At 65.9% G+C, this 438,169-nt stretch carries 432 protein-coding genes, 8 tRNA genes, 5 pseudogenes and 6 riboswitches (1 of these 451 cut by a window edge); of the genes and pseudogenes, 244 read left to right on the forward strand and 201 right to left on the reverse strand.

Annotated features, from left to right (window positions below; translation table 11 throughout):
• Together trhA and IB232_RS01815 are read right to left on the reverse strand one after the other, a co-directional pair.
• Positions 1-548, reverse strand: the 5' portion of a protein-coding gene (gene trhA, locus IB232_RS01810; protein ID WP_192396856.1) for a PAQR family membrane homeostasis protein TrhA. It extends 70 nt beyond the left edge of the window; only the first 548 of its 618 coding nucleotides appear in the window; the start codon lies at positions 546-548; its stop codon lies beyond the left edge, outside the window.
• A gap of 145 nt (positions 549-693) precedes the next feature.
• On the reverse strand, positions 694-987 hold the full coding sequence (locus tag IB232_RS01815; protein WP_192397256.1) for a lipoprotein: 294 nt from the start codon (positions 985-987) through the stop codon (positions 694-696).
• 292 nt (positions 988-1,279) lie between these two features.
• Here IB232_RS01815 and IB232_RS01820 point away from each other — a divergent pair, with 292 nt between their 5' ends.
• The 3 genes from IB232_RS01820 (at position 1,280) to IB232_RS01830 (ending at position 2,217) form a co-directional block, all read left to right on the forward strand.
• The gene (locus IB232_RS01820) at positions 1,280-1,573 is read left to right on the forward strand and encodes a transcriptional repressor (protein ID WP_192396857.1); all 294 of its coding nucleotides are present in this window, start codon (positions 1,280-1,282) and stop codon (positions 1,571-1,573) included.
• Between the two features lie 87 nt (positions 1,574-1,660).
• Positions 1,661-1,891: a hypothetical protein gene (locus IB232_RS01825; protein WP_192396858.1), complete on the forward strand. Its 231-nt coding sequence runs from the start codon at positions 1,661-1,663 to the stop codon at positions 1,889-1,891.
• An 89-nt stretch (positions 1,892-1,980) separates the two neighbouring features.
• A complete protein-coding gene (locus tag IB232_RS01830) occupies positions 1,981-2,217 on the forward strand; it encodes a hypothetical protein (RefSeq protein WP_192396859.1) in 237 nt (78 codons plus the stop codon).
• A gap of 1 nt (position 2,218) precedes the next feature.
• Here the strand turns inward: IB232_RS01830 and IB232_RS01835 are convergent, their stop codons facing one another.
• Entirely contained in the window at positions 2,219-2,545 is a 327-nt protein-coding gene (locus IB232_RS01835) for a YgaP-like transmembrane domain (protein WP_192396860.1), read from the reverse strand.
• Between the two features lie 142 nt (positions 2,546-2,687).
• Here IB232_RS01835 and IB232_RS01840 point away from each other — a divergent pair, with 142 nt between their 5' ends.
• Positions 2,688-3,443: an SIR2 family NAD-dependent protein deacylase gene (locus tag IB232_RS01840; RefSeq protein ID WP_192396861.1), complete on the forward strand. Its 756-nt coding sequence runs from the start codon at positions 2,688-2,690 to the stop codon at positions 3,441-3,443.
• On the opposite strand, the gene IB232_RS01845 is transcribed toward IB232_RS01840, so the two are convergent.
• The 4 genes from IB232_RS01845 to IB232_RS01860 all read right to left on the reverse strand — a co-directional run bounded on the left by IB232_RS01845 (position 3,444) and on the right by IB232_RS01860 (position 8,840).
• Positions 3,444-3,749, reverse strand: coding sequence for a hypothetical protein (locus IB232_RS01845; RefSeq protein ID WP_192396862.1), 306 nt, complete (start codon positions 3,747-3,749; stop codon positions 3,444-3,446). It lies immediately after the preceding gene.
• An 18-nt stretch (positions 3,750-3,767) separates the two neighbouring features.
• Positions 3,768-4,760 (reverse strand): TerC family protein, encoded by a 993-nt coding sequence (locus IB232_RS01850; protein WP_192396863.1) that lies wholly within the window; start codon positions 4,758-4,760, stop codon positions 3,768-3,770.
• A gap of 148 nt (positions 4,761-4,908) precedes the next feature.
• The gene (locus IB232_RS01855; RefSeq protein ID WP_192396864.1) at positions 4,909-7,203 is read right to left on the reverse strand and encodes an ATP-dependent DNA helicase; all 2,295 of its coding nucleotides are present in this window, start codon (positions 7,201-7,203) and stop codon (positions 4,909-4,911) included.
• On the reverse strand, positions 7,200-8,840 hold the full coding sequence (locus tag IB232_RS01860) for a VRR-NUC domain-containing protein (protein ID WP_192396865.1): 1,641 nt from the start codon (positions 8,838-8,840) through the stop codon (positions 7,200-7,202). The genes IB232_RS01855 and IB232_RS01860 overlap by 4 nt, the downstream gene beginning before the upstream one ends.
• Before the next feature lie 183 nt (positions 8,841-9,023).
• On the opposite strand from IB232_RS01860, the gene IB232_RS01865 reads away from it, so the two are divergent.
• From IB232_RS01865 to IB232_RS01875, 3 genes and pseudogenes are all read left to right on the forward strand, one after another.
• Positions 9,024-9,254, forward strand: a complete 231-nt coding sequence (locus IB232_RS01865; RefSeq protein ID WP_192396866.1) for a hypothetical protein — start codon at positions 9,024-9,026, stop codon at positions 9,252-9,254.
• A gap of 232 nt (positions 9,255-9,486) precedes the next feature.
• Positions 9,487-9,606, forward strand: a pseudogene (locus tag IB232_RS23445) (KGG domain-containing protein); the annotation flags it as partial.
• Positions 9,607-9,660: 54 nt separating this feature from the next.
• Positions 9,661-10,212, forward strand: a complete 552-nt coding sequence (locus tag IB232_RS01875) for an ATP-dependent Clp protease proteolytic subunit (RefSeq protein ID WP_192396868.1) — start codon at positions 9,661-9,663, stop codon at positions 10,210-10,212.
• Positions 10,213-10,218: 6 nt separating this feature from the next.
• Here IB232_RS01875 and IB232_RS01880 read toward each other — a convergent pair whose 3' ends face one another.
• On the reverse strand, positions 10,219-10,380 hold the full coding sequence (locus IB232_RS01880; protein WP_171016370.1) for a hypothetical protein: 162 nt from the start codon (positions 10,378-10,380) through the stop codon (positions 10,219-10,221).
• 187 nt (positions 10,381-10,567) lie between these two features.
• On the opposite strand from IB232_RS01880, the gene IB232_RS01885 reads away from it, so the two are divergent.
• Positions 10,568-12,772, forward strand: coding sequence for an OsmC domain/YcaO domain-containing protein (locus IB232_RS01885; protein WP_192396869.1), 2,205 nt, complete (start codon positions 10,568-10,570; stop codon positions 12,770-12,772).
• Positions 12,773-13,526: 754 nt separating this feature from the next.
• On the opposite strand, the gene IB232_RS01890 is transcribed toward IB232_RS01885, so the two are convergent.
• The 14 genes from IB232_RS01890 to IB232_RS01955 all read right to left on the reverse strand — a co-directional run bounded on the left by IB232_RS01890 (position 13,527) and on the right by IB232_RS01955 (position 28,630).
• Positions 13,527-13,600: transfer RNA gene (locus IB232_RS01890), tRNA-Gly, on the reverse strand.
• An 84-nt stretch (positions 13,601-13,684) separates the two neighbouring features.
• Positions 13,685-14,563, reverse strand: a complete 879-nt coding sequence (locus IB232_RS01895) for an alpha/beta fold hydrolase (protein WP_192396870.1) — start codon at positions 14,561-14,563, stop codon at positions 13,685-13,687.
• A 342-nt stretch (positions 14,564-14,905) separates the two neighbouring features.
• Positions 14,906-15,598, reverse strand: a complete 693-nt coding sequence (locus IB232_RS01900) for a pseudouridine synthase (RefSeq protein WP_192396871.1) — start codon at positions 15,596-15,598, stop codon at positions 14,906-14,908.
• Positions 15,599-15,600: 2 nt separating this feature from the next.
• The gene (locus IB232_RS01905; RefSeq protein WP_192396872.1) at positions 15,601-15,807 is read right to left on the reverse strand and encodes a cysteine-rich CWC family protein; all 207 of its coding nucleotides are present in this window, start codon (positions 15,805-15,807) and stop codon (positions 15,601-15,603) included.
• On the reverse strand, positions 15,804-17,288 hold the full coding sequence (locus IB232_RS01910; protein ID WP_192396873.1) for a sensor domain-containing diguanylate cyclase: 1,485 nt from the start codon (positions 17,286-17,288) through the stop codon (positions 15,804-15,806). Before IB232_RS01910 ends, IB232_RS01905 begins: the two co-directional genes overlap by 4 nt.
• 30 nt (positions 17,289-17,318) lie before the next feature.
• Positions 17,319-18,164: a DUF4824 family protein gene (locus tag IB232_RS01915; RefSeq protein WP_192396874.1), complete on the reverse strand. Its 846-nt coding sequence runs from the start codon at positions 18,162-18,164 to the stop codon at positions 17,319-17,321.
• Positions 18,161-19,228 (reverse strand): DUF2157 domain-containing protein, encoded by a 1,068-nt coding sequence (locus IB232_RS01920; protein WP_192396875.1) that lies wholly within the window; start codon positions 19,226-19,228, stop codon positions 18,161-18,163. The genes IB232_RS01915 and IB232_RS01920 overlap by 4 nt, the downstream gene beginning before the upstream one ends.
• Before the next feature lie 58 nt (positions 19,229-19,286).
• Complete coding sequence (gene uca, locus IB232_RS01925; protein WP_192396876.1) at positions 19,287-22,886, reverse strand: urea carboxylase; 3,600 nt, start codon at positions 22,884-22,886, stop codon at positions 19,287-19,289.
• 220 nt (positions 22,887-23,106) lie between these two features.
• Positions 23,107-23,742, reverse strand: a complete 636-nt coding sequence (locus IB232_RS01930; RefSeq protein WP_192396877.1) for an urea amidolyase associated protein UAAP2 — start codon at positions 23,740-23,742, stop codon at positions 23,107-23,109.
• Positions 23,743-23,752: 10 nt separating this feature from the next.
• Entirely contained in the window at positions 23,753-24,481 is a 729-nt protein-coding gene (locus IB232_RS01935) for an urea amidolyase associated protein UAAP1 (protein WP_192396878.1), read from the reverse strand.
• 10 nt (positions 24,482-24,491) lie between these two features.
• Positions 24,492-25,286 (reverse strand): ABC transporter ATP-binding protein, encoded by a 795-nt coding sequence (locus IB232_RS01940; protein WP_192396879.1) that lies wholly within the window; start codon positions 25,284-25,286, stop codon positions 24,492-24,494.
• Positions 25,283-26,098: an ABC transporter permease gene (locus IB232_RS01945; protein WP_192396880.1), complete on the reverse strand. Its 816-nt coding sequence runs from the start codon at positions 26,096-26,098 to the stop codon at positions 25,283-25,285. Before IB232_RS01945 ends, IB232_RS01940 begins: the two co-directional genes overlap by 4 nt.
• 63 nt (positions 26,099-26,161) lie before the next feature.
• Complete coding sequence (locus tag IB232_RS01950) at positions 26,162-27,229, reverse strand: putative urea ABC transporter substrate-binding protein (RefSeq protein WP_192396881.1); 1,068 nt, start codon at positions 27,227-27,229, stop codon at positions 26,162-26,164.
• Positions 27,230-27,299: 70 nt separating this feature from the next.
• Positions 27,300-27,403, reverse strand: a riboswitch (guanidine-I (ykkC/yxkD leader).
• Between the two features lie 168 nt (positions 27,404-27,571).
• Positions 27,572-28,630, reverse strand: coding sequence for a putative urea ABC transporter substrate-binding protein (locus IB232_RS01955; protein ID WP_192396882.1), 1,059 nt, complete (start codon positions 28,628-28,630; stop codon positions 27,572-27,574).
• 53 nt (positions 28,631-28,683) lie between these two features.
• Positions 28,684-28,784, reverse strand: a riboswitch (guanidine-I (ykkC/yxkD leader).
• Positions 28,785-29,085: 301 nt separating this feature from the next.
• On the opposite strand from IB232_RS01955, the gene IB232_RS01960 reads away from it, so the two are divergent.
• On the forward strand, positions 29,086-29,622 hold the full coding sequence (locus IB232_RS01960) for a hypothetical protein (RefSeq protein ID WP_192396883.1): 537 nt from the start codon (positions 29,086-29,088) through the stop codon (positions 29,620-29,622).
• A 51-nt stretch (positions 29,623-29,673) separates the two neighbouring features.
• Here IB232_RS01960 and mmsB read toward each other — a convergent pair whose 3' ends face one another.
• The 5 genes from mmsB to IB232_RS01985 form a co-directional block, all read right to left on the reverse strand.
• Entirely contained in the window at positions 29,674-30,558 is an 885-nt protein-coding gene (mmsB, locus tag IB232_RS01965; protein ID WP_192396884.1) for a 3-hydroxyisobutyrate dehydrogenase, read from the reverse strand.
• A 102-nt stretch (positions 30,559-30,660) separates the two neighbouring features.
• A complete protein-coding gene (locus IB232_RS01970; RefSeq protein ID WP_192396885.1) occupies positions 30,661-31,764 on the reverse strand; it encodes an enoyl-CoA hydratase/isomerase family protein in 1,104 nt (367 codons plus the stop codon).
• Positions 31,765-31,856: 92 nt separating this feature from the next.
• Entirely contained in the window at positions 31,857-32,675 is an 819-nt protein-coding gene (locus tag IB232_RS01975; protein ID WP_192396886.1) for an enoyl-CoA hydratase, read from the reverse strand.
• Positions 32,676-32,815: 140 nt separating this feature from the next.
• On the reverse strand, positions 32,816-33,979 hold the full coding sequence (locus IB232_RS01980) for an isobutyryl-CoA dehydrogenase (RefSeq protein WP_192396887.1): 1,164 nt from the start codon (positions 33,977-33,979) through the stop codon (positions 32,816-32,818).
• A 61-nt stretch (positions 33,980-34,040) separates the two neighbouring features.
• Positions 34,041-35,552 (reverse strand): CoA-acylating methylmalonate-semialdehyde dehydrogenase, encoded by a 1,512-nt coding sequence (locus IB232_RS01985; RefSeq protein WP_192396888.1) that lies wholly within the window; start codon positions 35,550-35,552, stop codon positions 34,041-34,043.
• A 129-nt stretch (positions 35,553-35,681) separates the two neighbouring features.
• On the opposite strand from IB232_RS01985, the gene IB232_RS01990 reads away from it, so the two are divergent.
• Positions 35,682-36,587, forward strand: a complete 906-nt coding sequence (locus tag IB232_RS01990) for a LysR substrate-binding domain-containing protein (protein WP_192396889.1) — start codon at positions 35,682-35,684, stop codon at positions 36,585-36,587.
• A 31-nt stretch (positions 36,588-36,618) separates the two neighbouring features.
• Here IB232_RS01990 and IB232_RS01995 read toward each other — a convergent pair whose 3' ends face one another.
• From IB232_RS01995 to IB232_RS02010, 4 genes are read right to left on the reverse strand one after another with little or no spacing between them, the layout of a single operon-like run.
• The gene (locus tag IB232_RS01995; RefSeq protein WP_182834572.1) at positions 36,619-36,897 is read right to left on the reverse strand and encodes a Rho-binding antiterminator; all 279 of its coding nucleotides are present in this window, start codon (positions 36,895-36,897) and stop codon (positions 36,619-36,621) included.
• Positions 36,898-36,906: 9 nt separating this feature from the next.
• Positions 36,907-37,161, reverse strand: coding sequence for a DUF2024 family protein (locus IB232_RS02000; protein WP_192396890.1), 255 nt, complete (start codon positions 37,159-37,161; stop codon positions 36,907-36,909).
• A gap of 1 nt (position 37,162) precedes the next feature.
• Entirely contained in the window at positions 37,163-37,900 is a 738-nt protein-coding gene (locus tag IB232_RS02005) for a hypothetical protein (RefSeq protein ID WP_192396891.1), read from the reverse strand.
• A 10-nt stretch (positions 37,901-37,910) separates the two neighbouring features.
• Positions 37,911-38,141, reverse strand: coding sequence for a thioredoxin family protein (locus IB232_RS02010; protein ID WP_192396892.1), 231 nt, complete (start codon positions 38,139-38,141; stop codon positions 37,911-37,913).
• A gap of 114 nt (positions 38,142-38,255) precedes the next feature.
• Here IB232_RS02010 and IB232_RS02015 point away from each other — a divergent pair, with 114 nt between their 5' ends.
• Positions 38,256-38,819, forward strand: coding sequence for a MarR family winged helix-turn-helix transcriptional regulator (locus IB232_RS02015; protein ID WP_192396893.1), 564 nt, complete (start codon positions 38,256-38,258; stop codon positions 38,817-38,819).
• A 3-nt stretch (positions 38,820-38,822) separates the two neighbouring features.
• Here the strand turns inward: IB232_RS02015 and IB232_RS02020 are convergent, their stop codons facing one another.
• Positions 38,823-39,665 (reverse strand): HDOD domain-containing protein, encoded by an 843-nt coding sequence (locus IB232_RS02020; protein WP_192396894.1) that lies wholly within the window; start codon positions 39,663-39,665, stop codon positions 38,823-38,825.
• Between the two features lie 81 nt (positions 39,666-39,746).
• Entirely contained in the window at positions 39,747-40,181 is a 435-nt protein-coding gene (locus IB232_RS02025; RefSeq protein ID WP_192396895.1) for a PaaI family thioesterase, read from the reverse strand.
• Between the two features lie 153 nt (positions 40,182-40,334).
• Between IB232_RS02025 and ung the strand changes: the two genes are divergently transcribed.
• Complete coding sequence (gene ung / locus IB232_RS02030; RefSeq protein ID WP_192396896.1) at positions 40,335-41,033, forward strand: uracil-DNA glycosylase; 699 nt, start codon at positions 40,335-40,337, stop codon at positions 41,031-41,033.
• Here the strand turns inward: ung and IB232_RS02035 are convergent.
• The 5 genes from IB232_RS02035 to IB232_RS02055 form a co-directional block, all read right to left on the reverse strand.
• Positions 40,993-41,886 (reverse strand): DUF6279 family lipoprotein, encoded by an 894-nt coding sequence (locus IB232_RS02035; RefSeq protein WP_192396897.1) that lies wholly within the window; start codon positions 41,884-41,886, stop codon positions 40,993-40,995. The genes ung and IB232_RS02035 overlap by 41 nt on opposite strands.
• 91 nt (positions 41,887-41,977) lie before the next feature.
• Positions 41,978-43,063 (reverse strand): ABC transporter permease, encoded by a 1,086-nt coding sequence (locus tag IB232_RS02040; RefSeq protein WP_192396898.1) that lies wholly within the window; start codon positions 43,061-43,063, stop codon positions 41,978-41,980.
• On the reverse strand, positions 43,060-43,998 hold the full coding sequence (locus IB232_RS02045; RefSeq protein ID WP_192396899.1) for an ABC transporter ATP-binding protein: 939 nt from the start codon (positions 43,996-43,998) through the stop codon (positions 43,060-43,062). The genes IB232_RS02040 and IB232_RS02045 overlap by 4 nt, the downstream gene beginning before the upstream one ends.
• Positions 43,985-44,959 carry an HlyD family secretion protein gene (locus tag IB232_RS02050; protein WP_192396900.1) on the reverse strand — a complete coding sequence of 325 codons (975 nt, stop codon included), beginning with the start codon at positions 44,957-44,959 and terminating at the stop codon, positions 43,985-43,987. The genes IB232_RS02045 and IB232_RS02050 overlap by 14 nt, the downstream gene beginning before the upstream one ends.
• A 1-nt stretch (position 44,960) precedes the next feature.
• Positions 44,961-45,605, reverse strand: a complete 645-nt coding sequence (locus IB232_RS02055; RefSeq protein ID WP_192396901.1) for a TetR/AcrR family transcriptional regulator — start codon at positions 45,603-45,605, stop codon at positions 44,961-44,963.
• Positions 45,606-45,768: 163 nt separating this feature from the next.
• Between IB232_RS02055 and IB232_RS02060 the strand changes: the two genes are divergently transcribed.
• The 3 genes from IB232_RS02060 to IB232_RS02070 are packed head-to-tail and all read left to right on the forward strand — an operon-like array spanning position 45,769 to position 48,818.
• Complete coding sequence (locus tag IB232_RS02060; RefSeq protein ID WP_192396902.1) at positions 45,769-47,757, forward strand: FUSC family protein; 1,989 nt, start codon at positions 45,769-45,771, stop codon at positions 47,755-47,757.
• Positions 47,744-47,950 (forward strand): DUF1656 domain-containing protein, encoded by a 207-nt coding sequence (locus IB232_RS02065; RefSeq protein WP_192396903.1) that lies wholly within the window; start codon positions 47,744-47,746, stop codon positions 47,948-47,950. Before IB232_RS02060 ends, IB232_RS02065 begins: the two co-directional genes overlap by 14 nt.
• A 10-nt stretch (positions 47,951-47,960) precedes the next feature.
• Positions 47,961-48,818, forward strand: coding sequence for an HlyD family secretion protein (locus tag IB232_RS02070; RefSeq protein WP_192396904.1), 858 nt, complete (start codon positions 47,961-47,963; stop codon positions 48,816-48,818).
• Between the two features lie 186 nt (positions 48,819-49,004).
• On the opposite strand, the gene IB232_RS02075 is transcribed toward IB232_RS02070, so the two are convergent.
• The 3 genes from IB232_RS02075 to IB232_RS02085 form a co-directional block, all read right to left on the reverse strand.
• Entirely contained in the window at positions 49,005-49,475 is a 471-nt protein-coding gene (locus tag IB232_RS02075) for a MaoC family dehydratase (protein ID WP_192396905.1), read from the reverse strand.
• The gene (locus IB232_RS02080) at positions 49,472-50,431 is read right to left on the reverse strand and encodes an alpha/beta hydrolase (RefSeq protein WP_192396906.1); all 960 of its coding nucleotides are present in this window, start codon (positions 50,429-50,431) and stop codon (positions 49,472-49,474) included. The genes IB232_RS02075 and IB232_RS02080 overlap by 4 nt, the downstream gene beginning before the upstream one ends.
• A 65-nt stretch (positions 50,432-50,496) precedes the next feature.
• On the reverse strand, positions 50,497-51,222 hold the full coding sequence (locus IB232_RS02085) for a substrate-binding periplasmic protein (protein WP_192396907.1): 726 nt from the start codon (positions 51,220-51,222) through the stop codon (positions 50,497-50,499).
• A 198-nt stretch (positions 51,223-51,420) separates the two neighbouring features.
• On the opposite strand from IB232_RS02085, the gene fadD2 reads away from it, so the two are divergent.
• Both fadD2 and fadD1 read left to right on the forward strand, forming a co-directional pair.
• On the forward strand, positions 51,421-53,109 hold the full coding sequence (gene fadD2 / locus IB232_RS02090; RefSeq protein WP_192396908.1) for a long-chain-fatty-acid--CoA ligase FadD2: 1,689 nt from the start codon (positions 51,421-51,423) through the stop codon (positions 53,107-53,109).
• A gap of 231 nt (positions 53,110-53,340) precedes the next feature.
• Positions 53,341-55,032: a long-chain-fatty-acid--CoA ligase FadD1 gene (gene fadD1, locus IB232_RS02095; protein WP_192396909.1), complete on the forward strand. Its 1,692-nt coding sequence runs from the start codon at positions 53,341-53,343 to the stop codon at positions 55,030-55,032.
• Between the two features lie 59 nt (positions 55,033-55,091).
• Here the strand turns inward: fadD1 and IB232_RS02100 are convergent, their stop codons facing one another.
• A complete protein-coding gene (locus IB232_RS02100; protein WP_192396910.1) occupies positions 55,092-55,496 on the reverse strand; it encodes an acyl-CoA thioesterase in 405 nt (134 codons plus the stop codon).
• Between the two features lie 238 nt (positions 55,497-55,734).
• Between IB232_RS02100 and IB232_RS02105 the strand changes: the two genes are divergently transcribed.
• Positions 55,735-56,268 (forward strand): REP-associated tyrosine transposase, encoded by a 534-nt coding sequence (locus tag IB232_RS02105; RefSeq protein WP_192396911.1) that lies wholly within the window; start codon positions 55,735-55,737, stop codon positions 56,266-56,268.
• 200 nt (positions 56,269-56,468) lie between these two features.
• Here the strand turns inward: IB232_RS02105 and IB232_RS23855 are convergent, their stop codons facing one another.
• The gene (locus IB232_RS23855; RefSeq protein ID WP_412547708.1) at positions 56,469-57,353 is read right to left on the reverse strand and encodes a methyl-accepting chemotaxis protein; all 885 of its coding nucleotides are present in this window, start codon (positions 57,351-57,353) and stop codon (positions 56,469-56,471) included.
• Positions 57,339-57,938: pseudogene (locus IB232_RS23860) on the reverse strand (HAMP domain-containing protein); the annotation flags it as partial. The gene IB232_RS23855 and the pseudogene IB232_RS23860, both read right to left, overlap by 15 nt.
• A 177-nt stretch (positions 57,939-58,115) precedes the next feature.
• Between IB232_RS23860 and hrpA the strand changes: the two are divergent.
• From hrpA to IB232_RS02125, 3 genes are all read left to right on the forward strand, one after another.
• On the forward strand, positions 58,116-62,183 hold the full coding sequence (gene hrpA, locus IB232_RS02115) for an ATP-dependent RNA helicase HrpA (protein ID WP_192396913.1): 4,068 nt from the start codon (positions 58,116-58,118) through the stop codon (positions 62,181-62,183).
• Positions 62,184-62,267: 84 nt separating this feature from the next.
• A complete protein-coding gene (locus tag IB232_RS02120; protein WP_318652219.1) occupies positions 62,268-63,365 on the forward strand; it encodes a GGDEF domain-containing protein in 1,098 nt (365 codons plus the stop codon).
• Between the two features lie 92 nt (positions 63,366-63,457).
• The gene (locus tag IB232_RS02125; RefSeq protein ID WP_192396914.1) at positions 63,458-63,985 is read left to right on the forward strand and encodes a DUF3087 domain-containing protein; all 528 of its coding nucleotides are present in this window, start codon (positions 63,458-63,460) and stop codon (positions 63,983-63,985) included.
• Here the strand turns inward: IB232_RS02125 and IB232_RS02130 are convergent.
• The 5 genes from IB232_RS02130 to IB232_RS02150 all read right to left on the reverse strand — a co-directional run bounded on the left by IB232_RS02130 (position 63,982) and on the right by IB232_RS02150 (position 68,790).
• On the reverse strand, positions 63,982-64,575 hold the full coding sequence (locus IB232_RS02130; RefSeq protein ID WP_192396915.1) for a LysE family translocator: 594 nt from the start codon (positions 64,573-64,575) through the stop codon (positions 63,982-63,984). The genes IB232_RS02125 and IB232_RS02130 overlap by 4 nt on opposite strands.
• Before the next feature lie 92 nt (positions 64,576-64,667).
• Positions 64,668-65,504 (reverse strand): AraC family transcriptional regulator, encoded by an 837-nt coding sequence (locus IB232_RS02135; protein ID WP_192396916.1) that lies wholly within the window; start codon positions 65,502-65,504, stop codon positions 64,668-64,670.
• Positions 65,505-65,585: 81 nt separating this feature from the next.
• The gene (locus IB232_RS02140) at positions 65,586-66,473 is read right to left on the reverse strand and encodes an alpha/beta fold hydrolase (protein WP_192396917.1); all 888 of its coding nucleotides are present in this window, start codon (positions 66,471-66,473) and stop codon (positions 65,586-65,588) included.
• A gap of 90 nt (positions 66,474-66,563) precedes the next feature.
• Complete coding sequence (locus tag IB232_RS02145; RefSeq protein WP_192396918.1) at positions 66,564-66,779, reverse strand: VF530 family DNA-binding protein; 216 nt, start codon at positions 66,777-66,779, stop codon at positions 66,564-66,566.
• An 823-nt stretch (positions 66,780-67,602) separates the two neighbouring features.
• Positions 67,603-68,790 carry a DUF3800 domain-containing protein gene (locus IB232_RS02150; protein WP_225592077.1) on the reverse strand — a complete coding sequence of 396 codons (1,188 nt, stop codon included), beginning with the start codon at positions 68,788-68,790 and terminating at the stop codon, positions 67,603-67,605.
• A gap of 228 nt (positions 68,791-69,018) precedes the next feature.
• Between IB232_RS02150 and IB232_RS02155 the strand changes: the two genes are divergently transcribed.
• From IB232_RS02155 to IB232_RS02165, 3 genes are all read left to right on the forward strand, one after another.
• The gene (locus tag IB232_RS02155) at positions 69,019-69,366 is read left to right on the forward strand and encodes a hypothetical protein (protein ID WP_192396919.1); all 348 of its coding nucleotides are present in this window, start codon (positions 69,019-69,021) and stop codon (positions 69,364-69,366) included.
• Positions 69,367-69,431: 65 nt separating this feature from the next.
• Positions 69,432-70,175 carry an SDR family NAD(P)-dependent oxidoreductase gene (locus IB232_RS02160; protein WP_192396920.1) on the forward strand — a complete coding sequence of 248 codons (744 nt, stop codon included), beginning with the start codon at positions 69,432-69,434 and terminating at the stop codon, positions 70,173-70,175.
• A gap of 224 nt (positions 70,176-70,399) precedes the next feature.
• Positions 70,400-71,062 (forward strand): TIGR04211 family SH3 domain-containing protein, encoded by a 663-nt coding sequence (locus tag IB232_RS02165; protein WP_192396921.1) that lies wholly within the window; start codon positions 70,400-70,402, stop codon positions 71,060-71,062.
• Positions 71,063-71,128: 66 nt separating this feature from the next.
• On the opposite strand, the gene IB232_RS02170 is transcribed toward IB232_RS02165, so the two are convergent.
• Positions 71,129-71,392, reverse strand: a complete 264-nt coding sequence (locus IB232_RS02170) for a DUF5334 family protein (protein WP_192396922.1) — start codon at positions 71,390-71,392, stop codon at positions 71,129-71,131.
• Positions 71,393-71,467: 75 nt separating this feature from the next.
• A complete protein-coding gene (locus tag IB232_RS02175) occupies positions 71,468-71,677 on the reverse strand; it encodes a cold-shock protein (protein ID WP_192396923.1) in 210 nt (69 codons plus the stop codon).
• Between the two features lie 275 nt (positions 71,678-71,952).
• On the opposite strand from IB232_RS02175, the gene IB232_RS02180 reads away from it, so the two are divergent.
• The gene (locus IB232_RS02180) at positions 71,953-72,132 is read left to right on the forward strand and encodes a hypothetical protein (RefSeq protein ID WP_192396924.1); all 180 of its coding nucleotides are present in this window, start codon (positions 71,953-71,955) and stop codon (positions 72,130-72,132) included.
• A 15-nt stretch (positions 72,133-72,147) separates the two neighbouring features.
• On the opposite strand, the gene IB232_RS02185 is transcribed toward IB232_RS02180, so the two are convergent.
• The 4 genes from IB232_RS02185 to IB232_RS02200 form a co-directional block, all read right to left on the reverse strand.
• Positions 72,148-73,590, reverse strand: a complete 1,443-nt coding sequence (locus tag IB232_RS02185) for a SulP family inorganic anion transporter (protein ID WP_192396925.1) — start codon at positions 73,588-73,590, stop codon at positions 72,148-72,150.
• A gap of 97 nt (positions 73,591-73,687) precedes the next feature.
• On the reverse strand, positions 73,688-74,242 hold the full coding sequence (locus IB232_RS02190) for a hypothetical protein (RefSeq protein WP_192396926.1): 555 nt from the start codon (positions 74,240-74,242) through the stop codon (positions 73,688-73,690).
• An 85-nt stretch (positions 74,243-74,327) separates the two neighbouring features.
• Positions 74,328-75,176 carry a tetratricopeptide repeat protein gene (locus tag IB232_RS02195; RefSeq protein WP_192396927.1) on the reverse strand — a complete coding sequence of 283 codons (849 nt, stop codon included), beginning with the start codon at positions 75,174-75,176 and terminating at the stop codon, positions 74,328-74,330.
• Between the two features lie 93 nt (positions 75,177-75,269).
• Positions 75,270-75,974 carry a glutathione S-transferase N-terminal domain-containing protein gene (locus IB232_RS02200; RefSeq protein WP_192396928.1) on the reverse strand — a complete coding sequence of 235 codons (705 nt, stop codon included), beginning with the start codon at positions 75,972-75,974 and terminating at the stop codon, positions 75,270-75,272.
• A 124-nt stretch (positions 75,975-76,098) separates the two neighbouring features.
• Between IB232_RS02200 and IB232_RS02205 the strand changes: the two genes are divergently transcribed.
• Positions 76,099-76,536, forward strand: coding sequence for an HIT family protein (locus tag IB232_RS02205; protein ID WP_192396929.1), 438 nt, complete (start codon positions 76,099-76,101; stop codon positions 76,534-76,536).
• 131 nt (positions 76,537-76,667) lie between these two features.
• Here IB232_RS02205 and IB232_RS02210 read toward each other — a convergent pair whose 3' ends face one another.
• Positions 76,668-77,690, reverse strand: a complete 1,023-nt coding sequence (locus IB232_RS02210; protein WP_192396930.1) for a hypothetical protein — start codon at positions 77,688-77,690, stop codon at positions 76,668-76,670.
• 115 nt (positions 77,691-77,805) lie between these two features.
• Positions 77,806-78,432 (reverse strand): cysteine hydrolase family protein, encoded by a 627-nt coding sequence (locus tag IB232_RS02215; protein ID WP_192396931.1) that lies wholly within the window; start codon positions 78,430-78,432, stop codon positions 77,806-77,808.
• A 131-nt stretch (positions 78,433-78,563) separates the two neighbouring features.
• On the opposite strand from IB232_RS02215, the gene IB232_RS02220 reads away from it, so the two are divergent.
• Positions 78,564-79,502, forward strand: a complete 939-nt coding sequence (locus IB232_RS02220) for a helix-turn-helix domain-containing protein (protein ID WP_192396932.1) — start codon at positions 78,564-78,566, stop codon at positions 79,500-79,502.
• A gap of 59 nt (positions 79,503-79,561) precedes the next feature.
• Here IB232_RS02220 and IB232_RS02225 read toward each other — a convergent pair whose 3' ends face one another.
• Positions 79,562-79,921, reverse strand: coding sequence for a hypothetical protein (locus tag IB232_RS02225; protein ID WP_192396933.1), 360 nt, complete (start codon positions 79,919-79,921; stop codon positions 79,562-79,564).
• A gap of 147 nt (positions 79,922-80,068) precedes the next feature.
• Between IB232_RS02225 and IB232_RS02230 the strand changes: the two genes are divergently transcribed.
• Positions 80,069-80,509 (forward strand): 3-isopropylmalate dehydratase, encoded by a 441-nt coding sequence (locus IB232_RS02230; RefSeq protein WP_192396934.1) that lies wholly within the window; start codon positions 80,069-80,071, stop codon positions 80,507-80,509.
• A 57-nt stretch (positions 80,510-80,566) separates the two neighbouring features.
• A complete protein-coding gene (locus IB232_RS02235; protein WP_192396935.1) occupies positions 80,567-80,869 on the forward strand; it encodes a hypothetical protein in 303 nt (100 codons plus the stop codon).
• On the opposite strand, the gene IB232_RS02240 is transcribed toward IB232_RS02235, so the two are convergent.
• Both IB232_RS02240 and IB232_RS02245 read right to left on the reverse strand, forming a co-directional pair.
• Complete coding sequence (locus tag IB232_RS02240; RefSeq protein WP_192396936.1) at positions 80,866-81,654, reverse strand: substrate-binding periplasmic protein; 789 nt, start codon at positions 81,652-81,654, stop codon at positions 80,866-80,868. The two genes, IB232_RS02235 and IB232_RS02240, sit on opposite strands and share 4 nt — an antisense overlap.
• On the reverse strand, positions 81,655-82,569 hold the full coding sequence (locus IB232_RS02245; protein WP_192396937.1) for a LysR family transcriptional regulator: 915 nt from the start codon (positions 82,567-82,569) through the stop codon (positions 81,655-81,657). It abuts the gene before it with no gap.
• A gap of 117 nt (positions 82,570-82,686) precedes the next feature.
• Here IB232_RS02245 and IB232_RS02250 point away from each other — a divergent pair, with 117 nt between their 5' ends.
• From IB232_RS02250 to IB232_RS02260, 3 genes are read left to right on the forward strand one after another with little or no spacing between them, the layout of a single operon-like run.
• Complete coding sequence (locus IB232_RS02250) at positions 82,687-83,130, forward strand: carboxymuconolactone decarboxylase family protein (RefSeq protein ID WP_192397259.1); 444 nt, start codon at positions 82,687-82,689, stop codon at positions 83,128-83,130.
• Between the two features lie 5 nt (positions 83,131-83,135).
• Positions 83,136-83,540, forward strand: coding sequence for a cupin domain-containing protein (locus IB232_RS02255; RefSeq protein WP_192396938.1), 405 nt, complete (start codon positions 83,136-83,138; stop codon positions 83,538-83,540).
• A 57-nt stretch (positions 83,541-83,597) separates the two neighbouring features.
• A complete protein-coding gene (locus IB232_RS02260; protein ID WP_192396939.1) occupies positions 83,598-83,807 on the forward strand; it encodes a hypothetical protein in 210 nt (69 codons plus the stop codon).
• Here IB232_RS02260 and IB232_RS02265 read toward each other — a convergent pair.
• Positions 83,804-84,415 (reverse strand): LysE family translocator, encoded by a 612-nt coding sequence (locus tag IB232_RS02265; RefSeq protein ID WP_192396940.1) that lies wholly within the window; start codon positions 84,413-84,415, stop codon positions 83,804-83,806. The genes IB232_RS02260 and IB232_RS02265 overlap by 4 nt on opposite strands.
• Before the next feature lie 244 nt (positions 84,416-84,659).
• Between IB232_RS02265 and IB232_RS02270 the strand changes: the two genes are divergently transcribed.
• Positions 84,660-85,625 (forward strand): lipin/Ned1/Smp2 family protein, encoded by a 966-nt coding sequence (locus IB232_RS02270; RefSeq protein WP_192396941.1) that lies wholly within the window; start codon positions 84,660-84,662, stop codon positions 85,623-85,625.
• A gap of 48 nt (positions 85,626-85,673) precedes the next feature.
• On the opposite strand, the gene IB232_RS02275 is transcribed toward IB232_RS02270, so the two are convergent.
• The gene (locus IB232_RS02275) at positions 85,674-86,312 is read right to left on the reverse strand and encodes a LysE family translocator (protein ID WP_192396942.1); all 639 of its coding nucleotides are present in this window, start codon (positions 86,310-86,312) and stop codon (positions 85,674-85,676) included.
• 393 nt (positions 86,313-86,705) lie between these two features.
• Between IB232_RS02275 and IB232_RS02280 the strand changes: the two genes are divergently transcribed.
• The 11 genes from IB232_RS02280 to IB232_RS02330 all read left to right on the forward strand — a co-directional run bounded on the left by IB232_RS02280 (position 86,706) and on the right by IB232_RS02330 (position 94,500).
• Positions 86,706-87,830 carry a beta-ketoacyl-ACP synthase III gene (locus IB232_RS02280; RefSeq protein WP_192396943.1) on the forward strand — a complete coding sequence of 375 codons (1,125 nt, stop codon included), beginning with the start codon at positions 86,706-86,708 and terminating at the stop codon, positions 87,828-87,830.
• 10 nt (positions 87,831-87,840) lie between these two features.
• Complete coding sequence (locus IB232_RS02285) at positions 87,841-88,449, forward strand: RNA polymerase sigma factor (RefSeq protein ID WP_192396944.1); 609 nt, start codon at positions 87,841-87,843, stop codon at positions 88,447-88,449.
• The gene (locus IB232_RS02290; RefSeq protein WP_192396945.1) at positions 88,443-88,673 is read left to right on the forward strand and encodes an anti-sigma factor family protein; all 231 of its coding nucleotides are present in this window, start codon (positions 88,443-88,445) and stop codon (positions 88,671-88,673) included. The genes IB232_RS02285 and IB232_RS02290 overlap by 7 nt, the downstream gene beginning before the upstream one ends.
• A 107-nt stretch (positions 88,674-88,780) precedes the next feature.
• Positions 88,781-89,107, forward strand: coding sequence for a hypothetical protein (locus tag IB232_RS02295; protein WP_192396946.1), 327 nt, complete (start codon positions 88,781-88,783; stop codon positions 89,105-89,107).
• Positions 89,108-89,119: 12 nt separating this feature from the next.
• On the forward strand, positions 89,120-89,959 hold the full coding sequence (locus tag IB232_RS02300) for a DUF692 domain-containing protein (RefSeq protein ID WP_192396947.1): 840 nt from the start codon (positions 89,120-89,122) through the stop codon (positions 89,957-89,959).
• Positions 89,956-90,651 (forward strand): DUF2063 domain-containing protein, encoded by a 696-nt coding sequence (locus IB232_RS02305; RefSeq protein ID WP_192396948.1) that lies wholly within the window; start codon positions 89,956-89,958, stop codon positions 90,649-90,651. Before IB232_RS02300 ends, IB232_RS02305 begins: the two co-directional genes overlap by 4 nt.
• 11 nt (positions 90,652-90,662) lie before the next feature.
• Positions 90,663-91,259: a DoxX family protein gene (locus tag IB232_RS02310; protein WP_192396949.1), complete on the forward strand. Its 597-nt coding sequence runs from the start codon at positions 90,663-90,665 to the stop codon at positions 91,257-91,259.
• 182 nt (positions 91,260-91,441) lie between these two features.
• On the forward strand, positions 91,442-92,749 hold the full coding sequence (locus tag IB232_RS02315) for an OprO/OprP family phosphate-selective porin (RefSeq protein WP_192396950.1): 1,308 nt from the start codon (positions 91,442-91,444) through the stop codon (positions 92,747-92,749).
• A gap of 86 nt (positions 92,750-92,835) precedes the next feature.
• Entirely contained in the window at positions 92,836-93,966 is a 1,131-nt protein-coding gene (locus IB232_RS02320; protein WP_192396951.1) for a GNAT family N-acetyltransferase, read from the forward strand.
• 1 nt (position 93,967) lies between these two features.
• Positions 93,968-94,180, forward strand: a complete 213-nt coding sequence (locus IB232_RS02325) for a hypothetical protein (protein ID WP_192396952.1) — start codon at positions 93,968-93,970, stop codon at positions 94,178-94,180.
• The gene (locus IB232_RS02330) at positions 94,177-94,500 is read left to right on the forward strand and encodes a low molecular weight protein tyrosine phosphatase family protein (protein ID WP_192396953.1); all 324 of its coding nucleotides are present in this window, start codon (positions 94,177-94,179) and stop codon (positions 94,498-94,500) included. The genes IB232_RS02325 and IB232_RS02330 overlap by 4 nt, the downstream gene beginning before the upstream one ends.
• A gap of 76 nt (positions 94,501-94,576) precedes the next feature.
• On the opposite strand, the gene IB232_RS02335 is transcribed toward IB232_RS02330, so the two are convergent.
• The 3 genes from IB232_RS02335 to IB232_RS02345 are packed head-to-tail and all read right to left on the reverse strand — an operon-like array spanning position 94,577 to position 96,889.
• Complete coding sequence (locus IB232_RS02335) at positions 94,577-95,131, reverse strand: peptidylprolyl isomerase (protein WP_137972304.1); 555 nt, start codon at positions 95,129-95,131, stop codon at positions 94,577-94,579.
• Positions 95,125-95,952, reverse strand: coding sequence for an alpha/beta fold hydrolase (locus IB232_RS02340; protein WP_192396954.1), 828 nt, complete (start codon positions 95,950-95,952; stop codon positions 95,125-95,127). The genes IB232_RS02335 and IB232_RS02340 overlap by 7 nt, the downstream gene beginning before the upstream one ends.
• A 10-nt stretch (positions 95,953-95,962) precedes the next feature.
• The gene (locus tag IB232_RS02345; RefSeq protein ID WP_192396955.1) at positions 95,963-96,889 is read right to left on the reverse strand and encodes a LysR family transcriptional regulator; all 927 of its coding nucleotides are present in this window, start codon (positions 96,887-96,889) and stop codon (positions 95,963-95,965) included.
• Positions 96,890-96,938: 49 nt separating this feature from the next.
• Between IB232_RS02345 and IB232_RS02350 the strand changes: the two genes are divergently transcribed.
• Both IB232_RS02350 and IB232_RS02355 read left to right on the forward strand, forming a co-directional pair.
• Positions 96,939-97,253: a 3-phosphoglycerate kinase gene (locus IB232_RS02350; protein WP_192396956.1), complete on the forward strand. Its 315-nt coding sequence runs from the start codon at positions 96,939-96,941 to the stop codon at positions 97,251-97,253.
• A 129-nt stretch (positions 97,254-97,382) separates the two neighbouring features.
• Positions 97,383-97,982 (forward strand): FMN-dependent NADH-azoreductase, encoded by a 600-nt coding sequence (locus tag IB232_RS02355; RefSeq protein ID WP_192396957.1) that lies wholly within the window; start codon positions 97,383-97,385, stop codon positions 97,980-97,982.
• A gap of 108 nt (positions 97,983-98,090) precedes the next feature.
• On the opposite strand, the gene IB232_RS02360 is transcribed toward IB232_RS02355, so the two are convergent.
• Together IB232_RS02360 and IB232_RS02365 are read right to left on the reverse strand one after the other, a co-directional pair.
• Complete coding sequence (locus tag IB232_RS02360) at positions 98,091-98,717, reverse strand: LysE family translocator (protein WP_192396958.1); 627 nt, start codon at positions 98,715-98,717, stop codon at positions 98,091-98,093.
• Positions 98,718-98,786: 69 nt separating this feature from the next.
• A complete protein-coding gene (locus tag IB232_RS02365; protein WP_192397260.1) occupies positions 98,787-99,605 on the reverse strand; it encodes an AraC family transcriptional regulator in 819 nt (272 codons plus the stop codon).
• 205 nt (positions 99,606-99,810) lie between these two features.
• Between IB232_RS02365 and rarD the strand changes: the two genes are divergently transcribed.
• Positions 99,811-100,707, forward strand: coding sequence for an EamA family transporter RarD (rarD, locus tag IB232_RS02370; protein ID WP_192396959.1), 897 nt, complete (start codon positions 99,811-99,813; stop codon positions 100,705-100,707).
• On the opposite strand, the gene IB232_RS02375 is transcribed toward rarD, so the two are convergent.
• The 3 genes from IB232_RS02375 to IB232_RS02385 are packed head-to-tail and all read right to left on the reverse strand — an operon-like array spanning position 100,708 to position 102,379.
• Positions 100,708-101,247 carry a dihydrofolate reductase family protein gene (locus IB232_RS02375; RefSeq protein WP_192396960.1) on the reverse strand — a complete coding sequence of 180 codons (540 nt, stop codon included), beginning with the start codon at positions 101,245-101,247 and terminating at the stop codon, positions 100,708-100,710. It lies immediately after the preceding gene.
• 11 nt (positions 101,248-101,258) lie between these two features.
• Positions 101,259-101,669 (reverse strand): anti-virulence regulator CigR family protein, encoded by a 411-nt coding sequence (locus tag IB232_RS02380; RefSeq protein WP_192396961.1) that lies wholly within the window; start codon positions 101,667-101,669, stop codon positions 101,259-101,261.
• A gap of 56 nt (positions 101,670-101,725) precedes the next feature.
• Positions 101,726-102,379 (reverse strand): 7-cyano-7-deazaguanine/7-aminomethyl-7-deazaguanine transporter, encoded by a 654-nt coding sequence (locus tag IB232_RS02385; RefSeq protein ID WP_192396962.1) that lies wholly within the window; start codon positions 102,377-102,379, stop codon positions 101,726-101,728.
• 176 nt (positions 102,380-102,555) lie between these two features.
• On the opposite strand from IB232_RS02385, the gene IB232_RS02390 reads away from it, so the two are divergent.
• Entirely contained in the window at positions 102,556-103,896 is a 1,341-nt protein-coding gene (locus IB232_RS02390) for a DEAD/DEAH box helicase (protein ID WP_192396963.1), read from the forward strand.
• Positions 103,897-103,992: 96 nt separating this feature from the next.
• Here the strand turns inward: IB232_RS02390 and IB232_RS02395 are convergent, their stop codons facing one another.
• The gene (locus tag IB232_RS02395) at positions 103,993-104,970 is read right to left on the reverse strand and encodes a zinc-dependent alcohol dehydrogenase family protein (protein ID WP_192396964.1); all 978 of its coding nucleotides are present in this window, start codon (positions 104,968-104,970) and stop codon (positions 103,993-103,995) included.
• A gap of 137 nt (positions 104,971-105,107) precedes the next feature.
• On the opposite strand from IB232_RS02395, the gene IB232_RS02400 reads away from it, so the two are divergent.
• A complete protein-coding gene (locus IB232_RS02400) occupies positions 105,108-105,833 on the forward strand; it encodes a substrate-binding periplasmic protein (protein ID WP_192396965.1) in 726 nt (241 codons plus the stop codon).
• On the opposite strand, the gene IB232_RS02405 is transcribed toward IB232_RS02400, so the two are convergent.
• A complete protein-coding gene (locus IB232_RS02405) occupies positions 105,834-106,556 on the reverse strand; it encodes an rRNA pseudouridine synthase (protein ID WP_192396966.1) in 723 nt (240 codons plus the stop codon).
• 164 nt (positions 106,557-106,720) lie between these two features.
• Between IB232_RS02405 and IB232_RS02410 the strand changes: the two genes are divergently transcribed.
• The gene (locus tag IB232_RS02410; protein WP_225592125.1) at positions 106,721-107,794 is read left to right on the forward strand and encodes a PQQ-dependent sugar dehydrogenase; all 1,074 of its coding nucleotides are present in this window, start codon (positions 106,721-106,723) and stop codon (positions 107,792-107,794) included.
• A gap of 10 nt (positions 107,795-107,804) precedes the next feature.
• Here IB232_RS02410 and IB232_RS02415 read toward each other — a convergent pair whose 3' ends face one another.
• Positions 107,805-110,006 carry an LTA synthase family protein gene (locus IB232_RS02415; protein WP_192396968.1) on the reverse strand — a complete coding sequence of 734 codons (2,202 nt, stop codon included), beginning with the start codon at positions 110,004-110,006 and terminating at the stop codon, positions 107,805-107,807.
• A 178-nt stretch (positions 110,007-110,184) separates the two neighbouring features.
• Here IB232_RS02415 and IB232_RS02420 point away from each other — a divergent pair, with 178 nt between their 5' ends.
• Both IB232_RS02420 and IB232_RS02425 read left to right on the forward strand, forming a co-directional pair.
• Positions 110,185-111,018 (forward strand): S1 RNA-binding domain-containing protein, encoded by an 834-nt coding sequence (locus IB232_RS02420; protein ID WP_192396969.1) that lies wholly within the window; start codon positions 110,185-110,187, stop codon positions 111,016-111,018.
• Positions 111,019-111,146: 128 nt separating this feature from the next.
• Positions 111,147-111,584, forward strand: coding sequence for a PaaI family thioesterase (locus tag IB232_RS02425; RefSeq protein ID WP_192396970.1), 438 nt, complete (start codon positions 111,147-111,149; stop codon positions 111,582-111,584).
• Position 111,585: 1 nt separating this feature from the next.
• Here IB232_RS02425 and cmoB read toward each other — a convergent pair whose 3' ends face one another.
• From cmoB to IB232_RS02440, 3 genes are read right to left on the reverse strand one after another with little or no spacing between them, the layout of a single operon-like run.
• Positions 111,586-112,557: a tRNA 5-methoxyuridine(34)/uridine 5-oxyacetic acid(34) synthase CmoB gene (gene cmoB / locus IB232_RS02430; protein WP_225592079.1), complete on the reverse strand. Its 972-nt coding sequence runs from the start codon at positions 112,555-112,557 to the stop codon at positions 111,586-111,588.
• Positions 112,554-113,327, reverse strand: a complete 774-nt coding sequence (gene cmoA, locus IB232_RS02435) for a carboxy-S-adenosyl-L-methionine synthase CmoA (protein WP_192396971.1) — start codon at positions 113,325-113,327, stop codon at positions 112,554-112,556. Before cmoA ends, cmoB begins: the two co-directional genes overlap by 4 nt.
• A 33-nt stretch (positions 113,328-113,360) precedes the next feature.
• Complete coding sequence (locus IB232_RS02440; protein WP_192396972.1) at positions 113,361-113,930, reverse strand: hypothetical protein; 570 nt, start codon at positions 113,928-113,930, stop codon at positions 113,361-113,363.
• 166 nt (positions 113,931-114,096) lie between these two features.
• On the opposite strand from IB232_RS02440, the gene IB232_RS02445 reads away from it, so the two are divergent.
• Positions 114,097-115,797, forward strand: coding sequence for a diguanylate cyclase (locus IB232_RS02445; RefSeq protein ID WP_192396973.1), 1,701 nt, complete (start codon positions 114,097-114,099; stop codon positions 115,795-115,797).
• Here the strand turns inward: IB232_RS02445 and IB232_RS02450 are convergent.
• The 4 genes from IB232_RS02450 to lon form a co-directional block, all read right to left on the reverse strand.
• Positions 115,752-116,438, reverse strand: a complete 687-nt coding sequence (locus IB232_RS02450) for a lysoplasmalogenase (protein WP_192396974.1) — start codon at positions 116,436-116,438, stop codon at positions 115,752-115,754. The two genes, IB232_RS02445 and IB232_RS02450, sit on opposite strands and share 46 nt — an antisense overlap.
• Positions 116,439-116,533: 95 nt before the next feature.
• Positions 116,534-116,725, reverse strand: a complete 192-nt coding sequence (locus IB232_RS02455; RefSeq protein WP_192396975.1) for a hypothetical protein — start codon at positions 116,723-116,725, stop codon at positions 116,534-116,536.
• Positions 116,726-116,736: 11 nt separating this feature from the next.
• Positions 116,737-117,138 (reverse strand): protease inhibitor I42 family protein, encoded by a 402-nt coding sequence (locus IB232_RS02460; RefSeq protein WP_137972325.1) that lies wholly within the window; start codon positions 117,136-117,138, stop codon positions 116,737-116,739.
• Positions 117,139-117,261: 123 nt separating this feature from the next.
• Positions 117,262-119,673: an endopeptidase La gene (gene lon / locus IB232_RS02465; protein ID WP_192396976.1), complete on the reverse strand. Its 2,412-nt coding sequence runs from the start codon at positions 119,671-119,673 to the stop codon at positions 117,262-117,264.
• Between the two features lie 183 nt (positions 119,674-119,856).
• Between lon and IB232_RS02470 the strand changes: the two genes are divergently transcribed.
• A complete protein-coding gene (locus IB232_RS02470; RefSeq protein ID WP_192396977.1) occupies positions 119,857-120,609 on the forward strand; it encodes a helix-turn-helix transcriptional regulator in 753 nt (250 codons plus the stop codon).
• Between the two features lie 4 nt (positions 120,610-120,613).
• Here IB232_RS02470 and IB232_RS02475 read toward each other — a convergent pair whose 3' ends face one another.
• A complete protein-coding gene (locus tag IB232_RS02475; RefSeq protein WP_192396978.1) occupies positions 120,614-121,468 on the reverse strand; it encodes a sulfurtransferase in 855 nt (284 codons plus the stop codon).
• A 118-nt stretch (positions 121,469-121,586) separates the two neighbouring features.
• On the opposite strand from IB232_RS02475, the gene IB232_RS02480 reads away from it, so the two are divergent.
• On the forward strand, positions 121,587-122,378 hold the full coding sequence (locus tag IB232_RS02480; RefSeq protein WP_192396979.1) for a lysophospholipid acyltransferase family protein: 792 nt from the start codon (positions 121,587-121,589) through the stop codon (positions 122,376-122,378).
• A gap of 48 nt (positions 122,379-122,426) precedes the next feature.
• Here IB232_RS02480 and IB232_RS02485 read toward each other — a convergent pair whose 3' ends face one another.
• Positions 122,427-123,488, reverse strand: coding sequence for an SMP-30/gluconolactonase/LRE family protein (locus IB232_RS02485; RefSeq protein ID WP_192396980.1), 1,062 nt, complete (start codon positions 123,486-123,488; stop codon positions 122,427-122,429).
• A gap of 135 nt (positions 123,489-123,623) precedes the next feature.
• On the opposite strand from IB232_RS02485, the gene rnd reads away from it, so the two are divergent.
• The 6 genes from rnd (at position 123,624) to IB232_RS02515 (ending at position 128,543) form a co-directional block, all read left to right on the forward strand.
• Positions 123,624-124,739 (forward strand): ribonuclease D, encoded by a 1,116-nt coding sequence (gene rnd, locus IB232_RS02490; protein WP_192396981.1) that lies wholly within the window; start codon positions 123,624-123,626, stop codon positions 124,737-124,739.
• Complete coding sequence (locus IB232_RS02495; RefSeq protein WP_137972332.1) at positions 124,736-125,029, forward strand: YcgL domain-containing protein; 294 nt, start codon at positions 124,736-124,738, stop codon at positions 125,027-125,029. The genes rnd and IB232_RS02495 overlap by 4 nt, the downstream gene beginning before the upstream one ends.
• Entirely contained in the window at positions 125,029-125,955 is a 927-nt protein-coding gene (locus tag IB232_RS02500) for a D-2-hydroxyacid dehydrogenase (protein ID WP_192396982.1), read from the forward strand. The genes IB232_RS02495 and IB232_RS02500 overlap by 1 nt, the downstream gene beginning before the upstream one ends.
• Positions 125,956-126,168: 213 nt before the next feature.
• Complete coding sequence (locus IB232_RS02505) at positions 126,169-126,618, forward strand: YcgN family cysteine cluster protein (RefSeq protein ID WP_192396983.1); 450 nt, start codon at positions 126,169-126,171, stop codon at positions 126,616-126,618.
• Positions 126,619-126,676: 58 nt separating this feature from the next.
• Positions 126,677-127,897, forward strand: coding sequence for a hypothetical protein (locus IB232_RS02510; RefSeq protein ID WP_192396984.1), 1,221 nt, complete (start codon positions 126,677-126,679; stop codon positions 127,895-127,897).
• 106 nt (positions 127,898-128,003) lie between these two features.
• Entirely contained in the window at positions 128,004-128,543 is a 540-nt protein-coding gene (locus IB232_RS02515; protein ID WP_192396985.1) for a hypothetical protein, read from the forward strand.
• Between the two features lie 48 nt (positions 128,544-128,591).
• Here the strand turns inward: IB232_RS02515 and IB232_RS02520 are convergent, their stop codons facing one another.
• Complete coding sequence (locus tag IB232_RS02520) at positions 128,592-128,945, reverse strand: YajD family HNH nuclease (protein ID WP_192396986.1); 354 nt, start codon at positions 128,943-128,945, stop codon at positions 128,592-128,594.
• An 83-nt stretch (positions 128,946-129,028) separates the two neighbouring features.
• Between IB232_RS02520 and IB232_RS02525 the strand changes: the two genes are divergently transcribed.
• Positions 129,029-129,313 (forward strand): hypothetical protein, encoded by a 285-nt coding sequence (locus IB232_RS02525; protein WP_192396987.1) that lies wholly within the window; start codon positions 129,029-129,031, stop codon positions 129,311-129,313.
• On the opposite strand, the gene IB232_RS02530 is transcribed toward IB232_RS02525, so the two are convergent.
• On the reverse strand, positions 129,297-129,722 hold the full coding sequence (locus tag IB232_RS02530) for a hypothetical protein (protein ID WP_192396988.1): 426 nt from the start codon (positions 129,720-129,722) through the stop codon (positions 129,297-129,299). The two genes, IB232_RS02525 and IB232_RS02530, sit on opposite strands and share 17 nt — an antisense overlap.
• Positions 129,722-131,758, reverse strand: a complete 2,037-nt coding sequence (locus tag IB232_RS02535) for a S9 family peptidase (RefSeq protein ID WP_192396989.1) — start codon at positions 131,756-131,758, stop codon at positions 129,722-129,724. Before IB232_RS02535 ends, IB232_RS02530 begins: the two co-directional genes overlap by 1 nt.
• A 91-nt stretch (positions 131,759-131,849) precedes the next feature.
• On the opposite strand from IB232_RS02535, the gene IB232_RS02540 reads away from it, so the two are divergent.
• Genes IB232_RS02540 through IB232_RS02555 form a run of 4 tightly spaced genes read left to right on the forward strand, consistent with a single transcriptional unit; the run spans position 131,850 to position 134,142 of the window.
• A complete protein-coding gene (locus tag IB232_RS02540) occupies positions 131,850-132,329 on the forward strand; it encodes an MFS transporter (protein WP_192396990.1) in 480 nt (159 codons plus the stop codon).
• A gap of 50 nt (positions 132,330-132,379) precedes the next feature.
• Positions 132,380-132,823, forward strand: coding sequence for an HIT family protein (locus tag IB232_RS02545; RefSeq protein WP_192396991.1), 444 nt, complete (start codon positions 132,380-132,382; stop codon positions 132,821-132,823).
• Positions 132,824-132,826: 3 nt separating this feature from the next.
• Positions 132,827-133,606, forward strand: coding sequence for a class II glutamine amidotransferase (locus IB232_RS02550; protein WP_192396992.1), 780 nt, complete (start codon positions 132,827-132,829; stop codon positions 133,604-133,606).
• A 2-nt stretch (positions 133,607-133,608) separates the two neighbouring features.
• Positions 133,609-134,142, forward strand: a complete 534-nt coding sequence (locus IB232_RS02555) for a DUF2937 family protein (RefSeq protein ID WP_192396993.1) — start codon at positions 133,609-133,611, stop codon at positions 134,140-134,142.
• Between the two features lie 41 nt (positions 134,143-134,183).
• On the opposite strand, the gene IB232_RS02560 is transcribed toward IB232_RS02555, so the two are convergent.
• The 5 genes from IB232_RS02560 to IB232_RS02580 all read right to left on the reverse strand — a co-directional run bounded on the left by IB232_RS02560 (position 134,184) and on the right by IB232_RS02580 (position 138,529).
• Positions 134,184-134,678 carry a PaaI family thioesterase gene (locus IB232_RS02560; protein ID WP_192396994.1) on the reverse strand — a complete coding sequence of 165 codons (495 nt, stop codon included), beginning with the start codon at positions 134,676-134,678 and terminating at the stop codon, positions 134,184-134,186.
• Positions 134,679-134,762: 84 nt separating this feature from the next.
• On the reverse strand, positions 134,763-135,941 hold the full coding sequence (locus IB232_RS02565; RefSeq protein ID WP_192396995.1) for a vWA domain-containing protein: 1,179 nt from the start codon (positions 135,939-135,941) through the stop codon (positions 134,763-134,765).
• A gap of 32 nt (positions 135,942-135,973) precedes the next feature.
• Entirely contained in the window at positions 135,974-136,369 is a 396-nt protein-coding gene (locus IB232_RS02570; protein ID WP_192396996.1) for a GFA family protein, read from the reverse strand.
• 70 nt (positions 136,370-136,439) lie between these two features.
• Positions 136,440-137,285 carry an AAA family ATPase gene (locus IB232_RS02575; RefSeq protein ID WP_192396997.1) on the reverse strand — a complete coding sequence of 282 codons (846 nt, stop codon included), beginning with the start codon at positions 137,283-137,285 and terminating at the stop codon, positions 136,440-136,442.
• Positions 137,286-137,455: 170 nt separating this feature from the next.
• Entirely contained in the window at positions 137,456-138,529 is a 1,074-nt protein-coding gene (locus tag IB232_RS02580; protein ID WP_192396998.1) for a DUF748 domain-containing protein, read from the reverse strand.
• Between the two features lie 135 nt (positions 138,530-138,664).
• Here IB232_RS02580 and cysK point away from each other — a divergent pair, with 135 nt between their 5' ends.
• On the forward strand, positions 138,665-139,639 hold the full coding sequence (gene cysK, locus IB232_RS02585; RefSeq protein ID WP_192396999.1) for a cysteine synthase A: 975 nt from the start codon (positions 138,665-138,667) through the stop codon (positions 139,637-139,639).
• Positions 139,640-139,747: 108 nt separating this feature from the next.
• Here cysK and IB232_RS02590 read toward each other — a convergent pair whose 3' ends face one another.
• The 3 genes from IB232_RS02590 to IB232_RS02600 all read right to left on the reverse strand — a co-directional run bounded on the left by IB232_RS02590 (position 139,748) and on the right by IB232_RS02600 (position 143,393).
• A complete protein-coding gene (locus IB232_RS02590; protein WP_192397000.1) occupies positions 139,748-140,653 on the reverse strand; it encodes a DMT family transporter in 906 nt (301 codons plus the stop codon).
• A 135-nt stretch (positions 140,654-140,788) separates the two neighbouring features.
• Positions 140,789-141,535: a TorF family putative porin gene (locus IB232_RS02595; protein WP_192397001.1), complete on the reverse strand. Its 747-nt coding sequence runs from the start codon at positions 141,533-141,535 to the stop codon at positions 140,789-140,791.
• 106 nt (positions 141,536-141,641) lie between these two features.
• Positions 141,642-143,393 (reverse strand): amidohydrolase, encoded by a 1,752-nt coding sequence (locus IB232_RS02600; protein WP_192397002.1) that lies wholly within the window; start codon positions 143,391-143,393, stop codon positions 141,642-141,644.
• A gap of 104 nt (positions 143,394-143,497) precedes the next feature.
• On the opposite strand from IB232_RS02600, the gene IB232_RS02605 reads away from it, so the two are divergent.
• The 4 genes from IB232_RS02605 to IB232_RS02620 all read left to right on the forward strand — a co-directional run bounded on the left by IB232_RS02605 (position 143,498) and on the right by IB232_RS02620 (position 148,203).
• Complete coding sequence (locus tag IB232_RS02605; protein WP_192397003.1) at positions 143,498-144,415, forward strand: LysR family transcriptional regulator; 918 nt, start codon at positions 143,498-143,500, stop codon at positions 144,413-144,415.
• Between the two features lie 108 nt (positions 144,416-144,523).
• Entirely contained in the window at positions 144,524-145,342 is an 819-nt protein-coding gene (locus tag IB232_RS02610) for an amidohydrolase family protein (protein WP_192397004.1), read from the forward strand.
• Between the two features lie 45 nt (positions 145,343-145,387).
• Positions 145,388-147,025, forward strand: a complete 1,638-nt coding sequence (locus IB232_RS02615) for an AMP-binding protein (protein ID WP_192397005.1) — start codon at positions 145,388-145,390, stop codon at positions 147,023-147,025.
• Between the two features lie 2 nt (positions 147,026-147,027).
• Positions 147,028-148,203, forward strand: a complete 1,176-nt coding sequence (locus tag IB232_RS02620; protein ID WP_192397006.1) for a CaiB/BaiF CoA transferase family protein — start codon at positions 147,028-147,030, stop codon at positions 148,201-148,203.
• Between the two features lie 49 nt (positions 148,204-148,252).
• On the opposite strand, the gene IB232_RS02625 is transcribed toward IB232_RS02620, so the two are convergent.
• The 4 genes from IB232_RS02625 to IB232_RS02640 all read right to left on the reverse strand — a co-directional run bounded on the left by IB232_RS02625 (position 148,253) and on the right by IB232_RS02640 (position 150,949).
• Positions 148,253-148,765, reverse strand: coding sequence for a SprT family zinc-dependent metalloprotease (locus tag IB232_RS02625; RefSeq protein ID WP_192397007.1), 513 nt, complete (start codon positions 148,763-148,765; stop codon positions 148,253-148,255).
• A gap of 33 nt (positions 148,766-148,798) precedes the next feature.
• Positions 148,799-149,470 (reverse strand): Yip1 family protein, encoded by a 672-nt coding sequence (locus IB232_RS02630; protein ID WP_192397008.1) that lies wholly within the window; start codon positions 149,468-149,470, stop codon positions 148,799-148,801.
• 121 nt (positions 149,471-149,591) lie between these two features.
• Positions 149,592-150,191: a Yip1 family protein gene (locus tag IB232_RS02635; RefSeq protein ID WP_192397009.1), complete on the reverse strand. Its 600-nt coding sequence runs from the start codon at positions 150,189-150,191 to the stop codon at positions 149,592-149,594.
• Positions 150,192-150,358: 167 nt separating this feature from the next.
• A complete protein-coding gene (locus tag IB232_RS02640) occupies positions 150,359-150,949 on the reverse strand; it encodes a DNA-J related domain-containing protein (protein WP_192397010.1) in 591 nt (196 codons plus the stop codon).
• Between the two features lie 85 nt (positions 150,950-151,034).
• Between IB232_RS02640 and ttcA the strand changes: the two genes are divergently transcribed.
• The gene (ttcA, locus tag IB232_RS02645) at positions 151,035-151,862 is read left to right on the forward strand and encodes a tRNA 2-thiocytidine(32) synthetase TtcA (RefSeq protein ID WP_192397011.1); all 828 of its coding nucleotides are present in this window, start codon (positions 151,035-151,037) and stop codon (positions 151,860-151,862) included.
• Between the two features lie 36 nt (positions 151,863-151,898).
• Here the strand turns inward: ttcA and IB232_RS02650 are convergent, their stop codons facing one another.
• Genes IB232_RS02650 through cbiE form a run of 3 tightly spaced genes read right to left on the reverse strand, consistent with a single transcriptional unit; the run spans position 151,899 to position 154,542 of the window.
• Positions 151,899-152,612, reverse strand: coding sequence for a (2Fe-2S) ferredoxin domain-containing protein (locus IB232_RS02650; protein WP_192397012.1), 714 nt, complete (start codon positions 152,610-152,612; stop codon positions 151,899-151,901).
• Positions 152,612-153,343, reverse strand: a complete 732-nt coding sequence (locus IB232_RS02655; RefSeq protein ID WP_192397013.1) for a cobalt-precorrin-6A reductase — start codon at positions 153,341-153,343, stop codon at positions 152,612-152,614. The genes IB232_RS02650 and IB232_RS02655 overlap by 1 nt, the downstream gene beginning before the upstream one ends.
• Positions 153,340-154,542, reverse strand: coding sequence for a precorrin-6y C5,15-methyltransferase (decarboxylating) subunit CbiE (gene cbiE / locus IB232_RS02660; RefSeq protein ID WP_192397014.1), 1,203 nt, complete (start codon positions 154,540-154,542; stop codon positions 153,340-153,342). Before cbiE ends, IB232_RS02655 begins: the two co-directional genes overlap by 4 nt.
• Before the next feature lie 62 nt (positions 154,543-154,604).
• Positions 154,605-154,803: riboswitch (cobalamin riboswitch) on the forward strand.
• Positions 154,804-154,965: 162 nt separating this feature from the next.
• Here cbiE and cobG point away from each other — a divergent pair.
• From cobG to IB232_RS02695, 7 genes are all read left to right on the forward strand, one after another.
• The gene (cobG, locus tag IB232_RS02665) at positions 154,966-156,198 is read left to right on the forward strand and encodes a precorrin-3B synthase (RefSeq protein ID WP_318652221.1); all 1,233 of its coding nucleotides are present in this window, start codon (positions 154,966-154,968) and stop codon (positions 156,196-156,198) included.
• Positions 156,195-156,821 carry a precorrin-8X methylmutase gene (locus IB232_RS02670; RefSeq protein WP_192397016.1) on the forward strand — a complete coding sequence of 209 codons (627 nt, stop codon included), beginning with the start codon at positions 156,195-156,197 and terminating at the stop codon, positions 156,819-156,821. Before cobG ends, IB232_RS02670 begins: the two co-directional genes overlap by 4 nt.
• Positions 156,821-157,561, forward strand: a complete 741-nt coding sequence (locus IB232_RS02675) for a precorrin-2 C(20)-methyltransferase (protein ID WP_192397017.1) — start codon at positions 156,821-156,823, stop codon at positions 157,559-157,561. Before IB232_RS02670 ends, IB232_RS02675 begins: the two co-directional genes overlap by 1 nt.
• Positions 157,562-157,648: 87 nt before the next feature.
• Positions 157,649-159,301: a precorrin-3B C(17)-methyltransferase gene (cobJ, locus tag IB232_RS02680; protein ID WP_192397018.1), complete on the forward strand. Its 1,653-nt coding sequence runs from the start codon at positions 157,649-157,651 to the stop codon at positions 159,299-159,301.
• Positions 159,302-159,409: 108 nt separating this feature from the next.
• A complete protein-coding gene (gene abiEi, locus IB232_RS02685) occupies positions 159,410-159,979 on the forward strand; it encodes a type IV toxin-antitoxin system AbiEi family antitoxin (protein ID WP_192397019.1) in 570 nt (189 codons plus the stop codon).
• On the forward strand, positions 159,966-160,865 hold the full coding sequence (locus tag IB232_RS02690) for a nucleotidyl transferase AbiEii/AbiGii toxin family protein (RefSeq protein WP_192397020.1): 900 nt from the start codon (positions 159,966-159,968) through the stop codon (positions 160,863-160,865). The genes abiEi and IB232_RS02690 overlap by 14 nt, the downstream gene beginning before the upstream one ends.
• Positions 160,866-160,911: 46 nt before the next feature.
• The gene (locus tag IB232_RS02695) at positions 160,912-161,763 is read left to right on the forward strand and encodes an alpha/beta fold hydrolase (protein WP_192397021.1); all 852 of its coding nucleotides are present in this window, start codon (positions 160,912-160,914) and stop codon (positions 161,761-161,763) included.
• On the opposite strand, the gene IB232_RS02700 is transcribed toward IB232_RS02695, so the two are convergent.
• From IB232_RS02700 to IB232_RS02720, 5 genes are all read right to left on the reverse strand, one after another.
• Positions 161,760-162,329: a flavin reductase family protein gene (locus IB232_RS02700; protein ID WP_192397022.1), complete on the reverse strand. Its 570-nt coding sequence runs from the start codon at positions 162,327-162,329 to the stop codon at positions 161,760-161,762. The two genes, IB232_RS02695 and IB232_RS02700, sit on opposite strands and share 4 nt — an antisense overlap.
• A 795-nt stretch (positions 162,330-163,124) precedes the next feature.
• The gene (locus IB232_RS02705) at positions 163,125-164,195 is read right to left on the reverse strand and encodes a hypothetical protein (protein ID WP_318652222.1); all 1,071 of its coding nucleotides are present in this window, start codon (positions 164,193-164,195) and stop codon (positions 163,125-163,127) included.
• 73 nt (positions 164,196-164,268) lie between these two features.
• Positions 164,269-165,036 (reverse strand): precorrin-6A synthase (deacetylating), encoded by a 768-nt coding sequence (gene cobF / locus IB232_RS02710; RefSeq protein ID WP_192397023.1) that lies wholly within the window; start codon positions 165,034-165,036, stop codon positions 164,269-164,271.
• Positions 165,033-165,740: a vWA domain-containing protein gene (locus IB232_RS02715; protein WP_225592129.1), complete on the reverse strand. Its 708-nt coding sequence runs from the start codon at positions 165,738-165,740 to the stop codon at positions 165,033-165,035. Before IB232_RS02715 ends, cobF begins: the two co-directional genes overlap by 4 nt.
• Entirely contained in the window at positions 165,722-166,720 is a 999-nt protein-coding gene (locus IB232_RS02720) for an ATP-binding protein (protein ID WP_192397025.1), read from the reverse strand. The genes IB232_RS02715 and IB232_RS02720 overlap by 19 nt, the downstream gene beginning before the upstream one ends.
• Positions 166,721-167,339: 619 nt before the next feature.
• Here IB232_RS02720 and IB232_RS02725 point away from each other — a divergent pair.
• Positions 167,340-168,413, forward strand: a complete 1,074-nt coding sequence (locus IB232_RS02725; protein ID WP_192397026.1) for a 3-deoxy-7-phosphoheptulonate synthase — start codon at positions 167,340-167,342, stop codon at positions 168,411-168,413.
• A gap of 239 nt (positions 168,414-168,652) precedes the next feature.
• On the opposite strand, the gene cobN is transcribed toward IB232_RS02725, so the two are convergent.
• Positions 168,653-172,387, reverse strand: a complete 3,735-nt coding sequence (cobN, locus tag IB232_RS02730; RefSeq protein WP_192397027.1) for a cobaltochelatase subunit CobN — start codon at positions 172,385-172,387, stop codon at positions 168,653-168,655.
• 1 nt (position 172,388) lies between these two features.
• Positions 172,389-173,441, reverse strand: a complete 1,053-nt coding sequence (gene cobW, locus IB232_RS02735) for a cobalamin biosynthesis protein CobW (RefSeq protein WP_192397028.1) — start codon at positions 173,439-173,441, stop codon at positions 172,389-172,391.
• Between the two features lie 94 nt (positions 173,442-173,535).
• Positions 173,536-173,783, reverse strand: a riboswitch (cobalamin riboswitch).
• 60 nt (positions 173,784-173,843) lie between these two features.
• Positions 173,844-174,065, forward strand: a riboswitch (cobalamin riboswitch).
• Positions 174,066-174,245: 180 nt separating this feature from the next.
• Between cobW and IB232_RS02740 the strand changes: the two genes are divergently transcribed.
• From IB232_RS02740 to cobM, 4 genes are read left to right on the forward strand one after another with little or no spacing between them, the layout of a single operon-like run.
• Positions 174,246-174,431: a CbtB domain-containing protein gene (locus IB232_RS02740; RefSeq protein WP_225592080.1), complete on the forward strand. Its 186-nt coding sequence runs from the start codon at positions 174,246-174,248 to the stop codon at positions 174,429-174,431.
• An 11-nt stretch (positions 174,432-174,442) separates the two neighbouring features.
• The gene (locus tag IB232_RS02745; RefSeq protein WP_192397030.1) at positions 174,443-175,165 is read left to right on the forward strand and encodes a CbtA family protein; all 723 of its coding nucleotides are present in this window, start codon (positions 174,443-174,445) and stop codon (positions 175,163-175,165) included.
• Between the two features lie 4 nt (positions 175,166-175,169).
• Complete coding sequence (locus IB232_RS02750) at positions 175,170-175,556, forward strand: cobalamin biosynthesis protein (RefSeq protein ID WP_192397031.1); 387 nt, start codon at positions 175,170-175,172, stop codon at positions 175,554-175,556.
• 13 nt (positions 175,557-175,569) lie between these two features.
• Positions 175,570-176,337, forward strand: coding sequence for a precorrin-4 C(11)-methyltransferase (gene cobM / locus IB232_RS02755; RefSeq protein ID WP_192397032.1), 768 nt, complete (start codon positions 175,570-175,572; stop codon positions 176,335-176,337).
• Here the strand turns inward: cobM and IB232_RS02760 are convergent.
• Complete coding sequence (locus tag IB232_RS02760; RefSeq protein WP_192397033.1) at positions 176,306-176,602, reverse strand: hypothetical protein; 297 nt, start codon at positions 176,600-176,602, stop codon at positions 176,306-176,308. The genes cobM and IB232_RS02760 overlap by 32 nt on opposite strands.
• Positions 176,603-176,671: 69 nt before the next feature.
• Between IB232_RS02760 and IB232_RS02765 the strand changes: the two genes are divergently transcribed.
• From IB232_RS02765 to IB232_RS02795, 7 genes are all read left to right on the forward strand, one after another.
• The gene (locus IB232_RS02765; RefSeq protein ID WP_192397034.1) at positions 176,672-177,343 is read left to right on the forward strand and encodes a DNA-3-methyladenine glycosylase I; all 672 of its coding nucleotides are present in this window, start codon (positions 176,672-176,674) and stop codon (positions 177,341-177,343) included.
• Between the two features lie 10 nt (positions 177,344-177,353).
• Positions 177,354-178,280, forward strand: coding sequence for an NAD-dependent epimerase/dehydratase family protein (locus tag IB232_RS02770; protein ID WP_318652223.1), 927 nt, complete (start codon positions 177,354-177,356; stop codon positions 178,278-178,280).
• 11 nt (positions 178,281-178,291) lie between these two features.
• On the forward strand, positions 178,292-179,059 hold the full coding sequence (locus tag IB232_RS02775; RefSeq protein WP_192397035.1) for an NAD-dependent deacylase: 768 nt from the start codon (positions 178,292-178,294) through the stop codon (positions 179,057-179,059).
• A 69-nt stretch (positions 179,060-179,128) separates the two neighbouring features.
• On the forward strand, positions 179,129-179,740 hold the full coding sequence (locus tag IB232_RS02780) for a C40 family peptidase (protein ID WP_192397036.1): 612 nt from the start codon (positions 179,129-179,131) through the stop codon (positions 179,738-179,740).
• Between the two features lie 89 nt (positions 179,741-179,829).
• The gene (locus tag IB232_RS02785) at positions 179,830-180,345 is read left to right on the forward strand and encodes a C40 family peptidase (protein ID WP_192397037.1); all 516 of its coding nucleotides are present in this window, start codon (positions 179,830-179,832) and stop codon (positions 180,343-180,345) included.
• Positions 180,342-181,004, forward strand: a complete 663-nt coding sequence (locus tag IB232_RS02790) for an O-methyltransferase (RefSeq protein ID WP_192397038.1) — start codon at positions 180,342-180,344, stop codon at positions 181,002-181,004. The genes IB232_RS02785 and IB232_RS02790 overlap by 4 nt, the downstream gene beginning before the upstream one ends.
• Positions 181,005-181,039: 35 nt before the next feature.
• Positions 181,040-181,360, forward strand: coding sequence for a hypothetical protein (locus IB232_RS02795; RefSeq protein ID WP_192397039.1), 321 nt, complete (start codon positions 181,040-181,042; stop codon positions 181,358-181,360).
• A gap of 4 nt (positions 181,361-181,364) precedes the next feature.
• On the opposite strand, the gene IB232_RS02800 is transcribed toward IB232_RS02795, so the two are convergent.
• Positions 181,365-181,694 (reverse strand): four-helix bundle copper-binding protein, encoded by a 330-nt coding sequence (locus tag IB232_RS02800; protein ID WP_192397040.1) that lies wholly within the window; start codon positions 181,692-181,694, stop codon positions 181,365-181,367.
• A gap of 106 nt (positions 181,695-181,800) precedes the next feature.
• A riboswitch (cobalamin riboswitch) is annotated at positions 181,801-182,019 on the forward strand.
• 133 nt (positions 182,020-182,152) lie between these two features.
• Between IB232_RS02800 and cobO the strand changes: the two genes are divergently transcribed.
• The 14 genes from cobO to IB232_RS02865 all read left to right on the forward strand — a co-directional run bounded on the left by cobO (position 182,153) and on the right by IB232_RS02865 (position 193,725).
• Positions 182,153-182,764, forward strand: coding sequence for a cob(I)yrinic acid a,c-diamide adenosyltransferase (gene cobO / locus IB232_RS02805; RefSeq protein ID WP_192397041.1), 612 nt, complete (start codon positions 182,153-182,155; stop codon positions 182,762-182,764).
• Between the two features lie 112 nt (positions 182,765-182,876).
• Complete coding sequence (locus IB232_RS02810) at positions 182,877-184,169, forward strand: cobyrinate a,c-diamide synthase (protein ID WP_192397042.1); 1,293 nt, start codon at positions 182,877-182,879, stop codon at positions 184,167-184,169.
• Entirely contained in the window at positions 184,166-184,816 is a 651-nt protein-coding gene (gene bluB / locus IB232_RS02815; protein ID WP_192397043.1) for a 5,6-dimethylbenzimidazole synthase, read from the forward strand. Before IB232_RS02810 ends, bluB begins: the two co-directional genes overlap by 4 nt.
• Positions 184,813-185,718, forward strand: coding sequence for an adenosylcobinamide-phosphate synthase CbiB (gene cbiB / locus IB232_RS02820; protein WP_192397044.1), 906 nt, complete (start codon positions 184,813-184,815; stop codon positions 185,716-185,718). The genes bluB and cbiB overlap by 4 nt, the downstream gene beginning before the upstream one ends.
• Positions 185,711-186,706: a threonine-phosphate decarboxylase CobD gene (cobD, locus tag IB232_RS02825; RefSeq protein WP_192397045.1), complete on the forward strand. Its 996-nt coding sequence runs from the start codon at positions 185,711-185,713 to the stop codon at positions 186,704-186,706. The genes cbiB and cobD overlap by 8 nt, the downstream gene beginning before the upstream one ends.
• Positions 186,694-188,145 (forward strand): cobyric acid synthase, encoded by a 1,452-nt coding sequence (locus IB232_RS02830; protein ID WP_192397046.1) that lies wholly within the window; start codon positions 186,694-186,696, stop codon positions 188,143-188,145. Before cobD ends, IB232_RS02830 begins: the two co-directional genes overlap by 13 nt.
• An 81-nt stretch (positions 188,146-188,226) precedes the next feature.
• Entirely contained in the window at positions 188,227-188,748 is a 522-nt protein-coding gene (gene cobU, locus IB232_RS02835; protein WP_192397047.1) for a bifunctional adenosylcobinamide kinase/adenosylcobinamide-phosphate guanylyltransferase, read from the forward strand.
• Positions 188,745-189,800, forward strand: a complete 1,056-nt coding sequence (cobT, locus tag IB232_RS02840; protein WP_192397048.1) for a nicotinate-nucleotide--dimethylbenzimidazole phosphoribosyltransferase — start codon at positions 188,745-188,747, stop codon at positions 189,798-189,800. Before cobU ends, cobT begins: the two co-directional genes overlap by 4 nt.
• On the forward strand, positions 189,797-190,369 hold the full coding sequence (gene cobC, locus IB232_RS02845; protein WP_192397049.1) for an alpha-ribazole phosphatase family protein: 573 nt from the start codon (positions 189,797-189,799) through the stop codon (positions 190,367-190,369). Before cobT ends, cobC begins: the two co-directional genes overlap by 4 nt.
• Positions 190,369-191,106, forward strand: coding sequence for an adenosylcobinamide-GDP ribazoletransferase (locus IB232_RS02850; protein WP_192397050.1), 738 nt, complete (start codon positions 190,369-190,371; stop codon positions 191,104-191,106). The genes cobC and IB232_RS02850 overlap by 1 nt, the downstream gene beginning before the upstream one ends.
• A 229-nt stretch (positions 191,107-191,335) precedes the next feature.
• Positions 191,336-191,749 (forward strand): MarR family winged helix-turn-helix transcriptional regulator, encoded by a 414-nt coding sequence (locus IB232_RS02855; RefSeq protein WP_192397051.1) that lies wholly within the window; start codon positions 191,336-191,338, stop codon positions 191,747-191,749.
• 25 nt (positions 191,750-191,774) lie between these two features.
• Positions 191,775-192,983: an MFS transporter gene (locus IB232_RS02860; RefSeq protein ID WP_192397052.1), complete on the forward strand. Its 1,209-nt coding sequence runs from the start codon at positions 191,775-191,777 to the stop codon at positions 192,981-192,983.
• On the forward strand, positions 192,980-193,102 hold the full coding sequence (locus IB232_RS23655; RefSeq protein WP_263863919.1) for a hypothetical protein: 123 nt from the start codon (positions 192,980-192,982) through the stop codon (positions 193,100-193,102). Before IB232_RS02860 ends, IB232_RS23655 begins: the two co-directional genes overlap by 4 nt.
• 74 nt (positions 193,103-193,176) lie before the next feature.
• Complete coding sequence (locus IB232_RS02865) at positions 193,177-193,725, forward strand: glutathione peroxidase (RefSeq protein WP_192397053.1); 549 nt, start codon at positions 193,177-193,179, stop codon at positions 193,723-193,725.
• A 65-nt stretch (positions 193,726-193,790) separates the two neighbouring features.
• Here IB232_RS02865 and IB232_RS02870 read toward each other — a convergent pair whose 3' ends face one another.
• From IB232_RS02870 to IB232_RS02880, 3 genes are all read right to left on the reverse strand, one after another.
• Positions 193,791-195,074, reverse strand: a complete 1,284-nt coding sequence (locus IB232_RS02870; RefSeq protein ID WP_192397054.1) for an outer membrane protein transport protein — start codon at positions 195,072-195,074, stop codon at positions 193,791-193,793.
• A gap of 158 nt (positions 195,075-195,232) precedes the next feature.
• On the reverse strand, positions 195,233-195,712 hold the full coding sequence (locus IB232_RS02875) for a hypothetical protein (RefSeq protein WP_192397055.1): 480 nt from the start codon (positions 195,710-195,712) through the stop codon (positions 195,233-195,235).
• Positions 195,713-195,952: 240 nt separating this feature from the next.
• On the reverse strand, positions 195,953-196,630 hold the full coding sequence (locus tag IB232_RS02880) for a polysaccharide lyase family 7 protein (RefSeq protein ID WP_192397056.1): 678 nt from the start codon (positions 196,628-196,630) through the stop codon (positions 195,953-195,955).
• Between the two features lie 629 nt (positions 196,631-197,259).
• On the opposite strand from IB232_RS02880, the gene IB232_RS02885 reads away from it, so the two are divergent.
• From IB232_RS02885 to IB232_RS02900, 4 genes are all read left to right on the forward strand, one after another.
• Entirely contained in the window at positions 197,260-198,573 is a 1,314-nt protein-coding gene (locus IB232_RS02885) for a choice-of-anchor Q domain-containing protein (RefSeq protein ID WP_192397057.1), read from the forward strand.
• Positions 198,574-198,812: 239 nt separating this feature from the next.
• Positions 198,813-199,673 carry a metal-dependent hydrolase gene (locus tag IB232_RS02890; RefSeq protein WP_192397058.1) on the forward strand — a complete coding sequence of 287 codons (861 nt, stop codon included), beginning with the start codon at positions 198,813-198,815 and terminating at the stop codon, positions 199,671-199,673.
• 2 nt (positions 199,674-199,675) lie between these two features.
• Positions 199,676-200,707, forward strand: coding sequence for a DUF2156 domain-containing protein (locus IB232_RS02895; protein WP_192397059.1), 1,032 nt, complete (start codon positions 199,676-199,678; stop codon positions 200,705-200,707).
• Positions 200,708-200,748: 41 nt separating this feature from the next.
• The gene (locus tag IB232_RS02900; protein ID WP_192397060.1) at positions 200,749-201,804 is read left to right on the forward strand and encodes a fatty acid desaturase; all 1,056 of its coding nucleotides are present in this window, start codon (positions 200,749-200,751) and stop codon (positions 201,802-201,804) included.
• Positions 201,805-201,874: 70 nt separating this feature from the next.
• On the opposite strand, the gene IB232_RS02905 is transcribed toward IB232_RS02900, so the two are convergent.
• The 3 genes from IB232_RS02905 to IB232_RS02915 form a co-directional block, all read right to left on the reverse strand.
• Positions 201,875-204,412, reverse strand: coding sequence for a penicillin acylase family protein (locus tag IB232_RS02905; protein ID WP_192397061.1), 2,538 nt, complete (start codon positions 204,410-204,412; stop codon positions 201,875-201,877).
• A gap of 107 nt (positions 204,413-204,519) precedes the next feature.
• The gene (locus IB232_RS02910) at positions 204,520-204,720 is read right to left on the reverse strand and encodes an SEC-C metal-binding domain-containing protein (RefSeq protein ID WP_081963338.1); all 201 of its coding nucleotides are present in this window, start codon (positions 204,718-204,720) and stop codon (positions 204,520-204,522) included.
• Between the two features lie 4 nt (positions 204,721-204,724).
• On the reverse strand, positions 204,725-205,219 hold the full coding sequence (locus IB232_RS02915; protein WP_192397062.1) for an LEA type 2 family protein: 495 nt from the start codon (positions 205,217-205,219) through the stop codon (positions 204,725-204,727).
• Between the two features lie 112 nt (positions 205,220-205,331).
• Here IB232_RS02915 and IB232_RS02920 point away from each other — a divergent pair, with 112 nt between their 5' ends.
• On the forward strand, positions 205,332-205,901 hold the full coding sequence (locus IB232_RS02920; protein WP_192397063.1) for a hypothetical protein: 570 nt from the start codon (positions 205,332-205,334) through the stop codon (positions 205,899-205,901).
• Between the two features lie 40 nt (positions 205,902-205,941).
• Here the strand turns inward: IB232_RS02920 and IB232_RS02925 are convergent, their stop codons facing one another.
• The 3 genes from IB232_RS02925 to IB232_RS02935 form a co-directional block, all read right to left on the reverse strand.
• A complete protein-coding gene (locus IB232_RS02925) occupies positions 205,942-207,054 on the reverse strand; it encodes a hypothetical protein (RefSeq protein WP_225592081.1) in 1,113 nt (370 codons plus the stop codon).
• 63 nt (positions 207,055-207,117) lie between these two features.
• Positions 207,118-207,588 (reverse strand): YchJ family protein, encoded by a 471-nt coding sequence (locus IB232_RS02930; RefSeq protein WP_192397064.1) that lies wholly within the window; start codon positions 207,586-207,588, stop codon positions 207,118-207,120.
• Between the two features lie 4 nt (positions 207,589-207,592).
• Positions 207,593-208,090, reverse strand: a complete 498-nt coding sequence (locus IB232_RS02935; protein ID WP_192397065.1) for a DUF6231 family protein — start codon at positions 208,088-208,090, stop codon at positions 207,593-207,595.
• Positions 208,091-208,516: 426 nt separating this feature from the next.
• Here IB232_RS02935 and IB232_RS23450 point away from each other — a divergent pair.
• Both IB232_RS23450 and IB232_RS02945 read left to right on the forward strand, forming a co-directional pair.
• Positions 208,517-208,879 (forward strand): annotated as a pseudogene (locus IB232_RS23450) (OmpA family protein); the annotation flags it as partial.
• A gap of 132 nt (positions 208,880-209,011) precedes the next feature.
• Positions 209,012-209,749 carry an OmpA family protein gene (locus tag IB232_RS02945; protein ID WP_192397067.1) on the forward strand — a complete coding sequence of 246 codons (738 nt, stop codon included), beginning with the start codon at positions 209,012-209,014 and terminating at the stop codon, positions 209,747-209,749.
• 63 nt (positions 209,750-209,812) lie between these two features.
• Here the strand turns inward: IB232_RS02945 and IB232_RS02950 are convergent, their stop codons facing one another.
• The gene (locus tag IB232_RS02950) at positions 209,813-210,277 is read right to left on the reverse strand and encodes a CopD family protein (RefSeq protein ID WP_192397068.1); all 465 of its coding nucleotides are present in this window, start codon (positions 210,275-210,277) and stop codon (positions 209,813-209,815) included.
• Positions 210,278-210,357: 80 nt separating this feature from the next.
• On the opposite strand from IB232_RS02950, the gene dinG reads away from it, so the two are divergent.
• The 11 genes and pseudogenes from dinG (at position 210,358) to IB232_RS03005 (ending at position 223,619) form a co-directional block, all read left to right on the forward strand.
• Positions 210,358-212,505, forward strand: coding sequence for an ATP-dependent DNA helicase DinG (gene dinG / locus IB232_RS02955; protein ID WP_192397069.1), 2,148 nt, complete (start codon positions 210,358-210,360; stop codon positions 212,503-212,505).
• Positions 212,506-212,533: 28 nt separating this feature from the next.
• Positions 212,534-213,358 carry an SDR family NAD(P)-dependent oxidoreductase gene (locus IB232_RS02960; RefSeq protein WP_192397070.1) on the forward strand — a complete coding sequence of 275 codons (825 nt, stop codon included), beginning with the start codon at positions 212,534-212,536 and terminating at the stop codon, positions 213,356-213,358.
• A 227-nt stretch (positions 213,359-213,585) separates the two neighbouring features.
• A complete protein-coding gene (locus IB232_RS02965; protein WP_192397071.1) occupies positions 213,586-214,617 on the forward strand; it encodes a glycosyltransferase in 1,032 nt (343 codons plus the stop codon).
• Between the two features lie 9 nt (positions 214,618-214,626).
• Positions 214,627-215,595 (forward strand): hypothetical protein, encoded by a 969-nt coding sequence (locus IB232_RS02970; RefSeq protein ID WP_192397072.1) that lies wholly within the window; start codon positions 214,627-214,629, stop codon positions 215,593-215,595.
• On the forward strand, positions 215,592-216,305 hold the full coding sequence (locus tag IB232_RS02975; RefSeq protein WP_192397073.1) for a hypothetical protein: 714 nt from the start codon (positions 215,592-215,594) through the stop codon (positions 216,303-216,305). The genes IB232_RS02970 and IB232_RS02975 overlap by 4 nt, the downstream gene beginning before the upstream one ends.
• The gene (locus tag IB232_RS02980) at positions 216,302-217,408 is read left to right on the forward strand and encodes a hypothetical protein (protein WP_192397074.1); all 1,107 of its coding nucleotides are present in this window, start codon (positions 216,302-216,304) and stop codon (positions 217,406-217,408) included. The genes IB232_RS02975 and IB232_RS02980 overlap by 4 nt, the downstream gene beginning before the upstream one ends.
• Positions 217,409-217,476: 68 nt before the next feature.
• Positions 217,477-219,759 (forward strand): beta-agarase, encoded by a 2,283-nt coding sequence (locus IB232_RS02985; RefSeq protein ID WP_225592082.1) that lies wholly within the window; start codon positions 217,477-217,479, stop codon positions 219,757-219,759.
• A 151-nt stretch (positions 219,760-219,910) separates the two neighbouring features.
• A complete protein-coding gene (locus tag IB232_RS02990) occupies positions 219,911-221,056 on the forward strand; it encodes a serine hydrolase domain-containing protein (RefSeq protein WP_192397075.1) in 1,146 nt (381 codons plus the stop codon).
• Positions 221,047-221,763: pseudogene (locus IB232_RS02995) on the forward strand (OmpA family protein); the annotation flags it as partial. The gene IB232_RS02990 and the pseudogene IB232_RS02995, both read left to right, overlap by 10 nt.
• Before the next feature lie 49 nt (positions 221,764-221,812).
• Positions 221,813-222,475 (forward strand): pyridoxamine 5'-phosphate oxidase, encoded by a 663-nt coding sequence (gene pdxH / locus IB232_RS03000; RefSeq protein ID WP_192397077.1) that lies wholly within the window; start codon positions 221,813-221,815, stop codon positions 222,473-222,475.
• A 7-nt stretch (positions 222,476-222,482) separates the two neighbouring features.
• Positions 222,483-223,619, forward strand: coding sequence for a glycerate kinase (locus tag IB232_RS03005; RefSeq protein ID WP_192397078.1), 1,137 nt, complete (start codon positions 222,483-222,485; stop codon positions 223,617-223,619).
• Here IB232_RS03005 and IB232_RS03010 read toward each other — a convergent pair whose 3' ends face one another.
• A complete protein-coding gene (locus tag IB232_RS03010) occupies positions 223,620-223,862 on the reverse strand; it encodes a hypothetical protein (protein WP_192397079.1) in 243 nt (80 codons plus the stop codon).
• Between the two features lie 160 nt (positions 223,863-224,022).
• Between IB232_RS03010 and IB232_RS03015 the strand changes: the two genes are divergently transcribed.
• From IB232_RS03015 to IB232_RS03065, 11 genes are all read left to right on the forward strand, one after another.
• Entirely contained in the window at positions 224,023-224,487 is a 465-nt protein-coding gene (locus IB232_RS03015) for a glycine zipper 2TM domain-containing protein (protein WP_192397080.1), read from the forward strand.
• Between the two features lie 211 nt (positions 224,488-224,698).
• Positions 224,699-225,193 (forward strand): thioesterase family protein, encoded by a 495-nt coding sequence (locus IB232_RS03020; protein WP_225592083.1) that lies wholly within the window; start codon positions 224,699-224,701, stop codon positions 225,191-225,193.
• A gap of 210 nt (positions 225,194-225,403) precedes the next feature.
• Positions 225,404-228,205 (forward strand): monovalent cation/H+ antiporter subunit A, encoded by a 2,802-nt coding sequence (locus IB232_RS03025; protein WP_192397082.1) that lies wholly within the window; start codon positions 225,404-225,406, stop codon positions 228,203-228,205.
• Positions 228,205-228,552: a Na+/H+ antiporter subunit C gene (locus tag IB232_RS03030; RefSeq protein ID WP_192397083.1), complete on the forward strand. Its 348-nt coding sequence runs from the start codon at positions 228,205-228,207 to the stop codon at positions 228,550-228,552. The genes IB232_RS03025 and IB232_RS03030 overlap by 1 nt, the downstream gene beginning before the upstream one ends.
• Positions 228,549-230,036, forward strand: a complete 1,488-nt coding sequence (locus tag IB232_RS03035) for a monovalent cation/H+ antiporter subunit D (protein ID WP_192397084.1) — start codon at positions 228,549-228,551, stop codon at positions 230,034-230,036. The genes IB232_RS03030 and IB232_RS03035 overlap by 4 nt, the downstream gene beginning before the upstream one ends.
• Positions 230,033-230,530, forward strand: a complete 498-nt coding sequence (locus IB232_RS03040; protein ID WP_192397085.1) for a Na+/H+ antiporter subunit E — start codon at positions 230,033-230,035, stop codon at positions 230,528-230,530. Before IB232_RS03035 ends, IB232_RS03040 begins: the two co-directional genes overlap by 4 nt.
• Complete coding sequence (locus tag IB232_RS03045; RefSeq protein WP_192397086.1) at positions 230,515-230,784, forward strand: K+/H+ antiporter subunit F; 270 nt, start codon at positions 230,515-230,517, stop codon at positions 230,782-230,784. The genes IB232_RS03040 and IB232_RS03045 overlap by 16 nt, the downstream gene beginning before the upstream one ends.
• Positions 230,781-231,113 carry a Na+/H+ antiporter subunit G gene (locus tag IB232_RS03050; RefSeq protein WP_192397087.1) on the forward strand — a complete coding sequence of 111 codons (333 nt, stop codon included), beginning with the start codon at positions 230,781-230,783 and terminating at the stop codon, positions 231,111-231,113. Before IB232_RS03045 ends, IB232_RS03050 begins: the two co-directional genes overlap by 4 nt.
• Positions 231,114-231,198: 85 nt before the next feature.
• Positions 231,199-232,104: a DMT family transporter gene (locus IB232_RS03055; protein WP_192397088.1), complete on the forward strand. Its 906-nt coding sequence runs from the start codon at positions 231,199-231,201 to the stop codon at positions 232,102-232,104.
• 11 nt (positions 232,105-232,115) lie between these two features.
• Positions 232,116-233,207, forward strand: coding sequence for a PLP-dependent cysteine synthase family protein (locus IB232_RS03060; RefSeq protein WP_192397089.1), 1,092 nt, complete (start codon positions 232,116-232,118; stop codon positions 233,205-233,207).
• 47 nt (positions 233,208-233,254) lie between these two features.
• Complete coding sequence (locus IB232_RS03065; protein WP_192397265.1) at positions 233,255-233,722, forward strand: GNAT family N-acetyltransferase; 468 nt, start codon at positions 233,255-233,257, stop codon at positions 233,720-233,722.
• Here the strand turns inward: IB232_RS03065 and gap are convergent.
• Positions 233,719-234,756 carry a type I glyceraldehyde-3-phosphate dehydrogenase gene (gene gap, locus IB232_RS03070; RefSeq protein ID WP_192397090.1) on the reverse strand — a complete coding sequence of 346 codons (1,038 nt, stop codon included), beginning with the start codon at positions 234,754-234,756 and terminating at the stop codon, positions 233,719-233,721. The genes IB232_RS03065 and gap overlap by 4 nt on opposite strands.
• A 75-nt stretch (positions 234,757-234,831) precedes the next feature.
• Complete coding sequence (locus tag IB232_RS03075) at positions 234,832-235,506, reverse strand: COG3650 family protein (RefSeq protein ID WP_192397091.1); 675 nt, start codon at positions 235,504-235,506, stop codon at positions 234,832-234,834.
• Between the two features lie 132 nt (positions 235,507-235,638).
• Here IB232_RS03075 and IB232_RS03080 point away from each other — a divergent pair, with 132 nt between their 5' ends.
• From IB232_RS03080 to IB232_RS03130, 11 genes are all read left to right on the forward strand, one after another.
• Positions 235,639-236,724 (forward strand): diguanylate cyclase, encoded by a 1,086-nt coding sequence (locus IB232_RS03080; RefSeq protein ID WP_192397092.1) that lies wholly within the window; start codon positions 235,639-235,641, stop codon positions 236,722-236,724.
• Between the two features lie 63 nt (positions 236,725-236,787).
• Positions 236,788-237,423: a YceH family protein gene (locus IB232_RS03085; RefSeq protein ID WP_192397093.1), complete on the forward strand. Its 636-nt coding sequence runs from the start codon at positions 236,788-236,790 to the stop codon at positions 237,421-237,423.
• Positions 237,424-237,506: 83 nt separating this feature from the next.
• Positions 237,507-238,184 (forward strand): thermostable hemolysin, encoded by a 678-nt coding sequence (locus IB232_RS03090; protein WP_192397094.1) that lies wholly within the window; start codon positions 237,507-237,509, stop codon positions 238,182-238,184.
• Positions 238,174-239,637, forward strand: coding sequence for an AMP-binding protein (locus tag IB232_RS03095; protein ID WP_192397095.1), 1,464 nt, complete (start codon positions 238,174-238,176; stop codon positions 239,635-239,637). The genes IB232_RS03090 and IB232_RS03095 overlap by 11 nt, the downstream gene beginning before the upstream one ends.
• A 9-nt stretch (positions 239,638-239,646) precedes the next feature.
• On the forward strand, positions 239,647-240,327 hold the full coding sequence (locus IB232_RS03100) for a TenA family transcriptional regulator (protein ID WP_192397096.1): 681 nt from the start codon (positions 239,647-239,649) through the stop codon (positions 240,325-240,327).
• A complete protein-coding gene (locus IB232_RS03105) occupies positions 240,314-241,111 on the forward strand; it encodes an SDR family oxidoreductase (protein ID WP_192397097.1) in 798 nt (265 codons plus the stop codon). Before IB232_RS03100 ends, IB232_RS03105 begins: the two co-directional genes overlap by 14 nt.
• On the forward strand, positions 241,108-241,752 hold the full coding sequence (locus tag IB232_RS03110; protein WP_192397098.1) for a tetratricopeptide repeat protein: 645 nt from the start codon (positions 241,108-241,110) through the stop codon (positions 241,750-241,752). The genes IB232_RS03105 and IB232_RS03110 overlap by 4 nt, the downstream gene beginning before the upstream one ends.
• Before the next feature lie 9 nt (positions 241,753-241,761).
• Positions 241,762-242,424 (forward strand): response regulator, encoded by a 663-nt coding sequence (locus IB232_RS03115; protein WP_192397099.1) that lies wholly within the window; start codon positions 241,762-241,764, stop codon positions 242,422-242,424.
• Positions 242,421-243,788, forward strand: a complete 1,368-nt coding sequence (locus tag IB232_RS03120) for an ATP-binding protein (protein WP_192397100.1) — start codon at positions 242,421-242,423, stop codon at positions 243,786-243,788. Before IB232_RS03115 ends, IB232_RS03120 begins: the two co-directional genes overlap by 4 nt.
• A 44-nt stretch (positions 243,789-243,832) precedes the next feature.
• Complete coding sequence (locus tag IB232_RS03125; RefSeq protein WP_192397101.1) at positions 243,833-244,132, forward strand: DUF5629 family protein; 300 nt, start codon at positions 243,833-243,835, stop codon at positions 244,130-244,132.
• Positions 244,133-244,135: 3 nt separating this feature from the next.
• Positions 244,136-244,525 (forward strand): DUF488 domain-containing protein, encoded by a 390-nt coding sequence (locus tag IB232_RS03130; protein WP_192397102.1) that lies wholly within the window; start codon positions 244,136-244,138, stop codon positions 244,523-244,525.
• Here the strand turns inward: IB232_RS03130 and IB232_RS03135 are convergent.
• From IB232_RS03135 to IB232_RS03165, 7 genes are all read right to left on the reverse strand, one after another.
• Positions 244,522-244,875 (reverse strand): hypothetical protein, encoded by a 354-nt coding sequence (locus IB232_RS03135; protein WP_192397103.1) that lies wholly within the window; start codon positions 244,873-244,875, stop codon positions 244,522-244,524. The two genes, IB232_RS03130 and IB232_RS03135, sit on opposite strands and share 4 nt — an antisense overlap.
• 168 nt (positions 244,876-245,043) lie before the next feature.
• Positions 245,044-246,255, reverse strand: coding sequence for a serine/threonine transporter SstT (gene sstT / locus IB232_RS03140; protein ID WP_192397104.1), 1,212 nt, complete (start codon positions 246,253-246,255; stop codon positions 245,044-245,046).
• A 202-nt stretch (positions 246,256-246,457) separates the two neighbouring features.
• Positions 246,458-247,159: an ABC transporter ATP-binding protein gene (locus IB232_RS03145; protein ID WP_137972503.1), complete on the reverse strand. Its 702-nt coding sequence runs from the start codon at positions 247,157-247,159 to the stop codon at positions 246,458-246,460.
• Positions 247,160-247,161: 2 nt separating this feature from the next.
• Positions 247,162-247,929: a high-affinity branched-chain amino acid ABC transporter ATP-binding protein LivG gene (livG, locus tag IB232_RS03150; RefSeq protein WP_137972504.1), complete on the reverse strand. Its 768-nt coding sequence runs from the start codon at positions 247,927-247,929 to the stop codon at positions 247,162-247,164.
• A complete protein-coding gene (locus tag IB232_RS03155; protein WP_192397266.1) occupies positions 247,926-249,182 on the reverse strand; it encodes a high-affinity branched-chain amino acid ABC transporter permease LivM in 1,257 nt (418 codons plus the stop codon). The genes livG and IB232_RS03155 overlap by 4 nt, the downstream gene beginning before the upstream one ends.
• Positions 249,182-250,105: a high-affinity branched-chain amino acid ABC transporter permease LivH gene (livH, locus tag IB232_RS03160; protein ID WP_137972506.1), complete on the reverse strand. Its 924-nt coding sequence runs from the start codon at positions 250,103-250,105 to the stop codon at positions 249,182-249,184. The genes IB232_RS03155 and livH overlap by 1 nt, the downstream gene beginning before the upstream one ends.
• Before the next feature lie 117 nt (positions 250,106-250,222).
• The gene (locus tag IB232_RS03165) at positions 250,223-251,344 is read right to left on the reverse strand and encodes a branched-chain amino acid ABC transporter substrate-binding protein (protein ID WP_192397105.1); all 1,122 of its coding nucleotides are present in this window, start codon (positions 251,342-251,344) and stop codon (positions 250,223-250,225) included.
• Positions 251,345-251,669: 325 nt separating this feature from the next.
• On the opposite strand from IB232_RS03165, the gene IB232_RS03170 reads away from it, so the two are divergent.
• Positions 251,670-251,987, forward strand: coding sequence for a DUF2288 domain-containing protein (locus IB232_RS03170; RefSeq protein ID WP_192397106.1), 318 nt, complete (start codon positions 251,670-251,672; stop codon positions 251,985-251,987).
• Between the two features lie 67 nt (positions 251,988-252,054).
• A complete protein-coding gene (locus tag IB232_RS03175; RefSeq protein WP_192397107.1) occupies positions 252,055-252,414 on the forward strand; it encodes a DUF5064 family protein in 360 nt (119 codons plus the stop codon).
• Positions 252,415-252,558: 144 nt separating this feature from the next.
• Here the strand turns inward: IB232_RS03175 and IB232_RS03180 are convergent.
• Together IB232_RS03180 and IB232_RS03185 are read right to left on the reverse strand one after the other, a co-directional pair.
• Positions 252,559-252,634: transfer RNA gene (locus IB232_RS03180), tRNA-Asn, on the reverse strand.
• Positions 252,635-252,702: 68 nt separating this feature from the next.
• Positions 252,703-253,899 carry an amino acid aminotransferase gene (locus tag IB232_RS03185; RefSeq protein WP_192397108.1) on the reverse strand — a complete coding sequence of 399 codons (1,197 nt, stop codon included), beginning with the start codon at positions 253,897-253,899 and terminating at the stop codon, positions 252,703-252,705.
• 187 nt (positions 253,900-254,086) lie between these two features.
• Between IB232_RS03185 and uvrB the strand changes: the two genes are divergently transcribed.
• Together uvrB and IB232_RS03195 are read left to right on the forward strand one after the other, a co-directional pair.
• Complete coding sequence (gene uvrB / locus IB232_RS03190; protein ID WP_192397109.1) at positions 254,087-256,102, forward strand: excinuclease ABC subunit UvrB; 2,016 nt, start codon at positions 254,087-254,089, stop codon at positions 256,100-256,102.
• A gap of 126 nt (positions 256,103-256,228) precedes the next feature.
• Positions 256,229-256,693: pseudogene (locus IB232_RS03195) on the forward strand (REP-associated tyrosine transposase).
• An 88-nt stretch (positions 256,694-256,781) separates the two neighbouring features.
• Here IB232_RS03195 and IB232_RS03200 read toward each other — a convergent pair.
• The 3 genes from IB232_RS03200 to IB232_RS03210 are packed head-to-tail and all read right to left on the reverse strand — an operon-like array spanning position 256,782 to position 260,288.
• Positions 256,782-257,675, reverse strand: coding sequence for an EamA family transporter (locus IB232_RS03200; RefSeq protein ID WP_192397110.1), 894 nt, complete (start codon positions 257,673-257,675; stop codon positions 256,782-256,784).
• A gap of 23 nt (positions 257,676-257,698) precedes the next feature.
• A complete protein-coding gene (locus IB232_RS03205) occupies positions 257,699-259,189 on the reverse strand; it encodes an MDR family MFS transporter (protein ID WP_192397267.1) in 1,491 nt (496 codons plus the stop codon).
• A gap of 49 nt (positions 259,190-259,238) precedes the next feature.
• Complete coding sequence (locus IB232_RS03210) at positions 259,239-260,288, reverse strand: HlyD family secretion protein (protein WP_192397111.1); 1,050 nt, start codon at positions 260,286-260,288, stop codon at positions 259,239-259,241.
• 106 nt (positions 260,289-260,394) lie between these two features.
• Between IB232_RS03210 and IB232_RS03215 the strand changes: the two genes are divergently transcribed.
• The 10 genes from IB232_RS03215 (at position 260,395) to IB232_RS03260 (ending at position 266,272) form a co-directional block, all read left to right on the forward strand.
• Positions 260,395-261,309 (forward strand): LysR family transcriptional regulator, encoded by a 915-nt coding sequence (locus tag IB232_RS03215; protein ID WP_192397112.1) that lies wholly within the window; start codon positions 260,395-260,397, stop codon positions 261,307-261,309.
• A 28-nt stretch (positions 261,310-261,337) separates the two neighbouring features.
• On the forward strand, positions 261,338-262,822 hold the full coding sequence (gltX, locus tag IB232_RS03220) for a glutamate--tRNA ligase (RefSeq protein WP_192397113.1): 1,485 nt from the start codon (positions 261,338-261,340) through the stop codon (positions 262,820-262,822).
• A gap of 153 nt (positions 262,823-262,975) precedes the next feature.
• Positions 262,976-263,051: transfer RNA gene (locus IB232_RS03225), tRNA-Ala, on the forward strand.
• 47 nt (positions 263,052-263,098) lie between these two features.
• Positions 263,099-263,174 (forward strand) — tRNA-Glu (locus tag IB232_RS03230).
• A gap of 43 nt (positions 263,175-263,217) precedes the next feature.
• A tRNA-Ala gene (locus tag IB232_RS03235) sits at positions 263,218-263,293 on the forward strand.
• A 49-nt stretch (positions 263,294-263,342) separates the two neighbouring features.
• Positions 263,343-263,418 (forward strand) — tRNA-Glu (locus tag IB232_RS03240).
• A gap of 158 nt (positions 263,419-263,576) precedes the next feature.
• A complete protein-coding gene (locus tag IB232_RS03245; protein ID WP_192397114.1) occupies positions 263,577-264,116 on the forward strand; it encodes a TetR/AcrR family transcriptional regulator in 540 nt (179 codons plus the stop codon).
• A gap of 42 nt (positions 264,117-264,158) precedes the next feature.
• Complete coding sequence (locus IB232_RS03250) at positions 264,159-265,022, forward strand: alpha/beta fold hydrolase (RefSeq protein WP_192397115.1); 864 nt, start codon at positions 264,159-264,161, stop codon at positions 265,020-265,022.
• A 153-nt stretch (positions 265,023-265,175) separates the two neighbouring features.
• Positions 265,176-265,826 (forward strand): bifunctional 4-hydroxy-2-oxoglutarate aldolase/2-dehydro-3-deoxy-phosphogluconate aldolase, encoded by a 651-nt coding sequence (locus IB232_RS03255; RefSeq protein ID WP_192397116.1) that lies wholly within the window; start codon positions 265,176-265,178, stop codon positions 265,824-265,826.
• Positions 265,823-266,272, forward strand: a complete 450-nt coding sequence (locus IB232_RS03260) for an acyl-CoA thioesterase (RefSeq protein ID WP_192397117.1) — start codon at positions 265,823-265,825, stop codon at positions 266,270-266,272. The genes IB232_RS03255 and IB232_RS03260 overlap by 4 nt, the downstream gene beginning before the upstream one ends.
• Here IB232_RS03260 and IB232_RS03265 read toward each other — a convergent pair.
• The gene (locus IB232_RS03265; RefSeq protein WP_192397118.1) at positions 266,269-266,664 is read right to left on the reverse strand and encodes a hypothetical protein; all 396 of its coding nucleotides are present in this window, start codon (positions 266,662-266,664) and stop codon (positions 266,269-266,271) included. The two genes, IB232_RS03260 and IB232_RS03265, sit on opposite strands and share 4 nt — an antisense overlap.
• A gap of 94 nt (positions 266,665-266,758) precedes the next feature.
• Between IB232_RS03265 and IB232_RS03270 the strand changes: the two genes are divergently transcribed.
• Entirely contained in the window at positions 266,759-267,727 is a 969-nt protein-coding gene (locus IB232_RS03270) for a tRNA dihydrouridine synthase (protein WP_192397119.1), read from the forward strand.
• Here IB232_RS03270 and IB232_RS03275 read toward each other — a convergent pair.
• Positions 267,724-268,470, reverse strand: a complete 747-nt coding sequence (locus tag IB232_RS03275) for an SDR family oxidoreductase (protein WP_192397120.1) — start codon at positions 268,468-268,470, stop codon at positions 267,724-267,726. The two genes, IB232_RS03270 and IB232_RS03275, sit on opposite strands and share 4 nt — an antisense overlap.
• A 111-nt stretch (positions 268,471-268,581) precedes the next feature.
• Here IB232_RS03275 and IB232_RS03280 point away from each other — a divergent pair, with 111 nt between their 5' ends.
• Positions 268,582-269,031, forward strand: a complete 450-nt coding sequence (locus tag IB232_RS03280) for an Hsp20 family protein (protein WP_192397121.1) — start codon at positions 268,582-268,584, stop codon at positions 269,029-269,031.
• Positions 269,032-269,225: 194 nt separating this feature from the next.
• Here IB232_RS03280 and IB232_RS03285 read toward each other — a convergent pair whose 3' ends face one another.
• Positions 269,226-272,138, reverse strand: coding sequence for a bifunctional diguanylate cyclase/phosphodiesterase (locus IB232_RS03285; protein ID WP_192397122.1), 2,913 nt, complete (start codon positions 272,136-272,138; stop codon positions 269,226-269,228).
• A gap of 116 nt (positions 272,139-272,254) precedes the next feature.
• A complete protein-coding gene (locus IB232_RS03290) occupies positions 272,255-273,133 on the reverse strand; it encodes a LysR family transcriptional regulator (protein WP_192397123.1) in 879 nt (292 codons plus the stop codon).
• A gap of 174 nt (positions 273,134-273,307) precedes the next feature.
• Here IB232_RS03290 and leuC point away from each other — a divergent pair, with 174 nt between their 5' ends.
• The 14 genes from leuC to IB232_RS03360 all read left to right on the forward strand — a co-directional run bounded on the left by leuC (position 273,308) and on the right by IB232_RS03360 (position 289,645).
• Positions 273,308-274,735: a 3-isopropylmalate dehydratase large subunit gene (leuC, locus tag IB232_RS03295; protein ID WP_192397124.1), complete on the forward strand. Its 1,428-nt coding sequence runs from the start codon at positions 273,308-273,310 to the stop codon at positions 274,733-274,735.
• An 11-nt stretch (positions 274,736-274,746) separates the two neighbouring features.
• Positions 274,747-275,394 carry a 3-isopropylmalate dehydratase small subunit gene (gene leuD, locus IB232_RS03300; RefSeq protein WP_192397125.1) on the forward strand — a complete coding sequence of 216 codons (648 nt, stop codon included), beginning with the start codon at positions 274,747-274,749 and terminating at the stop codon, positions 275,392-275,394.
• Positions 275,395-275,407: 13 nt separating this feature from the next.
• Positions 275,408-276,490, forward strand: coding sequence for a 3-isopropylmalate dehydrogenase (gene leuB / locus IB232_RS03305; RefSeq protein ID WP_192397126.1), 1,083 nt, complete (start codon positions 275,408-275,410; stop codon positions 276,488-276,490).
• A gap of 56 nt (positions 276,491-276,546) precedes the next feature.
• Positions 276,547-277,659: an aspartate-semialdehyde dehydrogenase gene (gene asd, locus IB232_RS03310; RefSeq protein ID WP_192397127.1), complete on the forward strand. Its 1,113-nt coding sequence runs from the start codon at positions 276,547-276,549 to the stop codon at positions 277,657-277,659.
• 119 nt (positions 277,660-277,778) lie between these two features.
• Positions 277,779-278,783 carry an aspartate-semialdehyde dehydrogenase gene (locus IB232_RS03315; protein WP_192397128.1) on the forward strand — a complete coding sequence of 335 codons (1,005 nt, stop codon included), beginning with the start codon at positions 277,779-277,781 and terminating at the stop codon, positions 278,781-278,783.
• Positions 278,784-278,936: 153 nt separating this feature from the next.
• Complete coding sequence (locus IB232_RS03320) at positions 278,937-281,774, forward strand: FimV family protein (protein WP_192397129.1); 2,838 nt, start codon at positions 278,937-278,939, stop codon at positions 281,772-281,774.
• Positions 281,775-281,777: 3 nt separating this feature from the next.
• Positions 281,778-282,635, forward strand: coding sequence for a tRNA pseudouridine(38-40) synthase TruA (gene truA / locus IB232_RS03325; RefSeq protein ID WP_192397130.1), 858 nt, complete (start codon positions 281,778-281,780; stop codon positions 282,633-282,635).
• A gap of 56 nt (positions 282,636-282,691) precedes the next feature.
• A complete protein-coding gene (locus IB232_RS03330; RefSeq protein WP_192397131.1) occupies positions 282,692-283,312 on the forward strand; it encodes a phosphoribosylanthranilate isomerase in 621 nt (206 codons plus the stop codon).
• Between the two features lie 131 nt (positions 283,313-283,443).
• A complete protein-coding gene (gene accD / locus IB232_RS03335; RefSeq protein WP_137972535.1) occupies positions 283,444-284,319 on the forward strand; it encodes an acetyl-CoA carboxylase, carboxyltransferase subunit beta in 876 nt (291 codons plus the stop codon).
• Positions 284,316-285,614 carry a bifunctional tetrahydrofolate synthase/dihydrofolate synthase gene (folC, locus tag IB232_RS03340; RefSeq protein ID WP_192397132.1) on the forward strand — a complete coding sequence of 433 codons (1,299 nt, stop codon included), beginning with the start codon at positions 284,316-284,318 and terminating at the stop codon, positions 285,612-285,614. The genes accD and folC overlap by 4 nt, the downstream gene beginning before the upstream one ends.
• Positions 285,598-286,224 carry an SPOR domain-containing protein gene (locus IB232_RS03345; RefSeq protein ID WP_192397133.1) on the forward strand — a complete coding sequence of 209 codons (627 nt, stop codon included), beginning with the start codon at positions 285,598-285,600 and terminating at the stop codon, positions 286,222-286,224. The genes folC and IB232_RS03345 overlap by 17 nt, the downstream gene beginning before the upstream one ends.
• Before the next feature lie 92 nt (positions 286,225-286,316).
• A complete protein-coding gene (locus IB232_RS03350) occupies positions 286,317-286,871 on the forward strand; it encodes a CvpA family protein (RefSeq protein WP_192397134.1) in 555 nt (184 codons plus the stop codon).
• 42 nt (positions 286,872-286,913) lie between these two features.
• Positions 286,914-288,419, forward strand: coding sequence for an amidophosphoribosyltransferase (gene purF / locus IB232_RS03355; RefSeq protein ID WP_192397135.1), 1,506 nt, complete (start codon positions 286,914-286,916; stop codon positions 288,417-288,419).
• A gap of 14 nt (positions 288,420-288,433) precedes the next feature.
• Positions 288,434-289,645: an O-succinylhomoserine sulfhydrylase gene (locus tag IB232_RS03360; RefSeq protein WP_192397136.1), complete on the forward strand. Its 1,212-nt coding sequence runs from the start codon at positions 288,434-288,436 to the stop codon at positions 289,643-289,645.
• Between the two features lie 73 nt (positions 289,646-289,718).
• Here the strand turns inward: IB232_RS03360 and gspD are convergent, their stop codons facing one another.
• Complete coding sequence (gene gspD, locus IB232_RS03365; RefSeq protein ID WP_192397137.1) at positions 289,719-291,680, reverse strand: type II secretion system secretin GspD; 1,962 nt, start codon at positions 291,678-291,680, stop codon at positions 289,719-289,721.
• Positions 291,681-291,685: 5 nt separating this feature from the next.
• Positions 291,686-292,330, reverse strand: coding sequence for a type II secretion system protein N (locus tag IB232_RS03370; protein ID WP_192397138.1), 645 nt, complete (start codon positions 292,328-292,330; stop codon positions 291,686-291,688).
• A gap of 273 nt (positions 292,331-292,603) precedes the next feature.
• On the opposite strand from IB232_RS03370, the gene IB232_RS03375 reads away from it, so the two are divergent.
• The 13 genes from IB232_RS03375 (at position 292,604) to IB232_RS03435 (ending at position 306,337) form a co-directional block, all read left to right on the forward strand.
• Positions 292,604-295,237 (forward strand): LuxR C-terminal-related transcriptional regulator, encoded by a 2,634-nt coding sequence (locus tag IB232_RS03375; RefSeq protein ID WP_192397139.1) that lies wholly within the window; start codon positions 292,604-292,606, stop codon positions 295,235-295,237.
• A 135-nt stretch (positions 295,238-295,372) separates the two neighbouring features.
• On the forward strand, positions 295,373-298,114 hold the full coding sequence (locus IB232_RS03380; RefSeq protein WP_192397140.1) for a peroxidase family protein: 2,742 nt from the start codon (positions 295,373-295,375) through the stop codon (positions 298,112-298,114).
• 236 nt (positions 298,115-298,350) lie between these two features.
• Entirely contained in the window at positions 298,351-299,862 is a 1,512-nt protein-coding gene (gene gspE, locus IB232_RS03385; RefSeq protein ID WP_192397141.1) for a type II secretion system ATPase GspE, read from the forward strand.
• 265 nt (positions 299,863-300,127) lie between these two features.
• Entirely contained in the window at positions 300,128-301,345 is a 1,218-nt protein-coding gene (gene xcpS, locus IB232_RS03390; protein WP_192397142.1) for a GspF family T2SS innner membrane protein variant XcpS, read from the forward strand.
• A 5-nt stretch (positions 301,346-301,350) separates the two neighbouring features.
• On the forward strand, positions 301,351-301,776 hold the full coding sequence (gene gspG / locus IB232_RS03395) for a type II secretion system major pseudopilin GspG (RefSeq protein WP_192397143.1): 426 nt from the start codon (positions 301,351-301,353) through the stop codon (positions 301,774-301,776).
• 6 nt (positions 301,777-301,782) lie between these two features.
• Complete coding sequence (gene gspH, locus IB232_RS03400; protein ID WP_192397144.1) at positions 301,783-302,319, forward strand: type II secretion system minor pseudopilin GspH; 537 nt, start codon at positions 301,783-301,785, stop codon at positions 302,317-302,319.
• The gene (gene gspI, locus IB232_RS03405) at positions 302,316-302,705 is read left to right on the forward strand and encodes a type II secretion system minor pseudopilin GspI (protein WP_192397145.1); all 390 of its coding nucleotides are present in this window, start codon (positions 302,316-302,318) and stop codon (positions 302,703-302,705) included. Before gspH ends, gspI begins: the two co-directional genes overlap by 4 nt.
• Positions 302,702-303,415 (forward strand): type II secretion system minor pseudopilin GspJ, encoded by a 714-nt coding sequence (gene gspJ, locus IB232_RS03410; RefSeq protein ID WP_192397146.1) that lies wholly within the window; start codon positions 302,702-302,704, stop codon positions 303,413-303,415. The genes gspI and gspJ overlap by 4 nt, the downstream gene beginning before the upstream one ends.
• Positions 303,412-304,365: a type II secretion system minor pseudopilin GspK gene (gene gspK / locus IB232_RS03415; RefSeq protein WP_192397147.1), complete on the forward strand. Its 954-nt coding sequence runs from the start codon at positions 303,412-303,414 to the stop codon at positions 304,363-304,365. Before gspJ ends, gspK begins: the two co-directional genes overlap by 4 nt.
• The gene (gspL, locus tag IB232_RS03420; RefSeq protein ID WP_192397148.1) at positions 304,362-305,507 is read left to right on the forward strand and encodes a type II secretion system protein GspL; all 1,146 of its coding nucleotides are present in this window, start codon (positions 304,362-304,364) and stop codon (positions 305,505-305,507) included. The genes gspK and gspL overlap by 4 nt, the downstream gene beginning before the upstream one ends.
• Positions 305,504-306,016, forward strand: a complete 513-nt coding sequence (locus IB232_RS03425) for a type II secretion system protein M (RefSeq protein ID WP_192397149.1) — start codon at positions 305,504-305,506, stop codon at positions 306,014-306,016. Before gspL ends, IB232_RS03425 begins: the two co-directional genes overlap by 4 nt.
• A gap of 147 nt (positions 306,017-306,163) precedes the next feature.
• A tRNA-Val gene (locus tag IB232_RS03430) sits at positions 306,164-306,239 on the forward strand.
• Between the two features lie 21 nt (positions 306,240-306,260).
• Positions 306,261-306,337: transfer RNA gene (locus IB232_RS03435), tRNA-Asp, on the forward strand.
• A 158-nt stretch (positions 306,338-306,495) separates the two neighbouring features.
• On the opposite strand, the gene IB232_RS03440 is transcribed toward IB232_RS03435, so the two are convergent.
• Together IB232_RS03440 and IB232_RS03445 are read right to left on the reverse strand one after the other, a co-directional pair.
• A complete protein-coding gene (locus tag IB232_RS03440; protein WP_192397150.1) occupies positions 306,496-307,611 on the reverse strand; it encodes an AraC family transcriptional regulator in 1,116 nt (371 codons plus the stop codon).
• Between the two features lies 1 nt (position 307,612).
• The gene (locus IB232_RS03445) at positions 307,613-308,728 is read right to left on the reverse strand and encodes a carbon-nitrogen hydrolase family protein (RefSeq protein ID WP_192397151.1); all 1,116 of its coding nucleotides are present in this window, start codon (positions 308,726-308,728) and stop codon (positions 307,613-307,615) included.
• A gap of 201 nt (positions 308,729-308,929) precedes the next feature.
• Here IB232_RS03445 and IB232_RS03450 point away from each other — a divergent pair, with 201 nt between their 5' ends.
• From IB232_RS03450 to IB232_RS03470, 5 genes are all read left to right on the forward strand, one after another.
• Complete coding sequence (locus IB232_RS03450) at positions 308,930-310,963, forward strand: NADPH-dependent 2,4-dienoyl-CoA reductase (RefSeq protein ID WP_192397152.1); 2,034 nt, start codon at positions 308,930-308,932, stop codon at positions 310,961-310,963.
• Positions 310,964-311,026: 63 nt separating this feature from the next.
• Entirely contained in the window at positions 311,027-311,458 is a 432-nt protein-coding gene (locus tag IB232_RS03455) for a nuclear transport factor 2 family protein (RefSeq protein ID WP_192397153.1), read from the forward strand.
• Positions 311,459-311,663: 205 nt separating this feature from the next.
• Positions 311,664-313,028: a chromosome partitioning protein ParA gene (locus tag IB232_RS03460; protein ID WP_192397154.1), complete on the forward strand. Its 1,365-nt coding sequence runs from the start codon at positions 311,664-311,666 to the stop codon at positions 313,026-313,028.
• A 58-nt stretch (positions 313,029-313,086) separates the two neighbouring features.
• Positions 313,087-314,040, forward strand: coding sequence for a 1-aminocyclopropane-1-carboxylate deaminase/D-cysteine desulfhydrase (locus IB232_RS03465; RefSeq protein WP_192397155.1), 954 nt, complete (start codon positions 313,087-313,089; stop codon positions 314,038-314,040).
• Positions 314,041-314,056: 16 nt separating this feature from the next.
• Positions 314,057-315,166 (forward strand): cyclic nucleotide-binding domain-containing protein, encoded by a 1,110-nt coding sequence (locus tag IB232_RS03470; RefSeq protein WP_192397156.1) that lies wholly within the window; start codon positions 314,057-314,059, stop codon positions 315,164-315,166.
• A gap of 3 nt (positions 315,167-315,169) precedes the next feature.
• On the opposite strand, the gene IB232_RS03475 is transcribed toward IB232_RS03470, so the two are convergent.
• Positions 315,170-316,102 (reverse strand): DUF1853 family protein, encoded by a 933-nt coding sequence (locus IB232_RS03475; protein ID WP_192397157.1) that lies wholly within the window; start codon positions 316,100-316,102, stop codon positions 315,170-315,172.
• Positions 316,103-316,185: 83 nt separating this feature from the next.
• Here IB232_RS03475 and IB232_RS03480 point away from each other — a divergent pair, with 83 nt between their 5' ends.
• The 11 genes from IB232_RS03480 (at position 316,186) to IB232_RS03530 (ending at position 331,862) form a co-directional block, all read left to right on the forward strand.
• Entirely contained in the window at positions 316,186-317,073 is an 888-nt protein-coding gene (locus IB232_RS03480; protein ID WP_192397158.1) for an NAD(+) kinase, read from the forward strand.
• 4 nt (positions 317,074-317,077) lie between these two features.
• The gene (locus IB232_RS03485; protein WP_192397268.1) at positions 317,078-318,049 is read left to right on the forward strand and encodes a metallophosphoesterase; all 972 of its coding nucleotides are present in this window, start codon (positions 317,078-317,080) and stop codon (positions 318,047-318,049) included.
• Positions 318,046-318,906 (forward strand): rhomboid family intramembrane serine protease, encoded by an 861-nt coding sequence (locus tag IB232_RS03490; RefSeq protein ID WP_192397159.1) that lies wholly within the window; start codon positions 318,046-318,048, stop codon positions 318,904-318,906. Before IB232_RS03485 ends, IB232_RS03490 begins: the two co-directional genes overlap by 4 nt.
• 42 nt (positions 318,907-318,948) lie before the next feature.
• Positions 318,949-319,212, forward strand: coding sequence for a YeaC family protein (locus IB232_RS03495; protein WP_021699693.1), 264 nt, complete (start codon positions 318,949-318,951; stop codon positions 319,210-319,212).
• A gap of 11 nt (positions 319,213-319,223) precedes the next feature.
• The gene (locus tag IB232_RS03500) at positions 319,224-320,054 is read left to right on the forward strand and encodes a DUF2797 domain-containing protein (RefSeq protein ID WP_137973390.1); all 831 of its coding nucleotides are present in this window, start codon (positions 319,224-319,226) and stop codon (positions 320,052-320,054) included.
• A gap of 14 nt (positions 320,055-320,068) precedes the next feature.
• Positions 320,069-322,726 (forward strand): aminopeptidase N, encoded by a 2,658-nt coding sequence (gene pepN / locus IB232_RS03505; RefSeq protein ID WP_192397160.1) that lies wholly within the window; start codon positions 320,069-320,071, stop codon positions 322,724-322,726.
• A gap of 343 nt (positions 322,727-323,069) precedes the next feature.
• Positions 323,070-325,001 carry a DUF1302 domain-containing protein gene (locus IB232_RS03510; protein ID WP_192397161.1) on the forward strand — a complete coding sequence of 644 codons (1,932 nt, stop codon included), beginning with the start codon at positions 323,070-323,072 and terminating at the stop codon, positions 324,999-325,001.
• A 58-nt stretch (positions 325,002-325,059) separates the two neighbouring features.
• The gene (locus IB232_RS03515) at positions 325,060-326,430 is read left to right on the forward strand and encodes a DUF1329 domain-containing protein (RefSeq protein ID WP_192397162.1); all 1,371 of its coding nucleotides are present in this window, start codon (positions 325,060-325,062) and stop codon (positions 326,428-326,430) included.
• 394 nt (positions 326,431-326,824) lie between these two features.
• Entirely contained in the window at positions 326,825-328,186 is a 1,362-nt protein-coding gene (locus IB232_RS03520; RefSeq protein ID WP_192397163.1) for a DUF1329 domain-containing protein, read from the forward strand.
• A 190-nt stretch (positions 328,187-328,376) separates the two neighbouring features.
• The gene (locus IB232_RS03525; RefSeq protein ID WP_192397164.1) at positions 328,377-329,456 is read left to right on the forward strand and encodes a WD40/YVTN/BNR-like repeat-containing protein; all 1,080 of its coding nucleotides are present in this window, start codon (positions 328,377-328,379) and stop codon (positions 329,454-329,456) included.
• An 18-nt stretch (positions 329,457-329,474) separates the two neighbouring features.
• Positions 329,475-331,862: an efflux RND transporter permease subunit gene (locus IB232_RS03530; protein ID WP_192397165.1), complete on the forward strand. Its 2,388-nt coding sequence runs from the start codon at positions 329,475-329,477 to the stop codon at positions 331,860-331,862.
• Positions 331,863-332,225: 363 nt separating this feature from the next.
• Here the strand turns inward: IB232_RS03530 and IB232_RS03535 are convergent, their stop codons facing one another.
• On the reverse strand, positions 332,226-333,908 hold the full coding sequence (locus IB232_RS03535; RefSeq protein ID WP_192397166.1) for an electron transfer flavoprotein-ubiquinone oxidoreductase: 1,683 nt from the start codon (positions 333,906-333,908) through the stop codon (positions 332,226-332,228).
• 305 nt (positions 333,909-334,213) lie between these two features.
• Between IB232_RS03535 and IB232_RS03540 the strand changes: the two genes are divergently transcribed.
• Positions 334,214-334,963 (forward strand): electron transfer flavoprotein subunit beta/FixA family protein, encoded by a 750-nt coding sequence (locus IB232_RS03540; RefSeq protein ID WP_192397167.1) that lies wholly within the window; start codon positions 334,214-334,216, stop codon positions 334,961-334,963.
• A complete protein-coding gene (locus IB232_RS03545) occupies positions 334,964-335,893 on the forward strand; it encodes an electron transfer flavoprotein subunit alpha/FixB family protein (RefSeq protein WP_137972571.1) in 930 nt (309 codons plus the stop codon). It begins immediately after the preceding gene.
• A 68-nt stretch (positions 335,894-335,961) separates the two neighbouring features.
• On the opposite strand, the gene IB232_RS03550 is transcribed toward IB232_RS03545, so the two are convergent.
• Positions 335,962-336,885, reverse strand: coding sequence for an alpha/beta fold hydrolase (locus IB232_RS03550; protein ID WP_192397168.1), 924 nt, complete (start codon positions 336,883-336,885; stop codon positions 335,962-335,964).
• A gap of 117 nt (positions 336,886-337,002) precedes the next feature.
• On the opposite strand from IB232_RS03550, the gene IB232_RS03555 reads away from it, so the two are divergent.
• From IB232_RS03555 to IB232_RS03570, 4 genes are all read left to right on the forward strand, one after another.
• Entirely contained in the window at positions 337,003-337,836 is an 834-nt protein-coding gene (locus tag IB232_RS03555; RefSeq protein ID WP_192397169.1) for a substrate-binding periplasmic protein, read from the forward strand.
• A 20-nt stretch (positions 337,837-337,856) separates the two neighbouring features.
• Complete coding sequence (locus IB232_RS03560; RefSeq protein ID WP_137973391.1) at positions 337,857-338,183, forward strand: DUF4398 domain-containing protein; 327 nt, start codon at positions 337,857-337,859, stop codon at positions 338,181-338,183.
• Complete coding sequence (locus IB232_RS03565; RefSeq protein WP_192397170.1) at positions 338,183-338,989, forward strand: OmpA family protein; 807 nt, start codon at positions 338,183-338,185, stop codon at positions 338,987-338,989. The genes IB232_RS03560 and IB232_RS03565 overlap by 1 nt, the downstream gene beginning before the upstream one ends.
• A 197-nt stretch (positions 338,990-339,186) precedes the next feature.
• The gene (locus IB232_RS03570) at positions 339,187-340,629 is read left to right on the forward strand and encodes a PLP-dependent aminotransferase family protein (protein WP_192397171.1); all 1,443 of its coding nucleotides are present in this window, start codon (positions 339,187-339,189) and stop codon (positions 340,627-340,629) included.
• 42 nt (positions 340,630-340,671) lie between these two features.
• Here the strand turns inward: IB232_RS03570 and IB232_RS03575 are convergent, their stop codons facing one another.
• The 11 genes from IB232_RS03575 to IB232_RS03625 form a co-directional block, all read right to left on the reverse strand.
• The gene (locus IB232_RS03575) at positions 340,672-341,052 is read right to left on the reverse strand and encodes a hypothetical protein (RefSeq protein ID WP_192397172.1); all 381 of its coding nucleotides are present in this window, start codon (positions 341,050-341,052) and stop codon (positions 340,672-340,674) included.
• Positions 341,053-341,078: 26 nt separating this feature from the next.
• Positions 341,079-342,581: a flavin-containing monooxygenase gene (locus IB232_RS03580; RefSeq protein ID WP_192397173.1), complete on the reverse strand. Its 1,503-nt coding sequence runs from the start codon at positions 342,579-342,581 to the stop codon at positions 341,079-341,081.
• 43 nt (positions 342,582-342,624) lie between these two features.
• The gene (locus IB232_RS03585; protein WP_192397174.1) at positions 342,625-343,116 is read right to left on the reverse strand and encodes an HIT family protein; all 492 of its coding nucleotides are present in this window, start codon (positions 343,114-343,116) and stop codon (positions 342,625-342,627) included.
• A gap of 10 nt (positions 343,117-343,126) precedes the next feature.
• Complete coding sequence (locus tag IB232_RS03590) at positions 343,127-344,095, reverse strand: fatty acid desaturase family protein (protein ID WP_192397175.1); 969 nt, start codon at positions 344,093-344,095, stop codon at positions 343,127-343,129.
• Between the two features lie 25 nt (positions 344,096-344,120).
• Positions 344,121-345,173, reverse strand: a complete 1,053-nt coding sequence (locus IB232_RS03595; protein ID WP_192397176.1) for a ferredoxin--NADP reductase — start codon at positions 345,171-345,173, stop codon at positions 344,121-344,123.
• 5 nt (positions 345,174-345,178) lie between these two features.
• Complete coding sequence (locus IB232_RS03600; RefSeq protein WP_192397177.1) at positions 345,179-346,486, reverse strand: fatty acid desaturase; 1,308 nt, start codon at positions 346,484-346,486, stop codon at positions 345,179-345,181.
• A gap of 80 nt (positions 346,487-346,566) precedes the next feature.
• The gene (locus IB232_RS03605; RefSeq protein WP_192397178.1) at positions 346,567-347,718 is read right to left on the reverse strand and encodes an acyl-CoA dehydrogenase family protein; all 1,152 of its coding nucleotides are present in this window, start codon (positions 347,716-347,718) and stop codon (positions 346,567-346,569) included.
• Between the two features lie 27 nt (positions 347,719-347,745).
• Positions 347,746-350,370: an aminotransferase class III-fold pyridoxal phosphate-dependent enzyme gene (locus tag IB232_RS03610; RefSeq protein WP_192397179.1), complete on the reverse strand. Its 2,625-nt coding sequence runs from the start codon at positions 350,368-350,370 to the stop codon at positions 347,746-347,748.
• 6 nt (positions 350,371-350,376) lie between these two features.
• Complete coding sequence (locus IB232_RS03615) at positions 350,377-350,628, reverse strand: acyl carrier protein (protein ID WP_192397180.1); 252 nt, start codon at positions 350,626-350,628, stop codon at positions 350,377-350,379.
• Between the two features lie 356 nt (positions 350,629-350,984).
• On the reverse strand, positions 350,985-351,860 hold the full coding sequence (locus tag IB232_RS03620; protein WP_192397181.1) for a LuxR C-terminal-related transcriptional regulator: 876 nt from the start codon (positions 351,858-351,860) through the stop codon (positions 350,985-350,987).
• On the reverse strand, positions 351,857-353,707 hold the full coding sequence (locus tag IB232_RS03625; RefSeq protein WP_192397182.1) for a fatty acyl-AMP ligase: 1,851 nt from the start codon (positions 353,705-353,707) through the stop codon (positions 351,857-351,859). Before IB232_RS03625 ends, IB232_RS03620 begins: the two co-directional genes overlap by 4 nt.
• Before the next feature lie 381 nt (positions 353,708-354,088).
• Here IB232_RS03625 and IB232_RS03630 point away from each other — a divergent pair, with 381 nt between their 5' ends.
• The 7 genes from IB232_RS03630 to IB232_RS03660 all read left to right on the forward strand — a co-directional run bounded on the left by IB232_RS03630 (position 354,089) and on the right by IB232_RS03660 (position 363,141).
• Positions 354,089-355,558 carry an amidase gene (locus tag IB232_RS03630; protein WP_192397183.1) on the forward strand — a complete coding sequence of 490 codons (1,470 nt, stop codon included), beginning with the start codon at positions 354,089-354,091 and terminating at the stop codon, positions 355,556-355,558.
• A gap of 14 nt (positions 355,559-355,572) precedes the next feature.
• Positions 355,573-356,709, forward strand: coding sequence for a fatty acid desaturase family protein (locus tag IB232_RS03635; RefSeq protein ID WP_192397184.1), 1,137 nt, complete (start codon positions 355,573-355,575; stop codon positions 356,707-356,709).
• Between the two features lie 64 nt (positions 356,710-356,773).
• Positions 356,774-358,513 (forward strand): vWA domain-containing protein, encoded by a 1,740-nt coding sequence (locus IB232_RS03640; RefSeq protein ID WP_192397185.1) that lies wholly within the window; start codon positions 356,774-356,776, stop codon positions 358,511-358,513.
• Positions 358,514-359,098 (forward strand): RNA polymerase sigma factor, encoded by a 585-nt coding sequence (locus IB232_RS03645; protein WP_318652227.1) that lies wholly within the window; start codon positions 358,514-358,516, stop codon positions 359,096-359,098.
• Positions 359,095-359,988 carry a hypothetical protein gene (locus tag IB232_RS03650; protein WP_192397186.1) on the forward strand — a complete coding sequence of 298 codons (894 nt, stop codon included), beginning with the start codon at positions 359,095-359,097 and terminating at the stop codon, positions 359,986-359,988. Before IB232_RS03645 ends, IB232_RS03650 begins: the two co-directional genes overlap by 4 nt.
• A gap of 54 nt (positions 359,989-360,042) precedes the next feature.
• Positions 360,043-362,514, forward strand: a complete 2,472-nt coding sequence (locus IB232_RS03655) for a hypothetical protein (protein WP_192397187.1) — start codon at positions 360,043-360,045, stop codon at positions 362,512-362,514.
• An 87-nt stretch (positions 362,515-362,601) separates the two neighbouring features.
• Entirely contained in the window at positions 362,602-363,141 is a 540-nt protein-coding gene (locus IB232_RS03660; RefSeq protein WP_225592085.1) for a hypothetical protein, read from the forward strand.
• 38 nt (positions 363,142-363,179) lie between these two features.
• Here the strand turns inward: IB232_RS03660 and IB232_RS03665 are convergent, their stop codons facing one another.
• The 7 genes from IB232_RS03665 to IB232_RS03695 all read right to left on the reverse strand — a co-directional run bounded on the left by IB232_RS03665 (position 363,180) and on the right by IB232_RS03695 (position 372,527).
• Positions 363,180-363,998, reverse strand: coding sequence for an SDR family oxidoreductase (locus tag IB232_RS03665; protein ID WP_192397188.1), 819 nt, complete (start codon positions 363,996-363,998; stop codon positions 363,180-363,182).
• A 38-nt stretch (positions 363,999-364,036) separates the two neighbouring features.
• Positions 364,037-366,025, reverse strand: coding sequence for a geranyl-CoA carboxylase subunit apha (atuF, locus tag IB232_RS03670; protein WP_192397189.1), 1,989 nt, complete (start codon positions 366,023-366,025; stop codon positions 364,037-364,039).
• Between the two features lie 138 nt (positions 366,026-366,163).
• On the reverse strand, positions 366,164-366,961 hold the full coding sequence (gene atuE, locus IB232_RS03675) for an isohexenylglutaconyl-CoA hydratase (RefSeq protein ID WP_192397190.1): 798 nt from the start codon (positions 366,959-366,961) through the stop codon (positions 366,164-366,166).
• A gap of 10 nt (positions 366,962-366,971) precedes the next feature.
• The gene (gene atuD, locus IB232_RS03680; RefSeq protein ID WP_192397191.1) at positions 366,972-368,132 is read right to left on the reverse strand and encodes a citronellyl-CoA dehydrogenase; all 1,161 of its coding nucleotides are present in this window, start codon (positions 368,130-368,132) and stop codon (positions 366,972-366,974) included.
• 19 nt (positions 368,133-368,151) lie between these two features.
• On the reverse strand, positions 368,152-369,768 hold the full coding sequence (atuC, locus tag IB232_RS03685; RefSeq protein ID WP_192397192.1) for a geranyl-CoA carboxylase subunit beta: 1,617 nt from the start codon (positions 369,766-369,768) through the stop codon (positions 368,152-368,154).
• A 3-nt stretch (positions 369,769-369,771) separates the two neighbouring features.
• Positions 369,772-370,641 carry an SDR family oxidoreductase gene (locus tag IB232_RS03690; protein ID WP_192397193.1) on the reverse strand — a complete coding sequence of 290 codons (870 nt, stop codon included), beginning with the start codon at positions 370,639-370,641 and terminating at the stop codon, positions 369,772-369,774.
• A gap of 98 nt (positions 370,642-370,739) precedes the next feature.
• The gene (locus IB232_RS03695; RefSeq protein WP_192397194.1) at positions 370,740-372,527 is read right to left on the reverse strand and encodes an acyclic terpene utilization AtuA family protein; all 1,788 of its coding nucleotides are present in this window, start codon (positions 372,525-372,527) and stop codon (positions 370,740-370,742) included.
• Positions 372,528-372,706: 179 nt separating this feature from the next.
• Here IB232_RS03695 and IB232_RS03700 point away from each other — a divergent pair, with 179 nt between their 5' ends.
• The 3 genes from IB232_RS03700 (at position 372,707) to IB232_RS03710 (ending at position 375,133) form a co-directional block, all read left to right on the forward strand.
• Positions 372,707-373,330, forward strand: coding sequence for a TetR/AcrR family transcriptional regulator (locus tag IB232_RS03700; RefSeq protein WP_192397271.1), 624 nt, complete (start codon positions 372,707-372,709; stop codon positions 373,328-373,330).
• 101 nt (positions 373,331-373,431) lie between these two features.
• Positions 373,432-374,229 (forward strand): substrate-binding periplasmic protein, encoded by a 798-nt coding sequence (locus IB232_RS03705; protein ID WP_192397272.1) that lies wholly within the window; start codon positions 373,432-373,434, stop codon positions 374,227-374,229.
• Positions 374,230-374,314: 85 nt separating this feature from the next.
• Positions 374,315-375,133: a phosphate/phosphite/phosphonate ABC transporter substrate-binding protein gene (locus IB232_RS03710; protein WP_225592087.1), complete on the forward strand. Its 819-nt coding sequence runs from the start codon at positions 374,315-374,317 to the stop codon at positions 375,131-375,133.
• Here IB232_RS03710 and IB232_RS03715 read toward each other — a convergent pair.
• Positions 375,084-375,845, reverse strand: a complete 762-nt coding sequence (locus IB232_RS03715; RefSeq protein WP_192397195.1) for a CPBP family intramembrane glutamic endopeptidase — start codon at positions 375,843-375,845, stop codon at positions 375,084-375,086. The two genes, IB232_RS03710 and IB232_RS03715, sit on opposite strands and share 50 nt — an antisense overlap.
• Before the next feature lie 21 nt (positions 375,846-375,866).
• Complete coding sequence (locus tag IB232_RS03720; protein ID WP_137972600.1) at positions 375,867-376,034, reverse strand: DUF2897 family protein; 168 nt, start codon at positions 376,032-376,034, stop codon at positions 375,867-375,869.
• Between the two features lie 247 nt (positions 376,035-376,281).
• Between IB232_RS03720 and IB232_RS03725 the strand changes: the two genes are divergently transcribed.
• The gene (locus IB232_RS03725; RefSeq protein ID WP_192397196.1) at positions 376,282-376,479 is read left to right on the forward strand and encodes a hypothetical protein; all 198 of its coding nucleotides are present in this window, start codon (positions 376,282-376,284) and stop codon (positions 376,477-376,479) included.
• A 127-nt stretch (positions 376,480-376,606) separates the two neighbouring features.
• Positions 376,607-377,470, forward strand: coding sequence for an alpha/beta fold hydrolase (locus tag IB232_RS03730; protein WP_192397197.1), 864 nt, complete (start codon positions 376,607-376,609; stop codon positions 377,468-377,470).
• Here the strand turns inward: IB232_RS03730 and IB232_RS03735 are convergent.
• The 5 genes from IB232_RS03735 to IB232_RS03755 all read right to left on the reverse strand — a co-directional run bounded on the left by IB232_RS03735 (position 377,442) and on the right by IB232_RS03755 (position 381,559).
• Complete coding sequence (locus tag IB232_RS03735; RefSeq protein WP_192397198.1) at positions 377,442-377,816, reverse strand: MAPEG family protein; 375 nt, start codon at positions 377,814-377,816, stop codon at positions 377,442-377,444. The genes IB232_RS03730 and IB232_RS03735 overlap by 29 nt on opposite strands.
• Before the next feature lie 111 nt (positions 377,817-377,927).
• Positions 377,928-378,719, reverse strand: a complete 792-nt coding sequence (locus IB232_RS03740) for an ABC transporter ATP-binding protein (RefSeq protein WP_192397199.1) — start codon at positions 378,717-378,719, stop codon at positions 377,928-377,930.
• 10 nt (positions 378,720-378,729) lie between these two features.
• Complete coding sequence (ntrB, locus tag IB232_RS03745; protein ID WP_192397200.1) at positions 378,730-379,587, reverse strand: nitrate ABC transporter permease; 858 nt, start codon at positions 379,585-379,587, stop codon at positions 378,730-378,732.
• 14 nt (positions 379,588-379,601) lie between these two features.
• On the reverse strand, positions 379,602-380,885 hold the full coding sequence (locus tag IB232_RS03750; protein WP_192397201.1) for a CmpA/NrtA family ABC transporter substrate-binding protein: 1,284 nt from the start codon (positions 380,883-380,885) through the stop codon (positions 379,602-379,604).
• Between the two features lie 362 nt (positions 380,886-381,247).
• A complete protein-coding gene (locus IB232_RS03755) occupies positions 381,248-381,559 on the reverse strand; it encodes a transcriptional regulator (protein WP_192397202.1) in 312 nt (103 codons plus the stop codon).
• 134 nt (positions 381,560-381,693) lie between these two features.
• On the opposite strand from IB232_RS03755, the gene IB232_RS03760 reads away from it, so the two are divergent.
• A complete protein-coding gene (locus tag IB232_RS03760; protein WP_192397203.1) occupies positions 381,694-382,080 on the forward strand; it encodes a hypothetical protein in 387 nt (128 codons plus the stop codon).
• A gap of 68 nt (positions 382,081-382,148) precedes the next feature.
• Here IB232_RS03760 and alaC read toward each other — a convergent pair whose 3' ends face one another.
• The 7 genes from alaC to acnB form a co-directional block, all read right to left on the reverse strand.
• Positions 382,149-383,387 (reverse strand): alanine transaminase, encoded by a 1,239-nt coding sequence (gene alaC / locus IB232_RS03765; protein ID WP_192397204.1) that lies wholly within the window; start codon positions 383,385-383,387, stop codon positions 382,149-382,151.
• A gap of 191 nt (positions 383,388-383,578) precedes the next feature.
• Positions 383,579-384,925, reverse strand: a complete 1,347-nt coding sequence (locus IB232_RS03770; protein WP_192397205.1) for a pyridoxal phosphate-dependent decarboxylase family protein — start codon at positions 384,923-384,925, stop codon at positions 383,579-383,581.
• A 152-nt stretch (positions 384,926-385,077) separates the two neighbouring features.
• Entirely contained in the window at positions 385,078-385,656 is a 579-nt protein-coding gene (locus tag IB232_RS03775) for an ANTAR domain-containing response regulator (protein WP_137972610.1), read from the reverse strand.
• Positions 385,657-385,676: 20 nt separating this feature from the next.
• The gene (locus IB232_RS03780) at positions 385,677-386,891 is read right to left on the reverse strand and encodes a CmpA/NrtA family ABC transporter substrate-binding protein (protein ID WP_192397206.1); all 1,215 of its coding nucleotides are present in this window, start codon (positions 386,889-386,891) and stop codon (positions 385,677-385,679) included.
• 164 nt (positions 386,892-387,055) lie between these two features.
• On the reverse strand, positions 387,056-387,265 hold the full coding sequence (locus IB232_RS03785; RefSeq protein ID WP_192397207.1) for a YgdI/YgdR family lipoprotein: 210 nt from the start codon (positions 387,263-387,265) through the stop codon (positions 387,056-387,058).
• A gap of 102 nt (positions 387,266-387,367) precedes the next feature.
• Complete coding sequence (locus IB232_RS03790; protein ID WP_137972613.1) at positions 387,368-387,577, reverse strand: YgdI/YgdR family lipoprotein; 210 nt, start codon at positions 387,575-387,577, stop codon at positions 387,368-387,370.
• A 120-nt stretch (positions 387,578-387,697) separates the two neighbouring features.
• Entirely contained in the window at positions 387,698-390,307 is a 2,610-nt protein-coding gene (gene acnB, locus IB232_RS03795; RefSeq protein WP_192397208.1) for a bifunctional aconitate hydratase 2/2-methylisocitrate dehydratase, read from the reverse strand.
• 450 nt (positions 390,308-390,757) lie between these two features.
• Between acnB and IB232_RS03800 the strand changes: the two genes are divergently transcribed.
• The gene (locus tag IB232_RS03800) at positions 390,758-391,234 is read left to right on the forward strand and encodes a DUF1289 domain-containing protein (RefSeq protein WP_192397209.1); all 477 of its coding nucleotides are present in this window, start codon (positions 390,758-390,760) and stop codon (positions 391,232-391,234) included.
• Positions 391,235-391,292: 58 nt separating this feature from the next.
• Here IB232_RS03800 and IB232_RS03805 read toward each other — a convergent pair whose 3' ends face one another.
• Positions 391,293-392,156: a universal stress protein gene (locus IB232_RS03805; protein ID WP_192397210.1), complete on the reverse strand. Its 864-nt coding sequence runs from the start codon at positions 392,154-392,156 to the stop codon at positions 391,293-391,295.
• 173 nt (positions 392,157-392,329) lie between these two features.
• Here IB232_RS03805 and IB232_RS03810 point away from each other — a divergent pair, with 173 nt between their 5' ends.
• Positions 392,330-392,935, forward strand: coding sequence for a tRNA-(ms[2]io[6]A)-hydroxylase (locus IB232_RS03810; protein ID WP_192397211.1), 606 nt, complete (start codon positions 392,330-392,332; stop codon positions 392,933-392,935).
• A 61-nt stretch (positions 392,936-392,996) separates the two neighbouring features.
• Here IB232_RS03810 and IB232_RS03815 read toward each other — a convergent pair whose 3' ends face one another.
• The 3 genes from IB232_RS03815 to pyrC all read right to left on the reverse strand — a co-directional run bounded on the left by IB232_RS03815 (position 392,997) and on the right by pyrC (position 395,095).
• Positions 392,997-393,215 carry a bacterioferritin-associated ferredoxin gene (locus IB232_RS03815; RefSeq protein WP_137972618.1) on the reverse strand — a complete coding sequence of 73 codons (219 nt, stop codon included), beginning with the start codon at positions 393,213-393,215 and terminating at the stop codon, positions 392,997-392,999.
• Between the two features lie 162 nt (positions 393,216-393,377).
• Positions 393,378-394,052 carry a ribonuclease T gene (gene rnt / locus IB232_RS03820; RefSeq protein ID WP_192397212.1) on the reverse strand — a complete coding sequence of 225 codons (675 nt, stop codon included), beginning with the start codon at positions 394,050-394,052 and terminating at the stop codon, positions 393,378-393,380.
• Positions 394,049-395,095: a dihydroorotase gene (gene pyrC, locus IB232_RS03825; protein ID WP_192397213.1), complete on the reverse strand. Its 1,047-nt coding sequence runs from the start codon at positions 395,093-395,095 to the stop codon at positions 394,049-394,051. Before pyrC ends, rnt begins: the two co-directional genes overlap by 4 nt.
• A gap of 124 nt (positions 395,096-395,219) precedes the next feature.
• Here pyrC and IB232_RS03830 point away from each other — a divergent pair, with 124 nt between their 5' ends.
• From IB232_RS03830 to IB232_RS03845, 4 genes are all read left to right on the forward strand, one after another.
• Entirely contained in the window at positions 395,220-396,185 is a 966-nt protein-coding gene (locus IB232_RS03830) for a flagellar protein MotY (protein WP_412547703.1), read from the forward strand.
• Positions 396,186-396,304: 119 nt separating this feature from the next.
• The gene (locus IB232_RS03835) at positions 396,305-397,522 is read left to right on the forward strand and encodes an argininosuccinate synthase (protein WP_192397214.1); all 1,218 of its coding nucleotides are present in this window, start codon (positions 396,305-396,307) and stop codon (positions 397,520-397,522) included.
• A gap of 91 nt (positions 397,523-397,613) precedes the next feature.
• Positions 397,614-398,006, forward strand: a complete 393-nt coding sequence (gene gloA, locus IB232_RS03840) for a lactoylglutathione lyase (RefSeq protein ID WP_192397215.1) — start codon at positions 397,614-397,616, stop codon at positions 398,004-398,006.
• Positions 398,007-398,075: 69 nt separating this feature from the next.
• The gene (locus IB232_RS03845) at positions 398,076-399,149 is read left to right on the forward strand and encodes a GGDEF domain-containing protein (RefSeq protein ID WP_192397216.1); all 1,074 of its coding nucleotides are present in this window, start codon (positions 398,076-398,078) and stop codon (positions 399,147-399,149) included.
• Between the two features lie 40 nt (positions 399,150-399,189).
• Here IB232_RS03845 and IB232_RS03850 read toward each other — a convergent pair whose 3' ends face one another.
• The 8 genes from IB232_RS03850 to metG all read right to left on the reverse strand — a co-directional run bounded on the left by IB232_RS03850 (position 399,190) and on the right by metG (position 406,010).
• Positions 399,190-399,366, reverse strand: a complete 177-nt coding sequence (locus IB232_RS03850) for a PA3496 family putative envelope integrity protein (RefSeq protein WP_192397217.1) — start codon at positions 399,364-399,366, stop codon at positions 399,190-399,192.
• A 106-nt stretch (positions 399,367-399,472) separates the two neighbouring features.
• Positions 399,473-400,111 (reverse strand): endonuclease III, encoded by a 639-nt coding sequence (gene nth, locus IB232_RS03855; RefSeq protein WP_192397218.1) that lies wholly within the window; start codon positions 400,109-400,111, stop codon positions 399,473-399,475.
• Positions 400,108-400,662: an Rnf-Nqr domain containing protein gene (locus IB232_RS03860; RefSeq protein ID WP_192397219.1), complete on the reverse strand. Its 555-nt coding sequence runs from the start codon at positions 400,660-400,662 to the stop codon at positions 400,108-400,110. The genes nth and IB232_RS03860 overlap by 4 nt, the downstream gene beginning before the upstream one ends.
• Positions 400,659-401,249, reverse strand: coding sequence for an RnfABCDGE type electron transport complex subunit G (locus IB232_RS03865; RefSeq protein WP_192397220.1), 591 nt, complete (start codon positions 401,247-401,249; stop codon positions 400,659-400,661). Before IB232_RS03865 ends, IB232_RS03860 begins: the two co-directional genes overlap by 4 nt.
• Positions 401,246-402,250: an RnfABCDGE type electron transport complex subunit D gene (locus tag IB232_RS03870; RefSeq protein ID WP_192397221.1), complete on the reverse strand. Its 1,005-nt coding sequence runs from the start codon at positions 402,248-402,250 to the stop codon at positions 401,246-401,248. The genes IB232_RS03865 and IB232_RS03870 overlap by 4 nt, the downstream gene beginning before the upstream one ends.
• Positions 402,231-403,370 carry an electron transport complex subunit RsxB gene (rsxB, locus tag IB232_RS03875; protein ID WP_412547704.1) on the reverse strand — a complete coding sequence of 380 codons (1,140 nt, stop codon included), beginning with the start codon at positions 403,368-403,370 and terminating at the stop codon, positions 402,231-402,233. The genes IB232_RS03870 and rsxB overlap by 20 nt, the downstream gene beginning before the upstream one ends.
• The gene (locus IB232_RS03880; RefSeq protein ID WP_192397222.1) at positions 403,367-403,915 is read right to left on the reverse strand and encodes an Rnf-Nqr domain containing protein; all 549 of its coding nucleotides are present in this window, start codon (positions 403,913-403,915) and stop codon (positions 403,367-403,369) included. Before IB232_RS03880 ends, rsxB begins: the two co-directional genes overlap by 4 nt.
• A 58-nt stretch (positions 403,916-403,973) precedes the next feature.
• On the reverse strand, positions 403,974-406,010 hold the full coding sequence (gene metG, locus IB232_RS03885; RefSeq protein WP_192397223.1) for a methionine--tRNA ligase: 2,037 nt from the start codon (positions 406,008-406,010) through the stop codon (positions 403,974-403,976).
• Between the two features lie 131 nt (positions 406,011-406,141).
• On the opposite strand from metG, the gene apbC reads away from it, so the two are divergent.
• The 4 genes from apbC (at position 406,142) to IB232_RS23455 (ending at position 408,829) form a co-directional block, all read left to right on the forward strand.
• Positions 406,142-407,236, forward strand: coding sequence for an iron-sulfur cluster carrier protein ApbC (apbC, locus tag IB232_RS03890; protein WP_192397224.1), 1,095 nt, complete (start codon positions 406,142-406,144; stop codon positions 407,234-407,236).
• Positions 407,237-407,408: 172 nt separating this feature from the next.
• A complete protein-coding gene (dcd, locus tag IB232_RS03895; RefSeq protein WP_021699627.1) occupies positions 407,409-407,975 on the forward strand; it encodes a dCTP deaminase in 567 nt (188 codons plus the stop codon).
• Between the two features lie 67 nt (positions 407,976-408,042).
• Positions 408,043-408,582, forward strand: a complete 540-nt coding sequence (locus IB232_RS03900) for a hypothetical protein (protein WP_225592089.1) — start codon at positions 408,043-408,045, stop codon at positions 408,580-408,582.
• Between the two features lie 64 nt (positions 408,583-408,646).
• Positions 408,647-408,829 carry a hypothetical protein gene (locus tag IB232_RS23455; protein WP_225592144.1) on the forward strand — a complete coding sequence of 61 codons (183 nt, stop codon included), beginning with the start codon at positions 408,647-408,649 and terminating at the stop codon, positions 408,827-408,829.
• Here IB232_RS23455 and IB232_RS03905 read toward each other — a convergent pair.
• The 4 genes from IB232_RS03905 to IB232_RS03920 form a co-directional block, all read right to left on the reverse strand.
• Positions 408,826-409,920: an AI-2E family transporter gene (locus tag IB232_RS03905; RefSeq protein WP_192397225.1), complete on the reverse strand. Its 1,095-nt coding sequence runs from the start codon at positions 409,918-409,920 to the stop codon at positions 408,826-408,828. The two genes, IB232_RS23455 and IB232_RS03905, sit on opposite strands and share 4 nt — an antisense overlap.
• Before the next feature lie 93 nt (positions 409,921-410,013).
• Positions 410,014-410,841 (reverse strand): ammonia-dependent NAD(+) synthetase, encoded by an 828-nt coding sequence (gene nadE, locus IB232_RS03910; protein ID WP_192397226.1) that lies wholly within the window; start codon positions 410,839-410,841, stop codon positions 410,014-410,016.
• 10 nt (positions 410,842-410,851) lie between these two features.
• A complete protein-coding gene (gene pncB / locus IB232_RS03915; RefSeq protein ID WP_192397227.1) occupies positions 410,852-412,045 on the reverse strand; it encodes a nicotinate phosphoribosyltransferase in 1,194 nt (397 codons plus the stop codon).
• 1 nt (position 412,046) lies between these two features.
• Entirely contained in the window at positions 412,047-412,691 is a 645-nt protein-coding gene (locus IB232_RS03920; protein WP_192397228.1) for a nicotinamidase, read from the reverse strand.
• Positions 412,692-412,833: 142 nt separating this feature from the next.
• Here IB232_RS03920 and IB232_RS03925 point away from each other — a divergent pair, with 142 nt between their 5' ends.
• The 8 genes from IB232_RS03925 to IB232_RS03960 all read left to right on the forward strand — a co-directional run bounded on the left by IB232_RS03925 (position 412,834) and on the right by IB232_RS03960 (position 422,997).
• Positions 412,834-413,526: an NUDIX domain-containing protein gene (locus IB232_RS03925; RefSeq protein ID WP_192397229.1), complete on the forward strand. Its 693-nt coding sequence runs from the start codon at positions 412,834-412,836 to the stop codon at positions 413,524-413,526.
• An 86-nt stretch (positions 413,527-413,612) separates the two neighbouring features.
• Entirely contained in the window at positions 413,613-414,284 is a 672-nt protein-coding gene (locus IB232_RS03930) for a methylamine utilization protein (protein ID WP_225592090.1), read from the forward strand.
• Positions 414,268-416,616 carry a putative bifunctional diguanylate cyclase/phosphodiesterase gene (locus tag IB232_RS03935; RefSeq protein WP_192397230.1) on the forward strand — a complete coding sequence of 783 codons (2,349 nt, stop codon included), beginning with the start codon at positions 414,268-414,270 and terminating at the stop codon, positions 416,614-416,616. Before IB232_RS03930 ends, IB232_RS03935 begins: the two co-directional genes overlap by 17 nt.
• A 2-nt stretch (positions 416,617-416,618) precedes the next feature.
• The gene (locus IB232_RS03940) at positions 416,619-417,473 is read left to right on the forward strand and encodes a DUF3034 family protein (RefSeq protein WP_192397231.1); all 855 of its coding nucleotides are present in this window, start codon (positions 416,619-416,621) and stop codon (positions 417,471-417,473) included.
• A gap of 2 nt (positions 417,474-417,475) precedes the next feature.
• Positions 417,476-417,901 carry a group I truncated hemoglobin gene (locus IB232_RS03945; protein WP_192397232.1) on the forward strand — a complete coding sequence of 142 codons (426 nt, stop codon included), beginning with the start codon at positions 417,476-417,478 and terminating at the stop codon, positions 417,899-417,901.
• A gap of 125 nt (positions 417,902-418,026) precedes the next feature.
• Positions 418,027-419,988, forward strand: coding sequence for a CHASE3 domain-containing protein (locus IB232_RS03950; RefSeq protein WP_192397233.1), 1,962 nt, complete (start codon positions 418,027-418,029; stop codon positions 419,986-419,988).
• Positions 419,989-420,366: 378 nt separating this feature from the next.
• Positions 420,367-421,857, forward strand: a complete 1,491-nt coding sequence (gene putP, locus IB232_RS03955; RefSeq protein WP_192397234.1) for a sodium/proline symporter PutP — start codon at positions 420,367-420,369, stop codon at positions 421,855-421,857.
• Between the two features lie 201 nt (positions 421,858-422,058).
• Positions 422,059-422,997, forward strand: a complete 939-nt coding sequence (locus IB232_RS03960) for a class I SAM-dependent methyltransferase (protein WP_192397235.1) — start codon at positions 422,059-422,061, stop codon at positions 422,995-422,997.
• Positions 422,998-423,049: 52 nt separating this feature from the next.
• On the opposite strand, the gene IB232_RS03965 is transcribed toward IB232_RS03960, so the two are convergent.
• From IB232_RS03965 to IB232_RS03975, 3 genes are all read right to left on the reverse strand, one after another.
• Positions 423,050-423,580, reverse strand: coding sequence for a helix-turn-helix transcriptional regulator (locus IB232_RS03965; protein ID WP_192397236.1), 531 nt, complete (start codon positions 423,578-423,580; stop codon positions 423,050-423,052).
• A gap of 85 nt (positions 423,581-423,665) precedes the next feature.
• Positions 423,666-429,104 (reverse strand): AAA family ATPase, encoded by a 5,439-nt coding sequence (locus IB232_RS03970; protein ID WP_192397237.1) that lies wholly within the window; start codon positions 429,102-429,104, stop codon positions 423,666-423,668.
• A gap of 66 nt (positions 429,105-429,170) precedes the next feature.
• The gene (locus IB232_RS03975) at positions 429,171-430,154 is read right to left on the reverse strand and encodes a response regulator (RefSeq protein WP_192397238.1); all 984 of its coding nucleotides are present in this window, start codon (positions 430,152-430,154) and stop codon (positions 429,171-429,173) included.
• Between the two features lie 187 nt (positions 430,155-430,341).
• Between IB232_RS03975 and IB232_RS03980 the strand changes: the two genes are divergently transcribed.
• From IB232_RS03980 to ycaC, 3 genes are all read left to right on the forward strand, one after another.
• Positions 430,342-431,244: a LysR family transcriptional regulator gene (locus IB232_RS03980; protein WP_192397239.1), complete on the forward strand. Its 903-nt coding sequence runs from the start codon at positions 430,342-430,344 to the stop codon at positions 431,242-431,244.
• A 172-nt stretch (positions 431,245-431,416) separates the two neighbouring features.
• Positions 431,417-433,015, forward strand: coding sequence for an MFS transporter (locus tag IB232_RS03985; protein ID WP_192397278.1), 1,599 nt, complete (start codon positions 431,417-431,419; stop codon positions 433,013-433,015).
• Between the two features lie 28 nt (positions 433,016-433,043).
• Positions 433,044-433,667 (forward strand): isochorismate family cysteine hydrolase YcaC, encoded by a 624-nt coding sequence (ycaC, locus tag IB232_RS03990; protein ID WP_192397240.1) that lies wholly within the window; start codon positions 433,044-433,046, stop codon positions 433,665-433,667.
• Positions 433,668-433,701: 34 nt separating this feature from the next.
• On the opposite strand, the gene IB232_RS03995 is transcribed toward ycaC, so the two are convergent.
• From IB232_RS03995 to IB232_RS04015, 5 genes are all read right to left on the reverse strand, one after another.
• Positions 433,702-434,151 (reverse strand): helix-turn-helix domain-containing protein, encoded by a 450-nt coding sequence (locus IB232_RS03995; RefSeq protein ID WP_225592091.1) that lies wholly within the window; start codon positions 434,149-434,151, stop codon positions 433,702-433,704.
• 188 nt (positions 434,152-434,339) lie between these two features.
• Entirely contained in the window at positions 434,340-435,290 is a 951-nt protein-coding gene (locus tag IB232_RS04000) for a GlxA family transcriptional regulator (protein WP_192397241.1), read from the reverse strand.
• Between the two features lie 118 nt (positions 435,291-435,408).
• Positions 435,409-437,367, reverse strand: a complete 1,959-nt coding sequence (locus IB232_RS04005) for an amidohydrolase (RefSeq protein WP_192397242.1) — start codon at positions 437,365-437,367, stop codon at positions 435,409-435,411.
• Between the two features lie 13 nt (positions 437,368-437,380).
• A complete protein-coding gene (locus tag IB232_RS04010; protein WP_192397243.1) occupies positions 437,381-437,944 on the reverse strand; it encodes an antibiotic biosynthesis monooxygenase in 564 nt (187 codons plus the stop codon).
• Between the two features lie 10 nt (positions 437,945-437,954).
• The coding region (locus IB232_RS04015; RefSeq protein ID WP_192397244.1) for an alpha/beta hydrolase at positions 437,955-438,169 on the reverse strand (215 nt) is incomplete at its 5' end.

Consider the following 438,169-nt stretch of genomic DNA (forward strand, 5'->3'; position numbering starts at 1 on the left):
CCGTGCCAGTGACGGAAGCGGCTGTCGTAGGCGAAGAACAGGATGCCCACCGTGTACAGCACGCCGCCGGCGGCCAGCCAGGTGAAGCCGGTGCGGCCGAGGGCGGCGAGCAGCGGCTCGATGGCGATCAGCACGATCCAGCCCATCACCGCGTAGATCACCAGCGACAGCACGCGGGCTTCCGAGCGCGGCTTGATCTCCTGCAGCATGCCGATGATGCCCAGGGTCCAGACGATGCCGAACAGCGTCCAGCCCCAGGCGCCCTCGAGCGTGACCAGGCAGAAGGGCGTGTAGCTGCCGGCGATCAGCAGGTAGATCGACAGGTGATCGAGCTTGCGCATGATCAGCTTCGCCCGCCCGCGCAGGCTGTGGTAGAGCGTGGAGATGCTGTACAGCACGACGAGGGCGACGCCGTAGACGGCCACGCTGACGATCTTCAGCGGCTCGCCCGTGAGGCTGGCCAGGATCAGCAGCCAGATCGCGCCGGTGCAGGCCAGTACCGCGCCGACAAGGTGGGTCCAGGCGTTGAATTTTTCCCCGTGGTACATGCGTGGTCTCTCGTGATGGCGACGCGCGCCACTATACCTGGCCAGGTTTAGGAAGGCAGAGAGGTGGGGGGCTGCGTCTGTCGTCCGGTCTACGGAAAAGGCCCGCGATGGCGGACCTTTGGCGGGGCGGCAAGCGGACGTCCGTCTACTTGCAGAGCACGATCATGCTGCGGCTGGAGAAGCCGGCGGGATTTATGCCGAACAAGAAATCGGCGGGGTCGTCTTCGCTACCCTGGTCGGCGCCGGCCTTGGCCACCACCTTGTAGCCCTTGGGGCCGCAGGCGCGGGTTGCCTTCTGTTCGCATTGCTCCCAGCTGGAAGTGAGCCCGGAGCAATTGATGTTGAGACCTTTGCGGCCCTTCTTTTCATATGTCTTGGCAGTTGCGGAGCAGCCGGCGACCAGCGCCAGCGTGACAAGCAGCAGTACAAGCCTTCTCATTTCTTTCCCCAGCGGGCTTGTCTGTATCTGGCGGCACAGCCGCCACCCTTGCAATGGCCCCGGCGGCGACGCAGCTCTTGGTGTCGAGTTGCTGCTTGCGCCCTGTCTGGCAGCGAAGCCGGAGCGGGTCGAGAAATAGCACAAAGAATGGGTCGCAGGCGAGACAAAAAAGTTGCAGTTTCGCTGCAGGTTTTTCACCTCTCGTACGTCTTAATGATTAGGAGCTGTTCATCTCGACAGTTTTTCCCCCAGACTAACAAGACGTGGATCACACACGCACAGGGAGAGTGCCATGACCGCCAATGACGAACGTCAGCAACTGAAGGCGATGCTGCAGGGAGCCGGACTGAAGGTCAGCCTGGTTCGGCTGAAGATCCTCGAAGTGTTGCAACGCAACGACAAGGGCCTGCGCTCGCGGGAGCTGCATGGTTTCCTGCTGATGGCCGACGAACAGATTTCCGTGCTCAGCGTGCGCCAGGTGCTCAGTCGCCTTTGCGCCTGCGGCCTGGTTGAACGGGACGAGCAAGGCCTGTACCGCCTGCTGCTGGGCCGTCCGCAGACCGGCTCGGTGGCGCTGGCCGGCTAGCGGTCGGCACGTAAATAGCTCGAACCCTAGGGTCCTGCTCACCTCCAATCGGCGAGGGCCAGCCACCGCCTGGCCGAGGAGACGAGCATGTCCATCGATCCGTACCATCCCACCGAGGATCAGAATCCTCATTCGCCCCTGCCGGGCAAGCCTGACCCGCTCAGTCCAGGTCAGGTGGACCTGAACCCGGAACATCAGCCTGGCCCGGGCAACGACCCGCAACGCCCGCCGGAACGCGAGCACCGGGGCGCCGAGCGCGTCGTCGGCACTGCTGAGCATGCCGAGCGAGGCGCACAGCCCAACCAGCGCGGCGGCTGATCGGTTACCGGTCGTCGATCCTTGCGGAACATTGGAGCTTTCTGGCGTCAAAAAGCCGAGACCAATATTCCGCCAGGAGAAGAAGCTCTATGGACCATGCCCGAATCACCCAGGAAGAGAGCCGGTTGGCCCGGCTATCCGCCGAGGCGCATCAGGCGTTGATCCAGTTCATGAACGAGACGGCGCTGCCCTACACCGCGGAGCAGCGCGCCGAATGCGAATACCTCAGCCGCTGCGCCGCCAATGCTCGCGAGGCCTACCTCAAGCTGCGTCGTGCCTCGTCCAGCTGTGCCTCGCGGGCCATTCGTAATCTCTGCTCGGCCTAGGTCAGCGGCTGTTGAGCAACGAACGATCGAAGCCGGAGACCATGGTGTCCGCCCCCAGCGGCGGTTCGATCGCCGGGTCCTGCGGGCCCAGCCGAGCCAGTGCCTCGCGCAGGCGCAGCAGTTCCCCCTTGAGGTAGTGGATTTCGTGATGCGGGTCCTGCAGATAGCCCTTCATCACGCAGTGACCGGTCAAGCCGCGTAGCAGGCCTACGCCGCCCAGTGCAGCCAGGCCGATGCCGTCGATGCCGCCGCGATGCAGGCCGCAGGCGAGCCCGGCCAGACCGAAACCGATGGACAGTGCGCGTTCGTAACCTTGGACGTTGTGCATGGCGTTTCTCCTGATGGGGTTAGTGTGCGACCGACCCCGGTCCGGCCCGTTCCATCGCCGTGATGAGTGGCGCAGGCGGCCGGGCCCGGCCAGAATGGCGGCTCATTACCTGGGAGTGCCCTATATGCTTGCTGGGCCAGTCATGCTGCCTGCAATAGTTCAGGCCCTGCGCGACAGTTGCCATCTGCTGGTGTTTACCGGCGCCGGGGTGTCGGCGGAGAGTGGCATTCCCACCTTCCGTAATGCGCTGACCGGCCTGTGGGCGCGTTTCGATCCGGCGCGCCTGGCCACGCCCGAGGCGTTCGTGGCCGACCCGGAGCTGGTCTGGGGTTGGTACGAATGGCGCCGCCAGCGGGTGCTGCGCGCCATGCCCAACTCGGCGCACCGGGCCATCGCCGAGCTGGCGAGCCGGGTGCCGCGCCTGACCCTGGTGACGCAGAACGTCGACGACCTGCACGAGCGTGCCGGCAGCCGGGAGGTGATCCATCTGCACGGCAGCCTGCAGGCGCCGCGCTGCTTCGACTGCGCCGCGCCCTTCAGCGGCCTTGCCCGCGAGCTCGACGAACCGGAAGAGGGCAGGCGCCTGGCGCCGCCACGCTGCGAGAGTTGTGGCGGGCCGGTTCGCCCGGGGGTGGTGTGGTTCGGCGAATCGATGCTGGAGGCCGCTTTGCAGCAGGCCTTTGCGGCGGCTGCCGAGTGCGATCTGCTGTTGTCGATCGGCACCTCGGGGCTGGTCTATCCGGCGGCCCAGGTGCCACAGATCGCCGTGCGCCATGGCGCCTGCGTGGTGCACATCAATCCGCAGCCGGTGGCGCCTGGCGGGCCGCGCGAATACGGCCTGGCGGGCGCCGCCGGGGTGGTGCTGCCACAGCTGCTGCAGGCGGCGTTCGCCGACTGATCAGGTCTCGATCATGTCCTGATCAGGCTGCTGCTGCGAATCCTGCGGCGGCTTTTCCTGCTCGGGCTTCGGCTGCGCCTGGTCCATCCATTGGCGCGTATTTTCCTGGGCCTGGTCGACCTGCTCGTTGAGCTGGTCGACCTGCTTGTCGAACTCCTTGATGGTCTCGCCCAGGCTCTCGCGGGCCGTTTCCACGGCCGCTTCCTCGACCTTTTTGGCAAAGCTCTCGGCGGCCTGCTCGGCGGTATCGCAGCCGGCCAGGGCGAACAGGCCCAGGCCGAGCAGCAGCGGTTTGATGGGGGACATGATGAAACTCCTCTGCAATCAGGATTCGAGTTTGTGGGCTGGCTGGTTGCGGGTCTTCCACAGCGACAGCAGTACGCCGCCGGCCAGCAGGCCCACGGTCACGCTGAGCGAGATCACGGCCGGCACCTTGCCGATGATGCCGTGCAGGAAGATCTTGCCGCCGATGAACACCAGCACCAGGGCCAGGGCGTACTTCAGGTAGGCGAAGCGATGGATCATCGCGGCCAGGGCGAAGTACAGGGCGCGCAGGCCGAGGATGGCGAAGATGTTCGAGGTGTAGACGATGAACGGGTCCTGGGTGATGGCGAAGATCGCCGGCACGCTGTCAACGGCGAACACCAGGTCGGCCAGTTCGATCAGGATCAGGGCCAGGAACAGCGGGGTGATCCACAGCTTGAGCTTGCCGCTGGCGTCCTCCTGGCGCACGAAGAATTGCTGCTCGTGCAGGCGGTCGGTCACCGGCAGGTGGTTGCGCAGCCATTTGACCAAGCGGTTGTTGGCCAGGTCCGGCTCGTCATCGACCTTGGAGAACAGCATCTTCACGCCGGTCAGCAGCAGGAAGGCGCCGAACACGTAGAGGATCCAGTCGAACTCGCTGATCAGCGCGGCGCCCAGGCCGATCATGATGGCGCGCAGCACGATCACGCCCATGATTCCCCAGAACAGCACCTTGTGCTGGTACTGCCGCGGGATGGCCAGGAAGCTGAAGATCAGCGCCATGACGAACACGTTGTCCATCGACAGCGACTTCTCGATCAGGAAGCCGGTGAGGTAGTCCATGCTGGCGTCGCCGCCTTTCTGGAAGAACACCCAGACGGCGAACAGCAGGCCCATGGAGATGTAGCCGGCCGACAGCAGCAGACTCTCCTTGACGCCGATCTCGCGGTTGTCGCGGTGCAGGATGCCGAGGTCGAAGGCCAGCAGAGCGGCCACCAGGGCGAAGAAGGTCAGCCACAGCCAGGTGGCGGTACCGAGCAGGTCGGCGAAGAGGAACGAATCTAGGGCAGTCATGAGCCCCTCCTTGCAGTCGTAGTTGTACCAACTATGACTCCGACATGGCGGCGGCTAGCCGTCAGAGGGGCCCGGTGTCACGGCTGCGGAGGATAAGGAAATTCCGCCGCGCCTCAAGTGCCGGGTGTTTGCAAAGTGTGTATGGCCACTAGGGATCGACCGGCTCCAGGCTCGCCTGGTAACGACTGCGCTCGACCTGCCACCAGCTGGGCAGCAGCTGGCGCACTTCGCCACGGGTGAAGCGGTCGTCCAGCAGGTAGACCACGCCTTGGTCCTCGGTGGTGCGAATCACCCGACCGGCGGCCTGCACCACCTTCTGCAGGCCGGGGTAAAGGTAGGCGTAGTCGTAGCCGTTGCCGAACATCTGCTGCATGCGCGCCTTCACTTCCTCGTTGACCGGGTTGACCTGCGGCAGGCCGAGGGTGGCGATAAAGGCGCCGATCAGGCGCTTGCCGGGCAGGTCGATGCCCTCGCCGAAGGCGCCGCCGAGCACGGCGAAGCCGATGCCCTGGGAGCCTTCGTGGAAGCGTTCGAGAAAGGCCTGGCGCTCGGCCTCGTTCATGCTGCGCGACTGTGCCCACACCGGGATATCCGGGTGCGCGCGGCGGAAGTTGTCCAGGGCCTGTTCCAGGTAGGCGTAGCTGCTGAAGAAGGCCAGGTAATTGCCCGGCTGCTCGCGGAACTGGCGGGCCACCAGATCGGTGATGGGGGCCAGGCTGGTCTCGCGATGCTGGTAGCGGGTCGACAGGTTGGCCAGCGCCTGGACCCTGAGCTGCTCGGCGCTGAACGGCGACTGCACTTCCAGCCACTGCCAGTCGCGCGGCAGGCCGAGCAGGTCGGCGTGATAGTGGCCGGGGCTGAGGGTGGCGGAGAACAGCGTGGCGCTGTGGGCGTTGGCGAAGCGCTCGGCGAGGAAGCGCGCCGGTACGATGTTGCGCAGGCACAGGGTCGACAGGCTGCGGCTGCTGCGCGAGTCGTGGCGGGTGATGTCGAACAGTGAGTGCGGGCCGAAGGCCTCGGCCAGGCGGCAGAACAGCATGGCGTCGAGGTAGAAACGCAGCAGCGCGGCCTGGTTGCCCTCGGGCTGGTCGGTGAGGTGGTCGGTGATCGCGCTCACCGCCTTCTGTAGGGCGGCGATGAACAGGTCGGAGATGGCCGGGTAGATCTGGTACGGCACTTCCTGGTCGCGGTGCAGCTGGTTCCAGTGGCGGCCGACACGCTCCAGCACGCCCTTGAGAGCCGCCGGGGCGACCTTGCGCAGGGCGTTGAATTCGGCCTGATCCAGTTCGGCGCTGTACATACCGCGGGCGCGGTCGATCAGGTTGTGCGCCTCGTCCACCAGCAGGGTGACCTTCCAGCCGTTGAGCACCGTCAGCCCATGCAGGAGGGCGGTCATATCGAAGTAGTAGTTGTAGTCGCCGACCACCACGTCGCTCCAGCGGCACAGCTCCTGGGACAGGTAGTAGGGGCAGACCTGGTGCGCCAGGGCGATCTCGCGCACGGCCTCCTGGGTCAGCCAGCGCTGTTCGAGGGCGGCGGCGCGGGCGGCCGGCAGGCGGTCGTAGAAGCCCTTGGCCAACGGGCAGGAGTCGCCGTGACAGGCCTTGTCCGGGTGTTCGCAGGCCTTGTCGCGGGCCACGTGCTCCAGCACCCGCAGCGGCATGTCGTCTTCCTGCGCGCGCAGGCTGGCCAGGGCGTCCAGCGCCAGGCGCCGGCCGGGGGTCTTGGCGGTGAGGAAGAACAGGCGGTCCAGGTCCCGGCCGGGAAACGCCTTGAGCTGCGGGAACAGGGTGGCCAGGGTCTTGCCGATGCCGGTAGTGGCCTGGGCCAGCAGGAAGTCGCCGTCGCGGGCGGCGCGGTATACGGATTCGGCGAGCTGGCGCTGGCCGCGGCGGAAGCTCGGATAGGGGAAGCGCAGCGTCTCCAGGCTGGCGTCGCGGGCCAAGCGGTGGGCGGTTTCCTGCTTCGCCCAGGCGACGAAGCGCGCGCACTGCAGTTCAAAGAAGGTCCTCAGTTCGACAGCATCGAAGCGCTCGCGAAACACCGTCTCCTTCTGCGAGATCACGTTGAAGTAGACCACCGCCAGGTCGATATGCGGCAGCTCCAGCGCGTCGCACAGCAGCCAGCCGTAGACCTTGACCTGGGCCCAGTGCAGCACGCGGTGGTTGTCCGGGATGCGTGCCACGTCGCCCCGGTGGGTCTTGATCTCTTCCAGCAGGTTTTGCGCCGGGTCGTAGCCGTCGGCGCGGCCGCTAACCTGCAGCCCAGGATACTCGCCGGCGAGCGGCAGCTCGGCGAGGTAGCCGGCGCCGCGCCGGCCGACCACCGTGCTGTGCCCGGCCATGCCCTCGGCTGCGGTGGGCGCGGGGGTGAAGCGCAGGTCGAGGTCACCCTGCTTGGCGGTGAACTCGCACAGCGCGCGCACGGCCACGGCGTAACTCACGCGGACGCACTCCAGCGCACGTAGCAGACGTCCACCGGCATGCCGTGCTCGGCGCAGAAGGCCAGCCAGCGCTTCTGGTTATCCTGCAGACGATCGCCGGGGCCCTTCACCTCGATCATCCGGTAGCGCCGCTCGGCCGGCCAGAACTGGATCAGGTCCGGCATGCCGGCACGGTTGGCGCGGATGTCGCCGAGCAGGCGCTCGAACCAGGCACGCAGGTGCGCCGGCGGCAGGCAGTGCAGGGCGGTCTCCAGCAGCTCGGGCGTCAGCACCGCCCAATGCACGAAGGGCGAGACGATGCCATGCTTGGCCGCGTAGGTGGCGCGGATCGCCTCGGCGTGGCTGCCGTCATCCAGCAGTGCCAGGCAGCGCTCGAACAGTGCCTGGCGGCGGCTGCGGAAGTCGCCGTCATGCAGGTCCACCGGTCCGGCGTGGAAGGGGTGGAAGAAGGCGCCGGGCAGCGGGGCGAAGATCGCCTCCCAGCACAGCAGGCCGAACAGGCTGCAGACCAGGGTGTTCTCCACGTAGAAGGCCGGCGCCTGCTCGTCGTGCAGGTGCTGCTGCACCGCCCACTCCACGCTGAACTCCAGCGGCTGCGGCAGTTCCAGCTCGATCAGCCCGGCCTCGGCCGGCGGTTTGCGCGGTTGTTTCGGCAGGCCGAGCTGGCGTTGCAGGCGCGGCAGGGCGCGCTCCAGCGCCTGGGTCTCGGCGTCGTTGTGCGGCGCGAGCAGGGCGGAGCTGGCCAGGTCGTGGGCCTGCTGGAATTCGCCGAGCTTTTCCAGCACGCGCACCCGGCGCTGGCGTGCCTCGCCATGGGCGCTGATGGCGTACAGGGCGGCGGCCTCGGCCAGCTCACCCTCGCGCTCCAGCTGTTGCCCCAGCTGGAACAGCAGCTTGGCGTGGCGTCGCGCCAGGTGCGGGTTGTCGCTAGTGAAGTCGCCCAGTTCGAGCAGCACCTCGGCAATCGGCAGGCCGGCTTCGAACAGTTCGCGGCAATGCTGCAGGTGCAGGTAGCGGTCGACATCGAGTCGGCTGCGGAAGCCGCGCGACTCGGCGCCGATGGGCACGCTCTCGTAGCGGTAGACACCCAGCTCGGCCAGCACGAATTCGGACCAGTCCTGCGCCAGGTTGCCGAAGAACAGCAGACGCAGGCGATCACACAGCGGGCCGACGGTCAGGCTGTAGAGCAGGTCCAGCCCCGCACTCCACTGGGCGAAGGTACGCGCCGTCGGGTGCGATTCACGCAGTGTCTCCAGCAGCTCGCTCTTCTTCAGGCCGCGCAACGCCCGGGTCTCGGCGAAGGTGGTCAGCAGCTCGTCCTTGCGCAGCAGGGCGAACAGCGCGTCCAGCTCCAGCTCGGCATCCTCGATCAGCCAGCCCAGGCTCAGCAGCGGGGCGGCTGCGCTAGCGATATCGCCGATCTCCGCATAGGCCAGCTTGCCCGCGCGAAAGTGCGGGCCCTTGCGCATGACCAGGCGCACCAGCAGCGCCTGGGAGGCTTCCGGCAGCGCATGAAAATGAGCCAGAAAGGCCTGCTCGTCCGCGTCCAGCAGGTCGGCATAGCGCTGCTCGATCCAGGCTAACGCCGCGCGAAAGTTGCTGAGGTAATAGAGGGGGGAGTCGAGCGGCGCGAGCATGGTGTTGTACTGGCTTTATATACAGGTAAGAGTGCGCGACGGAGTCTGTTCATGCAACCCCGGCCCGACCGTCTGCACTGCCGCTTGGCTTATTGGCTGAACCCTTGTTCCCGCTGGCCACTCGAATTCTGTATGCAAGCGTCTGGCCCGGTGGTCAGGCACGCACGACGCAAGGAGATCACCATGGCGCAATGGACCATCACCTACAGCAAGGACAACAACACCAATACGCTGGATATGCAGGCCGATCACAAGCCGGAGATGGAGGAAGCCGTGGAGCATCTGCTGGCCTGGGCCAGACAGAACCTGGAGAAGGGCGAGTTCGGCGATGGCCAGGACAAACAAAGCAGCGAACCGGCAGTGCTGCTGTTGCGTCACTACGGCGTCACCATAACCGGCATCGCCGCCGGTTGAAGCGCAGCGGGGCAATTGGCCATTCGTCCGCAGCGGCGGAAAAACATGAAACCGCACGGCGGCCTGCCCACTCAGTGACTCTGAGGCGCCATCGAAACCGTATGAAAGATGTGTGTCTCACATCCAAAGACTGAAGAGATGGAGGTTCACCATGACTGGTGACAAGAACAGAATGGGCACTGGCGAATCGATCAAGCGCGAGCAAGGCCAGCGCAGTGATCAGTCCCGCCAGGAAAGCGGCCGCCAAGGCGGTCAGAGCGGTGGAGGCAACTTCGCCAATGATCGCCAGAAGGCGTCCGAAGCTGGCCGCAAAGGTGGCCAAAACAGCGGCGGAGGCGGTCGCGACCGCTGATGCACACGAGCGGAAGCTTCGGCTTCCGCTCATCGTTTGTCATGGAGAGCGGGCATGCGCAGCCACGTGATTCATTTCACCGCACCGATCAACTCGACCACCTGCGGCCAACTGATCGACAAGTGCTCACAGGCCATCCAGCAGGGCGCCGACGAGCTGGTCATCAAGATCGCCACCATGGGCGGCGAATGCAGCTACGGCTTCTCCCTCTACAACTTCCTGATTTCCCTGCCGGTGCCGGTGAAGACCCACAACCTCGGCACGGTCGAGTCAATGGGCAACATCATCTTCCTGGCGGGCGAGCAGCGCACGGCCTGCCACCACAGCAAGTTTCTCTTTCATCCCTTTCACTGGACGCTGAATGGCGCGGTCGACCATGCGCGCATGTCGGAATATGCGATGAGCCTGGACTATGACTTGCAGCTGTACGCCAGCATCGTCGAGGAGCGCACCCGGGGTGCCCAGGTGCCGCTGGACGTGCTCGACTGCCTGACGGCCGCACCGCGCATCATCAATGCGCAGGATGCCTTGGCCTCAGGCCTGATCCACGCGGTGGATTGCCTGGGCATGCCGCCCGAGTCGGTGAGCTGGTGCGTGCATTCCTGACTGACGTCAGGCCGCTGCCGAGTTACCGATCAACATGCCGTGCTGCACACGGAACAGATGTCCGCTGATGCGCAGGGTGAAAGGTACGCGGCTGACGATCTGCGCTCCGTCCTGGAGCAGGCTTTCGATATGAGCACGCAACGCGAGGTACTTCCGTTGTTCCTTCATCGGAAAACTCCTGAGTGGGGTTCGCCGAGAGCCTACCAAGCTTTGTGACGTTGTCGACATTTCAGGGTGGATAAAAATGTGCTATGCATCACATTTCGTGATGGCTTAATGCCTGCGCACCCTGAGAGGGCGGAATAACGGATAATGCCGGCCCAAATCGTTTGGCTCGCTAGTCTGGTAATCCCGCATGGAAATCAAGGTCAACTTTCTCGACAACCTCCGTCTCGAAGCCAAGTTCGATGACTTCACGGTGATTGCCGACCAGCCCATCCGCTACAAGGGCGATGGCTCGGCGCCGGGGCCGTTCGACTATTTCCTGGCGTCCTCGGCGCTGTGCGCGGCCTACTTCGTCAAGCTGTACTGCCAGACGCGCAACATCCCCACGGAAAACATTCGCCTGTCGCAGAACAACATTGTCGACCCGGAGGATCGCTACAAGCAGATCTTCAAGATCCAGGTCGAGCTGCCGGCGGACATCTCCGAGAAGGACCGCGTCGGCATCCTGCGCTCCATCGACCGCTGCACCGTGAAGAAGGTGGTACAGACCGGTCCCGATTTCATCATCGAGGAAGTCGACAACCTCGACGCCGACGCCCAGGCCCTGCTGATCCCGGCGCTGACCGAAGGCGAGGGCACGCGCATCCTCGGCAAGGACCTGCCGCTGGAGCAGACCATCGCCAATATGTCGGCCATCCTCGCCGGCCTGGGGATGAAAATCGAGATCGCCTCCTGGCGCAACATCGTGCCCAACGTCTGGTCGCTGCATGTCCGCGACGCGCAGTCGCCGCTGTGCTTCACCAACGGCAAGGGAGCCACCAAGGAAAGCGCGCTGGCTTCGGCGCTGGGCGAGTTCATCGAGCGGCTGAACTGCAACTTCTTCTACAACGACCAGTTCTGGGGCGAGGAGATCGCCAACGCCGACTTCGTGCATTACCCGAACGAGCAGTGGTTCAAGCCGGGGCCGAAGGACGCGCTGCCGGAAGAGATCCTCGACGAGTACTGCCTGGAGATCTACAACCCCGACGGCGAGCTGCGCGGCTCGCACCTGTACGACACCAACTCCGGCAACAAGGCGCGTGGCATCTGCTCGCTGCCTTTCGTGCGCCATTCGGATGGCGAGACGGTGTACTTCCCGTCCAACCTGATCGAGAACCTGTATCTGTCCAACGGCATGAGCGCCGGCAACACCCTGGCCGAGGCGCAGGTGCAGTGCCTGTCGGAAATCTTCGAGCGCGCGGTCAAGCGCGAAATCCTCGAAGACGAACTGGCCCTGCCGGACGTACCGCAGGAGGTGCTGGCCAAGTACCCCGGCATCGTCGCCGGCATCCAGGGCCTGGAGGAGCAGGGCTTCCCGGTGCTGGTCAAGGACGCTTCCCTCGGTGGCGAATTCCCGGTGATGTGCGTGACCCTGATGAACCCGCGCACCGGCGGCGTGTTCGCCTCGTTCGGCGCGCACCCGAGCTTCGAAGTGGCGCTGGAGCGCAGCCTTACCGAGCTGCTCCAGGGCCGCAGCTTCGAAGGCCTCAACGACCTGCCGCAGCCGACCTTCGAGAGCAACGCACTGACCGAGCCGAACAACTTCGTCGAGCACTTCATCGACTCCAGCGGTGTGGTGTCCTGGCGCTTCTTCAGCGCCAAGGCCGACTACGAGTTCGTCGAGTGGGACTTCTCCGGTCATGGCGAGGACTCCAACGCCCAGGAAGCCGCGACCCTGTTCGGCATCCTCGAGGGCCTGGGCAAGGAGGTGTACATGGCCATGTACGACGACCTCGGCGCCAACGCCTGTCGCATCCTGGTGCCCGGCTACTCGGAGATTTACCCGGTCGAGGACCTTATCTGGGACAACACCAACAAGGCGCTGATCTTCCGCTCCGACATTCTCAACCTGCACAGCCTCAGCGACCTGCGCCTGAAGAGCCTGCTCAAGAGTCTGGAGAATTGTGAGGTCGACGACTACACCGACATCACCACGCTGATCGGCATCGAGTTCGACGACAACACCATCTGGGGCCAACTGACCATCCTCGAGCTGAAGCTGCTGATCTACGTGGCGCTGAAGAAGTTCGAGCAGGCCAAGGGGCTGGTCGAGGCCTTCCTGCAGTACAACGACAACACCGTCGAGCGCGGCCTGTTCTACCAGGCGCTCAACGTGGTGCTGGAAGTGCAACTGGACGACGACCTGGACATGGCCGACTACGAGGCCAACTTCCGCCGCATGTTCGGCAACGAGCGCATGGACGCGGCGCTGGGCTCGGTGGATGGCAGCGTGCGCTTCTACGGCCTGACGCCGACCAACATGCAGCTGGAGGGGCTCGACAAGCACCTGCGCCTGATCGAGAGCTACAAGAAGCTGCATGCAGCGCGGGCTGGGGCGGCGGGGTTATCCAGCTGATTGCGCCAACAGAAAAGCACCTACGGGTGCTTTTTTGCTTTTAGCGGCGGAGCATCGATTTCATGCGATTCGGTGGGGGCGATGGTCGTTCAATCAGCGAGCATGATTACATTCGCCCTACTAGAGAAACGATCGTGCTGCCTAGGGCGGAATCGTTTGTTATGAGCCAAGCCTTGCTTTGCCAGGTTAATCGTTCGGTCGGAGCCTGTTGCAGTAGATCAAACTCCTCTCTGGTCGCACAGTAATCCCTACGTACCGGGCTGCGTACGCTGACAACAAACTTGCACGAAGGGAAAATATCCAATCGCCCCCTTGCGTTTCCGGACAAATGACGAGTTACCAGAGCCTCTGTTTTTGTGGGCCGAGCCACTAGCTCGTGACCACTGCGAGTGATGATGTAAGCGGAAAAGGTGAAGTAGAAGAAAAAACAGAGAACAGCAATTGCAGCTGTTTGCTTGCCCCGGCGGTCGTGTGTGGATGCCTTTACCTTGACGTCCAGTTTGTATAGCAAGACCGTCACTGGCAGGGAACCCAAAGCTCCCCAAATACTGAGGTCAAAATCTCCGTGGAAGAGCAGATGGAGGCCATAGCAGCCGCCAAACAATACGGCGAACAGTAGATATCTTATGGTTTGGATCAGTCTGTACCTGTTCACCATGCCCGAGCCTTCCTTAGCCGGTTCAACACTTCTTCGACGCTAGATAACAGCGAATATGAAAAATCCCTGCAGAGCAGGGCTTTATCTTTTGGATTCTGGAGCGGGCGAAGGGAATCGAACCCTCGTCATGAGCTTGGGAAGCTCAGGTAATGCCATTATACGACGCCCGCTCGGGCGGCTGACTTTGTACCAGAATCGCCCGCCCAGGTGAAGCTTGGGCGCAGGGGCGGCGCCCGTTTTGCTCGCAATCGCGCTCAAACGGCCAGGGCGTGCTTCTCCGCCGTCTGGCTGCGGGCGCGGCTGCTGGTTGGCGGTAGCAGGAAGGCCAGCAGTGCGTCGCGGGTCTGCATCCAGGCGGCCTTGTGTTCCATGTCGAGGAAATGCCCGGCCTGGGGGATGGTGCGGAATTCGCCATGGCGCACGTGCTGGGTGAACAGGCGCGCATCTTCCGGCGTGGTGTATTCGTCCCATTCGCCGTTGACGAACAGCAGCGGTATGTCGATCTGGCCGGCGAAGCTGACGCAGGAGCGGCCGCCGTTGTTCAGCACGGTTTCCACGTGGAAGCTCATCTGCTCGTATTCGTAGCGTTCCAGGCCGGTGACGTGGCGATGGTTGTAGCGCTTGAACAGCGAAGGCAGGTGCTTGCCGATGGTGCCGTTGAGCACCATGCCGATGCTCTCGCGGTCGCAGTCGCGCATCACCGCCAGGCCGGCGCGCAGGTAGCCGAGCATGGCGCTATTGACCACCGGCGAGAAGGAGTTGATCACTGCGCGCTCGATCCTCGGCGGTTTGCGGGCCAGGGCCTGGAGGGTGGCGATGCCGCCCCAGGAGAAGGACAGCACGGTGTCGCAGGCGAAGTGCTCGACCAGCGCCAGCAGGATGTCGGCCTCATCCTCGCGGGTGAGGAACTGGTCGTGGCTGTTGTACTCGCGCGAGTGCCCGGCGTAGGGCAGGTCGAACAGCACCACGTTGAAGTGGGGGTGGAGGTAACGGACCGTCTGCGCGAAGGAGGCGGTGGTCGACAGCGAGCCGTTGACCAGGATGATGGTCTGCTCGGCGCCGTCGGCGCGGTAGAACTCCGTGTAAACCCGGTATTGCCCCTGGATATCCAGCACAGCGGTTTCTGCTTTCATGGTCATGCCCCTGACGCACGGCGATACGGACGCGCAGCGAAACCGGCTGCGCGAGCTTCAGGACAGGTAGGCATGTGCCTTGGAAACGGGGCCTGATCGGCTCGAAAGGCTGGCCGACGATTGTTGTTAGTGGCGGGTACTTTCCGGAACGGGAATCGGCCTTGCGGCGCGACGAGGGCAGGCCCGTTGGTGGTGCCTGAGGCACTCGACCGGAAGAATTTTCTTAGAGTGTTGTTGCGACTAATTGGTCACGTTCGGACCACGGTTCTGATTCAAGCAGGCTTGTGTTGCAGGTGCAAGTCACTTGAGTGACCTGGGCCGCAGCATCTGCCCGACGGTCGCTCACACCAGGGCAATCTCGGTCGCGCTCAGTGGGCGGTACTGCCCCGGCGCCAGTTGCGGGTCCAGTTGCAGCGGCCCCATGCGCTCGCGGTGCAGGCCGATGACCTTGTTCTGGAAGTGGCCGAACATACGCTTGACCTGGTGATAGCGGCCCTCGTGCAGGGTCAGCAGGGCTTCGTGGCTGCCGAGTATCTCCAGCTCGGCGGGCAGGGTGGTGAGGTTCTCGTAGGCAAAGTACAGGCCCTGGGCGAACACCTCGATGTAGTCGGCGGTGATCGGCTGTTCGGTGCGAACCCGGTAGACCTTGCCCAGGCGACTGCGTGGCTCGGTGAGGCGGCGCGACCAGAGGCCGTCGTTGGTGACGATCAGCAGGCCGGTGGTGGTCAGGTCCAGGCGCCCACCGATGTGCAGTTCATGCTTGTCCGGTTCATCGAGCAGGTCGAGCACGGTGCGGTGTTCGGCATGCTCGGTGGCGCTGACCACGCCGGCCGGCTTGTTGAGCATGAAGTAGCGCGCCGGCTTGCCGGCCTGCAGCAGCTCGTCGTCCAGCTCAATGCGGCTGAATTCGCGCACCTCGAAGCGAGCGTCGCGTACGACCGCCCCATCCACGCGCAGGCGCCCGGCGGCCAGCAGCAGGCGGGCGTCGGCGCGATTGAAACGCGGCAGGTTGCTGAGGAAACGGTCCAGGCGCATGGCTATTCGGCGCTGGGTTCGCCACTCAGGGCGCGGGCGCAGTTGGGGCAGAGGCAGGTCTTGTCGCGGTGTTCGGCGGGCAGCTCGTCGATCAGGCTGCGCTCGATGGGCGTATGGAAGCACCAGCAGTCTTCTACCGCCTGCGTCTGCCCGGCCTGGGCGCAATGATTGGGCTGGCCGCAGCGCGGGCAGCGCTCGGCGTCGTTCACTGCTGCAGGCCGCTGACGTCTTCGCACACGCGGTTGCGCCCGGACTGCTTGGCCCGATACAGGGCGCGGTCGGCGCGGGCGATCAGGCGGTCCAGGCTGTCGTCGCCGTGCAGTTCGGTGATGCCGATGCTGGTGGTCACGCGCAGGTTGACGCCGTTGAAGGGGAATACCTGTTCCTCAGTCTGCTGGCGGATCTTCTCGGCCAGCTGGCGCGCCGTGCTGCTGCCGGTGTCCTTGAGCAGCAGGATGAACTCCTCACCACCCCAGCGGCAGATGATGTCGGACTGCCGCAGGTTGCTCTGCAGGCTCTGGGCGAAACCGCGCAGCACATGGTCGCCGGCCAGGTGGCCGTGGGTGTCGTTGAGCTGCTTGAAGTGGTCCAGGTCGAGCAGCATGGCGCTCAGTGGGCTCTTGTCGCGAATGGCTTCCTGCAGTGCCTGGGCGGCCAGCAGGTCGAAACCGCGGCGGTTGGGCAGGCTGGTGAGCACGTCGGTGGTGGCCAGGGCGGCGATGCGCAGCTGGTAGCGGCGGGTGACCACGTACACCAGGAACAGCACCACGGCGCTGATCAGCGCGCAGATCAGCAGGTTCAGGTAGAGCGTGTGGCGCACGCCGGCGAGGGCGCCTTCCTCGTGCTTGTCGACGAACAGGTACCAGTCCAGCTCGGGGATGTAGCGCACGTTGAGGAAGTGGCCGCGGCCCTGTTCCTGATAGGTGAAGTTGCCGCTCTTGGGCTGCGGCAGCTTGGCCAGCAGCGGCTCCATGCCGGGTACCTGGCTCAGCTTCTGGCCGCGCTGGGCGCCCAGGGGGCCGCCCTCGGCGCCGGTAAGCACCAGATGGCCGTTGCGGTCGGTGAAGTAGATGCTGCGGTCGTAGCGCTGCTGGTAGTCGTCCACCAGCTTGACCACGGCGTCCACGGTCAGGCCCACGCCGGCCACGCCGATGAACTGTTCCTGGTAGTCGAACACCTTGAAGTTGATGAAGAAGGTCAGCCGGTCGCTGTTGGCCATGTCCGGGTCGACGCTGATCTCGTAGGGCTCGGTCATGTTGCGCACCCGGAAGTACCAGATGTCACGCGGCTCGTTCTGGTCGATCTTCTTCAGCACGCCCTTGGCCTGATAGTAGACGCGGCTCTTCTCGGAAATGAAGAAGCTGGTGAAGGTGCCGTAGTGCTCCTGCACTTCGCGCAGGTAGCGGGTCATCGGCTGGGTATCACGCTCGCCGGCTATCACCCAGTCGCGCAGGAAGGTGTCGCGCGACATCATCGAGGCGATCTGGGTGGGGCGGATCAGGTCCTTCTGTATCTCCGAATAGATGTTGTCGGAGGTCAGCGGCAGCTCGGTGTTGACGATGTTGTGGCGAATGCTGTCGCGCGAGCTGTAGTAGCTGACCAGGCTGGTGGCGAGGAAACCACCCAGCAGTAGAATGGTCAGGAGCAGCAGAAGAGAAACCTGGGCCTTGCGGGACGTGCTGAGCGGCATGGGGCTGAGCCTTGAAGGAATGGCGCAATGCTAGCGCGGTGCGCCGTTTTCGTCATTGCGGTTGCGGTTTTCCGTGACCTGCACGGCGCTGAGCCAGGGTTCGAAACGCTGGCCGAAGCTGATTTCGGCGCTGAATGGCTGGTCGTTGTTGCCGTAGTAGGCAGGCAGCCGCTCGGCCAATGTCTGGCGCCAGGCATGGGGTACGTTGATGCGCTCGTTGCTTGGATCGAAGGCGCCGCTCAATGTGCTGTGCGTGGAGCTGTAGCAGCTTTGCCAGACCCGCACGGTGCCTTGCACCAGGGCGTACCGGCTGCGGTCCGGGTAGCGCTGGCGCAACGCCGTGGCGTCCAAGCCGACATCGACCAGGAACAGACGGCTGTCCTTGCTGCGCTCGTTGGCAAGGGCGTCGCGTGCGGCCTTTTTCTGGGCTTGCAGCTGCTTGTCGTCCGGTAGCTGTTGCAAGCGCGCGCTGGTCTTCTGCAGATGGCGCTCGGCCAGTTGCAGCGACTGCTGATAAGCGGGGCCGTCCAGCTCCAGCATGGCCCAGGCAGGGAGGGTGTTGCGGCGCGGCTCCGTGCCGTTGCTGGGCAGGCCGAGCGCGCGCAGTTGGGCATCGCTCAGACCGTGGCCGCTGTAGCAACTGTCCGCATCGGGGGCATCGTGGCGCGGCATGCGCCAGTCCAGGCGCATGACCAGGCCGCTGTTCTCCTTGTATGGGCCGTCCCAGTCGCGGCGCAGCTCCCTTTCGGACAGCAGTAACCGACTCTCCGGCTCGCCCTGGCGGTTGTACCAGACGCCGGCGAGGGCCACGGCATTGCTCAGCAGTATCAGCGCCAGACCGGCCAGCAGGCCGTGGCGGGGCTTGAGAGTGATCATGCGCGCTCACCTCCCTTGTGGCCACGACGCAGTCGGCCAAGCACCAGCAGGGCGAGAATCGCGGTCAGGCCGAGGATCAGGAAGAACAGATACTTGGGCAGCACGTCCCACCACCAGTCGACCATCTTGATAAACAGGAACAGCAGGAACGACAGCTGGCCGAGCAGGGTGACTTCGGCCCAGTCGCGGCGAATGCCGAGCCAGATGAACAGGGCGCTGACGGCAAAGCCGAGCAGCTGGTAGAGCTTCTCGATGCTGGCGTACTCGAACGGCAAGTAGCTGCCGCGCCCCCAGTTGGCCAGCACCAGTATCGGCAGCAGCATGGCCAGCATGCCGACGATGCGGTAGGTGGCGGCGAAGCCACTGAAGCGCGCCTGGGACAGCAGCGCCGGCAGCACGAATACCAGCAGGCCGCCGGGCAGGAAGTGTTCCGGCCGCTCGGCCGCTTCCAGCCACAGCCAGCCGCACCATTCGCTGATGCGCGTGCCGCTGTAGGCCAGAAGGCAGGCGAGGCCGGCGGCCAGCAGCAGGCGTGCGTTGCAGGTGTAGGCCAGCAGCAGGGCGTATACGGCCCAGGGCAACAGTGCCTTGTCGGTGGGCGTGATGTTGAAGATCTGCCCGAGCATGTGGATGTTCAGCATGAAGCAGGCCAGCGCCAGCACGCCGGACAGCTTGGCGAAGTAGCCGGAAGCGTCGCGCTGCTGCAGGACGAAGGTCAACAGCAAGCTGCCGAGCGAGAAGCCGATCAGGATGCCAACCTGCAGCGCTTCGCCGAACAGGCCCCAGAACTGGTAGAAGAAGAACAGCAGGCTGGCCGCCAGGGCCAGCGCACCGAGCAGCGAGACCACGCGCATGCTCAGGGACAGGCGCTTGGTCTGCTGGTCGTGGTCGATGTCGAAGCTGCTGCGGTACTGGGCCAGCAACTGGTCGTGGTGGGCGGCGATGTGGGCGAGCGGTTCGTCGCCCAGGGCCAGGGCGTCCTCGGCGCGCAGGCGCTGCGCCTCGCGGCGGAACGCCTGGATATCGTCGGCCCGTTGCTGGGCCTGGTCGCGGGTCAGCGGCATGGTTCTTCCCTGTGGATGCGCTGCCCGCACTCTACCCCGTGATCGGCGCTCCAGCCAGTCAGGCTTCCTCCAGCACCACCACGCGCTGCCCCGCGCGCACCGGCGAGCCGGGTTGCACGCGGACTTCACGCACCACGCCGTCACGCGGGGCGGTGAGGGGGATTTCCATCTTCATCGACTCGAGGATCACCAGCACATCGCCGGCCTGCACCGTGGCGCCCGGCTCGACCTGCACCTGCCAGAGGTTGCCGGCGATATGGCTGTCGATGCTGTGCTGGCCGGCCGCCAGCGGCGCGTCTTCACCCAGTTCGGCGACCACTTCCTCACTCTCGTAATGGGCCTGGCCGGAGGCGATCCAGCGCTGGCGTTCGGCGTCGAAGGCGGCACGTTGCTGGCTGCGGAAGGCGTCGATGCCCTCGGCTTCCTCGGTCAGGAAATCCTGGTAGTCGGCCAGGGCCAGTTCGCTGTCCTCGATGCGCAGTTCATAGCGGCCAAGAGGGAAGTCGCGGCGGATCTGCAGCAGTTCCTCGGCCCCCACCGGGTAGAAGCGGATCTGGTCGAAGAAGCGCAGCAGCCAGGGCTTGCCGTGGAAGGCGGCGACTTCGCGGTAGCGGTTCCACATCTGTAGGGTGCGGCCGACGAACTGGTAACCGCCGGGGCCTTCCATGCCGTACACGCACATGTAGGCGCCGCCGATGCCCACCGAGTTCTCCGCGGTCCAGGTGCGCGCCGGGTTGTACTTGGTGGTGACCAGGCGGTGGCGCGGGTCCAGCGGTGTGGCCACCGGTGCGCCGAGGTAGACGTCGCCCAGGCCCATCACCAGGTAGCTGGCATCAAAGACGGTTCTGTACACCTCGTCGAGGTTGGGCAGGTCGTTGATGCGGCGGATAAATTCCAGGTTGCTCGGGCACCAGGGCGCGTCCTTGCGCACCGTGGTCATGTACTTGTCGATGGCCAGCTGGCAGGCCGGATCGTCCCAGGACAGCGGTAGATGCACGATGCGCGACGGCACCTTGAGATCCTGGGCGTTGCACACTGCGTCCCACTCGCCGATCACCACCGCCAGCAGGTTGGCCAGCGACAGGGTTTCCGGCTGGTAGTGCACCTGCAGCGAGCGAATGCCCGGCGTCAGATCGATCACGCCCTTCAGGCTCTTCGCTTCCAGCGCCTGCATCAGCGCGTGACCTCGGAAACGCAGCACCAGGTCCAGCTCGGCCTGGCCGATCTCCAGCAGCAGGTGGGTGTCGCCGGAGAGGCGGGCGACCAGGCGCTTGTCCTGGCTGCCGATGTCGAGGATCACCGGCGGCTCCAGCGGGATTGGTTGCCAGTTGACTTCAACGGCTTCGAGCCCGGCGACTTCCGCCTTGCGCGCCTTGGCCAGGGTGCGGGCGGTCTCGATGTTCACCGGCACGAAGCGCAGCTTGTCGCCGGCCTTGAGCTGGCCGAGCTGCCACAGGTCGGCCTCGATGATGGTCACCGGGCAGACGAAGCCGCCCAGGCTCGGGCCGTCCGGGCCGAGGATCACCGGCATGTCGCCGGTGAAGTCCACCGCGCCAATCGCATACGGGTTGTCGTGGATATTCGACGGGTGCAGACCGGCTTCGCCGCCGCTGTCGCGCACCCACTCCGGTTTCGGGCCGATCAGGCGCACGCCGGTACGACTGGAGTTGAAGTGCACTTCCCAGTCGGTGGCGAGGAAGGTGTCGATATAGGTCGGGGTGAAGTATTCCGGCGCGCCATGCGGGCCGTAGATCACGCGGATTTCACGGACGGCAGGCAGGGTGGTGCACAGCTCGGCGGGCAGCTGCGCGCCGTTGCTCGTATTGCCGAGAGGTGGAATATGCAGCACGTCGCCGGCGCGCAGGGCGCGACCACCGTGGCCGCCGAACTGGCCGAGGGTGAAGGTGCTTTTGCTGCCCAGGTACTCCGGCACCTGCAGGCCGCCGCGCAGAGTCAGATAAGACCGTGCGCCGCTGCCAGCGATGGTGCCGAGGCTCAGCGTGCTGCCGGCCTTGATCAGCAGCGCAGTGTTCATTGGCTGTTCGTTGCCATCCAGGCTCAGCGGAATCGCGGCGCCGGTCACTGCCACTACGGCGTCGGTGTTGAAGCGCAGCAGCGGGCCGCTCATGGTGATTTCCAGGCCGGCGGCGCCTTCGTCATTGCCCAGCAGGCGGTTGCCCAGGCGCAGCGCGCGGTCGTCCATCGGCCCCGATGGCGGTACGCCGACGGCCCAGTAGCCGAGGCGGCCGGGGAAGTCCTGAATGGTGGTCTGGGTGCCGGCGGAAAGCACCTCGAAGGTGTTGGCCTGGTAGGTCAGGCCTTCCAGGCAGCGGGTCCAGGGATTGCCTTCGGCGAACGGCGCGTCGACCAGGATCTGCCGCAGGTACTGGCTGTTGGTTTCCACGCCGTATAGCAGGGTATCGGCCAGGGCCTGGTTCAGCGCGGCGCTGGCCTGCTCGCGGGTCGGCTGCCAGATGATGACCTTCGCGATCATCGGGTCGAAGTAGGGCGGAATCTCGCAGCCGGCTTCGACCCAAGTATCGATGCGCAGGTACTTGCCATCGGCCTTGGGGAAGTCCACGGCGGTGAGCAGGCCGGGGCTGGGCTGGAAGTCGCGCCCAGGGTCTTCGGCGTACAGGCGCGCCTGGATGGCGTGGCCGCTGGGCTTCAGGTTCTTCGCCAACTCGCTCAGCGGGGCCAGGTCGCCGGCCGCCAGCTCGATCATCCAGCGCACCAGGTCGACACCCCACACCTGTTCGGTGACGCCGTGCTCGACCTGCAGGCGGGTGTTCACTTCGAGGAAGTAGAAGCGCTCGGCGGCGCTGTCGTAGACGAATTCCACGGTGCCGGCGCTGCGGTAGCTGACCGCCTTGGCCAGCTTGATCGCCGCCGCGCACAGTTCCTCGGCCATGCCGGCCGGCAGGTTGGGTGCCGGGGTTTCTTCCAGCACTTTCTGATTACGCCGTTGCACCGAGCAGTCGCGCACGCCGAGGGCAAGCACGTCGCCTCGACCGTCGCCGAATACCTGCACTTCCAGATGGCGGGCGCGCTGGATGTACTTCTCGATGAAGACGCCGCTATCGCTGAAGTTGTTCTGCCCCAGACGCTTGACCGCCTCGAAGGCGTCGGAAAGCTCGGCGGCGCTGTTGCACACGCGCATGCCGATGCCGCCACCGCCGGCGGTGCTTTTCAGCATCACCGGGTAGCCCACTTGCTCGCCGGCTTGCAGCGCGGCGTCGAGGTTTTCCAGCAGCTCGGTGCCTTCCAGCATCGGTACACCGTGCTGTTTGGCCAGGGCGCGGGCTGTGTGCTTGAGGCCGAATACACGCAGCTGCTCGGGCGTCGGGCCGACGAAGGCGATGCCGGCGGCTTCGCAGGCTTCCGCGAAGGCGGCGTTTTCGGAGAGGAAGCCGTAGCCGGGGTGGATGGCTTTTGCGCCGGTCTGCCTGGCGACTTCCAGAATCTTGTCGACCACCAGATAGGTCTGGGCAGCGGGGCCTTCGCCGAGGCTGAAGGCCTCATCGGCCTGCTGGATATGCAGGCTGGCGGCGTCGGCTTCGGAGTACACGGCCACGCCCTGTACATCGAGCTGACGCAGAGTGCGCAGGATGCGGCAGGCAATGGCGCCGCGGTTGGCGATCAGGAGTTTGTCGAACATTGCAGAACCCTCGAAAGGGATGACGGGCCGTCCCGTCTTAGTCGTCTGCACCACGGTCGTCCGTGGCTGAAATTCATGTTTGGTAGCTGCCCGTACGGTGGATGTGAAAAGCGACATCCACCCTACGGCTAACGGTCCCGCTTCTGCTGTTGCGTGGGCTGCTCCAGGCACTGCCCCGAGCGGCTCTGGCACAGGCGGAACAGCCATTCGCGCAGCTGCTTCAGTCCCATATCAGCACCTCGGCCGGAGTCGGGTTCCAGCCATTGCACGGGTTGTTCAGCTGCGGGCAGTTGGAGATCAGCACGATGACGTCCATGTGCGCGACCAACTCGACGTACTTGCCCGGCGCGGAGATGCCGTCCTCGAAGGTCAGGCCGCCTTCGGGCGTCACCGGCACGTTCATGAAGAAGTTGATGTTGGCGCCGATGTCGCGCTTCTCCAGGCGGCCGTCGTGCAGGCTGGCGCGCAGGAAGTTGTCGCGGCAGCTGTGCATATAGCGCTTGTCCAAGGCGTACCGGACTGTGTTGCTCTCCTGGGCGCAGGCACCACCGAGGGTGTCGTGGCGGCCGCAGGTGTCGGCGCTGATGGTCAGCAGCGGGTTGCCCAGGTTGGAGTAGAGGACGGTGCCGGTGGTCAGGTACACACTGTTCTGTTTGCGCAGGGTGCGTTGCGGGTCGTAGCGCTCGCGCGGGTTTTTGGCGCTGAAGAACAGGGTGTCGACCGCCTGGTTGCCCTCGAGGTCGAGCAGGCGCAAGGTCTGTCCGGCTTTGACTTCGCAGAGGAAGGGCTCGCCGGCCGGGATCTCGTGGCGGTAGACGGCGGTGGCGGCGTGCTTGTTGCTGGCGGTAAGGCTCATGGCGGCGTCCTCAGATGTACAGACGTTCGGTGTTGTGGAAGCCGCGGCCGTTTTCCGGGCGCGAGGTGCGGCAGAGCACGCTGATGCCGTCGCTCTCGACCTTGCTCCAGCTCAGTTGCACCGGCTTGGGTGCGTACTGTGGGTTGGGGTCCAGCGGGTGCTGCAGGGCGGTAAGCACCACCAGGGTGTCCATCGGCGCGTACAGCTCGATGTAGTCGCCGGCCTTGGAGTTGCCCGGCTCGAAGTGGAAACGGCCGTCGCCATCGACCGTCACTTTGCTGAACAGGTTGAGCGCCATCAGCAGGTCCTGCAGGTTCAGGTTCCACTTGCCCATTTCCACCAGCAGGTTGTCCACGCCATTGCGGAAGTAGCCGTTGCGCAGTTCCTGATAGCGCCCGGCGCCGTACTTCTCGGTGACCTCCGATGCATTCAGCACGCCGCCGAAGCTGTCATGCCAGCCGCAGGTGTCGGCGGTGATGGCGGCGAGCACGCGGCCCATGTCCGAGTACAGGCAGTGGCCGGCGGTGAGCTTGGCGGTGTGCTGGCACTTGAGGGTATCGGGCAGGTTTAGGCGCTCGCTTTTCTCGGCGGCGGAGAGCAGCAGCAGGCTGACGTTGGCGTCGCCTTCGAGGTCGGTGATGCGCAGCAGCTGGCCGCGCTTGAGGACGAAGGAGGTGTGGCCGCCGCCGGGGACGAGCTCTTCGTACAGGCTGGGGCGCAGGGTGAGTGCAGCAGTCATGGCTAACTCCTTACAGGGCCGGTTGCGCGGTGCCGGTGACATGCGCCGGCAGCGTTTCGACGGCGGCGCGGGTGGCGCGGCGGTCGCTGTTCAGGGGGATGTCGTAGGTGATGCGCGCGCCGAAGGCGTTCGGTGCGTGCGGGTCGATACGGGTCTTGTCGAATACCAGCAGGCGGGTGCCGAGGCTGAAGCCTTCGGAGAGGTCGTGGGTGACCATAAACACGGTCAGCTTGGTCTCGTTCCACAGCTCCAGCAGCAGGGCGTGCATGTCCTTGCGGATGCCCGGGTCGAGCGCGCCGAAAGGCTCGTCGAGCAGCAGTACGCGCGGTTTCATGATCAGCGCCTGGGCGATGGCCAGGCGCTGTTGCATGCCGCCGGAGAGCTGGCTCGGGTATTTGTCGAGGGCGTGGCCGAGGCCGACCTTCTTCAGGATCACCTCGGCCTGGGCGCGGGCGTCGCGCTTGGCGGCGCCGAACAGGCGGCCGAGCAGCGGCGAGCGTGGCAACTCCAGGCCAATGGCGACGTTGTCCAGCACGCTGAGATGCGGAAATACCGAGTAGCGCTGGAACACCACGCCACGGCTGCTATCCGGCTCGCCGGCCAGCGGCTGGCCGCCAAGCAGGATCTCGCCACGGCTGGCGCGCTCCTGGCCCAGCAGCAGGCGCAGGAAAGTCGACTTGCCGCAGCCGGAGGCGCCGACCAGCGTGCAGAACTCGCCCTCGTTGATGGACAGGTTCAGGCGTTCGAGTACGACCTGATCGCCGTACTCCTGCCAAACATTCTTCACTTCAATGAAGGCGCTCATGCTTTTGCTCCCTCATACCAGGGGAAGCACAGGCGAGTGAGCTGGCGCAGGCCCAGGTCCATCAGCCAGGCGAGCAGGGTGATCCACACCACGTACGGCAGGATCACGTCCATCGCCATATAGCGACGTACCAGAAAGATTCGGTAGCCGAGGCCGTCGGTGCTGGCGATGGCTTCGGCCGCGATCAGGAACAGCCAGGCCGAACCCAGCACCAGGCGCAGGGCGATCAGCAGGCGCGGCAGCAGCTGCGGCAGCACCACGCGCAGGATCAGGGTCCAGGTGCTGGCGCCGAGGGTCTGCGCCTTGATCAGGATCTCGCTGGGAATCTCGCGGGCGCGCTGCTCCAGATCGCGGGCCAGCACCGGGGTGATGCCGATCACGATCAGCATCACCTTGGACAGCTCGCCGAGGCCGAAGACGATGAACAGGATCGGCAGGATCGCCAGCGGCGGCACCATCGACAACACGGTCAGCAGTGGCGACAGCGGCGCGCGGAACAGCGGCAGTATGCCCGCCATGATGCCCAGGCACAGGCCGGCCAGCGCGGCGATGCCGATGCCCATGCCGAGGCGCTTGAGGCTTGCCGCGCTGTCCTGCCAGAACAGGTAGTTGCCGCTGCGCTTGTCCTCGGTGAAGGCCAGGCGGTCGATCGCACTGACCATCTGGCCGGCGCTGGGCAACAGCTTGTCGTTGGGGTTCTCCGTCAGCCGCGCCGCCGAGCCGGTGAGATAGGCGAACAGCAGCAGGGCGAACGGCAGCAGGATCAGCAGCAGGCGGCCGCCGCGGTCCGGATGTCGGTTGATCAGGCGCATGGCGCTCCTCGGGATAGGAGGGGATGACCCGCGCGGAGGGCGCGCGGGTGAGCCGTCCGGGGCTTACAGCTTGCCGTCGGCCGCCAGCTGCATGAACGAAGGGTCGAAGCGCAGCTTGACGTTGCCCTTGTCGCCGGTGACCACGTCGCGCGCGAAGCTCATGCCGATGGCGTCGGCGCTTTGCGCACCTTCGCCGAGCAGGCCGTGGCTGAAGGAAAACTCGGCCACCTTGGTCATGGTTGCCGGCAGTTTCGGGCTGTTGGCGAAGGCAACGGCGTCCTTGGCGCTGTAGAACATCTTGGTGGCGGCGAGCTGGGCTTCGTAGCCGGCCAGATCCGTACCCGATGCCATGGCCATATGTTCGCGGGCAGCCTTGCCGGCGGCCGAATCGGCGCTCATGGTCGCCATGATTTCGTACCAGGCGCCGGTCAGGGCCTTGCCCAGGGCCGGGTTGTCTTTCAGCGTCTCGCTGTTGACCACCATCAGGTCGATGATTTCGCCAGGAATCTGGCTGGAGTCGAACACCTTGGTCACGCCTGGAGTGGCTTCGATCTCGGCCAGCAGCGGGTTCCAGGTGGCCACGGCTTTGACGTCGTCGGTGGCGAAGGCAGCGACCATGTCGGCGTCGGAGGTGTTCACCACTTTCAGGTCCTTCTCGCTCAGGTCGGCCTTTTCCAGGCCGCGAGCGAGCAGGTAGTGGGAGACGGAGAGTTCGACCAGATTGACGTCCAGGCCCTTGAGGTCGCCCAGGGTCTTCTTCTCGCCCTTGAGCACGATGCCGTCGTTGCCGTTGGAGAAGTCGCCGATCACCAGCGCAGTGCTGTCCACGCCGCCAGCGGCCGGAATAGTGAGGGCGTCCATATTGGTCATGGTGCAGCCGTCGAACTGGCCGGCGGTGTACTGGTTGATCGACTCGACGTAGTCGTTGAGCTGGGTCACTTCGATGGCGATGTCGTACTTCTTCGCCCACTTGTCGACGATGCCCTGGGCGGCACCGTATTCCCATGGCATCCAGCCGGCGTAGATGGTCCAGCAGACGTTGAATTGGTCTTTCTTCTCGGCGTGAGCGGGAATGCTCAGGGCGGCAGCGAGGCCGGCGGCGATCAGCGAGGACAGCAGGGACTTGCGCATGGGTAGACCTCCAGTTCTAGGGATGCGGGCAGGAGCGGCGCGGCACTGGCCTGACGAATCAGGTGGCGCGTTCTCCCGGGCTTTTGTCCCGCCGTGTAACCCCTGTCGAGGTCGCCAACTCTCGGACCAGCCACCCGTCGTGGTGGACGGGCCGGAACCCTAGTCGGCCATTGCAAGTTGTAGTGCCGCGCCCCTTGCGGAGTGCTTCTGCATGCCTGGGCTCAAGCGAACATCGTGCCAGTTGCGTCGTGCCGCGGATTTGCTGGGGGTGCTGGTTGTTTTCGGTGCCGTACCGGCGAACGCCGCGCACGAAAGCGGTGCGCGGTGTTCGCTGTTGGTGCTTTACAGCTGGTTGTCGGCGGCCAGCTGCATGTAGGTCGGGTTGAAGCGCAGCATGATCTGCGCCTTATTGCCCAGCACGCGGTCGTCGCCGAAGGAGATGCCCAGGCGTTGCAGGCCCTTGCCCTCGCCGAGCAGCTGCTGGGCATCGGCGAAGTTGGCCACGCGCTGCATCATGTCGGGCATCTTCTCGCCGCGCGCGAAGGCGGCTGCCGAGCGCGGGGCGTAGAAGGAGCGGATGGTCTTCAGCTGCTCATCGAAGTCCGCCGGAGTGGCATCTGCGGCGCCGGCCATCTGCGCGCGTGCCGCCGCGCCGGCAGCGGTCGGCAGGCCCATCAGGCGCATGCCCTCGAACCAGGCGCCGGTGAGGGCGCGGCCCAGTTCCGGGTGTTGGGCCAGGGTCTGGCTGTTGATTACCAGCAGGTCGAGGATCTCGCCGGGCACGTGGCGCGAGCTGAATACCTGCACGCTGTCGCCGTCCTGGCGCAGGTCGGAGAGAATCGGGTTCCAGGTCACCACCGCGTCGCCCCGGCCGCTGCGCCAGGCCTGGGCCAGCTCCGTGTCCGAGACGTTCTCGATGGTCACGTCGGAGGGCTTCAGGTGCGCCCATTCCAGGGCGCGGCTGAGCAGGTAGTGGGATACCGAGTTTTCCACCAGCAGGATGGTCTTGCCCTTGAGGTCCTTCAGGTCCTTGCTGCCGCCGCGGACCAAGATGCCGTCGGCGCCGGCGGAGAAGTCGCCGACAATCAGTGCGGTGCTGTCCAGCCCGGCCGCAGCGGGAATGGTCAGGGCGTCCATGTTGGTCATGGCGCAGGCGTCGAACTGGTTGGCGGTGTACTGCTCGATGGAGGCGACGTAGTCCGGCACCTGCTGGACCTGAATCTCGATGCCGTACTTGTCCGCCCACTTGTCGATGATGCCTTGCTCGGCCATGTAGCCCCACAGCATCCAGCCGGCGTAGATCGACCAGCAGACCTTGAACGGGCGTTTCTCGGGGGCGGCGTGGGCGGGCTGCAGGAGCAGCAGGACGAGCAGCGAACAGGACAGCAGGCGAGTCAGCATGACAACCTCGGGACAATGGACGGAGACAGGATGGCGGCGGCCGCGTCGCGCGTTTCTCCCGGGCTTTTATCCCTCCGTGTGACCTCGAACGAGGTTGCCCACTCTCGGACCAGCCACCCGCCTTTGGCGAGTCGGAACCCTAGTCGGCCATTACGTTGTCCAACTGCAGGCCCAGCGGGCCGGCACATCCTGCGCGAAGGTTAATAGCGAATGGCGTGCCAGATCGCTCTATTTAGAGCGTTTCGTGATGAATATCGCAGGCTGACCGGAGACTGTCGTCGTTTGCGCGCGCCAAGCTGGTGCGCCAGTGTTTCGGCGTGGTGCGAAATGCGCGGATACAACTTTCGACAACAGCCGCCGCTGCACTTCGTTCAGGCGCCGCGATCAAAGCCAGTGGGAGCAGTCCCGGGTACCGGCAATCGCCGGCCCCTTCCCAGCGGTCGAAGGAGGCCGCCATGTCACGTCTAGCCCTTGTCCTTGCAGTGCTCGCTATAAGTCTCAGCGGTTGTGCCGTGTACGGCGACGATTACTACCGTCCCGGCTACAACGTGCAGTACTACGAAAGCTATCCGTCCCACCGCGTCTATTACTACGACGATGACCGCAACAACTACCGCTGGCATCGCGACCGCTACCAGGACCGCCGCCACTCGCACTACGCACCGGGATACGACGGCCGTTACCAGTGGCACGATGACCGTCGGCGCAATGATCGGCATGATGGCCACCGCGACCGGGATCGCCAGCGTGTACATGGCTACCAGCCGCCGCGCAATGGCTGGGACCAACGCTACCGCGATCATGACCGCCGCGACCAGTCATCCTGGCAGCGCCATGGCGGGCAGCGCTATGACGGCTATCCGCGTGATCGCGACAAGGATCGTGACCGGCGCCACGAGCGTGATCGGGGGCGCGACCATGACCGCGACCGTACCCGCACTCGCCATTCCCAGCGTGGCGAGGGGACGAGCGGCTGGCGCCTCTCCAACTGAAAACAGCGGCAGGCCTCAGGGCCGCCGCTGCTTCTATAACGCCATCAGGTATTACTCGACGAACAGCTTCTGCACCGCCGAGAAGTCCAGCTTGCCGTCGCCCTGCTTGAGCAGCAGGCGATACAGCTGCAGCGCCAGAGAGCCCATAGGCGTACTGCTACCGGTGGCCTGCGCCGCCTCCTGAGCCAGGCCCAGGTCCTTGGTCATCAGCTCGGCCATAAAGCCGCCGCTGTAGCCCTTGGACGCCGGCACATTCTCCATCACGCCCGGCCAGGGATTGTACTTCTCCAGGCTCCAGTTGCCGCCCGAGCTCTGGCGCATGATCTCGGCCAGCACGGCCGGATCCAGGCCGCTGGCCACGCCCAGGGCCATGGCCTCGGCGGTGCCGATCATGTGCACGGCGAGCAGCTGGTTGTTGCACACCTTGGCCACCTGGCCGGCGCCGTCCGGGCCGGCGTGGAAGATGTTCTTGCCCATAGCGGCGAGGATTGGCCGGGCTTTCTCCAGGTCTTCGGCTTTACCGCCGACCATGAAGGTCAGGGTGCCGGCCGCGGCGCCGGCGGTGCCGCCGGACACCGGTGCATCCAGCAGGGCGATGCCCTTGGTCGCGGCGGCTTTGTGTACCTTGCGTGCCGAATCCGGGGCGATGGTCGAGCACTCCAGCACAAGGGCGCCGGGTGCGATCTTCTCCAGCAGGCCATCGGCGCCCAGGTACAGGCCTTCGACATGGCGGCTGGCGGGCAGCATGCTGACCACCACGGTAGCGCCCTTGACCGCGTCGGCGGCGCTGGCCGCCGGTTGCGCGCCTTCCTGCACCAGGGTGGCGACCGACTCCTGGACCAGGTCGAAGGCGCACACGGCAAAGCCATTCTTCAACAGGTTGCGGGCCATGGGCAGGCCCATGTGGCCGAGGCCGATGAACGCGATCTGGGTCATTCTTGTTGTTCTCCTCGTATGTCCTTGTTGGTAGGAGCGAGCTCTGCTCGCGAAGCAGGCAGCGCCTGTGGGCATTCGCGAGCAGAGCTCGCTCCTACGGGATTACAGGTCCGCCAGCGGATGCGCGCCTTCCCAGACCGGTTCGAAGTGCGCGGCGATCACCGCCGGCGGGATGATGGCCGGGTCCGGCCAGTGCCACTTCGGTGCCTGGTCCTTGTCGATCAGGCGGGCGCGCACGCCTTCCGGAAATTCTGGATGACGGCAGCAGTTCAGGCTCATGGCGTATTCCATGCGGAACACCTCGGCCAGCGACAGATGACGGGCGCGGCGGATCTGTTCCCAGACCAGGTGCGCGGTCAGCGGGCAGCCGGCGGCCAGGGTCTTGGCGGCGCGCGCCAGGGGCAGGTCGTCGTCGCCATGCAGGGCGGTGATGGCGTGCCAGGCGGCGGGCAGGTCGGCCAGGTCGAGCAGGGCGTCGATGCGCGCGCGGCGTGGCAGCCACTGGGCCTCCGGGAGTTGCGAGCGAGACTCCTGCTCCAGGGCACGCAGCAGGCTGTTGAGCTGTTCGGGAGCCTGTTCGCGCCAGTTCATCTGCACCAGGCCCTCGATCAGCACGTCCTGCTGGTCGTCACGCAGGAAGCGGTCGGCCAGGTCCAGGTCCAGGGCGTCGCGAGCGTTGATGGCGGCGGCGGTGAGGCCGAGGAACAGGCCGAGCTTGCCCGGCAGGCGGGCGAGGAACCAGCTGCCGCCCACATCCGGGTACAGGCCGATATTGATCTCCGGCATGCCCAGGCGGCTGCTCGGGGTGACGATGCGGATGGCCGCGCCCTGCATCAGGCCCATGCCGCCGCCCAGCACATGGCCATGGGCCCAGCAGATCAGCGGTTTCGGGTAGGTGTGGATGCGATGATCGAGGCGGTATTCGTCGGCGAAGAAGCGCCGCGCCAGCGGAGGAATCTCGCCGGGGTGCTCGCGGCATTGCTGTACCAGCTGCACCACGTCGCCACCGGCGCAGAAGGCCTTGGGCCCGTTGCCGCGCAGCAGCACGCAGGCGATGCCGTCATCCTCGGCCCACTGCTTCAGCTTGGCGTCCAGCGCCTCGATCATCGGCAGGGTCAGGGCATTGAGGCTCTTCTCCGCGTCCAGGCTGGCGATACCGATGCGGTAGCCGTGTAGGGCGGGGCGTTCTTCGAAGTGCATGTTCATTGAGCTATAGACCTGCTGTTTTTGTAGGAGCGAGCTCTGCTCGCGAACCAGGCGCTACGTACTGTTCGCGAGCAGAGCTCGCTCCTAAGGTTCTACTTGTTGCGCCAGTGGGCGTCGCGTTTTTCCAGGAAGGCGTTGACGCCTTCGCGGGTGTCGTCGGCATCGAACAGATCGACGAAGCGCTCGCGCTCCTCGCTCAGCCAGCCATTCGGGCCGCGCTCGCGGGCGCCCTGGATCAGCGGCTTGATGGTGCGCACCGCCACCGGGCTCTGCCGCGCCACCTTGGCTGCCAGCAACAGGGCGGTGCCGCGGGCCTCGCCGCTGTCCACCACCTGCTCGACCAGGCCGATGCGCAGGGCGGTCTCGGCGTCGATGCGCTCGCCGCAGAGGATCATGCGTTTGGCCCAGCCTTCGCCCACCAGCCAGGGCAGGTTCTGCGTGCCGCCGGCGCAGGGCAGCAGGCCGACGGTGGCCTCCGGCAGGGCCAGTTGGGATTGCCGTTCGGCGATGCGGATATCGCAGGCCAGGGCGCATTCCAGGCCACCGCCCATGGCGTAGCCGTTGATCGCGGCGATGGACACGCCACGGAAATCGCGCAGGGTCTCGAAGGCCTCGCCGAAGCGGCGGGCCATCTCACGGGCGCGGGCCTTGTCGCCGTCGGCGAACAGGTTGAGGTCGGCGCCGGCGCTGAAGAATTTGCTGCCCTGGCCGGTCACCACCAGGGCGTAGATATCGTCGTCGCGATTGAGATGCTCGACCACCTGCTTGAGGCCGATCAGCGAGTCGCGGTCCCAGGTGTTGGCCGGCGGGTGATTGATGGTGATCAGCGCGGTGTGGCCGTGCTTTTCCACCGTCAGCTTGTGGGTCAGGTCGAACATGCCGGGGTTGTAGGGTTCGATGGCGTTGCTCATAACGGTCCTCGTAATAGTGTTTCCCCTTTCCCCTTTCCCCTTGGGAGAGGGCGGGGCGGCCCCGCGTAGGGTGAGGGGCTGTGGAACGACTCGCTCCCTCACCCTAACCCTCTCCCGGAGGGAGAGGGACTAAAAGCTGATTACAGCAGGCGATCGAGCATGCCGCCCTGGTCCAGCAGGCGGCGGGAGACGATCACCCGCATGATCTCGTTGGTGCCTTCCAGTATCTGGTGTACCCGGCTGTCACGCACCCAGCGTTCCAGCGGGTAGTCGTTGAGATAGCCGTAGCCGCCGTGAAGTTGCAGCGCCTCGTTGCACAGGGCGAAACAGTGGTCGGTGGCGAAGCGCTTGGCCATGGCGCAGTACAGCGCGGCCTCGGCGTGGCCGTGGTCGAGTTTGTGGGCGGCCAGGCGCACCATCTGCCGGCTCGCCGTCAGATCGGTGAGCATATCGGCCAGCTTGAACTGCAGGGCCTGGAACTCGGCCAGTGCCTTGCCGAACTGCTTGCGTTCCTCGACGTAGCGCAGGCTCTGCTCCAGCGCTGCCTGGGCCGCGCCCAGCGAGCAGCTGGCAATGTTCAGGCGTCCGCCGTCCAGGCCCTTCATGGCGTAGACGAAGCCCTGGCCCTCGGGGCCGATGCGGTTGCCGGCCGGGATGCGCACGCCCTCGAAGGTGATGGTGCGGGTCGGCTGGGCCTTCCAGCCCATCTTGTCCTCGTTGCGTCCGTACTTCACGCCCTCGGCATTGGCCGGCACCAGGAAGCAGGAGATGCCCTTGGCGCCGTCTTCGCCGGTGCGTGCCATGACGATCAATACATCGGTCGATCCAGCGCCGGAGATAAAGCACTTGCTGCCGTCCAGCACGTAGTCGTCGCCATCGCGGCGTGCGCGGCTGCGCAGGTGGGCGGCGTCGGAACCGGCGTCCGGCTCGGTCAGGCAGTAGGAGGCCAGCAGCTCGCCGCTGGTCAGCCCCGGCAGGTACTGCGACTTCAGGGCGTCATCGGCGAAGCTCGCCAACATCCAGGTGGCCATATTGTGGATGGTGATGTAGGCCGTGGTGGCCACGCAGCCGGCGGCCAGCTGCTCGAAGATCAGCGAACTGGTCAGGCGCGACAGGCCGAGGCCACCGTCTTCTTCCTTCAGATACAGGGCCAGGTAGCCTTGCTCGGCGGCGCGGCGGATCACCTCAACCGGGAAGTGGTGCTCGCGGTCCCAGTCGGCGGCGTGCGGTGCCAGTTCCCGTGCGGCGAAGGCTCGGGCGCTGTCGACCAGCAGGCGTTGTTCGTCGTCGAGTTCGAAATCCATTACGGCTCCTCGCGCTGTTGCGGAAGCGGCGCGGGGCAGCTGTTGCTCCCCGCCCGCGCCATCACTTCAGGGTGATGGTGGTATTGACCTGGCCGACTTCGTCCTCGTCCAGCCAGCGCTGGGTCACGGTCTTGGTCTGGGTGTAGAAGAGCACCACCTGCTTGCCGTAGGGGCCCAGGTCGCCGAGCTTGGAGCCGCGCGAGCCGCTGAAGGAGAACAGCGGCACCGGCACCGGAATCGGCACGTTGATGCCGACTTGGCCGACGTCGATCTCTTCCTGGAAGTGCCGGGCGGCGGCGCCGGAGCGGGTGAAAATGGCGGTGCCGTTGCCGTTCGGGTTGGCGTTGATGATCTCGATGGCTTCGTCCAGGGTCGCGGCATGCATCACGCACAGCGCCGGGCCGAAGATCTCCTCCTGGTACACGCTCATCGCCGCGGTCACGCCGGAGAAGATGGTCGGGCCGACGAAGTTGCCGTTCTCGTACCCCGGCACCTGCGGATTGCGTCCGTCCAGTTCGAGCTTGGCGCCTTCGCCGACACCCTTGGCGATCAGCCCGCCAACGCGATCCAGAGCGGCGCAGGACACCACCGGACCGACGTCGGTACCCGGCTCTGAGCCGGCGCCGATCTTCAGGGTCTTGGCCTTCTCTACCAGCTCGGGCAGCCACTGCTGCGCCTCGCCGACCAGGATCACCACCGACAGGGCCATGCAGCGCTGGCCGGCGGCACCGAAGGCAGCGCCGACCAGGTTGTTGAGGGTCTGCTGGCGCGGTGCATCGGGCATGACGATGGCGTGGTTCTTCGCGCCCATCATGCACTGGGCACGCTTGCCGTTGGCGGTGGCGCGGTTGTAGACGTGGGTGCCGACCTTGGTCGAGCCGACGAAGGACACGGCCTTGATGTCCGGGTGATCGCAGAGCAGGTTCACCGCATCGGCGCCACCGTGGATCACGTTGAGCACACCGGCCGGAATGCCGGCCTCGATGGCCAGCTCGACCAGGCGCATGGTCACCATCGGATCCTGCTCGGACGGCTTGAGGACGAAGGTATTGCCGCAGGCGATGGCCATGGGGAACATCCACAGCGGGATCATCGCCGGGAAGTTGAACGGGGTGATGCCGGCGCACACTCCCAGCGGCTGCTGCAGGGTGTAGGTGTCGACCCCGGCGGCCACGTTGTTGGCCAGCTCGCCCATCTGCAGGTTGCCGATGTTGGCGGAGTGCTCGACCACTTCCAGGCCGCGGAACACGTCGCCTTCGGCGTCGGCCAGAGTCTTGCCCTGCTCGGCGGTGAGGATGGCGGCCAGCTCCTTGATGTTGTCTCGGATCAGCTGCTGGTACTTGAGGAAGATCCGCGCGCGGGCACCGATCGGCGTCTTGCGCCAGGTCTTGAAAGCGCCCTTGGCGGCGGCGATGGCGGCATTCATTTCCTCGGGCGTGGCGAAGGGCACGCGAGCCAGCACCTGCTGGGTGGCCGGGTTGACCACGTCGCGCCACTGGCTGGTCTTGGATTCGACGAATTCGCCGCCGATCAGCAGTTTGATCGTAGGGACTGCGCTTGCTTGGGTTGTCATCGTGCGTTCCTGCCAAGTGCGAAAGGGCTCGGCGAGCCTGTTGCAGTCGATGCTAGCAGTGCATTTTTGCCAGTGGCAACGGGGTTATTTGCAAGTGTATTCTGCGTTTTTGCACAACAGGGCATCGCTGTGGACTGGGACAACCTGCGCTATTTCCTCGAACTGTCCCGCGGCGGCAAGCTGACGGTCGCCGCCCGCCGTCTGGGCGTCGACCACACCACGGTGGCGCGACGCATCCAGGCGCTGGAGAAGAGCCTGGAAACCCAGCTGTTCCTGCGCAGCGCCGCCGGTTACAGCCTGACCGAGGCCGGGCGCAACCTGCTGCCTCAGGCGGAAACCATGGAAAGCGCCTTCAGCGGCATCGAGCGGGCGCGGCAGACGCCCAAGGAGGGGCTGTCCGGCCTGGTGCGCATCGGCGTCACCGAGGGCTATGGCGCGATGATGCTGGCACCGCAGCTGGCCGAGCTGATCCACCGCCATCCCAACCTGGGTATCGACCTGCTGGCGGCGCCGCGCATGCTGCAGCTGTCGCGCCGCGAGGCGGACATCGTCATCACCCTGGACCGGCCCGAGCGCGGCCCGTTCATCATCACCAAGCTGACCGACTACTGCCTTCGCCTGTACGCCTCGCCGGACTACCTGGCGCGGCATGGGCCGATCCGCAGCCGCGACGACCTGCGCGAGCATGGCTTCGTCAGCTACATCGACGATCTGCTGTACAGCAAGGAGCTGCTCTACCTGGACGAGCTGGGCAAGCCCAACCACGTGCCGCTGCGCAGCACCAGCATCCTTATCCAGCAACAGGCGGCCGCCGCCGGTGCCGGCATCGCCATCCTGCCGTCCTTCGCCGCCGACGCCGACCCGCGCCTGCAGCGGGTGCTGGGCGAGGAGGTGAAGTTCATCCGTACTTTCTGGATGCTGATGCCGACCGAACTCAAGGGTATTGCGCGGATGCAGGCCACCTGGAACTTCCTGCGCGAGATGGCGCAGACGAGTACGGCGGTGATGATGGGGGAGGGGGTTCTCCGAACATGAGGCAGCGGCGCCGTTTGGCGCCGCCACATGCTCAGATCGAGCAGATCATCCCGGCCAGTTCCACCCGGCCGAAACTGGCGCCGGGGTCGAGCGGGGTGATGGCCAGCAGTTGGTCGAGACGCACCTCCTGCTTGCCTTCGTCGGTCTGCAGCACGAGGAATTCTTCCTTGCTTGGGGCCGTGCGCGTATCCAGCGCCCTGGCCACGAAGCTCGGACCCTCGACCAGCTCGACCTGCAGGCGGTAGCCATGCATGCAAGCGATCTCCAGAAAGTCGTGCAGATCGCAGTTCAGGGGCTGATACGTGTTCATGGTGTCCTCCTAGCAACCCTGTAGCGGGATGATGAAGTAGCCCTGCTGGGCGATGGCCGCGGCGACTTCGGGGTGGGCTGGTTCGCTGTGGCAGAACTGGCAGCGGCTCTGCGAGACGTCCGCATCCTCCACGCCGCGGCTGGCGAGCCATTCGCGGGCATAGCGGGTGGCCAGGTCTTGGTCGTTGCCTTCGATGAGCACGTCGAAGTGTAGGTAACCACCATCGAGTGTGCGCACATGGGTGTCGAACACTTTCACGTTCATGTCATTTCTCCTCTTTCCAGGTGGCCGGCAGCGACAGGTCGCCGGATGCCACATCCCATACGCTGGAGACGCACAGCAGCGGGTTGTGCAGATCGGCATTGACCTGCAGGGCGGCCGTTACGCCGTCGTAGTTGAAGCTCTGCGGGAAGCCGACGGCGGCCAGCGGTACGCGGATGCGCGCAGCATCGTCCTGCACGCTCAGGTCATAGCCGGGCGAGTCGATGTAGATCGGCGCGCCGGGCCAGGTGGCCGGCAGCTTGGGTTTGGCGCCCTCGGGGATATCGCGCACCTTGAGGCCGGACGGACCGCAGCTGGCGTCCTTGGTCAGCACCACCCAGTGCGAGTGCCAGAGACCGCCGTCGTTGTCCTGCTTGCCATCATGGTTTTCGTCCAGCTGCGGGGTGTCGTCGAAGTCCGGGTGCGAGGTCAGCGCCAGGGCGAGGATGCCCGAGCCCTGCTCGAAGCCGACGCTGCCGGCGTCCAGGCTGGTTGGCCAGACGTAGCTGTACACCTCGGCGGCGGCGAAGCTGCCCTTGGCGGACGGCACGCGGCTACCGGCCTTGCCGTCGACCAGCTGTTCGAACACCAGGTCGCTGCCGTCCTTGAATACACGGGTGTGCACAAGGTCGAAGGCGGCGTCGACCTTGGCGGTCTTTTCGCTGTGGATGCCGCCCGGGCCATGGGCCCAGGCCTGGCTGGCGAGGAGCGCGGTGAGCGCGAAAGCGAAGGGGGCTTTCATGGTCGGCTCCTTATTTGAGGTCGTCGATGGAGGCGCCGAAGTTCAGGTGCAGCACCTGGCCATCGACCACCAGTGCGGGCACCGACTTGACGCCAGCCTGTTCGGCCTCGGCGACACGCTGCTTCTGGTCGCCGAGGTGGACGACCTCGACCTTCACTTGGGGATCGAGCAGGTTGAGCAGGGTCTGTTCGGCCGAGACGCAAACGGGGCAGCCGGCGTGGTAGAAGCGTGCGGTAGTCATTTCAAGTCTCCTTTAGAATTGGTATCGAATCGATACTGATGCGAAGGCTACTACCGCTGCGCTCTTTGTCAATATGGTTTTTAGTCGATACTATATTTCGACAGGAGTGATGATATGACTGCCACGAACCTCTTCGACCTGCTCGAGCGCCTGACCAGCCTGATGCGTATCTGGAACCGCCAGCACCCGCTGCTGGCAGAGTTGCAGCCGATCCAGGTCAGCGCGCTGATCTACCTGTCGCGCTGCAACCGCTACTCCAATACGCCGTTGGCGGTGACCGACTACCTGGGCCTGACCAAGGGCACAGTGTCGCAGTCGCTCAAGGCGCTGGAGGCCAAGGGGCTGATCGAGAAGGTGCAGGACCCGCATGACCGGCGCAGCGTGCATCTGCAGCTGACCGCACCGGCGCGCGAGCTGCTGGCGGCCGTCGCTCCGCCGCAGTTCCTGGTGGCGGCGCTTGCGCAGATGGGCGAGCGCGCGCAGGCGCTGGAGGAGTTGTTCGGCGACCTGCTACGGCAGATCCAGCGCAACGAGGACGTGCCGGGCTTCGGCCTTTGCCGCACCTGCCGTTTCCACCAGCAGCGTGACGGGGCGCCGTTCTGTGGTCTGACCCAGGAGCCGCTGTTGCCGGCGGAGGTCGAGCTGATCTGCCGGGAGCACCAGCCGCAGGCGGCCTAGGCCTCAGGCGTTCTTGCCGCCGAGCAGCTTGAACCAGAAACGCACGGGCTCGCCGATGTTGTCGCGCAGCTGTGACGGGGTGAGGGCTTCGGCGCCCTGGCCGACCAGCTGTTGCCAGGCTGGTAGCTGGACCATCAGCTCGTCACCGCCCGACGCCAGGCAGCGCGCGACCTGCACCACGTCGATCAGGTCGGCGGGGGGCGGGTGGTTGCGGTCCCACTGGGCGCGCAGGCGGGCGCATTCGATGAGCGGCTGCGGTAGGTTCCAGCTGGTCAGCACGATCACCCCGACATCTGCCGACAGCTCGTCGCACAGCGTCAGCAGCTCCGCCTCCGTCGGCACCTTGCCGTACCAGCTCTGCACCTCGTCGATCACCGGGAGGCTTCCGATATCCTGTACCAGCCCGGCCAGCATGGCGTCTTCCAGCGGCAGGCGCGTCAGCTCCTGGGCCAGGCAGGCGCTGTAGGCTGCGCACAGCAGCGAGGCATTCCAGCGCGCACGGAACACCTTGAGCAGCACCGGGTCGTTCTGGGTGAACAGGTGGTGGATGGTGAAGGTCAGCACCAGGTTGTTCAGGCGCTGCAGGCCGAGGCGCGAGATCACTTCCTGCAGGCTGATTCCCGGCCGGCTGCCGCGCAGCAGCGGGCTTTCGGCGAACTGCAGCAGGTAGGCGGCCAGGGGCGGGTTGCTGTGCAGCAGCCGCGTCACCTGCTCCAGCGAGGCTCGCTCGGAGGCCAGCAGCTCGCGCAGGCGCAGCGAGGTCTCGGGCATCTGCGGGACCTTGGCGTTGCCCTTGAGGAAATTGAAGTAGAGCGAAAACTTCAGACCAGTTGGATGCTCATCCATGGAGTGATCTCCGTCCGTTGTTCCACCCTAAGCCTAGTGGGCATCGCCACCGGGCCAAGGGTGATCGGACGGACTGCGTGTTCACACCCGGGCGATGGTCGCCAGGCCGGTGGCGATCAGCTTCTCCGTCCCATCCTTTACCGCGAACACGTCGGCGCGGCACACCGCCTGGCGCTGGCCGGCCTTGAGCACTTCGCTGCGGCAGATCAGGCGTTCGCCCAGGGCCGGCGCCAACAGGTTGAGCTTGTACTCGCTGGTGACCACATCGCCGACCATCGAGGCCGCCGCCCAGGCGCAGCCGCTGTCGACCATGAAGCCGACCACCGCACCGTGCATGTAGCCATGGTGCTGGCACAGGTCCGGCCGGCTATGCACCTGCAGGCTGACCTTGCCCGGCGCGAAGTCGAGCAGTTCGGCGCCCAGCAGCTGGGCGAAGGTGGAGTGCTGCAGCGCCTGCTCCAGACGTTCGCGGCTGATGCCTGTTGCGGTCTCGGCTCCGGTCTCGGTGGTGTTCATGATCCGTGCTCCTCGGCAGTGGGAGCTTGCAGTCTTGGTCGGCTCGCGCGGCACCGCCATGCGTATCCAGCGGCGTGATGGCGCGGCATCAGCCTTGACTTGCCCCGGTGCCTTCCCTAGCGTGCCGTTTTCGTTTTTCAGCAGGAAAGCCGCATGAGCGCCGACGACCGCATCAAACTCGAACCGGGCTGGAAGGAAGCCCTGCGCGAGGAGTTCGACAAGCCCTACATGCGCGAGCTGAGCGAGTTCCTGCGTGCCGAGAAGGCCGCCGGCAAGGTGATCTACCCGCCGGGACCGATGATCTTCAATGCGCTGAATTCCACACCTCTGGATCAGGTCAAGGTGGTGGTCATCGGCCAGGACCCGTACCACGGGCCGGGCCAGGCCCATGGCCTGTGCTTCTCTGTGCAACCGGGGGTGCCGGCGCCGCCGTCGCTGGTGAACATCTTCAAGGAGTTGAAGCGCGACCTGAACATCGATATTCCCGAGCACGGCTACCTGCAGAGCTGGGCCGAACAGGGCGTGCTGTTGCTCAACACCTCGCTGACCGTGCAGCAGGCCAGCGCCGGCTCGCACGCCGACAAGGGTTGGCAGCCGTTCACCGACAAGGTGATCGAGGTGGTCAATGCGCGGCCGGGCAACCTGGTGTTCCTGCTCTGGGGCGCGCACGCGCAGAGCAAGCAGAAGCTGATCGACAGCACGCGCCATCTGGTGTTGAAGTCGGCGCACCCGTCGCCGCTGTCTGCCTATCGCGGCTTCCTCGGCAACGGCCACTTCAGTCGCACCAACAAGTACCTGGAGCAGTGCGGCCTCACTCCGATCGACTGGCGACTGCCTCCCCTCCAGGCGTAGCGCATTCCAGTCCGGCGATATCCTCGCGCAGGGCGCCCAGGCGCTCGCCGAGCTGCTGGCGTTGGGCAGGGCTGGCACTGGCGATCAACTGGTCTAGCAGCCGCGCCAGGCTGCGCTCGCTATCGGCGAACGAGCGCCGGTAGTCCTCGCTCCAGTAGCTCTGGCGGTCGCGCAACAGCGCCTCGATGCGTTGCGGGAAGTCGGCGCTGCGGCGGCCTTCCAGTTCCTGCAGTAGCGCTGCCTGCCAGCGCTCGCGGCTATCCAGCCACAGGCGGTTCTGTTCGCCGCGTCGTGCCGCCCAGCTTTGCACCAGGGCCTGCTGCTGCTTGTCCAGCTCGCCGAGCCAGGGCTCCAGGCGTTCCTCGGTGGTCTCGCGGCGCTTGGCGATCTGCTTGGCCAGTGGCGGTTCGACGAATTCGCGGCGCAGCTTCTCGTTCTCCTTGGCCATCGACTCGCGCAGCTGCTGCACCTGCTGCGGGCTGAGCTGTTGCAGCAGGCCGGCGGCGGTCGGGCTGATCTCGCTGGAGACCGTGCCGAGGGAATCGCGCAGGTCGCCGAAACGGGCCATCAGGTGGGCGGCATCCAGCTTGCCAGCAGCCAGATCGGCGCGGTCCTGGTCCAGCCAGCTGGCCAGTTGCGGCAGCTGGGTGCTGCAGTGCCAGGCCAGGTGCTGGTCCAGGCGCGGCTTGAGCCAGGCCTTTTGTTCGGCGTTGAGGTCGAGGTAGCTGTCGATGCGCCAGGTCAGCAACCAGTCGAGGTTGCGGTAGGCCAGGTCGAGGCGGCTGCAGGCGGTCAGCAGGGTGATGCCGGCCAGCAGCACGAGCAGGGGCAGGGCAGAGAGTCTTCGTCGCATGGCAGGCCTCGTCTTCGTTAGCCTGGGGCCGAGCATAGTGCGTGCGGATGGCCGCAACATGACGACGACACATCCGCTAAAAACTTGGGCCTCAGTCCAGGCGTTTGTGGATGCGCGACACCGCCAGGCCCAGCAGAGCCACGCAGAACACTATTAGGATCAGCATCTCCAGCCTCAGTTCAAGCAACCCGGCCTCACGCAGCATGATGCCGCGCGACAGGCGCAGGTAGTGGGTCAGCGGCATCAGCTCGGCGATCCACTGCGCCACCTTGGGCATGCCGGCGAAGGGGAACATGAAGCCGGACAGCAGGATCTGCGGCAGGAAGGTGAAGAAGGCCAGCTGCATGGCCTGGAACTGGGTGCTGGCCAGGGTGGACAGCCACACGCCCAGCGCCAGGCTGGCGATGATGAACAGCAGCGAGGCGCCGTACAGGTCTAGCAGCGAGCCGCGCACCGGCACGGCGAACATCCAGTGGCTGACCACCAGGATCACCGAGACCTGGATCAGGCCGATGCCGACGAAGGGCAGGACCTTGCCGATGGTCAGTTCCCAGGGCGACACCGGGGTGGCGATCAGCAGCTCCAGGTTGCCGTGTTCGCGCTCGCGGACCAGCGCCACGGCGGTGAACATCACCATGGTCATGGTCAGGATCACCCCGAGCAGGCCGGGCACGGTGTTCAGCGGCGCCAGGCGTTCCGGGTTGTAGAAGTTGACCACCTCGACTCCCGGCACACCGCTCCAGCCGGCGAGGGGGAAGGCCGCCAGCTGCCGGGCCGAGGCCTGGACGCTCTGGTCGGAGCCATCCACCACCAGTTGCAAGGGCGGACGGGTGGGGTCGTGGCGCTGCAGGCGCGTGTCGAAGTCGCGTGGCACCACCAGGGCCGCGCTGATCCGGCCCTGGCGCATCAGTTGGTCGATCTGCTGTGGGTTGTCCAGCCGGTACTTCACCTCGATCACCTGGCTGGAGGCGATCTCCGCCACCGCCTCGCGCGACTGCGCGGTGTTGGCCTGGTCCAGCACGGCTGCCTCGATGCCGCGCACGTCCATGTTGATGGCGTAGCCGAACAGCACCAGTTGCAGCAGCGGTACGCCGGCGATCATGACGAAGGTCAGCTTGTCGCGGCGCAGCTGGCGCAGCTCCTTGAGCACGACGGCGCCCATGCGACGCAGGTTCATGGCGTGGCCTCCAGCGGCTTGCGGGTGACGGCGACGAACACGTCTTCCAGGTTGGCCTCGCCGTCGCGCAGTTCGGCCTCGACGCCGGCGCGGCGCAGGGTGGCGGCGATGTCGTCGCGGGCGTTCTCACTGGCACAAAGCACGCGCAGGGTGGCGCCGATCTGCGCGCTGGCCAGTACTTCCTGATGGCCCTGCAGGGCGCGCTGGGCTGCGCGCGGCTGGGCGCATTCGATCAGCAGCGGGTGGCCGGGCAGGGCGTCCATCAGCTCGCGCGGGCTGCCGTCGGCCACCAGGCGGCCGGCGTCGAGAATCCCCAGGCGGGTGCAGCGCTCGGCTTCGTCCATGTAGTGGGTGGACACCAGCAGGGTGGTGCCTTCCTCGGCCAGCTCGAACAGTGAGTCCCAGAACTCGCGGCGCGACTGTGGATCGACCGCGCTGGTCGGTTCGTCGAGCAGCAGCAGGTCGGGTTTGTGCAGCACGGCGCCAGCCAGGGCCAGGCGCTGCTTCTGGCCGCCGCTCATGGTGCCGGCCATTTGCTTGCGACGGTCTGTAAGCCAGTAGCGCTCCAGCAGTTCGTCGATGCGCTGGCGGGTTTCGCGGCGGCCGATGCCCTGCACGGCAGCGAGGAATTCCAGGTTCTCCTGCACCGTCAGGTCTTCGTAGAGCGAGAACTTCTGGGTCATGTAGCCGATGCGCCGCTTCAGCTCCTCGGCGTCGCGGGGTATCTGGCAGCCGAGCACCTCCACCTCGCCCTCGCTGGGCTGCAGCAGGCCACAGAGCATGCGGATGGTGGTGGACTTGCCGCAGCCGTTGGGGCCGAGAAAGCCGAACACTTCGGCGCGCGGTACGGAGAGGTCGAGGTGATCGACCGCGGTAAGCTTGCCGAAGCGCTTGCTCAGGCCGCGGGCGCGGATCACCAGCTCATTGCCGTTCATGGCGGGCTCGCTCGGCCTGCAGTGGCAGGCCGGCCGGCAGTTGGCGCGCGGCCTCGCCCTCCAGCACCACCTCAGCGCGATACATCAGGCGGCTGGCATCGTCGCCGGTGAGGGCGTAGTAGGGGGTGAAGCTGGCCTCGCTGCGGATGCTGCGCACGCGGCCGGTGAAGGGCTGTTCGATGCCCTCGACATGTATGCGCATGGCATCGCCGACCTCCACCTCGGCGCGAATGCTGGCGGGGATGAACACGCGGGCGTAGGGCGCCTCGCCGACCAGCAGACTGACCAGTTCGGCGCCGGCCGGCGGCTGGTCGCCGACCTTGAACGGCAGGGCATCGACCACGCCGGCGCGGGGCGCGCGCAGGCTCAGGTGCTCGCGGCCGACCTCCAGCTGGGCCAGGTTGCCGCGGGCGGCATCCAGGGCGGCAGCGGCCTGTTCGATCTGCTCCGGGCGGGTGCCGTTGGTCAGCTCGCGAAGCTGCGCCTCGGCGCTGCGGGTGGCGGCGCTGGCCTGGTCGCGGGCGGCGCGCGAGCGATCCAGTTCGGCGATGGCCACCTGCTTGCGCTGGTAAAGGGCCGCGATGCGCTGGAAGTTGCGCTCGGCATCGGTCAGCTCGGCGCGGTTACGCGCCAGGGTGGCGCGGGCGGAATCAATGGTCTCGCTGCGGGCGCCGTTGCTCAGTTCGGCCAGGCGCGCGGCGGCCTGGCCCACTTCGCCACGGGCCTGGGCGATGCGTGCGTCCTGGCGGCGTGGGTCCAGTTCCAGCAGGAGCTGGCCGGCCTCGACCCGATCACCCTCGGCGACCTTCCAGGCGAGAATGGTTTCCGAGGCTTCGGCGGGCACACCGATGCGGTCCCACTCCAGGGTGCCCAGCAGCTGTTCGCCGGAGGAGTCGCAACCGGTGAGGCTGGTAACGAGCAGGCTGGCCAGCAGCAGGCCAGATAGCGGCAGACGGTACATCTCAGGGCTCCATGCCGCCCTTGAGCAGGGCGAGCGTGTGGGTGATCAGCGCGTCGTCGCCGATCTGCGGGTTGGCGAACACGCCACGCCAGATCGGCGCGGCCGCGTAGGGGAGGAGGGTGAGGCCGATCAGCGAAACCACTAGCAGGCGCGGGTCCAGTTCGGGGTTGAGCGCGCCGCGGGCCTGGGCGGCGGCGAACTTCTGCGCCAGCAGCAAGGGCACCAGCGGGGCGACGCGGTCCATGAGGCGCTCGCGCAATACGCCGCCCTCGCAGAGGATTTCGCGCACCCACAGCTGGGAAATCCAAGGGTGCTGGGCGACGTTGCGGCTCATGTCGCGAATGAAGGCCTCGACCAGAGCCAGAGGATCATCGCCGGCCTGCTGCAGGCCCTGGGCGGCGGTCATCACCAGCGGCAGGAAGCGCTCCTCGACCATGGCGTTGACCAGCTTGTCCTTGTTGCCGAAGTAGTAGTTGAGCAGGGCCGGAGTCACCCCGGCGCGCTCGGCGATGGCACGCAGACTGGTGGCCTGGATGCCCTGATGGGAGAACAGGTCGGTGGCGACGTTCAACAGCAGCTCGCGTTGCACCGTGGCATCGGCGGCGGGGCGCCCGGGAGCGCGTGGGGTTCTGGTCTGTTTGCTCATGGGGTCAATAATTAAATATCCGATTAATTAATTGCAAGCGCCGTTCGTCCATCGGAGGGCGGTAGACGAATACTGATAGCTGGCTAATAATTAGATCTGGTTGTTTCGTCAGCTTCGTTGCAGCCATCTACCTTCTTCCCAAGTGCCTTCTCCGGTAGTCCACGTGCGCGATTCCCTCTCGGCCTTGCTCGCTCCCGATCTCGCCGCCCTGCAGTTCGCCTGCAAGACGCTGCTCAGTGGCGGCCTGGCGATGTGGTGCGCCTTTCGTTTCGATCTCGATCAGCCGCAATGGGCGCTGATGACCGCCTTCATCGTGGCCCAGCCGCTGGCCGGCATGGTGGTGCAGAAGGGCCTGGCGCGGCTGCTCGGCACCCTGATCGGCACGGCGCTGTCGGTTTTCTTCATGGGGCTGTTCGCCCAGGCGCCCTGGTTGTTCCTGCTGGTGATGGCCCTGTGGCTGGGCCTGTGCACGGCGGCCTCCACCCTGCTGCGCAGTGCCTGGGCCTATGCCTTCGTACTGGCCGGCTACACGGTGGCGATCATCTGCCTGCCGGTGATCGGCAAGCCGCAGCTGGTGTTCGACGAGGCGGTGGCGCGCTGCACCGAGATCTGCCTCGGTATCCTCTGTTCCATGGCGATCAGCGCCGTGCTCTGGCCGCAGCGTGTGGAGCGCGTGGTGGTGCAACAGGCGCGCGCGGCCTGGCAGGGCGGGGCGCAGGCGGCGGCCGCCGCTTTGCAGGGGCATGCGGCGGGGCGTCAGGGATTGTTGGAAACCCTGGGTCGCATCGTTGCGGTGGACGCCCAGCGCGAGCATGCGTGGTTCGAGGGGCGTCCTGGCCGTCAGCGTGCTCGCGGTCTGCGTGCGCTGACGCGCGAACTGCTCGGCCTGTTGCGCCTGGCCCGTGGTGTGGCGCGGCAGTGGCAGCAGTTAGACGAGGCCGACGCCCATGCGCTGACGCCAGCGCTGAGCGAGGTTCAGACCCTGCTTGCCGAGCCGAATATGGCGCGCCAGGAAACGCTCTACCAGCGCCTGCTGGAGCAATCCCGCGACGCTTCCCAACCCCTGACTCGGCAGTACTGCCTCGGCCGCATGGCCGTGCTGGTGCGACAGCTGTCGAGGGCCCAGGTGACGCTGGACGCGGTGGTGCGTGGCGAGGCTCCGCAGGGCGCACCGCCGCCGTTGTCCTGGCACCGCGATGTGCAGACCGCAGCCGTCTACGGCCTGCGCAGTTGCCTGACCCTGCTGGTGCTGTCGGCCTTCTGGCTGGCTACCGGCTGGCCGGCCGCCAGCGGTGCGCTGCTGCTGGCCGCGGTGGTGTGCAGCCTGTTCGCCAGTCGCGAGAACGCCGACCTGATTGGCATGGCCTTCCTGCGCGGGATCTTCTACGCGTTGCCGGTGGCGTTCTTCGTCGGCCAGATCCTGTTGCCGCAGTGGAACGGCTTTCCGCTGCTGTGCATGGCCCTCGGCGTGCCGCTGTTCTTTGGCCTGCTGGCCATGTCGCGCCCGGCATTGGCCGGCGCCGCGACGTCCTTCTGCCTGCACTTCATCGTGCTCTGCGCGCCGCGCAACGACATGGCCTACAACGTTTCCTTCTTCCTCAACGAGGCCCTGGCGATGCTGATCGGCGTCGGCTGCGCGGTGCTGGCGTTGCGCCTGATCGTGCTGCGCAACCCGGTGTGGCACGGTCGGCGCCTGCTCAAGGCGACGCTGGATGATCTGGCGCGGCTCTGCTCGCGCACCCTGGAGGGCGCCGAGAACTGGTTCGGCGGGCGTATGGCGGATCGTCTGCTGCAGCTGGCGCGCATCTATCCGCAGTTGCCGGAGGGTGGCCGCAGCCGCTGGGACGACGGCATCGACAGCCTTGATCTGGGCGATGAACTGCTGCACCTGCGCGCTTGTCTGGCGGCTGCGCCCGCTGCGCCGCGCCAGGCCGAGCGGCGCTTCTTCGACGAGGTGCAGGCGCTGTTGCGGCGTGGCCCGGCACAGGCGCGCGGCGACGATCTGCAGGCGCCGGCGGATGCCCTGGCGCGGGCCCTGCACGACCAGCCGCCGGCCATCGAGTTGCGCCTGGCTGAGGCCGCGTTGCTGCAACTGACCCACAGCTGGCGCCAGTGGTGCGACCGGCAAGGAGAACCCCATGGCGTTGCGTGAGTTGGCTCTGGGCGGCGTGCTGCTCAGCCCCATGCTGCTGTACGCGCTGCTGGCGCTGCTGCTGACCGGCGCATTGCGCCTGGGCCTGCAGCGCGCCGGCCTGGCGCGCTGGATCTGGCATGAGGCGCTATTCGACTGCGCCCTCTATGTTTGCGTGCTGGCGGGGCTGATGGCCGTGCTGGCGACCTGGTGAGGATTAGCTGATGAATGCACTCCCGCGTGTGGCGGTGACTTTGGTGACGGTCCTGCTAGCTCTGTTGGCCGGCTGGTGGCTGTGGCACTTCTACATGATCTCGCCCTGGACCCGCGACGCGCGGGTGCGCGCCGACGTGGTCACCATCGCCCCGGACGTGTCTGGCTGGGTGGTCGAGCTGAAGGTCCACGATAACCAGGCGGTCAAGGCTGGCGACCTGCTGATGAGCATCGACCGCGAGCGCTACCAGGCCGCCCTCGACAAGGCCCGCGCGCTGGCCGAAACCCGTCGCCAGCAGCTCAACCTGCGCCAGCACGAGGCCTCGCGCCGCGCCCATCTGGGGCCGCAGGCGATCAGCGCTGAGTTGCGCGAGAACGCTCAGATCAACGCCGAGATCGCCCGCGCCGAACTGCAGCAGGCCGAGGCCGAGGTCAAGCTGGCCGAACTCAACTTGCAGCGCAGCGAGGTGCGTGCGCCGCGCTCCGGCCAGGTCACCAACCTGCACCTGGCCCAGGGCAACTACGTGCAGAGTGGCCAGGCGGTGATGGCGCTGGTGGCGGACGATTCCTTCTACGTGCAGGCCTACTTCGAGGAGACCAAGCTGCCGGGCATTCGTGTCGGTGCGCCGGCCGAGGTGATCCTGATGAGCGGTGGCGAGCCACTGCAGGGCAAGGTGCAGAGCATCAGCCGCGGCATCACCGACCGCAACGCCGCGCCGGACGCGCAGCTGCTGGCCAATGTCGAGCCGACCTTCAACTGGGTGCGCCTGGCCCAGCGCATCCCGGTGCGTATCGAGCTGGAGGAGGTGCCGAAGGAATTGCTGCTAAGTGCGGGAATGACGGCGAGTGTGCGGGTGTTGGGGGAGTAGTTTTCCCTTCTCCCCCTGGGAGAGGGGCCAGGGGTGAGGGCGCTCTAGGCAACCCGCCGCATTCCTCTCACCCCAACTCTGACTGCGCGCCCCGCTGCAAAGGGAGAGGGAGTAAAAAGGCCGCTCAGTGAGCGGCCTTTCCATGCGCGGAGCTCTAGCCCAGGTGAAGGGCGTGAACTAGCTACGTCATCCCACCGTGACTTTCGGCATCTCCGGCATAGTCAGGGTCTGCTCGGCGCGCGGGGCCAGCACTTCGGCTTCGCCGTCCACCACCTGCTCTTGGTTCTGGTTGAACACGCGGGTGGCCAGGCGTACGCGGCCCTTGGGCAGTTTTTCCAGCACTTCCAGCTGCACGGTCAGGGTGTCGCCAAGTTTCACCGGACGGGTGAACTTGAGCTGCTGGCCGAGGTAGATGGTGCCCGGGCCGGGCAGTTGGCAGGCGATGGCGGCGCTGATCAGTGCGCCGGTGAACATGCCGTGGGCGATGCGCTCCTTGAACATGGTTTCGGCGGCGAAGGCGGCGTCCAGGTGCACTGGGTTGTTGTCGCCGGAGACGGCGGCGAACAGTTGCACGTCGCGCTCTTCAACGGATTTCACCAGGCTGGCCTGCTGGCCGACTTCGAGGGCGTCGTAGGGAATATTGGTGACCTGAGTCATACGGGTTCCTTGCTGGTAGTGGGGCACTGGCGGCTGCGGGCCAGGGTCCGCTCCAGCCAGCCGTGCAGGTAGTCGGTGACCTCGTCGCGGTTGCTCTCGTTGAGCAGCTCGTGGCGGGCCTCGGGGTAGATCTTCAGTTCCACGTTCTTGATCCCGGCAGTGCGCAGGGCGCCGGCTAGGTCGCCGAGGCGCTTGCCTTCGCTGACCGGGTCGCGGTCGCCACCGATCACCAGCAGCGGCAGGTCGCTATCGATCTGCGCCAGATTGCGTACCGGGGTGATCTGCTGGAAGCCGTCCATCAGGTCGCACCACAGCTGGGTGGTACAGACGAAGCCGCACAGCGGGTCGGTCACGTACTTGTCGACTTCCGCCGGGTCGCGGCTGAGCCAATCGAAGCCGGTGCGGTTGGGCTTGAAGGCCTTGTTGAAGGAGCCGAAGGAGAGGAAATCGATCAGCTTGCTGCGCCCCTGCGGGCCGAGGCGCCAGCGCTCGAAGCGGGCAATCAGGCTGGCGGCCTTGTACACCGGCAGCGGCTGGTAGTTGGAGCCGGACAGGATGGCGCCCTGCAGACTGCAGCTGTGCTGCATCAGGTAGGCCATGCCGATGTAGCTGCCCATGCTGTGGCCGAGTAGCAGGATCGGCGCCTGCGGATGCTGCTGGCGGATGTGGTGATTGAGGCTGGCGAGGTCGCCGACCACCTTGCTCCAGCCGTCCTGCTCGGCATACAGGCCTATCACGCCCTTCTCGGCGGTGACGCCGTGGCCGCGCTGGTCGAGGGCGTACACCTCATAACCGTCGGTCACCAGGCGCTCGGCCAGGCGCGCGTAGCGCAGGGAGTGCTCGGCCATGCCGTGGGCGATCATCAACACCGCCTTGGGCGTGGTGTCGGCGTGCCAGTGGAATACGTGCAGGGGGGTGCCGTCGCTGGCGCCGATCCAGAGTGCTTGCTGGTGCATGGCGGTCCTTGTGCCCAGGGGAGTCGCGGCATTGTGCATGGCTTGTTCGGCCAGGCAAAGGGCCGCTAACGCCAGCTGTTGTGGCGTTTGAGGATGCGCATGTACTCGCCGCTGGCGTGCAGTTCGCGCAGGCCGCGCTCGAAGATGGCGGCCCAGTCCGGCTGGCCGGCGCGCTGGGCGCCGAAGCCGACCACCAGTGGGATGCGTTCCAGCGCCGGTTCCTGCCACACCAGGCGGCCGCGCAGCTCGTCGTCGCCGGCCACCAGATACTCGCCGACGATGCGCTCCAGCAACACCAGGTCGAAGCGCTTGGCCGCCAGCTTGCGCAGGTTGCTGATGTCGTCCACCGCCTCCTCGGCGACCAGGCCGGACTCGAACAGCCGCGGCGGGTAGCCGTAGCCACGCACGATGCCGACCCTGCGTCCGCGCAGGTCGGCCAGCTCGCCGAACGGCTGCGGGTCGCGGCGGCGCACGAACAGGCCTAGCTGGCTGTAGAACAGCGGCCGCGAGGCGGTCAGGTTCTCTTCCTTGATCTCCTGCGGCCACAGCGCCAGGGCGCCCTGGTAGCTGCCCTGGCGCAGCTCGGCGCGCACCCGCGCCCAAGGCAGGAAGTCGATCCGCGGGGTATAGCCCTGGGTGGCGAAGGCGCGTCGGGTCAGCTCGACGATGCTGCCACCGTCCGCCAGTTGCTGGCTGCTGTAGGGCGGGTACTCCAGGGTGGCCAGGCGCGGCTCGGCCGCCAGCGGCAGGCAGAACAGGGCGAGCACGACGAGGCTGAGAATGCGGGACATGGATGAAGGGAATGGCGAGGTGATTACTAGCTATAGCTCAGTCGACCATGAATCGCCGAAAAGCATGGTAAAGATTCACAGGGTCAATGAGTGACCCCTGGGTATTTGCCTGTTGCCCCCGAGCTGCTAAGTTCCGGACCAGTCCGGTCGCATCTCAGGCGTCCGGTTTGCACATTCAGGTCTAGGGGAATAACAACAATGCAACCTGACTTCTGGGACGACAAACGCCCGGCCGGCGTCGCCAACCAGCTCGACTTCAACCTCTACCGCTCGGTGGTCGAAGTCTTCGAGCGCTCCTGCAAGAAGTTCGCGGATCGCCCGGCCTTCACCAACCTCGGCAGGACGCTGACCTATGCCGAGCTGGAGCGCTATTCCGCAGCCTTCGCCTCCTGGTTGCAGAAGAACACCGACCTCAAGCCCGGCGACCGCATCGCCGTGCAGATGCCCAATATCCTGCAGTACCCGATCGCCGTGTTCGGTGCCATGCGCGCCGGCCTGATCGTGGTCAACACCAACCCGCTGTACACCGTGCGCGAGATGCGCCACCAGTTCAACGACGCCGGTGTGCGTGCCCTGGTGTACCTCAACACCTTCGGCAAATCGGTGCAGGAAGTGCTGCCCGACACCCAGGTCGAGTACCTGATCGAGGCGCGCCTGGGCGACATGCTGCCGCCGCTCAAGGGCATGCTGGTCAACGCCGCCGTCAAGCACCTGAAGAAGATGGTGCCGGACTACCAGCTGCCCCAGGCAATCGCCTTCAAGGACGTGTTGCGTGCCGGCAAGGGCCACTCCTTCCAGCCGGCCAAGCTGAGCCTGGACGATATCGCCGTGCTGCAGTACACCGGCGGCACCACCGGCGTGGCCAAGGGCGCGATGCTCACCCACGGCAACCTGGTGGCCAACATGCAGCAGGTCTACAACTGCCTGCAGCAGCTCGGCGACGACGGCCTGCCGCTGATGAAGGAGGGCGGCGAAATCATGATCGCGCCGCTGCCGCTCTACCATATCTACGCCTTCACCGCGAACTGCATGTGCATGATGGTCAGCGGCAACCACAACGTGCTGATCACCAACCCCCGTGACATCCCGGGCTTCGTCAAGGAACTGGGCAAGTGGAAGTTCTCCGCTCTGCTCGGCCTCAACACCTTGTTCGTCGCGCTGATGGATCACCCGGACTTCAAGAGCCTCGACTTTTCTCGCCTGAAGGTCACCAACTCCGGTGGCACCGCGCTGGTCAAGGCCACCGCCGAGCGCTGGCAGCAGATGACCGGCTGCAGCATCGTCGAAGGCTACGGCCTGACCGAGACTTCCCCGGTGGCGACCACCAACTGCTACGGCAAGCTGGCGCGCCTGGGCTCGGTGGGCATTCCGGTGGTCGGCACCACGCTCAAGGTGATCGATGACAACGGTGTCGAGCAGCCGTTGGGCGAGCGCGGCGAGCTGTGCATCAAGGGCCCGCAGGTGATGAAGGGTTACTGGCAGCGTCCCGAGGCCACCGCCGAAGTGCTGGACGAGGAGGGCTGGTTCAAGAGCGGCGACATCGCGGTGATCGACCCGGACGGCCATGTGCGCGTGGTCGACCGCAAGAAGGACATGATCATCGTCTCCGGCTTCAACGTGTACCCGAACGAGATCGAGGACGTGGTCATGGCCCACCCGAAGGTGGCCAGCTGCGCCGTGATCGGCGTGCCGGACGAGAAGTCCGGCGAGGCGGTCAAGCTGTTCGTGGTGCCGCGCGAAGGTGGTGTTTCCATCGACGAGATCAAGGCCTACTGCAAGGAAAATTTCACCGGCTACAAGGTGCCCAAGCACATCGTGCTGAAGGACTCCCTGCCGATGACTCCGGTCGGCAAAATCCTCCGCCGCGAGCTGCGCGACATCGCCTGAAGCCTTGCGCCCAGGGCTTTTCACCCGCCCCATCAGGAAATGACCGATCAGTGATGATCGGTCATTTTTTTGACCGCTGGGGCTGCCTTTGGTGCTAGGCGCTCCCTGGCAAAGCTGCTACTCTCGGCACGCTTTGCGCCAGTCCCCACCTCGCGTCAAGGTCAACACATCACAACAAATGACCGCCATTGCGCGCGGTGTAGACAAGCTGTTGCTCAGGAGTAGGCTTCCATGATCGATAACTTCTGGAAGGACAAATACCCTGTCGGAGTCGCTGCCGAGATCGACGCCGACCAGTACCCCAACATCCAGGCCGTACTGAAAGAGTCCTGCCAACGCTTTGCCGATAAGCCTGCTTTCAGCAACATGGGCAAGACCCTGACCTACGGCGAGCTGTACGAACTCTCCGGCGTCTTCGCCGCCTATCTGCAGAACCACACCGACCTCAAGGCCGGCGATCGCATCGCCGTGCAGTTGCCCAACGTCCTGCAATACCCCGTCGTGGTATTCGGCGCCATGCGTGCCGGCATGATCGTGGTCAACACCAATCCGCTGTACACCGCGCGGGAGATGGAACACCAGTTCAACGACTCCGGCGCCAAGGCCCTGGTTTGCCTGGCCAACATGGCCCACCTGGCCGAGGAAGTGCTGCCGAAGACCGGCGTCAAGCACGTCATCGTCACCGAAGTGGGTGACCTGCTGCCGCCGCTCAAGCGCCTGCTGGTCAACACCGTGGTCAAGCACGTGAAGAAGATGGTCCCGGCGTTCAACCTGCCGCAGGCCGTCAAACTGAACAAGGCCCTGGCCATGGGCCGCGGCAAGCCGGTCAACGAAGCCAGCCCGCACAATGGCGACGTCGCCGTGCTGCAGTACACCGGCGGCACCACCGGCGTGGCCAAGGGCGCCATGCTGACCCACCGCAACCTGGTGGCCAACATGCTGCAGTCCAAGGCGCTGATGGGCTCCAACCTCGGCGAAGGCTGCGAGATCGTCATCTGCCCGCTGCCGCTGTACCACATCTATGCCTTCACCTTCCATTGCATGGCGATGATGCTGACCGGCAACCACAACATCCTCATCACCAACCCGCGCGACCTGCCGGGCACCGTGAAAGAGCTGGGCAAGTGGAAGTTCACCACCTTCGTCGGCCTCAACACCCTATTCGTTGCCCTGTGCAACAACGAGGACTTCCGCCGTCTCGACCTATCCGCCCTCAAGCTGACCCTGTCTGGCGGCATGGCCCTGCAACTGGCCACCGCCGAGCGCTGGAAGGAAGTCACCGGCTGCCCGATCTGCGAAGGCTACGGCATGACCGAGACCAGTCCGGTCGCGACCGTCAACCCGTACCAGAACATCCAGGTCGGCACCATCGGCATCCCGGTTCCGTCGACCCTGTGCAAGGTCATCGACGACGCCGGCAACGACCTGCCGCTGGGCGAGCGTGGCGAGCTGTGCGTCAAGGGCCCGCAAGTGATGAAGGGCTACTGGCAGCGCCAGGAAGCCACCGACGAGATGCTCGATGCCAACGGCTGGCTGAAGACCGGCGACATCGCCGTGATCCAGGATGACGGCTACCTGCGCATCGTCGACCGCAAGAAGGACATGATCCTGGTGTCCGGCTTCAACGTGTACCCGAACGAGCTGGAAGACGTGCTCGCCACCCTGCCGGGCGTGCTGCAGTGCGCCGCCATCGGCGTGCCGGACGAGAAGTCGGGCGAGGCGATCAAGGTGTTCCTGGTGGTCAAACCGGGCGAGAGTCTGACCAAGGAGCAGGTGATGGAGCACATGCGTTCCAACCTCACCGGCTACAAGGTGCCGCGTTTCGTTGAGTTCCGCGACAGCCTGCCGACCACCAACGTCGGCAAGATCCTGCGCCGCGAGCTGCGTGACGAGGAGCTGAAGAAGATCGCGGCCACGGCCTGATCCTCGAACAGCATGAAAAAGCCCCGCCTAGGCGGGGCTTTTTCGTTTCTGCGGTTCTCTTATTCGGGCTGTAGCGCCTGGCGCAGGGCGTCGGGCAGGGCCGTTGGCTGCTTGCTTTCGGGGTCGATGCACACCTGGGTCATCGAGGCACGGAAGGTCGGCTCACCCGAGGCCTGGCGACCCTCCACGGCGAAGCCGAACGAGGTGGAGCCGGGCGCCTCGCTGCGCACCTCGATGCTGATCACCTCGTCCCAGGTCATGGGCGAGAGAAACTCGACCGTCAGTGCCCGTGCCGGCGGCAGGATGCCCATGGCGAACAGCTTGCGCAGGCCTTCGCCGCCGAGGCGGTGGGAGAGAAATTCGTGGATCGCCTCGATGACGAAGTAGGCGATGCGCGGTGTGTAGACGATCCCGGCGGGGTCGCAGTCGCCAAACAGAATGGTGCGGGAGGTGATGAAGGACATGACTGCTCCGTGTCGGATTGAGTCGTTGAGGGCTGCCGCGATCATAACGGCTGAAGGCGGCTTCAGGTGGCGGCGCCGGGACTCAGGCGTTGCTCCGGTCAGGCGCAGAACTGGCGGGTGAGCGGATCGTTCCCGCTGTCGCGGTGCACGGTCAGTTTCAATACGCGCCGCCCATGCAGGCAATGCCGTGGATGCCCGCTATGCTGTGCGCCACCACCTTCGTCAAGGATGACGATCCATGTCGCAATACCATCGTGAGTGGTGCCCGGGCGGCACCTATTTCTTTACCCATGTCCTGCGCCAGCGCCACCACAGCGATCTGCTGGTGCGCTACATCGACCAGCTGCGCGCGGCCGTGCACACCGTGCGTGCCGAGCATCCGTTTCGTATCCATGGCTGGGTGGTGCTGCCGGACCATCTGCATTGCGTGATCGAGCTGCCGGACGGCGATGCGGACTTCGATCTGCGCTGGCGCCTGATCAAGCTGATCTTCTCCCGCGACCTGCCGCTGCAGGAGAAACGCTTCGCCCTCAACCACACCCGACGCGAGCGTGGCGTCTGGCAGCGCCGCTATTGGGAGCACCTGATCCGCGACGAAGCGGACCTGCGCGCGCACCTCGACTACCTGCATTTCAACCCGGTCAAGCATGGGCTGGTCGAGCGAGTCGTAGATTGGCCGTACTCGACTTTTCACCGGGAGGTGCGGAAAGGCGTATATCCGGCCGATTGGGGCGGTGGGTCGAGCCCGGCGGCTGTGGTTTATGACGATTAGCCGGGCGCGGAAAGGATGGGGTTTGTAGGGTGACCGCTTTTGTAGGGTGTTACTCGCCGAAGGCAGTACACCAACGGGCGCGGCGCGGAGTCCTACCGCTGGCGATTGAGCTGCCGGCCCGGTGGGCTGTCGCTTCGCTCCGAGACCACCCTACGACGGAGTTGGCTTTTATAGGCCGCGGCTCTACATCAACCACGCCCCTACAACTTCAACCGCCGAATCGCCTTGCCCAGCTCATCCGCCAGACTGACCAGCTCGGCGCTGGTGCTGGCCGAGGCCAGGGTCTGCTGCACGGTTTGTTCGGTGACGTCGCGGATGCCTACCACCGAGCGGGTCATTTCCTCGGCTACCTGGCTCTGCTGTTCGGCGGCCACGGCGATCTGCGTGTTGCTCTCGCGCATCAACGCCACCGCCTGGGCGATATGGCCGAGGGCCTCGCCGGCGGCGCCGGCCTCCTGCACGCACTGGTCGGCCTTGAGCGAGCTTTCCTGCATGAACTCCACGGCGTCGCGGCTGGCGGACTGCAGGTTGCCGATCATGCGGGTGATCTCGTCGGTGGAGTCCTGCACGCGCTTGGCCAGGTTGCGCACTTCGTCGGCGACCACGGCGAAGCCACGGCCCATCTCGCCAGCGCGGGCCGCCTCGATGGCCGCGTTGAGCGCCAGGAGATTGGTCTGCTCGGCGATGCCGTGAATGGTCTCGACCATGCTGCCGATGGTGCGGCTGTCGTCGGCCAGTTGCTGGATCATCTCCGCAGTCTGCTGCACGCCCTGGGACAGCCCGGCGATGGCCTGGCTGGCGCGGCCCACCACCTGCAGGCCGACGCCGCTGAGGCGGTCCGCCTCGGTGGACTGGTCGCGGGTGTCCGCTGCGTGCTGGGCGATGTGGTGCACGGTGGTGGACATCTCGTTGATCGCCGTGGCGGCCTGGTCGGTCTCGCTCTGCTGGCCCAGCATGCCGCCGCGCACCTGCTCCATGCTGGCGGCCAGGCGTCGCGCGCCTTCGTCGAGACTGGCGGCGGCCTGAGCCACGGTGCCCACCACGCGCTGGTAGCCGGCCTGCATGGCGTTGAAGGCATTGGCCATCTGGCCCACTTCGTCGCGGCTGTCCAGCGCGGCGCGTGCGGCCAGGTCGCCGCTGCGCTCCACGTGCAGCATCACGTCCTTGAGTCGGTTGAGGTGGCTGAGGATGAAACGGATCAGCAGCTGCGAGGCGCCGAGCAGGAGCAGCATCAGGGCGAACACGCACAGCGCGTAGGCGCCGGCGCGGGCCTCGAACACCTGCCACAGGCTGGGGGCGCTGGCCGTCACCGCCAGGCGCTGGCCGTCGCCGGCATCCTGCAGCCAGGCACCGATCAGTGGGCTATCGCCCCACAGGCCATCATGTTCCAGCTCGACCCAGCCGCGCTCCTTGCCGGTCACGCCGGGCAGGGCCGGTTTTCCACCGCTGGCGAAGGTCAGTACCTGGGCGTCGCGCGGCAGTGGGCTGCCGGTCGGCCAGGCGGCCAGCAGTGCAGCCTTGGCCTGCGCGGCTTCGCGGGCTGTCTCGTAGCGGCCGGCCTGCTCCTGCTGCATGGCGAACAGCACCAGCATCAGAGTGGTGACGAAGGCCACCAGGTTGACGGCCCAGAACTTGTATTTGAGGGAGAGGTCGAGAATCCACTTTTTCATTGAGGTACTTCTGCACGCGGCTGTTCTGGCATTTGGCCATATCCTGCCTGGGAGCAATGCGGCCGCAATTGATCCCGATCAACCCGACAGATTCTGGCGCCAGCCGCTCGTCGCGGTGTGTCCAGGCGCCGGCAATCTGCGACAATCGCCGCCTAGCCGAAGTAGCCGCCCGTTGCGATGACCGATACCCAAGAATCCCTGCTGAAGAACCTCGACCAGACCCTGCTGGCCGACCGTCACCGCCTGCGCCGCCAGCTGCACGAACTGCAGAAGCAGACGCCGCAGGACGAGGCCAAGCTGGCGCAGTGGCTGGAGCGCTTCCAGGCGTCCGTGGCCAAGGTCGAGGCGCGCCGGCAGAGCATCCCGGCGATCCGCTACGACGACGCCCTGCCGATCGCCGCCAAGCGCGACGAGATCAAGAAGGCGCTGCAGGAGCATCAGGTGCTGGTGATTGCCGGCGAGACCGGCTCGGGCAAGACCACCCAGCTGCCGAAAATCTGCCTGGAGCTGGGCCGTGGCGTGCATGGCCTGATCGGCCACACTCAGCCGCGCCGCCTGGCCGCGCGCAGCGTGGCGACCCGCGTGGCCGAGGAGATCGGCACGCCGTTGGGCGAACTGGTCGGCTACCAGGTGCGCTTCGAGGACCATTCCGGCGACGCCAGCCTGATCAAGCTGATGACCGACGGTATCCTGCTGGCCGAAACCCAGCACGACCGCTTCCTGGAAAAGTACGACACCATCATCGTCGACGAGGCGCATGAACGAAGTCTCAACATCGACTTCCTGCTCGGCTACCTGAAGACCCTGCTGCCGCGCCGCCCCGATCTCAAGCTGATCATCACGTCGGCGACCATCGACCTGGAGCGCTTTTCCAAGCACTTCAACAACGCCCCGATCATCGAGGTCTCCGGCCGCACCTACCCGGTGGACACCTGGTACCGCCCGCTGGCCGCCGAGGTGGACGAGGAGGGCGAGAGCCTGCTCGACGACCTCACCGTCGACCAGGGCATCCTCGCCGCGCTGGACGAGATCGCCGCCCATGAGCGGGCCGAAGGCAAGCGCCCCGGCGACGTGCTGGTGTTCCTCCCCGGCGAGCGCGAGATTCGCGAGGCCGCCGAGGTGTTGCGCAAGGCCAACCTGCGCCTGACCGAGGTGCTGCCGCTGTACGCGCGGCTGACCCCGGCCGAGCAGCAGAAGATCTTCGCGCCGATGGGCGCACGCAAGATCGTGCTGGCCACCAACGTCGCGGAAACCTCGCTGACCGTGCCGGGCATCCGCTACGTGATCGACTCCGGCACCGCGCGCATCAGCCGCTACAGCTACCGCGCCAAGGTCCAGCGCCTGCCCATTGAGGCCGTGTCCCAGGCCAGCGCAAACCAGCGCAAAGGCCGTTGCGGCCGGGTCGAGCCGGGCATCTGCATCCGCCTGTACAGCGAGGAGGATTTCCTCGGCCGCCCGGCGTTCACCGATCCGGAAATCCTGCGCACCAACCTGGCGGCGGTGATCCTGCAGATGCTGCATCTGCGCCTGGGCAGCATCGAGGACTTCCCCTTTATCGAGCCGCCGGATGGCAAGGCCATCAGCGACGGCTTCACCCTGTTGCAGGAGCTGTCGGCGGTCAATCGCGAGAGCCAGCTCACCCCGCTCGGCCGCCAGCTGGCGCGCTTGCCCATCGACCCGCGCCTGGGTCGCATGGTGCTGGAGGCGGCCAAGCTAGGTAGCCTGGACGAGATTCTGATCGTTGCCTCGGCGCTGTCCGTGCAGGATCCGCGCGAGCGGCCGATGGACCGTCAGCAGGCCGCCGACCAGGCGCATGCCCAGTGGAAGGATGTGGACTCCGACTTCGCCGCGCTGATCAACCTGTGGCGCGGCTTCGAGGAGAAGCGCCAGGAGCTGGGCAGCAACCCGCTGCGCAGCTGGTGCAAGAAGAACTTCCTCAACTACCTGCGCCTGCGCGAGTGGCGCGACGCCCACCGCCAGCTGGTGCTGATCGCTCGCGAGCTGCAGTTGTCGGCGAGCAAGGCGGAGGGCAACCGTGGGAGCGGCCTTGGCCGCGATGCGAACTCTCCGGCAACTGATTGCGGCCAAGGCCGCTCCCACAAAAGCGCGCCGAGCCCAACCACCGACACCAAGGTCAACGTCATCGTCCGCGAGCAGGCCGAGGCCGGTGAAGCGGCGCAGCGCGCCAAGAGCTACGCCGCCGTGCACAAGGCGATCCTGTCCGGCCTGCTCAGCCAGATCGGCCAGAAGACCGAGGAGGGCGACTACCTCGGCGCGCGCCAGCGGCGCTTCTGGATTCACCCCTCCTCGGTGATCGGGCGCAAGAAGCCGACCTGGGTGATGACCGCCGAACTGGTGGAAACCACCAAGCTGTTCGCCCGCATGGTGGCCAAGATCGAGCCGGACTGGATCGAGCCGCTGGCCGGCCACCTGATCAAGAAGAACCACTTCGAGCCGCACTGGGAGAAGCGCCGTGGCCAGGTGGTAGCCTTCGAGCAGGTCACCCTGTACGGGTTGATCGTGGTCGGCCGTCGCCCGGTGCACTTCGGCCCGGTCGACCCGGTGGCGTCTCGCGAGCTGTTCATCCGCGAGGGCCTGGTGCGCGGCGAGATCAACAGCCGCGCCAAGTGCCTGGCGGCCAACCGCGAGCTGCTGGATCGCCTCGACGAGCTGGAAGCCAAGGCGCGCCGCCGCGACATCCTGGCCGACGAGGAAACCCTGTACGGCTACTACGAGGCGCGCATTCCGGCGGAGATCCACCAGGCCGCCACCTTTGAGAGCTGGTACAAGACCGAGGGCGCGAAGAACCCGCAGCTGCTGATCATGCGCGAGGAAGACGTACTGGCGCGCGACGCCAAGGAAGTCACCGCCGCCCAGTACCCGGACATCCTCCAGCTCGGCGAGCTGCAACTGCCGCTGACCTACCACTTCGAACCCAACCACCCGCGTGACGGCGTGACCCTGCGCGTGCCGGCACCGCTGCTGCCGCAACTGCCGGCGGATCGCCTCGAATGGCTGGTGCCGGGCCTGATCGAGGCCAAGGCCATCGCCCTGGTGCGCAACCTGCCCAAGGCCCTGCGCAAGAACTTCGTGCCAGTGCCGGACTTCGTCGGCGCCGCGCTTTCCAAGATCGCCTTCGGCCAGGGTTCGCTGCCCGAATCCCTTGGCCGCGAGCTGACCCGCATGACCGGCGCCCGTGTCTCCGAGGAGGCCTGGGAAGAGGCGGCGCAGCAGCTGGAAAGCCACCTGAAGATGAACCTGGAAGTGGTCGACGCCCGTGGCAAGTTCCTCGGCGAGGGCCGCGACCTGGCCGAGCTGACCGCGCGCTTCGCCGAAGCCAGCCAGGCCGCCCTGGCCATTCCGCAACAGAAGCAGGAACAGAAGCCGGTCGAGGCCAAGGCCTTCGCCCAGGTCGCCGAGAAGACCCAGCAGAAGATCGCCGGCCTCTCCATGACCGTGTTCCCGGCGCTGGTGGAAGAAGGTGGCGTGGTCAAGGAAGGGCGCTTCCCGACCCAGGCCGAGGCCGACTACCAGCACCGCCGCGCGCTGCAGAAACTACTGCTGCAACAGCTCGCCGAGTCTGCCAAGTACCTGCGCGGCAAGCTGCCGGGCCTTACCGAGCTGAGCCTGCTGTATCGCGAAATGGGCCGGCCCGAGGCGCTGGTCGAGGACATCCTGCTGGCCAGCCTCGACGCCTGCGTGCTCGACGGCGAAGCGACCCTGCCGCGCGACGGTGCGGCCCTGGCCGCCCTGGCCGAGAAGAAGCGCGGTGACTGGACCGGCCACGCCGAGCGCATCGCCAGGCTGGTGCTGGACATCCTCAAGCTCGCCCACGGCCTGCAGAAGCGCTTCAAGGGCAAGATCGACCTGGCTCAGGCCATGGCCCTCAACGACATCAAGCAGCAGCTGGCCAACCTGGTCTATCCCGGCTTCGTCCGCGAAACGCCCGGCGAGTGGCTGAAGGAAATCCCGCGTTACCTCAAGGCCATCGAGCAGCGCTTGGACAAGGTCGGCAGCCAGGTGCAGCGCGACCGGGTGTGGACCGGCGAACTCGCCGCCGCCTGGGAGCAATACCAGGCCCGCGCCGCCAAGCACGCCCAGGAAGGCAAGCGTGACCCCGAGCTGGTGCTGTACCGCTGGATGCTGGAGGAATACCGCGTGTCGCTGTTCGCCCAGCAGTTGGGCACGAAGATGGCGGTGTCGGACAAACGGCTGAGCAAGCAGTGGAGCCAGGTCGAGGCATGATGGCATTCTGAGCTCATGTCGGCGCTGCTTCGGCCGACATAGGTGGGCCGCCCGCTTGGGGCGGCCATTGCACAGGAGCTGGCGGTGAGGGTGATCGATAGGCTGACGCAGTCACTGGACCCGTTGCACGGCTTGCCCGAGGCGACGCGCCGGGAGTTCGCCCACTGGTACCAGCAGGCCAAGCTGCCGCAGATCCGCTACGTCGCCTTCCTGACCATGGTGCTGTACCTGATCTACGCGGCCATCGAGCAGAACGTGGCCACCGATCACCTCGGCCTGCGCCTGCTGGCGCATGGCGTGGCGGTGCCCCTGGCACTACTCGCCGTCGGCCTGCTCAGCTACCACGAGGCCGGGCAGCGCTGGATGCTGATACTGCTGTTCGTGGCGCCGGTCGGCGCGGTGGCCACCAACCTGACTTTCAACTACGGCAAGGCGGACTTCGCCTACTTCGTGCCGGAGATCTACCTCAACCTGATGTGGACCTTCACCGTCTCCGGCCTGACCCTGCGCCAGGCCCTGCAGACGGCCGGCGCCTCGGTCGTGCTGCTGCTCTTCGTCACCCTGGGCGACGCCCTACAGCCGGGCGTGCAGCGCCTGCACCTGATCTGGGTGCTGGCATCCTTCTCCTTCGGCGTGCTCTGCGCCTTCGTGCTGGAGAAGGCGCACAAGACCATGTTCCTGCACCAGGGCCGGCTGGCCCTCAGCGCCACCGTCGACGGTCTCACCGGGCTGTGGAACCGCTCGCGCATCGACCAGCTGTTCGCCGAGGAAATCGCCCGCGCCCAGCGCTACGGCACGCCGTTCTCGGTGATCCTGCTGGACATCGACCACTTCAAGCACGTCAACGACCACCACGGCCACGCCGTGGGCGACAGCGTGCTGCGCCAGTTCGCCATCCTCCTGCGCGACAACGTGCGCAGCGTCGACAAGGTCGGTCGCCTGGGCGGCGAGGAGTTCCTCGTCATCCTGCCGGAGATCGACGCCCAGCAGGCCCAGACCGCCGCGCTCACCCTGCAGGCGCGCATCCGCCAGTTCGACTTCGACACCGTGCTGCGCAAGACCGCCAGCTTCGGCATCACCCACTACCTCGGCGACGAAAACCCGCAGAGCATGCTCGACCGCGCCGACCGCGCGCTGTACCGGGCCAAGGCCAATGGCCGGGACCGCATAGAAGTGCTCTGAAACGGCCGACAAGGCTTGTCATCATCCTGGGGCTCGACGGCACGCAAGTGATAGGGCATGTTGGCGCCCCCTCGCATCCACCCGGATCAGCCATGTTCGAAATCCAGCCCATGAGCCCCGAGCTCTACCGCCAGCAGACCCGCCGCAGCACCTTCGTGGTGATCGCCATCTTCCTGGTGCTGGCCATGCTCTGTGCCACCGCCAGCACCCAGCTGTTCGGCGGCCCGCCCGGCGACAACTTCAAGTGGAACCTGCTCGGCGTGCTGTGCGGCATGGGCCTGACCATCGGCGTGGTGCGCCTGCAGTTGTGGCACCGCCCGTTCATGGCGGCCGCCGCCTACGGCTGGGGCCTCAAGCGCAGCCTGATGCGCGTCACCAACGTCATGCACCACGTCAAGGCTGGCGTGGCCGCGGGCGATGCCAGCGCCATGCAGCTGCTGCGCTTCTACCACCTGGGCGTGACCCAGATGCACCAGCTGGACGGCAACAGCGCCGACCTCAGCCACATGGTCCGCGAGATCGACGCGCACCGCGCGCTGATGGAGCAGCGCGGCCTGGACGTGGAGCAGAAGCGCCTCGATCCGGCCTGGCTGGAAGCGGTAAAGACGTTCAAGCCCTAAACCAGCAACGCCAGCCAGGTCGAGGCGAACAGCAGCAGCGCCAGCATCTGGTTGAAGCGCTTCATCCGCTGTGGTGACTGCAGCAGGCGGGCGCTGCCGGCGCCGAGCAGGGCCCAGGCGGTCATGCTCGGAATGGCCAGCAGCAGGAAGATCAGCGACAGCTGCAGCACGCGCAGGGCCTTGTCCGCGCTGCCGGCGGCGAACACGCTGACCACCGCGACGGCCATCATCCACACCTTGGGATTCACCAGCTGCAGCGCCGCTGCGCCCAGCGGGCCGAGTTCGCGTGCGTCCTGGGTGTTCAGCGGCGCGGCCGCGCTGCGCCACAGCTGCCAGGCCAGCCAGCTCAGCCACAGTGCGCCGAGCCAGCTCATCGCCAGTTGCACGCGCGGGTAGCGCAGCAGCGCCTCGCCAAGGCCCAAGCCCACCAGCAGCACGATCAGCGCCGCCGCCAGGCAGGCGCCTAGCACCAGCGGCAAGGTGGCGCGCACGCCGAAGCGCGCGCCGTGGCTGAGCGCCAGGATATTGGTCGGCCCCGGCGTGATGGTGGAAGCGAAGGCGAACAGCAGGAAGGGCAGCAGGGACTGCATGGCTCAGCCCCTCCGCGCGTGGCGAGAATGATGGGTACGCATGGCATGAATTCTCCGTGTCAGGGAGGCTCATGCTGCGGCGTGGCGGCGCGTCAGTCTGGAAGCTTTGTGCAGCGGCGACGGTAGTCGGCGGGCGTCAGTTGATAGGCGCGGCGGAACCAGCGGCCCAGGTGGCTCTGGTCGGCGAAGCCCAGGGCGCTGGCCACATCGGCCGGCGTGTCACCACGGGCCAGCCGCTGGCGCGCCTTGGCCAAGCGCAGCTGGATCAGGTAGGCGTGCGGGGCGATGCCGAAGGCGCTCTTGAACGCGCGGCTGAGGCGGAAGCGATCCACCCCGCAGGCGGCCGCCGTGTCGTCCAGGCCGATGTCCCGGTCGAAGTTGGCGTGCAGATAGTCGCGGGCGCGCTGCGCCACCAGCGGCAGGCGCGGGTCCGGGTTGTGCCGTTTGCGCCACTGCAGGCGGCTGGTCATGCTGCCGAGCAGGTCGTCGATGGCGGTCTGCCGCACGATGCGCAGGTCGCCCTCGTGCAGCGTGTGGAAGGCGCGGAAGATGGCGCCGGCCATAGGGGCGTCGTTGTTGAGGATATTGGCGAAGCTCGGCGTGCTGTTCGCCGGCGCATGCTCGAACAGCGCGTGCAGCTCGCGTTCCAGCCACTGCGGGTCGATGTACAGCATCGAATAGGTGAAGCCTTCCGCGGTCGGCGCGTGGCCGTCGTGGATCTCGCCCGGCTCCAGCAGAATCACCTTGCCCGGAGTGCTCAGGTGCTTCTCGCGGCGGCAGTTGAACTGCTGCACGCCCTGTTCGGTAACGCCCACCAGGTAACTGTCGTGCCAGTGCGGGTCATAGGCGTGGCCCTCGAAATGGGCGCGGATCGACTCGATGCCGGTGTCGGCATCCTGAGCGAGGTCGATCCAGTTGCGTGTGTCCACGGGGCGTACCGGCAAGCGTGATGGGGCCAGTGGCCACCTTAGCGCGTTCACCCCGTGGCGTTTAGAAGATTTGTGCGTGGCTCAGGGCAGCTGCGCCTGGCCATGCACCCGTTCGAGAAAGTCGCGCATCAGCGCCGCCGCCTCCTGCAGGTGGGTTTCCAGCAGCCAGTGGCCGCCGTCCTCGAACAGGTGCAGCTCGGCGTCCGGCAGGTCGCGCAGGTAGGCGCGCGCCGCGCCCGCGGGCATGAAGCCGTCGCGCGGGCCCCAGAGGATCAGCGTCGGCGGCTGGTGCTGGCGCAGGTACACCTGGTAGTGCGGGAACCAGGCCAGGTTCTCCCTCAGCCCGGTGATCAGCTGCAGGGCGATCTGCTGGCGGCGCGGCGTCATCAGCGCCCAGTGCAGCTGCCAGAGGTCGGGCGGGATGCGGGCCGCCACGTGCGGCTCCACATCATTGAGGAACTCGTCGCGAAAGCCCTCCAGGCTCACCGACTCGGCCAGGGTGCGTTGCGTCTCGTCGCTGGGGTTGGCGAAGAACTGCTTGAGCGCAGCGTACTTCGGCCCCAGCTGGTCCTCGTAGATATCGCCGTTCTGCACGATCAGCGCGGTGATGCGCTGCGGCCGGCTGATCGCCAGGCGCAGGCCGATCTGCGAGCCGAAGTCGTGCAGGTACAGGGCGAAGCGCTCGATGCCCAGGCGGTTGGTGAAGCGCGCGAGGAAGTCGGCGTAGCCGTCGAAGTCGTAGCTGAACTCGAAGGGCGTGCCCGAATAGCCGCAGCCGGGAAAGTCCGGGGCGACCAGCCGCCAGCGATCGGCCAGCAGCGGCAGCAGGTTGCGGAATTCGTAGGAGGAGCAGGGATAGCCGTGGGGCAGGAGCAGCACCGGCGCTTCCTGCGGGCCGGCTTCGCGGTAGAACACCTCGACGCCGTCGAGATTCAGGTACTGGTGGCGAACGTGAGCGGGCGGTTGCATGGGACCTCCCCGAAGGGTTGCTGGTCCCGTTATGACAGCGCCTCGCGCTCGCCGATTGGGTCGCCCGCCGGATGGTCGCGACGGCGCGGCTCAGCGTTTGTTGGCGATGTCCCGGATATACAGCGCTTCGACCTTCTCCCGCGCCCAGGGCGTTTTGCGCAGGAACTTGAGGCTGGAGTCGACGCTGGGGTCGTGGGTGAAGCAGCGGATGGCGATGAGCTGGCCGAGGCGATCCCAGCCGTGTTTGTCGACCAGGGCCTGGACGATGGCTTTCAGGGGAAGGCCGTGGAGGGGGTCGTTGCTCATCGAGGCAGCTCGGTGGATCAGGGGCGGGCACTTTAACTCCCCTCTACCGTTTACGGGAGAGGGGAGGGGCGGCCCGCGTAGGGGAGAGGGGCTTTTGTTTCGTGCCGCTGCTGATTCTCGCGTTGCTTGATGCTTCAGTTCCGCCCTGCTGGGCGTGTCCCTTTTGGCAGTCGCCCCAAAAGGAACCAAAAGGTCTTGCCCCCGCCATCCGGGTCTCGCTGCGCTCGACTTCCCTCACTCCATCGTTGTTCCAGGGGCCCGCCGCGAAGGGCCATCCCTGGCCCATCGCGGCTCTCGCGGCATCCATGCCGCTCAACCCCTTACACAACGATTCCGTTCGGCCTCCTGAAGGGGGCAGGGAGTTGCCTGCGGGGGCGATATTGCTTTTGTAGGGTGTTACTCGCCCGAAGGGCAGCACACCGTTCCGGTGTGGTGGGCTGCCTGCGGCGAGACCACCCTACGAAAGTGAGTCCGCAAGAGGCGGAAGAACTACCAAGCAACTCGGAGTCCGAACCCCGTCAGGAGGCCGAGTGGAGGTGCTGCGCAGGGGGACGAGCCGCATGGATGCGGCGAGAGGCTTAAAGGGCCATGGATGGCCCTTGTAAGCCGGCCCCCGGAGCGGCACCGGAGCGAGGGAAGTCTGGCCGTAGGCCAGACCCGGATGCCGGGCGCGTTTTCTCTTTGGTTACTTTCTCTTTGCGCGTGCAAAGAGAAAGTGACTCGCCGTGCAAGGCGAAACCTGTAGTTTCAGCCAAGGAAAGTGTTGCGGTTTAGATATTTTGTCTGGGCACGAAACGTGGTCTACCCCTACTACTCCAGATAGTTAGGAGAAGCGTACGCAGTCACTTAATTCGTCCAAATTGTCTGTGCTGGTATCAACCCCAAAAGCTTTCAAGAATTTTTGAGCAAAAATATCCTTTGGACCTTCCTTGCCTTCTTCTTTATTCAGAATTCGAGAAATCGAACTCACAAATAGATCGGAAATTTGCATTAGAGGGGAGATGCTAGAGTCCTCGGCTTCGACTACGTCAATGTATACATTTCCTTGAAAAAGGTTGCTGGCAGCGTTTTTCAACTGCAGTTCGATTTCCATAAGTGCAAGCTTGTCTTTCGATTCCTCCTCTGCATCCTTCCTGAATTGCAAATTTCGAGGTAGGACGGCGCGTCCAGATTTGTTTTCTTCTGAGATTCCCTGAATGACCATGTGATAGAAAAGCTTGTTAAGCGTGTCGTCGACGTTATATAGACCGCTTCGCAGAACCGCGAGGCCCTTGAACGAAATAGATGAGGAATTTTGAATTATAGCTCCGAGGAGTTCCTCATAAGCTTCAAGATTTCCTTTGTTGATTTCTTTGAAATGCATTTCACCTTTAAAACCAATTTCTGCTTTTTTCTGATTGATAGCAGCAGTAATCTTCATGGTTTCGTAACTGCGCAATACCCACAGGCTTCCTACCAAAAGATATTTCCCTGTCTTGCCACTCTCGTCAGCGTATATGCAATAAACAGGATGCGATGGCCTTACTTCAAGAGCGCGCTGCTTCTCTTCTTCCTCCAATTTTCCTCTGAATTTCCTTACCTCTGGCGAGGCAATAAATAGTCCCAGAACATTCTGAACAACTGCTCGAGCGCGCGCGATTGAGTGTAGTCTTTGCAGTTTCGGATAATTCTCGAATGAGATATCTCCGCCACTGTATAAGTCTGTCTGAAAAGTTTTCCAGTAAATGATCTGGCACTTCACGTCTGAGTCGCGAGCTTGGGGGTAGTGGTTGAGAATCCATGCCACCCTGTCTGTTACTCGGGTTGGGCTGTTGCTAGCAATCGCGGAAAGAACTCGTATCTTTTCGGCTTCTTTGTCCCGGTTCTTTTTATCTAATGCGACGAGTGTTTCCTGCTCCGTTTCTTCATCTTCCATTGGCGTAACTACAAAGTCATTCATATGAGTCCCTTCGATAGCTGAGTGTGTCGATATGCCAGCATTGAGTGTGTGGGCTTGGCCGTCAATACCCATCAGGCCACATCGCTGCTGGCGCGTAATTTAGGCGCTAGCCAATAGGGGCAGTAAGAGCATTGAGTACCGATCGCTGTCATTCGGACATTAATCGTTGTTCAATCGACATCAGAATTTCGTTGTCTTAACGACCTTCATTGTTTTCAACTAATTGTAAATAAAGAGAAAAATATCTGGCACGAAAGCTGAGTAGCTCCAGGCGCAACGCCTACATAACGGAGAACTCAGATGAATCGCTTTGCCTTGCTTGCTTTCAGTGTCGGCCTGCTGGCCGTGCAATCCGTTCAGGCCGCCGAGGTGGTGGCGGAACAGGAGGAGAACTCGGTCGGCACCGGTTTCGGTGGGCTGACCGGGTTGATGGTGGGTGCCGCGGCCGGTGGCCCGGTTGGGGCCGTGGTCGGTGCGGCGGTAGGTGGCTGGGGTGGGGCGCAGGTGCAGCGCGCCAGTGGCCAGACCGGTACCGCCTACATCGTGCGTGACGACGAGGGCGAGGAGCGCTGGGTGCGCTCGCCGCATCAGCGCTTCGAGCGTGGTCAGCGCGTGGACCTGCGCCAGGGCCGGCTCTATCCCCATTGATCGCTGTGTTGCCGCTCCGGGCCTGGTCCGGGGCGCGGCCTTCCTTTTCCTGTTTCGAGGTAGTCATGAACAATCAATTCGAGCAACGCCTGGCGGTGGTGACCGGCGCCAGTTCCGGTATCGGCCTGGCCGTGTGCGAGCAACTGCTGCAACGCGGCGCGCGGGTGCTGGCGATGTCGCGCAGCCTGGGTGGGCTCCAGCCGCTGTTGGCGCAGTATCCCGAGCGGCTGTTCTGGTTCGAGGGCGATGTGACCCGCGAGGCGTCGCTGCAGGCCCTGGCCGAGCGCGCGGCCGAGCTGGGTACGGTGGATTACCTGGTGCCTAACGCGGGCATCGCCAGGCTGGCGCCAGGCAGCGACCTACAGGCGTTCGACGAGCAGTGGCGCATCAACGGCGCCGGCGCGGTGAATACCTTCTATGCGCTGAAGGCGCAGCTGGCACGGCCGGCATCGGTGGTGTTCATCAGCACCTTCCTGCGCCACCTGGGCTTTGTCGGCCTGGGTGCGTACATCGCCACCAAGGCGGCGCTGTCCAGCCTGGTGCGCAGCCTGGCGCTGGAGCATGCGAGTGAGGGCCTGCGCCTGAATCTGGTGTCGCCGGGGCCGACCGCTACGCCGATCTGGAACAGCCTGGGTCTGCCGGACGAGGCGCTGGCGGGTGTGGCCAGCGAAGTGAGCGCGCGGCTGGTGGACGGCGAGTTCCTCAGTTCCGAGGCGGTGGCCGAGGTGGTGTTGTTCCAGCTGTCCCACGGGGCGCGTGGGGTGTACGGCCAGGACTGGGTGGTGGACAAGGGCTACACGCTGCGCTGAGGAACGGGGCTGCTGCACGGCGCGTTGACGCTCCTGCCGGCATGGGCGCAGGAGCGTCGGGCGTCTGTTCGGCGCGGTGGCAGCTCGTCCGAACCGACCGGGGGTTGGCGAACTCGGGTGGACGCACGCGGTCTGTCACCCGTCGGTCCGTTTGCGTCTTCGCGGTGGTCGACGTGGTCGTGCCCGCTTGCGGGCTCCGTTTCCCTGTCTGGTGAAGATTGCCCATGCTCTTGTCCCGTCTGCGTTCCGTGATTGCCTCTTTCTTCCAACCCCGCGTGCTCGGCAGCTGTTTGCTGGGCACCTTATACGCCGCGGGCGCGCAGGCCGAGGAGGGCGCGCAGAATTCGCGCTGGGTCAGCGACAACCTGAGCACCTACGTGCGCAGCGGCCCCACCGACGGCTACCGCATCGTCGGCTCGCTCGCCTCCGGGCAGAAGGTCGAGCTGCTGCGCAGCCAGGGCGACTACAGCCAGGTGCGCAGCGATAACGGCGACAGCGTATGGATTCCCACCCGCGACCTGCAGAGCGTGCCCGGCCAGGCCGAGCGCCTGCCGCAGCTGGAGCAGAAGGTGGCCGACCTGAGCGCCGAGCTGAAGGGCATCGACGACACCTGGAACACCCGTGTGCAGGGCATGCAGGAGACGCTGGATTCGCGCAAGAAGTTGATCGATGAGCTGCAGGCCACCCGCAGCGATCTGGACAGCCAGTTGAACCAGGCCCAGGCGGAACTGCGCGAGGCTCAGGCGCAGCTGGGCGGCGAGAACAAGCAGGTGCTGATGCGCTACATGGTTTATGGCGGCAGCATCGCCGGCGCCGGCCTGCTGGCCGGGTTGCTGCTGCCGACCGTGCTGCGCGTGCGGCGCAAGCGCAACGACGGCTGGGTTTAGGACGCTAGCGCCTCACCGGCTGCAGAGTGCCGCAAGGATGCGGCCGCGCAAGCATGCCTGCACAGGTCAGCGCTGCATGACCAGAGTGCGTGGCTGGCCGGAGGTCTCGTCGTGCACCTCGATATCCATCAGGCCCTCACGGAAGCTCACCGTGACGATGCGGGCGTTGCGGTATTCCCCTGCGGCGTAGTCGTAGAACCTGATGGTCTCGCCGCTCTTGATCATCGTCCCGCGGTCGATGTCGACATTGGTCTTGCTCTGCTGATCATGACCGTCCCAGGCCATGGCCGGACCGCTCAGCAGCAGGGCGAATAACAGGACTGCACGCATGGCATCACTCTCGCTCGGGTAGTGGTTGTCCATAAAAAAGCCCCGCATGGGCGGGGCTCTTTCGCAGGCAAGTCGTTAGACGACCTGGACCTGTTCGGCTTGTGGGCCTTTCTGGCCTTGGGCTGCGACGAAGGAAACTTGCTGGCCTTCATCGAGCGACTTGAAGCCGTTGCCTTCGATCTGGCGGTAATGGACGAAGAGGTCCGCGCCGGATTGGGGGGTGATGAAGCCAAAGCCTTTCTCGGCGTTGAACCATTTGACGATGCCGGTTTCACGGTTTGCCATGATGTAAATCTCCAGGGATAAGGGATCAACCAGAAGAGGGTCCTGGTCGACTGAATGCAAAGTGAAGGGGGGTAGCCGAGGAGATGGAAATCAGAGACAGAACATCAAGACGGTGCCGCTAAACAGGGCAGGCAGTGGGCGCAGCATACAGGCTTTGGATTGATTGACCAGTTCTATCTGGAATCGGAAGGTAATTAGGGACAGCCGGTCGTTTTAGGCTGGCAAGGCGGGAGAAGTTTGTATAGTGGGTGCTCATCCGCGCAAGGAGCTCCGACATGAATGACCCCGCCAACGATCATCTGCGGGCTGCACTCGATGCGCAGGTCGAGGCATTCCTCACCACTGGCGGCGAGATCACCCAGGTTGCCATCGGCACCTCGGGCATCCCGCTCGATCACAAGAAGACCCACTGGTCGTCGAAGGCCGCTGCCAAGAAGCCGGCCGCCAAGGGCTAGCTTGCGCCAGCGGACTCAGTCAGCGGCGCCGGCGCGCTTGAGCAGCTGCTTGCAGCGCTCGGACAGGTGCACCACGCGCAGGTGCTTACCGGCCTTGGCGTAGCGCTCGCGCAGGGTGTGCAGCGCGGCGATGGCGGAGTAGTCGACGAAGCTCAGGTGGCGGCAGTCCAGCGTCACCTGGTCCGGGTCCTGCGCCACGTCGAACAGGTTGAGGAAGGGCGTGGTGGACGCGAAGAACAGCGTGCCGTGGGCGCGGTAGAGCTTGCTGCCGTCGGGCTGGGCGTCGCTGTCCACATACAGCTCGCGGGCGTGGTGCCAGGCGAAGTTCAGCGCGGCGATGACGATGCCGCAGAGCACGGCGGTGGCCAGGTCGGTGAACACGGTGATGACGGTGACGGCGACGATCACCAGCACATCGTTGGCCGGCACCTTACCGAGCACGCGTAGCGAGCCCCAGGCGAAGGTCTGCTGCGACACCACGAACATCACCCCGACCAGCGCGGCCAGCGGGATCAGCTCGATCAGCGGCGAGAGGAACAGCACGAACAGCAGGATCATCACCCCGCTGACCACGCCGGACAGGCGGCCACGGCCGCCAGAGCTGAGGTTGATCACGGTCTGCCCGATCATCGCGCAGCCGCCCATGCCGCCGAACGCGCCGGAGACGATGTTGGCCGCGCCCAGGGCCACGCACTCGCGGTTGGTGTGGCCGCGGCTCTGGGTGATTTCGTCGGTGAGGTTGAGGGTGAGCAGGGTTTCCAGCAGGCCGACCAGGGCCATCAACGTGGCGTAGGGCGCGATGATGCGCAGGGTTTCCAGGTTCCAGGGAATGTCCGGCAGGGCGAGCTGCGGCAGGCCGCCGGCGATGTGCGCCATGTCGCCGAGGGTGCGGGTGGGCAGGCCGAGCAGGTAGACCAGCAGGCCGACGCCGAGGATCGCCACCAGCGCCGGCGGCACCGCGCGGGTCAGCTTCGGCAGCAGGTAGACGATGGCCATGGTCAGGGCCACCAGGCCGAGCATCCAGTACAGCGCCGCGCCCTTGAGCCAGCCTTCGCCTTCGTGGAAATGCTCCAGCTGCGACAGGGCGATGACGATGGCCAGGCCGTTGACGAAGCCGAGCATCACCGGGTGCGGCACCATGCGCACCAGCTTGCCCATGCGCAGTACACCGAACAGGATCATCAGCAGGCCGCCGAGCAGCACGGTGGCCAGCAGGTATTGCACGCCGTGCTGCACCACCAGGGCGACTATCACCACCGCCATCGAGCCGGCCGCGCCGGAAATCATCCCCGGCCGGCCGCCGAACAGGGCGGTGATGGTGCAGATGATGAAGGCGCCGTACAGGCCCATCAGCGGGTTGAGCTGGGCGATCAGGGCGAAGGCGATGCACTCGGGCACCAGGGCGAATGACGAGGTGAGGCCGGCCAGGATGTCGGCGCGCAAGCGGGCGATTTTCATGCGGTACCTGAGGGCGGACCGGCCGGTGCCGGTCGGGCTGCGGTGAAAACGGGTGGCGGATGTTACGGGGTGGCGCTGGCTGGCGGCCAGCCGCCAATCAATTCAACCGGTAACGCGCCAGGTCCTGGGCGCTGAGTACCTTCATGCGCTGCGGCTCGATAGCCTGCATGTCGGCGGCCAGGCTGGGCGCCACGCCCATGTCGCGCAGGTAAGCGGCCGGGTTGGCAGGCAGGCCACCGAGGCGCGCTTGGGCGGATTCGCCGGCAGGGAAGTGCGGGCGATGGATGCCGACGTAGCCGCGCACGGTCTTCTTGCGGCCGGCGGCCAGCAGGTAGACGCAGCTGCCCTGGCACACGCCCTTGGCCGGCACCAGGGTGTCGAAGCCGGTTTCGCGCAGCAGGCGGCCCATGCGCATGGCCTCGGCGGCGCTGCCGCCGATGTTGTCGAGCAGGAGGATCTTGCGGGCGAACTTGCCGGGGTGGGCCTGCAGGCCCTTGAACAGCGCCTCGTAGTCGCCGGGGGCGATGTCTTCGGAGATCTTGGCGATCAGGATGCGGCCGATGTTCTTCTGTTCGGCGGCTTCGATTTCGACCTTGGCGAAAGCAGGGCTGGTGCACAGGGCGGCGACGCAGAGGAGGGCGATGCGAATCATGGATCGGCTGTTCTGACTGCAATTACACGGCCGCAGAAGATACCCGGAGCAGCGCCTGCGCGCACCTGCCGCTCGCCAACCGGGCTCAGCGCTCCACCGCCAGGACCACGTCCGGGCAGCTGGCCTCGTCGGTGATCAGCTGGCGCTTGCCCCAGTTCTCGGCACGGGTATACCAGGGCTCGGTGCTGTCATCGAGCTGGGCGATGGCATCCGTTTCGCCATTGGCGGCGGCCTTTTCCAGCCACAGGCGGCGCTGGTCCTGGTCCAGCGGTATTGGTCCACGGCCGAAGCTGTAGGCCTCGGCCAGTGCGGACTGGGCGCGCGGCAGGCCTCCCAGGGCGGCCTTGCACAGCCAGCTCGCGGACTTGGTGTCGTCATGGGCGTAGTGCATGGCGGTCTCGTCACCGCTGGCGATGCCCAGGTCAACGTTCTCGACCATATCGCTGCGGTATTGCTCGCTGAGCAGGTACTGGGCCTGCAGGTTGCCCTGCTTGGCGGCCGTTTCGAACCAGAACATGGCGCCGATGCGGTCCTGGCCGCTTTCCTTCCAGGCCAGCAGGTAGCTGCCCAGCTCCAGCTGTGCCTCGACCATGCCGCGCTCGGCGGCGGCCACCAGCCACTCCTCGTAGATCGCCTGCTGCACGATGTTCTCCGAGGTGGTGCGGTACAGCTCGAGCAGGCGCTGGTCGGAACTCAGGTCGCCCTGCTTGGCCGCCAGCAGGTAGTAGTAGCGCGAGTTCATGTACTGCTGCTGGCTGTCGGAGAAGCGCGCCACCGTAAGGCTGGCGCAGACATCGCCCGCGGCGGCCTTCTCTTGCAGGGCATGAATATCGACTACGTCGACGTCAGGTGCTGGCACACATGCATCGGTCGAGGCGGCCTGGGCGTGCAGGCAGGGGAGCAGGGTGAAAGCGAGAACGAGGGCGGGGCGCATGCTGATTCCTTCCGTGGACATGGTGGCCGGGACGCGGCCTGCGGGCGACCTTAGCCAAGGGCAGGTCGCCCGGCAAGCCGTGGCCAGTGGCCTTCAGCGGCGCCCTGGAATGCTCAGACCGCGTACCACCGCCGGGCGGGCGAGGAAGGCGTCGAGTACGCGGCGCACATTGGCGAAGCGCTCGAACTGCACCAGCTCGCCGGCCTCGTAGAAGCCGATCAGGTTGCGCACCCAGGGGAAGGTGGCGATGTCGGCGATGCTGTAGGCGTCGCCCATGATCCAGTCGCGGCCCTGCAGGTGCTGGTCGAGCACACCTAGCAGACGCGCCGATTCGGCCACGTAGCGGTCACGCGGGCGCTTGTCCTCGTAGTCCTTGCCGGCGAATTTGTGGAAGAAGCCGAGCTGGCCGAACATCGGGCCGATACCGCCCATCTGGAACATCAGCCACTGCAGGCACTGGTAGCGCGCGGCGGCGTCCTGTGGCATGAGCTGGCCGGTCTTGTCCGCCAGATAGACGAGGATGGCGCCGGACTCGAACAGCGCCAGCGGCTCGCCGTTCGGCCCGTTGGGGTCGAGGATGGCGGGGATCTTGTTGTTCGGGTTGAGCGAGAGGAATTCCGGGCTGAGCTGATCGTTGGTGTCGAAGCTGACCAGGTGCGGCTCGTAGGCCAGGCCAGTCTCTTCCAGCATGATCGAGACCTTGACGCCGTTGGGCGTGGGCAGCGAGTACAGCTGCAGGACATCGGGCCGGGTGGCGGGCCATTTGCGTGTGATGAGGAAGGCGGAAAGGTCTGGCATGGGTACTCCGGAGAACTGGCGACTTGGTCAGGATAACCGGCCACCGACAGCGGCGACATCCTTACCTGACTCGCCGGAAGCCGGTATGGTTCGCCTTTGCTTTTTGTCGACCACGGAGAACCCCATGAGCCTGCACGGAACCTATGACGAGCAGAACATCTTCGCCAAGATCATTCGCGGCGAGGCGCCTTGCTACAAGCTGTACGAGGACGAGGACGTGCTGGCCTTCCTCGATCTGTTCCCGCAGTCCTACGGCCATTGCCTGGTGATCCCCAAGCACGCGCCGGCGCGCAACCTGCTGGAGATCGACGACGCCAACCTGGCCAAGGTGATGAGCGTGGTGCGCAAGCTGACCCAGGTGGTGGTGGACGAACTGGAACCGGCCGGCGTGCAAGTGGCGCAGTTCAACGGCGCCCCGGCCGGGCAGACGGTGTTCCATATCCACGTGCACATCGTGCCGCGCTACGAGGGCGACAAGCTCGGCATCCACGCCACCAACCAGGGCGATGCGGAAGAGCTCGAGGCGCTGCAGGCGCGGCTGGTGAGGCGCATCAACGGCTGATCGGCTGATGTGGAAAAGCCCGGCCTAGGCCGGGCTTTTCTTTGGGCGAGTCTCCGAGGGGTAGCCCGGATGCAATCCGGGGCGGAGCTGCCTGCTTCCCGGATTACATCCGGGCTATATGGCGTGGTTGGTCAGGAGGTCGGAGTGTTCAGTGGCCAGACCGATAGGGTGATCCGGACGCCGCGCTCCTGCTCGTCCTCCAGGGTGACGGTGAACACGCCGGCGGCATTTTCGCCGCTCCACTGGGCGACCTGGCCGTCGTCGACGATTTCGCTGTCGCCGGCCAGCTGACGGTAATGCGCCAATAGGTCGTCGAAGCTGGCGTGGCTGAACAGCACTACTTCGGCGCTGCGCAGAGGCTGACCAGAGGCCTCCTCCCAACCAGTGTCGAAGATGTCGCCGGCCATCGGCGCCGGTGCCACGTATACGCCGTCACGCATGGCGGTGCTCAGCTTGGCGCGCTTGGGCAGTAGCTCCAGCATGACGTCGGGTAGTGCCAGTTCCTTGCTATCCCAGCCGGGCGCATCGGTATCCGGCTCGACATACTCGACCTTGGCGATCTGTTGCACTTGGTCCTTCGAGCCGCGGACTTCGGCGAGATTGGCCAGCAGCGGCGGCAGCTGACCGGCCCAGTCGCGTAGCGGCTGGACGCTGTCACGGGAGGTACCGGCCGGCAGGAAGATGGTCAGAGTGGCTGCCGGTTCCTTGTAGTAGCAGGTCACTTCCTGGGTTTCTTCGTCCGGCAGGCAAGGGCCGTGCACCAGGCCTATGGCCACCAGTTTGCGACCCTCGATCAACAGAGCAGCACGCTCGTAGCCGCCAGTCATCTTGTTCTCCGAGGCGATCAGTCGACGGTCATTGGGCAGTTCGGCCGTGACGATGTCCATGGAGGAGTTGAGAGATTCGAGAACCTGTTCAAGCACCAGCGTGTTGTCGCTGATGTAGCTGGCTGTGCCATATCCCAGCAGTTTCTCCACGGCGCTGCGCACCTGCGGATCTCGGTCCAGGCGGTATCGGTCGCTGCCTTGCTGGGTGGGTTCGAAAGTCTTCAGGACCACGCCTTGGCTGGCGGGGTGGATAGCTGGGGCAGCCTGAGCGGAGGTGATGCTGAGGGTGCCGATGAGCAGTGCCTGGAATAGCCGGTGCAAGAGCATGTGAGTTCCTTCTCTAGGTAGGGCTCGCCTGTCCTTGGGCGAGTGCCGGGGCATTCTAATCAATCCCCCGGCGCGTCGACATGACCGACGCCACGCTCTGGCGCTGTCGTTGTTCTCAGCGGTTGGCGATAGCGCGCTGGTTGGACAGGTAGATGTTGTCCGACTGCGGCACTTCATCGGTCTGCAGGGCGCTGAGCCATTCATCGCTGCTCAGCACTGTGGCGAAGCCGGTGTGCATGACCACGGTGAATGCCCGGTGAATTTCCTTGGCGGTGGCCGAGCCCATGGCGTTGCGGTAGGGCGGAGAGCCGGCGGCGTCGTGCAGCAGTTCGACGTTCCAGCCTTCGTGGTGGGCCTGGCGCACGGTGGAGTCGTCGCAGTTGTGGGTCATGTAGCCGATCACGCTGATGGTGTCGATGTCGTGCTGCTTGAGGTAGGCGGCCAGGTCTGTGCCGGCGAAGGAGCTGGCCATCTGCTTCTGGATGAAGTGGTCACGCGGGCGGTCCGCTACCAGCGGGTGCAGCTCGGCGTTGTGGCTGCCGGTGGCGAAGATCGGCGCGCCTTCCGGGGTCAGGTGCTGGATGACGATGACCGGGATGCCGGCGGCGGTGGCGGCGTCCATAGCGCGTCCGATGTTGGCCATCGACTGCTCGATGGGCGGGTGCTCGATGCGCAGGTTGCCGGTGACGTATTCGTTCTGCACGTCGATGACGATCAGGGCGCGTTTCGGTTGCTGGCTCATGGTGGGTTCCTCTGGTTTTGCGTGGTGGCTGTCGATGGGCAGATTGTTCGCCCGTCGCGCGTGTCGCCGTGAGTGGCCCTGAAGCCAGCTTGCGCTAAGATCGGGCCAAACCTTTGGCTCGGAACAACGCCATGTCTGCCCATCGCATCGCCGTGGTCGCCTTCGATCACATCACGCCGTTCCACCTGTCCGTACCCTGCCTGGTGTTCGGCGACCTGGTGGAGCTATACGAGCTGCGCGTGTGCGCCACTGCACCGGGCGCGCTGCCGACTACCGCCGGCTTCGCCCTGCAGGTCGAGCATGGGCTGGAGGCGCTGCAATGGGCGCAGACGATCATCGTGCCGAGCTGGCATGACCCGGACGAGCGACCGCCGCAGGCCCTGCTGGACGCACTGGTTGCGGCCCATGTGCGCGGCGCGCGGCTGGTCGGCCTGTGCCTGGGCGCCTACGTGCTGGCCGAGGCGGGTCTGCTCGACGGCCTGCGCGCCACCACCCATTGGGCATGGGCCAACGACTTTGCTGCTCGCTTCCCGCAGGTGACAGTGGATGCCGATGTGCTCTATCTGGATGACAGCGGCCTGCTGACTTCCGCCGGCACCGCCGCTGGCATCGACTGCTGCCTGCACCTGTTGCGCCAGCAGCATGGCGCAGAGCTGGCAAACCGGGTGGCGCGGCGCTTGGTGGTGCCGCCGCATCGACAGGGTGGCCAGGCGCAGTTCATCGAGCAGCCGCTGCCCGCGACTTCCCGCGACGACCGGCTGGCCGGCCTGCTGGACTGGGTCCGCGCCCATCTCGATCTGCCGCATACCCTGGACAGCCTGGCGGAGCGCGCGCTGATGAGCCGGCGCACTTTCACCCGGCACTTCCGCCAGCTCACCGGCATGACGGTGGGCGACTGGCTGCTGGCCGAGCGCCTGGCCCTGACCCAGCGCCTGCTGGAGAGCAGCGAGCAGAGCGTGGAGGCCATTTCCGGCCTGGCCGGCTTTGGCTCGCCGGTGTCGCTACGCCATCACTTCGGGCGTGCCTTCGGCGTGTCGCCCAGCGCCTGGCGGCAGACGTTTCGCGGCTAGTTGGTCCGCAGGCAAAAAGAAGCCAGGCCCAGGGGAGGGGCCTGGCGTGAGTGAAAGCATCAGGAGGCGCCGGCCGGGGTGCAGGTCAGCTTGCCGTCGCTGGTGGCGCCGGCGGCGCGGGCATCCACGCGCAAGGTGGCGCTTTCACCAGGTTCCAGGCTGACCCGTTGCACCTGGGGATCGGCGGCGGTGGGGCCGGGGTCGACCTCACAATCAACCGCCTGGGTTTCATGGTTGGTCAGCTTGAGCACCAGGGTGGCGTTGCCGGTGACCGGGCCGGTACCGGTGTTGTCCTGGGCGGTCAGCGGGCTGGTGGCGGTTTCCACCTGCAGGCCATTAAGGTGCTCCGTCAGCTCGCCGTCGGCCATGGCCAGCAGCGGAAGACAGGCGGCGAGGCCGCCAATCAGCAATCGGTTCATGTCGCTCTCCTCTCGGGGTTACTGAGTTGTAGAGGGCGGCGCTGTGCGCGAGGTTCAGGATTTTCGCCGACAGGCACATGGCCTCTTGAGCCGCGGCGCCTAAGCGCCAATACTGGCCCGATCCCACGACGCCCAAGGAGGGCTTCCATGCGCCAGTTCTTCGCCGTTCTACCCCTGGTTTTGCTGGCTGGTTGTTCGTCGTTCCGCCCCGATCCCGAGAACATCACCCCGGTGCCGAGCGACCGCCTGCTGGCCTTCCAGGAGGAGCACCAGAACGGTGGTCGGCTGATCGTCAATCGCGACATGGGCCTGATGGGCGGCGGCTGCTACGTGGCCATCGAGGTGGACCGCAAGGTAGCCGCGCGTATCGGCATGGCCGAGGTGGCCAGCTTCAACGTGCCGGCCGGCACCCGCGTGCTGGGCCTGACCATCGACAAGATGGACGACACCCTGTGCGGCATGGGCCGCCTGCACAAGGAACTGGCGGTGAAGGTCGCGCCGGGCAGCACCCAGTACTTCCAGGTGGTCAGCGAGAACCGTGGCGGCTTCGACATCCGCCCCGACGCCAATCCGCCAGGACTGCAGTGATTTGCGAACGGCCGCGTCTGACGCGGCCGCTTTCTTCCGCCTAGCGAGGGAATACCCATGGATCGCTTCCAGCGAGTTGCTCTCGCCACGTTGCTGCTGGCCAGCCTGCCGGCGCTGGCCAAGGACTGGCCGCCCGGAGTGCGCGACACCTTCCAGCAGAGCTGCGTGAACAGCGCCGGCCAACCCCTGGGCAAGGACCGCGCGCAGCAGTACTGCAAGTGCACGGTTTCCAGCATCGACCGCGACTTCTCCGCCAGCGAGATCGCCGCACTGGAAAAGGCTGAACTGCCGGAACCGCTGGTCAAGCGCCTGCAGCAGGTGTCGCAGCAGTGCCTGGAGCAGCTGGGCGGGCAGGGCTAGCGATAGCGCGCGAGGATGGCGTCGAACTCGCCGTCCTGTTTCATCTGCACCATGGCGCGCAGTAGCTGCTGGGTGGGCACGTCCGGCTCGTCGCGGACGATGCAGGCGACCAGGTCGCTGGCCACTTCGTCGAGTTTTTTCAGCTTGCGCGGCACGGGCTGGCGGCTGTTGTACCAGTCCAGAGTCATCTGGTTGCTGACGGCGTAGCGGTAGCGTTTGGCTTCCAGCTTTTCCAACACCAGTTCCTGGGTACGTGCGTCGTCGCGGCGTAGCTGGCCGTTGGCGAACAGCGGCTCCAGGCGCGGATAGCGGAAGCCCAGCACGGTGCCGACCCGCTCGCCGTTGTGCCGTTCCGGCAGCGCCGGCTCGTCGGCGCGCGCCACGATCAGGTCGCGCTGGACCATGAACGGCAGGCTCCAGATGTACTGGTGGTGGGATTCCTGCAGCCAGGCCGGGTTGACGTAGCAGCGTACGTCGATCTCGCCGCGCACCAGCATCTGCTGCACACGCAGGCGAGGCATGACCATCAGCTCGGCGCGCCGGCCAACCTTCTGCGCCAGGCGCATCTGCAGGTCGTAAAGAATGCCGCCGGCGGCCCGGCCCTGTTCGTAGCACATCATCGGCATGCCCCAGCTCTCGATCACGGAGAAACGCAGCGGTCGTTCCGTGGCGAAGGCGCCAGTGCACAGCAACAGCAGGGCGAGGGACAGCAGGCGCAAGGCGTCACCGGGGGCGCGTGGGAGGTGGCACAGCTTAACCACAAACGCAGCGGCGTTGGCGCGCATCTAGGGGCGCCAGAGTGGATGATTGCCCATCTGCTCGGCGGCCCAGTCGACGAAGGCGCGCACCCGTGCCGACAGGTGCCGCGAGTAGGGGTAGACCAGGCTCATGGGCATGCTCTCCAGCTGCCATTCCGGCAGCAGCTCCACCAGCCGACCCTCGGCCAGCGGCCGCTCGGCCTCGGCGGTGGGCACCGTGACGAAACCGAGGCCGGCCTCGGCGGCAGCCACGTAGGCGCCGCCACTGTTGAAGCGCATGACCGGCTCCTGTTCGATGATGAAGTGCTCGTCACCACGCTGCAGCACGTTGACCTTTTGCCGCCCGCTGGCCGGGTAGACGAAGGCCAGGTAGCGCAGCGCGGCGAGGTCGCGCGGGTGGCTCAGCGGCGGCTTGTCGGCCATGTAGCTGGCCGAGGCGCAGACGGTGAAACGCATCCTGCCGATGGGTTTGCACACCAGATCCGGGTCGTGCACCGGGCCGCCGCGGATGGCGCAGTCGACGCCTTCCTGGACCAGGTCGACGACCCGCTCGCTGCAGCCCACGTCCAGGCGGATCTGTGGGTAGCGCGCGACGAAGTCGGGCAGGGCCGGAATGACCAGGAAGCGCCCGACAGGGGTGGGCATCTCCACCCGCACCCGGCCACGGGCCAGACCGCGGTTTTGCGAGACGGTGGTTTCCAGCTCGTCGAGGTCGTCGAGCACGGCGCGGGCGCGCTCGTAGTAGGCGCTGCCGTCGGTGGTCGCCGACACCCGGCGGGTGGTGCGGTGCAGCAGCTTGACGCCGAGCTGGGTTTCCAGCGCCACCACCTGGCCGGATACCGTGGTCTTGGCCAGGCCCAGCGCATCGGCGGCGCGGGTAAAGCTGCCCAGTTCGACTATGCGGCAGAAGGCGCGCATCGCTTCCAGACGGTCGAAGGCCATTGTCCGTTTCTCCGCACAATGTTTACGTTGCTGGCCAATTTATCTCGTTATGGGCGAGCAATACAGTGGCGACCATTCCCGGTACGACATCGGGTCTCTTTCGGAGAAGCCGCCATGATGACCAGCAAGCGCAACAACTATCACCAGACCGCCCCGCACGTGTTCAAGGCCATCTATGCCCTGGAGCAGACCCAGGCCGCCTTCTCCCTGGAAGGCTCGCTGCGCGAGCTGATCAAGGTGCGCGCCTCGCAGCTCAACGGCTGCGCCCTGTGCCTGGACATGCACAGCGCCGATGCGCTGAAACAGGGTGAGTCGGCCCGCCGCCTGTTGGCGCTCGGTGCTTGGCACGACGCGCCGTTCTTCAGTGAGCGCGAGCGCGCCGCGCTGCTGTGGACCGACGCCATGACCCAGCTGACCGAGGGCCATCCCTCGGACGCGGTCTACGAACAGGTGGCGGCGCAGTTCGACGAGAGCGAAATCGCCGAGCTGACCCTGGCCATTGTCACCATAAATGCGTGGAACCGCTTCGGTGTCGGTTTCGCCATGCAGCCGGCGAAGTGAACGCCATGCGCAGGTCGATGGTGATCTTCGTCCTGTCCGCCCTGGCCAGTGCCGCCGCGCTGGGCCATGGCGGCGCGGGTGACGAGACGGTAACCCCGGTGGCGTCGGCCGAGCTGCCGGCAACGCCGGGTAATCATGCCCAGGCGTTGCGGGTGGAGTTTGCTCCGGGCGCCACCTCAAGGCCGCACACTCATCCGGGCGCGGTGTTCGTGGTGGTGGTCAGCGGCGAGGTGGAATCGGCCCTGGATGGCCAGCCGGCGCAGCGCTTCAAGGCCGGCGACGCCTGGTATGAGGCGCCGGGCCAGCTGCACCGCGTCACCCGCAACCCCAGCACCACGCAATCGGCGACGCTGGTGGCCTGGCTGCTGTCCGACGGCAAGACTGCACTGGTCCGGCCGGTTGCCCACTGAAGTCACAGGAGCGGGGCGTTCCCCGCAGGAGACCGCCGTTCCCCGCAGGAGACCGCCATGTTTCGCGCCGTGCTGATTGAAACCCTGTCGCTGGACGAAACCACTTTGCAGCAGCGCATCGAGGCGTTGGCCGGGGCGCGCGAGTGGCGCCTGGAGGCACAGGGCGAACGCTGGCTGCTGTGGCTGGACGACTCCAGGGACAGCGCGCGCCTGTGTGGCGCGCTGCTGGCCAGCAATTGGCTGCGGCGGCTGGATTTCGTCGCTTAACGGGTGAGCGGTAGGGCCAGGCCCATGGCGGCGAACAGCCCGCCGCAGCAGCGGTTGAAGCCACGACCGGCGCGCTCCAGCCAGGGCCGGGTGCGTTGCGCGGTACGTGCCAGCAGGTATTCCACCACGCCTTCGACCAGGGCGAAGGTCGCCGCCATCACGGCGAACTGCAGCCACAGGCTGCGCGCGGGATCGAGGAACTGCGGCAGGAAGGCACCGAAGAACAGGATCACCTTGGGATTGGACAGGGCCGACAGCAGGCCCTGGCGGAACAGCTGGATACCGGGGCGCGGCACGGCTGACTCGAGCGGCGTGAGGTGCAGCGGCGGCGCGCGCCACAGCTGGATGCCGAGCCAGATCAGGTAGGCGGCGCCCAGCCACTTGAGCACCAGCAGGGCATGCACCGAGGCCTTGAGCAGGGCGGCCAGGCCGAACATCGACAGCGCCATCAGCAGTACGAAGCCGAGCATGCCGCCGGTGACCGTCCACAGGGCGCGGCGGTGGCCGTAGAGCGCGCCATGGGTGAGGGCGAGCAGACCGTTGGGGCCGGGTGTCAGCGACAGGCCGAAGACGGCGGTGAGGTAGATCAGCCAGGTATGCAGGGCCATGGTGGTCGCCGGAGCTGGTGGGGACGATCCAGACGCTAACCGATCAGTGATGCCGGTCACAAGCCGAGCAAGTCGCCTCGTGCTGCCACCCGCATGCCAGAGCCGTTGCCGCGGTGTGGCGCGGATGGTCGGGCGATACGGCGTGGCCGGTGTTCATGTGCAGTTAACAATCGCTGCTTAACTTCAAGCGCGCCCCGTTCCGGGGTAGCGCCATAACAATAACGAACCATAAGGAAATGTAGCGATGCGAGCTCTTGCAGCCCTCACCCTGCTGGCCGTCAGTGCCCAGGTCAGCGCCCAGTGCCCGGACTTCCAAAGCCCGGCCAACCCGCCGAGTTTCACCAAGCCGGCGAAGAAGAACTTCCGCAATTTCGGCAGCCAGGTACTGGCCGGCCTGTACAAGCCCTGGCACATGGTCCACGACCAGATGGTACGCAGCGGCCAGGCCGCCACCGTCACCGCCAAGTTCGACTACGACGCCGTGCTGCACAAGGACCTGGAAGGCGAGTACGTGCACGCCTACCTGTACGGCACCGGCATGAGTGGCTGGAGCTACCTGGGCCGCCATACCACCGACAGCGACGGCAAGATCAACGTGGCGGTCGGCTCCCGCCCGGTTGGCGAGTACCGCGTGCGCTTCGTGGTCGAGGGCGACCTCAGTCAGGTCGATGGCTACCTCAGCGTGGTCGACCCGAGTCGCCCGGCCGTGCTGTTCGACATCGACGGCACCCTGACCATCAACGACTTCGAGGCCTACGCCGACTACGTCGGGCTGAAGACCGCGCAGGCCTACTACTACGCCCCGCAGACGGTGCAGGCCTACCGCGACAAGGGCTACCAACTGGTGTTCCTCACCGCCCGGCCGTACTGGGTGACCAAGGATGCGCGCCAGTGGTTCGACTACCAGGGCATCCCGCAGTGGCACTACCGCTCCAACCCCTACGGCGATGGCCCGATTCCGCCGGATACCCAGGCGCACAAGACCAACTACGTGAAGTACCTGCGCGAACAGGTCGGCCTGAACATCGTGCGTGCCTACGGCAACGCCACCACCGACATTGCCGCCTATGCCGACGGCGGCATTCCCAAGGCGGAGACCTGGATCATCGGCCAGTACGCCGGGACCAGCGACACCCAGTCGGTCGGCGGCGACTACAGCTACCACTACAGCACCGTGGTGGCGGCGACCCCGCCGGCCAACTGCAACTGAGTCAAAAAAGAAGGGGGCCGCTTGGCCCCCTTCTTCATTGCCGCCGGATCAAACCCGATCGGCCAGCGCCAGCTTTATGCCCAGCGCGGCGAACAATCCGCCTGTGCAGCGCTCCAGCCACAGGCCGACACGCCGGCCCACCTGCAGACGTTGCTGGGCGAAGGCGGTGGACAGGGCCAGGAAGTGGCACCAGAGCATGCCGTTGATGTTGAAGATGACGCCCAGCAGGATGAACGCCAGGGCCTTGTGCTCGGCGTCCGGGCTGATGAACTGCGGCACGAAGGCGAGGAAGAACAGCGCCACCTTGGGGTTGAGCACGTTGGTCAGGAAGCCCTGGGCGAAGATGCGTCCATAGGGCAGGGCGGGCAGCTCGATGGCAGTCGGTTCGGCAGCCTCCTTGCGTTTCGCCAGCAGCATGCTGATGCCGATGTACAGCAGGTAGGCGGCGCCGATCAGTTTGACCACCATGAACGCGGTGGCCGAGGTGGCCAGCACGGCGGACATGCCCAGCGCAGCGGCCACTATGTGCACGCAAGTGCCAGCACCGATGCCCAGCGCCGCCGCCGAGCCGGCGCGCCAGCCCTGGGTGGCGCTGCGCGCCATGATCAGCAGCGAGTCGGGACCGGGGGCCATGTTCAGCAACAGGCCAGAGATGACGAACAGCAGCAGATCGTGGGTGCCGAACATGGCGGGTTCCTATGCCGTGGGAAGTGAGGATTCTGCGCCGTTCCTGAGCGCCCGGTCAAAGCGGGATGGCGCCAGGAATACGTCTGCCGCCGCGCCTGGCGTCAGGCTTTTGCCAAGACCGACACAATGCTGCTGCTTTTGCCGAAAATCGCCGCAATTACCCTGTGCCTTGCCGGCCTTATCGAGCATCTCCACTTAACGCGCGACGCCGCACCGCCAGTCTGGTGCCGTGTCGCGATGGCAGCGCCACAGGCCCCGGCTATGGCAAACTCCGCACTTTGCAGAGCTGTGCCATTGCCTGGCCCCGAACAGCAGCCTCACCGAATTCGCGCCGCCGTGGCGCAACCGACAAGCCAGCCGCTCCGGGCGGCCACAGAAGAAGAGGAATGTCCCGTGCACAAAGCCGTAATCAGTGGCACTGGCCTGTACACCCCCGCCAACAGCATCTCCAACGAAGAGCTGGTGGCCTCCTTCAACGCTTACGTCCAGCAGTTCAATGCCGACAACGCCGCCGCCATCGAGCGCGGTGAGATCGAGGCGCTGACCGAATCCAACAGCGCCTTCATCGAGAAGGCTTCCGGCATCAAGAGCCGCTACGTGATGGACAAGGCCGGCATCCTTGATCCGCAGCGCATGACCCCGCGCCTGCCGCAGCGCAGCAACGAGGAGTGGGGCATCCTCTGCGAGATGTCCGTGGCCGCTGCCAAGGAAGCACTCGAGCGTGCCGGCAGGACCGTCGCCGATATCGACGGTGTGATCGTCGCCTGCTCCAACCTGGAACGCGCCTACCCGGCGGTGGCCATCGAAGTGCAGGCTGCCCTCGGCATCGACGGCTGGGGCTACGACATGAACGTGGCCTGCTCCTCGGCCACCTTCGGCATCCAGGCCGCCAACAACGCCATCGCCACTGGCCAGGCGCGCGCGGTGCTGATGGTCAACCCAGAGATCTGCACCGGCCACCTGAACTTCCGCGACCGTGACAGCCACTTCATCTTCGGCGATGGCGCCACCGCGGTGATCATCGAGCGTGCCGACCAGGCCACCTCCAAGCACCAGTGGGACATCGTCGGCACCAAGCTGCTGACCCAGTTCTCCAACAACATCCGCAACAACTTCGGCTTCCTCAACCGCGCGGCGGAAGAGGGCATCGGCGCCAAGGACAAGCTGTTCGTCCAGGAAGGCCGCAAGGTGTTCAAGGACGTCTGCCCGATGGTGGCCGAGCTGATCGGTGCGCATCTGGAGGAGAACCAGCTGAACGTCAGCGACGTGAAGCGCTTCTGGCTGCACCAGGCCAACCTCAACATGAACCTGCTGATCGCCCGCAAGCTGCTCGGCCGCGATGCCGAAGCGCACGAGGCGCCGGTGATCCTCGATACCTACGCCAACACCAGCTCCGCCGGCTCGGTGATCGCCTTCCACAAGCATCAGGACGACCTGCCGATCGGCAGCCTGGGCGTGCTCAGCTCGTTCGGCGCCGGGTATTCGATCGGCAGCGTGATCCTGCGCAAGAAAGGCTGATCGCCGCGGCATGTCAGGGACTGACGCCGAGCTGCTCGCCCGCCTGCTGGCCGGCGAGCAGCATGCCTTCCGCGAGCTGGTCGCGACCTACCAGGGCGCCATGCGCGCGGTGGCCTACGCTATAGTCGGCAGTCGCAACGCCGACGAAGTGGTGCAGGACGCCTGGCTGGCCGTGGTGCGCAATCTGCCCGGCTTCCAGCAGCGTTCCAGCCTCAAGACCTGGCTGCTGACCATCACCGCCAACACCGCCAAGAGCCGCCTCAAGCAGCAGCGTCGCGAGCCGCTGCTCGACGACCTGCCGGCGCCACACGGCAGCGTCGGTGCCGAGCGCTTCGCCGAGGACGGTCACTGGCAGACCCCGCCCAGCCAATGGGAACAGGACACGCCCGAGGCCCTGCTGGCCGAAAGCGAGTTGCGCGAGTGCCTGGAGAAGACCATCGCCAGCCTGTCCGAGAGCCAGTCCAGCGTGCTGTTGCTGCGCGAGCGGCAAGGGTTGGAGCTGGAGGAGATCTGTAATCTTCTCGATCTCTCGCTCTCCAATGTCAGGGTGCTGTTGCACCGCGCCCGGCTCAAGGTGTTCGCCACCCTGGAGCATTTCGAGGAGACCGGCCAATGCTGAGCTGCAAGGAACTGGTGGCCCATTCCAGCGACTATCTCGACGGTCAGCTGCGCCTGCGCGAACGCATCAGCGTGCGCAGCCATCTGGCTCTGTGCAGCCATTGCCGGCGCTTCATCCGCCAACTCAGGCTGAGCCAGGCGGTGCTGCGAAAGCTCCCCGACGAAGCCATTCCCGAGCTGGATGCACTGGCCGAGAAGCTCGCCCGCCAGCATCGCGAATCCTGATCCGCAAAAATTTTCTCGCCGCGCTGTAACGAGGCGCCACCACCTCCGTCTAGTGTTGCGAAGGGGCAAATCGCCTCTCGCACAATAACCACGACCGGAGAGATTCCATGAAACAGCGCAATTCCGTAGCCATCACCCTGGGCGCCGCCCTGCTGAGCACTGCCTTCGCCGCCCAGGCCGGCAGCAATCCGTTCGCCGCCCAGGAACTCTCCAGCGGCTACAGCCTGGCGGCCCACGAGAAGGGCCACGAGGGTTCCTGTGGCGAGGGCAAGTGCGGTGCCGAGATGATGGGCACCGAGAAGGCCGCCGAAGGCAAGTGCGGCGAGGGCAAATGTGGCGGCGACAAGGCACGTAAGGAAGGCAGCTGTGGCGAGGAGGGCAAGGCCGGCCACGAGGGCAAGTGCGGCGCCGAGAAGACCGAGAAGTCCGAGTAAGGGCGGCGGGACATGGTCTACGGCAATTTCGTCAGCGGCGCCGGTCTGGGCCTGCGCCGCGGCCTGCTGGCGGCGCTGCAGGACAGCGCTGCAGGCTCGGTCGACGAGCAGGTGGATTTCCTGGAAATCGCCCCGGAGAACTGGATCGGCGTCGGCGGTCGCTTCGGCCGCCAACTGCGTGCGCTGACCGAGCGCATGCCGTTCCTCTGCCATGGCCTGTCCCTCAACCTCGGCGGCTTCGCCCCGCTGGACCTCGAGCTGCTGCGCGCGATCAAGGCCTTCCTCGATGAGCACGGCATCCGTGGCTATAGCGAGCATCTGTCGGCCTGTGCCGATGATGGCCAGCTGTACGACCTGATGCCGCTGCCGTTCACCTTTGATGCGGCGTGCCGTGTGGCCGCGCGCATCCGCCAGGTGGAAGAGGTGTTGGAGCGGCCGCTGATCATCGAGAACGTCTCGGCCTATGCGCGCCTGCCCGGCGAGCTGGGCGAGGTGGATTTCGTCCGTGCGGTGCTGGAGGAGGCCGACTGCCAACTGCTGCTGGATATCAACAACGTGCAGGTCAATGCCCACAACTTCGGCTTCGACCCGCGCGCCTATATCGAGGCGATGCCCAGCGAACGCATCGCCTATCTGCATGTGGCCGGCCATCTCGACCAGGCCGCCGACCTGAAGATCGACACCCACGGCGCGCCCGTGTGCGACCCGGTGTGGCGGTTGCTGGCGCACAGCTATGCCGCGCATGGCGTGCGGCCGACCCTGCTGGAGCGCGACTTCAACTTTCCGCCACTGGCCGAGCTGTATGCCGAGGTGGGGCAGATCCGTACGCTGCAGCGCGAGGTCGGAGAATGAGCACGCGCGACCAGGCGGCGTTCGCCGCGCGCATTCGCCAGCCTCAGGCGGAGCCGCTGTTGCCAGGGGTATCGGCCGCGCGCATGGCGGTGTACGAGGAGCTGTTCTTCAACAACCTCGATGGCTTCATCACCAGCGGCTTTCCGGTGCTATGCCAGATATTGGGCGAGGCGCGCCGGCAGCGGCTGGTGCGCGAGTTTATCGCCGGGCACCGCTGTGCCACGCCATATTTCCTGGCGATAGGCGAGGAGTTCGTCGCCTGGCTGGAGGTAGGCGGAGGTGCGGAGCAGGGCGATCCCGGCTTTATCGCCGAGCTGGCCCATTACGAGCGCGTCGAGCTGGCACTGGATGTGGCCACCGATCGCTTGCCGGCACACGGCTGGTCGCCATTGGCCTGGCCGCTGGCCTATGCCTGGCCGGTGCAGCGTATCGGCGCTGATTACCAACCCCGCGAGGCGCCCGCTGAGCCCACCTGTCTTTTGGCCTGGCGCGATTCGGCAGAGCGGGTGCGTTTCCAGCAGCTGTCGCCCTTCGCCTATCACCTGGCCCTGCGCCTGCAGGCCGGGCAGCCCCCGCTGCAGGCCCTGCCGGAACTGGCCGAAGCCAGCGGGCTGGAGGCCGACGAACCCTTCTTCACCAATGCCCGCGTGCTGCTGGATGGCTGGCAGCAACAGGACATCTGGTATCCCTGACGGAGAACATCATGCTGAGCCTGCTCAATCGCCTCCAGGATGGCCTGGACGCTACCCGCCGCCTGGATTTTCTCGCCCCGCTGCTGCTGCGCCTGTACTTGGTGCCGATCTTCTGGATGGCCGGCACCCACAAGCTGGCGGACATGGACAGCACTATCGCCTGGTTCGGCAATCCGGACTGGGGCCTGGGATTGCCGTTTCCTGCCGTGCTGGCCTGGCTGGCGGCGCTGACCGAGGTGGGCGGTGCGCTTCTCCTGCTGTGTGGCCTGGCCGTGCGCTGGATCAGCGTGCCGTTGATGGTGACCATGCTGGTGGCGATCTTTACCGTGCACTGGGAGTTCGGTTGGCAGGCCATCGCCGATGCCTCAGCGCCTTTCGCCAACGAACGGGTGCTGGCGGCGGGAGAGAAGCTGGAGCGCGCCCGTGAGCTTCTGCAGGAACACGGCAACTACGCCTGGCTGACCAGCAGTGGCAAATTCGTGGTGCTGAACAACGGCATCGAGTTCGCCGTCACCTACCTGCTCATGCTGCTGGCGCTGTTCTTCGCTGGGGCGGGGCGCTGGTTGAGCATCGACCATTGGCTGGCGGTGCGTTTTCGTCGGGCATGAAAGAGGCGCCGGCCCAGGCAGACCGTGTCTCTCCGGCTTATTATGAAAGGGAGTAAAAAGTTCCTGTGTAATTTAACTTTCATATAAATAAAACCGGGCTGAAATAACCCCCCGCCAAGATTCCCCCCCAACACGCAGGGCCGAAGCCCAGTGTTTTCCAAAGACCAATAGGGGAATCCTTCATGAAGCACTTCGCCGGTTTTGCTGCCAGCGCCCTGGCTCTGGCCATTTCCGCCCAGGCTTTCGCCGGCACCGTCACCACCGACGGCGCCGACATCATGATCAAGACCAAAGGTGGCCTGGAAGTAGGCACCACCGACAAGGCCTTCAGCTTCAAGCTGGGTGGCCGCGTCCAGGCTGACTACAGCCGCTTCGACGGCTTCTACACCAAGAACGGCAATACTGCCGACGCCGGTTACTTCCGCCGCGCCTTCGTCGAACTGGGCGGCGTGATGTATACCGACTGGGCCTACCAGATCAACTATGACCTGTCGCAGAACGCCGGCGGCGACAACCGCGACGAAGATGGCTACTTCGACGAGGCTTCCCTGGCCTACAACGGCTTCGCCCCGATCTCGATCAAGGCCGGCCGTTTCGATCCGGAGTTCGGTCTGGAAAAGGCCACCAGCTCCAAGTGGGTGACCGCCCAGGAGCGTACCGCTGCTTATGACCTGGTCGACTGGGCCAATGGCCACAACGGCGGCATGGGCATCCAGGTGTCCGGCGCCGCAGGTCCGACCCTGTACGGTTCCGCCGGCCTGTATGCCAAGGACGCCACCAACTCCACCGAAGACGGCGACAGCGCTACCCAGTTCAACCTGCGCGGTGTGTTCGCGCCGATGTACGAAGCCGGTAACGTGCTGCACTTCGGCCTCAACTACGCCCAGCGCGACCTGTCCGACACCGAGTTCGACAGCCGCATCCGCAGCCGGCTGGGCATGCGCGGCGTGAGCACCGACGGTGGCCAGGACGCGGGCGACAACGGCAACCGCCTGACCCTGGCCGGTGCCGAAGACACTCCTGCCGGCGCCTTCGGCGACGACGCCGCCTGGGGCGTGGAAGCCGCCTGGGCCATGGGCGCGTTCTCCCTGCAGGGTGAGTACGTGTCGCGCAGCCTGGAAGCCGACGACGATGCCTACGAGGATGTCGACGCCGATGGTTACTACGTACAGGCCGCCTACACCCTGACTGGCGAGCCGCGTGGCTACAAGCTCGGCAAGTTCGATGCGATCAAGCCGGCCAACAAGCAGCTGGGTGCCTGGGAAGTCTTCTACCGCTACGACAACATCAGCGCCGAAGACGACAACGGCAGCTTCGCCAGCAAGGACGACGTGGAAGGCAAGGTGCACAACGTCGGTCTGAACTGGTACGCCAACGAATCCGTGAAGATCAGCGGCGTGTACGTCAAGTCCAAGGTCGACAATGCCGAGAACTCCAACGGCGACGATAGCGGCGACGGCTTCGTGATGCGCGCCCAGTACGTCTTCTAAGCACAACGAACGCTTCTCCGCTCCTACTTTCCTAGCCCCGCATTGCGGGGCTTTTTTTTGCCTCGGCGAGCCGCCAGACTGGCGATATGTCACTCCGTACCCTGAACCACCTCACCGATATCGAACCCTCCGCCTGGGACGCCCTGCTGCCCGAGCCGCAGCCGTTCTTGCGCCATGCTTTTCTCTCGGCGCTGGAGGACAGCGGCAGTGTCGGCGGGAGTTCCGGCTGGCAGGCGGCGCATCGCTTGCTGTACGACGCGAACGGTACGTTGCGGGCGGCGCTGCCGGCCTATCTGAAACAGCATTCCTACGGCGAGTACGTGTTCGACATGGGCTGGGCCGATGCCTGCCATCGCGCCGGTATCGCCTACTACCCCAAGCTGCTCGGCGCCGTGCCCTTCAGCCCAGTGAGCGGCCCGCGCCTGCTGGGTGATGGTCAGGCTGCCGGACAGTTGCTCGACGAGTTGGTGGCGGGCCTGGAGGGCGAGGGGCTGTCGGGGCTGCATATCAACTTCATTCAGGCCCAGGACGATGTGCTATTCGAGGGACGCGACGGCTGGCTGCAGCGCTTGGACTGTCAATACCACTGGCACAACCGCGGTTACCGTGACTTCCAGGATTTCCTCGATGCCCTCAGCTCGCGCAAGCGTAAGCAGCTGCGCAAGGAGCGCGAACAGGTGGCCGGGCACGGCATCGAATTCCGCTGGCAACTCGGTCATGAGCTGAGCGAGGCGGACTGGGATTTCGTCTACGCCTGCTACGCCAGCACCTACCATGTGCGCCGCCGCGCGCCATACCTGACGCGCGAGTTCTTCAGCCTGCTGGCCGAGCGCCTGCCCGAAGCCGTTCGCGTGGTCAGTGCGCGGCAGGGTGGTCGCCCGGTGGCCATGGCTTTCAGCCTGGTGGGCGGCGACAGCTTCTACGGGCGCTACTGGGGCTGCCTGGGCGACTTCGATCGCCTGCATTTCGAGACCTGCTTCTACCAGGGCATCGAGCGTGCCATCGAGGAGGGCCTGCAGCGCTTCGATGCCGGTGCGCAGGGCGAGCACAAGTTGATCCGTGGCTTCGAGCCGCAGATCACGCGCTCCTGGCATTACCTGCTGCATCCCGGTTTGCGCGCTGCCGTAGACCAATTCCTCGCTGAGGAGCGGCCGGCCGTACTGGCCTATGCCGAGCAGGCGCGGCAGCTGTTGCCCTATCGCCAGGCAGGAACCTGAAATGAAGAAGCTGTTGCTGAGCCTGGGTGCTCTGGCTTTGAGCCTGCCGCTCGGCGTATTGCTGGCCTTGCTACTGGTGCCGTTATGGCGCTGGCTGGAGGATGTCGGCGGTGTCGAAGCCATTGGCCATTCCGGGCCTGCGGCCTGGTGCTATGGCATCTGCATCGGTCTATTCGCCTTGCTGGGTTTGCTACTGTTGTGGCGCCGCCCATGACCCGCGCCTTGTTCATCTGCAGCCGCAACCGCCTGCGCAGTCCCACCGCCGAGCAGGCCTTTGCCACCTGGCCGGGCGTGGAGAGCGACTCGGCCGGGCTGGCGCCGGATGCCGAGGTGCTGCTGTCCGCCGAGCAGGTGCAGTGGGCCGAGCTGATCTTCGTCATGGAGCGGGTGCACCAGCGTCGCCTGCAGCAGCGCTTCGGCCCGCTGCTCAAGGATCGGCGGGTGATCTGCCTGGGCATTCCGGACGACTACGAATACATGCAGCCGGAGCTGGTCGAGCTACTGGAACGCAAGGCTGGGGCCTATTTGCGCTGAGCCTGGGATGGCTCGCGGATCGGCAGGGGAGAGAAGTTGGCGCAGCCGCTGCAGCGGCCGCGCCAGGCGACGCAGGTCAGAGCTTCTTCGCGCTGAGGATCAGCACCGGCTCGACCGGTACGTTCTGGTGCATGCCGCGGTTGCCGGTGCGTACCTTGGCGATGCGGTCGACCACGTCCATGCCGCGCACGACCTTGCCGAACACCGCGTAGCCGAAGTCGCGGCCGCCGTGGTTGAGGAAGTCGTTGTCCTTGTGGTTGATGAAGAACTGGCTGGTAGCCGAGTCCACCACCTGGGTGCGGGCCATGGCGAGAGTGCCGCGGTCATTGCGCAGACCGTTATCGGCTTCGTTCTTGATCGGCTTGAAGGTGTCCTTCTCGCCCATGTCGGCATCGAAGCCGCCGCCCTGGATCATGAAGCCAGGGATTACCCGGTGGAACTGGGTGCCATTGTAGAAGCCGGCGTCCACGTAGCCGAGGAAGTTTTGCGTGCTGATAGGCGCCTTCTCGGCGTTGAGCTCGATCTCGATGTCGCCGAGGCTGGTGGTCAGCAGCACGTGGGGGTTGCCGGCAGCCAGCAGGCTTGTGCTCAGCAGCAGGCCACAGGCGGAGAGGAGGAGTTGCTTCAGCATGGTTGCGGGTCCTTGTGTTGCTCTTGCGGTTGATTGCGCTCGACCTGGGCGAGGAATTCGTCCAGGACGGCATTGAAGCGTTGTGGCTGGTCCATCGGAGTAGCGTGGCGCGAGCGTTCGATCACCACCAGGCGCGCGTTGGGCAGTTCGCGCACATAGGCCTCCTTGCTGGCGACCGATGTGTAGTCGCGGTCGGCCGTGACCACCAGGGTAGGACAGGTGATCGCGGCCAGGCGTTCGCGCACGCTCCAGCCGATGATGGCGTCGAGGCTGGCCAGATAGGCGCGCTTGTCGTTCTCTGGCCAACGCTGCTCGATCTTGGCGCGCAGCTCGGCCTGTTCCGGGTGCGGGAAGAGGATACGGCCTAGGCCCTGGCCGATGGTCTGCATGCTCAGCAGGCGCGACAGGGTCCAGCGCTTGGCCAGCATCCACCAGTCGGCGGCGCTCTTGGCGCGCACCTCGGGGGCGCTGTTGACGATGGTCAGGCTGCGCAGCAGCTCGGGCCGGTCGACGCCCAGCTGGAAGCCGACCATGCCACCCATGGAAATGCCGACCAGGTGCACCTGCGGCAGGCCCAGATGTTCGATCAGCGCCGCCACGTCGGCGGCGAAGCCGGCCATGCTGTAGCGCTCGCGTGGCTTGCCGGAGCGGCCGTGGCCGCGCAGGTCGATGGCCAGCACGCGGCGATTCTCCAGCAGGTGCGGCATCTGGTATTCCCAGTCCTGGATGCTGGAACCGAGGCCGTGTACCAGCAACACCGGTTCGCCCTGGCCACGGTCCTCGTAATGCAGCTGGCAGCCCTGATGTTCGAAGTAGGACATGGTGTTGGCCTCAGTTGCCGGACAGTGGCGCGGCGAAGGGCGCCTCCAGCGGCGCGCCGTCGAAGTTCTTGATCAGCTCGATGAGGATCTGGGTTGCCGGGCCGAGCACCCTGTCCTTGTTGCTATAGAGGAAGAAGCGTGGTCGGCGCACGTCGCCCTGTTCCATCGGCAGCGGCTTGAGCAGGCCCTCTTCCAGTTCGCGGGCGATCAGGTGATGCGGCAGCCAGGCGAAGCCCAGCCCGCTGCTGACGAAGGTGCGGGCGGTGGGCAAGCTGCCGACCGTCCAGCGCTGTTCTGCGCCGAGCCAGCCGGCGTCGCGCGGCTGTACGCGGCCGCTGTCGCGGGTCACCACCTGCATCTGGCCTTCCAGGTCCTGGAAGGTCACCGGGCGTTGCAGGAGATGTAGTGGGTGTTCCGGGTGGGCCACGGCGAGGAATTCCACCTCGCCCAGTTCGATGGGCAGGTAGCCGGTGATGTTGAGGGCGCTGATGGCCAGGTCCGCCGAGCCTTCGCGCAGCACTTCCTCGACCCCGGACAGCACCTCCTCGCGCAGGCGCACGCGGCAGCCGCGGCTCTGCGGCATGAAGGCGGAGAGGGTGCGCACGATGTTGGCGGTGGGGTAGGCGGCGTCCACCACCAGGCGCACTTCTGCCTCCCAGCCCTGCTCCATATGGTGGGCGAGTTCCTCCAGCTGGCTGGCCTGCTTGACCAGCTGCCGCGAGCGGCGCAGCAGCACCTCGCCGGCCTCGGTGAGCACCGCCTTGCGCCCGTCGATGCGCAGCAGAGGCGCGCCCAGCTGCTCCTGCATGCGCGCCACCGTGTAGCTCACCGAGGACTGCGAGCGGTGCAGCGCCTCGGCCGCCTGGGCGAAGCCGCCATGGTCCACCACCGCCTGCAGGGTGCGCCATTGATCCAGCGTGACACGGGGCGCTTTCATCGCCGCTTCCTCTTCTCTAATCTGGGCACCCCCAATAAGGAGAGTGCCGATGAAAAACTGCTGCCTGGTTCTGCTCGCGCTGCTGCCGCTGACCGCTGTCGCCTACCCGACCGAGCTGAAGAAGCAGCTGAACGGTGCCGAGGTGTCCGCCACGATCCAGGAGATCGACAGCAACATCGGCGGCCTCACCCTGTACAACTACGGCACCCTCGATGCCAAGTGCAGCGCCCGGTTCCAGAACGGCCCCGAGGCACCGCGCACCCGCGCTTCCGAGCTGAAGGCCGGGGAGAGCGTGACCCAGACGGTGAAGTTCGCCCGCAACATCATCAAGCTGCGGGTGGATCTTACCTGCGAGCAGAAGTGAGCCTAGGGCTCGCTTTGAAAATAATCAAATTAATCGATTATTTGAAGCGGATATTTGCGCTTTTTAATCTTATTGGCTGACCATAACCTTCACTTCATCGAAACAAACAACCCCGATGGAGTTAGCCAAATGTCCCGCATCCTCGTTATCGAAAGCAGCGCCCGCCAAGAAGGTTCCGTTTCCCGCCAACTGACCGCCGATTTCATCGCCCAGTGGCAGGCCGCCCACCCGCAGGACCAGGTGACCGTGCGTGACCTGGCCAAGCAGCCGGTGCCGCACCTGGACGAAACCCTGCTCGCCGGCTGGATGAAGCCTGCCGAGCAGCAGAGCGATGCCGAGAAGGCCGCTGCCGCCCGCTCCAACCAACTGACCGACGAAGTGCTGGCCGCCGACGTGCTGGTCCTGGCTGCGCCGATGTACAACTTCGCCATCCCCAGCACCCTGAAAGCCTGGCTGGACCACGTGCTGCGTGCCGGCGTCACCTTCAAGTACACCGAGACCGGTCCCCAAGGCCTGCTCACCGGCAAGCGCGCCATTGTGCTGACCGCCCGTGGCGGCATCTACGCCGGCAGCGGCCTGGACCACCAGGAGCCCTACTTGCGCCAGGCCATGGCCTTCGTCGGCATTCACGATGTGCAGTTCGTGCATGCCGAAGGCCTGAACATGGGCGCCGAGTTCTCCGAGCAAGGCCTGGCCAAGGCTCGCGAGCAACTGGCCCAGGTCGCCTGATTCATCGACTCTCCCCTGGGGCCGAATGCTGTCGGCCCGTCCACCGGTTCGCACGGGCGCTCCTCCCGGCGGGCCGGTTTTTTATTGCCCGCGAAAAAGCTTCGGGATTTAGCGCAGCCAGAGCAGGGTCAGCATGCCTAGCGCCAGCAGGATCAGGGCGATACCCGAGAAGCGCTCCAACCAGGGCAGGGCGCGGGTGAAGCGAGCCAGCACGGCCTGGTTGCCGATCAGCAGCGCCACCAGCACATCCCACAGCAGCACTACGGCGAACATCCAGACCCCATAAAGGGTCTTCCACAGTGCGCTGGTGTGCGGTGGCGTCAGCATCGCCGCCAGGCTGACATAGAACAGCGCATTCTTCGGATTGAGGATGCCGGACAGAAAACCCATGCCCGCGGCTCGCCACCAGGCCTCGATCTGCGGCGCCGCGCTGGTGTCGGCGACGGCAAGCGGCGTGCTGCCGGCATGGCGCAGAAACAGCACGCCGAGGTACAGCAGGTAGGCGCAGCCGGCCAGTTGCAGGGCCACGAACAGCTCGCTGCCGGGTCGCAGCGCCGCCGTGCCGGCGAAGGCGGCGACGATGAACAGCGCGTTGGCCAGCGCGATGCCCAGGCAGGCTCCGCTGGCCACGCGCCAGCCGGCAGCCAGCGAGGTGCGTGCGATGAGGAAGAAGTCGGGGCCGGGAGACAGCAGCGCCAGGAAGTGCGCGGCGGCGATGAAGAGAAACTGTTGCATGGCGACTCGCTCGAATTTTTCGCAGCGTGTCAGCCGGGGCCCTGGCGGGTATTGAAGAAAATTGCAGGCCTAGGCGCGGAAACGTCCAGGAGTGATGCCGGTGTAAGCCTTGAACACTCGCTGGAGGTGCGCCTGGTCGGCGAAGCCCAGCCCATAGGCCACATCCGCCAGGCTTGCGCCGGCCAGCAGGCGCTCTTTGGCGAGGTTGATGCACAAATTGAGCTGCCAGGCATGCGGCGTCATGCCGGTGGCTGCGCGGAAGGTGCGAATCAACTGGTATCGGCTCATCTCGCTTAGCTGCGCCAGCTCGTGCAGCGAGACACCGGCGGCCGGCGAGCGTTGCAGCCGCTCGAACGCCGGCTGCAGGCGTTCAGCCTGGGCGGCATCAGGGCCACGCACCTCGATGGCGCTAGCCGGCCTGGCGTCGCAGTCACCGATGAACTCGATCAGCGCGGCCTCCTTGTCCGCCGCAGCAGCGTCGGAGAAGAGCAGGGCGTTGAGCTGGCAGAAGCGAGCGTAGAGCGCGGGTTCATCGACTATCCGCACGGGCTCGTTGGCGGCCACCGAGCCTAGCGCCGACTCGTGGCGCAGCGCGTGCAGCCAGTCGGCATCCAGGTGCAGCATCTGGTAACTCCAGGCCGTTCCGCTCGCCGGGTTGCAGGAGTGCACGCGCGCCGCTGGCACCAGTACCAACATACCGGGGTGCAGGGCAACAAGCTGGTCGCCGGCGCCGCTGAACAGGCTGCGGCCCTCGTCTACTGCGCCGATGGAGAACGTCGGGTGGCTGTGCGGCTTGTAGCAGGCACGGCTGTGGCACGCGCGGCGGCTCTCCACCTGCGGCAGGGCCGGGTCACGCCAGAACTCCTCGAGCGTTGCGGAGGCTGGCAGTGGCAATGGCTCGGAAGGGTAGGGCACGCTGGACTCGCCGATGGCCTGGCACGAGGCTGCGAGTCTAAGGTGTTTTAGGCGGTGCGCAGAAGCGTGGCGGCAGTCGGTATGAAGTGTATGGTCAGTATTTCCATCTTCTGTGTTTGAAATATCGAACGGACTGTGTTGCCATAGCTCACCTTGAATCGGGTGGTCGGAGGCGACGGTGCAGTTGTCGGGTCGTGGTGTGCTGCTGTCGGTGGTGGCGTCGGTGCTATTCGTGCTGATTCCCGGCTATGTGCGCGAGCTGGCGCCGCTGGACGGCCTGCAGGTGTTCGCCCAGCGCATCCTCTGGTCGATTCCGGCGGTCCTGTTGCTGGTGGCGTTCGCCCGGCGGTGGGGTGTGCTCGGTGCCGCCTTCGTGCGCCTGCGCCGTGAGCCGCTGCTGCTGGCTGCGCTGCCGCTGGCGGCGGCGTTGATGGGCGTGCAATGGCTGCTGTTTGTCTGGGCGCCTTTGGCCGGCAGAATGCTCGATGTGTCCCTCGGCTACTTCCTGCTGCCGCTGGCCATGGTGCTGGTCGGCCGGCTGTTCTATGGCGAGCGCCTACGTCCGCTGCAGCGCATCGCCGTGGCCTGTGCGCTGCTGGGTGTGGCTCATGAGCTGTGGCTGACCCGCGCCTTCTCCTGGGTGACTCTGGTCGCTGCCCTAGGCTATCCGCCGTACTTCATGCTACGCCGCTGGATGCGCCTGGACGCGCTGTCCGGCTTCGTCCTGGAGATGCTGATGCTGGCGCCGCTGGCCATCTGGCTGATTCATGCCTACGGGCCGCCGGCGGTGTTCACCGAGGCGCCGCAGCTGTGGTGGCTATTGCCCGGCCTTGGCCTGCTCAGCGCCTTAGCCTTCGGCGCCATGATGGCGGCCAGCCGCCTGTTGCCGCTGGGGCTGTTCGGCATTCTCAGTTATGTGGAGCCGGTGCTGCTGTTCGGCGTCGCCGTGCTGTTCCTAGGCGAGGCCTTCGCACCCCAGCAGTTGTGGACCTATGGGCCGATCTGGCTGGCGGTGCTGCTCATGGGCTGGGACAGCGCGCGCCTGCTGCACAAGCAGGCGCGGCAGGCGAGTTAGTCAGACGTCTTCCGCCAGCACCTGGTAGTGCAGCTGCGCCACGCCGCTGGAGAACACCCGATGTGCCTGCAGGCTCAGCCGATGCTCGAGGCCGGTGGCGAACAGCTGGATGCCGGCGCCGAGCAGGTGCGGGATGACGCTCACCACCAGTTCGTCGAGCAGCCCGGCGGCCAGGCAGTTGCCGGCCAGGCTGCCGCCGCCGACCAGCCAGACCCGCTTGCAGCCCCTCGCGGCCAGTTCATCCAGGGCCTCGCTCGGCGTGCAGTGACGACCCTGCACGCCGGCCGGCGGGTGCTCCAGAGGATTGCGCGCGAGGACGAGGCAGGGTTTGCCGGGGTAGGGCCAGTCGCTGCCCAAGCCGCGCACCATGTCGTAGGTGGCGCGGCCCATCAGCAGGCCATCGATGCTCTGGTAGAAGCCTTCGTAGCCGTGATCCTCGCCGGAGGCCTCGATGCTCTCCAGCCAGTCCACGGCGCCATCCGGGCGGGCGATATAGCCATCCAGGCTGGCGGCAACGTAGTAGATCAGTTGTGGCTTCATGCGGCCGCCGATCAGTCCAGCACGTTCTCGATGATCTCGTAGATCAGCCCGCTGGCCAGGGCCACCAGCACCACATCGGTACCGACCTGGCGCCACTCGTAGCCGTCGTAGTGCGGCAGCTGGCCGAGCAGGCGGCTGTCGAAGCGCTTGGCGATGCCGGGCGGCAGCGGCTTGCCGCGCGCCAGGTTCTTGCGGATGCCCGGCGGCAGCGAGTCGGCGGGGCCGATCAGGTTGCGGTTGTCACCGAGGACGACACGTACCCGGCCGATGTCGATGCTCGGACCGCGCAGGTCGACGGTGACGTCGGGATCACCGCCGCCGCCGTGCTTGTCATGCTTGTCGTGTTTGGGCGCGGCGCCGGCGCTGTTCAGGCCAAGGGCGAGGGCGGCGGCGAGCAGGGTGAGCGGCAGGATGCGAGGCATGGGGCCTTCTCCGATAGGGTATACAGATTCGAGCCCCGCCTCGCTTGAATGTTCCTTCAGGCCAGCGCGCGGCTCCGGTTGTCCAGCACTCGCAGTATGGCTCGCAGCAGCACGCCGTACAGCGGCACGAACAGCATCAGGCTGACGGCCAGCTTGACCCCGTAGTCCACCGTGGCGATTTCCACCCAGTGCTCGGCCATGAAGGGGTTGTCGCTGCGCCAGAAGGCCACCGAGAAGAAGGCGAAGGTGTCCAGCAGGTTGCCGAGGATGGTCGAGGCGGTTGGCGCTATCCACCACTGCGGCAGCTGGCGCAGACGGTCGAACACCTGGATATCGAGCAGTTGCCCGAGCACATAGGCGAGGAAGCTGGCCACCGAGATGCGCAGGACGAACTCGTTGTACTCGCCGAGTGCCGCCAGGCCGCGGAAGACACCTTCCTGGAAAAGCACCGAGACCACGTAGGAAGCGAGCAGGGCGGGGATCATCACCCGGGCGATCACCTGGCGCGCCGGGCTCTTGCCGAGCAGGCGCACGGTCAGGTCGCTGGCCAGGAAGATGAACGGGAAGCTGAACGCGCCCCAGGTGGTGTGCCAGCCGAACAGGGTGATCGGCAGCTGCACCAGGTAGTTGCTGGCGATGATGATGAGGATATGGAAGACGATCAGCACGGCCAGGGCCGAACGCTGGTGCGCCGTATGGGGCAGAAGCATGGAAGCTACCTTTTTAGTGGATGGGGTTAGGGAACCCATGCCGGCCGGAATGGCTGGCGGCGCGCATTCTATCCGTTCGGACGGATTTGTACAAAAATCGATCAGATGCGGCCTTTTGCCCCCACAACCGTTACCCTATGCAACCTGTTTTCGATCTGCGCCGAGGTAAGCCCCCCGTGTTTTCCCAATTCGCCCTGCATGAACGCCTGCTCAAGGCCGTGGCCGAGCTCAACTTCACCGAGCCGACGCCGGTGCAGCTGGTGGCCATTCCGCCGGCTCTGGAAGGGCGTGACCTGCGGGTGACGGCGCAGACCGGTAGCGGCAAGACCGCGGCCTTCCTGCTGCCGCTGTTCAATCGCCTGCTCGGCGACGCCAACTCCAAGCAGCGTACCGATGTGCGTTCGCTGATTCTGCTGCCGACCCGCGAGCTGGCCCAGCAGATTCTCAAGGAAGCCGAGCGCTTCTCCCAGTTCACCTTCATCAAGTCGGCACTGGTCACCGGCGGTGAGGACTTCAAGGAACAGGCGGCCATGCTGCGCCGCCAACCGGACCTGCTGATCGCCACGCCGGGCCGCCTGATGGAACACCTCAACGCCGGTAGCCTGAAGCTCAACGGCGTCGAGGTGCTGGTGCTGGACGAGGCGGATCGCATGCTCGACATGGGCTTCGCCGAGGACATCGAACGCATCACCAAGGAATGCGCCAACCGCCAGCAGACCCTGCTGTTTTCCGCGACAGGCGGTGGCAAGGTGCTGCGCGAGATGATCGCCAAGGTGCTGCGTGAGCCGGTGCACCTCAAGCTCAACAGTGTCGATCAGCTCAGCGAGACCACCGTCCAGCAGATCATCACCGCCGATGACCCGGGGCACAAAGAGCGCCTGGTGCACTGGCTGCTGAGCAACGAGACCTACCGCAAGGCCATCGTCTTCACCAACACCCGGGTGCAGGCCGACCGCCTGTACGGGCGCCTGGTGGCGGCCGACTACAAGGCCTTCGTGCTGCACGGTGACAAGGACCAGAAGGACCGCAAGCTGGCCATCGACCGTCTCAAGCAGGGCGGCAGCAAGGTGCTGGTGGCCACCGACGTGGCGGCCCGCGGCCTGGATATCGAGGGCCTGGACCTGGTGATCAACTTCGACATGCCGCGCTCCGGCGACGAGTACGTGCACCGCATTGGCCGTACCGGTCGCGCTGGTGCGAATGGTCTGGCTGTATCGCTGATCTGCCACAACGACTGGAACCTCATGTCGAGCATCGAGCGCTACCTCAAGCAGCGCTTCGAACGCCGTACCATTGCGGAACTGAAAGGCAGCTACCAGGGGCCGAAGAACGTCAAGGCGTCCGGCAAGGCCGTCGGGGTAAAGAAGAAAAAGACTGACAAGAAGGATGGCGCCAAGAAAGCGGCCGGCAAGACCGCACCCAAGCGCCGTGCCAATGCGCCCAAGCCGGCGCCGTCGGCATTGGTCAGCCAGGACGGCCTGGCACCGCTGAAGCGCAAGAAGCCGGCAGCGGAGTGAAACGAAGAGGGGGCCGAAAGGCCCCCTCTGCTTTTGCGGCTCCGCAGGTTGCACTCGTCCAAGTGAGTGCATCCTGAAGAGTCCACCGCGCGACCATCAGGGCACGATCAGGATCTTGCCGTCGCGTTCGCCGGCGGCGGCCGCGGCGATGGCTTCCTTGATCTGGCTGATGTTGTAGGTGGCCGCCACGCGGGCCTTGAGCTTGCCGCTGGCGATCAGCTGGGTCAGCTCGCCGAACACGCGGAACTGGTCGGCTTGGCTGGCCTTCTGGAACCACTTGGCCAGCCAGAAGCCGCGCAGGGTCACGTCGCGGAACACGAAGGAGGCCGCCGACACCTGACACGGCTCGCCGCTCATCAGGCCGTAGTTCACCAGGGTGCCGCCCTCGCTCAGGCAGGCCGCCACGTGGTCGGTGGCCGTGCCACCCACGGCGTCGATGCCGAGCATCACCGGCGCACCGCTGGTGGCCTCGCGTACGCGCTTGTGCAGGTCTGGGCCGTCCAGCAGCACCACGTCACCGCCCTCGGCCTTGACCCCGGCCACCGCAGCTTCGCGACGCACCACGTTGATGGTCTTGAAGCCACGCAGCTTGGCCAGCTGGATCAGGTAGCCGCCGACACCGGAGTTGGCGGCGTTCTGGATCACCCAGTCGCCCGGCTTGAGGTCGACGAACTCGCTGAGTAGCAGCGAGGCGGTCGGCGGGTTGATGGTCATCATCGCCAACTGCTGCGGATCGGCGTCCGGCAGCGGGATCAGCTTGGCGGCGGGGGCGTGCAGGTGAGTGACCCAGGTGCCGATGCCCACCGGCAGCAGCACGGTCTGGCCGACCTTGACGTTGCTCACGCCTTCGCCCAGCTGTTCGACGCGGCCGACGCCTTCGTTGCCGCCGATGGCCGGCAGCGGCGGCAGCATGCCGTATTCGCCGGTCAGGGTCAGCACATCGGAAGGGTTGATCGGTGCCGCCAGCACCTTGACCAGGGCTTGGCCGGCCGGCAGCGGCGGCAGTTGCAGTTCCACCGCTTCGATCACGTCCTGTGGGACCTTGCCGCGGTGTTGGTATTCGGCTTTGAGCATGGCAGTTCTCCATCGTCTGAGAGCGCTGAGTCTAGACCCAAGACGCCGCCATGGGATGAATCGCCCGGCATATGCGCGGGTGATGGCGCCAGCCATGGGCGAACACCTATGCTTGATCCATCGCTAAGGGGGACTGCATGTTTTCACGCGCCTGGCCGTGGCTGTTTCTGCTGCTGGCACCCGCCGCCACGGCCGAGTCGCTGCGCATCGGCTTCGGCACGCACAAGCCGCCCTATGTGTTCGAGGGGCTGAGCCGCGGGCTGGAATACGAGATCGTGGTGGCCGCCGTGCGCGCCGCCGGCGACGAGGTGGAGGTGCGCTATGCACCGATGGAGCGGCTGCATCTGGCGCTGAGCAAGGGCGAGCTGGATGGCATCGCCACCACCAATGCCTACAGCGGCATGCCGGCGTATTACTCGGCGCCCTACATCCATTGTCAGAACGTCGCCCTGGCGCTGTCGTCGCGGGGCTATCGCATCACCAGCATCGCCGACCTGGCGCATTACTCGATCAGTACCTTCCAGCGCGCCCGCCACCTGCTGGGTCCGGAATTCCAGGCCATGGCCGAGGCCAATCCGCGCTACCGCGAGGAGGCCCAGCAGATCAATCGCAACCGCCTGCTGTACAGCGGGCGCATCGACGTGGTGGTGGGCGATCCGCGCATCATGCGCTACTTCAATCGCGAGGTCGGCGAGCAGGTCGATACCAGCCAGCCGGTGACCCTGTACATGCTGTTCCCGCCGACCGCCTACAGCGTCGGCTTCCGTCTGCCGGAGCAGAGCGAGCGCTTCAACCGTGGCCTGGCAGCCATCCGCGCCAATGGCGAATACCTGCGCATAGAGCAGCGCTACGCCGACTATTGATCAGAACTTCTCGTTGAGCCCCAGATAGCGCCACTGGCCGACCGGCACCTTGGCCAGGCCGGTGCGGCCGAAGCGCAGGCGGCGAACGCCCAGTACCTGCAGGCCGACGTTCTCGCACATGAAGCGCAGCTGGCCGGGTTGCACGGCCTTGATGGCGAAGCGCAGGCGCGTCTCGCTCTGCCAGCTGACCTTGCACGGCGGCACCGTCACGCCCTTGTAGGTCTGGCCGAAGCTCAGGCGCTTGAGGCCTTTCTCATCCAGGCTGCCGGCGACCTCCACCAGGTATTCCTGCTCCAGCGTTGCGCCTTGCTCCTTGAACAGGCGTACCACCGCATGGCTCTGGCTGAACACCAGCAGGCCGCTGGCATCGGTTTCCAGCGGGGTGAGCAGCTCCAGGCGGCGCAGGTGGCGGTTCAGCGGGCGGATGCCGCTGGCGTCCTCGGCCCAGTGGTGAGCGTGGCTGAGCAGTTGTTGGGTGGAGTTGGCGCCCATGCCGCAACCGAGGCCGACCGGCTTGTGCAGCAGCAGGGTGATCGGCGGCTGGGTCTCGGCCTTGGCGCCGGGCAGTAGCACGATCTGCTCGTCGCGCACCGGGTGTTGCGGCTCCTCGATCACCTGGCCATCCACGGTGACCCAGCCGCCCTCGATATACAGCTCCGCCTCGCGGCGCGAGCAGGAAGTCTGCTGGATCAGGCGTTTCGACAGGCGTTCGGCTTCGGTCATGGCGGATGTCACATCGGGAAATGAAAGGCATTGTACCCGGCCTGGGACGGCTGCCGGGATTGGGCTAAAAGAAAGGTCGGGCGAAAGGTCGGCTGAGAGCGAGGACGAACATGCGGCGGATACTGGCAATCCTGATCACGGGCGCGTTGCTGGCGTCGCCGGTCATGGCCGAGCGTAGTGAGCTGGGCGAATTGCAGCTGACCGAGGTGGTGGGTGGTCTGGAACACCCGTGGAGCCTCGCCTTCCTGCCGGATGGCCAGGGCAGCCTGATCACCGAGCGCCCCGGGCGCCTGCGCTGGCTGGATGCCCAGGGCCGCCTGCAGGCGCCAGTGGCTGGGGTACCGCAGGTGTATGCCCGTGGCCAGGGCGGCTTGCTGGACGTGGCGCTGTCGCCGGACTTCGCCAGAGATCGCCTGGTCTACCTGAGCTACGCCGAGGCGGACGAGTCCGATGACAAGGCCGGTACGGCCGTCGGCTGTGGTCGGCTGAAGGAAGACATGAGTGCACTGGAGGATTTTCGTGTGATCTTCCGCCAGCAGCCCAAGCTGTCCGAGGGCATTCATTTCGGTTCGCGCCTGGCCTTCGATCGACAGGGTTTGCTGTACATCAGCCTGGGCGAGAACAACCAGCGCGCCACCGCCCAGGAGCTGGACAAGCTGCAGGGCAAGCTGGTGCGGCTGAACCCGGATGGCAGCGTACCGCCGGACAATCCCTTCGTCGGCAAGCCGGGCGTGCGCGCGGAGATCTGGTCCTACGGCCACCGCAATCCCCAGGGAATGGCGCTCAATCCCTGGAGCGGCGTCATCTGGCTGCACGAGCACGGCCCGCGCGGCGGCGACGAGATCAATATCCCGCGCAAGGGTTTGAATTACGGCTGGCCGCTGGCCACCCACGGGGTCAACTACAGCATGCTGCCGATTCCCGAGGCGCAGGGCGAGGTGGTGGCCGGCACCGAGGCGCCGCAGCATGTGTGGGAAAAGTCGCCGGCGATCTCCGGCATGGCCTTTTATGCCGCCGAGCGCTTTCCGGCCTGGCGGCACAGCCTGTTCATCGGCGCATTGGCCGATCAGTCGCTGATCCGCCTGCAGCTGGACGGCGACAGGGTAGGGCACGAGGAGCGGTTGCTGCAGGACAAGGGCTGGCGCATCCGCGATGTGCGCCAGGGGCCGGATGGCTATCTGTATCTGCTGACCGATGCGCCGGACGGCAAGCTGGTTCGGCTGGGGTTGGCCGACTGAGTGGCGGCCCTCAGTGGGCCGCCGCCTCCATGGCCGAGTCGACTTCCTGGTTGGCCACCAGCTCCGGCGGCAGCGGCTCGGTGACCACGCTGAAGTCGCTGATACGGATGGCGCCGCGGCCTTCGCCGAGCAGGTGGAAGGAGAAGGCCTTGCGCGTTTCCGGGTTGTCGAAGTCGAAGCTCAGCTCGACGCTCTCGCCGCGTTTGAGCGCAGGCAGCGGCGGAATGACCAGGCTGTTGTTGCGGTCGAACTCCTTGGTGATCAGGCGTAGCGCGGCGCCGCTGCGATCCAGACGCACGGCCTCGATCTTCAGGGTCACGCGGGTGCGGGTGCCCTTGGGCATTTCCAGGTACTGGGCGCCGATCAGGTTGTCCGCCCAGTCGTCACGCGACTCGGCCTTGAGGTCGATGCGCTCGCGGTTGGCGAACTGGTAGCGCTGGCCGATCTGCCCACCCGTGATGGACTGGTCGAGCAGGGCAGCGCGCTGGCTGACCAGACGCGCCTGACGGCCGCTGACCCGACCCAGGTACTTGGGATGGTCGGCGATGAAGCCTGCGCTCTCATAGCGGCGGCAAACCTGCTGGAAGTTGCACTCGGTGAACACCCTGCCGTCGTGCTGGCGCAGCAGGCCATTGGTGTAAGACATGATCTCGCGGGGCTTGGCGTAGTCGCGGAACAGCGAGCGGCCGGCGATGTTGTCCGGTACTGGCAGGTCGAAGTAGTCCAGCACCGAGGCGGTCAGGTCGACGTGGCCGTATACCCCTGGCTTGACCTGGGGCAGCTTGTCGCCGTCCGGCGCCAGCACCAGGTTGAAGCCCCAGGCCGAAGCCAGGCGTACGTTTTCCAGGCCGTGGGATTCGTCGGAGGTGACGATCACCAGGGTGTCCTTCAGCACGCCCTGTTTTTCCAGGCCTGCGAGGAAGTCCGCGACCGCATCGTCCAGGTAGCCGATGGCGGCCTGCTTGGCGGTGGGGTAGCGCTCCAGATACTCCTTGGGCGCGGAGTAGGGCTGGTGGGTGCCGACGGTGAGCAGGGTGAGCATCCACGGCTGCTGGTTGCCGCGCAGCTGCTTGACGTACTTCAGCGCGCCTTCGAAATAGGACTTGTCGTCCATGCCCCAGGGGAATTCCAGGTACGGCTTGTTCTTGAACCAGTCGCGGCCGTGGGTCTGCTGGAAGCCCATGTGCGGCATGATCTGGTCCTTGGCCATGAAGCGCAGACCGGCACCCTGCAGGAAGTGGGTGCGGAAGCCCATGGTGCGCATCTGGTGCGGCAGGCACTGCAGATTGCGGGTCTGGCTGTTGAGCAGCTCCACGCCCTTGGGCGTGCCGGAGTCCAGCTTGCCGTAGTCGCCACAGAGCATGGCGTACAGGCCGCGGATGGTCTGGTGGCTGTGCAGCACGTAGTCAGGCGTGGTCATACTGCGCTCGGCCCACTCGCTCAGGCGCGGCATCAGGTCTTCTTCGTAGCTGCTGCCGATGAGCTGGCGGTTCTTGGCGATATAGGCGCCGGGAATGCCTTCAAGGGTCACGATCAGCACGTTGCGCGCCTTGCCGCCACCCGGCAGCAGCGGTGTACCAGAGAGGTCCAGCTTGCTCAGACCGTCGATATCCGGCGGCAGGCCGGAATCCTCGCCGGCATACCAGTCCTCCACCGCCACCCGGGCTCGGCTGGTGCCTTCGGCCAGCACCTTGTGCGGCAGGTTGAACAGGCGCCACTGGTCGTCTTCGCTCGGCTCGATGTACTGGTCGATGGCGTGGCTGAATAGCAGGGCGACCGGCAGTGCATAGGCGTAGCGGGAAATCTTCGGTCCGGCGCGGCGTCCGACCAGCAGGCAGGCCAGCACGCTGATCACCAGGGCGCCGGCCAGTAGCGGATAGCGCAGGCCGCTACCCTGGGTGGACTGGCTGACGAACTGGGGGTCGCTCAGGTATTTGAGGTCGCTGGGCTCGGGCATGCGTCCGACGGCGTTGACCAGCTCGGCGTTGCTCAGCAGAAAGAGGGCCCAGATCGCGGCCAGCGGAGCCGCCAGCAGCGGCCGGCGATAGCACAGCAGCAGGGGCAGCCCGCCGATGCCCAGGTCGGAGACATAGCCCGGCCAGCTGGACCAGCCCAGCCAGTAGCGGGCGGCGATGGGCAGCACAACGAACAGCAGGCCGAGGGCGAAAAGCGACGCGGCAGGGTACGGCAGCCAGCGACTGGAAAGGCGCACAGGAGCTCCTGAGATAGGGCAGCGAGAATCCGTGTAGTTCAGACAGATGGAGCGGGTCGAAGTTGCGGAATGCCATGATTCTGAAACATGCCCGTGCTAGACGCCAGTGGCGCATGTTACCGGCTGTCTCTTGGCGCCAGGGTGTAGAATGCTCGCCTCTTCGAATTGGGTGGTGAACATGGCTCTGATCGGGCGCTACAACTCTCTGCAGGTGGCCAAGCTGGCCGACTTCGGCCTCTATCTCGACGGCGATGCCGACGGCGAGATCCTCCTGCCCAAGCGCTACATCCCCAAGGGCGAGCCGTGCGAGGTCGGCGATTGGCTCAACGTGTTCGTCTACCTGGACAGTGAAGACCGCCTGATCGCCACCACCGAGAAGCCCAAGGTACAGGTCGGCGGCTTCGCCAGCCTCAAGGTGGTGGATATCAATCGCATCGGCCTGTTCTTCGACTGGGGCCTGTCCAAGGACCTGTTGATGCCGCACTCCGAAGAGAAGCGCCCGCTGCAGGTCGGCGACTACTGCGTGGTGCACGTCTACCTCGACCGCAGCCGACGCATCACTGCCACCGCGCGGCTGGATCGCTATCTGGACAAGACCCCACCGAACTACCAGGTCGGCCAGGAAGTGGATCTGCTAGTGGTCGAGCAGACCGATCTGGGCTTCAAGGCCATCATCAATGGCCAGCACTGGGGGCTGATCCACAAGAACGAGGTGTTCAAGTTCCTGCGTGGCGGCTCTCAGGAAAAGGGCTTCATCAAGGAGCTGCGCGCCGATGGCAAGATCAGCCTGAGCCTGCAGCAGGTCGGCCAGCAGGCCCGCGATGAGCTGTCCGAGCAGATCCTCACTGCGCTGCGTAATGCTGGCGGCAGCCTGGCGCTATCCGACAAGAGCTCGCCCGAGGCCATCAGCAAAATCTTCAGCGTCAGCAAGGGCAATTTCAAGAAGGCCATCGGCGGGCTGTTCAAACAGGGGCTGATCCGCATCCTGGATGACCGCATCGAGCTGGTCTGACACCGAAGCGCAGGCGGTATGCAGCCTAGCGGCCGATTCCGCCATGCTCGCGGGCTGTCTGGCCGCGGCGATTTCGCCGGCGTTGCGGCGCGTTAGAGTGGGGGCGTATTTCACACAGCGGAGTCGCCATGAGCCCCGAGGAACACTATCAGCGTTTGCAGAACATGTATGGCGCCGCGCCGGTCAACGCCTTCTACCAGCCGGTCATGCGTGTCAGCGACGGCGAGGCGGAGATCGAGATTCAGGTGGAGGGGAAGTTCTTTCACGCCGCCGGTGCGGTACATGGCTCGGTCTACTTCAAATTGCTCGACGACGCGGCTTTCTTCGCCGCCAACTCCCTGGAGCCCGAGGTGTTCGTGCTGACCACGGCCTTCACCACCTACCTCACCCGCCCGGTGTCGGCCGGCAAGCTGAAGGCGGTAGGTAGGGTGGTCAACCGCAACAAGTCGCAGTTCATCGCCGAAGCCGTGCTGTATGGCGAGGACGGCAAGGAAGTGGGGCGCGGCAACGGGGTGTTCGTGCGCAGCAAGATTCGCCTGGGCGACGCTTTGGGCTACCCGGACTGAGTCAGGGCTTGCGCGCCAGCAGCACCGCACGGGTCGGGGCTGGCAGGCCTTCGAGGGTACGGCTGTGGTCGGCCGGGTCGAGGAATTCCGGCAGCGACTGGTAGCGCATCCAGTCGGTGCTGCGCTGCTCTTCCACGCTGGTGGTGGAGACATCCACGCAGCGCACATCGACGAAGCCGGCGCGGCGCAGCCACAGCTCCAGCGCCGGCACCGAGGGCAGGAACCAGACGTTGCGCATCATCGCGTAGCGGTCCTCGGGCACCAGCACCTGCTGGGCGTCGCCTTCCACCACCAGGGTTTCCAGCACCAGCTCGCCGCCCTTGAGCAGGCAGTCCTTGAGCTCCAGCAGATGGTCGATGGGCGAGCGACGGTGATAGAGCACGCCCATGGAAAACACCGTGTCGAAGCCTTCCAGCTTCGCCGGCAGCTCTTCCAATGCCAGCGGCAGGTGCCAGGCCGGCGCATCGGGCAGGTAGTGCTTCACCGCGAGGAACTGGTTGAGGAACAGCCAGTTGGGATCGACGCCAACCACGGCATCGGCACCGGCGCCGAGCATGCGCCACATGTAGTAGCCATTGCCGCAGCCGACATCGAGGATGCGTTTGCCGGCCAGATCCAGATGCGGGGCGACCCGTTCCCATTTCCAGTCGGAACGCCATTCGGTGTCGACATGCACGCCGAACAGCTCGAAGGGCCCCTTGCGCCAGGGGATCAGGCCCTGCAGCGCGCTCTTCAGCGCGGCGCGGGAGGCCTCGTCGCAGGTGCCGTCCAGGCGCAGCGCAGTGCGCAATTCGGTCGTTTCCAGCGCCAGCGTCGGCAACGCCTCGACGGCGGCGAACCAACGCGCGAGGTCGCCGTGGCCCACGGCAAGCTTGGCGTCAAGCTGGGCGGGCAGGTCGGCGGCCCAGTCCTGCAGCGGGCTGCCGGCCAATTGCTGTTGCAGGGCGTCGAGGTCGAGGCGAGAGAAAATCATGGCAGGGCGATCAGCGAGGCAAAGTTGAGGCACTGGAACCAGGGCACGACCTTGGAGAAACCAGCGGCCAGCAGGCGTTCGCGATGCTGCTCCAGGCTGTCGGGTTTCATCACGTTCTCGATGGCGCTGCGTTTCTGGGCGATTTCCAGCTCGCTGTAGCCATTGGCGCGCTTGAACGCCAGGTGCAGCTCACCGAGCAGGGTATGCTCGGCGTCGTCCTCGAAACGCAGCTTCTCGGAGAGGATCAGCGCGCCGCCGGGCAGCAAGGCCTGGCGGATGCGGCTCAGCAGCTCCTGGCGCTGTTCCGGCGCGACGAACTGCAGGGTGAAGTTGAGCGCCACCAGCGAGGCGGGCTGGAAGTCCAGGCTGAGGATATCCGCTTCGATCACCTCGACTGGCAGCAGCTCCTGGAACATGGCGTCCTGGGCGTGCAGATATTCGGAGCAGCGCTCGACCATGGCATGGGAGTTGTCCACCGCGATCACTCGGCAGTCATCGGTGCGCACGTGGCGGCGCAGGGCCTGGGTCACCGCGCCAAGGGAACAGCCGAGGTCGTACAGGGCACTGTGCGGCTGGGCGAATTGCGCGGCCAGTACGCCGAGGTTCTCGACGATGGTCGGGTAGCCGGGCACCGAGCGCTTGATCATGTCCGGGAAGACCTTGGCCACGTCCTCGTTGAAGACGAAGTCCGGCACCTGGTCCAGGGGCTGGGCGAAGAGTCGGTCGGGCTGCTGTTTCACGGTGATCGGTCCGGGCGCAAAGGCCGGCATTCTAGCCAAGAGCTTGCAGCAACCCAACCGCCATCAGGGCAACTGATCCAGGATGAATTCGCCGCCGCCCTGCAGCGGGCCCAGCGGGTTGCGCTTGACCTCGTAGCGGCGGATGTTCGGCTCGCCGTTGCTGACCTTGTGCACCAGCGTGTCGTCGACCAGCACGAATACCGCGCGGAAGGTCCAACCTTTCAGCTCCCGCGTCTTGCGGAAGTTGAGCACATCGGCCCAGAAGCTGCCCACACGCTGGGTGTCGGTCTTGTTGAACTCGAAGGCGTAGCCGATGCAGCGATCCTTGGCCTCCAGACAGCGCAGCATGCCGTCCGGCAGGTATTCGATCGGCACGTTGGGCTGGACGAACATCAGACGCAGATCGATGAACGAGAGCATCTTGCCGTTGCCCTGGCTGAGCGGGTCGAAGCCCAGGTCGAACAGCTCGACGCGGGTGGTCTTGCCCGGTTGCGCCTGGGCGTAGCGGATCTCGGTGTCGAGATAGTCCCCGAAGGGAGAGGTGACCTCGGCACGTTGACTGGGCAGCAGGCTGGTGCAGCCGGACAGCAAGAACAGCGAGAGCATCAGTAGCGCCCACGGGTAGCCGCGCATGGCAGCCTCCTTGAAAGGTCCTGACTCTCTCTATAGACGATTTGGCGAAGCGCTGCCGTCTCACCCGTGAGACAGTCGGCTTATCCGTGGCGATGACCGGAAACGGGTGGCTATCCGGGCCGCAAGGGTTACTCTTGTGCTATCTGCCCGATAAGGAACGCTGGGAATGCGGACGGCAACCCGACTCCAGGCCGGCTTTATGCTGGCCATCCTGATGCTCAGCCTGAATGTGCTGGTGCCGCTGTTCGGCGAGAGTTGGATCGAGGCGACTCATGTGCGCTACGAGCATGAGGAGAGGCTGCTGGCGCGCAGCGAGCAACTGCTGGCGGCGTTGACCGACGGCGAGACCGGGCAGCGCGGTTTCGTCATCACCGGGCGGGACGATTTTCTTTCGCCCCTGTATCTGGGCTTCTCCGATGTGGATCGGTTGCTGCTGGAGCTCGGCCAGGAGGCAGCCCGCGATGCCGAGCTCAAGCAACAGCTGGACAGGCTGCAGCCGGTAATCGCCGAGCAGCGCAGCTACCTGCAGGGCATTGTCGACATCCGTCGCCTGGAAGGCCTGGAAGCGGCCATTGCGCAAATCTCGGCCGGCAAGGGCAAGCAGTTGATGGATACCCTGCGCGGCTTCAGCGGCGAGATGCAGGCCATCCTCAACACACGCCTGCAGGTTCTGGAGCAGCGGCGCGAGTGGCAGCGGCGGGTGATGTGGGGCGCGACCGTGGCAATCGGGCTGCTCGATCTGGTGTTGATCGGCCTGTTGTTCCACTTCACCTTCCGCACCCTCAAGGACGGGCGCACCGCCCGCCTCAACCTGCGCCATCTGAGCGAGCAGCTATCGACCGGCATGCAGCGCCTGGAGCTGCGCAACCGCGAGATTTCCCTGCTCAGCCGGATGGCGGGTGCGCTGCACTCGATCAACAGCTTCGAGGAATGCTACGGCATCATCGGGCGCTTCGCCGGGCAGCTGTTTCCGCAGAATGCCGGTGGCCTTACGCTTTACCATCCTTCGCGCGATGTGCTGGAGAGCGTCGCCCATTGGGGCGAATGGCCGCCGGGCCTCGACCTGTTCGAGCCACATGCGTGCTGGGCCATCCGTCGCGGCCAGAGCCACCAGGTACGCGACCCGGACAAGGATCTGCTTTGCCCGCATCTGCACGGCACATCCCTTACCGAGCATGGTTATGTCTGTGTGCCGATGATGGCCCAGGGCGAGCCGCTGGGCGTGTTGACCCTGGGTGGCGAAATGGCGGCCGACCTGGAGCTGGCCGAGGCCTTCGCCGAGCAAGTGTCGCTGGGCGTGTCCAACCTGTCGCTGAGAGAGAGCCTGCGCCAGCAGTCGCTGGTGGATGCCTTGACCGGCCTGCACAACCGTCGCTTCCTCGACGAAACCCTGCGCCGCGAGTTGCTGCGCGCCGCGCGCAAGCAGGTGCCGGTGGCCGTGGTGTTGCTCGACGTGGATCACTTCAAGCGCTTCAACGACACCTTCGGTCACGAGGCTGGCGACCTGGTGCTGCGCCACCTGGCCATGGAGATGAAGCGTAGCGTGCGCACCAGCGACCTGGCCTGCCGCTATGGCGGCGAGGAGTTCTGTCTGGTGATGCCGGAAATCAGTCGCGAAGACGCCATCGAGCGCTGCGAGTCCCTGCGCCTGGCCGTCAGCCGCCTGCAGGTACGCTACGGCGGCCAGCCGCTGGGGCCGATCAATATTTCCCTCGGCCTGGCCTGGTTCCCGCTGGACGGCGAGCAGATGGACGCCCTGCTGCATGCCGCCGACCTGGCCCTGTACCAGGCCAAGCGTGGCGGGCGTAACCGCCTGTGCATCTACCGTCGGGAAATGGATGGCGCCGAGGAGGCACCTTCCAGCTGAGCCGGTCGGGTGAGCAGGGCCACCGCCGAAGCGGTGATGCCGAACTGCCCCAGCCAGTAGCTGAGGATGATGGCGTAGCTGGCGCCCTCGAACGGTGCGACGAAGCGATTGATGCCGATCAGGCTATCCGACAGCACGAACAGCGCCGCACCGCCCGCTGCCAGCCAGGCCGAGGTGCTAGCCACCACGCCGACCCGCGCCAGCGCTCGCCACAGCATGGCGCCGATGGCCAGGCTGTACAGGGCTACCGGTAGCAGCAGTGGCCCAAGGCCGGCGCTGGCCAGCACGAAGAACATGCCGCCGGCCGCCAGGATGGCGAGCAGCAGGTCCATGGGCGCCAGGCGACGTGTATCGCTCAGGTAAGCCACCAAGTAGGCCAGGTGAGCGAGCAGGAAGGCACCCAGGCCGAACACGAAGAGGTCGGCCGGCCACTGCAGCAGCATGTCGCCCAGCAACGACAGTCCCAGGCCGATGGCGATCCAGCGCCTATGGGTGCCTGCGGGCGCCTGATGCAGCCAGATCAGCAGGCAGATAATTGGTAGTGGCTTGCTCAGCAGCGTCAGCCACTTGAGTTCGAAGTGCAGGCCGAGCAGGAAAAGGGCGACGCCGGCGAGGGCGACGATCAGCAGCAGTGGGCGCATGGCGGGACTCTCTTGTTGTTTGCGCCATTATTGCCATCGCCCTGGCCGAGGCCAGTGCGTTAAGTGCCAGGCCGGGTGCTTTATCGCGTCAGCTGCTAGAGCCAGATTTCTTCTTGCTTGTCGCGTTCCTTGATTCTCTGCAGGACTCGCTCGGCCTCTTCGCGATTGCGGCAGGCGAGTAGAAAACGATTCTTTCCGGACTTGCGATTCCAGACGGCCGGGCTGCCAGCTTTGGTGGTGATGATTTCACAGTCACCAAGGTTCTTGGGCAGACGTACCCTGGCCATGGTTATGCGGCTCAGCGCACTTCGATCTGGCAGTCGATGATCTTGGCCGGCTTCACTTCCACTTCCCAGGGACGCCGGTACTGCATCAGCAGGCGGCCCGTGCCGGGCTGATAGGCCTGGTAGCGCCAGGTGGACTGACCGCCGGCTCCCACCAGTCCAGCGTCTTCCGGCGTCACGTAGACCTCCTTGCCCAGGCTGCGCAGCACGCCGGGCGCGGCATCGGCCACGACCCATCGGAAGCCGGTGGTGGGATTGCTCGGCAGGGTGATGTTCAGGGTCTGGCCGCTGTGCAGCTCCATCGGGCATTTGCCGAGTTGCTTCTCTTCCACGCTCACGCTGGGTTTCGGCTGCGAGGTGCAGGCGGCGAGCAGGGCGAGGCTGCAAGGAAGCAGCAGGCGGTGGGCACGGTTCATGGCGGACTCCTGTCGATCATAAGCCCGCACAGCATAGCCGTTGGCTCCGCGTGCGGGCGAGAGGGCGCGACCAGGTCGGGTGACGCTCGTACACAACGGCACGGACTTCAGCCGCCCTGCATATCAGCCGAACAGCACCCTGGCCACGTCGGTATAGCGTCTGGCGAAGTGCACGGTCAGCCCCTCCTTGAGATAGTCCGGCAATTCGGCGAAGTCGCCACGGTTGGCCTCCGGCAGGATCAGTTCGAAGATCTTCTGCCGCCGCGCGGCTATCACCTTCTCGCGGACTCCGCCGATGGGCAGCACCTGGCCGGTGAGGGTCAGCTCGCCGGTCATGGCCACGCCCTTCTTCGGCGCCTGGTTGCGGGCCAGGGAGAGCAGGGCGCTGGCCATGCTGATGCCGGCACTGGGGCCATCCTTGGGGGTAGCGCCTTCCGGTACGTGGAGGTGGACGAAAGCCTGATCGAAGAAGGTCGCATCGCCACCGAACTTCTTCAGGTGGGCGCCGATGTAGCTATAGGCGATCTCCGCCGACTCCTTCATCACTTCGCCGAGCTGGCCGGTGAGCTTGAAGCCTCGGTTGAGGGTGTGAATGCGCGTGGCCTCGATCGGCAGGGTGGCGCCGCCCATGCTGGTCCAGGCCAGGCCGGTGATCACGCCGGTGCCGTTGAATACCTGCTCGCCGCGGAACACCGGCATGCCCAGGTAGGCCTCCAAGTCGCGGGGGGCGATCTTCACCTGGCTGCCCGGGTTGTCCAGCAGCTGCACCACGGCCTTGCGCACCAGTTTGCCCAACTGCTTCTCCAGCTGGCGCACCCCGGCCTCGCGGGCGTAGCCCTCGATCACGCCCTTCAGCGCCGCATCGCTGATGCTCAGCTGGTTCTTGCTTACCCCGGCCTTTTGCAGCTGACGCGGCCACAGGTGGCGCTTGGCGATAGCCAGCTTCTCCTCAGCGATATAGCCAGACAGGCGGATCACTTCCATGCGGTCAAGCAGCGGGCCGGGAATGGAATCGAGGGTGTTGGCGGTGCACACGAACAGCACCTTGGACAGATCCAGGCGCAGGTCCAGGTAGTGGTCGAGGAATTCGACGTTCTGCTCTGGGTCGAGGGTTTCCAGCAGCGCCGAGGCCGGGTCGCCCTGGTAGCTGGCGCCCATCTTGTCGATCTCGTCGAGCATGATCACCGGGTTCATCACCTCGGCTTCCTTCAGCGCCTGCACCAGCTTGCCGGGCATGGCGCCGATGTAGGTGCGGCGGTGGCCCTTGATCTCCGCCTCGTCGCGCATACCGCCCACACTGAACCTGTAGAACGGCCGGCCGAGGGATTCTGCGATGGACTTGCCGATGCTGGTCTTGCCCACGCCGGGTGGGCCGACCAGCAGCACGATACTGCCGGAGATCTCACCCTTGAAGGCGCCGACGGCGAGGAACTCAGTGATGCGTGCCTTGATGTCGTCCATCCCGGCGTGATGCTTGTCCAGCACCTTGCGAGCATGGCCGAGGTCGAGCTTGTCCTGGCCGAACACGCCCCAGGGCAGGGCGGTGGCCCAGTCCAGGTAGTTGCGGGTCACGGCGTATTCCGGCGAGCCGGTTTCCAGGATCGCCAGTTTGTGCAGTTCCTCGTCGATACGTTTCTTCGCCTGCTCGGGCAGGGTCTTGCCGGCCAGGCGCGCGCGGAACTCGTCGGCGTCGGCGCTGCGATCATCCTTGGTGATGCCCAGTTCATGCTGGATCACCTTGAGCTGTTCCTTGAGGAAGAACTCGCGCTGGTGCTGGCCGATCTTGCGGTCGACCTCGGCGGACAGCTCGTTCTGCAGGCGCGCGACCTCCACCTCCTTGCGCAGCAGCGGCAGCACCTTCTCCATGCGCTTGAGGACCGGAACGGTATCCAGCACTTCCTGCAGCACACCGGCTGGCGCGGTGGTCAGGGCGGCGGCGAAGTCGGTGAGCGGCGATGGATCGTTGGGGCTGAAACGGTTGAGGTAGTTCTTCAGCTCTTCGCTGTACAGCGGGTTGAGCGGCAGCAGTTCCTTGATCGCGTTGATCAGCGCCATGCCGTAGGCCTTGACCTCGTCGCGCTGGTCGCTGGCGCTCGATGGATACTCGACTTCGGCCAGGTAGGGGGGGCGATGGCGCTTGAGCCAGCCGCGTACCTTGACCCGGCTGAGGCCCTGGGCAACGAACTGCAGCTTGCCGTCGACCCGGCTGGCCTGGTGGATCTTCACCAGGGTGCCGTGTTTGGGCAGGGAGGCGGTATCGAAATGGCGCGGGTCGGTCACCGGCTGGTCGACGTAGAACAGCGCCAGGCACTTGTGCTCGGTATTGGCCACCAGCTCCAGGGTCTCGGTCCAGTGTTCCTCGCTGACGATCACCGGCAGCACCTGGGCCGGGAAGAACGGCCGGTTGTGGATGGGCAGTACGTAGAGCTTGTCCGGCAGCGTCTGGCCGGGCAGTGCAAGGTGGGTGGCCTGGCGGTGCGCCTCGGCCTCGATGTACTCGGAACTGTAGTCGGAGCTGTTGTCCTGATCGCTCATGGCGGCCCTGTTCAGTCGATCGATGATGCGGTTTAGATGGGGCGAGGCCGCAGGGATTTCAATCCTGTTCTCTGGTTGCGCCTTTTCACGCAAAGGTGCAACCAATGCCATTTGTCGGTGCTACTGCCTCTTTGCGGTTTAACTGGTTAAAGTGCAACCCTCGCTTCGCTTTGGTGCATCTCCATGCTCAATGCCCGCCTCGCATGTCTGGACAGCCAGGCCCACGAACATGCCCATGACTATCACCAGCTGGTGATGTCGCTGTCCGGGCGCGCGGAATTCGAGGTCAGCGGCCGTGGTGGCGAAGTCAGCCGCATGCGCGCCTGCCTGGTGCCGGGCGACGCCGACCACCAGTTCGCCGGCATGGGTGACAATCGCATGCTGATCCTCGACCTGGATGAACGCGATACCTCGCCGGAAGACCTCAGCCTGCTCGCCGAGCTATTCGAGAGCCCGCGCTACCCGACCCTGGATGCCGATTTCCAGAACCTGCTGAGCTACGCCGGCGCGGAGCTGGCCCGTTATGGCAGCGACCCGCACCTGGCCCGCGCCCTGGGCGGCGTGCTGTTGCGCGCGCTGCACCTGCGCCTGTTCGGCGAGCGCGGACGCGGCACCATTGCCAACCTCGATCTGGGGCGGCTGGACGCCTATATCGCCGAGCACCTGGCACACCGGATCACGGTGATCGAGCTGGCCCAGGTGGCCTGCCTCAGTCCCAGCCACTTCCACGCCCAGTTCAAGGACAGCGTGGGCCTGACGCCGCACCAGTACCTGCTCAAGACCCGCCTCGACCACGCCGCACGCCTGCTGCGCGAGAGCCCGCTGGCGCTGGTGCGGATCGCCGAGGAGTGCGGATTCTCTAGTCAGAGTGCGCTGACCACGGCCATGCGCCGCTACATGGGGCTGACGCCCAAGCGGCTGCGCGGCCTGCAGTAGATCCTCAGTCGCCGGTCGCCACTGGCCGCGCCGGATCTGTGATCCATTCGCTCCACGAGCCGGCGTACAGCGGCGCCAGCGGATAGCCGGCCAGGCTCATGGCGAACAGGTTGTGACAGGCGGTGACGCCCGAGCCGCAATAGGCCACCAGCGATTCCACCGGGCGCGAGCCGCGCAGGGCGTCGAAGCGGGCGCGCAGCTGCTCGGCTGGCAGGAAGCGGCCGTCGCCACCCAGGTTGTCGGTGAACACTGCGCACTGAGCCCCGGGAATATGGCCGGCCACTGGGTCCAGTGGCTCCGTTTCGCCACGGAAGCGGGGCAGGGCGCGGGCGTCGAGCAGGGTCAGCTCGGGGTTGCCCAGGCGCTGCTGCAGTTGCCCTGCGTGCAACAACAAGGCGGCATCCGCCTGGCCGCGGAAATTCCCCGGTGCAGCTACCGGGGCCTCGGTGCTCAGCGGCAGGCCGGCTTCCTTCCAGGCCTTGAGGCCGCCATCGAGCAGGTACACGCCCTCACGCTTGCCCAGCCAGGCCAGCAGCCACCAGGCGCGGGCGGCGAAGGCGCCGGGGCCGTCGTCGTACAGGGCGATGGGCGAGTCGTTGTCGATGCCCCAGGCGCGCAGTCGGTCGATCAGCGCAGCCGGTTCGGGCAACGGATGGCGGCCGGTGACGCTCTTGATCTTGGCCGAGGAGAGGTCGTGCTCCAGATCGGCGAAGCGGGCACCGGGGATATGCCCCTCGCCGTAGCTGCGGGCGCCGTAGGTCGGGTCGTCGAGGGCGAAGCGACAGTCGAGAATGACCAGGCCCGGCTCCTGCAGGCGGGCGTGCAGATGGTCGGCGGTGATCAGCTGGGCGAGTGGCATGGGACCTCCTGTGTCGTATTCATGGCCAGACGCATCATAAGGACAGCCACGAATAACCAGAAGCGAACCCGGGAGCCTTTTGGCACTCTCACTGCGGTTCGCCACACGAGGTAACCCCATGCTCAGCCTGCATCCTGCCATCGAAAGCGCCAACCTGGCCCGCCGCGTCGGCGTGGTCCTGGGTTCGCTGCTGGTGACGTTCTATTACTGCAGCAAGGTCCTGCTGCGTGCCGTCACTGGGCGCCTGCGGCGTGCCGACGTGGACCGCTATACCCGCCGCTGGTCGGGCCTGCTGCTGCGCCTGGTACGCATGAACCTCAGCGTGCACGGCGCAATGCCCGACTTCAACGACGGCCGCCGCTACATCCTGCTCAGCAGTCACGCCAGCCACTATGACATCCCCGCCAGCTTCGTCGCCCTGCCGGGTTCGATCCGCATGTTGGCGAAGAAGGAGCTGTTCGGCATCCCGATCTTCGGTTCTGCGATTCGCGCCGCCGAGTTTCCCTCGGTGGACCGGCACAATCGCCAGCAGGCGGTGAAGGACCTGGAGAACGCCAAGCGCATGATGGAGAGCGGCATCGTCCTGTGGGCCGCGCCCGAGGGCACCCGCTCTCGGGACGGCCAGCTGTTGCCGTTCAAGAAAGGCTGCTTCCACCTGGCCCTGGACATCAACGCGGTGATAGTGCCGATCGCGTTCCGCGGCATCTCCGAGGTGCTGCCGGCGCGCACCTGGCGTTTCAATCTCGGCCTGCCGGTACAGCTGCACATCGGCGCGCCGATCGATGCCAGCCGCTACGACGTCGAGCAGTTGCCCGAGTTGATGGCCCAGGTGCGCCTGAGCATGCAGGACCTGCTGGGTGAGCCGGCGCCCAGCGTGGTGCCGGCCAGGCTCACCGAACAGCCGGTGTAAACGAAAAAGCCCGCCGAATGGCGGGCTTCTTCATTGCGGGGCAGGTGCTCAGCGGATTTTCAGCTTGCCGATCCGATCATTGTCCAGGCTGCCCAGGTACAGGTAGTCGCCCACCGGCTTCACCGAGGTGACCATGCGCAGGTGAGTGCCGCTGGTGTCGTGCAGGCTCTGCACGATCTCGCCTTTCTCATTGAGGGCGATGGCCAGGCCGTAGGAGGCGGGCTTCGGCCACAGCGAGCGCGGCAGCTTGGCCAGCTGGGCCTTGACCCAGGGCTGGGCCTGGAGGAAATCGGCGTCGCTCTTGCGCGGGGTGGGCAGGGCCACCCAGAAGGTGCCGGCGCGGTCGCCCTGCAGGTTGTCCGGCATGCCCGGCAGGTTGTCGGCGAACAGGTCATGGGTGCCGGCCTTTTCACCCTTCAGCCAGTAGCGCTGGATGCGGTAGCGGTAGGTCTCGTTGACCAGCACGAAGTCTTCGTTCTGCGACAGGGCCACGCCGTTGGCGAAGTACAGGTCCTTGAGCAGCACCTGGGTCTTGCCGGTGGCCGGGTCGAACACCATCAGGCGGCCATAGGGGCGGCCTTCGAGCAGGTCGAGCAAGTAGTCTGGCTGCTGGAACTTGCTGGAGGCGTCGGTGAAGTAGATGCGTCCGTCGCTGGCGATATCCAGGTCATCGGTGAAGACGAACGGGCCGCCCTCGGCCTCGGTGGCCAGCACTTCGATCCTGCCGGCCGGGTCGATGCGCAGCAGGCCCTTGTAGGCGTCGGCGACGATCAGGTTGCCCTGGGCGTCGAAGTCCATGCCCAGCGGGCGGCCGCCTGTAGCGGCGAAGGTTTGTGCCTTGCCGTCCGCGCCGATGCGCACGATGCGCCCGTCATGCAGGCCGGCGTAGACCTGGCCCTGGGCATCCACGGCGGTGTCTTCCGGGCCATGGATCTGCCCCTGGGCCAGCAGCTCGGCCTTCATCAGGGTATCGTTGGGTTCCAGCACGCCGGTCATCAGCGGTGCGGTCTGGGGCTTCCAGGCCAGCGGTTCGATGGGGCTGGGGGTGATGTAGAGGAAGGCGCCGATGGCCAGGCCGACCAGCACGAGTAGGCCGAGGAGCTTTTTCATTGTGTTTCTTCCCTGGTTTGCGAATGCGCGGCAGTTTACACGCTGGCGGGCTGGGAGTTGCCAGTGCGAGGGGCGTGAATGCCCGGTATCAGCCACGGGCATATATACTGCGCGGCATCAATCAAGGAGTGCCGCGTGGCCATCGATATTCAATGGATCCTCGACGACGCCAGCCTGGCGCGTCATTGCGCCGAGTGGCGGCAGTTGCCCTTCGTCGCCCTCGATACCGAATTCATGCGGGTCGACACCTTCTATCCCATCGCCGGCCTGTTGCAGGTCGGCGACGGCCAGCGTGCTTATCTGGTCGATCCGCTCGAAGTGAAGGACTGGGCGCCGTTCGCCGAGCTGCTGGAAGACCGCGCCGTGACCAAGGTGCTGCACTCCTGCAGCGAGGACCTGGAAGTCTTCCTGCGCCTGACCGGCGCGCTGCCCGCACCGCTGTTCGACACCCAGCTGGCCGCCGGCTACCTCAATATCGGCTTCTCCATGGGCTATTCGCGCCTGGTGCAGGAAGTGCTGAGCATCGAGCTGCCCAAGGGTGAGACCCGTTCCGACTGGCTGCAGCGGCCGCTGTCGGAGACCCAGGTCAGCTACGCCGCCGAGGATGCCGTGCACCTGGCCGAGCTGTACCAGGCGCTGCTGCCGAAGCTGTCGGCAGACAAGCTGGCCTGGATTCTCGAGGACGGCGCCGAGCTGGTCAGCAACCTGCGCCGCGAGATCGACCCGGACGAGGCCTACCTGGAATCCAAGCTGGCGTGGAAGCTGTCGTCCCAGCAGCTGGCCGTGCTGCGTGCCCTGTGCGCCTGGCGCGAACGCCAGGCGCGGGCGCGCAACCAGCCGCGCAACCGCATCCTGCGCGAGCACTCGCTGTGGCCGCTGGCGCGCTTCCAGCCGGACAACACCGTGGCCCTGGCGCGTATCGAGGACATGCACCCGCGCACCGTGCGCCAGGATGGCGAGACCATCCTGCGCATGATCCGCGAGGCCGCCGCGCTGCCGCCGGAACAGTGGCCGGCGACCCTCCCGGCGCCGCTGCCGATCGAGGCCGGCGCATTGCTGAAGAAGCTGCGCGCGGTGGGCCAGGCCGAGGCCGAGCGCCTGCAGATCGCTCCCGAGCTGATGCTGCGCAAGAAATCCCTCGAAGCCCTGCTCAAGAGTGGCTACCCCGACGGCCCATGGACGCTGCCGGACAACCTGCGCGGATGGCGCCGTGAACTGATGGGCCAAGCCCTGCTGGACGTACTGCAATGAAGAAGATCTGCTCCATCTACAAAAGCCCGCGCAAGAACGAGATGTACCTCTATGTGCTCAAGGCCGATGCCCTCAAGCGCGTGCCCGAGGGCCTGCTGGCCGCCTTCGGCGCGCCGCAGCTGTGCTTCGAGATGATCCTCACCCCGGAAAAGAAGCTGGCTCGTGAGGACATCGCCCAGGTGCTGGAGAACCTCGACAAGCAGGGTTATCACCTGCAGATGCCGCCGCCGGAGGATGAGTACATCGAGCACCTGCCGGACGAGCTGTTGCGCCGCAACGACCCGGTCTGATGCGCGTCCTCCTGCTGGAGCGTGACCACGCCCGCTATGCCGAGCTGCTGAGCGCCGCCGCGCCCGATCTGCAATTGGTGGCCGGCGAGCAGGCCGCAGTTGCTGAAGCGCAGGACTGCCCGATCTGGCTCGGTCAGCCGGATCTGCTGCTGCCGCTGTTGCGCCAGGGCCTGCGTCCGGACTGGCTGCAATCCACCTGGGCCGGCATTACGCCGCTGCTGGGGATCGGCCTGCCGCGCGACTATCGCCTGACCCGCGCGGTGGGCATCTTCGGCCAGCCGATGGCCGAGTATGTGCTGACCTACCTGTTGCTCCACCGTCGCCGGGTGCTGGCGCGCCTGGCCAGCCAGGTCGAGCAGCGCTGGGACAACCAGGCGCCGCCGAGTCTGCGCGGCTGCAAGGTGCTGATCGTCGGCGCCGGCGATATCGGCAGCGACATCGCCCGCTTCCTCTTGCCCTTCGGCGTCGAGCTGCGCGGCATCGCCCGCCAGCCGCGCGCCATCGCGCCCTTCGCCGAAGTGCATGGCCTGGACGCACTGGCCGAGCAGGCGGCGTGGGCCGATTGCCTGGTCAACGTGCTGCCGGATACCCCGGCCACCCGCGATCTCTACGACGCGGCGCTGTTCGCCGGCATGCGCGCCGAGGCTCTGTTCATCAACGCCGGTCGCGGCGTGGCGGTGGTCGATGCCGACCTTGTGGCGGCCTTGCGTGCGGGGCAGCTGGCGGGGGCGGTGATCGACGTCTGCCGCGAGGAGCCACTGCCCGCCGGCCACCCGTTCTGGGATGCGCCGCGCCTGCTGCTCACCGGCCACAGCTCGGCGCCTACCGAGCCGGCCGCCATGGCCAGGCTGTTCCTCGACAATCTGCAGCGCTACCACGATGGCCAGGCCTTGCGCGGCGAGGTGGACTTCGCCCGCGGCTACTAAGAGATCTGTTTGCGATCTGTTGCGCGTCGGAAAAGCCGCGTTGAAAGCAGCTTCGGAATGCTCATTTACTACTTGTAAACTCCGCTTCCTCAGCTGTTTTCGCCTGGTTTTTCTCTCGCTCGCGAGATCGTAAAGCAGACTCTGACGGGCTGCGCTTGGCCGCGGATTCGTCTGCGGCTAGACTGCCGCGCCTTTACCCGCTGTACTCTCGCCATGGCCGCCATCGTTCAACCCTTCTGGAAACGCAAGACCCTCGCCCAGCTCGACCAGGACGAGTGGGAGTCGCTGTGCGACGGCTGTGGCCTGTGCTGCCTGCAGAAGCTGGAAGACGAGGACGACGGCAGCGTCTACTACACGCGCATCGCCTGCAAACTGCTGGACCTGAAGACCTGCCGCTGCAGCGACTACCCTAATCGCCGTGCCCAGGTGCCGGACTGCGTGCAGCTCACCCCGGCCCAGGCCGACGAGTTCAAGTGGCTGCCGCCGACCTGCGGATACCGCCTGGTCAGCGAGGGCAAGGACCTGCCGCTCTGGCATCATCTGGTCTGCGGCGATCCCGATGCCGTGCACCACGAACGCATTTCCCAGTCCGGGCGCATGCTTGCCGAAGGCAGCGTGGCCGAGGAAGACTGGGAGGATCATCTGATCTTCCGCGCCGGTTGAGTCTTTCCCCTCCGGCGCGGGTCCAAGGTTGCTCAACCCCATCGCATGGAGCCTTTCGATGCCCGCCCGCAAGCTGCTGACCGCTACCCTACTGCTCGGCCTGAGCGCGCCCCTGTGGGCGGCCAAGCGTGTTGATCTGGATTACCAGGTGCGCTTCGTACCGGACAGCGGCGTGGCCGAAGTCAGCCTGACCCTGGAGCAGGGCGAGCAGATCCGCAGCCTGACCTTCGACCTGGGCGACAAGGGCTACTACAGCGACTTCAGCGCCGAAGGCACCTGGACCCAGGACAGCCCCGAGCGCGGCACCTGGCAGCCGGGCAAAGGTAAGAGCAGCCTGAGCTACAAGGTGCGCATCGACCACCCGCGCAGCAACGACAAGTTCGACGCCCGCATGACCGAGGACTGGGCGCTGGTGCGCGGCGATGACCTGGTGCCCAGCGCGCACATGGTCAAGGAAGACAAGGTCGAGCTTGTCTCGCGCCTGCAGTTCGAGCTGCCCAAGGGATGGAATGGCGTGGAAACCGGCTGGCCCAAGGTCGGTGAGAGCAAGTTCCGTATCGACAACCCGGCGCGCAAGTTCGACCGTCCCACCGGCTGGATCCTGGCCGGCAAGATCGGCAGCCGCCGCGCCCAGCTCAGCGACACCGACGTGACCGTGGCCGCGCCGGTGGGCGAGGGCATGCGCCGCATGGACGTGCTCACCCTGCTGACTTTCATCTGGCCCGAGGCCCAATCGGTGTTCCCGCGCGACCCGGGCAAGCTGCTCATCGTCGGCGCCGGCGACCCCATGTGGCGCGGTGGCCTGTCGGCGCCCAACTCGATCTTCTTCCATGCCGACCGTCCCCTGGTCAGCGAGAACGGCACCAGCTCGCTGGTGCACGAGCTGGTCCACGTGTTCAGTCGCATCCGCGATACCGACAAGAGCGACTGGATCAGCGAGGGCCTGGCCGAGTACTACGCCATCGAGCTGGTGCGCCGCGCCGGTGGCATGAGCGAGGACCGCTACCAGGCCATCCGCAAGAAGCTGCTGAATTGGAGTAAGAAGGTCGAGAGCCTGCGCACTGAGGCTTCCACCGGTCCGGTCACCGCCCGCGCGGTGCTGCTGATGCAGGAACTGGATCGCGAGATTCGCAAGAACACCGACAACCAGCGCTCGCTGGATGACGTCACCCGCGGCCTGATGCGCCTGGACAAGGCCAGCACCAAGGACTTCATCGAGATCAGCGAGAATGTCATGGGCCGTGGCTCGGAAGTGCTGGACAGCAAACTGCTGCGCTGATCGCCACGCCGGGCCTGTCGTCATGCAACTGACACGGGCCCTTCATCCGTCCGTCATGCAATTGCGGCAACTTGCTCGGCCATTACAACAGCCATCAGGAGTTGCCATGTCCATCCTCAAACCGTTGTCCATCGCCATGCTGGCCGCGACCCTCGCCGCCTGCGCCGCGCCCATGTCGGCATCCAAGCCGGAGCCGTTGAACAACGAGGACTGGTATCAGGTGCGTAGCGAAACCCAGGTATTTGTCTTCGACGACTACCAAGTGTTCAAGGACTTCCTCGTTAGCGGTCAGGCTCCGGTGCTGCGGCCGCTGGAGGAGAAGGATCCTGCTGGCCAGGAAGTCATTCTGGCCCTGCGTGCCGAGGATCAGGGCAAGGCCCTGGACAAGATTGCCGCCTACCGCTTCTTCAAGGTCTCGCAAGTACCGGCCGACCCGTTCTACGGTGAGGTGCGTCAGGACGGCAGCATCTACGTGTTCAAGCGCTACGGCGACATGCAGGACATGATCAAGCTGGGCGAGCCGATCTTCCGCTACACCGACATCGGCGGCGGTCCGGAAGGCAAGACTGTGACCTACGGTCTGCAGAAGGAAGAGGGCCGTCCGGAAACCACCATTCAGCAGTTCAAGAAGAACCACATGCTCTGATCGAGCAGATGGGAACAGGCGCCCGCTCTTGCAGCGGGCGTTTTCGTTTCAGGCCTGGGGCTTGTTCTTCAGCAGTGCCTCCAGGCCGGCCAGAGCCTTGTGGGTGACCTTGTTGCCGGAGCCGGCCACGGGGGCTTCCTCCTTCTGGTAATGCAGATCGACCTGACGCTGGTGCTCGTTGTCGTGGCAGTACAGGCACAGCAGCTCCCAGTTGGAGCCGTCTTCCGGATTGTTGTCGTGGTTGTGATCGCGGTGATGCACGGTCAGCTCGCTCAGGCGCTTGCCGCTGAACTCGCGGCCGCAGCGCCCGCAGATGTGCGGGTAAATCCGCAGCGCCTTCTCGCGGTAGCTGGTCTCGCGCCGGTGCTGGGCTTCGGCGAGTATCTGGTCGAGCTTGTTCATGGGGGTACCTGCGGTCGGCTGGCGAACTACTGGATAGCGAGACTGCCAGAATAGAACGAAAGCCGACATCGCTGGAGCCGCCGATGCGCCACGTAGTGTTCGTTCTGATCTTCGCGCTGAGCCTCAGTGCCCAGGCTCAGCCGCCGGGTCTGCCCGGCACCGCCACGCCGCAGCCCTATGGCAAGCCCGAGGTGCGCAGCATCACCCCCGCACCCCGCAACAGCCCGCCGCTGCTGGTCAACCCGCAACGCCCGCGTACACCCTTGTCCCCGCCGCAGGCGCTACCCAAGGACAAGCCGCTGCCGCAACTGGAGACCCAGCGGCGCAGCCAGCAACAGCATCCGGCCGAGTCTATCGGCAAGCCGTGAGTGGACGTAGCGCCAGCAGAGGTACGGCAATCGACAGCAGCGCTGCCGTGTTGAGATAGGCATGCCATAGCAGCCCGAAATACAACGAGATCGCGCTGTCCAGCAGGCACCAGACCAGCAGGGCGGCGAAGATCGCCGGCTTGATCTGGCGGTGGCCATGTTCGCGGTAGAGGAATACCAGCAGGCTGAACAACAGGCCCCAGCTCGCCACGGTCGGCCCGAACAGGCCGACCATGGTGCGCAGCAGCGTCTGGAACTCGGCTGGCGGCGGTGTGGTGGCGACGCTGGCGTACAGGTAATCGAAGTAGGGCTGGGTAATGGGCAGGTGGGCGGCCAATGCCAGGGCTATGCCCAGCGCCACATGACCGAGGCCGACCAGTAGTAGCCAGCGATAGAGCAGGTTCTGCATCAAGCGACTCCCAGCACCTTGAGCAGAAACGCATATTCCAGCGCCACGTCCTTGAGTGCCTGGTAGCGCCCGCTCATGCCGCCGTGGCCGGCGCCCAGGTCGGTCTTGAGCAGCAGCAGGTTGGCGTCGGTACGGGTGGCGCGCAGTTTGGCCACCCACTTTGCCGCTTCCCAGTACTGCACGCGGCTGTCGTTGTAGCCGGCCACGGCGAGGATCGCCGGATAGGCCTGCGCACGTACGTTCTCATAGGGGGCGTAGCCCTTGATGCGCTCGAAGACTTCCGGCTGGTTCGGGTCGCCCCATTCGTCGTACTCGGTCACGGTCAGCGGCAGGTCGGGGTTCTGCATGGTGTTGAGCACATCGACGAAGGGCACTTCGGCGATGGCCGCGGCGAACAGTTCGGGGCGCTGGTTGAGCACGGCGCCGATCAGCAGGCCGCCGGCGCTGCCGCCGCTGATCACCAACTGTGCCGGGGTGCTGAGGCCTTCGCCGAGCAGCTTCTCGGCACAGGCGATAAAGTCGTCGAAGGTGTTCTGCTTGTGTTCCAGCTTGCCGGCGCGGTACCAGGCCTCGCCCAGCTCGCCACCGCCGCGCACGTGGGCGATGGCGTAGATGAAACCGCGCTCCAGCAGGCTCAGGCGCGCATGGCTGAACCAGGGGTCTAGGCTCTCGCCATAGGCGCCGTAGCCATACAGGTAGAGCGGGGCGGGCTGGCCGGCTGCCAATACTTCCTTGCGCGCCACCAGGCTGATCGGCACCTGGGTGCCATCGGCAGCAGTGGCCCAGAGGCGCCGGCTTTCGTAGGCGTCGGCATCGAACGGGCCTTCCACCGGGGTCTGCTTAAGCACTTTCTGCTCGCCGCTGGCCAGTTCCAGCTGGCGCACCTGGGCCGGGCGGTTGAGCGCCTCGTAGCGCAGGCGGACCGCCGGGCTGTGGAATTCCAGGCTGTCCTGCACATAGAGGCTGTAGGCGGCGTCCGGCAATTGCACGGGGTAGGGCGCAGCGGAGCGTGGGTGCACCTCGATGATCGGCAGGCCACCCTCGCGCAGGCTGAGGATGAAGGCGTCCTGGTTGAGGGTGACGCCTTCCAGCATGCGTCGCTCATCGTGGCCGATCAGCTCGCGCCAGTGTTCGCGGGTCGGTTGTGCCTCGCTGGCGGCGTACAGGGCGAAGTTGATGCCGGCCTGGTTGCTGCGCACGAACCAGGTCCACTCGCCGTCCAGCAGGCCGTGATCGACGTCGTACTCGTGATCCTCCTGGCGTGGCGCCAGGCAGCGGAACTCGGCCTGTGGTGTGTTGGCATCCAGCACCCAGGCCTCGCTGGTGGTCTTGCTGCCCAGGCTCAGCACCAGCTGGCGCTCGGAGCTGCTACGGTAGCAGCTGAGGAAGAAGCGCCCGTCGGCCTCCTCGAATACCAACTCGGCACCTTCGGCGCCGAGTCTGTGGCGATACAGGCGGTGCGGGCGATGGGTGTCGTCCAGGGTGACGAAGAACAGGGTCTGGCTGTCGCCGGCCCAGGTCATCTGGCCGTCGCAGTCGTCGAATGGCAGCTCGCGTAGGGCCCCGCCGTCCAGCTCCTTGACGAACAGCCGGTAGATCTCGTCGCCAGCGGTATCCAGGCTGTAGCCGAGCAGGCAGTGGTCTGGACTGACGGTGAAGGCGCCGAGCGACAGGTAGCCGTCGCCGGCCAGGGCATTGGGATCGAGCAGCAGCTGTTCGGCACTCTCGTCCACCGTCAGCGAGCCGTCGGCCGGGCGCGGGCAGCGGTAGTGGCGCGGGTACTCGTCACCGGCCGTGGTGCGCTGGTAGTACAGCCAAGGCCCCCAGGGTACTGGCAGGGACAGGTCGGTTTCGCGGATACGGCCCTTGATCTCCTGGAACAGCGCCTCGCGCAGCTCGGCCTGCGCGGCCAGCTGCTGCTCCAGGTAGGCGTTCTCGGCCTTGAGATGGTCGAGCACCTCGGCGGCATCACGCTGTTCCAGCCAGCGGTAGGGGTCGGAGCCGGTGTCGCGGCGGGCAATGGGGGCGTCGGTCATGATCGTTCTCGTTCGGGCGACCGCAGGGAGGTCGGGGGGCGCAAAAGCCGCTATCATAAGCGCCCCTTTGCCGGCCAAGCCACGAAACGCCATGACCGAACAAGACTATCTGCTCGCCTGGGGCATCTACGCCATCTCGGCGCTGGGCTGCCTGCTGGTGTGGTTCCGCATGACGGGCTGGATGTGGCGCTGGCTGCGCGAGCCGCTGCGCGTGATCGTGGCTGTGCTGCTACTGACACCGACCATCGTCGATCCGGCCAAGGAGCTGTTCGCTCCCGCCATCGCCATCACCGCCCTCGATCTACTGTTCGAAGTGGGCAAAAACGCCTGGCGCGCGGTGGCCGACCTGGCCATCTACGGCCTGATCGCCCTCGGCGTGTGGCTGGCCATCGCCTTTCTGCGCTGGCCATTGGAGCGCTGGTGGGAAAATCGCCGGGGCCCGCGTGCGGCGGCGGTGGAAGAGGACGAGCCAACCCTGCGCGAACTGATGGACCGCGAAGAGCGCCCCGACGCCGACACCCGCCTGGATGCCTACGGCTACCGCCGCCTGCGCATCGAGCCGCGACTCTAGTTGCATGTAGCGGCGTGCGCTAGCATGGCCGCATGCGACAAGGAGAGCCCATGAGCTGCGTGTTCTGCGCCATCGCCGACGGCCAACTGCCGGCACACATCATTCACCAGGACGAACATTTCCTGGTGCTGCTGGATATCTTCCCGCTGCGCCCGGCCCACGTGCTGATCGTCGCCAGGGGCCATGCGCCATTTCTCGCCGACTTACCGGCGCCGCCGCGCGATGCCTTGCTGGCCCTGGCGGATCGCGTGGCCAAGGCGCTCTATCGCAGCGAGCCCGACGTGCTGGGCATCAATCTGCTGCTCAACGACGGCCCGGTGGCCAACCAGCACGTTCCGCACCTGCACCTGCACCTGATTCCACGCCGTAACGGCGACCTGCCGGCGATGTGCTGGCGCATCCTCACCCGCTTCCTGCCGCTCGAGCGCAAGCGTATCGAGGCGCGCTTGGCTCGCGAGGCCGAGCGATTGCGCACGGCGCTGCAGGAGGCCTGAGCCATGTGCGAGCTGCTCGGCATGAGCGCCAACGTGCCCACCGACATCGTGTTCAGCTTCACCGGGCTGATGCAGCGTGGCGGCGGTACCGGCCCGCACCGCGATGGCTGGGGCATCGCCTTCTACGAGGGGCGAGGGCTGCGCCTGTTCCAGGACCCGGCGGCCAGCGTTGGCTCGGAAGTGGCTAAGCTGGTACAGCGCTACCCGATCAAGAGCGAGACGGTGATCGGCCATATCCGCCAGGCCAATGTCGGCCGGGTGTGCCTGGCCAATACCCATCCGTTCGTGCGCGAGCTATGGGGGCGCAACTGGTGCTTCGCCCACAATGGCCAGTTGGCCGGCTTCGCGCCGAGCTTCGACTTCTACCGCCCGGTTGGCGATACCGACAGCGAGGCGGCCTTCTGCGACCTGCTCAACCGCGTGCGCGGCGCTTTTCCCGAGCCGGTGCCGGTGGAAGTGCTGCTGCCGGTGCTGATCCAGGCGGCCCAAGACTATCGCGGCAAGGGCGTGTTCAACTGCCTGCTCAGCGATGGCGACTGGCTGTTCTGCTTCTGTTCCAGCAAGCTGGCGCAGATCACCCGCCGTGCGCCCTTCGGTCCGGCGCGGCTGAAGGATGCGGACCTGACGGTGGACTTCCAGGCGGAAACCACGCCGAACGATGTGGTGACGGTGATCGCCACCGAGCCATTGACCGATAACGAGCGCTGGAACCTGTTCCAGCCGGGGGAGTGGAGCCTGTGGCGCCGCGGTGAACGCGTCGCCCATGGGCAGATGGGGGATTGAGGATGTTCAGGGGTTACTTGCGTCTCGTGGTATTCGCCTTCGGCCTGCTGGTCGGCGTGCAGGTGCCGGGCTTCGTCGACGACTACGCCAAGCGCGTGGCCGCCCACCGCGCCGAGTCCGAGGAGAGCCTGCTGGGCTTCCGCGAGACCGCCGCGAAGTTCTTCAACGGCGACCTCAATGCCCTGGTCGCCCACTACCGGGCCAGCACCGACGAGGTGATGCGCAGCGACGCCGACAGCATCGGCCATCTGGTGACCCGCTCCGAGCTGCTGGAGGGCGAGTGGCTAGCCATGCAGGGCCCCTGGTATGCGCAGATCTGGCACCTGGCGACCGACGCCGACCAGGCCCTGCTGCAGGAAACCTACGACGCCTACACCTACCAGGTTCTGCTGGCGCCCCAGGCCATCTACTGGGGCCTGGGTGTGGGGCTGGTGCTGGCCTGGCTGGCCGAGCTGATCGCCCTGGGCATCGGCTGGACCCTCGGCATCGGCCGCAAGCACAAGCCGATCGCCTACGAGAAGCGCCACTGGCGCTAATGAAAAAAGGCCCCGCGAGGGGCCTTTTTGTTGGGCGACGCTCAGGCTTGCTTGCCGTGGGCCTGGGTCGCTAGCTGGCTGGTGTCCACGCGCACGAAAACCGAGTCGCCGATGGCGGTCAGCACATCGCTGGCATACACCTCGCAGATCACCCGGGTCTTGCGCCCTGGCTCGCCGTCGATGCGGGCGCGCAGCTGCAGTGGCACGCCCATGGGCGTCGGCTTGATGAACTTGATGCCGAGGTTGCCGGTGACGCACTCGATGCGCGGCAGGCTGCCGGGCTCGCGGCCCTCGGCGCGGTAGTGATAGGCCATGGCGGCCCAGTTCGAATGGCAGTCCACCAGCATGGCGATCAGCCCGCCGTAGACCAGCTCCGGCCAGCCGCAGTGCATGGGATCGGGCAGGTGCTCGGCGACCACGTGCACACCGTCTTCGTGCCAGCGGCTCTTGATGTGCAGGCCATGGGAGTTGCGGCTGCCACAGCCGTAACAGACACCGTCCGGTGCAGCGGCGTCCTGTAGGGAAAGGTCTTGCATGATCGGCTCGTTGCGAAGGGATAACGCGCCAAGCCTAACGGCTTTCGCCCCAAAGCAGAACGGGCCCGCCGGGCCCGTTCGTGGTCACTTGGAGAGGAAGCGCATGCCTTCCTCCAGCCCCCGCAGCGTCAGCGGGTGCATCTGATCGTTGATCAGCTCGCGGACGATGTTGGTGGAGGCCGTGTAGTTCCAGGCGTCCTTGGGGTAGGGGTTGATCCAGATGAGCTTCTTGTACTTCTCCATGAAGCGCTTCATCCACACGTAGCCGGCTTCCTCGTTCCAGTGCTCCACGCTGCCGCCGGGCTGGGTGATCTCATAGGGCGCCATGGCGGCGTCGCCGACGAAGATCACTTTGTAGTCCGGGCCGTACTTGTGCAGCAGGTCGAGGGTGGAGAAGCGCTCGCTGGTGCGGCGCAGGTTGTTCTTCCACACGCTCTCGTAAACGAAGTTGTGGAAGTAGAAGTATTCGAGGTGCTTGAACTCGGTCTTGCAGGCCGAGAACAGTTCTTCGCAGACCTTGATGTGCGCGTCCATCGAGCCGCCGATGTCGAACAGCAGCAACAGCTTCACCGTGTTGCGCCGTTCCGGGCGCATCTGGATGTTGAGCAGGCCGCCGTCCTTGGCCGTGTGGTCGATGGTGCCGCCGAGGTCGAATTCTTCCGCGGCGCCCTCGCGGGCGAACTTGCGCAGGCGGCGCAGGGCCACCTTGATGTTGCGGGTGCCCAGCTCGACCTGGTCGTCGAGGTTCTTGTACTCGCGCTGGTCCCACACCTTGGCAGCCTTGCCCTGGCGCTTGCCGGCGTCGCCGACGCGGATGCCTTCCGGGTTGTAGCCGCCGGAGCCGAACGGGCTGGTGCCGCCGGTGCCGATCCACTTGTTGCCGCCGGCGTGGCGTTCCTTCTGCTCCTCGAGGCGCTTCTTGAACTCCTCGATCAGTTTGTCCAGGCCGCCGAGGGACTGGATCTGCGCGCGCTCCTCGTCGGTCAGGTGGCGCTCGAATTCCTTGCGCAGCCATTCATCGGGGATCATGGTCTCGAGGAAGTCGTCGAGCTTCTCCAAGCCCTTGAAGTAGGCGGCGAAGGCGCGGTCGAACTTGTCGAAGTGGCGCTCGTCCTTGACCATCACCGTGCGGGCGAGGAAATAGAACTGGTCCATGTCGGCGAAGATCACGTGCTGTTTCAGCGCGTTGATCAGGTCGAGCAGCTCGCGCACCGAGACCGGAACCTTGGCCGCGCGCATTTCGTTGAACAGGTTGAGCAGCATGGCTGCACCCTCGTCTGTTTATCTGTGAGGCCTCAGGAGCTTCGTTCCTGGGGCAGGCCGTCGGCGATGGCGTACCAGTCGGCCTTGGATTCGCAATAGATGTGCTTCTGCGGGACCTCGCCCAGCGGCGTGTCCAGTGTGCCCAGGGCGATGCCGACCGTTTCCGGGTTGGCGTGGTCGCTGTACCACTGCAGGGTGGCGCCGCACTGCCGGCAGAAGGTCCGGCTCACGCCGGGGGAGGAGTGGTAGCGGGCTACCGAGTCCTCGCCGGCGGTCCAGCGGAAGCTGCTCCAGGGCACGTTGCCGTAGCTGCCGAACGCCGCGCCATGGGCCTTGCGGCATTGGCTGCAATGGCAATGGCTGGCCGATTCGATGGGCGCATCGAGCTGGTACTTCACTGCGCCGCACAGGCAGCTGCCGCTATGCATACTGGATACCTCTCGCGTGGGTCAGGCTCCCTCACCCCGGCCTCTCCCAACGGGAGAGGGGAGGCTGGGCTCAGCGGCTGGCGCGGCGGCTCATGAAGGCCAGGCGCTCGAGCAGCTGTACGTCCTGCTCGTTCTTCACCAGGGCGCCGGCCAGCGGCGGGATGGCCTTGGTCGGGTCGCGCTCGCGCAGCACGGCCTCGCCGATATTGTCCGCCATCAGCAGCTTCAGCCAGTCGACCAGTTCGCTGGTGGACGGCTTCTTCTTCAGGCCCGGCACCTTGCGCACGTCGAAGAACACGTCGAGGGCCTCGGCCACCAGCTCGCCGCTGATGTTCGGGTAGTGCACGTCGACGATCTGCTTGAGGGTGTCGCGGTCCGGGAAGGCGATGTAGTGGAAGAAGCAGCGGCGCAGGAAGGCGTCCGGCAGCTCCTTCTCGTTGTTCGAGGTGATGATGATGATCGGGCGCTGCTTGGCCTTGATCGTCTCGTTGGTCTCGTAAACGTAGAACTCCATCTTGTCGAGTTCCTGCAGCAGGTCGTTGGGGAACTCGATGTCGGCCTTGTCGATCTCGTCGATCAGCAGGATCACTCGCTCCTCGGCCTCGAAGGCCTCCCACAGCTTGCCCTTCTTGATGTAGTTGCGAACGTCGTGGACCTTCTCGGAGTTCAGCTGCGAATCGCGCAGGCGGCTGACCGCATCGTACTCGTACAGGCCCTGGTGGGCCTTGGTGGTGGACTTGATGTGCCAGGTGATCAGCTTGGCGCCGAAGGCTGCGGACAGTTGCTCGGCTAGCATGGTCTTGCCGGTGCCCGGCTCGCCCTTGACCAGCAGCGGGCGCTGCAGGGTGATGGCGGCGTTGACCGCGAGCTTGAGGTCGTCGGTGGCGACGTAGGACTGGGTGCCTTCGAACTTCATCTGCAAATCCTCGAACGACCGCGCCACGGGGCGCTGCCGGCTGGTTCGGTAGTGACTGAAGGCCCGACTATAACGCGCGCGGCGGTGGACTGTGAACGCAGACGCGCCATTCAGTCACTGAATGGCGGGTCAGGCCGATATCGGCTGCGAAATTGGCGGGATCGCCCTGTTCACTGTTCCGGCGGCGGGTTCTCGAAACGGCTGTTGAAGGCCTCGATGAAGGCGTTGCGCAGTATCCCGAGGAACGCCTGCAGTCCGCTGACGTTCTGCTGGTGGACATTGCCCCTGAGCTCGACGCGGGTGGCGAACTGGTCGGTGGGCTGGTTGCGCAGCGCAGTCTCGCCGCCGCCGACCAGGGCTTCCCAGATGGAACGGAAGAAGCCCCTGGACTCCTGCTCCACGTCCTGCTGCCAGTTGAACACGTCGACATCGCGCAGCAGCGGCTTGATATAACCGCTGAGCTGGCCCTCGTCGGCGGTGGCCTCGATCACGATGTCGCCGTGGCCGGCGTTGAAGTCGAACTTGCCATAGGCGCTGGAGAAATCGTTGAGCTGGCGCAATTCAATATCGGTGGCGCGCAGGCGGAATTCGAAGTCCTCGAAGTTCTCGAAGGGATCGAACACCGCGGTGGCCTCCAGCGGCGCATGGTTGAGCAGCAGGGCGTGGCCCTCGAAGCGCGCCACCCGTTCACCGCGTTCATCGGCGACGTTGGTCAGGTTGTACAGGCTGGCGTTGACGTCGCTGGCCTGCAGGTCCACCGGTGGCTGCGAGGTGAAGTTGCGGAAGGTGATGCGGCCGTTGACCACGCGGATCTCGTTGAGGGTGATCGGCAGCAGCTTTTCCAGCTGCGCGCGCCAGTCCACGCCGGCACCGGTCTGGGTGTCCTCGGGGCGTTCGCCGCCATCGACGAAGTTCAGCTCGGGGCTTTCGAACAACACCCGTGCGACCACGCCGTGGTCGTACCACAGGGCGTGCCAGCTCACCGCCAGGTCGATGGCTGGGGCGTCCAGCAGCGGCACCGGCACGTCGCCATCGACCTTGACGATCTGCAGGCCGTTGATGCGGTAGGCACCGCGCCACCAGGCCAGGTCCACGTCGGCGACCTGGCCACGGTAGTCGCCCATGTCCGCCAGCTTTTCGTTGAGGTAGTCGCGGACCAGGTAGGGCAGAGTCAGGTGCAGGACCAGCAGCAGGGCAAGCAGTCCGAGCACGATATAGAGCGGCAGGCTGTAGCGGCGTTTCATGGTTGGCGTCCGTCGCAGCGGGTGTTTGTTGATGGACTGCCCGTTGTGGCGCGGAGTTCGACCCGTCTGCGCTGGACGATCCGGGCGGCCGGGCTTAGGCTGTTTGGCCTCGGTTTTCGACAAGGACAAAGGATCATGAGCCGCATCTATTCCGACAACGCCCAGTCCATCGGCAACACTCCGCTGGTGCAGATCAACCGCCTGGGCCCCAAGGGCGTGACCATCCTGGCCAAGATCGAGGGCCGCAATCCCGGCTATTCGGTGAAGTGCCGGATCGGCGCCAACATGATCTGGGATGCCGAATCCCGCGGCCTGCTCAAGCCGGGCATGACCCTGGTCGAGCCGACCTCCGGCAACACCGGCATCGGCCTGGCCTTCGTCGCCGCCGCCCGTGGCTACAAGCTGATCCTGACCATGCCGGCTTCCATGAGCCTGGAAAGGCGCAAGGTGCTCAAGGCCCTGGGTGCCGAGCTGGTGCTGACCGAGCCGGCCAAGGGCATGAAGGGCGCCATCGAGAAGGCCAGCGAGATCGCCTCCTCCGACCCGAGCAAGTACTTCCTGCCGGGACAGTTCGACAACCCGGCCAACCCGGCTATCCACGAGAAGACCACCGGCCCGGAAATCTGGAACGACACCGACGGCGCGGTGGACGTGCTGGTGGCCGGCGTCGGCACCGGCGGCACCATCACCGGCGTGTCGCGCTACATCAAGAACAGCCGGCACAAGCCGATCCTCTCGGTGGCGGTGGAGCCGATCGCCTCGCCGGTGATCAGCCAGACCATGGCCGGCGAGGAGGTCAAGCCGAGCCCGCACAAGATCCAGGGCATCGGCGCCGGCTTCGTGCCGAAGAACCTCGACCTGTCCATCGTTGACCGCGTCGAGCAGGTCGGCGACGACGAGTCCAAGGCCATGGCCCTGCGCCTGATGCAGGAGGAGGGCATCCTCTGCGGCATCTCCTGCGGCGCCGCCATGGTCGCCGCCGTGCGCCTGGCCGAGAAGCCGGAGATGCAGGGCAAGACCATAGTCGTGATCCTGCCGGACTCGGGCGAGCGCTATTTGTCCAGCATGCTGTTCAGTGATCTGTTTACCGAGCAGGAGCTGCAGCAGTAGACGGCTTCAGCCGTAGCCCGGACTTCGGTCCGGGGAGACGCTCCCGGACTGAAGTCCGGGCTACGGATGTAGAAAAGCCGCCCTCGGGCGGCTTTTTCGTTTCAGCCTTCAGGCTTTGGCCGGGGCTGGCGCCGGGCTGCTGGGTCGCACCACCAGCCACAAGGCCACGGCGATCAGCGCGCAGCCTGGCAGGTAGGCCCAACTCAGCGGTTCGCCCAGCAGCATCGCTCCCCACAGCACGCCGAACGGCGGGATCAGAAAGGTGGTGGTGGAGGCCTTGATCGGGCCGATGTCGGCCAGCAGGCGGAAGTACAGGACGTAGGCGAAGGCGGTGCAGACCAGGCCGAGGGCGGCCAGCGACAGCCACACTTCGGGCCCGCCCCAGCTGGTCGGCATCTGCCAGGCCAGGCTGCCGGCCAGCAGTGGCAGCTGGAACAGGCTGGCACCGACCAGGCTGGCGAAGGCGGTGAGGCGGTTGTCCAGGCCGCCCTGCTGGCCGATCCAGCGGCGGGTGAGGAAGCCGGCGAAGCCGTAGCAGATGGTCGCCACCAGGCACGCGGCGGCGCCCAGCAGCAGCGGCAGGTCGAAGGCCACCGGGCCGGTGCGGGTCAGCACGGCCACGCCGAACAGGCCCAGCGCCACGCCGGCGGCCTTGCTCGGGGTCATCGCCTCGCTGAAGAACAGGGCGCCGATCAGCACGCCCATCAGCGGCGTGGTGGCGTTGAAGATCGACGAGTAGCCGGCCGGCAATACCAGCGCCGCCAGGCAGTACATCACCGAGGGCAGGCCGGCGTTGATCACGCCCAGCACCAGGCAGGCCTTGAACTTGCCGCGGAAGTCCCACACCGGGCGCAGTACCAGCAGCATGGCCAGCAGACCGAGGGCGCCGAGGCTGGCGCGGAAGAAGGCGGTAGGCAGGCTGCCCAGCACCGGCACGGTAATGCGCATGAACAGGAAGCTGGCGCCCCAGATGGCGGCGAGCAGCAGCAGACGGAACAGGTCGGCAGGTTTCATGGAGCGGCTCCAGGCAGGAGCAGCCAGCTTACGCCGCCAACCGAGTGACGCAATCCGCAGCTGACTTTCAAATCGAACATACAGTTGCGTCGGGCGTCGTAGGGCGCTGGAGGTGCCGTCCCTGGCAGTAGCGTCCTAGAACACTTTCCTGGCGCTGGCGATCAGCCCGGTGCCGCACAGGTCCTCGTAGCCGGAGAAGCTCAGGCACTCGGCATCCGACAGGTCGGTGTCGACATAGCTTAGGCCCCAGGTCACGCCCAGCAGGTCGCGGTTGAGCGAGACGTACCAGTTGTCGTAGTCCTGGCGGGCGCGGCTGTAGTCGGCGTTGAAGAACACGTCGTCCTTGTAGTCGACGTTCTCGAAGCGCACGTCCAGGCCCAGATCCCAGGGCAGCTGGGTGCGATAGCCGATGTAGGAGGTGAGCTGGTCGTCGTCGGTGTCGATCGAGTACTTGCCGCCGACATAGACGCCATAGGCCTCCAGGGTGACGATGATGTCGCTCATGTTGAACTGGCTTTCGCCCGGATAGGTGTACTTGCTGTACATGGTGTCCAGGCTGATGTCGTCGCTGATCTGCCAGTAGTAACCGGCGTAGTAGTCGACCTCCTGGCGGGTGCCGAAGTCGTCGTCCTTTTCCCAGTCGTAGCCGTATTCCACGTTGCTGGTCCAGGCGCCGAGGTAGGCGCCGCTGGCGTGGCTGAGCATCACGTCGAGCTGGGCGGCGGGGTCGCCCATGGTCTGCGAGATGCCGCTGGAGCGGTAGTCGCTGGTCACGGCGGGGGTGATGACCAGGGCCAGGTTTTCGCTGAGTTCGATGGCGTTTGCCTGCAGGTTGCAGGCCAGGGCCGCGAGGGCCAGGGTGAGGTGTCGAGAGGTGCGCATGGATAAGCCTTTGTCGTTGTGTTTATAGGGCGGCAGATAAATGCGGGGCGCACCGCCCCGCCGCAGCGCCAGTGGCGCGCGGTAGGGTGGGGTGCTGGAGTGCTGGTCAGTCGTTCTGCGCGAGGTCCGCGGCGGCCTGGTACACCGGCTTGCCGGCGAACCAGGTCTGCAGCACCTTGGTGTCGAACAGTTCGGCGTCGCTGACCTTGAACACGTCGCGGTCGAGCAAGATCAGGTCGGCCTGCTTGCCCGGGGCCAGCGAGCCGATGCGGTCGTCCAGGCGCAGGGTCTTGGCGGCGTTGATGGTGTAGGCGCGCAGCATGGTCTCGCGGTCGATGCTCTCGGCGGCGTTGAGCACGCCGAGCGGGCCCTTGCGGGTGCTGGCCTGGGCGATGGCGTTCCACGGGTTGGGACTGGACACCGGCCAGTCGCTGGCGCCGGCGATGGTGGCGCCGGCCTTGTGCAGCGAGCGCGCCGGGTACTGGAAGCGGTAGGCGTAGGCGCTGACATAGGGCTTGACCAGTTCCTCGGTGTAGCTCTCAGCGGTGGCCCACAGCAGCTGCATGGAGGCGATCACGCCGAGCTCCTTGAAGCGCGGGAACTCCTTGGGATTGACCAGCTGCAGGTGGCTGATGCTGTGTGGTACCGGCGCCGGGCTCTGCTGGCGGGCGTACTGCACGGCATTCAGCGACTCACGCACGGCCCGGTCGCCGACCGCATGCATGTGCACTATCCAGCCACGTTTCTCGGCGGCCGCCACCAGCGGGCCGAAACCCTTGGGATCGATCAGCAACTGACCCTGCTTGTGGCTGTTGGTGTACGGGTCGATTACCGCGGCGGTCTGCCCCGGGTACTCGAGGATACCGTCGACGAACACCTTGAGGCCGGGGAAGGTCAGGTTGGGCACGCCGGCGAACTGGCGCATCACGTCGGCCTGTACGGCGAGATCGTCCGGTTTGCTCTGCGGATGGGTCAGCAGCAGGGCGGCCACGTGCACGTTCAGCTCGCCTTTCTCGGCCAGCGCGCGGTACAGCGGTAGCACGCCGAGGTCCTTGGTGGTCGGACGCATCTCGAACAGCGACTGCTCGCCGCCGCCATTGGCCGCCGCGTCCATCCAGGCAGTGACGCCCACCTCCAGGTTGATCCGCACGGCCTCGCGGGCGGCCGTCAGCATCATCGCGTCCGAGGGCTTGGGCAGCTGGCTGCGCACCCGGTCCCAGCCGGTTTCGCTGAGGTAGCCGGTGGGCGTCAGATCCGCCTCGTGTTCGATGTAGCTGGCCTCCTTTTCGGCCAGGGTCTTGATCAGCGCGGCGTCGATGCCGACGCGGCGCAGCATGGCCTGGTTGGCCCAGCCGGTGTGGCCGTCGATGCCGTCGAGCACCAGCGGCTGCTCGGCCCAGCGGCCCTGGTTGAAGCGCTTGGCCAGTGCGCGGCTGTCTTTCCAGTAGGCCGAGCTGGCGCCGGAGATCACCACGATGTCGCCCAGGCGCGCGGTGCCGGCCGCATCCTGCTCGATGATCCACTGTTCCAGTTCGGCCAGCGGTTTGACCTCGTCGTACAGGTTGGCGCGCAGGCTGGCCAGGGCGCCCATTACCGGGTGGCTGTGGGTGTCGATCATGCCCGGCATCAGCACCTTGCCGGCCAGGTCGATGCGGCGGGTATCGGCATCGGCCAGGGCGAGAATCTGCGCATCGCTGCCCACTTCGAGGATCTTGCCGTCTTCCACCGCCACGGCCTGGGCACGTGGTTGGCCGGACTCGGCGGTGAACACCTGGCCGTTGAACAGGATAAGGTCAGCGGCGGCCATGGCTTCCATTGAGGAAAAAGCCAGTGCGCTCGCCAGTAGTGCTCTTTTCATGATGCCCTCTTGTTTTTATTGATCTGGCGGCGAGACTAGCGAAAGCGCACCGGTGGCAGAACGCTGCCGGCACGCACAAGCTTTTTGCCGAAAAGGAAAAACTCATGGACAAGCTCGGGGCCCTGTCGATGTTCGTTGCCGCGGCCGAGCAGGGCAGCTTCAGCCGCGCCGCGGAGCTGCTGGGCAAGACGCCCTCGGCTCTGACCAAGGCGGTCGGCCACCTGGAGCGCGAGCTGGGCGCGCTGCTGTTCGAGCGCAGCACCCGGCGCATCGTGCTGACCGAGGTCGGCCGTCTGTACCTGGACACCGCCCGCCAGGTACTGCAGCGCCTGCACGAGGCCGGTGAGGAGATCGACCAACTGCAGCACGGCCTGCACGGCACCCTGCGGTTGACCGCGCCACTGGCCTTCGGTCGCGCCTTCCTCGACGAGGTGTGTGCCGGCTTCCTCGCCGAGTACCCGCAACTACGCCTGCGCGTGGACCTGTGCGACGACTTCGTCGACCTGGTCGAGGCGGGTTACGACCTGGCCCTGCGCGAGGGCCCCAGCGACCTGCCCGGGCTGATCGCCCGGGTGGTCGGCAAGAACCGCATCTACCTCTGTGCCAGCCCCGACTATCTGGCGTGCAACCCGCTGCCATTGACCCCGCAGACCATGGAGCAGCACGACTGGCTGATGTACGCACACCCGGCGCTAGGTCGCGAGGGCTGGTGGGTGGAGCAGGATGGCAAGCGCATCTGTCTGCCGCACCCGCGGCGGGTGCGCCTGGAGAGCGACAACTACGACCTGCTGCTGGCCAACGCCGTGGCCGGTCTTGGCGTGCTGCACACGCCGCAGTGGAGCGTCGCTCCGTTGCTGGCGCAGGGCCGCCTGGTGCGGGTGATGGAGGAGTACCGGATCGAGCCGGACGCCTTCGGTGCCGATATTCTCGCCGTCTACCCCAGTCACCGCCGCGCCACCGGCAAGGTGCAGGCGTTCATCGATTACCTGCAGCGCTTCCTCGGCGAGCGCGGCTTCGCCTGAGTCATGCGCTGAGCGGTGGGGTCAATCGCACCGAGCGCTTGCGTCATTGAGGGGCAAGGAGGGCCGGCCTAACCTGCTTCGATACCCCCATGGAACGAGGAGCTGCGGATGAACGCCATCGATGCCTGGGCCCAGCCCGCCAATGGGCGGCTGCGCGAGAAGATGCCGGAGGTGGTGCGCCTGCTGGAGAAGTCCGGCACCGCCGAGCTACTCGACCGGGCCATGAGCATCGACGAGACCGTGGCGCACATGGACGCCGCCGGGGTCGACAAGCTGATGCTGGCCGCCTGGTGCCGGCCCGAGGGCTGGGTGTTCAGCAACGACGAAATCGCCGCATACACCCGCGCCTATCCGCAGCGTTTCGTCGGCGTGGCCACGGTGGACCTGAGCAAGCCGGTGGCCGCCGTGCGCGAGCTGGAGCGCGCGGTGCTGGAACTGGGCTGCAAGGCCCTGCGTATCGTGCCCTGGCTGTGGAAGCTGCCGCCCAACCACCGCCTGTACTACCCGCTTTACGTGAAGTGCATCGAACTGGACATTCCGTTCTGCACCCAGGTCGGCCACACCGGCCCGCTGATGCCCTCGGAAACCGGCCGCCCGGTGCCCTACCTGGACGAGGTGGCGCTGGACTTCCCCGAGCTGCGCATCGTCGGCGGGCACATCGGCCACCCCTGGACCGACGAGATGATCGGCCTGGCCTGGAAGCACGACAACGTGTTCATCGATACCTCCGCCTACCTGCCGCGCTACTACCCGCCGCAGCTGCTGCAGTTCATGCGCAGCTACGGCAGCCACAAGGTGCTGTTCGGCAGCAACTTCCCCCAGTTGCCGCTGACCCGTTGCATGCAGCAGCTGGAGGAGCTGGGTCTTAGCGCCGAAGTGCAGGCGCGATTCCTCCACGAAAATGCCCGGCGTATCTTCAAGCTCTGAACGGCCCCGCCCGCCTTTGACAAGAACAACAACAAGAGAGCCCGCATGACCGAACAACTGCCGTTACAACGTTTCCAGCACTGGCTGGACGCCAGCCCCGACCGCGTCTGGCTGCGCCAGCCGGTGGCCGGCGTCTGGCATGACTTCACCTGGCGCCAGGTCGACGACCAGGCCCGGCGCATGGCCGCAGGCCTGCTCGCCATGGGCTGCGCTCCGGGCGATCGGGTGGCGATTCTGGCGAAGAACTGCGCCGAATGGTTTATCAGCGACCTGGCCATCCAGTTGGCCGGGCTGGTCAGCGTGCCGCTGTATCCGCTGCAGTCGGCCGAAAGTGTGGCGTATGTGCTGGAGCATGCCGGATGCAAGGCGATCATCCTCGGCAAGCTCGACGAGCCGGAAAAGCTGGAGGCCGGCATCGGCGTACAGGTCAAGCGCATTGCCATGCCATACCCGACCCTGCGCGCCGACTATCAGTGGCACGAGCTGCAGGCCTATCCGCCGCTGGTGGCGGGGCATGAACAGCATGGCGACGAGTTGCTGAGCATCCTCTATACCTCCGGCACCACCGGCCAGCCCAAGGGCGTGATGCTCTCGGCGCGGGCCATGGGCTTTTCCGGGGCCAATGCCTCGGCCGAGATGGACATCGGCCCGCAGGACCAGTTCTTCTCCTACTTGCCGCTGTCACACGCGGCCGAGCGCTTCCTGGTGCAGTTCAACAGCCTGTACAGCGGCGCTGGCGTGGCCTTCGTCGAGTCGCTGGAGACCTTCGCCAGCGACCTGCGTTACATCCGCCCGACCGTGTTCTTCTCCGTGCCACGTCTGTGGACGCGCTTTCAGCAAGGCGTACTGGAGCGCATTCCGGCGGCCAGACTGGCGCTGCTGCTGCGCATCCCGCTGCTGGGGCGGCTGGTGGCGGGCAAGCTGCGCGCCGGCCTGGGGCTGGATCGCGCACGCATCCTGGTGTCCGGGGCGGCGGCCATCTCCACGGGGCTGCTGGAGTGGTACCAGCGCATCGGCCTGACCATCTGCGAGGGCTACGGCATGACCGAGCACTTCGCCTATGGCTGCTTCAACCGCCCCGGCCAGGTGCGCCTGGGTTCGGTAGGGCGGCCGATGCCGGGGCTGGAGCTGCGCCTCGACGACTCCGGGGAAATTCTCTTCCGCAGCGTGACCCTGATGCAGGGCTACTACCGTGACCCGGAGAAAACCGCGGAAACCATCCGCGACGGCTGGCTGCACACCGGCGACAAGGGTGTGCTGGATGCCGACGGCTATCTGCACATCACCGGGCGGGTCAAGGACATCTTCAAGACCAGCAAGGGCAAGTACGTGGCGCCGGCGCCGATCGAGGGCGAGATCGCCAAGAACAGCTGGGTCGAACAGGTCTGCCTGATGGGCAGCAACCTGGATCAGCCGCTGGCGCTGATCGAGCTGTCGCCGGCCGCCCGCGCCCAGCCCCGGGAGAAGGTGGCGGCCGATCTGCAGGCCACCCTGCACAGCCTCAACGCTAACTTGCAGCCCCACGAACGCCTGAGCCACCTGCTGCTGGTGCAGGACAGCTGGACCGTGGACAACGGCTGCATGACACCGACCATGAAAATCCGCCGCAACGTGCTGGAGGCCAGGTACACCGACCTGGTAGCCCGCCTGCCGGCCGAATCCTCTCTGCATTGGGAAAGCTGAACATGAAAGCCCCGCTGTCTTCACTGAAAGTCCTCGATTTCTCCACCCTGCTGCCGGGGCCGTTCGCCTCGCTGCTGCTGGCGGATATGGGCGCCGAGGTGCTGCGCATCGAGTCGCCCAGCCGCGTCGACCTGGTGCGCGTGTTGCCGCCGCACGTGGACGGCGTATCCACCAGCCATGCCTACCTCAACCGCAACAAGCGCTGTCTGGCCCTGGACCTGAAGAAGCCCGAGGCGCTGGAGGTGGTGAAGCGCCTGGTGGCCGAGTACGACATCGTGCTGGAGCAGTTCCGCCCCGGGGTGATGGACAAGCTCGGTCTCGGCTATGAGGCGTTGAAGGCGCTCAACCCGCGGCTGATCTATGTGTCCATCACCGGCTACGGCCAGACCGGGCCGTACAGGGACCGCGCCGGCCATGACCTCAATTATCTGGCCCTGAGCGGACTTTCCAGCTACACCGGCCGCCGCGACAGCGGGCCGTTGCCGCTCGGCGTGCAGGTGGCGGACATTGCTGGCGGCTCGCTGCACGGAGTGATCGGCCTGCTCGCGGCGGTGATCGCCCGGCAGAGCACGGGGCAGGGCCAGCACGTGGACATCAGCATGACCGACTGTGCCTTCAGCCTGCACGCCATGGCTGGCGCCGGTTACCTGGCCGGCAACGTCGAGCCGGACATGCAAAACCAGGTGCTCAACGGCGGCAGCTTCTACGACTACTACCGCACCCGCGACGGCCGCTGGCTGTCGGTGGGCAGCCTGGAGCCGCAGTTCATGCAGCAGTTCTGCGCCGCCCTCGGTCGCCCGGAGTTGGCGGCAATGGGCCTGTCGCCCAGGGATCAGGAGAAGCTCAAGAGCGAGATCGCCGCCGAGGTGGAGAAGCACGACCTGGTCGAGTGGCAACAGCGCTTCGCCGAGGTGGACGCCTGCGTGGAGCCAGTGCTGAAGCTCTCCGAGGCGGTCGAGCACCCGCAGCTCAAAGCCCGCGGCGTGGTCACCGAAGTGCCGCGCGAGGGCAAGGCCGCACAACGGCAGATCGCCTGCCCGATCCGTTTCTCCGAGGGTCTGGAGCTTCCACGGCATATCGGCGCACCGGTCGGCGCGCACAACGACGAGGTGCTGCGCGAGCTGGGTTATGACGAGGGAGAAATTGCCGCGCTGAAGGCAAGCAAGGCTCTCGGGTAGCAATCCCGGGACGGGCTGCTGGCTTCCCGGATTGCATCCGGGCTACGGGCTATTCGACGCGCTGCTCGCCGCTAAACACCAGAGTCGCCCGACAACGCCGGCAGAAATAGCGACGGCCCTTGCTGACCAGCCCGTGGCGCTGGCTGGAGAAGGGGAACTCGCCGTCCGGGCATTGGCACAGGTAGAGGTAGCGGGTGACCTTGCGCCGGCCGATGTCGTAGTTGTGGCAGCGCTCCGGCGGCAGCTCATAGACGCCGCGCATGATCAGCTGCCATTCCTCGCCATGGGGCTGGATGCTCGGGCCGAACAACTGGTGCGCCACCAGGTGCGCTACCTCATGGGCCACCGTCTGCTTGAGGAAGTGCTCGCGGTTCTCCGCGTACAGCTTGGGATTGAAGCGCAGCAGGTTCTCGTGCAGGTGCGCCACGCCGGCCTTCTGCCCGCGCAGCTTGAAGCTGATCTCGGGGCGGGCGAACGGGCGCTTGAAGAAGTCTTCGGCCTGCTGGTAGCAGGATTCGACGCGGGCGTGGATCAATTCGGGCATGCGGCAATTATGCCGCATCGCCCGGCATGGCCAAACCGACCGCTGGTCGCGTCAGTCGTTGCTGTGTTGTTGCTCCTGCACGGTCGGCCTTTCCTCGCGGGTCGGATAGCCCTGTTCCGGCGTGGTGCGCTCGTACACCGGGTGCATATAGAAGTGCCAGTGCAGGATGGCCGACACCAGCAGCGTCACCACCGACAGCACCGCCACCGCCCATACCGAGCCGGCGTAGACCATGCCCTGTTGCTGGCGGATGCGCATGAAGGTGGGCAGGCCGACGAACAGCAGGAAGGTCGAGTAGGCACAGGCCAGGCCCAGCGCGATCACAGCCAGCCAGCGGCTCGGGTAGACCGCCGCCAGGCCAGCGAGGAAGAACGGCGTGGCGGTATAGGCGGCGAAGCCGATGCACTGGTTCAGCGACGGCCGGGTGTCGAAGGTACGCGACATCCAGCGGATGAAACCGCCCATGATCAGGGTGCCGAACAGCGCGGTGAAATAGACGTTGAGCGACAGCAGCAGGGCGCTGCGCTCGTCCAGGAATACCCGCTCGTCCTCGGCCAGGCTCCAGCCGATCTCGGTGGTACCGATGTACAAGCTCACGGCGGGAATCAGAGCGAGCAGCAGCAGGTGGCCAAGGTAGTGGGCGGGGTGCTGTTCCTCTTCCTGCCGGATCTCGTGCCAGGCGGCGTCCGGGTGGGTGAACAGGTTCAGGAAGTGCGGAGTCATGGGCGACGTTCCTCTGCAGGCCGGCTTACAGCCTTAGAGCCCACACGGTGCCGTCGGGGTTCAACTTTCTTGAGGCAAAACAAAAGGCCGTCCGTGGGCGGCCTCATGGTCGGGCGTTATATCAGTTGGTGTAGACGGGGCCCACGCCGAAGCCCCAGAGGATCACCGAGCAGGCGATCATCGCCACCAGCACCACCAGGCCCACGGCCAGCACCGAGCTGGAGAACATGAAGCCTTCGTCCTGGGGGATACCCATGAAGGTGGGGATGCCGGCATACAGCAGGTACACCGTGTAGCAGACCGCCACCGTGCCGATCAGCATGCCCAGCCACAGGCTCGGGTACAGCGCGGCGACGCCACCGATGAACAACGGAGTCGCGGTGTAGGCGGCGAACACGATGCACTGGGTGAGGGTGGGATTGGAGTCGTAGGTGCGTGCCATCCAGTGGATGAAGGCGCCCATCACGGCAACGCCGGCGAGCATCGCCAGATAGGACATGATGGTCATCTGCAACGCGCTGTTCGCGGTGAGTTTGACCGCTTCGCCATCGCCGATGCGCCAGCCTACCTCGGTGGTGCCGAAATAGGCGCAGAGAGCGGGTATGGCAGCGAGAATCAGGACGTGGGTCAGGTACATGTGGCTGATGGATTCCTCCTCGCCACGGATTTCCTGCCACTCTTGGTCGGGATGGGTGAAGAGCCCCCAAACATGGTGGATCATGCAGACACCTCCTCTTGTTATTGTTCGATCGCCCCGGAGCGTAGCGCCCGGCGCGCGTGCTCAGCGGCGCCGGGTGCCGGCCGAATCACTGCGACCGTATGCCGCAGTATAGGAGAAGGCCGCAGCCCGCATGAACCGTGGCTTTAGAGCGAATCGCTCTCTTAGAGTCAGCCGTAATAGCGCTGCAGTATTTCCATCGCCAGATTGATCGACTGCAAACGGCTGGTGCTGCCACCGCGATCAGGGTGATGGATGCTCACCAGTTGCCGGTAGCGCTGCTTGATAGTGGCGAGATTGAGCGGCTGATCGCCATTCAGCTCGAACAGCTCCAATGCCGCGCGCTTCTCGTCGCCACCCTGCATGCGCGTCCAGAAGCTGGAAAGCAGCTTCTCCACGTCGTCCTCGGTGGTGTCGCGCAAATGTTGCAGATTGAGATAGTAGTCACGCAGCGGGTCGTGTTCGGCCAGCGCGTCGGGGCCCGCTCGCCAGGGTTGCAGCTGCACGCACAGCGGGCTGATCTCCAGGTGTGCGCTCTGCGCCTGCCACAAGCGGTCCCGCAGCAGGTACAGGGCGTTGAACAGCAGGAAGTGGGTGCGGTACAGCACCAGCTTGTCGGCCAGGCCGAGATTGGGGATATGCGTGGAGTGTCGAGCCTTGAGCTGCTGGATCAGGTGGAACTCGCTGATGCCGGCGGGCGCTTCGCGGAGCAGGGCATGCAGCTGGTCGGGCAGATCAAGGGCGGGATCGAGGTCGTTCATCCGATCAGCCTAACACGGGCTGCCTAGCGCCGGCTTTGTGCGTAAAATGGCCAGCTTTTCGCCTTCACCCGGATTCCCGAGCACCATGTCCAGCAGCCTTTCGGTCAACCAGAACAAACTGCAGAAACGCCTGCGCCGCCTGACCGGCGAAGCCATCGCCGACTTCAACATGATCGAGGATGGTGACAAGGTGATGGTCTGCCTGTCCGGCGGCAAGGACAGCTACACCATGCTCGACATCCTGCTGTACCTGCAGAAGGTGGCGCCGATCAAGTTCGAGATCGTCGCGGTGAACATGGACCAGAAGCAGCCCGGCTTCCCCGAGCACGTGCTGCCGGCCTACCTGGAATCCATTGGCGTGCCGTACCACATCATCGAGAAGGACACCTACTCGGTGGTGAAGGAGAAGATCCCGGAGGGCAAGACCACCTGCTCGCTGTGCTCGCGCCTGCGCCGCGGCACCCTGTACACCTACGCCGACGAGATCGGTGCGACCAAGATGGCCCTCGGTCACCACCGCGACGACATCCTCGAGACCTTCTTCCTCAACATGTTCTACGGCGGCACGCTGAAGGCCATGCCGCCCAAGCTGCTGTCCGACGACGGCCGCAACGTGGTGATCCGCCCGCTGGCCTACTGCAACGAGAAGGACATCGAGGCCTACTCGGTGATGAAGGAGTTCCCGATCATCCCGTGCAACCTGTGCGGCTCCCAGGAGAACCTGCAGCGCCAGGTGGTCAAGGAGATGCTGGTGGAATGGGAGCGCAAGAGCCCGGGCCGCACCGAGATCATGTTCCGCGCCCTGCAGAACGTGGTGCCGTCGCAGCTGGCTGACCGCGAGCTGTTCGACTTCCAGAGCCTGAAGATCGATGACAGCGCCACGCCACGCTTCCTCGATGTGATGAACCTGTGATTCCCGACCGGCCGCCCAGAGCGGCCGGTTCTCTATCTAGCCACGCATGATCAGCTCGGGCACCGCGAGCTCCTCGACGAAGCGCTCCTGCACCAGGCGCCTCACCTCGGCCGCATCGCGTATGCGGTACCACTCGCCACTCGGGTAGACGCTCAGGGTCGGCCCCTGGTCGCAGGGGAACTGGCACTGGGTACGGGTTATATGTACGCCGTTTTCGGTCTCCAGGCGGCCGACTGCCTTCAGCTCCTCGCGCAACAGCTTCCACAAGGGCAGGGCGCCACGCCGGGTGCAGCGCGGGCCGTTGCACAGCAGCACGCGATAGCGGTGCGGCGGGATGCACGACCAGGAGTGAGATTCCGGTAGTTGCGGCACCTCCACGCAGCCCAGATGTTTTTCCGGTTGCTGGATCAGATCGGCCAGGGCCGTCACATCCTCGGCATTGCCGGCACAGACGAACAGCCGGTCGGCGCGTTCGCCGGCCAGTGCCTGCAGTTCGCCGCGCAGCCAGTCCAGCTGCGGGCTGCCGCCGAGCGGGTCGAGATCGACGAGCAACAGCGGCAACTCTTCACCGTGCAGGCACTCGCGCACCTGCTCCCAGAGCTGGTCATAGCCAGCGTCGGTATCGAACAGATCGCCCAGCACGGCGGTGCCGAACTGCTCGGCGAACTGGCGGCGGGTCAGCTCGGCGAAGCTGCCGTGGTTCAAGTCGGGGCCGGCGAACAGCACGCGGGCGTAGGTTTCGGTCTTCATCAGGTTTCTCGGAGCAGCGGCTGCAACGCCTGCCACAGGGTTTCGGGATCGGCGAAGCTGCGCTCCACTTCGGGCAGTTGCGGGCGTTGCAGGATCAGCACCGGCAGGTCGCGCTCGCGGGCGACCTGCAGCTTGGCCTCGGTGGCATTGCCGCCACTGTTCTTGCTCACCAGCACATCGAAGCCCTCCGCGGCGAACAGCGCGCGTTCGTCTTCAAGGGTGAAGGGGCCGCGCGCGGCGATGCAGCGGGCGCGTGGGTGTTCGGGCTGGGCATCGAGCAGGCGCAGGGTCCAGTGCTGGTGCGCGGGAATCTCGTCGAGGTGCGCCAGCGGTTCGCGGCCGAGGGTGAAGAAGGGCTTGCGGAAGGGCTCCAGCGCCTGGACCAGTGCGGCCCAGTCCACCACCTCGCGCCAGTCGTCGCCGGGCTGCGGCTGCCAGCCCGGTCGACGCAGCGCCCAGCAGGGCACGCTTGTCAGGCGCGCGGCCGTGGCGGCATTGGCGCTGATCTGCGCGGCATAGGGATGGGTGACGTCCAGCAGCAGGTCGAAGCCCTTGGCGCTGATAAAGTCGGCCAGGCCCTCGGCACCGCCGAAGCCACCAACGCGCACCTGGCAGTTCAGGTCCTCCGGCACCTTGCCCAGCCCGGCCAGGCTGTACAGGTGCTCGGGGCCCAGGCGACGGGCCAGGCGAAGTGCGTCGCCGACACCGCCGAGCAGCAGCACGCGGGTCACGGCTTGTGCACTTGCAGCAGGGTGATCGGCAGGGCGCTGCGCCAGGTGTCGAATTCGCCCAGCGGCTGGGCCTGGGCGATGGCGATACGGGTCAGCTCGCCGCCGTGCTGTTCGCGGAAGCTCACCAGCATGGCCTCGCTCTGCAGGGTCACAGCGTTGGCGATCAGCCGCCCGCCGGGCTTGAGCGCCTGCCAGCACAGCTCCAGCACGCCGGGTACGGTGACGCCGCCACCGATAAAGATGGCGTCGGGAAAGTCGAGGCCGGCCAGTGCCTCCGGTGCCTCGCCGGCCACCAGCTGCAGCTGCGGCACGCCGAGGGCGTCGCGGTTGTGCGCGATCAGTTGCTGGCGACCTTCGTTAGCCTCGATGGCGATGGCGCGACAGCGCGGATGGCTACGCAGCCACTCGATGCCGATCGAACCGCAGCCGGCGCCGACATCCCACAGCAGCTCGCCGGGGCGTGGCGCCAGGCGGGCAAGGGTGATGGCGCGCACGTCGCGCTTGGTCAGCTGGCCGTCGTGCTGGTAGGCGTCGTCGGGCAGGCCGATGGTCAGCGGTAGCGGCTGCATGCCGGTATCGGCCTGGCATTCCACGGCCAGCAGATTGAGCGCGGCGACTGCTTCCACACTCCAGCTCGCGGCCAGGCCATCAATGCGTCGCTCCAGCGGGCCGCCCAGGTGTTCCAGCACGCTCAGACGGCTGGCGCCGAAGCCACGCTCGCGCAACAGGGCGGCGATGGCGGCGGGGCTATCGCCGTCGTTGCACAGGATCAGCAGGCGCTGGCCGTCATGCAGATGGCGGGCGACGGCGGGCAGAGGACGCGCCACCACCGACAGCAGGGTCACGTCCTGCAGCGGCCAGCCCAGGCGGGCGGCGGCCAGGGAATAGGAGGAGGGCCCCGGCAGCACCCGCATCTCGCCTTGATCTACCTGACGCGCCAGGCTGGCGCCAACGCCGAAGAGCATGGGGTCGCCGCTGGCCAGCACGCAGGTCGGCGTGCCGCGTCGTTGCAGCACCGGCTCCAGGCTGAAGGGGCTCGGCCAGGCTTCGCGCGGGGCGCGGATGCACGGTGGCAGCAGGTCGAGCTGGCGCGGCGCACCGACGATGCACTCGGCTGCCAGCAGCGCGCGGCGCGCCGCCTTGCCCAGGCCTGCATAACCGTCTTCGCCGATGCCCACTACCGTCAGCCAGGCCGTCATCTGTGCCTCCTCGATGCCTTGCGGGCGACGCGCGGGCTTGGCCCGGTGCCGCGAAAAGCGGGCATAATAGCGCCTTCGTCGGTGCCCGACCCGCTTTGCGGGAAACGCTCGGGCCTAAGAGGGAACACGGTACAAGCCGTGGCTGCCCCCGCAACTGTAAGCAGCGAGTCGCTTCACACACATGCCACTGAGCAATCGGGAAGGCCGTGCAGCGATGAGGACCTGTCAGCCAGGAGACCTGCCGACGACGCAGTCGCGAGTGCCAACATCGGGCGGGGTGTACCGATGCCAAGAAATCCCTGTGTGGATTTCACTGGTTCGGTCGCCGCGTCGTTCGTTGTCGGTGACCGTTTGAAACCCTATCCCTCTATTGCCGCTGCGCATGTTCCCCGGCCGTCCGCCTGCCCGGGGCTGTGGCGCGTCGTGCCGGCGAAAGATGGCGGCATCTGCCGGGTCAAGCTGCCTGGCGGCCTGCTCACCAGCGCTCAGGCCCGCGCTATGGTCGCGGCCTCGCGAGCCCATGCCAGTGGCGTGCTGGAGCTGACCAACCGCAGCAACCTGCAGATTCGCGGCGTGCGCGAGGAGTGCCAGGGCGCGCTGATACAGCAACTGCTCGACGCCGGCCTCGGCCCGCGCCATGCCAATGCCGACGATGTGCGCAATGTGCTGATCAGCCCGGCGGCTGGTCGTGATCCTGCCGCTTATCTCGATACCCGCCCGCTGGCCGAACAACTACTGGCACTGCTGCAGGATGTACCGGAGTTCCGCGACCTGTCGCCCAAGTTCGCCATCCAGCTGGACGGCGGCGAAGCACTGGCGATGCTCGACCATCCGCACGATGTCTGGCTCAGCGCGGTGCCTGGCGGCAACAAGCTGGCCTTCGGCCTGGCCGGTTGCCCGCGCGGTGATGCGCTGGGCGTGGTCGAGGCGGATCAGGCAGTACCTTTGGTAGAAGCGCTGTTGCACCTGTTCCTCGAACTGGCCGGCGAGCATTCGCGCATGCGCCAGCTGTTGGCCGAGCTACCGGCGCAAGCTTTCCTCGCCCGCCTGCCATTCGACTTCCAACCTGCGACGCCTAGCATCGCCAGCCCAGCGCTGGAAGGCGCGCCTCTGGGGGCGCATGCCCAGGCCCAGCCGGGGCGGGTGATGCTGCTGGCCGGTGCGCCGCTCGGGCGGTTGCACGCCGAGCAACTGCAGGCCCTGGCCGATCTGGCAGATGCCGAGGGTAGCGGCGAGCTGCGCCTTACGCCCTGGCAGGGCGTGCTGCTGCCGGATGTCGCCACTGATCGCCAGTCCATCTTGATGCAGGCCATGAGCGACATCGGTCTGCTGCTGGACGCCCGTGCGCCGCTGGCCCGCATGCTCGCCTGCAGCGGCGCCACCGGCTGCGCCAAGGCGGCGGCGGACACCAAGGCCGATGCCCTGCGCCTGGCCACGCACCTGGGCCCGCACGGCCCGGCGCAGGTGCACCTGTGCGGCTGCCCGCGCAGCTGCGCCGCCGCCCATGTCTCGCCCTACACGCTGCTGGCCCAGCCCGGCGGCCATTACGACCTCTATCGCCGCGAGCAGGGCCAGGCCGGATTCGGCCGCCTGCTGGCGACGTCCCTCGATATCGACCAAGCCGGCGAGCAGCTCGCCGCAGGAAATTCCGAATGATCGATTACATCCGCGATGGTCAGGAGATCTATCGCCAGTCCTTCGCCACCATCCGCGCCGAGGCCGACCTCGGCGCCATCCCGGCCGACCTGGAAAAACTCGCCGTACGCCTGATCCACGCCTGCGGCATGGTCGACGTGGTGCAGGACCTGCGCTTCTCGCCCGGCGCGGGCACCGCCGGCCGCGCGGCACTGGCCAAGGGCGCACCGATCCTCTGCGATGCGCGCATGGTCGCCGAGGGCATCACCCGCGCGCGCCTGCCTGCCAACAACCCGGTGATCTGCACCCTGAACGAGGCGGATGTGCCGCAGCTGGCCCGTGACCTCGGCAACACCCGCTCGGCAGCGGCGCTGGAGCACTGGCGCGAGCACCTGGAAGGCAGCGTGGTGGTGATCGGCAACGCGCCCACCGCGCTGTTCTACCTGCTGGAAATGCTCGACGCCGGCGCGCCGAAGCCGGCGCTGATCCTCGGCATGCCGGTGGGCTTTATCGGCGCCGCCGAATCCAAGGACATGCTCGCCGCCGACAGCCGCGGCGTGCCCTACGTCATCGTGCGCGGCCGTCGTGGCGGCAGCGCCATGGCCGCCGCCGCCGTCAACGCCCTGGCCACGGAGGTGGAGTGATGAAGGGCCGTCTGCTCGGCCTCGGCGTCGGCCCCGGCGATCCGGAGCTGATCACCCTCAAGGCCCTGCGCCTGCTGCAGTCCGCGCCGGTGGTGGGCTACTTCGTGGCCAAGGCCAAGGCGAATAAAGGTCAGGGCGGCAACGCCTTCGGCATCATCGAACAGCACCTGACCGAGGCGCAGCGCCGCCTGCCGCTGGTGTACCCGGTGACCACCGAGAAGCTGGAGCCGCCGCTGACCTACGAGGATGTGATCGCCGACTTCTACGACACCTGCGCCGTGCAGATTGCCGCCGAGCTGGATGCCGGCCGCGATGTGGCGGTGATCTGCGAGGGCGACCCTTTCTTCTACGGCTCCTACATGTACCTGCACGACCGCCTCGCCGCGCAGTATGAGGCTGAGGTGGTGCCCGGCGTGTGCTCCATGCTCGGCTGCGCCTCGGTGCTGGGCACGCCGCTGGTGTATCGCAACCAGAGCCTGAGCGTGCTCTCCGGCGTACTGCCGGAAGAGGAACTGGAGCAGCGCCTGCGCAGCGCCGAGGCTGCCGTGGTGATGAAGCTGGGTCGCAACTTCGACAAGGTGCGCCGCGTGCTGCAACGCCTCGGCCTGGCCGAACGCGCGCACTACGTGGAGCGCGCGACCATGGACAACCAGCACATAGTGCCGCTGGACGAGGTCGACCCGCTGGCCTCGCCGTACTTCTCCATGATCCTGGTGCCGGGGGAGAAGTGGCGTGGCTGACTCGATCTTGGTGGGAGCGGCCTTGGCCGCGATTGCTTGCCGTACTCCGTCATCGCGGCCAAGGCCGCTCCTACAAGGGGCGCGTCCATGAGCCCCACCATCGTCATCCTCGGTCCCTCGGCCCTGGCCACCGCGCGCCGCGTGCGCGAGCGCTATCCCGATGCCCGCATCCACGGCCTGGCCGGGCGGGTGGAGGAGGTAGACGAAAGCTACCGCGAATTCGCCGAACACCTGCGCGGCCTGTACCGCGCCGGCACGCCCATCATCGCCCTGTGCGCCGCCGGCATCGTGATTCGCAGCCTGGCTTCGGCATTGGTGGAAAAGGGCATGGAGCCGCCGGTGCTGGCCCTGGCCGAAGACGGCAGCGCCGTGGTGCCGCTGCTCGGCGGCCTGGCCGGGGTCAATCGCCTGGCCCGCGAACTGGGCGAGTGGCTGGCGGTGGCGCCGGCCATCACCACCAGCGGCGAGCTGCGCTTCGGCACCTGCCTGCTCGACCCGCCAGCAGGCTATGCCCTGGCCGATCTGGAGCAAGGCAAACGCCTGGTCAGCGACCTGCTCGGCGGTGCGCGCCTGCGCGTCGAAGGCGAGGCGCCCTGGCTGGAGCAGGCCAACCTGCCGCTGCATGCCGAGGGCGAGCGTTGCCTGCGCATCGATGTGGCCGCCGCCAGCGACGATGATGCGCTGCTGATTCATCCGCGCCGGTTGCTGGCGCGCTGCGCCGAGCCGTCCACCGAGCTGGCTGTTCATCTGCGCGCCGCGCTAGCCAAGGCCGGCATGGCCGAGGCGGCGCTGGCCGCGTTCCTGGTCGCGGGCGAGGGGCGTTCGTTGCCGTTCGCCGAGCAGGCCGCCGCCGAGTTGAAGGTACCGCTGCGTTTTATCGAGTCGAATACCGCGCTGCCGCCGGTCTGCTACGAGGCGCCGGGGCTGAGTTTGCATCTGGCCGATAGCCCGCAAACCGCTGCCGCCCTCGGCCGCCCGCGTGGTCGCCTCAGCGTGGTCGGCATCGGTCCTGGCTGCGCCGAGCTGCTGGCCCCGGCCGTGCGCCGCGCGCTGGACGAGGCCGAGGACGTGCTCGGCTACGAGACCTACGTGATCATGGCCGGCCCCTACCGCGCTGACCAGTGCCTGCACGCCAGCGACAACCGCGAGGAGTTGCAGCGCGCCGCCCATGCCTTCGAACTGGCGGCGCAGGGACGCCGCGTGGTGATGGTGTCCTCCGGCGACCCCGGCGTATTCGCCATGGCTGCCGCGGTGATGGAGGCGCTGGAGGCTTCCAGCGATGCAGGTTGGCAGGGCGTCGAGCTGGAAGTGCTGCCCGGTATCTCCGCCGCCCTGGCCACCGCGGCCAGGGCTGGTGCGCCGCTGGGGCACGACTTCTGCCTGATCTCCCTGTCCGACAACCTCAAGCCCTGGGCGGTGATCGAGAAACGCCTGCAGCATGCTGCCGCCGCCGATCTGGCCATGGCCTTCTACAACCCGATCTCCCGGGCGCGCCCCTGGCAGCTCGGTCGGGCGCTGGACCTGCTGCGCCAGCATCGCGAACCGCAGACCCTGGTCGTGCTCGGCCGCGACATCGGCCGTCCGGCCGAGGCGCTGCGCGTGCTCACCCTCGGCGAGCTCACCCCGGAGTTGGTGGACATGCGCACCCTGGTGATCATCGGCTCCAGCCAGACCCGCCGCTTCCCGCGCCAGGGCGGCGGCGAATGGGTGTATACACCGCGGTGGTATCCGCAGGCTTGAGCAATTACTCAACAGAAAATGACTGTTCTTGTTATTTTCTGTTGAGTATTTCGCCTTTCAGTTCTACGCTAAGTGACAGTTACTGTAACTTTCCGTTGAGCTATCGCCATGGAAACGCGCCGCGAAAGCAGCCAGCCCATTCGCCGCTTGTATGGCGGCCTGGATTCGCTTGCCTCCCCCGACCGTTACCTGTTCACCCCTTCGGACATCCGCGCCCTGGTGCCGGATATTTCCGTCGAGGCCTTTCGCGCCTTGCTCAGTCGGGCGGCCAAGGAGGGCAGGCTGGAGCGCGTCTGTCGTGGCCTCTATCTCTACCTTCCGGCGCGGCCCAATTCCGGGTTGCTGCTGTTCCATGCGGCGGCCCGCCTGCGTGCCCAGGAGTTCAACTACATCAGCCTGGAAACCGCACTCAGCGACGCCGGCATCATTTCGCAGATCCCGCTGAACTGGATCACCCTGATGTCCTCGGGGCGCTCCAGCCGTATCGAATGCGGTCGCTGGGGCACCATCGAGTTCGTGCATACCCGGCAGAGGCCGCAGGACCTGAGCGAGCAGCTCGTCTATGACGAGCGCTGCCGCCTGTGGCGCGCATCTCCAGCCCTGGCGCTGCGCGATATGAAGGTGGCGAAGCGCAATCTCGACCTGATCGACTGGAGTGCAGCCCATGAGCTTGTTTGATCGCCTGGTAGACCAGGCCCTCGTCCAAAACGGAGACCTGGCGAGCCTGCGCGTCGTGGTGGAGAAGGAGCTGCTGCATCACGACATCATGCTGGCCCTGAGCGAGGCCGGCATGCTGGAGAAACTCTGCTTTATCGGCGGCACCTGCCTGCGTGCCTGCTACGGCTCCAATCGCTTGAGCGAGGACCTGGATTTCACCGGAGGCGCCGATTTCGACCGTGCCGATCTGTCCCAGCTGAAAGCCACCCTGATCGACAGGTTGCAGACCAAGTACGGCCTGCAGGTGGAGGTCAGCGAGCCGAGCAAGGAGTCGGGCAATGTCGACACCTGGAAGCTGAAGATCCAGACCCGGCCGCAAGCGCGCAGCATGCCGGCCCAGCGCATCAACATCGATGTCTGCGCCATCCCCACGTACCTGAGCACGCCGAAGACCCTGCTCAATCCCTATGGCGTGGACATGGGCACCCAGGGCTTGATCCTCAATACCGAGGCGTTGGAAGAAATCTATGTGGACAAGATTCTGGCCTTCGCCCTGCGTCGTGGGCGTATCAAGAATCGCGATCTCTGGGACCTGCTGTGGCTGAAACAGCAGGGTGTCGAGCCGGCGCTGCAGCTGCTGCCAGGCAAGCTGGGCGATCACCGCGTGCAGGTGCCGGACTTCCTGGCCAGGGCGGATGAGCGTGTCGCTTCGCTGTCCGGCGATCCGCAGGTAAAGGCCGACTTCCGCAAGGAAATGCAGCGCTTTCTGCCGCCCCGGATAGTGGCCGATACGGTGAACAACGACCGATTCTGGGACTACCTGGTGAGCGAGATACCGGCGTTGATGCGGCGAGCCAAAGTGCACCTCGAGGGCAATGCGCAGGCGGGCGAATCGTTCCGCATGTGATGGGGCCGGCTACGCTCTCCGAAGTCCAGCAGAGGAGTCACCCGCCATGCCGCACCAGCCCGCCCACCAGGTACCCAATCAGTTCGTCGAGAGCAATGGCCGTCGCCTGGCCTATCGGGTGATCGGCGAGGGCACGCCGCTGCTGCTGTGCGTACGCTTTCGCGGCACCATGGATGACTGGGACCCGCTGTTCCTCGATGCGCTCGCCGAGCAGGGCTTCAGGGTCTACGTCTTCGACTACAGCGGCCTGGGCCTGTCCGGCGGCGAGCCCAGTTACGACCCAGCGCGCCTGGCCCGCGACATTCTCGCCCTGATCGCCGCCCTCGACCTGCAGCGCCTGGTGCTCGGCGGCTGGTCGCTCGGTGGCATCGCCGCGCAGCTGGTGTTCCTGCAGGCGCCGCAGCGGCTCAGTCATCTGCTGCTGTTCGGCACCACGCCGCCGGGTGAGCTGGTGCGCATGGGCGAGCCGCTGTTCTATGAGCTGGCGCGGCGGGAGAACGACTTCGAGGACTTCGTTCACCTGTTCTTCGAGCCGCTGTCCCAGGACAGCCGCGCGGCGGCAACCCAGTCGGCCGCGCGCATCGCTTCGCGTACCTCCGGCCAGTGCCCGCCGGTGCCCCACGAGTGGGCCGGCCAGCAACTGGGCGACGGGCCGCGCAACCCGATCATCCCGGTGCCGCCGCTGCTCGACGCCCTCAAGCGCACGGGCATTCCCGTGCTGCACATCGGTGGCAGCCACGACATCGTCTTTCCGGTGGAAAACTGGCACGCCCTCAGCGGCGCGCTGCCGACCCTGCAGCTGCTGACCCTGCCGAGCTCCGGCCATGGCCCGCACCTGCAATACCCGCTGGCCTGCGCCAGGCATATAGCGGCGTTCGTCGAAGGTGAGAGTTCCTAGGCCTTGAGCGCCTCGCCGATGGCATAGAAATGCCCGCCGGCCACATGGTGCAGGCTGCGCCAGGCTGGGTCGGCCTCCTCGAAGTGCCAGCGGCCGTCGCGGAACACGCGGTCGTCTGCCCAGGCGCCGACCACTTCGCCGATGAACAGGTCGTAGGTGTTCTGGTTGTGCGGCTCAGTGATCAGTTCGCAGGCCATCCAGGCCGAACAGCCTTGCACGAAGGGCAGGTCGTGGCCGGGCATGTCGAACAGCTCGACGCCGGCCTTGGCCAGCTTGTCCGGATCCTCCTTGAGGCTGTGGTTGCCGACCTGGTTGGTCAGCTGCAGCTGGGCGGCGGTGGGCACCTGGATGACGAAGCTGCCGCTGCGTTCGATCAGTTCGCGGGTGCGGGTGGCCTTGTCCAGCACCACGGTGAGCTTGGGTGGGGAGAAGTCGAGGACGCAGGCCCAGGCGGCGGCCATGACGTTGTCGACGCCGTCGTGGCGGGCGGAGACCAGCACGGTTGGGCCGTGGTTGAGGAGGCGGTAGGCCTTGGCGAGGTCGACCTGCTTTTGGTGGGGATTCATGGGTGTTACTCCAGACTGCGAGATTGGGGTTGATGCTCGCTTGTGGGGCTGGGGTTCGGCAACTGCGTTGGCTTTCGGTTTGTGCGTTGGCCAGTTGCTGCGTTGGCTGGGGCAGTGGTTCCGCCCTGCTGGGCGGGTCCCTTTTGGCAAACGCCCGGATGGCCGGCCCCGCCAAAAGGAACCAAAAGGTCTTGCCCCCGCCATCCGGGTCTCGCTGCGCTCGACTTCCCTCACTCCATCATTGCTCCAGGGGCCCGCCGCGAAGGGCCATCCCTGGCCCATCGCGGCTCTCGCGGCATCCATGCCGCTCAACCCCTTACACAACGATTCCGTTCGGCCTTCTGAAGGGGGCAGGGAGTTGCCTGAGGGCACGATGCTGCTCCTGTAGGGTATTACTCGCCCGAAGGGCAGTACACCGTTCCGGTGTGGTGGGCTGCCTGCGGCGAGACCACCCTACGAAAGCGAGTCCTGCTAACTCCGTTCGGGCGCGCAGCGCTTAAAAGAACCCTCAAGCAACTCGGAACCGAATCCCCGTCAGGAGGCCGAGTGGAGGTGTTGCGCAGGGGGACGAGCCGCATGGATGCGGCGAGAGGACTAGGCGTCTCCGCTTAAAGGGCCAGGGACGGCCCTTGTAAGCCGGCCCCCGGAGCGGCACCGGAGCGAGGGAAGTCTGGCCGTAGGCCAGACCCGGATGCCGGGCGCGCTTTCTCTTTGGTTACTTTCTCTTTCGCGCGAGCAAAGAGAAAGTGACTCGCCGTAAGGGCGAAAAGCGATGTGGTGCTAAACGCACATGCTTCAAACCGATTGAGCGTTAACCCTGAATTGACGAGGTTCTAGTGCACAAACGGGGGAGAACCCTGTGGCCTTCTTAAACGACATGTTGTGTATGAAATTCTTCATGGAGTCTGAAGGATCAATCGCATCCAGATTCAGTACATCCAGAGTCTTGCGTGAAATGGCAACGCTAAGCAGTGGCATTTCCTCAAGGTGACCTGACGCAGAGTTCAGTAATCGATCACTTGCAGTCACGATCACTAGCTCGTCCGGGAGTATTGCAAGCAGCTCGCGTCCTACCCTCAGAGCACAGCTGCATACGTAGTCTTGAAGCAACTCATTAAAGCGACTGACCGGCATCTTCTTAGTAGAAAGCTTTCCGCTTTGTAGAAGGCTCTTAATTTCCGAAGGAATAACTCGCTCACCGTGGACATTAAGCACAGCCTCCACCAAGCCGTTTGGGTGAACAGTAAACTTAATGGAAGAGCCGAGCATCGAGATGTCTTCGAAGGGGTGAAGTAACTCAATTGCCTCGATCTTGGCAGCGAGATCGTGCTTCAACAAACGCTCAGCTAAGACCTTATCGGAGCTCCAATCAGCATGCTCGGCCTGCCACGCTTTCACAGCTTCTTCATACCACTGGGTATCTAGAGCCTTTGCCAGTTCGACTTTGTGAGAAAGCTTATTGAGCTGTCGTTTTTGTAGCTTCAGTAAGCGGGCAAAAATACTAGGCTGATAGCTTTCGAGTTTTGCCTTTGCGGCAATTTCATTGACTGGCTGCATCACAGGGCATAACGGCTCTATACGCTCAGCACATGCTGCCCAATCGATCCTTTCGGCACTTTCACGATGAACGGAAAGCAAAACCTCGATGTGATTGTCGTAAACCTCAACTTCGTAGGCGGCCTGTTCTAGGGCCTCCATTTTCGCGAACTCTTTGCGACGCTTTTCCAGCTCGCGCTGCCGACGTTGAGAGTCGCGTTCTGCTCGACGAGAAGCGGCCTGCATCGACCGCAGCGTACCCTTCCACCCCATAAAGATCCCTCTCGAAAATGCGTAGCCACTGTGGTGGCCATCATAGTGGTGGCACATCCAAAGGCTGTCCATAGGGTGACTAAAATCTGGATGCCGAACGGCGGAAATGCTGCGCTATTTCGACTGCCTCTCAGTCCCGAGTTGCTCCACTCTTGTGTAGCAAGTAGCTATCCATAATCCACCCATTCCTCTCCCGCGCATCCGCGCGAGTCGCCGCAATCCGCTCTGCCACCTCATCCAGCGCCCCAGCAATCAAAATCTCATCCGCCGTCCCCACATACGCCCCCCAATAGATATGCAGCCCCTGCCCAACAAACCGTAGGTAGGTGTCCTTGGCGTCGAGCATCACTGCCACGCTGTCCACGCCTTGCGGCCAGCCCTCGGCCAGCAGGCGGCCGGTGGTGATTTCCACGGCGCGGCCGATCTGGTTCAGCGGTACGCGGTGGCGAGCGGTAAGGGCCTGCAGGCTGGTGATGCCGGGGATCACGTCGTAGGTGAGGTCGCTGCGCGCGGTGGCGATGGATTCGATGATGCGGATGCTGCTGTCGTACAGCGAAGGGTCGCCCCAGGCCATGAAGGCGGCCGTCTCGCCATCGCTCATCTGCTCGTCGATCAGCTGCTCGAACACCGCCTGCTTGTCGCGGTTCAGCTCGTCCACGCTGGCGCGGTAGTCGGCGGCGTCGCGCTCGCGTTCCGGCTGCTGGCCTTCGGCGAAGCGTGGGCTGTGGTCACCCAGGAAGCGCTCGCAGATTTCCCGACGCAGGGCGTTGAGCTTGTGTTTGGCCGGGCCCTTGTCCATCAGGAATATCACGTCACTGCGGCGCAGGGCCTTGATCGCCTGTTGGGTGATGTAGTCCGGGTCGCCGGCGCCGATGCCGACCAGCAGCAGTTCTTTCATGGTCTGTTCCAGGTGGGCGCGCGACTCAGGGCCAGTTCGTCGATATGGTGGTAGTCGGCGCCCAGCTCAAAGGCCAGCTGGCGGGCGCGACCGAGGCGGATGGGCGCGCGCTCGATGTCCAGCAGCAGGCTGGTGCAGGGGAGTGCGGTAAGCCGCGACCAGTCGCGTAGGCGGCCGTCGGTGAGCAGCAGCAGGCGTTGCTGTTCGCCTGGCTTGTGGCGTTGCCGACGCAGCAGCCAGGGCGTGGCCAATTGCAGTGCTTCGATGACCGGGGTGCCGCCGCCGGCGCCGAGCTGCAGCAGCCAGGTGTGTAGCTCAGGCGATGCCTTCTGTCCTTGCCATAGCCAGCGTGGCTGCGCGCCGCCGGCTTCGAGCACGGCGAGGCGTGCGCGCTGGCGATAGGCGCTGGTGAACAGCTCGGCGAGCAGGCCCTTGGCCTGGGCCAGGGCGCCATGCCGACGGGTACTGGCCGAGGCATCGACTATCACCAGCCACAGCTCACCGGGGCGCAGGCGGCGGGCGTGCCAGCGCAGTTCGGCGCGGCAGCGTGGTCGGCCGTGGGAGAGGGTCGTCGGCCAGTCGATGCGCGTAGGCGTGCCGGTGCCGCGTGCGCCGCTGCGTCCGCCTTGGGCCTGGCCGGGTTGGGGGAGGGCATCCGCGCCTGGGGCCTGGCGCGGGCGGATGCTCAGGGCTTTTTTGGCCAGCTCGGTGGCTCGCGCCGATCGCCGACGGCCACGGCCTGCGGCGGCAGTGCGCCCCACTGGCCTTCGCCCTGATCCTGTTGCGAGGGCTGTTGTTCCGACGGATTTGGCGCTGGTGGCTGGCTCGCGAGCGGCGTGTGTTCACGGCGGCGATGGGCGAGAACGAAGGGCTCCAGGGCGTCGATATCCTGCGCTTCGATCCGGCTCGCGCCACGCCAGGCGGCATGGGCGCGGGCGCCGCGCAGCCACACCAGGTCGGCGCGCAGGCCGTCCACGGCGGCGGCGAAGCAGCGCTGGGCGATGGCGTGCAGGCTGGCGTCGTCCAGCGGGATGTCGCTCAGGCGCAGGCGAGCTTTGACGCAGCGCTGGCGTAGGGCGTCCTGTTCGTTCTGCCACTGAGCGAGGAAGGCTTCGGGGGCGTCGTCGAAGGCCAGGCGGCGGCGGACGATCTCCGCGCGCTGTGCCGGCTCGGGTGCGCCGCCGAGCTGCACCTTGAGGCCGAAGCGGTCGAGCAGCTGCGGGCGCAGCTCGCCTTCCTCGGGGTTCATGGTGCCGATCAGTACGAAGCGCGCCGGGTGGCTGTGCGACAGGCCATCGCGTTCGATGTGGTTGGTGCCGCTGGACGCCACGTCGAGCAGCAGGTCCACCAGGTGATCGGGCAGCAGGTTTACCTCATCGACGTAGAGCACGCCGCCATGGGCGTTGGCCAGCACCCCGGGGGAGAAGCGCACGCGGCCCTCGCCGAGCGCGGCATCCAGGTCGAGGGTGCCGACGATGCGTTCCTCGCTGGCGCCCAGCGGCAGGGTGACGAAGCGCCCGCCGTCGAGCAGGTCGGCCACGCCGCGCGCCAGGGTGGACTTGGCCATGCCGCGGGGGCCTTCGATCAGCACGCCGCCCAGGGCCGGGTCGATGGCGGCCAGGCACAGCGCCAGCTTGAGCTCGTCGGCGGCCACCACGGCGGCCAGGGGGAAATGGGGCTGCATGGCGTTACCTCAGGGCAAGGGTTGAAGTTGAATGGGGCGATCGGTTAGCGTGGCAACCATCATTTTGGAGATCAGCATGTCGTCTCGTCCTTCCCTGAACCGCCTCGTTCGCTCCGCCGCTGTCGGCGTCGCTGGCGTACGCGCGCAGGTCGAGGCCGTCGCTTATTTCTTTTACGGGTATTGGTTTAGCCGACGGCGCGCCTGATACCCCACAGGCGCCCCAGAGCAAAGGGTCGCCACCAGCCAGTTTCACGAAACCCCGGTCGGCCTCCCGACCGGGGTTTTTGTTTTTCCGGCCCACAAGGCCAACAACCAGCGCCTGCCGCTGGATGAGCGAGCTAGAGCCAGGCAAGGCGGCGGCCGGTGAGGAAGCGCAGTGTACGAGTGGTACATGAGCATTCCGAACCAACGCCAACGCAGCCTGGCCGACGCGCAGCCATTCAGCGCAGGTGAGAACACAGAGGATCGAAACATGACCGCTTACACCGCCTATTACCGCAGCTACCGCAACTCCGCCTGGCGATTTAGCAGCGCTGCCGCGCACCTCCGAGAATCCAGTCGAACACCCAGATAGCGCGCCGCGCGTGGCATGAGGCCACGCCGGGCGAGGACCACCGCCATGAATGCTTCCGTTACCGCTCTGCGCACACAAGCCGTGCCGCCATCCACCACTCGCCGCCGCGTAACGCCGCTGCCGAGCCCCATTGATCTGCGCCAGCGCCTGCCGCTGTCTGCCGCTCTCGCCAACCAGGTTCACACCCAGCGTGAGGCCATCCGCGCCGTGCTCGACGGCTCCGACTCGCGCCTGCTGGTCGTCGTCGGCCCCTGTTCCCTGCACGATCCGATTTCCGCCCTGGAATACGCCGACCGCCTGGCCGCACTGGCTCCCGAGGTGAGCGACCAGCTGCTGCTGGTGATGCGCGCCTACGTCGAGAAGCCGCGCACCACCATTGGCTGGAAGGGCCTGGTGTACGACCCGCAACTGGACGGCAGTGGCGACATGGCCGGCGGCCTGGAACTGTCGCGCCGGCTGATGTTGGCCATGCTCGAACGCGGCCTGCCGGTGGCCACCGAGCTGCTGCAGCCGCTGGTGGCCGGCTACTTCGACGACCTGCTGGGCTGGGCCGCCATCGGTGCACGCACCAGCGAGTCGCAGGTGCACCGCGAGCTGGCCAGCGGCCTGGATGTGCCGGTGGGCTTCAAGAACGGTACCGATGGCAGCCTGTCCATTGCCTGCGACGCCATGCGTTCGGCAGCGCACCCGCATCAGCACTTCGGCGTGGACGACCTGGGCCGCCCGGCGCTGGTCGAGACCGATGGCAACCCGGACACCCACCTGGTGCTGCGCGGCGGCCACAGCGGGCCGAACCATGATGCGGCCAGCGTGGCCGTGGCGCGGGCGAGCCTGGAGAAGCAGGGCATCGCCGCGCGGATCATGGTCGATTGCAGCCACGCCAACAGCGGCAAGGACCCGCTGCGTCAGCCGGCGGTGCTGCGCGACGTGCTCGACCAGCGCCTGGCCGGCGACGCCAGCCTGCGCGGGGTGATGCTGGAGAGCCATCTGTTCGACGGCTGCCAGGCGCTGTCCGCCGAGCTGCGCTACGGCGTGTCGATCACTGACGGCTGCCTGGGCTGGAGCGGCACCGAGGCGATGCTGCGCGAGGCGGCCGAAAGACTGCGCTCGGGTAAATGAGATCGGTAGGGTGGACGACGCTCTGCTCGTCCACCGTGGCGGTGTTGCGGTGGATGGATAAAGCGCCATCCACCCTACAGGGCTGATGTGGGGCGGGAGAACCCCGGGCTGGCTTGGTACACCGGCACCCCTCTCCCCTTGGGAGAGGGGCCAGGGGTGAGGGAGGCTGCGTGCGACTCGGTTCTCCCTCACCCCAACCGCTTTCCCGGGGGGAGAGGGGCTAGCTGAACGCTGTTCCATCAGCTCTCCTCCGCGTCCAGCAGCAGATTTTCCAGCTGCGCCCGGTACTCGCCGGGCTCCTGCCAGAGACCGCGCTGCTGGGCTTCCAGCAGGCGTTCGAGCATGTCCTGCAACGCGCCCGGGTTGTGCTGCTGGATGAAGTCGCGGGTGTCCTTGTCCAGCAGGTAGGCATCGGCCAGCAGGGCGTACTGGTGGTCGTCGACCAGCTCGCTGGTGGCGTCGAAGCCGAACAGGTAGTCGACCGTGGCGGCCAGCTCGAAGGCACCCTTGTAACCGTGGCGCTTCATTCCGGCGATCCACTTGGGGTTCACCGCGCGGGCGCGCACCACGCGGCTCAGCTCTTCCTTGAGGGTACGGATGCGCGGGTTGTCCGGCTGGCTGCTGTCGCCGAAGTAGCTGGAGACTTTGCCGCCGCGCAGGGTCTCGACGGCTGCGAGCATGCCGCCCTGAAACTGGTAGTAGTCGTTGGAATCGAGAATGTCGTGCTCGCGGTTGTCCTGGTTGTGCAGCACTGCCTGTAGCTGCTGCAAGCGTTCGGCGAACTGCGCGCGAGCTGGCTGGCCTTCGGCGCCCTGGCCGTAGGCGTAGCCGCCCCAGTTCAGGTAGACCTCGGCCAGATCGGCGCGGGTCTGCCACAGGCGCTCTTCCACCGCGTTCTGGATGCCGGCGCCATAGGCCCCCGGCTTGGCGCCGAAGATGCGCCAGCCGGCCTGGCGCCGCGCTTCGACCGGGTCCAGGCCCTGGTCCTGATGGCTCAGGGTTTCCTGCCAGACCCGCGCGGCCAGCGGGTTCATGTCCTCGGGTTCGTCCAGCTCGGCCACCGCCTGCACGGCCGAATCGAACAGGCGAATCAGGTTGGCGAAGGCGTCGCGGAAGAAGCCGGACACGCGCAGGGTCACGTCCACCCGCGGGCGGCCGAGCTGTTCCAGTGGCAGTACCTCGATTCGCTCGACCCGCTGGTTGCCGGGCTGCCATACCGGGCGCACGCCGAGCAGGGCCAGGGCCTGGGCGATGTCGTCGCCGCCGGTGCGCATGGTTGCCGTGCCCCATACCGACAGACCTAGATGTTGCAGATGCTCGCCTTCGTCCTGCAGGTGACGCTCCAGCAGGCGTTGGGCGCTCTGCACGCCGATGCGCCAGGCGGTGGGGGTGGGCAGGTGGCGTACGTCCACCGAATAGAAGTTGCGCCCGGTGGGCAGCACGTCCAGGCGTCCACGGCTGGGTGCGCCGCTGGGGCCCGGCGGCACGAATCGGCCCTGCAGGGCGGCGAGCAGACCGTTCATCTCGGCGGCGCCGCAGCTGTCCAGCAGCGGGGCGATATGGCCGCGTAGCTCGTTCAACACTGCGGCGCTGGCCGGGCCGGGCGCGGGCGAATCGGGCTGCTCGATCAGTTGCAGGGCGAGCAGTTCCAGGCGCTCGCGGGTGTCGCCACGGCTGCGCCAGGGCTCAACGCTCAGGGGCAACAGGCAATCCGGGCGTGGTCCGTTCCAAGGTTTGGCCGGCTCGCCACCCAGCGGATCGAAGTCCAGAGTCAGATCCTGGGCCAGCGCGCGCAACAGGCTGGCGTGCTGGCCATGACCGTCGCCACGCGGGATGCGCACCAGCGACAGCAATGTGTCACGGCGCAGGCGCCCGCTCGGCGATTCGCCGAAGCAGTGCAGGCCATCGCGGATCTGCGATTCCTTGAGGTCGCACAGGTAGGCATCCAGCTGCGGCAGCCAGCTGTCCGGGTCGTCGTTGACCTGCAGGCCCAGTTCGCGGTCGAGGCTGGCCTCGCGCACCTCGCGCTGGATCTCGCTGCGCAGCTCCAGGGCGCGGCGCGGGTCGAGCTGGCTGGCTTCGTAGTATTCGTCGGCCAGGCGCTCCAGGTCGCGCAGCGGGCCGTAGCTCTCGGCGCGGGTCAGCGGTGGCATCAGGTGGTCAAGAATCACCGCCTGGGTGCGGCGCTTGGCCTGGGCGCCCTCGCCGGGGTCGTTGACGATGAAGGGGTAGAGATTGGGCAAGGGACCTAAGATCGCGCTCGGCCAGCAGGCGCCGGACAGGCCGACGCTCTTGCCTGGCAGCCACTCCAGGTTGCCGTGCTTGCCGACATGGATCAGCGCATCGCTGGTGAACGCCGTGCGCAGCCAGCAGTAGAAGGCCAGGTAGCCATGCGGTGGGACCAGATCCGGATCGTGGTACACCGCCGCCGCGTCCAGCTGATAGCCGCGCGCCGGCTGGATGCCGACAAAGGTCAGGCCGAAGCGCAGGCCGGCAATCATCAAGCGTCCGCCGCGGTACATCGGGTCCTGCTCGGGCGGGCCCCAGCGTTCGATCACTGCGCGTTGGTTGGCCTCGGGCAGGCTGGCGAACCAGCGCTGGTAGTCGTCCAGCGCCAGGCTCTGGGCGCAAGGGCGCAGGTCGAGGTTGTCGAGGTCGTTGGTCACGCCGCCGAGTAACTGGTGGATCAGCGTGGTGCTGTCGCTCGGTAGATTCGCGACCGGATAACCCTGCTGCTGCAGGGCGCGCAGGATATTCAGCGCGGCGGCCGGAGTATCCAGGCCGACGCCATTGCCGATGCGGCCGTCGCGGGTCGGGTAGTTGGCCAGGATCAGGGCGACGCGTTTGTCGGCGTTGGTCTTGGCTGCGAGCCGGGTCCAGCGCAGCGCCAGCTCGGCGACGAAGTCCATGCCCGGCAAATGCGGACGGTAGCGCACCACATCGCTCTGGCTGCGCTCGCTGCGCGCGGCCACGCCCTTGAAGCTGATCGGCCGGGTGATCAGGCGACCGTCCAGCTCGGGCAGGGCGATATGCATGGCCAGGTCGCGCGGGCCCAGGCCCTGGGTGCTGGCCTGCCACTGATCCTCGCTGTCCAGGGCGCAGAGCGCCTGCAGCACCGGCACATCACGGCGGAACGGCCGCTCTTGTGGTGATTCCGGGCTGGACTGGGCGAAGCCGGTGGTGTTGAGGATCACCTCCGTGTCGGTCTCGTCCAGCCAGGCCTCGACCTGCGCCAGGCATTCGGCCTCCTTGAGGCTGGCCACGGCAATCGGCAGCGGATTGAGGCCCAGGGCCTGCAGGCGCTGGCAGAAAGTGTCGACGAAGACGGTGTTCCCGGCCTGCACCTGGGCGCGGTAGAACAGCAGCGCCACCACCGGCCGGCCCGGCTGCCAGTCGGCTCGCCAGTGGTCGAGAGTTGCCGCACCGTGGCGTGGGTGATGGATCAGCGTGCGCGGCAGGGCGTGCGGCTCGCTCCACGGGTAGCCGCGCTGCAGCCAGCGGCTGGCGATGCAGTGCAGCAGGTGGCGGGCGTTGTCCGCGCCGCCCTGGCGCAGGTATTGCCACAGGCGCTGGCTGTCCTCGCTCGGTACGTTGCTGAGTTCGCTCAGCTCGGGATCGGGGCTGTCGTCGCCGGGCACCAGGATGATCCTGGCGCCTTGCCGGCCCAGCTCGACCAGGCGCTCGATACCGTAGCGCCAGTAGCTGACGCCGCCGTGCACCGAGATCAGGATGACCTTGGCGTGGCGCAGCACCTGCTCGACGTAGAAATCCACCGAGGCGTGGTTGGGCAGCTGCGCCGGGCTGGCCAGGCGCAGGCTGGGGAAGTCCTCGGGTAGCTCGCGCGCCACCTCGGCCAGCAGCGACAGGTGCGAGTCGCCGGTGCAGAGGATCACCAGCTCGGCCGGGGTCTGGCCGAGGTCGGCGATGCTGTCGGCCGGCAGGGTGACGCCGGCCTGGGCGCGCAGCAGGTGCATGTCAGCCGGCCAGCGCGGCCTTCAGCTCCGCCTCGATGGCGGCGCGGTCGAGGGTCTGGCCGATCAGCACCAGGCGGCTCTGCCGTGCTTCGCCTTCGCCCCACGCGCGGTCGAAGTGGCGGTCGAAGCGCTGGCCTACACCCTGTACCAGCAGGCGCATGGCCTTGCCGGGGATGGCGGCGAAGCCCTTGACGCGCAGGATGCCGTGCTTGGCCACGGCGTCCTTCAGGGCGGCCAGCAGGCGCGCCTCCTCGGCTTCTGGCAGGACCAGGTCGAAGGAGTCGAACTCGTCGTGGTCGTGGTCCTCGTCTTCCTCGTCATGGTGGGTGTGACGGGCGTCGATGTGCAGCTCGGTCTCGCAGTTCAGGCCGAGCAGCACGCCCAGCGGCAGGTCGCCGCCCTGGGCCTCGATCACCTTGACCGCTGGCGGCAGCTCCTCGGCCACTTCGGCGCGCACGGCCGCCAGGGCGGCAGCGTCGAGCAGGTCGGTCTTGTTCAGCACCACCAGGTCGGCGCTGGCCAGCTGGTCGGCGAACAGCTCGTGCAATGGCGACTCGTGGTCCAGGTTCGGGTCCTGCTTGCGCTGGGCGTCCACCTGGTCGGGGAAGGCGGCGAAGGTGCCGGCGGCCACGGCCGGGCTGTCGACCACGGTTATCACCGCATCCACGGTGCAGGCGGTGCGGATTTCCGGCCAGTTGAAGGCCTGCACCAGCGGCTTGGGCAGGGCCAGGCCGGAGGTCTCGATAAGGATGTGGTCCAGCTCGCCGCGGCGAGCCACCAGCTCGCGCATCACCGGGAAGAACTCTTCCTGCACGGTGCAGCACAGGCAGCCGTTGGCCAGCTCATAGACGCGGCCGTTGGCCTCTTCCTCGGTGCAGCCGATGGAGCACTGCTTGAGGATGGCGCCGTCGATGCCCAGTTCGCCGAATTCGTTGACGATCACCGCGATGCGGCGGCCACCGGCGTTGGCTAGCAGATGACGGAGCAGGGTGGTTTTACCGGCACCGAGGAAGCCGGTGACGATGGTGACGGGAAGTTTGGCGAGCGATTGCATGGCAGCCCCGAAAGCGTCGTGAAATGGACGGACGGGCAGGGCGGGGCACGCGCGGACGAGCGAGGGCCGAACACCACCGGATCACCCCGCCCGGTTGTCGAAACGTTTGCGAGGCAGGTCTCCTGGCTCACGGCGTTGAGCCCAAGAACCTTTTACGATTTCGCTGCGCAGGCTGGCGAAATCGTAAGAGGTTTGGGCTCGATTCCCCACCTTCCCGCCGGTTGGCAGTGGTCTATCGGGGAACTTCGTCCGTTCACAGTTGCGGGGGCAGCCAGGGCATGGACCCTGTTCCCTCTTAGCTTCTTCGGCTGGCGAAGAAGAACCTCGGAAAGGCTGCAAGGCTACGCAGTGCCCCGAGGGCGGTCAACCGCGCGGTTGACGCTGGGCGCGGCTTCGTGATGTTCTAGAAAAGCTGTTTCAGGTGCCTCTCGCCGCCGTGCGCGAGGTGAAACGGGAAGCCGGTGGGCCTTGTCTCCGATGGAGCGGGCGAGTCCGGCGCTGCCCCCGCAACGGTAAGCGATCGACGGGTCCTCAATGCCACTGTGCCTCGTGCATGGGAAGGCCGCCCCGGTTCCTGCAAAGGCGTCGCAAGCCCGGAGACCGGCCTGAATCTTCGTTAGAACCCGCTTGCACGCCTCGTGAGCCCGGGCCTGCCGTTATTGCGCAGGGCTGGCGCACAGCAGGCGTCGAACGGGCTCGTTGGCAACCCGCGGTGGGCGGGCGCATGCCGGTTTATGGCCCTGGGCGGGCCATTTCCTTGCTGCGACCTTCTGCCGGAATACCAATCCCTGGAAGGTGCCCATCATGTCCAGCCGCACGCTGTCGTCCTCCGTCGCCGTTTCACTCCCGTTGTCCAAACGCCTGGCTATCGCCGCCGGTAGTTGCCTGCTCGGCGCGCTGCTGATCTTCGTCGCCGGCTTCTCGCACATCGAGGCGATGCACAACGCCGCCCACGATACGCGCCACAGCGCAGCCTTCCCCTGCCACTGAGACCGCCCTTCATGATCAAGCGCATCGCCCAGACCGCGGGCTTCTCCGGCCTGCTGGCCGCCATCGTCCTGACCCTGCTGCAGAGCCTGTGGGTCACCCCGCTGATTCTGCAGGCGGAAACCTTCGAGACCGCCGAACCGGTGGCCGAGCACAGCCACGAGGCGCCGGTCGCCGCCCATGAACACGAGCACGAGGCGAGCGCCGGTCATAGCCACGATGGCGAGGCCTGGGCGCCGGAAGATGGCTGGCAGCGCACCCTGGCCACCGGCCTGAGCAACCTGGTGGTGGCCGTCGGCTTCGCCCTGATGCTGGCCGGTCTGTTCACCCTGCGCGCGCCGAACCGGACCTGGCAGGGCCTGCTCTGGGGCCTGGGCGGTTTTGCCGTGTTCAGCCTGGCGCCATCCGCCGGCCTGCCACCAGAACTGCCGGGCACCGCTGCGGCCGATCTGCTGCTGCGCCAGTACTGGTGGATCGGCACAGCCGTCGCCACCGCCGCCGGCCTGGGCCTGATCGCCTTCGGTCGCAACTGGGCGCTGCGTGGTGTCGGCCTGGTGCTGCTGGCCATGCCGCACCTGATCGGCGCGCCGCATCCGGAGGTGCACGAGAGCCTGGCGCCGGAGGCCCTAACCCAGGAGTTTATCCTCGCCTCGCTACTGACCAACGCCGTGTTCTGGTCCGCCCTGGGCCTGGCCGCCGCCTGGTTCTTCGCCCGTGGCGAACAGCAGGACGCCTGATCCTGTGACTGTCGCCGGCCTCGGCTGCCGTCACGGCTGCACGGCGGCCGAGCTGCGCGAACTGCTGGAGCGGGCGCTGGCGCAGCTCGCGCTGCCGCTGAGTGCGCTGGATGGCCTGGCCAGCAGCGCACTCAAGCGCGATGAGGTCGGGCTGCTGCAGTTGGCCGTCGAACTCGAGCTGCCGCTGGATTTCTTCTCGGCCGAACAGCTGGCGGCTCACGAGTCGCAGCTGAGCGAAGGCTCGGAGTTCGTGCGTGAGTTGACCGGCGCGGCCAGCGTGGCCGAGGCCAGTGCCCTGGCCAGTGCAAGTGAGCGTTCCGGCCGTGCCGCCGCCCTGATCTGTCCCAAGCAATGCAGCGCCGCTGCTACCCTGGCCATCGCCACGGCCTGAACCGGAATTTCCCATGACCGTCTATTTCATCGGCGCCGGCCCCGGCGATCCCGAGCTGATCACCGTCAAAGGCCAGCGCCTGATCCGTAGCTGCCCGGTGATTCTCTACGCCGGCTCGCTGGTGCCCGAGGCCGTGTTGCAGGGCCACAGTGCCGAGCAGGTGGTGAATACCGCCGAGTTGCACCTTTCGCAGATCATCACGCTGCTGGCCGAGGCCCATGGCAAGGGTCAGGATGTGGCTCGCGTGCATTCCGGCGACCCGTCGCTGTATGGCGCCATCGGCGAGCAGATTCGTGAGCTGCGCGCGCTGCAGATTCCCTTCGAGATCGTCCCCGGCGTCACCGCCACGGCGGCCTGTGCGGCGTTACTAGAGGCCGAACTGACCCTGCCCGAGGTGGCGCAGACGGTGATCCTCACCCGCTACGGCCACAACTCGCCGATGCCCGCGGGGGAGGAGCTGGGCGCCCTGGCCAGTCACCGCGCGACCATGGCCATTCACCTCGGTGTGCAGCATCTGCCGCGCATTGTCGATGAGTTACTACCGCATTACGGCCCCGATTGCCCTATTGCCGTGGTGCACCGCGCCAGCTGGCCGGATCAGGATTGGGTACGGGGCACCCTGGCGGATATCGAGGCCAAGGTGGCCGCGAAGGGCTTTCGCCGCACGGCGCTGATTCTGGTCGGTCGGGTGCTGCAGGCGTCGGAATTCGGCGAGTCGGCGCTGTATGCCGAGGCCACCTGCCACCTGTTCAGGAAAGACGGCGCAGGCAGTACAGGTTGAGGTCGCTGTTGCCCTGGTTGTCGGCGATGGCGATCTCGCCGCCCAGGGCTTTCAGTCGCGTGTTCAGCTCGCTGGCGTAGAGCGCCTGGCGAAAGCGCGTGTAGCCCAGCTGCGGCGCCAACCACTGTTGCAGCTGCGGCAGGCGAAAGGCCCAGTAGCCGGCCTGGCAGTCGAAGTCAGCCGCTTGCAAGCGGGCGAGCAGGACGGCATCGCCGGCGAGCACGGCCTGGCACTGGGCGAAGAAGCTTTCCACGGGGTCGTTCATGGCGGCGAATATTGCGCGGCGCCAAGGGTTGCGGGCAACCTGTGCGCCTCTTTCGGGCAAGGATCTCTCATGCGTGACTATCAGTGGCTGCACGAATACTGCCTCAACCGCTTCGGCTCGGCCGCGGCGCTGGAGGCCAGGCTGCCGCAACCGAAGAGCGATGCCGAGCTGCGCCAGCTGAGTGACGACCGCTACCTGTCGCTGATCGCCCTGCGGGTGTTCCGTGCCGGCCTCAAGCACAGCCTGGTGGACGCCAAGTGGCCGGCCTTCGAGCAGGTGTTCTTCGGCTTCGACCCGGAGAAGGTGGTGCTGATGGGCGCCGAGCACCTGGAGCGGCTGATGCAGGATGAGCGCCTGATCCGCCACCTGGGCAAGCTCAAGAGCGTGCCGCGTAACGCTCAATTCGTCCTCGATGTGCAGAAGGACAAGGGCAGCTTCGGCGCGCTGGTCGCCGACTGGCCGGTGACCGATATCGTCGGCCTGTGGAAATACCTGGCCAAGCACGGCAGCCAGCTTGGCGGCCTGTCGGCGCCGCGCTTCCTGCGCATGGTCGGCAAGGACACCTTCATCCCCACCGACGACATGGTCGCCGCGCTCAAGGCCCAGGAAATCATCGACAAGGCGCCGACCAGCCAGAAGGACTTGGCGCTGGTGCAAGCCGCCTTTAATGAGTGGCACACGCAGAGTGGGCGGCCGCTGTGCCAGCTGTCGGTGATGCTGGCGCATACGGTCAATCACTGAGGTGCAGGTCGTGAGCGAAAAGCGCGTGGTGGTGACGGGAGCCAGTGGCTTCGTTGGCAGTCAGCTGTGCCGCCATCTGCACGAATGTGGCTATGGAGTCGATGCCTGGCCACGTGGCGAGCGTTCTGCCGAAGATGATATCGCTGCCCTCAGCGGTACCGATTGTGTGGTGCACCTGGCCGGCCGTGCCCATGTGCTGCACGAGCAGAGTGCCGATCCCTTGCAGGCCTTTCGTGAGGCCAACTGCGCCAATACGTTGCGCGTTGCCCGGGCTGCCTTGGCGGCCGGAGTACAGCGCTTCGTGTTTGTCAGCTCGATCGGGGTCAACGGCCAGCAGACCGGGGAGGCGGCTTTCGATGAGCATTCGATCCCGGCACCCCATGCCGCCTATGCCGTGTCCAAGCTTGAGGCGGAGCTGCAGTTGCGGGAACTGCTGCGTGGCAGAGCCATGCAGCTGGTGATCATTCGGCCGCCGCTGGTCTATGCCGGACATGCCCCGGGCAACTTCCACCGCTTGCTCGGGCTGGTTGCCGCGCGTCTGCCGCTGCCTTTCGGCGCGGTGCGCAACCGGCGCAGCATGATTGCGCTGGATAACCTGGTGGACTTCATTGTCCGTTGTATCGAACATCCCGCTGCGGTGGATCAGCTGTTCGTCATCGCCGATGGTGAGGACCTTTCTGTTGGCCAGATTGCCGATCTGCTGGCTCAGGGCATGGGCTTGCGCTCCAGGCAGCTGGCGATTCCGCCACGGTTGATGCATGGCGCGGCCAGATTGCTTGGACGTGAAGGGTTGTATGTGCAGTTGTGCGGCTCGCTGCAGGTCGATGCCGGCAAGGCGCGCGCGATGCTGCAGTGGCAGCCGCCGCTTTCAGCGCAGGACGCGTTGCGCCAGGCCGGGCACGACTACCTGGCGGGCAAGGGCGCCCGCTGCGAATAGAGGAAGCAGACATGCAGCAGGATATCATCCGCGTCGCCCAGGCCATCCAGCGTGCCGAGCGCATCCTGATCATCACCGGCGCCGGGCTCTCGGCGGATTCCGGGCTGCCCACCTACCGCGGCCTCGGTGGCCTGTATAACGGCCTGACTGCCGAGGGCCTGCCGATCGAGGCGGCGTTGTCCGGGCCGATGCTGCAACGTGACCCGGCACTGTGCTGGAAGTACCTGGCGCAGCTCGGCGAGGCTTGCCTGGGCGCCAGCCCCAACGCCGGCCATGCCGCCATCGCGGAGCTGCAGCGGCGCAAACCGGGTTGCTGGGTGCTGACGCAGAACATCGATGGCTATCACCGTATCGCCGGCTCGCCAGCGGAGCGGCTGATCGAGATCCACGGCGAGCTGGCACCGCTGTTCTGCCAGTCCTGCGGCGCCGAAGATCCGCAGCTGGCTGAGCATCTGCAGCAGCCGTTGCCACCGCGCTGCGCCCAATGCGGGGGCATCCTGCGCCCGCCGGTGGTGCTGTTCGAGGAAATGCTGCCGGAGGATGCCATTGGTCGGCTTTATGACCAGGTGCATGAGGGTTTCGATGTGGTTATCGCGGTGGGGACTACCGCGAGCTTCCCCTACATAGTCGAGCCGGTGGTGCAGGCCCGCAGGAATGGGGGTTTCACGGTGGAGATCAACCCACAGCAGACCGATATCAGCCGCTGGGTGGATGCCCGTTTATCGGGAAGGGCGTCAGACGTTTTGCCGGAACTACTGAGTCACATTCCTGGGCATTGAATTTGCAAATCGTGTCTTCAGAGGGCATAGTCGCCCCCTTATAAAAACCAGACTGACACGGTCGTGCCCATGCTAAAGCGCTTCGCACCCCTCGTGCCCATTGCACTCTCAGCCCTGTTGGCGGCCTGCGCCACCCAGCAGGCGCCGCAGCCCCAGATGGATCTGGCTCAACAACCGCAGAAGCCCGTCGAGTACATGACCGACGAGCAAATGGCGGATTTCACGGACGACAAACCCTACGAACTGCCTTCGCTGGCGGACAACATCCTGGCCCATGGCCTGTCCCTGGTCGGTACCCGCTACCGCATGGGCGGCACCTCGGCGACCAGCGGTTTTGACTGCAGCGGCTTCGTCGGCTTCCTGTTCAAGGAGGAGGCGGGCATGAAGCTGCCGCGCTCCACCCGCGAACTAATCAACTTGGATGCCCCGCTGGTATCGCGCAGCGAGCTGGAGCCGGGCGACCTGATCTTCTTCAACAACCGTGGCCGTGGCCGCGTCAGCCACGCCGGCATCTACCTGGGTGACGACCAGTTCATCCATTCCAGCAGCAGCCGCAGCGGCGGCGTGCGGGTGGACAGTCTGGACGACAGCTACTGGAGCCGCAGCTACATGGAAGCCAAGCGCGTGCTGGCCATGGCGCCGGAGCAGCCGTCAGCCGAGCGTTCGCCGCTGCATCGCTGATCCGGCTCTGATCCAAAGCAGTGCACGGGCCTTGCGCCCGTGCCTGCGAGCCGGCAGAGTAGGGCGCATTCCGGCCAGGACGCCCGCCCATGCATTTCAAGGCTCGCCTCTCCCTGCTAGCCCTCGCCGCGCTGCTCACCGCATGCGCCGGCAATCCTCCCTCTCAAGAACCCTACAATCCCTTCCCCATCGTCGGCGCCAATGCCGATGACGTGGTGATCAGTGCCATCGGCCTGGAAGGTACGCCCTATCGCTATGGCGGCAATACGCCGGAGAGCGGCTTCGACTGCAGCGGCCTGATCGGCTACGTCTATCGCAACGCTGCGGGTATCCAGCTGCCACGCTCGACCCGCGACATGATCAACCTGCGCGCGCCCAATGTCGGCCGTGGCGACCTGCAGAGCGGTGACCTGGTGTTCTTCGCCACCAATGGCGGCGGCAAGGTTAGCCATGCCGGCATCTATGTCGGCGAGGGGCGCTTCGTGCATGCGCCGTCCAGCGGCGGCACCGTGCGCCTGGACTACCTGACCCAGGCCTACTGGCAGAACAGCTACCTCGGCGCCAAGCGGGTCCTGGCCGCCGGCCAGCTGGCGCGCCAGCCATGACCAACCGCACGCTGAATCTCGACGACGCCCTCTACCAGTACCTGCTGGATGTGTCCCTGCGCGAGGCGCCGCTGCTCAAGCGCCTGCGCGAGGAGACGGCGCTGCTGCCGATGGCGCGCTGGCAGATCGCCCCCGAGCAGGGCCAGTTCATGGCGCTGCTGGTGCAGTTGTGCGGAGCGCGCAGGATTCTCGAGATCGGCACCTTCACCGGCTACAGCGCACTGTGCATGGCCCAGGCCATGCCCGAAGACGGCCGGCTGATCTGCTGCGACCTGCCCGGCGAGTACAACGCCATCGCCGAGCGCTACTGGTACGAGGCCGGGGTGAGCGAGCGCATCGACCTGCGACTGGCGCCGGCGCTGGAGACCCTCAATGCGCTGGAGCGCGGCGGCCACGGCGAGAGCTTCGACCTGATCTTCATCGATGCCGACAAGGCCAACTACACGGTGTACCTGGAGCACGCGCTGGTGCTGGCGCGCAAGGGTGGTCTGATCCTGTTCGACAACGTGCTGTGGAGCGGTCGGGTGTTGGAAAGCAGCCCGGACAGCGCCGACACCCGTGCGATCCAGGCGCTCAACCGCGGCCTGCGCCGCGATACCCGCGTCGACCTCAGCCTGCTGCCGCTGGGCGATGGGCTGAGCATCTGTCGCAAGCGCTAGCGCCGGCCAGCCAGGGGCTGTGGCATCATCGCCAGATGCCCGAACCGATCCGCCTGCCACCCCAGCCCGATGCTTGCGAGCTCTGCGCCCGCACCCTGCCGCTGACCCGCCACCACCTGATCCCAAAGGCCCTGCACGACAAGCCCTACGTGCAGAAGCGCTTCGCCAAGAGCGAACGCATCACCGCGACCCTGTGGGTCTGCCGCGCCTGCCACAACCAGATCCACAAGCTGTTCAGCGAGAAGGAGCTGGCGCTGACCTACCACAGTCGCGAGGCGTTACTCGGCGACGAGCGCCTGCGCACCTTCGTCGAGTGGCTGGCGAGCAAGCCGGCGGGCTTCACACCCAGGCACTGAAGCGTCAGGCGGCCAGTATTTCGCATTCCACCACGCAGCGCTGACAAGCTTGGGCGCATTGCTGGCAATGATCGTGCGGGTGCTTGCTGCATTCCTCGGCGCAGGCTTGGCAGGTTACCGCGCAGAGGCGCAGGAATTCGTCGCACAGCGGGCTGTCGCGCACCATCAGGCGCTCGGCCAGGCGGCAGATGTCGGCGCAATCGATATCGCAGGCGATGCAGATGGCCATGTGCTGCAGGTCGGGTTCCTTGAGGCAGGCGGCGGCGCAGGTTTCACAGGCGATGGCGCAGGCGCTGCAGGCCTGGATGCAGGAGGCGTAGCGTTTATGAGCCATGGGAGTCTCCTTTGCTCGGTTGTCATGGCTGTGAGCCCCGGTGCTGTCGAGGGTTCGACCGATCTGCCGGGCGGCGCGCAATTGACCGGGACATGAGCTGGCCCTAAGCTTCGCGCCTGCTTCAGGTGCCCCGACGCGACGCGTCCGTGGGTGAAACAGGGAAGCCGGTGCATTCGTTACGAAGATTCCGGCGCTGCCCCCGCAACGGTAGGTGAGTAAAAAGGGTCGCTCGATGCCACTGTGCCCCGGCACGGGAAGGCGCGATCCGCAGGCCGCAAGGCCTGGCTCACGAGCCCGGAGACCGGCCTGTCGCGATCCACGGCAGTGCGGCGGGCTCTGCGGTTGCGGCCCTCTCGCGGGCCTGGCCGTTCCTTTCCTCGTTCTGTCCTTGTTTCTGTTCGTGTGCCCGCCAGCCGGGTGCGCAGGGCGCTCTGGCGCCGGCAAAGAGGAGTCCGAACATGAACGAGTCGGCCGAGCGCGACGCCCGTCACCTGGCGCGCATGCAACGCAAGAAAGCCCTGATCGACGAGAAAATCGCCCAGGCCCAGGACGAATACGGCCTGTTGCTGGTGCATTCCGGCAACGGCAAGGGCAAGAGCAGCTCGGCCTTCGGCATGGTCGCTCGTTCGCTGGGTCATGGCATGAAGGTCGGCGTGGTGCAGTTCATCAAGGGCGCCGCCAGCACCGGCGAAGAAGCCTTCTTCCGCCGCTTTCCCGCAGAAGTGCAGTGGTTCGTGATGGGCGAGGGCTTCACTTGGGAGACTCAGGACCGTCAGCGCGATATCGCCATGGCCGGCGAGGCCTGGAAAGTGGCGCGCCAGCTGCTGGCCGACGAAAGCATCGGCCTGGTGGTGCTGGACGAGTTGAATATCGCCCTCAAACATGGCTATCTGCAGCTGGACGATGTGCTCGCCGATATCGAGGCGCGGCCGCTGCAGCAGCACGTGGTGGTGACCGGTCGCGGCGCGCAGCCGGGGCTGATCGAAGCGGCGGATACCGTGACCGAGATGACCCTGGTCAAGCACGCCTTCAAGGCCGGGGTTAAAGCGCAGAAGGGGGTCGAGTTTTGATCCGTCTGTCCCGCCGTAGCCCGGATGCAATCCGGGGTGTTGCCTGTCCCGGATTGCACCAGGGCTACCCGAGGCGCGAGCGACAGATCGTCGCCGGGTCGGAACGCCGGCCATGAACGAGCGCCGCTGCCCGGCTCTATTGATCGCCGCTCCCGCCTCCGGCCAGGGCAAGACCACCGTCACCGCCGCCCTGGCGCGCCTGCATAGCCGCGCCGGCAGGCGCGTGCGGGTATTCAAGTGTGGCCCGGACTTCCTCGACCCGATGATCCTCGCCCGCGCCAGCGGCGCGCCGGTGTACCAGCTGGACCTGTGGATGATCGGCGAGGACGAGACCCGGCGCCTGCTGTGGCAGGCGGCCGGCGAAGCCGACCTGATCCTGATCGAAGGGGTCATGGGCCTGTTCGACGGCAGCCCCTCGGCCGCCGATCTGGCGCGCCGCCTGCAGATACCGGTGCTGGGGGTGATCGACGCCGGGGCCATGGCTCAGACCTTCGGTGCCCTGGCCTATGGCCTGGCGCACTTCCAGCCGGATCTGCCGTTCGCCGGGGTGCTGGCCAACCGCACCGGTAGCGAGCGCCACAACGGCATCCTGCGCGACAGCCTGCCGCCTGCCATGCGCTGGTTCGGCGGCCTGCCGCGTTCCGCCGCGATCGAGCTGCCACGCCGTCACCTGGGACTGATCCAGGCCGAGGAGCTGGCCGATCTGGATGCGCGCCTGGATGCCGCCGCCGATGCCCTGCTGGCCAGTGCCGGCGAGCTGCTGCCCGAGCCGGTGAGTTTCGCCGCGCCGGCCGAGCAGGCCGTCGAACCGCTGCTGCGTGGCGTGCGCATCGGCGTGGCCCGCGACACCAGCTTCGCCTTCCTTTACCAGGCTAACCTCGACCTGCTGCGCGCGCTGGGCGCCGAGCTGGTGTTCTTCTCGCCGCTGGCCGATCAGGCTCTGCCGGATGTGCACAGCCTGTACCTGCCCGGTGGCTATCCCGAGCTGCACCTGCAGGCCCTGGCCAGCAACCGCGCCATGCTGCAGGCGATCCGCGCGCATCACGGCGCCGGCAAGCCGATCCTCGCCGAGTGTGGCGGCATGCTCTATCTGCTCGAAGCACTGAGCGACAAGCAGGGCGAAAGCGCCGAGTTGCTCGGTCTGCTGCCGGGCAGCGCACGCATGCAGCCGCGCCTGGCGGCCCTGGCCCTGCAACAGGTGGCGCTGCCTGAAGGCGCCCTGCGCGGGCATACTTACCACCATTCCGTGCTCGACTGCGCCCAGGCGCCTCTGGCCCGTGGCGTCTGCCCGAACGGCAAGCCGGTGGCCGAGGCGGTGTTCCGCAACGGGCGCCTGACCGCTTCCTATATCCACTTTTACCTGCCGTCCAACCCCAGGGCGACGGCCGAGTTGCTGCTGCCATGAGCGACCACGCCTTCAGCCCCGACGAGCGCGCCGCGGTCTACCGCGCCATCGCCGAACGCCGCGACATGCGCCACTTCGCTGGCGGCGAGGTGGCTCCGGAGCTGCTCGCGCGCCTGCTGCAGGCGGCGCACCAGGCGCCGAGCGTCGGTCTGATGCAGCCCTGGCGCTTCATTCGCATCACCCGCCCCGAGCTGCGCGAGGGTATCCATGAGCTGGTCGAGGCCGAGCGGGTGCGCACTGCCGAGGCGCTGGGCGAGCGCAGCGACGAGTTCATGCGGCTCAAGGTCGAGGGCATCCGCGACTGCGCTGAACTGCTGGTGGCGGCCCTGATGGACGGCCGCGAGGCCCATGTGTTCGGCCGTCGCACCCTGCCGCAGATGGATCTGGCCTCGCTCAGTTGCGCCATCCAGAACCTCTGGCTGGCCGCTCGCGCCGAAGGCCTGGGTCTGGGCTGGGTGTCTCTGTTCGATCCGCTGGCTTTGGCCGATCTGCTCGGCATGCCGGCTGGCAGCCAGCCGGTGGCGGTGTTGTGCCTGGGGCCGGTGAGCGAGTTCTACGAGCGGCCGATGCTGGTGCAGGAAGGTTGGGCCAGCGAGCGGCCGCTGAGCGAGCTGGTATTCGCCGACCGTTGGGGGCAGTGGACGTGAGTGTCGCTTTGTCCGCCCTGGCTGGCATGGGCCTGGATGCCTGGCTCGGCGAGCCGCGCCGCTGGCACCCGCTGGTGGGCTTCGGCAACCTCGCCAAGCGCATCGAACAGCGTCTCAACGCCGGTGGTCGAGGCTGGCGCAGCCATGGCGTCAGTGGCTGGTGCCTGGCGGTGTTGCCGCCGGTTGCGCTGGTCTGGTTGCTGAGCCTGAGCGAGCTGGGCTGGCTGCTGGAGATCCTTGCCCTGTATTTTGCCGTCGGCCTGAAGAGCCTCGGCCAGCATGCGTTGCCGGTGGCGCAGGCGCTGCGCCTGGGCGATCTGCCGCAGGCGCGCCAGCGCGTCGGCTACCTGGTCAGCCGGCGCACCGCCGAGCTGGACGCCACTGGCGTGGCCCGTGCGGGCACGGAGTCGGTGCTGGAGAACGGTTCCGATGCGGTATTCGCCGCGCTGTTCTGGTTCTGCCTGCTGGGTGCGCCGGGCGTGGTGCTGTATCGCCTGAGCAATACCCTGGATGCCATGTGGGGCTACCGTAACGAGCGCTTCGAGCGCTTCGGCTGGGCCGCGGCGCGTATCGACGATGTGCTCAATTACATCCCCGCACGCCTGGCGGCGCTGACCTACGCATTGCTCGGGCGCACCGGCCTGGCCCTGCGTTGCTGGCGGCGCCAGGCGCCGCTGTGGGGCAGCCCCAACGCCGGGCCGGTGATGGCTGCCGGTGCGGGCGCCCTGGGCGTCAGCCTGGGTGGTTCGGCCGTCTACCATGGCATCGAGGAGCAGCGCCCGCAGCTGGGTGAGGGCACGCCGCCGCAGGCCCGCGATATCGAGCGGGCGCTCAATCTCGTGCATGGCGGTGTGGCCCTGTGGCTGCTGATCCTGGTCGCGGGAGGGCTGTACCTTGCTTGAACACGGCGGTCGCCTGCGCGAGGCGGCGCAGCGCTATGGCATCCCGCTGGCGGACTGGCTCGACCTGTCCACCGGCATCGCCCCCTATGGCTGGCCACTGCCGGCTATCCCGGATTCTGCCTGGCAACGCCTGCCCGAGGTCGACGACGGCCTGGAGGCGGCGGCTCGCGACTATTACGGCGTGCCTGCCTTGTTGCCGGTGGCCGGCTCCCAGGCGGCGATCCAGGCCCTGCCGCGTCTGCGCCGCCCTGGCCTGCGAGTCGGCATCGTCTCACCGGCCTACGCCGAGCATGCCGCTGCCTGGCGCCGCGAGGGGCATCTGGTCCAAGAGCTGGGCGAGGGCGCAGTGGAGCGTTCGCTGGAGCGCCTCGATGTGCTGCTGGTGGTCAACCCGAACAACCCCAGCGGCCGGCTGATCGAGCGCGAGCGTCTGCTCGCCTGGCACGCACGCCTGGTCGAGCGCGGCGGCTGGCTGCTGGTCGACGAGGCCTTTATGGACTGCACGCCGGAGCACAGCCTGGCGGCCGACAGTCAGCTGCCCGGGCTGATCGTGCTGCGCTCGTTCGGCAAGTTCTTCGGCCTGGCTGGCATTCGCCTGGGCTTTGTCCTGGCTGCAAGCGAGTTGCTCGAGCGGCTGGGCGAGCAGCTCGGGCCCTGGACCGTCAGCGGGCCGACGCGGGCAGTGGCCAATGCCTTGCTGGCTGATAGCGAGGGCCAGCAGCGCCAGCGCGAGCGCCTGCGCGGGGGCGGTCTGCGCCTAGCCGTGCTGCTCAGCGACCATGGCCTGGCCCCGGCCGGTGGCTGCGCACTGTTCCAGTTGGTCGGCCACCCCCAGGCGGTCGGTCTGCACGGCTACTTCGCTCGCCGTGGCATTCTCCTGCGCCTGTTCGCCGAGACCCGCTGCCTGCGCTTTGGCCTGCCCGGCGACGAAGCTGGCTGGCAGCGCCTGGAGCAGGCGCTGAAGGAGATGCCCGCATGGCCACTCTGATGGTGCAAGGCACCACCTCGGACGCCGGCAAGAGCACCCTGGTAACCGCGCTGTGCCGCTGGCTGCAGCGCCAGGGCGTGAGCGTGGCGCCGTTCAAGCCGCAGAATATGGCGCTGAACAGTGCGGTGACCCTTGACGGCGGCGAGATCGGCCGCGCCCAGGCGGTGCAGGCCCAGGCCGCCGGCCTAGCGCCGCACACCGACATGAACCCGGTGCTGCTCAAGCCCAACTCCGACACCGGCGCCCAGGTGATCATCCAGGGCCGCGCCGTCGGCAACATGAACGCCGTGGCCTACCACGACTACAAGCGCGTGGCCCGCGAGGCGGTGCTCGAGTCCCACGCCCGCCTTGCCGCGCAATACCCGGTGGTGATGGTGGAGGGCGCCGGCTCGCCGGCCGAGATCAACCTGCGTGCCGGCGATATCGCCAACATGGGCTTCGCCGAAGCGGTGGATTGCCCGGTGCTGTTGATCGCCGATATCGATAAGGGCGGTGTGTTCGCCCATCTGGTCGGCACCCTGGAGCTGTTGTCGCCGAGCGAGCAGGCGCGGGTAAGGGGCTTCGTGATCAACCGCTTCCGCGGCGACATCGCCTTGCTGCAACCGGGCCTGGACTGGCTGGAGCAGCGCACCGGCAAGCCGGTGCTCGGCGTGCTGCCGTATCTGATGGACTTTCACCTGGAGGCCGAGGACGCCGTGCAGGTGCTGCAGCCGGACAAGGAGCGCGAGGTGCTGCGCGTCGCCGTACCAGTGCTGCCGCGCATCAGCAACCACACCGACTTCGACCCGCTGCGCCTGCACCCGCAGGTGGACCTGCAGTTCGTCGGTCCCGGCCAGGCGATCCCGCCGGCCGACCTGATCATCCTGCCCGGCTCCAAAAGCGTGCGTGCCGACCTGGCACGCCTGCGCGAGCACGGCTGGGACGCGGCGATCGCCCGCCACCTGCGCTATGGCGGCAAGGTCCTCGGCATCTGCGGCGGCCTGCAGATGCTCGGCACGCGCATCGACGATCCGCATGGGCTGGAAGGCCCGGCCGGCAGCAGCACGGGCCTCGGCCTGCTCGACTACGCCACGGTGCTTGCGCCGGAGAAGCAGCTGCGCATCGTGCGCGGTCGCTTGAGCCTGGGCGAGCTGGACGTCAGCGGCTACGAGATTCATGCCGGGGTCAGCACCGGTCCGGCGCTAGGCAGTCCCGCCGTGCACCTGGACGATGGGCGCAGCGACGGCGCCATCAGCGCCGACGGTCAGGTCATGGCCACCTATCTGCACGGCCTGTTCGAGCAGCCGGCGGCCTGCGCCGCGCTGCTGTGCTGGGCCGGCCTGCGCGAGGCACGCCAGGTGGATTACCATGCGCGCCGCGAACGTGACATCGAGCGCCTGGCCGACCTGGTCGAGGCGCATCTGGATACTCAAAAGCTGCGCGAGCTTTGTGGCCTGTAGGGTGGATGTCGCCGTTTACATCCACCTTGATGGCCTCGGTGGATCGATAGAGCGCGATCCACCCTACGGCAGGAGAGCAAGATGCTTGAACTGATCCTTGGCGGCGCCCGCTCCGGCAAAAGCCGCCTGGCCGAGAAACTGGCGGCGCACAGTGGCCTGGAGGTCATCTATATCGCCACCGGCCAGGCCTGGGACGGCGAGATGGCCAAGCGCATCGCCCACCATCGCAGCTCGCGCCCGGCCGAGTGGGGCCTGGTCGAGGAACCCCTCGAACTGGCCCGCGTCCTGCGCGACAATGCCGCCCCCGGTCGCTGCCTGCTGGTCGACTGCCTGACCCTGTGGCTGACCAACCTGCTGATGCTGGAAGACGAGACCCGCCTGGCCATGCAGTGCGATACCTTCCTCGAGGCGCTGGGAGAGCTGCCCGGGCGCATCATCCTGGTCAGCAACGAGACCGGCCTGGGCGTGGTGCCGCTGGGCGAGCTGACCCGTCGCTATGTCGACGAGGCCGGCTGGCTGCACCAGGCCGTGGCCGAACGGGCCGAGCGCGTGCAGTTCTGCGTCGCCGGCCTGCCCATGTTGCTCAAAGGAGCGCCGCTATGACTTCCTCACCCTGGTGGCAGCAGGACTGCCGCCAGCCCGACAGCGCCGCCGAGGCCGCGGCCCTGGCACGCCAGGCGCAGCTGACCAAGCCGACCGGCGCCCTCGGCGAGCTGGAGGCTGTGGCCGTGCGCCTGGCCGCCCTGCAGGGCCGCGAGAAGCCCGCCGTCACTCAGCCGCAGCTGGTGCTGTTCGCCGGTGACCACGGCGTGGTCGCCGAGGGCGTGTCGGCCTATCCGCAGGCGGTGACCGCGCAGATGCTCGGCAACTTCGTCGCCGGCGGCGCCGCCGTCAGCGTGCTGGCCCGAGAGCTGGGCATGCCGCTGCGCCTGGTCGACCTGGGCACCATCGATCTCGCCCTTGAACTGCCCGGTGTACGCCACCTGCGTCTCGGAGCAGGCACCGCCAACTTCGCCGTCGAGCCGGCGATGACTCCCGAGCAGTGCGCGGCAGCGCTGCAGGCCGGGCGCGATGCGGTGCAGCAGGCGCTGGCCGCGGGCTGCGACCTGCTGCTGGCCGGCGAGATGGGCATCGGCAATACCAGCGCCGCCACCGCCCTGGCCTGCGCCCTGAGTGATCTTGCGCCGAGCCAATTGACCGGCCCCGGCACCGGGCTGGATGGCGCCGGCGTCAGCCAAAAACAGGCGGTGATCGAGCGTGCCCTGGCCCTGCATGGTGCGGCGCTTGCCGATCCCTGCGAGGCGCTGCGTCGGGTCGGCGGCTTCGAACTGGCGGCGCTGGCCGGTGCCTATCTGGCCTGCGCCCAGGCCGGCATACCGGCGGTGGTCGACGGCTTCATCTGCAGCGCGGCTGCCCTATGTGCTGTGCGCCTGAACCCTGGCGTGCAGCCCTGGCTGCTGTTCGCCCACGCTGGCGCCGAGCCGGGCCACACCGCGTTGCTGGCCGAGCTCGATGCCGCGCCACTGCTCGACCTCGGCCTGCGCCTGGGCGAGGGCAGCGGTGCCGCGCTGGCGCTGCCCCTGATCAAACTGGCCTGCGCGCTGCACGGCGGCATGGCTACCTTTTCTGAAGCTCTCGTTGAGGACAAACAATGACTCTTTCCCTGGATATGTTGCGCCACGGCGTGACCGACGCCGGCCCCGGTTTTCGTGGCAGCAGCGACGACGCGCTGACCGAGCAGGGCCGTCAGCAAATGCAGCTGGCCCTGGCCGGCAAGAGTGGCTGGGACCTGGTGATCAGCTCGCCGCTGCAACGTTGCGAGTCTTTTGCCCGCGAGTTTGCCGAGCAAAACGGCCTGCCGCTGCGTATCGAGGCGGACCTGCGCGAGCTGCATTTCGGCGCCTGGGAAGGGCGCAACTCGGCCGAGGTGCTGCTGGAAGACCCGGAGGCCCTTGGCAAGTTCTGGAACGATCCCTACCACTTCACTCCGCCAGAGGCCGAGCCGGTCAAGCAATTCGCTCAGCGCGTGCTCGCAGCCATCGAACGCCTGCAGGTCGAACTGGACGGTAAACGCGTGCTGCTGGTGACCCACGGCGGGGTGATGCGCCTGCTGCTGGCCCGCGCGCGCAAGCTGCCGGAGAGCCAACTGCTGCAGGTGGAGGTGGGCTATGGCGCGCTGCATGGCCTGCAGGTCGAGACCGGTCTGCAGCTGACCGAAGCCTGATGCTGCCGCAGCCGCTGCTGATCGCCCTGCAGTTCCTCACGCGCCTGCCGGTACGTCTGCGCGGCATGCCGGAGGCGCAGCAGATCGGCCGCTCGCTGCTCTGGTATCCGCTGGTCGGGCTGCTGCTCGGTGGCCTGTTGCTGGCGCTGCACCTGCTGCTCGGCAGTACACCGGCGCTGCTGCAGGCGGCCATTCTGCTGGCCGTCTGGATCGGGCTGTCCGGTGGCCTGCATCTGGATGGCCTGGCCGATACGGCCGATGCCTGGGTGGGCGGCTATGGTGATCGCGAGCGTACGCTGGCGATCATGAAGGACCCGTGCAGCGGCCCCATCGCGGTGGTCGTGCTGCTCCTGGTGCTGCTGCTCAAGTTCGCCGCGCTGGTGGTGTTGCTCGAAGGGGGTGCCTGGGCCGGGCTGCTGCTGGCACCCTGGCTTGGTCGCACGTTGCTGCCGCTGCTGTTCCTGACCACCGCTTATGTGCGCGCCGGTGGCCTGGGCGCGGCACTTAGCGAGCATCTGCCGCGTGAGCGCCTGCCGCTGGTGCTGGCGGTGCATGGCCTGGCCATGCTGCTGCTCGGTTTCTCCGGCGTGCTGGCCTTGCTCGCTGCGGCCCTGGTGTTCTGGTTGCTGCGCCGTGCCTTCTTCGCGCGCCTGGGAGGCACCACCGGCGATACCGCCGGTGCGCTGCTGGAGCTGGGTGAGTGCGCGGTGCTGGTGGCGCTGGCGTTGTGGAGCTGACCGAGGCGTCTCGTCTGGCCGCGGTTCAAGCGCCTGGAGGTGCACTGCCTTCGGCGAGTGGCACCCTACAGCGCCGTAGCGATCTTGGAGCGCAGCGACAGCCCACCATCCATGGATGATCGAGCGTGTCTGGAGCGCGCGGCGCACCCTGTACTGAAGCGGCTGTTCCGCTCGTTTATGTCGCAACTGTAACTGCCTGATCGGCGAATGCGGGTATATACCTGTATCCATGTTGCCGACCCAATGCCTCTGTACCAAGTTGCGCCGCGCTAGCCGCGGGGTGACCCGCATCTACGACGAAGCCCTGGCCGATGTCGGGCTGAATGCCGCCCAGTTTTCCCTGTTGCGCTATTTGCAGCGCCTCGGCCAGCCGAGCATTTCCGCCCTGGCGGAAGCCATGGGGTTGGACCGCAGCACCCTCGGGCGCAACCTGCGGGTGGTGGAGGGTAGGGGGCTGCTGCAGCTTGGCGGCGGTGCCGACCAGCGCAGCCGGCAGGTAGCCCTGACCGCTGCCGGCGTGCGCGTGCTGGAGCAGGGCGCGCCGCTGTGGGAGCTGGCTCAGCAGGAGCTGGCGCTGCGCCTGGGCGCGGACAAACGGGCAGAGCTGATGGCACTGCTGGACGATCTGGAAACCATCGACTGACGGGAACGCCCCGCGGAGAACGCAGATGAACAACCCATGGCGCACGGCAGGCTGGCTCCTGCTGGGAGCATCGCTGATCCTCGCCCTGTCACTCGGCGTCCGCCACGGCTTCGGCCTGTTCCTCTCGCCCATGAGCGGCGAATACGGCTGGGGGCGCGAGGTATTCGCCTTCGCCATCGCCCTGCAGAACCTGATCTGGGGCCTGGCCCAGCCGATCACCGGGGCCATCGCCGACCGCTTCGGCGCGCGCCGGGTGATAGTCGCCGGTGGCCTACTGTACGCGGCCGGCCTGGCACTGATGGCTAGTGCCGACTCGGCCTGGTCGCTGTCGCTGAGCGCCGGCCTGCTGATCGGCATCGGCCTGTCCGGCACCTCGTTCTCGGTGCTGCTCGGCGTGGTCGGACGGGCGCTGCCGCCGGAGAAGCGCAGCATCGGCATGGGTATCGCGGCGGCTGCCGGCTCCTTCGGCCAGTTCGCCATGCTGCCGGGCACGCTCGGGCTGATCGGCTGGCTGGGCTGGTCGTCGGCCTTGATCGCGCTGGGCATGCTGGTGGCGCTGATCGTACCGCTGGCGCTGATGGTGCGTGACAATCCGCAACCATCCCCGGCCGGCAGCGAGCAGAGCCTGGGCGAGGCACTGCGCGAGGCGTGCAGCCATTCCGGCTTCTGGTTGCTGGCGCTGGGCTTCTTTGTCTGCGGCTTCCAAGTGGTATTCATCGGGGTGCACCTGCCGTCGTACCTGGTGGACAACCATCTGCCAGCCTCGGTCGGCACCACGGTGCTGGCGCTGGTCGGGCTGTTCAACGTGTTCGGCACCTATATCGCCGGCTGGCTCGGCGGGCGCATGTCCAAGCCGCGCCTGCTCACCGGCCTGTACCTGGCGCGCACGGTAGTGATAGTCGCGTTCGTCTACTCGCCGCTGACCGAATGGAGCGCCTACGCCTTCGGCATGGCCATGGGCCTGTTGTGGCTTTCCACGGTGCCGCTGACCAACGGCACGGTGGCAACTCTGTTCGGCGTGCGCAACCTGTCCATGCTCGGCGGCATTGTGTTTCTGTTCCACCAGATCGGCTCGTTCCTCGGCGGCTGGCTGGGTGGCTATCTGTACGACCACACCGGTAGCTACGACGTGGTCTGGCAGCTGTCGATCCTCTTCGGCCTGCTGGCGGCGGCGCTCAACTGGCCGGTGCGCGAGCAGCCGGTGGCGCGCCTGCGGGCCGGGGCGGCGGCGTGAGTCGTACGGCCTTCACCATGCTGGCCCTGCTGGGAGTGGCGCTGCTATTGGCGCTGGCCTGGTGGGGCTGGAGTCGTGGTGGGCTGGCCCTGCTGCAACTGGGCATGAGCCTGTGCTGAGTGCTTCCGCAGCAGCCATTGCTGGAGTAAGCGCGGACGAGTAGCGTGGGTGCATACCTTTTGGAGATGTCCCTATGATCGCGCGTCTTTCCTGCCTGCTGCTGTCGTCCCTGCTTGCCGCCCCGCTGTGGGCTGCGGACTGTTCGCCTCTGCTCAAGGGCCAGGGCGAGCTACAGCAGCTGCGCTCCAAGGAGCGCATCGACCTGTGCCAGCGTTTCGCCGGCAAGCCACTGCTGGTGGTCAACACCGCCAGCCATTGCGGTTTCACCCCGCAGTTCAAAGGGCTGGAGGCGTTGTACCAGCGCTACAAGGGCCAGGGGCTGGAAGTGCTCGGCGTACCCTCCGACGACTTCAAGCAGGAGGCCGGCAACAGTGGCGAAACGGCCAAGGTGTGCTTCATCGACTACGGTGTGACTTTCGCCATGAGCGAGCCGCAGGCGGTCAGCGGCAACGAGGCGATACCGCTGTTCAGCGAGTTGGCCGAGCAGAGCAGCGCGCCGCGCTGGAACTTCTACAAGTACGTGGTGGGCCGCGACGGCAAGGTGATCGCCAGCTTCTCCAGCCTGACCAAGCCGGACGACGAGGATCTGCTGGCGGCTATCGAGAAGGCTATTGCTCAGTAGTTAATCGTCGACCCATGAAAAAGCCGGGCAGATGCCCGGCTTTTTCACGTCTGCAGAACCTGCCGTCAGAAGCGGTAGGTGGCCTGCAGACCCACGCAGTGCGCGCTGTTGTTGTACTCGGCGCTGAAGCCCGGGGCAATCTCGCGGCCGGCCAGCTCGGTGGAGTGCTGGTTGACCTTGGCCTCGTTCTCACGCAGGTAGGAGTAGGCCGCGTCGATGGTCAGGTCGGGGTTCGGCGACCAGCCGGCACCCACGGAGAACACCTTGCGGTTGCCTACCGGGATGCGCACGCTGCGGTGCTCGTTCTCGGCCGGGGAGGGGTCGAGGGCCAGGCCGGTACGCAGCACCCATTGCGGGTTCAGCTGGTAGGAGGCGCCGATGGCATAGGACCAGGTGTCGTGCCACTTCAGCTCTTCGCTGACTTCGCCAATCGGGCTCAGGCCGAGGATGCTCGGGGTGCCCTGGTTCTCGACCACGATTTCCTGCAGGCGGCTCCAGCGGGTAAAGGTGGCGCCGGCGTAGAAGGTCCACTTGTCGTCGAAGGCGTAGGTCACCGAGGTGTCCACGCTTTCCGGGGTGGTGAAGTCCAGGGAGGCGTCGTACTGGCCGTTGAAGGCGCTGAAGATCGGGCCGTCGCCGCCGGTGATGCGGGTGCGGCCTTCCAGGGTGTAGTCGACCTTGGAGTGGTAGGTCAGGCCCCAGGTCAGCTGGTCGGTGACGTCAACCATTACACCGGCGTTGAAGCCGTAGCCGACGTCGTCACCCTTGATGCCGACCTTGGTCTCGCCGGTGCCGAAGGCGGCGCTGTTGTCCAGCTTGCTGACCAGCTTGCCCTTGATCTTGTTGATGGTCGGGCCGAAGCCGACGGACACGCGGTCGTTGATCTGATAGCTGATGGTCGGTTGCAGGGTGACCACTTCCACCTTGCTGTACTGGCCCTTGAAGCGGCCGCCGAAGCTCTTTTCGTAGTCACTGATCAGCGCGTAGGGCACATACAGGCCCAGGCCCCAGTGCCAGCTCTCGTCGATCGGGCTGGCATAGAAGGCGAAGGGCACCGGGGTCATGGGGACCATGTCGCCCTCGGCGGTTTCGTCACTGGCGTTGTCGAGGTCGACGTTGGCATCGACCAGGCCGAAGCCGCCGGTTACTTCCGGGCGCTTGAGCTTGGTCAGGCCCGCCGGGTTGCCGAACAGGACGGAGGCATCGTTGGCGGAGGAAGCGCGGCCTGCGAAGGAAGTACCCGCGCCGCTGACGCTCTGTTCGTTGATGGCAATTCCGTTGCCCAGGCTGTGAGTGGAAACCGCACCGATGGCCAGTGCGAGAGAAGTCTTCAACCAGAGTTTTTTCATTAGGAGGCTCACGAACAGCAAAAACGAGGGCGGCAAGCTAACCGGTTTGCCGGACCTTGCCAACCGCTCTGGGACGGGTTTTTCGTGAACTTTCGTTAACCTCGGGCTGGCCTGGAAATGACTCGCAAGTCACTGAAAAGGTTCCCACTTTCCTGCGTTCAGGCCGCCTGGTGAGGTGGTGGGACGCATTGCTGCCAGGCCTGCAGGAAGTCGCTCAGGCGGCCATGGGGATGGAACACCTTGCGCCAGATACGGGCCAGTCCGTGTAGGTCATCGGCCGCCGGCAGCGACGCATGTTCGCTCTCCACCAGAAACCAGGCGATGGCGGTGGCGTAGCGCAGGTTGACCATCAGTTCGAGGTGCGGTGCGCTGAGGAAGGCGTGCTGGCTGGCGAGGCCGCGGACCAGGCTGGCCAGGTCGGGGTCGCGGGCCAGGTGCAGGTCCCACAGCTGCTGGTGGCGCAGGGCGCTGATGCGGTAGAGACCGTGGCCCTGGCTGTCGTCCAGTGCGCTGCCGAGTGCCGATTGACTGGCGGCGGCGCCCAGGAGCAGGGCTTCGGCGGTGGGTGAGTGGCGCCCCAGATAGACCAGGGTGGGGCGGATGACATGTTGGCACAGCTCGCTGGCAGCAATTCCCATGAGGCCCTCGCGAAAGGTGCCGGCGGGGTCAGGTGCTTGGCAGCTGTTCTTGGTTCTAATAAAGACCCCGCCGGAAGCGGGGTTAGCCGCTCAACTTGAAGTCTAGTGCGACAAATAGGATGTAAAGGCTTGTTTTTAAATCATTTGAGCTTCTAGTCGCGTCTGCATATGTCGAGCTGCGATTAAGAGTGATCTATTTACAAGCAGGCGCCGGCTTCAGCCGGCGCCTGTTACCCATGCTTATTGGTGGGTGATCTTCAGTTGGTTGAACTGCACGGCACCTGCCTCGGTGTTGTCGCCAATGTTGTCCTGCACATAGGAGCCGGCCTTGAAGTACATAGTTTGCGTACCCCAGGTCGGGTCCAGCTTGGTCGTCCAGCGCTCGCTTACGGAGTTGACCTTGGTGTAGACCGCCAGCGTGCCGGCACGAGTGAGGCGGATGGAGTAGGAGAACGACTGGTTCATCGCCACACCACTGCGAATGGTGACGCTGGTGCTATCGATGCCCGGTTTGCTGCGATAGATCGCAACGATCTTCCCGGTCTTGTCCGAAGCGCTGTATTGGTACTGCACCTTGATGGGCGGATCGTCGCCTTCCACGTTGTGGATCTGGCCGATCACGATTTTTCCGGTGGACGGAACCTGAGTGACTTTCAGCGTGGCGTCCAGGCTGTTGTTGTCGGCGTCCTGATACTTCCAGTTGCGCCGGGTGCCGTCAGCGAAGGTTTCACGCAGTTCGCTGCGCGGGTACTTGGCGTTCTTGGTGGTGGTGCCGTCTACCGGTGCCCAGAAGAACAGGACGCCGTTGATGTTCTGGAAGTAGTCGTCCTGGTAACCGCCGGCGAGCATCGGGGTGTTGATGGTGGTAGCGGGTTCGCCAACAGGGATGGTGAGGTTCCAGGTATTGAGGTCGATCATGAAAGTAAAAAACTCCGATGAATGAAGAGGTAAATCTCATCTGGAGCGCAGGTCGATCCCGACTTAAAAACTGCCTAGCCGCCCTGCTAGTTACTCGCACACAGAATGAAGCTTTTGCCACCTGGCCAATGATCCGGCCGGGAATGGAGCGCTTTATACGGGGCTGTTTCGGCTTTGGTAATTACCGTTCGTCGAGATACTGGCGTCTATAAATTGACGGTAATTCGACACGGTATGGGATTTCTCTATCGCATTGATGCGCAAGGAATTTCCAACAGCGAAAAGGCAGGTTCTTGGCGTCAGTTCGGAGGTGACTGCCGACGAACGGAAAGCCTCAGGCTAGAGGGGTTTGTGAAGCGATTCTCAACTCGCCGGGAGCAGGTGTTTCAGGAGCGAAACGGCTAATGACGGCGGGGTGTGATGGAGGTCACGCCGCATTGGTGTGTGGCGGCGAACCCGGATGGATTTCACCAGTCTAGTGAGAGCTGCCCATCGTTCAGGCGTCGATGGCGGTCGCCGGAAGCCGAGCATTCTCCGACTGGGAGTTCTCAACCATCTGGAGAATCGCCATGCATATCTGCTCTGCTTGCTTCTCTGCTATTACTCTGGCCGCAGCGCTCTCAGCGCCTATGGCTCAGGGCGCCGCGACCATAGTCGTCAGCAAAACTCAGGACCTGTTTCGCCCGGCCTGCGAGAATGACTGCTCGCTGCGCGAGGCCATCTACAAGGCCAACCTCAATCCCGGCCCGGATCGCATCGAGCTGCGCCCGGGCATCTACTCCCTTACCTTGGCCGACCCTGGGTGGAACCCGGACGAGGAGCCCGATCCCGATGAGGACGTTGGTACTCGCGGCGACCTGGATATCACCGGCGAGCTGACCATCGTCGGCGACATCTATACCAATACCTTTATTGAGGGCGTCTCCGATCGTCTGGTCGAGGTATTGCCGGGCGCCAAGCTGAACCTGCGCAACCTGAGCCTGCGTGGCGGTCGTGCCGACACCTACGGCGGGGCGATACGCAACGACGGTGAGGCGGTGATCACCTACGTCGGCTTTTACGACAACCGCGCCACGCCAGGCATCCAGGGCAAGGGTGGGGCGATCGCCAACTTCGGCGAGCTGAATGTCAGGTTCAGCCTGTTCCGCGACAACAACTCCAACGGCGACGAGGGCTTTTCCGGGCGGGGCGGCGCCATTTACAACCTGGGCACGCTGGTGGTGCGCGACACGCACTTCCAGGGCAACAGCGTCACCGACAACGACGTCGACTACGCCCATGGCGGGGCCCTCTATAACGAGGGATATGCCGACGTGGCTCGCTCGTCCTTCGTCGGTAATCTTGCCGGGCAATATGCCGGCGGCGGTGGTGGGGCGGCGATCGTCAATAACGAGAGCGGCGTGCTGCGTCTGGTCAATAGTACGGTCAGCGGCAACTTCGGCACCGACACCAATGGCGTGATCGCCAACGGCCTGGCCGGCTTCTCGCCCAGCGGCGCCGAGGCGCAGATGCAGCTGAGCTATGTCACCGTGGCCGGCAACGAGGGTCTCGGCATCAGCAACTTGGGCAGCCTGACGCTGCGCAACAGCATCGTCGCCGGTAACCGGCTCAACCAGGTGCCGATGAACTGCAGCCACCAGGGGGTTGGCTACCGCGCCCTGGGACTGTTGCTCGGGTCGGACGTCACCACCTGCACCGATAACAGTGTCACGGTGGAGGACGATGTGGTGTTCACCCAGGTGCTGGCTGCGCGGCTGTCCTCGACGACGGTTGCCAACGGCAGCGGGCTCGGGACCCAGTACCACCAGCTGCGCAACGGCAGCCCGGCGGTGGATGCCGGCCTGGGCTCCTGTACCCACAACGACCAGCGCGGCGTCGCCCGGCCGCGCGATGGCGACCGTAACGGCAGCGCGATCTGCGACCTGGGTGCCTACGAGCGTTGATACATCCAGCAGCGCCGCCCACTTGACCGGCGGCGGGCTGTGCGGGCTGGCCGACTTATCGGCTGGCCCGCACTGCTGACGCCGACCACCAGCCCATCCCTTATCCCGATACGCCATTCGGCCGATGTCGCGGCGCGTTCCTTGTGCTCTAGAGTCCCGTCGCTTATCGCAAGCGAGACAGGCGGGCAGTGCTTTCCCTGCACTTCCTGCCAGATAACCACAACCACGGGGAATGCTTGATGAGCGATAACGCCAATGACAGCCGGGAAAGCCTCTCCGCCCGGCGCTTCGACATCCGCTACGACGAACATGAAACGCCGCGGATCTGGGTCAAGGACGATGTCTTCCTGACCCATTGGCTGAATGCCTACTCGATGACCATCCCCGACGGCGAGACCTTCATCGTCCAGACGATCAAGAAGTACCTCGGCAAGATCGAAGACCCCGTGCTGCTCCAGGAAGCGCGAGGTCTGATCGGCCAGGAGCTCTCCCATTCCCGTGGCCACGAGCAGTTCATCGAAGTGTTGCAGCGCCAGGGCTTCCGCATGCAGACGTTCCGGCGCTTCACCGGCTTCCTCTCGTTCAAGATCCTCACCCCGACCTCGACCGCACGGCAGCAGCTGGCCTTCGTGGTGGGCGTCGAGCGCATCAACGAGCTGTTCGCGGAGATCACCCTGAGCAGCGGCCGGTTGCGGCAGTGCGATGCGCGGGCCGGCGCCTTGTACGAGTGGCATTTCGCCGAGGAAATCGAACACAAGTCGGTGGCCTTCGACGTCTACCAGGCTACCGAGGGCAGCCGTTTCTGGCTGGGCTACGGGGTGGTTATGGCCTATCTGGTCAACATGAGCTACCTGGCGTTGGCCTGCGCCACCTTCCTGCGCCAGGACGGCCAGTTGTTCCGTCTCGCTACCTGGCGCCGCGCTTTCCGCTACTTCTTCCGTGACGAGCGCTTCTTCGCGCGCATGACTCGTGGCTGCCTGCAGGTGCTCAGACGCGGCTTCCACCCGACGCAAACCGACAACCATGCGCTCGCCGAACATGTGCTGAGCCAGCAGGTGATCCGCGTGGATATCGGCGAAACCCAGCCATCCGGGGGGTGACGATGCAAACCGTTTCCACGCTGCTGGACGGCGACTGCGCCGACCAGGCGCAACATTCGCGGTTGTGGCCGTTTCTGCTGCGCCACGGTGGCAGCGCGATGGCCTATTCCTCGCTGCAGCCCGGCGCGGCCCAGTTCATCCACCCGCAGCTGGGCTATCTCGCCTATATCCCAGTCAGGCATCCGCTCTATGCGCCGCGCGGGATGAATGTGGTGATCGGCGACCCGATTGCGGCCAGGGCCGACTTCGCGCCGCTGCTCGACGCTTATCTGGCGGCCACTCGGGTGCTCACGGTATTTCTCGACATCGGCAGCGCCTTCGCCGATGTGCTGAGCTCCCGCGGCTATCCGGTGAACGAATTCGGCGTCAATTCGGAGATCGACCTGGCCGGCTTCGACCTCGAGCTGCGCGGCAAGCATTACGCTCACCTGCGTCGCTGGCGCAACAAGGCGCGCAGCGAAGGCGTGGAGGTGCACGAGGGGCGGCTCAGCGAGCAGGGCGGCGAGGAACTGGACGAGCTCAACCGCGAATGGCTCGCGCGCAAGGGCGGCCATGATCTGGCCGGGCTGACGCGGCCGCTGGTGTTCGAGGACGAGGAGGGCGTGCGCTACTTCTGGGCGCGCAAGCACGGTCGGCTACTGGCCCTCGCCGTGTTCGACCCGCTGTACCGCGACGGCCGGGTTATCGGCTATCTGCACAACGCATCGCGGGCGATCAAGGACGCGCCGAACGGCACCAACGACGCCATCGTGCTGCATGCCATGGGTCAGTTCAAAGCCGAGGGCAAGGAGCTCCTCACCCTGGGGCTGTCGCCGCTGGCGCTGAAAAACGGCGAGGCCTATCCGCACAACGCCTGGGTAGCCTGGGCGTTCGACTTCATCTATCGCCGCTGTGCGTTCATCTATCCCTGCCAGGGGAATTTCTTCCACAAGCAGAAGTACTGCGGGCGCCAGGAAGCTTCCTTCGTCGCCGGCGTGCCGACGCTCAGGCTCTACCACCTGCTGGGAATCCTCAAGGCTCTGCGGGCCTTGTGATCGGCAGTCCCACAGGCAAAACGTCACGAGGCAGGTTGCATATGTCTGTACAGAACTCGCAGGAAAAACTCGCCAGAGGCCAGATGGTCGAGCTGGCGCAGCGCTACGCGACCCCCAGCTACGCGCGCTCGGGTTGGCAGATCGCGTCGACGCTGATCCCGCACTTCGCGCTGAACTACCTGATCTACCAGAACTGGAGCGGGCCGTTGTGGATAACCGTTTCCCTGCTGCTGCTCAACAGCCTGTTCCTGGCGCGCAATTTCGTGTTGTTCCACGATGTCATGCACGGCTCGCTGTTCCGTTCCAAGCGCCTGAGCGATGTCGTCGGCCCGTTGCTGGGGTTGCTGGTGTTCATGCCGGCGCACCACTGGCAGCACGAGCACAACTACCATCACGGCAGCACCAATGACCTGTCCCGCACCGGCATCGGCGACATGCCGCTGCTCAGCGTTCGCCAGTACCAGGCGCTGAGCCGCCGGCAGCAGTTCTATTACCGGATCCTGCGCCATCCGGCCTTCTTCTTTACTCTGCACGCGCTGTACAAACTGGTGATCTTCCCCCGCGTGGTCGCGGATCGACGCTGGCCGCGCCATGTGCACCTCTCCGTGCACCTCACCAGCCTGGCCATCCTGGTGATCGGACTGGGCCTGTGGGCCACCGGGTACGGCCTTGTGTTCGTGATCCAGCTGCTCAGCTACGCTCTCGGCACGCCGGTGATGGTGTTCCTGTTCTACATCAATCATCACTTCGAACAGTCACGCTGGTACCCGGCGCATGAGTGGAACTTCGTCGACAGCGCGCTGCACGGCTCGTCCGTCTTTATCTTCCCGCCCGTACTGCGTTGGTTCTCCGCAAGCATTGGCATTCACAACGTCCATCACCTGATACCGCATATCCCCAACTACAACCTGAAGCGCTGCTGGAAGGAGAACGAATTGTTCGCCGACGCGCAGGTGATTTCCTTCTGGGAGGGTTTGCAGGCGCTGCGCCTCAGGCTCTGGGACGAGCAGACGGGGTGCTATGTGGGCAAGGAAGGCTACCGCTTCCCGGTTGCCGAGGAGGCCGCTGCACCCGACGCCAGCGCCTCCCCCGCGTAAGAGGAGGCGGCTGGTCGGATGGGGCCGGCGCGGCTGTGCTCAGTCGCGCAGGGAGTGATTCAGGCGTTGGTCACTTGCCCGGCATCAGCATCAGGCGCTTGTTGCCGTAGACCTTGTCCATGTTGCGGCTCTGGAACGGGAAGCTCATGTAGCCGCCCTTGAGCCAGGCGTCGATGCCGTCGGCGTAGTGCGGGCTGGCCGGGTTGCCGGACTGGCCGGAGCTGTTGACGCCGATCATCGGCTCTTCCAGGCCGAAGTCGACCACCACGCGCATGGCCGGGATCAGCCAGACGTTGAAGTCATTGCCCCATTCGTAGGCGGCCACGTTGAGGGTGCCGTGGTCGCCGCCTGCCGGGTAGGGGCCGCGGTCCAGATAGCCGCTGATGGCCTCGATGCCACTGCGCTGGCTGGCGCTCAGGTAGGGCGCCATCTTGGTAGCCTCGCTGGTCCAGCGGTACTGGTGCAGCTTGCCCCACTGCCAGGCGCTGCGATTGGCGCCCAGCTCGGCTTCCAGGTAACTGACGGCGCCGGCCAGGCTGCGCGCCATGATCGCCGGCTTGTCTTCCTTCTGCGCGGTCTTCACGTCGTCCCAGAACGGGCTGTCGTCGCGGCCGAGCAGGTGGTCGGCCTGGGCCGAATAGCTGTTGTTGCCGATCTCCACCAGAGCGCGCCAGGCCGGGCTGGTCTGCGGGCCCAGCTCATCGAGGAAGGTGGCCTTGGCGCTTTCCTGAAGGAAGGCACCGTACAGCGCGGCGTCGGCGGAGGTGGCGGCCATGCGGCCGTCGAAGCTCATCAGACGCTTGTAGGCTTCCTCGGCCTTGCCGCGGTCGGCGGCCGGGAGGGCGGCGATGGCCTTCTTCAGTGGCTCGGCCATGCCCGGTGCGTCGAACATCGCCTGCAGCTTGCCGGCGAACGGTGTGGTCTGGTCGTACTGCATGGCGATCATGCTTTTCTGGTCGTGCCGTCCGGAGCCGGCCAGTTGTGCGATGCGCTCGGCGCGTTCCGGGTAGAACCAGGAGTTGGACAACTGCATGCCATAGCCACGCGGCACGGTGCGGTGGTTGGCGGTGCCCAGCCAGCCCTGCATCGGGTCCTGGTCGTAGGGGTGCAGCATGGCGTCGGCGTAGCCGTCCCAGTCGTAGGCGTCGTCCCAGCCCGGCGACGGCACCAGACCGGTGCCCTGTCTGCGGTTGGGGTAGCGGCCGGTGACCTGCCAGCCGATATGCTGGGCGTCGGCGAACACGATGTTCAGTGCCATGGCGCGCACTTCGCGGGTGGCCTCGAAGGCCTGTTCCACCGACTGGGCGCGGGACAGGTCGAAGAAGGCGTCGATCGATTGGTCCGCCTCGCCCTGGATGCTGCGCAGGGCCAGGCCGTAGCCGCTGGACATCTGCAGCGGCTGCAGCGGCGATTTGCGCTCGCCTAGCGCCGAGTTGAGCAGCGGGCCGTTGCGGGTCTCGTAGACGGTTTCGCGGATCGGTCGCTGGCCGCGGATGAAAAAGGTCTCCTGGCGCTCGCGGGCCGGCTGCCACTTGCCGTTGGCCTGGTAGTAGAGGCGGCCGCCCTCGCGTTTGACCTTCTCCAGGAACAGGTCCTGGTTGTCGCCCATGACCATGGTCATGCCCCAGGCCAGCTTGCCGTTGAAGCCGGCAACCACGGCCGGTACCCCGGCGATGGATACGCCGGCGGCTTGGAATTTCGGCGAGCGGATCTGCACGAAGTTCCAGATCGACGGCATCGATAGCGGCAGGTGGGTGTCGTTGGCCAGCAGGCTCTTGCCGCTGCGACTCTTCTGCGGGGCGATGGCCCAGTTGTTGGAGGCGGCGACGCCGAGCATGTTCAGTGCCGCCACTTGGCCGGCTGTGTTGTTTACCGCCGCCAGGCCTGGAATCTTGCCAGCCAGGCTCAGGCCGCGCAGCTTCTCGGCTTCCTCGAAGGGCAGCGGTTCGTCCGGGTAGTTGGGCAGCAGCCAGGCGAGTTTGTCGGCACCGACCTTGTCCGCCAGGTTCAGCGAGGCGATTTCCTCCTGCAGGTTCACCGACAGGCCGAAGTTGAGCAGGCAGAACAGCAGCACCGAGTCTTCCGGCTTCCAGTAGGAAGGGCGGTAGCCGCTCTCGGCCAGGTCCATCGGCAACTTGTCCTGGTAGCGGAACAGGTAGGCGTTGACGCCGCGCGAATACACCTCGAAGAACTTCTTGATGCGTGGCGAGGCGTTCTTGTACAACACCTCGGCGCTGGCGCGCAGATTGACCGTGCGCATGAAACGGTCGATTTCCAGCACGCCGGGGCCGTTCATCTCGGCCAGGCGGCCCTCGGCGAGCAGGCGCATGCCAACCATCTGGCTGAGGCGGTCGGCGGCGTGCACGTAGCCCAGGGCGAACAGCGCGTCGTGGAAGGTGGTGGTCTCGATCAGTGGCATGCCCAGCGGGTTGCGTCGTATCACCACGCTCTGCGCCAGGCCCTGGACGCGGACGATGCCCTGGTCCGGGTGCACGCTGCTGGCGTAGCGGCCATTGAGGAAGGACTGGCAACCGCTGAGGAACAGGGTGCTGCATAGGGTGGCGGCAGCGGCGACGAACAGCGGACGAGAAAACAGGCGCGAACCCATGACTGGCTCCTGGAGCAGGGCGGCGGACGATGGGCGGATTGTAGAGGGCGGAAGCTGCGGGGAGTAGGGGCCTGGCAGGGCATTGCGCCCTGCCGGGTGGGTTCAGGTCAGGCGCCGTGGCACTTCTTGAACTTTTTCTGGCTGCCGCAGGGGCACGGATCGTTGCGGCCGACTTCCTTCAGCGGATTGCGCACCGGCTCCTGGTGGTGATGGTTGCAGTGCGGACCATGCACGTGGCCGTCGTCATCATGGTGATGATCGTGGTCGTGGTTGCAGTCGGGGCCGTGGACGTGGGGTTGCTGAGTCATGAAGCTACTCCGGAATATGATCGCCGGGGATTATCTCGCCATTGCGCTGCAGATGCACGTCGCGGCCGAAGAACAGGCCGGTCTTCACCTCCCCGCGCAGGCGGTAGCGGATCGGTCGATCAGGATCTTCCAGAGCCTTAACCACGCCCTTGAGGTGGCGCCACAGGTTGGTGCGCACCGGCACCTCGAAGTTGCTGTGGCCATGGGCGGGAACGTTGAGCCACTCGCTGGACTCGCCTTCGGCCAGTGGTACGCCGTTGAGCTCGATGTCATAGCTCAGGCCGCGCATCGGCAGTTCGAAGCCGTTGGGATTGTCGATGCGAAAGCGCAGGGAAAACTGCTGCTCCAGCAGTTTGGCCTTGATCACATCGACCTTGACGAGGTGGACTTCCGGGTCCTGGAAATCACCGCTAAACCAGCTGGTGCATCCCGTGAGGCCTGATAGCAGGCCGGTGATGATCGTCAGGGCGATGATGTGGAATCGCACCTGTGAAAACATTGCATCGCTCCAATGGACGCCTCAGTGTAACAAGCGGCTGCTTCGCGGCCACCTGCTGTTCCCAGAAAAAAACTGCGCCATACTGGGGGCCGAATTGGACAGGAGTGTGACCATGAGCCTCTACGAGATCGCCTTCGCCGGGCAGGTGGTGCCGGGCGCGGCGCTGGAGCAGGTGAAGGAGAATCTGGCGCGGTTGTTCCAGGCCGATGCCCAGCGCATCGCCTTGCTGTTCTCCGGGCGGCGCATCGTGATCAAGAGCAACCTGGATGCCGCCGGTGCCGAGAAGTACCGCGCGACCATGGAGCGCGCCGGCGCGCTGGCCATCGTTCAGGCGCTGGATGTGGAAGAGGTGGAGATGGCGCCGCCACCTGCTCCGGTTACCGCTCCGGCTCAAGCACCTGCCGCAGTTGCGGCGGCGCCGGTGGCCGCCGCCCGCAGTAGCGCCTCGGTGCGGGTGATTCCGCGTGACGAGTACATGGCGGCCTTCAGTGATGTGGAGGCGCCGGACTTCGGGATCGCGCCGGTAGGAGCCGACCTGCAGGATGCCAAGCCTGAGGCCCAGGCTCCGCAGGTGGACCTCTCGCAATTCAGCCTGGCGCCGACCGGCAGCGACATGGGCCAGGCCAAGGCCGCACCGTCCGGGCCTCCTCCCGACACTTCGCACCTCAAGCTGCAGGAGTGAAGAACAAGGCCCGCATTTGCGGGCCTTGTCTTGTGTGGCTTCAGCTCTTGCTGGTCGTGCACTTGGCCTGGGCCTGGGGCGGCGTCAGATTTCGGATCGAGGTGTAGAACAACTCGCAGGTCTGCACTTTGTCGGTGACCTGCCACTTCTGCGTGCAGCTGTTCAGCGTCTGCTGCGGATCGGCGGAAGGATTCTGCCCCATGCCGGCCTGCCAGCAGGCGGCGCTGATGTCCTGGCCCATCACCTTGAGCCCTGCGGCGTCGGCCTTCGCCTGGTCGCCGCCGTAGTTCTCCGGGTCGGCCGCATACCAGATATAGCTCGGGTGGTTGGCGCCGAGCACCGGCACGTTCTGGCCCGGCGCAGGCGTGATCTCGTCCAGGCCCAGTACGCCGATGTTGACCTTGTACTGGCTGTTGACCCAGGTGCGCACCGGGCCGCCGAAGGCGACCATGGGCAGCGGCGTGCCGTTGCCTGCGGTGAGCTGGGCGACCATCGTCGTCTGGTAGTCGGTGAAGTAGCTATAGACACCTTGCAGGTCGCTGCCCGCGCTGGCCGGTGCGGCAATCGGCGCGATGTCGATGATGGTCTGGTAGGCCGGCGTCTGGGCCGCCGCCACGCCGTTCTCGGTCAGCAGCGAGGCCCAGCGATCGGTGGTCTTGGACTCCAGGTAGTCCTGGGCCTGGGTCAGCGAGTAGTCCGGCGGGAAGTGCAGCAGCTCCACGCTCTTGCGGTTGTCCAGGGCCATGCCCAGGGGCAGGAAGAAGTACCAGCTGTACTGCCACTTGCCGTCACTGTTGAGCTTGCTGGCGCCGTCAAAAGCCGAGTCGCCGGCGGCCAGCAGGTTGCTCAGCGGCGTGCCGTAATCGGCGGGGACGCCACTGAAACTGGCCGTGAGCATGTCCCCGCTCTGGCTGACCTTGACCGTGGCATCGGCGTAGCCGTCGCGCTCCAGGCTCTGCTGCAGGTAGTGCTCGGCGGTCTGCTCCAGCGTCCAGTCGCGATAGCAGATCACGCTGCAGTTGTTGGGGTAGGCGAACAGGCGGGTGACGCGCTCGCTGCTGCCCAGGCTGACCTGCACGTCGTCCGCCTGAACGGCGCCGACTAATAGCAGGGCGACCAGGCCGGCCGCCGCTCCACTGTGCTTGTGCTTCATCTACTGCTCCTTGTTGGCCCCGGCCCCCGCCGGGTTCTGGCTAACAAATGAAGCAGAGTTTTCTCAGCTCAGGTAGCTGCTGCAGCACTTCTTGAATTTCTGTCCGCTGTTGCAGGGGCAAGGATCGTTGCGCCCGGCCTTGAGTGGCGTGGTGGGGTCGAGGAAGTACCAGCGGCCCTCGCGCTGGACGAAGGCTGAGCGCTCGCGATGGCTGTGCTCGCCGCTGCCGTCGTGCCAGCGCGCGGTGAAGGTGACGAAGGCGTGCTCGGGCTGCGCGCCGATCAGTTCGCTGCCTTCCACTTCGAGTCCCAGCCAGGTGCTGCCCAGGCTCCAGGCGCGGATGCCGTCGCGGTCGAGTCCGTCCTGCTGGGCGGGAAGGGTAGTGGCCACCAGATAGTCGAGCAGGCCCAGCACGTAGGCGCTGTAGCGCGAGCGCATGAGGTGTTCGGCGCTGGGCGCCGGAGTGCCCTGGTGATAGTGGCCGCAGCAGGCGTCCAGCGAACTGCCGCTGCCGCAGGGACAGGCTTGGCTCATGGCATCACCACCAGTACTTGCCGAAGTTTTGCGGGTTGGCCCAAAACTTGGCGTTCAGCCAGTCAGGAACCTGCTTGTAATCGCGCAGGTCGTAGGTGAACAGGGTCAGCGTCTGGCCTTCGCGCTGGAAGCTCTCGCTAGCCTGCAGGGCCAGAGCGAACAGCTCGGTTTCCTGCCAGCCACAGGCGGCCAGGTCGACCAGCACGGCCAGGCGACTGGCGTTGAGGTTGCGGATGCCGCCGAGCAATTCCAGCGCAGTGCGCTTGGGTAGGTGCTCCAGGCAGTCCACCACCAGTGCAAGATCGTAACGCTGAGCCGCCAGGTCCGCCGGTAACGCTCCGGCCGGAGCATGGGCCAGCAGGGTTTGCGGGTGGGCTTCCCGAAAGGCGGATACCGCCGGCAACTGGCTGGCGCCGACCAGCAACAGGCGCTGCGGCGCATGATGATCGAGCAGCGCGGCCAAGGCCTGCTGCGGTGTACGTGAGGATGGGGCGTGAGTCATATGGTGAAAATCCCGAGTACGAATGCCAAGACTATCGCGCTCCGAGCTAATGTCCTATGGACCTTGGTATGGAAACTGCCTATAACTGGCGGATAGTAAGGAAGCCATCTTTACTTCTTTGCTGTCGGTTGTACGCCGATTCCCTACAGGAGACCTAATAAGATGAGTATCACAAGGAAAGCTGTACCCCTGATCCTGGCAACCGGCCTGCTGACCGGCTGCGCTGGCATTCAGAAAACCGATTGGCCGACCTGCGCGGCCGTTGGTGGTGTGACCGGTGCTGCACTGGGTGCGATTGAAAGCTCTGAGTGGGCCGGTGGCGGTGCGCTGGTTGGTGCCGGTATGGCCGCAGCGTATTGCTGGGTGCATGGCGCTGAAGAGCAAGTGGCAGTGGTCGAAGAGACTGTGGTCGAAGAGACCGTCACTCCAGAACCTGCTGAGCCGGTACGCGTCGAGCTGGACGTCAAGTTCGACTTCGACAAGTCCGTGGTTAAAGAAGAAAGCCAAGGCGACATCAAGGCGCTGGCCGATTTCATGAGCCAGTATCCGTCCACCAGCACCGTGGTTGAAGGTCACACCGACTCCGTCGGCACCGACGCTTACAACCAGGGTCTGTCCGAGCGTCGTGCCAATGCCGTACGTGACGTACTGGTCAACCAGTATGGCGTAGGCGGTGACCGCGTGAGCTCGGTGGGTTATGGCGAAAGCCGCCCGGTGGCTGACAACTCCACCAGCGATGGCCGTGCCATCAACCGTCGCGTGGAAGCCGAGGTTGAAGCTCGCCCCTAAGTAGTCATCTCCCGGCAAGGCGGCTGCAGCATCTGGCTCAGTCGCCCACTGGGACTGGCTTGTACACTTTGGGGGACGGGTCTTTACTCCTGTGTTACCGGTAATCGAACCGGTGACACAGGAGATCCCGCCATGAGAAGCATCTCAAGGGCAGTTGTACCCCTTCTCTTGGTCAGTAGTGTTCTCTCAGGTTGCGTCACGACTTCCAGTACGGGAGATGCGCCGCTCAACCAAGGGAACTGGCCCATTTGTACGGCGATTGGCGGCCTGGCCGGAGGAGGTCTTGGCGCCATCGAAAGTTCTGCTTGGGCAGCTGGAGGCGCGGTGGCCGGTGCGGTCATCGGAACTCTGATCTGCTATGCCCAGGACGGCGACCAGGATGGCGATGGTGTATTCGATCGCCGCGACCGTTGCCCCGATACCCCGCCCAACACTCCGGTACGGCACAACGGTTGCCCGCTGCCCACCTATCCGGATTCCGCCCCTGCCGCTGAGCCTGTAGTCGATGCAGGTGAGCCGGTGCGCGTCGAGCTGGACGTCAAGTTCGATTACGACAAGTCTGTGGTCAAGCAAGAAAGCCAGGCCGATATCAAGGCAGTGGCCGACTTCATGAGCCAATACCCGCAGACCAGCACCACAGTGGAAGGTCACACCGACTCCAACGGCTCCGATGCCTATAACCAGGGCCTCTCCGAACGGCGTGCCAACGCCGTGCGCGATGTGCTGGTCAATCAATACGGCGTCGCGGGTGATCGGGTGTCGTCGGTAGGATACGGCGAGTCTCGCCCGGTGGCCGACAATGGCACCGACGAGGGACGTGCCGTCAACCGTCGGGTCGAGGCGTCAGTGGAGGCGCAGCCCGCGCAATAGCGTTTTTGGCGGTGATTTACTCCCGCATCACTCTTGGGTGGTGCGGGAGCTGATTCGGCGCTATCAGAAAGTCGGGCGGGCGGCTGCAATGGCCACCAGGGCAAGCCCCACCAACAGATTGCTTCCCACCAGACGGCGGATGCGTCCGAGCGCCTCGCCACCTGCCGGCCAGTTCTGTGCCTCCACGGCCTGACGCAGCAGCGGCAGCTGGAGGAAACGCACGCGCAGGAACAGGGCGAGCATCACCAGATACAGCCCCATCATCACCTGTACATAACGCGGCGCCGTTTCGAAGCCGGCGAAGCGCGCGTGCAGCATGCCCACGCCGGACACGGGCAGAAGCAGCACGGCGATCCATACCCAAAGGAAGAAGCGCTGGAACACCTCCAGCCACAGGCTCAGGCGTTCCGGTGCCTGCAGTTTGGCCACGGCGGCCGGGCGCAGGATCATCCAGGCGAAGAACATGCCACCAACCCAGACCAGGGCGGCCAGCAGGTGCACGGCATAAAGAGCAGAGAAGACGGTCATCGGGAGTCTCGGTCGCGGGATGGCGCGCGAGCATAACCTATCGGTAAACTACTGAGAATTTATCCAGCCTTTTCGCGCCCATGCTCAGCTCCGAACTCAAGTCCCAGATCCAGGGCGCCTACAGCCGTTTTCTCGAAGCCAAGGGGCTCAAGGCCCGTTATGGCCAGCGCCTGATGATCGCCGAAGTGGCCAAGGTGCTGGGGGCGATCAAGCACAACGAAGAAGGCCAGCGCGACGGCGAGCCCGCCGTGGTGGCGGTGGAGGCGGGGACCGGCACCGGCAAGACGGTCGCCTACAGCCTGGCCGCCATTCCTACCGCCAAGGCCGCCGGCAAGCGCCTGGTGATCGCCACCGCCACCGTCGCACTGCAGGAGCAGATCGTGCACAAGGACCTGCCGGACCTGATGCGCAACGCCGGCCTGCAGTTCAGCTTCGCCCTGGCCAAGGGCCGCGGTCGTTACCTGTGCCTGTCCAAGCTGGACATGCTGCTGCAGGAAGGCCAGGCGCAGAGCGCCACGGCGCAGATGTTCGAGGAAGAAGGCTTCCGTATCGACGTCGACGAGCACAGCCAGAAGCTCTACAGCAAGATGATCGAGAAGCTCGCCGGCAACCGCTGGGACGGCGATCGCGACAGCTGGCCCGAGGAGCTGGAAGACCAGGTCTGGGGCACCCTGACCACGGATCACAGCCAGTGCACCAACCGCCATTGCCCGAACTTCCAGCAGTGCGCCTTCTACAAAGCGCGCGAAGGCATGACCAAGGTCGATGTGATCGTCACCAACCACGACATGGTCCTGGCCGACCTGGCTCTAGGTGGAGGCGCTGTGCTGCCGGACCCGCGCGAAACGCTCTATGTGTTCGACGAAGGTCACCACCTGCCGGACAAGGCCATCGGCCACTTCGCCCACTTCACCCGTCTGCGCAGCACCGCCGACTGGCTCGGCCAGGTGGAGAAGAATCTGACCAAATTGCTGGCCCAGCATCCGCTTCCCGGCGACCTCGGCCGGCTGATCGAGCAGGTACCGGAGCAGGCTCGTGAGCTGCGCACTCAGCAGCAGTTCATGTTCAGTGCCTGTGAGCAGCTGGCCGATTTTCGCGCCGGCGAAGACATGGAAGGCCGCGAGCGTCCACGCCACCGCTTCGAGGGCGGTCTGGTGCCCGAGCACTTGCGCGAGCTCGGCATCGAGCTGAAGAAGGGCTTCGCCAAGCTCACCGACGTGTTCACCCGCCTCACCGAATTGCTCAAGCAGGCCATGGATGACGAGGGCACCAGCATCGGTCTGGCCAGCCACCAGGCTGAGGAGTGGTACCCGCTGTTCGGCAGCCTGCTGGCCCGCGCCCAGGGTAACTGGGAGTTGTGGACCGCCTTTACCGTCGAGGACCCGGAAGACAGCCCGCCGATGGCGCGCTGGCTGACCCTGGCCGACAGTGGCGCGGCCTTCGATATTGAGGTCAACGCCAGCCCGATCCTGGCTGCCGAGACCCTGCGTCGCAACCTGTGGAACGTCGCCTACGGCGCCCTGGTGACCTCGGCGACCCTGACCGCACTGGGCACTTTCGACCGCTTTCGCATGCGTTCCGGCCTGCCCAAGGCGGCGGTCACCGCCGTGGTTCCGAGCCCGTTCCACCATGCCGACGCCGGCGTCCTGCGGGTGCCTGACCTCAAGGCCGATCCGCGCGACGCCGCCGCCCACACCGCCGCGATCATTCGCGATCTGCCAGCGTTGGTGAAAGGCGCGCGCGGCACGCTGGTGCTGTATTCCTCGCGCAAGCAGATGCAGGACGTATTCGATGGCCTCGACCGCGACTGGCGCAAGCGCGTGTTGATCCAGGGCAACCTGTCCAAGCAGGAGACCCTGAACAAGCACAAGGCACGGGTCGATGACGGCGAGGAGAGCGTGCTGTTCGGCCTGGCCAGTTTCGCCGAGGGTGTCGACCTGCCCGGTGCCTACTGCGAGCACGTGGTGATCGCCAAGATTCCCTTCGCCGTGCCGGACGACCCGGTCGAGGCGGCCCTGGCCGAATGGATCGAGGCGCGCGGCGGCAATCCGTTCATGGAGATCGCCGTGCCCGACGCCTCCCTGCGTCTGATCCAGGCTTGTGGCCGCCTGCTGCGTACCGAGGCCGATCGCGGCATCATCACCCTGCTGGATCGCCGCGTGGTGACCCAGCGTTACGGCAAGGCCATCCTCAACGCGCTGCCGCCGTTCCGCCGCGAGATCGCCTGACCTCATTCATCTGCCAGGGAGTTGGCCCATGCGCACCATCCTCATCACCGGTTGTTCCACGGGCATCGGCCATGCCACGGCGCTGGCCTGCCGCGCCGCCGGCTGGCGCGTGTTCGCCAGTGCGCGCAAGGCGGCGGATGTCGAGCGTTTGCAGGGCGAGGGGTTCGAGGCGGTGCGCCTGGACCTGGACGACTCCGCCAGCATCGCCGAGGCCCTGGCCTGGGTGCTCGAACAGAGTGGCGGTGGCCTGGATGCATTGTTCAACAACGCCGGCTACGGCCAGCCTGGCGCCATCGAGGACCTGCCGCGGGTGGCCTGGCGGGAGCAGTTCGAGAGCAACCTGTTCGGCCCCATCGAACTGACCGCCGCGGTGCTGCCGGCCATGCGCCGCCAGGGTCACGGCCGCATCCTGTTCAACAGCTCGGTGCTCGGTTATGCCGCGCTGCCGCTGCGCGGCGCCTACAACGCCTCCAAGTTCGCCATGGAAGGGCTAGTCGACACCTTGCGCCTGGAACTGGCCGGCAGCGGCATCGAGGCGGTGCTGATCGAACCGGGGCCGATCATCGCGCGCTTTCGCGCCAACAGCCTGCTGGCCCTGCGCAAGCATGTGGACACCAGTCGTGGCGCGCATGCTGCGAGCTATGCGCTGATGGAGGAGCGCCTGGCCAAGGAGGGCGCCGCGGTGAAGTACACCCTGCCGGCGCAGGCGGTGGCCGAGGCCGTACTGCAGGCGCTGGACAGTCGCGTACCGCGCACCCGCTATCCGGTGACGGTGCCGGCCAAGCTGTTCCGCGTGCTCAATCGCCTGCTGCCGGATCGCCTGCTTGATCGGATGAAAGGCGGTACCGTCTGAGAGACCTTTTCAAAGTCTGCTGCGCGTCGGCCATGCGTCGTTAAAAACAGGCTCGGACTGCTCATTTACCGCAGTAAACTGCGCGTCCTCGCCTGTTTTTGCCTAGCCTGGCTCTAGCTCGCGAGACTTTGAGCGGTCTCTGCCACCGACGTGAGCTGGCGCAAGTCGGTGCGGCTGCCGGCCTGCTAGGCTGCCTGCATCGCTCATGGATGAACCGAGGGGCAAGGATGAACCTGCACGATCTGGCCGCACGCACGGCCCTGGTACTGGAAACCAACAACCTGCGCGGCGGCGCCGACCTGGCCAAGGTGGCCGGTAGCCTAGGTCGCCTGTTCGAGCACCTCAAGGGCCAGAGTTTGCCGCTAGGCCGTCTGGCCCAGGTGGTGGTGACTCATGACGGCCTGCCGGCGGAAACCTGCGCCGAGCTGGTTCGTACGTCCGGCCTGGCCCTGCAGTTCGTGCTGATCGATGCCAGCACCGGCTACTACTCGGCGAAGAACCTCGGCTTTGCTGCCACCGACGCGACGTGCTGCGATCATGTGGTGTTCGCCGATGCCGATTGCATCCCTGCCGCCGACTGGCTGGAGCAACTGCTGCTGCCCCTGTGTGCCGAGCAGCCGCCAGCCGTGGTGGCCGGGCGCACCAGCTACAGCACCAGCCTGGCCGGCACGGCGCTGACCACCATCGACTTCATGTATTTCCCCAGCCCGCTGCAGGCCGGGGCCACCCGGAACTTTTACGCCAACAACGTGGCGTTCCGCCGCGAGGTGTTCGCCGAGCATGCCTATCAGGCGCTGGACGGCGTGTACCGCGCCCATTGCCAGGTGCTCGGCCTCAACCTGCAGGCCGCCGGTGTGGCCTTGCATTACGCTGCTGCCGCGCACACCGAGCATCGCCTGCCGGACAGCCGTGGCGAAGCGCTCAAGTTGCGCTGGATGCGCGGCCAGGACTCGGTCGGCCTGACGCCTTACCTGGTCCGCGCCTACCTGCCACAGAAGCTGCATTGGCTGGCGCGCAGTGGCCCGTTGGCGCCGCTGTGCATCCTGATCGCCCGCCTGGGTTTCAGCCTGCGCGCGCTCAACCGTCAGGACCTTCCGCCCGTGCGTGGCCTGCGCCGGCTCGGCGCCATGGGCCTGATAGTGGCGTTCTCCGCCGTCGACATGTGCGGCGCCCTGGCCCGTGGCCTCGGCATCAATACCCTGGGCCGCAGCGATGCCGATGCCCAGGCCCTGTCCTACCACAAGCCAGCCACCCACTGAGGAACGACCATGGAAGTGTCGAAGTTTCTATCGCGCAGCGCCCTGCCACTGGCCCTGGGGTTGCTCTCCAGCCTGGCCCAGGCCGAAGAATTCAGCGGTCGTGGCGTACACGCCTTCGCCAGCACCAGCGGTTGCCCGCTGGCCCCGCTGACCAGCTGCAACCGCATCGCCCTGGACGACGAGCACGGTCGCGTCGAACTGGACCAGACGGCTAGAACCATCCTCTTCGGCAATGGCCATGAGTACGCCGACGATGCGGTGATCGGCGATGTGCTGCTGCACGGCCAGGCCAAGGCCGTGGATGGCCGCGTGGTGCCGGTCAGCCTTCACCTGCTGGTGAGCAAGGATGGCCAGGAGTGGAGCAGCAGCGTGCACGCCCACGCGCCGGTGCAGGGCGATCTGACTGAGGTGAAGCTGGATGCCTACCGCATCGAGGCCGAAGCCAATGGCAAGCGCCAGGTCCTGCTGACCCATGAGCAGGCGTTGCAGACACTGGCGTCGCCTTCCACCGCCGCCAGGCTCGCCAAGCAGTTCGTCCAGGTGCGCGACAACCGGGTCGAGGCGGCCAAGGCCGAGTACGCCGACATCACCATCGCCCTCGGCCTGGAAAAGGCTGCGGTGCCGGCGGTGCGCGCCAGCCTGCATGTGCCTGGCGGCCACGGCGATCTGGCCAAGACGCTGCAGGGCGGTAGCTGGACCCTGGAGCTGGAGGCCCTGCGCAGCCGCCTGCCGCTGTCGGTGATCCGGCGCGACCTGTTCCTGTTCGGCATGGAGAACGTCGAGCTGCTGCAGCCCCTGAGCAGCGAGGGCTTCGCCAAGCATGACAAGCTGCTGCTGGGCGCCCGCGACGGCAAGGGCTACCTGGCATTCCGCGGCCAGCAGATCCACTACCCGCAGGCCGGCACCGCCGCCCAGGCCTTCCTGCAGGACAGCTTCATCGGTCTGGTGCTCAGCGGCCAGCAACACGCCGGCCAATGACCGTCGTCCACCTGGCGGCCTTCGCGGCACCGCGGTTGCGTGGCTGGCCGCGTCTGCAGGCCTGGCTGGTCGATCGCATCAAGCGCGCCGCCCTGCGCCAGCTGCACGGCAGCCAGGCTGGGGAGTTGTTGCTGCTGCGCATCTACCTGATCGGCGAAGAGGCCACCGAGAAGACCCTGCAGCACGAGCTGATGCCGACAGCGCCGGCCTGGCTGGAGCGCCAGGTGCAGCAGCATCTGGGCGAGGAACAGGAGCATAGCGAGCTGTTCGCCGCGGCCATGCGTGAGCGCGGCATGCAGCCGCCCGCGGAGCTGCGCCCAGACTGGCTCAGCCGGGCCAAGATCCGCTGCTGGCAGCGCATCGCCCGACGTCATGCCCCGCATTTCCAGCAGGGCGTGCTGGTACCGGCCTACGCCATCGGCCTGTGTGCCGAACAGATGGCCGAGCGGGTGCTGGCTCGCCACTGCGCCGTGCTGGCCGCCGATCATCCGCTGCGACCGCTGCTGACCCGCGTGCTGCATGACGAGCGCAAGCATGTGCGCCTGTGCATGCGCACCCTGAGCCTGAGTGTGAGCGATGCGGAGATGCCGCGCCTACAACGCATGCTGGCCGAGGCGCGGGCGGTGGACCGGGCCTTCGGCGTCAGCGGGGCGCTGGGCATGTACCTGGCCGGCGTCGGCTTGCGTTTGAGGGCGCGTTTCGCCGGATGAAACCGCGGATTCTCTATCTGGCCACCGCCGATGCCCGTGGCCATCTGATGCGTGCCCAGTTGCTCGCCCATGCCCTGATCGAGCGCGGCGCCGAGGTGCAGGTGCTGACCACCTCGGATGAGGGCGCGACCTTCCTCGGCGAGTTCGGTATCGCCGCCGAGGTGCTGTCGCGCCACTATGCGGTGCAGTTCGACGAGCGGCAGAACATGCAGCGCGGCGCCACCGACGGCAATGTCGCGCGTTACCTGTTCGACCCACGGCACATGCTGCGCGATATCTGGCGCCTGCGCCGCCGCATCGCCACGGTCGATCTGCTGGTCAACGACTCCTTCCATCCGGCGCTGCTGGTGATGGGCTGCCTGCCCGGTTGGCGGTGCAAGATCGTGCATGTGTACGGCGCCAGCCTGCGCCGGGCACTGCTGGACAACTTCCAGGGGCGCCTACCGAACTGGTTGGCGCGTGGCTTCGCCGCGGCCATCGGCTTCGAGCTGCGTCGGGCGCGGGCCTGCCTGCAGCACGATTTCGCCTACGCCGCGCCCGCGCAGGTGGCGCCGCGGGTATTCAACCTGCCAACGCCCATCGCCCTGGCACAGCCCCCAGCGCAGTCACAAACGACGCGCGTCGCCGCCTACCTCAATCCGCACTTTCGCGATCCGCAGTTGGCGGCAGGCCTGGAACAGGGGCTGGCAACGACCGGTCTGCAGGCGCTGCTGGTGGGCGAGGGCTATGCCGGGCGCGCCGGCTGGATACCGCGCGATCCGCAATGGATCGATGCCGCGGCGCACAGCGCGCTGATCGTCTCGGCGCCGGGCATGGCCGCGCTGTCCGTGGCCCAGGTGTACCGCCGGCCGATCCTGCTGCTGGTCACCGACCAGCCGGAGCAGCGCAGCAACGCCGCCCGCGCCGCCGAGCTGGGCCTGGTGCACGAGGTGGTGAGTTGGTCGGGCGATGCCCGGCTGTTTGCCTCCCAGGTGCAGGAGGCGTTGCAGCGGTTGCGCGCGGCGGCGGTCGAGGAGGGCGCCGCTGCTGGCTCACAGCGGGCGCGGCAGCACCTGGACGCATGGGTCGATTGTCTGCTGGAGCTCGCCGCAGAGCCCAAGTAAGGCGTTCCGGGGTGGCATTAGTAGGCCCGCCTGGTGTCTACTTGGCAATCTTCCGGAGTACCAGTTCGATGATTCGCCGTTATCTCCCCCTCGTTCTCGCCCTCCATCTCGCAGCGCCCGCTGTGGCCGCTCCAGAGGGCCAGCAGACCCTGTTCAGTTTCATCAAGCCCACCGACGTGGTGAAGGTCGAGAGCCAGGCCGCCAGCTTCCCCGAGCTGACCGCCGAGCCCACCGCCGAGGGTGAGGTGCTGCGCCGCTTCACCTTCAATGTCGGTGATAACCCCAGCCTGCGCCTGAGCCCGCAGAGCGGCGACTGGGACTGGTCGCAGGCCGGCGCCATGAGCCTGCGCCTGCAGAGCGCGATGGATTGGGCCATCACCCTGGACGTACGCATCGAGAGCCGTGACGGCAAGGTGCTGACCAGTCGTATCGCACTGCCGGCCGGCCCGGCGCAGACCCTGCTGGTGCCGCTTGCCGCCACTTCTCCGCGTGCCCAGGGCATGCGCGCAGGTCCGCCCATGCCGGTCAATGTCGACGGTCAGCGCGTGCTGTTGGCGGAAACCGTGGAAGGCGAGCTGAACCCCGCCCAGGTCAGCGCCGTGGTGCTGAGCATGAGCAAACCGCAGGCGCCGCAGAGCATTCTCCTCAGCCGCTTCGGTGTGCAGTCGGCCGCCGCCGCGCAGCAGGCCATCTATAGCGGCATGGTCGACGAGTGGGGCCAGTACAGCCGCGGCCAGTGGCCGGAGAAGATCGGCAAGGACCAGCAGCTGCGCGATGCCGCCGCCCGCGAAGGCGAGCAGCTCAAGGCCTGGCTGGCCGAGCGCCCGCAGCAGGACAAGTTCGGTGGCTGGCTCAACGGCCCGAGTTTCGAGGCCAAGGGCTTCTTCCGCACCGAGAAGCGCGACGGCCGCTGGTACCTGGTGACTCCCGAGGGACATCCGTTCTACTCGCTGGGCGTCAACGCGGTCAGCGCCTGGCAGAGCCAGACCTACGTGGAGGGCCGCGAGAGCATGTTCGCCGCGCTGCCCAAGGATGGCGAACCCTTGGCCGCCTACTACGGCAAGCGCGACAGCCGCAGCAACAGCGGCGCCAGCCGCGGCCGCGCATTCGACCACGGGCGCTGGTACGACTTCTATCGCGCCAACCTGCAGCGCACCCATGCCGAACCCTGCGCCACTGCCCAGCCGCCGCTGGCCGCCACCCCGGCGCCAGCCGAGCTGGCACCGTGCCCGGCGGCGGGCTTCGACGCCGACCGCTGGACCCAGCACACCCTCGATCGCCTGCAGGCCTGGGGTTTCAACAGCCTGGGCAACTGGAGCGACGACACTCTGGGCAAGACCCAGCGCATGCCGTACACCATCCCGCTGTCGATTTCCGGTGACTACGCCATCATCAGCACCGGCCACGACTGGTGGGGTGGCATGCCCGATCCGTTCGACCCGCGCTTTGCCATGGCCGCCGAGCGTGCCATCGCCATCGCCACCCGCGATCGCCGTGACGATCCCTGGCTGCTCGGCTTCTTCGCCGACAACGAACTGGCCTGGGCCGCGCCGGGTGACGATCCCAAGGCCCGCTACGCCCTGGCCTACGGCACCCTGCGCCTGACCACCGACGTGCCGGCCAAGCGTGCCTTCCTCAAGCAGCTGCGCGACAAGTACCGCAACCAGAACGGGCTGTCCAAGGCCTGGGGCATCGAGCTCAAGGCCTGGGAGCTGATGGAGGACCCGGGCTTCGAGCCGCCGCTACCGAGCGCCGAGTTCCCGCAGATCGAGAAGGACCTGCAGGCCTTCCAGCGCCTGTTCGCCACGACCTACTTCAAAACCATCGCCGATTCGCTGAAATGGCACTCGCCCAACCACATGTTGCTCGGCGGCCGCTTCGCCATCGCTACGCCCGAGGCGGTCGAGGCCTGCGCCGAGTATTGCGACGTGCTCAGCTTCAACTTCTATGTGAACGAGCCGCAGCACGGCTATGACTTCGCCACCCTGCAGGCGCTGGACAAGCCGGTGCTGGTCAGCGAATTCCACTTCGGCAGCCGCGACCGCGGCCCGTTCTGGGGCGGCGTGGCGGAGACCTACAAGGAAGAGGAGCGCGGCCCGGCCTACGCCAACTTCCTGACCAAGGCCCTGGAAGAGCCGTCGATCGTCGGCGTGCACTGGTTCCAGTACCTGGATCAGCCGGTCAGCGGCCGCCTGCTCGACGGCGAGAACGGTCACTTCGGCCTGGTCGCCATCACCGATCGCCCCTGGCAGGGCTTCGTCGAGGCGGTGCGCAAGGCCAACCTCAAGGCGCCCGCCGCGCTATTGCCCAAGGCCGAGCCGGCCAAGGCAGCGGAACCCGCCAAGCCCTGATTTTCCTGGCTTGCAGTCCAGCCCGGAGCGCCTCGCGCGCTCCGGGGCGGCGGACCGTTGGTCCGACGAAGTGACTTGAGCAAAGCGCCAGGATTCACAGGAGTAGCCGGGACTGGAACAATGCCGGCCATTCTGACCGAGGAGTATCAGGTTGCAGATTCAGGGCCATTTCGACCTGCGCTTCGAAGCGCTGAAAGATGCCTTCGTCGAACTGTTCGACGATCCCCAGGAACGTGGCGCCGCGTTATGCGTGCAGATCGGCGGCGAAACCGTCGTCGATATCTGGGCCGGCACGGTCGACAAGGACGGCGCCGAGGCCTGGCACAGCGACACCATCCTCAACCTGTTCTCCTGCACCAAGACCTTCGCCGCCGTCGCCGCCCTGCAGCTGGTGGAGCAGGGCAAGCTGGAGCTGGATACCCCCGTGGCGCGCTGGTGGCCCGAGTTCGCCGCCGCCGGCAAGGAGCGCGTGACCCTGCGTCAGCTGCTCAGCCACCGCGCCGGCCTGCCGGCTCTGCATGCACCGCTGCCGGCCGAGGCACTCTACGACTGGCCGCAGATGACCGCCGCCCTGGCCGCCGAACGTCCCTGGTGGACACCGGGCGAAGCCCACGGCTACTCGCCGATCACCTACGGCTGGCTGGTGGGTGAACTGCTGCGCCGCGCCGACGGGCGCGGCCCGGGCGAGTCCATCGTCGCCCGCATCGCCGAGCCGCTGGGCCTGGACTTCCATGTCGGCCTGGCCGAAGACGAGTTTCCTCGCGTCTCCCATATCGCTCGCAAGAAGGGCGACATGGGTGATGCCGCCGCACAGCGCCTGCTCAAGTGCATGATGAACGAGCCGGCCTCGCTGACCACCCGCGCCTTCGCCAATCCGCCGTCTATTCTCACCAGTACCAACAAGCCGGAATGGCGGCGCATGCAGCAGCCGGCGGCCAATGGCCACGGCAATGCCCGTGCCCTGGCCGGCTTCTACGCGGCGCTGCTGGACGGCCGCCTGCTTGAGCCGGAGCTGCTTGGCGAGATGACCCGCGAACACTCCTGCGGCGAAGACCGCACACTGCTCACTCAGACCCGCCTGGGCCTGGGCTGCATGCTCGACCAGCCGGAGGTGGCCAATGCCACCTACGGCCTCGGCCGCAAGGCCTTCGGCCACCCCGGAGCGGGTGGTTCGGTGGGCTTCGCGGACCCGGAACGCGAGATCGCCTTCGGTTTCGTCACCAACAGTCTCGGACCATACGTACTCATGGACCCGCGCGCGCAGAGACTGGCGCGAACGCTGGGCCAATGCCTGTAACTTGCCTGGGGGAAGATCTAACCATGCACAAGAAAACACTCGTCCTGCTCTGCTGCCTGAGCCTCGCCGCCTGCGCCAACTCCGACAAGAAGGAGGAGGGCGGCAGTAGCTGGTGGTCCTTCGGCGACAACGACAAACCGGCGGCCGCCGCCAAGAAGGCCCCGCCGAAGATCGATCATGAAGTCACCAATGCCTGGCTGGACGAGTACGAACCGCGCCTGAAGGTCGCCCTGAGCGGCAGCAAGATGGAGCTGGAGCGCCGCGAGAACGTGCTGGTGGTCACCGCCCCGGTGGACAGCTCGTTCAACCCCGATCGCCCGAGCATGTTGATGCCGGCCGTGCTCGGCCCCTTCACCAAGGTCGCCAAGATCCTCGAAACCGACAAGCGCACCGGTGTGCTGATCCTCGGCCATGCCGACAGCCGCGGTCAGCTGGACGCCAACTTCAAACTCAGCGAGGACCGCGCCAAGGCCGTCGCCTCGATCTTCCGCCTCAGCGGTCTGCAGCGTGATCGCCTGCTGCTCAAGGGTGTCGGCTCGGACATGCCGCGCGCCGCCAACGACAGCAACGCCGGCCGCGCCCTGAATCGCCGCGTGGAAATCGTCCTGACCCCGCAGAAGACCCTGGTCGCGCTGCTGGCTACTTACAACCAACCGGCGCCGGCGGCAGCCATGCCGGTGGCCCAGGTTGCCGCAGATCAAAAGAAAAAGGACAAGGCGCAGTAAGCTGACGGCATCACTGTCCGAGGAAGCCAGCATGGCGGAGAACCGTGTTTCACAATCGCTTGCCGACATGCGTCGTGACTACACCCGCGACGGCCTCAGCGAGGCCGAGGCACCGGGCGAGCCCTTCGCCCTGTTCCGCCGCTGGTTCGACGATGCGGTAAAGACCGAGCAACTGCCGGTGGAACCAAACGCCATGACCCTGGCCACGGTGGACGGCGAAGGCCGTCCGCACTGCCGGGTGCTACTGCTCAAGGGCCTCGACGAGCGCGGCTTCACCTTCTTCAGCAACTACCAGAGCGCCAAAGGCGAGCAGCTGGCGGAGCGTCCGTTCGCCGCCATGACCTTCTTCTGGCCCAGCCTGGAGCGCCAGGTGCGCATCGAGGGGCGGGTGGAGAAGGTCTCGGCTGCCGAATCCGATGCCTACTTCCAGGTGCGCCCGCTGGGCAGCCGCCTGGGCGCCTGGGCCTCACCACAGAGCCGGGTGATTCGCGACCGCGACGAGCTGCAGCAGCTGCTCGCCGAAACCGAGCAGCGCTTCCTCGACCGAGCGCCGGACTGCCCGCCGCACTGGGGCGGCTACCGCCTGCTGCCGGAGCGTATCGAGTTCTGGCAGGGCCGGTCCAGCCGCCTGCACGACCGCCTCAACTACCGCCTGCAGGACGACGCTTGGCTGCGCGAACGCCTGGCCCCCTGATCCGCCCATGAAGCTGGTCATCGCCCCCGACTCGTTCAAGGAGAGCCTCTCCGCGCCCGAGGTGGCGGCGGCCATCGCCCGTGGCTGGCGCCAGGTCTTTCCCGACGCCGAGATCCTCCTGCGGCCCATGGCCGATGGCGGCGAGGGCACGGTTGACGCGGTGCTGGCCGCCGTGGGGGGCGAGCGTCGCGAGCAGATAGTTCGTGGTCCGCTGGGCGAGCTGGCAACGGCTCACTGGGGCTGGCTTGGCGACGGCACCGCGGTGTTGGAGATGGCCGCGGCCAGCGGCCTGCACCTAGTGCCGCGCGAGCGCCGCGATGCCACCGTCACCAGCAGCCAGGGCACCGGCGAGCTGATTCGCGCGGCGCTGGACGCCGACGCCCAACGCATCATCCTCGGCCTCGGCGGCAGCGCCACCAACGATGGTGGTGCCGGCCTCTTGCAGGCTCTGGGTGTGCGCTTCCTGGATGCGCAAGAACGCGAGCTGCCGCCGGGTGGCGCGGCGCTGGCGCAGCTGGCGCGCATCGATGTCAGCGGCCTGGATCCGCGCCTGGCTCAGGTGCGGATAGAAGTCGCTGCCGACGTCGACAACCCGCTGTGCGGCCCACGCGGCGCTTCCCAGGTATTCGGCCCGCAGAAGGGGGCCAGCCCGCAACAGGTCGAGCTGCTGGACGCCTGTCTGGAGCACTACGCCAGTGTGGTGGCGGCCACGCTGGGCGAGGATCACAGCCTGGTACCGGGCGTCGGCGCGGCCGGCGGCCTGGGCTTCGCCGCCAAGGCTTTTCTGTACGCCGGATTTCGTCCCGGAGTGGAGCTGGTGGCCGAGTTGTCCGGTCTGGCCGAGGCGTTGCACGGTGCCGATCTGCTGATCACCGGCGAGGGGCGCCTGGATGCACAGAGCCTGCATGGCAAGACGCCGGTCGGCGTGGCCCGCATCGCCCGTGCCGCCGGCGTGCCGGTGATCGCGCTGGCTGGTAGCCTGGGCGAGGGCTATCAGGCGCTGTATGAGGTAGGCATCGATGCGGCGTTCAGCCTGACCTCGGGTCCGCAGAGCCTGGAACAGGCTATGGCTGTTGCCGGAGCCGAGCTGCAGGCGCGTGCCTGCGATCTCGCACGCATTTGGCGCCTGCGGCGGGGCGTCTAACTAGTTGCTGCGCTGCAGATAATCGCGTGCTGCCTGGTGCAGCCAGTCTTCCAGTTGCCCACGGCGTACGCCGCGGGAGGCGGCCTCGGCCAGGCGTTCGAGCATGTAGCTCTGCATGGCCGGGTCGCCGGCGGCCATGGACAGGGCCAGGTCACGGTCCATCCAGCGGCGGATGCGCAGGTACAGCCAGCCATGGAAGACCAGGCCGGCCAGGGTGGTGATGGCAACGATGAAGTAGTCCATGGCATGGCTCGCACGGGTGAATCGCCATCCTGCGCCAGCCCGCCGCGCCTGCAAATCTGACCCGATGTCGCACCCTCTCTCTACACTGACGCCAGACGGGCTGGTGACAGCCGCCTGGCGCCGCGGTCTAATGGACACTGCCTCATATGGAGAGAACCACATGCGTAATACCAAGCTGTTCACTGCCTCCCTCGTCGCTCTGACCCTCACGCTGGGTGGCTGTGTCTCCAACCTCAGCGGCGACAGCTATAGCCGCGACGAGGCCCGCAAGGTGCAGACCGTGCGCCTGGGTACCATCGAGATGCTGCGCCCGGTGAAGATCGAGGGCACCAAGACCCCGATCGGCGCGGGTGCCGGTGCGGTGGTGGGCGGAGTAGGCGGCAGCGCCATCGGCGGTGGGCGCGGCTCGGTGGTGGCGGCAGTGATCGGCGCCGTGGCCGGTGGCCTGCTCGGTTCCATGACCGAGGAAGGCCTGACCCGCACCCAGGGCGTGGAAATCACCGTGCGTGAAGACGACGGCACCCTGCGCGCCTACGTGCAGCAGGTGCAGGAAAACGAAATCTTCCGCGTCGGCGAGCGTGTGCGCATCATGACCGTCGACGGCACCAGCCGCGTCGCACACTAAGCGCTGCCCAGGGCCCGGCATTCGCCGGGCCTTTCGTTCCAACTCCCGCTCCGATCACTCCGGCTTATCGCTGCTCATCAAGGCTGTGCTCAGGCATTGCGGGTGTTGGCGCGACGGCGCTATTGATGTCCTCCTTCGCTCCTGACGGGCCTTTGGCTTTCTCGAGCTAATGGAAGCCTGGCAACTGCCCGGCGTTGCCAGGGAGCCACCAATGTCCGGTCTGCTGCGAAATCTCATCGCCTTTTTCATCGGCCTGTTCGGCTACGCCAGCCGGGAGACCACCGATACCGTGGAAACCCACTTCTGGGTCACGCCCTTCGACTCGGGTGTCCGCGTGCTCAAGAGCGACAAGTACCTGCAGTACGCCGAGACCGCGCAGCTGGATTACCTGCTCAAGGTCGGGCGTTTTTTCGCCGTGCTGCGTGGGGGCGCCGGTTTCGTCAATCTGGCTCAGCAGGTGCGCTTTCTGCGTCCGATTGCCTTGTTCAGCCGCGTGAGCGTGGAGACCCGGCTGCTCTACGCCGATGACAAGTGCGCCTATTTCCAGCATGCGTTGTATGCACGGGGCGACTTGGCGGCGGAGGTGCTGGTGAAGATGAAATTCAAGAAGGCCGGCCGCACCATGGCGCCTGCGACCTTTCTCGCGTTCAGTTTCGACGCCATGCCCGATTCCGTGCGCAGCTGGGAAACAGCACTGCAGGGGTGAGCGGCGCTGGGTTCAAGCAGTCCACTATCTGATCTATCCTCGCAGCTGAGCGGAAAGCTCTGTGCATAATGTAATAATTTATCCATGGCTTAGTTCTGATAGTTATGGATAATCGCGGCACGCCCTTCGCAAACAGAGGCCCGGCCGCGCGAGGAACAGAGTAGATTTGCCCGATCCGCCAGCTGGACCGGGCCTGGACAGGGGAGATTCATGGAGCTGCTGCTCATCGTAGGACTGCCGTTTCTCGGCGCCTTCCTTCCCGTCCTGCTCGAGCGTCATGGCCGCCTCGCCTGCAGCCTGGCCACCGCCGTGGCGCCGCTGCTGGGCCTGGGCATCCTGCTGTGGCTGGCGCCGCGGGTATTCGCCGGCGAGCTGTTGCTGGTGTCGCAGCCCTGGCTGAGCCAGATCGGTTTCAATCTTTCCCTGCGCCTGGATGGCCTGGCCTTCCTGTTCGCCCTGCTGATCCTCGGCATCGGCCTGCTGGTGATCCTCTACGCCCGTTACTACCTGTCCGAGCGCGAGGCCATCGGCCGCTTCTTCAGCTACCTGCTGCTGTTCATGGGCGCCATGCTCGGCGTGGTGCTGTCGGAAAACCTGCTGCTGATGCTGACCTTCTGGGAGCTGACCAGCCTGTCGTCTTTCCTCCTGATCGGCTTCTGGAGCAAGCGCAGCGACGCGCGCAAGGGCGCGCGCATGGCCCTGGCGGTGACGGGCGGAGGAGGGCTGGCGCTGCTCGCCGGTATCCTGCTGATCGGCCATATCGTCGGCAGCTTCGAGCTCAGCGTGGTGCTGGCCTCGGCCGAGCTGATCCACGCCCACGCCCTGTACCCGCTGGCACTGGTGCTGGTACTGCTGGGCGCCTTCACCAAGTCGGCGCAGTTCCCCTTCCACTTCTGGCTGCCCCACGCGATGGCGGCGCCCACCCCGGTGTCGGCCTATCTGCACTCGGCGACCATGGTCAAGGCCGGGGTGTTCCTGCTGGCGCGCCTGTATCCGGCGTTGGCCGGCTCGGATCTGTGGTTCTACCTGGTTGGCCTCACCGGCTTGGCGACCCTGTTGCTGGGCGCGGTGATGGCGCTGTTCCAGCACGACCTCAAGGGCCTGCTGGCGTACTCGACCATCAGCCACCTGGGCCTGATCGTGCTGCTGCTGGGCATGGACTCGCAGTTGTCCAACGTCGCCGCAGTGTTCCACATCATCAACCACGCCACCTTCAAGGCCTCGCTGTTCATGGCCGCCGGCATCATTGATCACGAGACCGGCAGCCGCGACATGCGCCGCATCAACGGCATGTGGAAGTACCTGCCGCACACCGCTGTGCTGGCCATGGTGGCGTCCTCGGCGATGGCCGGGGTGCCGCTGCTCAACGGCTTCCTGAGCAAGGAAATGTTCTTTGGCGAGACGCTGCAGCACGCCCTGCAGGGCAGTGTCTTCAACTGGGCGATCCCGCTGGTGGCGACCTTGGCCGCGGTGTTCTCGGTGGCCTATTCGCTGCGCTTCATCCACGACGTGTTCTTCAATGGCGATCCGATCAACCTGCCCAAGTTCCCGCCCCACGAGCCGCCGCGCTACATGAAGGTGCCGGTGGAGATCCTGGTCTTCCTCTGCCTGCTGGTCGGCATGCTGCCGGCTTACACAGTGGCGCCGCTGTTGGCGGTGGCGGCGCAGGCCAGCCTGGGTGGCGAGTTGCCGGCCTATGACCTGGCGATCTGGCATGGCTTCAACCTGCCGCTGGCGATGAGCTGCGTCGCCCTGGCGGGCGGCATCCTCATCTACATCGGGCGCAAGCCGCTTTTCCGCTGGTACGAAAGCCTGCCGCAGGTGGACGCCAAAGAAGTGTTCGAACAGCAGGTACAGCGTGTGGTGGCCCTGGCCGGCTGGATCACGTCGAGCCTGGAGAACGGCTCGCTGCAGCGCTACCTGGCGCTGCTGCTGGGCAGCGCCCTGGTGCTGGTCGGCGTGGCCCTGGCGCCGCTGCCGCAGCTGACCGGCGAACGCGGCCTGAGCCCGCTCGATGGCTTCACTGCCCTGGGCATGCTGGTGCTGGCGGCCAGCGGCCTGCTCACCGCGATCCTCCATCGTCAGCGCCTGGTGGCGCTGCTGATCCTCGGCGTCGGCGGCATGCTGGTGGCGCTGGCCTTCGCCCGCTTCTCCGCACCGGACCTGGCGCAGACCCAGCTGGTGGTGGAGGTGGTGACCATCATCCTGCTGATGCTGGCGCTCTATTACCTGCCGTCGCGCACGCCCGGCGAAAGCTCGCTGCCGCGAATCGCGCGCGACCTGCTGCTGGCCGGCGGCTGTGGCGCGATGGTGGCAGTACTGGCCTACGTGGTGCTGACCCGCCCCTACGACACCGGCATCGCCGAGTTCTTCCTGGCCAACAGCATCAGCGGCGGTGGCGGCACCAACGCGGTCAACGTGATCCTGGTGGACTTCCGCGGCTTCGATACCCTGGGCGAGATCACCGTGCTGGCCATCGCCGCGGTGGGCATCTTCGCCATGCTCGACGGCCTGCGCCTGACCCACCCGACCTGCGACCCCCAGGGGCGGCGTTGGGCCTGGGCGAAGAACCCGCTGATCCTGATGACCCTGTCGCGCCTGATGCTGCCGCTGGCGCTGCTGATCTCGGTGTTCATCTTCCTGCGCGGTCACAACCTGCCGGGCGGCGGTTTTATCGCCGGGCTGATCACCGCCGTGGCCCTGGCCCTGCAGTACATCGCCAGCGGCGTGGCCTGGGTCGAGCAGCGCCTGCCGCTGAACTACCAGCGCATGGCCGGCGTCGGCGTGCTGATCGCCGCGCTCACCGGGCTCGGCAGCTGGGTGTTCGGCCGACCGTTCCTGACGTCCGCGTTCGGCCACTTCGAGCTGCCGCTGGTGGGTGAGTTCGAGCTGGCCACCGCCATGCTGTTCGACCTCGGCGTGTACCTCACGGTGGTTGGCGCCACCCAGATGGTGCTGGTCAACCTGGGCAAGCTCAGCCTTTCCCCACCCGCGAGCAAGGAGATCCACTGATGGAGGCGCTGTTCGCCGCAACCCTCGGCCTGCTCACCGCCAGCGGCGTATATCTGCTGCTACGCGCGCGTACCTTCGCCGTGGTGCTGGGCCTGACTCTGCTGTCCTACGCGGTTAATCTGTTCCTGTTCTCCATGGGCCGTCTGGTTGGCGATGTGGCCGTGCTGGGGCAGGGCGGCAACCCGGCCGACCCGCTGCCGCAGGCACTGGTGCTGACCGCCATCGTCATCGGCTTCGCCATGACCGCCTTCGTCGTGGTCCTGGCCCTGCGCGGCGTGGCCAACCTGGGCAATGACCATGTCGACGGCCAGTCGGACGGCCAGCCGGACCGGGAGCGGTTGTCTTGAATCACCTGATCATCCTGCCGATCCTGATCCCGCTGCTGGTCGGGGCTCTGATGCTGGTACTGCCGTCGCTGGAGCGCCTCAAGCGCACGCTGTCGCTGCTCGCCACCCTGGCCCTGTTGCCGCTGGCCGTGGCGTTGCTGCTGCAGGCCGACGATGGCCGGCTGCACGTCTATGCCCTGGGCGACTGGCGGCCACCGTTCGGCATCGCCCTGCTGCTCGACCGGCTCAGCGCCCTGTTGCTGCTGGCCGTCGCCGTGCTGGCCAGCGCCGTTGTGCTCTACGCCCTGCGGGGTGATGATCGACGCGGCCCGCGTTTCCACGCCCTGCTGCAGTTCCAGCTGCTCGGCATCAATGGCGCCTTCCTCACTGGCGACCTGTTCAACCTGTTCGTGTTCTTCGAGGTTCTGCTGATCGCCTCCTACGCGCTGTTGCTGTACGGCCGCAGTGCCGAGCGGGTGAGGGCGGGGCTGCACTACGTGATCCTAAACCTGGTTGGCTCGGCGCTGTTCCTCATCGCCCTGGGCCTGATCTACGGGGTCAGTGGCACCCTGAACATGGCCGATCTGTCCCGGCGGGTCGCCACGGCCAGCGGTGACAGCGTGCCGCTGCTGGCCGCCGCCGGCCTGCTGCTGATACTGGTGTTCGCCCTCAAGGCGGCGCTGTTGCCGCTGTCCTTCTGGCTGCCGCGTGCCTATGCCGCGGCCAGTGCGCCGGTGGCGGCACTGTTCGCGATCATGACCAAGGTCGGCATCTACGCCATCCTGCGGGTCTGCACCCTGGTATTCGGCACCGGTGGCGGCGAGCTGGCCAATCTGGCCCAGGCCTGGCTATGGCCGCTGGCCCTGGCCACGCTGGCGTTCGGTGCGCTGGGCGCCCTGGCCGCGCGCAGCCTGCAAACGCTGCTGGCCTACCTGGTGCTGGTGTCCGCCGGCACGCTGCTGGCGGCGGTGGCCATCGGCACGCCTGAGGCCATCGCGGCGGCGCTGTTCTACCTGCTGCACAGCACTTGGGTGGCCGGCGGCCTGTTCCTGCTGGCCGATCTGATCGTTCGCCAGCGCGGCAGGCACGGCGGCGAGCTGGTGCAGGGCGCGGCGCTGGAGAACCCCCATCTGCTTGGCGCACTGTTCTTCTTCGGCGCCGTGGCGGTGATCGGCCTGCCGCCGCTGTCCGGTTTCCTCGGCAAACTGCTGTTGCTCCAGGCCGCGCCCTCGGTGGCACTTTGGGCGGTGTTGCTGCTCGGTGGTTTCGCCGCTTTGGTGGCCTTCAGTCGTGCCGGCAGTACCCTGTTCTGGCGGGTCGGCACCAGCACCCTGGACAGCGCCGAGCTGGACCGCGGCCGCCTGGCTGCCTGTGTGCTGCTGCTCGCCAGCAGCCTGCTGCTGGTGGGCCTGGCTGCGCCGTTGCTGGATTACACCCGCGCCGCCGGCGCACAGCTGCATGACCTCGCGCCTTACCGGGCGCTGATCGGGGAGGGCCGGCCATGAAACGACTGTTGCCGCACCCGGCGCAGAGTCTGTTGCTGCTGCTGACCTGGATGCTGCTGGTGGACACCTTCGCCTTCGGCCAGTGGCTGCTGGGCGGTGTGCTGGCCGTGCTGATCCCGCTGGCCTGCAACCGCCTGCTGGTGGAGCACCCGCCGCAGTGGAAGCCGCTAAAACTGCTGCGCTTCCTGCTGATGGTGATGGGCGACATCCTGGTCGCCAACTTCCAGGTGGCGCGCCTGACCTTGGGGCGCGTGCGTGAGCTGCGCCCGGCCTTCGTCGAGGTGCCGATCGACCTGGACAACGAGCTGGCCATCAGCGTGCTGGTCAGCGTGGTGTCGCTGACCCCCGGCTCGCTGGCCGCCGACCTCAGCCTGGACCGCCGTAACCTGCTGGTGCATGGCCTCGACGTGCCGGATGCGCAGGCGATGATCGACGAGATCAAGCAGCGCTACGAGGCGCCGCTGAAGGAGATATTCCCATGCTCGGCTACGTGATCCCCATCTGCCTGGCCATGCTCGCCATGGCCCTGCTGCTGGCCACGGCGCGCCTGATCAAGGGGCCCAGCCTGCCGGACCGGGTGCTGGCGTTGGACACCCTGTACATCAACGCCATCGCCCTGATCATCCTCTATGGCATCTGGAAGGGCACCGAGCTGTTCTTCGAGATCGCCCTGCTGATCGCCGTGCTCGGCTTCGTCAGCACCGTGGCGGTGGCCAAGTACATGCTGCGTGGAGACATCATCGAATGAGCCTGTGGCTGGAAATCCTCATCTGCGCGCTGCTCCTGCTCGGCAGTGGCTTCGTCCTGATCGGCGCCATCGGCCTGTACCGCCTGCCGGACTTCTTCACCCGCCTGCACGGCCCGACCAAGGCCACCACCCTGGGTGTCGGCGGGGTGGTGGTGGCCTCGCTGATCTTCTTCAGCGCCGGCGAGCGCACCCTCAGCTCCCACGAGCTGCTGATCAGCCTGTTCCTGTTCATCAGCGCCCCGGTCAGCGCCTACATGCTGGCCAAGGCGGCGGTGCTGCAGCAGCTGCCGCTGGAGCCGAGAACCCGCGGCAAGCCCTGGGAGCAGTAGGGCGACACAGTTTCTCCGCACCGCTGTGTCTGTCAGCCTGGAGGCCTGCCACCTACACTGAGTTTTTGACCCAGAGGTAGTGGTGATGGCCCGGCAGGGACGGTTGTTCGCGATGGCGTGCCTGGTGCTGGCCATGGCCCTGTGGGGCAGTTCTTTCATCGCCCTCAAGTTCGCCTTCGCCGAGCTGCCGCCGATGTGGGTGATCTTCGGCCGCATGGCCCTGGGCAGCCTGGTGTTCCTGCTGGCCTGGCGCTGGCGGGGTCGCCTCGACTACCGGCCCGGCGATTGGCGCTATCTGTTGGCCCTGGCGGCCTGCGAGCCCTGTCTGTACTTCATCTTCGAGGCCCTGGCGCTGCAGCACACCAGCGCCACCCAGGCCGGGATGATCACCGCGCTGCTGCCGTTGCTGGTGGCCATGGGCGCGTTCCTGTTTCTGCAGGAGCACGTGGCCAGAAGCACTTGGGCCGGCTTCCTCCTGGCGGTGGTCGGGGCCATCTGGCTGAGTCTGGCCAGCGAGGCGGACTCCCATGCGCCGGCGCCGCTGCTGGGCAACTTCTACGAATTCGTCGCCATGCTCTGCGCCACTTGCTACACGCTGCTGTTGAAGTTCCTCTCCGAGCGCTACTCGCCCTTCATTCTCACCGCCATGCAGGCGTTTATCGGTTCGTTGTTCTTCCCGCCGCTGGCGCTGGTCACCGAGCCGCTGCCGAGCCAATTCAGCCTGCTCGGCATCGGCTCGGTGGTCTACCTCGGCGTGGTGGTCACCGTCGGCGCCTATGGCCTGTACAACTTCGGCGTCAGCCGCCTGCCGGCCAGCCAGGCGTCAGGCTTCACCAACCTGCTGCCGGTGTTCACCCTGATTTTTGCCGCGCTGCTGCTGGGCGAGAGCCTCACGCCCGCGCAGTACGCCGCCGCGGCCCTGGTGTTCGTCGGCGTGGCGCTGAGCCAGTGGCGGAGCGCCGCCCCGGCACCCGCCGGCATTTTGGATTGAGGAAACACGTCATGACCGATATACGCCAGTGGACCCGCGAGGCGGTGCGCATCATCGAGGCGGATTTCCAGCGCAGCGCCGATACCCATCTGATTCCCCTGGCGCTGCCAGGGTTACCGGGCGTCGAGCTGTACTTCAAGGACGAGTCCAGCCACCCCACCGGCAGCCTCAAGCACCGCCTGGCCCGCTCGCTGTTCCTCTACGCCCTGTGTAATGGCTGGCTCAAACCCGGCGCGCCGGTGATCGAGGCCTCCAGCGGCTCCACCGCCATCTCCGAGGCCTATTTCGCCCGCCTGCTGGGGCTGCCCTTCATCGCCGTGGTGCCGGCCAGTACGGCCAAGGAGAAGCTGGCGCAGATCGCCTTCTATGGCGGCCAGGCGCATCTGGTCGATGACCCTACGCGCATCCACGCCGAGTCCGTGCGCCTGGCCGGCGAGACCGGCGGCCACTTCATGGACCAGTTCACCTACGCCGAGCGGGCCACCGACTGGCGGGCGAACAACAACATCGCCGAGTCGATCTTCCAGCAGATGCGCCATGAGCGTTTCCCCGAGCCGGCCTGGCTGGTATCCAGCCCCGGCACTGGTGGCACCCTGGCGACCCTGGGCCGCTATGTGCGCTACCGCCAGTACGCCACCCGCGTGCTGTGCGCCGACGTCGAACGCTCGGTGTTCTTCGACAGTTACGTCAGCGGCGACCGCAGCCTGACCCTGGATTGCGGGTCGCGCATCGAGGGCATCGGCCGGCCGCGGGTCGAGCCGTCGTTCATGCCCCAGGTGCTGGATGCCATGTGCAAGGTGCCGGATGCCCTGTCGCTGGCCGCCATGCATTACCTGGCGCAGGGCCTGAACCGCCGCGTCGGCGCGTCCAGCGGCACCAATCTGATCGGCGCGCTGCTGGCGGCACGGCAGATGGTCGAGGCCGGCCAGAGCGGTTCGGTGGTGACCATCCTCTGCGACGGCGGCGAGCGCTACACCACCAGCTACTACTGCGACACCTGGCTGGCGCAGCAGGGCTACGACCTGGCGCCGCTGATCGAGGCGGTGGCGGCCTGTGTCGAACGTGGCGCGGCGCTGCCGGATTTCCTTCGGAGCGGACTGTGAGCGAGACCTTCACCAGTCGCCCGGCGCGGCCCGAGGACATCCCGACCATGGCCGTCTTCATCTTCGAGCACGGCCCCAATCCCTGGAACTACCTGCCGCAGGACGCCGTGCTGGCGCACCTGCAGGGCATTGCCGAGGGCTCGGTACAGGCCGTGCTGGCGGAGCAGGAGGGCGGTGCGCTGGCCGGCTTCGTCACCTTCCTGGCCAGCAGCAATTTCGAACGCTATCAGCCGGCGGAGCGCCGCGATCTGCCCCAGGGCTATGTCGGCGAGGCGGTGGTCCACCGCGAACTGACCGGGCGCGGCCTGGGCAGCCGCCTGCTCGGCGCGGCGATACAGGGCCTGAGGGCCCAGGGCATTGGTGACATCTACATCGAACGCCACGAGGAGAATGCCGGCTCGGCGGGCATGATGCGCAAGGCCGGCTTCGTCGAGGTGGAAACCTTCCCCGACCCGCAGCGGCGCGGTGCCGGTTCGCGGCGCACCACGCTGTGCTATCTAAAGGTCGGCGACTAGCCGGGCTGCACCGGCACCGTGCGATTCGGCTCCAGCGGCTTGAGCCAGGCCTGCAGCACGTCCAGCAGGCGATTGGCGAAGGCCCACTCGTTGTCGTACCAGGCCAGCACCTTGACCAGATTGTTGCCCAGCACGCGGGTGTGGTTGAGGTCGACCACGCAGGACACCGGGTAGCCGTTGAAGTCGGCGGACACCAGCGGCAGGTCGTTGCACTCCATCACGCCCAGCGGCAGCTGGCGCGCGGCCTTCTGCAGGATGTCGTTGACCGCCTCGCGGCTGGTCGGGTGTTCGCTGGTGAAGGTCAGGTCGAGCAGCGACACATTGGCGGTCGGTACCCGCACCGCCATGCCGTCCAGGCGGCCTTCCAACTCGGGGATGACCAGGCCGATGGTCTTCGCCGCGCCGGTGGCAGTGGGGATCATCGACAGCGCGGCGGCGCGGGCGCGATAGAGGTCGTTGTGGGTCTTGTCGAGCAGGTTCTGATCGTTGGTGTAGGCGTGCACCGTGGTCATCAGGCCCTGCTTGATGCCCACCGCGGTATGCAGCACCTGGGCCAGCGGCGCCAGGCAGTTGGTGGTGCAGGAGGCGTTGGAGACGATCTGCTGGTTGCCCAGCAGGTGATGGTTGACGCCGTAGACCACGGTCAGGTCGGCCGTCTCCAGCGGGTGTGACAGCAGCACGCGCGGTGCTCCGGCGGTCAGGTGCTGCTCGGCGAGAATACGTTTCTTGGCCTTGCCGGTGCAGTCCACCACCACGTCTACCGCTAGCTGTTTCCACGGCAGTTGGGTGAAGTCCTTCTGGCCGATCAGGCGGATCGACTGGCCGCGTACCTGCATCACGTCTTCATGGATGTCCACCTGGCCGAGGAAGCGGCCGAAGGTGGAGTCGAAGCGGGTCAGATGGGCCAGGGTGGTGAAATCGCCGGTCTCGTTGATCGCCTCGACGTGCAGCTGGCTTTCCAGCCCGCGTTCGAACAAGGCGCGCAGCAGGGCGCGACCGATGCGCCCGTATCCGTTCAGGGCAATACGCAGCATGGCAGTCTCCGACTGTCTGGGTCCGTCTTCAGCATAGGCGGCCCAGGGGCCTCACGAAAGCGAGGCGGGGTCGGCTCAGCGGTTGCGCGCGCCACCCAGGGACGCGCAGCCGCGCTGCACTTCGCCGTTCAGGCGCAGCTCGGCGCTGAGGTGCTGCACTGCGCCGCTCATGCTGTCGACGCAGCGTTGCGGCGCCAGCCACAGTTCCAGGCGCTGGCCGTTGGCCTCGCTGCTGAGGCTGAAGCTGCCGTTGGGCAACTGCTCTTCCAGGTAGGGCACGGCCAGCGGCTCCTGGCTCGGGCGCAGCAGCACCAGGCCCTGTTCGCCGACACCCAGGGTCCAGTCCGGCTCATGGCCACTGGCGCGCAGCAGCAGGCGATCGAAGCCCGGCTCGTTGCAGGCCGGGCCTTCGCCCTGCAGACGGTAGACCTGGTCCAGGCGCAGCTCGCCGTCCAGGCCCGCCTGCTTGGTCGCCACCGGCCAGCCGCGCAGGTCGACGAACAGGCTGTCGTTGCCGCCGGCCAGCAGCTCGCCGGCGTCACGCATGATGTCGCTGCTGCCGTCGTTGGTCAGGGCAATGCGGCGCTGCTCGCCGCAGGGCTGGAGGATCAGCTGGCCCTGTTCCAGGACCAATTGGCCCTGCAGGCGCTGGACCGGGGTAGGGGGCGTGGCGTCGTACACTTCGAACATCTGGCAGCCGGCAAACAGCGGCAGCAGGGCGGCGAACAGCAGCGAACGGGCGTGGGTCATCGATGGCTCTCCTTGCGAGTGCGGCAAACTTACCCAGCCCAGCCCGCCAGCTCAAGTTCGGAAACATGCTGCAGCTTGTATAGTCGGGCCCATGGAGCCATCCTCAGAGTCGAGACCGTCCCGAGTGTGACCATGGATAGAAGCACGGGCTCTGGCCTGTCATTCGCCAAGCGCATCTACCTGCCCCGTGGCATCGGCCTGGGCATCGGTTTCTTCTGCGTGGCATTCGCGCTCTGGCCGCTGCGCCCGGCGCCCTGGCTGTGGGCGCTGCTGGTGTTCAACGGCTTCCTCTGGCCGCACCTGGCCTACCAGCTGGCACGCCTATCCGCCTCGCCGTACAAGACCGAACGGCGCAACCTGCTGAGCGACTCGGTGTTCGGCGGCTTCTGGGCGGCGACCATGCAGTTCAACGTGCTGCCGGCCGTGACCATCCTGGCGATGATGGCGATGAACAACATCGCCGCCGGCGGTGCGCGCTTCTTCGTCAAGGGCAGCCTGGCCATGTTCGCCGGCATCGGCCTGGCCATGTCGCTGTTCGGCCCGGCGTTCAATCCCGATACCAGCATGCCGCAACTGTATGCCTGCCTGCCGATGTTGATCCTCTATCCGCTGGCGCTGGGCTGGGTCAGCTATCGCCTGAGCATCAAGCTGGCGGAGCACAAGCAGGCTCTGCGCGCGGCCAGCCGCACCGACAGCCTGACCCGCCTGTTCAACCACGGTTACTGGCAGGACCTGCTGCAGAGCGAGTTCATCAAGTGCCGCGGCGGCCAGCAGCGCGCCACGGTGGCCCTGATCGATGTGGACCACTTCAAGCAGATCAACGACCAGCACGGCCACCTGGTCGGCGACAGCGTGCTGCGCCTGCTCAGCGAGAAGCTGGTGCTGAGCCTGCGTCAGGAGGACATGGCCGGGCGCTACGGTGGCGACGAGTTCTGCGTGATCCTGCCCAACACGCCGCCGGTGCTGGCTGGCGAAGTGATGGAGCGCCTGCGCCAGGAGCTGGCCGAGATCCGCAGCCCGCTGGCGCCCGAGCTGCGCATCACCCTCAGTATCGGCCTGGCCGGCTACAGCCCGTTCCAACTGGATGCCACCCAGTGGCTCAGCGCCGCCGACCAGGCCCTCTATCAGGCCAAGAGTCGTGGTCGCGATCTGGTGGTGACTGCCAGCGAAACCCTGGTCGCCACCGACGAAGAACAGCAGGCCTACCCAGGCGCCTGAGTTCCCAGCGCGCGCCGGTCGTGGCAGGCTAGTGGCCTTTTCTACCTCGCACGGAATCGCCCCATGTCCAGCGCCACCGAAGGCTTCGAGCCGCTCAACGCCACCGAGGTCCGCATCCTCGGCTGCCTGATCGAGAAGCAGGCCACCACGCCGGAAACCTACCCGCTGACCCTCAACTCCCTGGTCCTGGCGTGCAACCAGAAGACCAGTCGCGAGCCGCTGATGAACCTCACCGACGGCCAGGTCGGCCAGGCCCTGCGTGCTCTCGAAGGGCGTGGCCTGACCCGCCTGGTGATGGGCGGCCGCGCCGACCGCTGGGAGCATCGGGTGGACAAGGGGCTGGAACTGGTCAAACCGCAGCAGGCACTGCTCGGCCTGCTGTTCCTGCGCGGGCCGCAGACCATCAACGAGCTGCTCACCCGCAGCAACCGTCTGTACCAGTTCGAGGATGGCGCCGAAGTGCAGCATCAGCTGGAGCGCCTGATCGGCCGCGAGCTGGCCTGCCTGCTGCCGCGCCAGAGCGGCCAGCGCGAGGATCGCTACATGCACCTGCTGGGCGAGCCTGCCGATCTGGAGGCCCTGCTGGCCGCGCGGCAGGCCGATGCTCCGGTGCGCGGCGCGGCAGACGACACGCGCATCGCCGAACTGGAGGCCCGCGTGGCGGCCCTGGAGGAGCGCCTGGCGCGCCTGGAGTCTTGATCTTCCCGGCGCTCGCGAGCTTCAGGATTCATTAAGACTCGCTGCCGATACTCCCCCTCAAGGCAAACCAGAGGGGGAGTGCCATGGGTCATTCCGATTGGAACACCAGTTTTCCGCTGCCGCTCGGCAGCGAGTCCGAGCGTAGCGCCAGCCTGTGGCTGGCGCGGGCCGAGAGCACACAGCGGCAGGCTTTCGAACAGTTCATCCGCCAGCGCTTCGATGAGACGCACGGCGCGCGGATCAGCAGCTTCATGCCCGATCTGTTCGGCCTGCACGATGCCGAGCAACGACTGAGCGCCGTGTGCGGCGCGCGCCTGGCCGTCGAGCAGCCGCTGTTCCTCGAGCAGTACCTGGCCGCGCCGGTCGAGCAGACCGTCGCCCGGCTGGCGGAGCGCCAGGTGGTGCGCGACGAGATAGTCGAAGTCGGCAACCTGGCGTCGGTCAGCGCCGGCAGCGCGCGCATGATCATCGTCATCATGACCTGCCTGCTGGCCCGGCGCGGCCTGCAGTGGGTGGTGTTCACCGGTGCCGCGTCGCTGATCAACAGTTTCCATCGCCTTGGGCTGGAGCCGCTGCGTCTGTGCTCGGCCGATCCGGCCGTGCTGGGCGAGCAGCGCTATGACTGGGGCCATTACTTCGAGCAGCGCCCGCAGGTGTTCGCCGGCAGCATCCAGCTGGGCTATCGCCAGCTCTGCGAGCGCGGCATTCCGCAGCGCCTGGGGCTGCACTCGGCCTGTGCGGAGGCGCCCCATGCAGCCTGATCCCCTGTTCGCTGCGCTGCAGCACCACGCCGCGCAATGCCCAACCGCCCTGGCGCTGAGCGACAGCCAACGTCAGGTCGATTACGCCCAGCTGTGGCTGGCGGTGGAAGCCCGCGCGGCGCAGTTGCGCGCCCTGCAGGTGCCGCTGCTGGTCCTGGCCCTGAACAACGGCTGCGATGCGCTGATCTGGGACCTGGCGGCGCTGCGCGCCGGCGTGGCCTGCCTGATCCTGCCGCCGTTCTTCAGCCCGTCGCAGCGCGCCCACTGCCTGGAGCAGAGCGGCGCCACCCTGGCACTGGCCGAAGGGCCGTTCGCCGAGGAACTGGCACATCTGGGCTTTGGCGCCGCCGACGAGTTCTGGCGCCGTGACAGCGCGCCGGCCGGCCTGCCGCTGCCCGCCGGCACGGCGAAGATCACCTACACCTCCGGCACCACCGGCGCGCCCAAGGGCGTGTGCCTGAGTGCCGAGGCCATGCTGCGGGTCGCTGCCGAACTGGAGCTGGTCAGCCGCGAGTGCGCGCCGCAGCGCTACATGGCGGTACTGCCGCTGGCCGTGCTGCTGGAAAACCTCGGTCTGTATGCCGCGCTGATTGCCGGCGCCACCCTGCATCTGCCCACCCAGCAGGAGCTGGGCATGAGCGTCGCCGGCTCCGTCGAGTGGCCGAAGCTGTTCGGGCAGATGGTCCGGCGCGGCTGCCAGAGCCTGATCCTGGTGCCGCAGCTGCTGTTCGGTCTGGTGGTGGCAGTGGAGCGCGGCTTCGTCCCGGCAGCCGGCTTCCGCTTTATCGCCGTCGGTGGCGCACGGGTTTCGCCGGAGCTGCTGGAGCGGGCGCAACGCGCCGGCCTGCCGGTGTTCGAGGGCTACGGCCTATCGGAATGCGCCAGCGTGGTCTGCCTCAACCGTCCCGGCGCCCAGCGCCCCGGCACGGTCGGGCGGCCGCTGCCGCATGTGCAGGTGCGCCTGGCCGAGGATGGCGAAGTGCTGGTCGCCGGTTCGACCCTGCTCGGCTATCTCGGTGACGAGCCCTTTGCTGGGCAGTGGTGTCCCACCGGCGATATCGGCGAGTTCGATGCCGACGGCTACCTGAGCCTGCGCGGCCGCAAGAAGCACCAGTTCGTCACCAGCTTCGGCCGCAACGTCAACCCCGAGTGGGTCGAGGCCGAGCTGACCCAGGGCGGCGTGCTGACGCAGGCCTTCGTCTATGGCGAAAGCCTGCCGAGCAACGTCGCGCTGCTCTGGCCGCTGGACCCGCACTGCGCCGATGCGGCCATCGAGGCCGCCGTACAGAAGGCCAACGCCGGCCTGCCGGATTACGCCCGAGTCGGGCACTGGGTGCGCCTGGATACACCGTTCAGCCCCGCCAACGGTTTGCTCACGGCCAATGGCCGACCTAAACGCGACGCGATCCTGGCGCGCTACCGCGAACACTTTTCCGAACCCGTCAATGCCTGAGGTATCCCCATGAATTTCTTCGATCAACTGCAGGAAACCACCCGCGAGGAACGCGAAGCGCTTTACGCCGTGCCGGTGATCCGTGAGGCGCTGGCGGGCCAGGTCGGCCTGGAAGGCTATGTCGCCTTCCTGACCCAGGCCTACTACCACGTGCGCCACACCGTGCCGCTGATGATGGCCTGCGGTGCACGCCTGCCGTCCTCGTTGGAATGGCTGCGCAAGGCGGTGTGCGAATACATCGACGAGGAGTACGGCCACGAGCAGTGGATCCTCAACGACGTCGCCGCCTGCGGTGGCGACGCCGAGGCCGTGCGCCTGGGCCAGCCGAGCCAGGCCATCGAGCTGATGGTCAGCTATCTGTACGACACCATCGCCCGTGGCAACCCGGTCGGCTTGTTCGGCATGGTCAACGTGCTCGAGGGCACCAGCATCGCCCTGGCCACCCAGGCCGCCGGCACCATCCAGCAACGCCTGGCGCTGCCGCCGCAGGCCTTCAGCTACCTGACCTCGCATGGCGCCCTGGACATCGGCCACATGCAGCATTACCGCGAGCTGATGAACCGCCTGGAGCGCGACGAGGACAAGGCGACGGTCATCCACGTCAGCAAGGTGGTCTATCGCCTGTACGCCGATATGTTCCGTGGCCTGCCGCGCACGGTGCAGAACGAGGTGCAGCATGCGCTTGCCTGAGTGCCGCGCGGTGCTCACCGGGGCCAGCGGCGGTATCGGCCTGGCCCTGGCTGAGCGGCTCTGCGCCGGCGGCGCGCAGCTGATCGCGGTGACCCGCCAGGACGGGGCGCTGAGCGAGCTGCGCCAGCGTTATCCGAAGCAGGTGCTGGTGGTGGCGGCCGATCTCGGCAGTGCCAGCGGCCGCCAGGCGGTGGTGGATGCCGCGCGCGCGCTCGGCGGCGTCAACCTGCTGATCAACGCGGCCGGGGTCAACCGTTTCGCCCTGCTGGAGCAACTGGATGACCAGGCCGTGGCCGAGCTGCTGGGCATCAACCTGGTCGCCACCATCCAGCTGACCCGCGCCATGCTGCCGCTGCTGCGTCAGCAGCGCCAGGCGCTGCTGGTCAACGTTGGCTCCATCTATGGCTCCATCGGCTACCCCGGCTATGCCACCTACTGCGCCAGCAAGTTCGCCCTGCGCGGTTTCTCCGAGGCGTTGCGCCGGGAGATGGCCGACACCGGCATCGGTGTGCTCTACGTGGCGCCGCGCGCCACCCGCACCTCGATGAACAGTGCGCAGGCGGTGGCCCTGAACAGCGCTCTGAAGGTGGCCATGGACCCGCCGGAGAGTGTCGCCGACGCGGTACTGCGCGCCATCGAACTGGACCACAGCGAGCTCTACCTGGGCTGGCCGGAAAAATTCTTCGTGCGCCTCAACGGCCTGCTGCCAGGCCTGGTGGACAAGGCGCTGCGCAAGCAGCTGCCGCTGATTCGTCAATTCACTCACAAGGAAATGCGTCTATGAAACGCCTGCTGACCCTGATGCTCGCAGCCGCGCTGAGCTTGCCCGTCTGGGCCCTCGACGAAGCGGGGCAGGCGCGCCTGCGCACGGTGCAGACACGCTGGACCGAGATCCAGTACCAGTTGCCCGAGGCCCAGCGCGAGGCCGCTCTGGAGAAACTCGCGGCCGACAGCGCCGCCTTCACCCGCGAACAGCCGCAGGCGGCCGAGGCCTGGATCTGGCACGGCATCGTTACCAGCAGCTGGGCCGGCGCCCAGGGCGGGCTCGGCGCGCTGGGCAAGGCCAAGGATGCCAAGGCCTATCTGGAGAAGGCCATCGTCCTCGACCCGGGCGCGCTGCAGGGTTCGGCCTACACCAGCCTGGGCACGCTGTATGACCGCGTGCCGGGCTGGCCCATCGGCTTCGGCGACGAGGACAAGGCCGACGAGCTGCTGCGCCAGGCCCTCAAGGTCAATCCCGAGGGCATCGACAGTCTTTACTTCTGGGGTGACCATCTGCTGCGCCAGGGGCATTATGCCGAGGCCAAGGCGGCACTGGAGAAAGCCAGGCAGGCCGCGCCGCGGCCGGGACGCGAGTTGGCCGACAGCGGCCGGAAGGGCGAGATCGACCAGTTGCTGCTGGAAGTGAACAAGAAGCTCAATTGAGGAGGCGGGATGCGCTTGCTGCTGGTCGAGGACGACAACGCGCTGGGCGAAGGATTGCGCCTGGGGCTGCGCCAGGAAGGCTACACGGTGGACTGGCTGCAGGACGGCGCCAGTGCACTGCACGCCCTGCTCAGCGAGGACTTCGACCTGCTGGTGCTGGACCTCGGCCTGCCGCGCATGAGCGGCCTGCAGGTGCTACGCGAGCTGCGCCGAAGCGGTTCGGCGCTGCCGGTGCTGATCCTCACGGCACGCGATGCCACCGAGGACCGCATCGCCGGGCTGGATGCCGGCGCCGACGATTACCTGGTCAAACCCTTCGATCTCGATGAGCTCAAGGCCCGCCTGCGTGCGCTGCTGCGCCGCAGCTCCGGGCGCGCCGAGCTGCGCATCGAACACGCCGGGGTCAGCCTCGACCCGTCCAGTCAGCAGGTCAGCTATCAGGGTAAGCCGGTGCCGATGACGCCCAAGGAGTACCTGCTGCTGCACGAGCTGCTGTCGCAGCCGGGCAAGGTACTGACCCGTGAGCGCCTTGCCCAGCTGCTTTACGGCTGGGACGAGGAGGCCGAGAGCAACACCCTGGAAGTGCACATTCACCACCTGCGCAAAAAGCTGTTCAGCGGCCTGATCCGCACCGTACGCGGCGTCGGCTACCTGGTCGAGGAGCAGTCATGAGCTCGATGCGCCGCCGCACCCTGGCCCTGGTGCTGGGTTTGATGCTGCTGGGCACGCTGGCGATGACCCTGTTCAACTACTTCGACAGCGCCCACGAGATCGAGGAAATCTACGATGCCCAGCTGGCGCACAGTGCGCGCCTGCTGCAGGGGCTGATGCGCACGCCGGTGCGTGAGGAAGAGCGCGCCGGCCTGTACCGGGCTTTCAACGAGGCGCTGGCGCAGGCCGGGCAGCGCAGCAAGCCCGGTCATCCCTACGAGAGCAAGCTGGCCTTCCAGGTGTGGAATGGCGCCGGTCAGCTGCTGGTGCGCAGTGCTGGCGCGCCGCAACTCCAGCCGCCCACGGCCGAGGGCTTTGCCACCCTCGACCTGGGCACGCACAAATGGCGTGGTTTCCTGCTGCGCGACACTGCCCACGGGCTGCTGATCTGGACCGGCGAGCGTGACGACGTGCTCCGCGAGCTGGTGACCAGCATCGTGCGCCATACCCTCTATCCCACGCTGCTCGGCAGCCTGCTGCTCGCCGCGCTGCTGTGGTGGGCGATCGGCTGGGGGCTGGCGCCGCTGCGCAACATGGCTGAGGTGATTCGTGCCCGGAATGCCGACTCGCTGCAGCCGCTGCAGCTCGAACCGCTGCCCAGCGAGCTGGCGCCCATGCAGGCGGCGCTAAACCGGTTGTTAGGGCAGATCGAGGAGCTGCTGGGGCGCGAGCGCCGCTTCATCGCCGATGCCGCCCACGAGCTGCGCACGCCGCTGGCGGTGCTGCGCGTGCACGTGCAGAACGCCACCCAGGCGCGCGACGAGGCGGAGCGCCAGCAATCGCTGGGCTACCTGCTCGGCGGCATCGACCGCGCCACCCGGGTGGTCAACCAGCTGCTCACCCTGGCACGCATGGAGCCGCTGATCGAGCGCGGCGAGATGGCCCAGGTCGATGTGCTGGCGCTGGTGCGCGAGACCCTGGCCGAGCTGACCCCCTGGGTGCTCAAGCAGGGCCTGGAGCTGGACCTGGAGGCCGGGGAGGACGACTACCACCTGAATGCCGACCCCGGCAGCCTGGGCATCGCCCTGCAGAACCTGGTGACCAACGCGGTCAATCATTCGCCGGCCGGCGGCAGGCTGCATGTGCGCCTGACCGCCGATGCGCAGCGCCTGCTGCTGCAGGTTGAGGACCAGGGGCCCGGCATCCCCGCCGAGGATCTCGAGCGGGTCTTCGAGCGTTTCTACAGCCGCGGCACGGTTCAGGGCGCCGGGCTGGGGCTAGCGATCGTGCAGAGCATCGCCCGCCGGCATGCCGGCCAGATCCGCCTGCGCAACCTCGACAGCGGTGGCCTGCAGGCCAGCCTGGAACTGCCACGCAGCGCCTGAAGTATCATGTGCGCTTTGTCGACCGGGAAAGCGAGATAAGCGAGATGAGTGAGACCACCAGCCTGCTGCACGAACTGGAACAGGCCGACATGCTGCTAATCGATGGCCTGCACGCCTGGCAGTTCGAGCTGGACGAGCAGGGCCAGCTGAGCGTCGAGTGCATGGACGGCCGCACCCGTCGCCTCTGGCGCTTTAGCGCCGCCGCCGTGACCGCCGCCCGCCCTGGTGCCGCCCCGGATGCCTGGCATATCGAGGATGCCGAGGGCGCGCACGAGCTGGTCTGCCTGGGCGCCATCAGCGCCGACAATGATGATCAGGACGATGACCCGGACCAGGTGGACTAAGCGATGATTCGCTGCAAGCGCGTTTACGAAGCAATCGACGCCGCCGATGGCGAGCGAGTGCTGGTCGACCGCCTGTGGCCGCGTGGCTGCAAGAAGGAGAGCCTGGGCCTGAGCGCCTGGCTCAAGGATGTGGCCCCGTCGGACAGTCTGCGCAAGAGCTTCTGCCACGATCCCGCGCTGTTCGACGAATTTCGCCTGCTCTATCGCGGCGAGCTGGCGGCCCATCCCGAGCACTGGCAGGGCCTGCTGGCGATGGCGGAGCGCGGCACCCTGACCCTGCTGTTTGCCACGCGCGAAGAACGCTTCAACAACGCCCGTGTGCTGGCCGAGTTCCTCGAAGAAGAGTTGGAACGGCGCGGGCCGTCCAGCTCGCCGGTGTGCTACGCCGACTAGAAGACGCCGGAGTCGTTGCACACCAGTTCGTCGTTCTCGGAGATCGCGTAGCAGATCATTTCCTCGTCCTTGAACGGCAACCGCAGCGCATAGCCCGGCTTGCCGTTGACCAGCGTGCCCAGCTTGTCTTCGCTCGGGGTGATGTTCACCCTGTTGCCGTTATCCCACACCCACTCGCTGTGGAAGTACTGGTCGGTGGCCGCGCACGTGGTCACGGCGCATTCGCCCTGGCCCTTCAGCTCGCCCTGCTTGTAGTAATAACAGGTGCCACGACCCTCGCCGCAGCCGGCGTGGGCTGCGCCGCTCAGCATCAGGGTGGCGAGCACCAGTGTGCGTTTCAATCCCGCCATGATCGTCTTCCTTGTGTTGTTGCAGTGTTGGCCGGGGCGAGTAGAGCACAGCCACGGACTGCATGGGCTGCTCGCCGTCATGTTTGAGAGGGCGTCTCCGTACGCGGTCCGTTCACGAGCAAAGAAAAAACCGCCTCTTGGGCGGCTTTTTCTGCGCAGCGGAGTGGCTCAGTCCTTGTCCCGCGCCATGCAGGCGGCGCCGGTGAACAGCACGTCGGTGGAGGAGTTCAGCGCGGTTTCGGCGCTGTCCTGCAGGATGCCGATGATGAAGCCGATGGCCACCACCTGCATGGCGACTTCGTTGGGGATGCCGAACAGGCTGCAGGCCAGCGGGATCAGCAGCAGCGAGCCGCCGGCCACACCCGAGGCGCCGCAGGCGCAGATGGCCGAGACCACGCAGAGCAGGATGGCGGTGGGCAGGTCGACCTGGATGCCCAGAGTGTGCGCTGCGGCCAAGGTCAGTACGCTGATGGTGATGGCGGCGCCGGCCATGTTGATGGTGGCGCCCAGCGGGATCGATACCGAGTAGGTGTCTTCGTGCAGGCCCAGGCGCTCGGCCAGCTGCAGGTTGACCGGTACGTTGGCCGCCGAGCTGCGGGTGAAGAAGGCGGTGATGCCGCTTTCGCGCAGGCAGGTGAATACCAGTGGATAGGGGTTGCGGCGGATCTGGCTGAACACGATCAGCGGATTGACCACCAGGGCGACGAACAGCATGCAGCCGATCAGTACGGCGAGCAGTTGGGCGTAGCCGATCAGGGCCTTGAGGCCGGCATCGGCGAAGGTGGTGGCGACCAGGCCGAACACGCCGAGCGGGGCGAAGCGGATTACTACCTTGACGATCAGCGACACGCCGTTGGCCAGGTCGGCGAACACCGCACGGGTGGTGTCGCTGCCGTGGCGTATGGCGATGCCGATACCGATGGCCCAGGCCAGGATGCCGATGAAGTTGCCCTTGAGCAGGGCGTTGACCGGGTTGTCGACCATGCTCAGCACCAGGCTCTTGAGTACCTCGGCGATGCCGCCGGGCGGCGTGGTGCCGGTGGCGGCTTCATGCAACACCAGTGTCGAGGGCCACAGGCTGCTGGCGATCACCGCGACGATGGCGGCGGCCAGGGTGCCGACCAGGTATAGGACCAGGATCGGGCGAATGTGCGTCGGCTGGCCAGGCTTGTGGTTGGCGATTGCTGAAGCCACCAGGATGAACACCAGTATCGGTGCCACAGCCTTCAGCGCGGAGATGAACAGGCTGCCGAGGAAGCCGACCTCATCGGTGGTCTGAGGGGCGAGGAGGGCGAGGGCGATACCGGCGGCCAGGCCGATGGCGATCTGCAGGACCAGGCTGGTGCGCGTGATCAGTTGCAGCAGGGGACGATGGATCATGTTACGTTCCTGTGGTTCGGCAGCTCCACCGGTGGGCGTGGCTGCGGTACGGCCGCATGGCCGTGGTCCGGAGGCCCGCCGGGTCGCGTCGGGCGCAGAAAAAAGGGGGCGATTTTATAGTGGCGTCGAGCGCTTGTGCGGCCTTCTGTCGGTACAAATGAAAACGGCCCACGAGGGGCCGTTTCCATTCGAGCCATCGACATCAGCCGCCGAGGTAGGCGTCTCGCACTTTCGGGTCGACCAGCAAGTCGGCACCGGTGCCTTGCATGACGATGCGTCCGTTTTCCAGCACGTAGGCGCGGTCGGCCAACTTGAGCGCCTGGTTGGCGTTCTGCTCGACCAGGAACACGGTCACACCATCCTTACGCAGCTGTTCGATGATGTCGAAGATCTGCTGGATGATGATCGGCGCCAGGCCCAGGGAAGGCTCGTCGAGCAGCAGCAGCTTGGGCTTGCTCATCAGCGCGCGGCCGATGGCGAGCATCTGCTGTTCGCCGCCGGACATGGTGCCGGCGCGTTGCGCGAAGCGCTCTTTGAGGCGCGGGAATAGTTGCAGGACCTTGTCCAACTGCTCCTGATTGTCGCCCTTGCTGCCGAAGAATCCGCCCATGGCCAGGTTCTCCTCGACCGTCAGGCGGGCGAACACACGGCGGCCTTCCGGCACGACGGCAATGCTCTTGCGCATGATGTCGCAGGATTCCTGACCGACCAGCTCCTCACCCATGTAGCGGATGCTGCCGCTGGCCGCGCGCGGCGAGCCGCACAGGGTCATCAGCAGGGTCGACTTGCCGGCACCGTTGGCGCCGATCAGGGTGACGATCTCGCCTTGCTCGACATCGATGCTGACGTTGTGCAGGGCTTGGATCTTGCCGTAGAAGGTGGAGACGTTGTTGAAATTCAGCATGCTTACGCCTCCCCCAGATAGGCTTTGATCACGTCCGGGTTGTTGCGGATCTGCTCCGGTGTGCCGTCGGCCAGGGGAGTGCCCTGGTTGATCACATATATGTGGTCTGAGATGCTCATGACCAGGTGCATGTCGTGCTCGATCAGCAGCACGGTCACATCATGGTCGTTGCGCAGCATGCCGATCAGCTGTTTGAGATCCTCAGTTTCCTTGGGGTTGAGGCCGGCGGCCGGCTCGTCGAGCATGAGGATGCGCGGACGCGTCATCATGCAGCGGGCGATCTCCAGGCGGCGCTGCTGGCCGTAGGCGAGGGTGCCGGCCGGGCGGTTGGCCACGTCGGTGAGATTCACTTCTTCCAGCCAGTGCGCCGCATACTCCATGGCCGCCTTCTCGCTGCGGCGGAAGTTCGGGGTCTTCAGCAGGCCGGCGAGGAAGTTGGTGTTGAGGTGGCGGTGCTGGGCGACCAGCAGGTTCTCCACCGCGGTCATTTCCTTGAACAAGCGAACGTTCTGGAAAGTACGCACCACGCCCTTGTGGGCGATCTTGTGGCCCGGCAGGTGCTGGATCGGCTCGTCGTCGAGCAGGATCACGCCACCGGTGGGCTGGTAGAAGCCGGTCAGGCAGTTGAACACGGTGGTCTTGCCGGCGCCGTTCGGGCCGATCATCGAGACCACCTGCTTGGGTTGCACGGTCAGGGCGACATTGTTGACGGCCAGCAGGCCGCCGAAGCGCATGGTCAGCCCGCTGACTTCAAGAATCGGGCGGCTCATGGTTTCAACTCCAGGTGCGGGCGTTGCATGGGCAGCAGGCCCTGCGGACGCCAGATCATCATCAGCACCATCAGGGCGCCGAAGAACAACATGCGGTACTCGCTGAACTCACGCATCAGCTCGGGCATGAGGATCATCACCACGGCAGCGAGGATGATGCCCAGCTGCGAGCCCATGCCACCCAGCACAACGATGGCGAGGATGATCGCCGACTCGATGAAGGTGAAGGACTCCGGAGTCACCAGACCCTGGCGCGCGGCGAAGAAGCTGCCGGCGAAACCGGCGAAGCAGGCGCCCAGGGTGAAGGCGGAGAGCTTGATCACGGTCGGGTTCATGCCCAGCGCGCGGCAGGCGATCTCGTCCTCGCGCAGCGCTTCCCAGGCGCGGCCGATCGGCATGCGCAGCAGGCGGTTGATCACGAACAGGGTCAGCAGGACCAGCAGCAGGGCGATCAGGTAGAGGAAGATCACCTTGTTGATCGAGTTGTAGGCGACGCCGAAGAACTCGTGGAAGGTCTGCATGCCCTCGGCGGCGCGGCGCTCGAACGACAGGCCGAACAGGGTCGGTTTGTCGATGTTGCTGATGCCGTTGGGGCCGCCGGTCACTTCGGTCATGTTGCGCAGCAGGATGCGGATGATCTCGCCGAAACCGAGGGTGACGATGGCCAGATAGTCGCCGCGCAGGCGCAGCACCGGGAAGCCGAGGATGAAGCCGAAGAACGCCGCCATCAGGCCGGCGATCGGCAGGCAGATCCAGAAGCCCAGGCCATAGTAGTGCGACAGCAGCGCGTAGCTGTAGGCGCCCACGGCGTAGAAGCCGACGTAACCCAGGTCCAGCAGGCCGGCCAGGCCGACCACGATGTTCAGGCCGAGGCCGAGCATCACGTAGATCAGGATCAGGGTGGCGATGTCGACGGCGCCGCGGCTGCCGAAGAACGGCCAGGCCAGGGCGACCACGACCAGGCCGAGGATGATCCAGCGCTGGGTGGAGGGCAGGGTGAGGAAGTTGCTGGCCCCGGCCGGCAGCTTCGGCACGCTGGGCGCGCTGGCCCAGGCGGCGGAGAGACGGTCACGGAACAGCTGCCAGAAGAACATGAACACCGCCACGGCGGCGATGGTCCACAGCACGGCCGGGCTGGCGCCGTGCACTTCCAGCTTGATGCCGACGGTGGTCAGTTTCAGGCCGAGTACCGGGTAGGCTACTGCCAGCACCAACAGGGCGCTGAAGAAGGCGGTTTTGAGGTTCTTGGTCATCATACTTTCTCGACCTCCGGGCGGCCGAGGATACCGGTCGGACGGAACAGCAGCACCAGCACCAGGAGGCTGAAGGCCACCACGTCCTTGTACTGATCACCGAAGATGTCGGCGCCGAAGGCTTCGGCCACACCGAGCACCAGACCGCCGAGCATGGCGCCGGGGATGCTGCCGATACCACCGAGCACCGCGGCGGTGAACGCCTTGATGCCGGCGAGGAAGCCGATATGCGGATTGATCACCCCGTACTGCATGCCCAGCAGCACCGCGGCCACGGCGGCCAGGGTGGCGCCGATGACGAAGGTCAGGGCGATGATGTTGTTGGTGTTGATGCCCAGCAGGTTGGCCATCTTGATGTCCTCGGCACAGGCGCGGCAGGCGCGACCCAGGCGGGACTTGGAGATGAACATGGTGAGGCCGTACATCACCGCGATGGTGACGACGAAGATCAGCACCTGCATGTAGGAGATCACCACACCGTTCATGGTGCTCTCGCCGAACACGAAGTTGCCGGGGATCAGGTTGGGGATGGCCTTGTCTTTCGAATCCTGCGCGAGCAGTACTTCGTTCTGCAGGAAGATCGACATGCCGATGGCGGAGATCAGCGGGATCAGGCGGTTGCTGCCACGCAGCGGTCGATAGGCGACCCGTTCGATGCTGTAACCGTAGGCGCTGGCGACGATGATGCTGGCGGCGAAGGCGCCGATGATCAGCAGGGGGAGACTGTCGAGACCCAGCATGGTCAGCCCGGCGATGACGATGAAGGCTACGTACGAGCCAATCATGTACACCTCGCCGTGGGCGAAGTTGATCATGCCGATGATGCCGTAGACCATGGTGTAGCCGATGGCGATCAGGGCGTAGGTGCTGCCAACGGTCAGACCGTTAACCAGCTGTTGCAGATAATGGTAGAGCTCAGGCATTACCTAACTCCTCGGCACGGTCCGTGAAGCGGCGCTTGTGACGCGACGGATGGCCGGAAAACTCAATAAAACAAAGCCCACTGCTCGCGCAGTGGGCTTTGGGTTCAGGCGGGAAGCTTATTTGGCTTCGGTTTTGGTACCGTCCTGGTGCCACTCGTAAACAACGAAGCTGAAGTCCTTCAGGTCACCCTTGTCGTCGAAGCCCAGGGTGCCGGTCGGAGTCTCGAAGGTGTTGGCGCGCAGTGCGGCGGCAACCTTGGCAGTGTCGTCCTCGCCGGCTTTCTTGATGCCTTCGGCGATGACCTGCACGGCGGCGTAGGCCGGGAACACGAACGGGCCGCTCGGGTCCTGGTTCTTGGCCTTGAAGGCCTCGACCAGAGCCTGGTTCTTCGGATCCTGGTCGAAGGACTTCGGCAGGGTGACCAGCAGGCCTTCGGAAGCCGGGCCGGCGATGGCGGAGATCTCTTTGTTACCCACGCCTTCCGGACCCATGAACTTGACCTTCAGGCCTTTCTCGGAAGCCTGGCGCAGCAGCAGGCCCAGCTCCGGGTGGTAGCCGCCGTAGTAGACGAAGTCGACGTTGGCTTGCTTGAGCTTGGAGATCAGCGCGGAGAAGTCCTTGTCGCCGGCGTTGATGCCTTCGAACAGGGCAACCTTGGCGCCTTTGCCTTCCAGGGTCTGCTTGACCGCGGTGGCGATGCCTTCGCCGTACTGCTGCTTGTCGTGAACGACAGCAACGGCTTTCGGCTTGATGTGGTCGGCGATGAAGTTACCCGCGGTCGGGCCTTGCAGGCTGTCCAGACCGATGGTGCGGAAGACCAGTTGGTAGCCGCGAGCGGTGATGTCCGGGCTGGTGGAGGCCGCGGTAATCATCAGGATGCCTTCGTCTTCGTAGATGTCGGACGCCGGCTGAGTGGAGCTGGAGCACAGGTGACCAACGACGTATTTCACTTCGTCGTTGACGATTTTGTTGGCTACGGCAACGGCTTGTTTCGGATCGCAGGCGTCGTCGTATTTCACGCCTTCGAGCATCGCGCCGTTCACCCCGCCGGCCTTGTTGATCTGCTCGATGGCCATCTCGGCACCGATGAACTGCATTTCGCCGTACTGGGCGACGGCACCGGTCACCGGACCGGCCAGAGCGATCTTGATGGTGTCAGCAGCCATCGAATAGCTGGCAGCGCCGGCCAGGGCCATAGCGGCGAACAGCTTGGTAACTTGCTTGGTAGCCTGTTTCATAGTGCTCCACTCTTATGTGTTTATCGTTTTTGTAATCCATGCGGCCAAAAGCTGCAGGACCGGTAAAAGTACCCCGGTCACACCCCCCGGCAACTGTACCGGCACAGTGTAGAACTCTGTTTTGCGGCTTGAAAAGCGCACATGTGGAGGCGTGAAGGGCAGTGTCGCTTGGTTGAAATAAACGTACAGAATAACGGCGCGTCTTTCGGTGACTGGAAGATCCTTCTGCCGGTGTGAGGTCGGGTTTCGAGCTTGCCTGGCGAGGGACGGTCGTTATCATGGCGCCCGTCTTCCCCAACCGTGTGTTTTCTACACAGAGCAAGTCATGACAGAACAACCTAGCACCCTCTATGCCAAGCTGCTTGGCGAAACGGCCAAGATTTCCTGGCAGGAACTGCAACCCTTCTTTGCCCGCGGCCAACTGCTGTGGGTCGGTGTTGCCATGGACCTGGTGGAAGTCGCGCAGGCCGTGGCCGAGGATGATCGAGCCAAGGTCGCGGTATGGTTGCAGGCCGGGCAGATTGCCAAGGTCGAGGAGACGCTGGCGCAGGATTTCCTCGCGCGCGATCCGGAGCTGTGGGCCGTGGTGGTGTCACCTTGGGTACTGATTCAGGAGCGCGGCGCTGGTGCGTCAGTGCACTGATCGAGGGCCGTTGCGCTTGGCAAGGCCGGGTCTAGAATGAAGTCTTCGACCAGCAAGGAGAGGCATCATGTTCGAACCGGGGCATCTACATAGAGCCAGTCTGCCTGGCCAGATCGACTTTGCAGTGGACCTCTTCTACGAGGTCCGCCGCGATCCGAAGGAAGGGCCGATGATGCACTTCCGCATGGAAGGGCATATCGCCGGTAAGGCGTTCAAGGACGAGTTCGAGCTGCATCGCGATACCGCCTTCAACTTCGCCAGCGTGGCCACCCGCATCGCCGCCAAGCATGGTTTGCCGACCAATCACTCGCTGATCATGCGCGGCCATGACGAGTTCGACCGGATGTTCGAGGACATCCGCGACAAACTGGGCGCCAAGCCCGGGGAGTCGGTGGACTTCGACCATCTGGAGCGAGACGGCCTCTGATCCGCCACCAATAAAGAAGAAGCCCCGCCAATGCGGGGCTTCTTCTTTATACGGATACTTTGCTCAGGCCATGTGTGGGTAGAGCATGCTCTGAATCCTACCGGGCACAAAAAAGCCCCAGGCTTTCACCTGAGGCTTTGAATTTGGCTCCGCGACCTGGACTCGAACCAGGGACCCAATGATTAACAGTCATTTGCTCTACCGACTGAGCTATCGCGGAACAGCGGTGCGTATCCTACTGATTAAAAAGGGGAAGTCAACACCCGCAGGGCGACTTCCCGGTTTTCATCAGAGTACCTGGACGATGGCCTTGGTGACGGCATCCAGGTTGCTGCGGTTCAGCGCGGCAACGCAGATGCGGCCAGTGCTGACGGCGTAGATGCCGAATTCGCTGCGCAGGCGCTCTACCTGTTCGGCGGTCAGGCCGGAGTAGGAGAACATGCCGCGCTGGCGGGCGACGAAGGCGAAGTCGCGCTTGGCGCCCTGGGCGGCCAGTTGCTCGACCATGGCCAGGCGCATGTCGCGGATGCGCTGGCGCATCTCGCCAAGCTCCTGTTCCCACAAGGCGCGCAGCTCGGGGCTGTTGAGCACGCTGGCGACCACCGTGGCGCCGTGGGTCGGCGGGTTGGAGTAGTTGGTGCGGATCACGCGCTTGGCTTGCGACAGCACGCGGCCGGCTTCTTCCTTGCTGGCGGTGACGATGGACAGCGCACCGACCCGCTCGCCATACAGCGAGAAGGACTTGGAGAAGGAGCTGGAAACGAAGAACGGCAGGCCGGACTCGGCGAACAGGCGCACGGCGAAGGCGTCCTGGTCGATGCCCTCGCCGAAGCCCTGGTAGGCGATGTCGAGGAATGGCACGTGCTCGCGTTCGCGCAGAACTTCCAGTACCGCTTTCCAGTCATCCAGAGAGAGGTCGACGCCAGTCGGGTTGTGACAGCAGGCGTGCAGCACCACGACGGAGCGTGCCGGCAGGGCCTTGAGGTCTTCCAGCAGGCCAGCGCGGTTCACGCCGTTGGTGGCGGCGTCGTAGTAGCGATAGTTCTGCACCGGGAAGCCGGCGGACTCGAACAGCGCGCGGTGGTTCTCCCAGCTCGGATCGCTGATGGCGACCACGGCGTTGGGCAGCAGGCGCTTGAGGAAGTCGGCGCCGGTCTTCAGGGCGCCGGTACCGCCAACGGCCTGGGTGGTGACCACGCGGCCTTCTGCCAGCAGGGAGGAGTCCGCGCCGAACAGCAGTTTCTGCACGGCGCTGTCGTAGGCGGCGATGCCTTCGATCGGCAGGTAGCCGCGTGGTGCGTGAGCCTCGATGCGAGCCTTCTCGGCTTCGGCGACGGCGCGCAGCAGCGGAATTCGACCTTCCTCGTTGTAGTACACGCCTACACCCAGGTTGACCTTGGTGCTGCGGGTATCGGCATTGAAGGCTTCATTCAGGCCCAGGATCGGGTCGCGCGGCGCCATTTCGACGGCGGAGAACAGACTCATGATTGCGGCGGTCTCGGAGAGGAGAAGGTGGGAACCGGCAACACCCTGCACGGAAACGGGCTAGGGGTTGCATGAACGGGCCGCTATTATAGCGGCCCAGGTTGTGCGCGGCGACAGCGCCAGCGCGCATTCACAAGCTATGACGCCCGCGGTCGCGCCGCGTCACAGTGGCATCGTGAGGTCGACCATGTCGGAGTTTCAACTCGTCACCCGCTTCAAGCCCGCCGGCGACCAGCCGGAGGCCATCCGGCAGATGGTCGAGGGCCTGGAGGCCGGCCTGTCGCACCAGACCCTGCTGGGTGTTACCGGTTCGGGCAAGACCTTCAGTATCGCCAACGTGATTGCCAAGGTGCAGCGTCCGACCCTGGTGCTGGCGCCGAACAAGACCCTGGCCGCCCAGCTGTATGGCGAATTCAAGAGCTTCTTCCCAAACAACTCGGTCGAGTATTTCGTTTCCTACTACGACTACTACCAGCCGGAGGCCTACGTGCCGGCCTCCGATACCTTCATCGAGAAGGATTCCTCGATCAACGACCACATCGAGCAGATGCGCCTGTCGGCAACCAAGGCGCTGATCGAGCGGCCGGATGCGATCGTGGTGGCCACCGTTTCCTCCATCTACGGCCTGGGCAGCCCGGAGGAGTACCTGAAGATGGTTCTCCACCTGGACCGCGGCGACAAGATGGACCAGCGCGCACTGCTGCGCCGCCTGGCCGACCTGCAGTACACGCGCAACGACATGGACTTCGCCCGCGCCACCTTCCGCGTGCGCGGCGATGTGATCGACGTGTTCCCGGCCGAGTCGGACCTGGAGGCGATTCGCGTCGAGCTGTTCGACGACGAGGTGGAGAGCTTGTCGGCCTTCGATCCGTTGACCGGCGAGGTGATCAAAAAGCTGCCGCGCTTCACTTTCTATCCCAAGAGCCACTACGTGACCCCGCGCGAGACGCTGCTCGGCGCGGTGGAGAACATCAAGGCCGAGCTGAAGGAGCGCCTGGACTACCTGCGCAGCAACAACAAGCTGGTGGAGGCCCAGCGCCTGGAGCAGCGCACCCGCTTCGATCTGGAGATGATCCTCGAACTGGGTTACTGCAACGGCATCGAGAACTACTCCCGCTACCTCTCCGGCCGCGCCCCGGGCGAGCCGCCGCCTACCCTGTACGACTACCTGCCGCCGGAGTCGCTGCTGGTGATCGACGAGTCCCACGTCACCGTTCCGCAGATCGGCGCCATGTACAAGGGCGACCGCTCGCGCAAGGAAACCCTGGTGGAGTACGGCTTCCGCCTGCCTTCCGCGCTGGACAACCGGCCGATGCGCTTCGAGGAGTGGGAAGCGGCCAGCCCGCAGACCATCTTCGTCTCGGCCACGCCGGGCAACTACGAAGCCGAGCATGCCGGGCGGGTGATCGAGCAGGTGGTGCGACCCACCGGCCTGGTCGATCCGGAAGTGGAAGTACGCCCGGCGCGCACCCAGGTCGACGACCTGCTCTCGGAGATCCGCAAGCGCGTGGCTGCCGAGCAGCGCGTGCTGGTCACCACCCTGACCAAGCGCATGGCCGAGGACCTCACCGACTACCTGGCCGACCACGACGTCAAGGTGCGCTACCTGCACTCGGATATCGACACGGTGGAGCGGGTGGAAATCATCCGTGACCTGCGTACCGGCGCCTTCGATGTGCTGGTGGGCATCAACCTGCTGCGTGAAGGCCTGGACATGCCCGAGGTGTCGCTGGTGGCGATCCTCGATGCGGACAAGGAAGGCTTCCTGCGCAGTGAGCGTTCGCTGATCCAGACCATCGGCCGCGCCGCGCGCAACCTGCACGGCCGGGCGATTCTCTATGCTGACAACATGACCGGCTCGATGCAGCGGGCGATTGGCGAGACCGATCGGCGCCGCGAGAAGCAGCTGGCCTTCAACGCGGCTAATGGCATCGTGCCGAAAGGCGTGACCAAGGACATCAAGGACATCCTCGAAGGCGCCGTGGTTCCCGGCGCGCGCAGCAACAAGCGCAAGGCCGCGGCCAAGGCGGCGGAGGAGAGCGCCCGCTACGAGGCCGAGCTGCGCTCGCCGAGCGAGATCACCAAGCGCATCCGTCAGTTGGAAGAGAAGATGTACCAGCTGGCCCGCGACCTGGAGTTCGAGGCCGCCGCGCAGCTGCGTGACGAGATCCAGAAGCTGCGCGACCGCCTGCTGCAGGTCTGACCACATCCCAGTGGGAGCGACCTTGGTCGCGATTAGGTGCCGCTGAAGAGCATCGCAGCCAATCGGAGTGCCGCCCAGCCACTCCCGCAAGATGGTTCACAGCGGCATATATAGAGGAGGACAAGGATGTCCGTCACTCGCAAGCCTTCCAGCCATCGTCTGCGCCTCGGGCGCTACTCCGAGCCTGGTCGCATCTACCTGCTTACCACCAATACCTAAGAACGGCGCCCGCTATTCTCCGATGTTCATCTGGGTAGGCTGGTCGTTCGGGAAATGCGAGAGCTTCAGGCGCAGAGCATGGTTGAAACCCTGGCATGGGTGCTGATGCCAGATCACCTGCACTGGCTGGTGGAGTTGCAGAGTGTTGAATTGGGCGAATTGATGCGCCGGCTGAAGTCCGGCAGTTCGCGTGCAGTCAAGCGAGCGACTGAGCTGGAAGGGCCGGTCTGGCAATCTGGCTATCACGACCGCGCCTTGCGGCGAGATGAGGATCTTCTATCTGCCGCTCGTTACGTAGTAGCCAATCCATTGCGGGCCGGCTTGGTGAGTAGGCTGGGCGACTATCCACACTGGGATGCAGTTTGGTTGTGAGGGCCCGTTTTGTGTGGGAGCGACCTTGGTCGCGATTGGAGGCTGCTTAAAGAACATCGCGGCCAAGGCCGCTCCCACGGTGATGATGTTAGCGCCGGCCGAAGATGATCATCGACACCCCGGCCAGGATCGCCAGACAGGCCAGGCCGGCGGACAGGTCGAGGCGCTCGCCGAGGATCAGGTATCCCAGCAGCAGGGCTACCACCGGGTTGACGAAGGCGAAGGTCGACACCAGGCTCGGCTTCACTTCGCGCAGCAGCCAGAAGTAGGCCGGGTACACGCCCAGGCTCACCGGCAGCACCAGATAGGCCAGCCACAACCAGCCGGCGCCGCTCAGTTCGCCCAGTTGCAGCATCTGCCAGTCGCCATGCCAGAGGCCGAAGCCAGCTAGCATCAGGGCGCCTACCAGCATCTGCAGACCCAGGCCGGTGGCGGGAGAGCGCAGTGGCGGGCGCTGGCGCAGCCACCAGGCACCGACCGCCCAGAGCAGGGTGGCCAGCAGCACCAGGGCGCCGGAGAACCACTGCAGCAGACCGGCGCCTTCGCCCAGGCCTCCGCCCATCAACAGCACGATGCCGCCGCTGGCGATGGACAGGCCCAGCAGCACCCACAACGGCGGGCGTTCGTCGAGTAGCCATTCCAGGGCCACGCTCCACAGCGGCAGGGTGGTGTAGAGCATGGCCAGCATGCCAGTGGGCAGGTGCTGGTTGGCATAGATCAGCGCGCCCTGGCCGACGGCGATCAGCAGCAGGCCGCCGATCAGCGCGGCGCCCCAGTCGCTGCGCTGTACTTTCAGCCCACCTTGCAGCGCGACCCAGAGCAGCGCCAGCACGCCGGCCAGGCTGAAGCGCAGGGTGCCGATGATGAAGGGCGGCAGTTCGCGCAGCAGGAAATGGTTGGCCAGGTAGGTGGTGCCCCAGCCGATGTAGATGATGAAGAAGGCGCCGAGGAGCAGCAGCGAGCGGTAACGTGAAGCGGGCATGAATGGACCTGCGGGTGGCGAACTCAGTGAGCCGCGCCACCGGTGGCGCCGGCGGGCAGGGCGCGGGTCAGCAGCACGGCGAGCATGCTGATGGCCAGGGCCAGGCCGACGAAGTGGAAGGCGTCATTGTAGGCCATGATCGCGGCCTGCTGATGGGCGATCTCGCTGAGCTTGCCCAGTGCTGCCTGCGAGCTGCCGAGCTGCTCGGTGAGCAGGGCCAGGCGCTCGTCCACCTGCGGATTGCCCGGTACCAGGGCTTCGCGCAGGTAGTCGAAGTAGGTCTTGGCGCGGCTGTCGAGCAGGGTAGCGAGCAGGGCGATGCCGATGGCGCCGCCCAGATTGCGCAGGATATTGAACAGACTCGAGGCCGAGCCGGCGTCCTGCACCTGGATGTAGGCCGTGGCGATCAGCGAGATGGTCACCATCACAAATGGCTGGCCGATGGCGCGGATGATCTGGATCTGGTGGAACTGCTCGCCGGCAAAGTCCGGATTGAGGATACCGGAGGCGAAACTGGAGAGGCCGAACAGGGCGAAGCCGCCGGCGCACAGCAGCTTAGGCGTGATGATCTGCATCAGCTTCGGCACCAGCGGGATGATCAGCAGCTGTGGCAGGCCTGCCCACATGATCACTTCGCCGATCTGCAGGGCGTTGTAGTTGTGGATCTGCGCCAGGTACAGCGGCAGCAGATAGATCGAGCCGTAAAGGCCGACCCCCATGCCCAGGCCGGCGATGCTGGTGAGGCCGAAGTTGCGCTCGCCGAGAATGCGCAGGTTGATCAGCGGATTGGGCTTGGACAGCTGCAGGATGACGAACAGGATCATGCTGATGACGGCGACGGAGCCCAGGCCGACGATCAGATTCGATTCCAGCCAGTCCTTGCGGTGACCCTCTTCGAGAAACACCTGCAGGCAACCCAGGCCCATGGCCAGGGTGACGATGCCGGCGTAATCGGTGCTTTTCAGCAGCTGCCAGTCCGGTGCTTTCTTCTCCAGTCCGTACATCAGCCCGGCGATCATCAGCAGGCCGGGCGGCACGTTGATATAGAAGATGTATTCCCAGCCCCAGTTCTCCGTCAGCCAGCCGCCTAGAGTCGGGCCGATGGACGGGGCGAAGGTGGCGGTGATGGCGAACAGCGCCATGCCCTTGGCCCGGTGGTGCTCGGGCAGCTTGATCAGGGTCATGGTGAAGGCCAGGGGAATCAGTGCGCCGCCGGTGAAGCCCTGCAGGGCGCGGAACACGATCATGCTCTCCAGGTTCCAGGCGAAGGAGCACAGCAGCGAGGAGGCGAGGAAGCCCAGCGACACCCAAACCGCCAGGCGCCGCGCCGAGAGCAGCTGCACCAGCCAGGCGGTGAGCGGGATCATGATGATCTCGGCCACCAGGTAGGAAGTGGAGATCCACGAACCTTCCTCCAGGGTGGCCGACAGCGCGCCCTGGATGTCCTTCAGCGACGAGTTGGTGATCTGGATGTCCAGCACCGCCATGAAGGCGCCGAGCATGGCGCTCATCACTGCGATCCAATCGCGCCGGGTTGGTTCGCCGACCGGGCGCAGCAGCTCGTCAGCCGCCATGCTGGGCGTCGCTGGCGATGTCCACGTTCACTTCCACAGACATGCCGGGGCGGATCTTGCCGGCCAGCGGGTTGTCCGCGGCGAAGGTCAGCTTGACCGGGATGCGCTGCACCACCTTGGTGAAGTTGCCGGTGGCGTTGTCCGGCGGCAGCAGGCTGAACTGCGCGCCGGAGGCGGCAAACAGACTGTCGATGCGGCCTTCGATGGGTGTGTCGGGGTAGGCATCGAAGACCAGTTCGGCGTGTTGGCCGACCTGCATCTTGCCGATCTGGGTCTCCTTGAAGTTGGCCTGCACCCAGATGGCGTCGCTCGGCACGATCGACAGCAGATAGGCGCCGGCCTGCACCACCTGGCCCTTGCGCGCGGAGCGCTGGCCGATGGTGCCGCTGATCGGGGCGTGGATCTCGGTGCGGGTCAGGTTCAGTTCGGCCTGGGCGATCTCGGCCTTGGCGTTGGCGATCTGCGCCTGCAGGCGCTTGATATCGGCGTTCAGTGCATCAACCTGCTGGCGCTGGGCGCTGAGGTCGGCCTCGGCCTTGGACAGCTGCGAGCGCGCCACGCGGCTGTCGGCGGAAAGGGTGGTGACACGCTCCTCGGAGACATAGCCCGGCTTGCGCAGGGTTTGGGCACGGGACAGGTCGATCTGGGTGCGGCTGAGGTTGGCCTGGCCGGCGGCGACGTCGGCCTGGCTGGCGGCGATCAGACTGCTTTGCTGGCTCAGGCGGCTCTGGGCCTGGCTCAGCTCCGCCTCGCGAGTGGCCAGAGCGGCGCGGGCGCGCTCCAGAGCCAGCTGGAAGTCGGCAGCCTCGAGGGTCAGCAGCAGTTGGCCCTTCTCCACGTGCTGGTTGTCGGTCACCAGCACCTGCTCAATGCGTGCGCCCAACTGGCTGGAGACCCGGGTGATCTCGCCCTGCACATAGGCATTATCGGTGCTCTCGTGGAAGCGGCCGACCAGCAGCCAGTGGCCGAAGAGCGCCAGGGCGACAATAACGAGCAGGGCGACGAAGACGGAGAGACGGCGTTGCAATTGGGCAGGCATGAGCGGGCTCGAACGGCGGGGCGTAAGTGTAAGCAAATCTAACAGTGTTGCCGCCAAGGCTGTAGCCGGTAGAATTCGCAAACTTTGTTGCTTTTGGGGAACAATCGTGGGGCTCGATGACGCCTTGATCTTCACCCGCGTGGTGGAATGCCACAGCTTCACCCAGGCCGCGCAGAACCTGGGCATGCAGAAATCCACGGTGAGCCGGCGCATCGCCCTGCTCGAAGAGCGCCTCGGCGTGCGCCTGCTCAACCGCACCACGCGCAAGTTGCGCCTGACCGAAGTGGGGCAGGCCTACTACGAGCGCTGCCGGCAGATCATGCTCGACTTCGCCGAGGCCGAGCAGGCGGTGATGCAGCTGCAGCAGGAGCCTTCCGGCCTGCTGCGCATCACCGCGCCGATCGAGTTCGGTCAGCTGTTCCTAGGCGGCGTGCTCGGCCGCTTCATGCGCCAGTACCCGCAGATCAGTGCCGAGGTGGAGCTGACCTCGCGCGACGTCGATCCGCTGGAGGAGGGCGTCGACATCGCCATCCAGGTCGGTCAGCCGCGCGATTCCACGCTGATCGCGCGCAAGCTGCTGGAGAGCCCGCGGCGCCTGTGCGCCAGCCCCGAATATCTGGCCCAGCACGGCGCGCCGCGGAGCATCCACGAGCTGGCGGGGCACCGCGCCATCCTCCTGCCGCAGGACTCGCCGCGCTACTGGCCGCTGGTCGGCGAGCAGGTGCAGTGCCAGCGGGTGCTGTCGTGCAACAACATCACCCTGGCGCGCGAGGCAGCGCTAGCCGGTGCCGGCATCTCCGGGCTGCCAGTGATGATCTCCGAGGAGGCGTTGCGCAGCGGGCGCCTGGTGGAGCTATTGCCCGATGCCCGGCTGCCGATTGGCGAGCTGTACGCCGTATACCCGTCGCGGCGCTTCCAGGCGATGAAGGTCAAGACCTTCCTTGATTTCCTCATGGCAAGCCTGCCGCAGGCCGGTCTGCTGGAGCCGGTGGCGGCCGGCCTGCTAACATCGCGCCCTTGATCCATCTTCCCCGTTCCCGAGACTTGTCATGACCAAAGTCCGCACCCGCATTGCGCCGTCGCCCACCGGTGACCCGCACGTCGGCACTGCCTATATCGCCCTGTTCAACCTGTGTTTCGCCCGCCAGCACGGCGGCGAGTTCATCCTGCGTATCGAAGACACCGATCAGGTGCGCTCGACCCGCGAGTCCGAACAGCAGATCTTCGACGCCCTGCGCTGGCTGGGCATCGAATGGAACGAGGGCCCGGACGTTGGCGGCCCGCACGGCCCTTATCGGCAGAGCGAGCGCGGCCACATCTATAAGAAGTACTCGGACGAACTGGTCAGCAAGGGCCACGCCTTCCCGTGCTTCTGCTCCGCCGAGCGCCTGGATCAGGTGCGCGCCGAGCAGATGGCGAAGAAGGAAACTCCGCGCTACGACGGCCACTGCATGCACCTCGCCCCGGCGGATGCGCAACAGCGCATCGCCGCCGGCGAGTCCCACGTGGTGCGCATGAAGGTGCCGAGCGAAGGTATCTGCGTGGTGCCGGACATGCTGCGCGGCGACGTGGAGATCCCCTGGGATCGCATGGACATGCAGGTGCTGATGAAGGCAGACGGCCTGCCCACCTACTTCCTGGCCAACGTGGTCGACGACCACCTGATGGAGATCTCCCACGTCCTGCGCGGCGAGGAGTGGCTGCCGTCGGCGCCGAAGCTGATCAAGCTGTACGAGTACTTCGGCTGGGAACAGCCCAAGCTCTGCTACATGCCGCTGCTGCGCAATCCGGACAAGTCCAAGCTGTCCAAGCGCAAGAACCCTACCTGCATCACCTTCTACGAGCGCATGGGCTTCATGCCCGAGGCGCTGCTCAACTACCTGGGGCGCATGGGCTGGTCGATGCCGGATGAGCGCGAGAAGTTCTCCCTGGCCGAGATGATCGAGCACTTTGACCTGTCGCGTATTTCCCTCGGCGGGCCGATCTTCGATATCGAGAAGCTGTCCTGGCTCAATGGCCAGTGGCTGCGCGAGCTGCCGGTGGAGCAGTTCGCCAAGCGCGTGCAGGATTGGGCCTTCAATTCCCAGTACCTGATGCAGATCGCCCCGCACGTGCAGCAGCGTGTCGAGACCTTCAGCGACATCGCGCCGCTCTCCAGCTTCTTCTTCAGCGGCGGCGTGCAGTTGGATCCTGCGCTGCTGGCGCACAAGAAGCTGACTCCGGACCAGGTGCGCCGGGCCCTGCAGCTGCTGCTGTGGGAGCTGGAGGCCCTGCGCCAATGGGACAAGGAGAAGATCACCGCTTGCATCCAGTTCGTCTGTGAGGGCCTTGGCCTCAAGCTGCGCGACCTGATGCCGCTGATCTTCCCGGCCATCACCGGCAAGGCCAGCTCGGTCTCGGTGCTGGACGCCATGGAGATTCTCGGTGCGGACCTGTCGCGCTTCCGCCTGCGCCAGGCCATCGAGCTGCTCGGTGGCGTCAGCAATGGCGAGACCAAGGAATGGAAGAAGCTGCTGGAAGGTTTCCGCGGCTGAGCGAGGCTGCCGGCCATCGCCTCGAAGGAGGAGGGTGGCTCGCCGGCTTCTCGGGTAAGTGATTGTTCTGCCTTCTGAATTTTTTCAGCTTCGGCGAAAAAGTGTGTTGACAGGCAATGGCCTCGCCCCTAATATGCGCCCCGTCCAAGCGACGGGGCTATAGCTCAGCTGGGAGAGCGCTTGCATGGCATGCAAGAGGTCGACGGTTCGATCCCGTCTAGCTCCACCAAATTGCCACCGAACGAATTCCAGCGCGTTCGAGTGAATGAAGGTTTCGTCCCCTTCGTCTAGTGGCCTAGGACACCGCCCTTTCACGGCGGTAACAGGGGTTCGAGTCCCCTAGGGGACGCCACTTTTCGCAGTGCCTGCACTGCACGTCGAGAGACGCAAAATCCGGGGCTATAGCTCAGCTGGGAGAGCGCTTGCATGGCATGCAAGAGGTCGACGGTTCGATCCCGTCTAGCTCCACCAAATCACTGACAGGGCCAGCCTAGTGCTGGCCTTGTTCTTCGAAGGTTCTGTCCCCTTCGTCTAGTGGCCTAGGACACCGCCCTTTCACGGCGGTAACAGGGGTTCGAGTCCCCTAGGGGACGCCACTTTCTTTCCGCGTTTTGCGGACTTCAAGGGTCATTCTTCGGAATGGCCCTTTTGTTTTTTCAGCCTCCCGAAAAGTCACCGACGAGCGGTGTAATTGCCTGCTTGCAGTTTCTTATTACGTGCATAATATTAAATACATAATCTTATGGAGGCTGCCATGAGCGACAAGAAGAGCAGAACCCGCGAACGCATTCTCGATGCCGCCACTAACGCTCTCATCCAGCGTGGCCCTATCGAGCCCAGTGTGGGTGAGGTGATGGGGGCCGCCGGGCTGACCGTCGGCGGCTTCTACGCGCACTTCGAGAGCAAGGATGCGCTGATGCTGGAGGCCTTCAGCCAGTTGCTGGCGCGTCGCCGGGAGCGGCTCAAGCAACTCGACGACAGCCTTTCCGCCCAGGACCGCCGCGTGCTGGCCGCGGCCTTCTATCTGTCGCGCAAGCACCGCGATGCCGAAGTCGATTCCTGCCCGTTGCCCAGCTCGCTGGGCGAGCTCAGCCGCCTGCCGGAGCCGTTTCGCCGCGTGCTGGTCGAGCATACCGAGCTGATGGTCGCCGAGCTGGCCGGCAGTCCCGAGGACGCCGACAAGGCTTTGGCCGACATGGCGCTGATGGTCGGCGGCCTGGCGCTGGCTCGTGCCCTTGGCGACGGCGAGCTGTCCGACCGAGTTCTGCGCGCCGCCAAGTCGGCGGTGATCTGAAAACGTGCCCGCCTGCGGGCTTTTTGTGTGAGGAGAAGCGAGATGAGCAGCATGAGCTGGATTCGTGGTTTCAACGCCACTGTTGGTCGCCTGGCCCCTGATCTGGTGGCCAGCAAGATGCATCGGGCCTTCCTCACGCCGCGCGACCTGCCGCCGCGCGACTGGGAGTTGCCGTTGCTCGCCGAGGCCGAGCGCATCACCCTGCGCTTCGGCCTGTCCGCCCTGCGTTGGGGGCAAGGTCCTGCGGTATTGCTGCTGCATGGCTGGGAAGGCCGGCCGACCCAGTTCGCCGACCTGATCCGTGCGCTGGTGCGCGCAGGTTACGGCGTGGTGGCGCTGGACGGGCCGGCCCACGGCCATTCCCCGGGTCATGAGGCCAACGTCGTGCTGTTCGCTCGTGCGCTGCTGGAGGCCTCCAGCGAGCTGCCGCCACTGAAGGCGGTAATCGGCCACTCCCTCGGCGGGGCCGGCGCGCTGCTGGCGACCCAGCTGGGCCTGCGTACCGAGGCGCTGGTCACCATCGCCGCGCCGGCGCGCATCCTCGGCGCTTTGCGCCGCTTCGCCCATTTCGTCGGCCTGCCCAAGCAGGCGCGGGCGCGTTTCGTACGCATGGTCGAGGAGAGCGCAGGGATGCCGGCGGCGCAGCTCGACGTGGCGCGCTATCGCCTGGATTTCCCCGGCCTGGTGGTGCACGCCAAGGGCGATCCGATGGTGCCTTTCGCCGAGGCGGAGAACATTCATGCGGCCTGGGCGGAGAGTCGGCTGTTGGCCCTGGAGACAGGTGGCCACAGCAAGTCGCTGGCCGATCCGCGGTTGATCGAGGCGGTGCTGGAACTGCTCGGCAATGCCGGTTTGAATGCCGCCGCCGAGCGCCGTGTATTCGGCGCAACGGCGCTGGCCTCCTGAGTCGGCAAGAAACGCAACCCGCTACGGGCCGCTCTAAAACGTTACACTCCCTCCCATGTTCTCGGCGGACCGGAGTTGTGCTCCGGTCCGGCCCGGCGCCGTCATAGCAGCCTATGCCGATCGGTGTCGGAATCTCGATGAGGGGGAAATGACATGAGCCTGACAATGGAAGCGGTGCTGCAGCGGGCGCGCCCTGTGCTGCCGGTGCTGGTGATCGAGGATTGCGAGCTGGCGGTGGATATGGCGCGCGCGCTGCACGCCGGCGGCATCAGCGTGCTCGAGGTGACGCTGCGCACGCCGCGCGCGCTGGACGCTCTGTCGGCGATCCGCCAGGCGCTACCGGAGCTGCTGGTGGGCGCCGGCACGGTGATCCACGCCGAGCAGTTCCAGGAGGCCCGCGATGCCGGCGCCCAGTTCACCGTAAGCCCGGGCTGCACGGAGCGTCTGGCCGCTGCCGCGGAAGACTCCGGCCTGCCGTACCTGCCGGCGGTGATGACGCCCTCGGAAGTGCTGCTGGCGCTGGAATATGGTTACCGCTCGCTCAAGCTGTTCCCGGCCAACGGCAACACCAGCGTCAAGATGCTCAAGAGTTTCAAGGGGCCGTTCACCGGCATTCGCTTCTGCCCGACTGGTGGCATCACCGCGGACAATCTGCTGAGCTTCCTGCGCCTGCCCAACGTGGCCTGCGTCGGCGGCACCTGGATTGCCCCGGACAACCTGATCCGCGCCCGCGCCTGGGATCAGATCACTCAGCTGGCCAGCGAGGCCTGCGACCTGGCGGCCAGTCTGGAGGTCAAATCGTGAGTTGGGATCTGCCGCAGCCGTTCGTGATCGACCTGCAAGTCACCGCCGAGGATATCGACGGTCTGGGCCACGCCAACAACGCGGTCTATGTCAGCTGGCTGGAGCGCTGCGCCTGGCGCCATTCGCAACACCTGGGCCTGGACCTGGCCGAGTACCGCCGCATGGATCGGGCCATGGCTGTGCTGCGGCATGAGATCGACTATCTGGCCAGCGCCTACGAGGGCGAGGAGCTGCAGATGGCCACCTGGATCGTCGAGTCCGACCACAAGCTGAAGATGACCCGGCGCTTCCAGCTGTGGCGCCCGGTCGATGCCTGCAGCCTGCTGCGCGCGCAGACCACCTTCGTCTGCATCGAGCTGTCCAGCGGCAAGCCCAAGCGCATGCCGCCGGAGTTCGTCGAAGGCTACGGCCAGGCGCTGTTGGAGCCCTATCCGCTGCAGCTCTAGTTGAGCAAGGGCGCGAGGAATACCTGCCCCGGCTCGACCATGACCGCGAATTGCCGGGTCTCGCCCGAGCCGAGCAGTATCGATTGTTCTGAGTCAGGCCCGCGACCGCCGCAGTAGCCGGCCGAGGAAATGGCCACCGCCACACTGAGTTGCCCGCTGGGCAGATCGAGGCTGGTGCGCTCGCCCGGTCCCAGTTTTGCCACCACCTGCTGATTGACGTACAGCTCCACGTCGCAGGCGTTCGGCGCGTTGTTGTCGCGGCTGAAGATCAGCCGTCCCGGGCCGCCGGGCGCAGGGTCAGGCGGCACGACCTGCACCCCGCGCGGCAGGGTTTCGGCGGCCTGGGCCAGGCCGCAGGCCAGGCAGAAGGCGATGAGCGAGCGCAGTAGCATTGATGATTCTCCCTTTGGTCCGCTGCAGTGTGCACCATCTTGCGCCTTGCCGGCGTCGCCTTAAACTGTGCGCCCCGTTTTCCCGGACTTACCCATGCAAATCGCCTTGGCTCCCATGGAGGGGCTGGTCGACGAGATCCTGCGCGATGTGCTGACCCGAGTCGGCGGCATCGACTGGTGCGTCACCGAGTTCATTCGCGTCTGCGACCGCCTGCTGCCCGAGAGCGCCTACCACAAGCTGGCTCCGGAGCTGGCGGACGGCGCGCGCACGCGAGCCGGCACGCCGATGCGCGTGCAGCTGCTCGGCTCCGATCCGGCCTGCCTGGCGGACAATGCGGCCTTCGCCTGCAGCCTGGGCGCGCCGGTGATCGACCTCAACTTCGGTTGCCCGGCCAAGACGGTGAACAAGTCGCGCGGCGGCGCCGTGCTGCTCAAGGAGCCTGAGCTGCTGCACGCCATCCTGCGCGAGGTGCGCCGTGCGGTGCCGGCACAGATTCCGGTGACTGCCAAGATGCGCCTGGGCTTCGACAGCCCGGATGGTGCCTTGGATTGTGCGCGGGCCCTGGTCGAGGGTGGTGCGGACCAGTTGGTGGTGCACGCGCGGACCAAGGTCGATGGCTACAAGCCGCCGGCGCATTGGGAGTGGGTGGCGCGGGTGCAGGACGTGGTCAAGGTGCCGGTGTACGCCAATGGCGAAATCTGGACGGTCGAGGACTGGCAGCGTTGCCGCGAGGTCAGCGGCGCCGAGGACATCATGCTCGGCCGCGGCCTGGTCTCGCGCCCCGACCTGGCCCGGCAGATCGCCGCCGCTCGTGCCGGCCAGGAGGCCGTGCCGATGAGCTGGGACGAGCTGCTGCCGCTGCTGCAGGACTTCTGGCTGCAGGCCCGGCGCAAGCTGGCGCCGCGCTACGCGCCAGGGCGCCTCAAGCAGTGGCTGGCGATGCTCACCCGCAGCTACCCGGAGGCGGTGGCGCTGTTCGCCGTGGTGCGCCGTGAGAATGACTGCGAGCGCATCGACCAACTGCTCGGTGCTCCCGAGGCGGCCCTGGCGGAAAGTGCCTAGCGCCCGCCGCTGACATCGATAAAGGTCCCGGTGCAGTAGGACGATTGCTCAGACGCTAGCCACAGAATCGCCTCCGCCACTTCCAGAGCTTCGCCGCCGCGCTGCAGGGGCACGCTGCCCTTCAAGCGCTCGATACGCCCCGGCTCGCCACCGGCGGCGTGGATGTCCGTAGCGATCAGCCCTGGCCGCACCGCATTGACGCGAATGCCTTCGCCGGCCACCTCGCGGGCCAGGCCGATGGTCAGGCTGTCCACCGCGCCCTTGGCCGCCGCGTAGTCGATGTATTCGTTGGGCGAGCCGAGGCGGGCGGCCATGGACGAGACGTTGACGATGGTGCCGCCGTCGCCGCCATGCCGGCTGGACATGCGCTTGACCGCCTCGCGGCAGCACAGGAAGGCGCCGATCACATTGGTGGCCAGCACGCGCTGCCAGCGCGCCACGTCCATCTGCTCCAGGCGCATCTGTGCTTCCAGTATGCCGGCGTTGTTGATCAGCGCATCCAGGCGGCCGTAGTGCTCGTCCAGCTCGGCGAATAGGCGCAGCACGTCCGCTTCCTCTGCAATATCGGCCTGCACCGTGTGCGCCACGCCGCCGTGGGCGGTGATCTCGCGGGCCAGCGCCGCGGCTTCGTCCGCCCTGCTGCGGTAGTTGAGCTGCAGATGGTAGCCGCGCTGCGCCGCCAGGCGTGCGGTGGCGGCGCCAATGCCACGGCTGGCACCGCTGATCAGCATGACTTTGTGCATGACAAATTCTCCCCTTGAAATCGAAAACGGGGCTCCCATCTATGGCTTGCGGGATGCCGAAGTCGGGTCCTGCGATGAGACAACACTTGCTGATTATTCAGGAGACGCAACATGAGCAACGTACTTTCCCTGGCCCCTCTGTTCCGCCAGTCCATCGGTTTCGACCGTTTCAACGATCTGTTCGAGTCGGCGCTGCGCAGCAGCGAGAACGGCAGTTCCTACCCGCCCTACAACGTCGAGAAGCATGGCGACGACCAGTACCGCATCGTAGTCGCGGCCGCCGGCTTCCGTGAAGACGACCTCGAGCTGCAGGTCGAGCGCGGTGTGCTGACCGTCACCGGCGGCAAGCGCGAACGCGCCGCTGAAAACGTCAGCTTCCTGCACCAGGGCATCGCCCAACGCGGCTTCAAGCTGTCGTTCCGCCTGGCCGACCATATCGAGGTCAAGGCGGCGGGGCTGGCCCACGGCCTGCTGAACATCGACCTGGTACGTATCGTGCCTGAAGAGGCCAAGGCCAAGCGCATCCCCATCGGTGGCGAGAAGCCGGCGCTGGAGGGCTGATCGGTCGGTAGAGGAAAAGAGAAGGGCACCTGCGGGTGCCCTTCTTCATTTCAGAATCTGCTCACGATCTTGCGAGCTAGAGAAAACAAGGCAAGAGCAGCTGAGGAAGCGCAGTTTACGAGTGGTAAATGAGCATTCCGAAGCTGCTTTTAACGCAGCTTTTTTCCGACGCGCAGCAGGTTGTGGGCAGGTTCTTAGGCGCGGCGGCTGGCCAGCAGCAGATCGTGGAACTCCAGCAGCGGCACCGGCTTGCTGAACAGGTAGCCCTGGTACTGATGGCAGCCCTGCTGCAGGAGGAACTCCAGCTGCTCGGGTTGTTCCACGCCTTCGGCGATCACCGCCAGGTTGAGGCTGCGGGCCATGGCGACTATGGCGCGGATGATCTCGGCGTCGTTGGGGTCGGTGGTGGCGTCGCGCACGAACGACTGGTCGATCTTCAACACATCCACCGGTAGCCGCTTGAGATAGGTCAGTGAGCTGTAGCCGGTGCCGAAGTCGTCCATGGCGAAGCTGATGCCGAGCTTCTTCAGGCGATGCATCTTGGCGATGGTGTCGTCCAGGTTGTGGATGACGATGCCTTCGGTGATCTCCAGCTTGAGCATGCTGGCCGGCAGCTGGCTCTGTTCCAGGCAACGCTCCACACGCTCGACGAAGTCGTTCTGGCGGAATTGCCGTGGGCTGATGTTGACGCACAGCTGGAAGGCTTCGCGGCGCACCAGGCCGTCGCGCATCAGGCGTGCACCGGCATGGCAGGCTTCGCTGAGTACCCAGGCGCCGGCTTCGAGGATCAGCCCGCTTTCTTCCAGTACCTGGATGAACTGCGCCGGCGACTGCGGGCCGAGGGTCGGGTGGCTCCAGCGCAGCAGGGCTTCGCTGCCGATCACGCTGCCATCGCGGGCATCGACCTGGGGCTGGAAGTACAGCTCGAACTCGCCCCGGGCCAGGGCCATGCGCAGGTCGCTCTCCAGGCGCAGGCGCTCGCTGGCGGCTTCCTGCATGGCCTTGCGGAACAGCTGGATGGTGTTGCGGCCGGAGTCTTTGGCCCGGTATAGGGCGATATCGGCGCGCTTGAGCAGATCGGTAGGGTTGTCGCCGTGGTCCGGCACCAGGGCGATGCCGATGCTGGGTGTCACCTGCAGGCGGTGGCCGTCCAGCAGCATCGGCTCGGCCAGCAGGCCGCGCAGCTTCTCCGCCACCTGGCGGACCTGGCGGGTGACCTCGGAGCGGGCGCCTTCCAAGCCGGAAATCAGCACCACGAACTCGTCGCCGCCCAGGCGTGCCACCGTGTCCTCCAGGCGCACGCTGGCTTCCAGGCGCGCGGTGACCATCTTCAGCACGGCGTCGCCGACCGGGTGGCCGAGCGAGTCGTTGATGTGCTTGAAGTGGTCCAGATCGAGGAACAGCAGGGCGCCGTGCAGGTTGTGGCGCTTGAGCAGGGCGATCTGCTGGGTCAGTCGGTCCATCAGCAGCGCGCGGTTGGGCAGGTTGGTCAGCGGGTCGTGGTAGGCCAGGTGGCGCACCTGAGCCTGGGCCTCTTTCAGCTCGCTGATATCGCGGGCGTTGAGCAGTAGACACGGCGTGTTGTTCAGTTCGATCGGCTCGACAGAGACCTCGACCAGGCGAATGCTGCCGTCGCGGTGCTGGCCGTGCATTTCCAGATGATAGGCGCGGCCTTCCTTGAGGATGGTCTCGACCATCCGCGTACGCTCTTCCGGGTAGGCCCAGACGTTCAGGTCCTTCGAGCTGCGGCCTATGACTTCTTCCGGGCGGTAGCCGGTGAGACGGCAGAAGCCTTCATTGACTTCGATATAGCGGCCGCTATCGCGCTCGGTGATGGTGATGGCGTCGGGGCTGGAGTGGAACGCCTTGGCGAACTTCTCCTGGCTGGCCTTGAGCGCCGCCTCGGCGGCCTGACGCTCGGTGATGTCGCGGAAGGTGGTGGTGATGCACAGCTGGCGGTCGACGCGGATGAAGCGGCTGGAGATCACGCAGGCCAGCTCGCGGCCCTCCTTGGTGCGGTAGCGTGCCTCCTCGTTGCTCAGGCCCTGGCTGCGGTTGAGCTTGGCGAACAGCAGGTCGCGCTGGCTCTCGTCGACCCAGAAGCCCAGCTCCGGCGCGCTGCGTCCGACGATTTCCTTGGGCTGCCAGCCGAAGGTCTGGCTGAAGCTGGGGTTGACCTCGATGAACACGCCGTCGCGGATGCGGGTCACGCAGATCGGGTCGGGGCTGGCCTGGAACAGGGTGACGAACTTCTCCTCGGATGCGGCCAGGCGCTGCTCGCGCTGCACCCGCTCGGTGATATCCATGAGGATGCCGGCCATGCGCACTGGCGCGCCCTGGCTGTCGCGATAGAGTTTGGCGGTGCTCTCCAGGTAGCGCATGTCGCCGCTGTCCAGGCGGGTGCGGTAGGTCACCTGATAGTCGCGCTGCACGCCTTCCACCGCATCGCGGTAGGCCTTGCGCATGACCTTGCGGTCTTCCTCGGGTACATGCTGGAAGAAGCCGATGAATTCGCCGTGATAAGGCTCGGCGGGCAGGCCGTGCAGGCTGGCGGCGCGCTCGGAGCCGTAGAGCATGTCGCTGGGGATGTGCCAGTCCCAGGTGCCCAGGTTGGCCGACTCCAAGGCGAGGGTCAGGCGTTCCTGGCTGTCGCGCAGGGCCTGTTCCTGCTCCTGCTGTTCGGTGATTTCGCGGATGACGCCGAACACCCGCTTGCGTCCGTTGGCGTCCAGCTGTGGGCGGCCGCTGATCTCCAGCCAGTGCAGGCTGCCGTCGGGCCAGCGGATGCGGTGGCGCAGGGCATCCGGAATCGGCTTGCCGTCCAGCACCTGCTGGAACAGGCGCTGGACCATGGCACGGTCTTCCTCGGGGATCAGCTTGATGTAGTCGACCCGTTGCTCCAGCGGGTGATTGGGGTCCAGGCCGAACAGAGCCTGGGCGCCGCGCGACCAGTTGACCTTGCCGCTTTCTATATCCCAGTACCAGGCTCCCAGGTGCGCGCCGGTGAGGGCAGCGAGCAGGCGCGGGGCGTCCTGCCAGGTCTTCTCGAACTCGGCGGGGTCCAGGGCTGGGATGAAGGGGAAGGGCGGCAGCTTCGGTTTGGACATCGCATTTCTCGTCCGGCGCTCGGCACGACATGGCCGCCTGGTGGAAAGGGGCGTTGTAGAGGCATGCAAGCGTGTTTTCTTATCGTTATGCCGTCACGTTAGCCGTTGATCCGGCCTCAAGGCAAGCGACGCTGTTCGTCGAGCAGAGCCATAAAGGCTTTGGCCGCGTTGGAGAGGGTTCGTTCCTTATGCAGGATGTAGCCGAGCCGGCGCTGCAGCTGGATGCCCGGCAGCGGCAGGCGCACCACCTGGTCGTCGAGCATGGTGCGCGGCAGCACGCTCCAGGCCAGGCCGATGGAGACCATCATCTTGATCGTCTCCAGGTAGTTGGTGCTCATGCCGATATTGGGCGTCAGCCCCTGGGCGGCGAACAGGTTGTTGACGATGTGGTGGGTGAAGGTGTTGCCACCGGGGAATACCGCCGGGTGCAGCGCCACGTCGGCCAGGGTCACAGCGCCGTTGCGTGCCAGCGGGTGCTCGGGGGCGGCGACGAAATCCAGCGGGTCGTCCCACACCGGCACCGCGTGCACCGGCTCGCGGCTCTCCGGCGCCAGGGTGATCACCGCCAGCTCGGCGCGGCCGTGAAGAATCTCCTCGTAGGCCACCTCCGAGTCGAGGAACTGAATATCCAGCGCCACCTGCGAATAGCAGCGGGTAAAGGCGCGCAGCAGTGGCGGCAGGCGATGCAGGCCGATGTGGTGGCTGGTGGCCAGGGTCAGGCGGCCGCTGACTTCGCCGTTGAGGTTGGTCAGCGCGCGGCGCGTGTCGTCCAGCACGCCGAGGATCTGGTACGCGCGCGGCAGTAGGGCGCGGCCGGCCTCCGTCAGGTTCACCTCGCGGCCCAGGCGGTCGAACAGGCGTACGTCGAGTTGCTGTTCCAGGCCGGCGATGCGCTTGCTCACCGCCGGCTGGGTCAGGTGCAGGCGCTCGGCGGCCTCGGAAAAACTGCCGGTCTCGGCGATGGCGATAAAGGCATTGAGGTTGGCCAGGTCCACGGTTGCTCCGGCGGTGAGGAATTTCGCCGGTTATAACCCATTGCATTCCACTCAGGAATGATTCGAATAAAAAATATGAATTGGAGTTATTCGAGCCAAGTCCCTAGGATCGCCACATCAGCAGAAGGGTTATAAGCCCTCGCACCGCACATGACCTGATCGAGGACATAGCAGATGGCCGGCAAGACGCTCTACGACAAGCTCTGGGAAATGCACGAGGTGAAGCGCCGCGACGATGGTTCGTCGCTGATCTACATCGACCGCCACATCCTTCACGAAGTGACGTCGCCCCAGGCCTTCGAGGGCCTGCGTCTGGCCGGACGAAAGCCGTGGCGTATCGACGCCAATATCGCCACCCCGGACCACAACGTACCGACCACCCGCGCCGAACGCCAGGGCGGTCTCGAATCGATCGCCGACGAGGTGTCGCGCATCCAGGTGCAGACGCTGGACGAGAACTGCGACGACTTCGGCATCCTCGAATTCAAGATGAACGACGTGCGTCAGGGCATCGTCCACGTGGTCGGCCCGGAGCAGGGCGCCACCCTGCCGGGCATGACCGTGGTCTGCGGTGACTCGCACACCTCGACCCACGGCGCCTTCGGTGCTCTGGCCCATGGCATCGGCACCTCCGAGGTCGAGCACGTGCTCGCCACTCAATGCCTGGTGGCCAAGAAGATGAAGAACATGCAGGTGCGCGTTGAGGGCAAGTTGCCGCTGGGCGTTACCGCCAAGGACATCGTCCTCGCCGTCATCGGCAAGATCGGCACCGCCGGCGGCAACGGCCATGCCCTGGAATTCGCCGGCAGTGCCATCCGCGAGCTGTCGCTGGAAGGCCGCATGACCATCTGCAACATGTCCATCGAAGCCGGCGCCCGCGTGGGCATGGTGGCGGTGGACGAGAAGACCATCGACTACGTGCGCAACCGTCCGTTCGCGCCCAAGGGCAGCGACTGGGATGCCGCCGTGGCGCAGTGGAGTGATCTGGTGTCGGACGCCGACGCGCACTTCGACACCATCGTTGAGCTGCGTGCCGAGGACATCAAGCCGCAGGTCAGCTGGGGCACTTCGCCGGAAATGGTCCTGGCCGTCGACCAGAACGTGCCGGACCCGGCCGTCGAGGCCGACCCGGTCAAGCGCGACTCCATCGTTCGCGCCCTCAAGTACATGGGCCTGACCGCCAATCAGGCGATCACCGATATCCAGCTGGACCGCGTGTTCATCGGCTCCTGCACCAACTCGCGCATCGAAGACCTGCGCGCCGCCGCCGAAGTGGCCAAGGGCCGCAAGGTCGCCGCCACCGTCAAGCAGGCGCTGGTGGTGCCGGGCTCCGGCCTGGTCAAGGCGCAGGCCGAACAGGAAGGCCTGGACAAGATCTTCATCGAGGCCGGCTTCGAATGGCGCGAGCCCGGCTGCTCCATGTGCCTGGCAATGAACCCGGACAAGCTGGGCAGCGGCGAGCATTGCGCATCGACCTCCAACCGCAACTTCGAAGGCCGCCAGGGCGCCGGTGGACGTACCCACCTGGTCAGCCCGGCCATGGCCGCCGCTGCTGCGGTGACCGGCCGCTTTATCGATGTGCGCGAACTGATGCAGGCCTGAGGAGCTAGACGATGAAAGCCTTTACCCAGCACACTGGCCTGGTCTGCCCGCTCGATCGCGCCAACGTCGACACCGATCAGATCATTCCCAAGCAGTTCCTCAAGTCGATCAAGCGCAGCGGCTTCGGCCCCAACCTGTTCGACGAGTGGCGTTATTTGGACGTGGGTCAGCCCAACCAGGACAACTCCAAGCGCCCGCTGAACCAGGACTTCGTCCTCAACTTCCCGCGTTACCAGGGCGCCAGCGTGTTGCTGGCCCGCGAGAACTTCGGTTGCGGCTCCTCCCGCGAGCACGCGCCCTGGGCGCTGGAGGAGTACGGTTTCCGTACCATCATTGCGCCGAGCTACGCCGACATCTTCTTCAACAACAGCTTCAAGAACGGCCTGCTGCCGATCATCCTCAGCGACGCCGAAGTCGACGAGCTGTTTCAGCAGGCCGAGGCCACCGAGGGCTACCAGCTGACCGTGGACCTGGCGGCGCAGACTGTGACCCGTCCGGACGGCAAACAGTACAGCTTCGAGGTCGATGCCTTCCGCAAGCACTGCCTGCTCAACGGCCTGGACGACATCGGCCTGACCCTGCAGGACCAGGACGCGATCAAGGCCTTCGAAGCCAAACACCAGCAGAGCAGCCCTTGGCTGTTCGGCGCGATCAAGTGATTAAGGATTGAGCATGAGCAAGCAGATTCTGATTCTTCCCGGCGACGGTATCGGTCCGGAGATCATGGCCGAGGCGGTCAAGGTGCTGAACCTGGCCAACGACAAGTACGCCCTGGGCTTCGAGCTGTCGTTCGACGAACTGGGCGGCGCTGCCGTGGACAAGTACGGCGTGCCGCTGGCCGACGAGACCCTGGATCGCGCCCGTGCCGCCGATGCAGTGCTGCTCGGCGCCGTCGGCGGACCGAAGTGGGACAAGATCGACCCGGCCATCCGCCCCGAGCGCGGCCTGCTGAAGATACGCTCGCAGCTGGGGCTGTTCGGCAACCTGCGTCCGGCCATCCTCTACCCGCAACTGGCCGAGGCCTCCAGCCTCAAGCCGGAAGTGGTCGCGGGTCTGGACATCCTCATCGTCCGCGAACTCACCGGCGGCATCTATTTCGGCCAGCCGCGCGAGAGCAAGGTGCTGGAAAACGGCGAGCGCATGGCCTACGACACCCTGCCGTACAGCGAGAGCGAGATCCGCCGCATCGCCCGCGTCGGCTTCGACATGGCCCGTGTGCGCAACAAGAAGCTGTGCTCGGTGGACAAGGCCAACGTGCTTGCCTCCAGCCAGCTGTGGCGCGCCGTGTTCGAGGAAGTGGCCAAGGATTACCCGGATGTCGAGCTGAGCCACATGTACGTGGACAACGCCGCCATGCAACTGGTGCGCGCGCCCAAGCAGTTCGATGTGATGGTCACCGACAACATGTTCGGCGACATCCTGTCGGATGAGGCTTCCATGCTCACCGGTTCGATCGGCATGCTGCCGTCCGCCTCGCTGGACGCCAACAACAAGGGCATGTACGAGCCGTGCCACGGTTCGGCGCCGGATATCGCCGGCCAGGGCATCGCCAACCCGCTGGCGACCATCCTCTCGGTGTCGATGATGCTGCGTTACACCTTCAACCAGGCCGCTGCCGCCAACGCCATCGAGCTTGCCGTGAGCAAGGTGCTGGATCAGGGCCTGCGTACCGGCGACATCTGGTCCGAAGGCAAGACCCGCGTCGGTACGGCCGCCATGGGTGATGCAGTGGTCGAGGCCCTGCGCAGTCTGTAATCTTTCCAGCCCCGCCGGCACCTGTCGGCGGGCTGCTTATATAGGTGTGAGTCGTTATGAAACGTGTAGGTCTGATCGGTTGGCGCGGTATGGTCGGTTCCGTGCTCATGCAGCGTATGCTGGAAGAGCGTGACTTCGACCTGATCGAGCCGGTGTTCTTCACCACTTCCAATGTCGGCGGCCAGGGCCCGGCGATTGGCAAGGACGTCGCCCCGCTGAAGGACGCCTACAGCATCGACGAGCTGAAGAGCCTCGACGTGATCCTGACCTGCCAGGGCGGCGACTACACCAGCGAAGTCTTCCCTAAGCTGCGCGAAGCCGGCTGGAATGGCTATTGGATCGACGCGGCCTCCAGTCTGCGCATGGCCGATGACTCGGTGATCGTGCTGGACCCGGTCAACCGCAAGGTCATCGACCAGTCGCTGGACGCCGGCACCAAGAACTACATCGGCGGCAACTGCACCGTCAGCCTGATGCTGATGGCCCTGGGCGGCCTGTACGAGGCCGGTCTGGTCGAGTGGATGAGCGCCATGACCTACCAGGCGGCCTCCGGCGCAGGCGCGCAGAACATGCGCGAGCTGATCAAGCAGATGGGCGCGATCAACGCCTCCGTGGCCGACGATCTGGCCGACCCGGCCAGCGCCATCCTCGACATCGACCGCAAGGTCGCCGAGGCCATGCGCGGTGAGTCGTTCCCGGTGGACAACTTCGGCGTACCGCTGGCCGGCAGCCTGATCCCCTACATCGACAAGGAGCTGCCCAACGGTCAGAGCCGCGAAGAGTGGAAGGGCCAGGCGGAAACCAACAAAATCCTCGGTCGCTTCAAGAGCCCGATCCCGGTGGATGGCCTGTGCGTGCGCATCGGCGCCATGCGCTGCCACAGCCAGGCGCTGACCATCAAGCTGAACAAGGACGTGCCGATGGCCGACATCGAAGGCCTGATCAGCCAGCACAACCCCTGGGTCAAGCTGGTGCCGAATACCCGCGAGGCGAGCATCCGCGATCTCGGCCCGACCGCCGTCACCGGCACCCTGAGCGTACCGGTCGGCCGTCTGCGCAAGCTCAACATGGGCTCGCAATACCTCGGCGCCTTCACCGTCGGTGACCAGCTGCTGTGGGGCGCGGCCGAGCCGCTGCGCCGTATGCTGCGTATCCTGCTGGAGCGCTGATTCGTTAGTCAGTCAGCAAAAAAGGCCGGTGATTACCGGCCTTTTTTTGTTTCTGTGGTCAGTCTTTCGGGCGCAGCGTAGAGTGCCGCCCACCCGCGTCTCTGTCTCAAGGTATTCCGATGTCCAAGTCCCTCGCTATCGCCGTGATCGGCGCCACCGGCACCGTGGGTGAAACCCTGGTGCAGCTGCTGGAGGAGCGCGAATTCCCGGTCGCCGGCCTGCACCTGCTGGCCGGAAATGATTCCGTCGGTCAGGCCATGGCCTTCCGCGGCAAGAACCTGCGGGTGCGCGAGGTGGCTGACTTCGATTTCGCCCAGGTGCAGCTGGCCTTCTTTGCGGCAGGTGAGGACATCAGTCGCCAGTACGGCCCCAAGGCGCATGCCGCCGGCTGCTCGGTGATCGACCTGAGCGGCGGCTTGCCGCAGGCGCTGCCCCTGGTGCCGGAGGCCAATGCCGAGGCGCTGGCCGCGGCGAGCGCACCCTATCTGCTGGCCAGTCCGGCACCGGCTGCCACCGCCCTGGCTGCCGTACTGGCGCCGCTGCGTACCCGGCTCGGGTTGCGCAAGATCGTGATGAATGCGTTGTTATCCGTTTCCACCATTGGCCGCTCCGGTGTCAGCGAACTGGCCCGGCAGACCACCGAGTTGCTCAACATGCGTCCGCTGGAGCCGCAGGTGTTTGGTCGCCAGGTGGCGTTCAATGTGCTGGCGCAGCTCGGCGAAGTGGAAGAGGGCGGTCATGCGCGGCTGGAGCGCCGGATGGCCGACGAGTTGAAGTGGGTGCTGGCGATCGACGGGCTGAAAGTGGCTGTTACCTGCTGCGTGGCGCCGGTGTTCTTCGGCGACAGCCTGGCCGTCTGCCTGGAAACCGCAGCGCCGGTGGATGTGGCCGCAGTCGCTACGTTGCTAGAGCAGCAGGCCGGGATCGAAATGGTGGAGCAGGGCGATTATCCGACCGTGGTCGGAGATGCCGTGGGGCAGGACGAGCTCTATGTAGGGCGCCTGCGTGCTGGCTTGGACGATCCAACTGAGCTTAATTTGTGGATTGCGTCAGATAATGTGCGAAAAGGCTCGGCGCTCAATGCTGTGCAAATTGGTGAGTTGTTGATAAAACACTATCTGTAAAAGATACTTAGCCCCAAATTTGAAGAATTATTCTAGCTTGGCAATACTGTTTTGGTAGTTCGCTGACGGGGAGCCGCTTTCGGGCGGGCGCAGGCGGCGCACTTCAAATCCTCTCGTTCAACGAGAAAAAAAGATAAAACAAGGGATTACGCTATGGTTCGGGTTCGCAAACTGGTGCTGGCAATTGCGGCTGCTTCCGCGCTGACCTCGGGTACGGCACATGCACTGGGGCTGGGGGAAATCGACCTGCAGTCCTCGCTGAGCCAACCGCTGGTGGCGGAGATCGAGTTGCTCGAAGTGCGCGATCTGGCGCAGACCGAAGTAATCCCGACGCTCGCCTCGCCTGAAGAGTTCAACAAGGCGGGTGTTGATCGTCAGTACTTCCTGACCGATCTCAAGTTCACTCCGATCATCAAGCCCAACGGCAAGAGCGTGATTCGCATCACCTCGACCAAGCCGGTGCGCGAGCCCTATGTCAACTTCCTCGTCGAGGTGCTGTGGCCGAACGGCCGCCTGCTGCGCGAGTACACCCTGCTGCTGGATCCGCCGATGTACTCGCCGAGTCCGGTAGTCACTGCCGCGCCGCGCCTGCCGGTAGCCGCCGCTCCGGCGCCGCGTCCGCAGACCGTTGCACCGACACCGCGCCCGGTAACGCCGAGCGCCAGTACCCCGACCCGTCCGGCTGCTCCGGCCGCCACCCCGGCCACCGCCAAGATCGACGGCGACCAGTACAAGACCACTTCCAGCGATACCCTGTGGGAAATCGCCCAGCGCAGCCGCCAAAGCGGCTCCGTTCACCAGGCCATGCTGGCCATTCAGGATCTCAATCCGGGCGCCTTCGTCGACGGCAACATCAACCGCCTGAAGAGCGGTCAGGTGCTGCGCCTGCCGACCGACGCCCAGGTCAAGAGCCGCAGCCAGAGCGAGGCCATCGCCCAGGTTGGCGAGCAGAACACTGCCTGGCGTGAAGGCCGCAGCGTTGCTGCCAGCAGCTCCCGCCAGCTGGATGCCACCAAGCGCGACAGCGCCGGCGCCGCTCCGGCCAAGGCCGATGCCAAGGACAGCCTGAAACTGGTTGCCGCCGATAGTGGCAAGTCCACTGCCGGTAGCGACAAGGGCAAGGGCGACAGCAAGGCGCTCAGCGATCAACTGGCCGTGACCAAAGAAAGCCTCGACTCCAGCCGCCGCGAAAGCGCAGAGCTGCAGAGCCGCATGGCCGACCTGCAGAGCCAGCTGGACAAGGCGCAGCGCCTGCTCGAGCTGAAAGACAATCAATTGGCCAAACTGCAGGCCGATCTGGCTCAGCAGAACAAGGCTGCAGCGACTCCGGCTCAGCCGGTCGCCCCGACCGCTCCAGCTACCGCGACCAAGCCCGCGGAGAAACCGGTAGAGAAACCGGCCGCTCCGGCAGCGCCGACAGCGGAGACCACGCCGGCAACCGTGCCTCCGGTCGAGAAACCAGCGACTACCGACTTCAATTACGAGGAAGCTGCCCCAAAGACCGAGCCGGCTAAGCCGGCAGTCCAGGCGCCTGCCGCTCAGCCGGCCAAACCGGCTGTCGCTCCCGCGCCGGCTCAACCGGCCAAGCCCGCCCAGGCCGCCAAACCTGCCGCTCCGGTAGTCAAGGAGCCCGAGCCGCAAGGCATGGTTGATCAGTTGCTGGCCAACCCGATGCTGCTCGGTGCCGTCGGCGGTGGTGCGCTGCTGGTGCTGCTGGTCGGTCTGATGGTGCTGTCGCGCCGCAATGCCATGAAGGAGGCCGAGCTGCAGAACAGCCTGGCCGGCGATGACGGCAACGACGCCTTCGCCAATGACATGGATTTGCCGGATGACAGCTTCGCCGGTCTCGGTGACGCCTCTGGTGAAACCGTGGTGCGCGAGCAGGCCGAAGAGCGCGTGGCGCCGCAAACCGCCGACGCCCTGGGCGAAGCCGACATCTATATCGCCTACGGCAAGTTCACCCAGGCCGCAGAACTGCTGCACAACGCGATCAACGACGAGCCGCACCGCAGCGATCTGCGTCTGAAGCTGATGGAAGTCTATGCCGAGCTGGGCGATCGCGATGGTTTCGCCCGCCAAGAGCAGGAACTGCGCGAGATCGGCGGTTCTGCCGGTGCCGTCGATCAGCTGAAGGCCAAGTACCCGGCGATGGCCGTGGCCGCCTTCGCTGCCGGTGGTGCTGCTGTCGCGTCCGACGACCTGGATGCGTTCAGCCTGGACGACCTGACCCTGGACGAGCCGGTTGCTCAGCAACCCGCCGCCTCTTCCGACCTGGATGACTCTTTCGATCTGAGCCTGGATGATCTGGACGTCAATCTCGACGAGCCGCTCACGCCCGCCGCCCCGGTGGCCGAGACCACTCTGGACGATCTGGACCTGGACTCCGGTCTGGACTTCGATACTCCGGCCGCGCCGGCGAGCACCGCCAGCAGCGACATGGACTTCGATCTGGACCTGGGTGGCGAAAGCACCAGCGACAGTCTGTCCCTGAGTGATGATCTGGCCGATTTCAGCCTGGATCTGGAAGCCGACAGCAAGCCGAGCGCGACCGCGGCTGACGACGACTTCATGCTGAGCCTGGACGACGAGCCGATCGCCTCAAGCACTGCAGGCAGCGAAGTCGATCTGGACATGCCGGCCGATTTCGATCTGTCCCTCGCCGAAGAGACTCCCAGCACTCCGGCCGACGACAGCTTTGCCGCCCAGCTGGATGAAGTGTCCGCCGAGCTTGATCAGCTGAGCAGCGGCCTGGCTGACGAACTGCCGGCCTCCCTGCCGGAAGCTTCTTCTACTGCAGCAGGGCAGGACGTGGACGACGACTTCGACTTCCTCTCGGGTACCGATGAGACCGCCACCAAGCTAGACCTGGCGCGTGCCTACATCGACATGGGTGACAGTGAAGGTGCCCGCGACATCCTCGACGAAGTGATTGCCGAGGGTAGCGAAGGTCAGCAGCAGGAAGCTCGTGATCTGATCTCCAAACTGAGCTGATCCATGTTTGAAGCAATACCAACAGGGGCGGCCGAAATGGCCGCCCCTGGCGTTTTCAGAATCGCTCTTGGCGTGGAGTACAAGGGCACTCGTTACCGTGGCTGGCAGCGCCAGGATAGTGGTGTGCCGACGGTGCAGGAATCGCTGGAAAAGGCGCTTTCGCAGGTGGCCGCCGAGCCGATCGGCCTGATGTGCGCGGGGCGCACCGATGCCGGCGTGCATGCCAGTGGGCAGGTGGTGCATTTCGACACGCATGCTGAGCGTCCGCTCAAAGCCTGGGTCATGGGTGCCAATGCCAACCTGCCTGCGGACATCAGCGTGACCTGGGCCAAGGTCATGCCCGCGCATTTCCACTCCCGCTTCAAGGCCTGCGCCCGGCGCTACCGCTATGTGATCTACAACGACCACATACGGCCTGCGCACATGGCCGAGGAAGTCACCTGGAACTACCGCCCGCTGGATGTTGCGCGCATGCGCGAAGCGGCTCGCCACCTGGTCGGTACGCATGACTTCACCTCGTTCCGCGCGGTGCAGTGTCAGGCCAAGTCGCCGGTGAAGACGGTGCACCACCTCGAGGTGATCGAGCATGGTCGCTTCATCATCATCGATGTACGCGCCAACGCCTTTTTGCACCACATGGTGCGCAACTTCGCCGGGGTCTTGATGACCATCGGTGCGGGTGAGCGCGAGCCCTCCTGGGTGCTCGATGCGCTGGCCTCGCGTGATCGCCGCGCCGGTGGGGTAACGGCTCATCCCTATGGGCTTTATCTGGTGCAGGTGGAGTATCCCGAGGAGTTCGAGCTGCCGCAGCGCTACCTAGGGCCGCATTTCCTCTCCTCGTTGCCGCAAAGCTTCGGCTGAAACTGCCCCGCGGCTTTGCTACCATCGATTTTTCTTTCTCAGAAGGTGCCGGCACGTTGACAGCCGTTCGCGTCAAAATCTGCGGGATCACTCGTGTCGAGGATGCGCTGGCGGCAACCGAGGCCGGGGCCGATGCTATTGGTCTGGTGTTCTATGCCAAGAGCCCGCGCGCCGTCGGCATCGAGCAGGCGCGGGCGATCATCGCCGCGCTGCCGCCATTTGTGACCACGGTCGGCCTGTTCGTCGATATCGAGCATGATGAATTGCAGCGGATCCTCGCCAGCGTGCCGCTGGACCTGCTGCAGTTCCACGGCGACGAGTCCCCCGAGCATTGCGAAAGCATCAATCGCCCCTACATCAAGGCGCTGCGGGTCAAGGCCGGCGACGATATCGCTGTCCAGGTGAATCGTTACCCTGGAGCGAAGGGCATTCTGCTGGATACCTACGTCGACGGCGTGCCCGGCGGAACCGGCGAGGCTTTCGACTGGTCACTGGTGCCTGAGGGGTTGAGCAAGCCGGTGATCCTGGCTGGCGGCCTGCATGCGGATAACGTCGCAGCGGCGGTGGCACGGGTGCGTCCCTATGCGGTGGATGTCAGCGGCGGGGTCGAGGCGAGCAAGGGCATCAAGGATGCGGAAAAGGTCGGGGCTTTCATTCGCGCGGCGCGTGGCGGTTAATGTGACGGCGGGCGGGCGCCTGCCGTCCATAACCCATTGCGCCCCGGCCGGGGAGCGGCATTCGTCGCCTTCGGCCTGAATCAAAGTTTGCCTGGGTCGACCAAGACCCCGAACAGCTACGGAGAGTAAGCATGAGCAACTGGTTGAGAGAAAAGCTGATCCCCTCGATCATGCGTTCCGAGGTCAAGAAGAGCTCGGTGCCCGAAGGGCTTTGGCACAAGTGCCCATCCTGCGATGCCGTGCTCTATCGCCCCGAGCTGGAAAAGACCCTCGACGTCTGCCCCAAGTGCAACCACCACATGCGCATCGATGCGCGCGCCCGCCTGGACCTGTTCCTCGACGCCGAGGGGCGCGAGGAGCTGGGCGCTGAGCTGGAGCCGGTGGATCGCCTGAAATTCCGTGACAGCAAGAAGTACAAGGACCGCATCGCCAGCGCCCAGAAGGAAACCGGCGAGAAAGACGCGCTGGTTTCCATGAGCGGCAAGCTGCAGGGTATGCCCGTGGTGGCTTGTGCCTTCGAGTTCAGCTTCATGGGCGGCTCCATGGGCGCCGTCGTCGGCGAGCGCTTCGTGCGTGCCGCCAACGCCGCGCTGGAGCAGCGCTGCCCGCTGGTGTGCTTCGCCGCTTCCGGTGGCGCGCGCATGCAGGAGGCACTGATCTCCCTGATGCAGATGGCCAAGACCAGCGCCGTGCTGGCGCGCCTGCGCGAAGAGGGCATTCCCTTCATTTCTGTGCTGACTGACCCGGTCTACGGCGGTGTATCCGCCAGCCTGGCCATGCTCGGTGACGTGATCGTCGCCGAGCCGCGTGCGCTGATCGGTTTTGCCGGACCGCGGGTGATCGAGCAGACCGTGCGCGAGAAGCTGCCGGAAGGCTTCCAGCGCAGCGAGTTCCTGCTCGAGCATGGCGCCATCGACATGATCATCCACCGCAACGATCTGCGTCCGCGCCTCGCCCGCCTGCTGGCGCAACTGCAGCATCTGCCGACTCCCGCGGCCACTGCATGAGCCGATCCCTCGCCGGCTGGCTGAGCTATCTGGAGCAATTGCACCCCAGCGCCATCGACATGGGCCTGGAGCGCAGTCGCGAGGTGGCTCGCCGGCTCGGCCTGGGCAAGCCCGCATCGCTGGTGATCACCGTTACCGGCACCAATGGCAAGGGTTCCACCTGTGCCTTTCTGGCCTCCCTGCTGCGTGAGCAGGGGCTGAAGGTTGGCGTCTACAGCTCGCCCCATCTGCTGCGTTACAACGAGCGGGTTCAGCTCGAGGGGCGCGATGCCAGCGACACTGAGCTCTGCGAGGCTTTTGCGGCGGTCGAAGCCGGGCGAGGCGAGATTTCCCTGACCTATTTCGAGATGGGCACCCTGGCGGCCTTCTGGCTGTTCGAGCGCGCAGCGCTGGACGCCGTGGTCCTGGAAGTCGGCCTCGGCGGCCGGCTGGATGCGGTCAATCTGGTCGACGCCGACCTGGCGCTGGTCACCAGCATCGGTCTGGACCATGCCGACTGGCTCGGCGATACCCGCGAGTCGGTGGCCTTTGAGAAGGCTGGCATCCTGCGCCAGGGCAAGCCGGCGTTCTGTGGTGACCTGGATCCGCCGTTGCCATTGCTGCAGCGCGTGGCCGAGCTGGATTGCCCGCTGTTCCTGCGCGGGCGCGACTACGACCTGGCGGTGAGCGAAGGCGCCTGGCATTGGCGCGGTCTGACCGCCGATGGCCGAGTGCTGGAGCTGCACGACCTGCCTCTGCTGGATCTGCCCATGGAAAACGCCGCCCTGGCCCTGCAGGCCTATGCGGTGCTGGGCATGGCCTGGCAACCGGAAAGCCTGGTCGCTGCGCTGCAGCGTACGCGCGTGACCGGCCGCCTGGATGTGCGCCGCGTGAACTGGCAGGGCAGGGAGCTGACGCTGCTGCTGGATGTCGGTCATAACCCGCATGCCGCCGAGTACCTGGCTACGCGCCTGACTGCTAGACCACTCAAGGGCAGGCGTCTCGCCGTATTCGGTCTGCTTGCCGACAAGGATCTGGAGGGCGTGCTGGCGCCGTTGCAGCTCGAGGTGCAGGGCTGGGCGGTGGCGCCACTGGATAGTCCGCGTAGCCGTCCGGCTGGCGAGTTGGAGGCGGTGTTGCGCAACCTGGGCGCGGATGTGCGTGCCTGCGCCAGCGTGGCCGAGGCATTGCTGGTACAGTGTGGCCAGGCGAGCGAGGGCGACGAGATCCTCGTGTTCGGATCTTTCTATTGCGTGGCTGAAGCCCTGGAGTGGCTCGGCCAACAGGCGGAGGCAGGCAATGGCAGTGCTGGATAAGGGGCTCAAGCAGCGGATCGTCGGCGCACTGGTGCTGGTGGCGCTGGCGGTGATCTTCCTACCGATGCTGTTTTCCCGTGAGGACGAGCTGCGCCAGGTGACGGTGGATGCACCGGCGATGCCGGACAGGCCGAGCATGCCGGATGTTGCCCTGGATCCGGTGGTGGTGCCCGAGCCGGTGGCCGAGGACGAGGTGCCACCGGTGGAGCCGGTGCCGCAGACCTCCAGCGAGCCGATCGCCGCGCCGACCCAGCCTGCTGCCGAGCCGCAGGCGCAAGCCCAGGTCCAGGTCCAGGTCCAGCCGCCTGTGGAAAAGCCCGAGCCGACTCAGGCTGCAACGAAGCCGGCCAGCGGCCTGGATGCCAATAACTTGCCGGTCAGTTGGTCGGTACAGTTAGCCAGCCTGTCCAGTCGGGCGGGCGCCGAGAAGCTGCAGCAGACCCTGCGCAGCGGCGGCTACAACGCCTATATCCGCAGCTTTGACGGCATGAATCGGGTATTCGTCGGCCCGGTGATCGAGCGCGCCGAAGCCGATCGCCTGCGTGACCTGCTCAATCGCCAGCAGAACCTCAAAGGCTTCGTGGTGCGTTTCCAGCCGGAAAACGGCTGATTTCCTCTATCAGAGCCATATAGCGACCCCGGCTTACCCGGCCGGGCACGCTCTGCTAGAATTCGCCGCCTTTCCCGTCTGTAGGCAGCAACGTGGCATTCACTTGGGTCGATTGGGCGATCATCGCCGTCATCGCCATTTCCAGCTTGATCAGCCTGCGGCGCGGCTTCTTCAAGGAGGCCTTGTCGCTGCTGACCTGGATCATCGCCGGTGTGGTCGCCTGGATGTTCGGCGGCGCCCTGTCGCAGCACCTGACGGATTTCATCGAGACGCCGTCGATGCGCGTAATCGCGGCCTGCGCCATGCTGTTCATCGTGACTCTGCTGGTCGGGGCGCTGATCAATTTCCTTATCGGTGAGCTGATCCGGGTAACCGGCCTGTCGGGCACCGATCGTTTTCTCGGCATGGTCTTCGGCGCGGCGCGCGGGGCCTTGCTGGTGGTGGTACTGGTAGGCCTGGTCAGCCTGGCCCCGGTACAACAGGATGAATGGTGGCAGCAGTCGACCCTGATGCCGCATTTTCTGATGGTGGCGGATTGGTCGAAGAATCTGATTCTGAGCCTGACCAGCCAGTGGCTCGCCAGCGGCATCACGCAGACGCCCGAGCTTCCGTCCTACGAGGGTCTCTTGCAGCCTAAACTGCCGTAAGAGCCTGGAACTACCTGATTCACTACACAGAGGTTGCGTCACATGTGCGGCATCGTCGGTATCGTCGGTAAGTCCAACGTCAATCAGTCCCTGTACGACGCCCTTACCGTGCTCCAACATCGCGGCCAGGACGCTGCCGGCATCGTCACCAGCCACGGCGGGCGCCTGTTCCTGCGCAAGGACAACGGCCTGGTGCGCGATGTCTTCCAGCAACGCCACATGCAGCGTCTGGTGGGCCACGTCGGCATCGGCCACGTGCGCTATCCCACCGCCGGCAGCTCCAGCTCCGCCGAGGCGCAGCCGTTCTACGTCAACTCGCCGTACGGCATCACCCTGGCGCACAACGGCAACCTGACCAACGTCGAGCAGCTGTCGCGCGAGATCTACGAGTCCGACCTGCGCCACGTGAACACCAACTCCGACTCGGAAGTGCTGCTCAACGTGTTCGCCCACGAGCTGGCGGTGCGCAACAAGCTGCAGCCCACCGAGGAAGACGTGTTCGCCGCCGTCGCCGGCGTGCATGCCCGTTGCCGTGGCGGCTACGCCGTGGTGGCGATGATCACCGGCTACGGCGTGGTCGGCTTCCGCGACCCCCATGCGATCCGCCCGATCGTCTTCGGCCAGCGCCACACCGACGAGGGCGTGGAGTACATGATCGCCTCCGAGAGCGTCGCCCTCGACGTGCTCGGTTTCAGCCTGATCCGCGATCTGGCGCCGGGCGAGGCGGTGTACATCACCGAAGACGGCAAGCTGCATACCCGCCAGTGCGCGTCGAACCCGCAGTACTCGCCATGCATCTTCGAGCATGTCTACCTGGCCCGCCCGGACTCGCTGATGGACGGCGTGTCGGTGTACAAGGCGCGCCTGCGCATGGGCGAGAAGCTGGCCGAGAAGATCCAGCGCGAGCGTCCGGACCACGACATAGACGTGGTCATCCCGATTCCGGATACCAGCCGTACCTCTGCCCTGGAGCTGGCCAACCATCTGGGCGTGAAGTTCCGCGAGGGCTTCGTCAAGAACCGCTATATCGGCCGCACCTTCATCATGCCCGGCCAGGCCGCGCGCAAGAAATCCGTACGGCAGAAGCTCAACGCCATCGAACTGGAGTTCCGCGGCAAGAACGTGATGCTGGTGGATGACTCCATCGTGCGTGGCACCACCTGCAAGCAGATCATCCAGATGGCCCGCGAGGCTGGCGCCAAGAACGTCTACTTCTGCTCGGCCGCCCCGGCGGTGCGCTATCCGAACGTGTACGGCATTGACATGCCAAGCGCCCACGAGCTGATCGCCCATGGCCGCAGCACCGAGGAAGTGGCCGAGCTGATCGGCGCCGACTGGCTGGTCTACCAGGATCTGGACGACCTGAAAGAGGCGGTCGGTGGCGGCAAGATCAAGATCGAGCACTTCGATTGTGCGGTGTTCGACGGCCAGTACGTGACCGGCGACGTCAACGAGCACTACCTGAACAAGATCGAGCAGGCGCGTAACGATGCGGCCAAGGCGGGCAGCCCGATGGTCAGCGCCATCATCGATCTGCACAACGACTGAGGCCGGGAGCAGCCATGAGCCAGGATTGGGAAGCGGGACGGCTGGACAGCGACCTCGAAGGCGTCGGCTTCGACACCCTGGCGGTGCGTGCCGGCCAGCACCGCACGCCGGAGGGCGAGCATGGCGAGGCCATGTTCCTCACCTCCAGCTACGTGTTCCGTAGCGCCGCCGACGCTGCTGCGCGCTTCGCCGGCGAGGTGCCGGGCAACGTCTACTCGCGCTATACCAACCCGACCGTGCGAGCCTTCGAGGAGCGCATCGCCGCCCTGGAAGGTGCCGAGCAGGCAGTCGCGACCGCCTCCGGAATGGCGGCGATCCTGGCCATCGTCATGAGCCAGTGCAGCGCCGGCGACCACGTGCTGGTGTCGCGCAGCGTGTTCGGCTCGACCATCAGCCTGTTCGAGAAGTACCTGAAGCGCTTCGGCATCGAGGTGGATTACCCGCCGTTGGCCGATCTGGCTGCCTGGGAGGCAGGCTTCAAGCCCAACACCAAGCTGCTGTTCGTCGAGTCGCCGTCCAACCCGCTGGCCGAACTGGTCGACATCGCCGCTCTGGCGGAGATCGCCCACGCCCGCAAGGCGCTGCTGGTGGTGGACAACTGCTTCTGCACCCCGGCCTTGCAGCAGCCGCTGAAGCTGGGCGCCGACATCATCATGCATTCGGCGACCAAGTACATCGACGGCCAGGGCCGCGGCCTGGGCGGCGTGGTCGCCGGGCGCAAGGCCGAGATGGAGGCGGTGGTGGGCTTCCTGCGCACGGCCGGGCCGACCCTCAGCCCGTTCAACGCCTGGATGTTCCTCAAGGGGCTGGAGACCCTGCGTGTGCGCATGCAGGCCCACAGCGCCAGCGCCCTGCAGTTGGCCCAGTGGCTGGAGACCCAGCCGGGCATCGACAAGGTCTACTACTCCGGCCTGCCCAGCCACCCGCAGCATGAGCTGGCCAAGCGGCAGCAGAGTGCCTTCGGTGCGGTGGTCAGTTTCGAGGTCGCGGGTGGCAAGGAAGCGGCGTGGCGTTTCATCGATGCGACCCGGGTGATCTCGATCACCACCAACCTGGGCGATACCAAGACCACCATCGCTCACCCGGCGACCACCTCCCACGGCCGCCTGTCGCCGCAGGAGCGGGCCAATGCGGGCATCCGCGACAACCTGGTCCGCGTCGCCGTGGGTCTGGAAGACGTGGCCGATCTCAAGGCCGACCTGGCCCGTGGTTTGGCCGCGCTCTAAGCAACTGATTCAGGTTATGAACCTGCAATAAAAAACGCCGCTCAGTGAGCGGCGTTTTTCATTTCCATCACCGTCATTCATCTGCCTTGCGCAGGTCGATGGCGGCTGCGCCAGGCTTGTCGAACAGACGCACGGCATCGCCCGGCAGCTGGCTGTTGCCGTCTTCGTCGGCACCGAGCACGCTGATGTCGTTGTATTTCTTGCCGGACAATGTGGCCATGCCGGCACGGTCGCGGACCACGGTCGGGCGCAGGAACACCATCAGGTTGCGCTTGATGTGGGTGTCCTTGGTCGAGCGGAACAGCCGGCCGATTAGCGGGATGTCGCCCAGTAACGGCACCTTGGAATCGGTGCTGGTGACGTCGTCCTGGATCAGCCCGCCGAGCACGATCACCTGGCCGTCGTCGGCGAGGATCACGCTCTTGATCGAGCGCTTGTTGGTCACCAGGTCCACTGCCTGGGAGTTGACCCCGGTGCTGGGGGCGATCGAGGAGATTTCCTGCTCCACTTCCAGGCGCAGGGTGGCGCCGTCGTTGATGTGCGGGGTGACCTTGAGGGTCACACCGATGTCTTCGCGCTCGATGGTGGTGAAGGGGTTGCTCGAGCCGGAGGAGTCGGTGGTGTAGGAGCCGGTCTGGAACGGCACGTTCTGGCCGACCAGGATCTCCGCCTGCTGGTTGTCCAGGGTCAGCAGGCTGGGTGTCGACAGCAGGTTGCTCTTGCTGTTGGAGGACAGGGCAGTGATCAGCGCGCCGAAGCTGTCGGTGCCGATGCCAATGATGGCGCCATCCGGCAGGGTCACATTGTCGGGAATTTCGTCTTCCTGGATGGCCCGCAGCACGGTGCCGACCGAGAGACCGGTGTTGCCAAAGTTGACCCCGCCCAGGCCGCCGGTGCCGCCGCGGGCGTCCACCGCCCACTGCACGCCAAGGGCGTCGCTGATGTCGCCGGAGATCTCGACGATGGCCGCCTCGACCATCACCTGGGCGCGCGGCACGTCGAGGTTGCGCACGATTTCTTCCAGGGTCGCCACGGTGTCCGGCTCGGCCAGCAGCACCAGGGCGTTGAGGCTTTCGTCGGCGCGGATCAGGATGTTCTGCGGCTTGCTGTTTCCGCCCGCTTCGCCACCGCCCTCGGGGGCCTTGAGGCCTTCTGAGATGTCGCCGAGGGTCTCGGCCAGGCTCTTGGCATCGCTGTGGCGCAGGCGGATTACCCGGGCATTGGCCGAACGGGTGCTGGGGATGTCCAGCGAGCGCGCCAGGTTGGCAAGGCGCTGACGGGCAGCCGGCGGGCCAAGGATGATCAGACGGTTGGTGCGGGCATCGGCGATCACCCGGGTGCCGGAACCATCCTTGCGCTCGTTGCGCATCACCGCGTTGTTCAGCGCCTCGGCGGCGTCCAGGACCCAGGCGTGCTGCAGGTTGATCACGTTGTAGTCGCCGCCGCCCTGGGCGTCGAGATCGTTGATCAGTTGGCGGATACGCTCGATGTTGGCCTGGCGGTCGCTGATGATCAGGGCATTGGAGGCGGCCACGGCGGCCAGGTGGCCATTCTGCGGCACCAGCGGGCGGATCAGCGGGATCAGTTCGTTGACCGAGGTGTGCTGCACCTGGATCAGCTCGGTCTGAATGTCGTCCGGTGCGTTGTGGCTGCTGTTGGCACCACTGCGTGCCTCGGTTACCGGCACGATGCGCGCCTGGTCGCCCTGTGCCAGCACGCTGAAGCCGTGGGTACTCATCACTGAGAGGAACAGCTGGTAGACCTCCTCCAGGCCCAGCGGGGTCTTGGAGATGACCGTGACCTGGCCTTTGACCCGCGGATCGACGACGAAGGTCTCGCCGGAGATCTCCGCCACCTGGTCGATGAAGTCGCGGATGTCGGCGTCCTTCATGTTGATGGTCCAGGTCTCGGCGCCCTGGGTGGCCGGCGCCGGCTCGGCCGCGATGGCCTGCGGCAACGGGGCGGCGAGGCAGCTCGCGGCCAGCAGCAGGGCGAGGGGAAGGCGTTTCTGCGACAGGAATTTGGAGTCGGTCATGGGCTCTATTCGGCTTCCGGTGTTTCGGGCGCGGGCATGTCGCCGTCGCCTTCCATGCGTTGTTGAAGGTCCTGGATGCGCTGCTGCAAAGCCTGGACGTCCTCGTCCTGCAGCTGTTCCAGTTGCTCGGCGGTGGGTTCCTGCGGTGAATAGGGATCGGCGGAGTAAGGCGTCAGGGTGGGCGAACGCAGGGCCGGGAAGTGCAGGCTCTCCTCGTTGCCGCCACGGTCGAGCACGATATGGTCCTTGTGCACGGCCTGCAGGGTGGTGCTGGAGTTGATCTCCTGGCCGACGCCGATTCGCTTGGGCTTGTCGCCGGCGACCTGGATGATGGCGGTGGAGCGCTGGGCGTCCGGGTTGACGAAGCTGGCCAGCAGCGTCATCTGCTGCTTGGTGGGCGGTGCGTTCTGGTCGCCGGCGGGGCGGGCCGGGGTGCCGAACAGGTTCTGCAGCTGCTGCAGCGACACCTGTTGGGGCTGCGCGACCGTGGCGGCCGCGGGTGCACTCGGCGCTTCGCTGCGCAGCAGGCGCAGGAGGTCGATGCTCTGCTTGGTCATGCTCAGGGTAATGAGCAGCACCACGAGCAGGCAGAGGCCAGTCACACCGTGGCGTTGCAGCCAGGCGGGAAGGCGTATGCGGGTAGCGCTCAAAGCATGAATCCCCCGTTGTTCTTCTTATTCGTGCGGGCTCTGTCCGGCTCGCATCGGTTGGGCCCGTACTCTGCGGGTGCCGCCAACCATACCGCAAGTATCCTGTCCATGGCGCACCTGCTTGATCTATCTGCGTGCTCGCGCACTGTTGCCGCACGTCGAGTTGCGGCCAGAAGCGTGAAACGTTTCGAAACTTCCTGGAAACGAGCCGCTATCATCGGCTCCCACGTGCTTCCCGTTCAACAATAAAAATAAGCCTGACGGATCACTGCAATGGAAGATCGCAAACCGCCTACCTCGGTTCCCGCGGGGTTCGCCCGCGCTGAGCTACTCGAGTTGCTCGATCACTGCGCGCAATTTCCCCTGACCGTGCTGCTGGCGCCCGCCGGTTCCGGCAAGTCCACGCTGCTGGCTCACTGGCAGGCGGGCAGGCCAGGTCGCAGTGTGATGCACTACCCGCTGCAGGCGCGTGACAACGAGCCGGTGCGTTTCTTCCGCCACCTGGCCGAGGGCATCCGCGCCCTGGTCGAAGATTTCGACGTCTCCTGGTTCAACCCCTTCGCCGCCGAGATGTACCAGGCACCCGACGTGGTCGGTGAATACCTGGCCGATGCATTGAACCGCGTCGACGGTGAACTCTATCTTGTCCTCGACGATTTCCAGTTCATCAGCCAGCCGACCATCCTCGAGGTGCTTTCGGCCATGCTCGAGCGCCTGGCGGGCGGTACCCGGGTGGTGCTGTCCGGGCGCAACCATCCCGGTTTCTCCCTCAGTCGACTGAAGCTGGAGAACAAGCTGCTGTGCATCGACCAGCACGACATGCGCCTGTCGCCGCTGCATATCCAGCAGCTCAATGCCCACCTCGGCGGGCCCGATCTCAGCCCCGCCTATGTCGACAGTCTGATGGCCATGACCGAGGGCTGGATGGCCGGGGTCAAGGTGGCGCTGCTGGCCTACGCCCGTTTCGGCACGGTGGCGCTGGAGCGTTTCAACGGCAGCCAGCCGGAAATAGTCGACTACTTCGGGCATGTGGTGCTCAAACGCCTGTCGCCGCAGATGCACGACTTCCTGCTCAGCTGCGCGATCTTCGAGCGCTTCGACGGCGAGCTGTGCGACCAGGTGCTCGATCGCTCCGGCTCGGCCCTGTTGCTGGAGGAACTGGCCGCCCGCGAGCTGTTCCTGCTGCCGGTGGACCAACTGCCTGGTCACTACCGCTACCATGCGCTGCTGCACGACTTCCTGGCCAAGCGCCTGGCCATGCACCAACCGCAGCAGGTGCCGGTGCTGCACCGCCGCGCGGCCCTGCATTTTCATACCCGTGGCGATCTGGAACAGGCCCTGCAGCATGCCCAGCGCAGTGGTGATCAGGCGCTGTTCCACTGTCTGCTGGAGGAGGCGTGTGAGCAGTGGGTGCGCAGCGGCCACTTCGCCGAGGTGCTGAAATGGTTGGAGCCGCTCAGCGAGACCGAGCTGTGCGAGCGGCCGCGTCTGCTGGTTCCGATGACCTATGCGTTGACCCTGTCGCGGCGTTTCCACCAAGCGCGCTACTGCGTGGACGAACTGGCGGAGCGCTGCTCCGATCGCCCGGGGCTGGAGGCGCCGACCCGCCAGCTGCTGGCGCTGAACCTGGAACTGTTCCAGTACGACCTGGCGTTCGACCCCGGCGAGCGCTGGTCGGACCTATTGGCCCCCGGCATCTCCTCGGACATTCGCGCCCTGGCCCTGACCATCCTGGCCTATCACCACCTGATGCACGGGCGCTTGGAGCAGTCGATACAGCTGGCCCTGGAGTCCAAGGCGCTCCTGGCGCGCACCGGCCAGCTGTTCCTGGAAAGCTACGCCGACTTGATCATCGCCCTGTGCAACCGCAACGCCGGACGCGCCACCAGCGCGCGCAAGGATGTGTGCCAGGACTACCAGCGCACCGAGCGCTCGTCGCCGGCCTGGCTCAACCGCGCCACCGCCATGGTGGTGGCCCTGTACGAGCAGAATCAGCTGGCCGCCGCCCAGCAGCTGTGCGAGGACCTGATGGCGATGGTCACCTCGTCCTCGGCCACCGAGACCATCGCCACCGTACACATCACCCTGTCGCGCCTGCTCTACCGACGTCAGTCCCAGGGGCGCGCCGGACGACTGCTGGAGCAGCTGTCGCGCATCCTGCAGCTGGGCAACTACGCACGCTTCGCCAGTCAGGTGGCCCAGGAGAGCATGCGCCAGGCCTATCTCGACGGGCGTCCGGCGGCGCTGGACAGCCTGGCCCAGCGCCTGGGTATAGAGGAGCGCCTGGCGGCCGGCGAATGGGAAAAGGTGCGGCCCTACGACGAATGCTGGGAGCGTTACGGACTGGCCGCGGTGTACTGGCTGGTGATGCGTGGCGCTCAGCCGCGCGCCTGCCGCATCCTCAAGGTGCTGGCGCAGTCGCTGCAGCAGAGCGAGATGAAGGCGCGGGCGCTGGTGGTGGAGGCCAACCTGCTGGTGCAGAGCGCGCCGCAGCAGACGTCGGAGCAGCAGATCAAGGCGCTGCTGGAGCTGGTGGCGCGCTTCGGCATCGTCAACATCAACCGTTCGGTGTTCGACGAGGCGCCCGGCTTCGCCGAGGCGGTGTTCGGCCTGCTGCGTTCGGGCCAGCTGCAGGTGCCGGAGGCCTACAGCGAGGCCTATGCCGAGTTCCTTCTGGCCGAGAGCCAGGCGCCTTCAGCGTCGTTGCCGGACTTGGTGAGCCTGCTCACCGACAAGGAGGCGGAAATCTTCGCCTGCCTGCTCAAGGGCCTTTCCAACACGGAAATCAGCGCCAGCACCGGCATCGCCCTGTCCACCACCAAGTGGCACCTGAAGAACATCTACTCGAAGCTCAATCTCTCCGGTCGCACCGAAGCCATCCTCAGCATGCAGCAACGCAACAGCTGACGAATGGTGCACCTATTGCGCTCTGCCCCTCCCCGGGGAGGGGGGAGGGGGGCGCACAAATCCCTAATCTCCCGCCTGCCGGAAAATCCCGGCACCAAACCGTAATTAGTACAAGAAGAATCGGGAGATACCGCCATGTCTGTTTGGGTCACATGGCCGAGCTTGGTCAAGTTCGGCACCCTGGGCATCTACGCAGGCCTGATCACACTCGCGCTCGAACGCGACGTGCTGTTCAAGGAAAACCTGTTCGATGTCGACAACCTGCCTGCCGCCAATGCCACCATCACCTGTGATGCGCGCAGTCAGGTGGCGCGTACCGAGGACGGCACCTGTAACATCCTCGCCAACCCCGCCGAAGGCTCGGTCTACCGCCGCTTCGGCCGCAACGTGAATCCCAACGTCACGCACGGCGAAACCGAATCCGACACCCTGCTCAGCCCCAACCCGCGGGAAGTGAGTAACGTGCTGATGGCCCGCGGCGAGTTCAAGCCGGCGCCCAGCCTCAACTTCATCGCCGCCTCCTGGATCCAGTTCATGGTGCATGACTGGGTCGAGCACGGCCCCAACGCCGAAGCCAACCCAATCCAGGTACCGCTGCCGGCTGGCGACGTACTGGGCAGCGGCAACCTCTCCGTACGCCGCACCCAGCCCGATCCGACCCGTACCGCCGCCGAAGCCGGCAAGCCGGCCACCTACCGCAACCACAACACCCACTGGTGGGACGGTTCGCAGCTGTATGGCAGCGACAAGGCCACCAACGACAAGGTGCGCTCCTTCGTCGACGGCAAGCTGAAGATCAACCCCGACGGCACCCTGCCCACCGATTTCCTCAGTGGCAAGCCGGTCACCGGCTTCAACGAGAACTGGTGGGTCGGTCTGAGCATGCTGCACCAGCTGTTCACCAAGGAGCACAACGCCATCGCGACGATGCTCAAGCAGAAGTACCCGGACAAGAACGATCAGTGGCTGTATGACCATGCTCGCCTGGTCAACGCCGCGCTGATGGCCAAGATCCATACCGTGGAGTGGACCCCGGCGGTGATCGCCAATCCGGTCACCGAGCGCGCCATGTACGCCAACTGGTGGGGCCTGCTGGGCTCCGGTCCGAACCGCGACAAGTACCAGGAGGAAGCGCGCATGCTGCAGGCCGACCTGGCCAGCTCCAACTCCTTCGTCCTGCGCATCCTCGGCATCGACGGCAGTCAGGCCGGCAGCTCGGCCATCGACCACGCCCTGGCCGGTATCGTCGGTTCGACCAACCCGAACAACTACGGCGTGCCTTACACGCTGACCGAGGAGTTCGTGGCGGTATACCGCATGCACCCGCTGATGCGTGACAAGGTCGACGTCTACGACATCGGCTCCAACATCATTTCGCGCTCGGTGCAGTTGCAGAACACCCGTGATCGCGATGCCGAGAATCTGCTCAACGGCGAGCATCCGGATCGTCTGTGGTACTCCTTCGGTATCACCAACCCGGGTTCGCTGACCCTCAACAACTACCCGAACTTCCTGCGCAATCTGTCGATTCCGCTGGTCGGCAACATCGACCTGGCCACCATCGACGTACTGCGTGATCGCGAACGTGGCGTGCCGCGCTACAACGAGTTCCGTCGCGAGATCGGCCTCAACCCGATCACCAAGTTCGAAGACCTGACCACCGACCCGGCCACCCTGGCCAACCTCAAGCGTGTGTACGGCAACGACATCGAGAAGATCGACACCCTGGTCGGCATGCTGGCCGAGACCGTGCGTCCGGACGGCTTCGCCTTCGGCGAGACGGCCTTCCAGATCTTCATCATGAACGCCTCGCGCCGCCTGATGACCGACCGCTTCTACACCAAGGACTACCGTCCGGAAATCTACACCGCGGAAGGCCTGGCCTGGGTCGAAAACACCACCATGGTCGACGTGATCAAGCGTCACAACCCGCAGCTCGACAGCAGCCTGGTGGGCGTGGACAACGCCTTCAAGCCCTGGGGTCTGAACATTCCGGCCGACTACGAGACCTGGCCGGCCAAGGCCAAGCAGGACAACCTGTGGGTCAACGGTGCCATGCGTACCCAGTACGCCGAAGGCCAGCTGCCGGTCATTCCGCCGGTGGACGTCGGCGGCCTGATCAGCTCCGTGCTGTGGAAGAAGGTACAGGAGCGTACCGACGTGGCGCCGGCCGGCTACGAGAAGGCCATGCACCCGCATGGCGTGATGGCCAAGGTCAAGTTCGCCGCCGTGCCGGGCAATCCCTATACCGGTCTGTTCCAAGGCTCGGAAAACGGTCTGCTGCGTCTGTCGGTGGCCGGTGATCCGGCAGCCAACGGCTTCCAGCCGGGGCTGGCGTGGAAGGCCTTCGTCGATGGCAAACCGTCGCAGAACGTCTCCGCGCTCTATACCCTGAGCGGGCAGGGCAGCAACCACAACTTCTTCGCCAACGAGCTGTCGCAGTTCGTCCTGCCGGAGACCAACGACACCCTGGGCACCACCCTGCTGTTCTCGTTGGTCAGCCTCAAGCCGACCCTGCTGCGCGTGGACGACATGGCGGAAGTGACTCAGACCGGTCAGGCCGTCACCACGGTCAAGGCGCCGACGCAGATCTACTTCGTGCCGAAGCCGGAACTGCGCAGTATCTTCTCGACCGCCGCCCACGACTTCCGCAACGATCTGGTGACCCTGGCCGCCGGCACCAAGCTGTATGACGTGTACGCCACCTCGATGGAGATCAAGACCTCGATCATCCCGTCCACCAACCGCAGCTACGCCCAACAGCGTCGCAACAGCGCAGTGAAGATCGGCGAGATGGAGCTGACCTCGCCGTTCATCGCCTCGTCCTTCGGCGACAACGGTGTGTTCTTCAAGCACCAGCGCAGCGAAGACAAGTAGTACGCTCCTTGCAGTACCAGAACCCCGGCAAATGCCGGGGTTCTTTTTTGTCTGCCCGATGTATTCCGACCCACGGCCATAACAATTCGCCGCTAGCGTTGTCGCTGTTTGTACAAACCTGCGAAATCCGCACTGCAGTTTTGCCTGGAAATCCGTTAACTTGACGCCTCAGTCGTGCCGCATAACAACAAAAACAACAGCTAGATGGATCTTCTGTTTCAGGAACGGGCCCGCACATGTCCACCGATACCCACGCCGCACTAGCGGCCCCGGCAGGTCCGGCCTTGCGCTCCCTGCCATTCGCCTTCGCCAAACGCCATGGCGTGCTGCTGCGCGAGCCCTTTGGTCAGCCTCAGTTGCAGGTTCGCCGCGGTGCCAGCCTGGCGGCCGTGCAGGAGGCCCAGCGCTTCGCCGGTCGTGTTCTGCCGCTGCACTGGCTGGAGCCGGAAGCCTTCGAGCAGGAACTGACCCTGGCCTATCAGCGCGACTCCTCCGAGGTGCGGCAGATGGCCGAGGGCCTCGGTGCCGAGCTCGACCTGGCCAGCCTGGCCGAGCTCACCCCTGAATCCGGCGACCTGCTCGAGCAGGAAGACGACGCGCCGATCATCCGCCTGATCAACGCCATCCTCAGCGAGGCGATCAAGGCCGGCGCCTCCGACATTCACCTGGAAACCTTCGAGAAACGTCTGGTGGTGCGCTTCCGCGTCGACGGCATCCTGCGTGAAGTGATCGAGCCGCGCCGCGAGCTGGCGGCATTGCTGGTCTCGCGGGTCAAGGTCATGGCGCGCCTGGACATCGCCGAGAAGCGCGTGCCGCAGGACGGCCGCATCTCGCTCAAGGTCGGCGGCCGCGAAGTCGATATCCGCGTTTCGACCCTGCCGTCGGCCAATGGCGAGCGGGTGGTGCTGCGTCTGCTGGACAAGCAGGCCGGACGCCTGTCGCTGCAGCACCTGGGCATGAGCGAGCGCGACCGCCGCCTGCTCGACGACAACCTGCGCAAGCCCCACGGCATCATCCTGGTCACCGGCCCCACCGGCTCGGGCAAGACCACCACCCTGTACGCCGGCCTGGTCACCTTGAACGACCGCTCGCGCAACATCCTCACGGTGGAAGACCCGATCGAGTACTACCTGGAAGGCATCGGCCAGACCCAGGTCAACCCGCGGGTGGACATGACCTTCGCCCGCGGCCTGCGCGCCATCCTGCGCCAGGACCCGGACGTGGTGATGGTCGGCGAGATTCGCGATCAGGAAACCGCCGACATCGCGGTGCAGGCCTCGCTGACCGGCCACCTGGTGCTGTCCACCCTGCACACCAACAGCGCCGTGGGCGCCGTCACCCGCCTGGTGGACATGGGCGTCGAGCCCTTCCTGCTGTCCTCCTCGTTGCTCGGCGTACTGGCCCAGCGCCTGGTCCGTGTGCTCTGTGTACACTGCCGCGAGGCCAGCCCGGCCGATGAGGCCGAATGCGGCCTGCTCGGTCTCGATCCGCAGAACCCGCCGCAGATCCACCACGCCAAGGGTTGCAGCGAATGCCACCAGCAGGGCTACCGCGGCCGGACCGGCATCTACGAACTGGTGATCTTCGACGACAAGATGCGCACCCTGGTGCACAACGGCGTCGGCGAGCAGGAGCTGCTGCGCCACGCCCGCAGCCTCGGTCCGAGCATTCGCGACGACGGCCGGCGCAAGGTGCTGGAAGGGGTGACCACCCTGGAAGAAGTCCTGCGCGTGACACGAGAAGATTAGGGTCTGCTGATGTTTTTTCACGGCCGCGACGGCGCCGTTTTTTGCGCGGAGCTAGGCGCGAGGAGAGTAGTTTGGTGATTCCAAATGAACGACGAGTAACGACGCGCCGCGCAAAAAACGGCCCGTCCCTGCGGGTTGCGCGCCAAAAGACGCCATGCGGCGTTGCGGGACTTGGCAAGGGGGGCACCATTACCTGCGTCCCGCGCCTAGCCTGGCGTCTTTTGACGCTGCAACGCGGCTCGCGAAAAAGCATCAGCAGACCCTAATGGCCGCCTTCGAATACGTCGCCCTCGACACCAAGGGCCGCCAGCAGAAAGGCGTACTGGAGGCCGACAGCGCCCGCCAGGTCCGCCAGCTGTTGCGCGAGAAACAACTGGCGCCGCTGCAGGTGGAGCCGGCGCACCGCAAGGAGCACAGCGAGAAATCGGGCGGTTTCAGCCTGCGCCGTGGCCTGTCGGCCCGCGACCTGGCTTTGGTCACCCGCCAGCTGGCAACCCTGATCGGCGCCGCATTGCCCATCGAGGAAGCGCTGCGCGCCGCCGCGGCCCAGTCGCGCCAGCCGCGCATCCAGTCGATGTTGATCGCCGTACGCGCCAAGGTGCTCGAAGGTCATAGCCTGGCCAATGCCCTCGGTTCATTTCCCGCCGCCTTCCCCGAGCTGTACCGCGCCACCGTGGCAGCCGGTGAACACGCCGGGCACCTGGCGCCGGTACTGGAACAGCTGGCCGACTACACCGAGCAACGCCAGCAGTCGCGGCAGAAGATCCAGATGGCGTTGCTCTACCCGGTGATCCTGATGCTCGCCTCGCTGGGCATCGTCGGTTTCCTGCTGGGTTACGTGGTGCCGGACGTGGTGCGGGTGTTCGTCGACTCCGGGCAGACCCTGCCGGCGCTGACCCGCGGCCTGATTCTGCTCAGCGAACTGGTCAAGGCCTGGGGCGCAGTGGTCATCGTGCTCGCGGTACTCGGTGTGATCGCCTTCCGCCGCGCCCTGCGCAACGAAGACGTGCGTCGGCGCTGGCACGCCTTCCTGCTGCGCCTGCCGCTGATCGGCGGGCTGATCGCCGCCACCGAGACCGCGCGTTTCGCCTCGACCCTGGCCATCCTGGTGCGCAGTGGCGTACCGCTGGTGGAGGCCCTGGCCATCGGCGCCGAAGTGGTGAGCAACCGCATCATCCGCACCGACGTGGCTAACGCCACCCAGCGCGTGCGCGAGGGCGGCAGCCTGTCGCGGGCCCTGGAGGCCAGTCGGCAGTTCCCGCCGATGATGCTGCACATGATCGCCAGCGGCGAGCGCTCGGGCGAGCTGGACCAGATGCTGGCGCGCACGGCGCGCAACCAGGAAAACGACCTGGCGGCCACCATCGGCCTGATGGTAGGGCTGTTCGAGCCGTTCATGCTGGTGTTCATGGGAGCGGTGGTGCTGGTGATCGTGCTGGCCATCCTCCTGCCGATTCTTTCTCTGAACCAACTGGTGGGTTGATAGTGATGAACAAGCAACAACGCGGTTTCACCCTGATCGAAATCATGGTGGTGGTGGTCATCCTCGGCATCCTCGCCGCCCTGGTGGTACCGCAGGTGATGGGCCGTCCGGACCAGGCCAAGGTCACCGCGGCGCAGAACGACATCCGCGCCATCGGCGCGGCGCTGGACATGTACAAGCTGGACAACCAGAACTACCCAAGCACCCAGCAGGGCCTGGAAGCCCTGGTGAAGAAACCCACCGGCAACCCGCCGGCGAAGAACTGGAACACCGAGGGTTACCTGAAGCGGCTGCCGGTGGATCCGTGGGGCAATGCGTACCTGTACCTGTCGCCGGGCACCCGCAGCAAGATCGACCTGTACAGCCTGGGCGCCGATGGCCAGGAAGGCGGTGACGGGACCAATGCCGATATCGGTAACTGGGACCTCTGATTTCCGATGCGAACTGCGCGGGGCTTCACGCTGATCGAGTTGCTGGTGGTGCTGGTCCTGCTCGGTGTGCTGACCAGCCTCGCCGTGATTGGCAGCGGCCTCGCCAGCAGCCCCGCGCGCAAGCTCAATGACGAGGCCGATCGACTCAACAGTCTGCTTCGTGTCCTGCTCGACGAGGCGGTACTGGATAACCGCGAGTACGGCGTGCGCTTCGAGGCGCACAGCTACCAGGTGCTGCGCTACGAGCCAATGAAGTCGCGCTGGGAACCGCTGGATAACAGGGTTCACGAGTTGCCGGAGTGGGTCGAGCTGAGTATCGAGGTGGAGGACCAGAATGTCGGCCTGCCTACGGCCAAGGGTGACAAGGACAAGTCGGCACCCAAGCCGCCGCAGCTGCTGATCCTCTCCAGTGGCGAGCTGACGCCTTTCACCCTGCGTCTGGCCGGTGGTCGCGAGCGCGGCGCACCGGTGCTGCTGCTCAGCAGCGACGGCTTCGCCGAGCCGGAGCTGAAGCCGGAAAATGCCAAGGGTCGTTCCGGATGAGGCACGGCCGTGGCTTCACCCTGCTCGAGGTGCTGGTGGCCCTGGCGATCTTCGCCGTGGTCGCCGCCAGTGTGCTCAGCGCCAGCGCCCGCTCGCTGAAGACCGCTGCTCGGCTGGAGGACAAGACCTTCGCCACCTGGCTGGCGGACAACCGTCTGCAGGACATCCAGCTGGCGGACAGCCCCCCTGGCGAGGGGCGCGAGCAGGGCGAGGAGACATATGCCGGGCGCCGCTGGATGTGGCAGAGCGAAGTACAGGCCACTAGCGAGCCGGAGATGCTGCGCGTCACCGTGCGGGTGGCGCTGCGCCCCGAGCGCGGCCTGCGCGGCAAGATCGAGGACAACGCGCTGGTCACCCTCAGTGGCTTCGTCGGGGTCGAGCCATGAGGCAGCGTGGCTTCACCCTGCTGGAGGTGCTGATCGCCATCGCCATCTTCGCTCTGCTGGCCATGGCCACCTACCGCATGCTCGACAGCGTGATGCAGACCGACCGCGGCCAGCGCGAGCAGGAGCGGCGTCTGCGCGAACTGACCAAGGCCATGGCCGCCTTCGAACGCGATCTGCTGCAGGTGAATGCGCGCCCGGTGCGTGATCCGCTGGGCGATCCGCTGCCGTCCATGCGTGGCGACAGCGGGCGCGATACCCAACTGGAGTTCACCCGCAGCGGCTGGCGCAACCCGCTCGGTCAGCCGCGTGCCACGTTGCAGCGGGTGCGCTGGCAGCTGGAAGGCGAGCGCTGGCAGCGCGCCTACTGGTCGGTGCTGGATCAGGCCCAGGACAGTCAGCCGCGGGTGCAGCAGGCACTGGATGGGGTCAAGCGCTTCGAGCTGCGCTTTCTCGATGAAGAGGGGCGCTGGCTGCAGAGCTGGCCGGCGGCCAACAGTCGCGCCGACGAGGCGCTGCGCCAGTTGCCCAAGGCCGTCGAGCTGACCATCGAACACCGCTACTATGGCGAGCTGCGGCGCATCTGGCGCATGCCGGAGATGCCGCCGCAGGAGCAGGTCACTCCGCCCAACGGCGAGGATGGGGGAGAGGACGGCGGCGAGCTGTTGCCTGATGAGCCCAGCCCAGAGCTGCCTCAGGAGCCGCAAGAGTGAGGCGCCAGCGCGGGGTAGCCCTGATCACTGTGTTGCTGGTGGTGGCGCTGGTGACCATCATCTGCGCCGCACTGTTGCTGCGCCAACAGCTGGCGATCCGCAGCACCGGCAACCAGCTGCTGGTGCGCCAGGCACAGTACTACGCCGAGGGCGGCGAGCTGCTGGCCAAGGCCATGTTGCGGCGTGATGTGAGCACCGACCAGGTGGATCACCTGGCCGAGCCCTGGGCCAATCCCAAGCTGAGTTTCCCGCTGGACGAAGGCGGCGAGCTGCGCCTGCGCATCGAGGACCTGTCCGGGCGCTTCAACCTCAACAGCCTGGCCGCCGATGGCGAGGCCGGAAAGCAGGCGCTGCTGAGGCTTCGTCGCCTGTTGCAGACATTGCAGCTGAGCCCGGCCTATGCCGATCGCCTGCTCGACTGGGTCGATGGCGATCAGGACCCCGGCGGCATGTCCGGCGCGGAGGATGATCAGTACCTGCTGCTCAAGCCGGCCTACCGGACCGGGGTGGGGCGCATCGCCGATATCTCCGAACTGCGCCTGCTGCTGGGCATGAGCGAGACCGACTACCGGCGCCTGGCGCCCTTCGTCAGTGCGCTGCCGAGAGACATCGGGCTGAATATCAATACCGCCAGTGCCCAGGTGCTGGCCTGCCTGGGGGACAACATCCCCGAGTCGGCGCTGAAGACCGTTATCGAGGGACGTGGGCGTACCGGCTACCGCGATACCGCTGCGTTCACCCAGCAGCTGACCGCCTATGCGGTGAGCCCTCAGGGGTTGCTCACCGGTAGCCAGTATTTTCGTGTCACCACCGAGGTGCTGCTGGGTGACCGGCGCCAGGTGCTGGCCAGCTATCTGCAACGTGGTAATGATGGGCGCGTGCGTGTCATGGCGCGCGATCTGGGGCAGGAGGGCCTGGCGCCCATGCCCGTCGAGGAGTCCGAGGAATGAGTCTGCTCAGCGTTTTTCTTCCGCCACAGGCCTGTGCCGAAACGGCGGCCGATCTGCCGGTCTGGCGGGTCGATGGCGATATTTGCAGCCAGCGCCCCTTCGCCGAAGCGCTGCCGCGTGAGGATCAGGCCTGGCGCCTGATTCTGCCGGTGGAAGCGGTGACCGTCTGCGCCGTACAGCTGCCCACCACCAAGGCGCGTTGGTTGCAGAAGGCGTTGCCGTTCGCCGTGGAGGAGCTGCTGGCCGAGGATGTGGAGCAGTTCCACCTGAGCGTCGGTGGCCAGTTGGCCGATGGCCGTCACCGGGTCTATGCGGTGCGTCGTGTGTGGCTGTCCGGTTGGCTGGCACTGTGTGGCGACAACCCGCCGCAGCGCATCGAGGTGGATGCCGATCTGCTGGTCGAGGAGGGCAGTCAGCTGCTGTGCCTGGGCGAGCGCTGGCTGCTCGGCGGCACCGGTGAGGCGCGCCTGGCCCTGCGCGGCGAGGATTGGCCGCAACTCGTCGGACTCTGCCCGTCGCCACGGGTCGCCTACGTGGCGAGCGGCCAACCGGCCCCCGCGGACGTCGATGAGACTCATGAAGTGGCTCAGCTATTGCCCTGGCTGGCTCAGCAGCGAGCGCAGTGCAACCTGGCACAGGGCCCGTTTGCCCGGCGCGAGCCATCCGGTCAGTGGCAGCGTTGGAGGCCGCTGGCTGCGCTGGTCGGCCTATGTCTGGTGCTGCAATGGGGTTTCAACCTGGCTCAGGGCTGGTACCTGCAGCGCGAGGGCGAACGTTATGCCCAGGCCAGCCAGGAGCTGTACCGCGAGCTGTTCCCCGATGACAACAAGCTGATCAACCTGCGCGCGCAGTTCGACCAGCATCTCGCCGAGGCCGAGGGAGGAGGGCAGAGCCAGTTGCTCAGCCTGCTCGATCAGGCTGCTGCGGCGATCAATCAGGAAGCTGCCAAAGTGCAGGTGCAGCAACTGGACTTCAATGCCCAGCGCGGCGACCTGGCGCTCAACCTGCAAGCCAATGATTTTGCCTCGCTGGAGAGCCTGCGTACGCGTCTGCAGGAGGCCGGCCTGGCAGTAGACATGGGCTCGGCGAGCCGTGAAGACAACGGCGTCAGCGCGCGCCTGGTGATTGGAGGTAACGGATGAATGGCTTGGCTTCGCAACTGCAGGCGCGGATTGCCCATCATCCGCTAGCCTCCCGCTGGCATGGGATGCCCGCGCGTGACCGGCTGGCCCTGGGGCTGCTCGGCGGCTTCCTTGCGCTGGTGCTGCTCTATCTGCTGCTGTGGCGACCGGTCAGCCAGAACCTGGAACAAGCGCGCAGCTTCCTCCAGCAGCAGCGGGCGTTGCATGCCTACCTGCAGGAACATGCGCCGCAGGTGCGCTCGCTGCAGGGGCGACCGCAGGTCAGCATCGACGCCACCGCCCTGCAGGGTCTGGTGACTGGCAGCGCCGCCAGCCAGGGGCTGAATGTCGAGCGCCTGGATAACCAGGGCGATGGTGGCCTGCAGGTCAGCCTGCAGCCGACCGAGTTCGCGCGCCTGTTGCGCTGGCTGGTGAGTCTGGAAGAGCAGGGCGTGCGCGTAGACGAAGCAGGGTTGGAACGGGCCGAGAAGGGGTTGGTGACCACCCGCCTGCTGCTGCGCGCGGGATGATTGCGATTGCACCAGACGGGTGCCCTCGGCACCCGTATCGGGCATGAGCAAGGCAGTCGTGAAACTTCATCCCGAAGAAAAATTTCAAGCAGGGTGTTGACTTAGCAAAGGCCTCTGCGTAAATTGCGCCACCTCGCAAGGCTACTCGGGTGATTAGCTCAGCCGGGAGAGCATCTGCCTTACAAGCAGAGGGTCGGCGGTTCGATCCCGTCATCACCCACCATATCTCTTGCGAGACCGACGCGCAGCGGTAGTTCAGTCGGTTAGAATACCGGCCTGTCACGCCGGGGGTCGCGGGTTCGAGTCCCGTCCGCTGCGCCATATATAGAGAAGCCCTCAGTTCGCAAGAGCTGGGGGCTTTTCGCATCTGGTGGAAAATTTTCCTGCCGTCACCACTTTGTCATCGGGAATCTTCAGACTGTTGGCATGGTCTTTGTTTCAGTCAAGACCTAACGACAGGAGGAAGAACCTATGGATGACTATGTCGAAGAGCTTCTCGAGTCTCGAGCCATCGAGCAGGACCCAGTTGATCCCGCGGAAGACGCTACCGAGCTGTAACCCGCCTGCAGGCGCTGACTGCGGCGGAACTCCCCGGGAGTCTGCCCGCTCCAGCGCTTGAAGGCGCGCTGGAAGGCCTCTGCCGAGGCGAAGCCGAGCAGATAGGCGATCTCGCCGAAGGCTAGTTCGGTATCGCGGATGTAGGCCATAGCCAGATCGCGCCGCGTTTCATTGAGCAGGGTGCGGAACTGCGTACCTTCCTCGGCCAGCTTGCGCCTGAGCGTCCAGCTGGGTAATTGCAGCTTCCTCGCCACTTCGTCCAGTTCCGGCTCGCGGCCGTGCAGCATAGGTCCCAGCAGGTGGGTGATGCGCTCACGCAGGCTGCGGGTGCGGGTCAGCTGCTCCAGTTCCCGTTCGGCCAGTTCCAGCAGTTGCTGCCAGGTGCTGGGACAGTGCTGGGCCAGGGGCTGGTCGAGGCTGGCGTTGGCCAGGCGGAGGCGGTTGTGAGAGGCGCCGAAGTCCACCGGACAGCCGAAACAGGTTTCGTAGCGCTCGGCGTAGTCCGGTGCGGGGAACTCGATCTCCACTCGTTCCACCACCAGCGTCTCGCCGAGCAGGGTGCCGAGCTGGTGGCGCCAGCTGGACAGCACCGAGTCCACCACGAAGCGGTTGAAGTCGTTGTACGGGCTGATCGAGTAGAAGCTCAGCCAGGCGCCACCAGCATCTTCGGTGAAGCTCGACTGGCCGCGGTAGTTGTGGGCGTAGAGTGGTTCGAAACGGATCAGCGTGCGTGCCGCCTCACGCAGGGTCGGTGCCTGCCCGGCCGTGACGCCCGCCAGTCCAGCCTGGCTGATGTGGCTGTGCCGGCCCATCTCCAGACCCAGCGCGCGATCCCCGCACAGGCCGATGGCGCTGTGGCCCAGGCGCATGTAGCGCGGGATCGACAGGCGCTCGCGCGGCAGGGCCAGACGGGTGGCGTCCAGGCGGAACTGGCGCAGCAGGTCGTCGGCGGCCAGGCCTTTCTCGGCCAATGCGGCCACCAGGCCGTGGACGAAGGCGACGGACAGGTCGCCGAGGCGGACGCGGTTCGGTTTCATCTCACAGCCACAGGTTGAGCAGGCGAGCGCCGGGCGCTTCGTCGACCACCTGGCGGTTGTCGCGCTGCACCGCCATGCTGCGGCCGTCGCTGCCCAGCCCCCACAACTGGCCGCGCATGAACACGGCGACTCCGGCGCGGGCGGGCGTCTTCTGCAGCTGCGCCGGCAGCGAGTGACGCAACCAGGCCTCGCCTTCGCTGAGCTCCCTGGCGCGGCTGCGCAGGTCGTTGGGGGTGCCGGACCAGGTGCCGTTCCAGTGGTCGTTGCCATGCAGGAAGGCCGGCACGGCGAGTAGCTCCACCTGTTGCGCGACCAGTGGTGCGTAGCTCTCCGCCCGCCAGCTGTCGGTGCCGATCAGCACGCCCAGGCGACCGGCCGGAGTGGTGACCACCTGCAGCGCCTGGTCCGAGGCGGCGGCGGTGAAGCTGTCCTCGTCGCGATGCGGCAGTACCTTGCGCTGGGGCTGGCCGAGCGGCATGCCATCGCTGCCGAACACCAGACTGACGTTGTACAGCGGGCCGTCGCCGACCTGCAGCATGCCTTCCTCGACGCGCGGTTCCGGTAGCACGATGGAGCCGGCGACTATGGTCACTCCATAGGTCTCGGCCAGGCCGCCGAACAGATTCTGGTAGTCGGCGGCCATTTGCTCGGCCTTCATCCGCAGCAGGGCGTCGCTGAAGCGCGCCGTGCCCTGGTTGGCCAGCAGCGCGCGGATCAGTTCCAGCGGATGGCTGAGCCCCAGCCAGATGCGTGCTTCGGCCAGGTCGCGAGCGGCGAACACCTCGCGCTTCTCGCCGACGGCTACCAGCCAGGTGCCGATATGTTCGGGCAGCACCACCACCGTCTTCGGGTTGAGCAGGCCTTCGGCCTGGGCCTGGTCGAGGTAGGCGGCCAGCTTGCGGTGCAGGTGCAGGGGGCTGCGGTAATCGGCGCGGTACAGCTCGGGCTGGATACCCAGCAGGTTGCCGCGGCCCTGGTCGCTGCCCAGGCTGAAGGCCAGCGAGCTGCGCAGGTCGCTGAGGAAATGGCTGGCGGGCCGCCACTGGATCCAGGCGCCATAGGCGATCAGCAGGGTGACGAGTAGCAGCCAGAAGGTGCGGTGGAGCAACTTGAGCATGATGTGGCCTGGTGGCAATGAAGCAGCCAGCCTAGGGCAAGGCGTCGCCTTTGCCTAGTCGGGCTGTCATTTACGATCAATAACTTGTGCTTTTTGATCATTGAGCGGTCGGCGGTCGCTCTTTATCGTCTGCCGCAACAACGACCACGTGCGAATCAGTGCGTGGCAGACCGTGATAAGCCCGACGCTGTGGAGATAGCCATGAGCAACGCCTACCCGAACCTGCTGGCCCCCCTGGACCTGGGTTTCACCACCCTGAAGAACCGCACCCTTATGGGCTCCATGCACACCGGCCTGGAAGAGAAACCGGGTGGCTTCGAGCGCATGGCGGCCTACTTCGCCGAGCGTGCCCGTGGTGGTGTCGGCCTGATGGTCACCGGCGGTATCGGCCCGAACGAAGAGGGCGGCGTTTACTCCGGCGCGGCCAAGCTGACCACCGTCGAGGAAGCCGAGAAGCACAAGATCGTCACCAAGGCAGTGCACGAGGCGGGCGGCAAGATCGCCATGCAGATCCTGCATGCCGGCCGCTATGCCTACAGCCCGAAGTCGGTGGCGCCAAGCGCCATCCAGGCGCCGATCAACCCGTTCAAGCCGCGTGAGCTTGACGAGGAAGGCATCGAGAAGCAGATCCAGGACTTCGTCACCTGCTCGCTGCTGGCCCAGCAGGCCGAGTACGACGGCGTCGAGATCATGGGTTCCGAGGGGTACTTCATCAACCAGTTCCTCGCCGCCCACACCAACCACCGCACCGACCGCTGGGGCGGCAGCTACGAGAACCGCATGCGCCTGCCGGTGGAGATCGTCCGCCGCGTGCGCGAGGCCGTAGGCCCGAACTTCATCATCATCTATCGCCTGTCCATGCTCGACCTGGTCGAGGGCGGCAGCACCTGGGACGAGATCGTCCTGCTGGCCAAGGCCATCGAGAAGGCCGGCGCCACCATCATCAACACCGGTATCGGCTGGCACGAGGCGCGTATCCCGACCATCGCCACCAAGGTGCCGCGCGCGGCCTTCACCAAGGTCACCGCCAAGCTCAAGGGCGAAGTCAGCATCCCGCTGTGCACCACCAACCGCATCAACACCCCGGAAGTGGCCGAGCAGGTACTGGCCGAGGGCGATGCCGACATGGTGTCCATGGCCCGTCCGTTTCTCGCCGACCCGGACTTCGTCAACAAGGCCGCCGAGGGTCGCGCCGACGAGATCAACACCTGCATCGGCTGCAACCAGGCCTGCCTGGACCACACCTTCGGCGGCAAGCTGACCAGCTGCCTGGTCAACCCACGTGCCTGCCACGAGACCGAGCTGAACTACATCCCCACCGCCACCGTGAAGAAGATCGCCGTGGTCGGTGCCGGCCCTGCCGGCCTGGCTGCCGCTACCGTGGCCGCCGAGCGTGGCCACAGCGTGACCCTGTTCGACGCGGCCGGCGAGATCGGCGGCCAGTTCAACGTGGCCAAGCGCGTGCCGGGCAAGGAAGAGTTCTACGAGACCCTGCGCTACTTCAAGAAGAAGCTGGAAACCACCGGCGTCGACCTGCGCCTGAACACCCGCGTCAACGTCGACGACCTGGCCAAGGGCGGCTACGACGAGATCATCCTGGCCACCGGTATCGCTCCGCGCACGCCAGCCATCGAGGGCATCGACAACGCCAAGGTGATCAGCTACCTGGATGCCATCCTGCAGCGCAAGCCGGTCGGCCAGAAGGTCGCGGTGATCGGTGCCGGCGGCATCGGCTTCGATGTCTCCGAGTTCATCACCCATGCCGGCGAGACCACCAGCCTGAACCGCGATGCGTTCTGGAAGGAGTGGGGTATCGACACCGCGCTGGACGCCCGTGGCGGCATCGCCGGGATCAAGGCTGAGGTGCATCCGGCGGCCCGCGAGGTGTTCCTGCTGCAGCGCAAGAAGTCCAAGGTCGGCGACGGCCTGGGCAAGACCACCGGCTGGATCCACCGTACCGGCCTGAAGAACAAGAACGTGCAGATGCTCAATTCGGTCGAGTACCTCAAAGTCGACGACGCCGGCCTGCACATCCGCATCGCCGAGGGCGAGCCGCAGGTACTGCCGGTGGACACCGTGATCGTCTGCGCAGGCCAGGACCCGCTGCGCGAGCTGCAGGACGGCCTGGTGGCCGCCGGCCAGAATGTGCACCTGATCGGTGGCGCCGACGTGGCCGCCGAGCTGGACGCCAAGCGGGCGATCAACCAGGGCTCGCGCCTCGCCGCCGAGCTGTAACGGAAACGCCCCGCCCAGTGCGGGGCGTTTGCTATGTGGCCCATAACAACAAGGAGAAACCCCATGCCCACCGATCTGCAATTGCAACCGGCGGCCGCCGCCAGCCTGCAGCGCTGGCACCAACTCATCGCCGCCAAGGATCTGCGCCAGCTCCCCGAGCTGCTGCATGCCCAGGCGGTATTCCGCTCGCCGATGGCGCACACCCCCTATCCGGGCGCGCCGACGGTCAACATGATCCTCAACACCGTGCTGCAGGTGTTCCAGGATTTCGCCTATCACCGTGAGCTGGTCAGTGCCGATGGCCTGAGCGTGGTGCTGGAGTTCTCGGCCCGCGTCGGTGAGCGCGAGCTCAAGGGCATCGACATGATCCGCTTCGACGAGGCGGGCAAGATCGTCGAGTTCGAGGTAATGGTCCGTCCGATGAGCGGTTTGCAGGCCCTCGGCGAGGAAATGGGTCGCCGTCTGGCGCCTTTCCTGGCGGCTGCCAAGGCCTGATTCGCCCAGCCCGTCACAGTTTTACCCTGCCGCCGGTCCGCTGCAGCGCGGTGGCAGGGCGCTGCCAACCCAGTCACATTGCCCGCGTTCCGTTTTCCCCTAGACTTGCCTGAAACAATGGATGGCGCCTGCTTCGCAGGTTATGTGCACGCGCGGAACAACCGTAGCGCGCCGATCGTGATCCCGGTGGCCTTGAGGAAGATCCATGAGCATGCAGAACAAAGCGCAGATGGTTGAGGCGGTGCTGTTCTTCAACGAACGCGGCGTCTGCAAGCAAATGCTCTTCCCCGAATTCGAGGCCTTGCTCGACAACGTGGTGAACATGCCCGAGTTCGCCGACCAGCAGATGCGCATGGCCTATGTGCTGATCAACCCGCGCCTGATGGTGCGTGCGGCAGTGTTCTTCTACCTGGACTTCGACGAGAGTGGCGCCGCCGACAAGGGCTGGAACCTGCCGCTGCGTCATCTGGCCGACAACGCCGGGCGTGGCCCGGACCTCGGCGCCGGCCCGATTCGCCTGGCCTGCCGCAGTCAGTGCCCGGTGTCCTGGCACCAGATGCATCTGTGGGACCCCAGCCTGGCGCCTGGCAAGAACGACCTGGCAGTGATCCGTGACGTGGTCAAGCGCAACGCCCTCGGCCTGCTGGCGGAAGAGGAAACCGCCGTGATGTTGCCGGAGCGCCTGCAGGTGGCTGCCGAAGACAAGTGGCAGGCGCCGGACGCCGCTCGCGATGAGGCCGACAAGCAGACCGAGCGCAAGGAGCAGGAGCACCGCCTGAAAACCGCCCAGCTGATCAAGCAGCAGCGCCTGCGCATCAGTACCCTGGGTAAGCAGTACGAGGAAGAGCAGGCTCGCTTCAAACTGGCCGCCGAGGAACGTCAGCGCTCGCTGCAGACCGAGATCCACAACCTGCACCAGGCCCTGCGCCAGCAGGAAGAGCTGAATGCCAGCCTCAAGGAACAACTGGGTGCTCAGGCAGATGGCATCCAGCAGACTCGCGAGGAGCTGGCCCGGCAACTGCGTGATCTGGAACGCCACGGCCGTACCGAGGCCGACATCCTGCGTTCCCAGTTCGATGCCGAGCTGCAGGCTCGGGTTGCCGCCGCGGTTGCGGAATTCAAGGAGCAGGTGGCGATTCGCGACGTCGAGCTGGCCTACCGTGCCGAGCAGGAAACCCAGTTGCAGAACGAGCTGGAGCGTCTCAAGCGTGAGCGCGACGACCTGGCCAGCCAGGGCGGCGAGCAGATTCTCGAACGCCTGGCCAAGCTCGGCGTGGTGTTCGTGGTCTATCACCCGGGTGCCGGCCACCTGACCATCCCACTGCAGGATATCGCCCGTTACCAGAACAATCCCCTGAGCTATGCGGCGGCCAAGTGCTTCGTCTCCGAGGAGCAGTACCGCCAGTGGCTGGCGCACTACCAGCAGCCGACGTGCGAGTCCAGCCTGCCATCCGGTGAGCGTTGTGCCATGCCTATCGATCGGGTGGAGACGCCCAGCCGCTTCGTGGTCGGCGAATCCAACTGCTGCGCGCGGCACAAGGCCGGAGCGCGCCTGCGCACGGTGAGCTGAGCGGTTACCATGATGCCTGGCGCCTGACTCCCGGCGCCCAGCCGAATCAGCTCCGCTCATGCCTATAGTCCTGCCGCACTGGAATCCATCCGCTCCCCTGCAGCCCCTGCGGCTCGACTGGCTAGCGCGCGCCGCTGTCGAGGTGGCCGTGCTGCGCCTGGATCTGCTCGATCCGCTGATCTCAGGCAACAAGTGGTTCAAGCTCAAGCCGCATGTTGAGGCTGCCGCGGCCGCGGGGGGCGACGGCCTGATCAGCCTGGGCGGCGCCCATTCCAATCACCTGCATGCCCTGGCCGCCGCCGGCCGGCGCTTTGGTTTCGCCACTGTCGGCCTGCTGCGCGGCGAGCCGCAGGACACGCCCACGACCCGTGATCTGCAGGAATTCGGCATGCGTCTGCACTGGCTCGGCTACGCCGGCTATCGCGAGCGGCATCGCGCCGATTTCTGGCAGCCCTGGTGCGCGCGCTATCCGCGGCTGTTGCCGGTGCACGAAGGTGGCGGCGGCCTGCTGGCGGCTCGGGCCTGCGCGGCTATAGTCGAGTTGGCCAGGTCGCAGTTGCTCGATCTGGGCTGGAGCGGCTACCACGGCTGGTGGCTGGCCGCCGGCACCGGTACCACGGCGGCCGGTCTGGTGCTGGCCGAAGGCGGCGAGCGCCAGGTGCATGTGGCCATGGCGGTGCCGCCCGGCCATGGTGTGGAGGGCCAGTTGCGGGCCATCCTCCACGAGGCGGGGCGGATTGATACCGGCTACCGTTTACTGGACGCCAGCCGCGGTGGTTTCGGCCGGATCGACGCGCCATTGGCGCAGTGCATTGATGATTGCGAGCGAGCCAGCGGGTTGCCGCTGGAACCGCTCTACACGGGCAAGGCCATGCTGGCATTGCGCGGCGAGGTGGAGGCCGGTTACTTTGCTGCGGGTACGCGCCTGCTGTTGCTCCACACCGGAGGCTTGCAGGGGCGCCGGGCCATGGCCCAACGCCTGGAAGAACTGGCAGCAGTACGCCAAGAATAATGAAGGACAGGTGTCGATGACCGAGCCGCTGAATCCCGAACAGCTGCGCAGCTTTACCCCGCTCAACGTGCTCTCCGAGCAGCAATGGCGCGAGTTGCGTCCCCAGCTGGTGCCGCAGCCGCTATTGGCCGGCCAACTGCTGTTCCGCCAGGGCGACCAGGCCCGCACCACTTATTACCTGTTGTCTGGCGAGCTGCTGCTACGCGATGCCGACGGCCGCGAAGAGCGTCTGCAAGCCGGCAGCGAGGCCAGCTGCCATCCGCTGTCGCCAACCCTGCCGCGCCAGCACGAGGCGCGGGCGCTGAGCGACGTCAGCGTGCTGGCCCTGGATAGTGCCAATCTCAGTCGCCTGCTGACCTGGCGCCTTGCCTACCATGACTTGCTGCTGGACCTGGGCAGCAACGGCGACGACGTCGAGTGGCTGGAGCGTCTGCTGGAAAACCCGCTGTTCACCAAGGTGCCGCCGGCCAACGTGCGTGCCATGCTCGAGCGCCTGCGCCCGATCGATCTGCCGACCGGCAGCCGGGTGCTGGTGGAGGGCGAGGGCGGCGACTGCTGCTACTTCCTCAAGAGCGGTCGCGCCGAGGTGTTCCGTGCAGGTGAGGGTGGCCGCCAGGTGCTGGCCGAGCTGGAGGTGGGGGCCTGCTTCGGCGAGGAGGCACTGCTCTCCGATCAGCCACGCAACGCCACCGTGACCATGATCGAGCCCGGCATGGTGCTGCGCCTGGACCGCCAGGACTTCTTCGCCTTGCTCAAGGCGCCGGTAGTGGACGAGGTGTCGTTCGGCGAGGCCGCGCGCCTGTTGTCGGCCGGCGCCCAGTGGCTGGATGTGCGCTTGCAGGAGGAGTACGAGCGCGGTCATGCACAGCAATCGCTGAACATGCCGCTGCATCTGCTGCGTCTGAAGGTGCGCCTGCTGGACAAGGGCAAGACTTACCTGTGCTACTGCGACAGTGGCAAGCGCAGCGCCAGCGCCGTGTTCCTGCTCTCGCAGATGGGCTTCTCGGCCTACGCCCTGCGCGACGGCCTGGATGCGCTGCCGGCGGTACAGCGTGGCGCGCTGCTGTGCGAGAACGGCCCGGGCTACCTGGCCCGCTCCGGCGGGCGTACCGAGCGCAGCCACTGATAGCTAGCGCGGGGCGCAGTGCGGCCAATGGTCGTTGACCAGAAATAGCCGTTCGCCTTCGCGCCATTCATCGCCATCCCGCTCCAGGCGCACCAGCAACTGCGCCGGTGCCTGCTCGGGCAATCCTTCCATCCATGCCGCCAATTGTGCGGGCGACCAGAGTGCTGGTGATGGCACGCGCGCCGGCGCCAGCCACGCGCGCCTTTCCAGGGGCTGCCAGTGCTGCTGCTCCCCTGTGGCCAGCCGAGCCCAGTCGCTGCGGCGCAACCAGCGCCCGCGCAGGTGCTCGGGGTTGCAGCCCGAAGGCGGGTGGCAGCCGCCGGGCCAGGGGTAGAACAGGTAACCACCCAGCCAGGCGGTGGAGCGGGGTGCTTGCGTTGTCAGCTGCGCCAGCGTTGCCCGGGCCGCCGGGCTGGACGCCAGCGGCAGCTGGTGGCGAGCCAGATGGTCCAGCTTGAGTCCCAGGCGATCCTCGCTGGACGGTCCGAGCCAGTTGGCGGCGTCCGTACCGGGCTGCACGTCCGGCCCTAGATACAGTTTGATCGCCAGCTCCAGATGGTGCACTCCCTCGTCGTCCTGCAGCAGCAGGTCCAGCTCGCCCAGCGTGTGGCCGGCCTGGCGTATCGGCAGGTTGGCGGTCAACAGCCGCACGTCAGGGGCCGCCTGCAGGGCGAACTGCCACAGTCGCTCGTAATAGCGGCCGAGACGGCTGGAGCCGTTGGCTAGGTGCTCGCGCAGCACCGCGCTATGCGCTTCCTGGTGCAGTAGCCAATCGACCAGGCACTGCGGCTCGTCGAGCCAACGACTGGCGGCCAGAGGATGGCGCAGGGGCAGCTCGCTGCCATCGAGCAGAGCGGGGGAGAGCAGGGCCCAGGCCAGGTCGCGCACCTGAGGCTGGCGCAGCTGCGCCAACAGGTCATCCAGCGGCGGATTCATGGGCCGAGCATAACCGAGGCGGTTTGCTGCGATCAGCGGCTTTCGCCCATAATCCGGGCAACTCCCCCGTTGCAGAGCGCCCCATGGAGCAATTTCGCAATATCGGCATCATCGGTCGTCTGGGCAGCGCCCAGGTGCTCGACACCATTCGCCGCCTGAAGAAGTTCCTGCTCGAGCGTCATCTGCACGTGATTCTCGAGGACACCATCGCCGAGGTCTTGCCCGGCCATGGCCTGCAGACCTGCTCGCGCAAGAACCTCGGCGAGGTCTGCGACCTGGTGGTGGTGGTCGGCGGTGACGGCAGCATGCTCGGCGCCGCCCGTGCTCTGGCCCGGCACAAGATTCCGGTGCTGGGCATCAACCGCGGCAGCCTGGGCTTTCTCACCGACATCAAGCCAGACGAGCTGGAAGTGAAGGTCGCCGAGGTGCTGGAAGGGCGTTTTCTCGAAGAGAGCCGCTTCCTGCTGGAAGCCGAGGTGCGCCGCCATGGCGAGGCCATCGGCCAGGGCGACGCGCTCAACGACGTGGTGCTGCACCCGGGTAAGTCGACCAAGATGATCGAGTTCGAGCTGTTCGTCGACGGCCACTTCGTCTGCAGCCAGAAGGCCGACGGCCTGATCATCGCCACGCCGACCGGCTCCACCGCCTACTCGCTGTCCGCCGGCGGGCCGATCATGCATCCCAAGCTGGACGCCATCGTCATCGTGCCGATGTACCCGCACACATTGTCCAGCCGCCCGATCGTGGTGGACGGCAACAGTGAGCTGAAGATCGTGGTGGCGGACGACCTGCCGATCTACCCGCTGGTGTCCTGCGATGGGCAGAACCACTTCACCTGCGCCCCCGGCGACACCATCACGGTGGCCAAGAAGCCGCACAAGCTGCGCCTGATCCACCCGCTCGACCACAACTACTACGAGGCCTGCCGCACCAAGCTCGGCTGGGGCGGCCGCCAGTGGAGCCACGACTGAGATGCTGCTCGACCCGGCGCGCGGCTACGATCTGATCGGCGACGTGCACGGCTGTGGGCGCAGCCTGGCGCGCCTGCTCGAGCAGATGGGCTACCGCCAGCAGGGCGGTGTCTGGCGTCATCCACAGCGCATGGCGCTGTTCCTTGGCGACCTGATCGATCGCGGCCCGCGCATCCGTGAGGCGCTGCACCTGGTGCATGCCATGGTCGAGGCCGGCCAGGCCCTGTGCATCATGGGTAATCACGAATACAACGCCTTGGGCTGGTACACCGAGGCGCCGCCAGACAGCGAGCGCCGCCACGTGCGCGAACACACGCCGCGCCACGAGCGGCTGCTGCAGCAGACCTTCCGCCAATTCGCCGATCACCCGCAGGACTGGCGCGACTTCCTCGACTGGTTCCAGCAGATGCCGCTGTTCATCGACGCCGGACGCTTCCGCCTGGTGCATGCCTGCTGGGATGACAGCCTGATCGGCGCGCTCAAGGCCGACTACCCGGACGGCCGCATCGACCGCGACTTCGTGGTGGCCTCGGCGGTGCCAGGCAGCTTCGCCAATCGGGTGTTCGAGCGTCTACTGCGTGGCACCGATCTACGCCTGCCCCAGGGCCTGACCCTGACCAGCGAGGAAGGCTTCACCCGCGCCTACTTCCGCACCAAGTTCTGGGAAGACGACCCGCAGACCTACGGTGACGTGGTATTCCAGCCCGACGCGCTGCCCGACAACGTGGCCAGCCTGCCGCTGACGCCGACCGACAAGGGCCGCCTGCTGCAGTACGGCCTGGACGAGCCGATGCTGTTCGTCGGCCACTACTGGCGCCGCGGTCGCCCGGCGCCGCTGCGCCCCAACCTGGCCTGCCTGGACTACAGCGCGGTGATGTACGGCAAGCTGGTGGCCTACCGCCTGGATGACGAGCTGCAGATCGACCCGAACAAGTTCGTCTGGGTCGAAGTGGAGCGGCCGGAGGCGCCGCAGTGAGTCGGGTGGAGGCGCTGCGTCGCCCCTTGCAGGAGGATCTCAGCGGTTTCGTCGGCCTGCTGCGTCGATTGCAGGTGCCGCATCGGGTGACCGAGGAGCGCGATGCCCAAGTGCTCTGGGTGCCCGTCGGGGCTCTGGCCGAGCAGGTGCGCGCGCTGTATCTGCGCTATCCGCAGGGTGCCGATGAGGCCGAACTGCCAACGCCTGAACGTCCGGCTCGCCCGGGCCTCGCCGCACAATTGCGCGCCAGCTGGATGACCTCGCTGGTGCTGCTGCTGACGCTGGTGGTGACCCTGCTGAGTCAGTTTGGTGAAAACCATGCAATTACCCACTGGATAACCTTCGTGGATTATCAGGTGCATGGTGAATACGCTTATTTCGTACCCTTGCCTGAAAGCCTTGCGGCTGGCGAATGGTGGCGCTTGTTCAGCCCCATGCTGCTGCACGGCGGTTGGTTACATCTGGCCATGAATGGCATGTGGTACTGGGAACTGGGCAGGCGCATTGAGTACCGACATGGGCACTTGGGCTTATTTGGGCTGACACTATTCTTTGGCCTGTTATCCAACGCCGCGCAGTTCTGGTTCGGCGGTCCCTCACCGTTCGGCGGCCTGTCCGGCGTGCTCTACGGACTGCTCGGCTATTGCTGGATCTACCAGTTGCTGGCGCCGACCCCGGCCTACGCGCTGCCGCGCGGCGTGCTGGCGATGATGCTGATCTGGCTGCTGGTCTGCCTGTCCGGGGTGATCGATACCCTGGGCTTCGGCTCCATCGCCAACGCTGCCCACGTCGGCGGGCTGGCCGCCGGATGTGCCGCCGGCCTGATCGGCGGTGCACTGGCGCGTGCGCGCCGGTAAACTTGGCCCCCTGTTTGGCTTCCCGCTGTCGGAGTTCCCCGGATGTCGTCCTTTGCCGAAATGATCGAGAACATCACCCCCGAGATCTACCAGAGCCTCAAGTTGGCGGTGGAAATCGGCAAGTGGCCGGACGGCCGCAAGCTGACCCAGGAGCAGAAGGAGCTGTCGCTGCAGGCCATGATCGCCTGGGAAGTGCAGAACCTGCCCGAGGAAGAGCGCACCGGCTACATGGGCCCGCAGGAGTGCCAGTCCCACGCCGAGCCGATCCCCAACCTGCTGTTCAAATCCAACGACACCCTGCACTGATGACCCAGGCCATGAACGAGCTGGGCCGCGGTGCGCTGAGCAAGATGACCATCCGCCTGGGCGAGACGGCGCAATACGCCTTCCGCCTGGACGACACCGAGGTCCCGGTCAACCCGTTGCTGGGCAAGCGCATCCGCCTGGAGTTCCTCGGCGCGATCCATTGCAGCCACTGCGGGCGCAAGACCAAGAAGAGCTTCGCTCAGGGCTACTGCTATCCCTGTTTCACCAAGCTGGCCCAGTGCGACAGCTGCATCATGAGCCCGGAAAAGTGCCACCACGAACAGGGCACCTGCCGGGAGCCGGGTTGGGGCGAGCAGTACTGCATGACCGATCATGTGGTGTACCTGGCCAACTCCTCCGGGATCAAGGTCGGCATCACCCGCGCCACCCAACTGCCGACCCGCTGGCTGGACCAGGGCGCCAGCCAGGCGCTGCCGATCTTCCGTGTGGCTACCCGCCAGCAGTCCGGCTTCGTCGAAGACCTGCTGCGTACCCAGGTGGCGGACAAGACCAACTGGCGTGCCCTGCTCAAGGGCGATGCCGAACCCGTCGATCTGGCTGGCGTGCGCGAGCAGCTGATGAGCAGCTGCGCCGAAGGCATCGCTGCGCTGCAGCAGCGCTTCGGTCTGCAGGCGATCCAGCCGGTCAGCGATGTCGAGGTGCTGGAAATCCGCTACCCGGTCGACGCCTATCCGACCAAGGTCGCCAGCCATGATCTGGAAAAGACCCCGGTGGTGGAGGGTATCCTCAAGGGCATCAAGGGCCAGTACCTGATTCTCGACACCGGCGTGATCAATCTGCGCAAATACACGGCCTACCAGGTCGCCGTACTCACCGAATAAGAGGCCACAAGCCGATGCGTACCGAACAGCCGAAAATGATCTACCTCAAGGACTATCAGGCGCCGGACTACCTGATCGACGAGACCCATCTGACCTTCGAGCTGTACGAGGACCACAGCCTGGTCCACGCGCAACTGGTGATGCGCCGCAACCCTGCGCTGAGCGCCGACTTGCCGCCGCTGATGCTGGACGGCCAGCAGCTGGAGCTGGTCCGCGTGGCCCTGGACGACCGCGAGCTTGCGGCCTCCGACTACCAGCTGAGCGACAGCCACCTGACCCTGCAGCCGACGCAAGAGCGCTTCGTCATCGACAGCACGGTGCGCATCCATCCGGAGAGCAACACCGCGCTGGAGGGCCTGTACAAGTCCAGCGGCATGTTCTGCACCCAGTGCGAAGCCGAGGGCTTCCGCAAGATCACCTACTACCTCGACCGCCCGGACGTGATGAGCAAGTTCACCACCACGCTCTCCGCCGAGCAGCACAGCTACCCGGTGCTGCTGTCCAACGGCAACCCGATCGCCAGCGGCAGCGAGGGTGATGGCCGCCACTGGGCGACCTGGGAGGACCCGTTCATGAAGCCGGCCTACCTGTTCGCCCTGGTCGCCGGTGACCTGTGGTGCGTGGAAGACACCTTCACCACCATGAGCGCCCGCGAAGTGACCCTGCGTATCTACGTCGAGCCGGAGAACATCGACAAGGTGCAGCACGCCATGGACAGCCTGAAGAAGTCGATGAAGTGGGACGAGGAGGTGTACGGTCGCGAGTACGACCTGGACATCTTCATGATCGTCGCAGTCAACGACTTCAACATGGGCGCCATGGAGAACAAGGGCCTCAACATCTTCAATTCCAGCTGCGTGCTGGCCCGTGCCGAGACCGCCACCGATGCGGCGCACCAGCGCGTCGAGGCGGTGGTGGCTCACGAATACTTCCACAACTGGTCGGGCAATCGCGTGACCTGCCGCGACTGGTTCCAGCTGTCGCTCAAGGAAGGCTTCACCGTGTTCCGCGACGCCGAGTTCAGCGCCGACATGAACTCGCGTACGGTCAAGCGCATCGAGGACGTGGCCTACCTGCGTACCCACCAGTTCGCCGAGGACGCCGGCCCGATGGCCCACCCGGTGCGCCCGGATGCGTACATGGAGATCTCCAACTTCTACACCCTGACCATTTACGAGAAGGGTTCCGAAGTCCTGCGCATGATCCACACCCTGCTGGGCGCCGAGACCTTCCGCAAGGGCTCCGACCTGTACTTTGCGCGCCACGACGGCCAGGCGGTGACCTGCGACGACTTCGTCAAGGCCATGGAAGACGCCAGCGGCGTCGACCTGACCCAGTTCAAGCGCTGGTACACCCAGGCCGGCACGCCGCGTCTGGAGGTCAGCGAGAGTTACGATGCAGCGGCCAACACCTATCGTCTGCAACTGCGGCAGAGCTGCCCGGCAACGCCGGGTCAGGCCGAGAAGCTGCCGTTCGTGATTCCGCTGGAGCTGGCCCTGCTCGACGCCCAGGGCCGCGAGCTGCCGCTGCAGCTGGTCGGCGAGGACAAGCCGGTCGGCCGCACCCGCGTGCTGCAGGTGACCCAGGCCGAGCAGGCCTTCACCTTCGTCAATATCGAGGCCAAGCCGCTGCCGTCGCTGCTGCGCGGCTTCAGCGCGCCGGTCAAGCTGAGCTTCCCCTACAGCCGCGACCAGCTGATGTTCCTCATGCAGCACGACTCCGACGGCTTCAACCGCTGGGAGGCGGGCCAGCAGCTGTCCGTGCAGGTGCTGCAGGAGCTGATCGGTCAGCATCAGCGTGGCGAGACCCTGGTGCTGGACCAACGCCTGGTCACCGCCCTGCGCAGCGTGCTGGAGAACGAGTCGCTGGACCAGGCCATGGTCGCCGAGATGCTCTCGCTGCCGGGCGAGGCCTACCTCACCGAGATCGCCGAAGTAGCCGATGTCGACGCCATTCACGCCGCCCGCGAGTTCGCCCGCGCGCAGCTGGCCGAGGCACTGTTCGAGCCGCTATGGGCGCGCTACCAGGCCAATCGCGAGCTGTCGCGCAGCACGCCTTACGTGGCCGAATCCACCCACTTCGCTCGCCGCAGCCTGCAGAACATCGCACTGTCCTACCTGATGCTGACCGGCAAGCCGGAAGTGCTGGCCGCGACCCTGGAGCAGTATGAGGCGTGCGACAACATGACCGAGCGCCTGACCGCGCTGGCGGTGCTGGTCAATTCGCCCTTCGAGACGGAGAAGACCAAGGCGCTGGAAGCCTTCGCCGAGCACTTCAAGGACAACGCCCTGGTCATGGACCAATGGTTCAGTGTGCAGGCCGGCAGCACTCTGCCGGGCGGCCTGGCGCGGGTGCAGGCGCTGATGCAGCATCCGGCTTTCACCATGAAGAACCCGAACAAGGTACGCGCGCTGATCGGTGCGTTCGCCGGGCAGAACCTGGTCAACTTCCACGCGGCCGACGGCAGCGGCTACCGTTTCCTGGCCGACCAGGTGATCAGCCTGAACGCCTCCAACCCGCAGATCGCCTCGCGCCAGTTGGGCCCGCTGACCCGCTGGCGCAAGTACGACTCGCAACGCCAGGCGCTGATGCGCGGTGAGCTGGAGCGCATCCTCGCCTCCGGTGAGCTGTCCAGCGACGTCTACGAAGTGGTCAGCAAGAGCCTGGCCTGATCGACAGATGGATGTTACCGAGCGCTTGCTCGGTAGCATCCGCTGTTACCGCGCTGTTTCCTTTTCTCCTGGTCAGTTTTTACTGATCGCCAAAGCCCCGTCGCAGACGCTTTCGCCGCGAAAAGGTGAGCGAAATCACAAGGTTAGATAGCGCCAGTCGGGCGACAAATTGAGACATCCACAGGCGACATTGGCCATATTTGGGACTGGCGTACCTGCTATCGAAAAACTCTCTGTGAAACGGGCCCCTTGGTATCGATCTTGAATAGTCCCGCGTCGGCCGAGAGCCGGGCGCGCCCGGCAAGTCGGACATAACAAGAACAATCGATCCATGGAGTTGCCGATGGCCATCCCCTTGCGCAAGTCGTCCCTTTGTCTCGCTCCCGCCAAGGCGGGTTTCGCCCTCGCCGGCCTCATTCCGCTGCTGCTGGCCGTGCCGGCCCACGCCGTCGAGTTCAGCTTCGTCGATGGTGAAGTGACCGGCTCGCTGGATACCACCCTGTCCTACGGTCAGCTGTACCGGGTGCAGGGCCAGGACAAGACCAACGACGACACCAACGGCAACGACGGTAACCGCAACTTCGACACCGGCCTGGTTTCCGAAGTGTTCAAGGTCACCTCGGATCTTGAGGCCAATTACCAGAACTACGGCATGTTCGTGCGTGGCACCGCCTTCTATGACACCCAGATCATGGACAAGCGCAACGACAACGACGATTTCCGTCCGAGCCAGAGCTACCCGAACAACGACCATTTCACCGACGAGACCCGCCGTAACGCCGGCAACAGCGCCGAGATACTCGACGCCTATGTCTATGGCAACTGGGACGTCGGCACCATGCCGCTCACCGTGAAGGTCGGCCGCCAGGTGTTCAACTGGGGCGAGGGCATCTTCTATCGCGGCGGCATCAACACCACCAACCCGATCGATGCCGCCAAGTTCCGCCTGCCGGGCTCCGAGCTGAAGGAGGTGCTGGTTCCGGTTGAGGCCTTCAACTTCAACATCGGCCTGACCGACAACCTGTCGCTGGAAAGCTTCTACCAGTGGAACTGGAAGGAGTCGGCCATCGATCCGGCCGGTACCTTCTTCTCCGAGACCGACCTGTTCGCCGAAGGCGGCAACACGGCCTACACCCGCTATGACAACCCGCTGTTGCCTATCGTGATGTCCGGCTACCAGAGCGCGTTGGGCGCAGGCCTGGTCGGCAACGGCCCCTTCGGTCCTAACGCCTACCTGGACCCGCAGTACAACGTGTTCAAGGTGGCCAACGTCGGCAGCGATATCAACGCCAAGAACGACGGTCAATACGGCTTCGCCCTGCGCTACGTGGCCGAGGAGTTGAACCTCACCGAGTTCGGCTTCTACTACATCAACTACCACGCCAAGGAGCCGCAGATCGCGGTGGACCTGAGCCACTACGAGGGCGTCGACCTGGCTGCGCTGGAGGCCTTGCAGGGCGCAGCGCTGGCCCCTGCCGTGGCGACTCTGGATGCCGCCAGCAACGCCGTCGCCCGTCGCGAGTACGTGGAAGACATCCGCGTCTACGGTTTCAGCTTCAACACCACCATCGGCGAGGCCTCGGTATTCGGCGAGATCGCCTACCGACCGAACCTGCCGGTGGGTATCAGCGCCACCAACGACCTGCTCGGCGATCTGCTGGGCCAGGGCTTCTTCGGTCAGACCAATATCTATGACGGCAACGTCGCCGGCGACCAGGCCTGCGCGGACATTTCCGGCAAGCAGCTGTGCCGTGGTCCGATGTTCCACAACTATGAGCGCATCGAGGCGTTCAACCTTTCCCTCGGCACCATCTACAACTTCGGCCCGGCGATCAGCTTCGACTCGCTGATGGGCGTGGCGGAGATTGCCTCAGAGCACGCTCGCGCCAGCAGCCTGACCTACACCGGCTATGACGGCAGCGAGCGTGGCTTCGCCGGTCGCCCGAACGGCGCCTATGTGTCCGGTTACGACGACGAGGATCAGATCAGCCGCGACGCCTACGGCTATACCCTGGCCCTGTCCGGCACCTGGAACGACGTCTACGCGGGTGTCAACCTGTCACCCTTCACCGTGTTCAAGCACAACTTCCAGGGCAACTCGCACCAGACCGGCAACTTCGTCGAGGGGGCCATGGCCTACTCGGTCGGCCTGCGCGCCAGCTACCTGAACAGCCTGGAAGCCGAAGTGCAGTACACCGAGTACTACGGCGGCGGGCAGAACAACAGCGGTCGCGATCGCGACAACCTGGGCGTCAACCTCAAGTATTCCTTCTGAAGCAGAACCACAGGGCAGGGCGGCCAGGCCGCCCGGCTCGCTAGTACGGAGAACCACCATGTTGATGAAACACACGCTGATGGGCGCCGCAGTTGCCCTCGCGCTTTCCGCCGGCAGCGCCCTGGCCGCCGTTTCCGCGTCCGAAGCGGCCAAGCTGGGCACCACGCTCACCCCCTTCGGTGCTGAGAAGGCCGGCAATGCCGACGGCAGCATTCCCGAGTGGACCGGCGGTATCACTCAGGCCCCCGCTGGCTACAAGGGTTCCGGTCAGCATCACGTCGATCCGTTCCCGGACGACAAGCCGCTGTTCACCATTACCAAGGCCAATCTGGACCAGTACAAGGACAAGCTGAGCGCGGGCCAGATCGCCCTGTTCAACTCCTACCCTGAGACCTTCCAGATGCCGGTGTACCAGAGCCGTCGCTCGGGCTCGGCGCCGCAGTGGATCTACGACAACAGCATCAAGAACGCCACCACTGCGAAGCTGGTGGAGGGCGGCAACGGCTTCGCCGACGCCTATGGTGGTGTGCCGTTCCCGATCCCGCAGGACGGCGTCGAGGCGCTGTGGAACCACATCGTGCGCTATCGTGGCACCTACATCACCCGCCGTTCGGTGGAGGCAGCGGTGCAGCGCACCGGCGCCTATTCGCCGGTGGTGTCCGAGGTCGAGGCGCTGTTCCGCTACTACGATCCGAAGGGCAGCTACGGCGACCTGAACAACATCCTGTTCTACTACCTGAACTTCACCAAGAGTCCGGCTCGCCTGGCCGGCGGCGCCGCACTGGTCCACGAGACCCTCGATCAGGTCAAGGAACAGCGTCAGGCCTGGGCCTACGCCGCCGGCCAGCGCCGTGTGCGTCGTGCGCCGAACCTGGCCTACGACACGCCGATCGCCGCCTCCGAAGGTCTGCGCACCGCCGACGACACCGACATGTTCAACGGCTCCCCGGATCGTTACGACTGGAAGCTGGTGGGCAAGAAGGAGATGTACATCCCGTACAACAACTACCGCATCGCCGCTGCCGGGGTGAAATACGACGACGTGCTGAAGGTCGGCCACGTCAATCCGGAGCTGACCCGCAACGAGCTGCACCGCGTCTGGGTTGTGGAGGGCACGCTGAAGCCGGGCGCCCGCCACGTGTACGGCAAGCGCACCCTGTTCCTCGACGAGGACAGCTGGCAGGCCGCGGTAGTGGACCAGTACGACACCCGTGGCGAGCTGTGGCGCGTGTCCATCGCCTATCTGAAGAACTACTACGACCTGCCCACCACCTGGTCGGCCATGGAGGCCTTCCACGACCTGCAAAGCCGTCGCTACTACGTGCAGAACCTGGACAGCGAAGAGCCGACCACCGCCAACTTCAGCAAGGCGATTCCGGCCGAGAGCGAGTTCACTCCGTCTGCCCTGCGTCGTCGCGGTACTCGCTAAGCCGCAGCAAGGCGGAGGCCGGCCTCCGCCGTTCACCCAGTTCTTCTCCCGCCGCTTGTTCGAGTGGCTTTTGCGACCCGGTCTGCGGCCGGGTCGACATTTTTTCGTCTGACCTTTCGGCCTGTTTCGGACCTCTCGGTCGCTGCCTCCGTGCGTGCGCTGCTGCGCGCTTTTGCCCGGGTGTATCTGCTTAACTGCCGCGCGATCTAGCTGGCATCCGGCCATCTCGATTATCGGTCATCACCTGCAATGCCTGAATCGCTCGCGCCGGTAGTCCGCGCGCCAGGCATTGCTGCAGGCTTTCCGGAAAGGATGCGGGCTTCCGGCAACACCCTGGTGGTGGTGCTTAAAGCTGGTCAGCCATGCCTGACCTGAACGAGTGGAGCAAACAAGAATGTTGAAAGGACTGTTCGCGACCGGGCTGCTGCTGTGCCTGTCGAATGCCGCCCTGGCGGCGGTGAGCGCCGACGAGGCCGTCAAGCTGGGCGTCAGCCTGACCCCGCTGGGTGGCGACAAGGCGGCCAATGCGGCCGGCACCATTCCTGCCTGGAGCGGCGGTATCACCCAGGCCCCGGCGGGTTATGCCGGCCCCGGCCATCATCATGTCGATCCGTTCCAGGGCGACAAGCCACTATTCACCATCAGCAAGGCCAACCTGGAGCAGTACAAGGACAACCTGACGCCGGGCCAGTTGGCCCTGTTCAAGTCCTATCCGGACAGCTTCCAGATGCCGGTCTACCAGACCCGGCGCACTGCTTCCGCACCCCAGTGGGTATACGACAACACCCGCCGCAACGCGGAGAAGGCGCGTCTGCTGGAAGGTGGCAACGGCTTCGCCGAGGCCTTCGGCGGCATTCCCTTCCCGATTCCGCAAAGCGGTGTCGAGGCTCTGTGGAATCACGTCGCCCGCTATCGCGGCACCTATGCGGTGCGTCAGTCCTCGGACGCCAGCGTGCAGCGCAATGGCAGCTATGCCCTGGTCACCACGCACCAGGAGGCGCTGTTCAACTATTACCAACAGGGCGGCTCTGCCGAGCAGCTGGACAACATGCTGTTCTACTACATGGCCGTGACCAAGGCGCCGGCCCGTCTGGCCGGCGGCGCGCTGCTGGTGCACGAGACGCTGGATCAGGTGGAGCAGGCTCGCCAGGCCTGGGGCTACGCCGCCGGCCAGCGCCGCGTGCGCCGCGCGCCCAATGTCGCCTACGACACGCCGCTGACCACCGCCGACAACCTGATGACCGCCGACGACAAGGACATGTTCAACGGCGCGCCGGACCGCTATGAGTGGAAGCTACTGGGCAAGCGGGAGATCTACATCCCCTACAACAACTACCGCATCTCCAGTCCGGACGTCAGCTACGACCAGCTGATCAAGCCCGGCCACCTCGATCCGCAGTTCACCCGTCACGAGCTGCACCGGGTGTGGGTGGTTGAGGGAACGCTCAAGCCCGGCGCCCGGCATATCTATGCCAAGCGCACCCTGTACCTCGACGAGGACAGCTGGCAGGTGGCGATAGCCGACCAGTACGACAGCCGCGGCGAGCTGTGGCGGGTCTCCATCGCCTACCTGAAGAACTACTACGAGCTGCCCACCACCTGGTCGGCGCTGGATGTGTTCCACGACCTGCAGTCCGGCCGCTACTACGTGCAGAACCTCGACAACGAGGAGCAGGGCACCAGTGACTTCAGCCAGCCGTTGCCCGAGTCCAACCATTTCTCGGTGGCGACCCTGCGCCGAGTCGGGACCCGCTGAGTTAACAGAGACGTGAAGGCAAAAGGCCGCTAGAGTGCTAGCGGCCTTTTACTCTGTGGCGATTCTCGGCGATTCGGCGCTTAACAAAACATAACGTCACGCCGATTGTCAGGTTTTTCCAAAGCCGTATAGCATGAGCCCGCCTGATAAAGGGCAATGAACCCACCTATAAGAATAAAGGGGGAAATATATGCGTGAGCCCGTCGTGCGGCGCACCCGCTCCGGTTGTCTGACTTCCGTCCAGGCCCCGGCCCGTCATCACTCGCCGCTGGCGAAAGCGCTGTCGCTGCTCAGCGTATGTTCCGTCCTGGCATTCGCCGCGCCTCTGCCTCTGCAGGCCGCGGACGCAGCTGCCGTCCTTTCCATCGAATCGCCCCAGGCCGTCACCAGCCTGCTGCTCGACGTGACTCACGCTGGCAAGCGTCTGGTTGCTGTGGGCGATCGTGGCCACATCCTGTTTTCCGAAGACGCCGGGCGCAACTGGGTTCAGGCTCGTGTGCCGAGCCGCCAGTTGCTGACCGCGGTGTATTTCGCCGACGACAAGCATGGCTGGGCCGTCGGCCATGACGCGCAGATCCTCGCCACCGACGACGGCGGCGCCAACTGGGACCTGCAGTTCGAAGACCTGCAGCGCGAAGCGCCGCTGCTGGACGTCTGGTTCCGCGATGCCAGCACCGGTTACGCAGTCGGCGCCTATGGCGCGCTGCTGGAGACCACCGACGGCGGCAAGACCTGGAACGACGTCAGCGACCGCATGGACAATGAAGACGGCTACCACCTCAACGGCATCACCGCCGTGAAGGACGCCGGCCTGTTCGCCGTGGGCGAGGCGGGCAGCATGTTCCGCTCCGCCGATTGGGGTCAGACCTGGGAGAAGGTCAAGGGTCCGTATGAAGGCACCCTGTTCGGCGCCATCGGCACCGCCAGCGCCAACACCGTGCTGGCCTATGGCCTGCGCGGCAACCTGTTCCGCTCCACCGATTTCGGCGCCACCTGGCAGCAGGTCAAGCTGCTCTCCGATAGCGGCCCGCTGGAATTCGGCCTGGCCAACGCCAGCCTGCTCAAGGACGGCACCGTGGTCATCGTCGGCCATGGCGGCAGCGTCCTGACCAGCAAGGATTCCGGGCGCACCTTCACCGTGGTCAATCGTCCGGACCGTGCCTCCCTGGCCGGTGCTACCGACGACGCGGCAGGCAACCTGGTCCTGGTGGGGCAGGGTGGCGTGCAGATCGCTTCTCCGACTGGCACCGAGCCAGGCCAAAAACAATAATCCGGGGCGAATGAGCATATGAGTTCCATGAGTAGCCATCACCAGGACAAGGCGACCTTCCTCGAGCGCCTGATCTTCAACAACCGGCCAATCGTGATCGCGCTGTGCACGGTGATCACCATGCTGCTGCTGTGGCAGGCCTCGCACATCCGTCCCTCGACCAGCTTCGAGAAGATGATCCCGCTGGAGCACCCCTTCATCGAGAAGATGCTCGAGCACCGCAACGACCTGTCCAACCTGGGCAACACCGTGCGTATCTCCGTGGAGGCGAAGGATGGCGACATCTTCTCCAAGGAGTACATGGAGACCCTGCGCCAGATCCACGACGAGGTGTTCTACATCCCCGGCGTCGACCGTTCCGGTCTGAAGTCGCTGTGGAGCCCGAGCGTGCGCTGGACCGAAGTGACCGAAGAGGGCTTCGACGGCGGCGAAGTGATCCCGCAGACCTACGACGGCTCCGCGCAGAGCCTCGGCGAGCTGCGTGGCAACGTGCTGAAGTCCGGTCAGGTCGGCCGCTTGGTGGCCAACAACTTCAAGTCCAGCATCGTCGACGTGCCGCTGCTCGAGCAGTACCCGGATCCGAAGGACCAGAGCAAGCTGCTCAAGCTGGACTACCGCCAGTTCTCCCACGAGCTGGAAGAGAAGATCCGCGACAAGTACCAGGCGCAGAATCCCAATGTGCAGGTGCACATCGTCGGCTTCGCCAAGAAGGTCGGTGACCTGATCGATGGTCTGATCATGGTGGTGGCCTTCTTCGGTATCGCCCTGGTCATCACCCTGGTGCTGCTGTACTGGTTCAGCTGGTGCATCCGCTCGACCATCTCGGTGGTCTCCACCACCCTGATCGCGGTGGTCTGGCAGCTGGGCCTGATGAACCTCGCCGGATTCGGCCTCGACCCGTACTCGATGCTGGTGCCATTCCTGATCTTCGCCATCGGCATTTCTCACGGGGTGCAGAAGATCAACGGTATCGCCCTGCAGTCGAGTGACGCCGACAACGCCCTGACCGCGGCGCGCCGTACCTTCCGCCAGCTGTTCCTGCCGGGCATGATCGCGATCCTGGTGGACGCCGTCGGCTTCATCACCCTGCTGATCATCGACATCGGCGTGATCCGCGAGCTGGCCATCGGCGCCTCCATCGGCGTCGGCGTGATCGTGTTCACCAACCTGATCCTGCTGCCGGTGGCGATCTCCTACATCGGCATCAGCAAGAAGGCCGTCGAGCGCAGCAGGCGCGAGGCCAACTGCGATCAGCCGTTCTGGCGTCTGCTGTCCAACTTCGCTCACCCGGTGGTGGCACCGATCTCGGTGGTCATCGCCCTGTCCGCCGGCGTGGCCGCCTTCTGGTACCAGAAGGCCCACCTGCAGATCGGCGACCTCGATCAGGGTGCGCCGGAGCTGCGTCCGGACTCGCGCTACAACAAGGACAACGACTTCATCATCAGCAACTACTCGACCAGCTCCGACGTGCTGGTGGTGATGGTCAAGACGCCGAACGAAGGTTGCTCCACGCACCAGACCCTGGCGCCTATCGACCAGCTGATGTGGCAACTGGAGAACACCGAGGGCGTGCAGTCGGCCATCTCGATGGTCAGCGTGTCCAAGCAGGTGATCAAGGGCATGAACGAGGGCAGTCTCAAGTGGGAGACCCTGTCGCGTAACCCGGACATCCTCAACAACTCCATCGCCCGTGCGGACGGTCTGTACAACGCCGACTGCTCGCTGGCGCCGGTGCTGGTGTTCCTCAACGACCACAAGGCGGCGACCCTCAAGCGCGCCGTAGGCGTGGTGGAAGAGTTCGCCAAGGAGAACAACAAGGACGATCTGCAGTTCCTGCTGGCTGCCGGTAACGCCGGTATCGAGGCCGCTACCAACGAGGTGATCGCCACCTCCGAGCTGAAGATCCTGGTGCTGGTGTACATCTGCGTGGCGGTGATGTGCCTGATCACCTTCCGCTCCTTGGGCGCCATGTTGTGCATCATCCTGCCGCTGATCCTCACCTCCATCCTGGGTAACGCCCTGATGGCCTGGCTGGGCATCGGCGTGAAGGTGGCGACCCTGCCGGTGATCGCGCTCGGCGTGGGTATCGGTGTCGACTACGGCATCTATATCTACAGCCGCCTGGAGAGCTTCCTGCGTGCCGGCATGCCGCTGCAAGAGGCGTACTACCAGACCCTGCGCTCCACTGGTAAGGCCGTACTGTTCACCGGTCTGTGCCTGGCCATCGGCGTGGTCACCTGGATCTTCTCGGCGATCAAGTTCCAGGCCGACATGGGTCTGATGCTGACCTTCATGCTGCTGTGGAACATGTTCGGTGCCCTGTGGCTGCTGCCAGCCCTGGCGCGCTTCCTGATCAAGCCGGAGAAGCTGGCCGGCAAGAAAGGTGGCTCGCTGTTCGCACACTGATCTGACGTGGTACTGAAAAAAGGGCTCCCTAGGGAGCCCTTTTTATTGCCTGCTGTTTATTCCCGTTGGCAGTAACGATCAACTGAAGGAGCGGCTATCCGTTGCCAGTGCTCGGGCGGGAGAGGCGGGTGGTTGGGAATGGCATTCCGGAGTGCAGTAGTGTCGGAGAGACCCACGACGGTCTGGCCTGGCAGGTGGGGTGTCGGAGGTTCCGATGGCGGAGGATCGGGCCGCCTTGCAGTGGACGACCGAGGTCATGCTGGGGTGAAGGTGCTGGACATTGTCGAGCTACAGCAGGCTTTCGCCGGCGAATGGCAGGCATGAAAAAGCCGCCTTGCGGCGGCTTTTTCAATACGGCTCGAATTACATGTTGGGGTAGTTCGGGCCGCCGGTGCCTTCCGGAGCGATCCAGGTGATGTTCTGGGCCGGGTCCTTGATGTCGCAGGTCTTGCAGTGCACGCAGTTCTGCGCGTTGATCTGGAACTTCTTCTCGCCGTCTTCCTTGGTCACCACCTCGTACACGCCGGCCGGGCAGTAGCGCTGCGCCGGTTCGTCGTACTTCGGCAGGTTGACGCTGAGCGGGATGCTGGCGTCGGTCAGCTTCAGGTGGCAGGGCTGCTCTTCCTCGTGGTTGGTGTTGGAGAGGAACACCGAGGAGAGTTTGTCGAAGCTCAGCTTGCCGTCCGGCTTCGGATAGTCGATACGCTTCGATTCTGCAGCGGGCTTCAGGCAGGCATAGTCCGGCTTGGTGTCGTGCAGGGTGAAGGGGATCTTGCCGCCGAAGACGTTCTGATCCAGCCAGTTCAGGCCGCCACCGAAGACCGGGCCGAACTTGTGCAGGGCCGGGCCGAAGTTACGGCTGCGGAACAGCTCGTCGTATAGCCAGCTGGCCTTGAAGCCATCGACGTAGCCGTTGAGCAGGTCGCCGCCCTGGCCGTCGGCCAGCAGTGCGTCGGCAACCGCTTCGGCGGCCAGCATGCCGGACTTCATGGCGGTGTGGCTGCCCTTGATCTTGGCGAAGTTCAGAGTGCCCAGGTCGCAACCGATCAGGGCGCCGCCCGGGAAGACCATCTTCGGCAGCGAGTTCAGGCCGCCTTTGCAGATGGCGCGAGCACCGTAGGCGACGCGCTTGCCGCCTTCCAGGTACTGCTTGATCACCGGGTGGTGCTTGTAGCGCTGGAACTCGTCGAACGGCGACAGGAAGGCGTTGCCGTAAGACAGGTCGACGATCAGGCCGACCACTACCTGGTTGTTTTCCAGGTGATAGAGGAAGGAGCCGCCGGTGTTCTCGGTGCCGACCACATCCAGCGGCCAGCCGGCGGTGTGCACCACCAGACCCTGCTCGTGCTTGGCCGGGTCGATGTCCCAGATTTCCTTGATGCCAATGCCGTAGTGCTGGGCGTCGGCTTCGGAGTCGAGATTGAATTTCTTGATCAGCTGCTTGCCGATGTGGCCACGGCAGCCTTCGGCGAACAAAGTGTACTTGCCGCGCAGCTCCATGCCGGGGGTGTAGTAGCCCTCTTTGGGATGGCCTTCGCGATCCACGCCGAGGTCGCCGGTGATGATGCCGCGAACCACCCCGTTCTCGTCGATCAGTGCTTCCTGGGCGGCGAAGCCCGGGTAGATCTCGACGCCCAGGGCTTCGGCCTGCTGGGCCAGCCAGCGGCACAGGTTGCCCAGGGAGATGATGTAGTTGCCTTCGTTGTGCATGGTCTTGGGCACGAACAGGCCCGGCACTTTGATGGCGCTGTCAGCGTTCTTCAACATATAGATGTCGTCACGCTTGACTTCGGTGTTCAGCGGGGCGCCCAGCTCTTTCCAGTTGGGGAACAGCTCGTTCAGGGCGCGCGGCTCGAAGACCGCACCGGAGAGGATGTGAGCGCCGACTTCGGAACCCTTCTCGACCACGCAGACGCTGATTTCTTTGCCGGCGTCGGCGGCCTTCTGCTTCAGTCGGCAGGCGGCGGAGAGGCCCGAGGGGCCGGCGCCGACGATGACGACGTCGAATTCCATAAATTCGCGTTCCACAGAGAATCTCCTACTCAAGGCTTCTTCGGTGTTATTGATCTGGCTTGGCTAGGCTTTCTCTGGCCTGCGCGCTGGGCATTATATATATAGCCCCTTGCACGTCCAATACAAACGTTTGTTTGAATTTTGTCAAAGCCGTGTAGCGCAAGGCTTGGCGCCGGATAAATGGGAGTTTTTCGTGTTGACCGAAAAGGGCGTTCCGGTCAAGATACGGGCGGTTTTGCGTTCGCCGTATGGGCTGACCGTCGGTTCCGGCCGACTAGCATCACCGGCCAGGCTTGCCTTGGCGACATTCTTATTCACCGGAGAGTAACGAGGAATCCATGAAGGTTCTTGTAGCTGTCAAACGAGTGGTCGACTACAACGTCAAAGTCCGCGTCAAGGCGGACAACTCCGGCGTCGACCTCGCCAACGTCAAGATGTCGATGAACCCCTTCTGCGAAATCGCTGTGGAAGAGGCCGTACGTCTGAAGGAAAAAGGTGTGGCGAGCGAGATCGTCGTCGTCACCATCGGCCCGAACACCGCTCAGGAGCAACTGCGTACCGCTCTGGCCCTGGGTGCTGACCGTTCGATCCTGGTTGAGACCAACGAAGAGCTGAACTCCCTGGCCGTGGCCAAGCTGCTGAAAGCCGTGGTCGACAAGGAGCAGCCGCAACTGGTCATCATGGGCAAGCAGGCCATCGACAGCGACAACAACCAGACCGGCCAGATGCTGGGCGCCCTGACTGGCTTCGCCCAGGGTACCTTCGCTTCCAAGGTCGAACTGGCTGGCGACAAGGTCAACGTGACCCGCGAAATCGACGGCGGTCTGCAGACCGTTGCTCTGGCCCTGCCGGCGATCGTCACCACCGACCTGCGCCTGAACGAGCCGCGCTACGCGTCGCTGCCGAACATCATGAAAGCCAAGAAGAAGCCGCTGGACGTGGTTACCCCGGACGCCCTGGGCGTTTCCACCGCTTCCACCGTCAAGACCCTGAAAGTCGAAGCGCCTGCTGCCCGCAGCGCCGGCATCAAGGTCAAGTCCGTGGCTGAACTGGTCGAGAAATTGAAGAACGAGGCGAAGGTAATCTAAATGACTATCTTGGTTGTTGCAGAACACACTAACGCCGCTCTGGCCGCGGCCACTCTGAACACCGTTGCCGCTGCTCAGAAGATCGGTGGTGACATTCACGTGCTGGTCGCCGGTTCCAATGCCGGTGCTGCTGCCGAAGCCGCTGCCAAAATCGCTGGCGTGAGCAAGGTGCTGGTTGCCGATAACGCCGCCTTCGCCAACCAGCTGCCGGAGAACGTCGCCCCGCTGGTTGCCGAGCTGGGCAAGGGCTACAGCCACATCCTGGCTGCCGCCACCAGCAACGGTAAGAACATCCTGCCGCGCGTTGCCGCTCAGCTGGACGTCGACCAGATCTCCGAAATCGTTGCCGTCGAAAGCGCCGATACCTTCAAGCGCCCGATCTATGCCGGTAACGCCATCGCTACCGTGCAGTCCTCGGCTGCCGTGAAAGTGATCACCGTGCGTGGTACAGGCTTCGACGCCGCTGCTGCCGAAGGTGGCTCCGCTGCCATCGAAGCCGTCACCACTGGCGGCGACGCTGGCAAGTCGTCCTTCGTCGGCGAAGAGCTGGCCAAGTCCGACCGTCCGGAACTGACCGCTGCCAAGATCGTCGTTTCCGGCGGCCGTGGCATGCAGAACGGCGATAACTTCAAGCACCTGTACGCTCTGGCCGACAAGCTGGGCGCTGCCGTCGGCGCTTCCCGCGCTGCCGTCGACGCCGGCTTCGTGCCGAACGACATGCAGGTTGGCCAGACCGGCAAGATCGTCGCTCCGCAGCTGTACATCGCGGTCGGTATCTCCGGTGCCATCCAGCACCTGGCAGGCATGAAGGACTCCAAGGTCATCGTCGCTATCAACAAGGACGAAGAAGCCCCGATCTTCCAGGTGGCTGACTACGGCCTGGTGGCTGACCTGTTCGAAGCCGTACCGGAGCTCGAGAAACTGGTCTGATCCAGCTTCTTCGCTCTCGCAAAAAACCCGCTCATCGAGCGGGTTTTTTGTTTTAGGAAGACCGGTTTCTACAGACTGTCTAGGAAAGCCTGATAGTGGTGCGCCGTTTCCTCGGGACGTTCGATCATCGGCGCGTGGCCGCAGTTCTTCATTACTACCACGGTCGGTTGCTTCAGCAGCGGTTGCATCACATCGATGCTGGAGACATGCAGGGCACGGTCCTGCTCGCCCCACAGCACCAGGGTCGGCACCTGGATGTTCGGCAGTTCAGGCTCCAACGGCACATAGTGGCCGCGCAGCTGGGCGAAGATGCGGTCGTAGTGCTCCTGGTTGACCACCGACCTCTCGGCAAAGTAGCGCTTGAGGGACTCCGGCAACGGTGGCGGGCTGACGAAGACGAAGTTCATCAGCGCGTCGAAGTCTTCGGCTCTGCGGACCACCAGCGGATTGGGCTCGCCGCGCTCGAGGCGCTGGATCATCTCGCTCTTTTGCGGTGCGGTGACCCCGGCATTGTCCAGAAGCGCGACACTCAGGACCTGTTCGGGATGGCGCGCGGCATACAGCGCGGCGATATGCCCTCCCATGGAATTGCCGACCAGGTGCAGCTTGTCGATCCGCAGAGCGTTGGCGAAGGCCCGCACTCGCTCCATCTGGCTGACCACATCGTAGCTGGCATTCGGTTTGCTGCTCTCGCCGAAGCCGGGCAGGTCCAGGGCGATTACGCGGTAGCGGTGGGTGAGGTGGCGGGAGAAGCGCAGCCAGTTATCGCGATCGGCGCCGAATCCGTGAATCATCAGCAGTGTTTCACCGTCGGCCGGCCCGCCTTCGTAGTAATGTATGGTCAGCTCGCCGACCGTGATTTCCTTCGGAGAGACGCCAGCCAGCTGGCGCTCGACAAACCGCACGCCGGCCACCAGCGCGGCAGGTGAGAGGTACAGCGCACCGGCCGCGCCTGCCAGCAACAGGGCTATGCCGAGGGCGATTTTTTTCATGGCGAATCCTTATCGCTAATAATTATTAGGCGTGCTTGCTACGCTAGCATGAAGAGCGCGGGGCTGGTGAAGGCCCGCTGCTTGCCACGCATACCAGCGGTGCTTCCGATGCAAAAAATGTTGTCGTTGAAAATCCTCGGCCTCATCGGCCTGTTGCTGCTTCCCGGCCTGGCTTCGGCCGCCGGCAAGTGCGAGCGCCTGGTGGCCACCGGCAACCCCGAGTACCCGCCCTATCTGTGGCGCGACCCGCAGAGCCCGCAGCACCTGATCGGTGCCAATGCCGACCTGCTGACGCTGATCGGCAAACAGCTGGGGGTAAAGATCGAGATCATCTACACCGGTCCCTGGTCCCGCGCCCAGGACGAGGTGCGCACCGGTCGGGTCGACCTCCTGGCCGGCGCTTTCCTCACCCTGCCACGCCTGGAGAGCATGGACTACGTGCATCCCGCCTTCTTCATCACGCCCAGCGTGGTCTGGGTGCGCAAGGGCCAGGGCTTCCCCTACAGTGGCTGGGAAGATCTACGCGGGCGTACCGGCGGCACGCTGGTGCACAACAGCTTCGGCCAGCAGTTCGATGCCTTCGCCAAGGCCAACCTCAGCCTCGAGGAAGTGCCCAGCCTGATCCAGGCCTTTCAGAAGCTGCTGTTGGGGCGCACCGACTATGTGATCTACGAGCGCTACCCAGGCGTGGCGCTGGCCAACACCCAGGGCATGCTGGAGAGCCTGGAAACCCTGGAGCCGCCGATCTCCAGTGAAGGCCTGTACCTGACCCTGTCGCACAACTCCGCCTGCAACGATCCCTGGCTGCGCGGACAGCTGGCGAAAAAGATGACAGAATTGACCGCCGCCGGCCTGCCGGAGTCCCTCCTGCAGCGCAATCTGGAGCGCTGGAAAGCCCAGCAGGCGCAAGCCGCCGACGTTCCCCCGCAAGAGCAGGAAGATTCTCAGTGAACCCACGTCTAACCCTTGTCCTGGCAGTGCTGGCGCTGGCCGGCTGTGCCAACGACCCGGCGCCGAACGAGCAGATGCGCCTCACCGTTCAGGCCGTCGAGCAGGCGCGCGCGGTCGGTGCAGATCCGCAACTCGAGGAGATGCGTGAGGCCGAGCGCAAGCTGGCCCGCGCCGAGAAGAACATGGGCGAGGAGGACTACAAGCGCGCCCGGGTGTTCGCCGAACAGGCCGAGCTCGACGCTCGCCTCGCCGAGGCCAAGGTCCTCAATCAGAAGAGCCAGAAGCAGCTCGATGAACTGAACGCGCGCCTCACCCGCCTGCGCAAGCAACTGGGAGAGCTGCCGTGATGCCGAAGATGACCATGGGCGGCGCTCTGCTGCTCTCCCTGGCGCTGCTGGGCGGTTGCGCCAGCCAGCATAACCAGCAGGTGCTGGGCGAGGCGGAGGCCAGCTTTCAGCAGGTGAAGGAAGATCCGGACGTGCTGCGCAGCGCGCCCAAGGATGTGATCCGAGCCGGTGAGTCGCTGGCCCGTGCCGAGCGTCTGTCCAATTACTGGGGCAGCGCCGACGATGTCGCGCACTACGCCTTCCTCAGCCAGCGCTACAGTCAGATCGCCCGCCAGCACGCCGACCTGAACCTCAACCAGGAGCGTCTGGCCAAGCTCGAGCTGGAGCGCGAGCGCCTGCAGCTGGCGCTGCGCGAGGCCAAGCTGCTCAGCGCCCAGCAACAGGGCCAGTGGCTGGAAGAGCAGGTGGTCAGCCTGGCCGCCAGCGAGACCGATCGCGGCCTGGTCATGACCTTGGGTGATGTGCTGTTCGACGCCGGCCGCACCGAGCTGAAGGCCTCGGCCAACCGCACCATCCTCAAGCTGGTGCAGTTCCTCCAGATCAACCCGCGGCGCACCATCCGCATCGAGGGCTATACCGACAACCGTGGCGTGGCGGCAGAGAATCTGGAGCTGTCGCGGGCTCGTGCCCAGGCCGTGGCCGACGTGCTGGCCGACCTCGGCATCGATGCCAAGCGCATGCAGGTGAAAGGTTATGGCGAGGCCCATCCCTTGGCGGAGAACGCCTCGGCCAAGGGCCGCGCGCAGAATCGCCGGGTCGAAATACTGATCTCCGATGAGACGGGGCTGCTCGGCGAATACCGCTAAGTAACCTGTGCGTTCAACGAAACCCCGGTGCCTCGGCCCGGGGTTTTTTATTAGACCAAAGTCTAATCAAGGCCATGCAGAGTACCGCCTAAGCTAGAACAGATGGAACTGTACCGCTGGCAAATGTTCTGACTGTATCGCCAAGCCTCAATTGTATTTCGCTACTGTTACGGTCCAGTAGTGCAAGGAGCCTCCTCATGACCAGTTTGTTGCTTTACCAGCGCATCGCCCAGCAGCTGGCCGAGGATATCCGCCGCGGTGTCTACCAGCCGGGCGAGCGCGTGCCCTCGGTGCGCAAGATGAGTTCGCAGCTCAGCGTCAGCCACGCCACCGTGCTGCAGGCCTACGCCAACCTGGAAGACATGGGCCTGATCCGCGCCCGCCCGCAATCCGGGTTCTACGTGCACCAGACCGCCGGCCTGACTGCCTCCACTCCGGATATCGCCCGCGTCGAGCGGCCGGCCATGGTCACCCGCAGTAGCATCATCAGCCAGGTGCTCAACGATTCGCGCCAGGACGGTGTGTTCCCCCTCGGTGCCGCTGTGCCGCACGTGGACTACCTGCCGGTGCGCTCGCTGCACCAGCAGTTGGCCAAGGTCACCCGCTTCCAGAGCCCGCGGGCCTTCAGCTATATGTTCAGTCCCGGCTACGAGCCACTGCGCCGCCAGGTGGCGATCCGCATGCGTGATGCCGGCGTGGTGGTCGATCCGTCCGAGGTAGTGATCACCCACGGTTGTGTGGACGCCATCCACATGGCCCTGCGCGTGATGACCCAGCCCGGCGACCTGATCGCCGCCGAGTCGCCGACCTATTACGGCCTGCTGCAGCTGGCTGAAGTGCTCGGCCTCAAGGTCATCGAGATCCCCAGCGACCCGACCACCGGCCTCAGCCTGGAGGCCTTGCAGCTGGCTGCCAACCAGTGGCCGATCAAGGCCCTGGTGCTGACCGCGCGGCTGTCCAACCCGCTGGGGGGCAGCATTCCCGAGGAGCGGCAGAAGCAGCTGCTGCGCCTGACCCGCGATCACGGCATCCAGGTGATCGAGGACGACATCTATGGCGAGTTGCTGTTCGAGCCCGGGCGCAGCAAGGCGCTCAAGGCCCATGATCGCGACGACCAGGTGGTGTACTGCTCGAGCTTCTCCAAGACGTTGTCGCCGGGTGTACGCATCGGCTGGATCATCGCCGGCGGTTATCAGGAGGAGGTGGAGCGGCTGCAGACCTTCAGCACCCATTCGGCCTGCAGCGTGACTCAGATGGGTGTGGCCGCCTACCTGGAGAACGGTGGCTACGATCGCCACCTGCGGCATATCCGCCAGGAGTATCGCAAGAACATGACCGCCTACCAGTTGGCCGTGCAGCAGCACTTCCCGGAGGGCACGCAGATGACCCGCCCCTACGGTGGCTTCATCCTCTGGGTCAGCCTGCCCGGCAAGGTCAGCGCCCAGGAGCTGCACGTGCGAGCGCTGCAGCAGGGCATCAGCATCGCGCCGGGGATGATCTTCAGCAACACCGAGCAGTTCAACCACTGCCTGCGCCTGACCTGTGGCGTGCCATGGAACCGCGAGTCCGAGCGGGCGATCATGACCCTCGGCATGCTGGCCAAGCAGCTCTGTCAGGAGACGCTCGGCGGCCAGCAGTAGGCTGCAAAGAGTCGACCCGCTGATCGCAGCGGGTCACTTCTCTCAAACGCTGGCCAGTGTGGTCGAGAAGCGCTCGCTGCGCAGCGCCCGCCAGGTCCACAGCGCGCCGAGCAGGTCCGGCAGGCCGAGCACCAGCAACATGGGCGAGACCATGCCGGTAGCGACGAAGACGCCGAAGACCGCCAGCACCGAGGCGCGCACCGGCACGGTGGCGGCGATGAAGGGCCGCAGGTCCCGGCGGCCGGCCAGGCTGTAGTAGATGCCCAGGTAGATCACCAGCAAGCCGACGATGCGGATCCACACCTCCTCGGTCAGCGGGAAGCCGAACAGCGCCAGCAGCAGGTTGGGGGCCAGCAGCAGCGTTGCACCCAGCACCAGCAGGTAGCAGCCAAACGCGAAGATGGTTTTTCCGGACGGGCTCATCACAGTTTTCCTTGTACTGAGGTGGATCAATCGGTGGTGTCGGTCAGCCGGTAGGCCTCGGCATCGAAGCGCCGTGTCGCGCGACGAAAGGTCCAGCTGAAGCCCGGCCAGATCACCACGTTGCGCCCGCTCTCCGCGTGCTTGTACCAGCTGCGGCAATTGCCTACGGACCAGACCGCGCCCTGCATGCGGCTGCGCAGGGCCGCATTGAAGCGCTCCTGTACCTGCGGCTGGATGTCCAGGCTGTCCGCCCCCTGGGCGTCCAGGGTATCCAGCGCACCGAGGATGTAGGCGACCTGCGACTCGATCATGTAGACGATGGAGTTGTGGCCGAGCCCGGTGTTGGGGCCCATCAGCAGGAAAAGGTTGGGGAAGCCCGCCACCGTGGTGCCCTTGTAGGCCTCGGGCCCCTGGCTCCAGGTGTCGAGAATGTCCTGGCCGTCGCGGCCGAAGATCATCCCGCGGGGGAAGGGCGTGCTGGCCTTGAAGCCGGTACCGAGGATCAGCAGGTCGATCGGGTGGCGCTGGCCATCCGCGGTGATCACCGCGTCTTCGTCGATCTCGCGGATGCCCTGGGTCACCAGGCTGACATTGGCCTGGGTGATGGCCGGATAGTAGTCGTTGGAGATCAGGATGCGCTTGCAGCCGATGGCATAGCGCGGCGTCAGCTGGCTGCGCAGCTCCGGGTCGCGCACCTGGCGGCGCAGCATGTTCAGGGCGAGGAAGCGGTGGAAGGCCATCAACTTCGGATTGAAGGCGAAGCCCAGGGCGCGGGTCTCGTGGGTTGCGTAGGTGAAGCTTCTGACCAGCTTCTGCAGGCGCGGGAAGCGGCGCAACAGGCCGCGCTCGAAGCGCGAGAAACCACGGTCCGGCTTGGGGATGATCCACGGCGGGGTGCGTTGGAACACGCTGAGCGAGGCTGCCGCCGGCTGGATCTCGGGAATGAACTGGATGGCCGAGGCGCCAGTGCCGATCACTCCGATGCGCTTGCCCTTGAGGTCATAGTCGTGGTCCCAGTGCTGGGAGTGGAATACGCGGCCGCGAAAGCGCTGCAGGCCGGCGATGTTCGGGTAGTCGGGCGTGGACAGGGCGCCGGTGCCGGCGACCACGAAGCGGGCGAACACCACCTGGCCGGCGCCATCGGTGATCTGCCACAGCGCGCGCTTCTCCAGCCAGCGCAGCGAGGCCACTTCCCGTTGGAACTGGATATGCGGCAGCAGCTGGTACTTGTTCGCGCAATGCGCCAGGTAGTCGCGGATCTCCGGCTGCGGCGAGAAGCGCCGCGACCAGTCCGGGTTCGGCTCGAAGGAGAAGGAGTAAAGGTGCGAGGGGATGTCGCAGGCGCAGCCGGGATACTGGTTGACCCACCAGGTGCCGCCGACGCCGGCCTCCTTCTCGTACACCACGAAGTCGTCTTCGCCGCGCTGTTTGAGGCGCACGGCCATGCCGATGCCGGAGAAACCGGCGCCGATGATCAGGACCCGGTAGACCTTCTCCGCAGTCAGGGACGCGTTCAGCTGTGCAGTCATCTTCTTCTCTTGTCGCTGCTGGGTTTCTATCGCGTGGGCAAGCTCAACGGACCTGGACCAGTGCCTCATCGGCCGGCGCGCGCGCTCTGCTGGGCTGCTCGATCTGCGGGGCGATGGCGTCCGCCTGCAGCTGCAGGATGTCCTGGCCGGTGCGGGGGCCGAACAGGCCGGTGAAGTGCAGGAACATGCGCCAGCCGAAGCCCAGACCATCGCCGCGCCTGCGCGGGATCAGGTGCAGGTGGGCATGGGGAATGTGCTGGTTGCTGGCCTTGCCGTCGTTGACGATCAGGTGCGAGCCCTCGACGCCGAAGCCGGCGCGGCGTTGGGCGGCGAGCAGCCTGTCGAAGGTCAGGTAGAGATGCTGGCGGGTGGCGGTCGGCAGTTGGTCGAGCGTCTCCACATGCTGGCGCGGAATCAGCAGCACGTGGCCCTGGCCCAGTGGGTGGATGTCCATGAAGGCGAAGCAGTGCTCGTCCTCGTAGACCCGTACGGAACGTTCGCTGCCGGCGGCGATCTTGCAGAACAGACAGTCCATGGTCATCCCCTCAGCTGGCATCGGCGGCTGGAGCAGCCCCGTGACGAGGCTCCTGCGGCTGACGGACGAAGAGGCGGGCGAGCAGCCAGCGGTCGCGCAGGAACGGCTTGTTGTCGAGCAGCGCGTGGACCTTGTGCAGGTTGAAGAACGGTACGCCCGGATAGACGTGATGTTCGACGTGGTAGTTGATGTTGGCCCAGATCAGGCTGAGCACGCGGCTGGGGATGGTGATGGTGTTCTGCGCCAGGTCCAGGCGCTGTTCGTCCTCGCTGCCGAGAGTGGCCATCGGGAAGTGTTCGTAGCCGCGCGAGATCGGGTTGATCAGCAGCGCCAGCAGCAGTACCGGCAGGATGAAGATCAGCACGAACTGGTAAAGCATGCCCATGCTGGCGAACCAGACGCCGAGCGCCACCATCGTCAGTAGGTTGAACACCAGCTCGCGCAGCACCAGGTTGCGTACCTTGCTGCCGTAGCGCACCAGAGAGAAGTAGGTGAAGCGCGGCACGAACACGGCGATGCGCAGGAACATCCACTTCACGCCGCTGGCGTAGTTCCACTCGTCCGGGTCCTTGTCCGCATCGCCCAGGTAGCGGTGGTGGTACTTGTGGCACTCGGTGAAGGAGGAGTAGGGGAAGACGATGAACCAGGCGAAGAAGCGCCCGACCCAGAGGTTGCAGATGGCGGAGCGGAAGGCGTTCTGGTGGCCGCAGTCGTGCTGCAGGATGGTGAAGGCGTGCATCTGGTTGCCGAGCACCAGCACGGCGAGCAGCTGCACCAGCCAGTGCTCACTGAGCAGGATGGCGGCGGCGGCGGCGACCCACACCGCCACGTGCAGCGCCGACCAGAGCAGGAACCTGACCGGGTCGGGTTGTTGCAGGGCCAGCAGCTGTGCCTGGCGCTCGCGGTCGACCTTGAGCTCCGCGCGCTTGGCCAGGCGGATCTCGTCTTGTGCCGCCAGAATCGCTTCTCTATCCACCACGTCCACCTTCCTGGGATTTTCTGGGTTAGTCGACCTGCAGTCGCACGTCGTCCGTCGCCGGATAGCCGATGCACATGAGCGCGTGGCCCATCTTCAGTTCGGCCGAGGACAGGCCATGGTCCTCGCGCATCTCCACTTCGCCGGACAGCTTGGTGCAGATGCAGGCGGTGCAGAAGCCGCTGCGGCAGGAGAAGGGCGGCTGCACGCCATTGGCCAGGGCGGCCTCGAGAATGGTCTGGCCCGGCGGCACGGCGAAGCTGAATTCCTGGCCCTGCATCAGCAGCTGAACCTGCTTCGGCGCGTTGGATTGCACGGGCGGCTGGGTACTGGCCTTGGCCGGGGTGAAACTCTCCATGTGCACCGCTTCGGGGGGGACGCCCATGGCCTGCAGGGCCTCGGTCACTTCGTCCATCATGCCGTTGGGGCCGCAGGCGTAGTACTCGATGGCATAGCCCGGCGGGTTCGGCAGCGCCTGAAGGAGTTCGCTGACCCGCTGGCGGGTCAGGCGGCCGCTGTGCGGGTGGGGCGATTCCGGCTGGGACAGCACGTGCAGCAGGTTCAGGCGCTCGCCGAACAGGCGCTGCAGTTGCTCCAGCTTGTCGCGGAAGATCACCGAGTCGGTATTGCGGTTGCCATAGATCAGCGACACCCGCGAGTCCGCCTCGAAGTGCAGCGCCGACTTGAGGATGGAGAAGATCGGCGTGATGCCGCTGCCGGCGGCGAACAGCACCAGGTGGCGGCGCTTGCCCGGCTGCGGGGCGAAGGTGAAGCGCCCGTGGGCGCCCAGGGTATGTACCGCGTCGCCGGCGGCCAACTGCTGCACCAGGCGGTTGGATACCTTGCCGCCGGCGATGCGCTTGACCGTGATCGACAGGGTCTTGTCCAGGCCCGGCGTGCTGCTGATCGAGTAGGCCCGGCAGCCCTTGGCGCCGTCGCCATCCACGTCGACTTCCAGGGTCAGGTACTGGCCGGCGGTGTAGCGGATCTTGCGCAGCAGCGGCTGCTTCAGGTGGATGGTCACCGCATCTTCGGTTTCCCGCTCGATGTAGGCCACTTTCAGGGTCAGTGCTTTGCTCATGGCGTTCACGTCCGCTGCGCTTGCTGGGGGAAGTGCAGAGGGCGGGGCGCGGCCTGGTGGCCGGCGGCGCTCTGCTGGTAGGCCTGCTCATGCTCGGCGATGGGCGCGGCGGCGCAGCGGCGCTTGAGCAGGGCGACCTTCTCGGCCTGGGACAGCGGCTCCCACCAGTCCAGCTTGTCGGCCAGGGCGTCGAAGCGGCGCAGCATCAGCATGAGGAACAGGTCGAGCACGCTGAGGTCGCGGAACACCAGGGATTGCGCAGCCTTCATCTCCGGCTTGATGCGCTCGAACAGCGCGGGACTCTCCGACCAGTGCACGTTCTCCCAGTGGTGGTGGCAGACGTGATAGCCCTCGTTGAGGGTGTTCACCGGCTTCTCGAGCAGGGTCACGGTGTTGTACATGAAGTCCTTGGGATCCTGCTGGCCGCCGTAGAAGGCATGCTGGCTCCAGTGGATGACGCCCATCAGGAAGTTGCTCGCGCACCAGGGCACCAGCATGTACAGCACCGCGATCGGTAGGCTGTACAGCGCCAGCAGGGCGAACAGGGCCAGGTGCAGCAGGTTGCCGACGATCATGCTGCGCATCTGCGCCGGTTTGCGCTTGCTGCGGAAGTACAGGTACGGCGACACCAGCAGCTGCTGGTACATCACCTCGCGCACCATGTAGACGATGAAGTGCCAGGCGTTGGCATGGTCGTAGCGGGCGGTGGCGTAGACATCCAGCGGGCCGGCGTTTTCCCGGTGGTGCTGCTGCAGGTGCGCCGCCGCATGCGGGGTCAGGCCCATGGGGATGGCGAAGAACATGTAGAGGAAGGAGTTGCCGGTCCACTTCTCCACCACGCTGGCGCGCTTGAACAGGCCGCCGACCTTGTGGCCTTCCTGGTGCATGGAGCTGAACGAGCGCACGAAGGCGCGGATGTTCGGGCCGTAGACGCAGGCGTAGAAGCCCAGCACCAGCGGCCAGGAGATCTCCACGATGACCAGCTGGGCGATGAAGATCGGGATGGCGGTCAGGCCCAGGGTGATGGCAGCGGCCAGGATGGGTTCGTCGCGCGGGTCCTTCAGCACCCGGTTGGCCAGGCGCTGGACCTGGCCGTGATAGGCGGCGGTGATGGTGCCACCGACAGCGGAGACGCCGGGAATCGCCTGCAGGATGCGCCGGCCCAGCTGCAGCGTCAGCGCCATGGCAAGGATCACGCCGATGGCCGCGGTGTTGAACACCAGCAGCACGGCGAACAGTGGAATGGCGAAGAAGTGGAACAGCGGATGGATATTGCCCGGCCGCACCGGATAGAGCGTGTCTGTCGTCGCCATGAATTCAGGCTTCCTGCTGAGTCATGTGGATCATCGCGCCGGCCCGTCCGACCTCGGTCGGCGCGGGGCGGCGCAGTGCCTTAGCCTTGCGCCGTCGGTGCGGCGGCCGAGTCCCGCAGGTACGCCGCGAGCAGCGGCGTGGCGGCGGCGCGGGAGATCGGGTGGAAGCAGATCGCCCGGGAAGCGGCCAGCAGGTAGGCGACTTCGTCGGAGGCGATGAAGGCCATGCCGCCCAGCAGCTCCACCGCCAGGTTGGTGGAGCGCTCGATGGTGCCCTGGACCAGGAAACGGGTGCACAGCGCCTTGCTGTAGCTGGCCTCGTCGGCGGCGCGCTGCTCTTCCAGGTCGCGGGCCGCGCCGACCAGGGCCTGGTGCGCGCCTTCCAGCTCGATGGCCAGCTGGGCCAGCGGGGCATCCTCGGTGTGGCGTTTTTTCAGCAGCAGCTCGACCAGCGCCGAAGCCACGCCCAGGTAGGTGCCGCCGACCATCAGCTGGAACCAGCACAGGCCGGACAGCGAGGTTTCCTGGGCGGAGGCGGCCACCGCTTCGTCGTCCACGGCCTCGGCCAGCAGCATGCGCTCGGCGGGCACGAACACGTCCTCGAATACCAGCGCGTTGCTGTCGGCGGCCTGCAGTACCGGGGTGTTCCAGAAGCGCTCGCGGGATACCCCGTTGCCGTCGTTGAACACCACGGCGAAGCCCTGGGTGATGCTGCCGTCATCGTTCTCGCGGGCCACGCCGACCACGATCACGTCCATGTTGTGGCTCATGGTGCAGGGCTTCTTGGTGCCGCGCAGCAGGTAGCCGCCCTCGACCGGGGTGACCTTGACGCTGGTGTTGAAGATCTCCGCGCCGACCTTGCCTTCGGCGAAGGCCGAGGCGATCAGCAGCTGGTCCTGGCAGATGCCGTAGAGCAGCTCGTCCGCCGCCGGAATCAGGCCGCCGAGCTGGACGATGGTGGCGATGGTGTGGTGGTGCATGGTCATCATCACCGCCAGCGACGGGCACAGGGCGCCGACCGCACGCAGTATCTCCACCGTCTCGCGCGGCGAGGCGCCGAGGCCGCCGTAGGTTTCGGGGATGATCAGGCCGGCGGCCTTGTAAGAGCGGAACAGCTCGCACAGCTCGCTGGAGTCTGCCTTCTCCAGCGCCATGCGGCCGCGGGCTTCCAGGGCGGCGATCAGGCCCGGCAGGCGGGCTTCGGTGACGCTTCGTGCATGTTTCATCGACATGGGATAGTTCTCGAGTTGTTCTTGTGGTTATCCGGCCATCTCGACCAGTTGCTCGACGGCGGGGGCGAAACCGAAGTTCAGGGCCAGCTCGAAGATGGCCTCGGCCTCTTCCAGCGGTGGGCGCTTGCCGATGCTGTAGTCGCGCGTCTTGCCGGCCATGGTCAGCACCATGGTTTCGGCCAGGCAGCTGAAGGTCACGCCGGTGGGCAGGTCGGTGAGGTTTTGGTTGCCGAAGCGATAGCCACGCTCGGGCAGGTGGATCAGACCACCCTCGATGACCGTCACGTCCGGGCGCTGCGATAGCGAGGAAGGGCCGATATCCGGCGGCTGCGCGCAGTCGCAGATGATCGCGTTGTGGTGCAGCGCGGCCGGGTCGATGAAGGCGGAGCCGTTGGAGGTGGCCGAGAGCACGGCCTCCAGCTTCGGCAGCCAGTGGCCGAGATCGGAGGAGACCACCACCGGCGGCTGTACGCCGACGTGTTCGCGCACCAGGGCATCGACGGCGTCGAACAGCTCGCGCAGCTGGGCATCGTCGCTCAGGTCGCGCTCCAGCAGGCTGGCCACCGTGTGCTCCGACAGCAGTGCGGCCAGGGGCTTACCGATGCCGCTCGGATGTCCGCTGTGGATGCCGCGCAGGGCAGTGGCATACAGCTCGCCGCCGACCAGCCGCAGCTCATGCATGGCGCCCTGGTTGGCCGCGTTGCCGAGCAGCACCAGATGTTCGGTGAACTTGCCCAGGCGCAAGCTGGCCAGGCGACCCACCGAGCCGTAGGCGCCGATCACCCCGGTCAGCCGCTTGGCCAGCGGTGCGCCGCGGTTGGCGCAGGTGCTGAGCAGGGCGTCGACGCCGACCATGGCGGTGAGGCTGTTGCCGGTGGTGGTATGGAAGCGGTCGTTGACCACATCCAGGCCGGCGTTGGAGATGACCGAGGTGTAGGCGCCGAGGCCGACGAAGTCGACGCCCAGCGGGCGCACCGCGTCCAGGTAGTTGTCGATCAGCTTGCGCCGCTTGCCCAGGCTCAGGCGCATCAGGTCGCGTGGTTGCAGCAGGCTGCCGACCAGCCAGCCTTCCACGTAGTCGCCCTGGTCGTTGTAGATCTGCCGGGCATGGAAGGACACGCCGGCATCCAGGTCGGGCTTGGCCCAGTCGGAGAACTCGGCCAGCCAGTCCTGCATGAAGGCCTTCTCTTCGCCGACCACGCCGAGGGCGTCGACTATGTTGTCGCCGTTGACGCTCTCCTGGGTGGTGGGGTGCAGCAGGAAGGCGAAGCGTCCCAGGCAGCGGCCGCCGCGGTCGTGGCTGCGCGGCTTGCCGGCGCTGGGCGCCGACCACTTGGCCAGCGGGCCGCGCTGGGCCGGGAAACCCTGGGCCTCGAGGATCAGGCGATGCTGCTGGTCGTGGGCGATCAGCTCCGCGGCGGCGCTCAGGCCGTCCACCAGTACGTCGATATCGTCCTCGGCGATGCTCAGCGGCGGCTGGATGCGCAGCACGTTGCCCTCGTTCAGGGTCGGCAGGCAGTACACGCCATGGCGGGTCTTCAGGTAGCCGCAGACGATGGGCACCAGGGCGCCGAAGGCGCTGGCCAGGGACAGGGTGTAGAGGCGTTCGCCGGACCAGCGGCGGAACTTGAGGCCGAGCATAAGGCCGCGACCGTCTAGGCTCTCGAACACCTGCGGGTAGCTCTGCACTAGGTTTTCCAGGCGGGTCCGCAGATAGGCGCCGCGCTCGGCCGCCTGGCGTACCACGGCGCGCTCGTTCGCGGTGAGGTGCTCGACCACGGCGAGGCCGATGGCTGCGGTGAAACCGTTCACGCCGAAGGTGGAGCTGTGGTGGCGGTCGAAGTCGCGGCTCCAGCACTGCTCGCCGTAGATGCAGGCACCGATCGGCACCAGGCCGCCGCCCAACGCCTTGGCCAGCAGCAACATGTCGGGGGTGAGGCCGTTGGCTTCGGCGGCGAACAGCTGTCCGGTGCGGCCCAGGCCGGTCTGGATCTCGTCCAGCACGAACAGGGCGCCATGCTTGCGGCACAGGTTCTGCGCGGCCAGCAGGTAGCCCGCGGGCGGAGTGATCATGCCGGCCTCGCCCTGCACAGCCTCGACGAAGAAGGCGGCAACGCGCTGCTCCTTCAGTACCGTTTCGAGGGCCTCCAGGTCGCCATAGGGCACATGGCTGAAACCGTTGCCGCGGATATGGAAGGGCTCGCGGTAGACCGGCTTGCCGGTCACGCCCACGGCGCCCTGGGTCTTGCCGTGGAAACCCGTGTGGGTGCCGACGATCAGCTCGCGGTTGGTGGCGGCGCGAGCCAGCTTGATGGCGGCCTCAACTGTCTCGGCGCCACTGGTGGAGAAGCTGACCCTGGCCATCTGGCCGGGCGCGATCTCGATCAGGCGCGCGGCCAGTTGCTCGGCCAGTGGGTTGCCCAGCGGCTGGATGAAAGAGGGCAGGCCGGAGTCGAGGAAGGCGATGGCCGCCTCGCGGATGTGTGGCGCGCCATAGCCGAAAGGCACGGCGCCGAACTGGCCGACGAAGTCGATCAGCGTGTGGCCGCTCTCGGTGGTGATGCGGGTGCCTTGGGCGCGGGTCACCGTCTCGTCGAGACCGGCGAAGTCGAGCAGTTCCTGGCGGGTGCGGTTGATCAGGGACGGGCTCATGCTGGCTTACCTCGCATCCGCGGTGATGACGGAATGCAGGTGCTCGCTGATCTTGCGCACGCTGTCGTGCTGGTAGGCGAACTCGGGGTCCAGCGAGATGCCGAAGAGATCCTCGAACTCGGCGGAAAGTCCGACGATGAGGACCGAGTCGACGCCCATCTCGTGGAACGAACGTTCCAGGTCGAGGGAGCTCGAGTCGAGTTCCAATAGCCCAGCCACGGTCGCCGTGACGGAGGCGGTTATCTCGTCAATATGCACATGTCCTCCACAAGTTCCCTGTCCATATAAAAGGTCTTATCGCCACGATGTGGAATAAGACTTGGGGCGTTGTTAAGCGCAGCGGCAAGAATGCCCGAGGGCGCGAATAGTTATTCTTATGGTGCTTGCGGAATTACTCTCGAGGACAAGTGTTTCCTTGTGGGATATCACTTGGAGTTGCGATGTTGGGTGTCCGATGTTTCACGCTCAATACTCCAAGTGGAGTAATGGCACCGCTTATTTGTGACTTTCTTTCTGGCATATAAATGTCATGAATTATCTGGGGGTGAACGGCAATATGGGACGACAGTTCAACACTGTCGTCCCAGTTGTTTATTCCTAGAAGGAGTTATCTGTTATTCGTCCGAGAATAAGGCGGCGATCTGCGCCCGACTCGATGCATGCAGTTTGCTGAGGATGTTCTGCATGTGGGTCTTAACCGTCTTGTCGCTGATGCCGAGAATCTGGCCGATTTCCCAGTTGGTCTTGCCGCGCACCACCCAGCGGGCGATCTCGGTTTCCCGGCTCGACAGCAATGATGACGCCTGCGGGCTGCCCTTGCTGCTCTGCTGCTCGCGCAGCTGCTTGCTGCCGCGCACGCGGTTCAGGGCAATGTGCAGGTAGGGCGCCAGCACGGTCATGCGCAGCTTGTTCTCGTGGCTGATGTCTGCGGCCGCGTTGACGAAGTAGTAGCCGGTGAAGGTGTTGCGCTGCAGCCCGGGGAGCACCATCCAGGCCACGTTGGTGATGCCGTGACGGCGGAAGATGTCGGCCCAGATGCGTTCGGTCGGGGTCTTCAGCTCGCAGGTGGTGGTGAACTTCGGTCGCCCGTAATGCTCGGCCAGGTCGATGTCCAGCGGCGGCACCATTCCCTCGTTGCCGACGATCTCGCTCAGGCACTCCTCCGACATGCTATCCGTATGGATCAGGTTGTAGACGAAGGCGCGGTGCGCCCTGATCCGGCCGCTGGCGAAGATGAAGTGTTCGCACGGCAGGTACATTGCCAGGGCCTGCTGGGTGCGCAGCTTGAGATCATCGATGGTACGTACCGAGGCGATGGCCGTCAGCATCCGCACCAGGCTCAGACGCTCCTGATTGGCCTCCGGCAACAGCGGCAGTACCGGCGGCGAGTTGCGCTCGCTGTCATACACGGCTGCCAGAGGTGCCCTCAGTGTATGCACCAGGCCGGAGGTCGGAGCTCGGAGCAGGGCACTGCCCGCCAGGAAACTCATGCTTCCAGGGTCTGGCTGTTGAGGGTGGAATCGAGCAGGACGCGACCGCCGAGCTCGGCGACCACGACTTTCCTGCTCACCTCGATGCTGTCCGCCGGCAACTCCTCATGCAGCGTGCGGATCAATGGTTCGAACAGGCGGCGACACTCCTGCCGCCTGACCTTGCCGCTGGATGTGCGCGGCAGCGTGCCGCCGAATACCAGCAGTACTATTGGTTGTGCCACCCGGTGCTGTTGCCAGAGGCCGGCCTTGATATCGGCCAGCACGCGGGCCACGTCCAGTTGTCGGACGGAGCGTCGCTCCACTTCCTGGGCCACCACCAGTTGCTCGCTGTCCTCCAGCTCCACGCTGAACACCGCCGAGCCGTCCGGGCGGAAGCTCTCATCGGCGCGGAACACCGTGCTCTCGATATCGCCGGGATGGTGGTTGACGCCGTTGAGGATGATCAAGTCCTTGAGGCGGCCGGTGACAAATAGCTCGCCGTCGAGCAGGAAGCCGAGGTCGCCACTGCGGAAGTAGTTGCTGTGCCCGGCCTGCTCCGGACGCGCCGGGAGGAATGCCTCGGCGGTGCTTTCCGGACGCCGCCAGTAGCCCTGGGCGACGCTGTCGCCGACCACGCAGATCTCGCCGACCCGGCCCTCGGGCAGGCGTTCGCCGGTCTGTGGGTCGCCGATGAAGGGCTCGTGGCCGGGAATGCCGCGCCCGCTGCTGACCAGGGTGCGTACCCGCACCTCCGGCGACTCCATGACGAAAGCAGTGGCCACCGGCTCCGCGCGGTTGTCTTCGAGCAGCGGCGCATGGAAGTGGCGGATCACCGGCTCGCGCAGGGCGCGGTCGCAGGTCACCAGCAGGGTGCCTTCGGCCAGGCCGTAGCAGGGGAAGGCCGCGCCACTGCGGAAGCCGCAGCGAGCGAACCTGGCGTGGAAGGATTCGAGCGTCTGCGCTCGCACATGCTCGGCGCCGTTGAAGGCGATCTCCCAGCAGCTGAGGTCGAGGTCGGCCAGTTCCTCGTCCTTGACCTTCTTCAGGCACAGCTCGTAGGCGAAGTTGGGGCCGCCGCTGATGGTGCCGCGGTACTTGCTGATGGCCTGCAGCCAGCGCAGCGGGCGTTGCAGGAAGTGAATCGGCGCCATCAGGGTGCAGGGGTAGCCGACGTAGACCGACTGCAGGATGCCACCGATCAGGCCCATGTCGTGGTAAGGCGGCAGCCAGCTGACGTTATGGCTGCCCTGATGGGTGGAGAAGTTCTCGTGGATGCTCTGCGAGTTGTGGATCAGGTTGCCGTGGGTGACCACCACGCCTTTGGGGGTGCCGGTGGAGCCGGAGGTGTATTGCAGGAAGGCCGCGTCGGCGCGGGTGACCGCCACAGGGTTCCAGTCGCTGGCGCTGGTGTCGAGCTGGGTGATGTCCAGTACGCGGGTGGTTGGCGCCGTCTCGGCCAGCCTGCTGCGAATCGCCTCGGTGTCTTCGCGGGTGGTCAGGGCCGCCGCCGGGTTGCAGTCACCGAGGATGCCGTCCAGACGATCCAGGGTCTTGGTGGCGCCGGGCGGGTAGGCGGGCACCGCGATCAGGCCGGCATACAGGCAGGCGAGGAAGCCGGTTACGTAGTCGAGCCCGGGTTTGAGCAGGATCAGCACTCGGTCGCCAGGCACGCAATGGCGTTGCAGGGTGGCGGCGGCGGCGCGGGCGGCGCGGTCCAGTTCGGCGAAGGTGATGGTGATCTCGCTGTCGCGGCCGTCCAGCAGAAAACGGTAGGCGAGTTGATCGGGAATCGTCCTGGCGTGGTGTTGCAGACTCTCGGCAAAGTTTGCGTAAGAGAGATGCTGCTTATGCTCTTTTTCGATCATGTGCTCAACTTTCCCCGATCACTTATTATCGATCTTCTATGACCATTATTTCGAACAAGCGGAGCCGTCTGCGTCGAAGGCTTTGCTGCATTCATCCTCTTGAAGCATCTATCCGAAGGGAATACTCCAAACGGCGTATATCTGCCATCTCTCTGACTGCCTCATATTCGACGAACGGTCCGATATGTCGACGAGTTCAACTCCCGAAGGACTTCAGCTCTTTTGGTGTCCTTATATGTGAACCGACAGGTTCTATATTTCGCGATATTGCAAAGCCAGTGCTATTGGAATTGGTGGTGTTATTTCGAACACTTGCACAGCCTGTGATAGCCACTTTTCAAGATTGTGTTGCATTGATGAACAACCCGTTAGGAGAGCGCGATGCCCTTTACCGAATACGCGGAATTCGATGCCCTCGGGCTTGCCGAGTTGGTCAGGAAGCGCGAGGTGCAGCCCTCCGAGCTGGTAGAGGAGTCGATCCGCCGCATCGAGGCCCTCAACCCCGCGACCAACGCGGTGGTCTACAAGGCCTACGACACGGCGAGGGCTCTGGCGGCGCAACAGGATCGAGCCGCGCCTATCGGCCCGCTGCACGGCGTGCCTTTCCTGCTCAAGGATATCCTCGGCGATTGCCAGGGCATGCCGTCGGCACTGTCGTCGCGCATGCTGCGCGAGCGGGTGATGGAGCAGGACTGCGAGCTGGTCAGCCGCTGGCGCAAGGCCGGGCTGAATTTCATCGGTAAATCCAACACCCCGGAGTTCGGCATCCTGCCAACTACCGAATGCGCCTTCTATGGCCCGGCGCGCAACCCCTGGAACCTGGACTACTCGACCGGCGGCTCCAGCGGCGGCGCGGCGGCCGCCGTCGCCTGCGGCATGGTGCCGGCGGCCCATGGCAACGACGGTGGCGGCTCGATCCGCATTCCCGCCTCCTGCTGTGGACTGGTCGGGCTCAAGCCGACCCGCGCACGCAACTCGCTGGCTCCCGATTTCGGTGAACTGCTCAGCGGCCTGCTCGACGAGCATGTGCTGACCCGTACGGTACGCGACAGCGCCGCCTTGCTCGATGCCACCCATGGCATGGTGCCGGGCGATCCCTATCGGGCTCCACCGGTGAGCGGCACCTTCCTCGGCGAGCTGGCGCGCGAGCCCGGAAAGCTGCGTATCGCCTTCTCCCGCGTCGACCCGGCCGGTCGGCCGTTGCATCCCGACTGCATCGAAGCGGTGGAGAAAACTGCCAGGTTGCTCGAATCGCTTGGCCATGTGGTCGAGGAAGCGCAGCCGCAGATCGAACCGGAGAGCTTCGTCGGCTCCTTCACTACCCTGTGGTTCTCTGGCATCGCCTTCGCCGTGGAACTGATGAGCCTGCAGCTGGGGCGTCCGCCGCAGGACGGCGAGCTGGAAGGTCTGACTCGTGCGGTGCAGCAGCGCGGGCGTGCCGTCAGCGCCGTGGAATACCAGTTGTCCGAGCTGGTGCTGCAGCAGGTTGGCCGGGAGATGGCGCGTTTCCATCAGACCTACGACTGCTGGCTGACGCCAACCCTGGCGACGCCGCCGATCCGCAATGGCGTGGTCGATGTGCAGGAAGAGGACCTGGACAAGGCCTACGCGCCGCTGCTGGACTACAGCCCGTTCACCGCCATTCACAATGCCTCCGGGCAGCCGGCGATTTCCCTGCCGCTGCACTGGAACGCCGAAGGCCTGCCGATCGGCCTGATGCTCAGCGCCGAGTTCGGCGGCGAGGCGCTGTTGCTGCGCCTGGCCGGCCAGCTGGAACAGGCGCAACCGTGGAAGCAGCGGCGCCCGGAGCTGTTCCTGCAGCTGCAGGCCGCCGCACCGGCGCTGGCCTGAGCGAGGAGGGCGCGATGACGGTCCACGAACCCCAGCGGCAAACCGCGGAAACTGCCGTGCCCTGGCCCACCGACGCGCTGAGCCGCGAGGAACTGGCGCGTTTCGGCAAGGAGCTGATCCGCCAGACGCTACCTTTCACCGTCGAGGACCGGCGCCGCAGCTGGTGGCACTTCTGGACCAGCTTCGCGGCGCTCGCGCTGTTCGGCGCTGGCGCCGCCGCGCCGCTGTGGTGGCCGCTGCGCCTGGTGTTCAGCGTGCTGCTGGGGCTGGCGCTGGTGCGCATGTTCGTGCTGTTCCACGACTACATGCATGGCGCGATATTGCGCGGCTCGCGCTTCGCCGACCTGTTCTTCAAGGGCTACGGCCTGATGCTGTTGGCGCCGCCGACGCTGTGGAAGCAGTCCCACGACTACCACCACGGCCACAGCTGCCAGTACGTCGGTGCTGAGAAGGGGCGCCTGCCGCTGCTCTCCACCCATACCGACCTGGGCACCTTCCCGCTGATCTCCACCGAGGAGTACGCCCGCGCCAGCACCTGGAAGCGCCTGCGCTACCACGTCGCGCGCCATCCGCTGATGATCCTGCTGGGCTCGCAGACCATCTTCGTATTCAGCATCTGCCTGGTCTCGCTGATCACCCAGCCGCGCCACCGCTGGTGGTCGCTGCTGGCCCTGTCGCTGAACCTGGCCACGGTGCTGCTGCTGTCGCACTTCGCCCCCGACCTGCTGCTGTACCTGCTGCTGATTCCCATCCTCGTGGGCTCGGCGCTGGGCGTGTACATGTTCTACTGCCAGCACAACTTCCCCGGCGCGCGTTACCCGCAGGGCGAGGACTGGGACTACGTGGAGACCGCGATCCATTCCTCCAGCTACATGCGCACGGGGCCGATCATGGCCTGGTTCACCGCCAACATCGGCTACCACCACGTGCACCACGCCAACTCGACCATTCCCTTCTATCGCTTGCCCGAGGCGATGGCGGCGATCCCGGCCCTGCGCGAGCCGACCGTAACCACCCTGCATCCGCGCGATATCTGGCGCTGCCTCAGCCTCAAGCTGTGGGACCCGGCGGCCAGGCGCATGATCAGCTTCCGCGAGTTCCACCAGCAGGCCGCCGCCCGGGCCGCCGAAGGAATTTCGCAGGGGGCTTAACCCGGACCGACATGGCGCTGCGTCTACCCAGGCGAATGGACTTTTCGCCCGAGGAGAACCCGCCATGTCCAGCATCACCGTTTTGATCCGCCAACCCCTGCTCGCCGGCTTCGGCGCCACTCTGCTGCTGGGTCTGGCCGCCTGCAGCGCTTCCAAGGATGAGCCCGTCGCCAGCGTCGTGGTGCCGCCCAAGGCGGCCGAGTCCCGTGCCAAGCAGGAGGTGCTGCACGAAGAGGTGGATGCCAATGCCTCCTACGCCCCCCAGCCGTCGGTCGTGGCCGGCGCCATGGAAGCGCGCAAGGCCATGCCGCAGAGCATGCCGATGATCGCCCCGGCGCCGATGGCCGATAGCGCCGCCTTCGGCTACCAGGATGTCTACCGCGAGCAGTACCAGAAGATCGAGAGCAGCCCGGTGCAGGCCGTGGCCCAGCAGCCGGTGTCGACCTTCAGCATCGACGTGGACACCGGCGCCTACGCCAACGTGCGCCGTTTCCTCAACGACGGCAGCCTGCCGCCCAAGGATGCGGTGCGCCTGGAGGAGCTGGTCAACTACTTCCCCTACGCCTATCCCAAGCCCGAGGGCGACGTACCGTTCAGCGTCGCCACCGAGCTGGCGACCACGCCGTGGAACCCCGAAACCCGCCTGCTGCGCGTGGCGATCAAGGCCGCCGACCTGAGCGCCGCCGAGCTGCCACCGGCCAACCTGGTGTTCCTGGTCGACGTGTCCGGCTCCATGGACCGCCGCGAGGGCCTGCCGATGGTGCAGAGCACGCTCAAGCTGCTGGTCGACCAGCTGCGCCCGCAGGACCGCGTGGCCCTGGTCACCTACGCCGGCAGCTCGCAAGTGGTGCTGGAATCCACCGCCGGCAGCGAGAAGGCCAAGATTCGCACGGCCATCGACCAGCTCACCGCCGGCGGTTCTACCGCCGGCGAGTCGGGTATCCAGCTGGCCTATCAGGAAGCGCAGAAGGACATGCTCAAGGACGGCATCAACCGCATCCTGCTGGCCACCGATGGCGACTTCAACGTCGGCATCAGCGACTTCGAGACCCTCAAGCAACTGGCCGCCGACAAGCGCAAGACTGGCGTGTCGCTGACCACCCTCGGCTTCGGCACCGACAACTACAACGAGCAGCTGATGGAGCAGCTGGCCGACGCCGGCGACGGCAACTACGCCTACATCGACAACCTGCGTGAGGCGCGCAAGGTGCTGGTCGACCAGCTCAGCTCGACCCTGGCGGTGGTGGCCAAGGACGTGAAGATCCAGGTCGAGTTCAACCCGGCCGAAGTCAGCGAATACCGCCTGCTGGGCTACGAGAATCGCGCCCTGAAGCGCGAAGACTTCAGCAACGACAAGGTCGATGCCGGCGAGATCGGCGCCGGTCATACCGTTACCGCCCTTTACGAAGTGGTGCCGGTGGGCGCCAAGGGTTGGCTGGAGCCGCTGCGCTATGCCCAGGCCAAAGAGCAGGGCAAGGCCAGCGAAATCGCCTGGTTGCGTCTGCGCTACAAGGCGCCGGAGGGCGGTGCCAGCAAGCTGGTCGAGCGCCCGATCGGCAAGGGCGAGGCGACGCCGATCGCCAGCGCCAGCGAGGACCTGCGCTTCGCAGCCGCGGTAGCCGCCTTCGCCCAGCAGCTCAAGGATGCCAAGTACACCGGCAGCTTCGGCCTGGCCGACAGCGCCAAGCTGGCGCGTGGGGCCAAGGGCGAGGATCCGTTCGGCCTGCGTGGCGAGTTCGTGCAGCTGGTCGAATTGGCGCAGAGCCTGCAAACTCCGCAAAACGTTCAAGTCAGGGCCGACTAATTGAACCAACCACTGATGGACGATGACGCCGCGCTGTTACGGCGTTATCGCAATGGCGAGGCGGCGGCGTTCACGCAACTCTATGAGCGCCACCGACTCGGCCTGTTCCGCTTCCTCCTCGGTCTTTGTGGCGATCACGCATTGGCCGAAGAGGTGTTTCAGGACACCTGGATGAGTCTGATCCGCAGCGCCAGCGAACAACGCGAGGCGGTGCTGTTCAAGACCTGGCTGTACCAGATCGCGCGTAATCGCCTGATCGACCACTGGCGCAAGAGCGGGCGCCATCAGGGAAAGCTCGATGAGTACGACGAGGCGCAGCACGCCAGCGCCGACCCCAGGCCCGGCCCCGAGCAGCAGCTGCTGCTGAGCCGTGACCAGGAGCGCCTGCAGGCGGCGTTGGCCGACCTGCCCGAGGAGCAGCGCGAGGTTTTCCTGCTGCGCGCCCACGGCGACCTTGAACTTCACCAGATCGCCGAACTCACCCGTACTCCGGCGGAAACCGTGAAGAGCCGCCTGCGTTATGCGCTGAACAAGTTACGTCGGCTGCTGGCCGATCCGGCTTCGGCCGAGGAGGTATCCGCATGAGCCAACACGATCAAGATCTGCAGCAGGAACAGCAACTGCTGGAGCACTTTCGCGCGCACAGCCGGGGCGAGCCCTCCGCGGCCGTGGACGCCCTGATCCTCGCCGCCGCCCACAACGCGCTGGTTGACGCCCAGCCACGCCTCAACTGGTCGCAGCGCCTGCATACCTGGCTGTTCGGCGCCGGCAGCCGTACCCGTTGGTCCATGGCCGTGGCCGGCCTGGCGGTGTTCGGCATCGGCCTCAACCTGGCGCTGCATACCCGCGATCAGCTGCCACAGACCTACGACGCCCCGGCCCCAGCCTCGGCACCGGCGTTGCAGGAAATGGCGCCGGCACCGATAGCGGAGGCGCGCAAGCAGAGCGCCGAGCGCGAGTACAAGAAGGCCGAACAACCAGAACAGTCCGTGGCCGGCGCGCTGGATTCGGGCGCTTCCTTCTCGGTCTCGCCACCGGCCGCCGCCGCGCCGCGGCCGATGGTCCCCGCCAAACCATTGGCAGCGCCGCCGGTCGAAGCCATGGCCGACTCTGCCGCCGCCCCAGCCGAAGCGGATGCGGCGCGTGAGGAGGCCCGCTCTCAGGCAGCCGCTCAGGCGAAGGCTAAGGCAGCGGCGCAAGCAGCTAAGCAACGTTCGGAGATACAGGCAGGCAATGCGTTGCATGAGGAGCTAAGCGAGGATCAACTGGCCGAGACCCTGGGTCATTCCGATGTGCCCGAGGCCCCGCCCCTGGAGCTGCAACTGCACAATGTGCTGCGCATGCGTCAGGCCGGGCAGCACGCCGACGCCGATCGGCTGCTGGCCATGCTCAAGCAGCAGCATCCGCAGCGGGACCTGGACGCCGAGCTGAAGCGCCTGCAGGCCGAGCTGGAAAAGCCGGACAGTTCGCGCTAGCGGCGAACGCGTCCGGCTACACTGCGGCTCCCTTCATGCGCAAGGAGCCGCGCCGTGCATTCCGCCGATCCGAACCCGGAAGAGCCGCTTTCCCGCCTGCTGCTCAAGCTGGTCTGGGAGCTGTTCAAGCTGGTCGCGCCCATCGTGGTGCTGACCTTGCTTCACCCCTTGCTGGCTCTGGGGCTGGTGCTGCTGGCCGCGCTGCTCGCCTGGGGTGCGGTGCGTCTCGCCTGGCTGAGTCTGGCGCGCCTGTGCAACGGGCTGGTGACCGCCGGCGCCATTGGCTTCGGTTTCTCCATCATCCACTGGGCGCCGACCTGGTGGGGCATCCCTGCGGGCATCCTCCTTCTATTTACCGGCCTGGGCCTGGCGGCGGCGCTGGAGAGGCGCCTGGGCCTGGCCAGGGTCAAGCCGCAGCCAACCGAGGCAGCGGCGGAGAGTGGAATCAGCGCCTGGGGCGGTGACGACCTGCTGACCCCGGAGGGCGAAGTGGTCCGCACCTTCGCCTGGGGCGAGATCGCCATGGGCGGGCCGACCTACGGCAACTACCTGTTCCCCGATGGCGTGCTGCTGGAAGGCATCGGCGCCTCGACGCGCTTTTCCAGCAGCGGTCGCTATTTCGCCGCGCCGCTGCCCAGCCGTGACACCTGGGGCTTGCTGATACTCGACCGCCAGGAGCGACGGGTGTACCGCAGCGCCGAAGTTGGCGAATTCTGGGAGCTCGACGAGTTCAGCGACGAGGCCATCAGTGGTCGACACAGCCCGCTGGTGGGCAACCAGAGCTATTGCATGGCGCTGGTCGACCTGCTGCGCCAGAGCGAGGCCGTCGACCTGGTCGCGGTGGCCGATCTGTGGCTGGAGCCGGGCTGGTCGTTGCCGCAGGCCGACAAGGATTTTCCCGCACCTGCCGGGGATCATCGCCTGCGCGGCATCGCCCATCTACCGGAGCGCTTGCGCGAGCTGGACGATCCGCTGGACCCGCTGCGCTACCCGAGCCTGCGTCTGGAGATCGATGGCCAGCCCAGCGACCTGCTGATCGCCGCCGAGGCGGCGCCGGTGTGGCGTGCCGATGGCCAGGCGCTGGTGTGCCATGCCGCCGCGCTGCAGTCGACGCCGCATTGGCCGCGACCGCTCTGGCTGTGGCAGGCCGGAGAGGGCTGGCGGCAGCTGCCCGAACCCTGGGTCGCCGCGGACGACGAGCCCGGCCTGTCCTGGGAAGGGCCGCGTGAGTTGGACGAACGGACGCTGACGCTGTCCGGGCGAATGAACACGCCACAGCTCGACCATCTGCGCTTCGGCTATGCACTACATGACTACTACAGCGATGTGGAAACCTGCATCGGCCACGATGCCGAGGGCCGCATCCTGGCGGGCGAGCAGTGCGGTGCTGGTTTGGCCCGCATGTTGCCTCTGATGGGCGAGGGGCGGCGTGGCGAAGGCGCCATACTGGGCGAGCCCTTGCTCGGTGGCGAACCCCCACGTTTCGAATGGCTGCGCGACAGCTCCGACGGACGTGTGGGGACATACGCCTGTCGTATCGGTGACTGGGTGCTGGAAGGCCAGTGGCTGCTCGATCACCGAGTCTCCGACTGTGGTCGCTACCTGGCCCTGGTGGCTTTCGCCGAGGCGCCTGCCGTGCCACACCGCGTCTGTGTGGTGGATGTGCAGCGGCGTCGCCTGCTGGAATTCGCCGGGCGACCGCTGGTGGCGCGCCTGCTGGATTTTCGCGCTGGCGTCCTCAGCTTGGCCCAGGTGCGCGGCCGCCTCGCTCGCGACGAGGACGACACACCGCTGCGCCGCTTCGACCGAGCCGCGCCAGCGGCGCTGCGAGCGGCGCGCTTTGTCGAGCGGGAGGAGGACTCGCGCCTCTACTACCAGCGCCTGGAGCTGCGTGTTGGCCAGGAGGCGCTGGCGGCCCTGCCGAGCTGGCGTGTGGTCGAGCGCCCGCAGGTGGCCAATGCCGACGGCGATTTCGTGCTGCCGGCGCCGGGAGGCGGTGATGCGGCCTGGCTGTTCGGTGCCCAGAGCGAGTATCGCGACCATTACCTGCGCGAGCGCCATCCGCGCGGTGGCGGTTGTCTGCTCACCGCTTCGGGGTTGGCGGTGGCCGATCTGGGGCCGTCGCTGATCTGGTCCGATGATGGCCGTTACCTGGCGCTGACCCGGCATATCCCGCGCATGCAGCTGGCGGAGCGGGTCGACACCGACCAATGGCAGCTGTTGTTGCTCGATATCCAGGAGCGCAACCTGCGCAGCACCGGCAGCCATATCGGCTGCATGCCGCAGTTCCTGCATTTCACGAACGGGGTGATCGAATGGCGGGTGCTGCCGAGCGACTGGGAGCACGAGGATTCGGCCGCCGAATGGCAGTTGCGCAGTCTGCAGCTGAGCGAGCTGTTGCCGCTGTGTGGGACGCACCTGCAGGCGCGCGGTGCGCTCTGGCTGCCGCCCGAGGAGCTGGTTCGCGCCGGCCAGTGGCAGGGGCTGGATGCCGCTGCGCTGCAGGCCTGGCGCAACATCGGGTAAATCCTTTGGCTTGCCATATTCGAAGTCAGGGGCGAGCATTGAGGCATCAGTTTGCGAAACCTGCCTGCCATGAAATTCATTCGAGTGATGGCGCTGCCGCTGGTTTTGGGCCTGCTGGCTGCCTGCGACGAAGCGCCCAAGCCACCGAGCCCGGTGCCGGAGCCGCACAAGACCGAATCGGCTACTGCCAAGGCACAGCCCGCGGAGCCCGCCGATCCTGCGCCTGTGGTCAGCAACAAGCTGGTGCCCGAGAAACTTTCCGTAGTCGCACCCCAGCCGCAGTCGGAATCTGCCGAGGCGGAGGTGCGGGCGGCTCCACCGGATAAGGCCCCAGCTGTTGCCCGGGTCATCCCCAAGGCCGCCGAAAAGACCGCTGCCAAGTCGCCGAAGCCGGAGCCACTGCCGGAAAAGCTCGATCTGCGCCTGCCAAAAGAATTGGTCGAGACCCTGGAGCCCGCCCCCCAAGGGCAACAGCCGGAGCAGGGCTTGTTGCCGCCGCTGTTTGTCGAGAAACAGAATGAGCCGGGGCCCTATCAGATCAATGGCCGGCTGATTACCAACGACCGCGAACACGACTACCTGGACTCGGTAGAGGGCGCGGAACTGCAGATCGAATTCCGCAGATAGCCCAAAGCGCCGCCAGATCGGGCGGCGTGGGGACTTCGTCAGTCGACGAACAGATCGGTCATCAGCTTGCCAGCTGGGTCGTAGCGGTACTGCTCGAAGTCGCTCTGGCCTTGTTCACGCAGGATCTCCTCATCGATCAGCAGGCGACCGCTGATCGTGCGCTCGCTGCTGGCGAGGATGGCGCAGGCGGCGTCGGCCATGATCGCTGGCAGACGCGCGGCCTTCATCACTGCCGGGCCGCCGGCCTCGAATTCGATGGCGGCGGTGGCGATCACCGTTTTCGGCCACAGCGAGTTGACGCTGATGCCGTACTTCCTGAATTCCTCGTGCATCCCTAAGGTCAGCATGCTCATGCCGTACTTGGTGGTGGTGTAGGGGCCGTAGCTGGCGAACCACTTGGGGTTGAGGTTGAGCGGTGGCGACAGGCTGAGGATGTGGCCCTTGCTCTGTTTCAGGTAAGGCAGCGCGGCCTGGCTGCAGACCATCACCGCGCGGCTGTTGATCTGGTACATCAGGTCGAAGCGCTTGGGTTCCAGGTGTTCGACCCCCTTGAGGCGGATGGCGCCCGCGTTGTTGATCAGCGCATCGATGCCGCCGAAGTGTGCGGCGGCCTGAGCCATGGCGGCTTTCACGGCTTCTTCGTCACGTACGTCCAGTTGCAGGGCCAGGGCCTTGCCGCCGGCGGCCTCGACTTCGGCGGCCACTGAATGGATGGTGCCCGGCAGCTTGGCGTGGGCTTCGGCGCTCTTGGCGGCGATGACGATATTGGCGCCTTGGGCGGCTGCCTTGAGGGCGATCTCGCGGCCGATGCCACGGCTGGCACCGGTGATGAACAGGGTCTTTCCTTGCAGTGACATGGGTGTTGCTCCCGTTTCTTGTTCGTTCGGCTGGTGACTCAGGCTTCTTCGGCGGCGACTTCCACCAGCAGCTGGCGGCTTTTCACCTGGTCGCCCTGGCTGACCTGCACGCGACGGATCACGCCATCCATGCCGGCCTTGAGCGGGTGCTCCATTTTCATCGCCTCCAGTACCAGCAGCAGTTGGCCCTTGCTCACCTGCTGCCCCTCGCTGACCAGCACGTCGACGATGGCGCCGTCCATCGGCGCCTTCACCGTGCCGGAGGCCGCGCCTTCGGCGCCGCTGGCCGGCTCGTGGGTGACGTCGATGAGCTCCAGGTTGCCGCCGTTGCCGTACAGCCAGACGTGCTCGCCATCCTGGTGATAGGCCAGGCGGCGGCGTACGCCGTCCAGCTCAAGGGTGGCCCAGCGGCCGTCGCTGGCCAGCAGGCGCAGCTCGACGGTCTGTTCGCCGACCTGCGCGCGCAACTGCGGCTGCTCGCCGGTCTGCAGCACCTGCAGCTCCACCACATGTTTCTGTTCACCCTGCTTGAGAACGAAGCGCCAGGGCGCGCCGCCGCTGTTGCGCCAACCGGAGAGGCCCGGCTGGTGCGCGCGGGCGCTCGCTGACGCCTGGTAGAGCAGGGCGGCGACAGAGGCCAGCTCGCTGGCAGCCGGCGCTTGTGGCGCCAGGCTCGGGTCACTGGCGAAGTGCTCGCCGATAAAGGCGGTGGTGGCGTTGCCAGCGGCGAACTCGGGGTGTGCCAGCAGGTTGGCGAGGAAGCGCTGGTTGCCGTTGACGCCGAGCAGCACGCAGTCCTCCACGGCGCGTACCAGCTTGCGCCGGGCCTCGTCGCGGGTGGCGCCGTAGGCGATGACCTTGGCCAGCATCGGGTCGTAGAACGGGGTCACGGCCTGGCCTTCGACCAGACCGTGGTCGATGCGCACGCCATCGCGCAGCGCCGGTTCCCAGCGCAGTACCTGGCCGGTCTGCGGCAGGAAGTTGTGCGTTGCATCCTCGGCGTACAGGCGCACTTCCATGGCGTGGCCGCTGAGGCGGATTTCATCCTGCTTGAGCGGCAGTGGTTGGCCTTCGGCCGCGCGAATCTGCCAGGCGACCAGGTCTTGCCCTGTGATCAGTTCGGTGACCGGGTGCTCGACCTGCAGGCGGGTATTCATTTCCAGGAAGTAGAAGGCGCCGCTGCTATCCAGCAGGAATTCCACGGTACCGGCGCCGACGTAATTCACCGACGCAGCAGCCTTCACCGCCGCCTCGCCCATGGCCTGGCGCAGCTCGGGCGTCATCACCGGGCAGGGCGCTTCCTCGACCACTTTCTGGTGGCGACGCTGCACCGAGCAGTCGCGCTCGCCGAGGTAGACGATATTGCCGTGCTGGTCGCCGAATACCTGGATTTCCACGTGGCGCGGCTGGATCACCGCGCGCTCGAGAATCAGCTCGCCGGAGCCGAAGGCGTTCTGCGCCTCCGAACGGGCGGTACGGATCTGTGCCGCCAGCTCGGACGATTCATGTACCAGGCGCATACCGCGGCCACCGCCGCCGGCGCTGGCCTTGATCATCAGCGGGTAGCCGATGCGCTCGGCCTCGCGGGCCAGGGTTTCGTCGTCCTGGGCGGCGCCTTCGTAGCCGGGAATGCACGGCACGCCGGCTTCGAGCATGGCGATCTTCGACAGGCGCTTGCTGCCCATCAGGTGGATGGCTTCCACGGTCGGACCGATGAAGACGATGCCGGCCGCCTCGCAGGCGCGGGCGAAGTCGGCGTTCTCGGAAAGGAAGCCGTAGCCGGGGTGGATCGCGTCGGCACCGGTCTTGCGCGCCGCGGCGATGATGTTGTCGATCACCAGGTACGACTGGTTGACCTGGGCCGGGCCGATGCACACGGCCTCGTCGGCCAATTGCACATGGCGCGCGCCTGCATCGGCCTCGGAGTACACCGCTACGGTGCGGTAGCCGAGGTCCTGGGCGGTGCGCATCACCCGGCAGGCGATCTCGCCGCGGTTGGCGATCAGAATCTTGTTGAATGCAGCCATGTTGTTTTTCTACTCCTGCCGTGCAAACCGCTTCGGTCTGTGTAGGGTGGATGGCCACCCCGTGGATCGCGCTTTATCGAGCCACCGGGCGGTGTTCTTGGTGGGTGTAGAAAGCGACATCCACCCTACGAGCTGTTGTTATTGAGCCCAAGAGGGCTTGCGCTTCTGCACGAAGGCCATGGTGCCTTCCACGCCTTCTCCGCTTACTACCGCCTCGGCGAACTGGCCGGCGGCGTGGTCGAGCAGGTTGCCGAGGTGTTCCGTCTCGGTGGCCAGCAGCAATGCCTTGGTCGCCGCGTTGGCGCCGGGGGCGCACTGGCGGATCTGCTGCAGGCATTCGGCGAGGCGGTCGACCACGGCCTGGTCGTCGGCTTCGCTGAAGTGCACCAGGCCCAGGCGCAGGGCCTCGGCACCGTCGAAACGGGCGGCGGTGAGGGCCAGGCGGCGGGCCTGGGTCAGGCCGATGCGCTTGACCACGAACGGCGCGATCTGCGCAGGGAGAATCCCCAGGCTGGTTTCCGGCAGGCCGAACTTGGCGCCCTGGTGGGCGATGGCGATATCGGACACACAGGCCAGGCCGAAGCCGCCGCCGAGCACCGCGCCTTCCAGTACGGCGACCAGTACCTGCGGCGCGGCCTGGGCCTCTTCCAGCAGGCTGCCGAAGGCGCGGTTCAGCTCGCGGTAGGCATCGCCCCCCTTGGCCCGCGCACCGGCCATGTCCTTGATATCGCCGCCGGCGCAGAAGTGGCCGTCGGCGCCGCGCAGCACCAGGGCGCGCACGGCCTGGTCGCCACGCACCGCGCGCAGCACGGCGCGCAGTTCCTCGACCATCGCCAGGCTCATGGCGTTGCGGCTGTCCGGGCGGTTGAGGGTGACGTAGAGCACGCCCTCGACCTGTTCCAGCAGCAAGGTTTGGCAGTTCGGCAGTTCGGCCATGGTCGCGCCCTCAGCCTTTCTTTTTGCCGGGCAGAATGCCCATCAGCTTGCAGATGATGCCGAGCATGATTTCGTCGGCGCCGCCGCCGATGCTCACCAGGCGCACATCGCGGTAGGCGCGCGATACCGGGTTGTCCCACATGAAGCCCATGCCGCCCCAGTACTGCAGGCAGCTGTCGGTGACTTCGCGGCCCAGGCGCCCGGCCTTGAGCTTGGCCATGGAGGCCAGCTTGGTCACGTCGCGGCCTTTCACATACAGCTCGGTGGCGTGGTAGACGAGGGCGCGCAGTGCTTCGATCTCGCTCTGCAGCTCGGCCATGCGGAAGTGGATGATCTGGTTGTCGATCAGCGGCTGGCCGAAGGTGTGGCGCTGCTTGCAGTACTCGATGGTGCTGTCCACGCAGTACTCCAGGCCCTTGATCATGTTGGCCGCGCCGAACATGCGCTCTTCCTGGAACTGCAGCATCTGCATCATGAAGCCGGCGCCCTCGGCGCCGATGCGGTTGCGCTGCGGCACACGCACGTTGTCGAAGAACACCTGGGCGGTCTCCGAGCTGCGCATGCCGAGCTTGTCCAGGTGCGGGCTGAGGGTGATGCCCGGGGTGTTCATCGGCACCACGATCAGCGACTTGTTGACATGGGGCTTGTCGTCGCTGGTGTTGGCCAGCAGGCAGATAAAGTCGGCACTCGGAGAGTTCGTAATCCACATCTTGCTGCCGTTGATCACGTAGTCGTCGCCGTCCTTGCGCGCGCTGGTCTTCAGCCCGGCCACGTCGGAACCGGCGCCGACTTCGGACACGCCGATGCAGCCGACCATGTCGCCGGCGATGGCGGGGCGCAGGAATTCCTCGCGCAGCTCATCGGAACCGAAGCGCGCCAGGGCCGGGGTGCACATGTCGGTCTGCACGCCGATGGCCATGGGGATGCCGCCACAGTGGATGGTGCCGAACTCTTCGGCGGCGACCACCGAGTAGCTGTAGTCGAGGCCCATGCCGCCGAATTTCTCCGGCTTGGAGATGCCCAGCAGACCTAGGTCGCCGGCCTTCTTGAAGATCTCGTGCATGGGGAACTTGCCGGCCTTTTCCCACTCGTCCACGTGCGGGTTGATCTCGTGCTCGACGAAGTTGCGCACGGTACGGCGGAGTTCTTCGTGTTCCTGGGTAAAGATCATTGTTGTTATCTCCCTAGAGTTACAGGCGGGCGACGCCGAAAGTGTTGGTCTTGAGCGGACGGAGGCTGGCCTCCGCGCAGATGTCGAGAAGCAGGCCGAGCAGGGCGCGGGTGTCACGTGGGTCGATCAGGCCGTCGTCCCACAGGCTGGCGGTGCCGTAGAGCGCGGTGGACTGGCTGTCGAGCTTCTGTGCGGTGGCCATTTCCAGCATGTCGAGCATCTTCGGGTCGGCCTCCTTGCCTTCCTTGCGGTGCTTGTCCTCGGTGACGATGCGCAGCACCTTGCCGGCCTGGGCACCGCCCATCACGGCGGTCTTGCTGTTGGGCCAGGCGAAGATAAAGCGCGGATCGAGGCCGCGGCCGCACATGGCGTAGTTGCCGGCGCCGTAGGAGCCGCCGACGACGATGGTCAGCTTCGGCACGGTGGCGTTGGCCACGGCCTGGATCATCTTCGAGCCGTGCTTGATCACGCCGAGCTGCTCGGACTCCGTGCCGACCATGAAGCCGGTGGTGTTGTGGAAGAACAGGATCGGTGTGTTGCTCTGCTCGCACAGCTGGATGAACTGGGCGGCTTTCGCTGCTCCGCGCGGGGTGATCGGGCCGTTGTTGCCGATCAGACCGCAGGGCTGGCCTTCGATCTGCAGATGGCCGCAGACGGTCTGGCTGTCGAACTCGTTCTTGAAGTCGAGGAATTCCGAACCGTCGGCGATGCGCGCGATGATCTCGCGCACGTCGTAGGGCTTCTTGGCATCCGCCGGGACCACGCCGAGCAGTTCGTGTGCCGGGTACAGCGGCTCCTTGTAAGCGCGCTGCGGGCGCACCGGTAGCTGCGCGTTCCACGGCAGCATGCCGACGATCTCACGGGCCAGGCGCACGCCGTCGGCGTCGTTCTCGGCCAGGTACTCGGCGGTGCCGGCGACCTGGGCGTGCATCTCGGCGCCGCCCAGTTCCTCATCGGTGGCGATCTCGCCGGTGGCGGCCTTGAGCAGGGGCGGGCCGGCGAGGAACATCTTGGCCTTGCCGCGCACCACCACCACATAGTCGGACAGACCCGGCTGGTAGGCGCCGCCGGCGGTGCTGGAGCCGTGCACCACGGTGATCTGGGGAATGCCGGCAGCGGACATGCGTGCCTGGTTGGCGAAGGCGCGTGCGCCCTCGACGAAGATGTCGGCGGCGTAGGTCAGGTTGGCGCCGCCGCTCTCGGCCAGGGTGACGATGGGCAGCTTGTTCTCGCTGGCCACCTGCTGCAGGCGCAGGGACTTGCGCAGGCCGGTGGGGGAGATGGTGCCGCCCTTGATCGCGCTGTTGTTGGCGATCACCAGGCAGCGCACGCCAGCCACATAGCCGATGCCGGCGATGATGCCGCCGCCGGCCTGGGTGCCGTCCTTGTCGTCGTGCAGCTTGTAGCCGGCCAGGGAGCAGAGTTCGAGGAACGGGCTGCCGGGGTCGAGCAACAGGTTGAGGCGCTCGCGCGGCAGCAGCTGGCCGCGCTTCTCGAACTTGGCCTTGGCTTCGGCTGCCTTGTCGAGGACCTTCTGTTCCACCTCGCGGAAGCTGGCGATAGCGGCCAGCATGGCCTCGCGGTTCTGCGCGAAGCTGTCGCCGTGGACGTCGAGTTCGGACTGAATGACGGGCATGGGTTACTCCTGATCCTTCAGTACATCGGGCATATAGGCCCGGTGGAAGCCATTGTAGGACTCGCTGTGCTTCGCCTTGGCCAGACTCCAGGCGCGGGTGCCCTGGCTCGCGGCGCCGTCGATGCGAATGGTGTTGCCGCTGATGAAGTTGGCGCCCGGGGAGAGCAGGAAGACGATGGCCGCGGCCACTTCCGACTCGGTGCCGATGCGCTGCAGCGGCACGTGGTCCTTGAGCGAGCGGATCAGGTTCTTCATCGACTCGGGGTAGGTGTCCATGCCGCTGGAGGCGATCCAGCCCGGCGCCACGGCGTTGACCCGCACGTTGCAGTGGCCCCACTCGAAGGCGGCGGTCTTGGTGAAGTTCTCCATGCCGGCGCGGGCGGCGCCGGAGTGGCCCATGCCGGGCATGCCGCCCCACATGTCGGCGAGCATGTTGACGATGCTGCCGCCGTGCTTGCACATGCTCTGGGTGAAGACTTCCTTGGCCACCAGGAAACCGCCCACCAGGTTGGTGCGCACCACTGTCTCGAAGCCTTTCTGGTTGATGCCGATCAGCGGGGCGGGGAACTGGCCGCCGGCGTTGTTGACCAGGTGGTGGATCGGCCCGCGCTCGGCGATCACCGCTTTGACCATGGCCTTGACCGCTTCTTCCTCGCGGATATCGCAGACCGCGAAGCTGGCGCTGCCGCCGTCCTCGGCGATCTCCCCGCGGGTGGCTTCCAGTTTCTCCGGCTTGCGCCCGACCAGCACCACATGGGCGCCAAGGGCGGCCAGCTCGTGGGCCACGCAGCGGCCGATGCCGCTGCCACCGCCGGTGACCAGGATGGTCTGGCCGGCGAACAGGCCGGGTTTGAAGACTGAGTCGTATGCCATTGTTGTTATCGTCCTCGTCGTAGGGTGGACAACCGCGAAGAGTTGTCCACCGAGAGCTGGTGGATGGGTGAAGCGTCAGCTACGCGCCCCGATCCACCCTACAAAGTTTCTGCCAGTGCACGTGGCACCGGCACCGGAAACTCCAGCAACTGCTGAGCGAAAGCCTTCCCCTGCGGGTCGATGCGCAGGCTGGCCACGCCGCCGCCGCCCAAGGCGTTCTCCAGCAGGAAGTTGAGGCTGTGGCTGCCGGGCAGGTACCAGCGCTCGACGCGGCCGATCTGCGGGTCGAGCACATGGCTCATCCAGTCCACCACCGCTTCCTTGCCCAGCGCCTCGGCGATCCAGGGCAGGTACTCGGGCTTGCGCGCCATCACGCCGATATTGCTGTGATTGCCCTTGTCGCCGGAGCGGGCCACGGCCAGCTTGATCAGCGGCACGCTGGCGTCGGCCTCACCGCTGGGCGAGGGCGTATCAGCTTCGACGGCAATGTTGGCCGGGTCGAAGGTGTCAAGCTGGGGCAGGGCGACCGCGCTGCGCTCGCCGTTGATCTCGACGGCCAGCTCGCAGGCGGCCTTGTCGACCAGGAAGCTGAACAGGCGGATCACCGGGTACACGGTGGGGCGGCCGCCGACGATGCCGGTCAGGCCCGGCGCCATGCCGGTGGCGGCCTGGGCGATCTCGCGGGAGAATAGGATCAGCGCCTCCTTCTTGGCATGACGCACGCCGAGCTTGATCACCACCTCGCGGGTGTCCTGCCTTTGCCCACGAGGTCCGTAAGTGGCCTCGGCACCGAGCAGCTCGATATTCACTTCGCGGTAGGGACCCCAGCCGCGCTCGGCGAAGATTTCCTCGGTCTTGCGGATGATTGCCTGGCTCACGCGCTCGGCCTTGGCCACGGCGTCGATGCCGGCGATCAGGCAGCTGGCGGTGCAACGGAAGCCGTCCGGGTGGGTGGCGCTGACCTTGTACTGATCGGTGGGTGCCAGGCCGCGGGCACCTCGCAGTTCGACGCGGTTGGCGCCGACCTGCTTGAGTTCGACCTCGGTGAAATCGCAGATCACGTCCGGCAGCAGGTAGGCGCGCGGATCGCCGATCTCGTAGAGCATCTGTTCGCCCACCGACAGCACGCTGACCAGGCCACCGCTGCCTTCGGGCTTGGTCACCACGAAGCTGGCATCGTCGCGGACCTCGATGACCGGGAAGCCGATGTGCTCGTAGTCCGGCACGTCGCGCCAGTCGGTGAAGTTTCCGCCGGTGCACTGGGCGCCGCATTCGATGATGTGGCCGGCCAGGGCGGCCTGGGCCAGCTTGTCGTAGTCGTTCCAGGCCCAGCCGAACTCATGCACCAGGGCGGCGCTGACCACGGCGCTGTCGACCACGCGGCCGGTGATGACGATATCGGCGCCGGCTTGCAGCGCGGCGACTATGCCCGGTGCGCCGAGATAGGCGTTGACCGATACGCACATGGGCGGCAGCGGGGCGCCGCTGAACATCTCCACGGTGCCGGCCTTGGCCAGTTCGCCGAGCTTGGGCTGCAGGTTGTCGCCATGCAGCACGGCGATCTTCAGCTGCACGCCGGCCTTGTCGCAGGCGGCGGCCAGGGCCGCGGCGCAGGCGGCCGGGTTGACCCCGCCAGCGTTGCTCACCACGCGAATCTTCTTCTGCGCGATCTCGCCCAGCAGCGGGGCGAGCACTTCGACGAAGTCGGTGGCGTAGCCTTCGTCCGGCTTCTTCATGCGCGCGCCGGCCATGATCGACATGGTGATCTCGGCCAGGTAGTCGAATACCAGGTAATCCAGTTCGGTGCCGCGTACCAGCTGGGCGGCGGCGGTGGAGGTGTCACCCCAGAACGCGGAGGCGCAACCGATGCGGATGGTCTTGCTCATGACGAAGCTCTCGCGGCAGCGAAAAAGATGGGATGAACACTACCAAGCAAGCGCTTGGTTGAAAAGTCTTTTGGCAACTTTTATCCGAGCGCTTGCTTGGTCACCTGGCAGGCCCTAAATTCGCCAGCTTGCGTACAATGCGCGACGTAGTTGAGTTTCCACGTGGGGATGCAATGAGTCTGGACGAACAGAAAGCCCGAAAAGTGATGCAGGAGCTGGTGGCCCGCGCCGAGCTGACCGACCCGGAAAGCGCCCGCGGCAAGCTGCTGCAGACCGCCGCCCACCTGTTTCGCAGCAAGGGCTACGAGCGCACCACGGTGCGCGATCTGGCGGGGGCCGTGGGCATCCAGTCCGGCAGCATCTTCCACCACTTCAAGAGCAAGGACGAGATTCTCCGCGCCGTGATGGAGGAGACCATCGTCTACAACACCGCGCTGATGCGCGCCGCATTGGCGGAATCCTCGGATATCCGTGAGCGGGTGCTGGGCCTGATTCGCTGCGAACTGCAGTCGATCATGGGCGGCACCGGCGAGGCCATGGGCGTGCTGGTCTACGAATGGCGCTCGCTGTCCGACGAGAGCCAGGCCTATATCCTCAGCCTGCGCGATACCTACGAGCAGATCTGGCTCGACGTGCTCAGCGATGCCCGCGATGCCGGTTACTTCAATGCCGATCCCTTCGTGCTGCGCCGCTTTCTCACCGGTGCGCTGAGCTGGACCACCACCTGGTTCCGCCCGGACGGCAAGATCACCCTCGACCAGCTGGCCGAAGAAGCGCTGGCCCTGGTCTTCAAGAAAAGCTGACTAATAGGCTAAGCTGCTAGCAGCACTGGCCCATGGCCAGCCGCGGCTACAGGGACGAGCCGGACACCTGGCCTTCCCCCTTCGAGGTAACCGCGTTGCCAGTGCTTCTCCGCTTGCTGTTGATCACTCTGGTCTTCTGTGCACTCCCGGCAGGCGCCGAGCAGCGCGTGCGTGTCGGTGCGTATCATTTCCCGCCCTATATCGTGAAACCGGAGAGCGCCGCGCCCGAGGGCCTGGTGCCCGAGCTGCTGGCGGCACTGAATGGCGCGCAGAGTGACTACCGCTTCGACCTGGTGCCGACTTCGGTGACCCGCCGCTATCGCGACCTGATTCAGGCTCGCTACGACCTGATCCTGTTCGAGTCTCCGGACTGGGGTTGGCAGGACATTCCCCTGGACAAGCTCGATCTGCAGATCGCCGATGCCGAGGTCTACGTGGCGCGCAACCAGCACGGCCGCGACCAGCGTTTCTTCGACCGCCTGGGCGACAAGCGCATGGCGCTGTACAACGGCTATCACTACGGTTTCGCCGGCTACAACGCCGATCAGGACTACCTGACCCGCCAGTTCAATGCGGTGCTCACCTATTCCCACGACAGCAACCTGCTGATGCTGCTGCATGATCGGGTGGATATCAGCGTGGTGACCCGTTCCTACCTGCGCATCTTCCAGCGCGAGCACCCGCAGGAAGGCAGGCAGTTGCTGGTGTCCGAGCGCACCGATCAGGTCTACCACCACCATGCCCTGCTGCGTCCCCAGGGGCCCATCGACGGGGCGCGCCTGGACGGCCTGCTCGGCCAGTTGCAGCGCAGCGGCAAGCTCGGCGAGCTGCTGCAGCGCTATCAGGTGACGGCAGCGGCAGAGGCTGGCAGCGAGCGCGCCGACCCCATGCCCCGCTGAGCCTGCGGGCCGCGGATTTTTCTCCATTTACGCCGTGGTGGCCCTGGGCTAGTCTTCGCTCAGCTCGGTTGTCTATGAGGTCAATATGTATCGGCGTCGACAGGGATTGCCTGGCGCTTTGCTGGTATTGGCAGCGCTGTTCAGCACAGGCGTCGGTGCGGCGGACGAGGTACTGATCGCCGCAGTACATTTTCCACCCTACGTGATCAAACCCGAGTCGAATCCGCATAACGGTCTGCTCGGTGAGTTGGTCGACGCCCTCAACAAGGTGCAGAGCGAGCATCGCTACGCCTTGCGTGCCACCTCGCTCAATCGCCGCTTCGACGACTTCCGTCAGGCGCGTGTCCATGTCGCCATCTTCGAGAATCCCGACTGGAACTGGCAGGGCATCTCCGGCATCCGCATCGACCTGGGTCTGGAAGACGCCGAGGTGCTGGTGGCGCGCGCCGAGCCGGGTCGCGACCAGCGCTACTTCGACAAGCTGATGGGCAAGCGCATGGCCCTGTTCAACGGCTATCACTACGGCTTCGCCGGCTTCAACAACGACCCCCAGTGGCTGGAGCAGAATTTCAACGCGGTGCTCACCTATTCCCACGAGAGCAACCTCAAGCTGGTACTGCGCGGGCGTGCCGACGTGGCGCCGATCACTCGTTCCTGGCTCGGTGCACGCATGCGCGAGCAGCCGCAGCTGCGACAGCAGTTGCTGATTTCGGACTGGGAAGACCAGCGCTATCGCCATTACGCGATCCTCAGCCCGCAGGCACCGATCGGCGCCGAGGACTTCCGCGCAAGCATGCAGTTGCTGCGCGACAACGGCCAGCTGCAGCGCATCTTCGCGCCCTACGGAATAGACGTCAGGCCGAACGTAGCGGGTAGCTCAGCAACAGCACATGCGACAGATTGATCGCGGCATGCAACGCCACGGCCGGCCATAGCCGGCCGCTGTAGTGGAAGACCAGGCCGTAGCCGAGACCTGCCAGCAGTGCCACCAGGGCGAACAGCGCACTGAACGGCAGATGCGCTGCGCCAAACAGCAGGGCGGTGCCGATCAGCCCACCGAAGGTGCCCAGACGTGCCACCAGCGCCTGCTGCAGCAAGGCGCGGAACAGTAGCTCCTCGGCCAGCACCGCTACTCCCAGATTGACCACCAGCCACAGCCAGAGCTGCTGCGGCCATTTCGGCTGCCAGCCGACCAGCCCTAGCGCCAGTGCAGCCAGCGGAACCGCGAGCAGGGTGATCAGCCCGGCCAACACCGCTAACCTGGGGTTCACAGCCGGTCGCTGCGGCCGGCCCAGCCACCAGGCCAGCAATGTTAAACCCAGCAGCAGCTTGTCCCAGGACAGGCGCAGGGCATAGGGCGGGGCATCGTCGCTGAGTTGGCGCGGCGGCCACAGTGGTGTCGGCTGAAAGCCCGGCAGCAGGTGCGCGGCCAGAGCGATGCCGCCGAGCAACACGCCGCTCCACCACAGCCAGCGTGGCAGCTGCTGTTCGCCGAACAACGTCCAAACGATGAATACAGCGCTCAGCGCCAGGCCCAGCGGCTCGATAAAGCCCAAGGCCAGGCCCATGCCGAGTGCGAGCATGGGCAAGAGCAAACGCAGGTGCAGCGGCGGCATGCAACGTCCTTGTCGGCAGGATCAGCGGTCCTGGGCGTCCTTGGCATCCATTTCCGCGTTGCGTTCGTGAATGCGCTTGAGCTGTTCCTCGGTCAGCGGCAGCTTGCGCGCGCTGTCGCGCAACAGCAGCAGGCTGCCAAGAATGGAGCCGAGGGCCAGGATGATGATCAGCCAGGCGTACCAGGGCATGAGCTTCTCCTCGAGGGTGGAGGCACCACCATAGCGCCGGCTGTCACACGGCGGCAACCTGGCGCGGCTTGAATGTGGCTCGCATACCGCTGCGCTTGCGGCCCGAAAAGGTGCGTGGCAGAGCCGCCGCTGCGCCTTGGCGGTTCAGCTCGATCGGTTATGGCGATAGACGAATTCGAACTTTGGCGCGCGAGAGCGACGGGCCTAAGCTCGCCTGGCCTGACTCATTCATGAAGAGGTAACCAACATGGAAATCATCGTGACCGAGGCCGCCGCCAATCGCGGCTGGATCGTCAAGCTGGGGGCGTGCGATGTGCCTTTCCGTTCCCGGGCGGATGCCGGGCTGTTCGTCGAACGCCTGCAGGAGCGCCTGCACGCGCCGCATGATCTGCCGCTCGCGCAGAGTCATACGCCTGTCACACAAGAGGCGCAGCATCACTCCTAACTTAGGTGCTGCTTCTGACTACCTCTCCCCGCCGCGATCTCGCGGCTTCTTTTTGCCTGCGATTTGCCTTATGGAGTTTCTAGAGCAGTTGCTCTAGATTCGCCGCAACACACGCAGGAGAAACACCATGGTCGATGCCGTGCAGTTCGCCGATGGTAAGTTCCATTGCCCGGTCACCCTCTACTCCGCCGATCCCGCGGCCGCGCACACCCTGGTGGTGCTGCCGGCGCTGGGCGTTACCGCGCGCAAGTACGAAGGCCTGGCTCAGCGCCTGGTGGCGGCCGGATACAACGTGCTGGTGGCCGACTGGCCGGGGCAGGGCGAGAGCCAGCCGCGGCCCAATCGGCGTTTCGACTACGGCTACCGGCAACTGGTGGAGGAGTTCCTGCCCAAGCTGATCGTCCTGGCCCAGCGCCATTTCCCCCAGGCCGCGCCGGTGTTGCTCGGGCATAGCCTGGGCGGACACATCGCCACGCTCTACGCTGCGGCCCATCCGGACAGCCCGGTACCGGTGGTGGGCGTGGCCTGCGGCAATATCCACTACCGCCACTGGAGCGGCCTGGGCAAGCTGCTCACGCCCAGCGTGGCGCTGCTGTTCGGCCTGATCGTCAATGTGCTCGGCTATCTACCGGGGCGGCGCCTGGGTTTCGGTGGCCATGAGGCGCGTTCGTTGATGCAGGACTGGGGTTGGGTGGCCTTCAGCGGCCACTACCGCCATCTGGGCCTGCCGCTGGCGCCGGCGCCGCGTAGCCGGGTGGCCTCGCTGTATATCCAGATGGAGGGCGACCAGTTCGCTCCGCCGGCCTCCACCCTGGGCCTGGCCGAGCTGATCCAGGCGCAGCCGCATATCGAGCAGCTGGCATCGCCGCGCCCGCCACAAGAAAATCCGCACAGCGCCTGGCTGAAGGCACCGCAGAGCGTGGTCGACTGCGTCGACGGCTGGCTGCGGCGCTTGCAAGGCGTCAGTGCGGGATCAGCAGAAGCAGGGTGACCGCCAGCAACACCAGCATGGTCAGCGCGTGGCTGGCCTGGCGCAGCAGCAGGATGCGGGCGAACAGGCCGGTGCAGTAGAGCAGGCGCAGCATGATGAAGGCGAAGCCGAGGGCGGCGGTCAACGGCCCACCGATCTGGCCGGTCGCCTCGCTGAGATACAGCAGGACGATGAACAGCACCGACTGCTCCAGGCTGTTGCCGTGGGCGCGCACGGCCTTGATCAGGTCGGGCTTGCCGCCATCGCCGAAGGCCACCTGATGGCGCATACGCAGGCGCGAGATGTTGAGTGACAGGCCGATCAGCAGCAGTGCCAGGATGGCGGCGATGTACACGCTGTAGAGCATGGTGATTCCCCTTGTTGTCGTTGTTCCCCAGCCTAGGCCCTGCCGCGTTCCCGGAGAAGGGGTAGAAACGACAAAGCCCGGCGCGGGGCCGGGCTCGCCGGGTTGCCGGGCTCAGGCGGCGGGACGTTGCTGGCGCTGGTAGAGGAATTCCAGCACTGCCGTGCGGTACTCGTGGTAGCGGCTGTCATTGGCCAGGGCCAGGCGGTCGCGCGGGCGCTCCAGCTCGACCTGGACGATATCGCCGATGGTTGCCGCCGGGCCGTTGGTCATCATCACGATGCGGTCCGACAGCAGCACCGCCTCGTCCACGTCGTGGGTCACCATCACCACGGTGCTGTGGGTCTCGCCGACGATGCGCAGCAGCTCGTCCTGCAGGTGGGCGCGGGTCAGCGCGTCCAACGCGCCGAACGGCTCGTCCATCAGCAGCACCTTGGGCTCCATGGCCAGCGCGCGGGCGATGCCGACGCGCTGTTTCATGCCACCGGAGATCTCGTTGGGGTGCTTGTGCGTGGCATGGTCGAGGCCGACCATGTGCAGCGCGGCGGCCGTGCGTTCCTTGAGCTGGGCCTTGGTCTCCTTGGTGCCGAACACCCGCTCCACCGCCAGGTGGACGTTGCCGAAGCAGGTCATCCAGGGCAGCAGACTGTGGTTCTGGAACACCACGGCGCGTTCCGGGCCGGGGCCGTCGATCTCGCGACCGTTGCAGATCAAACCGCCCTCGCTGGCCTCCAGCAGGCCGGCGATCAGGTTGAGCACGGTGGATTTGCCGCAGCCGGAGTGGCCGATCAGCGAGACGAACTCGCCCTTGGCGATGCTCAGGTTGACGTCGGCCAGGGCCTGGAAGCGGCCTTTCTTGGTATCGAAGTGTTTGCTGACGCCGGTCAGCTCGACGAACTTGTCCATGGCGGTCTCCTTAGCTCGCGTAGTCGAAGCGCTTGGCCAGCAGGAGCAGGGCCTGCTCCAGGGCCAGGCCGACCAGGCCGACGATGATGATGGCGATGAGGATGTGTTCGACGTTGAGGTTGTTCCACTCGTCCCACACCCAGAAGCCCAGACCGGTGCCGCCGGTGAGCATCTCCGCGGCGACTATCACCAGCCAGGCCACGCCGATGGCCAGGCGGATGCCGGTCATCAGATGCGGCAGCACGGCGGGGAAGAGGATGCGCGTGAGTACCTTGAACTCCGAGAGCTTGAGCACGCGGGCCACGTTCAAATAGTCCTGCGGCACGCTGGCCACACCGGCGGCGGTGTTGAGGATGATCGGCCAGATCGAGCTGATGAAGATCACCCAAATCGAGGCCGGACCGGCGGCCTCGAATACCAGCAGGCCGATCGGCAGCCAGGCCAGCGGCGATACCGGGCGCAGCAGGCTGATGATCGGCGAGAGCATGTTGGCCAGGAAGGCGAAGCGGCCGATGGCAAAGCCCAGCGGAATGCCGATCAGCGCCGCCAGGCCGAAGCCCAGGCCGACCCGACCGAGTGAGTGCAGGATGTTCCAGCCGATGCCCATGTCGTTGGGGCCGTTGTCGTAGAACGGATCGGCGAACAATTCGACGGCCGAGTGCCAGGTCGATAGCGGCCCCGGCAGGCCTTCGCTGCGCGCCGCGATCAGCGCCCAGACGCCAATGAACAGGGCGATGCCGAGCAGCGGCGGGATGCTCGCCTTGAGCAGGTTGTTGAGGATCTCCACGCCCGGCGATGCCGGGCGCGGAGCCACGCTGGGCGCGGCGGTGCTCGCCACCGGGAGTGGCGTTTTCAATGGGGCGTTCATGCTCACCTCCGAACTCAGGCTTTGATCGCGAAGGACGCGGCGTAGGCGGCCGGGTTGCTGCCGTCCCAGACCTTGCCGTCGATCAGCGTGCTACTGCGCAGCGGGCTGCTCGGCACGGCGATGCCCAAGGCCCCGGCGGCCTCGGCGTAGAGCTTGGTCTGGTTGACCTGGGCGGCCAGGCCGGCGTAGTCCGGGTCATCCTTGATCAGGCCCCAGCGTTTGAACTGGGTGAGGAACCACATGGCGTCGGAGTGATACGGGAAGTTCACGCTGCCGTTCTTGCAGAAGGCCATGGCGTGCTGGTCTTCCCAGCTGTTGCCGAGGCCGTCCTCGTAGTGGCCGAGGAAGCGCTGCTCGATGACTTCGGCCGGCGCGTTGACGTAGGCCTTGCCGGAAATCAGCTTGGCGGTGGCCTTCTTGTTCTCGGCGCTGGCTTCGATGAAGCGGCTGGCGTCGAGGATGGCCATCACCAGGGCGCGGGCAGTGTTGGGGTTCTGCTCGACGAACTCGCGGGAGCAGCCCAGCACCTTCTCCGGATGGTCGGCCCAGATCTGCTGGGTGGTGGTGGCGGTGAAGCCGATCTTGTCGAAGATCGCCCGCGCGCCCCAGGGCTCGCCGACGCAGAAGCCGTCCATGTTGCCGACGCGCATGTTGGCGACCATCTGCGGTGGCGGCACGGTAATGGTCTTGACGTCGGTGAAGGGATTGATGCCGTGGCTGGCCAGCCAGTAGTACAGCCACATGGCGTGGGTGCCGGTGGGGAAAGTCTGGGCGAAGGTCAGCGGGTTGCCGCCCTTCTTGATATGCGCGGCCAGTTGCGCGCCGGTGGTGACGCCGGCTTCCTTGAGCTGCTTGGAGAGGGTGATGGCCTGGCCGTTCTGGTTCAGGCCCATGAGCACCGCCATGTCCTTCTGCGGGCCGGCGACGCCGAGCTGGGAGCTGTACATCATGCCGTAAAGCACGTGGGAGGCATCCAGCTCGCCGGTGTTGAGCTTGTCGCGCACGCCGGCCCAGGAGGCTTCCTTGCTCGGGGTGATGGTTAGGCCGTACTTGGCGGCGAAGCCCTGGGTGGCGGCGACCACCACCGAAGCGCAGTCGGTCAGCGGGATAAAGCCGATCTTCAGCGCGGCCTTTTCTGGTGCATCGGAGCCGGCGGCATAGGCCGCACTGCGCAGGAAGCCGGGCGCGGACAGGCCGAGGGCGGCGATACCGCCGACGGTGCCGGCGACGGCGATGGACTGCTTGAGGAAGTTGCGGCGGCTGGTATCGACCGGCTTGTTCGAATCACGATCACTCATGGGGTAATTCCTTGCATGGGCAAATAAAAACGGCGGCCGCCAGAGCTCCCGATGGGGGAGGGAACCCTGACGGACGCCGTTGTCCGTGATCCGCGGCTCACCGCCGTTGGTGTGCTGCGCTGGAATCTACGGGGACTTTTGCAAGGGGCTTGCCAGGTTTTCCCGAATTCGCTCACGCGAGCATCACGGAAAGCGAATCAGGGGTTTTGAGCAAGGAGAGAGTGTTTTCGAATCAGTAACTTAGCCGAAGCAGAGAAACATGATGGAGAGCGCCGGCCAATGATCGCGTAGGGGTGGAACTGCACCGTGCGGGGGCCGTACCCGCACGATCATGAGCGCTTTTGGTTCGGTGAGGCGTTGTTTCAGACGCGCTGACGCTGAGCCTCCTCGACGTATTCCTTGAGCCAGCGCAGCACCTCCACCGCCTCCCAGCGGCCGGGATCGAACAGGGCATAAGCCTGGCCCTGGTAGCCCACCACATCCACCTGGCGGTGATACCCGGCGCGCTGCAGCAGGGCCTCGATCTCGGCGAAGCAGGTGTTGAAGTGCACGCGCTTGAACGGGGTCTTGCTGCCGGTGACCAGGCCCTCCAGGCGCAGCTCGTCCACAGTGGTGCGGATGCTCTCCAGAGACATCTGGTTCACTTTGTTCTTCAGCTGCAGTACATCCAGCATGGTCGATCTCCTTGGGTTGCGAGGCCGCAAAAGAGTAAACGAAAAATACTGTACAAATAAACACTACTGGATAATAGTACAGCTCAAGTGCCGTATGGATCACCGAAACCGGAGCCGTGACAGGAGCTGCCTATATGCACCACAAGCTGATGACAATTCTGCTGTTGGCCTTGCTGGCGGGTTGCGCCCAGCCGCAGCTGGAACAACCCAGGGCCAATGGCGCCTATCTGGTTATCGAGGGCGGCGAGGCCTGGGCCGTGCTGGTGCGAGATGGTAAGCGCGTAGAGGAAGTAGGGCGGGTGCTCGATGTGGTGCGCCTGCCTGGTCAGAACTCGCTGATCGCCGCCAGCTACGTGATCGACACGCCCAATTGCGGGCGCCTGCAATGGCTGACCGAGCGTGGCGGCGAAGGTGAAGTGACCCGCCTGGCGCAGAGCAGTGATGAGGCATTGGAGCGACCGGGCTGCATGATCGCCAGCGGTCTGGGCCGTACCTGGACCGCGCTGGATTACTCCGGTTGATGGAAAGCGGCTGATACGAAAAGGCCCCGGCGGACTTCTCCGCCGGGGCCTTTTGCATGGCGCCTGGCTCAGTCGACCTGGGCCTTGCGCGGCTTGCTTGCGGGCGGCTGCAGCAGGCCATCGGCACGGAACATCGCCTTGATGCCGCGAATGGCCTGGCGGGTGCGGTCCTGGTTTTCGATCAGGGCGAAGCGCACGTGGTCGTCGCCGTAGTCACCGAAGCCCAGGCCCGGCGAGACGCAAACCTTGGCCTCCAGCAGCAGCTTCTTGGCGAACTCCAGCGAACCCATGTGGGCGTATGGCTCGGGGATTTTGGCCCAGATGTACATGGAGGCCTTGGGCTTCTCCACCATCCAGCCCGCCTCGTGCAGGCCCTTGACCAGCATGTTGCGGCGCTGGCGGTACTGCTCGGCGATGTCGCGCACGCACTGCTGGTCGCCTTCCAGGGCGGCGATGGCGGCCACCTGCAACGGAGTGAAGGTGCCGTAGTCGTGGTAGCTCTTGATCCGCGCCAGGGCGCTCACGAGTTCTTTATTGCCGACCATGAAGCCGATGCGCCAGCCGGCCATGTTGTAGCTCTTGGACAGGGTGAAGAACTCCACGGCGATGTCTTTGGCGCCTTCCACCTGCATGATCGACGGGGCCTTCCAGCCGTCGTAGACGATGTCGGCATAGGCCAGGTCGTGGATCACCAGCACGTCGTACTGCTTGGCCAGGGCCACCACCCGCTCGAAGAAGTCCAGCTCCACGCACTGGGCGGTGGGGTTGGAGGGGAAGCCGAGGATCATCATCTTCGGCTTGGGAATGGCCTCGCGAATGGCCCGCTCCAGCTCGGCGAAGAAGTCCACACCCGGCACCAGCGGTACCGAACGCACCTGGGCGCCGGCGATCACCGCGCCGTAGATGTGGATCGGGTAGCTGGGGTTGGGCACCAGCACGGTGTCGCCATGGTCCAGGGTGGCCAGCATCAGGTGCGCCAGGCCCTCCTTGGAGCCGATGGTGACGATGGCTTCGCTTTCCGGGTCGATCTCCACCTCGTAGCGATCCTTGTACCAGCGCGAGATGGCGCGGCGCAGGCGCGGGATGCCGCGGGACGTGGAGTAGCCGTGGGTGTCTTCGCGCTGGGCGACCTGCACCAGCTTCTCGACGATATGCGGCGGAGTGGCGCCGTCCGGATTGCCCATGCTGAAGTCGATGATGTCCTCGCCACGGCGGCGGGCGGCCATCTTCAGTTCGGCGGTGATATTGAAAACGTAGGGGGGGAGACGATCGATGCGCGCAAAGCGGCGCTTGGCATTGTCAGCCATGCTTTCCTCGGAGTACGTAAGCGCCCGGAACCGTCCGAGCGACGCAGGCCACATGCGTGTGGCCTGGGGCGAAGATAAGGGGCCTGGCCCACCGCTGTCCAGAGCAGTTCGCGGGCAAATCAGCAGTGCAGTCCCTGCCTCCTGATGCCACGCCTAACGGATGGGCAGCGCTTTCGCGCCGGGCGAGCGGCTCAGAGCTGGCGTTTCAGACGCAACAGCAGTTCCGCCAGAGCGTGGACATGCCGATCCTCGGTGCGCCAGGAGCTGAGGCTCAGGCGGAAGGCCGGGCGCCCCTGCCAGACGGTGGGGCCGAACCAGACCTCGCCAGAGTTCTGCGCTGCCTCGCGAATGGCGGCCGTCTGCTCATCCGAGTCGCCGCGTACCAGCACCTGGTTGAGCACCACCCGATTGAGTACCTGGTAGCCGCCCGCGCGCAGGGTTTCGGCCAGCTCGCCGGCCTGGCGGATATGGCGGTCGATCAGCTCGCGCAGGCCATCGCGGCCGAGGCTGGCCAGCGCCGCCCAGATCGCCACGCCGCGGGCACGACGGGAGAATTCCAGGGTCAGGTTCTTCTGCGCATCACGGCTTGCGGTGGCATAGGCGGCGTCGCTGTTCATCGACGCGGCCAGCGCATCGGCGTCGCGGCAGATGGCCATGGCGCTGTCGTAGGGGGTGTTCAGCCACTTGTGGCCATCGGTGGTCCAGCTATCGGCCAGTTCCACGCCCTCGGCCAGCTCGGCCTTCGAGGAGGCCCGGGCCCACAGGCCGAAGGCGCCGTCGACATGCACCCAGGCGCCGGCTTCGCGGGCCTTGGGGATTAGCTCGGCGAAGCGGTCGAATTCGCCGGTGTTGACCTCGCCGGCCTGCAGGATCAGCAGGGTGCGCTCGTCCAGCGCCGGCAGGCGTGCCGGGTCGATGCGGCCGTGTTCGTCTACCGGCGCATAGTGCAGGCGGTTCATGCCGAAGCCGAGCACGCGCAGGGCCTTCTTCACCGTGATGTGGGCGGTTTCGGAGAGCACCACGCGGATTTCCGGGGCGCCCATCAGGCCATCGGCGTCGAAGTCCCAGCCTTGTCGAGCCAGCAACGTGCGGCGGGCGGCGGAGAGGCAGGCGAGGGTACAGGCGGTGGCGCTGGTGCCGAAGCCCACGGCGCTTTCGCTCGGCAGGCCCAAGGCCTGGCACACCCAGCGGCCGGCGACTTTCTCCAGGCGATCGGCAACGGGTGAGTTGTCGAAGGATGAGGCGCACTGATCCCACGCCAGCACCATGCGCTCGGCGGCCGCGGCGGCCGGCAGGGTGGCGCCGATGACAAAGCCGAAGTAGCGCGGGCCGTTGCTGGTAACCGTGGCCGGTGAGCCTAGCTCATCGAGCTGCTGTAGCACCCGTTGGGCGTCCTGTCCGGACTCGGGCCAGGGTTGATCGAAGGTGCTTAGCGCAGCGATGGCCTGGTCGTCGGGGTACACCCGGCGCTGGGCGCTGCCGTCGAGATAGGCGAGGGCGCGGCGGTCGGCCTCGGCCAGCAGCTGGCGTTCGTTCATGGTTGTGTACTCGGCAGGGGAAGATGGTTCTTACCCTAGCTGAGTGACACAGCGGGCCGGCAGATACAGGCTCCGGCCGAGTTGAGCATTACAGTGCTGCGATGCTGCTTGAGTGAACCGATACAGTTGCATTTGCGGGCAGTACAGTCGCCTCAATTCCCCAACATGTCGTGCATGGCGATGATCTGCTCGGCCACCTGGATCAGCTTCTGTTGGCGGCTCATGGCCTGGCGGCGCATCAGGGTGTAGGCGTCTTCCTCGTTGCAGCTCTTCATTTTCATCAGCAGGCCCTTGGCCAGTTCGATGCGCTTGCGCTCGGCCAGTTGCTCGTCGCGGGCCTGCAGCTGGGCACGCAGGGCCTGGTCGCTTTCGAAACGGGCCATGGCCACGTCGAGGATCGGCTGCAGGCGGTCGGCCTGGATGCCTTCGACTATGTAGGCGCTGACGCCGGACTGGATGGCCTGGCGCATCACCTGCGGGTCGTGCTCGTCGGTGAACATGACGATCGGGCGGGGCTGGTCACGGGTCACCAGCACCACCTGTTCCATCACGTCGCGGCCCGGGGATTCGGTGTCGATCAGCACGACATCGGGGCGTACCGCCTCGACCCGCTCGGGCAGGTCGATGGTCAGCCCGGATTCGTCGATCACCTCGAAACCGGCCTCGATCAGCGCACTCTTCAGGCGGCCGACCTTCTTCGGGGTATCGTTGATCAGGAGTATGCGTAGCATCGTGCTTATGTCTCGGTCCGTTACAGGGCGATGGCGGCAGCGCTGTCGGCGCGCGCATGGATGGCGAACGAGCGGGCATAGCCGGCCGGGTCGCTGCCATCCCAGACGCTGCCGTCGAGCAGGGTGGAGCGACGCATCGGTTGTTCCGGCACCGCGATGCCCAGAGCTTCGGCGGCGCTGCGGTAGATGTCCAGCTGGTGAATCTGCCTTGCCAGGGCGAGGTAGTCCGGGTCGTCCTTGAGCAGGCCCCAGCGGCGGAACTGGGTGAGGAACCAGATGCCGTCGGACAGCCAGGGCATGTTCACCGCGCCGTCGGCGAAGAAACGCAGTGGATGGGCGTCCAGCCAGGCGTGGCCGAGGCCATCCTCGTATTGGCCGAGGAAGCGCGGCTGGATGGCCGACAGCGGCGCGTCGACGTATTCGCTGCTGCTGATCAGCTGTGCGGTGCTGCGCTTGTTCTCTTCGCTCTCGTCGATGAAGCGGCTGGCCTCCAGTACGGCCATGGTCAGGGCGCGTGCGGTGTTGGGGTATTGCTCGACGAACTCGCGGGTCACACCGAGCACCTTCTCCGGGTGGTCGGCCCAGATGTTCTGGCTGGTGGCCAGGGTGAAGCCCTGGTCTTCCTCTACCGCCAGCGCGCCCCAGGGGCCGCCGGCGCAGAAGCCGTCGATACGCGCGGCGCGCAGGTGGGCGACCATCTGCGAAGGCGGTACCACCACGGTGTTGACGTCCTCCAGCGGATGGATGCCCTGGGCGGCCAGCCAGTAGTAGAGCCACATGGCGTGGGTGCCGGTGGGGAAGGTCTGGGCGAAGGTCAGCTTCGCACCACCTTGGCGCACGCGCATGGCCAGTGCCTCGCCGCTGGTCACGTCGGCCTGTTTGAGCGGTTGCGACAGGTTGAGCGCTTGGCCGTTCTGGCACAGTCCCATGAGGATGGCCATCTCGGTAGCGGTGCTGCCGAGGCCCAGGTGGATGCCGTAGACCTGGCCATACAGGGCCTGGGCGGCGTCCAGCTCGCCGCTCAGCAGGCGATCACGCAGGCCGGCCCAGGAGGCTTGGCGCTGCAGGTTGAGGGTCAGGCCGTAGGGCTGGGCGAAGCCCTGGGTGGCCGCGACGATCAGCGAGGCCGAGTCGGTCAGAGCCATGAAGCCCAGGTTCAGTGCGCTCTTCTCCGGGGCATCGCTGCCGGCGACCCAGGCCAGGGCATCGCTGCGGGTATTGCTGGTATCGGTCATGTCTTTGTTCCGTCGTTGAACAAAAAGGCGCCGCACCTGGCCAGCACTGGGTGGGCCGGGAGCGACGCCATTGTCTATGAGTCACTCCGCCGTTGGAGGGACTCTGCTGCATATGGCTAAGCAAGCCATATGCCAGCACGACGGGCGCAGCGGAAAGGGCGCCTTCAGCGCTCCATCATCTGCTTGATCTGGTTCTGCGGGATGTGTTGCTCGCGACCTTCGCTGTCTTCGAACTCGTACATGCCGGTGTCGTCATCCAGCTCGGGTTTGCCATCGCTGGTGAGGATCTGGCCGTCGGTGGTGACCAGCAGGTATTCGCTGGCGCAGCCGGTCAGCGCGGCAAGGCAGAAGAAGGCGAGAAGCCAATGTTTCATGAGGTACTCCTAAATGAGGGCAGTACCGTCACGCTATTCCCGTTGCGCTGTCTCTGGCAAGTGCGCAAAAGGTCGCGGCCCGCCGAAGCGGGCCGGGCCTGGTCAGCGTTCGATGATCTGTTTCACCGAGCTCTGCGGGATCTGCTGCTCGTTGCCTTCGGCGTCCTCGTAGGTGATCAGGCCGGTTTCATCGTCGATCTCCGGCTTGTCCTCGGAACTGAGCATCTGGCCGTCGGTGGTGGCGATGATGTAGTCGGTGGCGCAGCCGGTCAGGCCGAACACGCAGAGCAGGGCAAGAATCCAGGGTTTCATGGTGAACTCCTTATGAAAGGGTGCCCCCGAGGGGCTTCAGAAGTTCCGACCACGGCATCCCCGGTTTCGCTCCATAAAAAAAGCCCCGCACTGGGCGGGGCTTTCTCATTGCGCTAACGCTTAGATCTGTACGGCCGGGATCTTGGCGTTGGCTGCGGCTTCGCGGAACTCGGCGATCTGGTCGAAGCTCAGGTAGCGGTAAACGTCGGCAGCCATGCTGTCGATGTTCTTCGCGTACTCCATGTACTCCTCGACGGTCGGCAGCTTGCCGGTGATCGAGGCGACTGCTGCCAGTTCGGCAGAGGCCAGGTACACGTTGGTCGCGTCGCCCAGGCGGTTCGGGAAGTTACGGGTCGAAGTGGAGACCACGGTCGAACCGGTCTGTACGCGTGCCTGGTTACCCATGCACAGCGAGCAGCCCGGCATTTCCATGCGCGCGCCAGCCTTGCCGTAGATGCCGTAGTAGCCTTCTTCGGTCAACTGGTGGGCGTCCATCTTGGTCGGCGGAGCCAGCCACAGACGGGTCGGAATGCCGCCCTTGACCTTGTCCAGCAGCTTACCGGCAGCGCGGAAGTGACCGATGTTGGTCATGCACGAACCGATGAACACTTCGTCGATCTTCTCACCGGCGACAGTGGACAGCAGACGGGCGTCGTCCGGGTCGTTCGGCGCGCAGAGCACCGGCTCTTTGACGTCGGCCAGGTCGATCTCGATGATCTCGGCGTACTCGGCGTCCTTGTCGGCTTCCAGCAGTTGCGGGTTGGCCAGCCAGGCTTCCATGGCCTGGGCGCGACGCTCCAGGGTACGGGCATCGCCGTAACCTTCGCCGATCATCCAGCGCAGCATGGTGATGTTGGAGCGCAGGTACTCGGCAATGGCCTTTTCCGGCAGCTTGATGGTGCAACCGGCGGCGGAGCGTTCGGCCGAGGCGTCGGACAGCTCGAAGGCCTGTTCAACGGTCAGTTCGTCCAGGCCTTCGATCTCGAGGATGCGGCCGGAGAAGGCGTTGATCTTGCCCTTCTTCTCGACGGTCAGCAGGCCCTGCTTGATGGCGTAGTAGGGGATGGCATGGACCAGGTCACGCAGGGTGATGCCCGGTTGCAGCTTGCCCTTGAAGCGCACCAGTACGGATTCCGGCATGTCCAGCGGCATGACGCCGGTGGCAGCGGCGAAGGCCACCAGGCCGGAACCGGCCGGGAAGGAGATGCCCATCGGGAAGCGGGTGTGCGAGTCACCACCGGTACCTACGGTATCCGGCAGCAGCATGCGGTTCAGCCAGCTGTGGATGATGCCGTCGCCCGGACGCAGGGACACACCGCCGCGGGTCATGATGAAGTCCGGCAGGGTGTGGTGGGTGTTGACGTCGATCGGCTTCGGATAGGCCGCGGTGTGGCAGAAGGACTGCATCACCAGGTCGGCGGAGAAGCCCAGGCAAGCCAGGTCCTTCAGCTCGTCGCGGGTCATCGGACCGGTGGTGTCCTGGGAGCCGACGGTGGTCATCTTCGGCTCGCAGTAGGTGCCCGGGCGTACGCCTTGGCCTTCCTGCAGGCCGCAGGCGCGACCGACCATCTTCTGGGCCAGGGTGAAGCCCTTGCCGCTGTCAGCCGGAGCGACCGGCTTCTTGAACAGGGTGGACGGAGCCAGGCCCAGCTCGGCGCGGGCTTTCTCGGTCAGGCCACGGCCGACGATCAGCGGGATACGGCCGCCGGCGCGGACTTCGTCCAGCAGCACGTCGGTTTTCAGCTGGAAACTGGTGACCAGTTCGTCGCTACCGTTACGGCGCACTTCGCCCTTGTACGGGTAAACGTCGATGACGTCGCCCATGGCCAGGTTGGTGCAGTCGAATTCGATCGGCAGGGCGCCGGCGTCTTCCATGGTGTTGTAGAAGATCGGGGCGATCTTGGTGCCGAAGCAGAAACCACCGGCGCGCTTGTTCGGCACGTTCGGGATGTCGTCGCCGAAGAACCACAGCACCGAGTTGGTGGCGGACTTACGGGAGGAACCGGTACCGACCACGTCACCGACGTAGGCAACCGGGAAGCCTTTGGCTTTCAGAGCTTCCATCTGCTTGATCGGGCCGACGCTGCCGGGGGCGTCCGGGTTGATGCCGTCGCGGGCCATTTTCAGCATGGCCAGGGCGTGCAGCGGGATGTCCGGGCGGGACCAGGCGTCCGGAGCCGGCGACAGGTCGTCGGTGTTGGTTTCGCCGGTGACCTTGAACACGGTCAGGGTGACTTTTTCCGGAACGGCAGGGCGGTTGACGAACCACTCGCCGTCGGCCCAGGACTGCATGACAGCCTTGGCGTTGGCGTTGCCTTTCTTGGCGCGCTCAGCGACGTCGTGGAAGGCGTCGAACATCAGCAGGGTGTGCTTGAGTTGCTCGGCGGCGACTTCGGCCAGCTCGGCGTTGTCCAGCAGCTCGACCATGGTGGCGATGTTGTAGCCGCCCTGCATGGTGCCCAGCAGCTCAACGGCGCGTTGCTTGCTGATCAGCGGGGAGCTGGCTTCGCCCTTGGCCACGGCGGAGAGGAAACCGGCCTTGACGTAGGCGGCTTCGTCCACTCCTGGCGGAACACGGTTGGTGATCAGATCAACGAGGAAGGCTTCTTCGCCAGCCGGGGGATTCTTCAGCAGCTCGACCAGGCCTGCGGTTTGCTCGGCGTTCAGCGGCTGGGGAACGATCCCTTGGGCGGCACGCTCTTCTACGTGTTTGCGATAGGCTTCAAGCACAGTTATTACCCTCATCAGTAGTCGCGGCGGCCCGCAACGCTCATCCTAAAGCCATCGCACGCCGCGCCGCTGAACTTTGTGAGTGCACTGGCCGGTGTGTCGATAGCCTCATACTAGAAGCTGCTTTCAAAGTTTTACGCCGCAGGAGCGGGAGTGATGAGGGCTGGCGCGGGTTCGATGAACCCGGCGCCAACGACGTTCCTGGCGGATCAACTGTGCTCGTGACGCTTTGAAAACAGCTTCTGACGGACATCGGCGCCTAAAAAGGCGGTCCGATTCTACTGGAACGGGACGCCAAAGTTAAGCGCAAACCCCGATCCAATCGGCCTCTTAGGCTACTGCCCGTCGTTTGTCTGGCAAGTCGACAAAGGTCTGGTCGGTCATGATGACCCTGCCAGGGTGAGCCGCTATCATGGGCGGCCTGTTTCACAGCGCCCCCGCCTGCCTCATATGTCCAATCAACGCATCAAGACGCCCTGCGTCGGCCTCTGCTCCACCGTCTACGGCGACCTGGTGTGCCGCGGCTGCAAGCGCTTTCACCACGAGGTGGTGAACTGGAACGCTTACAACGACGACGAGAAGCGTGCGGTGTGGAAGCGCCTGGAGGTGCTGCTGGTGCAGGTGATGCAAGGCAAGGTGGAGGTGTTCGACCCCGAGCGCCTGCGCGCGCAGCTAGAGCAGCACCAGGTGCGCTTCGTGCCCGAGCAGTCTGAGTACTGCTGGGCCTACCAGCTGATCGCCCGCGCCTCGCGCCTGATCAGCCGCCTGGATGCATACGGCCTAGCTCTGCTGCCGGAGTTCCGCGACTGGGAGCTGCCGGCGCTGCGCGAGGCCATCGATCGCGAGTTCTTCCTGCTCTCCGAGGCGCACTATGAGCGCTACATCGCGCCGCGCTTCCTGCGCGAGGGCGTGGAAAGCCGCGTCTGAGGTATGTCGACCCATGAAAAAAGCCGCCCTCGGGCGGCTTTTTCGTTGGCGCGCCGGATCAGCGCTGGGCGACCAGCTCTTCCAGGTGGGCGATGATGTCGTCCGGCTTGAGCACCAGTACGTCGCTCTCCAGGGCATCCAGCACCACTTCCGCGGTGTTGCCGATTAACGCGCCGGAGAGCCCGGTGCGGGCCACTGTGCCGATCACGGTGACCACCGCGCCGAGCTTCTGCGCGGTGTAGGGGATCAGCACGTCGGCCGGGCCTTCCTCCACATGCAGGCGATCGTTGCTGACGTCGTACTCGGCCTGGAAGGCCTTGCACTGTTCACGGTAGCGCGCCTCGATGGTTTCCTTGAGCTGGAAGGTCGGGTCGGCCGCCGAGAGCATCGGCGAGGGGTGGGCGCTGATCACGTGCAGGCTGCCATTGGCCAGGTGGGCGATGTCATAGCCGTTGCTGACGATGCCGGAGTGCAGGGTGCGGTGCTCGGAGTCGCCGTTGCCGACGTCGACCGCGGCGAGAATGATGCCGCCGGTCCAGGGCGTGCTGGTCTTGACCATCAGCACCGGACTTGGGCAGTAGCGCAGCAGCTTCCAGTCCTCGGGGGTGAGCAGGGCCTTCTTCAGTGGGTTGTCCGGCACGTGTTGCTTGATCACCAGGCCACAGCCCTCTGCCTGCTGTACGGCGACGATGGTCTGGTAGAGGCCGTCGTGCCACGCCTGCTGGATGGTGGCGCTGTAGCCTTCCTGTTGCAGGCTGGCCTGGTGCTCGGTGAGGTAGGCGCTGTGCTCGCCTTTCTTGTCGCAGACCAGCAGATGCAGGTGCGACTGGGTCACGCCGGCGATCAGCTTGGCGCGCTTGAGTGCCAGGCCATCGGATTGCTGCGGGTCCATCACCACCAGAATGCTGCGTATGGCTTGCATGAGCGTCTCCCTGTGCTTGAAGTGCTTTGATGCAGCCCACTATAGAGGCGGCCGCTGACGGCGGTCTTGACCTGCATCACTGCCTGGCTGGCTCCGCGCGCCTTCATCCGTATAATGGCCCGCCCTTGCTGCCGGTGCCAACTGGCCGTTGCCGTTACTCTGGATCGTTCGCCGTGAATCTGCCTGAAATCCATCAGTTCCTTGCTTGTCCCACTCCCGCAGCCTGGGTGCAGGCGGCCCTGGACGATCAGGAAACGCTGCTGATCGACCACAAGAACAACGAGTACAAGGCGGCCTCCACGGCCATGGCGCTGATGGCCAAGTACGGCCAGGAACTGGACCTGATCAACTTCATGTCGCGCCTGGCCCGCGAGGAGCTGGTGCACCACGAGCAGGTGCTGCGCATCATGAAGAAGCGGCGCATCGAACTGCGTCCCGTGTCGGCGTCGCGCTATGCCTCCGGCCTGCGCAAGCTGGTGCGCAACCATGAGCCGCAGAAGCTGGTCGATACGCTGGTCGTGGGGGCCTTTATCGAGGCGCGCAGCTGCGAGCGCTTCGAGGCACTGGTGCCGCATCTGGACGAGGAGCTGGGCAAGTTCTACGGCGGCCTGCTGAAGTCCGAAGCGCGGCACTTCCAGGGCTATCTCAAGCTGGCCTACCAGTACGGCGAGGAGTCCGACGTGGCGCGGGTGATCGAGCGGGTGCGCGAGACCGAGCGCGAGCTGATCGAGTCGCCGGACCAGGAGCTCCGCTTCCACAGCGGCGTGCCACAGGCCTGATCGCCCTCTTGCGGGCATAAAAAAGCCGGACTCGAGGTCCGGCTTTTTCGTATTCGCAGGATCAGGCGGCGACGAAGCTGGCCTGGCAGGCGAGGGCGGCCTGGCTGCTCTGGACTTCGTTCAGGGTGTCGCGCACCACTTCCTTGGCCAGGCAGGCGCATTTGCCGCACTGGGTGCCCACGCCGAGGCTCTCGCGCACGTCACGATAGCTGCAGCAGCCTTCGTAGATGGCTTCGCGGATTTGACCGTCGGTAACACCCTGGCAGAGGCAAACGTACATGGGCAGGCTCGAAGTGGGTTGGTGGTGCTGTTAGCGAAGGATACTAATGTTAATGAGAATGCTTGTCAAAACTTGATGTCAGCTTTTCCCGCCTGACGGGCTTTCGCGTTGCCCAATAAAAAAACCCGGCCTGAGCCGGGTTCTTCATCTGCTGCGCGGGGTCTACTGATCGAAGTCGTCCCAGCCGCCCATTTCCTTCCAGCGATTGACGATGCCGCAGAACAGCTCGGCGGTCTTCTCGGTGTCGTAGCGCGCGGAGTGCGCTTCTTTACCGTCGAAGTCGATACCGGCGGCCTGGCAGGCCTTGGCCAGCACGGTCTGGCCATAGGCGAGGCCGGCCAGGGTGGCGGTGTCGAAGCTGGAGAAGGGGTGGAACGGGTTGCGCTTGAGGTCGCAGCGAGCCACGGCGGCGTTGAGGAAGCCGAGGTCGAAGCTGCTGTTGTGGCCAACCAGGATGGCGCGCTTGCAGCCATTGGCCTTGATTGACTTGCGCAGGCCCTTGAAGATTTCGGTCAGCGCATGTTCCTCGCTCACCGCCTGGCGCAGCGGATGGTCGAGCTTGATGCCGGTGAACTCCAGTGCCGCCGCCTCGATATTGGCGCCCTCGAAGGGCTCGATGCGGAAGAAATGGGTGTGGTCCGGGTAGAGGAAGCCGTCCTCGTCCATGGCGATGGTGGTCGCCGCGATCTCCAGTAGGGCGTCGGTGGCACTGTTGAAACCGCCGGTCTCGACGTCCACCACCACCGGCAGGTAGCCGCGGAAACGCGCAGCCATCGGGTGGCGCGGGCCGGACGGCAGGCTGCCGTCGAGTTCGTCGTCGAAGTTGTCTTCGCTCACGCTTGATTCTCCAGCAGGCGCCATTGCAGTTTCTCGCCAGCGCGCAGCGGAATCACCAGGCTTTCGCCCAGCGGCAGCTCGCTTGGGCCGGTCCATTCCTCGCGCACCAGGGTGATGCTATCGGTGTTGCGCGGCAGGCCGTAGAAGTCTGGGCCATGCAGGCTGGCGAAGCCTTCCAGCTTGTCCAGCGCGTTACGTTGCTCGAAGGCCTCGGCGTACAACTCGATGGCCGCGTGCGCGGTATAGCAGCCGGCGCAGCCGCAGGCGGCTTCCTTGGCGTGCTTGGCGTGCGGTGCTGAGTCGGTGCCGAGGAAGAACTTCGGGCTGCCGCTGGTAGCGGCATCCAGCAGGGCTTCCTGGTGGGTGTTGCGCTTGAGGATCGGCAGGCAATAGAAGTGCGGGCGAATGCCGCCAACCAGCATGTGGTTGCGGTTGTACAGCAGGTGGTGGGCGGTGATGGTGGCACCGACATTGGCCGGCGCGGCCTTGACGAAGGCTACGGCATCGCCGGTGGTGATGTGTTCGAACACCACTTTCAGTGTCGGGAAGCGCTCGACCACGCGGGTCAGGTGCTCGTCGATGAAGCGCTTCTCGCGGTCGAACACGTCGACTTCGGCGCGGGTCACCTCACCATGCACCAGCAGCGGCAGGCCGACTTCGGCCATGGCTTCCAGCACATGGAAGATGTTGTCGATGCTGGTCACGCCGGAGTCGGAGTTGGTGGTGGCGCCCGCCGGGTACAGCTTGGCGGCATGCACGAAGCCGCTGGCCTTGGCAGCGCGCACGTCTTCTGCGCTGGTCTTGTCGGTGAGGTACAGCACCATCAGCGGCTCGAAGCGGCTGCCAGCCGGGCGGGCGGCCAGGATGCGCTGGCGATAGGCATCGGCCTCGTCGGCGTTGCGTACCGGCGGTACCAGGTTGGGCATGATGATGGCGCGGGCGAAGGTCCGCGCGACATCGCGGACGGTATGCTGCAGGACGGCACCATCGCGCAGATGGATGTGCCAGTCGTCTGGGCGCAGCAGGGTAATGCGGTCGGACATGGGGATTCCCGGCAGGTAAAACGTGGGCGAATGCTACCAGTTTTGCCGGCCAGACGGCCTATCAAGTTTCCGCTGCCGTGGCCGATACGGGCTATGAAAGCCGTATCTCCCCACGGAGCCGATCTTGCGCCAGCCCAGCCTCTTCCTGCTTAGCCTGTTTGCCAGCCTGCCTTGGTGCATGCCGGCTGCGGCCATCACTTTCCAGACACGCATGGAGAAAGTGGAGTGGAAGGTCGAGGGCGATCAGTTCGAATGCCGCTTGAGCCAACCCATTGCCGATTTCGGCAGCGGTGAGTTCGTTCGCCGTGCCGGTGAGCAGGCCACTTTCCGTCTCAAGGCGCGCGAGCGTTGGCTGGGGGCGGGGTCGGCGACCCTGCTGGCCGCCGCGGCGCCCTGGCAACCGGGGCGTGGCGACATCAATCTCGGTGCGCTGACCATCGGCAGCGGTGAAGTGCCGTTCAACAGTAACCAGGAGCAGGCCGGGCGCCTGCTTACCGGGCTGATGGAGGGGCGTAGCCCGCTGGTGCGCCATCGCACCCTGCAGGGCGGCGAGAACCTTGAGGTGCGCTTGCTGCCGATCAAGTTCAACCAGGCCTACAACGATTACCTCAAGTGCACGGTCGGCCTGTTGCCGGTCAACTTCGACCAGATCCGCCAGACCCAGCTGGGCTTTCCCAGCGGCGGCACCACGCTGGAGCCGCTGGCCCAGGCCAAGATCGACATCATTCTCGACTTCATCAAGGCCGATCCGACCGTCAACCGCATCCAGCTCGACGGCCACTCCGACAACTCCGGCAACCGCCTGAATAATCGCGATACCTCGCGCCGTCGTGCCGTGGCGGTGGAGGAGTACCTCAAGTCGCGCGGCATACCGGCCGAGCAGATCATCGTGCGCTTCCATGGCGAGCGTTATCCGCTGGTGAAGAACAGCGGCGAAGCCAATCGGGCGAAGAATCGCAGGGTGACCATGACCCTGTCCCGCGAGCCGGTGCCGGAAACTCCAGCCGAGCCCGCACCGAGCGCACCACCGGCCGCCAGCGAGCCGGCGCCCGCCGCAGAGGCTCCGGCGGCACCTGCGACCAAATCCTGAAGTCGCAGCTACAAATAAAACTGTCGCTTTGTCGCTAGTGTCTGTCGCGCCCCTGTAAATCGTCCGGAACGGCCGGTAGAATCGCGGGTTTTCCGTACAACCCCGTGGAGTTGATTGGCATGGCGGACGTTAAGAAGGTAGTTCTGGCCTATTCCGGTGGCCTGGACACCTCGGTGATCCTCAAGTGGCTGCAAGACACCTATAACTGCGAAGTGGTGACCTTCACCGCCGACCTCGGCCAGGGCGAAGAGGTCGAGCCGGCCCGCGCCAAGGCCCAGGCCATGGGCGTCAAGGAAATCTACATCGACGACCTGCGCGAAGAATTCGTCCGCGACTTCGTCTACCCGATGTTCCGCGCCAACACCATCTACGAAGGCGAGTACCTGCTGGGTACTTCCATCGCCCGCCCGCTGATCGCCAAGCGCCTGATCGAGATCGCCAACGAGACCGGCGCCGACGCCATCTCCCACGGCGCCACCGGCAAGGGCAACGACCAGGTGCGCTTCGAGCTGGGCGCCTACGCGCTGAAGCCGGGCGTGAAGGTGATCGCCCCCTGGCGCGAGTGGGACCTGCTGTCCCGCGAGAAGCTGATGGACTATGCCGAGAAGCACGCTATCCCGATCGAGCGTCACGGCAAGAAGAAGTCGCCGTACTCCATGGATGCCAACCTGCTGCACATCTCCTACGAGGGCGGCGTGCTGGAAGACACCTGGACCGAGCACGAAGAAGACATGTGGAAGTGGACCAAGTCGCCGGAAGCGGCGCCGGACACCCCCACCTACATCGAGCTGACGTACCGCAAGGGCGACATCGTTGCCATCGACGGCAAGGAAATGACCCCGGCCACCGTGCTGGCCGAACTGAACCGCATCGGCGGTGAGAACGGCATCGGCCGCCTCGACATCGTCGAGAACCGTTATGTCGGCATGAAGTCCCGCGGCTGCTACGAGACTCCCGGCGGCACCATCATGCTGCGCGCCCACCGCGCCATCGAGTCGATCACCCTGGACCGCGAAGTGGCGCACCTGAAAGATGAGCTGATGCCCAAGTACGCCAGCCTTATCTACACCGGCTACTGGTGGAGTCCTGAGCGTCTGATGCTGCAGCAGATGATCGACGCCTCGCAGACCAACGTGAACGGTGTGGTGCGTCTGAAGCTGTACAAGGGCAACGTCATCGTGGTTGGCCGCAAGTCCGACGACTCGCTGTTCGACGCCAATATCGCGACCTTCGAGGAAGACGGCGGCGCCTACAACCAGGCAGACGCGGCGGGCTTCATCAAGCTCAACGCCCTGCGCATGCGCATCGCCGCCGGCAAGGGCCGCAAGCTGTTCTGATAAGCTGAAACCCTGCGCCAAACGAACCCCGGCCATGAGCCGGGGTTCTGTTTTTATAAGCCCGCACCAGGGCAACGATGAGGAAAACCTGATGAGACTGCTGCATACCATGCTGCGCGTCGGCGACATGGATCGCTCCATCGCCTTCTACACCGAAGTGCTGGGCATGACCCTGCTGCGCCGCAAGGACTACCCGGACGGCCAGTTCACCCTGGCGTTCGTCGGCTACGGCAACGAGGCCGAGAACAGCGTGATCGAGCTCACCTACAACTGGGGCGTGGACAGCTATGAGCTGGGCACCGGCTACGGCCATATCGCCCTGGAAGTGGAGGACGTCTACAAGGCCTGCGTGGACATCCGTGCCCGTGGCGGCAAGATCACCCGCGAGCCGGGCCCTATGAAGCACGGCACCAGCATCTTGGCATTCGTCGAAGATCCGGACGGCTACAAGATCGAGCTGCTGTCGCCCAAGCGCAACGATTGACAGCTGCTATGCTTTGTAAGTAAATGCTTACAAATGTAGTGGCCATTTGCCTGGCCATCGAGGTGTTCCATGACGGCTGATCCCCAGGCGCTGCGCCTGATCCGGGTTGTGCAGGAGCTGTCGATGGCGAGGGATGTGGACCGGGTGGCGGAGATTGTCCGTCGCGCGGCCCGCGAGCTGACCGGTGCCGACGGCGCCACCTTCGTTCTGCGCGATGGACAGCAGTGCTTCTATCGTGACGAGGACGCCATTTCGCCTCTGTGGAAGGGGCAGCGCTTCCCCATGAGCCTGTGCATCAGCGGCTGGGCCATGCTCAACCGCCAGGCCACGGTGATCCCGGATATCTACCTGGACCCGCGCATCCCCCACGAGGCCTACCGGCCAACCTTTGTCAAAAGCCTGGTCATGGTGCCGATCCGCACCTTGGACCCGATCGGCGCCATCGGCAACTACTGGGCCAGTCCGCATACCGCCACTGCCGAGCAGGTCGAGCTGTTGCAGGCACTGGCGGATTCCACCTCGATCGCCCTGGAGAACGTACAGGTTTACGCCGAGCTGGAGCGCAGGGTGAAGGAGCGCACCGGGCAACTGGTCGAGGTCAATCATCGTCTGCAGGCCGAGGTGCGCGAGCGCGAGCGGATCGCGGCGGAGGTGCGTCAGCTGTCGCTGACCGACGAGCTGACCGGGCTGCGCAACCGCCGCGGCTTCCTGCTGCTCGCCGAGCGTGAACTGGAGTCAGCGCGCCGCCGCGGCGGGCGCTGCCTGTTGCTGTATGCCGACCTGGATTACCTGAAACAGGCCAACGACCGCTTCGGTCATGCCGCTGGCGACGCCATGATCGTCGATGCAGCGCAGCTATTGCGTTCTCTGTTCCGCAGCACCGACGTGGTGGCCCGTCTGGGCGGGGACGAGTTCGTGGTACTGGCCAGCGATTACACCAGCAGCGAGGAAGTGCTGTTGCGTCTGCATCACGCGCTGGAGGCGTTCCGCCGCAATACCGGGCGGCCGCTGTCCCTGAGCGTGGGGCTCGCCGAGTCTTCCGTGCGCGGTAATAGTGACCTGGATGCCCTGTTGCAACAGGCGGACACGGCCATGTACGCCAGCAAGTGCGCGCGCCGCCGACCGCTGGCGGTCAATCAGTAACGAAAAAGCCCCGCACTGCGGGGCTTTTTTCGATCCGACCTCAGAAGTCGTAATCGTAGTCGTTCAACTGTCGCTGCAGGCGTCGCTCATCAAGCAGGTTGTCGATGATGCGGCGCTTGGTCAGATTGGTCTTGGCGACCTCTACCGTGCGCTCGGGGCTGTCTTCCACCTCTTCGGCGACGAAGTCATCTTCGAGTTCTTCTTTGCCAGTGCTCATGTATCACTCCAGCTTTCGGAATGCTGATGGCGCACCTTATAGCGATAAAGCCAGAGCCGGTAAAAAAGATTTTTTCAATCGGGACCATGCCCGATTTAATGGCTTTTCAATCGTCGGAAGTCTTCGCCTTGTACTCGCACAGATCCTCGATGCGGCAGGCGCCACAGCGCGGCTTGCGCGCCTGGCAGACGTAGCGGCCGTGCAGGATCAGCCAGTGGTGCGCGTCCAGCAGAAACTCCTTGGGCACGAACTTGACCAGCTTCCTCTCCACCTCCAGCACGGTCTTGCCGGGGGCGATGCCGGTGCGGTTGCTGACCCGGAAAATATGCGTGTCCACCGCCATGGCCGGCTGGCGGAAGGCAGTGTTGAGCACCACGTTGGCGGTCTTGCGGCCGACGCCGGGCAGCGCCTCCAGGTCTTCGCGGTTGTCCGGCACCTGGCTGCCATGTTTCTCGACCAGGATGCGGCAGGTCTCGATGACGTTCTTGGCCTTGCTGTTGTACAGGCCGATGGTCTTGATGTACTCGGAGAGGCCTTCCACGCCCAAGGCATGGATGGCCTCCGGGGTGTTGGCCACCGGGTACAGCTTGGCCGTGGCCTTGTTCACTCCGACGTCGGTGGCCTGGGCGGAGAGGATTACCGCGATCAGCAGCTCGAACGGCGTGGTGTAGGCCAGTTCGGTCTTGGGTTCGGGGTTGTCTTCGTGCAGGCGGCGGAAGATCTCAAAGCGCTTGGCGGCGTTCATCGGGCGTCGTCTTGGTTGAAGTGGTGGAGCAGGGCGAGCAACAGGCCGAGCAGGATAAAGGCGCCGGCGGCGTGCGTCAGCAATGGCATGCCGCTCGACCAGTGCCAGCCGCTGGCGGCGGGCCCCAGCAGCCAGTCGGCATGGGCGAACAGGCTGCCATGGCCGAGCAGCTCGCGCAGGCCGCCGAGCAGAGTGGCGAGCAGCGCGAAGATCAGGCCGGGCCTGAGGCCTGCCAACGCGGAGTGTTGGTCATCCAGAGCCAGCGCCAGGCAGGGCAGGATCAACAGCGGCAGGAACAGTTCGAGGGCGCCTGCCAGCTCGGCGCTGAGCAACTGCAGCGCAAGCGCCACAAAGCCGGCCAGGATGCCGCCGATCAGCAGAGCCGCCAGCACCAGGGCGCTGCCGTGCATCCGAGCGCGTAGCGGGGCCAGCAGCAGGCCACAGAGCAGTAGAACCAGCAGGCCGCACAGGCCAATGCCGAGCGCCTTGATCAGCAGATCGGTGCAGCCCAGCAGGGGCGCCAGAGCGAGTACCTGTAGGGAGCGTTTCATGGCTGTGCCTCCAGCAGTCGTTCGCGCTCGGCATCGAAGAATCTCAGCGCGCGCTGCAGGGCGTCGGTCACCGCACGCGAGGTAACGGTAGCGCCAGCGATATGGTCGACCTGGCCGCCATCTGCGCGTAGCGTCCAGTTGGCCTCCAGTGTCTTGTCGGAGAAACCGCCCAGCCAGCGGGCCCGGTCGGGCGCCAACAGATCGGCCAGGCCCGGCGTCTCTTGCTGTTGCAGCACCTTGCTGGCTAGCAGGCGGCCATCTGTGGTGATCGCCACCAGCAGGTGGATCGGCCCCTCGTAGCCGCGGGCGCTGACCGGCAGCAGCACGGCGCTGGGTCGGCCGTTCAGGCTGGCCAGGTAGCCCGGTTCGGCGCTGGCATTGCCCAGCGGGCCACCGGCCGGCAGCGCGATGGGGCTGCGTAGCGGGCGATTGTCGTAGCTGCCGGCGGGCAGCAGGTCGAGCAGGGTCCGTTCGGCGGCGGCCTCGCGCTGTTGCTCGATGCGCGGCGCGGCGAGGTGCTGGAAGACGACGAGCAGGCCGGCGCCGATTAGGGCGATCAGCAGCAGGCGCGGGGCGGCGCGTTTCATCGCGGCACTCCCAGGCGATCCAGTCGGGTGACGCAGAGGTTCATCAGCAGCACGGCGAAGGCCAGGCCGTCCGGGTAGCCGCCCCAGGTGCGGATCACGTAGGTCAGCAGGCCGACGCCGATACCGAAGTACAGGCGCCCGCGCGCACTATCCGGGCCGCTGACCGGCTCGGTGATGATGAAGAAGGCGCCGAGCATGGTGGCGCCGCTGAACAGGTGCAGCAGTGGTGAGCCGTTGGAGTCGGAGCCCGAGCCGTTCCAGCACAGCAGGCTGGCGACGAACAGGGCGCCGAGCATGCCGACCGGCGCCTGCCAGCGGATCACCTTCTGCTGCAGGAGGAACAGGCCGCCGGCGAGGAAGGCCAGATTGACCCATTCCACGCCACGCCCGCCGACACCGCCGAAGGCCGAGTGGCTGGTGAACAGTTCGTCGACGGTCAGACGGTCGTTGTGGCGCAAGCTGTCCAGCACCGTGGCCTGGCTCCAGCCGTCCGGCAGGCCGGAGCCGAAGCCGAAGATCTGCTGCAGCCCGGCGAGCAGGTCGTGGCCGCCGCCAGGCGCTGGCCAATGCACCATCTGCGCCGGGAAGGCGACCAGGGCGAAGGCGTAGCCGAGCATGGCTGGGTTGAACGGGTTGCTGCCGAAACCGCCGAACAGCGACTTGCCGAACAGGCTGGCGAAGGCGGCACTGGCCACTGTCAGCCACCAGGGCGCGTAGCCGGGCAGGGCCAGGGCCAGCAGCAGGGCGCTGACCAGGCCGCTGCCTTCGGCCAGTAGCGGCTGCTCGAACAGGCTGTGCTGCCGCGGCGTGAGCGGCTGGCCGCGCAGGCGACGGGTCAGCAGGTCGCAGGCGCAGCAGGTGACGATGGCCAGCAGCAACTGGATCAGCAGGCCCCAGCCGTTGAACCAGAGCAGGGCCAGGGCGCCGGGCAGGCAGGCGAGCAGCACCCGCTGCATGCTCGGGCGTGGGTCGAAGGCGATCTCAGGGCTGCTGGTAGTCATGCAGCTGTCGCTCGGCATTCGCCAGGCGTTGGCGGGCCTGCTGCAGGGTGTCGGTATCCACCGCGGCGGTATTGGCGGCCAGGCGTCGCTCCAGGCGCAGCAGCTCGGCGCGGGCATAGGAATGCTCGGTCTTCAGCTCGCGCAGCTGCGAGTCTACCGAGTACTTGTCGGTGCGTACCAGGTTGGGCAGCGGCTTGCCGCTGGCTTCTTCGGCGGCATGCAGGGCTTGCGCGGCGGCCTCCAAATTGGCGCGCAGAGCCTGCAGCGTGCTGTCGTCCGCGCCGTGGCGCGTGGCCTTGTCCAGCTCGGCGCGACGCAAGGCGAACTGGATCTTGGCCTGCTTGAGCGCGGTGATGCCGGGTGTGACAGCAGCTGGCGCCGGCTGCGTGGCCGCGTCCAGCGCGCGTTGGGCCTGCTCGGCGGCCTGGCGCAGTTCGTCCACCTGGCGCTGCAGTTCAGGGGTGCCGTGCTGGGCCAACTGCTTCTCGGCCTTGCTCAGCACCACCTTGGCCATGGCCGCCTCGATCTTCAGGCGCTTGTAGCTGTCGTCGTTGCTCGCGGCCGGTTGCGCTGTGGGCGTGGCGGTGCTCACCGCCGGCGCACGGGAGGCGCGCTCGGCCTTGCGCCGGGCTTCGTCACGCGCCAGGCGGGCGAGGTGGGCCTCGTGGCGGCTGCGGAACTGATCGGCACGCTCGCGCTGTTGCTGAGCCTGCGCGCCGGCTAGCGGCAGGATATCGATGCAGTCGACCGGGCAGGGCGCCACGCACAGCTCGCAGCCGGTGCATTCTGCGGTGATCACCGTGTGCATCAGCTTGGCCGCGCCGACGATGGCGTCCACCGGGCAGGCCTGGATGCACTTGGTGCAGCCGATGCACTCGGCTTCGCGAATCAGGGCGATCTGCGGCGGTACGGCGGGCAGCTCCAGCGGCAGCTCCGGCACTTCCAGCAGGCGCGCCAGGGCATGGATGGTGGCGGTGCCGCCCGGCGGGCACTTGTTGATCGCCTCACCATTAGAGATGCCCTCGGCGTAGGGCTTGCAGCCGGGATGGCCGCACTTGCCGCACTGGGTCTGCGGCAGCAGGGCATCGATGGCCTCAATGCGTCGCAGCGCGTTGCTCATGCCGCCCCCATGCCGCTGAAGCCGAGAAAGGCTAGGCTCATCAGGCCCGCGGCGATCAGCAGGATCGGCGTGCCGCGGAAGGCTGCGGGTATATCGCACTGCTCGATGCGCTCGAGCAGGTCGCTCATCAGTTGCAAGACCAGCCAGAAGCCCAGGCCGCCGCCGATGCCCAGGGCCAACGCGGCGGAGAAGTTCTCCAGAGAGCGCGCCAGCAGCATGGCACCGAGGCCATTGCCGAGCAGCAGTGGCCACAAGCCGTCCAGGGGCAGGGTGGTGCGCAGGCGCGCCAGCAGAGCCAGGCTGAGCCAGCTCAGGGCGGCCAGCAGCGGCAGGCTGATGAGCAGGTAGAGATAGGCCAGGTCGACGGTCTGCAGAGCTTGTTGCAGGAACCAGGCGCTAGGTGCGCTGAGCAGGATCAGCAAGGCGCCGGCCGGTCCCAGCGCCTGTAAGCGGGCGCTGCGCAGGGCGTCGGCAGCGAGCGGCAGGCCGAGGATCAGGTTGCTGACCAGCGCGGCGCCGATCAGGGCGAAGAGGAAGTCGCTCATGCGTATCTGCTCCAGGCCCGCGACTGGCGCCGCGTGCCTGTTACAAGGCTAGCCCAGCTTATTTGACGCGCTGCCCCGGCTTGGCGCCGCTGTCCGGGCTGAGCAGGTAGATTTCCTCGCCGCCTGGGCCTGCGGCCAGGACCATGCCTTCGCTGATGCCGAACTTCATCTTGCGCGGAGCCAGGTTGGCCACGTACAGGGTCAGGCGGCCTTCCAGCTTGCTCGGGTCCGGGTAGGCGGACTTGATGCCGGAGAACACGTTGCGCTTCTCGTCGCCGATATCCAGCGACAGGCGCAGCAGCTTGTCGGCACCCTCGACGAACTCGCACTTCTCGATCAGGGCGATGCGCAGGTCCACGGCAGCGAAGGCGTCGAAGTTGATCTCGGCGGCCAGCGGGTCCTTGGTCAGCTCACCATTGCCAGCGGGCTTGGTGGCTTCGGCGGCGAGGTCTTCCTTGGAGGCTTCGGTCATGGCTTCGATCTTCGCGGGTTCGATACGGGTCAGCAGCGGGTTGAACGGGTTCAGCTGGTGGTCGGCCAGCGGGGTGGCCAGGTCGTTCCAGCTCAGCGGGGCGACGTTGAGGAAGGCCTCGGCGTCGGCGGCCAGCTTCGGCAGCACCGGCTTAAGCAGGATCACCAGCTGGCGGAACAGGTTGACGCCCAGGGCGCAGATGTCCTGTACCTCGGCCTGCTTGCCCTCGACCTTGTTCAGTGCCCACGGCGCCTTGTCGGCGATCCAGGCGTTGGCGCGGTCGGCCAGGGCCATGATCTCGCGCATGGCGCGGGAGAAGTCGCGGGCCTCGTAGGCTTCGGCGATGCTCGGCGCGGCGGCCTGGAAGGCAGCCCACAGTTCCGGCTCGGGGTTGGCGTCGACCAGCACGCCGGCGTTGCCCTTGTGGATGAAGCCGGCGCAGCGGCTGGCGATGTTGACCACCTTGCCGACCAGGTCGGAGTTGACCTTCTGCACGAAGTCTTCGAGGTTCAGGTCGAGGTCGTCCACGCCGCGGCTGAGCTTGGATGCGTAGTAGTAGCGCAGGTACTCCGGGTTCAGGTGGTCCAGGTAGGTGCGCGCCTTGATGAAGGTGCCGCGCGACTTGGACATCTTCTGGCCGTTGACGGTCAGGTAGCCGTGCACGTTGACGCCGGTCGGTTTGCGGTAGCCGGCGCCTTCCAGCATGGCCGGCCAGAACAGGGCATGGAAGTTGACGATGTCCTTGCCGATGAAGTGGTACAGCTCGGCGGTCGAGTCCTTGTTCCAGAAGGCGTCGAAGTCCAGCTCCGGGCGCTTGCTGCACAGGTTCTTGAAGCTGGCCATGTAGCCGATCGGTGCGTCCAGCCAGACGTAGAAGTACTTGCCCGGCTCATCGGGGATTTCGAAGCCGAAGTACGGCGCATCGCGGGAGATGTCCCACTCCTGCAGGCCGCCATCCAGCCATTCGGCGATCTTGTTGGCCACGGCGTCCTGCAGGGTGCCGGAGCGCGTCCAGCTCTTCAGCATGGCCTCGAAGTCGGGCAGCTTGAAGAAGAAGTGCTTGGAGCCCTTGAGCACCGGCACGGCGCCGGAGATGGCCGAGCGCGGGTTCTTCAGCTCGGTCGGCTCGTAGGTGGCGCCGCATTTCTCGCAGTTGTCGCCGTACTGGTCCTCGGCCGCGCATTTCGGGCAGGTGCCCTTGATGAAGCGGTCGGCGAGGAACATGCCCTTCTCGGGGTCGAAGTACTGGGTCACCGAGCGGGTGGCGATGTGGCCGTTGTCGCGCAGGGCCAGGTAGATGGCGGCGGACAGCTCGCGGTTCTCTTCCGAATGGGTCGAGTGGTAGTTGTCGAAGTCCACGCCGAAGTCGGCGAAGTCGGCCATGTGCTCGGCACGGACGTTGTCGATCAGCTGTTCCGGCGTGATGCCTTCCTTCTCGGCGCGCAGCATGATGGCCGAGCCGTGGGCGTCGTCGGCGCAGACGTAGATGGCCTGGTTGCCGCGCAGCTTCTGGAAGCGTACCCACATGTCGGTCTGTAGATACTCGAGCATGTGGCCGAGGTGGATCGAGCCGTTGGCGTAGGGCAGGGCGCTGGTGACGAGAATCTTGCGGGCTTCGGACATGGTGATCGGGCCATCGGGTGTTACGAGGGAAGTCGGCCACTATATAGGCGCGGCGTTTTTTTTTCATCCGAGCCGGCTTGGGCGTGGGGTAATATGCCCGCCTGTTTTGCTCTGCCTTTCGGAGTTGCCCCATGAGCGCCGTCACCCGCGAAGCGGTCGAAGCCCGCCTGCGTCAGTTCACCGACCCCCATCTGAACCAGGACCCGGTCAGCGCCGGCTGCCTGCGTGAAGTCGACATCCAGGGCGGCAAGGTCGCCGTGCGCCTGGAGCTGGGCTACCCCGCTGGATTGTTCAAGAGCGGCTGGGCGCAGATGCTGCAGATGGCGCTGGAAGGCCTGGATGGTGTGGAGTCCGCGCAGGTGAAGGTGGATGTGGCCATCGCCGCGCACAAGGCCCAGGAGCAGGTGCCGGCACTGGCCGGGGTGAAGAACATCATCGCCGTGGCGTCCGGCAAGGGCGGCGTGGGCAAGTCCACCACCGCCGCCAACCTGGCGCTGGCCCTGGCCCGCGAAGGCGCCCGCGTCGGCATCCTCGACGCCGATATCTACGGCCCCAGCCAGGGCATCATGTTCGGCATCCCGGAAGGCACTCGTCCGCAGGTGCGCGACCAGAAGTTCTTCGTGCCGCTGCATGCCCATGGCGTACAGGTGATGTCCATGGCCTTCCTCACCGACGACAACACTCCGTTGGTGTGGCGTGGGCCGATGGTTTCCGGCGCATTGCTGCAGTTGGTGACTCAGACCGCCTGGGATGACCTGGACTACCTGGTCATCGACATGCCGCCGGGCACCGGTGACATCCAGCTGACTCTGGCGCAGAAGGTGCCGGTGGCAGGTAGTGTGATTGTTACCACCCCGCAGGACCTGGCCCTGCTGGACGCCAAGAAGGGCGTGGAGATGTTCCGCAAGGTCAACATCCCGGTGCTTGGGGTGGTGGAGAACATGGCCGTACACATCTGCTCCAACTGTGGCCATGCCGAGCACCTGTTCGGCGAGGGCGGTGGCGAGAAACTGGCGGCCCAGTACGGCGTCGACCTGCTGGCCTCGCTGCCGCTATCCATGGCCATCCGCATGCAGGCCGACGGTGGCAAACCGACCGTGGTGGCCGACACCGAGAGCCAGATCGCCATGATCTACCAGGAAATGGCTCGCAGCGTCGGCGCGCGCATCGCCCAGTCGGGGCTGGGGGCGCAGGCGATGCCGACCATCGAGATCAGCGACGACTGACGGTCGGCTGCGCGTCGGCCATGCGTCGTTGGCAAAGCGCCTCAGGCTGCTCATTTACTCTATGTAAACTCCGCGCCCTCGGCCCTTTGCCGCCTAGGGGCCTTTGAACCGGGCCCCTCCTCCCGGTAAGATGCGCGATCATTTTTCAGCCAATAGCTTCAGGACGCCTGCCATGAGCATCAAATCGGACAAGTGGATTCGCCGCATGGCCCAGGAACACGGGATGATCGAGCCCTTCGTCGAGCGCCAGATCCGTGGTGCCGACGACAGCCGGGTGATCTCCTACGGCGTCTCCAGCTATGGCTACGACGTGCGCTGCGCCGCCGAATTCAAGGTGTTCACCAATATCCACTCGGCCGTGGTCGACCCGAAGAACTTCGACGAGAAGAGCTTCGTCGACATCAACAGCGACGTCTGCATCATCCCGCCGAACTCTTTCGCCCTGGCTCGTACCGTCGAGTACTTCCGCATCCCGCGTGACGTGCTGACTATCTGCCTGGGCAAGAGCACCTACGCACGCTGCGGCATCATCGTCAACGTCACGCCGCTGGAGCCGGAATGGGAAGGCCACGTGACCCTGGAGTTCTCCAACACCACCAACTTGCCGGCGAAGATCTACGCCCACGAAGGCGTGGCGCAGATGCTGTTCCTGCAGTCCGACGAGGCCTGCGAAGTGTCCTACGCCGACCGTGGCGGTAAATACCAGGGCCAGACCGGCGTGACCCTGCCGAAGGCCTGATCCGTACTAGTCTGAGAAGCCGGGCGTTGCCCGGCTTTTTTCTGCCCGCGATACAGGAGTAAGTGCGATGAAATGGCTGCGGATGGCGGCGCTGCTGCTGATGGTCGGTACCGGCCAGGCCCTGGCCGAGCTGCAGGTACAGACCGATGGCGAGGTGTTTGCTCGGGCATCGAGCGCGCCGCCGGCGGCCTTTATCGAGCGTCTCGGCCAGCCCACCGCCGAGCTGCCGCTGCGCCAGGGGCGACGCGGCCTGCTCTACGGCAATTCGCTGCTGCTGGTGTTCGAGGGCGAGCGGCTGCGCGAACTGCGCTGCTGGCTGGTACCGCAATTTACCGACAAGACGTTTGTCGGCTGGCTACAGAATGTGGAGCATGAGGGCCTCCCTGAGGGCTTTGTGGTTGATGGCCAGCTGCGCCTGGGTATGCCACGGGCGCAAGCAAGCACCTTCCTTGCCGGGCTCGAGGGCGACGGTGACGAGCTTTCGGATGTGCGCATTAGCCATGGCCGCCAGCTCTGGCTTGGCTACGGTCCGGCCCCGGACTACCACCTGGGCGATGATCCAGAGCAACAGGTGGTGGTGTCGATCAGCGTGCTGTTCGACGATTAAATCCTGTGAATTCTTCCACGCGGGCGGACTCTACCCCTCAGAGTTCGCCGTGGAGGGCATCAACATGTACTCGTCATTGGAACACTTCTTCCCGCCGGGACCGCAGGGCTGGCAGCTGATTGGCGCCATCCCCGGGCAGCCCGATCCGGATCTCCCGGACCAGCCCGGCAAGCCCGATTTGCCGCCGGTGCCCGGCGAGCCGACCATCCCAGACCAGCCGCCCCCGGCACCGGTCGCGCGGAACTAGGGCTGGCCCTCGGTCGAGTCGGTCGGCTGCTGCTGTTCTACCCACAGCCAGAACAGCTTGTAGCCGACGGCCAGCAGCACCGGGCCGATGAAGAGACCGATGATGCCGCCGGAGACCATGCCGCCGAGGGCGCCGATCAGCACCACCGGCATTGGCACGTCGACGCCGCGGCCGAGCAGTAGCGGCTTGAGCACGTTGTCCGCCAGCCCGGCGACGAAGATGTAGACGGCGAAGACGATCGCGCCCAGCGTCGGTCCTTCATTGAAGAACACATAGGCGATCACCGGCAGGGTCACCAGGGTCGCCGGCAGCTGCATGATGCCGAGGATCAGCACGCCCAGGGCCAGCAGCCCGGCGCCAGGAACGCCCTTGACTACGAATCCGGCGCCGACCAGCAGCATCTGCACGAAGGCGATGCCGATCACCCCCTGGGCGACGGCGCGGATGGTGGCGGTGCACAGCTCCACCAGCTTCTCGCCATGGCCGCGAGCGACCACCCGCGCGGCCACGCGGCGGGCGCTGCCGTGGCCGTTGTCGCCATGAGCCATGATGATGCCGGCGACTACCAGCGCGCCGATGAATACCAGCAATCCCGCGCCGGCGCCGGCCAGCTTGCCCAGCAGCTCCAGGGTGGCGCCCTTCAGGTGAGGTGCGGCCTGCTGCAGCACGTTGGTGAGGTTAGACGCGGCCTCAGCCCAGAAGGCGTGTAGCGGCTGGCCAATCAGCGGCCACTGGGCCACCGTGTCGGGCGGAGGCGGCAGGTGTAGGCCGTCCTGCTTCACCAGGCCGATTCCGTGTTCGACCGACTCGGTCAGCGAGGCGCCGAGCAGGTAGGCCGGCACCAGCAGGATGCCGATCGCCAGCAGCACGATCAGGCTCGCCGTGCGGCCGTCGCCCCCCAGGTGCGGCCGCAGTCGCAGGTGCAACGGATAGAGGGTCACGGCGAGGATCAACGCCCAGATCATCAGGCTCAGGAATGGCTGGAAGACCTCGTAGCAGGCCACCACCAGTGCGGTGATCAGGCCGGCACGGATCAGCGTGTCGAGCAGGGTGCGGGGCAACAGTGGGTCCAGGGCGGGGCGTTCGGACATGGCGTTTTCCTGGCGTAGGCTCGGGCGAGCCGCTTCGCTTCTGAGCCTAGCCGTCACCCTGCCGCGGGCGCAATGGCCCGCGGCGGCCCCGGGTCAGGGCACCAGCGGCAATTCGCGCTTGTGGCGGGTGTTGTCGTAGGTGCGCACGATGGTGGCGTAGGCCTCGTCGCTGACCTTCTCGCCATGCAGGAAGGCGTCGATCTCGGCGTAACTCACGCCGTGGGCTTCTTCGTCCGGCTTGCCCGGGCGCAGCTCTTCCAGGTCGGCGGTCGGCGTCTTCTGCACCAGGTGTTGCGGCGCGCCCAGGTACGCGGCGATGGCGCGTACCTGGCCCTTCACCAGACCGGAGAGCGGGGCCAGGTCGCAGGCGCCGTCGCCGAACTTGGTGAAGAAGCCCATTACCGCCTCGGCGGCATGGTCGGTGCCGATCACCAGGCCGTTGTTGGCGTTGGCAATGGCGAACTGGGCGACCATGCGGATGCGCGCCTTGATATTGCCGTTGACGAAGTCGCGGCGCGGCTCGGCGAGCTTCTGCAGGTCTGCGACCTGTTCGCCCAGGCCGAGTACGCTGGGGGCGATGTTGACCGTGTCGTTGATGTCGGCACCGACGAATTTCAGCGAGTCCTGGGCATCGTGCTCGTCATGCTGGGTCTTGTGCGGCAGGCGCACGGCGATGAAGCGGTAACCGCCATCGCCGGTCTCGGCGCGCAGCTCCTCGACCGACAGCTGGGCCAGGCGCCCGGCGGTGGTGGAGTCGACGCCACCACTGATGCCCAGCACCAGTACCTTCAGGCCCGAATTCCTCAGCGTCTTCTTGATGAAGGTCTTGCGCCGCTCGATCTCCGCCACCAGGGCGGCCTCGTCGGCGAAGGGCGGTACCACGTCCAGGGCGGCGGCGATTTCGGCTTGGCGGTTGCTCATGGCTGGGTCCTCATACGCGGAAAACATGTTTCAGGTAGCTGACGAAGTTCTCGTCGCGGCACTGGGTCTTGCCCGGTGTGTCGGAAATCTTGGCGACGGGCTGGCCGTTGCAGGCGGTCATCTTGATCACGATGTTCATCGGCTCGACGCCCGGGATGTCGCAGGTCAGCTTGGTGCCGACGCCGAAGCTTACGTGGATACGACCGTGAAGTGCACGGTAGAGCTGCAGCGACTTTGCAAAGTCGAGGCCATCGGAGAACACCAGGGTCTTGCTCATGGGGTCGATGCCCAGTTTTTCGTAGTGGGCGATGGCCTTCTCCGCCCACTGCAGCGGGTCGCCGGAGTCGTGGCGTAGGCCGTCGAACAGCTTGGCGAAGTACAGATCGAAGTCGCGCAGGAAGGCATCCATGGTGATGCAGTCGGTCAGGGCGATGCCGAGCAGGCCGCGGTACTCGCGCACCCAGCAGTCCAGCGCGGCGCTCTGGCTGTCGATCAGGCGCGGGCCGAGCTGCTGGTGCGCCATCAGCCATTCGTGGGCCATGGTGCCGAGCGGCTTGAGGTCCAGTTCGCGGGCCAGGTGCACGTTGCTGGTGCCGACGAAGCGCCCGGGGAAGTCGCGCTTCATGATCTTCACCATCTGCTCCTGCACCCGGTAGGAGAAGCGCCGGCGGGTACCGAAGTCGGCGACCTGGAAACCGTCCAGCTCATCGGCCGACGCCTCGCTCTTGAGCCAGTCGAACTTCTCGTACAGGCGCTCGCTGGCCTGCTCCAGCAGTACCTCGCGATAGCGATAGCGGTTGCGCACCTCGCTGATGATCGCCAGCAGCGGGATCTCGTAGAGGATCACGTGCAGCCAGGGACCGCGCAGGCGGATGCACAGCTGGCCATCCTCAATGCTGGTCTGCACGTGGCGCGGGTTGAAGCGGAACAGGCCAAGGAAGCGGATGAAGTCCGGCTTCATAAACGGGATGCGTTCGAGGAAGGCCAACTGGTCGGCGGTGACTTCCAGCTCGGCCAGGCGCTCGATCTGGTAGCGGATCTCGGCCAGGTAGGGCGTCAGGTCCTCGGCGTTGCGGCAGCGGAATTCCCACTCCACCTCGGCGTTGGGGTAGTTGTGCAGCACCGCCTGCATCATGGTCAGCTTGTAGAAGTCGGTGTCCAGCAGGTTCTGCACGATGCGCTCGGCGAATACGCTCTCGGTCATCTCACTTGTCTCCATCCATGTTCAACGCTGCATCCAACTCATCCAGGCTGGCGTGCAGGGCGATGCCGGCGGCGCGCATTTCGGCGCAGGCGCTGTTGGCGGTGTCTTCGGCAATGGCCCGGCAGGCCGGCAGGTATACGTCGACCATGAAGCCGGCGCGGCGCAGTTGCAGGGCGGTGGTCTTCACGCAGTAGTCCAGGGCCAGGCCGCCGACCAGCACGCGGTCCACGCCATTGTGCCGGAGAAATTCGATGACGCCCGTGCTGCGTTTCTCGGCCAGGTCGTGGTAGCAGGCGCCATAGGGGTGCAGGTCCGGCTCAACGCCTTTCCACACGAAGTAGTCGTAGTCCAGCGGGGCGGGCAGCTCGTCGAGCAGCTCGAAGCCCGGTGTGCCCGGTACGCAGTGGCTGACCCAGCTCAGGTCGGCATTGGCCAGCGGCAGCGGCTTGAGCATCTCCGCGTGGCTCGGCGCCACCCAGGCGGCTTGCGGGCTGTGCGCGTCCTTGCTGCCCAGGCGCATGTCGGCGCGCGCGGCCAACTGGTTGAGGGCAGGGGCTATGGCATCGCCGCCGGGAACCGGCAGCTCGTCCGGGCACAGGGGGGTGAAGCCCTTTTGCGCGTCGACGTCGAAGCTGGCGATTTTCATCTTGGCATTCCTTGTTGCCGTTGAGGTGGTTACATATTTCACCTGGTGGAATAAGTTGGCAAGCGCTTTTTGCCGGGACGGATGAAATTCTGTGAGTTATTCGTCAAGATGAAATAAGTCGCTGGAATACGAGGGAGAGGAAATGGCTTCCGCCGAAGTGCTGGCTGGGGTGGACATAGTGGCGCTGCGCCTGGGCGAGCAGGGCGCGCTGCAGCTGCTGCTGATTCGCCGTGGCCAGGCGCCGTTCGAGGGGCAATGGGCGCTGCCCGGCGTGCTGGTCAACGGCCGGTGCGCCGACGCCAGCCTGGATGACGCCGCCGAGCGCGCGTTGCAGGACAAGGCGCGCATCGCACCGCAGCACCTGGAGCAGGTGGCCACCGTGGGCAACGCCGTGCGTGATCCGCGCGGCTGGTCGCTGTCGACCTTCTACCTGGCGCTGCTGGCGCCGGACACCGAGCTGCAGGGCGAAGATCTGCGCTTCGTCCCTTTGGCCGAGGTGCTGGGCGAAGCGCTGCCGCTGCCCTTCGACCACACCCAGCTGGTGGCCCAGGCCGCCGAGCGCCTGGCCGGCAAGGCGGTGTACACCTCGTTGCCGCTGTACCTGCTGGCGTCGCGCTTCACCGTGACCGAGGCCCTGGCCGCATTCCAGGCCAGCCTCGGGCCGCCGGTGCAGCACACCACCCTGCGCGGGCGTCTGGAGAAGATGAAGCAGCATGGCTGGATCGTCGATACCGGGGAAAAGAACCAGCCGAAGATGGGCCGCCCGCAGAGCCTGCTGGAGCATCGGCCCCAGGCCGCCGGAGGGTTCATTTTCGACCGCAGCGTGCTGTCTTGATGTGAACTTGGCCGGGCTGTCGACTACGCTGCGAGGAACTCCCGAAGTACAGTCGCCCGCGCCGGCGGGCAGTGGAAGTCATCGCCATGAAGCGCCACCTTTCCACCCTGGCTCTGCTCCTCAGCTGCATCGCCCTGCCGGTCGGCGCCGCCGGGCTCGCCGCCGAGCTGGTGGACGGCCAGGGCCAGCCGCTGGCTAATGCCGTGCTCAGCCTCAAGGGCGTTGGCGCCTCGGCGCACAACGAGCCGGCGATCATGGACCAGCGCGACAAGCAGTTCGTGCCCAGCGTGCTGGCCGTGCGCAGCGGCACCGCGGTGAAGTTCCCCAACAGTGACGACATCCGCCACCACGTCTATTCCTTCTCGCCGGCCAAGCGCTTCGAGCTGCGCCTGTACAAGGGCACACCGAGCGAGCCGGTGCTGTTCGACAAACCGGGTGTGGTGGTGCTCGGCTGCAATATCCACGACTGGATGGTCGGCTATGTCTATGTCACCGACGATCCCTGGTTCGCCGTCAGCGATGCGCAGGGCCGGCTGATCCTCGAGGGGCTGCCGGCGGGCAGCTACCAGGTCACCCTGTGGCACCCGCAGCTGGAAAACATGCTGCCGCTGAACGCCGGTACCCTCGACGTGCCGGCGACCGGCTTGAGCCAGCGCTTCCCGCTGCAGCTGGCCGGCGCGGCGGTGGCACCCGCTGCGCCCAAGCCCAGCGCCTTTGGCGAGGCCTTCAGGAAGGCGGCGAGTGAAGTTCAGCCATAGCTTTCAGGCGCGCATCGCCGGGGTTCTGATCCTCCTCCTGTCGGTGGTGGTCGGCGCGCTGTACTTCTCGGTCAAGGCCGCCACCGGCGTGGCGGTGCAGAGCCAGCTGCGCGAGGACCTGGGTGTCGGCGGCCGGGTGCTGGAACAGCTGATCGAACTGCGCGGCAGCCAGTTGCGTGATGCGGTGCAGGTGCTGGCGGCCGACTTCGGCTTCAAGGACGCGGTGGCCAGCGGCGACGGCGACACCATTCGCTCGGCGCTGGCCAACCATGGCGCGCGCATCAATGCCGACGCCGTGTTGCTGCTAGCGCTGGACGGCACCCTGCAGGTCAGCAGCGACCAGCGCATCGGCGCCGAGGCGGCCGAGCGCCTGGCCGGGCGGGTTGCCGAGCAGGCCGGGCAGGGCGCCCAGGTGTTCCTCCTGCCGGTGGAGGGCGAGGTCTATCTGCTGGTGGCGTCCGCCGTCAGCGCGCCGCTGCCGATCGCCCGGGTGGTGATGGGTTTTCATATCGACGAGCACTTCGCCCAGGAGCTGCGCGAGCTGACCCACCTGGAGCTGACTCTGGTGTCGATCGAACGCGGCGCGGCCACCGGCTGGATCAGCACCCTGCCGCCCAGCGTGCACGGCCGCCTGCGCGAGGAAATCCTGCAGCAGAAACAGGACAGCGGCAGCCGCCTGTTGCATGCCGGCGACCAGCGCTACCTGGGCGAATGGCGCAACCTGGCCAGCGCCGGCGACTACCAGGTGCTGGCGCTGCTGCACAAATCCCTGGACCAGGCCGAGCAGGCGTTCGCCCCGCTGGATCACAATATCCTGCTGATCGCCCTGGCCGCCTTCTGCGGCTCGCTGCTCGGCGCGTTGCTGCTGGCGCGTAGCCTTGCGCAGCCGGTGCAGGAGCTGGCGCGGGTGGCGCGGCGCATCGGCCGGGGCGATTACTTCACCCCGATCGCCCTGCAGCGCCGCGACGAGCTGGGCAGCCTGGCCTTGGCCTTCACCAGCATGCAGGAGGGCATCGCCGAGCGGGAGCGACAGCTGGCGCACAATGCCCTGCATGATGCCTTGACCGGCCTGCCCAACCGCACCCTGGCGCTGGAGCGGCTGGGCAGTGCGATCAGCGCCGCGCGGCCCACTGCGCTGCTGCATATCGGCGTGGGCAACTTCCGCACCATCCTCGACAGCTGCGGCGCCGACGGTGCAGACCTGGCCCTGCAGCAGCTCAGTCGGCGCCTGCAGGCCACCCTGCGCCCCGGCGACAGCCTGGCGCGGCTGGTCAACGACGAGATGCTGCTGATGCTGGAGAACAGCGACAGCGATAACGCCATCGCCGCGGCGGATCGTTTGCACCAGCTGCTGCTCAAGCCGATGCGCGTCGGCACCCTGGACGTGGCCCTGGACTGCAGCATCGGCATCGCCACCTATCCCGCCCATGGCAACAACCCGGACGACCTGCTGCGCCGCGCCGCCATCGCCATGCAGGACGCCGCCCAGCAGTCCGGGCGTCTGGTGCTGTACCAGGAAGGGCGCGACGATGCCCACCAGCGGCAGATCAACTTGGTGCGCGACCTGCGCCACGCCGCCGAGCGTGGCGAGCTGATTCTCTATTACCAGCCCAAGCTGGATATCCGCGCGCGCCGCGTGCAAGAGGCCGAGTGCCTGCTGCGCTGGAACCACCCGCACTACGGCATGGTGTCTCCCGGCGAGTTCATTCCGCTGGCCGAACGCACCGGCAGCATCCAGCTGCTCACCACCTGGGTGATCGGCGAGGCGCTGCGCCAGCTCCACGAATGGAACGGCCATGGCCTGGTCATGCAGGTGTCGCTGAATATCTCCGCCGAGGACCTGGGCGATCTGCAGCTGGCCGAGCGGGTCCGGCAACAGCTGGCGGAGCAGGGCGTGGCAGCCGAGCAACTGGTGTTCGAGATCACCGAGAGCGCGATGATGCGCGACCAGCAACGTGCCCTGGATGTGCTGCTGAGCCTGCGCGCCTGCGGTATCCAGCTGTCGGTGGACGACTTCGGTACCGGCTACTCATCCCTGGCCCAGCTCAAGCGCATGCCGGTGCAGGAACTGAAGATCGACCAGTCGTTCATCCGTGAGCTGGACGAACACAGCGAGGATGCGGTGATCGTTCGCTCCACCATCGAGATGAGCCACAGCCTGGGCCTCAAGGTGGTGGCCGAGGGTGTGGAGCTCGCCCCCATGCTAGAGCTGCTGGCGCGCTGGGGCTGCGATACCGCACAGGGCTATCTGATCGGCAAGCCGATGCCAGCCAGCGCCTTCGAGCAGTGGCTGCGGCAATGGCAGGGCTCCCAACTGGCAAAGGTATTCTGAGCATGCGCACAGGCCTGATCGTCTTCCTCTGCGGTCTGTTGCCGGCCCTGGCCGGCGCCGAGCAGGGGCGCCTGCTGGCCACCGGCGGCGCGACCAGCATCGACGGCGCGGCCGGTGGCGGCATCGTGCCCTGGGCGGTGCTGGCCGGTTACGGCGAAGATGGCGAGTGGGGCGCCACCAGCTTCCTGACTCGGGTGGAGACCGGCGATTACCGCCTGGATGTTGGCGGCCTGGCCCTGTCCTACGGCAATCGAGTCGAACTGTCCTATGCCCGCCAGCGTTTCGACCTGGGCACCCTGGCCCGCGACCTCAGCCTGCCGGACAACAGCCTCAGCCAGGACATCCTCGGCCTCAAGGTGCGCCTGTTCGGCGACCTGATCTACGACCGCCTGCCGCAGGTGTCCCTGGGTATCGAGCACAAACGGCAGAAGGACTTCCTGGTACCCAGCCTGGTCGGCGCCGAGCGCGACGAGGACGCCGAGGCTTATGTGGCCGCCAGCCGCCTGCTGCTCGGTGCGGCGTTTGGCTACAACCTGCTGCTAAACGGCAACCTGCGTTACAGCCGGGCCAACGAGCAGGGCCTGCTGGGCTTCGGTGGCGACCGCCGCGACGAGCATTCGCTGCTCAAGGAAGGTTCCATCGCCGTGCTGCTCAACCCGCGCTGGGCGGTGGGGGTGGAGTACCGCGAGAAGCCGGACAATCTGAGCTTCGCCGGCGAGAGCGACTGGTCCGACCTGTTCGTCGGCTATTTCCCCAACAAGCACCTGGCCGTGGTGCTGGCCTACGCCCGGCTCGGCGAGATCGCCGGCCTCGATCATCAGGACGGGGTCTACCTGTCCCTGCAGGGGAGCTTCTGATCATGCGCGGATTGTCGATCATCCTGGCTCTGCTGCTCGGCGCCTGCGCCGCCAGCCCACCGCCGCCCGAGGACGACAGCCTGTATCGCGGCCTGGGCGAGCACCAGGGCATCACCCGCATCGTCGAGGGCATGCTGCTCAACGCGGCGCGCAACCCACGCATCACCCATCACTTCGCCGATATCGACATCGAGCGCCTGCGCGACAAGCTGATCGAGCAGATCTGCGTCGAGGCCGGCGGTCCCTGCGTGTATACCGGCGACAGCATGGAGGAGAGCCACAAGGGGCTGAACATCGACCGCAGCGACTTCAACGCGCTGGTCGAGGACCTGATCGACGCGATGGATGCCGAGGGCGTCGCTGTGCCGGTGCAGAACCGCCTGCTGGCGCGCCTGGCGCCGATGCGCGGGAAGATCATCGAGCGCTGATCGCTTCCCAGCCTCCGTGTGTGGCGCGAGATAGACCATTCGCCTGAGCCAGGTCGGCGAATCTGAGCTATCACTGAAGGCGGAGCACCATCACGGAGCCGGCGGATGGCCGGGGAGGCAGGAACATGAGGTTCTCGATCGGGGCGAAGCTGTGGGTCAGCTTCTGCGCGATTCTGCTGGTCATCGTCGTCATCGGCGGTATTTCCTACCGCAACACCCTCAACATGCTGGAGACCTCGCGCTGGGTCGCCCACACCCACCAGGTGGTGGCGCAACTGAGCGCCGTGCTGTCCACGGTGCAGAGCGCCGAGACCGGCCAGCGCGGCTTCATTATCACCGGCGACGAGCGCTATCTGGACCCCTACAACGCGGCGCTGCAAAGACTCAATGACGACCTGCGCGACCTGCGCCAGCTGACCGTCGACAACCCCGAACAGCAGCGCCGCCTGGGCCGGCTCGAGCCGCTGATCGCGCTGAAACTGGCCGAACTCAAGGAAAGCATCGAGCTGCGCCGCGCCCAGGGCTTCGAACCGGCCCTGCAGTTGGTGCTGACCGACAAGGGCAAGCAGGCGATGGTCGAGATCCGCACTCTGGTCGGCGAGATGATTGCCGAGGAAGAGCAGCTGCAGGCCGCCCGCGACGCGGCGGCCAGTGCCAGCGCGGACCTTACTCAATGGGTCACCATGCTGGGCATGGCGCTGTCCGCAATGATGGTGGTGGCCGCTGCGCTGTTCCTCGCCCAGCACATCGCCCGCCCGCTGCGCGCGATCAGCGCGGTGGCCGACCGGGTCAGCGCCGGCAACCTGGCGGTGGAGTTGGTGGCCGATGCGCGTTCCGACGAGATCGGCGCGCTGCAGGCGGCCATCCTGCGCATGCTGCAGTCGCTGCGGCAGACCGTCGAATCGGCGCGGCAGATCGCTGCCGGCAACCTGGCCGTGGAGGTACAGCCGCAGTCGCGCGACGACCAGTTCGGCCATGCCTTCGCCGACATGCTCCAGGCCCTGCGCCATGTGGCCGAATCGGCGCGGCAGATCGCCGCCGGCAACCTGGCCGTGGAGGTGCAACCACAATCCGCCAGCGACCAGTTCGGCCAGGCCTTTGCGCGCATGCTCCAGGCCCTGCGGCAGATGGCCGAGTCGGCACGGCAGATTGCCGCCGGCAACCTGACCATCGAGGTGCAGCCGCAGTCCCCCGGAGACCTGCTGGGCAACGCCTTCGCCCAGATGCTGGCGGACCTGCGCCAGATCAACGGCGATATCCGCGGGGGCATCGGCGTGCTCACCGATTCAGCCAGCGAGATCGCTGCCGGCGCCTACCAGATCGCCAGCGGCACGGCGGAAACCGCCACCGCCATCAGCGAGACCAGCGCCACCATGGAGGAGATCAAGCAGACCGCGCTGCTCTCCAGCCAGCGTGCGCTGTCGGTGTCGCAGGCGGCGCAGCGCTCGATGCAGGTGTCGCAGGACGGCCGTCGGGCGGTGGACGAGGTGGTGGAGGGCATGCGCCGCATCCACCAGCAGATGGACCAGGTCGGCGAGAACATCACCCACCTGGCCGAGCAGGTGCAAACCATTGGCGAGATCATCGCCACGGTCAACGACCTGGCCGAGCAGTCCAACCTGCTGGCGGTCAACGCCTCCATCGAGGCGGCCAAGGCCGGCGAGCAGGGCAAGGGTTTCTCGGTGGTGGCCCAGGAGGTGAAGAGCCTGGCCGAGCAGTCCAAACAGGCCACCGTGCAGGTGCGCGGCATTCTCGGCGAGATCCAGCGCGCCACCAGCAGCACGGTGCTGGCGGCCGAACAGGGCAGCCGGGCGGTGAGCGAGGGGGTCAAGCAGTCCGGCCAGGCCGGCGAGGCGATCCGCCTGCTGTCGCAGAACATCGACGAGGGTGCCCAGGCGGTGGCCGAGATCGCCGTGTCGGCCCAGCAGCAGCTGGCCGGCATGGATCAGCTGGTGTTGGCCATGGAGAGCATCCGCGAGGCCAGCAGCCAGAACATGTCCAGCTCCAAGCAGGCCGAGGCGGCCGCCCAGGGCCTGCATCAGCTGGGGCAGAAGATGAAGGGCATGCTCGCGCGCTTCCAGATCTGATCCCGCCAGCTCCGGAGTTTTTCGCAAAAACTCCGGAGTTTTCCGCAAGAACCCGTCATGCCGCTGTCACTAGAGTCCTGCATCCCGCTCCGGATGCGCGCGTTCGCGTTGCGCTTGTGCCGCCGGAGTCATGGACTAAACCCAAGGTAGAGGCCGCGGTATTGCCGCCGGTCGGTATCCTCATGGGGCCCAGCCGATGGGCCCTGTCGTCGTTTCCGGGAGGGGAGTGGCGTGATGGGGCGCCGGCAGCGGGCGTCCACCTTGTACAGCCTCGGCCCAGCGGCCGGGGAATCGAGTGTCCGTCACGAGCGGGCGCGTTTGCCAACCCAGTCGCGGCCAACCCCGCGGCCATAACAACAAGCGAGAGGGCATCGTCCCATGACAGCTAGCACCCCCATGCTGATCACCTTCGTGGTGTACATCGCCGCGATGGTCTTTATCGGCCTGTTCGCCTACCTGCGTACCAAGAACCTGTCCGACTACATCCTCGGTGGCCGCAGCCTCGGTAGCTTCGTTACCGCACTGTCCGCCGGCGCCTCCGACATGAGCGGCTGGCTGCTGATGGGCCTGCCGGGCGCCGTGTACCTGTCCGGCCTTTCGGAAGGCTGGATCGCCATCGGCCTGATCGCCGGTGCCTGGCTCAACTGGCTGTTCGTCGCCGGCCGTCTGCGCGTGCAGACCGAGCACAACGGCAACGCCCTGACCCTGCCGGACTACTTCACCAACCGTTTCGAGGACAACAGCAAGCTGCTGCGTATCTTCTCGGCCGTGGTGATCCTGGTGTTCTTCACCATCTACTGCGCCTCGGGCGTGGTGGCCGGTGCTCGCCTGTTCGAAAGCACCTTCGGCATGTCCTACGAAACCGCCCTGTGGGCCGGCGCCGCTGCGACCATCGCCTACACCTTCATCGGTGGCTTCCTGGCTGTGAGCTGGACCGACACCGTGCAGGCCAGCCTGATGATCTTCGCCCTGATCCTCGCTCCGGTGATGGTGATGGTGGCGACCGGCGGCATGGACAGCACCTTCGCTGCCATCCAGCTGGAAGACGCGACCAACTTCGACATGCTCAAGGGCGCCACCTTCGTCGGCGTGATCTCGCTGCTGGCCTGGGGCCTGGGCTACTTCGGCCAGCCGCACATCCTGGCGCGCTTCATGGCCGCCGATTCGGTCAAGTCGATCCCGGCCGCCCGCCGCATCTCCATGACCTGGATGATCCTCTGCCTCGGCGGCGCCGTGGCCGTGGGCTTCTTCGGCATCGCCTACTTCGCCGCGAACCCGCAGCTGGCCGGCCCGGTCACCGAGAACCCCGAGCGTGTGTTCATCGAGCTGTCGAAGATTCTGTTCAACCCATGGATTGCCGGCGTGCTGCTGTCCGCCATTCTGGCCGCGGTGATGTCCACCCTGAGCTGCCAGCTGCTGGTCTGCTCCAGCGCCCTGACCGAGGACTTCTACAAGGCCTTCCTGCGTAAAGGCGCCAGCCAGGTCGAACTGGTCTGGGTCGGCCGCGCCATGGTGCTGCTGATCGCCCTGATCTCCATCTGGCTGGCCTCCAACCCGGAGAACCGCGTGCTGGGCCTGGTGGCCTACGCCTGGGCCGGCTTCGGTGCCGCCTTCGGTCCGGTGGTGATCCTGTCCCTGGTCTGGAAAGGCATGACCCGCAACGGCGCCCTGGCCGGCATGATCGTCGGTGCGGTGACCGTGGTGGTGTGGAAGAACTGGGTCGGCATGGGTCTGTACGAAATCGTCCCGGGCTTCATCCTCGGCACCATCGCCATCCTGGTCTTCAGCCGCATCGGCAGCGGCCCGTCCGCCAGCATGCTCAAGCGCTTCGACGAAGCCGAGCAGGAATACCAGGACGCCCACCTGTAACACCCCACGCGTGGGCGGCCGGTCGTCCGTCCACGCGTTTCGCTCCGTCGCAGCCACCCCTCATCGGCTGTCGACGGGGCACCACGTACGACCTTTAGTGCTTTGCGGCCCACGTCTCCCGGCGATGGGCCGTTTTTTTGCCCGCGAGAAACACCCCGCCTGGCTTAGAATGCGCGGCCCAGCCCAGCACGCTCATCTGCCATGAACTCGTCCGCCATCGCCCTCCTGCAACAGCGCCTCGAGCAGGCCTTCGCCTGCCTGCCCGCCGAGGCGCGCCGGCTGTTCCATGGTCGCGGCCGGCAATGGCCAGGGCTGGAGCATGTCACCGCCGACTGGCTGCAGGGCGTGCTGCTGGTCGCGCTGTTCCGCGAACCCGAGGCGCAGTCGCTGGCCGAGCTGAAGGACATGCTGCTGCAGTTCGCGGCGTCACCGGCCTGGACGAGCAGCGGCGCGCAGCATCTGTTGCTGCAGCATCGCTACACGGCGGACAGCACCACCGACTACCTGGTGGGCGAGGCCATCGAGCGTGGCGAGATCGAGGAGGGCCGCCTGCGCTATCTGCTCGATTTCGGCCGCAAGCAGAACAGCGGCCTGTTCCTCGACATGCGCCTGGGACGCCAGTGGGTGCGCGAGCAGGCGGGCGGGCAGCGGGTGCTCAATCTGTTCGCCTATACCTGTGGCTTCTCGGTGGCGGCCATCGCCGGTGGCGCGCAGAAGGTGGTCAATCTGGACATGTCGCGCCCGGCCCTGAGTCGTGGCCGCGACAACCATCGGCTGAACGGCCATGACCTGGCGCGTGTCAGCTTCCTCGGCCACGACCTGTTCAACTCCTGGGGCAGGCTGCGCAAGGACGGTCCCTTTGATCTGATCATCGTCGACCCGCCGAGCTTCCAGAAAGGCAGCTTCGTGCTGACCCGCGACTACGCCAAGATCATGCGCCGCCTGCCGGACCTGCTGACGCCGGGTGGCCGGGTGCTGGCCTGCGTCAACGACCCGGCCATCGCACCGGCATTCCTCATCGACGAGATGGCCCGCGAGGCTCCGCAGCTGCGCTTCGTCGAGCGCCTGGCCAACCCGCCGGAGTTCGCCGACAGCGATCCGGACGCCGGACTCAAGGTGCTGCTGTTCGCCGCGCATTAGATGCCTGCCGCTCGATTACCCCTAGGGATATATCCCTAGGGGTAATTCTGAATCAGGCGGCCGCTTCGGTGCGCGGCGCATTCAGACGACGCCAGCGCAGTGGCGAGGTGCCGGTGAGCTTGCCGAACATGCGGCTGAAATGCGATTGATCGGCAAAACCGCATTCCAGGCTGATCACCGAGATGGGCATGGTCTCGTCGGCGAGCAGCTCCTTGGCCCGGCGGATGCGCAGATCCAGCGACCACTCCTGGGGCGACATGCCGGTGGTCTTCTTGAAGGCGCGCGAGAAGTGGCTGCGCGACATGGCGCATTGCGCGGCAACGTCGGCGATGAACAGGCGTGCATGCAGGCTGCGCGCGAGAATCTCCTTGGCCTTGCGCTCCTGCCAGGGCGCAAGGGCGAGGCGCTCGGCGGCCGGCATCGCCGGTGGTTGATAGTGCTCCAGCAGGTGCTCGCAGAGCTGTCTGCCAGCCTGCGAGACGACTTGGTGCTCGGCGGCTTCCAGGGCCTCCTGCAGCGACAGCAGCAGGCGATAGGTCAGCGTGTCCAGGGGCGCGGCGGGCGGCAGGGTCAGCGCGTTCATGGGGGCTCTCCTCATTTCTCTGGGGAGAGAGTGCGACTTGCCGGCGGGCCGAGTCCTTTGGCCAAGCTGAAAAGTTCTGAGCGCTCTAGACAGGGCTGTGCACGGGCAGGGTGAAGAAAAACAGGCTCTCATCCTTGCGCCCGCGCGTGGTGTTGAGCACGCCGCCGTGGGCGGCGACGATGGAGGCGCAGATGGCCAGGCCCATGCCCATGCCGGTGGCCTTGGTGCTGAAGAATGCCTGGAAGACCTTGCTGAGCTTTTCCGGCGCCACGCCAAGCCCGGCATCTTCGATCACCACCAGCACCTCCTGGCCCAGAACCCGGCTGTGGATGCTCAGCCGACGTGCGCCAGGCGGCAGCGCCTGCATGGCCTCGACCGCATTGGTAATCAGGTTGCGCAGCAACTGCTGCAACTGGATCGAATCGCCCAGCACCAGGGTGGCGGGGACCAGGTCGAGGCTCAGCGTGACGTGCTTGTCGTCCAGGTCCGCCTGGGTGATGGCCACTACCTGGTGGATCACCCGATCCAGCGCCAGTGGTTTGCGTGTCGCCGGTTTCTGGCGCGCCAGGGTGCGCATGGCGCGAACGATGTCGGCGGCGCGCTGACCCTCGCTGAGGATATCGCGCAGGCCTTCCAGGGCATCTTCCATGGCCGGTCGCGGGCGCTCCAGCCAGCGCAGGCTGGCACCGGCATTGGACAGGATGGAGGCCAGTGGCTGGTTGATCTCATGGGCGATGGAGGCGGCCAGCTCGCCGAGCATGGTCGCCTGTGAGGTGCGATCCAGCTCGCTGCGGGCGGCGCGCAAGGCGCTCTCGGTCTGGCGTCGTTCGGTGATGTCGGACACCACGCCGATGATGGCGTCGGCACCGTCCGCCTCGCCGGCCAGCTCCAGGAAGCGCGGCGTACCCTCCAGCGACACGGTGCGGAATTCCAGGCGGAACGCCTGCCGACCATCGCTGGCGTCGGCCAGTCCCTGGATGAAGCGCGGCCGGTCGTCGGCATGTACCAGTACGGCCGGGTCGCGCAGGTAGGCGTCGTCGGTCTGTGGCGGCAGACCCAGCTCGGCGATCAGGCGCGGCGACCAGAACGAGCGCTCGCTCTGCTGGCGCCAGACGAAGGTGCCATAGCGACTGACTTCCTGGCCGATGGCCAACAACGCCTGGGTGCGCCGCAGCGTGCTCTCGCTCAGCTGCCTGCGCTGGTTCTCCGTCACCAGGTCGCCATACAACCGCGCGGTGCTCAGTGAGATGGCGGCCTGCGCGGCGAGCAACTCCAGCACCTCGGCGCGAAGCGGCTCGAAGGCACCGGGCGCGAGGTTGTTCTCCAGATACAGTACGCCGATCACTTCGTTCTGCTTGAGCAGTGGCACGGCCATCAGTGAGCCGTTCTCCACCCGCGCCAGATAGGCGTCATCGGCGAAGCGGCGGAACGCCTCGGAGCCGTTGATCGTCAGGCAGCGGCGCTCGTGCATCGCCAGGCGTACGAAGCTCTGGGGCACGGCCTGGGCGGCGCTGGGGCAGTCGCCCAGGTGGATGTCGATGCCACCGCTGTGGGTCAGCCCCGTGGCCTCGACGCGCAGGCCGCCGTCGTCGATCAGCAGCAGGGCGATATAGGTGGCGCCGGCATGCATCGCCGCGTTGCTCAGCAGGGTGCGGATCAGCGCGTCCGGCTCGATTTCCCGTGACAGGGCCTGGCAGGCGCGGGTGATGGAGAGCAGGTCCAGTTGCTGGCTGGCGAGCTGGGCAGGCGGCGCGGCACTCGGCTGCTCGCGGAGGAAGGCGTATTCAGCCTCCGCCTGCTCCGCCAGGGTTATCGCGCCCCAGCGCCGCCAGGCGTCGCGCGCCTGGCTGAGGTGCGTACGCGCGCTGGCCTGCAGGCCGAGCGCCAGGTGGCAGCGCCCGGCCAGCTCGTGAGCGAGGCCCTTGAGATGGATGGCGCCGCATTGTTCGGCATGGCCGATGGCCTCTTCGTAGCGCCGTAGCGCCTCGATGTGGCGACCGTCGAGGCGAAGCAGCTCGGCTTCCGCCAGCGCCAGGCGATCGGAGAAGTAGCGCGGATTCAGCTCCGCCCACAGGCGCAGGTGTTGCAGCGGCCGCGTGAAGTCCTGCTGGCACCCGCTGGCCGTCTGCAGGGCGGCACGGTTGAGCACGCTGAACATCGCCAGGTCGATCAGGTGGATATGGGCCGGCACCGACCAGCTCAGGTCCCAGGCCCGGTCGAGATGGACGGCGGACTGTTCGAGGTCGCCCTCGAGGAAGCGCAGCAGGCCCTCGAACAGCTCCCACCAGAAGTGCAGCGGGCCCATGCTGCTGTCGCGCACACGCTCGGCCAGCGCCGCGCAGGACGGAATCGGGATGCTGCCGGCGCCATCCCCGGCCAGGCGGCGGATGTAGCGGGCCTGGGTGTAGAGGATGTTCTGCGCGTCGAGGAACTCCAGGTTGCGCGCCATCGCCAGCCCGGCATCGATCTGCCGCAGCATGCGCTCGATGGGCGCGCCCAGGACCAGCAGGTCGGAGACGATATGGTTGTTGGCATAGCAGGCGAAGCTCGGCGAGCCCTGGGACAGGCTGGTGCGCAACGCCTGCTCGGCGCACTCCAGGGCGAAGGGCAGAGGCCGGGTCCAGGCGCTCACCTGGTCGAGGGCGACCAACACCGAGATCTTGCTGGCGCCATGCTGCGGCTGTTCCGCCAGTCGCCGGGCGGTCGCCGTGTAGGCATATCCGCCGGGGTAGTCGGCGAAGCGATGGGCGCTGGCCACGCCCAGCCAGGCCAGGGCGTGTACCGCCGCCGCGCTGATGCCGTGCCGCAGGCTCAGGCGCGCGGCGGTGCAGGTGCTCAGCAGCATCAGGTTGGACTGGATGAACGAGCCGGGAATCACCATGGCCGCGAGCAGCTCGATGGCGGCCTGGGAGTTGGCGTCGCGGCAGTCGGGCAGCTCGGCAAAGGTTTCCGGCCCACGTCCGGCCAGCTCCGTGTGCAACTGCCGCCAGGCCTGCTCGGCCTCCGCTGCGCTGGGTGCCAGTGGCAGCTCCACGCCCAGCGCGGCCAGCCCCTCGGCTGCGGTACCGAGGGCACCGGCGTAGTCGCCGCGCAGGGAGCAGATCTCGCACTTGAGCCGGTACAGCTCGGCGCGCTGCAAGGGTCGTGGCTCGCGCTCCAGCAGTTCCAGCACCTGGCGTTCGGCGGCGTGATAGTCGGCGTTGAGCATCAGGCACTGGGCGAACTGCAGGGCCAGTGCGCTGGCGAGTGGTTCGTCCTGCGGCGCAAGTCGTGCCAGCCGACGTGCCTGATCCAGGTACTCCAGGGCAGTGGCGGCGGCCGCCGCGGCCATCGCCAGGCGAGCGGCGCGCATCAGCAGGCCGATGAAAGTCTGCCGCTGGCCGGGCTCCAGCGCCGCGTCGCCGGCACGGACCATCTGCGCCGCCACCCGGAACACTGCTTCCGGGTCGGCCTGTTCGTCGAGCAGGGCGAGCAGGGCCAGGGCGAACTCGATGTGCATGCTGTCGCGCAGCGCCTTGGGCAACTGCGCCCTGGCAGACTCCCAGACGCTGTCGTGGGTGAACGCCAGGCCTTCGTGGTACTCGCCGATCAGCCCGGCCTGAAGCGCCGGACGCAGCAGGCCGATGAGCTGGGTTTCGCTCACCGCACAGACGGCGGCCAGATGGCGTGGCGGCGTGTGGTTGCCGAGGATCGCCAGCGCGGCGAGCGCTTCGCGCGTGCGCTGGGGCAGACGTGCCAGGCGCAGTTGCAGCAGCGCGGCGATGTCATCGAGCAACGGCGGCAGGTCCGCGCCGCGCTCGGTGCCGGCGGACTCGCGCAGCAGGGCGAGGAACTGGCTGATGTACAGCGGGTTGCCATTGCCGCGCTGGCTCAGGCGCTCGGCCAGCAGCGCCTGCTCCTGCGGGTGCAGATCCAGCTCGGCGTCGAGTAGGCCGGCGATCTCCTCAATCGCCAGCGGGCGCAGGTGCAGCTCCACGGTGCGTGCCCCGAGGCTGCGGCAGTGGTCGAGCAGCGGTCGCAGATGGGCGCTGGAGCGTACCGCCTGGTCGCGATAGGTGACGATCAGCAGCAGGTGGTCGAAGCCGGACGGCGGCAGTTCGGCGAGAAATGCCTGGGTCTCCTCGTCGATCCACTGCACGTCATCGAGGAACAGGATCAGCGGCTGCTCGCGGGTCGCCAGCAGACGCAGCAGATTCTGCAGCATGTCGTGCAGATGGCGCCTGGCCTCGCTCACCGGTGGCGGGTTGGTGCTGGCGGGCAGTGGGCCGATCAGCCATTCCAGTTCGGGAATCACCCGTATCAGCATCTCGCCATTGCTGCGGAACGCCTCGCGCAGGCGCACGCCCCAGCGGCGTATTTCATCCGGTGTCTCGCCCGCCAGGCGCGTGCACAAGGAAGCCAGTGCAGCGGACAGCGCCGCGTAGGGCATGCTCCGCCGTGCGAGCTCGCACTTGCCGTTGGCGAACAGCAGTGCCCCGCCACGCTGGCTGCGGCGCAGCTGGCGAACCAGGGAGGTCTTGCCGATTCCGGCCTCGCCGCCGATCAGCACCGCGCCGCCCAGACCCTGCTCGAGACGGGCCACGGCGCTGCGCAGCATGCCCAGCTCCAGCTCCCGGCCGACCAGGGGGCTGGTGCTTCTGGCCTGCGTTGAGAGGGTGGAGCGGCGAATGTTGCCGAGCTCGCGCCATTCGTTGAGGCAACGGTGCAGCTCCGCCTCCAGCGCCGTGGCCGAGTCGGGCCGCTGGGCCGGCTGCTTGGCCATCAGCCAGGCGAGCAGGTCGTTGAGCGCCGCTGGCAATCCGGAGCGCCATTGCGCCAGGTCTGGCGCCGGTACGGCCACGTGCTGGTGCAGCCACTGCACCGGGTCGTTGGCACTGAACGGCAGGCGCCCGGTAAGCAACTGGAAGAAGCTGACCCCGAGCGCGTAGAGATCGGCGCTGGGCGAGGCCTGGTGTTCCGGCGGCAGGTAGGCGAGGCTGGCTTCGGGCAGCGGCGGCCGCTTGCTGGCGACCTCGTCGACGCGACAGGCAAAGGCCAGGCCGGTCAGGCGGATCTCGCCGTTGCCGCCGAGCATCAGATGCTCCGGACGGATGTCGCCATGCACGATGCCGCGGCGGTGCGCCTGGGCCAGAGCGGCGGTGGCGGAGATCGCCAGGCGCAGGAAATACTCCAGCGGCAGCGGCGTATCGAACAGACTGGACAATGGTCGCCCACCATCGTCATCGAGTACCAGCAACGGTCCCGCGGCGCTGCCCAGGCGCGCCAGCGGCACGACCGCCCAGGCCGGGGAAAGGCTGGGACCGATGGCGTACTCGCGGTCGAGTCGCGCCAGTTCCCACGGCGAAGCTTGCGCGCTGACCCGCACTACCAGCCATTGCCGACCGGCCTGTGCATCGCAGACCCGCCAGCGGCTGAGCTCGCCGGCGCTGTCCAGATGAGTCCATTCGACCCGTTCCAGCCAGTCCTCGGTAAAGCGCGGCAAGCCTTCGGCGGTGGCGAGGATCGGTTGCGCTGGCGGTGTCATGGTCGATCCTTGGAAGGTGGCGATTGCCTACAACGGGCTGGCATGCCGGCGTGGCGGGGCGGGCAGCTATGCGGGCTCGGCGTGCTGGTGCGGCTCCGGGAGCATGCCCAGCACCCGGCCTGCCATCAGCAGATCTACCAGGGTTCGCGCCGCCAGTTTTGTCATGATGTGCTTCTTGTGCACCTTGACCGTGACTTCCTGCAGACCCAGCTGGCTGGCGATCTCCTTGTTCAGGTGACCGCGCAGCAACTGCTCGAACACTTGCCGCTCGCGTTCCGTCAGCGTTGCGTAGCGTGCGCGTACCGAGCTGCACAGGGTGCTCTGGGCGTGGCGCCGCCGCGCCTGCTCCATGGCCTCGCGCACGGTGGCAAGCAGTTGCGGCTCGTTCACCGGTTTGGTCAGGAAGCCTTCGGCGCCGGCCTTCATGGCGCGCACCGACATGTCGATGGTGCCGAAGCCGGTCATGAAGACGATGGGGCAGGGTGCCTGGCGGCGCGCCAGTTCATCCTGCAGATCGAAGCCGCTGCCGTCGCGCAGGCGCACATCCAGTAGCAGGCAGCCGGGCCGCTCGAAGGTGCATGTGGAGAGAAACGCCTGCGCCGATTCATAGCCGCGTGCATCGATACCCAGCGAGCGCAGCTGGCGGACCAGGGCGGCGCAGACCGCCGGCTCGTCGTCGACCACATGGACATTGGCCTGCTGCATCCAGTCCTCCGTCTCGACCTGCCTTAGCGCTGGCGGGGCGGCGGTGCTGTCGGTAGCGCAGGCCAGGTTCAATCGATAGCCGCGCCGGGGCACGGTCTCCAGCTGGTGCGGGTCCAGTTTCAGCAGCCTGCGCAGGGAGGATATCTGCACCTGCAGGTTGTTCTCCTCAACCACCGTGTCCGGCCAGACGCTGCGGATCAGTTCGTCCTTGGTCACCAGGCGGTTCGGCGAGGCCAGCAACACTTCCAGAACGGCGAACGCGCGGCTGCCGAGGCGCACCGGAATGCCCTGCACGAAGGCCTCCCTGCGCTCCAGCGAGAGCCATGCATCGCCTAGCTGAATCATGTTGTTACTCGTTGTTTTACAAGGAAAATATTTCTTAGCGCGGTAGCGCTATGGGTTAAACGTAGAGGATAAGAATCAGTCGCTCAACCAGAGAATGCGCAGCGCGGCAATTCGCACAAATGTTCAAGGTCGGGCTTGCAACGCATGCTCAAATACCAGGAGTAACCGCACATCCGGATGATGGTCGATGAACCGAAACGAGCTGCGCCACCTCGACATGAACCTGCTGGTGGTGTTCGAGGCGCTGATGATCGAACGCAACCTGACCCGCGTGGGCGAGAAGCTGTTCATCACCCAGTCCACCGTCAGCGCGGCGCTCAGTCGCCTGCGTGACCTGTTCGACGACCCGCTGCTGATCCGCAATGGCCGGCAGATGGAGCCGACGCCGCGAGCCCTGCATATCTTCGAGGAAGTGCGCCCGGCGATGGACGTTATCTCCGCCGCGGTCAGCCGGGCCAAGGCCTTCGATCCGGCCACCAGTTGCAACGTGTTTCGCCTGGGTTTGTCCGACGACGCCGAGTTCGGCCTGTTTCCGGCGTTGCTCAACGCCCTGCAGCAGGAGGCGCCGAACATCACGGTGGTGGTTCGGCGCGCCAACTTCCTGCTGATGCCGGGGTTGCTGTCGTCCGGCGAGATTTCGGTGGGCGTCAGCTACACCACCGATCTGCCGGCCAACGCCAAGCGGCGCAAGCTGCGCGACATCGGCGTGCGGGTGCTGCGCGGCGATGATCGACCCGGTCCGCTGACCCTCGATGAATACTGCGAGCGGCCACACGTGATGGTGTCCTTCTCCGGCGACCTGTCCGGCAACATCGACGCCGACCTGGCGCGCGCCGGCCGCAGCCGCCGTGTGGTGCTGGCGGTGCCACAGTTCGGCAGCCTGCGCGCGCTGCTGCGCAATACCGAGATGATCGCCACGGTGCCGGACTACGCCGCCTGCATTCTCGCCGATGACGGCAGCCTGCGTGCCGACGAGGCGCCCTTCGAGGTCAAACCCTCGGAGCTGTCCATGGTCTGGAGCGGCGCCTACGACAGCGACCCCGCCGAGAGCTGGCTGCGCGAGCGTATCAGGCAGTTCATGGCCGACTGATCGGCGCGGGCGCCGGCCGGCGACCATTCACGCCGGCACCTGGTGCCAAAACGAGCACATGGATGCAATCTCGCGCCTGCCTCGGCGTGGATAGTGGAGCCATCGACAGGAGGATGGCGCCATGGGCGGATGTAGGCTGCGCAATAGCGGGCGGGGTGCCTGACAGATGGCCATGGACGCACGCCTGGCCGCTGCCGCCGTATCGCCCTGGCAACCGCTGCGCGAGCGAGTCTTTCGCTGGCTATGGCTGGCCAGCATCGCCTCCAATATCGGTACCTGGATGCACGAGGTGGGCGCCGGCTGGCTGATGACCTCGCTGTCGGCCAGCCCGTTGGCGGTGGCGCTGGTGCAGGTCGCCGCGGCGCTGCCGATCTTCCTGCTGGCGCTGCCCGCCGGAGCCCTGGCCGACATCGTCGACAAGCGCCGCTACCTGCTGGCCGTGCAGCTGTGGATGGCCGGGGTCGCGCTGGTGCTGGCGCTGCTAACGCTGAGCGGAAAGATGACGGTGCCACTGCTGCTGATCCTGACCTTCGCCATGGGCATTGGCACGGCGCTGATGATGCCGGCCTGGTCGGCCCTGGCACCGGAACTGGTGAGCCGCGATGCGCTGCCGGCGGCGGTGGCGTTGTCCAGCCTCGGGGTCAACGTGGCGCGGGCCATCGGTCCGGCGCTGGCCGGGATTCTGGTCAGCCTGAGCGGGCCATGGCTGACCTTCGCCCTCAACGCTTTGTCGTTCTTCGCCGTGATCCTCGCCCTGCTGCTGTGGCGTCGTCCACCCAGCGAGTCGTTGCTGCCGGCCGAGCGGCTGTTCGGCGCCATGCGTGTCGGCATGCGTTATGCCCGCAGCGCCCGTCCGCTGCAGGCGGTGCTGGTGCGCACGGCGGCGTTCTTCCTCGGTGCGTCCGCCGGTCTGGCGCTGTTGCCGGCGCTGGTGCGCCAGGAGCTGGGCGGCACCGCGCTGGATTACGGTGTGCTGCTCGGTTGCGTCGGCCTGGGTGCGATCGGCGGCGCGGTGTGCCTGCCGCGTCTGCGGGCCCGTTGCAGCGGCGATGTCATTGTCATCGGTGCCAGCCTGATCTATGCCGGCGTGCTGCTGGGGCTGGCCGGGCTGCGTTCGTTGGTGTGGCTGACGCCGCTGATGCTGTTCAGCGGTGCGGCCTGGATCGCCGTGCTGTCCAGCCTGCAACTGGCTGCGCAGACCTCGGTGCCGGCCTGGGTGCGCGCCCGTGCGCTGTCGCTGTACATCCTGGTGTTCTTCGGTGCCTCGGCGCTGGGCGGTATCGCCTGGGGCATGCTGGCCAGCGAGCTGTCGCTGGGAGCGGCTTTCGCCGGTGGAGCGGCCGCCTTGCTGCTGGGTATCGCCACTCGTCTGTGGTTCTGCCTGCCGGCAACCCGGGTTGAGGATCTGGCGCCATCGCTGCACTGGCCGGCGCCGATCCTGGACGAGGCGCTGGACTGCGAGCGCGGCCCGGTGCTGATCACGCTCGACTACTGCATCGCCGTGGAAGACGCCGCTGCCTTTCGCCAGGCCATGCACGCAGTGCGGCACACGCGCCTGCGCAACGGCGCCTTCTCCTGGGGCCTGGTGCAGGACAGCGAAGACCCGCGCAGGTGGCAGGAGTTCTTCTTCGACGAGTCATGGCTGGAGCATCTGCGCCACCACGGCCGGGTCACTGTCGCCGAGCAGCGTATCGAGGCAGATGCCAGGCGCTACCAGCAGGCGGACGTGCCCGTGCGTATCCGTCACCTGCTCGCCGCTCCCCGAATCTGATGTACCTACCGCAAGAGGAGTGTTAACCATGTCTACCCCTTACAAGCGCCTGAACAAGGACGAAGCCGTCGTCTTGCTGGTCGACCACCAGTCCGGTCTGATCTCCCTGGTGCAGGACTTCACCCCCAGCGACTTCAAGAACAATGTCCTGGCCCTGGGCGCCGTGGCCAAGTTCTTCAACCTGCCGACCATCCTCACCACCAGCTTCGAGCAGGGTCCGAACGGCCCGCTGGTGCCCGAGCTGAAGGAGCTGTTCCCGGAGGCGCCGTACATCGCCCGTCCCGGCCAGATCAACGCCTGGGACAACGAGGATTTCGTAGCCGCGATCAAGAACACCGGCCGCAAGCAGCTGATCATCGCGGGTGTGGTGACCGACGTATGCGTGGCCTTCCCAGCGCTGTCGGCGATTGCCGAGGGTTTTGACGTATTCGTCGTCACCGACGCGTCCGGCACCTTCGACAAGACCGTGCAGCAGGCCGCCTGGTCGCGCATGAATGCGGCCGGGGCGCAGTTGATGAACTGGTTCAGCGTGGCCTGTGAACTGCACCGCGACTGGCGCAACGACATCGAGGGACTGGGCAACCTGTTGTCCAACCACATCCCCAACTATCGCAACCTGATGACCAGCTACTTCACGCTCATCGGCAAGTGATGGTCCGACGGTGCGCAGCCGGGCACATGCCCGGCTACGCGCCGTTTCTCTGGCTGCCGCTGCGTAGTCGTTCCAGGCGCCACTGGCTCGGCGGCATGCCGGCCATGCGCGCGAATACCCGCGAGAAATGCGCCTGATCGGCGAATCCGCAGTCCTGCGCGATGTGAGTGAGCGTGCATTGCCCCAGCAGCAAGGCCCGGGCGCGCTCGATGCGTTGCCGAGTCAGCCATTGGTGCGGCGACATGCCGGTGCTGCCGTGGAACGCGCGGGAGAAGTGGCTGCGCGACAGGCAGCATTCGCGCGCCAACTGCTCCATCGACAATCCGCTGTTGAGATTGGCCGCGATCAGGGCCTTGGCGCGCCGTTCCTGCCAGGCGGCGAGGCGTACCAGCGGTAGCGCGGCGTGGTGGTCGCACAGCAGCGGCCGCTGCGGCGGCATGCCGGCGCTGCTGGCAGGGTATTGCGTCGATTCGCGGGCGCCCATTCTGTTCGTCTCCCTGTGCTGGCCGGGGCTCGGGCGCGGACGATCCTGCCGTGCAGCGCGCGGATCGAACGGCCGCATGGCCGGTGGGGCAGCTTCTGAGCCTGGGGAGAATCATCGCGTCGTCGACGCGCGCGGAAAACCTGGCGGTTGGGACATGAACCGCCAAAGAGGGGCCGGGAACGGACAGGTCAGCCGAACTGGTGGCGATACTGGGTCGGCGTGAGGCCGATGCGCTCGCTGAACAGCACGCGCATGCAGCGGGCGCTGCGGAAGCCGCTGCGGAAGGCCACCGTCTTCAACGGCAGGTCGCTGGTCTCCAGCAGGTTGCGGGCCCGGTCGATGCGGGCGCTGTTGACGAACTCCATGGGTGTCATCCCGGTATCCCGGGCGAATACCCGGGCGAAGTTGCGGGTGCTCATGCCCGCCACGCCGGCCAGGGTCTCCACGCTGAGCTCGTCGGCCAGGTGCTCCAGCACATGCTGCTGTGCCCGCACCACCGGTGAGTCCTCCTTGGCCACCTCGGCCAGCAGCGGGCTGAACTGGGCCTGGCCGCCCTGGCGCTTCATCGCTACCAGCAGCACCTTGGCCACATCTACCGCAATCTTCTTCCCATGGTCGTCGGCGAGGATCGCCAGGGCCATGTCGATGCCGGCGGTGATGCCGCCAGAGGTGATCAGCTCACCATCCTGGATGTAGATCTGGTCGGTTCCTACCTGCGCCGAGGGGAAGCGCTTGGCCAGGCGTTCGGTGTAGTTCCAGTGAGTCGTCACCTGGCGGCCATCGAGCAGGCCGGCCTCGCCGAGAATGAATGCGCCGGTGCAGATCGAACCGTAGCGCCGCGAGGCGCCTATGGCATCGCGCAGCCAGGGCAGCAATGCGCCATGCTCAGCGTTGTAGGCGCCGGGGCCGCCGGGAATCAGCAGCAGGTCGAACTGGCTGGGGGCATCCGTCAGTACGTGGTCGGCCAGCAGGCACAGGCCGTTGGAGGCACGCACCGTGAGTTCGGCACTGCTGATGGTACGGATGCGGTACTGATCGGTGGCGGCCAGGTAGCGATTGGCGAGGGAAAACACTTCGATCGGTCCGGCCACGTCCAACATCAGTACTTCGGGAAACAGCAGGATCGCCACGTCTTTCATGGTGCGGTGCAAGTTCACAGGATGGGGAGAAAAGAATAGCAATTCTTCTCATTACCGTGGAGGCCGCGAGATAGAGCTCCCGCGCCGGCTCAATGGCCGGCGCGGGGGCGGCTTCGCATCAGAAGGCGAAGCAGGAACAGCCGAACGCGCCCCAGAAGCCCTGGAAGTCGCTGATCGGCACCGACGACTGACGCGCCCGTTCGTGGCTGTGGGCGTGCACGGCGCAGCTGCCGACGCACTGGTGCACGGCAGCCACCAGCGGCGCGGCCGGCTTCCAGTGGCCGGGCACCTTGGCCACCGGTGACCAGTCGGGCAGTACCGGCAGTTGCGGCGGGCCGAGCTTGTCGAACTCGGCGGCCGAGTAGACCACCTCGCCGCCGACCACGGTCAGCACCGACTCGATCCACTTGATGGCCTCTTCCTCGACGCTGAAGAAGTCCGCCGACAGAGCGGTCAGGTCCGCCAGCTGGCCGACCTTGATCTGGCCCTTCTTGCCTTGTTCGCTGGAGAACCAGGCGCTGCCATGGGTGAACAGCTGCAGCGCAGTCTCGCGCGGCAGGCCCTGGGGATAGAGCTCCAGGCCGCCGACGGTCTTGCCGCTGACCATCCAGTACAGCGAGGTCCAGGGGTTGTAGCTGGCCACGCGGGTGGCATCGGTACCGGCGCCCACCGGCACGCCCTCGGCCAGCATGCGCTGGATCGGCGGGGTGGCCTCGGCGGCCTTGGCGCCGTAGCGGTCGACGAAGTACTCGCCCTGGAAAGCCATGCGGTGCTGGATGGCGATGCCGCCGCCCAGTGCGCGCACGCGCTCGATGTTCTTCGGCGTAATGGTCTCGGCATGGTCGAAGAACCAGGGCAGGCCGTTGAACGGGATGTCGCGGTTGACCTTCTCGAACACGTCGAGCATGCGCGAGATGGATTCGTCGTAGGTGGCGTGCAGGCGGAACGGCCAGCGCTGCTCCACCAGGTGGCGTACCACCGGCTCCAGCTCGGCTTCCATGGTGCCGGGCAGGTCCGGGCGTGGTTCGAGGAAGTCCTCGAAGTCGGCGGCGGAGAACACCAGCATCTCGCCGGCGCCGTTGTGGCGCAGGAAGTCGTCGCCCTGGCCGGGTTTGACGATCTTGCTCCAGTTCTGGAAGTCGGCCAGCTCTTCCTTGGGCTTCTGGGTGAACAGGTTGTAGGCGATGCGCACGGTCAGCTGCTTGTCCTTGGCCAGCTGCTCGATCACCTGGTAGTCGTCCGGGTAGTTCTGGTAGCCACCGCCGGCGTCGATGGCGCTGGTCACACCCAGGCGGTTGAGCTCGCGCATGAACTGGCGGGTGGAGTTGACCTGGTACTCCAGTGGCAGCTTCGGCCCCTTGGCCAGGGTGGCGTAGAGGATCATCGCGTTGGGGCGGGCGATGAGCATGCCGGTGGGCTCGCCGTTGGCGTCGCGGACGATCTCGCCACCCGGCGGGTTGGGCGTGTTCTTGTCATAACCGACCACGCGCAGCGCGGCGCGGTTGAGCAGGGCGCGGTCGTACAGGTGGAGGAGAAACACCGGGGTGTCCGGCGCGGCCTTGTTGATCTCGTCGAGGGTCGGCAGGCGTTTCTCGGCGAACTGGAATTCGTTCCAGCCACCGACCACCCGTACCCACTGTGGCGTCGGGGTGCGATCGGCCTGGTCCTTGAGCATGCGCAGGGCGTCGGCCAGCGAGGGCACGCCTTCCCAGCGCAGCTCCAGGTTGTAGTTGAGGCCGCCGCGGATCAGGTGCAGGTGCGAGTCGTTGAGGCCGGGGATCACCGTGCGCTTCTGCAGGTCGATCACGCGGCTGTTGCCGCCGCGCAGGGCCATGACTTCGGCGTCGCTGCCAACGGCGACGAAGCGGCCCTGGTGGATGGCCACGGCGCTGGCGTTGGGTTTCTCCCGGTCCACGGTGTGGATGCGGCCGTTGTACAGAATCAGGTCGGGGTGCATGGAGCCTCCTTTGTCGGCGCCGAAGATCGGCAGGGCGGGCCACAGCGCGCCGGCGGCGCCGAGGACCGAGGACGCCGCGAGGAAGCGGCGTCGGCTGTTGTTGGCGGGGTCGTTGGGCATGGGGCCTCCGAATTCAGGGCTTGCTGAGCCAGGGTGCGAGCCAGCGGGTGACCTGGGGCATGAACAGGTAGACCACCGAGAGGACGATGGTCAGGGTGATCAGCACGTTGCTGGCGAAGTAGCCGCCGAGCCAGGGCAGGGCGGCGAACAGCGGTTGCCACAGCAGCGGTACCAGCAGGCTGAGCGGCAGGATCACGGCGAAGGTGACGCAGGCCTGTTTCCAGCGTGGCGGCGGGTTTGCTGCCTGTTCCGGGGCGAACCAGAACTCGCGCGCCGGATGCAGCGCCAGGTCTTCGTCGGCGGCCAGCAGCGGGCTGACCTCCTCGATAAGGCGCTTGCGCTCGTCGGAGCCGAGCCAGTGTTGCAGGCGCTCGGCGCCGGCGAAGCGCAACACGCTGGTGAACAGCGCCTGCTCGCCTTCCTTGCCGCGGATCACGTCGACCCCCAGGTGCCCGGGGTAACCCTGGGCGGCCTGCACGATGCGCCGCAGCCAGCTCTCGTAGGGATCGAGCTGGCCGTCGCGCACGCGGTGGCGGATCAGCAGGGTGACTACTTCATCGACGCTTTCCGCAGACATGGCTGGCTTCCTACTTCAGGTGCTGCTTGAGCTCGCCACCGGCCTGGCGCATGGCCGCCTGCACGGCCGGCACATGGGCCAGCGGGTTGAGCAGGCCGTAGTCGTGGATCATGCCGTTGTAGCGCACCGCGGTGACGGTGACGCCGGCGGCGTCCAGTTTGCGCGCGTAGGCCTCGCCCTCGTCACGCAGCACGTCGAACTCGGCGGTCTGGATCAGCGTAGGCG

The sequence above is a fragment of the Pseudomonas sp. PDM15 genome (genome assembly GCF_014851565.1).
Taxonomy (GTDB): Bacteria; Pseudomonadota; Gammaproteobacteria; order Pseudomonadales; family Pseudomonadaceae; genus Aquipseudomonas.

Coding starts and splice junctions, on each gene's coding strand:
- IB232_RS02065 (WP_192396903.1), top strand. CDS start 47,744: ATGGCGTTGCGTGAGTTGGCTCTGGGCGGCGTGCTGCTCAGCCCCATG.
- IB232_RS02075 (WP_192396905.1), bottom strand. CDS start 49,475: ATGACTCAGGTCACCAATATTCCCTACGACGCCCTCGAAGTCGGCCAG.
- ntrB (WP_192397200.1), bottom strand. CDS start 379,587: ATGAACGCCCCATTGAAAACGCCACTCCCGGTGGCGAGCACCGCCGCG.
- IB232_RS02530 (WP_192396988.1), bottom strand. CDS start 129,722: ATGCAGAACCTGCTCTATCGCTGGCTACTACTGGTCGGCCTCGGTCAT.
- IB232_RS03905 (WP_192397225.1), bottom strand. CDS start 409,920: ATGTCCGAACGCCCCGCCCTGGACCCACTGTTGCCCCGCACCCTGCTC.
- IB232_RS03635 (WP_192397184.1), top strand. CDS start 355,573: ATGACGGTCCACGAACCCCAGCGGCAAACCGCGGAAACTGCCGTGCCC.
- IB232_RS03055 (WP_192397088.1), top strand. CDS start 231,199: ATGGCCCGGCAGGGACGGTTGTTCGCGATGGCGTGCCTGGTGCTGGCC.
- IB232_RS02140 (WP_192396917.1), bottom strand. CDS start 66,473: ATGCAACCGCCCGCTCACGTTCGCCACCAGTACCTGAATCTCGACGGC.
- mmsB (WP_192396884.1), bottom strand. CDS start 30,558: ATGACCCAGATCGCGTTCATCGGCCTCGGCCACATGGGCCTGCCCATG.
- IB232_RS02555 (WP_192396993.1), top strand. CDS start 133,609: ATGTTCAGGGGTTACTTGCGTCTCGTGGTATTCGCCTTCGGCCTGCTG.
- leuD (WP_192397125.1), top strand. CDS start 274,747: ATGAAAGCCTTTACCCAGCACACTGGCCTGGTCTGCCCGCTCGATCGC.
- IB232_RS03155 (WP_192397266.1), bottom strand. CDS start 249,182: ATGACCAAGAACCTCAAAACCGCCTTCTTCAGCGCCCTGTTGGTGCTG.
- IB232_RS02440 (WP_192396972.1), bottom strand. CDS start 113,930: ATGCGCGGCTACCCGTGGGCGCTACTGATGCTCTCGCTGTTCTTGCTG.
- IB232_RS03145 (WP_137972503.1), bottom strand. CDS start 247,159: ATGCTGAATTTCAACAACGTCTCCACCTTCTACGGCAAGATCCAAGCC.
- IB232_RS02740 (WP_225592080.1), top strand. CDS start 174,246: ATGTCCAGCCGCACGCTGTCGTCCTCCGTCGCCGTTTCACTCCCGTTG.
- IB232_RS02300 (WP_192396947.1), top strand. CDS start 89,120: ATGGTCTACGGCAATTTCGTCAGCGGCGCCGGTCTGGGCCTGCGCCGC.
- atuF (WP_192397189.1), bottom strand. CDS start 366,025: ATGGCTGCATTCAACAAGATTCTGATCGCCAACCGCGGCGAGATCGCC.
- IB232_RS03275 (WP_192397120.1), bottom strand. CDS start 268,470: ATGCACAAAGTCATGCTGATCAGCGGTGCCAGCCGTGGCATTGGCGCC.
- IB232_RS02330 (WP_192396953.1), top strand. CDS start 94,177: ATGACCCGCGCCTTGTTCATCTGCAGCCGCAACCGCCTGCGCAGTCCC.
- IB232_RS03740 (WP_192397199.1), bottom strand. CDS start 378,719: ATGGACAAGTTCGTCGAGCTGACCGGCGTCAGCAAACACTTCGATACC.
- IB232_RS03775 (WP_137972610.1), bottom strand. CDS start 385,656: ATGCTACGCATACTCCTGATCAACGATACCCCGAAGAAGGTCGGCCGC.
- IB232_RS02340 (WP_192396954.1), bottom strand. CDS start 95,952: ATGTCCTACTTCGAACATCAGGGCTGCCAGCTGCATTACGAGGACCGT.
- IB232_RS02410 (WP_225592125.1), top strand. CDS start 106,721: ATGGCCGAGCGTAGTGAGCTGGGCGAATTGCAGCTGACCGAGGTGGTG.
- truA (WP_192397130.1), top strand. CDS start 281,778: ATGTTTGAAGCAATACCAACAGGGGCGGCCGAAATGGCCGCCCCTGGC.
- IB232_RS01845 (WP_192396862.1), bottom strand. CDS start 3,749: ATGTCCCCCATCAAACCGCTGCTGCTCGGCCTGGGCCTGTTCGCCCTG.
- IB232_RS03620 (WP_192397181.1), bottom strand. CDS start 351,860: ATGAGTTTCCTGGCGGGCAGTGCCCTGCTCCGAGCTCCGACCTCCGGC.
- IB232_RS03625 (WP_192397182.1), bottom strand. CDS start 353,707: ATGATCGAAAAAGAGCATAAGCAGCATCTCTCTTACGCAAACTTTGCC.
- IB232_RS02785 (WP_192397037.1), top strand. CDS start 179,830: ATGCATTTCAAGGCTCGCCTCTCCCTGCTAGCCCTCGCCGCGCTGCTC.
- IB232_RS03800 (WP_192397209.1), top strand. CDS start 390,758: ATGTCCAATCAACGCATCAAGACGCCCTGCGTCGGCCTCTGCTCCACC.
- IB232_RS02560 (WP_192396994.1), bottom strand. CDS start 134,678: ATGCAAGACCTTTCCCTACAGGACGCCGCTGCACCGGACGGTGTCTGT.
- cobM (WP_192397032.1), top strand. CDS start 175,570: ATGACCGTCTATTTCATCGGCGCCGGCCCCGGCGATCCCGAGCTGATC.
- metG (WP_192397223.1), bottom strand. CDS start 406,010: ATGTCCGAAGCCCGCAAGATTCTCGTCACCAGCGCCCTGCCCTACGCC.
- IB232_RS03380 (WP_192397140.1), top strand. CDS start 295,373: ATGTCTGTTTGGGTCACATGGCCGAGCTTGGTCAAGTTCGGCACCCTG.
- IB232_RS01910 (WP_192396873.1), bottom strand. CDS start 17,288: ATGCCGCTCAGCACGTCCCGCAAGGCCCAGGTTTCTCTTCTGCTGCTC.
- IB232_RS02510 (WP_192396984.1), top strand. CDS start 126,677: ATGCCCGCCCGCAAGCTGCTGACCGCTACCCTACTGCTCGGCCTGAGC.
- IB232_RS03265 (WP_192397118.1), bottom strand. CDS start 266,664: ATGCTACTGCGCTCGCTCATCGCCTTCTGCCTGGCCTGCGGCCTGGCC.
- IB232_RS03280 (WP_192397121.1), top strand. CDS start 268,582: ATGAGCAACGTACTTTCCCTGGCCCCTCTGTTCCGCCAGTCCATCGGT.
- IB232_RS03690 (WP_192397193.1), bottom strand. CDS start 370,641: ATGGCATACGACTCAGTCTTCAAACCCGGCCTGTTCGCCGGCCAGACC.
- IB232_RS02230 (WP_192396934.1), top strand. CDS start 80,069: ATGCGCCAGTTCTTCGCCGTTCTACCCCTGGTTTTGCTGGCTGGTTGT.
- IB232_RS02125 (WP_192396914.1), top strand. CDS start 63,458: ATGTTCGAAATCCAGCCCATGAGCCCCGAGCTCTACCGCCAGCAGACC.
- IB232_RS03790 (WP_137972613.1), bottom strand. CDS start 387,577: ATGAAACCCTGGATTCTTGCCCTGCTCTGCGTGTTCGGCCTGACCGGC.
- cobC (WP_192397049.1), top strand. CDS start 189,797: ATGACTCTTTCCCTGGATATGTTGCGCCACGGCGTGACCGACGCCGGC.
- IB232_RS01860 (WP_192396865.1), bottom strand. CDS start 8,840: ATGCTCGCGCCGCTCGACTCCCCCCTCTATTACCTCAGCAACTTTCGC.
- sstT (WP_192397104.1), bottom strand. CDS start 246,255: ATGATCCATCGTCCCCTGCTGCAACTGATCACGCGCACCAGCCTGGTC.
- nth (WP_192397218.1), bottom strand. CDS start 400,111: ATGAACGCCGCCAAGCGCTTTGAGATCTTCCGCCGCCTGCACGAAGAC.
- IB232_RS02160 (WP_192396920.1), top strand. CDS start 69,432: ATGAACAATCAATTCGAGCAACGCCTGGCGGTGGTGACCGGCGCCAGT.
- IB232_RS02205 (WP_192396929.1), top strand. CDS start 76,099: ATGAGCCTGCACGGAACCTATGACGAGCAGAACATCTTCGCCAAGATC.
- IB232_RS03860 (WP_192397219.1), bottom strand. CDS start 400,662: ATGAAACGCTCCCTACAGGTACTCGCTCTGGCGCCCCTGCTGGGCTGC.
- IB232_RS02355 (WP_192396957.1), top strand. CDS start 97,383: ATGTCCCGCATCCTCGTTATCGAAAGCAGCGCCCGCCAAGAAGGTTCC.
- IB232_RS02460 (WP_137972325.1), bottom strand. CDS start 117,138: ATGAACCGTGCCCACCGCCTGCTGCTTCCTTGCAGCCTCGCCCTGCTC.
- IB232_RS04010 (WP_192397243.1), bottom strand. CDS start 437,944: ATGTCTGCGGAAAGCGTCGATGAAGTAGTCACCCTGCTGATCCGCCAC.
- IB232_RS03770 (WP_192397205.1), bottom strand. CDS start 384,925: ATGAACGAACGCCAGCTGCTGGCCGAGGCCGACCGCCGCGCCCTCGCC.
- cobO (WP_192397041.1), top strand. CDS start 182,153: ATGAACGAGTCGGCCGAGCGCGACGCCCGTCACCTGGCGCGCATGCAA.
- IB232_RS03470 (WP_192397156.1), top strand. CDS start 314,057: ATGACCGAGCCGCTGAATCCCGAACAGCTGCGCAGCTTTACCCCGCTC.
- IB232_RS02910 (WP_081963338.1), bottom strand. CDS start 204,720: ATGACTCAGCAACCCCACGTCCACGGCCCCGACTGCAACCACGACCAC.
- IB232_RS02890 (WP_192397058.1), top strand. CDS start 198,813: ATGAGCGATAACGCCAATGACAGCCGGGAAAGCCTCTCCGCCCGGCGC.
- IB232_RS02865 (WP_192397053.1), top strand. CDS start 193,177: ATGATCGCGCGTCTTTCCTGCCTGCTGCTGTCGTCCCTGCTTGCCGCC.
- IB232_RS03015 (WP_192397080.1), top strand. CDS start 224,023: ATGCGTAATACCAAGCTGTTCACTGCCTCCCTCGTCGCTCTGACCCTC.
- IB232_RS03515 (WP_192397162.1), top strand. CDS start 325,060: ATGTTGATGAAACACACGCTGATGGGCGCCGCAGTTGCCCTCGCGCTT.
- leuB (WP_192397126.1), top strand. CDS start 275,408: ATGAGCAAGCAGATTCTGATTCTTCCCGGCGACGGTATCGGTCCGGAG.
- IB232_RS03545 (WP_137972571.1), top strand. CDS start 334,964: ATGACTATCTTGGTTGTTGCAGAACACACTAACGCCGCTCTGGCCGCG.
- accD (WP_137972535.1), top strand. CDS start 283,444: ATGAGCAACTGGTTGAGAGAAAAGCTGATCCCCTCGATCATGCGTTCC.
- IB232_RS02315 (WP_192396950.1), top strand. CDS start 91,442: ATGAAGCACTTCGCCGGTTTTGCTGCCAGCGCCCTGGCTCTGGCCATT.
- IB232_RS02975 (WP_192397073.1), top strand. CDS start 215,592: ATGACCGTCGTCCACCTGGCGGCCTTCGCGGCACCGCGGTTGCGTGGC.
- IB232_RS01815 (WP_192397256.1), bottom strand. CDS start 987: ATGAGAAGGCTTGTACTGCTGCTTGTCACGCTGGCGCTGGTCGCCGGC.
- IB232_RS02170 (WP_192396922.1), bottom strand. CDS start 71,392: ATGCGTGCAGTCCTGTTATTCGCCCTGCTGCTGAGCGGTCCGGCCATG.
- IB232_RS03930 (WP_225592090.1), top strand. CDS start 413,613: ATGAAGCGCCACCTTTCCACCCTGGCTCTGCTCCTCAGCTGCATCGCC.
- IB232_RS01935 (WP_192396878.1), bottom strand. CDS start 24,481: ATGACTGCTGCACTCACCCTGCGCCCCAGCCTGTACGAAGAGCTCGTC.
- IB232_RS02515 (WP_192396985.1), top strand. CDS start 128,004: ATGTCCATCCTCAAACCGTTGTCCATCGCCATGCTGGCCGCGACCCTC.
- IB232_RS02290 (WP_192396945.1), top strand. CDS start 88,443: ATGCTGAGCTGCAAGGAACTGGTGGCCCATTCCAGCGACTATCTCGAC.
- IB232_RS02780 (WP_192397036.1), top strand. CDS start 179,129: ATGCTAAAGCGCTTCGCACCCCTCGTGCCCATTGCACTCTCAGCCCTG.
- IB232_RS01980 (WP_192396887.1), bottom strand. CDS start 33,979: ATGGATTTCGAACTCGACGACGAACAACGCCTGCTGGTCGACAGCGCC.
- IB232_RS01975 (WP_192396886.1), bottom strand. CDS start 32,675: ATGAGCAACGCCATCGAACCCTACAACCCCGGCATGTTCGACCTGACC.
- IB232_RS02040 (WP_192396898.1), bottom strand. CDS start 43,063: ATGAACCTGCGTCGCATGGGCGCCGTCGTGCTCAAGGAGCTGCGCCAG.
- IB232_RS01895 (WP_192396870.1), bottom strand. CDS start 14,563: ATGAAAGCAGAAACCGCTGTGCTGGATATCCAGGGGCAATACCGGGTT.
- fadD2 (WP_192396908.1), top strand. CDS start 51,421: ATGCAACCTGACTTCTGGGACGACAAACGCCCGGCCGGCGTCGCCAAC.
- IB232_RS02540 (WP_192396990.1), top strand. CDS start 131,850: ATGACCGAACAAGACTATCTGCTCGCCTGGGGCATCTACGCCATCTCG.
- IB232_RS03965 (WP_192397236.1), bottom strand. CDS start 423,580: ATGAACGCGCTGACCCTGCCGCCCGCCGCGCCCCTGGACACGCTGACC.
- IB232_RS02455 (WP_192396975.1), bottom strand. CDS start 116,725: ATGGCCAGGGTACGTCTGCCCAAGAACCTTGGTGACTGTGAAATCATC.
- IB232_RS02255 (WP_192396938.1), top strand. CDS start 83,136: ATGCGCAGGTCGATGGTGATCTTCGTCCTGTCCGCCCTGGCCAGTGCC.
- IB232_RS02010 (WP_192396892.1), bottom strand. CDS start 38,141: ATGACTACCGCACGCTTCTACCACGCCGGCTGCCCCGTTTGCGTCTCG.
- IB232_RS02505 (WP_192396983.1), top strand. CDS start 126,169: ATGGCCGCCATCGTTCAACCCTTCTGGAAACGCAAGACCCTCGCCCAG.
- IB232_RS03550 (WP_192397168.1), bottom strand. CDS start 336,885: ATGAAAAAAATCGCCCTCGGCATAGCCCTGTTGCTGGCAGGCGCGGCC.
- IB232_RS03650 (WP_192397186.1), top strand. CDS start 359,095: ATGAGCCAACACGATCAAGATCTGCAGCAGGAACAGCAACTGCTGGAG.
- IB232_RS02180 (WP_192396924.1), top strand. CDS start 71,953: ATGAATGACCCCGCCAACGATCATCTGCGGGCTGCACTCGATGCGCAG.
- IB232_RS02295 (WP_192396946.1), top strand. CDS start 88,781: ATGAAACAGCGCAATTCCGTAGCCATCACCCTGGGCGCCGCCCTGCTG.
- cysK (WP_192396999.1), top strand. CDS start 138,665: ATGAGCCGCATCTATTCCGACAACGCCCAGTCCATCGGCAACACTCCG.
- IB232_RS02285 (WP_192396944.1), top strand. CDS start 87,841: ATGTCAGGGACTGACGCCGAGCTGCTCGCCCGCCTGCTGGCCGGCGAG.
- ycaC (WP_192397240.1), top strand. CDS start 433,044: ATGTCTACCCCTTACAAGCGCCTGAACAAGGACGAAGCCGTCGTCTTG.
- IB232_RS02500 (WP_192396982.1), top strand. CDS start 125,029: ATGCGCGTCCTCCTGCTGGAGCGTGACCACGCCCGCTATGCCGAGCTG.
- IB232_RS02595 (WP_192397001.1), bottom strand. CDS start 141,535: ATGCGCACCTCTCGACACCTCACCCTGGCCCTCGCGGCCCTGGCCTGC.
- IB232_RS02225 (WP_192396933.1), bottom strand. CDS start 79,921: ATGAACCGATTGCTGATTGGCGGCCTCGCCGCCTGTCTTCCGCTGCTG.
- IB232_RS01955 (WP_192396882.1), bottom strand. CDS start 28,630: ATGCTGACTCGCCTGCTGTCCTGTTCGCTGCTCGTCCTGCTGCTCCTG.
- IB232_RS02810 (WP_192397042.1), top strand. CDS start 182,877: ATGAACGAGCGCCGCTGCCCGGCTCTATTGATCGCCGCTCCCGCCTCC.
- IB232_RS02765 (WP_192397034.1), top strand. CDS start 176,672: ATGCGTGACTATCAGTGGCTGCACGAATACTGCCTCAACCGCTTCGGC.
- gap (WP_192397090.1), bottom strand. CDS start 234,756: ATGCTGCGTATTGCCCTGAACGGATACGGGCGCATCGGTCGCGCCCTG.
- pncB (WP_192397227.1), bottom strand. CDS start 412,045: ATGACCGAGAGCGTATTCGCCGAGCGCATCGTGCAGAACCTGCTGGAC.
- cobN (WP_192397027.1), bottom strand. CDS start 172,387: ATGCACCTGCTGCGCGCCCAGGCCGGCGTCACCCTGCCGGCCGACAGC.
- IB232_RS02305 (WP_192396948.1), top strand. CDS start 89,956: ATGAGCACGCGCGACCAGGCGGCGTTCGCCGCGCGCATTCGCCAGCCT.
- IB232_RS02970 (WP_192397072.1), top strand. CDS start 214,627: ATGGAAGTGTCGAAGTTTCTATCGCGCAGCGCCCTGCCACTGGCCCTG.
- IB232_RS03710 (WP_225592087.1), top strand. CDS start 374,315: ATGTATCGGCGTCGACAGGGATTGCCTGGCGCTTTGCTGGTATTGGCA.
- IB232_RS01920 (WP_192396875.1), bottom strand. CDS start 19,228: ATGCCGCTGACCCGCGACCAGGCCCAGCAACGGGCCGACGATATCCAG.
- IB232_RS02920 (WP_192397063.1), top strand. CDS start 205,332: ATGAGCCTCTACGAGATCGCCTTCGCCGGGCAGGTGGTGCCGGGCGCG.
- IB232_RS01825 (WP_192396858.1), top strand. CDS start 1,661: ATGTCCATCGATCCGTACCATCCCACCGAGGATCAGAATCCTCATTCG.
- IB232_RS02395 (WP_192396964.1), bottom strand. CDS start 104,970: ATGCTCAAAGCCGAATACCAACACCGCGGCAAGGTCCCACAGGACGTG.
- IB232_RS02795 (WP_192397039.1), top strand. CDS start 181,040: ATGCCCGAACCGATCCGCCTGCCACCCCAGCCCGATGCTTGCGAGCTC.
- IB232_RS02375 (WP_192396960.1), bottom strand. CDS start 101,247: ATGAAGCCACAACTGATCTACTACGTTGCCGCCAGCCTGGATGGCTAT.
- IB232_RS02200 (WP_192396928.1), bottom strand. CDS start 75,974: ATGCCAGACCTTTCCGCCTTCCTCATCACACGCAAATGGCCCGCCACC.
- IB232_RS03120 (WP_192397100.1), top strand. CDS start 242,421: ATGAGCTCGATGCGCCGCCGCACCCTGGCCCTGGTGCTGGGTTTGATG.
- IB232_RS03270 (WP_192397119.1), top strand. CDS start 266,759: ATGCAAATCGCCTTGGCTCCCATGGAGGGGCTGGTCGACGAGATCCTG.
- cmoA (WP_192396971.1), bottom strand. CDS start 113,327: ATGCCGGCCTTTGCGCCCGGACCGATCACCGTGAAACAGCAGCCCGAC.
- IB232_RS03940 (WP_192397231.1), top strand. CDS start 416,619: ATGCGCACAGGCCTGATCGTCTTCCTCTGCGGTCTGTTGCCGGCCCTG.
- cobU (WP_192397047.1), top strand. CDS start 188,227: ATGCTTGAACTGATCCTTGGCGGCGCCCGCTCCGGCAAAAGCCGCCTG.
- IB232_RS02790 (WP_192397038.1), top strand. CDS start 180,342: ATGACCAACCGCACGCTGAATCTCGACGACGCCCTCTACCAGTACCTG.
- gloA (WP_192397215.1), top strand. CDS start 397,614: ATGAGACTGCTGCATACCATGCTGCGCGTCGGCGACATGGATCGCTCC.
- IB232_RS03660 (WP_225592085.1), top strand. CDS start 362,602: ATGGCGCTGCCGCTGGTTTTGGGCCTGCTGGCTGCCTGCGACGAAGCG.
- IB232_RS02930 (WP_192397064.1), bottom strand. CDS start 207,588: ATGAGCCAAGCCTGTCCCTGCGGCAGCGGCAGTTCGCTGGACGCCTGC.
- IB232_RS02215 (WP_192396931.1), bottom strand. CDS start 78,432: ATGAGCCAGCAACCGAAACGCGCCCTGATCGTCATCGACGTGCAGAAC.
- IB232_RS03320 (WP_192397129.1), top strand. CDS start 278,937: ATGGTTCGGGTTCGCAAACTGGTGCTGGCAATTGCGGCTGCTTCCGCG.
- IB232_RS03720 (WP_137972600.1), bottom strand. CDS start 376,034: ATGCCCTGGTACGCCTGGCTGATCATCATCCTGGCCCTCGGCTCCATT.
- IB232_RS01835 (WP_192396860.1), bottom strand. CDS start 2,545: ATGCACAACGTCCAAGGTTACGAACGCGCACTGTCCATCGGTTTCGGT.
- IB232_RS02130 (WP_192396915.1), bottom strand. CDS start 64,575: ATGCAGTCCCTGCTGCCCTTCCTGCTGTTCGCCTTCGCTTCCACCATC.
- IB232_RS01865 (WP_192396866.1), top strand. CDS start 9,024: ATGGCGCAATGGACCATCACCTACAGCAAGGACAACAACACCAATACG.
- IB232_RS03975 (WP_192397238.1), bottom strand. CDS start 430,154: ATGATTCAGCTAGGCGATGCATGGCTCTCGCTGGAGCGCAGGGAGGCC.
- folC (WP_192397132.1), top strand. CDS start 284,316: ATGAGCCGATCCCTCGCCGGCTGGCTGAGCTATCTGGAGCAATTGCAC.
- IB232_RS03780 (WP_192397206.1), bottom strand. CDS start 386,891: ATGACCGATACCAGCAATACCCGCAGCGATGCCCTGGCCTGGGTCGCC.
- IB232_RS01940 (WP_192396879.1), bottom strand. CDS start 25,286: ATGAGCGCCTTCATTGAAGTGAAGAATGTTTGGCAGGAGTACGGCGAT.
- IB232_RS01970 (WP_192396885.1), bottom strand. CDS start 31,764: ATGAACATGCACTTCGAAGAACGCCCCGCCCTACACGGCTACCGCATC.
- IB232_RS03960 (WP_192397235.1), top strand. CDS start 422,059: ATGAACTCGTCCGCCATCGCCCTCCTGCAACAGCGCCTCGAGCAGGCC.
- IB232_RS02100 (WP_192396910.1), bottom strand. CDS start 55,496: ATGTCCTTCATCACCTCCCGCACCATTCTGTTTGGCGACTGCGACCCC.
- IB232_RS03020 (WP_225592083.1), top strand. CDS start 224,699: ATGTCCGGTCTGCTGCGAAATCTCATCGCCTTTTTCATCGGCCTGTTC.
- IB232_RS03725 (WP_192397196.1), top strand. CDS start 376,282: ATGGAAATCATCGTGACCGAGGCCGCCGCCAATCGCGGCTGGATCGTC.
- alaC (WP_192397204.1), bottom strand. CDS start 383,387: ATGGCTGACAATGCCAAGCGCCGCTTTGCGCGCATCGATCGTCTCCCC.
- IB232_RS03025 (WP_192397082.1), top strand. CDS start 225,404: ATGGAGCTGCTGCTCATCGTAGGACTGCCGTTTCTCGGCGCCTTCCTT.
- lon (WP_192396976.1), bottom strand. CDS start 119,673: ATGAGCGATCAGGACAACAGCTCCGACTACAGTTCCGAGTACATCGAG.
- IB232_RS02445 (WP_192396973.1), top strand. CDS start 114,097: ATGCGGACGGCAACCCGACTCCAGGCCGGCTTTATGCTGGCCATCCTG.
- IB232_RS01950 (WP_192396881.1), bottom strand. CDS start 27,229: ATGCGCAAGTCCCTGCTGTCCTCGCTGATCGCCGCCGGCCTCGCTGCC.
- IB232_RS03570 (WP_192397171.1), top strand. CDS start 339,187: ATGACCAGTTTGTTGCTTTACCAGCGCATCGCCCAGCAGCTGGCCGAG.
- IB232_RS02145 (WP_192396918.1), bottom strand. CDS start 66,779: ATGAGCAACGACCCCCTCCACGGCCTTCCCCTGAAAGCCATCGTCCAG.
- IB232_RS03115 (WP_192397099.1), top strand. CDS start 241,762: ATGCGCTTGCTGCTGGTCGAGGACGACAACGCGCTGGGCGAAGGATTG.
- IB232_RS03500 (WP_137973390.1), top strand. CDS start 319,224: ATGAACGAGCTGGGCCGCGGTGCGCTGAGCAAGATGACCATCCGCCTG.
- IB232_RS03200 (WP_192397110.1), bottom strand. CDS start 257,675: ATGCCCGCTTCACGTTACCGCTCGCTGCTGCTCCTCGGCGCCTTCTTC.
- IB232_RS03495 (WP_021699693.1), top strand. CDS start 318,949: ATGTCGTCCTTTGCCGAAATGATCGAGAACATCACCCCCGAGATCTAC.
- livG (WP_137972504.1), bottom strand. CDS start 247,929: ATGAGCCGCCCGATTCTTGAAGTCAGCGGGCTGACCATGCGCTTCGGC.
- IB232_RS02775 (WP_192397035.1), top strand. CDS start 178,292: ATGCAGCAGGATATCATCCGCGTCGCCCAGGCCATCCAGCGTGCCGAG.
- IB232_RS02935 (WP_192397065.1), bottom strand. CDS start 208,090: ATGACTCACGCCCCATCCTCACGTACACCGCAGCAGGCCTTGGCCGCG.
- IB232_RS03250 (WP_192397115.1), top strand. CDS start 264,159: ATGAGCAGCATGAGCTGGATTCGTGGTTTCAACGCCACTGTTGGTCGC.
- IB232_RS02265 (WP_192396940.1), bottom strand. CDS start 84,415: ATGGCCCTGCATACCTGGCTGATCTACCTCACCGCCGTCTTCGGCCTG.
- IB232_RS02610 (WP_192397004.1), top strand. CDS start 144,524: ATGAACGCCATCGATGCCTGGGCCCAGCCCGCCAATGGGCGGCTGCGC.
- IB232_RS02615 (WP_192397005.1), top strand. CDS start 145,388: ATGACCGAACAACTGCCGTTACAACGTTTCCAGCACTGGCTGGACGCC.
- IB232_RS01875 (WP_192396868.1), top strand. CDS start 9,661: ATGCGCAGCCACGTGATTCATTTCACCGCACCGATCAACTCGACCACC.
- IB232_RS02035 (WP_192396897.1), bottom strand. CDS start 41,886: ATGCGACGAAGACTCTCTGCCCTGCCCCTGCTCGTGCTGCTGGCCGGC.
- IB232_RS02700 (WP_192397022.1), bottom strand. CDS start 162,329: ATGAATCCCCACCAAAAGCAGGTCGACCTCGCCAAGGCCTACCGCCTC.
- ttcA (WP_192397011.1), top strand. CDS start 151,035: ATGTCCAGCAGCCTTTCGGTCAACCAGAACAAACTGCAGAAACGCCTG.
- IB232_RS03135 (WP_192397103.1), bottom strand. CDS start 244,875: ATGGCGGGATTGAAACGCACACTGGTGCTCGCCACCCTGATGCTGAGC.
- IB232_RS02005 (WP_192396891.1), bottom strand. CDS start 37,900: ATGAAAGCCCCCTTCGCTTTCGCGCTCACCGCGCTCCTCGCCAGCCAG.
- IB232_RS02745 (WP_192397030.1), top strand. CDS start 174,443: ATGATCAAGCGCATCGCCCAGACCGCGGGCTTCTCCGGCCTGCTGGCC.
- IB232_RS02570 (WP_192396996.1), bottom strand. CDS start 136,369: ATGCATAGCGGCAGCTGCCTGTGCGGCGCAGTGAAGTACCAGCTCGAT.
- IB232_RS02695 (WP_192397021.1), top strand. CDS start 160,912: ATGCCGCACCAGCCCGCCCACCAGGTACCCAATCAGTTCGTCGAGAGC.
- IB232_RS02270 (WP_192396941.1), top strand. CDS start 84,660: ATGCGAGCTCTTGCAGCCCTCACCCTGCTGGCCGTCAGTGCCCAGGTC.
- IB232_RS03530 (WP_192397165.1), top strand. CDS start 329,475: ATGAGTTCCATGAGTAGCCATCACCAGGACAAGGCGACCTTCCTCGAG.
- IB232_RS02895 (WP_192397059.1), top strand. CDS start 199,676: ATGCAAACCGTTTCCACGCTGCTGGACGGCGACTGCGCCGACCAGGCG.
- hrpA (WP_192396913.1), top strand. CDS start 58,116: ATGACCGATACCCAAGAATCCCTGCTGAAGAACCTCGACCAGACCCTG.
- IB232_RS02965 (WP_192397071.1), top strand. CDS start 213,586: ATGAACCTGCACGATCTGGCCGCACGCACGGCCCTGGTACTGGAAACC.
- IB232_RS02080 (WP_192396906.1), bottom strand. CDS start 50,431: ATGCACCAGCAAGCACTCTGGATCGGCGCCAGCGACGGCACCCCCCTG.
- IB232_RS02240 (WP_192396936.1), bottom strand. CDS start 81,654: ATGCGCGCCAACGCCGCTGCGTTTGTGGTTAAGCTGTGCCACCTCCCA.
- ung (WP_192396896.1), top strand. CDS start 40,335: ATGAGCGCCGACGACCGCATCAAACTCGAACCGGGCTGGAAGGAAGCC.
- IB232_RS03600 (WP_192397177.1), bottom strand. CDS start 346,486: ATGGCGACGACAGACACGCTCTATCCGGTGCGGCCGGGCAATATCCAT.
- xcpS (WP_192397142.1), top strand. CDS start 300,128: ATGGCCGCCTTCGAATACGTCGCCCTCGACACCAAGGGCCGCCAGCAG.
- leuC (WP_192397124.1), top strand. CDS start 273,308: ATGGCCGGCAAGACGCTCTACGACAAGCTCTGGGAAATGCACGAGGTG.
- IB232_RS03285 (WP_192397122.1), bottom strand. CDS start 272,138: ATGTCCAAACCGAAGCTGCCGCCCTTCCCCTTCATCCCAGCCCTGGAC.
- IB232_RS02335 (WP_137972304.1), bottom strand. CDS start 95,131: ATGCTGAAGCAACTCCTCCTCTCCGCCTGTGGCCTGCTGCTGAGCACA.
- IB232_RS02545 (WP_192396991.1), top strand. CDS start 132,380: ATGAGCTGCGTGTTCTGCGCCATCGCCGACGGCCAACTGCCGGCACAC.
- IB232_RS03630 (WP_192397183.1), top strand. CDS start 354,089: ATGCCCTTTACCGAATACGCGGAATTCGATGCCCTCGGGCTTGCCGAG.
- IB232_RS01850 (WP_192396863.1), bottom strand. CDS start 4,760: ATGACTGCCCTAGATTCGTTCCTCTTCGCCGACCTGCTCGGTACCGCC.
- IB232_RS02450 (WP_192396974.1), bottom strand. CDS start 116,438: ATGCGCCCACTGCTGCTGATCGTCGCCCTCGCCGGCGTCGCCCTTTTC.
- IB232_RS02760 (WP_192397033.1), bottom strand. CDS start 176,602: ATGAACGACCCCGTGGAAAGCTTCTTCGCCCAGTGCCAGGCCGTGCTC.
- IB232_RS03555 (WP_192397169.1), top strand. CDS start 337,003: ATGTTGTCGTTGAAAATCCTCGGCCTCATCGGCCTGTTGCTGCTTCCC.
- IB232_RS23455 (WP_225592144.1), top strand. CDS start 408,647: ATGTACTCGTCATTGGAACACTTCTTCCCGCCGGGACCGCAGGGCTGG.
- IB232_RS02590 (WP_192397000.1), bottom strand. CDS start 140,653: ATGAAACCTGCCGACCTGTTCCGTCTGCTGCTGCTCGCCGCCATCTGG.
- IB232_RS03980 (WP_192397239.1), top strand. CDS start 430,342: ATGAACCGAAACGAGCTGCGCCACCTCGACATGAACCTGCTGGTGGTG.
- fadD1 (WP_192396909.1), top strand. CDS start 53,341: ATGATCGATAACTTCTGGAAGGACAAATACCCTGTCGGAGTCGCTGCC.
- IB232_RS01820 (WP_192396857.1), top strand. CDS start 1,280: ATGACCGCCAATGACGAACGTCAGCAACTGAAGGCGATGCTGCAGGGA.
- IB232_RS03925 (WP_192397229.1), top strand. CDS start 412,834: ATGGCTTCCGCCGAAGTGCTGGCTGGGGTGGACATAGTGGCGCTGCGC.
- IB232_RS03900 (WP_225592089.1), top strand. CDS start 408,043: ATGAAATGGCTGCGGATGGCGGCGCTGCTGCTGATGGTCGGTACCGGC.
- IB232_RS03455 (WP_192397153.1), top strand. CDS start 311,027: ATGCCCACCGATCTGCAATTGCAACCGGCGGCCGCCGCCAGCCTGCAG.
- IB232_RS03375 (WP_192397139.1), top strand. CDS start 292,604: ATGGAAGATCGCAAACCGCCTACCTCGGTTCCCGCGGGGTTCGCCCGC.
- IB232_RS03815 (WP_137972618.1), bottom strand. CDS start 393,215: ATGTACGTTTGCCTCTGCCAGGGTGTTACCGACGGTCAAATCCGCGAA.
- IB232_RS01995 (WP_182834572.1), bottom strand. CDS start 36,897: ATGAACACGTATCAGCCCCTGAACTGCGATCTGCACGACTTTCTGGAG.
- IB232_RS02175 (WP_192396923.1), bottom strand. CDS start 71,677: ATGGCAAACCGTGAAACCGGCATCGTCAAATGGTTCAACGCCGAGAAA.
- IB232_RS01945 (WP_192396880.1), bottom strand. CDS start 26,098: ATGCGCCTGATCAACCGACATCCGGACCGCGGCGGCCGCCTGCTGCTG.
- IB232_RS02380 (WP_192396961.1), bottom strand. CDS start 101,669: ATGCCTCGCATCCTGCCGCTCACCCTGCTCGCCGCCGCCCTCGCCCTT.
- IB232_RS02185 (WP_192396925.1), bottom strand. CDS start 73,590: ATGAAAATCGCCCGCTTGCGCGCCGACATCCTGGCCGGCCTCACCTCG.
- IB232_RS02385 (WP_192396962.1), bottom strand. CDS start 102,379: ATGCTTCTGCCCCATACGGCGCACCAGCGTTCGGCCCTGGCCGTGCTG.
- IB232_RS03060 (WP_192397089.1), top strand. CDS start 232,116: ATGACCGATATACGCCAGTGGACCCGCGAGGCGGTGCGCATCATCGAG.
- uvrB (WP_192397109.1), top strand. CDS start 254,087: ATGTCGGAGTTTCAACTCGTCACCCGCTTCAAGCCCGCCGGCGACCAG.
- IB232_RS02635 (WP_192397009.1), bottom strand. CDS start 150,191: ATGATCCACCATGTTTGGGGGCTCTTCACCCATCCCGACCAAGAGTGG.
- IB232_RS03715 (WP_192397195.1), bottom strand. CDS start 375,845: ATGCCGCCGCTGCACCTGCGTTTGCTCTTGCCCATGCTCGCACTCGGC.
- IB232_RS03360 (WP_192397136.1), top strand. CDS start 288,434: ATGAGCCAGGATTGGGAAGCGGGACGGCTGGACAGCGACCTCGAAGGC.
- IB232_RS01985 (WP_192396888.1), bottom strand. CDS start 35,552: ATGACAACCCAAGCAAGCGCAGTCCCTACGATCAAACTGCTGATCGGC.
- IB232_RS02155 (WP_192396919.1), top strand. CDS start 69,019: ATGAATCGCTTTGCCTTGCTTGCTTTCAGTGTCGGCCTGCTGGCCGTG.
- IB232_RS02885 (WP_192397057.1), top strand. CDS start 197,260: ATGGCTCAGGGCGCCGCGACCATAGTCGTCAGCAAAACTCAGGACCTG.
- IB232_RS03760 (WP_192397203.1), top strand. CDS start 381,694: ATGCACCACAAGCTGATGACAATTCTGCTGTTGGCCTTGCTGGCGGGT.
- IB232_RS02260 (WP_192396939.1), top strand. CDS start 83,598: ATGTTTCGCGCCGTGCTGATTGAAACCCTGTCGCTGGACGAAACCACT.
- IB232_RS03665 (WP_192397188.1), bottom strand. CDS start 363,998: ATGTCACTGCAAGGAAAGACCCTGTTCATCACCGGTGCCAGCCGTGGC.
- IB232_RS02525 (WP_192396987.1), top strand. CDS start 129,029: ATGCGCCACGTAGTGTTCGTTCTGATCTTCGCGCTGAGCCTCAGTGCC.
- IB232_RS03095 (WP_192397095.1), top strand. CDS start 238,174: ATGCAGCCTGATCCCCTGTTCGCTGCGCTGCAGCACCACGCCGCGCAA.
- IB232_RS02495 (WP_137972332.1), top strand. CDS start 124,736: ATGAAGAAGATCTGCTCCATCTACAAAAGCCCGCGCAAGAACGAGATG.
- IB232_RS02830 (WP_192397046.1), top strand. CDS start 186,694: ATGGCCACTCTGATGGTGCAAGGCACCACCTCGGACGCCGGCAAGAGC.
- IB232_RS03440 (WP_192397150.1), bottom strand. CDS start 307,611: ATGAAACCGAACCGCGTCCGCCTCGGCGACCTGTCCGTCGCCTTCGTC.
- IB232_RS02150 (WP_225592077.1), bottom strand. CDS start 68,790: ATGGGTATTGACGGCCAAGCCCACACACTCAATGCTGGCATATCGACA.
- IB232_RS03520 (WP_192397163.1), top strand. CDS start 326,825: ATGTTGAAAGGACTGTTCGCGACCGGGCTGCTGCTGTGCCTGTCGAAT.
- IB232_RS02855 (WP_192397051.1), top strand. CDS start 191,336: ATGTTGCCGACCCAATGCCTCTGTACCAAGTTGCGCCGCGCTAGCCGC.
- IB232_RS02690 (WP_192397020.1), top strand. CDS start 159,966: ATGAGCTTGTTTGATCGCCTGGTAGACCAGGCCCTCGTCCAAAACGGA.
- IB232_RS02850 (WP_192397050.1), top strand. CDS start 190,369: ATGCTGCCGCAGCCGCTGCTGATCGCCCTGCAGTTCCTCACGCGCCTG.
- IB232_RS03480 (WP_192397158.1), top strand. CDS start 316,186: ATGGAGCAATTTCGCAATATCGGCATCATCGGTCGTCTGGGCAGCGCC.
- atuE (WP_192397190.1), bottom strand. CDS start 366,961: ATGGCCGAACTGCCGAACTGCCAAACCTTGCTGCTGGAACAGGTCGAG.
- IB232_RS02905 (WP_192397061.1), bottom strand. CDS start 204,412: ATGGGTTCGCGCCTGTTTTCTCGTCCGCTGTTCGTCGCCGCTGCCGCC.
- IB232_RS02985 (WP_225592082.1), top strand. CDS start 217,477: ATGATTCGCCGTTATCTCCCCCTCGTTCTCGCCCTCCATCTCGCAGCG.
- IB232_RS03585 (WP_192397174.1), bottom strand. CDS start 343,116: ATGGACTGTCTGTTCTGCAAGATCGCCGCCGGCAGCGAACGTTCCGTA.
- IB232_RS03880 (WP_192397222.1), bottom strand. CDS start 403,915: ATGAGCGACTTCCTCTTCGCCCTGATCGGCGCCGCGCTGGTCAGCAAC.
- IB232_RS03805 (WP_192397210.1), bottom strand. CDS start 392,156: ATGCAAGCCATACGCAGCATTCTGGTGGTGATGGACCCGCAGCAATCC.
- pyrC (WP_192397213.1), bottom strand. CDS start 395,095: ATGTCCGACCGCATTACCCTGCTGCGCCCAGACGACTGGCACATCCAT.
- IB232_RS02350 (WP_192396956.1), top strand. CDS start 96,939: ATGAAAAACTGCTGCCTGGTTCTGCTCGCGCTGCTGCCGCTGACCGCT.
- livH (WP_137972506.1), bottom strand. CDS start 250,105: ATGCCTGAGCTCTACCATTATCTGCAACAGCTGGTTAACGGTCTGACC.
- IB232_RS02915 (WP_192397062.1), bottom strand. CDS start 205,219: ATGTTTTCACAGGTGCGATTCCACATCATCGCCCTGACGATCATCACC.
- IB232_RS02050 (WP_192396900.1), bottom strand. CDS start 44,959: ATGTACCGTCTGCCGCTATCTGGCCTGCTGCTGGCCAGCCTGCTCGTT.
- IB232_RS02580 (WP_192396998.1), bottom strand. CDS start 138,529: ATGAAACGCCGCTACAGCCTGCCGCTCTATATCGTGCTCGGACTGCTT.
- IB232_RS03845 (WP_192397216.1), top strand. CDS start 398,076: ATGACGGCTGATCCCCAGGCGCTGCGCCTGATCCGGGTTGTGCAGGAG.
- IB232_RS03085 (WP_192397093.1), top strand. CDS start 236,788: ATGTCCAGCGCCACCGAAGGCTTCGAGCCGCTCAACGCCACCGAGGTC.
- IB232_RS01885 (WP_192396869.1), top strand. CDS start 10,568: ATGGAAATCAAGGTCAACTTTCTCGACAACCTCCGTCTCGAAGCCAAG.
- IB232_RS03735 (WP_192397198.1), bottom strand. CDS start 377,816: ATGCTCTACAGCGTGTACATCGCCGCCATCCTGGCACTGCTGCTGATC.
- IB232_RS03985 (WP_192397278.1), top strand. CDS start 431,417: ATGGACGCACGCCTGGCCGCTGCCGCCGTATCGCCCTGGCAACCGCTG.
- IB232_RS03865 (WP_192397220.1), bottom strand. CDS start 401,249: ATGAAACGCGCCGCCCCGCGCCTGCTGCTGATCGCCCTAATCGGCGCC.
- IB232_RS03835 (WP_192397214.1), top strand. CDS start 396,305: ATGGCGGACGTTAAGAAGGTAGTTCTGGCCTATTCCGGTGGCCTGGAC.
- IB232_RS02400 (WP_192396965.1), top strand. CDS start 105,108: ATGTTTTCACGCGCCTGGCCGTGGCTGTTTCTGCTGCTGGCACCCGCC.
- IB232_RS03540 (WP_192397167.1), top strand. CDS start 334,214: ATGAAGGTTCTTGTAGCTGTCAAACGAGTGGTCGACTACAACGTCAAA.
- gspE (WP_192397141.1), top strand. CDS start 298,351: ATGTCCACCGATACCCACGCCGCACTAGCGGCCCCGGCAGGTCCGGCC.
- IB232_RS03030 (WP_192397083.1), top strand. CDS start 228,205: ATGGAGGCGCTGTTCGCCGCAACCCTCGGCCTGCTCACCGCCAGCGGC.
- IB232_RS02520 (WP_192396986.1), bottom strand. CDS start 128,945: ATGAACAAGCTCGACCAGATACTCGCCGAAGCCCAGCACCGGCGCGAG.
- IB232_RS03050 (WP_192397087.1), top strand. CDS start 230,781: ATGAGCCTGTGGCTGGAAATCCTCATCTGCGCGCTGCTCCTGCTCGGC.
- IB232_RS02025 (WP_192396895.1), bottom strand. CDS start 40,181: ATGAACACCACCGAGACCGGAGCCGAGACCGCAACAGGCATCAGCCGC.
- IB232_RS02070 (WP_192396904.1), top strand. CDS start 47,961: ATGAATGCACTCCCGCGTGTGGCGGTGACTTTGGTGACGGTCCTGCTA.
- IB232_RS02945 (WP_192397067.1), top strand. CDS start 209,012: ATGAGAAGCATCTCAAGGGCAGTTGTACCCCTTCTCTTGGTCAGTAGT.
- cobJ (WP_192397018.1), top strand. CDS start 157,649: ATGAGCCCCACCATCGTCATCCTCGGTCCCTCGGCCCTGGCCACCGCG.
- IB232_RS03595 (WP_192397176.1), bottom strand. CDS start 345,173: ATGAGCAAAGCACTGACCCTGAAAGTGGCCTACATCGAGCGGGAAACC.
- IB232_RS02325 (WP_192396952.1), top strand. CDS start 93,968: ATGAAGAAGCTGTTGCTGAGCCTGGGTGCTCTGGCTTTGAGCCTGCCG.
- IB232_RS23855 (WP_412547708.1), bottom strand. CDS start 57,353: ATGGCCAATGCCTTCAACGCCATGCAGGCCGGCTACCAGCGCGTGGTG.
- IB232_RS03460 (WP_192397154.1), top strand. CDS start 311,664: ATGAGCATGCAGAACAAAGCGCAGATGGTTGAGGCGGTGCTGTTCTTC.
- IB232_RS01915 (WP_192396874.1), bottom strand. CDS start 18,164: ATGATCACTCTCAAGCCCCGCCACGGCCTGCTGGCCGGTCTGGCGCTG.
- IB232_RS02165 (WP_192396921.1), top strand. CDS start 70,400: ATGCTCTTGTCCCGTCTGCGTTCCGTGATTGCCTCTTTCTTCCAACCC.
- IB232_RS03090 (WP_192397094.1), top strand. CDS start 237,507: ATGGGTCATTCCGATTGGAACACCAGTTTTCCGCTGCCGCTCGGCAGC.
- IB232_RS03210 (WP_192397111.1), bottom strand. CDS start 260,288: ATGCCTGCCCAATTGCAACGCCGTCTCTCCGTCTTCGTCGCCCTGCTC.
- IB232_RS02550 (WP_192396992.1), top strand. CDS start 132,827: ATGTGCGAGCTGCTCGGCATGAGCGCCAACGTGCCCACCGACATCGTG.
- IB232_RS02720 (WP_192397025.1), bottom strand. CDS start 166,720: ATGCAGCCCCATTTCCCCCTGGCCGCCGTGGTGGCCGCCGACGAGCTC.
- IB232_RS02670 (WP_192397016.1), top strand. CDS start 156,195: ATGATCGATTACATCCGCGATGGTCAGGAGATCTATCGCCAGTCCTTC.
- IB232_RS02105 (WP_192396911.1), top strand. CDS start 55,735: ATGTCGCAATACCATCGTGAGTGGTGCCCGGGCGGCACCTATTTCTTT.
- IB232_RS03995 (WP_225592091.1), bottom strand. CDS start 434,151: ATGGGCGCCCGCGAATCGACGCAATACCCTGCCAGCAGCGCCGGCATG.
- IB232_RS03010 (WP_192397079.1), bottom strand. CDS start 223,862: ATGGACTACTTCATCGTTGCCATCACCACCCTGGCCGGCCTGGTCTTC.
- pdxH (WP_192397077.1), top strand. CDS start 221,813: ATGGCGGAGAACCGTGTTTCACAATCGCTTGCCGACATGCGTCGTGAC.
- IB232_RS02880 (WP_192397056.1), bottom strand. CDS start 196,630: ATGATCGACCTCAATACCTGGAACCTCACCATCCCTGTTGGCGAACCC.
- IB232_RS03525 (WP_192397164.1), top strand. CDS start 328,377: ATGCGTGAGCCCGTCGTGCGGCGCACCCGCTCCGGTTGTCTGACTTCC.
- IB232_RS02575 (WP_192396997.1), bottom strand. CDS start 137,285: ATGAAGTTCGAAGGCACCCAGTCCTACGTCGCCACCGACGACCTCAAG.
- IB232_RS02630 (WP_192397008.1), bottom strand. CDS start 149,470: ATGACTCCGCACTTCCTGAACCTGTTCACCCACCCGGACGCCGCCTGG.
- IB232_RS03610 (WP_192397179.1), bottom strand. CDS start 350,370: ATGAGCCCGTCCCTGATCAACCGCACCCGCCAGGAACTGCTCGACTTC.
- IB232_RS02640 (WP_192397010.1), bottom strand. CDS start 150,949: ATGAACGACCTCGATCCCGCCCTTGATCTGCCCGACCAGCTGCATGCC.
- IB232_RS03130 (WP_192397102.1), top strand. CDS start 244,136: ATGATTCGCTGCAAGCGCGTTTACGAAGCAATCGACGCCGCCGATGGC.
- uca (WP_192396876.1), bottom strand. CDS start 22,886: ATGTTCGACAAACTCCTGATCGCCAACCGCGGCGCCATTGCCTGCCGC.
- IB232_RS02980 (WP_192397074.1), top strand. CDS start 216,302: ATGAAACCGCGGATTCTCTATCTGGCCACCGCCGATGCCCGTGGCCAT.
- IB232_RS02870 (WP_192397054.1), bottom strand. CDS start 195,074: ATGAAAAAACTCTGGTTGAAGACTTCTCTCGCACTGGCCATCGGTGCG.
- IB232_RS02900 (WP_192397060.1), top strand. CDS start 200,749: ATGTCTGTACAGAACTCGCAGGAAAAACTCGCCAGAGGCCAGATGGTC.
- IB232_RS03945 (WP_192397232.1), top strand. CDS start 417,476: ATGCGCGGATTGTCGATCATCCTGGCTCTGCTGCTCGGCGCCTGCGCC.
- IB232_RS02925 (WP_225592081.1), bottom strand. CDS start 207,054: ATGAAGCACAAGCACAGTGGAGCGGCGGCCGGCCTGGTCGCCCTGCTA.
- IB232_RS03450 (WP_192397152.1), top strand. CDS start 308,930: ATGAGCAACGCCTACCCGAACCTGCTGGCCCCCCTGGACCTGGGTTTC.
- IB232_RS03475 (WP_192397157.1), bottom strand. CDS start 316,102: ATGAATCCGCCGCTGGATGACCTGTTGGCGCAGCTGCGCCAGCCTCAG.
- IB232_RS03315 (WP_192397128.1), top strand. CDS start 277,779: ATGTCCAAGTCCCTCGCTATCGCCGTGATCGGCGCCACCGGCACCGTG.
- IB232_RS03075 (WP_192397091.1), bottom strand. CDS start 235,506: ATGACCCACGCCCGTTCGCTGCTGTTCGCCGCCCTGCTGCCGCTGTTT.
- purF (WP_192397135.1), top strand. CDS start 286,914: ATGTGCGGCATCGTCGGTATCGTCGGTAAGTCCAACGTCAATCAGTCC.
- IB232_RS02625 (WP_192397007.1), bottom strand. CDS start 148,765: ATGCGGCATAATTGCCGCATGCCCGAATTGATCCACGCCCGCGTCGAA.
- IB232_RS03785 (WP_192397207.1), bottom strand. CDS start 387,265: ATGAAACATTGGCTTCTCGCCTTCTTCTGCCTTGCCGCGCTGACCGGC.
- IB232_RS02310 (WP_192396949.1), top strand. CDS start 90,663: ATGCTGAGCCTGCTCAATCGCCTCCAGGATGGCCTGGACGCTACCCGC.
- IB232_RS01840 (WP_192396861.1), top strand. CDS start 2,688: ATGCTGCCTGCAATAGTTCAGGCCCTGCGCGACAGTTGCCATCTGCTG.
- gspG (WP_192397143.1), top strand. CDS start 301,351: ATGAACAAGCAACAACGCGGTTTCACCCTGATCGAAATCATGGTGGTG.
- IB232_RS03040 (WP_192397085.1), top strand. CDS start 230,033: ATGAAACGACTGTTGCCGCACCCGGCGCAGAGTCTGTTGCTGCTGCTG.
- IB232_RS03950 (WP_192397233.1), top strand. CDS start 418,027: ATGAGGTTCTCGATCGGGGCGAAGCTGTGGGTCAGCTTCTGCGCGATT.
- IB232_RS02470 (WP_192396977.1), top strand. CDS start 119,857: ATGCTCAATGCCCGCCTCGCATGTCTGGACAGCCAGGCCCACGAACAT.
- cmoB (WP_225592079.1), bottom strand. CDS start 112,557: ATGATTTTCTCTCGCCTCGACCTCGACGCCCTGCAACAGCAATTGGCC.
- IB232_RS02020 (WP_192396894.1), bottom strand. CDS start 39,665: ATGGATGAGCATCCAACTGGTCTGAAGTTTTCGCTCTACTTCAATTTC.
- IB232_RS03125 (WP_192397101.1), top strand. CDS start 243,833: ATGAGTGAGACCACCAGCCTGCTGCACGAACTGGAACAGGCCGACATG.
- nadE (WP_192397226.1), bottom strand. CDS start 410,841: ATGAGCAACCGCCAAGCCGAAATCGCCGCCGCCCTGGACGTGGTACCG.
- IB232_RS03970 (WP_192397237.1), bottom strand. CDS start 429,104: ATGACACCGCCAGCGCAACCGATCCTCGCCACCGCCGAAGGCTTGCCG.
- IB232_RS03175 (WP_192397107.1), top strand. CDS start 252,055: ATGTTCGAACCGGGGCATCTACATAGAGCCAGTCTGCCTGGCCAGATC.
- IB232_RS02250 (WP_192397259.1), top strand. CDS start 82,687: ATGACCAGCAAGCGCAACAACTATCACCAGACCGCCCCGCACGTGTTC.
- IB232_RS03065 (WP_192397265.1), top strand. CDS start 233,255: ATGGCCGTCTTCATCTTCGAGCACGGCCCCAATCCCTGGAACTACCTG.
- IB232_RS02045 (WP_192396899.1), bottom strand. CDS start 43,998: ATGAACGGCAATGAGCTGGTGATCCGCGCCCGCGGCCTGAGCAAGCGC.
- pepN (WP_192397160.1), top strand. CDS start 320,069: ATGCGTACCGAACAGCCGAAAATGATCTACCTCAAGGACTATCAGGCG.
- IB232_RS03045 (WP_192397086.1), top strand. CDS start 230,515: ATGCTCGGCTACGTGATCCCCATCTGCCTGGCCATGCTCGCCATGGCC.
- cobW (WP_192397028.1), bottom strand. CDS start 173,441: ATGCAATCGCTCGCCAAACTTCCCGTCACCATCGTCACCGGCTTCCTC.
- gspD (WP_192397137.1), bottom strand. CDS start 291,680: ATGACCGACTCCAAATTCCTGTCGCAGAAACGCCTTCCCCTCGCCCTG.
- gspI (WP_192397145.1), top strand. CDS start 302,316: ATGAGGCACGGCCGTGGCTTCACCCTGCTCGAGGTGCTGGTGGCCCTG.
- IB232_RS03110 (WP_192397098.1), top strand. CDS start 241,108: ATGAAACGCCTGCTGACCCTGATGCTCGCAGCCGCGCTGAGCTTGCCC.
- IB232_RS02425 (WP_192396970.1), top strand. CDS start 111,147: ATGAGCCCCGAGGAACACTATCAGCGTTTGCAGAACATGTATGGCGCC.
- IB232_RS02055 (WP_192396901.1), bottom strand. CDS start 45,605: ATGAGCAAACAGACCAGAACCCCACGCGCTCCCGGGCGCCCCGCCGCC.
- IB232_RS03565 (WP_192397170.1), top strand. CDS start 338,183: ATGCCGAAGATGACCATGGGCGGCGCTCTGCTGCTCTCCCTGGCGCTG.
- putP (WP_192397234.1), top strand. CDS start 420,367: ATGACAGCTAGCACCCCCATGCTGATCACCTTCGTGGTGTACATCGCC.
- gspJ (WP_192397146.1), top strand. CDS start 302,702: ATGAGGCAGCGTGGCTTCACCCTGCTGGAGGTGCTGATCGCCATCGCC.
- IB232_RS02190 (WP_192396926.1), bottom strand. CDS start 74,242: ATGATTCGCATCGCCCTCCTCTGCGTCGCCGCCCTGTGCACCAGCCCT.
- IB232_RS02220 (WP_192396932.1), top strand. CDS start 78,564: ATGTCTGCCCATCGCATCGCCGTGGTCGCCTTCGATCACATCACGCCG.
- atuD (WP_192397191.1), bottom strand. CDS start 368,132: ATGATCTTTACCCAGGAACACGAAGAACTCCGCCGTACCGTGCGCAAC.
- IB232_RS01960 (WP_192396883.1), top strand. CDS start 29,086: ATGTCACGTCTAGCCCTTGTCCTTGCAGTGCTCGCTATAAGTCTCAGC.
- atuC (WP_192397192.1), bottom strand. CDS start 369,768: ATGCCCGTCATTCAGTCCGAACTCGACGTCCACGGCGACAGCTTCGCG.
- IB232_RS03870 (WP_192397221.1), bottom strand. CDS start 402,250: ATGACTACCAGCAGCCCTGAGATCGCCTTCGACCCACGCCCGAGCATG.
- IB232_RS03640 (WP_192397185.1), top strand. CDS start 356,774: ATGTCCAGCATCACCGTTTTGATCCGCCAACCCCTGCTCGCCGGCTTC.
- IB232_RS03850 (WP_192397217.1), bottom strand. CDS start 399,366: ATGAGCACTGGCAAAGAAGAACTCGAAGATGACTTCGTCGCCGAAGAG.
- IB232_RS02195 (WP_192396927.1), bottom strand. CDS start 75,176: ATGCGCCCCGCCCTCGTTCTCGCTTTCACCCTGCTCCCCTGCCTGCAC.
- IB232_RS03465 (WP_192397155.1), top strand. CDS start 313,087: ATGCCTATAGTCCTGCCGCACTGGAATCCATCCGCTCCCCTGCAGCCC.
- cbiE (WP_192397014.1), bottom strand. CDS start 154,542: ATGACGGCCTGGCTGACGGTAGTGGGCATCGGCGAAGACGGTTATGCA.
- IB232_RS02405 (WP_192396966.1), bottom strand. CDS start 106,556: ATGACCGAAGCCGAACGCCTGTCGAAACGCCTGATCCAGCAGACTTCC.
- rsxB (WP_412547704.1), bottom strand. CDS start 403,370: ATGAGCAACGCGCTGCGACGCATTGAGGCCATCGATGCCCTGCTGCCG.
- IB232_RS03425 (WP_192397149.1), top strand. CDS start 305,504: ATGAATGGCTTGGCTTCGCAACTGCAGGCGCGGATTGCCCATCATCCG.
- IB232_RS02600 (WP_192397002.1), bottom strand. CDS start 143,393: ATGAAAAGAGCACTACTGGCGAGCGCACTGGCTTTTTCCTCAATGGAA.
- IB232_RS02275 (WP_192396942.1), bottom strand. CDS start 86,312: ATGTTCGGCACCCACGATCTGCTGCTGTTCGTCATCTCTGGCCTGTTG.
- asd (WP_192397127.1), top strand. CDS start 276,547: ATGAAACGTGTAGGTCTGATCGGTTGGCGCGGTATGGTCGGTTCCGTG.
- IB232_RS03575 (WP_192397172.1), bottom strand. CDS start 341,052: ATGAGCCCGTCCGGAAAAACCATCTTCGCGTTTGGCTGCTACCTGCTG.
- abiEi (WP_192397019.1), top strand. CDS start 159,410: ATGGAAACGCGCCGCGAAAGCAGCCAGCCCATTCGCCGCTTGTATGGC.
- IB232_RS03005 (WP_192397078.1), top strand. CDS start 222,483: ATGAAGCTGGTCATCGCCCCCGACTCGTTCAAGGAGAGCCTCTCCGCG.
- IB232_RS01930 (WP_192396877.1), bottom strand. CDS start 23,742: ATGAGCCTTACCGCCAGCAACAAGCACGCCGCCACCGCCGTCTACCGC.
- IB232_RS04005 (WP_192397242.1), bottom strand. CDS start 437,367: ATGCCCAACGACCCCGCCAACAACAGCCGACGCCGCTTCCTCGCGGCG.
- IB232_RS02565 (WP_192396995.1), bottom strand. CDS start 135,941: ATGCTGCTCAACCTGTTCAACGAAATGCGCGCGGCCAAGGTTCCGGTC.
- IB232_RS02875 (WP_192397055.1), bottom strand. CDS start 195,712: ATGGGAATTGCTGCCAGCGAGCTGTGCCAACATGTCATCCGCCCCACC.
- IB232_RS02800 (WP_192397040.1), bottom strand. CDS start 181,694: ATGGCTCATAAACGCTACGCCTCCTGCATCCAGGCCTGCAGCGCCTGC.
- IB232_RS02015 (WP_192396893.1), top strand. CDS start 38,256: ATGACTGCCACGAACCTCTTCGACCTGCTCGAGCGCCTGACCAGCCTG.
- IB232_RS03920 (WP_192397228.1), bottom strand. CDS start 412,691: ATGAAAATCGCCAGCTTCGACGTCGACGCGCAAAAGGGCTTCACCCCC.
- IB232_RS03445 (WP_192397151.1), bottom strand. CDS start 308,728: ATGCTCAAGTTGCTCCACCGCACCTTCTGGCTGCTACTCGTCACCCTG.
- IB232_RS02245 (WP_192396937.1), bottom strand. CDS start 82,569: ATGGCCTTCGACCGTCTGGAAGCGATGCGCGCCTTCTGCCGCATAGTC.
- IB232_RS01880 (WP_171016370.1), bottom strand. CDS start 10,380: ATGAAGGAACAACGGAAGTACCTCGCGTTGCGTGCTCATATCGAAAGC.
- IB232_RS02345 (WP_192396955.1), bottom strand. CDS start 96,889: ATGAAAGCGCCCCGTGTCACGCTGGATCAATGGCGCACCCTGCAGGCG.
- IB232_RS02705 (WP_318652222.1), bottom strand. CDS start 164,195: ATGTGCCACCACTATGATGGCCACCACAGTGGCTACGCATTTTCGAGA.
- IB232_RS02475 (WP_192396978.1), bottom strand. CDS start 121,468: ATGCCACTCGCCCAGCTGATCACCGCCGACCATCTGCACGCCCGCCTG.
- IB232_RS02960 (WP_192397070.1), top strand. CDS start 212,534: ATGCGCACCATCCTCATCACCGGTTGTTCCACGGGCATCGGCCATGCC.
- bluB (WP_192397043.1), top strand. CDS start 184,166: ATGAGCGACCACGCCTTCAGCCCCGACGAGCGCGCCGCGGTCTACCGC.
- IB232_RS02485 (WP_192396980.1), bottom strand. CDS start 123,488: ATGAAAAAGCTCCTCGGCCTACTCGTGCTGGTCGGCCTGGCCATCGGC.
- gltX (WP_192397113.1), top strand. CDS start 261,338: ATGACCAAAGTCCGCACCCGCATTGCGCCGTCGCCCACCGGTGACCCG.
- IB232_RS02235 (WP_192396935.1), top strand. CDS start 80,567: ATGGATCGCTTCCAGCGAGTTGCTCTCGCCACGTTGCTGCTGGCCAGC.
- IB232_RS02320 (WP_192396951.1), top strand. CDS start 92,836: ATGTCACTCCGTACCCTGAACCACCTCACCGATATCGAACCCTCCGCC.
- IB232_RS03185 (WP_192397108.1), bottom strand. CDS start 253,899: ATGAGTCTGTTCTCCGCCGTCGAAATGGCGCCGCGCGACCCGATCCTG.
- IB232_RS03170 (WP_192397106.1), top strand. CDS start 251,670: ATGACAGAACAACCTAGCACCCTCTATGCCAAGCTGCTTGGCGAAACG.
- IB232_RS02360 (WP_192396958.1), bottom strand. CDS start 98,717: ATGCAACAGTTTCTCTTCATCGCCGCCGCGCACTTCCTGGCGCTGCTG.
- IB232_RS03510 (WP_192397161.1), top strand. CDS start 323,070: ATGGCCATCCCCTTGCGCAAGTCGTCCCTTTGTCTCGCTCCCGCCAAG.
- gspL (WP_192397148.1), top strand. CDS start 304,362: ATGAGTCTGCTCAGCGTTTTTCTTCCGCCACAGGCCTGTGCCGAAACG.
- IB232_RS02650 (WP_192397012.1), bottom strand. CDS start 152,612: ATGAAGACCGAAACCTACGCCCGCGTGCTGTTCGCCGGCCCCGACTTG.
- IB232_RS02480 (WP_192396979.1), top strand. CDS start 121,587: ATGCTCAGCCTGCATCCTGCCATCGAAAGCGCCAACCTGGCCCGCCGC.
- IB232_RS04000 (WP_192397241.1), bottom strand. CDS start 435,290: ATGAAAGACGTGGCGATCCTGCTGTTTCCCGAAGTACTGATGTTGGAC.
- IB232_RS02420 (WP_192396969.1), top strand. CDS start 110,185: ATGGCTCTGATCGGGCGCTACAACTCTCTGCAGGTGGCCAAGCTGGCC.
- dcd (WP_021699627.1), top strand. CDS start 407,409: ATGAGCATCAAATCGGACAAGTGGATTCGCCGCATGGCCCAGGAACAC.
- IB232_RS03100 (WP_192397096.1), top strand. CDS start 239,647: ATGAATTTCTTCGATCAACTGCAGGAAACCACCCGCGAGGAACGCGAA.
- IB232_RS01830 (WP_192396859.1), top strand. CDS start 1,981: ATGGACCATGCCCGAATCACCCAGGAAGAGAGCCGGTTGGCCCGGCTA.
- IB232_RS02535 (WP_192396989.1), bottom strand. CDS start 131,758: ATGACCGACGCCCCCATTGCCCGCCGCGACACCGGCTCCGACCCCTAC.
- IB232_RS03750 (WP_192397201.1), bottom strand. CDS start 380,885: ATGAGTGATCGTGATTCGAACAAGCCGGTCGATACCAGCCGCCGCAAC.
- IB232_RS02620 (WP_192397006.1), top strand. CDS start 147,028: ATGAAAGCCCCGCTGTCTTCACTGAAAGTCCTCGATTTCTCCACCCTG.
- IB232_RS03605 (WP_192397178.1), bottom strand. CDS start 347,718: ATGTCGATGAAACATGCACGAAGCGTCACCGAAGCCCGCCTGCCGGGC.
- IB232_RS03165 (WP_192397105.1), bottom strand. CDS start 251,344: ATGAAACAGGCTACCAAGCAAGTTACCAAGCTGTTCGCCGCTATGGCC.
- cobT (WP_192397048.1), top strand. CDS start 188,745: ATGACTTCCTCACCCTGGTGGCAGCAGGACTGCCGCCAGCCCGACAGC.
- IB232_RS03730 (WP_192397197.1), top strand. CDS start 376,607: ATGGTCGATGCCGTGCAGTTCGCCGATGGTAAGTTCCATTGCCCGGTC.
- cobF (WP_192397023.1), bottom strand. CDS start 165,036: ATGAAAGAACTGCTGCTGGTCGGCATCGGCGCCGGCGACCCGGACTAC.
- IB232_RS03105 (WP_192397097.1), top strand. CDS start 240,314: ATGCGCTTGCCTGAGTGCCGCGCGGTGCTCACCGGGGCCAGCGGCGGT.
- IB232_RS02860 (WP_192397052.1), top strand. CDS start 191,775: ATGAACAACCCATGGCGCACGGCAGGCTGGCTCCTGCTGGGAGCATCG.
- IB232_RS03245 (WP_192397114.1), top strand. CDS start 263,577: ATGAGCGACAAGAAGAGCAGAACCCGCGAACGCATTCTCGATGCCGCC.
- IB232_RS02725 (WP_192397026.1), top strand. CDS start 167,340: ATGAATGCTTCCGTTACCGCTCTGCGCACACAAGCCGTGCCGCCATCC.
- IB232_RS03755 (WP_192397202.1), bottom strand. CDS start 381,559: ATGCTGGATGTACTGCAGCTGAAGAACAAAGTGAACCAGATGTCTCTG.
- dinG (WP_192397069.1), top strand. CDS start 210,358: ATGCTCAGCTCCGAACTCAAGTCCCAGATCCAGGGCGCCTACAGCCGT.
- IB232_RS03695 (WP_192397194.1), bottom strand. CDS start 372,527: ATGAGCAAGACCATCCGCATCGGTTGCGCCTCCGCGTTCTGGGGTGAC.
- IB232_RS02085 (WP_192396907.1), bottom strand. CDS start 51,222: ATGTCCCGCATTCTCAGCCTCGTCGTGCTCGCCCTGTTCTGCCTGCCG.
- IB232_RS03080 (WP_192397092.1), top strand. CDS start 235,639: ATGGATAGAAGCACGGGCTCTGGCCTGTCATTCGCCAAGCGCATCTAC.
- IB232_RS02950 (WP_192397068.1), bottom strand. CDS start 210,277: ATGACCGTCTTCTCTGCTCTTTATGCCGTGCACCTGCTGGCCGCCCTG.
- IB232_RS03255 (WP_192397116.1), top strand. CDS start 265,176: ATGAGCCTGACAATGGAAGCGGTGCTGCAGCGGGCGCGCCCTGTGCTG.
- IB232_RS02000 (WP_192396890.1), bottom strand. CDS start 37,161: ATGAACGTGAAAGTGTTCGACACCCATGTGCGCACACTCGATGGTGGT.
- gspH (WP_192397144.1), top strand. CDS start 301,783: ATGCGAACTGCGCGGGGCTTCACGCTGATCGAGTTGCTGGTGGTGCTG.
- IB232_RS01900 (WP_192396871.1), bottom strand. CDS start 15,598: ATGCGCCTGGACCGTTTCCTCAGCAACCTGCCGCGTTTCAATCGCGCC.
- IB232_RS02605 (WP_192397003.1), top strand. CDS start 143,498: ATGGACAAGCTCGGGGCCCTGTCGATGTTCGTTGCCGCGGCCGAGCAG.
- IB232_RS03345 (WP_192397133.1), top strand. CDS start 285,598: ATGGCAGTGCTGGATAAGGGGCTCAAGCAGCGGATCGTCGGCGCACTG.
- apbC (WP_192397224.1), top strand. CDS start 406,142: ATGAGCGCCGTCACCCGCGAAGCGGTCGAAGCCCGCCTGCGTCAGTTC.
- IB232_RS02675 (WP_192397017.1), top strand. CDS start 156,821: ATGAAGGGCCGTCTGCTCGGCCTCGGCGTCGGCCCCGGCGATCCGGAG.
- IB232_RS03580 (WP_192397173.1), bottom strand. CDS start 342,581: ATGACTGCACAGCTGAACGCGTCCCTGACTGCGGAGAAGGTCTACCGG.
- IB232_RS02210 (WP_192396930.1), bottom strand. CDS start 77,690: ATGCTCTTGCACCGGCTATTCCAGGCACTGCTCATCGGCACCCTCAGC.